The 457,120-nt window shown below is 63.3% G+C and carries 412 protein-coding genes, 2 tRNA genes, 1 other RNA gene, 2 pseudogenes and 1 riboswitch (2 of these 418 running past the window's edge); of the genes and pseudogenes, 186 read left to right on the top strand and 231 right to left on the bottom strand.

Annotated elements, in window-relative coordinates; all coding sequences use genetic code 11:
- The 11 genes from ACYG9V_RS08055 to ffs form a co-directional block, all read right to left on the bottom strand.
- A protein-coding gene (locus ACYG9V_RS08055; RefSeq protein WP_023682022.1) for an ABC transporter ATP-binding protein crosses the window boundary here: on the bottom strand, positions 1–40 show its beginning. It extends 710 nt beyond the left edge of the window; the window shows 40 of its 750 coding nt (coding positions 1–40); it begins with the start codon at positions 38–40; its stop codon lies off the left edge, out of view.
- Positions 37–873, bottom strand: coding sequence for an ABC transporter ATP-binding protein (locus ACYG9V_RS08050; RefSeq protein WP_352537284.1), 837 nt, complete (start codon positions 871–873; stop codon positions 37–39). The genes ACYG9V_RS08055 and ACYG9V_RS08050 overlap by 4 nt, the downstream gene beginning before the upstream one ends.
- 10 nt (positions 874–883) lie before the next feature.
- Positions 884–1,804: a nickel transporter permease gene (gene nikC, locus ACYG9V_RS08045; RefSeq protein ID WP_023682024.1), complete on the bottom strand. Its 921-nt coding sequence runs from the start codon at positions 1,802–1,804 to the stop codon at positions 884–886.
- Positions 1,801–2,868 (bottom strand): ABC transporter permease, encoded by a 1,068-nt coding sequence (locus ACYG9V_RS08040; RefSeq protein ID WP_023682025.1) that lies wholly within the window; start codon positions 2,866–2,868, stop codon positions 1,801–1,803. Before ACYG9V_RS08040 ends, nikC begins: the two co-directional genes overlap by 4 nt.
- 19 nt (positions 2,869–2,887) lie before the next feature.
- Positions 2,888–4,531, bottom strand: coding sequence for an ABC transporter substrate-binding protein (locus ACYG9V_RS08035; protein WP_023682026.1), 1,644 nt, complete (start codon positions 4,529–4,531; stop codon positions 2,888–2,890).
- Between the two features lie 264 nt (positions 4,532–4,795).
- Positions 4,796–6,073, bottom strand: a complete 1,278-nt coding sequence (locus ACYG9V_RS08030; protein WP_352763847.1) for a lytic murein transglycosylase — start codon at positions 6,071–6,073, stop codon at positions 4,796–4,798.
- Positions 6,074–6,267: 194 nt separating this feature from the next.
- Positions 6,268–6,873 (bottom strand): recombination mediator RecR, encoded by a 606-nt coding sequence (gene recR, locus ACYG9V_RS08025; protein ID WP_023692600.1) that lies wholly within the window; start codon positions 6,871–6,873, stop codon positions 6,268–6,270.
- A gap of 96 nt (positions 6,874–6,969) precedes the next feature.
- Positions 6,970–7,938, bottom strand: coding sequence for a cell wall hydrolase (locus tag ACYG9V_RS08020; protein WP_023725787.1), 969 nt, complete (start codon positions 7,936–7,938; stop codon positions 6,970–6,972).
- A gap of 217 nt (positions 7,939–8,155) precedes the next feature.
- Positions 8,156–8,479 (bottom strand): YbaB/EbfC family nucleoid-associated protein, encoded by a 324-nt coding sequence (locus ACYG9V_RS08015; protein WP_023669519.1) that lies wholly within the window; start codon positions 8,477–8,479, stop codon positions 8,156–8,158.
- Positions 8,480–8,510: 31 nt separating this feature from the next.
- Positions 8,511–10,322 carry a DNA polymerase III subunit gamma/tau gene (locus ACYG9V_RS08010; RefSeq protein ID WP_352763851.1) on the bottom strand — a complete coding sequence of 604 codons (1,812 nt, stop codon included), beginning with the start codon at positions 10,320–10,322 and terminating at the stop codon, positions 8,511–8,513.
- A 204-nt stretch (positions 10,323–10,526) separates the two neighbouring features.
- An RNA gene (ffs, locus tag ACYG9V_RS08005) (signal recognition particle sRNA small type) lies at positions 10,527–10,623 on the bottom strand.
- A 157-nt stretch (positions 10,624–10,780) separates the two neighbouring features.
- On the opposite strand from ffs, the gene ACYG9V_RS08000 reads away from it, so the two are divergent.
- The 3 genes from ACYG9V_RS08000 (at position 10,781) to ACYG9V_RS07990 (ending at position 12,558) form a co-directional block, all read left to right on the top strand.
- Positions 10,781–11,200, top strand: coding sequence for an HIT domain-containing protein (locus ACYG9V_RS08000; protein ID WP_023682032.1), 420 nt, complete (start codon positions 10,781–10,783; stop codon positions 11,198–11,200).
- Between the two features lie 35 nt (positions 11,201–11,235).
- Positions 11,236–12,177, top strand: a complete 942-nt coding sequence (gene nudC, locus ACYG9V_RS07995) for an NAD(+) diphosphatase (protein ID WP_352763854.1) — start codon at positions 11,236–11,238, stop codon at positions 12,175–12,177.
- A gap of 75 nt (positions 12,178–12,252) precedes the next feature.
- Positions 12,253–12,558, top strand: a complete 306-nt coding sequence (locus ACYG9V_RS07990; RefSeq protein WP_352763857.1) for a Dabb family protein — start codon at positions 12,253–12,255, stop codon at positions 12,556–12,558.
- 7 nt (positions 12,559–12,565) lie between these two features.
- Here the strand turns inward: ACYG9V_RS07990 and ACYG9V_RS07985 are convergent, their stop codons facing one another.
- Complete coding sequence (locus tag ACYG9V_RS07985; protein WP_023682034.1) at positions 12,566–13,429, bottom strand: prephenate dehydratase; 864 nt, start codon at positions 13,427–13,429, stop codon at positions 12,566–12,568.
- Positions 13,430–13,452: 23 nt separating this feature from the next.
- Positions 13,453–14,178, bottom strand: a complete 726-nt coding sequence (locus ACYG9V_RS07980) for a 3-deoxy-manno-octulosonate cytidylyltransferase (protein ID WP_023669513.1) — start codon at positions 14,176–14,178, stop codon at positions 13,453–13,455.
- A 193-nt stretch (positions 14,179–14,371) separates the two neighbouring features.
- Between ACYG9V_RS07980 and ACYG9V_RS07975 the strand changes: the two genes are divergently transcribed.
- The 7 genes from ACYG9V_RS07975 (at position 14,372) to ACYG9V_RS07945 (ending at position 23,778) form a co-directional block, all read left to right on the top strand.
- On the top strand, positions 14,372–15,037 hold the full coding sequence (locus ACYG9V_RS07975) for a c-type cytochrome (protein ID WP_352763860.1): 666 nt from the start codon (positions 14,372–14,374) through the stop codon (positions 15,035–15,037).
- A 151-nt stretch (positions 15,038–15,188) separates the two neighbouring features.
- Positions 15,189–17,066: an extracellular solute-binding protein gene (locus tag ACYG9V_RS07970; RefSeq protein ID WP_352763863.1), complete on the top strand. Its 1,878-nt coding sequence runs from the start codon at positions 15,189–15,191 to the stop codon at positions 17,064–17,066.
- A complete protein-coding gene (locus ACYG9V_RS07965; protein WP_023751919.1) occupies positions 17,066–18,928 on the top strand; it encodes an extracellular solute-binding protein in 1,863 nt (620 codons plus the stop codon). Before ACYG9V_RS07970 ends, ACYG9V_RS07965 begins: the two co-directional genes overlap by 1 nt.
- A gap of 30 nt (positions 18,929–18,958) precedes the next feature.
- Entirely contained in the window at positions 18,959–20,056 is a 1,098-nt protein-coding gene (locus ACYG9V_RS07960) for a microcin C ABC transporter permease YejB (protein WP_352763865.1), read from the top strand.
- On the top strand, positions 20,056–21,192 hold the full coding sequence (locus ACYG9V_RS07955) for an ABC transporter permease (protein WP_352763867.1): 1,137 nt from the start codon (positions 20,056–20,058) through the stop codon (positions 21,190–21,192). Before ACYG9V_RS07960 ends, ACYG9V_RS07955 begins: the two co-directional genes overlap by 1 nt.
- On the top strand, positions 21,189–22,817 hold the full coding sequence (locus tag ACYG9V_RS07950; protein ID WP_023751916.1) for an ABC transporter ATP-binding protein: 1,629 nt from the start codon (positions 21,189–21,191) through the stop codon (positions 22,815–22,817). Before ACYG9V_RS07955 ends, ACYG9V_RS07950 begins: the two co-directional genes overlap by 4 nt.
- Positions 22,818–22,836: 19 nt before the next feature.
- A complete protein-coding gene (locus ACYG9V_RS07945) occupies positions 22,837–23,778 on the top strand; it encodes a 2-hydroxyacid dehydrogenase (protein ID WP_352763869.1) in 942 nt (313 codons plus the stop codon).
- A gap of 12 nt (positions 23,779–23,790) precedes the next feature.
- Here the strand turns inward: ACYG9V_RS07945 and ACYG9V_RS07940 are convergent, their stop codons facing one another.
- Together ACYG9V_RS07940 and ACYG9V_RS07935 are read right to left on the bottom strand one after the other, a co-directional pair.
- Complete coding sequence (locus ACYG9V_RS07940; RefSeq protein ID WP_023682040.1) at positions 23,791–24,150, bottom strand: hypothetical protein; 360 nt, start codon at positions 24,148–24,150, stop codon at positions 23,791–23,793.
- Between the two features lie 104 nt (positions 24,151–24,254).
- A complete protein-coding gene (locus tag ACYG9V_RS07935) occupies positions 24,255–25,187 on the bottom strand; it encodes a methyltransferase domain-containing protein (RefSeq protein ID WP_023682041.1) in 933 nt (310 codons plus the stop codon).
- A gap of 105 nt (positions 25,188–25,292) precedes the next feature.
- On the opposite strand from ACYG9V_RS07935, the gene ACYG9V_RS07930 reads away from it, so the two are divergent.
- Entirely contained in the window at positions 25,293–26,303 is a 1,011-nt protein-coding gene (locus ACYG9V_RS07930; protein WP_023712591.1) for a ligase-associated DNA damage response exonuclease, read from the top strand.
- Between the two features lie 223 nt (positions 26,304–26,526).
- Entirely contained in the window at positions 26,527–28,125 is a 1,599-nt protein-coding gene (locus ACYG9V_RS07925; RefSeq protein ID WP_352461745.1) for a cisplatin damage response ATP-dependent DNA ligase, read from the top strand.
- Between the two features lie 7 nt (positions 28,126–28,132).
- Here ACYG9V_RS07925 and ACYG9V_RS07920 read toward each other — a convergent pair whose 3' ends face one another.
- The gene (locus ACYG9V_RS07920) at positions 28,133–29,356 is read right to left on the bottom strand and encodes a hypothetical protein (RefSeq protein WP_352461746.1); all 1,224 of its coding nucleotides are present in this window, start codon (positions 29,354–29,356) and stop codon (positions 28,133–28,135) included.
- 351 nt (positions 29,357–29,707) lie between these two features.
- Between ACYG9V_RS07920 and ACYG9V_RS07915 the strand changes: the two genes are divergently transcribed.
- From ACYG9V_RS07915 to ACYG9V_RS07890, 6 genes are all read left to right on the top strand, one after another.
- Positions 29,708–29,783 (top strand) — tRNA-Thr (locus ACYG9V_RS07915).
- 491 nt (positions 29,784–30,274) lie between these two features.
- Entirely contained in the window at positions 30,275–30,463 is a 189-nt protein-coding gene (locus ACYG9V_RS07910) for a hypothetical protein (RefSeq protein WP_023715289.1), read from the top strand.
- Entirely contained in the window at positions 30,463–31,644 is a 1,182-nt protein-coding gene (locus ACYG9V_RS07905; RefSeq protein WP_023669499.1) for an acyltransferase family protein, read from the top strand. Before ACYG9V_RS07910 ends, ACYG9V_RS07905 begins: the two co-directional genes overlap by 1 nt.
- Positions 31,641–32,753, top strand: coding sequence for a glycosyltransferase family 2 protein (locus tag ACYG9V_RS07900; protein ID WP_352763873.1), 1,113 nt, complete (start codon positions 31,641–31,643; stop codon positions 32,751–32,753). The genes ACYG9V_RS07905 and ACYG9V_RS07900 overlap by 4 nt, the downstream gene beginning before the upstream one ends.
- Positions 32,750–33,796 (top strand): glycosyltransferase family 2 protein, encoded by a 1,047-nt coding sequence (locus ACYG9V_RS07895; protein WP_023682048.1) that lies wholly within the window; start codon positions 32,750–32,752, stop codon positions 33,794–33,796. The genes ACYG9V_RS07900 and ACYG9V_RS07895 overlap by 4 nt, the downstream gene beginning before the upstream one ends.
- A complete protein-coding gene (locus ACYG9V_RS07890; protein WP_027049321.1) occupies positions 33,796–35,592 on the top strand; it encodes an ABC transporter ATP-binding protein in 1,797 nt (598 codons plus the stop codon). Before ACYG9V_RS07895 ends, ACYG9V_RS07890 begins: the two co-directional genes overlap by 1 nt.
- Positions 35,593–35,715: 123 nt before the next feature.
- Here the strand turns inward: ACYG9V_RS07890 and ACYG9V_RS07885 are convergent, their stop codons facing one another.
- Genes ACYG9V_RS07885 through ACYG9V_RS07865 form a run of 5 tightly spaced genes read right to left on the bottom strand, consistent with a single transcriptional unit; the run spans position 35,716 to position 40,955 of the window.
- Positions 35,716–36,546, bottom strand: coding sequence for a dipeptide ABC transporter ATP-binding protein (locus ACYG9V_RS07885; RefSeq protein WP_023669495.1), 831 nt, complete (start codon positions 36,544–36,546; stop codon positions 35,716–35,718).
- Positions 36,546–37,391 carry an ABC transporter ATP-binding protein gene (locus tag ACYG9V_RS07880; protein WP_023692618.1) on the bottom strand — a complete coding sequence of 282 codons (846 nt, stop codon included), beginning with the start codon at positions 37,389–37,391 and terminating at the stop codon, positions 36,546–36,548. The genes ACYG9V_RS07885 and ACYG9V_RS07880 overlap by 1 nt, the downstream gene beginning before the upstream one ends.
- The gene (locus tag ACYG9V_RS07875) at positions 37,391–38,275 is read right to left on the bottom strand and encodes an ABC transporter permease subunit (RefSeq protein WP_050485757.1); all 885 of its coding nucleotides are present in this window, start codon (positions 38,273–38,275) and stop codon (positions 37,391–37,393) included. The genes ACYG9V_RS07880 and ACYG9V_RS07875 overlap by 1 nt, the downstream gene beginning before the upstream one ends.
- A 26-nt stretch (positions 38,276–38,301) precedes the next feature.
- Positions 38,302–39,309, bottom strand: a complete 1,008-nt coding sequence (locus ACYG9V_RS07870) for an ABC transporter permease subunit (RefSeq protein ID WP_023692619.1) — start codon at positions 39,307–39,309, stop codon at positions 38,302–38,304.
- A gap of 47 nt (positions 39,310–39,356) precedes the next feature.
- Entirely contained in the window at positions 39,357–40,955 is a 1,599-nt protein-coding gene (locus ACYG9V_RS07865) for an ABC transporter substrate-binding protein (RefSeq protein ID WP_023669491.1), read from the bottom strand.
- A 476-nt stretch (positions 40,956–41,431) separates the two neighbouring features.
- On the opposite strand from ACYG9V_RS07865, the gene ACYG9V_RS07860 reads away from it, so the two are divergent.
- The gene (locus ACYG9V_RS07860) at positions 41,432–43,423 is read left to right on the top strand and encodes a long-chain fatty acid--CoA ligase (protein ID WP_023682052.1); all 1,992 of its coding nucleotides are present in this window, start codon (positions 41,432–41,434) and stop codon (positions 43,421–43,423) included.
- A gap of 28 nt (positions 43,424–43,451) precedes the next feature.
- A complete protein-coding gene (locus ACYG9V_RS07855; protein ID WP_031198174.1) occupies positions 43,452–44,159 on the top strand; it encodes a class I SAM-dependent methyltransferase in 708 nt (235 codons plus the stop codon).
- 84 nt (positions 44,160–44,243) lie between these two features.
- On the opposite strand, the gene ACYG9V_RS07850 is transcribed toward ACYG9V_RS07855, so the two are convergent.
- The 3 genes from ACYG9V_RS07850 to pgi all read right to left on the bottom strand — a co-directional run bounded on the left by ACYG9V_RS07850 (position 44,244) and on the right by pgi (position 46,906).
- Positions 44,244–44,465 (bottom strand): hypothetical protein, encoded by a 222-nt coding sequence (locus tag ACYG9V_RS07850; protein WP_155922478.1) that lies wholly within the window; start codon positions 44,463–44,465, stop codon positions 44,244–44,246.
- A 69-nt stretch (positions 44,466–44,534) separates the two neighbouring features.
- The gene (locus tag ACYG9V_RS07845) at positions 44,535–45,266 is read right to left on the bottom strand and encodes an HAD family hydrolase (RefSeq protein ID WP_023688783.1); all 732 of its coding nucleotides are present in this window, start codon (positions 45,264–45,266) and stop codon (positions 44,535–44,537) included.
- The gene (gene pgi, locus ACYG9V_RS07840; protein ID WP_460221930.1) at positions 45,263–46,906 is read right to left on the bottom strand and encodes a glucose-6-phosphate isomerase; all 1,644 of its coding nucleotides are present in this window, start codon (positions 46,904–46,906) and stop codon (positions 45,263–45,265) included. Before pgi ends, ACYG9V_RS07845 begins: the two co-directional genes overlap by 4 nt.
- A gap of 427 nt (positions 46,907–47,333) precedes the next feature.
- Here pgi and pdxR point away from each other — a divergent pair, with 427 nt between their 5' ends.
- Positions 47,334–48,827 (top strand): MocR-like pyridoxine biosynthesis transcription factor PdxR, encoded by a 1,494-nt coding sequence (gene pdxR, locus ACYG9V_RS07835; RefSeq protein WP_023669484.1) that lies wholly within the window; start codon positions 47,334–47,336, stop codon positions 48,825–48,827.
- A gap of 207 nt (positions 48,828–49,034) precedes the next feature.
- Positions 49,035–50,654 (top strand): trimethylamine methyltransferase family protein, encoded by a 1,620-nt coding sequence (locus ACYG9V_RS07830; RefSeq protein WP_352763877.1) that lies wholly within the window; start codon positions 49,035–49,037, stop codon positions 50,652–50,654.
- A gap of 17 nt (positions 50,655–50,671) precedes the next feature.
- On the opposite strand, the gene ACYG9V_RS07825 is transcribed toward ACYG9V_RS07830, so the two are convergent.
- Positions 50,672–51,070: a hypothetical protein gene (locus ACYG9V_RS07825; RefSeq protein ID WP_031195218.1), complete on the bottom strand. Its 399-nt coding sequence runs from the start codon at positions 51,068–51,070 to the stop codon at positions 50,672–50,674.
- 140 nt (positions 51,071–51,210) lie between these two features.
- Positions 51,211–53,016, bottom strand: a complete 1,806-nt coding sequence (locus ACYG9V_RS07820) for an IlvD/Edd family dehydratase (protein ID WP_352763880.1) — start codon at positions 53,014–53,016, stop codon at positions 51,211–51,213.
- Positions 53,017–53,159: 143 nt separating this feature from the next.
- On the opposite strand from ACYG9V_RS07820, the gene ACYG9V_RS07815 reads away from it, so the two are divergent.
- Positions 53,160–53,618 carry an SRPBCC family protein gene (locus ACYG9V_RS07815; protein ID WP_352763882.1) on the top strand — a complete coding sequence of 153 codons (459 nt, stop codon included), beginning with the start codon at positions 53,160–53,162 and terminating at the stop codon, positions 53,616–53,618.
- A 129-nt stretch (positions 53,619–53,747) separates the two neighbouring features.
- Here ACYG9V_RS07815 and ACYG9V_RS07810 read toward each other — a convergent pair whose 3' ends face one another.
- From ACYG9V_RS07810 to ACYG9V_RS07795, 4 genes are all read right to left on the bottom strand, one after another.
- A complete protein-coding gene (locus ACYG9V_RS07810; protein ID WP_460221900.1) occupies positions 53,748–54,944 on the bottom strand; it encodes an IS256 family transposase in 1,197 nt (398 codons plus the stop codon).
- 181 nt (positions 54,945–55,125) lie between these two features.
- Entirely contained in the window at positions 55,126–56,316 is a 1,191-nt protein-coding gene (locus tag ACYG9V_RS07805) for an Mrp/NBP35 family ATP-binding protein (RefSeq protein WP_027049316.1), read from the bottom strand.
- 78 nt (positions 56,317–56,394) lie between these two features.
- Positions 56,395–57,399 (bottom strand): inorganic phosphate transporter, encoded by a 1,005-nt coding sequence (locus tag ACYG9V_RS07800; protein ID WP_023703518.1) that lies wholly within the window; start codon positions 57,397–57,399, stop codon positions 56,395–56,397.
- Between the two features lie 3 nt (positions 57,400–57,402).
- Positions 57,403–58,044 (bottom strand): DUF47 domain-containing protein, encoded by a 642-nt coding sequence (locus tag ACYG9V_RS07795; protein ID WP_023673429.1) that lies wholly within the window; start codon positions 58,042–58,044, stop codon positions 57,403–57,405.
- Positions 58,045–58,202: 158 nt separating this feature from the next.
- Between ACYG9V_RS07795 and ACYG9V_RS07790 the strand changes: the two genes are divergently transcribed.
- The 10 genes from ACYG9V_RS07790 to ACYG9V_RS07745 all read left to right on the top strand — a co-directional run bounded on the left by ACYG9V_RS07790 (position 58,203) and on the right by ACYG9V_RS07745 (position 68,820).
- On the top strand, positions 58,203–59,102 hold the full coding sequence (locus ACYG9V_RS07790) for a LysR family transcriptional regulator (RefSeq protein WP_023688790.1): 900 nt from the start codon (positions 58,203–58,205) through the stop codon (positions 59,100–59,102).
- Between the two features lie 194 nt (positions 59,103–59,296).
- Entirely contained in the window at positions 59,297–59,776 is a 480-nt protein-coding gene (locus ACYG9V_RS07785) for a formate dehydrogenase subunit gamma (protein ID WP_023738147.1), read from the top strand.
- Positions 59,773–61,329 carry a formate dehydrogenase beta subunit gene (locus ACYG9V_RS07780; protein ID WP_023673426.1) on the top strand — a complete coding sequence of 519 codons (1,557 nt, stop codon included), beginning with the start codon at positions 59,773–59,775 and terminating at the stop codon, positions 61,327–61,329. The genes ACYG9V_RS07785 and ACYG9V_RS07780 overlap by 4 nt, the downstream gene beginning before the upstream one ends.
- A gap of 10 nt (positions 61,330–61,339) precedes the next feature.
- Positions 61,340–64,252 carry a formate dehydrogenase subunit alpha gene (fdhF, locus tag ACYG9V_RS07775; RefSeq protein ID WP_352764025.1) on the top strand — a complete coding sequence of 971 codons (2,913 nt, stop codon included), beginning with the start codon at positions 61,340–61,342 and terminating at the stop codon, positions 64,250–64,252.
- 346 nt (positions 64,253–64,598) lie between these two features.
- Entirely contained in the window at positions 64,599–65,429 is an 831-nt protein-coding gene (gene fdhD, locus ACYG9V_RS07770; RefSeq protein WP_352560107.1) for a formate dehydrogenase accessory sulfurtransferase FdhD, read from the top strand.
- A complete protein-coding gene (locus ACYG9V_RS07765; RefSeq protein WP_023688796.1) occupies positions 65,419–65,733 on the top strand; it encodes a formate dehydrogenase subunit delta in 315 nt (104 codons plus the stop codon). Before fdhD ends, ACYG9V_RS07765 begins: the two co-directional genes overlap by 11 nt.
- A 134-nt stretch (positions 65,734–65,867) precedes the next feature.
- On the top strand, positions 65,868–67,421 hold the full coding sequence (locus tag ACYG9V_RS07760) for an alpha/beta fold hydrolase (protein WP_352764022.1): 1,554 nt from the start codon (positions 65,868–65,870) through the stop codon (positions 67,419–67,421).
- Positions 67,422–67,531: 110 nt separating this feature from the next.
- Positions 67,532–68,011, top strand: coding sequence for a carboxymuconolactone decarboxylase family protein (locus tag ACYG9V_RS07755; protein WP_352764019.1), 480 nt, complete (start codon positions 67,532–67,534; stop codon positions 68,009–68,011).
- Between the two features lie 76 nt (positions 68,012–68,087).
- Complete coding sequence (locus tag ACYG9V_RS07750; RefSeq protein WP_023688799.1) at positions 68,088–68,450, top strand: nuclear transport factor 2 family protein; 363 nt, start codon at positions 68,088–68,090, stop codon at positions 68,448–68,450.
- Positions 68,451–68,505: 55 nt separating this feature from the next.
- Complete coding sequence (locus tag ACYG9V_RS07745) at positions 68,506–68,820, top strand: hypothetical protein (protein ID WP_023738143.1); 315 nt, start codon at positions 68,506–68,508, stop codon at positions 68,818–68,820.
- 27 nt (positions 68,821–68,847) lie between these two features.
- Here ACYG9V_RS07745 and ACYG9V_RS07740 read toward each other — a convergent pair whose 3' ends face one another.
- From ACYG9V_RS07740 to ACYG9V_RS07700, 9 genes are all read right to left on the bottom strand, one after another.
- Positions 68,848–69,546: a hypothetical protein gene (locus ACYG9V_RS07740; RefSeq protein WP_352764017.1), complete on the bottom strand. Its 699-nt coding sequence runs from the start codon at positions 69,544–69,546 to the stop codon at positions 68,848–68,850.
- Between the two features lie 153 nt (positions 69,547–69,699).
- Positions 69,700–71,127 (bottom strand): gamma-aminobutyraldehyde dehydrogenase, encoded by a 1,428-nt coding sequence (locus ACYG9V_RS07735; RefSeq protein WP_352764014.1) that lies wholly within the window; start codon positions 71,125–71,127, stop codon positions 69,700–69,702.
- Between the two features lie 104 nt (positions 71,128–71,231).
- The gene (locus tag ACYG9V_RS07730) at positions 71,232–72,047 is read right to left on the bottom strand and encodes an ABC transporter permease (RefSeq protein ID WP_023673416.1); all 816 of its coding nucleotides are present in this window, start codon (positions 72,045–72,047) and stop codon (positions 71,232–71,234) included.
- Positions 72,037–73,002 carry an ABC transporter permease gene (locus tag ACYG9V_RS07725; RefSeq protein ID WP_023732489.1) on the bottom strand — a complete coding sequence of 322 codons (966 nt, stop codon included), beginning with the start codon at positions 73,000–73,002 and terminating at the stop codon, positions 72,037–72,039. The genes ACYG9V_RS07730 and ACYG9V_RS07725 overlap by 11 nt, the downstream gene beginning before the upstream one ends.
- 220 nt (positions 73,003–73,222) lie before the next feature.
- A complete protein-coding gene (locus tag ACYG9V_RS07720) occupies positions 73,223–74,221 on the bottom strand; it encodes an ABC transporter ATP-binding protein (RefSeq protein WP_352764012.1) in 999 nt (332 codons plus the stop codon).
- 208 nt (positions 74,222–74,429) lie between these two features.
- Entirely contained in the window at positions 74,430–75,584 is a 1,155-nt protein-coding gene (locus ACYG9V_RS07715) for an ABC transporter substrate-binding protein (RefSeq protein ID WP_352764011.1), read from the bottom strand.
- Between the two features lie 211 nt (positions 75,585–75,795).
- Complete coding sequence (locus ACYG9V_RS07710; protein ID WP_023673412.1) at positions 75,796–76,707, bottom strand: LysR family transcriptional regulator; 912 nt, start codon at positions 76,705–76,707, stop codon at positions 75,796–75,798.
- A 79-nt stretch (positions 76,708–76,786) separates the two neighbouring features.
- Positions 76,787–77,398, bottom strand: a complete 612-nt coding sequence (locus tag ACYG9V_RS07705) for a DedA family protein (protein ID WP_023685101.1) — start codon at positions 77,396–77,398, stop codon at positions 76,787–76,789.
- A 405-nt stretch (positions 77,399–77,803) separates the two neighbouring features.
- Positions 77,804–78,568 carry a DeoR/GlpR family DNA-binding transcription regulator gene (locus ACYG9V_RS07700; protein WP_023685103.1) on the bottom strand — a complete coding sequence of 255 codons (765 nt, stop codon included), beginning with the start codon at positions 78,566–78,568 and terminating at the stop codon, positions 77,804–77,806.
- A gap of 420 nt (positions 78,569–78,988) precedes the next feature.
- Here ACYG9V_RS07700 and ACYG9V_RS07695 point away from each other — a divergent pair, with 420 nt between their 5' ends.
- Both ACYG9V_RS07695 and ACYG9V_RS07690 read left to right on the top strand, forming a co-directional pair.
- Complete coding sequence (locus tag ACYG9V_RS07695) at positions 78,989–79,873, top strand: phosphotransferase family protein (RefSeq protein ID WP_031204313.1); 885 nt, start codon at positions 78,989–78,991, stop codon at positions 79,871–79,873.
- Complete coding sequence (locus tag ACYG9V_RS07690; protein WP_023685105.1) at positions 79,870–82,323, top strand: GcvT family protein; 2,454 nt, start codon at positions 79,870–79,872, stop codon at positions 82,321–82,323. The genes ACYG9V_RS07695 and ACYG9V_RS07690 overlap by 4 nt, the downstream gene beginning before the upstream one ends.
- Before the next feature lie 12 nt (positions 82,324–82,335).
- Here ACYG9V_RS07690 and ACYG9V_RS07685 read toward each other — a convergent pair whose 3' ends face one another.
- Positions 82,336–82,968, bottom strand: a complete 633-nt coding sequence (locus ACYG9V_RS07685) for a class I SAM-dependent DNA methyltransferase (RefSeq protein ID WP_031204315.1) — start codon at positions 82,966–82,968, stop codon at positions 82,336–82,338.
- 106 nt (positions 82,969–83,074) lie between these two features.
- On the opposite strand from ACYG9V_RS07685, the gene ACYG9V_RS07680 reads away from it, so the two are divergent.
- On the top strand, positions 83,075–83,977 hold the full coding sequence (locus ACYG9V_RS07680; RefSeq protein WP_023715584.1) for a phosphotransferase family protein: 903 nt from the start codon (positions 83,075–83,077) through the stop codon (positions 83,975–83,977).
- A gap of 1 nt (position 83,978) precedes the next feature.
- Here ACYG9V_RS07680 and ACYG9V_RS07675 read toward each other — a convergent pair whose 3' ends face one another.
- Together ACYG9V_RS07675 and ACYG9V_RS07670 are read right to left on the bottom strand one after the other, a co-directional pair.
- Positions 83,979–84,902 (bottom strand): DMT family transporter, encoded by a 924-nt coding sequence (locus ACYG9V_RS07675; RefSeq protein ID WP_023725821.1) that lies wholly within the window; start codon positions 84,900–84,902, stop codon positions 83,979–83,981.
- A 72-nt stretch (positions 84,903–84,974) separates the two neighbouring features.
- Positions 84,975–86,255: an amidohydrolase family protein gene (locus ACYG9V_RS07670; protein WP_023698914.1), complete on the bottom strand. Its 1,281-nt coding sequence runs from the start codon at positions 86,253–86,255 to the stop codon at positions 84,975–84,977.
- A 175-nt stretch (positions 86,256–86,430) separates the two neighbouring features.
- Here ACYG9V_RS07670 and ACYG9V_RS07665 point away from each other — a divergent pair, with 175 nt between their 5' ends.
- Both ACYG9V_RS07665 and ACYG9V_RS07660 read left to right on the top strand, forming a co-directional pair.
- Entirely contained in the window at positions 86,431–88,188 is a 1,758-nt protein-coding gene (locus ACYG9V_RS07665) for an ABC transporter ATP-binding protein (RefSeq protein ID WP_352764009.1), read from the top strand.
- Positions 88,189–88,242: 54 nt separating this feature from the next.
- Positions 88,243–88,713, top strand: a complete 471-nt coding sequence (locus tag ACYG9V_RS07660) for a hypothetical protein (protein WP_156033682.1) — start codon at positions 88,243–88,245, stop codon at positions 88,711–88,713.
- Positions 88,714–88,723: 10 nt separating this feature from the next.
- On the opposite strand, the gene ilvD is transcribed toward ACYG9V_RS07660, so the two are convergent.
- Positions 88,724–90,568 carry a dihydroxy-acid dehydratase gene (gene ilvD / locus ACYG9V_RS07655; protein ID WP_352764007.1) on the bottom strand — a complete coding sequence of 615 codons (1,845 nt, stop codon included), beginning with the start codon at positions 90,566–90,568 and terminating at the stop codon, positions 88,724–88,726.
- 270 nt (positions 90,569–90,838) lie between these two features.
- Here ilvD and ACYG9V_RS07650 point away from each other — a divergent pair, with 270 nt between their 5' ends.
- Positions 90,839–91,309 (top strand): VOC family protein, encoded by a 471-nt coding sequence (locus tag ACYG9V_RS07650; protein ID WP_023685112.1) that lies wholly within the window; start codon positions 90,839–90,841, stop codon positions 91,307–91,309.
- Between the two features lie 177 nt (positions 91,310–91,486).
- Here the strand turns inward: ACYG9V_RS07650 and ACYG9V_RS07645 are convergent, their stop codons facing one another.
- Positions 91,487–93,079 carry a peptide chain release factor 3 gene (locus ACYG9V_RS07645; protein ID WP_023685113.1) on the bottom strand — a complete coding sequence of 531 codons (1,593 nt, stop codon included), beginning with the start codon at positions 93,077–93,079 and terminating at the stop codon, positions 91,487–91,489.
- 138 nt (positions 93,080–93,217) lie between these two features.
- Here ACYG9V_RS07645 and ACYG9V_RS07640 point away from each other — a divergent pair, with 138 nt between their 5' ends.
- Positions 93,218–94,291 (top strand): NAD(P)/FAD-dependent oxidoreductase, encoded by a 1,074-nt coding sequence (locus ACYG9V_RS07640; protein WP_023672884.1) that lies wholly within the window; start codon positions 93,218–93,220, stop codon positions 94,289–94,291.
- Here ACYG9V_RS07640 and ACYG9V_RS07635 read toward each other — a convergent pair.
- The 3 genes from ACYG9V_RS07635 to ACYG9V_RS07625 all read right to left on the bottom strand — a co-directional run bounded on the left by ACYG9V_RS07635 (position 94,285) and on the right by ACYG9V_RS07625 (position 97,024).
- Entirely contained in the window at positions 94,285–95,658 is a 1,374-nt protein-coding gene (locus tag ACYG9V_RS07635; protein ID WP_352764005.1) for an amidase, read from the bottom strand. The genes ACYG9V_RS07640 and ACYG9V_RS07635 overlap by 7 nt on opposite strands.
- A 301-nt stretch (positions 95,659–95,959) precedes the next feature.
- Positions 95,960–96,754 carry a class II glutamine amidotransferase gene (locus tag ACYG9V_RS07630; protein ID WP_023685116.1) on the bottom strand — a complete coding sequence of 265 codons (795 nt, stop codon included), beginning with the start codon at positions 96,752–96,754 and terminating at the stop codon, positions 95,960–95,962.
- A 15-nt stretch (positions 96,755–96,769) separates the two neighbouring features.
- The gene (locus tag ACYG9V_RS07625) at positions 96,770–97,024 is read right to left on the bottom strand and encodes a DUF6356 family protein (RefSeq protein ID WP_023685117.1); all 255 of its coding nucleotides are present in this window, start codon (positions 97,022–97,024) and stop codon (positions 96,770–96,772) included.
- Between the two features lie 113 nt (positions 97,025–97,137).
- Here ACYG9V_RS07625 and ACYG9V_RS07620 point away from each other — a divergent pair, with 113 nt between their 5' ends.
- From ACYG9V_RS07620 to ACYG9V_RS07595, 6 genes are all read left to right on the top strand, one after another.
- Positions 97,138–97,608 carry an Lrp/AsnC family transcriptional regulator gene (locus ACYG9V_RS07620; RefSeq protein ID WP_023672880.1) on the top strand — a complete coding sequence of 157 codons (471 nt, stop codon included), beginning with the start codon at positions 97,138–97,140 and terminating at the stop codon, positions 97,606–97,608.
- An 85-nt stretch (positions 97,609–97,693) separates the two neighbouring features.
- A complete protein-coding gene (gene dut, locus ACYG9V_RS07615; protein ID WP_023672879.1) occupies positions 97,694–98,179 on the top strand; it encodes a dUTP diphosphatase in 486 nt (161 codons plus the stop codon).
- A gap of 1 nt (position 98,180) precedes the next feature.
- Positions 98,181–98,840 carry an HAD family hydrolase gene (locus tag ACYG9V_RS07610; protein ID WP_352764003.1) on the top strand — a complete coding sequence of 220 codons (660 nt, stop codon included), beginning with the start codon at positions 98,181–98,183 and terminating at the stop codon, positions 98,838–98,840.
- 176 nt (positions 98,841–99,016) lie between these two features.
- Positions 99,017–99,835 carry a hypothetical protein gene (locus tag ACYG9V_RS07605; RefSeq protein WP_352764001.1) on the top strand — a complete coding sequence of 273 codons (819 nt, stop codon included), beginning with the start codon at positions 99,017–99,019 and terminating at the stop codon, positions 99,833–99,835.
- A 76-nt stretch (positions 99,836–99,911) separates the two neighbouring features.
- Entirely contained in the window at positions 99,912–100,715 is an 804-nt protein-coding gene (locus ACYG9V_RS07600) for an isocitrate lyase/PEP mutase family protein (protein ID WP_023732504.1), read from the top strand.
- A 13-nt stretch (positions 100,716–100,728) separates the two neighbouring features.
- The gene (locus tag ACYG9V_RS07595; RefSeq protein WP_352763999.1) at positions 100,729–101,727 is read left to right on the top strand and encodes a proline racemase family protein; all 999 of its coding nucleotides are present in this window, start codon (positions 100,729–100,731) and stop codon (positions 101,725–101,727) included.
- A 5-nt stretch (positions 101,728–101,732) separates the two neighbouring features.
- Here the strand turns inward: ACYG9V_RS07595 and ACYG9V_RS07590 are convergent, their stop codons facing one another.
- The gene (locus ACYG9V_RS07590) at positions 101,733–102,434 is read right to left on the bottom strand and encodes a sulfate transporter family protein (protein WP_023672874.1); all 702 of its coding nucleotides are present in this window, start codon (positions 102,432–102,434) and stop codon (positions 101,733–101,735) included.
- A gap of 198 nt (positions 102,435–102,632) precedes the next feature.
- Positions 102,633–103,535 (bottom strand): DMT family transporter, encoded by a 903-nt coding sequence (locus ACYG9V_RS07585; protein ID WP_352763998.1) that lies wholly within the window; start codon positions 103,533–103,535, stop codon positions 102,633–102,635.
- 216 nt (positions 103,536–103,751) lie between these two features.
- On the opposite strand from ACYG9V_RS07585, the gene ACYG9V_RS07580 reads away from it, so the two are divergent.
- On the top strand, positions 103,752–104,744 hold the full coding sequence (locus ACYG9V_RS07580) for an adenosine kinase (protein ID WP_023692653.1): 993 nt from the start codon (positions 103,752–103,754) through the stop codon (positions 104,742–104,744).
- A gap of 71 nt (positions 104,745–104,815) precedes the next feature.
- Here ACYG9V_RS07580 and ACYG9V_RS07575 read toward each other — a convergent pair whose 3' ends face one another.
- The 3 genes from ACYG9V_RS07575 to ACYG9V_RS07565 form a co-directional block, all read right to left on the bottom strand.
- A complete protein-coding gene (locus ACYG9V_RS07575) occupies positions 104,816–105,889 on the bottom strand; it encodes a sensor domain-containing diguanylate cyclase (RefSeq protein ID WP_023729598.1) in 1,074 nt (357 codons plus the stop codon).
- A 124-nt stretch (positions 105,890–106,013) separates the two neighbouring features.
- The gene (locus ACYG9V_RS07570; RefSeq protein ID WP_352763997.1) at positions 106,014–108,293 is read right to left on the bottom strand and encodes an NADP-dependent malic enzyme; all 2,280 of its coding nucleotides are present in this window, start codon (positions 108,291–108,293) and stop codon (positions 106,014–106,016) included.
- A 143-nt stretch (positions 108,294–108,436) separates the two neighbouring features.
- Positions 108,437–109,618, bottom strand: a complete 1,182-nt coding sequence (locus tag ACYG9V_RS07565; RefSeq protein ID WP_032891613.1) for a glycosyltransferase family protein — start codon at positions 109,616–109,618, stop codon at positions 108,437–108,439.
- 165 nt (positions 109,619–109,783) lie between these two features.
- Between ACYG9V_RS07565 and mutS the strand changes: the two genes are divergently transcribed.
- The 3 genes from mutS to ACYG9V_RS07550 all read left to right on the top strand — a co-directional run bounded on the left by mutS (position 109,784) and on the right by ACYG9V_RS07550 (position 113,672).
- Entirely contained in the window at positions 109,784–112,513 is a 2,730-nt protein-coding gene (gene mutS / locus ACYG9V_RS07560) for a DNA mismatch repair protein MutS (protein WP_352763995.1), read from the top strand.
- A 73-nt stretch (positions 112,514–112,586) separates the two neighbouring features.
- Positions 112,587–113,051 (top strand): nuclear transport factor 2 family protein, encoded by a 465-nt coding sequence (locus ACYG9V_RS07555; protein WP_023729603.1) that lies wholly within the window; start codon positions 112,587–112,589, stop codon positions 113,049–113,051.
- A gap of 66 nt (positions 113,052–113,117) precedes the next feature.
- Entirely contained in the window at positions 113,118–113,672 is a 555-nt protein-coding gene (locus ACYG9V_RS07550) for a TetR/AcrR family transcriptional regulator (protein ID WP_352763994.1), read from the top strand.
- A gap of 4 nt (positions 113,673–113,676) precedes the next feature.
- Here ACYG9V_RS07550 and ACYG9V_RS07545 read toward each other — a convergent pair whose 3' ends face one another.
- The 4 genes from ACYG9V_RS07545 to ACYG9V_RS07530 all read right to left on the bottom strand — a co-directional run bounded on the left by ACYG9V_RS07545 (position 113,677) and on the right by ACYG9V_RS07530 (position 118,357).
- Positions 113,677–114,435: an MBL fold metallo-hydrolase gene (locus tag ACYG9V_RS07545; protein ID WP_023698948.1), complete on the bottom strand. Its 759-nt coding sequence runs from the start codon at positions 114,433–114,435 to the stop codon at positions 113,677–113,679.
- Positions 114,436–114,487: 52 nt separating this feature from the next.
- On the bottom strand, positions 114,488–115,333 hold the full coding sequence (locus ACYG9V_RS07540; protein WP_023698947.1) for an aldo/keto reductase: 846 nt from the start codon (positions 115,331–115,333) through the stop codon (positions 114,488–114,490).
- A gap of 92 nt (positions 115,334–115,425) precedes the next feature.
- On the bottom strand, positions 115,426–115,809 hold the full coding sequence (gene copM, locus ACYG9V_RS07535; RefSeq protein WP_023698946.1) for a CopM family metallochaperone: 384 nt from the start codon (positions 115,807–115,809) through the stop codon (positions 115,426–115,428).
- A gap of 43 nt (positions 115,810–115,852) precedes the next feature.
- Positions 115,853–118,357: a heavy metal translocating P-type ATPase gene (locus tag ACYG9V_RS07530; protein WP_352763992.1), complete on the bottom strand. Its 2,505-nt coding sequence runs from the start codon at positions 118,355–118,357 to the stop codon at positions 115,853–115,855.
- Between ACYG9V_RS07530 and ACYG9V_RS07525 the strand changes: the two genes are divergently transcribed.
- The 6 genes from ACYG9V_RS07525 to ACYG9V_RS07500 all read left to right on the top strand — a co-directional run bounded on the left by ACYG9V_RS07525 (position 118,340) and on the right by ACYG9V_RS07500 (position 126,927).
- Positions 118,340–119,377, top strand: a complete 1,038-nt coding sequence (locus tag ACYG9V_RS07525; protein ID WP_352710300.1) for a glycosyltransferase family 25 protein — start codon at positions 118,340–118,342, stop codon at positions 119,375–119,377. The two genes, ACYG9V_RS07530 and ACYG9V_RS07525, sit on opposite strands and share 18 nt — an antisense overlap.
- 33 nt (positions 119,378–119,410) lie before the next feature.
- Positions 119,411–122,206, top strand: a complete 2,796-nt coding sequence (locus ACYG9V_RS07520; protein ID WP_352763991.1) for a [protein-PII] uridylyltransferase — start codon at positions 119,411–119,413, stop codon at positions 122,204–122,206.
- 76 nt (positions 122,207–122,282) lie between these two features.
- Positions 122,283–123,881: a murein biosynthesis integral membrane protein MurJ gene (murJ, locus tag ACYG9V_RS07515; RefSeq protein WP_023692661.1), complete on the top strand. Its 1,599-nt coding sequence runs from the start codon at positions 122,283–122,285 to the stop codon at positions 123,879–123,881.
- Positions 123,882–124,497: 616 nt separating this feature from the next.
- Entirely contained in the window at positions 124,498–125,565 is a 1,068-nt protein-coding gene (trpS, locus tag ACYG9V_RS07510) for a tryptophan--tRNA ligase (RefSeq protein WP_023672858.1), read from the top strand.
- 100 nt (positions 125,566–125,665) lie between these two features.
- Positions 125,666–126,157, top strand: a complete 492-nt coding sequence (locus ACYG9V_RS07505) for a universal stress protein (protein ID WP_023672856.1) — start codon at positions 125,666–125,668, stop codon at positions 126,155–126,157.
- A gap of 200 nt (positions 126,158–126,357) precedes the next feature.
- On the top strand, positions 126,358–126,927 hold the full coding sequence (locus ACYG9V_RS07500; RefSeq protein ID WP_023685140.1) for a NifU family protein: 570 nt from the start codon (positions 126,358–126,360) through the stop codon (positions 126,925–126,927).
- Between the two features lie 182 nt (positions 126,928–127,109).
- Here the strand turns inward: ACYG9V_RS07500 and ACYG9V_RS07495 are convergent, their stop codons facing one another.
- On the bottom strand, positions 127,110–127,727 hold the full coding sequence (locus ACYG9V_RS07495; RefSeq protein WP_023692663.1) for a L,D-transpeptidase: 618 nt from the start codon (positions 127,725–127,727) through the stop codon (positions 127,110–127,112).
- Positions 127,728–127,965: 238 nt separating this feature from the next.
- On the opposite strand from ACYG9V_RS07495, the gene cueR reads away from it, so the two are divergent.
- A complete protein-coding gene (gene cueR, locus ACYG9V_RS07490; protein WP_023672853.1) occupies positions 127,966–128,382 on the top strand; it encodes a Cu(I)-responsive transcriptional regulator in 417 nt (138 codons plus the stop codon).
- Between the two features lie 381 nt (positions 128,383–128,763).
- On the opposite strand, the gene ACYG9V_RS07485 is transcribed toward cueR, so the two are convergent.
- Positions 128,764–129,084 carry a hypothetical protein gene (locus ACYG9V_RS07485; protein WP_023736191.1) on the bottom strand — a complete coding sequence of 107 codons (321 nt, stop codon included), beginning with the start codon at positions 129,082–129,084 and terminating at the stop codon, positions 128,764–128,766.
- Between the two features lie 165 nt (positions 129,085–129,249).
- Here ACYG9V_RS07485 and ACYG9V_RS07480 point away from each other — a divergent pair, with 165 nt between their 5' ends.
- Together ACYG9V_RS07480 and ACYG9V_RS07475 are read left to right on the top strand one after the other, a co-directional pair.
- On the top strand, positions 129,250–129,411 hold the full coding sequence (locus ACYG9V_RS07480) for a hypothetical protein (protein WP_352763990.1): 162 nt from the start codon (positions 129,250–129,252) through the stop codon (positions 129,409–129,411).
- Positions 129,412–129,977: 566 nt separating this feature from the next.
- Positions 129,978–130,478: an MmcB family DNA repair protein gene (locus tag ACYG9V_RS07475; RefSeq protein WP_050594163.1), complete on the top strand. Its 501-nt coding sequence runs from the start codon at positions 129,978–129,980 to the stop codon at positions 130,476–130,478.
- A gap of 53 nt (positions 130,479–130,531) precedes the next feature.
- On the opposite strand, the gene nhaA is transcribed toward ACYG9V_RS07475, so the two are convergent.
- The 5 genes from nhaA to ACYG9V_RS07450 form a co-directional block, all read right to left on the bottom strand.
- Positions 130,532–131,719, bottom strand: a complete 1,188-nt coding sequence (gene nhaA, locus ACYG9V_RS07470) for a Na+/H+ antiporter NhaA (protein WP_023732524.1) — start codon at positions 131,717–131,719, stop codon at positions 130,532–130,534.
- Positions 131,720–132,091: 372 nt separating this feature from the next.
- A complete protein-coding gene (locus tag ACYG9V_RS07465) occupies positions 132,092–132,655 on the bottom strand; it encodes an ActR/PrrA/RegA family redox response regulator transcription factor (protein ID WP_023672848.1) in 564 nt (187 codons plus the stop codon).
- 86 nt (positions 132,656–132,741) lie between these two features.
- Positions 132,742–134,067, bottom strand: a complete 1,326-nt coding sequence (locus ACYG9V_RS07460) for an ActS/PrrB/RegB family redox-sensitive histidine kinase (protein WP_023729620.1) — start codon at positions 134,065–134,067, stop codon at positions 132,742–132,744.
- A gap of 32 nt (positions 134,068–134,099) precedes the next feature.
- Positions 134,100–136,562, bottom strand: a complete 2,463-nt coding sequence (gene hrpB, locus ACYG9V_RS07455; RefSeq protein ID WP_352763989.1) for an ATP-dependent helicase HrpB — start codon at positions 136,560–136,562, stop codon at positions 134,100–134,102.
- 40 nt (positions 136,563–136,602) lie between these two features.
- A complete protein-coding gene (locus ACYG9V_RS07450; protein ID WP_352500274.1) occupies positions 136,603–137,493 on the bottom strand; it encodes a DMT family transporter in 891 nt (296 codons plus the stop codon).
- Positions 137,494–137,519: 26 nt separating this feature from the next.
- Here ACYG9V_RS07450 and ACYG9V_RS07445 point away from each other — a divergent pair, with 26 nt between their 5' ends.
- The 15 genes from ACYG9V_RS07445 (at position 137,520) to ACYG9V_RS07375 (ending at position 152,043) form a co-directional block, all read left to right on the top strand.
- Positions 137,520–138,218: a PIG-L deacetylase family protein gene (locus ACYG9V_RS07445; protein WP_352763988.1), complete on the top strand. Its 699-nt coding sequence runs from the start codon at positions 137,520–137,522 to the stop codon at positions 138,216–138,218.
- A 255-nt stretch (positions 138,219–138,473) separates the two neighbouring features.
- Positions 138,474–139,805: an ABC transporter substrate-binding protein gene (locus ACYG9V_RS07440; RefSeq protein ID WP_352500275.1), complete on the top strand. Its 1,332-nt coding sequence runs from the start codon at positions 138,474–138,476 to the stop codon at positions 139,803–139,805.
- A 227-nt stretch (positions 139,806–140,032) separates the two neighbouring features.
- Complete coding sequence (locus tag ACYG9V_RS07435; RefSeq protein ID WP_031198535.1) at positions 140,033–140,980, top strand: carbohydrate ABC transporter permease; 948 nt, start codon at positions 140,033–140,035, stop codon at positions 140,978–140,980.
- Complete coding sequence (locus tag ACYG9V_RS07430) at positions 140,977–141,927, top strand: carbohydrate ABC transporter permease (protein ID WP_023694180.1); 951 nt, start codon at positions 140,977–140,979, stop codon at positions 141,925–141,927. Before ACYG9V_RS07435 ends, ACYG9V_RS07430 begins: the two co-directional genes overlap by 4 nt.
- 214 nt (positions 141,928–142,141) lie before the next feature.
- The gene (locus tag ACYG9V_RS07425) at positions 142,142–142,345 is read left to right on the top strand and encodes a hypothetical protein (RefSeq protein ID WP_023694181.1); all 204 of its coding nucleotides are present in this window, start codon (positions 142,142–142,144) and stop codon (positions 142,343–142,345) included.
- Positions 142,346–142,347: 2 nt separating this feature from the next.
- The gene (locus ACYG9V_RS07420; RefSeq protein WP_352445215.1) at positions 142,348–143,460 is read left to right on the top strand and encodes an ABC transporter ATP-binding protein; all 1,113 of its coding nucleotides are present in this window, start codon (positions 142,348–142,350) and stop codon (positions 143,458–143,460) included.
- A complete protein-coding gene (locus ACYG9V_RS07415; RefSeq protein ID WP_352763986.1) occupies positions 143,453–144,466 on the top strand; it encodes an ABC transporter ATP-binding protein in 1,014 nt (337 codons plus the stop codon). The genes ACYG9V_RS07420 and ACYG9V_RS07415 overlap by 8 nt, the downstream gene beginning before the upstream one ends.
- 64 nt (positions 144,467–144,530) lie before the next feature.
- The gene (locus ACYG9V_RS07410; RefSeq protein ID WP_023703564.1) at positions 144,531–146,171 is read left to right on the top strand and encodes a dihydroxyacetone kinase subunit DhaK; all 1,641 of its coding nucleotides are present in this window, start codon (positions 144,531–144,533) and stop codon (positions 146,169–146,171) included.
- A gap of 70 nt (positions 146,172–146,241) precedes the next feature.
- Positions 146,242–146,844 carry a dihydroxyacetone kinase subunit DhaL gene (dhaL, locus tag ACYG9V_RS07405; protein ID WP_023668780.1) on the top strand — a complete coding sequence of 201 codons (603 nt, stop codon included), beginning with the start codon at positions 146,242–146,244 and terminating at the stop codon, positions 146,842–146,844.
- Positions 146,841–147,230: a dihydroxyacetone kinase phosphoryl donor subunit DhaM gene (gene dhaM, locus ACYG9V_RS07400; RefSeq protein WP_023668781.1), complete on the top strand. Its 390-nt coding sequence runs from the start codon at positions 146,841–146,843 to the stop codon at positions 147,228–147,230. Before dhaL ends, dhaM begins: the two co-directional genes overlap by 4 nt.
- Positions 147,231–147,251: 21 nt before the next feature.
- Positions 147,252–147,554, top strand: coding sequence for an HPr family phosphocarrier protein (locus ACYG9V_RS07395; protein WP_023729629.1), 303 nt, complete (start codon positions 147,252–147,254; stop codon positions 147,552–147,554).
- Positions 147,538–149,124 (top strand): phosphoenolpyruvate--protein phosphotransferase, encoded by a 1,587-nt coding sequence (ptsP, locus tag ACYG9V_RS07390; RefSeq protein ID WP_023702322.1) that lies wholly within the window; start codon positions 147,538–147,540, stop codon positions 149,122–149,124. Before ACYG9V_RS07395 ends, ptsP begins: the two co-directional genes overlap by 17 nt.
- A 10-nt stretch (positions 149,125–149,134) precedes the next feature.
- Positions 149,135–149,560, top strand: coding sequence for a hypothetical protein (locus ACYG9V_RS07385; RefSeq protein ID WP_023668784.1), 426 nt, complete (start codon positions 149,135–149,137; stop codon positions 149,558–149,560).
- Between the two features lie 22 nt (positions 149,561–149,582).
- Positions 149,583–150,569: a dihydroxyacetone kinase subunit DhaK gene (dhaK, locus tag ACYG9V_RS07380; RefSeq protein WP_023694188.1), complete on the top strand. Its 987-nt coding sequence runs from the start codon at positions 149,583–149,585 to the stop codon at positions 150,567–150,569.
- A 448-nt stretch (positions 150,570–151,017) separates the two neighbouring features.
- A complete protein-coding gene (locus ACYG9V_RS07375) occupies positions 151,018–152,043 on the top strand; it encodes a nucleotidyltransferase family protein (RefSeq protein WP_023668787.1) in 1,026 nt (341 codons plus the stop codon).
- Positions 152,044–152,051: 8 nt separating this feature from the next.
- Here ACYG9V_RS07375 and ACYG9V_RS07370 read toward each other — a convergent pair whose 3' ends face one another.
- The 4 genes from ACYG9V_RS07370 to ACYG9V_RS07355 all read right to left on the bottom strand — a co-directional run bounded on the left by ACYG9V_RS07370 (position 152,052) and on the right by ACYG9V_RS07355 (position 155,108).
- Positions 152,052–153,047 (bottom strand): phosphoenolpyruvate carboxykinase (ATP), encoded by a 996-nt coding sequence (locus ACYG9V_RS07370; protein ID WP_023694189.1) that lies wholly within the window; start codon positions 153,045–153,047, stop codon positions 152,052–152,054.
- Entirely contained in the window at positions 153,044–153,478 is a 435-nt protein-coding gene (locus ACYG9V_RS07365) for a lasso peptide biosynthesis B2 protein (RefSeq protein ID WP_023668789.1), read from the bottom strand. The genes ACYG9V_RS07370 and ACYG9V_RS07365 overlap by 4 nt, the downstream gene beginning before the upstream one ends.
- Positions 153,478–153,765 carry a PqqD family protein gene (locus ACYG9V_RS07360; RefSeq protein WP_023684213.1) on the bottom strand — a complete coding sequence of 96 codons (288 nt, stop codon included), beginning with the start codon at positions 153,763–153,765 and terminating at the stop codon, positions 153,478–153,480. The genes ACYG9V_RS07365 and ACYG9V_RS07360 overlap by 1 nt, the downstream gene beginning before the upstream one ends.
- Before the next feature lie 545 nt (positions 153,766–154,310).
- Positions 154,311–155,108, bottom strand: a complete 798-nt coding sequence (locus tag ACYG9V_RS07355; RefSeq protein ID WP_023689998.1) for a DUF2259 domain-containing protein — start codon at positions 155,106–155,108, stop codon at positions 154,311–154,313.
- A gap of 218 nt (positions 155,109–155,326) precedes the next feature.
- On the opposite strand from ACYG9V_RS07355, the gene ACYG9V_RS07350 reads away from it, so the two are divergent.
- Positions 155,327–157,234, top strand: coding sequence for a propionyl-CoA synthetase (locus tag ACYG9V_RS07350; RefSeq protein ID WP_023689996.1), 1,908 nt, complete (start codon positions 155,327–155,329; stop codon positions 157,232–157,234).
- A 71-nt stretch (positions 157,235–157,305) separates the two neighbouring features.
- Positions 157,306–158,007, top strand: coding sequence for a metallophosphoesterase family protein (locus ACYG9V_RS07345; protein WP_023689995.1), 702 nt, complete (start codon positions 157,306–157,308; stop codon positions 158,005–158,007).
- An 88-nt stretch (positions 158,008–158,095) separates the two neighbouring features.
- Here the strand turns inward: ACYG9V_RS07345 and ACYG9V_RS07340 are convergent, their stop codons facing one another.
- From ACYG9V_RS07340 to ACYG9V_RS07315, 6 genes are all read right to left on the bottom strand, one after another.
- Positions 158,096–160,474 carry a polysaccharide biosynthesis tyrosine autokinase gene (locus tag ACYG9V_RS07340; protein ID WP_023689994.1) on the bottom strand — a complete coding sequence of 793 codons (2,379 nt, stop codon included), beginning with the start codon at positions 160,472–160,474 and terminating at the stop codon, positions 158,096–158,098.
- Between the two features lie 190 nt (positions 160,475–160,664).
- On the bottom strand, positions 160,665–161,561 hold the full coding sequence (gene galU / locus ACYG9V_RS07335; RefSeq protein ID WP_023668795.1) for a UTP--glucose-1-phosphate uridylyltransferase GalU: 897 nt from the start codon (positions 161,559–161,561) through the stop codon (positions 160,665–160,667).
- A 75-nt stretch (positions 161,562–161,636) separates the two neighbouring features.
- A complete protein-coding gene (locus tag ACYG9V_RS07330) occupies positions 161,637–162,584 on the bottom strand; it encodes a glycosyltransferase family 2 protein (RefSeq protein WP_031196277.1) in 948 nt (315 codons plus the stop codon).
- A complete protein-coding gene (locus ACYG9V_RS07325) occupies positions 162,574–163,521 on the bottom strand; it encodes a glycosyltransferase family 2 protein (protein WP_023684220.1) in 948 nt (315 codons plus the stop codon). Before ACYG9V_RS07325 ends, ACYG9V_RS07330 begins: the two co-directional genes overlap by 11 nt.
- A complete protein-coding gene (locus tag ACYG9V_RS07320; protein WP_352763984.1) occupies positions 163,518–164,513 on the bottom strand; it encodes a glycosyltransferase family 2 protein in 996 nt (331 codons plus the stop codon). The genes ACYG9V_RS07325 and ACYG9V_RS07320 overlap by 4 nt, the downstream gene beginning before the upstream one ends.
- Positions 164,514–164,557: 44 nt before the next feature.
- Complete coding sequence (locus tag ACYG9V_RS07315; RefSeq protein WP_023684222.1) at positions 164,558–165,730, bottom strand: glycosyltransferase; 1,173 nt, start codon at positions 165,728–165,730, stop codon at positions 164,558–164,560.
- A gap of 177 nt (positions 165,731–165,907) precedes the next feature.
- Between ACYG9V_RS07315 and ACYG9V_RS07310 the strand changes: the two are divergent.
- Positions 165,908–167,074 (top strand): annotated as a pseudogene (locus ACYG9V_RS07310) (polysaccharide pyruvyl transferase family protein); the annotation flags it as partial.
- A 225-nt stretch (positions 167,075–167,299) separates the two neighbouring features.
- Here ACYG9V_RS07310 and ACYG9V_RS07305 read toward each other — a convergent pair.
- The 9 genes from ACYG9V_RS07305 to ACYG9V_RS07265 form a co-directional block, all read right to left on the bottom strand.
- Entirely contained in the window at positions 167,300–168,763 is a 1,464-nt protein-coding gene (locus ACYG9V_RS07305) for a lipopolysaccharide biosynthesis protein (RefSeq protein WP_023684224.1), read from the bottom strand.
- Positions 168,760–169,929, bottom strand: a complete 1,170-nt coding sequence (locus ACYG9V_RS07300) for a glycosyltransferase (RefSeq protein WP_352518573.1) — start codon at positions 169,927–169,929, stop codon at positions 168,760–168,762. The genes ACYG9V_RS07305 and ACYG9V_RS07300 overlap by 4 nt, the downstream gene beginning before the upstream one ends.
- Positions 169,930–170,150: 221 nt before the next feature.
- Entirely contained in the window at positions 170,151–171,392 is a 1,242-nt protein-coding gene (locus tag ACYG9V_RS07295) for a glycosyltransferase (protein WP_023689989.1), read from the bottom strand.
- A 223-nt stretch (positions 171,393–171,615) separates the two neighbouring features.
- A complete protein-coding gene (locus ACYG9V_RS07290; protein WP_352763983.1) occupies positions 171,616–172,695 on the bottom strand; it encodes a glycosyltransferase in 1,080 nt (359 codons plus the stop codon).
- A 31-nt stretch (positions 172,696–172,726) separates the two neighbouring features.
- Positions 172,727–174,058: a UDP-glucose dehydrogenase family protein gene (locus tag ACYG9V_RS07285; RefSeq protein ID WP_023668805.1), complete on the bottom strand. Its 1,332-nt coding sequence runs from the start codon at positions 174,056–174,058 to the stop codon at positions 172,727–172,729.
- 55 nt (positions 174,059–174,113) lie between these two features.
- Complete coding sequence (gene exoK / locus ACYG9V_RS07280) at positions 174,114–175,013, bottom strand: endo-1,3-1,4-beta-glycanase ExoK (RefSeq protein WP_460221929.1); 900 nt, start codon at positions 175,011–175,013, stop codon at positions 174,114–174,116.
- A gap of 121 nt (positions 175,014–175,134) precedes the next feature.
- On the bottom strand, positions 175,135–175,530 hold the full coding sequence (locus tag ACYG9V_RS07275) for a cytochrome P450 family protein (RefSeq protein WP_023668807.1): 396 nt from the start codon (positions 175,528–175,530) through the stop codon (positions 175,135–175,137).
- A 127-nt stretch (positions 175,531–175,657) separates the two neighbouring features.
- On the bottom strand, positions 175,658–176,680 hold the full coding sequence (locus ACYG9V_RS07270) for a glycosyltransferase family 2 protein (RefSeq protein ID WP_023668808.1): 1,023 nt from the start codon (positions 176,678–176,680) through the stop codon (positions 175,658–175,660).
- A 142-nt stretch (positions 176,681–176,822) separates the two neighbouring features.
- Positions 176,823–177,947 carry a nucleotidyltransferase family protein gene (locus ACYG9V_RS07265; protein ID WP_023831204.1) on the bottom strand — a complete coding sequence of 375 codons (1,125 nt, stop codon included), beginning with the start codon at positions 177,945–177,947 and terminating at the stop codon, positions 176,823–176,825.
- Positions 177,948–178,431: 484 nt separating this feature from the next.
- Here ACYG9V_RS07265 and ACYG9V_RS07260 point away from each other — a divergent pair, with 484 nt between their 5' ends.
- The 6 genes from ACYG9V_RS07260 to ACYG9V_RS07235 all read left to right on the top strand — a co-directional run bounded on the left by ACYG9V_RS07260 (position 178,432) and on the right by ACYG9V_RS07235 (position 184,145).
- A complete protein-coding gene (locus tag ACYG9V_RS07260) occupies positions 178,432–178,584 on the top strand; it encodes a lasso RiPP family leader peptide-containing protein (RefSeq protein ID WP_023684233.1) in 153 nt (50 codons plus the stop codon).
- A gap of 162 nt (positions 178,585–178,746) precedes the next feature.
- Entirely contained in the window at positions 178,747–179,016 is a 270-nt protein-coding gene (locus tag ACYG9V_RS07255) for a PqqD family protein (RefSeq protein ID WP_245261370.1), read from the top strand.
- Between the two features lie 25 nt (positions 179,017–179,041).
- Positions 179,042–179,416 (top strand): lasso peptide biosynthesis B2 protein, encoded by a 375-nt coding sequence (locus tag ACYG9V_RS07250; protein WP_245263585.1) that lies wholly within the window; start codon positions 179,042–179,044, stop codon positions 179,414–179,416.
- 3 nt (positions 179,417–179,419) lie between these two features.
- Positions 179,420–181,336, top strand: a complete 1,917-nt coding sequence (locus tag ACYG9V_RS07245) for a lasso peptide isopeptide bond-forming cyclase (protein WP_352763982.1) — start codon at positions 179,420–179,422, stop codon at positions 181,334–181,336.
- Positions 181,336–182,304 carry a phosphoenolpyruvate carboxykinase (ATP) gene (locus ACYG9V_RS07240; protein ID WP_352459278.1) on the top strand — a complete coding sequence of 323 codons (969 nt, stop codon included), beginning with the start codon at positions 181,336–181,338 and terminating at the stop codon, positions 182,302–182,304. The genes ACYG9V_RS07245 and ACYG9V_RS07240 overlap by 1 nt, the downstream gene beginning before the upstream one ends.
- A gap of 5 nt (positions 182,305–182,309) precedes the next feature.
- On the top strand, positions 182,310–184,145 hold the full coding sequence (locus tag ACYG9V_RS07235; RefSeq protein ID WP_352763980.1) for an ABC transporter ATP-binding protein: 1,836 nt from the start codon (positions 182,310–182,312) through the stop codon (positions 184,143–184,145).
- A 47-nt stretch (positions 184,146–184,192) separates the two neighbouring features.
- On the opposite strand, the gene ACYG9V_RS07230 is transcribed toward ACYG9V_RS07235, so the two are convergent.
- On the bottom strand, positions 184,193–184,465 hold the full coding sequence (locus ACYG9V_RS07230; RefSeq protein ID WP_023711266.1) for a hypothetical protein: 273 nt from the start codon (positions 184,463–184,465) through the stop codon (positions 184,193–184,195).
- A gap of 607 nt (positions 184,466–185,072) precedes the next feature.
- Here ACYG9V_RS07230 and ACYG9V_RS07225 point away from each other — a divergent pair.
- From ACYG9V_RS07225 to ACYG9V_RS07215, 3 genes are all read left to right on the top strand, one after another.
- Positions 185,073–185,750 carry a sugar transferase gene (locus tag ACYG9V_RS07225; RefSeq protein ID WP_023668816.1) on the top strand — a complete coding sequence of 226 codons (678 nt, stop codon included), beginning with the start codon at positions 185,073–185,075 and terminating at the stop codon, positions 185,748–185,750.
- A 217-nt stretch (positions 185,751–185,967) separates the two neighbouring features.
- The gene (locus ACYG9V_RS07220) at positions 185,968–187,191 is read left to right on the top strand and encodes a polysaccharide biosynthesis/export family protein (RefSeq protein WP_032904309.1); all 1,224 of its coding nucleotides are present in this window, start codon (positions 185,968–185,970) and stop codon (positions 187,189–187,191) included.
- A gap of 177 nt (positions 187,192–187,368) precedes the next feature.
- Positions 187,369–188,460, top strand: a complete 1,092-nt coding sequence (locus ACYG9V_RS07215; RefSeq protein ID WP_352763979.1) for an acyltransferase family protein — start codon at positions 187,369–187,371, stop codon at positions 188,458–188,460.
- Positions 188,461–188,470: 10 nt separating this feature from the next.
- Here the strand turns inward: ACYG9V_RS07215 and ACYG9V_RS07210 are convergent, their stop codons facing one another.
- The 5 genes from ACYG9V_RS07210 to ACYG9V_RS07190 all read right to left on the bottom strand — a co-directional run bounded on the left by ACYG9V_RS07210 (position 188,471) and on the right by ACYG9V_RS07190 (position 195,812).
- Positions 188,471–189,754, bottom strand: coding sequence for an O-antigen ligase family protein (locus ACYG9V_RS07210; RefSeq protein ID WP_023689977.1), 1,284 nt, complete (start codon positions 189,752–189,754; stop codon positions 188,471–188,473).
- 275 nt (positions 189,755–190,029) lie between these two features.
- A complete protein-coding gene (locus ACYG9V_RS07205; protein WP_352763978.1) occupies positions 190,030–190,857 on the bottom strand; it encodes an SDR family NAD(P)-dependent oxidoreductase in 828 nt (275 codons plus the stop codon).
- A 96-nt stretch (positions 190,858–190,953) separates the two neighbouring features.
- Complete coding sequence (locus ACYG9V_RS07200; protein ID WP_023729650.1) at positions 190,954–191,439, bottom strand: acetone carboxylase subunit gamma; 486 nt, start codon at positions 191,437–191,439, stop codon at positions 190,954–190,956.
- On the bottom strand, positions 191,436–193,640 hold the full coding sequence (locus ACYG9V_RS07195; protein WP_352763976.1) for a hydantoinase B/oxoprolinase family protein: 2,205 nt from the start codon (positions 193,638–193,640) through the stop codon (positions 191,436–191,438). The genes ACYG9V_RS07200 and ACYG9V_RS07195 overlap by 4 nt, the downstream gene beginning before the upstream one ends.
- A gap of 12 nt (positions 193,641–193,652) precedes the next feature.
- Entirely contained in the window at positions 193,653–195,812 is a 2,160-nt protein-coding gene (locus ACYG9V_RS07190; RefSeq protein ID WP_352763974.1) for a hydantoinase/oxoprolinase family protein, read from the bottom strand.
- 110 nt (positions 195,813–195,922) lie between these two features.
- On the opposite strand from ACYG9V_RS07190, the gene ACYG9V_RS07185 reads away from it, so the two are divergent.
- Positions 195,923–196,702 (top strand): helix-turn-helix transcriptional regulator, encoded by a 780-nt coding sequence (locus ACYG9V_RS07185; protein ID WP_352763972.1) that lies wholly within the window; start codon positions 195,923–195,925, stop codon positions 196,700–196,702.
- A 9-nt stretch (positions 196,703–196,711) separates the two neighbouring features.
- Here the strand turns inward: ACYG9V_RS07185 and ACYG9V_RS07180 are convergent, their stop codons facing one another.
- The 8 genes from ACYG9V_RS07180 to ACYG9V_RS07145 all read right to left on the bottom strand — a co-directional run bounded on the left by ACYG9V_RS07180 (position 196,712) and on the right by ACYG9V_RS07145 (position 205,203).
- On the bottom strand, positions 196,712–197,293 hold the full coding sequence (locus ACYG9V_RS07180; RefSeq protein ID WP_023703587.1) for a DUF1349 domain-containing protein: 582 nt from the start codon (positions 197,291–197,293) through the stop codon (positions 196,712–196,714).
- A gap of 14 nt (positions 197,294–197,307) precedes the next feature.
- Positions 197,308–198,747 carry an aldehyde dehydrogenase family protein gene (locus tag ACYG9V_RS07175; RefSeq protein WP_023684246.1) on the bottom strand — a complete coding sequence of 480 codons (1,440 nt, stop codon included), beginning with the start codon at positions 198,745–198,747 and terminating at the stop codon, positions 197,308–197,310.
- 165 nt (positions 198,748–198,912) lie between these two features.
- Positions 198,913–199,398: a hypothetical protein gene (locus ACYG9V_RS07170; protein WP_023694218.1), complete on the bottom strand. Its 486-nt coding sequence runs from the start codon at positions 199,396–199,398 to the stop codon at positions 198,913–198,915.
- 100 nt (positions 199,399–199,498) lie between these two features.
- Positions 199,499–200,380 (bottom strand): ABC transporter permease, encoded by an 882-nt coding sequence (locus tag ACYG9V_RS07165; protein WP_023707792.1) that lies wholly within the window; start codon positions 200,378–200,380, stop codon positions 199,499–199,501.
- The gene (locus tag ACYG9V_RS07160) at positions 200,377–201,336 is read right to left on the bottom strand and encodes an ABC transporter permease (protein WP_031196280.1); all 960 of its coding nucleotides are present in this window, start codon (positions 201,334–201,336) and stop codon (positions 200,377–200,379) included. The genes ACYG9V_RS07165 and ACYG9V_RS07160 overlap by 4 nt, the downstream gene beginning before the upstream one ends.
- 37 nt (positions 201,337–201,373) lie before the next feature.
- Complete coding sequence (locus tag ACYG9V_RS07155; RefSeq protein WP_023703589.1) at positions 201,374–203,017, bottom strand: ABC transporter substrate-binding protein; 1,644 nt, start codon at positions 203,015–203,017, stop codon at positions 201,374–201,376.
- A 35-nt stretch (positions 203,018–203,052) separates the two neighbouring features.
- The gene (locus tag ACYG9V_RS07150) at positions 203,053–203,829 is read right to left on the bottom strand and encodes a DUF427 domain-containing protein (RefSeq protein WP_023715545.1); all 777 of its coding nucleotides are present in this window, start codon (positions 203,827–203,829) and stop codon (positions 203,053–203,055) included.
- A gap of 15 nt (positions 203,830–203,844) precedes the next feature.
- Positions 203,845–205,203, bottom strand: a complete 1,359-nt coding sequence (locus ACYG9V_RS07145) for an LLM class flavin-dependent oxidoreductase (RefSeq protein WP_023668832.1) — start codon at positions 205,201–205,203, stop codon at positions 203,845–203,847.
- Between the two features lie 191 nt (positions 205,204–205,394).
- Between ACYG9V_RS07145 and ACYG9V_RS07140 the strand changes: the two genes are divergently transcribed.
- Positions 205,395–207,197 (top strand): ABC transporter ATP-binding protein, encoded by a 1,803-nt coding sequence (locus ACYG9V_RS07140; RefSeq protein ID WP_352763970.1) that lies wholly within the window; start codon positions 205,395–205,397, stop codon positions 207,195–207,197.
- Between the two features lie 84 nt (positions 207,198–207,281).
- Here ACYG9V_RS07140 and ACYG9V_RS07135 read toward each other — a convergent pair whose 3' ends face one another.
- From ACYG9V_RS07135 to ACYG9V_RS07125, 3 genes are all read right to left on the bottom strand, one after another.
- Positions 207,282–208,292, bottom strand: a complete 1,011-nt coding sequence (locus ACYG9V_RS07135; RefSeq protein ID WP_023822109.1) for a sugar-binding protein — start codon at positions 208,290–208,292, stop codon at positions 207,282–207,284.
- Positions 208,293–208,408: 116 nt separating this feature from the next.
- A complete protein-coding gene (locus ACYG9V_RS07130; protein WP_352764032.1) occupies positions 208,409–209,389 on the bottom strand; it encodes an ABC transporter permease in 981 nt (326 codons plus the stop codon).
- A gap of 52 nt (positions 209,390–209,441) precedes the next feature.
- Positions 209,442–210,185: an ATP-binding cassette domain-containing protein gene (locus tag ACYG9V_RS07125; protein ID WP_023822108.1), complete on the bottom strand. Its 744-nt coding sequence runs from the start codon at positions 210,183–210,185 to the stop codon at positions 209,442–209,444.
- Between the two features lie 139 nt (positions 210,186–210,324).
- Between ACYG9V_RS07125 and ACYG9V_RS07120 the strand changes: the two genes are divergently transcribed.
- The 5 genes from ACYG9V_RS07120 to ACYG9V_RS07100 are packed head-to-tail and all read left to right on the top strand — an operon-like array spanning position 210,325 to position 215,180.
- Positions 210,325–211,560 (top strand): ROK family transcriptional regulator, encoded by a 1,236-nt coding sequence (locus tag ACYG9V_RS07120; protein WP_023746608.1) that lies wholly within the window; start codon positions 210,325–210,327, stop codon positions 211,558–211,560.
- A 14-nt stretch (positions 211,561–211,574) separates the two neighbouring features.
- The gene (locus ACYG9V_RS07115) at positions 211,575–212,654 is read left to right on the top strand and encodes a Gfo/Idh/MocA family protein (protein ID WP_352763969.1); all 1,080 of its coding nucleotides are present in this window, start codon (positions 211,575–211,577) and stop codon (positions 212,652–212,654) included.
- Positions 212,654–213,490, top strand: a complete 837-nt coding sequence (locus ACYG9V_RS07110; RefSeq protein WP_352763968.1) for a sugar phosphate isomerase/epimerase family protein — start codon at positions 212,654–212,656, stop codon at positions 213,488–213,490. Before ACYG9V_RS07115 ends, ACYG9V_RS07110 begins: the two co-directional genes overlap by 1 nt.
- Positions 213,487–214,290 (top strand): alpha/beta fold hydrolase, encoded by an 804-nt coding sequence (locus ACYG9V_RS07105; RefSeq protein ID WP_352496940.1) that lies wholly within the window; start codon positions 213,487–213,489, stop codon positions 214,288–214,290. Before ACYG9V_RS07110 ends, ACYG9V_RS07105 begins: the two co-directional genes overlap by 4 nt.
- Positions 214,287–215,180 carry an ROK family protein gene (locus ACYG9V_RS07100; protein ID WP_352763966.1) on the top strand — a complete coding sequence of 298 codons (894 nt, stop codon included), beginning with the start codon at positions 214,287–214,289 and terminating at the stop codon, positions 215,178–215,180. Before ACYG9V_RS07105 ends, ACYG9V_RS07100 begins: the two co-directional genes overlap by 4 nt.
- Before the next feature lie 26 nt (positions 215,181–215,206).
- Here the strand turns inward: ACYG9V_RS07100 and ACYG9V_RS07095 are convergent, their stop codons facing one another.
- The 6 genes from ACYG9V_RS07095 to ACYG9V_RS07070 form a co-directional block, all read right to left on the bottom strand.
- Positions 215,207–216,205 (bottom strand): ABC transporter ATP-binding protein, encoded by a 999-nt coding sequence (locus ACYG9V_RS07095; RefSeq protein ID WP_023715542.1) that lies wholly within the window; start codon positions 216,203–216,205, stop codon positions 215,207–215,209.
- A gap of 30 nt (positions 216,206–216,235) precedes the next feature.
- Complete coding sequence (locus ACYG9V_RS07090) at positions 216,236–217,297, bottom strand: Gfo/Idh/MocA family protein (RefSeq protein ID WP_023732573.1); 1,062 nt, start codon at positions 217,295–217,297, stop codon at positions 216,236–216,238.
- 250 nt (positions 217,298–217,547) lie between these two features.
- Positions 217,548–218,387, bottom strand: coding sequence for a carbohydrate ABC transporter permease (locus tag ACYG9V_RS07085; RefSeq protein WP_023732574.1), 840 nt, complete (start codon positions 218,385–218,387; stop codon positions 217,548–217,550).
- A gap of 226 nt (positions 218,388–218,613) precedes the next feature.
- On the bottom strand, positions 218,614–219,543 hold the full coding sequence (locus ACYG9V_RS07080; protein WP_023732575.1) for a carbohydrate ABC transporter permease: 930 nt from the start codon (positions 219,541–219,543) through the stop codon (positions 218,614–218,616).
- A gap of 240 nt (positions 219,544–219,783) precedes the next feature.
- Positions 219,784–221,043, bottom strand: coding sequence for an ABC transporter substrate-binding protein (locus ACYG9V_RS07075; protein WP_023689958.1), 1,260 nt, complete (start codon positions 221,041–221,043; stop codon positions 219,784–219,786).
- Position 221,044: 1 nt separating this feature from the next.
- The gene (locus tag ACYG9V_RS07070; protein ID WP_023694233.1) at positions 221,045–222,001 is read right to left on the bottom strand and encodes an N-acetylmuramic acid 6-phosphate etherase; all 957 of its coding nucleotides are present in this window, start codon (positions 221,999–222,001) and stop codon (positions 221,045–221,047) included.
- A 199-nt stretch (positions 222,002–222,200) separates the two neighbouring features.
- On the opposite strand from ACYG9V_RS07070, the gene ACYG9V_RS07065 reads away from it, so the two are divergent.
- The 6 genes from ACYG9V_RS07065 (at position 222,201) to ACYG9V_RS07040 (ending at position 229,305) form a co-directional block, all read left to right on the top strand.
- Complete coding sequence (locus ACYG9V_RS07065; RefSeq protein WP_023668846.1) at positions 222,201–223,079, top strand: glucosamine kinase nucleotide-binding domain-containing protein; 879 nt, start codon at positions 222,201–222,203, stop codon at positions 223,077–223,079.
- The gene (locus tag ACYG9V_RS07060) at positions 223,076–223,858 is read left to right on the top strand and encodes a GntR family transcriptional regulator (protein ID WP_023668847.1); all 783 of its coding nucleotides are present in this window, start codon (positions 223,076–223,078) and stop codon (positions 223,856–223,858) included. Before ACYG9V_RS07065 ends, ACYG9V_RS07060 begins: the two co-directional genes overlap by 4 nt.
- A complete protein-coding gene (locus ACYG9V_RS07055; protein WP_023684262.1) occupies positions 223,855–224,886 on the top strand; it encodes an SIS domain-containing protein in 1,032 nt (343 codons plus the stop codon). The genes ACYG9V_RS07060 and ACYG9V_RS07055 overlap by 4 nt, the downstream gene beginning before the upstream one ends.
- The gene (gene nagA / locus ACYG9V_RS07050; RefSeq protein WP_352763964.1) at positions 224,883–226,058 is read left to right on the top strand and encodes an N-acetylglucosamine-6-phosphate deacetylase; all 1,176 of its coding nucleotides are present in this window, start codon (positions 224,883–224,885) and stop codon (positions 226,056–226,058) included. Before ACYG9V_RS07055 ends, nagA begins: the two co-directional genes overlap by 4 nt.
- 9 nt (positions 226,059–226,067) lie before the next feature.
- Positions 226,068–227,180, top strand: coding sequence for an NAD(P)/FAD-dependent oxidoreductase (locus tag ACYG9V_RS07045; protein ID WP_352763962.1), 1,113 nt, complete (start codon positions 226,068–226,070; stop codon positions 227,178–227,180).
- 70 nt (positions 227,181–227,250) lie between these two features.
- Positions 227,251–229,305: an ABC transporter ATP-binding protein/permease gene (locus ACYG9V_RS07040; RefSeq protein ID WP_352763960.1), complete on the top strand. Its 2,055-nt coding sequence runs from the start codon at positions 227,251–227,253 to the stop codon at positions 229,303–229,305.
- 72 nt (positions 229,306–229,377) lie between these two features.
- Here ACYG9V_RS07040 and ACYG9V_RS07035 read toward each other — a convergent pair whose 3' ends face one another.
- Complete coding sequence (locus ACYG9V_RS07035) at positions 229,378–230,889, bottom strand: malonate--CoA ligase (protein WP_352763957.1); 1,512 nt, start codon at positions 230,887–230,889, stop codon at positions 229,378–229,380.
- Between the two features lie 53 nt (positions 230,890–230,942).
- Between ACYG9V_RS07035 and ACYG9V_RS07030 the strand changes: the two genes are divergently transcribed.
- Positions 230,943–231,068 carry a hypothetical protein gene (locus ACYG9V_RS07030; protein WP_352763954.1) on the top strand — a complete coding sequence of 42 codons (126 nt, stop codon included), beginning with the start codon at positions 230,943–230,945 and terminating at the stop codon, positions 231,066–231,068.
- A gap of 51 nt (positions 231,069–231,119) precedes the next feature.
- Here ACYG9V_RS07030 and ACYG9V_RS07025 read toward each other — a convergent pair whose 3' ends face one another.
- The 4 genes from ACYG9V_RS07025 to ACYG9V_RS07010 all read right to left on the bottom strand — a co-directional run bounded on the left by ACYG9V_RS07025 (position 231,120) and on the right by ACYG9V_RS07010 (position 239,547).
- Positions 231,120–231,857 carry a GntR family transcriptional regulator gene (locus ACYG9V_RS07025; RefSeq protein WP_023668851.1) on the bottom strand — a complete coding sequence of 246 codons (738 nt, stop codon included), beginning with the start codon at positions 231,855–231,857 and terminating at the stop codon, positions 231,120–231,122.
- Positions 231,858–232,351: 494 nt separating this feature from the next.
- Positions 232,352–233,029 (bottom strand): ribulose-phosphate 3-epimerase, encoded by a 678-nt coding sequence (rpe, locus tag ACYG9V_RS07020; RefSeq protein ID WP_023668852.1) that lies wholly within the window; start codon positions 233,027–233,029, stop codon positions 232,352–232,354.
- Positions 233,030–233,405: 376 nt separating this feature from the next.
- The gene (locus tag ACYG9V_RS07015; protein WP_352763951.1) at positions 233,406–237,263 is read right to left on the bottom strand and encodes a DUF7929 domain-containing protein; all 3,858 of its coding nucleotides are present in this window, start codon (positions 237,261–237,263) and stop codon (positions 233,406–233,408) included.
- Between the two features lie 10 nt (positions 237,264–237,273).
- On the bottom strand, positions 237,274–239,547 hold the full coding sequence (locus ACYG9V_RS07010) for a hypothetical protein (protein WP_352763948.1): 2,274 nt from the start codon (positions 239,545–239,547) through the stop codon (positions 237,274–237,276).
- Between the two features lie 202 nt (positions 239,548–239,749).
- On the opposite strand from ACYG9V_RS07010, the gene ACYG9V_RS07005 reads away from it, so the two are divergent.
- Positions 239,750–240,004 carry a hypothetical protein gene (locus ACYG9V_RS07005; RefSeq protein WP_352496951.1) on the top strand — a complete coding sequence of 85 codons (255 nt, stop codon included), beginning with the start codon at positions 239,750–239,752 and terminating at the stop codon, positions 240,002–240,004.
- A gap of 5 nt (positions 240,005–240,009) precedes the next feature.
- Here the strand turns inward: ACYG9V_RS07005 and ACYG9V_RS07000 are convergent, their stop codons facing one another.
- The 7 genes from ACYG9V_RS07000 to ACYG9V_RS06970 form a co-directional block, all read right to left on the bottom strand.
- Positions 240,010–240,945 (bottom strand): alpha/beta hydrolase, encoded by a 936-nt coding sequence (locus ACYG9V_RS07000; RefSeq protein ID WP_023752426.1) that lies wholly within the window; start codon positions 240,943–240,945, stop codon positions 240,010–240,012.
- A gap of 124 nt (positions 240,946–241,069) precedes the next feature.
- Positions 241,070–241,852, bottom strand: a complete 783-nt coding sequence (locus ACYG9V_RS06995) for a carnitinyl-CoA dehydratase (protein WP_023752427.1) — start codon at positions 241,850–241,852, stop codon at positions 241,070–241,072.
- Entirely contained in the window at positions 241,845–243,923 is a 2,079-nt protein-coding gene (locus ACYG9V_RS06990; protein ID WP_023752428.1) for an acetate--CoA ligase family protein, read from the bottom strand. The genes ACYG9V_RS06995 and ACYG9V_RS06990 overlap by 8 nt, the downstream gene beginning before the upstream one ends.
- 3 nt (positions 243,924–243,926) lie before the next feature.
- Positions 243,927–245,090 carry an acyl-CoA dehydrogenase family protein gene (locus tag ACYG9V_RS06985; protein WP_023736236.1) on the bottom strand — a complete coding sequence of 388 codons (1,164 nt, stop codon included), beginning with the start codon at positions 245,088–245,090 and terminating at the stop codon, positions 243,927–243,929.
- Positions 245,091–245,095: 5 nt separating this feature from the next.
- Positions 245,096–246,190, bottom strand: coding sequence for a carnitine 3-dehydrogenase (locus ACYG9V_RS06980; protein WP_023828614.1), 1,095 nt, complete (start codon positions 246,188–246,190; stop codon positions 245,096–245,098).
- A 2-nt stretch (positions 246,191–246,192) separates the two neighbouring features.
- The gene (locus tag ACYG9V_RS06975) at positions 246,193–246,816 is read right to left on the bottom strand and encodes an HD domain-containing protein (protein ID WP_352763946.1); all 624 of its coding nucleotides are present in this window, start codon (positions 246,814–246,816) and stop codon (positions 246,193–246,195) included.
- 14 nt (positions 246,817–246,830) lie between these two features.
- Positions 246,831–247,754, bottom strand: a complete 924-nt coding sequence (locus ACYG9V_RS06970; RefSeq protein WP_023738056.1) for a beta-keto acid cleavage family enzyme — start codon at positions 247,752–247,754, stop codon at positions 246,831–246,833.
- 76 nt (positions 247,755–247,830) lie between these two features.
- On the opposite strand from ACYG9V_RS06970, the gene ACYG9V_RS06965 reads away from it, so the two are divergent.
- A complete protein-coding gene (locus ACYG9V_RS06965; RefSeq protein ID WP_023736239.1) occupies positions 247,831–248,811 on the top strand; it encodes a GlxA family transcriptional regulator in 981 nt (326 codons plus the stop codon).
- Between the two features lie 61 nt (positions 248,812–248,872).
- Here ACYG9V_RS06965 and ACYG9V_RS06960 read toward each other — a convergent pair whose 3' ends face one another.
- On the bottom strand, positions 248,873–249,076 hold the full coding sequence (locus ACYG9V_RS06960) for a hypothetical protein (RefSeq protein ID WP_023668865.1): 204 nt from the start codon (positions 249,074–249,076) through the stop codon (positions 248,873–248,875).
- A 205-nt stretch (positions 249,077–249,281) separates the two neighbouring features.
- Positions 249,282–250,607 carry a xylose isomerase gene (gene xylA / locus ACYG9V_RS06955; RefSeq protein WP_023703616.1) on the bottom strand — a complete coding sequence of 442 codons (1,326 nt, stop codon included), beginning with the start codon at positions 250,605–250,607 and terminating at the stop codon, positions 249,282–249,284.
- A 113-nt stretch (positions 250,608–250,720) separates the two neighbouring features.
- On the opposite strand from xylA, the gene ACYG9V_RS06950 reads away from it, so the two are divergent.
- Positions 250,721–251,083, top strand: coding sequence for a nuclear transport factor 2 family protein (locus tag ACYG9V_RS06950; RefSeq protein WP_023715528.1), 363 nt, complete (start codon positions 250,721–250,723; stop codon positions 251,081–251,083).
- A 191-nt stretch (positions 251,084–251,274) separates the two neighbouring features.
- Here ACYG9V_RS06950 and xylB read toward each other — a convergent pair whose 3' ends face one another.
- The 3 genes from xylB to ACYG9V_RS06935 form a co-directional block, all read right to left on the bottom strand.
- Positions 251,275–252,729, bottom strand: coding sequence for a xylulokinase (xylB, locus tag ACYG9V_RS06945; protein ID WP_023715527.1), 1,455 nt, complete (start codon positions 252,727–252,729; stop codon positions 251,275–251,277).
- Between the two features lie 81 nt (positions 252,730–252,810).
- Positions 252,811–254,136 carry a tetratricopeptide repeat protein gene (locus ACYG9V_RS06940; protein WP_023715526.1) on the bottom strand — a complete coding sequence of 442 codons (1,326 nt, stop codon included), beginning with the start codon at positions 254,134–254,136 and terminating at the stop codon, positions 252,811–252,813.
- A 24-nt stretch (positions 254,137–254,160) separates the two neighbouring features.
- Entirely contained in the window at positions 254,161–254,784 is a 624-nt protein-coding gene (locus ACYG9V_RS06935; protein ID WP_352763945.1) for a LysE family translocator, read from the bottom strand.
- Between the two features lie 228 nt (positions 254,785–255,012).
- Here ACYG9V_RS06935 and ACYG9V_RS06930 point away from each other — a divergent pair, with 228 nt between their 5' ends.
- From ACYG9V_RS06930 to ACYG9V_RS06905, 6 genes and pseudogenes are all read left to right on the top strand, one after another.
- Positions 255,013–255,780, top strand: a complete 768-nt coding sequence (locus ACYG9V_RS06930; protein ID WP_023668871.1) for a L,D-transpeptidase — start codon at positions 255,013–255,015, stop codon at positions 255,778–255,780.
- Positions 255,781–255,879: 99 nt separating this feature from the next.
- Positions 255,880–257,046, top strand: a complete 1,167-nt coding sequence (locus ACYG9V_RS06925) for a diphosphate--fructose-6-phosphate 1-phosphotransferase (RefSeq protein ID WP_352763943.1) — start codon at positions 255,880–255,882, stop codon at positions 257,044–257,046.
- Positions 257,046–257,810, top strand: a complete 765-nt coding sequence (locus ACYG9V_RS06920; RefSeq protein WP_352763942.1) for an MBL fold metallo-hydrolase — start codon at positions 257,046–257,048, stop codon at positions 257,808–257,810. Before ACYG9V_RS06925 ends, ACYG9V_RS06920 begins: the two co-directional genes overlap by 1 nt.
- A 15-nt stretch (positions 257,811–257,825) precedes the next feature.
- Positions 257,826–258,056 (top strand): annotated as a pseudogene (locus ACYG9V_RS06915) (PDZ domain-containing protein); the annotation flags it as partial.
- A gap of 134 nt (positions 258,057–258,190) precedes the next feature.
- On the top strand, positions 258,191–258,802 hold the full coding sequence (locus tag ACYG9V_RS06910; protein ID WP_023684287.1) for a sulfite oxidase-like oxidoreductase: 612 nt from the start codon (positions 258,191–258,193) through the stop codon (positions 258,800–258,802).
- The gene (locus ACYG9V_RS06905; protein WP_023696909.1) at positions 258,799–259,539 is read left to right on the top strand and encodes an FAD-binding oxidoreductase; all 741 of its coding nucleotides are present in this window, start codon (positions 258,799–258,801) and stop codon (positions 259,537–259,539) included. Before ACYG9V_RS06910 ends, ACYG9V_RS06905 begins: the two co-directional genes overlap by 4 nt.
- 45 nt (positions 259,540–259,584) lie before the next feature.
- Here the strand turns inward: ACYG9V_RS06905 and ACYG9V_RS06900 are convergent, their stop codons facing one another.
- The 8 genes from ACYG9V_RS06900 to ACYG9V_RS06865 form a co-directional block, all read right to left on the bottom strand.
- A complete protein-coding gene (locus ACYG9V_RS06900) occupies positions 259,585–261,051 on the bottom strand; it encodes a nucleotidyltransferase family protein (RefSeq protein WP_023715523.1) in 1,467 nt (488 codons plus the stop codon).
- Entirely contained in the window at positions 261,051–261,743 is a 693-nt protein-coding gene (locus ACYG9V_RS06895; protein ID WP_245260052.1) for a glycosyltransferase family 2 protein, read from the bottom strand. The genes ACYG9V_RS06900 and ACYG9V_RS06895 overlap by 1 nt, the downstream gene beginning before the upstream one ends.
- Positions 261,728–262,480 (bottom strand): glycosyltransferase family 2 protein, encoded by a 753-nt coding sequence (locus ACYG9V_RS06890; RefSeq protein ID WP_352763938.1) that lies wholly within the window; start codon positions 262,478–262,480, stop codon positions 261,728–261,730. The genes ACYG9V_RS06895 and ACYG9V_RS06890 overlap by 16 nt, the downstream gene beginning before the upstream one ends.
- A 33-nt stretch (positions 262,481–262,513) precedes the next feature.
- Complete coding sequence (locus tag ACYG9V_RS06885; protein ID WP_023742566.1) at positions 262,514–263,257, bottom strand: glycosyltransferase family 2 protein; 744 nt, start codon at positions 263,255–263,257, stop codon at positions 262,514–262,516.
- Positions 263,254–264,303 carry a serine kinase gene (locus ACYG9V_RS06880; RefSeq protein ID WP_352763934.1) on the bottom strand — a complete coding sequence of 350 codons (1,050 nt, stop codon included), beginning with the start codon at positions 264,301–264,303 and terminating at the stop codon, positions 263,254–263,256. The genes ACYG9V_RS06885 and ACYG9V_RS06880 overlap by 4 nt, the downstream gene beginning before the upstream one ends.
- Before the next feature lie 152 nt (positions 264,304–264,455).
- Positions 264,456–264,878 carry a PqqD family protein gene (locus ACYG9V_RS06875; RefSeq protein WP_023826455.1) on the bottom strand — a complete coding sequence of 141 codons (423 nt, stop codon included), beginning with the start codon at positions 264,876–264,878 and terminating at the stop codon, positions 264,456–264,458.
- 161 nt (positions 264,879–265,039) lie between these two features.
- Positions 265,040–266,140, bottom strand: coding sequence for an FAD-binding oxidoreductase (locus tag ACYG9V_RS06870; RefSeq protein WP_023738042.1), 1,101 nt, complete (start codon positions 266,138–266,140; stop codon positions 265,040–265,042).
- A 37-nt stretch (positions 266,141–266,177) separates the two neighbouring features.
- Positions 266,178–267,425: an aromatic ring-hydroxylating oxygenase subunit alpha gene (locus tag ACYG9V_RS06865; RefSeq protein ID WP_023715520.1), complete on the bottom strand. Its 1,248-nt coding sequence runs from the start codon at positions 267,423–267,425 to the stop codon at positions 266,178–266,180.
- 117 nt (positions 267,426–267,542) lie between these two features.
- Positions 267,543–267,744, bottom strand: a riboswitch (cobalamin riboswitch).
- A 499-nt stretch (positions 267,745–268,243) separates the two neighbouring features.
- Here ACYG9V_RS06865 and ACYG9V_RS06860 point away from each other — a divergent pair.
- The 3 genes from ACYG9V_RS06860 (at position 268,244) to ACYG9V_RS06850 (ending at position 269,024) form a co-directional block, all read left to right on the top strand.
- Positions 268,244–268,450: a DUF680 domain-containing protein gene (locus ACYG9V_RS06860; protein WP_023668885.1), complete on the top strand. Its 207-nt coding sequence runs from the start codon at positions 268,244–268,246 to the stop codon at positions 268,448–268,450.
- Positions 268,451–268,515: 65 nt separating this feature from the next.
- On the top strand, positions 268,516–268,719 hold the full coding sequence (locus tag ACYG9V_RS06855) for a DUF680 domain-containing protein (RefSeq protein ID WP_352763930.1): 204 nt from the start codon (positions 268,516–268,518) through the stop codon (positions 268,717–268,719).
- 71 nt (positions 268,720–268,790) lie between these two features.
- Positions 268,791–269,024, top strand: a complete 234-nt coding sequence (locus ACYG9V_RS06850; RefSeq protein ID WP_023715518.1) for a DUF680 domain-containing protein — start codon at positions 268,791–268,793, stop codon at positions 269,022–269,024.
- Between the two features lie 73 nt (positions 269,025–269,097).
- On the opposite strand, the gene ACYG9V_RS06845 is transcribed toward ACYG9V_RS06850, so the two are convergent.
- From ACYG9V_RS06845 to ACYG9V_RS06825, 5 genes are all read right to left on the bottom strand, one after another.
- Positions 269,098–270,210 carry an ABC transporter ATP-binding protein gene (locus ACYG9V_RS06845; RefSeq protein WP_460221928.1) on the bottom strand — a complete coding sequence of 371 codons (1,113 nt, stop codon included), beginning with the start codon at positions 270,208–270,210 and terminating at the stop codon, positions 269,098–269,100.
- Between the two features lie 66 nt (positions 270,211–270,276).
- A complete protein-coding gene (gene bglA / locus ACYG9V_RS06840; protein ID WP_352763926.1) occupies positions 270,277–271,941 on the bottom strand; it encodes a beta-galactosidase BglA in 1,665 nt (554 codons plus the stop codon).
- Between the two features lie 5 nt (positions 271,942–271,946).
- Entirely contained in the window at positions 271,947–273,101 is a 1,155-nt protein-coding gene (locus tag ACYG9V_RS06835; protein ID WP_352763924.1) for a carbohydrate ABC transporter permease, read from the bottom strand.
- A 1-nt stretch (position 273,102) separates the two neighbouring features.
- Positions 273,103–274,116, bottom strand: coding sequence for a carbohydrate ABC transporter permease (locus ACYG9V_RS06830; protein ID WP_023668891.1), 1,014 nt, complete (start codon positions 274,114–274,116; stop codon positions 273,103–273,105).
- 235 nt (positions 274,117–274,351) lie between these two features.
- The gene (locus ACYG9V_RS06825) at positions 274,352–275,707 is read right to left on the bottom strand and encodes an ABC transporter substrate-binding protein (RefSeq protein ID WP_352763921.1); all 1,356 of its coding nucleotides are present in this window, start codon (positions 275,705–275,707) and stop codon (positions 274,352–274,354) included.
- Positions 275,708–276,071: 364 nt separating this feature from the next.
- Between ACYG9V_RS06825 and ACYG9V_RS06820 the strand changes: the two genes are divergently transcribed.
- Complete coding sequence (locus ACYG9V_RS06820) at positions 276,072–277,094, top strand: substrate-binding domain-containing protein (RefSeq protein ID WP_352763918.1); 1,023 nt, start codon at positions 276,072–276,074, stop codon at positions 277,092–277,094.
- Positions 277,095–277,260: 166 nt separating this feature from the next.
- A complete protein-coding gene (locus ACYG9V_RS06815) occupies positions 277,261–278,607 on the top strand; it encodes an NAD(P)/FAD-dependent oxidoreductase (RefSeq protein WP_352763915.1) in 1,347 nt (448 codons plus the stop codon).
- A 26-nt stretch (positions 278,608–278,633) separates the two neighbouring features.
- Here the strand turns inward: ACYG9V_RS06815 and ACYG9V_RS06810 are convergent, their stop codons facing one another.
- The 9 genes from ACYG9V_RS06810 to ACYG9V_RS06770 form a co-directional block, all read right to left on the bottom strand.
- Positions 278,634–280,046 carry a S8 family serine peptidase gene (locus tag ACYG9V_RS06810; RefSeq protein ID WP_352763912.1) on the bottom strand — a complete coding sequence of 471 codons (1,413 nt, stop codon included), beginning with the start codon at positions 280,044–280,046 and terminating at the stop codon, positions 278,634–278,636.
- A complete protein-coding gene (locus ACYG9V_RS06805; RefSeq protein ID WP_352764029.1) occupies positions 280,036–280,704 on the bottom strand; it encodes an anti-sigma factor in 669 nt (222 codons plus the stop codon). Before ACYG9V_RS06805 ends, ACYG9V_RS06810 begins: the two co-directional genes overlap by 11 nt.
- Before the next feature lie 14 nt (positions 280,705–280,718).
- Positions 280,719–281,285 (bottom strand): sigma-70 family RNA polymerase sigma factor, encoded by a 567-nt coding sequence (locus tag ACYG9V_RS06800; protein WP_023683483.1) that lies wholly within the window; start codon positions 281,283–281,285, stop codon positions 280,719–280,721.
- Positions 281,286–281,572: 287 nt separating this feature from the next.
- On the bottom strand, positions 281,573–282,412 hold the full coding sequence (locus ACYG9V_RS06795) for an alkaline phosphatase family protein (protein ID WP_352763910.1): 840 nt from the start codon (positions 282,410–282,412) through the stop codon (positions 281,573–281,575).
- A gap of 64 nt (positions 282,413–282,476) precedes the next feature.
- Positions 282,477–284,132 (bottom strand): ABC transporter ATP-binding protein, encoded by a 1,656-nt coding sequence (locus tag ACYG9V_RS06790; RefSeq protein WP_023695964.1) that lies wholly within the window; start codon positions 284,130–284,132, stop codon positions 282,477–282,479.
- Positions 284,132–284,956, bottom strand: coding sequence for an ABC transporter permease (locus ACYG9V_RS06785; RefSeq protein WP_023671389.1), 825 nt, complete (start codon positions 284,954–284,956; stop codon positions 284,132–284,134). Before ACYG9V_RS06785 ends, ACYG9V_RS06790 begins: the two co-directional genes overlap by 1 nt.
- Positions 284,957–284,965: 9 nt before the next feature.
- Positions 284,966–285,925: an ABC transporter permease gene (locus ACYG9V_RS06780; protein ID WP_023671388.1), complete on the bottom strand. Its 960-nt coding sequence runs from the start codon at positions 285,923–285,925 to the stop codon at positions 284,966–284,968.
- A gap of 16 nt (positions 285,926–285,941) precedes the next feature.
- Complete coding sequence (locus ACYG9V_RS06775; RefSeq protein WP_352763907.1) at positions 285,942–287,528, bottom strand: ABC transporter substrate-binding protein; 1,587 nt, start codon at positions 287,526–287,528, stop codon at positions 285,942–285,944.
- Between the two features lie 154 nt (positions 287,529–287,682).
- Complete coding sequence (locus ACYG9V_RS06770; RefSeq protein WP_352763904.1) at positions 287,683–289,668, bottom strand: CocE/NonD family hydrolase; 1,986 nt, start codon at positions 289,666–289,668, stop codon at positions 287,683–287,685.
- A 182-nt stretch (positions 289,669–289,850) separates the two neighbouring features.
- On the opposite strand from ACYG9V_RS06770, the gene ACYG9V_RS06765 reads away from it, so the two are divergent.
- On the top strand, positions 289,851–290,105 hold the full coding sequence (locus tag ACYG9V_RS06765) for a BrnT family toxin (RefSeq protein ID WP_023671385.1): 255 nt from the start codon (positions 289,851–289,853) through the stop codon (positions 290,103–290,105).
- Entirely contained in the window at positions 290,092–290,403 is a 312-nt protein-coding gene (locus ACYG9V_RS06760; RefSeq protein ID WP_023671384.1) for a BrnA antitoxin family protein, read from the top strand. Before ACYG9V_RS06765 ends, ACYG9V_RS06760 begins: the two co-directional genes overlap by 14 nt.
- A gap of 10 nt (positions 290,404–290,413) precedes the next feature.
- Here the strand turns inward: ACYG9V_RS06760 and ACYG9V_RS06755 are convergent, their stop codons facing one another.
- The 4 genes from ACYG9V_RS06755 to puuE are packed head-to-tail and all read right to left on the bottom strand — an operon-like array spanning position 290,414 to position 293,816.
- Positions 290,414–291,007, bottom strand: a complete 594-nt coding sequence (locus ACYG9V_RS06755) for a nucleoside deaminase (RefSeq protein ID WP_023671383.1) — start codon at positions 291,005–291,007, stop codon at positions 290,414–290,416.
- A 3-nt stretch (positions 291,008–291,010) separates the two neighbouring features.
- The gene (locus ACYG9V_RS06750; protein ID WP_023671382.1) at positions 291,011–291,511 is read right to left on the bottom strand and encodes an ureidoglycolate lyase; all 501 of its coding nucleotides are present in this window, start codon (positions 291,509–291,511) and stop codon (positions 291,011–291,013) included.
- On the bottom strand, positions 291,508–292,365 hold the full coding sequence (locus tag ACYG9V_RS06745; RefSeq protein WP_460221927.1) for a bifunctional allantoicase/(S)-ureidoglycine aminohydrolase: 858 nt from the start codon (positions 292,363–292,365) through the stop codon (positions 291,508–291,510). The genes ACYG9V_RS06750 and ACYG9V_RS06745 overlap by 4 nt, the downstream gene beginning before the upstream one ends.
- 32 nt (positions 292,366–292,397) lie before the next feature.
- The gene (puuE, locus tag ACYG9V_RS06740) at positions 292,398–293,816 is read right to left on the bottom strand and encodes an allantoinase PuuE (protein WP_352627384.1); all 1,419 of its coding nucleotides are present in this window, start codon (positions 293,814–293,816) and stop codon (positions 292,398–292,400) included.
- Between the two features lie 184 nt (positions 293,817–294,000).
- On the opposite strand from puuE, the gene uraH reads away from it, so the two are divergent.
- The 4 genes from uraH to xdhC all read left to right on the top strand — a co-directional run bounded on the left by uraH (position 294,001) and on the right by xdhC (position 299,320).
- Positions 294,001–294,375: a hydroxyisourate hydrolase gene (gene uraH, locus ACYG9V_RS06735; protein ID WP_023694734.1), complete on the top strand. Its 375-nt coding sequence runs from the start codon at positions 294,001–294,003 to the stop codon at positions 294,373–294,375.
- Positions 294,376–294,378: 3 nt separating this feature from the next.
- Positions 294,379–295,860: a xanthine dehydrogenase small subunit gene (gene xdhA / locus ACYG9V_RS06730; protein WP_352496974.1), complete on the top strand. Its 1,482-nt coding sequence runs from the start codon at positions 294,379–294,381 to the stop codon at positions 295,858–295,860.
- Complete coding sequence (gene xdhB / locus ACYG9V_RS06725) at positions 295,860–298,226, top strand: xanthine dehydrogenase molybdopterin binding subunit (protein ID WP_352763898.1); 2,367 nt, start codon at positions 295,860–295,862, stop codon at positions 298,224–298,226. The genes xdhA and xdhB overlap by 1 nt, the downstream gene beginning before the upstream one ends.
- Positions 298,227–298,300: 74 nt before the next feature.
- Positions 298,301–299,320, top strand: a complete 1,020-nt coding sequence (xdhC, locus tag ACYG9V_RS06720) for a xanthine dehydrogenase accessory protein XdhC (protein ID WP_460221926.1) — start codon at positions 298,301–298,303, stop codon at positions 299,318–299,320.
- A 12-nt stretch (positions 299,321–299,332) separates the two neighbouring features.
- On the opposite strand, the gene ACYG9V_RS06715 is transcribed toward xdhC, so the two are convergent.
- The 3 genes from ACYG9V_RS06715 to ACYG9V_RS06705 all read right to left on the bottom strand — a co-directional run bounded on the left by ACYG9V_RS06715 (position 299,333) and on the right by ACYG9V_RS06705 (position 302,549).
- On the bottom strand, positions 299,333–300,583 hold the full coding sequence (locus ACYG9V_RS06715) for an LLM class flavin-dependent oxidoreductase (RefSeq protein ID WP_023831268.1): 1,251 nt from the start codon (positions 300,581–300,583) through the stop codon (positions 299,333–299,335).
- Positions 300,580–301,521, bottom strand: a complete 942-nt coding sequence (locus ACYG9V_RS06710) for an LLM class flavin-dependent oxidoreductase (RefSeq protein ID WP_352764861.1) — start codon at positions 301,519–301,521, stop codon at positions 300,580–300,582. The genes ACYG9V_RS06715 and ACYG9V_RS06710 overlap by 4 nt, the downstream gene beginning before the upstream one ends.
- Before the next feature lie 107 nt (positions 301,522–301,628).
- Positions 301,629–302,549 (bottom strand): LysR family transcriptional regulator, encoded by a 921-nt coding sequence (locus tag ACYG9V_RS06705; protein WP_023671373.1) that lies wholly within the window; start codon positions 302,547–302,549, stop codon positions 301,629–301,631.
- Between the two features lie 135 nt (positions 302,550–302,684).
- On the opposite strand from ACYG9V_RS06705, the gene ACYG9V_RS06700 reads away from it, so the two are divergent.
- From ACYG9V_RS06700 to ACYG9V_RS06685, 4 genes are all read left to right on the top strand, one after another.
- Complete coding sequence (locus ACYG9V_RS06700; RefSeq protein WP_023695954.1) at positions 302,685–303,902, top strand: urate hydroxylase PuuD; 1,218 nt, start codon at positions 302,685–302,687, stop codon at positions 303,900–303,902.
- 2 nt (positions 303,903–303,904) lie between these two features.
- On the top strand, positions 303,905–305,221 hold the full coding sequence (gene guaD / locus ACYG9V_RS06695) for a guanine deaminase (RefSeq protein ID WP_352764860.1): 1,317 nt from the start codon (positions 303,905–303,907) through the stop codon (positions 305,219–305,221).
- Positions 305,222–305,533: 312 nt separating this feature from the next.
- Positions 305,534–306,040, top strand: a complete 507-nt coding sequence (locus ACYG9V_RS06690; RefSeq protein WP_023711326.1) for a heme-degrading domain-containing protein — start codon at positions 305,534–305,536, stop codon at positions 306,038–306,040.
- 167 nt (positions 306,041–306,207) lie between these two features.
- Positions 306,208–307,488, top strand: a complete 1,281-nt coding sequence (locus tag ACYG9V_RS06685; protein WP_352764870.1) for a glycerate kinase type-2 family protein — start codon at positions 306,208–306,210, stop codon at positions 307,486–307,488.
- A gap of 276 nt (positions 307,489–307,764) precedes the next feature.
- On the opposite strand, the gene ACYG9V_RS06680 is transcribed toward ACYG9V_RS06685, so the two are convergent.
- The 4 genes from ACYG9V_RS06680 to ACYG9V_RS06665 all read right to left on the bottom strand — a co-directional run bounded on the left by ACYG9V_RS06680 (position 307,765) and on the right by ACYG9V_RS06665 (position 313,395).
- Entirely contained in the window at positions 307,765–309,234 is a 1,470-nt protein-coding gene (locus tag ACYG9V_RS06680) for a UdgX family uracil-DNA binding protein (protein ID WP_352764858.1), read from the bottom strand.
- 2 nt (positions 309,235–309,236) lie between these two features.
- Positions 309,237–310,472, bottom strand: a complete 1,236-nt coding sequence (locus ACYG9V_RS06675) for a putative DNA modification/repair radical SAM protein (protein WP_023694722.1) — start codon at positions 310,470–310,472, stop codon at positions 309,237–309,239.
- A gap of 119 nt (positions 310,473–310,591) precedes the next feature.
- Complete coding sequence (locus tag ACYG9V_RS06670; protein ID WP_352764856.1) at positions 310,592–311,977, bottom strand: glutamine synthetase family protein; 1,386 nt, start codon at positions 311,975–311,977, stop codon at positions 310,592–310,594.
- 35 nt (positions 311,978–312,012) lie between these two features.
- Positions 312,013–313,395, bottom strand: coding sequence for an aspartate aminotransferase family protein (locus tag ACYG9V_RS06665; protein WP_352764855.1), 1,383 nt, complete (start codon positions 313,393–313,395; stop codon positions 312,013–312,015).
- 155 nt (positions 313,396–313,550) lie between these two features.
- Between ACYG9V_RS06665 and ACYG9V_RS06660 the strand changes: the two genes are divergently transcribed.
- Positions 313,551–314,003: a hypothetical protein gene (locus tag ACYG9V_RS06660; RefSeq protein WP_023683507.1), complete on the top strand. Its 453-nt coding sequence runs from the start codon at positions 313,551–313,553 to the stop codon at positions 314,001–314,003.
- 1 nt (position 314,004) lies between these two features.
- On the opposite strand, the gene ACYG9V_RS06655 is transcribed toward ACYG9V_RS06660, so the two are convergent.
- On the bottom strand, positions 314,005–314,979 hold the full coding sequence (locus ACYG9V_RS06655; protein WP_352764854.1) for a WD40 repeat domain-containing protein: 975 nt from the start codon (positions 314,977–314,979) through the stop codon (positions 314,005–314,007).
- 125 nt (positions 314,980–315,104) lie between these two features.
- Positions 315,105–316,157 (bottom strand): CobW family GTP-binding protein, encoded by a 1,053-nt coding sequence (locus ACYG9V_RS06650; RefSeq protein ID WP_023689243.1) that lies wholly within the window; start codon positions 316,155–316,157, stop codon positions 315,105–315,107.
- 421 nt (positions 316,158–316,578) lie between these two features.
- Between ACYG9V_RS06650 and ACYG9V_RS06645 the strand changes: the two genes are divergently transcribed.
- Positions 316,579–317,049 carry a MarR family winged helix-turn-helix transcriptional regulator gene (locus tag ACYG9V_RS06645; protein ID WP_352764852.1) on the top strand — a complete coding sequence of 157 codons (471 nt, stop codon included), beginning with the start codon at positions 316,579–316,581 and terminating at the stop codon, positions 317,047–317,049.
- 9 nt (positions 317,050–317,058) lie between these two features.
- Here ACYG9V_RS06645 and ACYG9V_RS06640 read toward each other — a convergent pair whose 3' ends face one another.
- A complete protein-coding gene (locus ACYG9V_RS06640; RefSeq protein ID WP_023736881.1) occupies positions 317,059–317,922 on the bottom strand; it encodes an AraC family transcriptional regulator in 864 nt (287 codons plus the stop codon).
- 46 nt (positions 317,923–317,968) lie between these two features.
- Between ACYG9V_RS06640 and ACYG9V_RS06635 the strand changes: the two genes are divergently transcribed.
- Positions 317,969–318,376: a DUF2000 family protein gene (locus ACYG9V_RS06635; RefSeq protein WP_023694715.1), complete on the top strand. Its 408-nt coding sequence runs from the start codon at positions 317,969–317,971 to the stop codon at positions 318,374–318,376.
- Here the strand turns inward: ACYG9V_RS06635 and ACYG9V_RS06630 are convergent.
- Positions 318,373–319,161: an alpha/beta fold hydrolase gene (locus tag ACYG9V_RS06630; protein ID WP_023689240.1), complete on the bottom strand. Its 789-nt coding sequence runs from the start codon at positions 319,159–319,161 to the stop codon at positions 318,373–318,375. The two genes, ACYG9V_RS06635 and ACYG9V_RS06630, sit on opposite strands and share 4 nt — an antisense overlap.
- A 128-nt stretch (positions 319,162–319,289) precedes the next feature.
- Between ACYG9V_RS06630 and ACYG9V_RS06625 the strand changes: the two genes are divergently transcribed.
- From ACYG9V_RS06625 to ACYG9V_RS06605, 5 genes are all read left to right on the top strand, one after another.
- Entirely contained in the window at positions 319,290–320,231 is a 942-nt protein-coding gene (locus tag ACYG9V_RS06625) for a LysR family transcriptional regulator (RefSeq protein ID WP_023711336.1), read from the top strand.
- A gap of 193 nt (positions 320,232–320,424) precedes the next feature.
- Positions 320,425–321,309, top strand: coding sequence for a DMT family transporter (locus ACYG9V_RS06620; RefSeq protein WP_032902466.1), 885 nt, complete (start codon positions 320,425–320,427; stop codon positions 321,307–321,309).
- 63 nt (positions 321,310–321,372) lie between these two features.
- Positions 321,373–322,395 (top strand): LacI family DNA-binding transcriptional regulator, encoded by a 1,023-nt coding sequence (locus ACYG9V_RS06615; protein WP_023671355.1) that lies wholly within the window; start codon positions 321,373–321,375, stop codon positions 322,393–322,395.
- Positions 322,392–323,375, top strand: coding sequence for a 2-hydroxyacid dehydrogenase (locus ACYG9V_RS06610; RefSeq protein WP_023822071.1), 984 nt, complete (start codon positions 322,392–322,394; stop codon positions 323,373–323,375). The genes ACYG9V_RS06615 and ACYG9V_RS06610 overlap by 4 nt, the downstream gene beginning before the upstream one ends.
- Before the next feature lie 82 nt (positions 323,376–323,457).
- Complete coding sequence (locus ACYG9V_RS06605; protein WP_023703660.1) at positions 323,458–323,868, top strand: hypothetical protein; 411 nt, start codon at positions 323,458–323,460, stop codon at positions 323,866–323,868.
- Between the two features lie 10 nt (positions 323,869–323,878).
- Here ACYG9V_RS06605 and ACYG9V_RS06600 read toward each other — a convergent pair whose 3' ends face one another.
- Positions 323,879–324,652: a gamma-glutamyl-gamma-aminobutyrate hydrolase family protein gene (locus tag ACYG9V_RS06600; RefSeq protein ID WP_023703661.1), complete on the bottom strand. Its 774-nt coding sequence runs from the start codon at positions 324,650–324,652 to the stop codon at positions 323,879–323,881.
- Between the two features lie 294 nt (positions 324,653–324,946).
- Here ACYG9V_RS06600 and ACYG9V_RS06595 point away from each other — a divergent pair, with 294 nt between their 5' ends.
- Positions 324,947–326,056 (top strand): TRAP transporter substrate-binding protein, encoded by a 1,110-nt coding sequence (locus tag ACYG9V_RS06595; RefSeq protein ID WP_023725935.1) that lies wholly within the window; start codon positions 324,947–324,949, stop codon positions 326,054–326,056.
- Between the two features lie 252 nt (positions 326,057–326,308).
- Here ACYG9V_RS06595 and ACYG9V_RS06590 read toward each other — a convergent pair whose 3' ends face one another.
- The 4 genes from ACYG9V_RS06590 to ACYG9V_RS06575 form a co-directional block, all read right to left on the bottom strand.
- Positions 326,309–327,337, bottom strand: coding sequence for a zinc-dependent alcohol dehydrogenase family protein (locus ACYG9V_RS06590; RefSeq protein WP_023822070.1), 1,029 nt, complete (start codon positions 327,335–327,337; stop codon positions 326,309–326,311).
- A gap of 33 nt (positions 327,338–327,370) precedes the next feature.
- A complete protein-coding gene (locus tag ACYG9V_RS06585) occupies positions 327,371–329,149 on the bottom strand; it encodes a TRAP transporter large permease (protein ID WP_023683516.1) in 1,779 nt (592 codons plus the stop codon).
- A complete protein-coding gene (locus tag ACYG9V_RS06580) occupies positions 329,146–329,751 on the bottom strand; it encodes a TRAP transporter small permease subunit (protein ID WP_023671348.1) in 606 nt (201 codons plus the stop codon). Before ACYG9V_RS06580 ends, ACYG9V_RS06585 begins: the two co-directional genes overlap by 4 nt.
- 197 nt (positions 329,752–329,948) lie before the next feature.
- Positions 329,949–330,854, bottom strand: coding sequence for a branched-chain amino acid ABC transporter permease (locus ACYG9V_RS06575; protein ID WP_023695936.1), 906 nt, complete (start codon positions 330,852–330,854; stop codon positions 329,949–329,951).
- A gap of 89 nt (positions 330,855–330,943) precedes the next feature.
- Between ACYG9V_RS06575 and ACYG9V_RS06570 the strand changes: the two genes are divergently transcribed.
- The 10 genes from ACYG9V_RS06570 to ACYG9V_RS06525 all read left to right on the top strand — a co-directional run bounded on the left by ACYG9V_RS06570 (position 330,944) and on the right by ACYG9V_RS06525 (position 343,010).
- On the top strand, positions 330,944–331,555 hold the full coding sequence (locus ACYG9V_RS06570; RefSeq protein ID WP_352764848.1) for a CGNR zinc finger domain-containing protein: 612 nt from the start codon (positions 330,944–330,946) through the stop codon (positions 331,553–331,555).
- Positions 331,548–332,078, top strand: a complete 531-nt coding sequence (locus ACYG9V_RS06565; protein ID WP_023745817.1) for a hypothetical protein — start codon at positions 331,548–331,550, stop codon at positions 332,076–332,078. Before ACYG9V_RS06570 ends, ACYG9V_RS06565 begins: the two co-directional genes overlap by 8 nt.
- Before the next feature lie 220 nt (positions 332,079–332,298).
- Positions 332,299–335,769, top strand: a complete 3,471-nt coding sequence (locus ACYG9V_RS06560; protein ID WP_023745818.1) for an indolepyruvate ferredoxin oxidoreductase family protein — start codon at positions 332,299–332,301, stop codon at positions 335,767–335,769.
- A 142-nt stretch (positions 335,770–335,911) separates the two neighbouring features.
- Positions 335,912–338,224 carry a putative bifunctional diguanylate cyclase/phosphodiesterase gene (locus ACYG9V_RS06555; RefSeq protein WP_352543933.1) on the top strand — a complete coding sequence of 771 codons (2,313 nt, stop codon included), beginning with the start codon at positions 335,912–335,914 and terminating at the stop codon, positions 338,222–338,224.
- A gap of 167 nt (positions 338,225–338,391) precedes the next feature.
- Positions 338,392–339,159 (top strand): N-acyl amino acid synthase FeeM domain-containing protein, encoded by a 768-nt coding sequence (locus ACYG9V_RS06550; RefSeq protein ID WP_023671342.1) that lies wholly within the window; start codon positions 338,392–338,394, stop codon positions 339,157–339,159.
- Positions 339,160–339,263: 104 nt separating this feature from the next.
- On the top strand, positions 339,264–339,413 hold the full coding sequence (locus ACYG9V_RS06545; protein WP_023671341.1) for a DUF3096 domain-containing protein: 150 nt from the start codon (positions 339,264–339,266) through the stop codon (positions 339,411–339,413).
- Positions 339,414–339,577: 164 nt separating this feature from the next.
- The gene (locus ACYG9V_RS06540) at positions 339,578–339,802 is read left to right on the top strand and encodes an aa3-type cytochrome c oxidase subunit IV (protein ID WP_023671340.1); all 225 of its coding nucleotides are present in this window, start codon (positions 339,578–339,580) and stop codon (positions 339,800–339,802) included.
- A 101-nt stretch (positions 339,803–339,903) separates the two neighbouring features.
- Positions 339,904–341,181 (top strand): Re/Si-specific NAD(P)(+) transhydrogenase subunit alpha, encoded by a 1,278-nt coding sequence (locus ACYG9V_RS06535; RefSeq protein WP_023739660.1) that lies wholly within the window; start codon positions 339,904–339,906, stop codon positions 341,179–341,181.
- Positions 341,181–341,606, top strand: coding sequence for a proton-translocating transhydrogenase family protein (locus ACYG9V_RS06530; RefSeq protein WP_032885960.1), 426 nt, complete (start codon positions 341,181–341,183; stop codon positions 341,604–341,606). Before ACYG9V_RS06535 ends, ACYG9V_RS06530 begins: the two co-directional genes overlap by 1 nt.
- A gap of 6 nt (positions 341,607–341,612) precedes the next feature.
- Positions 341,613–343,010, top strand: coding sequence for an NAD(P)(+) transhydrogenase (Re/Si-specific) subunit beta (locus tag ACYG9V_RS06525; RefSeq protein ID WP_023671337.1), 1,398 nt, complete (start codon positions 341,613–341,615; stop codon positions 343,008–343,010).
- A 92-nt stretch (positions 343,011–343,102) separates the two neighbouring features.
- Here ACYG9V_RS06525 and ACYG9V_RS06520 read toward each other — a convergent pair whose 3' ends face one another.
- The gene (locus tag ACYG9V_RS06520) at positions 343,103–344,020 is read right to left on the bottom strand and encodes a membrane protein (RefSeq protein ID WP_023700421.1); all 918 of its coding nucleotides are present in this window, start codon (positions 344,018–344,020) and stop codon (positions 343,103–343,105) included.
- A 331-nt stretch (positions 344,021–344,351) separates the two neighbouring features.
- Between ACYG9V_RS06520 and ACYG9V_RS06515 the strand changes: the two genes are divergently transcribed.
- Complete coding sequence (locus tag ACYG9V_RS06515) at positions 344,352–345,797, top strand: hypothetical protein (protein ID WP_023703663.1); 1,446 nt, start codon at positions 344,352–344,354, stop codon at positions 345,795–345,797.
- 36 nt (positions 345,798–345,833) lie between these two features.
- On the opposite strand, the gene gyrB is transcribed toward ACYG9V_RS06515, so the two are convergent.
- The 3 genes from gyrB to ACYG9V_RS06500 all read right to left on the bottom strand — a co-directional run bounded on the left by gyrB (position 345,834) and on the right by ACYG9V_RS06500 (position 351,727).
- A complete protein-coding gene (gyrB, locus tag ACYG9V_RS06510) occupies positions 345,834–348,305 on the bottom strand; it encodes a DNA topoisomerase (ATP-hydrolyzing) subunit B (RefSeq protein ID WP_023671333.1) in 2,472 nt (823 codons plus the stop codon).
- A gap of 145 nt (positions 348,306–348,450) precedes the next feature.
- A complete protein-coding gene (locus ACYG9V_RS06505) occupies positions 348,451–351,081 on the bottom strand; it encodes a caspase family protein (RefSeq protein ID WP_023683525.1) in 2,631 nt (876 codons plus the stop codon).
- A gap of 76 nt (positions 351,082–351,157) precedes the next feature.
- Positions 351,158–351,727, bottom strand: coding sequence for an NADPH-dependent FMN reductase (locus ACYG9V_RS06500; RefSeq protein WP_023683526.1), 570 nt, complete (start codon positions 351,725–351,727; stop codon positions 351,158–351,160).
- Between the two features lie 217 nt (positions 351,728–351,944).
- Here ACYG9V_RS06500 and ACYG9V_RS06495 point away from each other — a divergent pair, with 217 nt between their 5' ends.
- Positions 351,945–353,315, top strand: coding sequence for a cytochrome P450 (locus ACYG9V_RS06495; RefSeq protein ID WP_023671330.1), 1,371 nt, complete (start codon positions 351,945–351,947; stop codon positions 353,313–353,315).
- A 15-nt stretch (positions 353,316–353,330) separates the two neighbouring features.
- Here ACYG9V_RS06495 and ACYG9V_RS06490 read toward each other — a convergent pair whose 3' ends face one another.
- The 8 genes from ACYG9V_RS06490 to ACYG9V_RS06455 form a co-directional block, all read right to left on the bottom strand.
- Positions 353,331–354,311: a complex I NDUFA9 subunit family protein gene (locus ACYG9V_RS06490; RefSeq protein ID WP_023695927.1), complete on the bottom strand. Its 981-nt coding sequence runs from the start codon at positions 354,309–354,311 to the stop codon at positions 353,331–353,333.
- Between the two features lie 104 nt (positions 354,312–354,415).
- Positions 354,416–354,868, bottom strand: a complete 453-nt coding sequence (locus ACYG9V_RS06485) for a DoxX family protein (protein WP_023671328.1) — start codon at positions 354,866–354,868, stop codon at positions 354,416–354,418.
- A 197-nt stretch (positions 354,869–355,065) separates the two neighbouring features.
- Positions 355,066–355,347 carry a hypothetical protein gene (locus tag ACYG9V_RS06480; protein ID WP_023671327.1) on the bottom strand — a complete coding sequence of 94 codons (282 nt, stop codon included), beginning with the start codon at positions 355,345–355,347 and terminating at the stop codon, positions 355,066–355,068.
- A gap of 237 nt (positions 355,348–355,584) precedes the next feature.
- Positions 355,585–356,586 carry an Ldh family oxidoreductase gene (locus ACYG9V_RS06475; protein WP_023695926.1) on the bottom strand — a complete coding sequence of 334 codons (1,002 nt, stop codon included), beginning with the start codon at positions 356,584–356,586 and terminating at the stop codon, positions 355,585–355,587.
- Positions 356,587–356,700: 114 nt separating this feature from the next.
- A complete protein-coding gene (locus ACYG9V_RS06470) occupies positions 356,701–357,510 on the bottom strand; it encodes an ABC transporter permease (protein WP_023689221.1) in 810 nt (269 codons plus the stop codon).
- Positions 357,510–358,223 (bottom strand): ABC transporter permease, encoded by a 714-nt coding sequence (locus tag ACYG9V_RS06465; RefSeq protein ID WP_196813869.1) that lies wholly within the window; start codon positions 358,221–358,223, stop codon positions 357,510–357,512. Before ACYG9V_RS06465 ends, ACYG9V_RS06470 begins: the two co-directional genes overlap by 1 nt.
- Positions 358,224–358,384: 161 nt before the next feature.
- Positions 358,385–359,185 carry a transporter substrate-binding domain-containing protein gene (locus ACYG9V_RS06460; protein WP_023671323.1) on the bottom strand — a complete coding sequence of 267 codons (801 nt, stop codon included), beginning with the start codon at positions 359,183–359,185 and terminating at the stop codon, positions 358,385–358,387.
- 54 nt (positions 359,186–359,239) lie between these two features.
- Positions 359,240–360,055 carry an ABC transporter ATP-binding protein gene (locus ACYG9V_RS06455; protein ID WP_023693139.1) on the bottom strand — a complete coding sequence of 272 codons (816 nt, stop codon included), beginning with the start codon at positions 360,053–360,055 and terminating at the stop codon, positions 359,240–359,242.
- A 226-nt stretch (positions 360,056–360,281) separates the two neighbouring features.
- On the opposite strand from ACYG9V_RS06455, the gene ACYG9V_RS06450 reads away from it, so the two are divergent.
- The 4 genes from ACYG9V_RS06450 to ACYG9V_RS06435 all read left to right on the top strand — a co-directional run bounded on the left by ACYG9V_RS06450 (position 360,282) and on the right by ACYG9V_RS06435 (position 364,265).
- Positions 360,282–361,154, top strand: a complete 873-nt coding sequence (locus ACYG9V_RS06450; RefSeq protein WP_352764845.1) for a dimethylarginine dimethylaminohydrolase family protein — start codon at positions 360,282–360,284, stop codon at positions 361,152–361,154.
- The gene (locus ACYG9V_RS06445; RefSeq protein ID WP_352764843.1) at positions 361,124–361,792 is read left to right on the top strand and encodes a TetR family transcriptional regulator C-terminal domain-containing protein; all 669 of its coding nucleotides are present in this window, start codon (positions 361,124–361,126) and stop codon (positions 361,790–361,792) included. The genes ACYG9V_RS06450 and ACYG9V_RS06445 overlap by 31 nt, the downstream gene beginning before the upstream one ends.
- Entirely contained in the window at positions 361,789–363,369 is a 1,581-nt protein-coding gene (locus tag ACYG9V_RS06440) for a 5-guanidino-2-oxopentanoate decarboxylase (protein WP_352764841.1), read from the top strand. The genes ACYG9V_RS06445 and ACYG9V_RS06440 overlap by 4 nt, the downstream gene beginning before the upstream one ends.
- A gap of 188 nt (positions 363,370–363,557) precedes the next feature.
- Complete coding sequence (locus ACYG9V_RS06435) at positions 363,558–364,265, top strand: SDR family NAD(P)-dependent oxidoreductase (protein ID WP_023693135.1); 708 nt, start codon at positions 363,558–363,560, stop codon at positions 364,263–364,265.
- A gap of 135 nt (positions 364,266–364,400) precedes the next feature.
- Here ACYG9V_RS06435 and ACYG9V_RS06430 read toward each other — a convergent pair whose 3' ends face one another.
- The 4 genes from ACYG9V_RS06430 to aroA all read right to left on the bottom strand — a co-directional run bounded on the left by ACYG9V_RS06430 (position 364,401) and on the right by aroA (position 369,615).
- Positions 364,401–365,222, bottom strand: a complete 822-nt coding sequence (locus ACYG9V_RS06430; RefSeq protein ID WP_352764840.1) for an MOSC domain-containing protein — start codon at positions 365,220–365,222, stop codon at positions 364,401–364,403.
- Between the two features lie 247 nt (positions 365,223–365,469).
- Positions 365,470–367,167, bottom strand: coding sequence for a 30S ribosomal protein S1 (gene rpsA / locus ACYG9V_RS06425; RefSeq protein ID WP_023671316.1), 1,698 nt, complete (start codon positions 367,165–367,167; stop codon positions 365,470–365,472).
- Between the two features lie 204 nt (positions 367,168–367,371).
- Positions 367,372–368,016, bottom strand: coding sequence for a (d)CMP kinase (gene cmk, locus ACYG9V_RS06420; RefSeq protein ID WP_023671315.1), 645 nt, complete (start codon positions 368,014–368,016; stop codon positions 367,372–367,374).
- A 240-nt stretch (positions 368,017–368,256) separates the two neighbouring features.
- Positions 368,257–369,615: a 3-phosphoshikimate 1-carboxyvinyltransferase gene (gene aroA / locus ACYG9V_RS06415; RefSeq protein ID WP_023671314.1), complete on the bottom strand. Its 1,359-nt coding sequence runs from the start codon at positions 369,613–369,615 to the stop codon at positions 368,257–368,259.
- A 206-nt stretch (positions 369,616–369,821) separates the two neighbouring features.
- On the opposite strand from aroA, the gene ACYG9V_RS06410 reads away from it, so the two are divergent.
- The 3 genes from ACYG9V_RS06410 (at position 369,822) to ACYG9V_RS06400 (ending at position 371,526) form a co-directional block, all read left to right on the top strand.
- Entirely contained in the window at positions 369,822–370,214 is a 393-nt protein-coding gene (locus tag ACYG9V_RS06410; protein ID WP_023671313.1) for a TIGR02300 family protein, read from the top strand.
- A gap of 173 nt (positions 370,215–370,387) precedes the next feature.
- Positions 370,388–370,463 (top strand) — tRNA-Ala (locus tag ACYG9V_RS06405).
- 109 nt (positions 370,464–370,572) lie between these two features.
- Complete coding sequence (locus tag ACYG9V_RS06400) at positions 370,573–371,526, top strand: hypothetical protein (RefSeq protein WP_352764839.1); 954 nt, start codon at positions 370,573–370,575, stop codon at positions 371,524–371,526.
- Between the two features lie 173 nt (positions 371,527–371,699).
- Here ACYG9V_RS06400 and ACYG9V_RS06395 read toward each other — a convergent pair whose 3' ends face one another.
- Together ACYG9V_RS06395 and ACYG9V_RS06390 are read right to left on the bottom strand one after the other, a co-directional pair.
- On the bottom strand, positions 371,700–372,611 hold the full coding sequence (locus ACYG9V_RS06395) for a DUF5677 domain-containing protein (protein WP_352764837.1): 912 nt from the start codon (positions 372,609–372,611) through the stop codon (positions 371,700–371,702).
- A 267-nt stretch (positions 372,612–372,878) separates the two neighbouring features.
- Complete coding sequence (locus tag ACYG9V_RS06390; RefSeq protein ID WP_352764836.1) at positions 372,879–373,226, bottom strand: hypothetical protein; 348 nt, start codon at positions 373,224–373,226, stop codon at positions 372,879–372,881.
- A 188-nt stretch (positions 373,227–373,414) separates the two neighbouring features.
- Here ACYG9V_RS06390 and ACYG9V_RS06385 point away from each other — a divergent pair, with 188 nt between their 5' ends.
- From ACYG9V_RS06385 to ACYG9V_RS06355, 7 genes are all read left to right on the top strand, one after another.
- The gene (locus tag ACYG9V_RS06385; protein ID WP_352764834.1) at positions 373,415–373,696 is read left to right on the top strand and encodes a metal-sensing transcriptional repressor; all 282 of its coding nucleotides are present in this window, start codon (positions 373,415–373,417) and stop codon (positions 373,694–373,696) included.
- A gap of 8 nt (positions 373,697–373,704) precedes the next feature.
- A complete protein-coding gene (locus ACYG9V_RS06380) occupies positions 373,705–375,048 on the top strand; it encodes a cation diffusion facilitator family transporter (protein WP_352764833.1) in 1,344 nt (447 codons plus the stop codon).
- A gap of 7 nt (positions 375,049–375,055) precedes the next feature.
- A complete protein-coding gene (locus tag ACYG9V_RS06375) occupies positions 375,056–375,490 on the top strand; it encodes a YqaA family protein (protein ID WP_352764831.1) in 435 nt (144 codons plus the stop codon).
- Between the two features lie 356 nt (positions 375,491–375,846).
- The gene (locus tag ACYG9V_RS06370) at positions 375,847–376,176 is read left to right on the top strand and encodes a hypothetical protein (protein ID WP_352764830.1); all 330 of its coding nucleotides are present in this window, start codon (positions 375,847–375,849) and stop codon (positions 376,174–376,176) included.
- 88 nt (positions 376,177–376,264) lie between these two features.
- Positions 376,265–376,396 carry a hypothetical protein gene (locus ACYG9V_RS06365; protein ID WP_352764828.1) on the top strand — a complete coding sequence of 44 codons (132 nt, stop codon included), beginning with the start codon at positions 376,265–376,267 and terminating at the stop codon, positions 376,394–376,396.
- Positions 376,397–376,486: 90 nt separating this feature from the next.
- Positions 376,487–377,131 carry a DUF1007 family protein gene (locus tag ACYG9V_RS06360; RefSeq protein WP_352764827.1) on the top strand — a complete coding sequence of 215 codons (645 nt, stop codon included), beginning with the start codon at positions 376,487–376,489 and terminating at the stop codon, positions 377,129–377,131.
- Between the two features lie 15 nt (positions 377,132–377,146).
- Positions 377,147–377,860 (top strand): nickel/cobalt transporter, encoded by a 714-nt coding sequence (locus ACYG9V_RS06355; protein WP_352764825.1) that lies wholly within the window; start codon positions 377,147–377,149, stop codon positions 377,858–377,860.
- 29 nt (positions 377,861–377,889) lie between these two features.
- On the opposite strand, the gene ACYG9V_RS06350 is transcribed toward ACYG9V_RS06355, so the two are convergent.
- Positions 377,890–378,024: a DUF1127 domain-containing protein gene (locus tag ACYG9V_RS06350; protein WP_352764868.1), complete on the bottom strand. Its 135-nt coding sequence runs from the start codon at positions 378,022–378,024 to the stop codon at positions 377,890–377,892.
- 168 nt (positions 378,025–378,192) lie between these two features.
- Between ACYG9V_RS06350 and ACYG9V_RS06345 the strand changes: the two genes are divergently transcribed.
- On the top strand, positions 378,193–379,146 hold the full coding sequence (locus ACYG9V_RS06345; RefSeq protein ID WP_352764824.1) for a transcriptional regulator GcvA: 954 nt from the start codon (positions 378,193–378,195) through the stop codon (positions 379,144–379,146).
- A gap of 711 nt (positions 379,147–379,857) precedes the next feature.
- Here ACYG9V_RS06345 and ACYG9V_RS06340 read toward each other — a convergent pair.
- From ACYG9V_RS06340 to ACYG9V_RS06320, 5 genes are all read right to left on the bottom strand, one after another.
- Positions 379,858–380,112: a hypothetical protein gene (locus ACYG9V_RS06340; protein ID WP_352764823.1), complete on the bottom strand. Its 255-nt coding sequence runs from the start codon at positions 380,110–380,112 to the stop codon at positions 379,858–379,860.
- Between the two features lie 601 nt (positions 380,113–380,713).
- A complete protein-coding gene (locus ACYG9V_RS06335; RefSeq protein ID WP_352764867.1) occupies positions 380,714–381,136 on the bottom strand; it encodes an HNH endonuclease in 423 nt (140 codons plus the stop codon).
- Between the two features lie 73 nt (positions 381,137–381,209).
- Positions 381,210–381,617: a hypothetical protein gene (locus ACYG9V_RS06330; RefSeq protein WP_292565496.1), complete on the bottom strand. Its 408-nt coding sequence runs from the start codon at positions 381,615–381,617 to the stop codon at positions 381,210–381,212.
- Positions 381,610–381,837, bottom strand: coding sequence for a helix-turn-helix domain-containing protein (locus ACYG9V_RS06325; RefSeq protein ID WP_352764821.1), 228 nt, complete (start codon positions 381,835–381,837; stop codon positions 381,610–381,612). Before ACYG9V_RS06325 ends, ACYG9V_RS06330 begins: the two co-directional genes overlap by 8 nt.
- A gap of 355 nt (positions 381,838–382,192) precedes the next feature.
- Positions 382,193–383,407 carry a tyrosine-type recombinase/integrase gene (locus tag ACYG9V_RS06320; RefSeq protein ID WP_352764819.1) on the bottom strand — a complete coding sequence of 405 codons (1,215 nt, stop codon included), beginning with the start codon at positions 383,405–383,407 and terminating at the stop codon, positions 382,193–382,195.
- 307 nt (positions 383,408–383,714) lie between these two features.
- On the opposite strand from ACYG9V_RS06320, the gene ACYG9V_RS06315 reads away from it, so the two are divergent.
- Positions 383,715–384,050 carry a hypothetical protein gene (locus ACYG9V_RS06315; RefSeq protein WP_245260320.1) on the top strand — a complete coding sequence of 112 codons (336 nt, stop codon included), beginning with the start codon at positions 383,715–383,717 and terminating at the stop codon, positions 384,048–384,050.
- A 42-nt stretch (positions 384,051–384,092) separates the two neighbouring features.
- Here the strand turns inward: ACYG9V_RS06315 and ACYG9V_RS06310 are convergent, their stop codons facing one another.
- The 5 genes from ACYG9V_RS06310 to msuE are packed head-to-tail and all read right to left on the bottom strand — an operon-like array spanning position 384,093 to position 388,785.
- Positions 384,093–384,857 (bottom strand): ABC transporter ATP-binding protein, encoded by a 765-nt coding sequence (locus ACYG9V_RS06310; RefSeq protein ID WP_023732649.1) that lies wholly within the window; start codon positions 384,855–384,857, stop codon positions 384,093–384,095.
- Positions 384,858–384,881: 24 nt separating this feature from the next.
- Positions 384,882–385,880, bottom strand: coding sequence for an ABC transporter substrate-binding protein (locus tag ACYG9V_RS06305; protein WP_023732650.1), 999 nt, complete (start codon positions 385,878–385,880; stop codon positions 384,882–384,884).
- A gap of 42 nt (positions 385,881–385,922) precedes the next feature.
- Entirely contained in the window at positions 385,923–386,771 is an 849-nt protein-coding gene (locus ACYG9V_RS06300) for an ABC transporter permease (protein ID WP_023711343.1), read from the bottom strand.
- 24 nt (positions 386,772–386,795) lie between these two features.
- Positions 386,796–388,172 (bottom strand): LLM class flavin-dependent oxidoreductase, encoded by a 1,377-nt coding sequence (locus ACYG9V_RS06295; RefSeq protein WP_352764817.1) that lies wholly within the window; start codon positions 388,170–388,172, stop codon positions 386,796–386,798.
- Positions 388,173–388,227: 55 nt separating this feature from the next.
- Positions 388,228–388,785, bottom strand: a complete 558-nt coding sequence (msuE, locus tag ACYG9V_RS06290; RefSeq protein WP_023683545.1) for an FMN reductase — start codon at positions 388,783–388,785, stop codon at positions 388,228–388,230.
- 60 nt (positions 388,786–388,845) lie between these two features.
- Here msuE and ACYG9V_RS06285 point away from each other — a divergent pair, with 60 nt between their 5' ends.
- Positions 388,846–389,043, top strand: coding sequence for a hypothetical protein (locus ACYG9V_RS06285; protein ID WP_155923261.1), 198 nt, complete (start codon positions 388,846–388,848; stop codon positions 389,041–389,043).
- An 82-nt stretch (positions 389,044–389,125) separates the two neighbouring features.
- The gene (locus tag ACYG9V_RS06280; protein ID WP_352764815.1) at positions 389,126–390,145 is read left to right on the top strand and encodes an LLM class flavin-dependent oxidoreductase; all 1,020 of its coding nucleotides are present in this window, start codon (positions 389,126–389,128) and stop codon (positions 390,143–390,145) included.
- A gap of 81 nt (positions 390,146–390,226) precedes the next feature.
- Here ACYG9V_RS06280 and ACYG9V_RS06275 read toward each other — a convergent pair whose 3' ends face one another.
- From ACYG9V_RS06275 to ACYG9V_RS06255, 5 genes are all read right to left on the bottom strand, one after another.
- Positions 390,227–391,072, bottom strand: a complete 846-nt coding sequence (locus ACYG9V_RS06275; RefSeq protein ID WP_023752475.1) for a fumarylacetoacetate hydrolase family protein — start codon at positions 391,070–391,072, stop codon at positions 390,227–390,229.
- Positions 391,073–391,218: 146 nt separating this feature from the next.
- A complete protein-coding gene (locus tag ACYG9V_RS06270) occupies positions 391,219–391,950 on the bottom strand; it encodes an SDR family oxidoreductase (RefSeq protein WP_023695912.1) in 732 nt (243 codons plus the stop codon).
- A 292-nt stretch (positions 391,951–392,242) separates the two neighbouring features.
- Positions 392,243–394,615, bottom strand: a complete 2,373-nt coding sequence (locus ACYG9V_RS06265; protein ID WP_352764813.1) for an aldehyde dehydrogenase family protein — start codon at positions 394,613–394,615, stop codon at positions 392,243–392,245.
- Positions 394,616–394,840: 225 nt separating this feature from the next.
- Positions 394,841–395,890: a deoxyribose-phosphate aldolase gene (deoC, locus tag ACYG9V_RS06260; RefSeq protein ID WP_352764811.1), complete on the bottom strand. Its 1,050-nt coding sequence runs from the start codon at positions 395,888–395,890 to the stop codon at positions 394,841–394,843.
- A gap of 206 nt (positions 395,891–396,096) precedes the next feature.
- Positions 396,097–396,924: a ferredoxin--NADP reductase gene (locus ACYG9V_RS06255; RefSeq protein ID WP_023683551.1), complete on the bottom strand. Its 828-nt coding sequence runs from the start codon at positions 396,922–396,924 to the stop codon at positions 396,097–396,099.
- A 221-nt stretch (positions 396,925–397,145) separates the two neighbouring features.
- Here ACYG9V_RS06255 and ACYG9V_RS06250 point away from each other — a divergent pair, with 221 nt between their 5' ends.
- Both ACYG9V_RS06250 and ACYG9V_RS06245 read left to right on the top strand, forming a co-directional pair.
- A complete protein-coding gene (locus ACYG9V_RS06250; RefSeq protein ID WP_352764810.1) occupies positions 397,146–399,230 on the top strand; it encodes a hydantoinase/oxoprolinase family protein in 2,085 nt (694 codons plus the stop codon).
- A 1-nt stretch (position 399,231) separates the two neighbouring features.
- Positions 399,232–400,914 (top strand): hydantoinase B/oxoprolinase family protein, encoded by a 1,683-nt coding sequence (locus ACYG9V_RS06245; RefSeq protein ID WP_023700429.1) that lies wholly within the window; start codon positions 399,232–399,234, stop codon positions 400,912–400,914.
- 22 nt (positions 400,915–400,936) lie between these two features.
- Here ACYG9V_RS06245 and ACYG9V_RS06240 read toward each other — a convergent pair whose 3' ends face one another.
- Complete coding sequence (locus tag ACYG9V_RS06240) at positions 400,937–401,827, bottom strand: SGNH/GDSL hydrolase family protein (RefSeq protein ID WP_023689203.1); 891 nt, start codon at positions 401,825–401,827, stop codon at positions 400,937–400,939.
- 248 nt (positions 401,828–402,075) lie between these two features.
- Here ACYG9V_RS06240 and ACYG9V_RS06235 point away from each other — a divergent pair, with 248 nt between their 5' ends.
- On the top strand, positions 402,076–402,846 hold the full coding sequence (locus ACYG9V_RS06235; protein WP_023700430.1) for an ABC transporter substrate-binding protein: 771 nt from the start codon (positions 402,076–402,078) through the stop codon (positions 402,844–402,846).
- Positions 402,847–402,916: 70 nt separating this feature from the next.
- On the top strand, positions 402,917–404,029 hold the full coding sequence (locus ACYG9V_RS06230; protein WP_352764808.1) for an aminomethyltransferase family protein: 1,113 nt from the start codon (positions 402,917–402,919) through the stop codon (positions 404,027–404,029).
- Position 404,030: 1 nt separating this feature from the next.
- Here the strand turns inward: ACYG9V_RS06230 and ACYG9V_RS06225 are convergent, their stop codons facing one another.
- Genes ACYG9V_RS06225 through ACYG9V_RS06200 form a run of 6 tightly spaced genes read right to left on the bottom strand, consistent with a single transcriptional unit; the run spans position 404,031 to position 411,326 of the window.
- Positions 404,031–404,492 carry a MarR family winged helix-turn-helix transcriptional regulator gene (locus tag ACYG9V_RS06225; RefSeq protein ID WP_023714550.1) on the bottom strand — a complete coding sequence of 154 codons (462 nt, stop codon included), beginning with the start codon at positions 404,490–404,492 and terminating at the stop codon, positions 404,031–404,033.
- Positions 404,489–405,073: an amino acid synthesis family protein gene (locus ACYG9V_RS06220; RefSeq protein ID WP_023714549.1), complete on the bottom strand. Its 585-nt coding sequence runs from the start codon at positions 405,071–405,073 to the stop codon at positions 404,489–404,491. The genes ACYG9V_RS06225 and ACYG9V_RS06220 overlap by 4 nt, the downstream gene beginning before the upstream one ends.
- Positions 405,066–405,950, bottom strand: a complete 885-nt coding sequence (locus ACYG9V_RS06215) for a UPF0280 family protein (RefSeq protein ID WP_352764805.1) — start codon at positions 405,948–405,950, stop codon at positions 405,066–405,068. Before ACYG9V_RS06215 ends, ACYG9V_RS06220 begins: the two co-directional genes overlap by 8 nt.
- On the bottom strand, positions 405,950–407,491 hold the full coding sequence (locus ACYG9V_RS06210) for a hypothetical protein (protein WP_023683557.1): 1,542 nt from the start codon (positions 407,489–407,491) through the stop codon (positions 405,950–405,952). The genes ACYG9V_RS06215 and ACYG9V_RS06210 overlap by 1 nt, the downstream gene beginning before the upstream one ends.
- Positions 407,488–410,451, bottom strand: coding sequence for a molybdopterin-dependent oxidoreductase (locus tag ACYG9V_RS06205; protein WP_031197791.1), 2,964 nt, complete (start codon positions 410,449–410,451; stop codon positions 407,488–407,490). Before ACYG9V_RS06205 ends, ACYG9V_RS06210 begins: the two co-directional genes overlap by 4 nt.
- Before the next feature lie 11 nt (positions 410,452–410,462).
- Entirely contained in the window at positions 410,463–411,326 is an 864-nt protein-coding gene (locus tag ACYG9V_RS06200) for an FAD binding domain-containing protein (protein ID WP_023683559.1), read from the bottom strand.
- Positions 411,327–411,607: 281 nt separating this feature from the next.
- Between ACYG9V_RS06200 and pncA the strand changes: the two genes are divergently transcribed.
- Positions 411,608–412,222 carry a bifunctional nicotinamidase/pyrazinamidase gene (gene pncA / locus ACYG9V_RS06195; protein ID WP_023683560.1) on the top strand — a complete coding sequence of 205 codons (615 nt, stop codon included), beginning with the start codon at positions 411,608–411,610 and terminating at the stop codon, positions 412,220–412,222.
- Positions 412,223–412,307: 85 nt separating this feature from the next.
- Positions 412,308–413,675, top strand: a complete 1,368-nt coding sequence (locus ACYG9V_RS06190) for a sodium:proton antiporter (protein ID WP_050588706.1) — start codon at positions 412,308–412,310, stop codon at positions 413,673–413,675.
- Here ACYG9V_RS06190 and ACYG9V_RS06185 read toward each other — a convergent pair whose 3' ends face one another.
- The 8 genes from ACYG9V_RS06185 to gcvA all read right to left on the bottom strand — a co-directional run bounded on the left by ACYG9V_RS06185 (position 413,676) and on the right by gcvA (position 422,665).
- A complete protein-coding gene (locus tag ACYG9V_RS06185) occupies positions 413,676–414,413 on the bottom strand; it encodes an ABC transporter ATP-binding protein (protein WP_023683562.1) in 738 nt (245 codons plus the stop codon).
- Positions 414,410–415,135, bottom strand: a complete 726-nt coding sequence (locus ACYG9V_RS06180; RefSeq protein WP_023683563.1) for an ABC transporter ATP-binding protein — start codon at positions 415,133–415,135, stop codon at positions 414,410–414,412. Before ACYG9V_RS06180 ends, ACYG9V_RS06185 begins: the two co-directional genes overlap by 4 nt.
- On the bottom strand, positions 415,132–416,094 hold the full coding sequence (locus ACYG9V_RS06175) for a branched-chain amino acid ABC transporter permease (protein WP_023683564.1): 963 nt from the start codon (positions 416,092–416,094) through the stop codon (positions 415,132–415,134). Before ACYG9V_RS06175 ends, ACYG9V_RS06180 begins: the two co-directional genes overlap by 4 nt.
- Entirely contained in the window at positions 416,091–416,972 is an 882-nt protein-coding gene (locus ACYG9V_RS06170) for a branched-chain amino acid ABC transporter permease (protein WP_023683565.1), read from the bottom strand. Before ACYG9V_RS06170 ends, ACYG9V_RS06175 begins: the two co-directional genes overlap by 4 nt.
- A gap of 159 nt (positions 416,973–417,131) precedes the next feature.
- Positions 417,132–418,436, bottom strand: a complete 1,305-nt coding sequence (locus tag ACYG9V_RS06165) for an ABC transporter substrate-binding protein (protein ID WP_460221925.1) — start codon at positions 418,434–418,436, stop codon at positions 417,132–417,134.
- Between the two features lie 152 nt (positions 418,437–418,588).
- The gene (locus ACYG9V_RS06160; protein WP_352764802.1) at positions 418,589–420,031 is read right to left on the bottom strand and encodes a hypothetical protein; all 1,443 of its coding nucleotides are present in this window, start codon (positions 420,029–420,031) and stop codon (positions 418,589–418,591) included.
- Between the two features lie 191 nt (positions 420,032–420,222).
- Entirely contained in the window at positions 420,223–421,527 is a 1,305-nt protein-coding gene (gene pncB / locus ACYG9V_RS06155) for a nicotinate phosphoribosyltransferase (RefSeq protein WP_023671281.1), read from the bottom strand.
- 169 nt (positions 421,528–421,696) lie between these two features.
- Positions 421,697–422,665 carry a transcriptional regulator GcvA gene (gene gcvA / locus ACYG9V_RS06150; RefSeq protein ID WP_460221924.1) on the bottom strand — a complete coding sequence of 323 codons (969 nt, stop codon included), beginning with the start codon at positions 422,663–422,665 and terminating at the stop codon, positions 421,697–421,699.
- 207 nt (positions 422,666–422,872) lie between these two features.
- Here gcvA and speB point away from each other — a divergent pair, with 207 nt between their 5' ends.
- The 8 genes from speB to ACYG9V_RS06110 all read left to right on the top strand — a co-directional run bounded on the left by speB (position 422,873) and on the right by ACYG9V_RS06110 (position 430,060).
- Entirely contained in the window at positions 422,873–423,934 is a 1,062-nt protein-coding gene (speB, locus tag ACYG9V_RS06145) for an agmatinase (protein WP_023695895.1), read from the top strand.
- 83 nt (positions 423,935–424,017) lie between these two features.
- Entirely contained in the window at positions 424,018–424,812 is a 795-nt protein-coding gene (locus ACYG9V_RS06140) for a transporter substrate-binding domain-containing protein (RefSeq protein ID WP_352515096.1), read from the top strand.
- Between the two features lie 6 nt (positions 424,813–424,818).
- Positions 424,819–425,475 carry an amino acid ABC transporter permease gene (locus tag ACYG9V_RS06135; RefSeq protein ID WP_023683571.1) on the top strand — a complete coding sequence of 219 codons (657 nt, stop codon included), beginning with the start codon at positions 424,819–424,821 and terminating at the stop codon, positions 425,473–425,475.
- Complete coding sequence (locus tag ACYG9V_RS06130) at positions 425,472–426,119, top strand: amino acid ABC transporter permease (protein WP_023671276.1); 648 nt, start codon at positions 425,472–425,474, stop codon at positions 426,117–426,119. The genes ACYG9V_RS06135 and ACYG9V_RS06130 overlap by 4 nt, the downstream gene beginning before the upstream one ends.
- A 68-nt stretch (positions 426,120–426,187) precedes the next feature.
- Positions 426,188–427,276 (top strand): ABC transporter substrate-binding protein, encoded by a 1,089-nt coding sequence (locus ACYG9V_RS06125; protein WP_460221923.1) that lies wholly within the window; start codon positions 426,188–426,190, stop codon positions 427,274–427,276.
- 95 nt (positions 427,277–427,371) lie between these two features.
- Positions 427,372–428,409 carry an ABC transporter ATP-binding protein gene (locus ACYG9V_RS06120; RefSeq protein WP_023671274.1) on the top strand — a complete coding sequence of 346 codons (1,038 nt, stop codon included), beginning with the start codon at positions 427,372–427,374 and terminating at the stop codon, positions 428,407–428,409.
- Positions 428,406–429,260, top strand: coding sequence for an ABC transporter permease (locus ACYG9V_RS06115; protein WP_023671273.1), 855 nt, complete (start codon positions 428,406–428,408; stop codon positions 429,258–429,260). Before ACYG9V_RS06120 ends, ACYG9V_RS06115 begins: the two co-directional genes overlap by 4 nt.
- Positions 429,257–430,060, top strand: coding sequence for an ABC transporter permease (locus ACYG9V_RS06110; protein WP_023671272.1), 804 nt, complete (start codon positions 429,257–429,259; stop codon positions 430,058–430,060). The genes ACYG9V_RS06115 and ACYG9V_RS06110 overlap by 4 nt, the downstream gene beginning before the upstream one ends.
- Before the next feature lie 52 nt (positions 430,061–430,112).
- On the opposite strand, the gene ACYG9V_RS06105 is transcribed toward ACYG9V_RS06110, so the two are convergent.
- The 6 genes from ACYG9V_RS06105 to ACYG9V_RS06080 all read right to left on the bottom strand — a co-directional run bounded on the left by ACYG9V_RS06105 (position 430,113) and on the right by ACYG9V_RS06080 (position 436,514).
- Positions 430,113–431,516, bottom strand: coding sequence for an MATE family efflux transporter (locus ACYG9V_RS06105; RefSeq protein WP_352764800.1), 1,404 nt, complete (start codon positions 431,514–431,516; stop codon positions 430,113–430,115).
- Positions 431,517–431,705: 189 nt separating this feature from the next.
- Positions 431,706–432,467 (bottom strand): SDR family NAD(P)-dependent oxidoreductase, encoded by a 762-nt coding sequence (locus ACYG9V_RS06100; protein ID WP_023806247.1) that lies wholly within the window; start codon positions 432,465–432,467, stop codon positions 431,706–431,708.
- 28 nt (positions 432,468–432,495) lie between these two features.
- Positions 432,496–433,308: an ABC transporter permease gene (locus ACYG9V_RS06095; protein WP_023671267.1), complete on the bottom strand. Its 813-nt coding sequence runs from the start codon at positions 433,306–433,308 to the stop codon at positions 432,496–432,498.
- Complete coding sequence (locus ACYG9V_RS06090; RefSeq protein WP_023806248.1) at positions 433,308–434,171, bottom strand: ABC transporter permease; 864 nt, start codon at positions 434,169–434,171, stop codon at positions 433,308–433,310. Before ACYG9V_RS06090 ends, ACYG9V_RS06095 begins: the two co-directional genes overlap by 1 nt.
- A 62-nt stretch (positions 434,172–434,233) precedes the next feature.
- Positions 434,234–435,397: an ABC transporter substrate-binding protein gene (locus ACYG9V_RS06085; protein WP_023806249.1), complete on the bottom strand. Its 1,164-nt coding sequence runs from the start codon at positions 435,395–435,397 to the stop codon at positions 434,234–434,236.
- Entirely contained in the window at positions 435,378–436,514 is a 1,137-nt protein-coding gene (locus ACYG9V_RS06080) for an ABC transporter ATP-binding protein (protein ID WP_023700452.1), read from the bottom strand. Before ACYG9V_RS06080 ends, ACYG9V_RS06085 begins: the two co-directional genes overlap by 20 nt.
- Before the next feature lie 113 nt (positions 436,515–436,627).
- On the opposite strand from ACYG9V_RS06080, the gene ACYG9V_RS06075 reads away from it, so the two are divergent.
- From ACYG9V_RS06075 to ACYG9V_RS06045, 7 genes are all read left to right on the top strand, one after another.
- Positions 436,628–437,437: a helix-turn-helix transcriptional regulator gene (locus ACYG9V_RS06075; protein ID WP_023742274.1), complete on the top strand. Its 810-nt coding sequence runs from the start codon at positions 436,628–436,630 to the stop codon at positions 437,435–437,437.
- A 94-nt stretch (positions 437,438–437,531) separates the two neighbouring features.
- A complete protein-coding gene (locus tag ACYG9V_RS06070) occupies positions 437,532–438,449 on the top strand; it encodes an AraC family transcriptional regulator (protein ID WP_023671262.1) in 918 nt (305 codons plus the stop codon).
- 229 nt (positions 438,450–438,678) lie between these two features.
- Positions 438,679–439,950 (top strand): ABC transporter substrate-binding protein, encoded by a 1,272-nt coding sequence (locus tag ACYG9V_RS06065; protein ID WP_050485738.1) that lies wholly within the window; start codon positions 438,679–438,681, stop codon positions 439,948–439,950.
- Between the two features lie 97 nt (positions 439,951–440,047).
- Entirely contained in the window at positions 440,048–440,914 is an 867-nt protein-coding gene (locus tag ACYG9V_RS06060) for a carbohydrate ABC transporter permease (RefSeq protein ID WP_023700455.1), read from the top strand.
- An 11-nt stretch (positions 440,915–440,925) separates the two neighbouring features.
- Complete coding sequence (locus ACYG9V_RS06055; protein ID WP_023671259.1) at positions 440,926–441,738, top strand: carbohydrate ABC transporter permease; 813 nt, start codon at positions 440,926–440,928, stop codon at positions 441,736–441,738.
- A gap of 15 nt (positions 441,739–441,753) precedes the next feature.
- Complete coding sequence (locus tag ACYG9V_RS06050) at positions 441,754–442,800, top strand: NAD(P)-dependent alcohol dehydrogenase (RefSeq protein ID WP_023700456.1); 1,047 nt, start codon at positions 441,754–441,756, stop codon at positions 442,798–442,800.
- 2 nt (positions 442,801–442,802) lie between these two features.
- A complete protein-coding gene (locus ACYG9V_RS06045; protein ID WP_023700457.1) occupies positions 442,803–443,897 on the top strand; it encodes an ABC transporter ATP-binding protein in 1,095 nt (364 codons plus the stop codon).
- A gap of 54 nt (positions 443,898–443,951) precedes the next feature.
- On the opposite strand, the gene ACYG9V_RS06040 is transcribed toward ACYG9V_RS06045, so the two are convergent.
- The 10 genes from ACYG9V_RS06040 to ACYG9V_RS05995 all read right to left on the bottom strand — a co-directional run bounded on the left by ACYG9V_RS06040 (position 443,952) and on the right by ACYG9V_RS05995 (position 454,430).
- Positions 443,952–445,538, bottom strand: coding sequence for an FGGY-family carbohydrate kinase (locus ACYG9V_RS06040; RefSeq protein ID WP_023700458.1), 1,587 nt, complete (start codon positions 445,536–445,538; stop codon positions 443,952–443,954).
- Between the two features lie 134 nt (positions 445,539–445,672).
- Positions 445,673–446,332 carry an HAD family hydrolase gene (locus tag ACYG9V_RS06035; protein ID WP_352764797.1) on the bottom strand — a complete coding sequence of 220 codons (660 nt, stop codon included), beginning with the start codon at positions 446,330–446,332 and terminating at the stop codon, positions 445,673–445,675.
- Positions 446,333–446,343: 11 nt separating this feature from the next.
- A complete protein-coding gene (locus ACYG9V_RS06030) occupies positions 446,344–447,822 on the bottom strand; it encodes a mannitol dehydrogenase family protein (RefSeq protein ID WP_352764796.1) in 1,479 nt (492 codons plus the stop codon).
- Between the two features lie 46 nt (positions 447,823–447,868).
- Positions 447,869–448,636 carry an L-iditol 2-dehydrogenase gene (locus tag ACYG9V_RS06025; protein WP_352764795.1) on the bottom strand — a complete coding sequence of 256 codons (768 nt, stop codon included), beginning with the start codon at positions 448,634–448,636 and terminating at the stop codon, positions 447,869–447,871.
- Complete coding sequence (locus ACYG9V_RS06020) at positions 448,633–449,637, bottom strand: ABC transporter ATP-binding protein (protein ID WP_023689168.1); 1,005 nt, start codon at positions 449,635–449,637, stop codon at positions 448,633–448,635. The genes ACYG9V_RS06025 and ACYG9V_RS06020 overlap by 4 nt, the downstream gene beginning before the upstream one ends.
- 50 nt (positions 449,638–449,687) lie before the next feature.
- Positions 449,688–450,512: a carbohydrate ABC transporter permease gene (locus tag ACYG9V_RS06015; protein ID WP_023671250.1), complete on the bottom strand. Its 825-nt coding sequence runs from the start codon at positions 450,510–450,512 to the stop codon at positions 449,688–449,690.
- An 11-nt stretch (positions 450,513–450,523) separates the two neighbouring features.
- On the bottom strand, positions 450,524–451,396 hold the full coding sequence (locus tag ACYG9V_RS06010; protein ID WP_023671249.1) for a carbohydrate ABC transporter permease: 873 nt from the start codon (positions 451,394–451,396) through the stop codon (positions 450,524–450,526).
- 119 nt (positions 451,397–451,515) lie between these two features.
- A complete protein-coding gene (locus ACYG9V_RS06005; RefSeq protein ID WP_352764794.1) occupies positions 451,516–452,826 on the bottom strand; it encodes an ABC transporter substrate-binding protein in 1,311 nt (436 codons plus the stop codon).
- Positions 452,827–453,068: 242 nt separating this feature from the next.
- Positions 453,069–453,410 (bottom strand): hypothetical protein, encoded by a 342-nt coding sequence (locus ACYG9V_RS06000; protein ID WP_155921639.1) that lies wholly within the window; start codon positions 453,408–453,410, stop codon positions 453,069–453,071.
- Positions 453,411–453,521: 111 nt separating this feature from the next.
- Entirely contained in the window at positions 453,522–454,430 is a 909-nt protein-coding gene (locus ACYG9V_RS05995) for a LysR substrate-binding domain-containing protein (RefSeq protein WP_023671245.1), read from the bottom strand.
- A 110-nt stretch (positions 454,431–454,540) separates the two neighbouring features.
- Here ACYG9V_RS05995 and ACYG9V_RS05990 point away from each other — a divergent pair, with 110 nt between their 5' ends.
- Positions 454,541–454,726: a hypothetical protein gene (locus tag ACYG9V_RS05990; protein ID WP_023689164.1), complete on the top strand. Its 186-nt coding sequence runs from the start codon at positions 454,541–454,543 to the stop codon at positions 454,724–454,726.
- Between the two features lie 22 nt (positions 454,727–454,748).
- On the opposite strand, the gene ACYG9V_RS05985 is transcribed toward ACYG9V_RS05990, so the two are convergent.
- Complete coding sequence (locus ACYG9V_RS05985) at positions 454,749–455,708, bottom strand: sugar-binding transcriptional regulator (RefSeq protein WP_023689163.1); 960 nt, start codon at positions 455,706–455,708, stop codon at positions 454,749–454,751.
- 219 nt (positions 455,709–455,927) lie between these two features.
- Between ACYG9V_RS05985 and ACYG9V_RS05980 the strand changes: the two genes are divergently transcribed.
- The gene (locus tag ACYG9V_RS05980) at positions 455,928–456,560 is read left to right on the top strand and encodes an HAD family hydrolase (RefSeq protein ID WP_023671242.1); all 633 of its coding nucleotides are present in this window, start codon (positions 455,928–455,930) and stop codon (positions 456,558–456,560) included.
- Positions 456,561–456,854: 294 nt separating this feature from the next.
- Here the strand turns inward: ACYG9V_RS05980 and ACYG9V_RS05975 are convergent, their stop codons facing one another.
- Positions 456,855–457,120, bottom strand: the 3' end of a protein-coding gene (locus ACYG9V_RS05975; RefSeq protein WP_352519360.1) for a class II aldolase and adducin N-terminal domain-containing protein. 502 nt of this gene lie beyond the right edge of the window; the window shows 266 of its 768 coding nt (coding positions 503–768); the start codon falls outside the window, past its right edge; it ends in the stop codon at positions 456,855–456,857.

Genomic DNA, 457,120 nt, shown 5'->3' with positions numbered 1-457,120 from the left:
ACACCACCTCCAGCCCTTCAATCGAAATGGCTGGCGTCATGCCGCCCACTCCGGCTTGCGGTCGAGCACCGGCAGCGGGTGGCGTTCGTAACCGATCCTGGGCATGCAGTTGAGTAGGCCGCGCGTGTAGGGATGCTTGGCGTCGCGCAGCTCCGACGCCTTGAGCTGCTCGACCACCTTGCCGGCATACATGACGATGACGCGGTCGCAGAAGGAGGCGACCAGCCGCAGATCGTGCGAGATGAAGATCAGGCCCATGCCGCGCTCACTGACCAAGCGGTCGAGGATGCCGAGCACATCGAGCTGCACGGTGACGTCGAGCGCCGAGGTCGGCTCGTCGGCGATCATCAGTTCCGGTCCGGCGATCAGCATCATTGCGATCATGGCGCGCTGGCCCATCCCGCCGGACACCTCGTGCGGATGCAGGTCGAAGACACGCGAGGGATCGCGGATCTGCACAGCTTCCAGCATGGCCAGCGCCCGCTCGCGCGCTTCGGCCTTGGAGACCTTTTCATGCGTGCGCAGCGTCTCGACGATCTGGCGGCCGATGCTCATCACGGGGTCGAGCGAATATTTCGGATCCTGCAGGATCATGGCGATGCGTTTGCCGCGCAGCGCCCGGCGCTGACGGGCCGGTATGGCCAGAAGGTCGATGCCGTCGAGGGCGAGCTTCTTGGCCGACACAAGGGCCTGCGGCGGCGTCAGCCCCATGATGGCGCGGCCGGTCTGCGACTTGCCGGAGCCGCTTTCGCCGACAATGCCCAGCCGCTCTCGGCCAAGCGAAAAAGTGACGCCGCGCACCGCCTGGATGAGGCCGGTCCGAGTCGGGAAGGTGACGCGCAGGTCGTCGACATCGAGAAGTGCACCGCTCATTGGTCACCACTCATTGGTCGCCACTCCGGGGATCGAGCGCATCGCGCAGGCCGTCGCCCAGCAGGTTGAAGCCGAGACTGACGATCAGGATGGCGAAGCCGGGCGCGCCGGCCACCCACCATTGGTCGAGCACGAAGCGACGGCCGGACGCGATCATGGTGCCCCATTCCGGCAGCGGCGGCTGCGCGCCGAGGCCGAGGAAACCGAGGCCGGCGGCGGTGAGGATGATGCCGGCCATATCGAGCGTCACCCGGATGATGAGCGAAGAGATGCAGAGCGGCATGATGTGGCGCAGCACGATGCGGAACGGCGAGGCGCCCATCAATTGCACCGCCTTGATGTAATCGGAATTGCGCACGGTCATCGTCTCGGCCCGCGCAATTCGCGCGTAAGGCGGCCACGAGGTGATGGCGATGGCCAACACCGCGTTTTCGATCCCGGGGCCAAGGGCGGCGACAAAGGCCAGTGCCAGGATCAGCTTGGGGAAGGCGAGGAAGATGTCGGTAATGCGCATCAGAATGGCATCGGTCCAGCCGCCGGCATAGCCGGCGACGGTGCCGACCAAAAGGCCGATGGGGGCTGCGATGACAGCGACAAGAATGACGACATAGAGGGTCCAGCGCGAGCCAAAAAGAATGCGCGAATAGATATCGCGGCCGAGATCGTCGGTGCCGAACCAATGCGCCGCACTCGGCGCCAAAAGCCGGGCATTCTTGAGATCGCCGATGGTCGGCGAATAGGGCGCCAGCACATCGGCAAAGGCTGCGACCAGCAGCAGCGCGATGATGATGAGCAGGCCGAGAAACGCCAGCCGGTTGGCGGAAAAGCGCCGCCAAGCGACGTAGGCGCGGCCGAGCCGTGCCTGCATGCGCGAGGCCGGCCGATCGCTGAGCAGCCAATCGCGGCGCGTTTGGATTGCTTCGGCGCTCATCCTGTCTTCGTCCTCGGATCGAGCACCTTGTAGAGAACATCGGACAGGAGATTGATGCCGATGAACACCGAACCGATGACGATGGTGCCGCCGAGCACGGCGTTCATGTCGGCGTTCTGCAGCGAATTGGTGATGTAGAGGCCGATGCCGGGCCAGGAGAACACCGTCTCGGTCAGCACCGAACCTTCGAGCAGCCCGGCATAGGACAGCGCGATCACCGTGACCATCGGCACCGCGGCGTTGCGCAGCGCATGGCCCCAGATGATTCGCGTTTCAGACAGGCCCTTGGCGCGCGCGGCGACGATGTATTCCTGCGACAGCTCGTTCAGCATGAAGGAGCGCGTCATCCGGCTGATATAGGCGAGCGAGAAATAGCCCAGCAGCCCTGCCGGCAGGATGATGTGGCGGTAAGCGTCGTAGAAGACATCCCACTGGCCCTGCAGCGCGGCGTCGAGCAGGTAGAAGCCGGTGATCGGTGTGAATGTGTACTCGTAGACGATGTCGAGGCGGCCGGGAAAAGCCACCCATTGGAGCTTGGCGTAGAACAGGACAAGCCCCAAAAGCCCGATCCAGAAGATAGGCACGGAATAGCCGATCAGGCCGACAATGCGAACGATCTGGTCGATGAGACTGCCGCGTTTTACCGCTGCCAGAACGCCGAGCGGCACGCCGATCAACGACCCTATCAGAGTGCCCAAAGTCGCCAGTTCGATCGTTGCCGGAAAGGCACGGCGGATGTCGGTCATCACAGGATTGGTGGTCAGCACAGAGGTGCCGAAATCACCGTTCAGCGCATGCTTGAGATAGATATAGAATTGCTCGATCAACGGCAGGTCGAGCCCCATCTCGCGGCGGGTGCGCTCGACGACATTGGCCGGTGCGCGGTCGCCGAGCACCGCCAGCACCGGATCGATCGGAATGATGCGGCCGATGAAAAAGGTCACCGCGAGCAGGCCGAGATAGGTGGTGACGGCGATGACCAGGAAGCGGCCGATCGCCAACAAGATAGCGACGGCGCGGGCGCTTCCCTGCCCCGCCGTCGCCTGGTTTTCAATCGCGCTCATCAGGGCGCGTCCGCCGGCGCTATTCCTTGGAGACCGGGCCGACGAAGTTGGTGTCGAAGCTCGGACCGAGCGCAAAGCCTTTCAGGTTTTTGCGCAGGCCTGCCACTTCCAATTGCTGGTGGATGATTACGAAGGGGCTGGTGTCGAGGATCGTCTTTTCAAGGCTCTTGTACATATCGGCGCGCTTGCCGGCATCCTTCTCCAGCAAGGCTGCTTCGGTCTGCTTTGTCAGGTCCGGGATGTCCCAGGCATTGCGCCAGGCCAGCGTCTTGGTCTTGCCTTCATCAGAATTGTCCGGGTTTGAGGCAAAGGTCTGGGCGTTGGAGTTCGGATCGAAATAGTCCTGGCCCCACTGGCCGATATAGATGTCATGATTGCGGGCGCGGTATTTGGTCAGCGTCTGCTTGCCGTCGCCCGGGATAATTTCCAGCTTGATGCCGGCTTGGCCAAGCGTCTGCTGGATCGATTCCGCCATGCCCGTTGTCGGCTGTCCCGTGCGTACGTCCATGGTTACGCTGAAGCCGTCGGCCAGGCCGGCCTTGGTCAGCAGTTCCTTGGCTTTGGCGACGTCGAACTTGAACGGATTTTCGTCCAGTTCGCCCAGCACGCCCTTGGGCAGGAAGGTCTGGTGAATCTCGCCAATGCCCTTGAGGATGGTCGTGCTCAGCGCATCGTAGTCGACCAGATATTTGAACGCCTGGCGAACCTCGGGCTTGGCGAGGTTCGGATTCTTCTGGTTGAGACTGATGTAAAAGACCGTGCCCTTCGGCGCGCTGGTCGTGGTGAGATCGGCATTCTTGGCGATGGCGTCGAGATCGTTCGGCTCGAGGTTGCGGGCAACGTCGATGTCGCCTGCTTCGAGCGCCAGGCGCTGTGCCGAGCTTTCCTTCATGTTGCGGTAGATGACGCGGGCGAGCTTGGCCTTCTCGCCATTGTAATTGTCGTTGCGCTCCAGCACGACGACCTCATTGGCCCGCCATTCGCGCAGCTTGTAGGCGCCGGAGCCGGCATAACCGGTCTTCAGGAAGGCGTTGCCGAAATCGTTGTCCCATTTGTAGTCGGCACTCGGCGTCACCGCGGCGACATGTTCCTTGACCAGCTTTGCGTCGACGACCGAAGCGACCGTTGCCGACAGGCAGTTTAACACGAAGCTCGGCGCATAGGCCTTGTCGACGGTGAACTGGAAGGTGGTATCGTCGACGGCCTTGGCCTTGTCGGCAACATTGTCGCCGCTGATGCCGAACTGGTTGATGATGAATGCCGGCGGCTTATCCAGCTTGATGGCGCGCTCGAAGGAATAGGCGACATCGGCGGCCGTCAGTGGATTGCCCGAAGCGAACTTTAGGCCGGGCTTGAGCTTGAACGTATAGACCAGGCCGTCGTCGGAGACGGTCCAGCTCTCGGCAAGGTCGCCCTTGACCTTGGAGGTGTCGCTGAGGTCGAGGCGGACCAGCAGATCATAGGTGTTGCCGGTGACTTCGGCGGTCGACAGTTCGAACGCCTCGCCCGGATCCATGGAGATGATGTCGTCGATGGCAAAACCTTCGACCAGCGTGTCGGCGGGGGTCACGGCAAAGGCCGGCGCGACGCCAATGAGCAGAGCGGACATGGCAGCACCTGCGAGCCAGACGCGCGAACGTAGAGCAAACTTTTCCATCATCATGATGATTGTTCCCTGTTTTGTTGATTGTTGACCCCGAGTTCCCGGCTCAGGGCTGCAGTAATCTTTTTCGCGGCCGGAGGACGACCGTTAGACCCCATACCGTGTTGATTTTTTTCCAGTTGGTCAACACCCTATCCGGCAGCCCTCCAACCGGCAACGGGCATTTTTGCGAGCCGGCATACTGGACCGGAATATACTGTGCGCGTCGAAGCATGGGCGAGCCAATTGCAGCCGCCGATGGGGAAAAATCTGCTCTTTTCCGTGTTACTTGATGGCAGCAACCAGATCGGCGTCGGGGAAGCAGGTGGCGGGGCGGCCGTTCTTTTCCTGCCAGCTGCCGATCGAGCGGCGGGTCTTGAAGCCGGGCAGGCCGTCGGCGCTGCCGACATCGTAGCCCTTGGCCTCCAGCGCCCGTTGCAGCGCGGCGATGTCGGAACGATGCAGGCCGCCGACCGCACCCCAGCTGCCGACGAAATCAGCATCGCCATGGGCGATGCGGTCAGCGCCATGGCCGATGAACAGGGCGTAGAGGTCGCTGGTGTTGTATTGCTTCAGCACGTAGAAATTTGTCGTGGCGATGAAGGCCGGACCGCTGCGTCCGGCCGGCATCAAAAGGAACCCTTCCGCCTTCAGTTCGTTGGCCGGAAAGGCTTTGCCGCCGACGCGGCTGATTCCCATCGCCGCCCAGGCTGAGATCTTCTTGCCCTGGTCGGGACCTTCGAGCGAGCAGGAAACGCTTTCCGGAACCGTCACCTCGAAACCCCAGCCACGCCCCTTCACCCAGCCATAGTGGACGAGATAGTTGGCGATCGAGGCCAGCACGTCCGGCGTCGAATTCCAGATGTCCGGGTGCCCATCACCGTCGTAGTCGACGGCGTGCTTCAGGAACGAGGTCGGCATGAATTGCGGCTGGCCGAGCGCGCCGGCCCAGGACGATTTCATGGCGCCGACCGGCGCCAACCCATGCTCGACGATCTCGAGCGCCGCCAGTACCTCGGTGCGGAAGAAGTCCTTCTTGGTCGACATGAACGCCTTGGTGCCGAGAACATCGAAGGCGTCGTAGGGCATTTTCGCCGCGCCGAAGCCGGTCTCGCGGCCCCAGATCGCCAACAGTATCTCGCCCGGGACACCGTAGCGCTTTTCGATCGCAGCCAGCGTCTTGGCGTTGGCCGCCTCGCGCGTGCGCCCACCTGACGTGACGGCGCGCACCGTCTTTTCGGCGAAATAGGCGCCGGGCGAACCGAACTCGGCCTGATGCTGTTTTTGCGGGGTTTTGGGTTTCTCGCCGGGCAGGACGAGGTCGGGCAATTTGAGGTTCGGCTTCACGCCATCGAAAGCGGCGTCGAAGGTGGATTTGGAGATGCCTTTGGTCTGGGCTTCCGGCCAGAGATCGGTTTGCAGCCAGGCGCGGAACTGGTCGTCGATTTTGGCGGCGGAGGCGGGGGCTACAAAAAGCAGGGCAACAAGGGATGCGAGAAGCGCAACGAGCGCCAATCCGAAAGGTCCGCTTTCTGTCGCGCCCCCCTCTGTCCTGCCGGACATCTCCCCCACAAGGGGAGAGATTGGCTGTCGCTTCGGTTTTCGCCAACCACCAGCGTTGAAAGAAGAATGCCGCCCGAGAAGCTGCTGATCTCCCCCCTTGAGGGGGAGATGTCCGGGAGGACAGAGGGGGGTGTTTGGCGCAAACCTCGAAGAATGCGAAGCTTTCATGTCGCACATCCTGCCCGCCAATTGCGTCAAAACGCCGTCCGCGAGCGCAAGGCCGCCGCCAGCGTCCCCTCATCCAGATAGTCGAGTTCGCCGCCGACCGGCACGCCATGTGCAAGCCTGGTGACCTTGATCTTGAAACCCGAGAGCTGGTCGGTGAGATAATGCGCCGTCGTCTGGCCCTCGACCGTGGCGTTGACGGCGAGGATCACCTCCTTCACCTCGCCGCCGGCGACGCGGTCGACCAGCGAGCGGACATTGAGCTGGTCGGGGCCGATGCCGTCGAGCGGCGACAGCGTGCCGCCGAGCACATGGTAGCGCACATTCATGGCCGCCGCCCGCTCCAGCGCCCAGAGGTCGGAGACATCCTCGACGACGATCAGCGTCGAGGCATCGCGGCGCGGATCGGTGCAGATCATGCAAGGGTCGGAGGTATCGACGTTGCCGCAGGTCGTGCAGATGCGCACCTTGTCGGCGGCTTCAGCCATGGCGGCGGCGAGTGGCGACAAAAGCTGCTCCTTCTTCTTGATGAGGTGCAGTGCCGCACGCCTGGCCGAACGAGGCCCTAGCCCCGGCACCTTGGCCAGGAGTTGGATCAGGCGTTCGATCTCGGGACCGGCGATTCGCTTCGACATCGCACTGATCTAGGATTTTTCCGCGCGCTTTGAAACATGCGCATACGCACCGAGCCCGCCATGCTGCCATGGCGGGCTCGGAAACTGTTTTAGGCGTCAGTAAGCTGACGCTGGCCGGGTCTGGTCGATAATCATCGCGCCGATAGCGTCGGTATTCTCAGGCGTCGACTGGAAGCCCATCGACGCTTCCTGCGTTGCCGATGGAACCGAGGTGATGTAGCGGGCGTTCAGCGTGCCGCCGAAACGCGAGGCATCGGGCTCGGCCATCGGCTCCTGCATCGCCACCTCCGTCTGCTTGGCGGCGACGCGGGCGCTCTTGGCGGGCGCCGCGGAAGCCGTCACATAGGTCTGCTCGGCCGGGGCACGTGTCGCCTTGGCTGCGCGAACCGCCGCGGCCTGCTTGGCCGGATCTGGACGGACAATGGTCTTCACCACCGGCTCGGCGTAGGCAACCTGCAACGGCGCTTCAGGCACAGGCGCGCGCGGCTGCGCCGAGGCAACCATGGTCGTGGATTCATCCGGCAGCGGCTGCCAGTTGCGACCGCGCTTCTCGTAGAAGGCGTTGCCGCCGGCAACCATGGTGTAATGCATGTTCTTGTAGGGGAACCTCAGGCCGGCGGTGTGGAAGTACATCGTGTTCTTCAGCTTGGCCTTGCGCTCGCCCTTGAGCACCGCATCGGCGGCCTCCTCGACATCGGGCATCGCTTTCGAATTCATCGCCCGCGTCATCACGCCGGGCGCGAACTGGCCCGGTTCGCCAACCACTTGGCAAATGGTGCTGCCATGATTGCCGGAGCGCAGCCGGTTCATCACCACCGTGCCGACGGCGATCATGCCGTCACGGCTCGAGCGGTTGGACTCGAAGAACATCGCCCGCTCCAGGCATTCCTTCTCCTTCGGCGTGTTGCGGTAGGCGCGCGTCGAAAGGAAGCTGGGCGTGATGGCGTCGGTCAGGCTGGCGACCGACAGGCCGTGCGAAGACGTGGTCTGGCTACAACCCGCCAGGAACATAGGGGAGAAGATGATGCCGAGCAGAAGCGGCGTCTTCCATCGCGTCGCGATCAACAAAAATGCCTCATTGTCCAGATGCCAGCCCGCCCCGAGATGTGGCAAGAATGAGACTCTTAAAGGCAAAAAGATGGCTAAAGGATTAGCTTTCGTGCAGCATAGGTAAAACTTTATAAATGCCCGGATATGTCCGCGTGAGCAAAGCCGGAGAAAGTCTTAACAACAGCTCCGCAGCCGATTTCCCTTCATAATCAATTAACTGGTTGGAGCCGGCTCAGAACGGCAATTTCATTCCGGGCGGGATCGGCAAGCCTGCCGTCAGCGCCTTGGTCTTCTCCTGCATAATCTGCTCGACCTTATTTTTGGCGTCATTGTGAGCGGCCAGCAGCAGGTCTTCGAGAATCTCGACCTCGTCCTCCTTGAACAGCGACGGATCGATCTTCAGCGACTTCATTTCGAACTTGCCGGTCAGCGTGACATTGACCAGCCCGCCGCCCGCCTGCCCGCTTGCTTCAATCGTCGCGATCTCGTCCTGCATGGCCTGGAACTTGGCCTGCATTTCCTTCGCCTTGCCCATCAGGCCGAGAAGATCTTTCATGGTCGGGTCCTTTGCGGATTCGTGGCTATGGTCAGGTTTCGTCGTCGTCGGACGGCGGCTCGACCGGCGCTTCGGCCTTGTCGGTGTCGACTTCCGGCGCGTCGGGAATGCGCACGTCGATGATCTTGGCGCCGGGAAAGCGCGCGAGGATGGCGGCCACCGCCGGATCGCTTTTCGCGTCGGAGAAAGCGGTCTCGCGCCTGGTCGATTCCATCTCGGCTAACGTCTGGCCGCCCTCTTCCTTCGACAATGACACCAGCCAGTTGCGGCCGGTCCAGGCCCGCAGCTTCGTCGTCAAGTCGTTGAGCAGCATCTTGGGCGCATCGGCGGTCAGGCCGACGTCAATACGGCCGGGCTCGATGCGCACCAGGCGAATACAGCTCTTGACCAGCACCTTGAAGGCGATGTCACGCTGCGCGTCGGCAAGAGCGACAATATCGGCCAGCGATTTCAGCGGCGGCGATTGCGGCTCCACGACCGGCTGCGGAGGCGCGACAAAGGCGACCGGGGGCGCGTCGACCAGCCGCATGGTTTGCGCACCGGCTGGCCCGGACGGCACCCGGGTCTGCGCTACCGCGCTGGCGCCGCCGCCATTGCCGGCATTTACCGGCGCACCATTCGGGCGTGACGCACCACCGGACGCCGGAGCGCCGCTCTCCAGAGATTTCAGCGCCTCGTCCAGCGTCGGCAGGTCGGCGGCATGCGCCAGCCGGATCAGCACCATCTCGCCGGCGCTGACCGGTCGGTTGGACGACTGCACCTCGGGAATGCCTTTCAAGAGCATCTGCCAGGTCCGCGACAGAACCTTGACCGACAGCGTGCTGGCGAAGTCGGCGCCGCGGCGGCGCTCATCCTCGGACAGGGAAGCGTCGTCGGCAGCCGTCGGCACGAAGCGCAGCCGGGTGACGAGGTGGTTGAATTCGGCCAGATCGGTCAGCACGGCAGTCGGATCGGCGCCGGTGTCGTACTGGTTGCGGAATTCGGCAAGGGCGGCCGCCACATCGCCCTTCATGACATGTTCGAACAGGTCGACGATGCGGGCGCGGTCGGCGAGACCCAGCATGGCGCGCACCGCTTCGGCGCTGACGGCGCCGCCGCCATGGGCGATCGCCTGGTCGAGGATGGAGAGCGAATCGCGGGCCGAGCCTTCGGCGGCGCGCGCGATCATCGCCAGCGCGTCGTCGTCGACCGATATGCCTTCCTTGCCGGCAATCGAGGAGAGGTGCGCGACCAGTGCGCCGGCATCGATGCGTCTCAGGTCGAAACGCTGGCAGCGCGAGAGCACGGTGATCGGCACTTTGCGGATTTCGGTGGTGGCAAAGATGAATTTGACGTGCGGCGGCGGCTCTTCCAGCGTCTTCAACAGGCCGTTGAAGGCCTGGGTGGAGAGCATGTGCACTTCGTCGATGATGTAGACTTTGTAGCGCGCCGACACCGGGGCATAGCGCACGCGCTCGATAATGTCCCTGATGTCGTCGATGCCGGTATGCGACGCGGCGTCCATCTCGATGACGTCGACATGGCGGCCTTCCATGATCGCCTGGCAGTGCTCGCCCAGGAGGGCGAGGTCGACCGAGGGATGGTCGACCGTCGGCGTCTTGTAGTTGAGCGCCCGCGCCAGGATGCGCGCCGTCGTGGTCTTACCGACGCCGCGCACGCCGGTCAGCATCCAGGCCTGGGCGATGCGGCCTGTGGAGAAAGCGTTGGTCAAAGTGCGGACCATCGGCTCCTGGCCGATCAGTTCGGAGAAATTCGACGGACGATATTTGCGCGCCAGCACGCGATAAGCGACGGCCTTTTGCTTCTCCAGGTTTTCGGGGTCCGAATTTCCGGCTTCGCTCATTCGCCCGTAAAGCTCCAAAAGGCCGCGTCTCAGCGTAGCCGATTCCTGCTAGATCGTTTCACCGTTTTCTGAAACGGCAAACCGCTCTACCCTTTGCTTTAACGCAATTCCGGACGGGAAACCGCTCACACTTTCCCTGGAATTGCACCAATAGTCTCGCCCGCGCTGCAATGCGTCGTCAATGTCGCGAGAGGGGCCGATGAGGTGGGAGGCTGGAACAATGACCCGTTCCGGGCTCGTTAGGGCTGCTTCCTTCCGGACCTGACCCGGTTGGCGAGTGGATCGTCCACCACCAACCTCCCGCGTTCCATATCGGCAATTCAGCGATCAAATGCAAGGGTGCATTGAGAATCGGATGCCCTTGAACTCCGCCGCTCAATGAATCGCTTGCAGCCCCCGTGCAGCCGCTCTAGCGTCATGAGTTTGGGAATAATGCGAGAAGCGCAAGGGAAACGCCAATGCTACCGGGCCTCAAGGCCGGATTCACGCTCGACTCCAGGCTGGAGGCGGATAGCGAGCAGCTGATGTGGCTCGGCCTGTGCGAGCTCAGGGTGATGAACGATAGCCGCTGGCCATGGCTGGTCCTGGTGCCGCAGCGGCCGGGGGCCGAAGAAATCCACGACATGACGCCGCTCGACCAGGCGATGTTGACCTTCGAAACCAACATGGTGGCGCAGGCGCTGAAAAGAACCACGGGCTGCACCAAGATCAACACCGGCGCGCTCGGCAACATCGTTCGGCAATTGCATGTCCACGTCATCGCCCGCTCGGAAGGCGATCCGGGCTGGCCGGGGCCGGTGTGGGGGCACGGCATGCGCGAGCCCTATGAGCGTTCAGGCATCCGCCAGTTTGCGCAACAGATCAAGGCGGCGCTATAAGCCGCCTGTGTCCATCCCTAGACGTTCGAGCTTCCATGACCTTTCGCCTTTTTGACGCGCCCTTGCGCGAACCGAGCCAGTTCGTCGGTTTCGCCGGAAACACGATTGATCGGCAATCCGAGAACCGCGCCGACGATTCCGTCGAAAGGGCGTTGGCCGATCCCTCGGCACGTCTTCTGCCGATGCATGGCGGACGGCTGTATCTGAAATTGCACGATGGCAGCTTCGACCCTTGGTTCGATCTGGCTGAGAGCCAGAAGCTGCAGCCATCACTCGCACAAGGCGTGCTGCTTGGCTTTGCCGAGAGCGGCCCGGTACTTGCCGTGCCGGTCGGCCTCGATCCCGAACAGCTGCCGGAGACCATGAAGGCGATCGATTATCGCTCGGTCTATATGCAGGGGCTGATCGACGAGGCGGCAGCGGGCGCGCTGGCGCAAGGCGCCGCCCTGCTTGCCTGGCATGCCACCCATCGCTTCTGCAGCAAATGCGGCCATGAATCGCAAATGCAGGCCGGCGGCTACAAGCGCCATTGCCCAAATTGCGGCACCGAGCACTTTCCACGCACCGATCCGGTGGCGATTATGCTGACGGCGACGCGGGAAAAATGCCTGCTCGGCCGCGGCCGGCATTTCGGACCCGGCATGTACTCGGCGCTTGCCGGCTTCATCGAGCCGGGCGAGACGATCGAGGCGGCGGTGCGCCGCGAAACGCTGGAGGAAGCCGGCATCCGGCTCGGCCGCGTCGTCTACCATGCCAGCCAACCCTGGCCGTTCCCCTATTCGCTGATGATCGGCTGTTTCGGCGAACCGCTCAATGACGACATCCAGGCCGATCTCAACGAGTTGGAAGATTGCCGCTGGTTTTTTCGCGACGAGGTGCGTTCCATGCTGGAGAGGACGCACAAGGACAATCTGGTCACGCCGCCGAAAGGCGCAATCGCGCATCATCTGATCCGCGCCTGGGTCGACAGCGAATAAGAGTTGTTATTTTACGCAATTCCGGACGGAAAACCGCTTCACACTTTTCCTGGAATTGCTTAACGGGAGCAAAAAATGATCCGTCACACCGTGGTTTTCACCCTGAAGCACCCGCAGTACTCGCTGGAGGAAAAGCGGTTCCTCTCCGATGCCAAGCGCATTCTCAGCGCAATCAAGGGCGTCACCCATTTCGAGCCGCTGCGGCAAGTCAGCCCGAAGAACGACTATCACTTCGGCTTCTCGATGGAGTTCGTAGATCAGGCCGCCTACACCAGATATAACGAGCATCCCGACCACGTTGCCTTCGTGCGCGACCGCTGGATCCCGGAAGTCGAAACCTTCATGGAAATCGACTATGTGCCGCTGACCCTGCTGGGTTAGGGGAACCTTAGTCCGCGACCTTCCACTGCTCGCGCGACTCGCTGGCGGGATAGACCCCCAGAATGCGCACTTCGCGCGAGAAGAAGCGCAGTTCGTCCAGCGCCAGCTTGACCAGCGGATCGTCGGGATGGCCCTCGATATCGGCGTAGAACAGCGTCGCGGTGAAGGCGCCCAACTGATAGCTCTCCAGCTTCGTCATGTTGACGCCGTTGGTGGCGAAACCGCCCATTGCCTTGTAGAGCGCAGCCGGCACGTTGCGGACACGGAACATGAAGGTCGTCATCATCTTGGTGTCGGCCGAGGGCCGTTCGGCCAATCGCTTGTCCTTGGTCAGCACGACAAAGCGGGTGACATTCGAATCCGTGTCCTCGACGTTCTTCTCGATGATGTCGAGGCCGTAGAGTTCTGCGGCTAGCGCCGGGGCGAGCGAGGCCATGGTGCGGTCCTTGAGCTCCGAGACCAGCTTCGCAGAGCCCGCCGTGTCGCCGGCGATCACCGGCTTCCAACCGTTCTTGCGGATGTATTTGCGGCACTGTCCCAGCGCATGGATATGGCTGTGCACGGTCTTGATCTCTTCGCGTTTGACGCCTGGCAGCACCATCAGCTGGAAGTGGATCGGCAGAAAATACTCGCCGACGATGTGGAGTTTCGATTCCGGCAAGAGATGATGAATGTCGGCGACGCGGCCGGCGATGGTGTTTTCGATCGGGATCATGGCGAGGTCGGCCTTGTTGGTCTCGACCGCGTTGAAGGCATCCTCGAAGGTGGGGCACGGCAACGGCTCCATCGAAGGGAACATGTTGCGGCTGGCGGTGTCGGAATTGGCGCCCGGTTCGCCTTGGAAGGCTATTCTGTTGGTCTTGTCAGGCATGCCGATATCTCAGGTTGAAGGTCTCAGGAAAGAATTTGTCGGGCGCGTTCGAGGTCTTCCGGCGTGTCGACGCCCAGCGGCAGCGATTGCACGATCTCGGCATCGATGCGCATACCGGCCTCCACCGCCCGCAACTGCTCCAGCCGCTCGCGCCGTTCGAGCGGCGAAGGTTTTAGCGCGACGAAGCGTTCGAGGGCTGAGCGCCGATAGGCGTAGAGGCCGACATGGTGATAGAGCGGCCCCTCGCCCCAGGGCGCGGTGGCGCGGGTGAAATAGAGCGCCTTCAGCCGCGTCGCCGACAACGGCGAACCGACGATCTTGACGACGTTGGGGTTGGCCTTTTCCTCGTCGCGGACGATCTCGACGCCGAGCGTGGCGATGTCGACCGCAGCGTCCTCGAACGGTTTCAGCGCCGCACCGATGATCTTGGGATCGATGGTCGGCAGGTCGCCCTGCACATTGACGATGGTTTCGACCTTGCGATCGGGGTCGAGGGCGGTCAGCGCCTCGAAGATACGGTCGGAACCGGATTCGTGGTCGGTGCGCGTCATCACCGCCTCGAAACCGTGCGCGCGCACCGCTTCGGCCACGTTGCGCGTGTCGGTTGCCACCACCACCCGGCCAAGCCCAGCCTCAGCGGCGCGGCGGGCGACATGGACGATCATCGGCGCGCCGGCTATGTCGGCCAGCGGCTTGCCCGGCAGGCGCGTCGAGGCCATGCGGGCCGGGATCAGGATGAGCGTGGACATCGAGGTTGCAAGGCGTTCGAAAGAGGATGGGGAAAGTGGCAAAAGGTCTCACTGGAAGCGCCCTTATAGGTGTTGCAACGCCCAAGCAAAAGACCTAGTTTCCGCCCGATTTGACCGGCTCGACGGGGTGGGTCACGATACCGACGGACGGAGTGGACGGAGAGGTCCGCCGGAAAAGGGAGCCCTGGGGCGTATGGATTCCAACGAAGTCAACAAACTGCTCGCCGGGTTGCTTGGAACCTGTTTCGTCGTCTTCTCGGTCGGTTTGGTGTCCGACGCCCTGTTTGCCTCGCCGGCGCCGGAAAAACCCGGCTTTGCCATCGAGGCGACGGAGCCTGCCGAAGGCGGCGCCGCCGGACCCGCGGCAGAGGCCAAGCCGATCGCCGACCTTTTGGCCACCGCCAATGTCGAGCAAGGTGCGGCCGTCTTTAAGAAATGCCAGGCCTGCCATTCCGGCGAAAAAGGCGGCCCCAACAAGGTCGGCCCGGATCTCTGGGACATCGTCGACCGCCCCGTCGCCGAGCATGAGGGCTTTGCCTATTCGGCCGGCATGAAAGAGTTTTCCAAGGGCGGCGCCGAGAAGTGGACCTACGACAACCTCAACCACTTCATCACCTCGCCGAAGAAATTCGTGAAGGGCACTGCGATGGGCTTTGCCGGCCTGCCGAAGGACGAGGACCGCGCCAACGTCATCGCCTATCTGCGCACGCTGTCGGATAGTCCGAAGCCGCTGCCGACGCCAGGTGCCGCCGCCGATGCAGCGGCGCCCGCCAAGCCGGCCGAGGGTGCCGCTCCGGCCAAGCCGGCTGAAGGTGCAGCTCCCGCCCCTGTGGCGCCGGCACCGGCGCCCGCCAAATAACCGAATTGTCATCTCCATGATCTCAAAAAAGCCGGGTTCAGCCCGGCTTTTTGTTAGGAAAATCGCATATGCGGCGACAAAGCCGCCGCATGGCGGTTTTCACCGGCGTCAAATCATTTAGGATTGCCGGGCATCGCGAAGAGGAGAACGCATGACGGTTGGCCGAACGCTTCTGAGGTCCCTGCTGGCAGCAACCGTTGTGGCTGCCGGGTTGCAAGCAGCAGCCGCGGATGAATGGCACACCACCTCCTCGCTGATCGGCGAGTCCAAATATGGCGAGAGTTTCCAGCGCTACGATTATGTGAATCCGGACGCACCGAAGGGCGGCACGCTGAATTCGGTGGTGCTCGGCACTTACGACAGCTTCAATCCCTACATCGTTCAGGGGTCACCGGCAGCCGGTTTTACGCCGTTCGCGGGCGGTCTTCTCTACGACACCCTGACGGAGCAGGCCACCGACGAAGGCAGCACCAACCACGCGCTGATCGCAGACGCATTCAAATATCCTGCTGATTATTCCTCGGCCACCTATCGCATAGACTCGAGAGCCAAATGGCACGACGGCCAGCCGATCACAGTCGACGACGTGATCTGGTCATTCCAAGTGCTGAAGGCCAACAGCCCGCAGTACAGCCGGTATTTCGAGAACGTTACCGACGCGGTAGCCATCTCGGACCGCGAGGTCGAGTTCCATTTCAACCAGAAGGGCAACCGCGAACTGCCGCAAATCGTCGGCGATTTTGCGGTGCTGCCGAAGCACTGGTGGGAAGGCACCGATGCCAACGGCAAGAAGCGCGATATCACCAAGCCGACCCTGGAGCCGCCGCTCGGTTCCGCCGCATACAAGATCGCCAGCTTCAAACCGGGTTCTGAGATCGTCTGGCAGCGCGTGCCGGATTACTGGGCAGCCAAGCTGCCGGTAAAAATCGGCCGCGAGAATTTCGACATCAAGCGATACACCTATATTCTCGACAACAATGCCACATGGCTGGCCTTCACCAAGGGTGGATTCGAGGACATCAATCAGGAACTCAGTTCCCGCAAATGGGCAACAGCCTATGATTTCCCAGCGATCAAGGCCGGCGATGTCATCAAGCAGGAATTCAAAACCAGTTCCCCAGAGCCGATGCAGGCGTTTGTCCTCAACCAAAGGCGGTCGCAGTTCCAGAATCGTTTGGTGCGTGAGGCGCTGACCTATCCGTTCGATTTTGAAACGATGAACCGTACCCTGTTCTTCGGCTTCAACACGCGGACGTCGAGCTATTTCCAGAACACCGAACTGGCATCGCGTGGGCTGCCGCAAGGCAAGGAACTGGAAATCCTGGAGAAGTACCGGGACAAGCTGCCGCCGGAACTCTTTACGCAGGAATTCAAGCTACCGGTCTACGACTCGCCACAGGCGGAACGGAAGTACCTGAAGACGGCTGTCGATCTCTTTGCCCAGGCAGGCTGGGTCATCAAGGACGGCAAGATGGTCAACGCCAAGACCGGCGAGCCGTTCAAGTTCGAAATCCTCGGCTGGTACGACACCGACGAGGTCATCTCAAATCCCTACATCGCCAACCTGCGCAAGATCGGCATCGATGCCACGCTTCGCATTGTTGACCAGTCCCAATACGTCAATCGCGTCAACAATTTCGATTTCGATGTGATCACGTCGCAGTTCCAGCAATCGGATTCAGCCGGCAACGAGCAGCGCGACTTCTGGAGCTCGAAGGCTGCCGACAGGCCGGGTTCACGCAACCTGATGGGGATCAAGGATCCCGTCGTCGATGCGCTAGTCGACCGGGTCATATTTGCCACCGACCGTGCGGATCTGGTCGCAGCTACCCATGCGCTCGACCGGGTGCTGTTGTGGAACTTCTACGTGGTGCCGCAATATCACCGGGCGGTAGTCTGGATGGCATACTGGAACAAGTTCGGCATTCCGGCCAAGCAGCCGAGCTATCGCGGTGTCGATACGGATTCCTGGTGGATCGACCTCGATAGGGAAAAGGCGCTGGCGGCTAAATACAGGGGCAGCAATTGATGGCCACCCGCCGCGACTTCCTGGCATTCGGTGGTGCTGCAGCCGCGGCGGCCCTGTTGCCCGGCAAAGCTTTCGCCAACGTTGCGACCGGCACCAAACTGCACGGCCTGTCAGCCTTTGGCGATCTCAAATACAAGCCGGGTTTCACCCATTTCGACTATGTCAATCCGGATGCGCCCAAGGGCGGCCAGATGAATTTCGCGCCGCCGAACGCGACCTTGAATCAGAGTTTCCTGACCTTCAACACGCTGAACTCCCTGGTGCTGAAAGGCGATTCACCGCCGCGCACCGAACTCTGCTTCGATTCGCTGATGGCAAGCGCGCTCGATGAACCGGATGCTGTCTACGGCCTGCTTGCCGAGTCCGTCACCTTGTCTGCGGACCGCAACGGCTTTCGCTTCAGCCTGCGACCGCAAGCGCGTTTCAATGACGGTTCGCCACTGACCGCACAAGACGTTGTCTTCGCCTTGAAGCTCTATAAGAACGAGGGTCACCCGAACCTGTCCAAGGCGTTGCGGCACATGACGGAAGCGGTTGCCGTCGACCCCGTCACCCTCGACCTCACCTTCAATGGCGAACAGTCGGCGCAAAACATCCTTTCGGTCGTCAACATGCCGATCGTGTCCAAGGCCTTTTATGCGGCCAACACCTTCGATGCCTCGACGTTGAAGCCGCCACTCGGCTCGGGACCATACAAGGTGGGCCGCGTAGCGGCAGGACAGACTGTCGAGTACGATCGCGTCGCCGACTATTGGGGCCGCGATCTCGCCGTCAACCGCGGCATCAACAATTTCGACCGCATCCGCATCGACTTCTATCTCGATCGCCAGGCGGCGTTTGAAGCCTTCAAGAAGGGCGACACGCATTTTCGCGAGGAATTTACCGCGCGCGTGTGGGCATCTGATTACGATTTCCCGGCATTGAAGGATGGCAAGGTCGTCAAACGCGAGTTTCCCGGTGAGAAGACGCCAGACATGCAGGCTGTCGCGCTCAACCAGCGGAGACCCCACTTCAGGGACTTCCGCGTACGACGGGCTATCGCCAATTGTTTTGATTTCGAATGGATCCAGCGGGTTCTGTTCTTTGGTTCTTATGAGCGCTCGCAATCGAACTTCGAACGATCCGACTACAAGGCCGAAGGCTTGCCTTCGCCCGGGGAACTGACGCTGCTGGAACCGTTTCGCGCCGAGTTGCCGCCGGAGACATTTGGCGAACCCGTGATGCAGCCGGCGTCGGACGGCTCAGGCCACGACCGCAAGCTGTTGGGCGGGGCCTCAAGACTGCTTGCCGAAGCCGGTTGGAAGCGTTCGGGCAACTTCGTCGTCAACGACAAGGGCGAGCGGCTGAAGGTGGAGATGCTGGCCGAAGACGATGGACTTGTTCGGATCTTCACGCCATGGGCCGAGAATATGAAGGCGATTGGGATCGACGCTTCGATCCGGCAGGTCGATTCCACGCAATATGAACGGCGGCAGAGTGATTTCGACTTCGATTTCAACATGCTTCATTGGTCGATCGGGGCGACGCCGACTGCCGACGGCCTGGAGATGCTCTATGACTCGCGGATGGCGAAAACGCCGGGGCAGCGCAACTATCCCGGCACCGAGAGCCCGGCCGTCGACGCGCTGATCGTGGCGGCAGGCAAGGCGACCACCCGAGACGAACTCGTCACGGCGCTTAGAGCGCTCGACCGGGTCTTGCGCGCGCGGCTTGATTGGATTCCTAGTTGGTACTTGGCGAATCACCGCGTCGCCTATTGGGACATGTTCGGCTTTCCCGAACTGAAACCCGATTTCGGCTTTCCGGTCGAGACGCTGTGGTGGTTCGACAAGGGCAAGGCGGCAAAGATTGGCAAAGCCTGACATGAGCATTCGCGCAGGATTGGCAGCCTGATGGGCGCCTACATACTGCGGCGCATCTTATTGATGATACCGACCCTGTTCGGCATCATGGCGATCTCTTTTGCCGTCATCCAGTTCGCACCTGGCGGGCCGGTGGAGCAAATCATCGCCAGGCTCACCAATCAGGGCGGCAGCGATCGCCTCAGTGGCGGCGGTGGTGGTGATGCCGGCGGCGCCAATTTCGATGCTGCCGGCGACGTCGGCTCGAAATATCGCGGCGCGCAAGGGCTCGATCCCGAATTCATCAAGAAGCTGGAAAAGCAGTTCGGCTTCGACAAGCCGCCGCTCGAACGCTTCGGCATGATGCTGTGGAACTATGCCCGCTTCGACTTCGGCGACAGCTATTTCCGCGATATTTCGGTGCTCGACCTGATCCTGGAAAAGATGCCCGTGTCGATCTCGATCGGGCTGTGGATCACGCTGCTTTCCTATCTGATCTCGATCCCGCTCGGTATTCGCAAGGCGATCAAGGACGGTTCCACCTTCGACGTCTGGACCAGCGGCATCGTCATTGTCGGCTATGCCATCCCCGGCTTCCTGTTCGGCATATTGCTGATGGTGCTGTTTGCCGGCGGCTCGTTCTGGGATTGGTTTCCGCTGCGCGGCATCGTCTCGGAGAATTGGGGTCAATTGTCTTGGCCGGACAGGATTGCCGACTATTTCTGGCATATGACCTTGCCGTTGACGGCGCTGGTGCTGTCGGCATTTGCGACGACGACGCTTTTAACCAAGAACTCCTTCCTCGAAGAGATCCGCAAACAATATGTGGTGACCGCCCGCGCCAAGGGCCTGTCGGAGCGGCGGGTGCTCTACGGCCATGTGTTCCGCAACGCCATGCTGATCGTTATTGCCGGCTTTCCCGCTGCCTTCATCTCGGCCTTCTTTACCGGTTCGCTTTTGATCGAGAACATCTTCTCGCTCGACGGTCTCGGCCTGCTGGGTTTCAAATCCGTGCTCGACCGCGATTATCCTGTGGTGTTCGCGACACTCTACATTTTCTCGCTGCTCGGCCTGTTCGTTAACCTGCTCTCCGACCTCATCTACACCTGGGTCGACCCGCGCATCGATTTCGAGCGAAGGGACGTCTGATGGCAGAAGCCGCTGCCGAGACTCCGGTCCGCATCGCCCGCCCATGGCTATCGCCGCTCAACCAGCGGCGCCTGCAGAACTTGAAGGCCAACCGGCGCGGCTACTGGTCGCTATGGATTTTCCTCGTTCTGTTCGTGCTGTCGCTGTTTTCCGAACTGATCGCCAACGACAAGCCGATCATTGCTTCCTACAAAGGCGAGATCCTATTTCCTGTGGCGGTCGCCTACCCCGAGGAAAAGTTCGGCGGCTTCTATGCCGTGACCGATTATCGCGACCCGGTCATCCAGGACGAGATCAACGCCAATGGCTGGATGATCTGGCCGCCAATCCGCTACTCCTATTTGACCGTCAACAACGCCATTCCGGAGGCGGCGCCAACCAAGCCGTCCTGGCTCTATGACAAGAAGACGCTGTGCAACCAATACCCGAAAGGTGCTGATGACCCCAACTGCTCGATCGGCAACTGGAACTGGCTGGGCACGGACGACCAAGCGCGCGATGTGGCGGCGCGGCTGATCTACGGCTTCAGGATCTCGGTGCTGTTCGGTTTGATCCTGACGGCTGGCTCGTCGCTGATCGGCGTCGCGGCCGGTGCCATGCAGGGCTATTTCGGCGGCTGGACCGACCTTCTGTTCCAGCGCTTCATCGAAATCTGGTCGGCGATCCCGGTGCTCTACCTGTTGCTGATTGTCGCCGCGATCCTGCCGCCCGGTTTCTTCATCCTGCTTGGACTGATGCTGTTGTTTTCCTGGGTGGCGCTAGTCGGCGTGGTTCGGGCCGAATTCCTGCGTGCCCGCAACTTCGAGTATGTGAATGCTGCACGAGCGCTCGGTGTGCCTAATCTCACCATCATGTTTCGTCACCTGCTGCCAAACGCCATGGTAGCGACATTGACCTTCCTGCCTTTCCTGCTCTCGGGCTCGATCTCGACGCTGACCTCGCTGGACTATCTCGGCTTCGGCCTCCCGCCCGGTTCCGCCTCGCTCGGCGAATTGCTGAAGCAAGCGCAACGCAATCTCAATGCGCCGTGGCTCGGTTTTTCAGCTTTCATCGTCATCTCGCTGATGCTGTCGCTGTTGGTGTTCATCGGTGAAGCAACGCGCGATGCTTTCGACCCGCGCAAGGCGTTCCGATGAGCGAACTCCTGCTCTCCGTCCGCGATCTCAGCGTTGCCTTCACCCAAGGCGGCAACGAGTCGACCGCCGTCGACCACATCTCCTTCGATCTCGCCAAGGGCGAGACGGTGGCGCTTGTGGGCGAATCCGGTTCCGGCAAATCGGTCTCGGCGCTGTCGGTGCTGAAGCTTCTGCCCTACCCGACGGCCAGCCATCCCTCGGGCAAGATCCTGTTCCAGGGCGCCGACCTTTTGGCGATGAACGAAAAGCAGTTGCGCAGCGTGCGCGGCAACAAGATCACCATGATCTTCCAGGAGCCGATGACCTCGCTCAATCCGCTGCACACGATCGAGCAGCAGATCGTCGAGATCCTGGCGCTGCATCAGGGCATGGGCGACCGCCAGGCCAAGGCGCGCACGCTGGCGCTGCTCAACGAGGTCGGCATTCGCGAACCGGAAAAGCGGCTCGACGCCTATCCGCACCAATTGTCCGGCGGCCAGCGGCAGCGCGTCATGATCGCCATGGCGCTGGCCAACGAACCGGAACTGCTGATCGCCGACGAACCGACGACGGCGCTCGACGTCACCGTGCAGGCGCAGATCCTCGAATTGCTGGCGGAGTTGAAGAGCCGTAAGGGCATGTCGATGCTGTTCATCACCCATGATCTCGGCATTGTCAAAAAGATCGCCGACCGCGTCTGCGTGATGACCAAAGGCAAGATCGTCGAGACCGGGCCGACCAGGGACATCTTCGCCAACCCGCAGCACGCTTATACCAAGCACCTCCTGGCCGCCGAGCCGAAGGGCAAGCCGCCGGCCGCCAACGATGCCGCCAAGCCGGTGATGACAGGCAAGAACATCAAGGTTTGGTTCCCGATCAAGAAGGGTTTCTTTCGCACCACCGTCGACAATGTGAAGGCAGTTGACGGCATCGACGTCACCGTGCGCGCCGGCCAGACCCTCGGCGTCGTCGGCGAATCCGGCTCCGGCAAGACGACGCTCGGCCTGGCGCTGGCGCGGATGATCTCATCGACCGGCACCATCCAGTTCAACGGCAGCGACATCAACCAGCTTTCCTTCAACGCCATGCGGCCGCTGCGCCGCGAGTTGCAGATCGTTTTCCAGGACCCGTTCGGCTCGCTCAGCCCGCGCATGTCGGTCTCGGAGATCATCGAGGAAGGCTTGAAGATCCACGAGCCGAAGCTGTCGCCCGACCAACGCGACGACAAGGTCGTCGCCGTGCTGAAGGAGGTCGGGCTCGATCCGGCGACCAGGAACCGCTATCCGCATGAATTCTCCGGCGGCCAGCGCCAGCGCGTCGCCATTGCGCGCGCCATGGTGCTCAATCCACGCTTCGTCATGCTTGACGAACCGACCTCGGCGCTCGACATGAGCGTGCAGGCGCAAGTGGTCGACCTCTTACGCAATCTGCAGGCCAGGCACGACCTTGCCTATCTGTTCATCAGCCACGATCTGAAAGTCATTCGCGCCCTTGCCAATGACGTCATCGTCATGCGCAATGGCAAGATCGTCGAAGCCGGCCCTTCCGAACAGATTTTCGAGCGGCCGCAGACCGACTATACGAAGGCGCTGATCTCGGCCGCGTTCAAGATCGAGACGGCGCCGGTCGGTATCGTCAGCGAATAACAGGGAATACAATCCGCAAATGGAAAAAGGCAAAATCCTGCTTGCCGTCACCGGCTTTCATCCGCAGCGCTGGCGCGAGCTGCTGTCGGCCGAGCGCGAAGTGGTGCTGGAGCCGGACGGCGCTTCGGATCCGTCGATCACCTATGCGGTGGTGTGGAAGCAGAAGCCGAACCTACTGAAATCGCTGCCCAATCTGCGCGCAATCTTCTCGATCGGCGCCGGCGTCGACCACATCTTCGCCGATCCCGGCCTGCCCGATGTGCCGATCGTCAAAGTGGTCGCCGAGAACCTGACGCAGTACATGACCGAATATGTCGTCTGGCGCGTGCTCGACCATCACCGCCAGGGCATGCTCTATCGTGCGCAGCAGCCGAAGAAGACCTGGCACGAACCGCCGCAGCGGCCGGCCGGCGACATCTCGGTCGGCATTATGGGGCTCGGCAATCTCGGCCGCGCCGCGGCGTCGGTGCTGTTGTCGCTCGGCTTTGCCGTCAATGGCTGGTCGCGCAGCGACAAGGCCATGAAAGGCGTTGCGACCTATGCCGGAGAGGCCGGGCTGATCCCCTTCCTCAACGCCACCGACATACTGGTGGTGCTGCTGCCGCTGACGCCGGATACGCACGGCATCATCAATTACGGCGTGCTGAAGGAATTGCGCAAGCGCAACGGCCTCGGCGGCTCGGTGCTGATCAATGCCGGGCGCGGCCGGCTGCAGAAGGACGCCGACATATTGCGCGCGCTGGGCGACGGCACGCTGAAGGAGGCGAGCCTCGACGTGTTCGAGGTCGAGCCGCTGCCGAAGACCAGTCCGCTATGGAGTCACCCGAAAGTGTTCGTGACGCCGCACGCGGCGGCGACCTCCGACCCTGTCCACCTGGCGCCGAGCATGTTGCGGCAGATGGATGCCTTCGAGCGCGGCGAAAAGCTTGATAACGTGGTCGACCGCAAGGCGGGGTACTGAGGAAGTCCAGGTTCAGCTCGGCAGACTGAACTTCTTCTGCTTGTTGGGCGTGCCGCAGTCGCGGCGGACGATCGAGCGGTTCATGGCGTCGATCTTGCCACTTGCCAGATCAGTATCGCGCTTGCTTTTGGAGCGCATATCCGGCGTGAACGGGCCGAAGCCCATCGCCGGATTGGAGAAGCTCGGCTTGGCGTCCGTCGACAGATGGTATTGCTGCGCCAGTTCGTTGCGCTGCGCCAGCAACTGGTCGCAAGCCACGTTGTCATATTGCAGCGACGATTGCACGTCCTGGTCCTGCCGCTCCGACATCGAACTGCCCATGCAGCCGGTCATTGCCAGGCAAGACACCAAGACCATCATGTTCCAGCGCATGTGTTCCTCCTCAATGCCTGCCGAGGGCTTTTCTCGGCTTGTATCCTACCTGATGCCGCGCCAGCCGCAAAAATCCTATTCACGTTTTCGAACAAGACGAGACATCAACCCTTGGACGAGGGCACCGCCAGCGCGGCAAGCCCGCCGACCGGCTGGCGGCGATCCCAGCGGATGACGGTCGGCTGCATCGACAGCACCGACAGGCCGTTTGCGGCAAGCACCCGCTCGACATAGGCTTGAGAATGGGCGTAGCGACGAGACGGCTGCAGCGCAAAACCGGCGTCGCCGCCCGCCCCGCCCTTGGCTGGCGTTTCGACGGAAAAGGCAAACAGGCCATTGGTGGCCAGAATGCCGGCGACGGTCTTCACCACGCGATCGAGCGCGCCGACATAGATGAACACGTCGGCCGCCGCCACCAGATCGGCTTTCGGCCCGGCATAGGCGAAATGCTGCAGATCGGCCTTGGCGAGCAGGTCGTAGACGCCCTTGGCGCGGGCCTTTTTCAGCATGGCGGCGGAGATGTCGTAGCCCTCCAGCCGTTCGGCGACCGGCCGCAGTTTCTCGCCCATCAGACCGGTGCCGCAACCGAGATCGAGCGCCAGCGAAAAGCGGCCCGGTCTTGCCGCGCGAATGGCGCGATCGAGAAACTCCGGCAGCCGGTAGCCGAGCTTGTCGACCAGCGAGTCCTCGAAAGTCTCGGCATAGTGGTCGAACAGCGTCTCGACGAAGGCGCTGGGTGGCGCTGCGGCAGCCGGCGCCTTGCCGATCAGCTGCAGCTTCAGCGCAGCACCCAGGCGATCCGCCGGGTCCAGTTTCAGCACCGTCGCCCAGGCCTGCGTCGCCAGGTCGAGCAGCCCCGTTGCCTCCTGCATCTCGCCCAGGCGGAACCAGCCCGCCGCCCATTGCGGCGCCAGTTCCAGCGCGCCGAGCAGCAGCTCCGTCGCTGCCGCGTGCTCGCCCGACCCGAAAAGCATCTCGGCATAGTCGGCGCGACGGTCGGCGGTCAGGTCGCCGGACGAGATTTTCAGCGGTTGCATGGCGATGGCCCCGCCGGCTGATGCGGCCGGTGGCTGGCTGTAGGCCGAGTCAGCAGTCTCTTGCAACAGGCTTCCCGCGCTGGAATTAGCCACTATCTTGACTGGATGCGCGCCAGCGACCTGCTCCATCCCCGGCCTGAAGGCCTTTATTGCCCATGCGGCGATTTCTTCATCGACCCGGTGCGGCCAGTCAACCGGGCGTTGATCACGCATGGCCATTCCGACCATGCCCGATCCGGCCATCGTTCGGTGCTGGCGACGCAGCAGACGCTCGACATTATGGGGTTGCGTTATGGCGAGGATTTTGCCGGGACAACGCAAGCGGCCGTGCTTGGCGAAGCTATGGCGCTGAACGATGTCAGCGTCACCTTCCATCCGGCCGGCCATGTGCTGGGCTCGGCGCAGATCGCGGTCGAGCACAAGGGCAGGCGCATCGTCGCCTCCGGCGACTACAAGCGCCAGAAGGACGCGACCTGCGCACCGTTCGAACCGGTCCAATGCGACGTCTTCATCACCGAGGCGACCTTCGGTCTGCCGGTGTTTCACCATCCGCCCGACACGGAGGAGATCGCCCGCCTGCTCAAATCGGCGGCGCAGTTTCCCGAGCGATCGCATCTGGTCGGCGCCTATGCGCTGGGCAAGGCACAGCGGGTGATGCGGCTGCTGCGCGATGCCGGTTATGACAGGCCGATCTATATCCACGGCGCGCTGGCCAAGCTCAGCGAATATTACCAGAGCCAGGGCATCGACCTCGGCACGCTGGAGCCGGCAACCGTCGACAGCGGCGGCAAGCAGGATTTCACTGGGGTCATCGTTGTCGGCCCTCCATCGGCCTTCGCCGACCGCTGGGCGCGGCGCTTTCCCGACCCGATCTCGTGCTTCGCCTCGGGCTGGATGCGCATCCGCCAGCGCGCCAAGCAAGGCGGCGTCGAACTGCCGCTGATCATTTCCGACCACGCCGACTGGGACGAACTGACCGCCACCGTCAAGGAGACGGGCGCCGGCGAAATCTGGGTGACGCATGGCCGCGAGGAAGCGCTGGTGCGCTGGTGCGAGCTGGAAGGCATCGCCGCCAGGCCACTGCACCTTGTGGGCTATGAGGACGAGGGCGATTGATGGTGATCACCAGCGCCGCGACCCGTTGCGCCCCCCTCTGTCCTGCCGGACATCTCCCCGTCAAGGGGGCATATTGGCAGCTCCAATGCCGGCTCATCTCCGCCAATATCGGAGATTGGCCAAGGCCGGCGCGACATCCGATCTTCCTCCTTGAGGGGGAGATGGCCGGCAGGCCAGAGGGGGGTGCCTCGCGCCGGTTTTCACCATTGGCGTGGGGCGACGCATGAACCGTTTCGCCGAACTCCTCGACCGCTTGGTGCTGACGCCGTCGCGCAATGGCAAGCTGACGCTGCTCGTCGACTATTTCCGCAGCGTCGAGGACCCCGACCGCGGGCTGGCGCTGGCGGCGATCACCGGCGACCTCAACATTGCGGCGGTCAAGCCGGCGATGCTGCGCACGCTGGTCACCGAGCGCATGGATCCGGTGCTGTTCGGCTATTCCTACGACTATGTCGGCGACCTCGCTGAAACCGTGTCGCTGGTCTGGCCGCAAACGCCGGGACATATCCCCAACCGGGAGCCGACGCTTGGCGACGTCGTGGCGACGCTGCAGGCGGCGAGCCGCTCCGACGGACCCAAGGTGCTGGCCGGGCTGCTCGACAGCGCCGGCATTTCGGCGCGCTTTGCCATCATCAAGCTGGTCACCGGCGGCTTGCGCATCGGCGTTTCGGCGCGGCTGGCCAAACAGGCGCTGGCCGATTTCGGCAAGGTCGATGTCGCCGAGATCGAGGAGCTGTGGCACGGGCTGACGCCGCCCTATATCTCGCTGTTCGCGTGGCTGGAAGGCAAGGCCGAGAAGCCGAAGCGGACCGCACTTGCCCTGTTCAGTCCGGTGATGCTGTCGAACCCGGTCGGCGACGGCGACCTCGAAAAGCTCGATCCGGCCGCCTATGCCGCGGAATGGAAATGGGACGGCATCCGCGTTCAGGCGGTGTGCGAGGGCGGCGTGCGCCGGCTCTATTCGCGCACCGGCGACGATGTGTCCGGCGCATTTCCCGATCTCGCCCAGGCAATGGATTTTTCCGCCGCGCTCGATGGTGAATTGCTGGTCGGCGAGCCCGCGGCGACCGGCACGTTTTCGGACCTGCAACAGCGGCTCAATCGCAAGAGCGTGGCCCCGAAGATACAGCAGCAATACCCGGCGTTCATGCGCTGCTACGATGCGCTGCAGATCAACGGCGAAGATTTGCGCGCGCTACCTTTCCGCGAGCGGCGGGCCCGTCTTGAGGCCTTCATCACAACGCTGGACCCGCACCGTTTCGATCTGTCGCCATTCGTCGAATTCCCGGATTGGCAAACGCTGGAGGAACTGCGCCGCGCGCCGCCGCACCCGATCATCGAAGGCGTGATGCTGAAGCGCTGGGATTCGCCCTATCTCGCGGGACGGCCGAAAGGCCCGTGGTTCAAGTGGAAGCGCGATCCGCACACGGTCGATGCTGTGCTGATGTATGCGCAGCGCGGCCATGGCAAGCGGTCAAGCTTTTATTCCGACTATACGTTCGGCGTCTGGTCGGGGCCGGAAGGCGCAGAGGAACTGGTGCCGGTCGGCAAGGCCTATTTCGGCTTCACCGACGAGGAGCTGAAGCAGATCGACAAATTTGTCCGCGACAACACGGTAGAGCGTTTCGGCCCGGTGCGCTCGGTGCGCGCCGACCGCAGCCAAGGCCTGGTGCTGGAGGTGGCGTTCGAAGGTCTCAACCGTTCGACCCGCCACAAATCCGGCGTTGCGATGCGATTTCCCCGCATCTCACGGCTGCGCTGGGACAAGCCGACCGCCGAAGCCGACCGCATCGAGACGCTGCAGGCGCTGCTTGATCGCTAGGCGGCGCTTACGGTTCGATCGAAACGCGGATCTCGTAGATGTCGACCGCCTTGCCCTGCTTGTCGAAGTCGGAGTTGATGGCGATGCTGCCGGCCGCGCCCGGGGGCTTGTCGGGGAATTTCACGTCGAACAGATATTCGTTACGCTGCTGGCCGACCGCATAGCGCTTGCGGCCGCAGTCGCCGAGATCGCCGAAATTGCAGTCGACGGAGATCTGCGTGTCCTTGCCGTCCTCGGCGCGGGCGACGATGTCGAACACGGCATGTTTGCCGGCAAGCTTCTCCAGCACGCCCTGCCCGACATCGAAGCTGATGGCCGAGCCGGAAGCACCGGAGCGGATGCGCAGGAAGGAGCCGGTGTCATCCTGCACGACATCGGCCTTGGCGTCGGACGGGGTCGCCACATGCGTTGGATCGGTGGGTGTAAACACGTTGATCCACTCGCGCGTCTGTTCGGCGACACCAGGCTGCTGCGGCGCGCCAGGCTGCTGCGGCTCAGTTGTATCGGCAGGCGGCGTGAAGTCGTCATCGTCGACGGTCGGCGGCGCTTCGGGCGGCGCCGTGTCGAGTTGCGCCGGCGTCTTGAAGACCCCGGTCTGCACGGCGAAATAGAGGCCGATGCCGGCGGCGGCGAGCAACGTCACGCCAAAGAAGATCGCCGTCAGCGGCAGGCGGCGGCCCCTTATCCGCCTTTCATCACGGTCAGGCGCCACTTCCGCCGCGGCCTCGGCCGGCGCGGAATCGGCCATATCGATCGCCGGGGCGCCGGGCAGCGTGGCGTCAGGCATGATGTCGGGGACGACCGGCAGCACGCGCGAACGCGGCGCGTCGGATGCCTCGGGCTGAACCGGTTCATCAACGACGATCGCCGGCGACGGTCCGGCCGCGACACCTGTCGGGGCATCGACCGCGGGCGCCTCGGCGGCGCCCTGTACGGCGTCTTGCGGCTGCGCAACGCGTTGCGTCAGCGCGGTATCTTGTGTCTGCGCAGCGCTCTGCGTCTGCGCGGCGACATCGGGGACCGCGGGCAGGAATTCGGATTCGATCTCGGCGATCTTTTCCTGCACCGCCTTACGGCGCTTGATGGCGGCTTCCACCGTCACGCCGGGATTGGCCTGGAGCACGCGGTCGAGCGCCGCGAAAGCCGACCGATAGACCCGCTCGCGAAATGCCCGGTCCTCGGCGTTGCCTTTCTCGAAGGCGTTGCGGATCGCTTTTTCGATCGCGTCCAAGCGAATTCCCCTGTCCGTTCGCTTACATTGCCATGATCGTTAGCCGCAGGCGACCAATCAATCAACGGGCGAGCGCCCGCATTCTGCCTTACAGGCCTGTTCAACGCCCATTTCGATGCCTTTTAGCAATAAAATCAGTCCGTTTGCCGCCTTGCCGGGCGATTTGCGCGCAGTCCGGCGCGACGTCTCCGCGTAATCGAAAAAGCAAACGAGGCGATGGCTTATTCCGCGCCAATGGAAAATGACGGGACGAATTGCCGGATCCAGCCTTGAAATCACGGTTGCCCATCTTGAATTAGCGGCCGGTTGAGTCTATCACCCAGCCGATCCTGGAGGCTTCGCGCTTCCTGGGCCGCTTTAGCTCAGTTGGTAGAGCACATCATTCGTAATGATGGGGTCAGGTGTTCGAGTCACCTAAGCGGCACCAGTTCTCCATCCGACGCAAGCGTGACGGCAGGTGCAAGGCTAATGCACGTCACTCCCTACGCCAACACCGGCACTTCCTGTCTGCCTCGTCGACATGCGCCATATGGCCGCCGCCACAGGATTGCGTCGTCAGACGCTTGACCATCGACTATGCTGCATCGCGCAAGATCGACAGCCTAGAGAACCCGACAATACAAGCATAATTTATAAGATACAAAACCACTATCTTAGAATAATCTTCGTCAATTTTGACCTATATCAGACACTCCGGATTATAGTTGTGTAATTAAACCGTGCCTTTCTGACATGGTACTACTGCTCATGCAGCATTGCGGACGTGAAAAACCCTCAGCGACGCAACGCACTCGCAAATCATACCCATTTTTAGCACTAACTCACACAAATATTACAGCTCGATAGATATTTTGTGTTGCACTGCACCATTGCCCGGTTGCACCATTTCTTGGGGGATTTGGTACTGGGAAGTGCGCCGTGGAAAATTCCGCCAAGTTGATCAGCTTGAATTTTTCGCTGGCCAGCACCGATTTCGAGGCTGTCCCGCGCACAAGGCGCGGGTTTGATGTTGTCGGCGCACTCTCGACGCTGGCAGGCCTCGACCTGAGGCCCGGAATGCAGGGCCGCTGGCTTCATCGGAGATTTCAGACCGGCGGAAATGGCTGATGGCGGTCGCGCGTGACAATCAGTTGGACGCTCTGCGCGCCATCGCTGTCACGATGGTTCTCTATTCCCATTTCCTTGCACCCAACGGGTCCTCCTTTTGGGGCCACATCGGGGTGCGGCTTTTTTTTGTGCTGAGCGGCTTCCTGATCACACGACTGCTGCTCGAAGCGCGCGCCGCGGCCGAATTCAAAGCCGGCCCTGCATTGAGTTCCTTCTACATCAGGCGCGCGCTGCGCATATTCCCGCCCTATTTCGCCGTGCTTGGGTTCGTCTGGCTGACCGATCTGGAGCAGTCCAGTGGATCGCTCGTCTGGCATGCGCTTTACCTGTCGAATTTTTGGTACGCGCTGCGCAACGAATGGACGCCCTGGCTACTCTGCCATTTCTGGAGCCTGAGCATCGAGGAGCAGTTCTATATCGCCTGGCCGCTGGTCGTGCTTCTCGCACCCCGCCGGCGGGTGGAAGCGATCACTATCGGCGTCATCCTGTTGTCGCTGGCCTATCGCTTCTACTGGCCGATCACCGCCACCCCGGCGCTAGCGCGCGACCTGCTGCCGCCAGCATCGATGGACGCGCTGGCGTTTGGTGCTTTGCTTGCCTGCCGGCGGACCAGAGGCGCCGGCCTGCCGCAATGGATGCGGCTAGGCTGGCCAGCCCTTGCGGCTGTCTTCCTGGCGATTGAGTGGCTTATCCCTGCGCCGGCCGATCCTATGCTGGAATGGGCCCGCTGGGCGTTGCTGCAGATCCTGCCCCTGGTGCCGCTGGTGGCCGTTGTCGCCGCCTGTTCAGCCGGCCTTGGCGGCGTCCTCGGCAGGGTTTTCGAACTGCCACCGCTGCTGTCACTGGGCCGCATCAGCTACGGCGTCTATCTTTACCATCCGATCCTTCTGTCGCTCGCCGTCAAGTCACAGCCCTGGATCCCGCTCAATGTCTCGGAGCAGGGGCCAGGGCGTTTCCTGGTCGCGAGCGCCGCCACGATCGCCGTCGCTTCGATCTCGTGGACGGCTTTCGAAAAGCCGCTCAACGGCCTCAAGCGCCGCTTCCCCTATGTAGCGCGCCGCCGCTCCCAGGCACGCTCTGGCGATGCCGGCTGGCTCGGCAGGGCGGCGGACGCCTATCCCGGCGGATCCCCCGATGGCCGCGCCGCACTCGAACTCCGGCGAACGGATGCGCAGAGATGACCACCGCGCCGCTCGTCTCCGTCCTGCTGCCGGTCTACAATGCCGGGCCTTATCTCACCGCTGCGCTGGAGAGCATTCTGCGGCAAGACTACGATCGCCTGGAGGTCATCGCTATCGATGACGGATCGACTGACAACTCGCTCGAGATTCTCGAACGATACCGCCGGGCAGACAATCGCGTTTCTGTCATCTCGCGTGAGAACCGCGGCCTCGTCGCCACCCTCAATGAAGGGCTACGACTGGCCCAGGGCGAGCTTGTTGCGCGAATGGATGCGGACGATGTCGCCTATCCCCGGCGCCTCTCGCGCCAGGTCGCACTGTTCGAGCGGCGGCCCGATCTCGGCTTCTGCGGCGCCTGCGTTGATACCTTGCTTCACGGCCGTATCGCCAAAGGCAGGCTAGACCCGGTGTTCCGGCTCGGCCGGCTCGACATATTGTCGATGTTCTTTACGATATTCTTACATCCGACGGTGATCTACAACAGGAATGTCATTGGGAACAACGATCTCTATTACGATCCCAAATATAGACATGCCGAGGATTTTGATCTCTTCAGACGGCTTGCCGGCCGTTTCCCGGCGACCATATTGCCCGATAGCCTGCTCGTCTATCGCATCCATGCGGGAAGCGTAACCATGCGGCATGCCAAGGAAATGCGCAGGACGCATTTGCGGATCGTGGCCGAAAATCTCGAGCGTGAGGGGCTTGCGGAAACCACAGCGGATCTGCGCGACATCGGCGAGGCCGTCTCTTTCGACACGGTTTCGCGCGCAGCCGATTTCATCCGTGCGCTCGAAGAGCGGATTTCCGAGCTGCCGACCGACACACGGCCAAGCTTCGAGGCAGGCGCGCTGAACCTGTTCTATTTCCTCTACCAACTCGTCGGCGACGAAGGAGAACCGCCGCTGACCCACGAATTGCTCACGCGGACGGCGAGATGGAATTTCATCCGGCGCCGCGAACAATATGCGCTGCGTCCCGGCGTCTGGGCGCCTTGGCTCAGCCTGCTCTCGATAAGGGCCGGAAAGCGGGCGGACGCGGTGGCCTACTTCTTCAAAACCACGCCGGCCGAAGGGGTGCTTGCGCGTTATCAGCGGGGACTGGTATGACCGACAGGCCCCACCCGCTCCTGCGCGATCACCAGTTTGCGAGTGCGCCGGTCCCGACATCTCCCCGATCGGAGCGGCCGTCGCTCGAGGTCAGTTTCATCGTCTGCACGCGCGACCGCGCCGCTGTGCTGGAGGCTTGCATAGCCTCGATCCAGGCCGCATGCCGGGTGCACGCCACCTTCGCGGCAGAGTTGGTGGTGGTCGATAATGGTTCACGGGACGGCACGTCAAAGCGGCTGGCCGCTATCGCCGAAACTTCCGACATCCCAGTCACAGCCGTCTCGGAGACTCGCCCCGGACTAGCCGCTGCCCGCAATGCCGGATTGGCGCGAGCGCGAGGCCGCGTGCTGGTCTTCGTCGACGACGACTGCAAGCTCGACCGCGACTATCTCCGCGACCTGGAGCGGCACTACCGGAGTGGCGAGAAGTGGCTGATCCGCGGCGGCCGGGTCGAACTCGGTGATGCCCGGGACCTGCCCTTCACCATAAAGCTCTGCGAGGCAAGCGAGCGGCTGACCCCGGCGGTCCACCCCGGCGGCTTCGTGCTCGGCTGCAACATGACCATGCACCGCGACGTCGCGGCCCGCATCGGGTCGTTCGACGAACGCTTCGGCGCTGGCGGCCCGCTACGCTCGGCTGAAGATACTGATTATCTCGTGCGGGCGATGCTGCTCGGCATGCCGGTCGAGTATGTGCCCGACATGACGGTCTTGCATCATCACGGCCGGCGAGACCGCAAATCGATCGACAGGCTGCACCGCGACTATAGCCTCGGTAATGGTGCGCTGTGCCTGAAACATGTCCGCCACGCCCCTTGGCTGCTTCGCCATGTCTATTGGTCCGCGCGGGCCGCGTTCAGGGAACTGGCGGGCCGTCCTCGCTTTGACCGCGACCTCGATCTGTCGCACTGGCCTATTGTCGTAATGAATCTGGCAGGTGCCGCCAGATTTGCGCTGCTCGTCATGATGGGATGGCCAAAACGGCTGCCGCTGCGCCACGACCGAGAAGCCAGCGAAGCCAATGCGGAGGCCAGAGCGCGATAATGTCACTGATTCCGTCAGCCCTGCCAATGCTGCGCCGCGCGCTTGGTGGCAGGCTGTTGCGGCTCGTTCCCGTCGTGGTGGGGCTCGGGCTTGCGGGCGCCGCGCTGGAAGGCCTCGGCATCGGTCTCATCATTCCGCTGCTCGGCATCATTATGGGACGTGGCGAAACATCAGGCATGGCCGGTTTCTCCGCCCTCCTCCAGCAGGTTGGAGCGGACCTCGGCGAGCGCCAGCGGCTGATCGCCATTTCGGCCGCGATCCTCGGTTCGATCGTACTGAAAAATGTCTTTGCCTTCGCCAACACTCTGCTGACCAGCTACATCTACGGCAAGGCAGGTTATTCGATCCGTAGCGCACTGTCGGAGCAGTTGCTCAGGGTCGGCTACCCCTTTTTCCTGCAGCAAAGCCCCGGGCGGCTGCTCAACATCATCTCCAACGAATCCTGGCGAGCATCCGACGCTATCCAGGCCCTGCTCGGCGCGATCGTCAGTGCCTCGGCCGCCGTCATCCTGCTCGCCTTCCTCCTGCTCCTCTCTTGGCAGATGACGCTGCTGGTGACTCTAGGGCTGGCGCTTGTCCAGCTGGCGCACGGGGTTTTGTCGTCCAATCTGAAGGCGCCGAGCCGCAGCGTCGTCTCGCGCAACAGCGCACTGGCGTCGCAGATGCTGCATCTGGTGCATGCCGGGCGCCTGATTCGCATCTTCGGGCAGGAGAACCGTGAAAAGGCGGTCTTCGCCAAAGCGTCCGACGGGGTGCGGCGGGCGGCTTTCGTGCTTTCAATCCGCCAGGGCGTCTTGCCGCCACTGACCGAGGTATTGCACGCGATGCTGTTCCTGGCGGTGGTGATCGGAGCCTGGCTGGCGAATGTAAGCTTCCCGCTGACCGTCGCCTTCCTCATCCTGCTCTACCGACTGCAGCCGCATATGCGGGCCTTGCAGATGTCCTGGAGTCAGTTGCAAGGCATGAGCGGCTCGCTGGAGGAGGTACAATGGCTGCTCGATCCTTCCGACAAGCCCGAGGCGCCGCAGGGCAGCCTGCCGTTCGACGGCTTGCGCCAAGGGATCAGCTTCGATGATGTGAGCTTCGCCTATTCCGGTCCCCTGTCAGGCCCCGACGCGCGCGAGGCGGTGCTGCATAAGGCGGTGTTCGACATCCGCAGCGGCCGCTCGACGGCGCTGATCGGCCGCTCGGGCGCCGGCAAGACGACGATCGTCAATCTCCTGTGCCGCTTCGTCAAACCCGACAGCGGCAGGATCCTCGTCGATGGGGCACCGCTCGATGAAGTGGACCCAAGCCAATGGCGGCGGAACATTGCCTTGGCCAGTCAGGAGCTGGAACTGGTCGATGGCACCATTTTTGAAAACATTATCTACGGCTACGACACGGCGTCGGCCAGCGACGCCATGCGCGCCGCAAGGCTGGCCGAGGCACATCAATTCATCGAGCACCTGCCGCAGGGCTACGCGACACTGGTCGGATACCGGGGCATCAACCTGTCAGCCGGACAAAGGCAAAGGATCGCCCTGGCGCGGGCGCTGGTGCGCGATCCCGATATTCTCATCCTCGACGAAGCCACCAGTGCGGTGGATGGGTTGTCAGAAGCCGCTATTGTCGAGACGCTGAAATCGCGGGCCGGCCGCCGCACCACCATTGTCATCAGTCATCATTACAGCACCATATCGTTCTGCGACGACGTGGTGATCTTGAGCCGCGGTCGGGTGAAAAAACAGGCCCCCTTCGCAACCCTGGCAATGCTCAGCATGGACGAGCTTTACCAGCACGGAGCGGGTGAGTGATGGGGCGCACCCCAACCTGCGACGCGGCTTGCGCCCGGCAGCTCGCAGATCGCGATCAATCCTGCCGGCAAACCACCGCCGCGACGCATTTCCGATTGTTCAAAAACAATTCTCGGTGAGAGGTCAGGCGGCCTTCTTCTTCGCCAGCCGCGCCTTGATCGAGGCGACGTCGGCGCGCGGCGTCGCGGCGAACAGCGTCCTGGTGTAGTTGTGCTTGGGGTCGGCGAAGACCTCCTCGCGCGAGCCGTATTCGACGGCTTCGCCGAAATACATCACCATCACATCGTCGGCGATGTAGCGCACGACCGACAGATCGTGGCTGATGAAGACATAGGTCAGCTGGAATTCGTCCTGCAGGTCGGCGAGCAGGTTGAGCACCTGCGCCTGCACCGAAAGATCGAGCGCGGAGACCGGTTCGTCAAGCACCAGCAGGCTCGGGTTCAGCATCAGCGCGCGGGCAATGGCGATGCGCTGGCGCTGGCCGCCCGAGAACATGTGAGGATAGCGATTGTAGTGCTCGGTTCCGAGGCCGACTTTCTTCAGCATCCTCATGGCGAGGTCGCGCCGCTCTTCGGCCGGCTTGTCGGTGTTGATGAGCAGCGGCTCGCCCAGCACATCGCCGATCTTTTGGCGCGGATTGAGCGATCCGTAAGGGTTCTGGAAGACGATCTGCACCTTGCGGCGCATCTCCCTGGTCAGGCCGTTCCTTGCGATGTCGACCTTGTTGCCGTCGATGAACAGTTCGCCCGACGTTGCCGGATCGATCAGCGTGATGATGCGCGCCAGCGTTGACTTGCCGCAGCCCGATTCACCGACGATGGCCAGCGTCTTGCCCTTGTCGACGCTGAACGAGACGCCCTTGACCGCATGCAAGGTGCGCGCGCCGCGAAACAGGCCGCCGCCGACGTGATAGTCGCGCACGATGTCCTTGCCTTCGACGACCTTGATGCTCATCAGACGCCCCCGGCAGCTGGTTCGAACAGCATGTCCGAGACGGTCGGCAGCCGGTCGCCGACGGCATTTTCCGGCAGCGCCGACAAAAGCGCGCGGGTGTAATTGCTCTTCGGCGATTCAAACAGCGACAGCACGTCGGCCTCTTCCATCTTGCGGCCCTTGTACTGGACGATGACGCGGTCGGCGGTCTCGGCGACGACGCCCATGTTGTGGGTGATCATGATCAGGCCCATGCCGTATTTGACCTGCAGCGAGACCAGCAGGTCGAGGATCTGCTTCTGGATGGTAACGTCGAGCGCGGTGGTCGGCTCGTCGGCGATCAGAAGCTTGGGATTGCAGGCGATGGCGATGGCGATCATCACCCGCTGGCACTGGCCGCCCGACATCTGGTGCGGGAACGAGTTCAGCCGTTCGGCCGGCTCGGCAATGCCGACCTGCGTCAGCAATTCGATGGCGCGCTCGCGACGCTGGGCCTTGTCCATGCCCATATGGAAGCGCAGCACTTCCTCGATCTGGAAGCCGACGGTGAAGCACGGATTGAGACTGGCCATCGGCTCCTGGAAGATCATCGACATGTCCTTGCCGACGATCTTGCGACGGTCGGCCGGGCTCATCTTCAGAAGATCGCGACCGTTGAAGCTCATCTGGTCGGCAGTGACCGTCGCCGTCCACGGCAACAGCCCCATCACAGCCAGCATCGACACCGACTTGCCGGAGCCGGATTCGCCGACGATGGCCAGCACTTCACGTTCGTTCACATGGAGCGAGACGCCATCGACCGCGCGGAACGGGCCGGATGCGGTCTGGAACTCGACGACGAGATTGCGGATGTCGAGCAGCGCCATTACGACCTCCTCAGCTTCGGATCGAGCGCATCGCGCAGACCGTCGCCGATCAGGTTGATGGCAAGCACGGTGATGAGGATGGCCAGACCGGGGAAGGTCACCACCCACCAGGCGCGCAGGATGAATTCACGCGCCGAGGCGAGCATGGTTCCCCATTCCGGTGTCGGCGGCTGGGCGCCAAGGCCGAGAAAGCCGAGAGCGGCCGCCTCCAGGATGGCGTTGGAGAAGGACAGCGTGCCCTGCACGATCAGCGGCGCCAGGCAGTTGGGCAGGATGGTGCGCAGCATAAGCCTTATATGGCCGGCGCCGGCGACCTTGGCGGCGACCACATATTCGCGGCTCTTTTCGGCCATGACGGCAGCGCGCACCAGACGGGCAAAGTGGGGTTGCAGGACAAGCGCGATGGCCAGCATGGCGTTGAACAGGCCGGGGCCGAGGATGGTGACCAGAACCAGCGCCAAGAGCAGCGACGGGAAGGACAGGATCAGATCCATGACCCGCATGATCGCCACGTCGACCCAGCCCCGGAAATAGCCAGCCAAAAGGCCGAGCGTGATGCCGCCGACAAGCGCCAGCGTGACCACGACGGCGCCGATGAGCAGCGAGAAACGCGCGCCATAGAGCAGGCGCGAGAGCATGTCGCGGCCGACCGCGTCGGTGCCAAGCAGATATTCCATGCTGCCGCCTGCCTGCCAGGCCGGCGGACGCAAGAAAGCGGTCTTGTCCTGGATGTCGGGCGCATAGGGCGCGAGCAGCGGTGCAAAGAGCGCGGCCAGCACCAAAAGGATGAAGACGAACAGGCCGATGACGGCGCCGCGGTTTACCGAGAAATAGTGCCAGAAAGTCCTGAAGCCGGTCAGTCGGTCAGGGTTGCCGGCGGCCATCGGGGCGATTTCGGTCGACTGGCTCATCACGCCGCCCTGATGCGCGGGTTGATGACGGCATAAAGCACGTCGACGATCAGGTTCACGGCCATGACGATAAGGGCGATCAGCAGCAAGCCTGACTGCACGACGACATAGTCGCGCTTGGATATGGATTCGACCATCCACTTGCCGATGCCCGGCCAGGCGAAGATGGTTTCTGTGAGAATGGCGCCGGCGAGCAGGGTACTGACCTGCAGGCCGATGGTGGTGACCACCGGGATCAGCGCATTGCGCAGCGCATGCACGCCGATGACGCGGGACGACGACAGGCCCTTGGCGCGGGCGGTCCGCACATAGTCTTCGCCCAGCACTTCGAGCATGGCCGAGCGCGTCTGGCGCGCGATCACCGCCAGCGGGATGGTGCCGAGCACAATTGTCGGCAGCACCAGGTGGCTCAATGCCGAGCGGAAAGCATCCCATTTGCCGTAGAGCAGGCTGTCGAGGGTCAGGAAGCCGGTGATCGGCTTGATAAAGAACTGAAGGCCGATGCGTCCTGAAACCGGGGTCCAGCCGAGATAGCCGGAGAAAAAGATGATCAGCAGCAGACCCCACCAGAAAATCGGCATGGAATAGCCGACAAGGGCGGTGCCCATCAGCCCCTGGTCGAACCAGGAGCCGCGTTTGACCGCAGCAATGATGCCGGCCGGGATGGCCAGCACCATGGCGAAGATCATGGCGAAGACTGAGAGCTCGACGGTTGCCGGGAAGAGCGTCATGAAATCTTCGATGACCGGCCGCTTGGACGAAATCGACACGCCGAAATTGCCGGTCGCGGCATCGCGGACATAATGCGCGTATTGCTGCCAGATCGGCAAATTGTAGCCGAACTGTTCCTTCAGTTCCGCGTAACGCTCGGGCGACACGCCATGCTCGCCGGCCATGGCAAGAATGGGATCGCCGGGCAGCAGCCTGACGAAAGCGAAGGCGCAGATGGTGATGCCGATCAGCGTCGGCAGCACCAAGACGATTTTGTTTAGGAGATATCGGAGCATCTTGAAAAGCGGGCGGCGCCTGATTGCGCGCCGCCCGCCTAACAGTTCTATTCGGCCTTGTCGACGCCGTCGAAGCGATGAATGCCGAGCGGGTCCATCATGAAGCCGCTGACATTCTTGCGCACGACTGCGTAGACCTGGCTGTGTGCCATGAGGAAGGCCGGAGCCTGCTTCTGGAAGACAACCTGCGCCTCTTCATAGAGCTTGGTGCGTTCGGCCTGGTCGCTGGTCTTCTTGGCCTTCTGGATCAGATCCTCGAAGTCCTTGTCGCACCAGCTGGAGTAGTTCGACACGCCGATGGCCGAGCAGGCGAACAGCGTGGCGAAGAAATTGTCCGGATCGCCATTGTCACCGGTCCAGCCGATCTGGAAGGCGCCCGGACGCTCCTTCTTCTTGCCTTCTTCGCGGTACTTCGTCCACTCGTAGCTGACGATCTCCGCCTTGACGCCGACCTTGGCCCAGTCAGCCTGGATCAGTTCGGCGGCGCGCTGGAAGTTCGGGTTGTAGGGACGGACGCGGTCGGAGGCCCAAAGCTGGATCTCCTTCAATCCGGCATCGGCCAGCACCTTCTTGGCGGCTTCCGGATCATAGGCGTCGGACTTCACGTCCTTGTTCCACGACCACATGGTCGGCGGGATCAGGTTTACGGCCGGCGTGGCGCCGGCGTCCTGGAACAGCGACTTGATGAGCGATTCCCGATCGATCGCCTGGTTGAGCGCATGGCGCACTTCAGGCTTGTCGAGCGGCGGGATGGTGGTGTTATAGCTCATATAGCCGATGTTGAGGCCAGCCTGATCCATCAGGGTCACGTCGGCGTTGGCCTTGATCGTGCCGATGTCGGCAGGATTCGGATAGGGCGCGATATCGCATTCGCCGGCGAGCACCTTCTGGATGCGGGCGGTGGCGTCAGGCGTGATCGCGAAGACGAGATCGTCGATCTTTTCCTTGCCCTTGAAGTAGTCCGGGTTGGCCGCATAGCGGATGACCGAATCCAGCTGGTAGTCGACGAACTGGAACGGACCTGTACCGACCGGCTTGGTCGAGAAGTCGGCCATCTTGCCGTCTTTTTCCAGCTGGTCGGCATATTCCTTCGACACGATCGAGGCGAAGTCCATGCCGAGATTGGCCAGCATCGGCGCGTTCGGCTCGGTCAGCGTCAGCTTCACGGTCAGGTCATCGACCTTTTCCCACTTGGCGACGTATTTCGGCATGTCCATGCCGGTGTAGTAGTCCCAGGTCAGGTTCGGCAGGTACTTCTCGCCGTTCCAGGGGTTTTCCTTGTTGAACTGGCGATCGAACGAAAAGACGACGTCGTCGGCATTGAAATCACGCGTCGGCTTGAAGAAATCCGTCGTCTGGAACTTCACGCCCGGATGCAGGTGGAAAGTATAGACCAGGCCGTCGTCCGAAATCTCCCATTTGTCGGCGAGACCGGGCACAACTTCGGTGCCGCCATGCTTGAACTCGACCAGGCGCGAATAGACGGTGCGCGACGAGGCGTCGAAGTCGTTGCCGCCCGTCGTGGTACCCGGGTCGAAGTTGGCCGGCGAGGCCTCCGAGCAATAGACCAGCGTCTTGGCATTGGCCACACCGCCGAGGACGCTTGCAGCCAGCAACGCGGCTGCAAAAGTCAGTTTCTTTTTCATTGAGCACTCCCTGATGTTCTTCCAAGCCCCTCTATAGGCTCGCGAAGCGCGCATATAAGCACCGTTTTTCCGGCTTTGGAACACCCTGTTTGCCTACCCCACCGTAAGCAGAAAATATTTCTCGGTCTTTGACGAACTGCAGAAACAAATAGCAAAATCTGCTAATCACGGGATTGTTAACGACCGCATTTTTTCATTGATCGCAGCAATCGTAAGCCAAAAATCCACAAGCCTGGGTTTCGCCACCGAGATGACCGGACGGCATTGCCTGAGCTGGCATCGCGGGAAGGATTTCGACGGCAAATCTTTGCCGTCCTGCCGCTGGGGCAAGACTTGCACGGCCGCCGATAGTCGCAATAGATAGATGACACGCTGGATTTTCCGGAAATCCGCGACATCGCTGCAGCGGAGGACGCCTCACCACATCGAGGCGGCGCAGCAGGAGCAGGCAACAGAACGACCGAGGGAGGCTAGAGGTGGCGAAAGCAACAAAGACAACGGCCCCGGCGAAAGCAAAAGCGGCGAAAGCTTCAAAACCGGCCGCCGCTGCCGCCAAGTCGAAAGCGCCACCGGCCAAAGCCACTCCCGCCGTCAAGCCAACGGCAACCTCGACGCCGGCGAAGGCAAGCGCCAACCCGGCAGCGAAACCTGCGGTCAAGCGCGCGGCGAAGACAACACCCGCTGCAAAGCCCGCCCAGCCGCCAGCCGCGAAGACAGCCGCGGCGAAGCCCGCCTCGAAGCCGTCGCCGGGCGCGGCCAAAAAACTGCCGAATACGCTGACGGCGCTTGCCGCGGGCTTGCCGGAAAAGCCATGGCTAAAAAGCTATTCGAAAGTCGTGCCGGCGGAGATCGGCGCCCTGCCCTACAGTTCGATCGGCGACTTCCTCGTCGGCGCCTGCAAGCAGTTTTCCGGCCAGCCGGCATACGTCTGCATGGGCAAGTCGATCTCCTATGCCGAACTCGAGCGGCAATCGGCCGCCTTCGGCGCTTATCTGCAATCGAAGGGCCTGCAGAAAGGCGCACGCGTGGCGCTGATGATGCCGAATGTGCTGCAATATCCGGTGGCGATGATGGCCGTGCTTCGCGCCGGCTATGTCGTGGTGAACATCAATCCGCTCTACACGCCGCGCGAGCTCGAACATCAGCTCAAGGATTCCGGCGCGCAGGCGATCGTCATTCTGGAGAATTTCGCCAGCACCCTGGACGCGGTGATTGCCAGGACGGCGGTCAAGCATGTGGTGGTCGCGGCGATGGGCGACATGCTCGGCGGCCTCAAGGGCACGATCGTCAACCTGGTCGTGCGCCGGGTGAAAAAGATGGTGCCGGCCTGGTCGCTGCCCGGCCATGTCAAGTTCAATGCGGCGGTGAAGGCCGGCGCCGGCATCGCCTTCAAGCCGGCCAAGATGGAAGCCAGCGACGTCGCCTTCCTGCAATATACAGGCGGAACCACGGGGATTTCCAAAGGTGCTGTGCTGCTGCACTCCAATGTGCTGTCCAATGTCGCGCAGAACACGCTGTGGCTGCAGGACGCCTATGCGATCAAGCCGAAACCGGCGCATCTCAACTTCATCTGCGCGCTGCCGCTCTACCATATCTTCGCGCTGACGGTGAACGCGCTGATGGGCATGCAGCAGGGCGCCCAGAACGTGCTCGTTCCCAACCCGCGCGACATTCCCGGCTTCGTCAAGGAGCTGCAGAAATACCCGATGCACATTTTCCCCGGCCTCAACACGCTATTCAACGCGCTGCTCAACAACGAGGATTTCCGCAAGCTCGACTTCAAGCCGCTGATCATGACGCTGGGTGGTGGCATGGCGGTACAGAAGGGGGTTGCCGAGCGCTGGAAGGCGCTGACCGGCAATTCGATCACCGAGGGCTACGGGCTGTCGGAGACCTCGCCGGTGGCGACCGCCAACAAGTTCAGCGACAGCAATTTCACTGGCACGATCGGCCTGCCGCTGCCGTCGACCGAGATCGTCATCCGCGACGATGACGGCAACAACCTGCCGCTCGGCGAGGTCGGCGAGATCTGCATTCGCGGGCCGCAGGTCATGGCCGGTTACTGGAACCGGCCGGACGAGACCGCCAAGGTGATGACCAAGGACGGGTTTTTCAAATCCGGCGACATGGGCTTCATGGACGAGCGCGGCTACACCAAGATCGTCGACCGCAAGAAGGACATGATCCTGGTCTCCGGCTTCAACGTCTATCCCAACGAACTCGAGGAAGTCGTCGCCCAGCATCCGGGCGTGCTCGAAGTGGCGGCGGTCGGCGTGCCGGACGAGCATTCGGGCGAAGTGCCGAAGCTGTTCATCGTCAAGAAGGATCCGGCGCTGACCGTTGAGGCAATCACTGCGTATTGTCGCGAGAACCTGACCGGCTACAAGCGGCCGAAATACATCGAGTTCAGGACCGAGCTGCCGAAGACGCCGGTGGGCAAGATTTTGCGCCGGGCGCTGCGGGAATAATTTGAACGGCGAGCCTGGCGACGGCGGGATGGCGGACGATAGTCGGCGTCCCGATGCAGTAGTGTTCATCAAGGCGAACCTGCGGCTTGCGCCCGTTCCCGCCCTTCGTGAAATCCAGCTCTATACGGCTCATTCCGGCAGCGGCCTGAGGCGGCTTGTCGAGTGGCGAGCTCATGGACCGGAAGACGGCAGCCAGACCGAGGAGCACGAAGCTGAGCCGCAGCCGCCCTACTGGGCCTATGCCTGGGCCGGCGGCGCCGTGCTGGCGCGCTATATACTCGACCATCCGCAAATCGTGGCCGGTCACCGCGTGCTCGACCTCGGCGCCGGCTCGGGCCTCGTCGGCATCGCCGCCGCCAAGGCCGGCGCCAGCGCGGTGATCGCCGCCGAGAGCGATCGCAACGGCGTCGCCGCGATCGGCCTCAACGCGTTGGCCAACGGCGTCGAGATCACCATTGTCGACCAGGATATCACCACGGGCCCGCCGCCAGCGGTCGATCTCGTGCTTGCCGGCGACGTGTTCTACGGCCGCGAGGTTGCTCTGCGGGTGATCCCGTTCCTCGACCGCTGCCTGGCAGCCGGCATCGAGGTGCTGGTCGGCGATCCCCGCCGCGCCGATCTGCCGCTGTCGCGGCTACGATTGCTCGCCGAATATCAGGTGCCGGATTTCGGCGACGCAAAGGGTGATGTGACCAAGCCGAGCGGTGTGTTTTGGTTCGAGCCGGAAGATTGCTAGCGCGACGCGGCAAAGCCCAGTCGCTCTGAATGGCCGGATTCTACTCATTGTGGACAAACCTCAAGGGGCAGAAAATAGATTGGATTAGCCGTTGATAGGAGAAGTCGAATGGCGTGGATTAAAGTTGTTCAACGTATCGGCTTCATAGTTTGCCCAAAGTGCGAAAATCGCGGCTTCGAGCTTCAGCCTGGCGAAGACATCGATAACGCAAGCGCCAAGATCAGGTGCGGCAGATGCGGGTACGTTTGCTCTGCTGATGAGTAGCCCACTATGTCCGAAAACAAACCAGAAGCTCCATAGTTTCATGGCTGCTTCCCCCAACTCGGCCATTGGCGGGGAAATCCCGAGCCGAATTGAGTTTGCCCCAGGCCCCCGTCAGACCGTCTCCTTGACCCGCGCCGACAGAAAGTCCGGCAAGTCGGCAACCGAATCCAGAACGACATCGGCGATCGACGCCAGCGATTCCCGCGTGCCGGTGCCGGAGAGCACGCCGACCGCCAGGCCGCAGCCGCCGGCACGCGCCATCTCCAGGTCGTGGCGGTTGTCGCCGACCATGGCGATCTCGGACGCCTTCAACCCGGTCAGGTCGCAAAAGGCGACGATCGTGTCCGGCGCCGGTTTCGGATTGGCGACCGCGTCATAGCCATAGGCGGCGGTGAACAGCTGCGCGACGCCGAGCGTGACCATGGTCTTTTCGGCACCGGCAGTCGAATCATTGGTGGCGACGCCGAGCCGGTAGGATCGCTTGTGCAGAGCCGTCAGCGCCGCGACGATGCCGGGCAAGGCCACCGCCATCGATGAGCCTTGCACCGAGGTGATCTCGTTGAAACGGGCGACGGCCAGCATCTGGTCCTCGTCGGACAGACGCGGGAACCATAGTTCGACGACATCCATGTTGGTGCCCGAGGCGAAGATGGAATCCGGCTTGAAACGCTTGGCGACAAAATCGAAGCCCGCCGCTGAAAGCAGCCTGTCGGCTTTCCAGCGATCGCCCTCGGCAGCATCCATGGCCATGAAATCGGCGATGCCGAGCCAGGTCGCGTTGAAATCGACAAGCGTGCCGTCCTTGTCGAACAATATGCCCTTGATGTCGGCCGGATTTTTCATTGCGCCCCCCGCAGTTGCTGGATGCGCGCCACCAGCCCGGCCGTCGATGCGTCGCGCTTGGCGGCGCTCTCCTTGCCTTCCACGACTGGCAACAGGCCGGTCGCCAGCTCCTTGCCGAGCTCGACGCCCCATTGGTCGAAGGAATTGATGTTGAACAGAGTGCCTTCGACGAAGACGCGGTGCTCGTAAAGCGCGATCAGCCGGCCGAAGGTGCGCGGGTCGAGCTTGCGGTAGAGGATCGTCACCGAGGGGCGGTTGCCGGAGAAGACGCGGTGCGGGGCTATTCTGTCGACATCGGCCGGCTTCATGCCCTTGGCCAGCATCTGCGCGCGAGCCTCGTCCAGCGTGCGGCCCTTCATCAACGCTTCCGATTGGGCCAGGCAATTGGCAAGCAGTAGATCGTGCTGGTGCTTCAGATCCGGCTCATGGCCGACGGCAGCGGCAAGGAACTCGACCGGGATGGAATCGGTGCCCTGGTGCAGCAGCTGGAAGAAGGCGTGCTGGCCATTGGTGCCGGGCTCGCCCCAGACCAGCGGTCCGGTCGGCGTCGTCACCGGCGTGCCGTCGAGGGTGACGCCCTTGCCGTTCGATTCCATGTCGAGCTGCTGCAGATAGGCCGGCAGCCTGGAAAGGCGCTGGTCATAAGGGATGACCGCACGCGCCGGATAACCGCAGATCACGCGATGCCACCAGCCGACCAGCCCCAGCAGCGCCGGCAGGTTCTTCTGCAGGGGTGCGGTGCGGAAGTGCTCGTCCATCTCATGCGCGCCATCGAGGAAGGCGCGGAAGTTGCGCGGGCCGATGGCGATCATCACCGGCAGGCCGATGGCGCCCCACAGCGAATAGCGGCCGCCGACCCAGTCCCAGAAGCCGAACACGCGATCCGCTTCGATGCCGAACTTGGAAACCAGGTCGAGCGCGGTCGAGACGGCGGCGAAATGCTTGCCGACAGCTTCCTTGCCGAGCGCCTTCTGCACCCATTCGCGCGCCGTCTCGGCATTGGTCATCGTCTCGACCGTGGTGAAGGTCTTCGAGGCGATGATGAACAGGGTGGTTTCGGCCGACAGGCCCTTCAGCGTGTCGTGGATATGGGCGCCGTCGATGTTGGAGACGTAGTGCGCGCGCGGGCCGTCGTGATAGGGCGCCAGCGCCAGCGTCGCCATGGCCGGGCCGAGATCGGAGCCGCCAATGCCGATGTTGACAATGTCGGTGATTTTCTTGCCGGTGGCGCCGGCGGCCTTGCCGGAGCGAATGGCGTCGGCGAAAGCGCCCATGGCGTCGAGCACGGACAGCACATCCGCCTTGACGTCCTGGCCATCGACGGTGACGCCCTTGCCCGAGAGGTTGCGCAGCGCCGTGTGCAGCACGGCGCGGTCTTCGGTGATGTTGATTTTCTTGCCGTAAAACATTGCGGCGCGGCGACCTTCGAGATCGGCGGCGGCGGCGAGCTTCTCGAGCAGTTCCATCGTGCCCTGGTCGACCGCGCATTTCGACCAGTCGAGCAAAAGGTCGCCGTCGCTGGCCGAGAACGTCTCGAAGCGCTTGGGGTCGGCGGCAAAAGCCTCGCGCATCGTACCCGATGCCGCCGCGCGCGCAGCACGCAAGGCGACAAGCTGTTTGTCGAAGGAGGAATGATCCACTTTCGGCTCCTGATCGTTTTTCACGACATCTTATCAGACCGGATGTTTCCGGCGCGTGTCGTCGCGCTGATCTTATTGAGCCGAATTCCGCATGTTTCAATGCGTGGGGATGACGCAGTGCAGCATAGTGCGATGTGATGGAGCTATGACGCTGCGCGCCGCGCTGGATGATTTGATGGGAGTAGCGACGACGCTTCGCATCGCGCTGGGGATAATGAGGCGCGACGACGCTTCGCATCGCGCGGGCGTCCGCGCTGCGGGATGACGCAAGCGTCACCCGGGGATGCGACGACGCTGCGCGTCGCGCATAGATCACTGGCATAAATCCCAGCGATCAGAAAAATTGATTGGCGCAACCCCTTGTGCCACGGTTACCTTCCGCTGGTCCAGCCAAGCAAAAAAGACTGGCCATCGAGGAACACCTTCCATGCCACAGCGTAACGACACGGCCATATGGTCCGGCCTGTTCCGGATTTCGGCGGAATCGGGCCAGACCCTGCAGGCGCAGATCCGTCAGGCGATCGTCGCCGCCATTCTCGACCGGCAGATCGCCGCTTCGATGCCGCTTCCGTCCTGCCGCATCCTGGCTGAAAAACTCGGCGTCGCGCGCGGCACTGTGGTGCTGGCGTTCCAGCAATTGGTCGACCAAGGTTTCCTGGTGGCGCGCGAACGGCGCGGCCATTTCGTCAATCCGGATGTGCTGGCCACCCCCGCCAAGCCGCACCAGAAGGCGCCCGACCAGCAGAACGAGATCGACTGGAAGGCACGCCGGCAGATCGCCGCCAGCGACATGCCGCCACCGGCCAAGCACGACAACTGGATCAAGTCCTCCTACCCCTTCGTCTACGGCCAGTTCGACCCGGCGCTGTTCCCGACAGCCGAATGGCGTGAGTGCAACCGCATGGCGCTGGCCGTGCTCGAAATCCGCAACTGGGCCTCCGACATGGTCGATCGTGACGATCCGCTCTTGATCGAGCAGATCCAGGCGCGGCTGTTGCCGCGGCGCGGCATCTTCGCCAATCCGGACGAGATCATCGTCACGCTGGGCGCCCAGAACGCGCTCTATATGCTGGCGACACTGCTGATGACAAAGGGCTCCAAGGTCGCGATGGAAGACCCGGGATACCCCGACGCGCGCTCGATCTTCCGCTTGGCAGGCGCCGAAATCCAGCCGGTTCCGGTCGATCAGTCCGGCATCGTCACCTCGTCCATTCCCAACGATTCCGGCTTTGTCTTCGTCACCCCCAGCCACCACTGCCCGACCATGGTGCCGCTGTCGGCGGAGCGGCGGCAGGACCTTCTGGCGCGCGCCAACCGCCACAACCAGATCATCATCGAGGACGGCTATGACAGCCAGCTTCTCGACGAGGCGCCGCAGCAGGCGCTGAAGAGCCTCGATCGCTCGGGTCGCGTCGTCTATGTCGGCTCGATGTCGAAGACGCTGGCTCCGGGCCTGCGGCTTGGCTACATCGTCGCTTCGGCTGGACTAATCTCCGAGCTCAGGGCGCTGCGTCGCTTCATGCTCAGGCACCCGCCGGCCAACAACCAGCGCGCGGTCGCGCTGTTCCTGTCGCTCGGCCATCACGAAGCCCTGGTGCGGCGGCTGTCGTCGGCCTTCGACGAGCGGCGCAAGCGTCTGGTCCATGCGATTTCCGCATTCCTGCCGGAATGGCGCTCGACCGATTCGGCCGGCGGCACATCGCTCTGGCTGGAAGGCCCGCGCGGCACCGATTCACGTGGACTGGCCGAGGCCGCGGCGTCGCGCAGCGTCATCATCGAGCCGGGCGACCGCTTCTTCGATCGCACCGAAAAGCCCTCGCGTTTCATGCGCTTGGGCATTTCCTCGATCGCGCTGCAGCACATCGAGCCGGGTATTCGCGAGCTCGCGACTGCGGCCGGACGCAGGCCCGCGGCAGCCTGATTTGCCTGTGCCGGAGCTTTGAACAGCCCCGGCCCTTGGCATGATCACCAACATTCTGCATTAGCTCTCTGGCATACTCGGCTGCGTTGACTGGCCCATAGGCTGGGCCAATGGCAACGGCATAGTCGGCTGACAGAGGGACGAAGCAAGCCGACGGTGGACCAATCACCGCGCCGTGTTTCGCAAGCTAAAGGTGGAGTGCCCCCCATGTCAGTGGCTGTTGAGCAGCAGGATGCGGCTCTTAAGGATGCGGCTCCTAAAGATACATCAGCCGACCAGCGTTCGCGACGATCCGGCGGGCGCGAAGCGCGCCGCGCCATGCGGGCCGCACCGCTTGCCGACGATATCCGGCCGGTGCGCGCCGGCCTCGAAGGCGGCAGCTACGGGCCGCTCAACCAGAACGACCAGGAGCGCATCCATGAAGCGGTGCTGACGCTGCTGGAGACCGTCGGCTTCGCCAATGCCATTCCCTCCTGCGTCGAGGCGCTGACCGGGGTCGGCGCCGTCTATGGCGATGACGGCCGCGTCCGTTTCCCACGCGGGCTTGTGATGGACACGATCAGACGAGCCGCGCGGAATTTTACGCTGCACGGCCAGGACCCCAGGCATGACATGCTGATCCAGGGCAAGCGCGTGCATTACGGCACGGCGGGTGCGGCGGTGCATCTGGTCGATGTCGAAAAGCGCGAATACCGCGAGTCGCTGGTGCAGGACATTTATGATGCCGCTCGCCTCGTCGAAGGGCTCGACAACATCCATTTCTTCCAGCGGCCGATGGTGCCGCGCGACATTCCCGATCCGCTCGAAATGGACTTCAACACGCTCTACGCCTGCGTGATGGGCACGTCGAAGCATGTCGGCACCTCGTTCACGGTGCGCGAGAACGTGCAGCCGGCGCTGGAAATGCTTTATGCGATCGCCGGCGGCGAGGAGAACTTTCGCGCCCGGCCGTTCGTGTCAAACTCCAATTGCTTCGTCGTGCCGCCGATGAAGTTTGCCGAGGACGCCTGCGGCGTGCTCGAAGCCTGTGTCGACGGCGGCATCCCGATCCTGCTTCTATCGGCCGGCCAGGCCGGCGCCACCGCTCCCGCGGCGATTGCCGGCGCTGTGGTGCAAGCGGTGGCCGAAGTGCTGGTCGGCCTCATCTACGTCAACGCCATCAAGCCCGGGCATCCGGCGATCTTCGGCACCTGGCCGTTCGTCTCCGACCTGAGGACCGGCGCCATGTCGGGCGGCTCGGCCGAGCAGGCAGTACTGACTTCGGCCTGCGCGCAGATGGCGCAGTTCTACGACCTGCCGGGCGGCTCGGCCGCCGGCATGACGGATTCGAAACTGCCCGACATCCAGTCCGGCTATGAAAAGGGGATCACCGACGTGATGGCCGGTCTTGCCGGCCTCAATCTGGTCTATGAATCGGCGGGCATGCACGCCTCGCTGCTCGGCTTTTGCCTGGAGAGCCTGATCATAGACAATGACATGCTGGGCCACTGCCTGCGCTGCGTGCGGGGCATCGAAGTGACCGACGAAGCGCTGTCGATCGACACCATCACCGAAGTCTGCATGAATGGCCCAGGCCACTATCTCGGCAACGAGCAGACGCTGCGCCTGATGCAGACCGAGTATTTTTATCCGGCCGTCGGCGACCGCTTTTCGCCCAAGGAATGGAACGAGAAGGGCCGGCCCGACATCTTGCAGCGGGCGATCATCGAAAAGAAGCGCGTGCTTGCCGAGCGCTTCCCGCGCCATGTGCCGAAGCTGCTAGACGACAAATTGCGCGCCCGCTTCGGCGAGATGATCAAGCTGCCACGCAGCGGCATGGGCGGGTAAGCTTCACCTTACGAAGGTCAGTCCGCACTTAGCCCAAAGCGCTCGACGACTTCGGCGCTGATCAGCTTGCCATGCAGCGCCATCAGCACGATCCGGGCATCCAGGCTGTCGCCGGTTTCAAGCGCTGCCTCGATGCGGCGCTCAGCGTCCAGCCGCCGCTCCGGCCCATTGGCCTGCTCAAAGGTTTGTGGGCCTGCGATGCAATAACCAAACAGCTGCGCCACGGACCGATAAGCCTCTGGCGGGGGCTCGTCCGGCCAGTGATCCTTCATCAGATTGACGATGGTGAGCTTTACTCCCTCTGGCACCAGTGCCGGGTGAAGGTCGGCGCCGCGCAGCGCGTTGTCCAGTTCCCGCAAGTCACCCGAGCGGCCGAACATGCCGAGGAAACCGAGGGAAGAGCGCCGCTTCGTCATTGATGGGTGTTATCCCTCGTGCAGGACCTGTCGAGACGACGTATCTGTAGACTTGGCCCAATCGATACAAGAGCGTTGCCATGAGAAAAGGCGGCCTACCCGATGGCAAGCCGCCTTCGATTTCACCAAACTTGCAACGCTTAGTGGTTGTCCCTCGGCACGCCGCTGGTGTGCGCGACGTCCTGGTATTTCACCGCCGGCTTCAGCACCATGCCCTCCGAGAACTGGTCGACCATGGAGCGCTGGATCTCCTGCCATGGCGTCTGGTGCTTGGGATAGTGATAGCCGCCATCGACCTGCAGTTCGGCACGGCGGCGCGTGATTTCCTCGTCGGTGACGAGGATGTTGGCAGTGCCTTTGCGTAAGTCGATGCGCACACGGTCGCCGGTCTTGAGCAGCGCCAGGCCGCCGCCTATTGCCGCTTCCGGCGAAGCGTTGAGGATAGAGGGCGAGCCCGATGTGCCCGACTGGCGGCCATCGCCGATGCAGGCCAGCGCGTGAATGCCCTTCTTGATGAGATAGGCTGGCGGCTGCATGTTGACGACCTCGGCGCCGCCGGGATAGCCGATCGGGCCGGCGCCGCGCATGAACAGGATGGTGTGCTCGTCGATGCCTTGCGCCGGATCGTCGATGCGGGCGTGGTAGTCCTCAGGACCATCGAAGACCATGGCATTGCCCTCGAAGGCTTCCGGGTCGTTCGGGTTGGAGAGATAGCGTTCGCGGAATTCCGGCGAGATGCCGCTCATCTTCATGATTGCGGAATCGAACAGATTGCCGCTGAGATTGATGAAGCCGGCATTGGCCTTCAGCGGCTCGGCAACAGTGCGGATGACGTCGGTATTCTCGTTGGCGATCCCCTTGCAATTGTCGCCGATCGATTTCCCGTTGACGGTCATCGCTTCGGGATAGGGCAGCAGCTTCGCCTTCATCAGCTCGGCCACCACAGCCGGCACGCCGCCGGCATGATGATAGTCCTCGCCGAGATATTCGCCCGATGGCTGCAGATTGACGATGAGCGGCACATGGAGGCCGACCGTCTGCCAGTCGTCATTGGTGAGCGGCACGCCGAGATGGCGGGCAATCGCGTTGAGGTGGATCGGCGCGTTGGTCGAGCCGCCAATCGCCGAATTGACGACAATGGCGTTCTCGAACGCCTTGCGCGTCATGATGTCGGATGGCTTCAGATCCTCATGCACCATCTCGACGATGCGCTTGCCGGTCTCATAGGAGATCTGGCCGCGCTCGCGGTAGGGTGCGGGAATGGCGGCCGAGCCCGGCAATTGCATGCCGAGCGCCTCGGCCAGCGAGTTCATCGTGGTGGCGGTGCCCATGGTGTTGCAATAGCCGGTCGACGGCGCCGATGAGGCGACGATGTCCATGAACTCGTCATAGTCGATCTCGCCGGCCGAGAGCCGCTGGCGCGATTCCCAGACGATGGTGCCCGATCCCGTGCGCTTGCCCTTGTGCCAGCCATTGAGCATCGGTCCGACCGAAAGTGCTATGGCCGGAATATTGACGGTGGCCGCCGCCATCAGCAGCGCCGGCGTGGTTTTGTCGCAGCCGATGGTCAGCACGACGCCGTCGAGCGGATAGCCGTAAAGCACTTCGACCAGGCCGAGATAGGCAAGGTTGCGGTCGAGTGCCGCTGTCGGGCGCTTGCCGGTCTCCTGGATCGGATGGCACGGGAATTCGAAGGGGATGCCGCCCATCGAGACGATGCCTTCGCGCACGCGCTTGGCCAGTTCGATATGATGGCGGTTGCATGGCGACAGATCCGAGCCGGTCTGGGCGATGCCGATCAGCGGCTTGCCAGACATCAGCTCGGCCCGCGTCAGGCCGTAGTTCAGGTAGCGCTCGAGGTAGAGCGCGGTCATGCCTGGATTGTCGGGATTGTCGAACCACTCCTGCGAGCGAAATTTCTTCTTTCCGGTGGGGGCGCCTGCCATCATGGTCTCCGTATTTGTAAGACAAATCGATATGGCAACGCGCGGAAGCAGGCAAGAGGGCGCACCGTCGCAACCGGACTTTGGTGCGATAGACACAGACCAGACCGTGCGTTAGGCCTTCGAAGTCTGTCCGGGAGGTATCGATGGCTTTGGTGATCGAAGGCGAGGAACGCATTGCCGCCCCCCTGCAGAAAGTGTGGGACGCGCTGAACGATCCGAAGGTTTTGCAGGCGACCATTCCCGGCTGCCAGAACCTGGAGATGAAATCGCCGACCGAAATGGCGGCGACGGTGGTGTTGAAGATCGGACCGATCAAGGCGACATTCAACGGCGAGGTGACGTTGAAGAACCTGAAGCCGCCGCACTCCTACACCATCCAGGGCGAGGGCAAGGGCGGTATTGCCGGCTTCGCCAAGGGTGGCGCCGACGTGACGCTGACGGCGGACGGGCCGGATGCGACGGTCCTCAAATACGCGGCCAAAGCCGAAGTCGGCGGCAAGATCGCCCAACTCGGCAGCCGGCTCATCGAATCGACTTCGAAGAAGCTGGCCTTGCAGTTCTTTTCAAGCTTTGGCGAGAAGGTGGGTTCCCCTCCCCCTTGAGGGGAGGGTGCCTCGTGAAGCGAGGCGGGTGGGGTCGCCTCAACTGCCTCAACGTGAGTTGAGCTGCCTCGACTTGTAAAGAAAGGTTGTGTGCGTCAAGTTCTGCAAAATGGGCGATCATGAAACTGGTCATGCGGCTTGGCGTAGAGCGAGCTTCTTGTGCTCGCGCAGATCATCCATGTTGATATAGCGGTTGGCCTCCATCCAGTTTTCGTTGGTTTCGACGGCCAGCGCCCTGACCAGGCGCAGGCAGCTTTCGGCGTTCGGGAAGATGCGCACGACATAGGTGCGCCGGCGGATTTCCTCGTTGAGCCGTTCAAGCATGTTGGTGGACTTGAGGTGCTTGTGATGCTGACGCGGCAGCCGGAAGAAAGTCAGCGTCTGTTCTATGGCTTCTTCCGCCCAGGTGGCCAGCCGCGGGTAGCGGGCGGACCATTTGGACAGCCACGCGGCGAGATCGGCCTTGGCCTCGTCGAGATCGCGCCGGTCGTAGAGCCAGCGCAATTCCTGCAGGCAATCGTCGCCGTGCTTCCTGGGCAGGTGATCGAGCGCGTTCCTGAGGAAGTGGACGTAGCAGCGCTGCCATGCTGCTTCCGGGATCACCTCGCCGATCGCCGCGACCAGGCCGGCATGGTCGTCGGACACGGCCAGTTCGACGCCCTTGAGACCGCGTCGTTTCAAGCCGACGAGGAAGTCCTTCCAGGCCGAGCGGCTCTCGCGATTGGCCATCTCCACGGCCAGGATCTGCCGGCGCCCGTCCCAGTCGATGCCGACCGCGATCAGCACCGCCTGGCTCATCACGATGCCGGCTTCGCGCACTTTCTCGTAGCGGGCATCGAGAATGAGGTAGGGGAATGGCTCCTGAAGCGGTCGTTCGGCAAACGCCTTCAGGCTCTCGTCCAAGCGCTTGTTGATGGCCGAGATCGACGAAGCCGAGAACGCATGACCGCACAGCTCTTCCGTGATCGCCTTGACCTTGCGGGTCGACACGCCCTGCACATACATCTCCGCAAGCGTCGCAACCAAGGCCCGCTCCGAACGCTGGTAGCGCTCGAACAGCTCGGTGGAGAAGTGACCCGCCCGGTCCTGTGGAACCCGCAGCTCAAGCTTGCCCACCCGGGTGACCAGGGTGCGGCCGTAGTAACCCGAGCGATACCCAAGGCGCTCAGGCGTGCGTTCGCCCTTCGAAGCACCCAGCGCCTCCTCCATCTCGGCCTCGAGAACCTCCTGCATTACCGCACGGATCACTTCGTGCAGCCCCTCCGGGTTCGAAAGCAGAATGTCTTTGACGGCAGCGCTGGTCGATTTACCTTCTGTCTTGGTCATGGTGGCGTTCCTTCCAGGGAATCGGTGACGTTGAACATCACCAGCCTGCCATGACCGCCCTCTCTCAGCGAATTTGCAGAACTCTCAGCACACTACCTAAAGAAATAGCGTCGAGCGTGTCACCGCGGACCCCACCCGGCCCTTCGGGCCACCCTCCCCTCAAGGGGGAGGGATATCCGAGCTACTCGAACACGATGTTCGGCACCGCCGCTTCGGCCGCGCCGCGTTCTTCGTTGACCCGGTCCCAGACCTTCGAAGCAATGCCGCGATAGATCTTCGCCTCGGCGCTGTCTGGCTTCGACGCCACCACCGGAGCACCTTCATCAGAACTTTCGCGAATGCCCATTTCCAGCGGCACTTCGCCGAGGAAGGTCACGCCGAGTCGCTCGGCCTCGCGCCGCGCCCCGCCATGGCCAAAGATGTCGTAGCGCTTGCCGGTATCGGGGGCTATGAAATAGCTCATGTTCTCCACGATGCCGAGCAGCGGCACGTCGACCTTCTTGAACATATTCAATCCTTTGCGGGCGTCGATCAGCGCCAGGTCCTGCGGCGTCGAGACGATGACGGCGCCGGCCAGCGGCACCTGCTGGGCCATGGTCAACTGGGCGTCGCCGGTGCCGGGCGGCATGTCGACGACGAGCACGTCGAGGCGGCCCCATTCGACCTCGCGCAGCATCTGCGTCAGCGCCGACATCACCATCGGACCGCGCCAGATCATCGGCGTCTCCTCGTCGACGAGGAAGCCCATCGACATCACCTTAAGGCCGTAATTCTCCATCGGTTTCAGGATCTTGCCGTCGACGGTCTGCGGCCGGCCATGGATGTTGAGCAGCCTGGGCATGGACGGGCCATAAATATCGGCATCGAGCACGCCGACACGCAAACCGTTGGCGGCGAGGCCAAGCGCGATGTTGACAGCGGTGGTCGACTTGCCGACGCCGCCCTTGCCGGACGCCACCGCGATGATCGCCTCGATGCCGGGCACGCCGCGCTTGCCCGAGCTTTGCGAGGCCGGGGCGTGCGGGGCTGGGGAGTGTGGAGCTGGGCGCGGCGCGGCGGGCGCGGCCGTCGGTGCCGGCCTGGGCGCCGGGCGCGACGCAACCGGAGCCTCCATGCCGCCGCCCTTCTTCTCCGCCGTCAGCGCGACGACGGCGCCGGCGACACCAGGGATCGCCTTGACGACACGCTCGGCTGCGGCGCGCAGCGGCTCCATCTCCTGTGCGCGGGCGGCGGGAACGGTGATCGAGAAAAACACTTTCGAATCGGCGATGAAAATCTCCGAAACCATGCCGAGGTCGACGATGTTGCCGGTGAAGTCCGGCCCGTTGACCGTCTTCAGACGCTCGGTGACGATTTCCTTGGTGACGGACATGCATTATTCCCTAAGGCGTTTGGCTGCGGCTCAGATAGTGCAGATTGGCAGCGACTCCAAGCACCACCGGTGTCCGCCTCACCCTGCCAGGCCAACCGCTAGGTAGGTGAGCGCCGAAATTGCAGCCGTGGCCGGCAAGGTGACGATCCAGGCGATGACGATGTTGCCGGCAATGCCCCAGCGCACGGCCGAGACGCGGCGGGCGGCGCCGACACCGATGATGGCCCCGGTGATGGTATGGGTGGTCGACACGGGGACGCCGAGCCAGGTGGCGGCAAACAGGGTGATGGCGCCGCCGGTCTCGGCGCAGAAGCCCTGCATCGGATTCAGCCGGGTGATCTTCGAGCCCATCGTGTGAACGATGCGCCAGCCGCCGAACAAAGTGCCGAGCGCCAGTGCTGTCTGACAGGTGAGGACGACCCACAGCGGCACGTAGAACGTCCCGCCGAGCATACCTTGCGAATAGAGCAGCACGGCGATGATGCCCATGGTTTTCTGGGCGTCGTTGCCGCCGTGCCCTAGCGAATAAAGCGAGGCCGAAAAGAACTGCATGACGCGGAAGGTGCTGTCGACGGCGAACGGTGTCTGGCGCACGAACAGCCAGGAAACGGCCAGGATCAGGACCAGCGCCAGAACAAACCCTGTCGCCGGCGACACGACGATTGCGGCGACCGTCTTGCCAAGCCCGGTCCAGACGATGGCGCCGGGCCCAGCCTTTGCAACGCCGGCGCCGACGAGCCCGCCGATCAGGGCATGCGAACTGCTGGACGGGATGCCGGCAATCCAGGTGACGATGTTCCAGACGATGGCGCCAACGAGCGCCGAGAAGATCACCGCCGGCGTGACGATGCTGACGTCGACGATACCTTTTCCCACAGTTTCAGCCACGTGAAGGCCGAAGAACATGAAGGCGATGAAATTGAAGAAAGCCGCCCACAGGACCGCATATTGCGGTCTCAGCACGCGGGTGGAGACGATGGTGGCGATGGAGTTCGCTGCATCGTGCAGGCCGTTGAGAAAATCGAAAAACAGCGCGACGGCGACAAGGCCGATCAGCACGGGAAAGGCGATGGTGGCTTCCATTGCCTAAACGTTCTCGATGACGATGCCGCTGATCTCGTTGGCGACGTCCTCAAAGCGGTCGACCACCTTCTCCAGCTGGCCGTAGATCTCCGAGCCGATCAGGTAGGCCATCGGATCGCTGCGGCCATGCCGCTTGAACAGGTCCTTCAATCCCTGCTCATGCAGATCGTCGGCGCGGCTTTCGACGCGCATCACCTCTTCGGCGATGGCGTTGAGGCGTACCGTGTGCGTGCCGACCTTGCTGAGCAGCGGGATTGCTTCGGCAACCAGCCTGGAGGCGGCAACGATGACGCCGCCCATCTCCTGCATCAGCGGGTCGAATTCCTTCTTTTCGAACAGCTTCACCGTCTTGACGGTCTTGTGCATCATGTCGATGGCGTCATCCATCGACTGGATCAGGTCCTTGATGTCGCCGCGATCGAAGGGCGTGATGAAGGAACGCCGCACCGCCAGCAGCACTTCGGCCGTGATATGATCGGCCTCGTCCTCGAGATCGATGATCTTCTGGCACCAACGATCGATGTCCTTGCCCTGCAGGAGCTGCTCCAGCGCCTCGGCGCCGCCGACCACGGTGCGGGAATGCCGTTCAAAGAGGTCGAAGAAGCGATCTTCGCGCGGCAAAAGCTTGCGGAACCAGCCCAGCATGTCCGATCTCCTCGTATTCCATCCAACCACATAGCGCCGTGTTCGGCCGGGGGAAACAGCCAGCCGGCCCAAAGATGTGGATGCATGGCCAATTGCGGGTAGAGCTTGCGGCGAAAGGCAATTTCCCCGACCTTGCGCGCAACGAACGGACGGATGGTATGATCGACAAGCTCGAATTCTTCATCGCGCTGGCCAAGGAGGAGCATTTCGGCCGGGCGGCGGAAGCGTGCGGCGTCACGCAGCCGACCTTGTCGGCCGGGATCAAGCAGCTGGAGGGCCAGCTCGGCGTCATGCTGGTCAATCGCGGTTCGCGCTTTCAGGGGCTGACGCCGGAAGGCAAGCAGGTGCTGGTGTGGGCGCGTCGCATCGTCGGCGATTCCAGGACCATGCGCGAAGAGATGCGGGCGGCGCGACATGGCCTGTCCGGGCGTATCCGTATTGCCGCCATCCCAACCGCCCTCGCCATGGTGGCGCGGCTTACGACGCCATTTCGCGAGAAGCATCCGGGCGTCACCTTCTCTATCCTGTCGCGCACCTCGATCGAGGTGTTGTCGCTGCTCGGCAATTTCGACGTCGATGCCGGCATCACCTATCTCGACAACGAGCCTCTCGGACGGGTGACCAGCGTGCCGCTCTATGACGAGCGCTACCAGCTGATCACGGCGGTCGGAAATCCCTATTCGGATCGCGACAAAGTGACATGGGCCGAAATCAGCCAGCTGCCGCTCTGCTTGTTGACGCCGGACATGCAGAACCGCCGCATCATCGACCAGCATCTGGCCGAGGCCGGCGTGCAGGTGCGGCCGACACTGGAATCCAACTCGATGATCGTGCTGTTCTCCCACATACGGACAGGCAAATGGTCGTCGATCATGCCGCTCAACCTGGCGGAAACATTCGGTTTTTCCGAACCGATCCGGGCCATTCCGATCGTCGAACCGGATGCCAGCCACACTGTCGGGCTGGTCGCCGCGCCGCGCGAACCGCACACGCCGCTGGTGCAGGCGCTGCTGGACGAGGCGATGGCGCTGGCAGACGATTTCCGCGCCAATCGCTGAGCTAGTCATAACTGGTCAATCGGCGCGATAGAAATTTTCTATCGTGCAACGAAACCGCTTTATTGATTTCAGAGGTTTTCTCTGATTTCTTAAGCACTTAGCGATTAAGCGGCGTAGGCATGTCGTTGTTCCAAAACTGCTTCATGCTTTTGGACGATTATATGCATCGGTCGCTACGATAGGGAGGGCGCTGCGTGACGATGCAGCCTGCAAGTACCGAGATACAGTCGCGCACGGCGGCGATCATCCAGGAGTTGAAGGGCCTCGAAGGCCCCCTGCTGCCGATCCTGCACGAGATCCAGGAAGAATTTGGCCACGTGCCGCAGGACGCCGTGCCCGTCATCGCCGATGGGCTGAACCTGTCGAGGGCCGAAGTGCATGGCGTCGTGACCTTCTATCATGATTTCCGTGCCCGGCCGGCTGGCCGGCATGTGCTCAAGCTTTGCCAGGCGGAAGCCTGCCAGTCGATGGGTTCGGATGCGATCGCCGCAAAGGTCAAGCAGTTGCTCGGCATCGATTTCCATGAGACCACCCGCGACGGATCGGTTACGCTTGAGCCTGTCTATTGCCTCGGGCTGTGCGCCTGTTCACCGTCGGCGATGCTGGATGGTGAGGTGATCGGGCGGCTCGATGACGAGAAGATCGAAGAGATCGTCGCGGAGGTACGCTCATGATCCCGCGCATCTACATTCCAGGTGACTCCGGCGCGCTGGCGCTCGGCGCCGAAAAAGTCGCCAAGGCTGTTCGTGCGGAACTGGCCGAACGGGGTGTCGAGGCCAAGATCGTCCGCAACGGCTCGCGCGGCGCCTATTTCCTCGAACCGATGGTCGAGGTCGCGACCGAAAAGGGCCGCGTCGCTTACGGGCCGGTCAAGCCATCGGACGTCAAGAGCCTGTTCGACAGCGGCTTTCTCACCGGCGGGCATCACAAGCGCTGGCTGGGCGCGCCCGACAAAATCCCGTTCCTGGCCAAGCAGACGCGCCTGACCTTTGCGCGTTGCGGCATCAACGACCCGCTATCGCTCGATGCCTACAAGTCACTGGGCGGGCTCAAGGGCCTGCAGAACGCGGTGGCCATGGCGCCGCTCGACATCGTCAAACAGGTCACGGAATCGGGCTTGCGCGGCCGAGGCGGCGCCGGCTTCCCGACCGGCATCAAGTGGAAGACGGTGCTCGATACGACATCTGACCGCAAATACATCGTCTGCAATGCCGACGAGGGCGACAGCGCCACCTTTGCCGACCGCATGATTATGGAGGGCGACCCCTTCGTGCTCATCGAAGGCATGACGATTGCCGGCATCGCCACCGGCGCGACCAAGGGGTTCGTCTATATCCGCTCGGAATATCCGCATGCGGTGGCTGTCATGAACAAGGCTGTCGAGGTCGCCCGCAAGGCAGGCGTGCTCGGCGTCAGCGTGCTGGGTTCGCCCAACGCCTTCGACATGGAAATCCGCGTCGGCGCCGGCGCATATGTCTGCGGCGAGGAAACTTCGCTGCTGAACAGCCTTGAAGGCAAGCGCGGCGTGGTGCGAGCCAAGCCACCGCTGCCGGCAATCCAGGGTCTGTTCGGCAAGCCGACGGTGATCAACAACGTCATCAGCCTGGCCTCCGTGCCCATCATCATGGACAAGGGTGCTGCCTTCTACAAGGATTTCGGCATGGGCCGCTCGCGCGGCACGATCCCGATACAGATCGCCGGCAACGTCAAGTTCGGCGGCCTGTTCGAGGCGGCGTTCGGCATGACGCTGGGCGAGATCGTCGACGATATCGGCGGCGGTACGGCCACAGGTCGCCCGGTGAAGGCGGTGCAGGTCGGCGGCCCGCTCGGCGCCTATTTCCCGCGCGGCCTGTTCGACACGCCGTTCGACTACGAAGAGTTCGCGAAGCGCGACGGGCTGATCGGCCATGCCGGCATCACCGTGTTCGACGACACGGCCGACATGCTGAAGCAGGCGCGCTTTGCCATGGAGTTCTGCGCCATCGAAAGCTGCGGCAAGTGCACGCCCTGCCGCATCGGCTCGATACGCGGGGTGGAGACCATCGACCGGCTTGCCGCCGGCATCGAGCCGGAGAAGAACCTGGCACTGGTCACCGATCTCTGCAACACGATGAAGTTCGGATCGCTCTGCGCGCTGGGCGGCTTCACGCCCTATCCGGTGATGAGCTCGATCACCCATTTCCCCGAAGATTTCAAGCCCGCGCCGGCGCGCGTGGCTGCTGAATAGGAGCTGGCAGATGAATATCAAGGCCGACTTCCCGACACTCATCGAAGAACTCGATTACGGAACCCCGGAATCGAAGGCGCAAAAGCAGGTTACGCTGATCGTCGACGGCCGCAGCATCAGCGTGCCGGAGGGTACGTCGATCATGCGCGCGGCGATGGAAGGCGGGGTCGAGATCCCAAAACTCTGCGCCACGGACATGCTGGACTCGTTCGGCTCCTGCCGCGTCTGCCTGGTCGAGATCGACGGGCGCGGCGGCACGCCGGCATCCTGCACGACCCCCGTCGGCGAAGGCATGGTGGTGCGCACGCAATCCGAGCGGCTCGACGCCATCCGCCGCGGTGTCATGGAGCTTTACGTCTCCGACCACCCGACCGGCTGGAACGAGAAGGCCGGCACCGGCGCCAGCGAGTTCGACGTTGTGGCGAAATCGGTCGGCCTGACCGAGAACCGCTTCGGCATTGAGGGCCGCAACCACGTCAAGCAGGAAAACGGCGTCGCGCCCGGCCATGGCTCGCTGGCGGTCGACTACATCGCCCGCGACGAGTCCAACCCCTATTTCACCTATGATCCGGCGCAATGTATCGTCTGCTCGCGCTGCGTGCGGGCCTGCGAGGAGGTGCAGGGCACCTTCGCGCTGACGATCGAGGGCCGCGGTTTCGAATCGCGCATGGTCGCCGGCATGCACGAGGATTTCATCGCCTCCGAATGCGTGTCCTGCGGCGCCTGCGTGCAGGCCTGTCCGACCGATGCGCTGCGTGAAAAGACCGTGCTTGAGAAAGGCATGCCCGAGCGTTCCGCTGTCACCACCTGCGCCTATTGCGGCGTCGGCTGCTCGTTCAAGGCCGAAGTGAAGGACGACGAAGTCATTCGCATGATGCCCTACAAGGACGGCAAGGCGAACCACGGCCACTCCTGCGTGAAGGGCCGTTTCGCCTATGGCTATGCCACCCACAAGGACCGCATCCTGTCGCCTATGATCCGGGAAAAGGTCAGCGATCCCTGGCGCGAGGTGAGTTGGGAAGAGGCCATCGCCCATACGGCCAAGGAATTCCGCCGTATCCAGTATCAATACGGCCGCACCTCGATCGGCGGTATCACGTCCTCGCGCTGCACGAATGAAGAGACCTATCTCGTCCAGAAGCTGGTGCGCCAAGGCTTCCGCAACAACAATGTCGACACTTGCGCGCGCGTCTGCCACTCGCCGACCGGCTACGGCCTCGGCCAGACCTATGGCACCTCGGCCGGCACGCAGGATTTCGATTCCGTCGATTTCACCGATGTCGCCGTCATCATCGGCGCCAATCCGGCTTCCGCGCACCCGGTGTTCGCCTCGCGGCTGAAAAAGCGGCTGCGCCAGGGCGCCAAGCTGATCGTGCTCGATCCGCGCCGCACCGAAATGGTCAAGTCGGCGCATATCGAGGCCGACTATCACCTGCCGCTGAAGCCCGGCACCAACGTGGCGGTGCTGACGGCGCTGGCGCATGTCATCGTTACCGAAGGGCTTTTCGACGAAGCCTTCATCCGCGATCGCTGCGACTGGGCGGAGTTCCAGGATTGGGCTTCTTTCGTCGCCTTGCCGGAAAACAGCCCCGAAATCGTGGGCAAGCTGTCCGGCGTCGATCCCGAACTGATCCGAGGTGCTGCACGGCTCTATGCCAAGGGCGGCAATGGCGCTATTTATTACGGCCTCGGCGTGACCGAACACAGCCAGGGTTCGACCACGGTTATGGCTATCGCCAACCTTGCCATGGCGACCGGCAATATCGGCCGCCCGGGCGTCGGGGTGAATCCGCTGCGCGGCCAGAACAACGTGCAGGGTTCCTGCGACATGGGCTCGTTCCCGCATGAACTGCCGGGCTACCGCCACATCTCCGGCGAGGCGGTGCGCGACATCTATGAGACGTTGTGGGGGGTGAAGCTCGACGACGAACCGGGCCTGCGCATCCCCAACATGCTGGATGCCGCCGTCGACGGATCCTTCAAGGGCATCTACATCCAGGGCGAGGACATCCTGCAATCCGACCCTGATACCAAGCATGTCGCGGCCGGCCTGGCGGCGATGGAATGCGTCGTCGTGCACGACCTGTTCCTCAACGAGACAGCTAACTACGCGCATGTCTTCCTGCCGGGCTCGACCTTCCTGGAAAAGGACGGCACCTTCACCAATGCCGAGCGCCGCATCAACATGGTGCGCAAGGTGCTGGAGCCGAAGGCGCGCTATGCCGACTGGGAAGCGACACAGGAGCTTGCCCGCGCGATCGGGCTGGATTGGAACTACCAGCATCCCTCCGAAATCATGGACGAGATCGCCAAAACGACGCCAAGCTTCGCCGGCGTCTCTTTCGATCTGCTCGACCGTGTCGGATCGGTGCAATGGCCCTGCAACGAGAAGGCGCCGCTCGGCACGCCGATCATGCATATCGACGGCTTCGTGCGCGGCAAGGGCAAGTTCATCCGCACTGAATATGTCGCGACCGACGAGCGGACCGGGCCGCGTTTCCCGTTGCTGCTGACCACCGGCCGCATTCTCAGCCAGTACAATGTCGGTGCACAGACAAGGCGCACCGAAAACGTCATGTGGCACTCGGAAGATCGGTTGGAGATCCATCCGCACGACGCCGAGAACCGCGGCCTGCGCGATGGCGACTGGGTGCGGCTGACCAGCCGTTCGGGCGAGACGACGCTGCGTGCGCTGATCACCGACCGGGTGTCGCCGGGCGTGGTCTACACCACCTTCCACCATCCGGACACGCAGGCCAACGTCATCACCACCGACTTCTCCGACTGGGCGACCAATTGTCCAGAGTACAAGGTGACCGCAGTGCAGGTCGGCGCGTCGAACGGACCTTCGGACTGGCAGCGCGACTATAACGAGCAGGCCGAGCAGAGCCGCCGCATCGCTCCGCTACAAGCGGCGGAGTAGTCTTGCCACGGCGTTCGACAATAAGAGCTTCAATCTTGACGGTTGGTCGACCCCCACTCCGTCAGGAAGGAGAGCTTAAGCCGCCTGGCGCCTTTCTTCTCCCTCCGGAGGGGGGAGAGGTGGCGCCGCGAAGCGGCGACGGAGTGGGGGAAGCCGGCCCCGCAACACGCAGCCGTCGAAAGTCGCGCACAACCCAAAGAGCAGGCAAACCGGCCTATCTGGCGAGCAGTCGACCCCCACTCCGTCAAGCTTCGCTTGACACCTCTCCCCCGGTCGACGGGGGAGAGGAAAGGCGCGAGCCTCCACAGCTACTGCTAAGGACGAACAGGGCAGAGGGGCGCGCCTCGTGACCCGAAAACGCCAAGCCACCACCCAAATCTCTCGCCTTGCCCACCGCGCCAGCGGCACGACATCGGCCAACCGCATGGTGCCGGAGGAGACGCCGGTGGCGTTCTCCTTTGCCGGCACCACCCATGCGGTGATGATGGCGAGCCCGGCCGATTTCGAGGATTTCGCGCTCGGCTTCTCTCTGACCGAAGGCATCATAGCCTTGCCTGACGAAATCGATGCGATCGAGGTCGAGGACCATGGCGCCGGCATCGATATCCAGATCCGGCTGAAGGACCAGGCCAATACGCGCTTCGAGACGCGGCGCCGGCGCTTGGCCGGGCCGGTCGGCTGTGGGCTGTGCGGCATCGAATCGATCGAGGAAGCGATGCGCTCGGTCGACAAGGTTGGTGCGTCCAAGCTTACGCTTGAAGCCGACGATATCACCCATTCGGTAAAGCTTTTGTCCAAGGTGCAGCCTCTGCATTCAGAAACCGGCGCCGTGCATGCAGCGGGCTTTTACATTCCCGGCAAAGGCATCGTCATGGCGCGCGAGGATGTCGGCCGGCACAATGCGCTGGACAAACTGGCCGGCGCGCTGGCCAAGGCCGGCATTGACGGTGCATCGGGCGCGGTGGTGGTGACATCACGCGTCTCGGTGGAGATGGTGCAGAAAACGGCGGCGATCGGCTCCGCCTTCATCATCGCCGTGTCGGCGCCGACAGCCCTTGCCATCCGCACCGCCGAAGAGGCCGGCATGACGCTGGTGGCGCTTGTGCGCGGCGACGATTTCGATGTTTTCACCCACCCGGAACGGGTGGTTTTGGGAGTTGCCCAGCATGTCGCATGACGAAGAACACATCACGAGCACCGGGGAAAAGCTGGTGCGCATGGCCAACCAGATCGCCGCCTTCTTCCATTCAAGGCCCCGCGAGGAAGGTGTGGCGGGCGTGGCCGAGCACATCAACAAGTTCTGGGAGCCCAGGATGCGCCGGCAGTTCTTCGAGATGCTGGACAGTGGCGGCGAAGGTTTTGACGAACTCGTCGTCGTGGCCTCGGCCAGGATCAAGCGGCCGAAGACCGAGGAGCAGGCCGATGTGAGCATCGGCTACGTCCAACCCACGGGTGCAGAGAGCGCCGCTCCCCAGAAATAGCCTCCCCCAGAAATGGCGGGCGAACACGGTTCGCCGCGGGCTATATTCCTGTCTTCTAAAGTTTGGCTGCCGCATCCGCCGGGCGTCTGCTATGGTCGGCGATCAGAAATCGTCTGGCCGGGCGGGATAGCAACGTGAGGCCGATCGAGACGCGATATGCCCTCAGCGGCGACGTGCGGATCGCCTATCAGGTGGTCGGCCAGGGATCGTTCGACCTGGTTTTCGTGCCCGGCTTCATCTCCAATCTCGACCTGCATTGGGAAGACGAGGGCTACGCCAGGCTCTTGAAACGGCTCTCGGCGTTCTCGCGGCTGATCCTGTTCGACAAGCGCGGCACCGGCCTGTCCGACCGCGTCGACCCACGCCACCTGCCCAGCCTCGAAACCCGCATGGACGATGTGCGCGCGGTGATGGATGCCACCGGCAGCGGCCGCGCGGCCTTGCTCGGCGCTTCGGAAGGCGCGCCGATGGCAATGTTGTTTGCCGCCACCTATCCGGAACGGACACGAGCGCTGGCGCTCTATGGCGGTTATGCGCATTTCCACAAATGGGTGATGTCGCCGGAGCGCCTCGAGGCCTTCATCGCGACGGCCGGCACGGAATGGGGCACGGGCGCCACACTGCCCAACTTCGCTCCCGGCCGGGTAGATGATGCGCATTTCACCCAGTGGTGGGCCCGCTTCGAGCGGCTGTCGGCCAGTCCGACGGCAGCGGCAGCCCTTGCCCGGATGAATGCCGGAATCGATGTGCGCGGCGTGCTTTCGGCGATCGGCGCACCGACACTGCTCATTCATCGCCGCAACGACGCGCGGGTCGACCCGGACGCCAGCCGCTTCCTGGCGAAAGAGATCGCCAATGCGCGATTGGTCGAGGTCCCCGGGCGCGACCACCCGATCTGGACCGGCGATGTCGACCGGTTGGCCGACCTGATCGAGGAATTCCTGACCGGCGAGCGTGCCGTGGCCGAAGCGGAGCGCGTGCTTGCCGCTCTTCTGGCGACACGCATCTACGACACGGCGCGGGTTGGCGACCGCATGTGGAGCGAACGTAGCGAGCGCTTCCAGGAGAGCTGGCAGCAGCTGGTCGGCCGTCATGGCGGACGCGTCGCCGGTATCCACGGCGAATTGATGATCTCGCGCTTCGACGGGCCGGCGCGGGCCATACGCTGCGCGGCGGCACTGCGCGATGCGGCGCAACATATGGGCATTGCAAGCGCCCAGGGCGCCCATGTCGGTGAGGTCGAAATGCGCGGGCCGCCGGTGGGGCTGATGGCACGGGTGACGATGCAGATCGCCGCCCATGCCGGGCGCGGCGATATTCTGGCGTCGCGGCTGGCCGCCGATCTGGCGGCGGGGTCCGGCCTGCATTTCATCGATGCCGGGCGTGTCACGGTGGATGAGCTGGACGAGCCGCTGGCGCTGGTCCAGGCAACGTCGGAACAGCACCTGGAGCCGGCCTGCCGCCCCAAGGCGAAACCCGCCGAGCCGGCTCAACTGACGGCGCGCGAAAGCGAGGTGGTGATCCTGATCGCCGACGGCAAGAGCAATGCCGCGATCGCCGCCGAGCTGAGGCTCAGCGAGCATACGGTCAAGCGTCATGTCGCCAACATATTGCTGAAGCTCGATTTGCCGTCACGGGCGGCGGCAGCGGCATTTTCCGCCAGGCAGGCTGGCCCGGACGGGCCATAGGGACCATGGCGCTTTCGGGCGAAGCGGCCAGGTGGGGTCGAGGCGTACCAATTCTCTCCATGCAGGCCAGGCGGATGTCGCCGGGAAAGGCACTGCGGATGGAGGATGCAATGCTGAAGTCAAACAGGTCGATCAAATCGCTGGTGATAGCGGCAGGCGTTGGCGCGCTGTTCACGATCGCTCCCGCCAGAGCCGAGGATGCCTCGGCGGCCGCCGCCTACAAGGACATCGAGGCGACGCTCGGCTCAGTGCCGGACATGTTCAAGACGCTGCCCGGTGTTGCGGTTGCCGGCGCCTGGGCCGAGATCAAGGGTGTGCAGCTCAACCCCGAGACCGCGCTCGACGGCAAGACCAAGGAACTGCTGGGGCTGGCCGTCGCCTCGCAGATCCCCTGCCAGTACTGCATCTATTTCCACACCGAGGCCGCCAAGCTCAATGGCGCGACCGATGAGGAGATCAAGGAGGCGATCGCGATGGCGGCCATCGTGCGCCACTGGTCGACGATGCTCAACGGCAGCCAGGTCGATTTCGCGACCTTCAAACAACAGACCGACGGCGTGTTCGCAGCCGTCAAAGCCAAGTCGCAGTGAAAGAAACTGCCGGGCGGTGCGCCGGGCATTGCTTGTGATCATTCAACCGCCCGATCAACGGGCCATGGAGGAGAAGATGCTGACCAAGACGCAGAGCGTGGACGGCGCGGCGATCAAGAAAGCGATCGAAGGACGGGACGGCAGGATGCTCGCTAGCTTCTATGCCGACGACGCACTGGTGCGGGTGATCGACCGCAACAATCCGCCGAGCAAGCCGCGCGAGATCCGCGGCCGGGCGGCGATCAGCACCTTCTGGGACGACATCTGCAGCCGGGCGATGACCCACAAGGTCGACACCACCATCGCCGATGGCGACAATCTCGCCTTCACCCAGGCCTGCGCCTATCCGGACGGAACGAAAGTGTTCTGCGCGGCGATGCTGGAGCTGAAGAATGGGCGGATCGCACGACAGACCGTCGTGCAGGCCTGGGACGAGTAGTTCCACCGCGGAAAGATCAACCGCGGTTTGGGCCGCAAAACTGGAGGAGACAAAAATGTTCAGCGCCAGATGGCAGATCGACGCCAAGTTCGGGCACAAGCAGACCGTGCTCGACCTGTTGAAGAAATGGGAACGCGAGATCGGCTCTCAGGTCGGCATTGCCGATCTCGAGTTCCAGATCATGACCGGTTCGGTCGGAGCTCGGGAAGCGACGGTCGAATCGCATCATCAGGTCGAAAGCCTTGCCCAGCTGGAGGGATTCTTCGCCAGGATCGGCAAGATCGACGCGCACGCCAAATGGGGCAAGGAGATGGAGCCCTACGTCGTTTCAGGCACCAGCCTTTGGAACATCTACCGCATCGTGGAGTAGCCGTGCAGGTGCAGCAGTTTTCGGCCATCAGTTGCGGCGGCCGAAACTCGTCCGCTGCCCGGAAAACCGCCCTTCCCTGGCCGATCCGGCAGCCGCGACACGTGCCGGCTGATTGGGCAATGTGGCCTGCTTGGCCAGGGCCGCCGCTATCAAGGCGTCGGCCTGGCGCGCGCGCTGGTCCGCGCCGGCATCTCCGGCAGGGTTGCCCGCCACGGCGGAGGTCGACATCCGCCGGCGGGGTTTGAAAGCAAGATAGAGAAGCAACGCGCCGAGCAGTCCAGCGCCAATGACGATCGTCAAACGCGTGCCGGTCATGCCGGTGCGTTCGATCTGGGTGGGGTTGGCGAGGTTCTGGACGACGGTGAGCTTGTCGCCGACCTGCGGTTCGCGGGCACCGTTCTTGTTCAGCTCCATCGTGGCCTCGACGGCGTCGGCGCCGGTGCCGACGCGCAAGGTGCCGGTGAATTTCTGGGTCACCTTCCACTCTTTGTCAGCATGAACCGTCTTGAACGCATCCACCAGTTCGCACGGGATCGTGGCGGTGCTGACGGTCTTGTAGACAATCTTGTGGGCGGTCGATTCCATGTCGCATTCGACATTGACCGCGAGGATTTCAGCAGGCGCCTCGGGCCAGCCGCTCTTCTTGATCATGTCCTTGCCGCCGAACACAGCGATCAGCAGACAGAAGCCGCCAATGAGTACCAGCTTGATCTTGGTCGTGTTCATGCGCAAACCCCTCGCCGCGCGGTTTCCCGGCAAGAGGCTGCTCGTTCAGGTTGAATATTCAGTAAATCGTGAACTCCCGCCGTACCGCAAAAGTAACTCTCGCTTAATGTACAGAAAACGGGTTGGCGAATATTTTAGAGATAGTGGCGGCCTCTACCCATGCGCCACCATCACATGACGAACGGCGGTGTAATCCTCCAGCGCATAGAGAGACATGTCCTTGCCGTAGCCAGACTGCTTCAGCCCGCCATGCGGCATCTCGTTGGTCAGCATGAAATGGGTGTTGATCCAGGTGCAGCCATATTGCAGACGGGCGGCCGTCGCCATGGCACGCGAGACGTTCTTGGTCCACACCGAGGATGCCAGGCCATAGTCGCTGTCATTGGCCCAGTTCACGGCTTCATCGACTTCGGAGAAGCGGGTGATGGAGACGACCGGACCGAACACTTCGCGGCGCACGATCTCGTCTTCCTGCAGCGCGCCGGCAACCACCGTCGGCTGGTAATAGAAGCCGGAGCCTTCGCCCGGCTTGCCGCCGGTGGTGATCTCGATGTGCTTCAGTTCCGAAGCGCGCTCGACGAAGCTCGAGACGCGATCGCGCTGGCGGCGCGAGATCAGCGGCCCGATCTCATTTTCGGTGTCGTCGGGCTGGTTGTATTTGATGGTCGAGACGGCAGAAGAGAGATCGGCGACGAGCTTGTCGTAGATCTTCTTGCCGGCATAGATGCGGCAAGCGGCTGTACAATCCTGCCCGGCATTGTAGTAGCCGAAAGCGCGCAGGCCGTTGACCACGGCGCCGAGGTCGGCGTCGTCGAAAACGATGACCGGCGCCTTGCCGCCGAGTTCCAGATGCGTGCGCTTGATCGACTTGGCGGCGGCCTGCAGCACCTTCTTGCCCGTGGCGACGTCGCCGGTGATCGAAATCATGTTGACCTTGGCGTGATTAATCAGCGTGTTGCCGACGCTGTCGCCGCGGCCGAGCACGACATTGACGACGCCCTCGGGCAGCACCTCGGCCAGGATCCTGGCCAGCTTCAGCGCCGTCAGCGGCGTCTGCTCCGACGGCTTGAAGACGACGGTGTTGCCGCCGGCAATGGCCGGCGCCAGCTTCCAGGCCATCATCATCAGTGGATAGTTCCACGGCGCGATGGAAGCGACGATGCCGATCGGGTCGCGCCGCACCATCGAGGTGTGGCCGGGCAGATATTCGCCGGCGACCACGCCCGGCATCGAACGTACCGCGCCGGCAAAGAAGCGGTAGCAGTCGACGATCGCCGGGATTTCGTCATTGAGCACCGCGTTGATCGGCTTGCCGCAATTCAGCGCCTCGAGCGCCGCGAACTCCCGCGCGTTGGCCTCGATGCGGTCGGCGATCTTGAGGAGATAGCCGGAGCGCTGCGCCGGCGTTGTGCGTGACCACAAGACGAACGCTCGCCCGGCGGCAGTAACAGCCGCCTCGATCTGCGCCTGGCTGGCTTCAGGCAGGTTGAGAATGGTCGCCCCGGTCTTTGGATTCAGAATCGGCTCCTCGGTCTCGGTGCCGTTCTCGAACTTCGAGCCGATCAGCATCTGGGTGTCCATGCGGGTTCTCCTTGGTCAGGAGCGAGTAGCGAATAGCGAGTAGCGAATAGGGCTGGTCGTGCAATCTCCCTATTCGCTATTCGCTACTCCCTATTCGCTGTTCTTCATTTGCCCGAACCGGCGATCTGGTCGCCGTCGCGGGTCAGGTAATAGGCGGCAAGGATGGGCAGCAGCGTCACCAGCACCACGACCATGGCGACGACATTGGTGACCGGACGCTGGCGTGGGCGGATCAGCTCTTCCAGCATCCAGATCGGCACGGTCTGCTGCTGGCCGGCGGTGAAGGTGGTGACGATGACCTCGTCGAAGGAGAGCGCGAAGGCGAGCATCCCCCCGGCAAGCAGAGCGGTGGCGATGTTGGGCAGCACGACGTGCCGGAAGGTCTGGAAGCCGTCGGCGCCGAGATCCATCGAGGCCTCGATCATTGAGCCGGAAGTGCGGCGGAAACGGGCGACCGCATTGTTGTAGACGACGACAACGCAGAAGGTGGCGTGGCCGAGCACGATCGTCCAGAACGAGAACGGGATGTCGGCTAGCGAGAAGGCCGAGCGCAACGCGATGCCGGTGATGATGCCGGGCAGCGCGATCGGCAGGATGACGAGCAGCGAGATCGTCTCGCGGCCGAAGAATTTCGTCCGTGACACGGCGGCGGCGCACAGCGTGCCCAGTATCAAGGCAATCGCGGTCGAGATGGCGGCGACACGGACCGAAAGCGACAGCGCCTGCCAGACATCCGGCCGGTTCCAGGTGACGGCAAACCATTGCGTGGTCAGCCCCGGCGGCGGCCAGACGAAGCTCTTCTCTTCCGTGGTGAAGGCATAGACGAAGATCAACAAGATCGGCAGATGCAGGAACAGCAGGCCGCAGGCGGCAGCGATCTTGAGGCCGAGCGGAGCGGATTGCGAACCGTCAGAGCGCATCGAAGGCCCCCATGCGCTTGGCGCCCCAGAGATAGAAACCCATGATGACGATGGGCACGACGGTGAAGGCTGCGGCGAGCGGGATGTTGCCGGCTGTGCCTTGCTGCGAATAGACGGCCTGCCCGATGAACAGCCGCGATGTGCCGATGATCTGTGGGATGATGTAGTCGCCCAGCGTCAGCGAGAAGGTGAAGATCGAGCCGGCGACGATGCCGGGCAGCGCCAGCGGGAACAGCACGTTGCGGAAGGTCTGGCCCGGCGATGCGCCGAGATCGGAGGACGCCTCGACCAGATTGCCGGGCACGCGCTCCAATGCCGCCTGCACCGGCAGGATCATGAACGGCAGCCAGACATAGACGAAAGCGATGAAGGTGCCGGTGGCGGAGACCGACAAAGAGTTGCCGCCGACGACCGGCAGCGACAGCCAGCCATCGAGCACCCAGAGCAGATGCAATTTGGCGAGCAGCCAGGTCAAAATGCCTTCCTTGGCGAGGATCAGCTTCCAGGCGTAGATCTTGACGAGGTAACTCGACCATAGCGGCAGCATGATTCCGAGATAGAACAGCGCCTTCCAGCGGCCGCGGGCATAGCGCGCCGCATAATAGGCGATCGGGAAGGCGATGACGGCCGAGGCCAGCGTGACCAGCACCGCCATCGTCACCGTGCGCAGGATGATGTCGAGATTGGCGGGCTGGAACAGGTCGCCATAGGTCTTCAGCGTGAATTCGTGGTTGATGAGGCCGGAGAACTCGTCGATCGAGAAAAAGCTCTGCGCCAAGAGCGCGAACAGCGAACCGATATAGACGACGCCCAACCACAGCACCGGCGGCGCCAGCATGAGGAACAGCAGCAGTTGCGGCTTGCGCCAGAAAAGGTCCGACAGTGCGCCGCGCATGCCACCGCTGCCGGGCAGGATGGCGGGGGCGGAGGTTGAGTTGAGCGCGGCGATGGTCATGGGGCGACCGCGTGCTGAAGGAACCCTGAGAAGCCGCGTTCCTTCACACCCCCCTCTGTCCTGCCGGACATCTCCCCCTCAAGGGGGGAGATCAGCAGTTTCGCTGCCCCGCCAAATCCCCAACGTTGAAGATTGGCGAAGCCGGGAGGAACAGCCAATCTCCCCGCTTGAGGGGGAGATGTCCGGCAGGACAGAGGGGGGTGCTTGGCGCAAACCTCAATCATGCCGGCTCGTCCATCAAATGCAAATGCTCGCGGTTGAACGTCAGCACCACCGCTTCGCCTTCCGCCGGCAGCTTTGTCCCGGCCGGCACGATGGCGTGCAGCCTCAAGCCGTCGGCGTCGAGCGCCAGCCTGGTCGTGGCGCCGAGATAGTTGGTTCCGACCAGGCGCGCGGCAACCCCTTCGCCTTTCGCAATGCTGCCGATGCGGATGGATTCGGGACGCAGGCTGCCCCAGCGGTGCTGGCCGGAATAGCGCTGGACGAAGTCCGGCGGCAGTACGTTGGAGGAGCCGACGAAATCGGCGACGAAGCGGGTCTTCGGCCGCTGGTAGATGTCTTCCGGCGTGCCGATCTGCATGATCTTGCCGTCATTGAAGACGGCGACGCGGTCGGCCATCGACAGCGCTTCGCCCTGGTCGTGGGTGACGAAGACGAAGGTGATGCCGAGCGCCTTCTGCAGCGACTTCAGCTCTTCCTGCATGTTCTCGCGCAGTTTGAGATCGAGCGCGCCGAGCGGCTCGTCGAGCAGAAGCACCTTGGGCTGGTTGACCAGCGCACGGGCCAGCGCCACGCGCTGGCGCTGGCCGCCGGAGAGCTGGCCGGGACGGCGGGCGCCATAGCCCGGCAGGCGCACCAGCGACAGCGCTTCTTCCGCCGCCTTCTGTCGTTGCGGCTTGGCGATGCCCTTGACCATCAGCCCGTAGCCGACATTGTCGAGCACGTTCAAATGCGGAAACAGCGCGTAGTCCTGGAACACGGTGTTGACGTTGCGGCGATAGGGCGGCACGCCCTCGGCGCGTTCGCCGAAGATCGAGATCGAGCCCGATGTCGGCTGCTCGAAGCCGGCGATGAGGCGCAGGCAGGTCGTCTTGCCTGACCCCGACGGACCGAGCATGGCGAAGAACTCGCCGGGCACGATGTCGAGATCGACCGCATCGACGGCGCGCACGCTGCCGAAATGGCGAGAGACTTTCTGGAAGGAAACGGCCGATGTCATGGGCTGTCCGTCTGTTGCCGGTTTGTGGTTCGTCGAAATAGCTCTTGCCGCCACCAATCAGGCCAGCGGGCACGGCACTTCACCTCCCCCTCGATGGGGGAGGTCGCGGCGAAGCCGCGGGTGGGGGTGACTAGCACCGGACGTCAGCGCTGCCCCCACCCCGACGCTGCGCTCGACCCTCCCCACAAGGGGGGAGGGTTAAGGGAGCTCACCGCCCGCCGATGACGCCGATATAGTCGGACACCCAGCGGTAGTAAGGCACGCACTGGTCGTTCTGGGTGGCGCACTTCGAGACCGGCGTCTTCCAGAACTTGATCTTGTCGAAGTTCTCGTAGCCGTTGGTCTTGCAGCCTTCCTCGCCGAGCAGCTCGTTGCCCTTGCAGGCAGCGGGCACGACCGGGAGCGAGCCGAACCAGGCCGAGACGTCGCCCTGGACCTTGGGCGACAGCGAATGCTCAAGCCACATATAGGCGCAGTTGGGATGCGCGGCGTCGGCCTCCATCATGGTGGTGTCGGCCCAGCCGGTGACGCCTTCTTCCGGCACGGTCGAGGCGACCGGCTTCTTGGCGGCAACCAGCGTGTTGACCTGGTAAGGCCACGAACCGGAAGCGACGACGCCTTCGTTCTGGAAGTCGTCGACCTGGATGGCGGCGTCATGCCAGTAGCGGCCGACCAGCGTCCGCTGAACACGCAGCAGCTCGAGCGCTGCCTTGTACTGGTCTTCGTTCAATTCGTACGGGTCCTTGATGCCGAGTTCCGGCTTGTGGAACATCAAATAGTTGGCGGCGTCGGCGATGTGGATCGGGCCGTCATAGGCCTGGACGCGGCCCTTGTTGGACTTGCCGTCCGGCAGGTTCATTTCCTCGAAGACGACGTTCCAGCTCTTGGGCGCTTCCTTGAAGACATCGGTGTTGTACATCAGGATGTTCGGGCCCCACTGATAGGGAACGCCGTAATGCACCTTGTCGACGGTGAACCAGGGCCCATCCTTCAGACGGTCGTCTACCGCCTTCCAGCTCGGGATGAGATCGGTGTTGATCGGCTGCACGCGCTTGCCGGCAACGAGGCGCAGCGATGCGTCACCCGAAGCGGTGACTAGATCGAACCCACCCTCATTCATCAGCGAGACCATCTCGTCGGAGGTGTTCGCGGTCTTGACGTTGACCTTGCAGCCGCTCTCCTTCTCGAAGGAGGTCACCCAGTCATAGCCCTTGTCGGTTTCGCCGCGCTCGATGTACCCCGGCCAGGCAACGATGCTGACCTCCCCTTCGCCCTTGCCAAGTTCCTTGACCTGGGCGACGGCCTGACCGGAAAAGGTCAGCGCGACCGTCAAGGCGGTGCACGTCTTCAGGAATGAATTCATCGTCAATCTCCCATTTTGGCGCCTGACTGCGAAGCGAGTCGCCGCCGCGGTCAGCCGCAGGCTGAAAAGCGTCAGTTCATCCGATGGCACGTTGCCGCTCTGATGGCGGCTTTCGTCCCTGACATGAAAAGTGCTCGGAAAATTCCGGTTTCGCAAATTCATTTATCAGAAACGCGATATCGGTTTTTCCGATAGATAACCACGCACCCTATCAACGCTGCTGGCGTACCATACGCTGCGACTGGGCAAGGCCGATGAAGTCGCGCGACGCCTGCGGCAGACCGGAGCCGCGGCGCCAGACCATGCCGACCTGGACGACCGGCAGGGAACCCGAAATGTCGCGCGATTCGATGCGGTCGCCTTCCAGCGACCACGGCCGGTAGACTAGGTCGGGCAGCAACGCCACGCCCGCACCTGTGGCGACGAGGCTGCGAACGGCTTCGACCGAGCGGGTGCGAAAGGCGACATGCGGCCTGGCGCCGATCGCCGCCAGAAGCTTGCCGGTGTTCTCCTCGATCTCGTCGACGGTCAGCATGATCAGCGGCTCGCCGGCAATGTCGCCTATGCCGATAATGTCGGCGCTGGCCAGCTTGTGGCCGAGCGGGACCCACAGCCGGTAGGCCGAGACCTCGAGGATTTCCGACTGCAGCGCGGTGCGGTCGCGCAAATTGGAGGTGACCATGACGGCAATGTCGAGCTTGCCGCCGATCAGCAGATGTTCGAGATAGTCGCCATTGTCCTCGATGGCCGAGACATCGACGCCGGGATAGGCGCGGCGGTAGCGCGCCAGCAGATCGGACAGCACATAGCCCGCGACCAGCGAGGTGACGCCGAGCTGCAGGCGCCCGCCGGCCACCACCTGGTCGTCGGAGAAAGCGCGGCGCGCATCGGAGACGTCGGCCAGGATCTTGGTCGCATGGCGCAGGAACTGGTGGCCTTTGTGAGTAATGTTGAGGCCACGTGGGTGGCGCTCGAACAATTCGACGCCGAGATCGCTCTCCAGCTCCTTGATCGCCTCGGTGACCGAGGATTGCGAGATGGAGAGGTTTTGTGCGGCGCCCGACACCGTGCCTTGCTCGGCGACGGCAATGAAGAACTGCAGCTGACGGATGGTGAAAGCCATGGCCGGACTAAACACCGGCGCGACGGAGAAGGAAAGCCGAAGGCGGGCCTTTTACCCGTAGGGCTTGAGGCGCCTCCTGTCAGCCGAAGCCGAGGCGCCGCCGGCAGGCAGGACCGTAGCGAAGCGCGAGCATAAAAGCCGTCTCCAGCGCCAAAACGATGACGATGATGCGAAAGCCGATGGCATAGGAATCCCGGCCGCTGCCGCGCATAAGGTAGCCGGTGACGAGGAAGCCGGTGTTCCATAGCGTGGCGCCGAGCAGCGTCGCCGCCGCGAAGGGCAAGAGTGGCAGACGGAGCGCGCCGGCCGCGATCGGCAGATAGTTGCGAACCGTCGGGATGAACTGCGCCAGCAAGGAGACCCGGACATGATGGCGGCGATAGGCCTGACCAAGCTTGCTGTAGGTCGCATAGCGCAAGCAGACATATTTGCCGAAACGCTCGACCAGCCTGTCGGCACGATCCAATCCAATCCTACGGCCCACACTATACCAGACAAGGCAGCCTGTGATGGCGGACAGCGTCGTCACCAGGAGCAGAATCGCCAGCGCCAGGAGATCGGAGGCTGCCGTCATGCCGAGGAACAGCAGCAGCACATGCGAGGGCGGCAGCGGCAGGATCTTTTCTGTGAAGGCGAGGCAGGCGACGCCGAGCAGGCCGAAGCCCAGGATCGCCGACAGTGGATCAGTCATGCGAAGCGCCAGTCATAGGTTTTGAGGTTCTTGATCCTGGACACCTTATACACCGTCATACACCGTCGCCGGCGGAAAGTTGCGGAATGTCCGGCCAAGCCGGGTCCGCTTCCAGGTCGGAGCGCGCAAGCGTCCAGGCCATGAGGAAAGACAAGGCATCGTTTGCAGCATGGTGACCTCATTGCTGATGCGGGCAATTCGCCCGGCCCGCATTTCGACGAGGCGCTGTTTGCGGCTGCCAAGTTGCATGGACATTGCGAAGAGCCGGATGATTGAAAAACAATTTTTCACCAGAACGACATCTTATGCGGCCGGCGACGCGGACGCATGATGCACAACATCGCCTTCGTGGTATCGGGTAGCGGCATGGGCCGGGATCGCGGCGCGCCAGTCGCTGGTGTTTGGCTAGGCCGCAGCGATGCTGAGGCGCGCTCCAGCCTCGGCAAGTGCCGAGGCAATGTCGCGCGGCGGCGGCTGGTCGGTGGCGAGTTCGGAAAAACCGTCGAAGCCGCAGACCTGGACTAGACCCTGGCGACCGAACTTGGTGTGGTCGGTGATGACCAGCGAGCGCTGGCCGCGCGACAGCACCATGCGGGCGAACTCCGCCTCTTCCAGATCGTAGTCGGCAAGGCCTGCGGCGGCATCGACGGCGCCGATCGAAATCACCGCATGGCTGACCGAGAAGCGGCTGACGAAATCGATCGCCGAGGCGCCGAAGGCGGCTCCGGAATCGCTGCGCAATTCGCCGCCGGCCATATAGACCTTGTTGCCGTTGACGGTGGCCAGCGTGCGGGCGATGTCGGATGAATTGGTGACCACGGTCAGCCGCCGGTGGCCGAGCAGTTCGCGGGCCAGGAACGAGGTCGTGGTGCCGGTGTCCAGCATGACCGATTCACCGTCGCGAATGGTGGCAGCGACCATGCGGGCGATCAGCCGCTTGGCCTCCGCATTGTCCCGCATGCGCCGCTCGAAGGGCGCTTCGCCGGCCATCGACGGCAGGCCGATGGCGCCATGCATCTTGAGCACCGAGCCATTGCCGGTCAGTGGCTTGACATCCCGGCGCACCGTTTCAAGCGAAACCCCCAGCCGGTCGGCGAGGCTGGCAATGGTGACGGTGCCCTCTTCCTTGAGGAGGCGGAGGATTTCGCCATGCCGTTTCGAATGGATCATCTGGCTTCCTCAATTTGCGGCCTGCCCGGTTTTAGGGCAATGCCGCCGTTTTTAAAGGAATTGCTCGTGGTTTCGGGCAAAACACCCAAAAAAAGTCACAACATTTCATTGACAGCTAGGCAGCACTGGCGTGACATTGACGGCGTGACAGCTTCGGAACTGCCACGGGAGGGTGATGGCAGAGCCGCAATTCACGGACCGGACCGTTTGGCCAGACCGTCTGGGTTTGAACTGGCACAAAAGTTTCTCAAATCCGCGGGGGCGGAGACCGGGTATCAAAACCTGGCCAGAGGGGCTCGTCGGTGCGGCGCGGGATAGGAGTTCCTGCGTCCCGCACCGACGAGATTTTTTGCGTTTCCCAACGCTCGTTGCGCGGCGCATGGCGCCCAAGAAAGCTCCGCAAAAGTCAGGGATGGCCCCGTGACTGCTGAAGACCGCATCCGGGCCTTGCCTTGCTGGAATGGCAGCATCGACATTGCGCCGCTGCCGGGCGGCCTCAGCAACGCCAACTATCTGGTCAAGGACGCGGCCGGGCGGCATGTCGTGCGCTTCGGCCAGGACTATCCGTTCCACCATGTCTTTCGCGACCGTGAAGTGATGACGGCCCGCGCGGCGCACGCCGCTGGCTTCGCGCCGGCGGTCCACCATTCCGAACCCGGCATCATGGTCACGGAATTTCTCGGCGCGAAAACCTATGTTGCCGAGGACGTGCGCGCCAATATTGGTCGCGTCGCAGCCCTTATGCGCGGATTCCATCGCGAGATGCCCAATCACATCTCCGGCGCCGGCTTCATGTTCTGGGTCTTCCACGTCATCCGCGACTATGCGCGAACGCTGAGCGAAGGCGGCAGCCGCAAGCGCGACGACCTGCCCAGGCTGCTGGCGCTGGCCGACGAACTGGAGCGGGCGCAGAAGCTGCTGCCGATCGTATTCGGCCACAACGATCTTCTGCCGGCAAATATCCTCGACGATGGCGACAGGTTGTGGCTCATCGATTTCGAATATGCAGGTTTCAACACCGCGATGTTCGATCTTGCCGGCGTTGCCTCCAACGCCGAGATGAGCGACGCGGAGTCCTTCACTTTCCTCACGGCGTATTTCATGCGCGAGCCGGATGAGGCGATCCGCCGCTCGCACGCCGCCATGCAATGCGCCTCGCTGCTGCGCGAGGCGATGTGGAGCATGGTTTCCGAACTTTACCTCGACGCGCCCGGCATCGACTACGTCGCCTACACCGCGGAGAACCTGACGCGGCTTGACGCGGCGCTGGACAATTACCGCACGAAATACGGGACACAGTCATGAGCTTGCCCACGCATGCCGATATCGTCGTCATCGGCGGCGGCATTATCGGCTGTTCGACGGCCTACCACCTGGCGCGCGACCACAAGGCCGATGTCGTGCTGCTGGAACAGGGCAAGCTGACCTCGGGCTCGACCTGGCATGCGGCCGGGCTGGTCGGCCAGTTGCGCTCGTCGGCCTCGATCACCCGCGTGCTCAAATATTCGGTCGAGCTCTACAAGGGACTGGAGACTGAGACCGGGCTCGCTACCGGCTGGAAGATGACCGGGTGCCTCAGGCTTGCGACCAATGCCGACCGCTGGACCGAATATAAACGGCTGGCGACGACGGCCAGGAGCTTCGGCATGGACATGCAGTTGCTGTCGCCGGGGGAGGTCAAAAAGATGTGGCCGCTGCTGGAGACCAGCGACCTCGTCGGCGCCTCCTGGCTGCCGACCGATGGGCAGGCCAGCCCCTCCGACATCACGCAGTCGCTGGCCAAGGGCGCGCGCATGCATGGCGCCAAGCTGTTCGAGGACGTCCGCGTTACCGGCTTTGACATGACGGACGGGCACATCACCGCGGTGAAGACCAACAAGGGCGACATTGCTTGCGACAAGGTGGTGAACTGCGCCGGGCAATGGGCACGCCAGGTCGGCGCGATGGCCGGCATTTGCGTGCCGCTGCAACCGGTCAAGCACCAGTACATCATCACCGAGAAGATCGACGGGCTGGCGACCGACGCGCCGACAATCCGCGATCCCGACCGCCGCACCTATTTCAAGGAAGAGGTCGGCGGGCTGGTGATGGGCGGCTATGAGCCGAACCCGCAGGCCTGGGCGACCGGCCTGCCCGGCGGCGATGTCCCCGATGACTGGGAGTTCCGCCTGTTCGACGACGACTACGATCATTTCGAACAGCATATGAGCCAGGCGATCGCGCGCGTGCCGGCGCTGGAGACGGTCGGCGTCAAGCAGATGATCAACGGGCCGGAGAGTTTTACGCCGGACGGCAATTTCATCCTCGGTGTCGCGCCCGAATGCGCCAACATGTTCGTCGGCGCCGGCTTCAACGCCTTCGGCATCGCCTCCGGCGGCGGCGCCGGCTGGGTGCTGGCGCAATGGGTGGTCGACGGCGAGGCGCCGCTCGACCTTTGGGTGGTCGACATCAGGCGCTTTTCCGGCCTGCACCGCGACCGGCAATGGGTCAGCGACCGCACGCAGGAGGCCTATGGCAAGCATTACACGATCGGCTTTCCGCATGAGGAGTATTTGTCGGGCCGGCCGCGCATCGTCTCGCCGCTCTACGAGCGGCTGAAAGCGCACCGCGCGGTGTTCGGCTCCAAGCTCGGCTGGGAACGGCCGAACTGGTTCGCGCCGCAGGGCGCCACATCCGAAGACATTTATTCCATGGGCCGGCAGAACTGGTTTGGCCCGGTCGGCGAGGAGCATCGCCATGTGCGCGAGAAAGTCGGCATCTTCGACCAGTCGTCCTTCGCCAAATACGAAATGACGGGTTCGGATGCGGCCAAGGCGCTGGACTGGATCTGCGCCAACGATGTCGCCAAGCCGGTGGGACGGCTGACGTACACGCAGCTGCTCAACACGCGCGGCGGCATCGAGGCCGACCTGACTGTGGGCAGGCTCGCCGAGGAGAAATTCTACATCGTCACCGGCACCGGCTTCCGCTCGCATGATCTCTCCTGGATCGGCGACCATGTCGGCAAGGGCCTCGACGTGACGTTGAAAGATGTCACCGAGGATTTCGGCACGCTGTCGCTGATGGGGCCGCGCGCCCGCGATGTGCTTTCGGCCGTCACCGACGCGGATGTCTCGAATGCCGCCTTCCCGTTCGGCCATGTCAGCGAGATCGCCATTGCCGGTCATACGGTTCGGGCGCTGCGCGTCACCTATGTCGGCGAGCTCGGCTGGGAATTGCATGTGCCGATCGCCGCCACCGGCGAAATCTTCGACGCATTGATGGCCGCCGGCAAGCCGCACGGCATCCGGCCGATAGGCTATCGGGCGCTGGAATCACTTCGGCTGGAGAAAGGCTACCGCGCCTGGGGCTCCGACATCACCCCCAACGACACGCCTCAGGAGGCCGGCCTCGGCTGGGCGGTGAAGCTGAGGAAGAACACCGATTTCGTCGGCCGGCGGGCGCTCGAAAAGATCAGCGGCGCCGATCTGAAGAAACGCTTTGCCGGCTTCACGGTCGACGATTCCGATATCGTGCTGGTCGGGCGCGAGACGATTTTGCGCAATGGCGAACCGGTCGGCTATCTCACCAGCGGCGGCTATGGCTACACGCTGGCCAAGAACATCGGTTACGGTTATGTCCGCAATGCCGATGGCGTCGGCGACGATTTCCTCGGCTTTGGCGACTATGAGCTGGTGGTCGCCATGGAGCGGACGCCGGCCAAAATCCATCTCGAACCGATGTATGATCCTACAATGAGCAGGATCAAGGCGTAGACGAAACCTGGATTAGCTCACACGGAGCACAAGGCCGCGGCTGGGCACGGTGTCAGCCTCGCCCGGCATCGAAACATAAGGCGCAGTCTCCTCGGCGCGGACAACCCTGCCCTCAGCTTCGAGTACAGCGATGCGTTCGGCGAAGCCGGCGTTCCACAGCGTGTTCTTGATGGTCAGCACGATGACGCCACCGGGACGGCAGACGCGGATCAGTTCGTCCAGCCCCTCGGCGCCGACATGGCCGGAGGTGAAAACGCCGGCCGAGACGATGCCGGCATAGGCATTGTCGGCAAAGGGCAGTGGCCCGCCGAGCGCCAGGCAATGCAGCGCCGAATAGACGCCCTTTGCCGCCGCTTTAGACAGCATGCCTTGCGAAATATCGAGCGCTTCGACCTGGGGATAGCCGGTGATGGCCAGCCACTCGCCGATCAGCCCGGTGCCGGCGCCGGCGTCGAGAAGCGGTGCGGCGCCGCGCGGCAGATGGCGGGCCAGCAGGGCCAGGCAGATCGTCGGATGGCGGTAGCCGGCGGCCGACATGTCGGCATCGTAGGTTTCCGACCAACTGTCATAGATCGCGGCGACGTCCTCGGGCCGTTGCGCCGCATAGGCGGCGCCAAGCCCGCCATGATCCTTGTTGCCCGCCATGGCTGTTTCTCCGCCAGCTCGCTGCTCACCCTCGATCGGATGATAGCCAAACGGCGAAAACTGTGGAACCGTTGTCGCAAGAAATACACGGCCAAGGGCAACAGGCATGGGGACGGACGAGGCACGCGCAACACTTGCGGCAATTCCGGCATTGGCGGGCTATGACGGACCGCTTGAGCGGCTGGGCGGGATGACCAATCTCGTCTTTCGGGCCGGCGATATCTGCCTGCGTATCCCCGGCAAAGGCACCGAGGAGTATATCAACCGCGCCAATGAAGCGGTGGCGGCGCGTGAGGCGGCCAAAGCGGGCGTCAGCCCCGAAGTGCTGCATGTCGACCCCGCGACAGGCGTGCTGGCGAGCCGCTTCGTTGCCGGCGCCGTGACGATGTCGCCGGAAAAGTTCAAGCTGCGCGCCGGCAGCCCGGCCCGCGCCGGCGAAGCCTTCCGCAAGCTGCACACGTCCGGTGCGGTATTTCCGTTCCGCTTCGAGCTGTTTGCGATGATCGACGACTATCTCAAGGTCTTATCGACCAAGGAAGTCGCCTTGCCGCCGGGCTACCATGACGTGGTGCGCGAATCCGACACCGTGCGTGCGTCCCTTGCCGCGCATAGACTGCCGATTGCCGCCTGCCATTGCGATCCACTGTGCGAGAATTTTCTCGATACGGGCGAGCGGATGTGGATCGTCGACTGGGAATATTCGGGGATGAACGACCCGCTCTGGGACCTCGGCGACCTCTCGGTCGAAGGCCGGTTCGACACCGCGCAGGAGGAAGAGATGATGCGCGCCTATTTCGGCGGCGAGGCAAAACCGGCCGAGCGCGGCCGCGTCGTCACCTACAAGGCGATGTGCGACCTGTTGTGGACGCTCTGGGGCCTTATCCAGCTTGCCAACAACAACCCGGTCGAGGATTTCCGCGCCTATGCCGACGGCCGCTTCGCCCGTTGCAAGGCGCTGATGGAAACGCCTGAGTTTTCACGGCATCTGGCGGCGGTGCGCCAAGGTTAGGTCAATTCACGCCTTTCGGCACGTTCTCCGGCGGCACGACTATTTCGACCACCTTCTGGCGGTGGAAGATGAACAGGCCGGCGAGCACGACGATGGCCGCGCCGATCAGGATGCGCGGTCCCGGCACGTCGCCGAAGAAGGCCAGGCCGAAGATCACCGCCCATAGAAGCAGGCTGTAGTGCAGCGGCGCCAGCGTCGAGGCAGGGGCCAGTTTCAGCGCCCTGGTAATCATCAGATGCGCGCTGCAGGAGACGATGCCGAGCAGGAGCATGGCGCCGAAATCGAGTGCCGAGGGCGTCTGCCAGGCGCCGATGGTCATCACGCCGCCGACCAGCAGCGTGCCGATAGTCTGCCAGGTGACCAGCGTTGTGTCGCTGGTGCCGCGCAGGCGGCGGCTGAGGATGATGGCGAAGGCGAAGGCAATGCTGCCGACCAGTGCGAACAGCGAGGACTGCGAGAACGCCGCCGAAGACGGCTTCAAGATGATCAGCACGCCGCAGAAGCCGACCATGATGGCGGCCCAGCGGCGCCAGCCGACCTTTTCACCGAGCAGGAAATGCGACAGCGCCGCCACATAGATCGGCCCGGCCATGTAGAAGCTCATCACATCGGCCAGCGGCAGATAGACGACGGCCGCGTAAAACAAGGCTGTATCCACCGTGGTCGCCAGCACGCGCAGAATCTGGAGGACCGGCCGCTCCATCTGGAACAGTCTGCCGGCGCCCTGGTTGGCGATCATCGGGCCGAGCACGATGAAGGCCCCGATCGATCGGATCAGCACCACCTGCCCCACCGAGAAGCTGGCGACCAGCCATTTGCCCATCGCGTCGTTCAGCGCGAACATGAAGTCGCCGGCCAGCATCAAAAGGATGCCGGCCAAAAGCACGTTCCTGATGGTAAAGGTGCGGACGAGCGACTGGGCCATGCGGCTCCCTAGCTGCAAGCGGCCGCTTTGACGAGGCAAATCGGTAAGACCAGCGGCGGAAATCGGCTGTTTCTACGCAGTTTTGTGCCGCCGGTTCACCTGTCCGGGACGGCCGGCGATCGACAGCCGTGTCTCCTGCTTCGTGCGCTCGGCCACCACCTTGCCCCTGGCGACGACGCACAGCCGTTCGGCACGTAACCTCAAGGCCTCGATCGGGTTGCCGGCATCGAGGATAACGAAGCTGGCGCGCTTGCCCACGGCAAGGCCGAGATGATCGAGGCCCATGATGGCGGCGTTGACATTGGTGACCATGTCGAAGCAGCGCGCCATGTCGGCAGGGCTCGACATCTGAGCGACGTGGAGGCCCATGAAGGCGACGTCGAGCATGTCGGCGGTGCCGAGCGAATACCAGGGGTCGAGAACGCAATCCTGGCCCCAGCCGACGCGGATGCCGAGCGCCTGCATCTCCTTCACCCGGGTCATGCCGCGGCGTTTGGGAAACGTGTCATGGCGGCCCTGCAGCATGATGTTGATCAACGGATTGGGGATCGCCGACACACCGGCCTCGGCAATCAGCGGCAGGAGCTTGGAGACGTAATAATTGTCCATCGAGTGCATGGAAGTCAGGTGCGAGCCGGCCACCTTGCCCTGAAGGCCAAGGCGGTGGGTCTCATAGGCAAGCTGCTCGATGTGGCGCGACAGCGGATCGTCGGTCTCGTCGCAATGCAGGTCGACCATCAGCCCGCGCTTCGACGCGATTTCGCACAATTCGGTCACCGAGCGCGTGCCGTCGGCCATGGTGCGTTCGAAATGCGGGATGCCGCCGACGATGTCGACGCCCATGTCGAGCGCGCGGATGGTGTTGTGGCGCGCCGTCGGCGAGCGATAAAACCCGTCCTGCGGGAAGGCGACCAATTGCAGGTCGATATAGGGCGCGACAATCTTCTTGACGTCGAGCAGCGCCTCGACCGCGAGCAACCTGTCATCGCAGACATCGACATGGGTACGGATGGCGAGCAGGCCCATCGAGACCGCCCAGTCGCAATAGGCGAGCGCCCGCTCGCGAACCGCGTCATGCGTCAGGAGCGGCTTCAGCTCGCCCCATAGCGAAATGCCCTCCAGCAGCGTACCCGAAGCGTTGATGCGTGGAATGCCGTAGGACAGCGTGGCATCCATATGGAAATGCGGATCGACGAAGGGCGGCGAGATCAGATTGCCACGGGCGTCGATCGACGTGCCGGCGCTGACATGCAGTTCGGGCTCGATGGCGACGATCGTCTCGCCGATGATGCCGAGGTCGGCGACGGTGCCGTCGGGCAGCGTTCCGCCGCGCACAACAAGGTCGAAATCCATCTGTCGTCATCTCCCCGCAGATCAATCGCCGCAATCGTGGCACAAAAGACACCGTGCCGCAGCCGTTTGCCTCCGCAACAGCGAAAGGTTCCATCCGGCCACAACTCGCTCTATAAGCCGCCTTTCGCCCTGGTGGCGAATCCGAAATTCGTCAGTCAGGCATGGGATCGGCCATTTGTTTCGCTTCTTCCGTTCGACGGAAAACCAGCGCCTTATCGCAAGGCTTTTACGGGAATCCTTTCACGCGCATAGATTTGGCTACGCTGCGGCCATTCTGTCGATGCTGGTTGTGGCGGCAACGACAGCAGCCAGCGCCTATATGCTGCGCGAAATCACCAATGAATTCGTGGTTTACAAGAGGATTGGGCAGGTCAATCTGATCGCGGCGGCGACCGGAGCGATCTTCATTCTCAAGGGCTTCGCAAACTTCATCCAGGCCTACTTCATGAGCAGGGTCGGCAATGCCATCATCGCCGACCGGCAGCGCAAGATCTATGACAGCATTCTCGCGCAAGGCATCGAATTCTATCATTCGACCTCTTCGTCCGAACTGATTTCGCGCATGACGAACAATGCCCAGGCCGCGCGCAGCGTGCTCGACCAAATCGTCACGTCCTATGTTCGCGACCTGGTGACGCTGGCTGCGCTGGTGGGGATGATGGTCTGGCAGCAGCCGGCGCTGTCCCTGATCTGTCTGGTGATCGGGCCGATCGCCATTTACGGCGTCAATCGTATCCTGAAGCGCGTCCGAAAAATTGCCTCGCAAGAATTCCGTTCGCTCGGCCAGATCGTGCAGGTGATGCAGGAAACTGCGATCGGCGTGCGCGTCGTCAAATCCTTCGGCCTCGAAGGCGCCATGCGGAAGCGCATGTACAAGGCCGTGTCGGACGTGGAGAGCCGCGCCAACAACATCGCCACGCTGGAGGCCGCCACCAGCCCGGTTATGGAAACGCTTGCGGGGCTGGCCATCGCTGGCGCCGTTTTTGTCAGCGGCTTCCTGGTTCTGGGCGGCGGCGGTCAGATGCCGGGCAACATCATGGCCTTCATCGCGGCGCTGCTGTTGGCCTATGAGCCGGCCAAGCGCCTGGCCCGCGTACGCATCTCACTTGAAACCGGCATTGTCGGCGTGCGCATGATGTTCCAGCTCGCCGACCGGCCGCTGACGCTGGCCGAAAAGCCGGATGCAAAGCCGCTGCGGGCCGGGCCGGGCGAGATCCATTTCGACAATGTCAGCTTCGCCTACCCCGAAAGCGCGCCGGTGTTCGAGGGACTGGACCTGACGCTTGCCGCCGGCAAGATGACGGCGCTGGTCGGACCCTCGGGCAGCGGCAAGTCGACCATCCTCAACCTGATCATGCGCATGTACGACCCGCAGGTCGGCAAGGTGATGTTCGATGGCCAGGACATTTCTTGTGCCACGCTCACCTCGGTCAGGGAAAAGATCGCGTATGTCAGCCAGGACACGTTCCTGTTTGCCGGCACGATCATGCACAACATCAGGCTCGGGCGCGAGGGCGCCACGGACGAGGAAGTAATGGCCGCCGCAAGGGCCGCCAATGCACATGACTTCATCAGCGCCCAGGCGAAAGGGTACGACACGGATGTCGGCGAGAATGGCGCGCTGCTGTCAGGCGGCCAGCGCCAGCGCATCTCGATCGCGCGCGCCATGCTGCGCAATGCCGAAATCCTGCTGCTAGACGAGGCGACCAGCGCGCTCGACGCCGAATCCGAGGCGCTTTTCCGCGACGCGCTGCAGCAGCTGACGGTCGGGCGCACCACCATCGTCATTGCCCACCGCCTGTCGACCGTGCACCAGGCCGACACGATCGTGGTGCTGGAGGCCGGCAAGGTGGTGGAAAGCGGCGCGCATCGCACGCTGCTCAACCAAGGCGGGCTGTATCAGAAGCTTTATGAATATCAGTTGATGCCATAACGGAGTGCGAGTATGCGCGCTGCTCGGTTCATGTCCTTTCTACGATCCGTCTTGTTGGGCACCTTTGCCGCGCAATCTCCTGCCATGGCTCTCGACTACGACAAGGCGCATCACCTCGACGCGGAGAACCTCGCCGAACAAGGAATCGCAAAGACCTACCAAGAAGTTTTGCCCGAGCTTCGGCAATATGTGAAAGACCCAATCGCAATCGAGGAAAGCGTAGACATGTACGCTTCACGATATGCCGTGCGCTCGGCTGGCCAGGAGTTCGTGATATATGCCCCGGATAGTGTGGGCAGCGAAGACAAAAGCTGGGGCACGGCCACTTATGTCTTCTTCAAAATCATCAATGACCAACTCACCCATTCGGGCGTGCGATACTACGCGCTCAACGGTGGAAACGACCTGTTCGGCATCTTCTTGACACCATCACAGGCGGAAGACGCAAAGCGATCGCTGCCAACCCGCACGGATTGGCCCTATCTTCCCGATCCGAAATCGCCTTGGTACGGCCAGTACCACTAGCCGGGCTGGATCACTCCGGCACGTGCCGCACCGCGCCCTTGTCGGCGCTGGTGGCGAAGGCGGCGTAAGCGCGCAGCGCGGTCGTCACCTTGCGCTTGCGCTTTTCCTCGGGCTTCCAGGCCATGGCGCCCTTTGCCTCCATGGCCGCGCGGCGCGCGTCGAGTTCAGCGTCGCTGACAGCAAGCCGGATCGTGCGGTTGGGGATGTCGATCTCGATCGTATCGCCTTCCTGCACCAGTCCGATCGTGCCGCCTTCCGCTGCTTCGGGCGAGGCATGGCCGATCGACAGGCCTGATGTGCCGCCGGAGAAGCGGCCGTCGGTGACCAGCGCGCAGGCTTTGCCGAGGCCTTTCGACTTCAGATAGCTGGTGGGGTAGAGCATTTCCTGCATGCCGGGGCCGCCACGCGGCCCTTCATAGCGGATGACGACGACATCGCCGGCCTTGATTTCGTTGGACAGGATCGCCTTCACCGAAGCGTCCTGGCTTTCGAACACGCGGGCCGGGCCGGTGAACTTCAGGATCGACTCGTCGACCCCGGCCGTCTTCACGATGCAGCCGTCGAGCGCCAGATTGCCTTTCAGCACGGCAAGGCCGCCGTCTTTCGAGAACGGCGTCTCGGCTGAGCGGATGACGCCCTTCTCGCGGTCGAGGTCGAGCTCGTCCCAGCGGCGGTCCTGGCTGAAGGCGACCTGTGTCGGCACGCCACCCGGAGCGGCGAGGAAGAAATCGCGGACGCTTTGGCTGGAGGTGCGGGAAATGTCCCAATGGTCGAGCGCTTCGCCGAGGCTCGCCGTGTGCACCGTGGGCAGGTCGCGGTTGAGCAGCCCGGCATTGTCGAGCTGGCCGAGGATCGCCATGATGCCGCCGGCGCGGTGGACGTCTTCCATATGCACGTCGGACTTGGCCGGTGCGACCTTGCATAGCACCGGAACCCGCCGTGACAGCCGGTCGATGTCTTCCATGGTGAAATCGACTTCGCCCTCGTGGGCGGCGGCCAGGATATGCAGCACCGTATTGGTCGAGCCGCCCATGGCGATATCGAGCGTCATGGCGTTCTCGAAGGCGCCTTTGGAGGCGATGCTGCGCGGCAGTGCCGACTCATCATCCTGCTCGTAGTAGCGCTGGGCGAGATCGACGATGAGATGGCCGGCCTCGACGAACAGCCGCTTGCGGTCGGCGTGGGTTGCGAGGGTCGAGCCATTGCCGGGTAGCGACAGGCCGAGCGCCTCGGTCAGGCAATTCATCGAATTGGCGGTGAACATGCCGGAGCACGAGCCGCAGGTCGGGCAGGCCGAGCGTTCGATGACCTTGACGTCCTCGTCGGAGATCTTGTCGTCGGCGGCGGCAACCATGGCGTCGACCAGGTCGAGCGCTTGTGTCTTGCCGGCGAGCACCACCTTGCCGGCTTCCATCGGCCCCCCGGAGACGAAGACGCTTGGGATATTGAGGCGCAAGGAGGCCATCAGCATGCCGGGCGTGATCTTGTCGCAATTGGAGATGCAGACCATGGCATCGGCGCAATGCGCGTTGACCATATATTCGACCGAGTCCGCGATCAGCTCGCGCGACGGCAGCGAATAGAGCATGCCGTCATGGCCCATGGCGATGCCGTCATCGACGGCGATGGTGTTGAATTCCTTGGCGACACCGCCGGCCTTCTCGATCTCGCGCGCCACCAGCTGGCCAAGGTCCTTGAGATGGACATGACCCGGCACGAACTGGGTGAAGGAATTGACCACCGCGATGATCGGCTTGCCGAAATCCGAGTCCTTCATGCCGGTGGCGCGCCACAGGCCGCGGGCGCCGGCCATGTTGCGGCCGTGGGTGGTAGTGCGGGAGCGATAGGCAGGCATGAATGTTCCTTGGCTGGTTGGCTGCGCTCAACGCGGAGCGTGGCGGCGCTTAATTTGGACCGCGGGGTTTATAGACCGGCAAGTATGGTCTGGCCACATTTTTGCAATGCGCCAGAGTCTCGCTGAAATCAGGGTTTCGAAAAAGATTGCCGGCCAGTGTCGGATCGCTAGCCCGGCATCCGTCCTTGGGACGACGGCAAGGGAATGGCACCATTTCTATAAGTCAGCCGCTTCACCTGTAACCGCAACCAAACACCCGAGGAGCATGACATGCAAAAGATCACCACCTGCCTGTGGTTCGATGGCCAGGCCGAAGAGGCGATGAATTTCTACGTTTCCATCTTTAAGAACTCGAAGGTACTGAGCGTGCTGCGTTGGCCCGAAGGCCATACCGATGCCGGCAAGGCGCTGGTAACCACGTTCGAACTCGACGGCGTGCAGTTCCAGGCGCTGAACGGCGGACCGCAATTCAAGTTCAACGAGGCGATGTCACAGTCGATCGACTGCAAGACGCAGGAAGAGGTCGACTATTTCTGGGACAAGCTCATCGAAGGCGGCGGCGAACCGTCGCAATGCAGCTGGCTGAAGGACAAGTTCGGCGTCTCCTGGCAAGTCGTGCCGGAGCAACTGCCGCGCCTGCTTCTGGATCCGGACCGGGCCAAGGCCGGGCGGGTGATGTCGGCGATGATGCAGATGAGCAAGATCGATATTGCCAAGATCGAGGAAGCTGCGAAGGGGTGAGAAGCGGCCGCGTAGCGGACGAAAAGCCAATTGCTTTGCTTTTCGAGCTTCGAACGCCCTGAGCCACGCGAACGGCCGGCGCGCGTTGGAGCCAATTGACCCTTCAAGGTCGGCGCTGCCCCTCATCCGCCCTCGGGCACCTTCTCCGCGTAAGCGGGCAGAAGGAAAAGGGGCGCCTTACGCCGCCTTGTCGCGGACCTGGTAGTCCTTGATGGTGGCGAAGCGGATCGCCCTCCAGCGTTCGGCTTCGTAGTTCAGCGAGAAGGCGTTCTGGGCCAGAAACACCGGGTCGTTGTCGAGATCGCGGGCGATGTCGCCGCGATGCGCCTCAATGAAGCGAAGCGTTTCGGCCTTGTCGTCGGCAGAGATCCAGCGGCAGACCGAGAAGCGCGACATTTCGAATTCGACCGGCAGCGTGTATTCGAAATTCAGCCTTTCCTTCAAGACGTCGAGCTGCAGCGCGCCGACAACGCCGACGATGGCCGGCGAGCCGTCTTCCGGCGAAAACAGCTGCACGACGCCTTCCTCGGCCATCTGGTGCAGCGCTTCCTTGAGTTTTTTCGCCTTCATCGCGTCGCCGAGGCGCACACGGCGCAGGATTTCCGGCGCGAAGTTGGGTACGCCGCGGAACAGTATCTCCTCGCCTTCGGTCAGCGTATCGCCGATACGCAGCGTGCCGTGGTTGGGAATGCCGACGACATCGCCGGCAAACGCTTCGTCGGCGGTGACGCGGGTGCGGGCAAAGAAGAACTGCGGCGCCGACAGGCTCATCGGCTTGCCGGTGCGCACCAGCTTGGCCTTCATGCCGCGCTCGAGCTTGCCCGAACAGACGCGCACGAAGGCGATGCGGTCGCGATGGTTGGGGTCCATATTGGCCTGGATCTTGAACACGAAGGACGTCATCTTCTCCTCCGTCGCCTCGACCTTGCGGGTGTCTGCGTCCTGCGCACGCGGCGGCGGGCCGAAGGCGCCGAGCGCCTCGATCAGGTCGCGCACGCCGTAATTGCGCAGCGCCGAGCCGAAATAGACCGGTGTCAGATGGCCTTCGCGGAAGGCGTCGATGTCGAGCGGGCGGCAAGCTTCGCGCGCGAGCTCCAGCTCCTCGATGAAGGCCTCGCGCTCGTTTTCCGGCAGCAGGCCGGCGACGCGGTTGGAGTCGGGGCCGTTGACCGGCGTGCGGTCTTTCTCGGCATCGCCCCTGCGCACAGCGTTGAGCGCCAGGTGGTAGGTGCCGGCAAAAGTCTTGCCGCGGCCGATCGGCCAGGTGATGGGGGCAGTGTCCAGCGCCAACTTCTGCTCGATCTCGTCGAGAATTTCGAACGGGTCGCGGCTTTCGCGGTCCATCTTGTTGATGAAGGTGATGATCGGGATGTCGCGCAGCCGGCAGACTTCGAACAGTTTCAGCGTGCGCGGCTCGATACCCTTGGCGGCGTCGATGACCATGACGGCGCTATCGACCGCCGACAGGGTGCGGTAGGTGTCGTCGGCAAAATCCTCGTGGCCGGGCGTATCGAGCAGGTTGAAGACATTGTCCTCATATTCGAAGGTCATCACCGAGGTGACGACCGAAATGCCGCGCTCGCGCTCGATCTTCATCCAGTCGGACCGGGTCTGGATGCGATCCTTCTTGGCCTTGACCTCGCCGGCAAGCTGGATGGCGCCGCCGAACAGCAGCAGCTTTTCGGTGAGCGTCGTCTTTCCGGCGTCGGGGTGGGCGATGATCGCGAAAGTGCGGCGGCGCGATACCGCCTGTTCGATGTCTTCAGCCAATTTCTGGAATCCTGTCTGTGGCGCGGGCTTCTAGCAGCGCATTGCTGGCCTGTCGACAGTTTCGGGCCGGCAGGCCGACCACACTTGAGCTTGAATCGTTACGGTGGCATCAGAGGAGCCCATTCTGAGAGGTCCGGTATGAGCAGCGCTAAAGAAGTCATCGTCATTGGCGCCGGCATTATCGGGGCGTCCATCGCCTGGCACCTGACCAAGGCCGGGGCGCGGGTGACTGTGATTTCCGATAGTGGTGCCGGCGGCGTCGCCACGCCAAACTCCTTTGCCTGGATCAACGCCAGCTGGGGCAATCCCGAAATCTATTTCCGGCTGCGCATCCGTGCGATGGCCGAATGGAAGCGGCTGGCAAACGAGCTGCCCGGCCTGCCGCTCGCCTGGTGCGGCGGGCTGTGCTGGGATCTGCCGGCCGACAGGCTCGAAGCCTACGCGGCTGAGCACGCTTGCTGGGGTTACGGCATCGAACGCGTCGACGCCGGGCGGGCAGCGCAAATCGAGCCCAATCTCGTCGAGCCGCCGGAATTCGCTGTCTATGTCGCGGAGGAAGGCGTGGCCGAACCGGTCGCAGCGGCCAAGGCGCTGCTGGCCCACGCAGAACGGCAAGGTGCGCGCGTTCTCTCCAGTTCTGTAACCGCACTTGTCCAGACCGATGGCAGGATTGCCGGTGTCGATACATCGCATGGGCTGATGCCAGCCGAAGAGGTGGTGATCGCAGCCGGTGTCGGGGCGCCCGATATTGCCGCTACCGCCGGCATCAAGCTGCCAATCGAGACGCCGCCCGGTCTGATCGTCCACTCGCAGCCCTACAAGAAGCTCCTCAACGGGCTGGTGCATGCCGAAAAGCTGCATATGCGCCAGACGGCGGAGGGCCGCATCATCGCCGGCTCGGATTTCGCGGGGAGCGATCCCGGTGAGAATCCCGACGCCACGGCGCGCGAGCTGTTTGCAGCAATGAAGGCGGCTTTGCGCGGCGCCGACGAACTGGAATTCGATTTCCACACGGTTGGCTACCGGCCGACGCCGATCGACGGCTTTCCGATCATCGGCCGCGCCGAGGGCACGGAAGGTCTCTATGTCGCCGTCATGCATTCCGGCATAACGCTGGCGCCCGCGGTCGGGCTGTTCGCCACGCGCGAAATTCTCGACGGCGAGCGTGATCCGCTGCTGACGCCTTATGGGTTGGGTCGGTTTGCTCAGTAGCCCGGCGGACGCTTGAAGCCGCCGGTCAGCGCTTCGATCGCCTTGGCGATGCCGAGCAGCCGCGATTCCGACCAGCGCTTGCCGACCAGTTGCAGGCCGATAGGCAGGCCGTCGCGGTCTTGCCCGCAGGGCAGCGAGAGTGCCGGATGGCCGGAATAATTGAAGACCGCGCCATAGGCCGGTAGCATCCAATAGCTTTGCTCCTTGCCGTCGACTTCGATCGGCGTGCCGGGCTCACAATGCGCGAAGGCCGTGGTCATGGCGACCGGGCACAGCAAGGCATCGCAGGTTTCGAAGAACCTGTCCCAGGCCAGGATCGAGCGGTCGCGGCGAGCGAGCGCCTCGAACCAATTGGTGATCGGCGTTGGCTGCTCCGGCGGTTCGGGCTGCGCTGCCTCCAGCATCATGCCGATCAGATCGCCGCCCTGCTCCAGATCGTCATGCAGATCGATCTCAGGCAAGTTCGCTTCTTCCACAATCACCCCTGCTGATTGCAACCGCTTGGCCAGGCTTTCGACCGCGGCAGCGATTTTACCAGCCACCGGAAAGCCGGGGAAGGACGGCGTGACGGCGATGCGCAATGTCTTGAGGTCGAGCCTGGGCATGCCCTCTACGGGCACCGGCGCGAGGTCGGTGTCTGCTCCGTCCGGGCCGGCGATGATTTTGTAGATCAGCGCAAGATCCTCCACGCTGCGCGCCAGCGGGCCGAGGCAGGACATCAGCCGCACGCTACGCGCCGCGCCGTTCGGATCGGGGAAGGCGCCGGCCAGGGACACGCGGTGCTCGGTCGGTTTCAACCCGTAGACGCCGCAAAAAGCCGACGGCAGGCGGATCGAATCCTGCATGTCGGTGCCGACATCGAACGGCGTCACGCCGGTCGCCACCGCTGCCGCTGCGCCACCGCTGGACCCGCCTGACGTGCGCGATCGGTTCCACGGATTGCTGGTGCGACCGAACAGCGGATTGTCCGATTGCCAGTCGCCCAGCATCGTCGCGACATTGGTCTTTCCAATCAGGATGCCGCCTGCGGCTTTCAATCGGGCGACGACCGGGCTGTCTGCCTTTGCCACATAGTCGGCGAATGGTGCGAAACCAACCGTGGTCTTCATATCAGCGGTTTGGTGCATGTCCTTCAACGTGAAAGGCACGCCATGCAGCGGTCCGAGCGCATCGCCGCGCGCCTGCACCGCGTCGGCTTGTTTCGCGCGCTCGCGGGCGCCTTCCCGATCGAGATTGACGACCGCGTTGACCGCCTCGCTGTGTCGGTCGATTTGGGTCAGATGGGCGTCCAGAGCTTCGACGGCGGAGATCTTTCGCGCCGCGATTGCGGCGGCGAGATCGATGGTCGAGGAAAAGGCGAGGTCCATGATTGCTCCGGCTGCTGCCAAACGTATCGCGGTTTAAAACCAAGTTCAGCATTCGGAGATCATCGGCGCTTGATCAAAATTGCGCTTGCCGGTCGGTTGAGGTTGGCGCTCTACGGCGCCCCCCTCTGTCCTGCCGGACATCTCCCCCACTTTGGGGGAAGATTGGCAGCTTTGGCTTCGGCGCCCCTTTTCCTGCGTTGAAAATTGGCGAAGGCCGCCGTGACCTCCAATCTCCCCCCTCGTGGGGGAGATGTCCGGCAGGACAGAGGGGGGCGCGAAGGAATGCGGCTTAGACTAGGGCCTAGACGACCAGTGCCAGCCTTGCCACAGCCGGCACGAACGGCCGAATGCTCATCCCATCGCCAGTGATCGTGACAAAACTCGCCGGCGGGATCGCCTGCCAGTCGCCGCCTTCGCGGTCGAAGGGTTCGGACACGATGCAACGACCGCCGTTGCGGAGCGACGTGTACAGGGTCGGTGCGTGGGCATCGCTTGCGTAGCGCACGGCATAGAGCGCGCGCCCATCCGAAAGGGCCGCAGTGAGTTTCAAGGCCGGTTCGAGACCGGCGTGGCGTGACGCCTCCAGAACCCGAGCGGTGGCGCGCGATACTGCCCCTTGCGGGTCGCCAGCAAGACCCTCGTCGATCATCAGCAGGAAAAACAATTCGGAATCGGTGGTGCCCTCGCGCTGGTCGAAGACGGCGTCAGAGAGCGAGTTCTCCAGCGCGCGGCGGATCTTTTCGAAGCCGCCGATCTGGCCGTTGTGCATGAACGACCAGTTGCCGGAGATGAAGGGATGGCAGTTCATGCGGCTGGTGGCGCCGCCGGTCGACGCCCTGACATGGGCGAGGAACAGGCCGGATTTGATCTGCCGGCATAGGCTTTTCAGATTGGGATCCGACCAGGCCGGCAGGATGTCGCGGTAGAGGCCGGGCTCGGGCCGGTCGCCATACCAGGCAAGGCCGAAACCGTCGCCATTGGTCGGCGACTTGGCTTCCTGGGCGCAATGGCTCTGGGCGATCAGCGAGTGGCAAGGTGCGGTGACGACGTCTTCGAGGAAGACCGCTTCACCCAGATAGGCCGCCCATCGGCACATGGCTTCTAACCAATCCTAGGCGCGATCCAAGAGAGCCTGGGGCTCCTTGACCGCGTGCGAGCCTCTGTTGTGCGTCCGCTCGTAGAGTTCGCGAACGATTCGGCTTGCCGTAGTTTCGAAGAGAAACGGCAAGAAAGCGTGAACGAGTGCCGCACCAGCGGCCATCAGGAGGCGCGAGCAGAACCAGGCGGCAAAGGCCATATGGCTGAAATAGGTCTCGCCCACCTTGGCCGGGTGAGAGGTGAACAGCTTCGAAAACAGCGTCGTCATGGTGATCCCTCCTGCCGGGATAAGCCCCGATGTGGGTATCCTGCCACGGGGTAAAGGTTCATCGGTCTCAATTTGTCCTTGTCTAACGCCGTGGTTCGGGACATTCATCCCACATGGCGCTTGAATTTGATGAAATCGACCGAAGATTGCTGGCCGAACTGCAACGCGACGGCACACTATCGGTCGATCAGCTCTCCGAAAAAGTGTCGCTGTCGCGCAACGCCTGCTGGCGCCGGGTCAAGCGGCTGGAAGAGGACGGCGTCATCACCGGACGGGTGGCGCTGGTCGATGCCGACAAGCTCGGGCTCGGACTTTCGGTGTTCATCCTGATCCGCACCTCCAATCATGACCCGGACTGGCTGCAGAAGTTCCGTGCGGCGGTGACCGGTTTTCCCGAGATCACCGGGGTCTATCGCATGTCCGGCGATCTCGACTACGTGCTGCGCGCCCGCGTCGCTGACATGAAGGCCTATGACCGGCTCTATCAGCGGCTGATCGCCAAGGTGGCGCTGTCGGACGTTTCGGCCTCCTTCGTCATGGAGGAGATCAAGGAGACGACCGTCGTTCCGATGGAATTGCGCTAGGTCACACTGACGCCTGAAAGAAAGCCGTTGATAGGCCTGCGGACGAGTTGACCGAATCGCCGTTCGCGCCGATAGGATCGATTTTATGCGCGCAGCCTTCCAAAATTCCTCCGTCATTGGTCCCACTGTCGGCTTCGTCAGGTTGCCGCATGGAGATGGACTTCCCCTTCCCGCCTATGAAAGCACCGGCGCCGCCGGCATGGATCTGCGCGCCGCGGTGCCGGAAGACCGGCCGCTGCTGATCCTGCCTGGCAAGCGCGCCTTGGTGCCGACCGGTCTGATCCTGGAAATTCCCGAAGGAATGGAAGGCCAGGTGCGGCCGCGCTCCGGCCTTGCCTTCAAGCATGGGCTGACCGTCCTCAATTCACCGGGCACGGTCGACAGCGACTATCGCGGCGAGGTCAAGGTGCTGCTGATCAACCTTGGCGACGAGGATTTCGCGGTGACGCGCGGCATGCGCATTGCCCAGATCGTCTTTGCCGCGGTGACGCAGGTGACGGTTGAGGAGCGCTCGCTGGCCGGCGCCACGACGCGCGGCGCGGGCGGGTTCGGATCGACCGGCACCGCCTGAAATGAGCATACCGAAACTGGTCATCTTCGACTGCGACGGCATCCTGGTCGACACCGAGAACCTTGCCAACCGGCGGCTTGCCGAGTGGTTTGTTGCCGCCGGTTATCCCACCACATTCGAATATTGCCGCAAATATTTTTCCGGCCGCAGCATGGCTTCGGTGCAGAAGGAAATCGAAGAGACGACCACGGTGCGGCTCGGCGCCGATTTCGTCGATCGCTGGAATGCCGGCCTGCCCGAACTGTTTGCGCATGGCGTCGAGGCGATCCCCTATGTGCGCGACTTCATCGAGGCGGTTCGCGCGGCCGGCATTCCCTATTGCGTCGCCACTTCCGCGCGTATCTCGAAGATGCACATCACGCTCGGCCAGACCGGGCTGCTGCCTTTGTTCGAGCACGCCATGTTCTCTTCGACCATGGTCGGCCGCGGCAAGCCGTTCCCGGACCTGTTCCTGCATGCGGCAAAGACCATGGGCTTTGCGCCCGCCGACTGCATCGTCATCGAGGACAGCGTTGCCGGCACGCAGGCCGGCATTGCCGCCGGCATGCGTGTCTATTCCTATCATGGCGATCCCTATTCCGACCGCGATGGCCTGGCCGGCGCTGGCGGCGTCCTGTTCGACGACATGCGCGAACTTGCCGGGCTGGTGCCGATCCACTGAAGCTGTGTTAGGTTCCGCGCGGCCAGCCTGAGGCACCCATGCCAACGAACCTGCTTCGCTCCATCCTAAAGCGTTTCACCGTTTCATGGAAACGGCGAACCGCTCTATCTTTTTGTTTTGTCGCAATTTCCGGCCGGAAAACCGCACACACTTTTCCTGAAATTGCTCTAGCGCTTGTGCTGCTGCCGTGGCTTTGGACCGCAGCCGGCGCGCAAGCCGTCAGCTTCCCGGAATTCGGCAGCGCCATCCCCGGCCACATGGATGTGACCTATCTGGACCTCGCAAGGATGGTCATTCCCGGCCTGGCAGGTGACAGCAACGGTTTCTACCGGGGTGGATTGCCGATCGAGATGCGCCACATCGAGGGGCCGGATGACGGCGGTTCGCCGCCTGAGACATCGGGCCTCTCCAACGCCGGCGTGCTCACCATCAAGGCCGGGGGCAAGGACCGGCTGGCGATGCTCTACGACCTCGGCGACTCTCCCGACAGCGCCGAAGGCTATGCCGTGCTGGCGCTCTACGACATCACAGACAAGCCGAAGCTGCTCGACGCCGTCAATGTTGCGCTCGACCGCGGCACCTATTTCCGTGAACCGGGCAAGCTTTCCGTTGGGCCGAACGACGACATCGTGATCACCATGAGCGCGCATTTCAATTCAAGCCAAAATTACGCGATCACGCCGCTGATCATGGTGCGCGACGACAAATTCCAACTGATCGACATGATCTTCACCTTCGATGAGAACCTGTGCGCCTACAGCCGCAAGCAGGACGTTGCTTTCCAGACGATCGCTGACGGGCAGCCTTATGCCGCAGTCAAAGTGACGGTGACCGACGCCACGGTGCTCAACGGCGAGAGCTGCGACGGCCAGCCGCCCAAGCCTGAAGCCCACGCAATTTCCGTTACCTATCATTGGGACAAGAAGACGTTGCACTACGTCAGGGATTCCGACGCGCTGGACAGATTGGCAGGAGAGAACGCCAAACGCTTCTGAGCCAACCGCATTCGTTTGCCCGGTGCATTTCTGCACGATAGAATCTGCCGATATTCCGCATCTGAAGGGAGCACTCATGGACAAGGGCAAGATCTTTCGCGACCTGCACGCCTCGACCTTCGTCATGCCCAACCCCTGGGATGTCGGCACGACCAAGCTCCTGGCCTCCTTCGGCTTCAAGGCGCTGGCGACGACCAGCGCCGGTTTTGCCTTCTCGCGCGGCCTGCCCGATGGCGCAGTGACCTTCGAGGCGATGATCCACCATTGCCGCGAGCTGACGGCGGCGACCAGCCTGCCGGTGTCGGCCGATCTCGAGAAAGGCAAGGGCGACAGCGCGACGAGTGCCGCCGAGACGGTTTTTGCGGCCGAAGCGGCAGGTCTCGCCGGCTGCTCGATCGAGGACCATACCGGCGATCCCGACAAGCCCATCTATGAGTTTTCACACGCCGTCGAGCGCGTTGCAGCTGCTGCTGAGGCCGCACGGGCGCTCAAGCATGATTTCGTCTTCACCGCACGGGCCGAGAATTTCCTTTGGGGCAAACCGGATCTCGACGACACGATCAAGCGGCTGCAGGCCTTCGAAAAGGCCGGCGCCGATGTGCTCTATGCGCCCGGCCTCAAAGATGTCGAGACCATCCGGAACATCTGCTCGGCGGTGAGCAGGCCGGTCAATGTCATGGCACTCCCGGCCTTCACCATCGCCGACCTTGCCATGGCCGGGGTCAAGCGCATCTCGCTCGGTCCGTGGCTGACCAATTTCGCCTTCGGCATGCTGGAAACCGCGGCGCGCGAGATCCAGCAGGACGGCACGTTCGGCTTCACCCGGGCCGCCATCCCGTTCGGCAAATTGCAGGCGCTGTTTTCCAAATCCTCAGGCTAGGGGGTCCCGGCGCATGACGCTCACCGTCGTCGACATGCACACCGGCGGCGAGCCGCTCAGGATCGTCACCGGCGGCTATCCAGACATTCCCAAAGGCACGATCCTGGAAAAGCGCGCCTATGTGCGCGACCACCTCGACCATTTGCGCAAGCTGCTGGTCTTCGAGCCGCGTGGTCACTACGACATGTATGGCGCGCTGCTGGTGGAGCCCGACCTGCCCGGCGCCGAGCTGGCCGTGCTGTTCATGCACAACGAGGGCTATTCGACGATGTGCGGCCACGCCATCATTGCGCTTGGCCGCTACGCCGTCGACGAAGGCCTGGCGGCGAAACAGGAGCCAATCACCATGGTCAACATCGAGGCGCCGTGCGGCTTGGTCGTCGCTTCGGTGGAGGTCAAGGACGGCAAAGCGGGATCGGTGTCGTTCGAAAGCGTGCCGGCCTTTCTGTTTGCCCATGACCAACAAATCGAATTGGGGGGATACGGCAAGATTGCGTTCGACATCGCCTATGGCGGCGCCTTCTACGCGCTGGCCGACTGCCATCAATTCGGCCTGGAGTTCGGCCGCAGCCGGGTGCGCGATTTCGTCGACGCGGCAACCGCGCTGACCGAGCGGCTGAAGGCGGCGTTCCCTCTATCGCATCCCGACCATGCCGATCTCGCTTTCCTCTACGGCACCATCCTCACCGATGGACACGATGCGTTCTCCGGCGAGGCAACAAAAAACATCTGCGTCTTTGCCGATGCCGAGGTCGACCGCTCGCCGACCGGCTCCGGCGTCACCGCGCGGCTGGCGGCAATGCATGCCAAGGGTGAGATCAACCCTGGTCAGGAGCGGTCCTTCGAAAGCATCGCCGGCTCGCGCTTTTCCGGAGCGGTGGCGCGCACGACCATGGCCGGCCCGCATGATGCGATCATCGCCCGCGTCGGCGGCCGCGCCTACTATTCGGGCCGGGCGGAATTCACCGTCGAGCCGGATGACGAATTGGGACGCGGTTTTCTTCTGCGTTGATAGGCCTATCGCCCGGCGCTCTCCCGCGCGCCGACCGCCTTGTGCAGATGCACCATCATGGCGGCGGCAAAGAGCGGCGTCAGCAGGTTGAGCAGGGGCACGGCGAGGAAGGCAGCGATGAGCAGCCCGGCCAGAAAGACGGTGCCGGCATATTTCCGGCGCAACGCCCTCGCCTCATCTTCCGGGCGGAAGCGCATGGCGGCGAATTCGAAGAATTCACGTCCGAGCAGATAGCCGTTGACGATGAAGAAGGCGGCGATGTTGACGCCCGGAACCAACAGAAGGAGCAAGGCGACGATGTTGCCCAGGATGACGACGCCGAAGAATTTCACCGACAACACGAGCGAGCGCAGCGCCGGCATGGCGCGTCCGACGGGATCGGCCGGATAGTCGGTGCGCTCGACCACTTCGGCGATGTCGTCGAGAAACAGGCCGGCCACGATTGCCGTCACCGGCGCGATCAGCAGCGCCATCCCGAAGGCAAGCGCGATGGCAGCGATGATGCCGCTCAGCCATCCGGCCCAGGACGGCAGGCCGGGCAGCAAGGAGTGAACCCATGGCAGGGCCAGCCAATCGACAAGCCCGGTCAAGACGAACCACAAGGCGACCAGCGCCAGGACGGTCAAGCCCAGCGTCTTCAGGAAAACCGCGCGGAATTCGGGAGAAAACAGCCGGCTGAAGGCGGCGCGGGCAGCGTTGGAGATCACGGCGTTTCCACCCCCAGGAACAAACGGATATCTCCGACATAGGCGGAGACCCTGTCAGCCGCAAGCCTGCTGGAGCGGGCGCAATTCCGGACGGGAACTAGAGCATGATCCCAAAAAGTGGGTACCGGTTTTTGGAAAAGATCATGCTCCAACAAAGGGTTAGATCATGATGAGATTTCAACCAAATCTCATCATGATCTAGCGCGCCAGCGCCCGGGAGCGGGCGGGGATGGTCATTGCCGCAACGCCGGCGACGACGCAGCCCATGCCCCAGAAAGCTGTCGGCCCAAGGCTTTCACCGAGGAACAGGACGCCGATGCCGACGCCGATCGGCACGCGCAGATAGGCCTGCGACGTCGTGCCGACCGAACCAAGCGTGTGGATGAGGCGGAAAAAGATGCAGAAGGCCAGCGCCGTGGAGAACACCGACAATGCCAACAAGGCCAGTATCGACGCCATTGAAGGCGACAGCGTCCACGGGCGGTCGAAGGCCAGGCTCAAGGGGACGAGGATGACCGCGCCGCACAGCATCGAGCCGGCGGCCGGCAGCATCGGGTCGAGTCCCCTAAAGCTGCGGCCGAAAATGGCGGCGCCGGCATAGCAGACCGTGGCGGCAATGACGGCAAGCTGCGCCCACAATTGATGGCCGAGCCCGCCAAGCGCCTGGGTGCCGACGATCAGGCAAATGCCGGCAATGCCGGCACCGACACCGAACAGCTTGCGTGCGGTCACGGATTCATGGCGGGTGATAAGCGCGGTCAGCAGGAAGGTGAAGATCGGCGAGGTCGCGTTGAGAATGGTGGCCAGACCGGCGTCGATGGAGCGCTCGGCGGCGGCGATCAGCGTGAACGGCACGACGCTGTTGAGGCAGGCCTGGACCATGAACCGCCACAAGGTCGCGCCGTCCTTGGGCATGGAAAGGCCGCGCCAGCGGATCAGCGCGAGCAGGATGGCGCCGGCGATCAGGGTGCGAGCAGCGATGAAGGTTATCGGCGGGATCGTCTCGACACCGATCTTGATGAAGGTATAGGACGCGCCCCACAGGGCGGCCAGCACGCCAAGCAGCGCCAGTTCGGTGGCCATGTCGGTCTTTGCTTGCATGCAGGGTGCTTCCAGCGCTTGATCTGAGGCCAAGCTTGTAGGCGACCCGGCGGTCAGATGCTTCGGCCACGGTCGAACTGTGATGGAGCCTCGTCCCAGGCGCGCGCGCCGGCCTGGGCCGGCAAAGGGTGGAAATCGGTTGCCATTTTTCGGGGTGATGCTGTAGACCCGCCCGGGCGCGGCAGAAAGCCGGCAGGTTCCGAGGCGGAGACATTGATGCCGGATTTTGACGTGCTTTGCATCGGCAATGCCATTGTCGACATCATCGCCCAGTGCGACGACGCTTTTCTCGAGACCAACGGCATCATCAAGGGTGCGATGAACCTCATCGACACCAAGCGCGCCGAGCTGCTCTACAGCCGCATGGGGCCGGCGATCGAGGCCTCGGGCGGCAGCGCCGGCAACACGGCGGCGGGCGTCGCCAGCTTCGGCGGCCGCGCCGCATTCTTCGGCAAGGTATCGAACGACCCGCTCGGCGAGATCTACGCCCATGACATCCATGCCCAGGGCGTCGCCTTCGACACCAGGCCGCTTGAGGGACAGCCGCCGACGGCGCGCTCGATGATATTCGTCACCCCCGATGGCGAGCGTTCGATGAACACCTATCTCGGCGCCTGCGTCGAACTCGGCCCGGAAGACGTCGAGGCCGACAAGGCGTCCGGCGCCAAGGTTACCTATTTCGAGGGCTATCTGTGGGATCCGCCGCGCGCCAAGGAGGCGATCCGGCAGACGGCGAAGCTCGCACACGAGGCTGGGCGCGAAGTGTCGATGACGTTGTCTGATTCGTTCTGCGTCGACCGCTACCGGGACGAGTTCCTCGAGCTGATGCGCTCGGGCACTGTCGACATCGTCTTTGCCAACAGCCACGAGATCAAGTCGCTCTACCAGACAAAATCCTTCGACGAGGCGCTGGCGGCTATCCGCAAAGACTGCAAGATCGCCGCCGTCACCCGCTCCGAAAAAGGCTCGGTGATCGTGCGTGGCGACGAGACCGTCACCATTCAGGCGACGACGATCCGCGAACTGGTCGACACCACCGGCGCCGGCGACCTCTACGCCGCCGGTTTCCTCTACGGCTACACCTCGGGGCGCAGCCTGAAGGATTGCGGCGATCTCGGCTCGCTGGCCGCCGGGCTGGTGATCCAGCAGCTCGGACCGCGGCCACGGCAGAATCTGCGCAGCGCTGCCCAACTGGCGGGGTTGCTGTAGGGCCGTCTTTCGGCGCGCAGCGCCGAGCCAGATGAGGGGTGCCCGCCGGTTCAGGCTGTCCGGCGCTCCGCTCAGGCGGTGCGGCGAAGGTCGTCGGACGTAGGCCCGGGTTCCAAAGCCCCGGCGGTGACCAGCCGGTTGCGGCCGCTCTTTTTGCCGATGTACATCAGTCGGTCGGCGAGCGTTATCAGCGCCTCCGAATCGGACGCTTCCGCCGGGTAGATGGCGACGCCAACGGTGCAACCAACATGGATGGCACCATTCGGCGTCGGCACCTTGATCCGCAGCTTTTCCAAGATACGTTCGGCGACGCCCACGGCCTTCTGTCGGGCCCGGCTAGCCTCTCCTGAAAACAGGAATGCGAACTCGTCTCCACCGAGCCGCGCCACGAAATCAGCGCTGCGCAGGATGGTGCGAAGCTGACCCGCCACCTCCTGCAGCAGCGCGTCGCCGGCCTCGTGGCCGAGCGTGTCGTTGACCTTCTTGAACCTATCGAGGTCGATGAACAGCAGGCCGGCCGCCTGGCCGGTGCTGTCGCAGCGGTCGATCACCGACCTCAGCTCGTTGTGAAAGGCGCGCCGGTTGGGCAGGCCGGTCAATGCATCGTGGTTGGCCGAATGATCGCTCTGCTGCTTGGCCAGCTCGATCTCGCGCTTTTGTACGGAGAGTTCCTCATTGGCGGCCTTGAGTTCGAGCAGCAGCTCGGCGTTGAGATCCTCGACGACCTTGCGGTCGCTGATGTCGACGACGAAACCTTCGAGGAATTCGAGTTCGCCGGCCTCGTCCCAGACGCCGCCGCCGATCTCGCGCACCCAGAGCGGCTCGCCGACCTGTGGCACGATGCGGTAGTCGACGTTCCAGTTGCAGCGCGCCTCGAGCGCGGTATCGACGGCGGCATAGACCGCAGCGAGATCATCCGGGTGGATCGCCGAGACATAGTCGCGCACGGCATTTTGAATGAAGTCGCTCGGCCGATAACCGCTGACGGTTAAAATGCCGTCGCTGATGTAGAGCATGGTGTAGGACGCATCGTTGCGGCAACGGTAGAGATAACCGTCCATGCGGCCGGTGATGCTCAGCAGCGCATCCAGGCGCTCGTCGTGATAGACCCCCTGGCCGACCACAGATGCCGTGTCATGCTTCATGGCCGCACCCCCGTTTTGGCGGTCTGAGCGCGCCGCCAATGCCATAAGGCCATAGGGGGCGAGAACGTTCCCTATAGCAGCCGAATATTATCAATCTCTTATGCGTTGGCGATTTTGCCGCCAATCAGGCTCCCGCGCTATAGGCCGCGATCGCAGCCATGTTGACGATGTCCGAATCCTTGGCGTTGAGCGAGACGATCTGGACCGGTTTGTTCAAGCCGACCAGCAGCGGGCCGATGACGGTGGAGCCGCCGAGTTCCTGCAGCATCTTGGTCGAGATCGAGGCCGAGTGGAACGCCGGCATGATCAGCACGTTGGCCGGGCCGGTCAGCCGGATGAACGGATACTGGGCCATGGCGCGGGCGTTCAACGCAACGTCGGCGGCCATCTCGCCGTCATATTCGAAATCGACGCGGCGCTTGTCGAGGATACGCACCGCTTCCTGCACCCGCTCGGAGCGTTCGCCCTGCGGGTGGCCGAAGGTCGAATAGGCAAGCATGGCGAGCCTCGGCTCGTAGCCCATGCGGCGGGCAAATCCCGCCGCCTCTTCGGCGATGTCGGCGATCTGCTCGGCATTGGGCATATCGTGCACGGCGGTGTCGGCGACGAGGACCGTTTTGCCCCGCGCGAGCACGATCGAGACACCGATGACGCGGTGGCCGGGCTTGGCGTCGATGACGCGGCGGATATCGTCAAGCGCCGTGGAATAGTTGCGGGTGACGCCGGTGACGATGCCGTCGGCATCGCCCAGCGCCACCATGCAGGCAGCGAAATGGTTGCGGTCGTTGTTGATCAGCCGCTGGCAGTCGCGGAACAGGAAGCCTTTGCGCTGCATGCGCTCGTAGAGATAATCGGTATAGATGCCGTTGCGGCGCGACAGCCTGGCATTGATGATCTCGATGCCTTGCTTGTTGAGGTCGATGCCGGCGTGCCTGGCGTTTTCCTTGATGACATCGTCGCGGCCGAGCAGGATCGCGGTGCCGAGCTTCTGGTTCACATAGGAGACGGCGGCGCGCATCACCTGTTCTTCCTCGCCCTCGGCAAAGACGATGCGCTTGGGCTGGCGGCGGACGCGATCGTAGATGCGCTGCAAGGTCGAGGCGATCGGGTCGCGGCGGGCCGACAGCTCCTGCGCGTAGCGGTCGAGGTCGAGGATAGGCTTGCGGGCGACGCCTGACTCCATCGCCGCTTTGGCCACCGCGAGCGGGATGGCCGAGATCAGGCGCGGATCGAACGGCACCGGGATGATGTAGTTCGGGCCGAATTTCGGCCGGTTGCCCTGATAGGCGGCGGCGACATCGTCGGGCACGTCCTTGCGCGCCAGGTCGGCCAGCGCTCTCGCTGCGGCGATCTTCATGTGGTCATTGATGGTGGTGGCCCTGACATCCAGCGCACCGCGGAAGATGTAGGGGAAGCCCAGCACATTGTTGACCTGGTTGGGGTAGTCGGAACGCCCGGTGGCCATGATGGCGTCGGTGCGGATTTCGGCCACTTCCTCCGGCGTGATCTCCGGGTCGGGATTGGCCATGGCGAAGATGATCGGGTTCTTGGCCATCGACTGCACCATCTTGGTGGTCAATGCGCCCTTGGCCGACAGGCCGAGGAAGACGTCGGCGCCGTCCAGCGCCTCGGCCAGGCTGCGCGTGTCGGTCTTGACCGCATGCGCCGACTTCCACTGGTTCATGCCTTCGGTGCGGCCCTGGTAGACGACGCCCTTGGTGTCGCACAGGATGATGTTCTCGGGGGCAAAGCCCATCGCCTTCATCAGTTCGATGCAGGCGATACCGGCGGCGCCGGCGCCGTTGCAGACCATTTTCGTGGTCTTCATGTCGCGGCCGGTGATCTCCAGCGCGTTGATCAGCCCGGCGGCCGAGATGATGGCGGTGCCGTGCTGGTCGTCATGGAAGACCGGGATGTCCATCAATTCACGCAGGCGCTGCTCGATGATGAAGCATTCCGGCGCCTTGATGTCTTCCAGGTTGATGCCGCCGAAAGACGGCCCAAGAAAGCGCACGCAATTGATGAACTCGTCGGCATCCTCGGTGTCGACTTCGAGGTCGATGGAGTCGACATCGGCGAAACGCTTGAACAGCACCGCCTTGCCTTCCATAACCGGCTTGGAGGCCAGCGCGCCGAGATTGCCGAGGCCGAGAATGGCGGTGCCGTTGGATATGACGGCGACCATGTTGCCGCGCGTCGTGTAGTCGAAAGCGCGGCTGGGGTCTTCGGCAATGGCCAGCACAGGAACCGCGACACCCGGCGAATAGGCGAGGCTCAGATCGCGCTGCGTCGCCATCGGCTTGGTGGCGACGATCTCCAGCTTGCCGGGGCGGCCCATGGCGTGGAATTCCAGCGCCTCCTCGGCGCTGACGGAGGGGCCGCTGTTTTCGGTTTTCTTGGCCATGATGCTTTTGATTTCCTCGCCGGTGCCGCACCCTTGAGACGGGTGTGTGTTTTTGAAACTTCTGAATCAAGGCTACACGCCACCGCTGTAAACCGCCAAGCAATCTTCACGCCCGCAGCGAAATCTCCCGAAGTCGAACGGCGTCACGTCGGCTCTGGCTCGCTGACGAAGGCAGCGATTTCGCGCACCGTTCCCCGTCGCATCATGCCGTCTGTGCCGGGGAAAGGCCACGTCTCGATGGGTGGCGCACGGCTTCCCTTGCGCCGCAGCAATGCAGTCAGGAACGCCATGAGTTCGATGCGCTGGGCGTGAACCTTCTCCAGCGTGCGGCGGCGGATGTGCTGACGCGGTATGGCACGATCTCGCAGCGTCTCGACGGCGCGGCGAATGGCAGCCGGTTCCGGATCGGCGACGATGCAATAATCCGGATCGAAATAGACGTCGCGACCGCCAAGGCTCGGCGTACTGACGATCGGCAGGCCGGCCATCAGATATTCCATCGAGGAGTACATCGCTCCTTCCACGGCCGACAGGCACAGCCCGACGGCGGCCTGGTTGTAGACGCGGTTGACCTGTTGCGCCGTCAGCTTGCCCGGCCAGCCGTCGACGAGCGGATTGGCGATCTGGTGGAGCGGCGAACGCGCCTGCAGTCGCCGAACAAAGGCGCGGGCGGCAACCGGCGGCAATTCGCCGATCGAATAGGTGATGTGGGCCAGCCGCTCTATGTCGAAGGCCAGGTGATGGCGTTTGATCGGCGAGATGCGGCCATTGTAGACCGCGTCGAATTCGACCGGCACGTCCGGCAGCGGCCGGAATATATCCTCCGACACCATCAGATTGTGGTTGGAGAAGATGGCATTGCCGCCCGCAGCCGCGACGAGACGGCGCTCTTCCTCGGTGTTGCACAGGAAGATGATTTCGTGCAGCGGAAACCGGCCGGCATACCAGGCGAGATCGCGGCCCATCCGGGCGATGACAGCCGGCCGCTCCATGGTCCAGGTCTGCATCGTCAGGAAGGTGACGCGCCGTCCCGCCAGGCGCCGGCCAAGGGCCGCCAGCGGATAGAGCGGACGGGCTCCGCCAATCGGGACATAGAGCACCAGCGGGTCGCGGCTGAGCACATGCAGCGACATCTCGATGCCGCTATCGAGATCGGACAGCGGTCCCCGTGTCGGCAGGAGGAAGGGGACGCGCTTGCGCACTGTCCCCCTAAGCTTGCTTTTGGTGCGGTGGACGCGCCGCGCCGCCAACAGCAGCAGGCGCTCAAGCGCCGATCCAGCCGGACCGACCAGCTCTTCGAACGCCTCCTGTTTGTCCTGATCCATGCCGCTTATCCCCGCCATGGCGATCATAGGGTCTGGTTGGCGCCCGAAGCAACCAACGGCTTCACCCGGCGTAGAGGGAGCACAAGCCGCCGTCGAGGCCGGTCGTCCCCTGCTTTTCGGGCCGCCGGCATTAAACCCCGCACCCACATCTGCTAGCGTGCGGGCATGAACATGCACACTTCAGCAGAAACCGACGCCCCCGAGGTGACACCGCCTGCGCCCGTCGGCAGCGTCACGCCGATGATGGAGCAATATATCGAGATCAAGGCGGCGAACCCGGATTCTCTGCTGTTCTACCGCATGGGCGATTTCTACGAGCTGTTCTTCGACGACGCCGAAAAGGCGAGCAAGGCGCTGGGCATCGTCCTGACCAAGCGCGGCAAGCACCAGGGTAACGACATTCCGATGTGCGGCGTGCCGGTGCATGCGGCCGACGAATATCTGCAAAAGCTGATCGGCCAAGGTTTTCGCGTTGCCGTCTGCGAGCAGATCGAGGACCCGGCGGAAGCCAGGAAGCGCGGCGGCAAATCGGTGGTGCGCCGCGACGTCGTGCGGCTGGTGACGCCCGGCACCATCACCGAGGATAAATTGCTGGCGCCGTCGGAATCGAGCTTCCTGATGGCGCTAGGGCGGGTGAAGGGCGGCAACAGCGGTGACGCCTTCGCCATGGCCTGGATCGAGATCTCGACCGGCGTCTTCCGCGTCGCCGAAACCACGGCCGACCGCCTGCTGGCCGATGTCTTCCGCGTCGACCCGCGCGAGCTGATCGTCACCGAGCCGGTGTTTTACGATCCCGAGCTGAAGCCGGTGTTCGACGTCATCGGCCGCGTCGCCAGCCCGCAGCCGCCGTCGCTTTTCGATTCGGCTTCGGCAGCGGGGCGGATCGCGCGCTTCTTCGAAGTGGCGACGCCTGACAGTTTCGGTGCCTTCTCGCGCGCCGAATTGTCGGCGATCTCGGGCGCCATCGCCTACGTCGAAAAGACGCAGAAGGCCGAGCGGCCGCCTTTGTCGCGTCCCGAACGCGAGGAGCAGGGCTCGACGCTGTTCATCGATCCTGCGACACGCGGCAATCTGGAACTGTTGCGCACGCTGTCGGGCAGCCGCGACGGCTCGCTGTTCAAGGCTATAGACCGCACGGTCACCGGCGGCGGCGCCAGGCTGCTCGCCGACCGGCTGATGGCGCCGCTGACCGATCCGGCGGCGATTGCCGCCCGGCTTGATTCGGTATCGTTCTTCCGCGCCGAGACGCGGCTCTGCCAGGCGGTGCGGTCAAGCCTGAAGAGCGTCGCCGACATGCCGCGAGCGCTGTCGCGGTTGGCGCTCAACCGCGGCGGCCCGCGCGACCTCGGCGCGCTGCGTGCCGGCTTTGAAGCGGCGGGCGCCATTGCCGAAATCTTCGCCGCAACAGCGCTGCCCCATGAATTGACGGAAGCACTTGCCGCGATAAAGGCGCTGCCGCGTGCGCTGGCCAAGCATCTGGCCCAGGCTCTTGGCGAGGAACTGCCGCTGCTCAGGCGCGACGGCGGCTTCGTGCGCGGCGGCTACCATGCCGAGCTCGACGAAATGCGGGCGCTGCGCGACGAATCGCGCAAGGTGATCGCCGGACTGGAGCGCTCGCTGATCGAGGAGACCGGCATCCGCTCGCTGAAAATCCGCCACAACAATGTGCTGGGCTATTACATCGAGGTGACGGCCAACCACCATTCAATCATGACCGGAAGCGACGGCGCCAAGGCGCGCTTCATCCACCGCCAGACCATGGCCAACGCCATGCGTTTCACCACGACCGAACTTGCCGAACTCGAGACCAAAATCGCCAATGCCGCCGACCGGGCGCTGAGCATCGAGCTTGCCGCTTTCGACACGCTGACGACAGAGGCGGTCGCCGAGGCGCAAAAAATTCGCGCCGGCGCCGATGCGCTTGCCGTACTTGACGTGTCGGCGGCGCTCGCGCTGTTGTCGGAGAGTGAAGCCTGGTGCCGGCCGCTGGTCGATTCCAGCCTCGCCTTCGATATCTCGGGCGGACGCCATCCGGTGGTGGAACAGGCGCTGCGGCGCTCGGGCGAAGGGCCGTTCGTCGCCAATGATTGCGATCTGTCGCCGCAAGACGGGGCCAAGGCCGGCGCGATCTGGCTGCTCACCGGTCCGAATATGGGCGGTAAGTCGACCTTCCTGCGGCAAAACGCACTGATCGCCATCCTCGCCCAAACCGGTTCCTTCGTGCCGGCGACATCGGCCCATATCGGCGTCGTCGACCGGTTGTTCTCGCGCGTCGGCGCCTCGGACGATCTGGCGCGTGGCCGCTCCACCTTTATGGTCGAGATGGTCGAGACGGCGGCGATCCTCAACCAGGCCGGTGAGCGGGCGCTGGTGATCCTCGACGAAATCGGCCGCGGCACCGCCACTTTCGATGGCCTGTCGATCGCCTGGGCGGCGGTCGAGTACCTGCACGAGAAGAACCGCTGCCGGGCGATCTTTGCCACCCATTTCCACGAGATGACGGCGCTGTCCGGCAAGCTGCCGCGCCTTTCCAACGTCACCATGCGGGTCAAGGAATGGGAAGGCGACGTGGTCTTCCTGCACGAGGTCGGCAAGGGTGCCGCCGATCGCTCCTATGGCGTTCAGGTCGCTCGCCTTGCCGGTCTGCCGGAAGCGGTGGTCGGCCGCGCCAAAGAGGTGCTGCATCAGCTCGAGGAAGGCGATGTCTCCGGCAAGGCCAACCGGCTGGTCGACGATCTGCCGCTGTTTTCGGTGGCAATGAAGCGGGAAGCGGCAAAGCCTGCGAAGAGCGACGCATTGGGCGCAGCGCTGGGTGAGATCAATCCAGACGAGATGACGCCGCGCGAGGCGCTGGAAGCGCTCTACCGGCTGAAGGGGCTGGCGGGGAAAACCTAGCCCGATTTCGGCCTTGACCAATTGTACCGATTGGTACAATGCTCGCCATCGCCTTTGCCGATGGGAGAATGATATGAGCCGTCCGCCGCTGCCGCCCTTCACCGCCGAGACCGCCGCGCAGAAGGCTCGGCTTGCCGAAGACGCCTGGAACAGCCGCGATCCCGAACGGGTTTCGCTCGCCTATACGCAGGACAGCACCTGGCGCAACCGCGCCGAGTTCGTCTCGGGCAGAAATGAGATCGTCTCCTTCCTCACGCGCAAATGGGCTCGCGAGCTCGACTACCGCCTGATCAAGGAGGTCTGGACCTGGAACGACAACCGCATCGCGGTGCGCTTTGCCTATGAATGGCGCGACGACAGTGGCCACTGGTTCCGCTCCTACGGCAATGAGAATTGGGAATTCGACGCGGCCGGGCTGATGCGTAGGCGCGTCGCCAGCATCAACGACCTGCCGATCGCCGAGGGTGAGCGCAAATATCACTGGCCGCTCGGCCGCCGGCCGGACGACCATCCCGGCCTGTCCGAACTCGGACTTTAGAATATGATCCCTAGAGCTGTGTCGCGGTTTTCGGCAAAGATCATGCTCAAGCGGAAAAACTAGCGCATGCGCAGGATCGCGCCCGATCGCGCCGATTTGCTCTCCATCATCGGCGAGGTTTTCCGCGAACACGGCTATGAAGGGGCGAGCCTGGCGCGGATCGGTGCGGCGACCGGCCTAGGCAAAGGCAGCCTTTACCACTTCTTCCCCGGCGGCAAGGAAGAGATGGCGGCGGCTGTCATTGCCCATATAGATGGCTGGTTCGAGGAGAATGTCTTCGTGCCGTTGCAGGACAGGGCCGACCCTCGTACGGGCATCGACCGGATGTTCGAAGCGACCGAGAGCTATTTCCGGTCGGGCCGCCAGGTGTGCCTGATCGGCGCCTTCGCGCTGGACGAATCCCGCGACCTCTTCGCCATTGCGATCAAAAGCTATTTCGGCCGCTGGGTGGCGCATCTTGCCGAAGCGCTGACCCGAAGCGGGCACAGCGCTGACAGGGCGGACGAACTCGCCGAAGAAGCGGTCGGCGCCATCCAGGGCGCGCTCACGCTGGCGCGCGCCTTCGACGACACCGCAGTGTTTTCGCGCGCGTTGCGACGGGCGCGGGCGGCGCTCGGCTAGAGTGCTACAAGGGCTCGAAGCGGAAAGCCGTCTCGGTTCGAAAAACCCGGCCGACGCCGGGCGAATCAAGATGCGCGCCGGCGACGTAGCAGTCGTTGTTGGCCGCAAGCGCCAGCATTTGCAACCGGCTTGCCCTCGCCTGCTGCTGGTCTGCGTCGAATTCCCACGTGATCTCGGGTCGATCGAATTGAAGCGACGGCACATGTACGATGTCGCCCCAGATCAACAGTGTTTCGCCTGCGCTCACAACGCGAAAGCAAGTGTGGCCGGCTTCATGGCCAGCGGAGCCGATCGTATCGATGTCAGCGCTGACGCGCTGTCCAGCATCGAGAGGCTGGGCGCGATCGTGGAAGCGTTCCAGCCTCGCCACGTCGCGAAACATGCCGAGCTCAGCGCGCGGGACAAGCAAGCGAGAGAGCTGCGGGAAGCCGTCGCCACCATCGGCAAGGATGAGCCCGTGTATATGGTCGAGATGGGTGTGGGTGAAAGCAACAGTCCGAATCCGGTCGGTGGCGATCTTCGCCTCGCGCAGCGCCTCGGGCAGGTGCCCCATTGTCGGGTGCCAGGCGTTCGAAGCCCCTGTGTCGATCAGCGTGATGTCGTCGCCGTCATCGATGGCGAAGGCGTTGACCGACAGCCTGAGCGCACCGTCGACGAGCGGTACATGCGAGGGCAGGTTGTCACCGAATGTCCGGTCTCCGGGCTGGCGCAGCCGCCTGATTGGCATGTCGACGTAACCGTCGCGCAGCGACGTGACCGTCATGGCTCCGACTCTATACGCCGTATGATGATACCCGGTCGAAACCCGTTCCAATCTAGATCATCTCCAGCCCGCGCTTGCGCGTCGGCGGTGGAAAGGCGCGGTCGAGTTCGGCGAGGTCTTCGGCCGTCAGCTCGATGTCGAGCGCGGCAAAATTCTGGCGGACATGCTCCTGGCTACTCGCCTTCGGGATGGCGATGACACCGGGCTGCGCCATCACCCAGGCCAAGGCGATCTGTGCCGGCGTTGCGTTGTGGCGGGCGGCAACGGTTTCCAGCCGGGGATTACGCGCCAGCGCGCCCTGCTCGACCGGCGAATAGGCCATCAGCGGGATGCCGCGCTGCCGGCTCCACGGTGCGAGATCGAATTCGGGGCCGCGCCGCGACAGATTGTAGAGTACCTGGTTGGTCTGGACATGATCTCCAGACGACAGGCCGGTCAGCTCCTCCATTTCGTCGGTGTCGAAATTGCTGACGCCCCAGTGACGGATCTTGCCGGCCTTCTTCAACGCCTCGAAAGCGTCGACCGTTTCGCCTAGAGGCACACTGCCCGGCCAATGCAGGAGATAGAGATCGATGCGGTCGGTGCGCAGGCGCTTCAAGCTGTTTTCGCAGGCCCGCGCCACGCCGGCGCGCGAGGCATTGGACGGCAATACCTTGGAGACAAGAAAGAGTTCGTCGCGGCGCCCGGCAATGGCTTCCGCCACCACCTCCTCGGCGCCGCCGCTGGCATACATTTCAGCGGTGTCGATCAACGTCATGCCGAGGTCCAGCCCGAGCTTCAGGGCATTGACCTCCCCGGCGCGGCGGCGGGAATCCTCGCCCATCTTCCATGTGCCCTGTCCCAGCACCTGGACGGCCTCGCCCGAAGGCAGCGTGGTGGCTCTTATCGTCGATGGCATGTGGGCTCCTGGCGCCGTGTAATCGATGTGAATGGCATCACAACCACGGAGAGAAATCCAGAATGGATCTCTCCGGCATGGCCGTTGCTGCCTTACTTCGCCGGATGGGCGGCGAGCCAGGCCTGCATCTTGGCGATCTCGGCTTCCTGCGCGGCGATGACATCTTCGGCCAGCTTGCGGATTTCGGGATCCTTGCCATTGGCGAGTTCCACCTTGGCCATGTCGATCGCGCCCCGATGATGCGGGATCATGCCGCGCACGAAATCGACATCGGCATTGCCGGAATATTCGATCATCATGTCGGTGTGCATCTTGTCCATCGCCGCCTTGTAGCCGTCGGTCGAAGGACCTCGCGCGCCCATAGCGCCCATGTCGTGTTTCATCTCTTCGGATTGCGCCGGGACGCTTTCGAGGAAAACGGCAAGCAGCATTCCCGCCGCCATCATCAAAAGCACGATTTTCTTAGCCAAGGTCATCCGTGATCTCCTGTTGATTGAAATTCGTATCTGGGGGCTTTGCTCAGAGTTTCAACGTCCGCAGCCGCAATGCGTTGGCGACGACCGAAACCGAAGACAGGCTCATGGCCGCCGCCGCCAGCATCGGCGACAAAAGCGTGCCGGTGAGCGGATAGAGCACGCCGGCAGCAACCGGCACGCCAAGCACATTGTAGAGGAAGGCGAAAAACAGATTCTGGCGGATGTTGCGGATCGTCCCCTGCGCGAGCGTTCGCGCCCTGACGATGCCGTTGAGATCGCCCTTGACCAGCGTAATGCCGGCGCTCTCGACAGCGACATCGGCGCCGGTGCCCATGGCGATGCCGACATCGGCGCTGGCCAGGGCCGGCGCATCGTTGACGCCGTCGCCGGCCATGGCGATTCCGGCTTTCGCACGCAACTCCTCGACAAGGGCTGCCTTTTGTTCCGGCAGCAGGCCGGCGCGCACCTCGTCGATACCAAGGCTTTTGGCGATGGCGCGCGCCGTGCGCTCGTTGTCGCCGGTCGCCATGATGATCCGCAAGCCTCTGTCGTGCAGCGCCCTGATCGCCTCGGCTGTCGTTGCCTTGACCGGATCGGCGACCGCGACAATGCCGGCCAGTTTTTTGTCCACCGCAACGAACATCGCCGTCTTGCCTTCTGCCTGCAGCGCCTCGGCCCTGGCCGACAGGGAAGCGGTGTCGATGCCGACATCGGCCATCATGGCGGCGTTGCCGAGCGAAACCTTCCTGCCAGACACCGTGCCGGATACGCCCTTGCCGGTGACGGCGTCGAAGCCGCTGGCCTCGACGAGCGTCAGGCCGCGTACGTCGGCGCCGCCGACAATGGCCTCGGCCAGCGGATGCTCCGAGCCTTTTTCCAGGCCGGCGGCGAGCGCCAGCAATTCATTCTCGGACAGGCCTTCGGCAGCGACGACATCGGTCAAGCGAGGCTTGCCTTCGGTCAAGGTGCCGGTCTTGTCGACGATCAACGTGTCGACCGAAGCGAAGCGCTCGAGCGCGGCCGCGTCCTTGATCAGCACGCCCGCGTGCGCCCCGCGCCCGGTGGCGGTCATGATCGACATCGGCGTCGCCAGGCCGAGCGCGCAGGGGCAGGCGATGATCAGCACCGAGACCGCCGAGACGATGGCAAAGATCAAGCTGGGTTCGGGACCGAGGATCGCCCAGGCGGCAAAGGCCGCGAGCGCGACCAGCACGACGGCCGGCACGAAGTAGAAGGAGACGCGATCGGCCAGACCTTGAATCGGCGCGCGCGAACGCTGCGCCTTTGCGACCAGCTCGACGATGCGCGAAAGGGTCGTTTCGGAGCCGACCTTTTCGGCGCGCATGATCAGCGAACCGTTCTTGTTGAGCGTGCCGCCGGTCAAGGCATCGCCTTTCGTTTTTTCGACCGGCAGCGGCTCGCCCGAGATCATCGATTCGTCGATGGAGGAACGGCCTTCCGTTACAATGCCGTCGACCGGCACGGCGTCGCCCGGACGGAGGCGCAGGTGGTCGCCGGTCTTGACCGCATCGAGCGGCACGTCGGTGTCGGAGCCGTCCTCCCCGATCAGCCGTGCCGTCTTCGGCGCCAGGTCGAGCAGCGCACGGATGGCCGAGCCGGTCTTCTCGCGCGCCCGCAATTCGAGGACCTGACCGAGGAATACCAGCGCGACGATAACGGCGGCTGCCTCGAAATAGACCGGCACTGTGCCGCCATGACCGCGGAACTGATGCGGAAAGATGTCCGGAAACAGTGCGGCGACGACGCTGTAGAGGTAGGCCGCACCCACACCCAGCGAAATCAGCGTCCACATGTTGGGGCTGCGGTTGACCAGCGACTCCCAGCCGCGGTGGAAGAAGGGGAAGGCCGCCCACAGCACCACCGGGCTGGCCAGCGCCAATTCCAGCCAGACCATCGTTCGCCCGTCGACAAACGCCTGGAACGTCAGGCCGAGCATCGGCGCCATGGCAACGATCAGCAGCGGCAGGGACAGCACCGCGCTGACCCAGAACCGTCTGGTGAAGTCTACCAGTTCGGGGTTCGGGCCCTCATCGCCAGTGGGAACGCCCATCGGCTCAAGCGCCATGCCGCAGATCGGGCAGGAGCCGGGCTTGTCTCTTATCACTTCGGGGTGCATCGGGCAGGTGTATTGAGTGCCTTTCGGCACTGGCGACGGCGTCGGCCTATCGCCGAGATAGTTTTGCGGCTCGGCCTCGAACTTCGCCCGGCAGCCGGCCGAGCAGAAATAGAAACCCTGGCCTTCGTGGCGGAAAAAATGCCTGGCGGTAGCGCGGTCGACACTCATGCCACAGACGGGGTCGGTGGCGGTCAGGTATTTTTCGGGCCCGGCGACGAATTTCGTACGGCAACCCTCGCTGCAGAAGTGAAAGAGACGGCCGCCATGCTCGGCCGTCGGCTTGCCCGCGGCCGGATCGACGCTCATGCCGCACACCGGATCGCGCACCACGGCTTCGGCGGCCGGCTCAGCAGCCTTTGCCGCACAACAGCTGCCATCGGCCGCGTGGTGGTGATGCTCGGAATGCGCCATCGAAAAATGCCTTATATCTGTCTGGGTGAGGAGGTAGTGCTTCCAGTAACTGGAAGGTCAAGGGGCGATTTCGACTTTTCGATCATGGCCGTCATCGCGCACATCAAAGGGAAAATCGCTTACGCGACTTTGTTCCCATGCTATGGACGCGCGTCCCACTGCATCGATCCCACCCAAATGAAATGCCTGATTATCAATCTCGATCGGTCCCGCGATCGCCTCGCCCATGTAACGGCGGAGTTCGCGCGCATCGGCACCGCCTTCGAGCGGGTCGCCGCCATCGATGCGCGAGATCGGCCGGATCTGGCCGAAATGCCGCAGGGCAAGAAGCATTTGCGTCTGGCCGACGCCGAGATTGCATGCCTGCTCAGCCACCAACAGTGTTGGTCGATGATCGCGACAGGTGAGGATGCTTACGCGGCGATTTTCGAGGACGATGTCGTTTTCCCGGACAAAGCCGGTGCTTTGCTTGCCGATGCGGGCTGGATTCCCGCCGATGCGGACATCGTCAAGCTTGAAACGTTCTTCAACCGGACCGTCATTTCACGCAGGCAAGTCGCCTGCGGCCACGGTTTTTCTGCGAGCAGACTGCACGGGCTCCATATCGGTACGGCGGGATACATCCTGTCCAGACAGGCCGCGCGGGACCTTCTTGCGGCAACGAATGAGATCAGCATTCCCGTCGATCACCTCATCTTCAATCCGCGTTTTGCGACCTCGTCCGACAAGGTCATTTACCAACTCGTCCCAGCATTGTGCCTGCAGGCACAATTCCTCGGCGACAGTCCGGTGAGATTGCCAAGCCTGCTCAAGCAGGAGCGAACAGAGGAATGGGTGGCAAGCGGGATAGGTAAACGGCGCCCCAGGCCAATCACCGCCAAGGTAAGGATCGAGACCAGGCGGTTGACGCGGCAGATCGCCGATCTCTTCCGGCTCCGGCGCGAGATGATCATCCCTTTCTGGTATCGCGGCCGACGCGTCCGTCCGCCCCATACACAGCGCCGTGAAAACGCGCTATAGACGCCGCGCAAAGGCGAGGCCCACCGGCAATCCATGGCAAAAATCTCCCTCAAGCTCGACGCGCTGATCGACAGCGAGGCTTTGCGCCGCGACATGACGGCGCTGATCTCGGCGGCCAGCGGCGCCGAGCCCGGCGCGCGCGTCGGTGCGCTCCGGCTGCTGAAGGATCGGCTGACCGAGGGCCGCAAGGTTGCCGAGCGCATGCTGATGGACGATGGCAGCGGCACGGCATGCGCCGCCCGGCTGTCGCATCTGATGGACGAGATCATCCGCGCCCTCTACGAGTTCGCCGCGACCCACGTCTACCGGGTGAAAAGCCCCTCGACCGCAGAGCGCATGGCGGTCGTTGCCGTCGGCGGCTATGGCCGCGGCACGCTGGCGCCGGGCTCCGACATCGACCTGTTGTTCCTGCTGCCCTACAAGCAGACGCCGTGGGGCGAACAGATCGTCGAATATATGCTCTATATGCTGTGGGACCTCGGGTTGAAGGTTGGCCACGCCACCCGCAACATCGACGAGTGTCTCAGGCTGTCGCGCAGCGATATCACCATCCGCACCACGATCCTGGAAGCGCGGTTCCTGTGGGGCGAACAGAAGCTCTTCGACGAATTGCTCGCTCGCTTCGACCATGAAGTGGTGCGCACCACCGGACCGGAATATGTGCAGGCCAAGCTCGCCGAACGCGACGATCGCCATGCCAAGGCCGGCGAAAGCCGCTATCTGGTCGAGCCCAACGTCAAGGACGGCAAGGGCGGCCTGCGCGATTTGCAGACGCTGTTCTGGATCGCCAAGTATTTTTATCGCGTGCGCACCGGCGAGGAATTGGTCGAGAAAGGTGTCTTCACCGAGGCCGAGTACCGCGAATTCCAGAAGGCCGAAGACTTCCTGTGGGCGGTGCGCTGCCACATGCATTTCCTCACCGGCAAGCCAGAGGAACGGCTGCATTTCGATATCCAGCGCGAGATTGCCGAACGTCTCGGCTACACCACCCATCCCGGTCTGTCGGCGGTCGAGCGCTTCATGAAGCACTACTTCCTCGTCGCCAAGGATGTCGGCGACCTCACCCGCATCTTCTGCGCCGCGCTCGAGGAAGAGCAGGCCAAGCATGTGCCCGGCTTCAACCGCATCTTCCTCACCTTCCAGCGCCGCAAGCGCAAGCTGGCCGGCACGTCGGATTTCATTGTCGACAATCACCGCATCAACGTCGCCGACGACAGCGTGTTCGAGCGCGACCCGGTCAATCTGCTCAGGCTGTTCTGGTTCGCCGACAAGCACGGGCTGGAGTTCCACCCCGATGCGCTGAAGCTGCTCACCCGCTCGCTCGGTCTGGTCAACAAGTCGCTGCGGCGCGACGAGGAGGCCAACCGGCTGTTCCTCGACATCCTGACCTCGGACCGCAATGCCGAGCTTAATTTGCGGCGCATGAACGAGGCCGGCCTGCTCGGCAGGCTGATCCCCGATTTCGGCAGAATAGTCGCCATGATGCAGTTCTCCATGTACCACCACTATACGGTGGACGAGCACCTGATCCGCTGTATCGGCGTCTTGGCCGAGATCGAGCGCGGCGACGGCGAAAAGGTGCATCCGCTCTCGCACACGCTGATGCCGGGGCTAGAGAAGAGCCGCGAGGCGCTCTATGTCGCGGTGCTGCTGCACGACATCGCCAAGGGCCGGCCGGAGGATCACTCAGAGGCCGGCGCCCGGATCGCACGCCGCATCTGCCCGCATATGGGGCTGTCGGCCGCCGACACCGAGACCGTCGCCTGGCTGGTCGAGAACCATCTGGTGATGTCGATGACGGCGCAGACGCGCGACCTCAACGACCGCAAGACGATCGAGGATTTCGCCTCGATCGTGCAATCGGTCGAGCGGCTGAAAATGCTGTTGATCCTGACCGTCTGCGACATCAGGGGTGTCGGGCCGGGCGTGTGGAACGGCTGGAAGGGCCAGCTCCTGCGCACGCTCTACTACGAGACCGAACTGCTTTTGACCGGCGGCTTCTCGGAAGTGTCTCGCGCCAAGCGGACGGCGGCGGCGCGCGAGCGGCTGGCCGAGGCGCTGGCCGATTGGCCGGACAAGGCCCGCAAGCGCTATGTCGGCCTGCATTACGAGAACTATCTGCTGACGGTCGACCTCCCCGATCAGCTGCGCCATGCCGAATTCATCCGCGAAGCCGACGCGGCAGGCAAGAAGCTCGCCACCGTGGTCAGGACGCACCAATTCGAGGCGGTGACCGAGATCACCGTGCTGGCGCAGGATCATCCGCGCCTGCTTTCGGTCATTGCCGGCGCCTGTGCGGGAGCGGGCGGCAACATCGTCGACGCGCAGATCTTCACCACGTCCGACGGCCGCGCGCTGGACATCATCCTGATCTCACGGGAATTCGATCGCGACGAGGACGAGCGCCGCCGCGCCGAGCGCGTCGGGCGGCTGATCGAGGACGTGCTGTCGGGCAAGAGCTGGTTGCCGGAGATGATCGAGAAGCGCACCCGACCGCGGCGCGGCGCCAAGGTGTTCAAGATTCCGCCGCGCGCCGAAATCCGCAACACGCTGTCGAACCGGTTTTCGGTGATCGAGGTCGAGGGACTGGACCGGCCTGGGCTGTTGTCGGAAATCACCAGTGCGTTGTCCGACCTCTCGCTCGACATCGCCTCGGCTCACATCACCACCTTCGGCGAGAAGGTGATCGACACTTTCTATGTCACCGACCTTACGGGGCAGAAGATCGACAACCCGGCACGCACCGCCACCATCCACGCCAGGCTGATCGCGGCGCTTGAAGGCGTTGTCCCAGAGCGCGGCGGCAAGGCCAAGGCGGCGGCCGAGTGACCATCACTTTGTCCCAATCACCCCCTTTGTCCCAATCATCCCCTTTGTCCCAATCATCCAGGCAATCTCCCCGCGCATGAGCCTCGTCAAGAAATTCGCCACGGTTGCGTCCGGCACGCTGATGAGCCGCGCCCTTGGCTTTGGCCGCGAGATGCTGATGGCTGCCGCACTCGGCACCGGGCCGGTGGCGGACGCCTTCAACGCCGCCTTCCAGTTTCCAAACACGTTTCGCCGGCTGTTTGCCGAAGGCGCTTTCAACGCCGCCTTCGTGCCGCTGTTTGCCAAGGAGATCGAGACCCACGGCACCGACGGCGCCAAGCGCTTTTCGGAGGAAGTGTTCGGCGTCCTGTTCACCGCACTTCTGGCGCTGACCATCGTCATGGAATTGGCGATGCCGCTGATCGTGCGCTATCTCGTGGCGCCGGGCTTTGCCGACACGCCGGGCAAATTCGAGACGACCGTCCTGCTGGCGACGATCATGTTCCCGTATCTCATCTGCATGTCGCTCGCAGCGATGATGGCCGGCATGCTGAATTCGCTGCGCCGCTATTTCGCGGCTGCCGTGGCGCCGGCTTTCCTCAACATCATCCTGATCAGCGTGCTCGGCTACGCCTGGTACCACGGCATGGATGCCCGTGAGGTCGGTTTCAGCCTGTCCTGGGGCGTGCTGGCGGCGGGGCTGGTGCAGCTTGCCATCGTCTGGGTGGCGGTGCGCAATGCCGGCATCGCCATCGGCTTTCGCCGGCCGAAGATGACGCCCAACGTCAAGCGCCTGCTGATCCTGGCGCTGCCGGCGGCGATCACCGGCGGCATCACCCAGATCAACCAGCTGATCGGCACGGCGATCGCGTCGGCGCAGGACAGCGCCGTGTCCTCGCTTGCTTACGCCGACCGCATCTACCAGCTGCCGCTCGGCGTCGTCGGCGTCGCGGTGGCCATCGTGCTGTTGCCGGAGCTGTCGCGGGCGCTGAAATCGGGCAATCTGGTCGAGGCGGCCAATCTGCAGAACCGCTCGGTCGAGTTCACGCTGTTCATGACCTTGCCGGCGGCGGCGGCCCTTTGGGTAATGGCGGAGCCGATCGTGCGGCTGGTTTATGAGCGCGGCGCCTTCGCCGCCACCGGCTCGACGCCGACGGTGGCGGCGATCCTGGCGATCTTTGGCCTCGGCCTGCCGGCCTTCGTGCTGATCAAGGCCTTCACCCCCGGCTATTTCGCCCGCGAGGACACGCGCACGCCGATGATGTTCGCCGCCATCTCGGTCGGCGTGAACGTGATCACCGCGCTGACGCTGTTCCCGAAAATGGGCGCGCCCGGCATTGCGGTGGCCTCGGCCGTCGCCGGCTGGGTCAACGCGGTGATGCTGCTTGCGGTGCTGATCCGACGTGGCCATTGGGGCCGCGACGTGCCGCTGTTGAAGCGCATTCCGCGTCTTGTGCTGTCGGCGGCGGTGATGGCGGTGGCGCTCTATTTCGCCGAGCACTGGCTGGCCGTCAGGCTCGGCCCCGGCTCGCCACTGGTGATCAAGGCAACGACGCTGCTGGCTCTCGTGGCCGGCGGCGCTCTGCTCTACTTCATCACGGCCTTTGCCACCGGCGGCGCCGATTTCGGCATGATCCGGCGCAATATTGGACGGAAGGGCACACCGCCGGTCACGGAACAGTCTCCAGATCCGTAAGCCTAACCGTAGAACCTGGTTAAACTTCGGCAGACAATTTGTCGTAAACCGAGCGTGGCAGCGGTTCGGGTGCCTGTTTGCTAAGCTCGACCCCGAATTCGGCCCGAAGCCGCGCCGCTGTTTCAAGCGGCGTCTCGTGGTCCTGTCGGGGCTTTGGGGCTTCCTCGTTGTTGACGGCGGGCATCGATTTCTCATCCGATGATATGCAATGCAGGTTCAAATATATCATAAATGTCGATGTCAGCGCGGCCCCTCATTCCCCTGCCGGGCATTTCTCCCCGTGAACGAACGGGGAGAAAGAGGCTGAACATGGCGCCAGCGCTTTCTCTGGCGATTGGCGAAAGCGGGCGATGACGGCGTTTTTCTCCCCCTCTCTATACGGGAAGAAATGTCCGCAGGACAATGAGGGGCGGCGCCAGCCTGTCAGGTCAATATACAGGGGCATCAGACGCGACCGCGCCATCCCCGCCTCTTGATCCTCTCCGCCCCTTCGTCCATAAGCGCGCCGTCGCAAGACTTTTGCCGCGCGTGGTTTCCAGCCGCGTGATTGGCTCCGAAAAGTCTGCAACTTTTCGGAATCACGCTTATACGGCCCTCCACAAGCCATGAGGACATCATGACCGCCTTCAAACAGCTCGTCTTTTCCGGGGTACAGCCGACCGGCAATCTGCATCTCGGCAACTATCTCGGCGCCATCAAGAAATTCGTCGCCCTGCAGGACACGTCAGACTGCATCTATTGCGTCGTCGACCTGCATTCGCTGACGGCACAGCTCGTCCATGACGACCTCGCCGACCAGACCCGCTCGATTACCGCGGCCTTCCTTGCCTCCGGCATCGACCCGAAGAAGCACATCGTCTTCAACCAGTCGCGAGTGATGCAGCATGCCGAGCTTGCCTGGATCTTCAACTGCGTGGCGCGCATCGGCTGGATGAACAAGATGACGCAGTTCAAGGACAAGGCCGGCAAGGACCGCGAGAACGCCTCGCTGGGCCTGCTTGCCTATCCCTCGCTGATGGCGGCCGACATCCTGCTCTACCGCGCCACCCATGTGCCGGTGGGCGAGGACCAAAAGCAGCATCTGGAGCTGACCCGCGACATCGCGCAAAAGTTCAATAATGATTTTTCGAGCCGCATCGCCAGTCTTGGCGTCGGCGTCGAGATGCAGGTTGGCGAAGAGACGGTAAACGGGTTCTTCCCGATAACCGAACCGGTGATCGGCGGGCCGGCGGCGCGCATCATGAGCCTGCGCGACGGCTCCAAGAAGATGTCGAAGTCGGACCCGTCGGATCTGTCCCGCATCAATTTGACCGACGATGCCGACACCATCTCGAAGAAGATCCGCAAGGCCAAGACCGACCCGGAAGCATTGCCAAGCGAAGTCGACGGCCTGGAAAGCCGCCCGGAAGCGGAAAACCTGGTCGGCATCTATGCAGGGCTGGCCGAGATGTCGAAGGCGGACGTGCTGAAGGAATTCGGCGGCCAGCAGTTTTCCGTGTTCAAGCCGGCGCTCGCCGACCTTGCCGTGGAAAAACTGGCGCCGATCGCCGGCGAGATGCGCCGTATCGAGGGCGACCGCGCCTATGTCGACGCGGTGCTGAGAGACGGCGGCGAACGCGCCGGCGCGCTGGCTGAGACCACCATGAAGACGGTACGCGACATTATCGGCCTGTTGCAGGGCTGATCCTACCGTCAGTGCACCGCACCATTCTGGCCCAAGGCCGGCGGCTTGCCGCCGGTCTGTCGCGGTGGCAGATTGCGGTCGAAACATCGAGTAGATAGACATGGTCTCCAAACGCCTCAGTCGCGAAGCCGGCCATCGCAGGAAATTCCTGACGATCATCGACGACACGCCGGAGTGCGAGCGCGCCGTCGCCTACGCCTCCAAGCGGGCGCAGAGCACCAGCGGCACGCTGGTGCTGCTCTACATCATCACACCGGACGACTTTCAGCACTGGCTGGGCGTCGAGAAGATCATGCGCGAGGAAGCCAATGCCACGGCACGCGCGGCACTCGACGGCTACGCCAACAAGGTGCGCCAGAAGCTCGGCATCGAGCCCGAGATGGTGGTGCGCGAAGGCAAGCCGACCGAGGAGATCCACAAGCTGATCGAGGAAGACCAGGACATCGCCATCCTGGTGCTGGCGGCAGGTGCCGGCAAGGAAGGACCCGGGCCGCTGGTCGGGGCTGTTGCCGGCAAGGGCGCCGCCTTCCCTATTCCGGTCACAGTGGTGCCGCAGAACCTGTCTGACGAGGAGATCGACAGCCTCGCATAGAGAGTGATGCCGGAAGTGTGAAGCGGTTTCGGATAACATCACGATCCTGGATTTATAGCCCGCGCGGGATTCATTCCCAGCCAGCAAAAACATTCCGCCAGCCAGCCGTTTTGAGCGACGCGTTTCGCTTGAATGTCCAGCCGATTGAGCCTATTTAGAACTATTCCAAACTAGCTGCCCGACTGGGCACGGAGACGGCCATGTTCATCCAGACCGAATCGACGCCGAACCCGGCAACGCTGAAGTTCCTGCCCGGCAAGGAAGTCCTTGTTGAAGGCACCGCCGATTTCCGCGACGCCGACAGTGCAGCCAGCGCCTCGCCGCTGGCCGGCCGGCTGTTCGAGATCCCCGGCGTGACCGGCGTCTTCTTCGGCTATGACTTCATCACCGTGACCAAGGACGGCCCGGACTGGCAGCACCTGAAGCCGGCGATCCTGGGCGCCATCATGGAGCATTTCATGTCGGGCGCGCCCGTCATGGTCAATGCCGGCCCCGCCGCCGAGACCAGCCAGACCGGCGAATTCTACGACAAGGCCGATGAGCAACTGGTCATCACCATCAAGGAACTGCTCGACACCAGGGTGCGCCCGGCGGTTGCCCAGGATGGCGGCGACATCACCTTCCGCGGCTTCGAGAACGGCACCGTGTTCCTGCACATGAAGGGCGCCTGCGCCGGCTGCCCGTCCTCGACGGCGACGCTGAAGCACGGCATCCAGAACCTGCTCCGCCACTTCGTGCCGGAAGTACAGCAGGTCGAGCAGGTCTCCTAAGACCCCTTCACGCATTCGAGCGAGCAACAAAAAACCGGGCCAGATTGCCCGGTTTTCTGTTTTGGACGTCCGTTGTTGCCTAGACGGTCCGCGTACGAAGGGTAACGCCTATTTTGACCATGGTCTTCCCGAAAACCGGTTCCACTTTTCGCTTTCGTGGACCTCGGTTCCGGATCATGGTCCTACATCACGATGACCTTGGCGCCGACCGACGTGCGGTCGTAGAGGTCGATGATGTCCTGGTTCATCAGCCGGATGCAGCCTGACGACATCGCCTTGCCGATCGAATTCCATTCCGGACTGCCGTGCAGGCGGTAGCCCATATCACCGCCCTTGTTGAACAGATACATGGCGCGCGCGCCGAGCGGGTTCTTCAGGCCCGGCTCCATGCCGCTCGCGAACTTCGCTAGCTCCGGCTGGCGCTGGATCATCTGCCGCGGCGGCGTCCAGGTCGGCCATTCGCGCTTCAGCGCGATATGGGCGGTGCCGTGCCATTCGAAGCCTTCGCGGCCGACGCCGATGCCGTAGCGGATCGCCCGGCCGTCGCCTTCGACGAAGTAGAGAAACTTGTTCTGGGTATCGACGACGATGGTGCCCGGCTTTTCCGAGGTGTCGTAGTTCACCTCTTGCCGGTGGTACTTCAGCGGCACCCTCTCGATCGGGATGCGCGGCAGTTGGTAGCCTGCATCGTTCACCGAACCGTAGTTGTTGGTGAACAGTTGCGAGCCGATCGTGCTGCAACCCGAGATCGCGGCCGACAACGCAAGTGCGGCGACGATTGCAAATGACTTCATGCGCATGAAATGGTCCGATGCCCCGCCAAGATGTCGCGACACGTTACGGCCGCTTTTCCTGAAACCATTCATGCTGGCATTTGCTTTGCTTGCCAAGCGCGCGATGCCTATATGCAGGAGCTTACGTGCCGGTAAGCCGTCAACTATGGCATTTCGGCAACAGGACTCACGGGATTGTGAAGGAAAAACAATGGTCGGTCCTGTCGGATAGCCTAGAATCAGGGAACCACATCGAGGAATCACAATGAATGTAGGCGACGCCGCGGCGCGGTCCGGCCTGCCGGCCAAGACCATCCGCTACTATGAAGAGATCGGCCTGATCGCCCCGGCGCGCGCCGGCAATGGCTATCGCGATTATTCCAGCGACGACATCCATCGGCTAGCCTTCCTGCGCCGCGCCCGCAACCTCGGCTTTTCAATCGACGATTGCCGCCAGCTGATGGCGCTCTACCGGGACCGCAGCCGCGCCAGCCACGATGTGCGCGAGATTGCCGCCGCCCATGTCAGCGCCATCGAGGAAAAGGTGCGCGAGCTGCAGTCGATGCGCACGACCTTGCAGACGCTGATCCAGGCCTGCCATGGTGACGACCGGCCGGATTGCCCGATTTTGGATGACATTGCGGGGGCTGCGCAGGCCGCAGACAGGCGGGCCACGGTTTGAAGCACGGGCGCCGGGATAGACTGGGCGCCGGACGCGCAAGAAAAACCTCCAAAGGTCTATATCTCATTTGGCTAAAATTACGGAACGTCCAATGGACAAGAACGGAACCAAAGCGGTTACATCAGACCTTCGCGCTCACGACGTAAGACTTTAGTCCGGCCGATTTATAGCTAAGAACGGAAGTCGATCGGCACGACATAGGGCCGCTGTGGATCAATACCAGACTGCACCCAGACGAATATAGTGCGATCGCGGAAGACGCTCGGACCAAGCCGTCACCCAGGTTTGGCAACCGAATAATCGTCTGATGAGGCGCGCGGATGCTGGGGTCAAAATCCGAAAGCGACCGCCACCTTCAGACCGAACGAGTAAGAAGCAGACCTAGCTTGAGGTAGGTTCAAACTCTTCTCTGACTTCCTTCCAGAGCAAAAACTTGAATGGCCACGCTCTGAGATAGGGGATCAGCTTCTCTCGCCGCAGAGCCGCAAAAAGAAGGGTGGTCAGAACTGAAAACATACAGGACAGAAACGCCACAAAAGCTATCGGCATCATCAATACCGCAGTGAAGCCACCTACAATATGCGGCCAAGTACCCTTCTCAGCTACGATTCCCGCGCTAGCAAGAAGGCCAATCCCCAGCAAGATTAGGCCTATCGTGCCCAACGATACGAGCAGCGCGGTGAGTGCGGTTCTACGCTTCATATGCTTTGCCTCCCGGTAGCTTATCTCAAGCATAGCGGGGATCAATCCGCAGGGCGCGTTGTAAAGTATATAGTCGCCCTGCGAAAGGTGATTGTATGGTTGACAAACCCATTTGCTCACGACCTTGGCTCTGCTAGTCTCGCGCTTGGGTTTGGGGGTCAAGACATGAATGCCGTTGAGTTTATCGACACGCCGCTCGGTGGTGGGCTTGGCGTCCTGCTGGCATGCCGGTTTTCACCGCAACTTCGTGCGCAGGTCAGGCCTGGTCTGGAATTAGTGATGGCAGTTATTGTCGTGCTGATCCTGGGAGCCATCAAATGGCTCTAGGAGCTACCCAGCCGTAGGGAAGTTACCAATTTCGGAACCAAATTCCGCCTAACGCTTACGAGTCGTCGTTTCGTATACGGCTTGGTCATTTACAAGGTTTCGTATGCATCCGCCCTGATAGCCGCCAGTCGGGAACGCGCTATGCTGGTGCGGCGTGGCGTGCAACGGCTGTTGCGGGACATGGGCCCTCTGCAGAACTGGCCCACGCTTGCCGCGGCGATAACAGGCCCTGACTGCCTCGATTTTTGATGATATGGCGGGCTTAGGCCGGGCGAAGGCAAGGCCGCTTCGGGCAGTGACATAAGCGGCCGGACCTCGCTCATCCGAGACTTCAGGACCTTTTCGGCCATCCCGCTTCTCACAAACGCGGAGATGACACCGATCAGAGATTCGATCCAACGCAGTATTGTCCGCAGTACTTCCCGTAGCGCCTGGCCCATGACGTGACATGCCTCTCGGATCATCAGTCGTAGCAGGATTATATTCCTATCTGGCCGAATTTGTCAATCGGGATTTTGCCCAAGCATAGGTTCAAACCGTGAACAAAATCTGGCATGGTGGGTGCCATGCCGATCATTTCGCCGATTCCCCTCAATCCCCTGATCGATGGCCGCCAGTCCGAACGCGCCATGCTGGTGCGGCGCGGCGTGCAGAGGCTGTTGATGCAAATGGGCATGCATGTGCTGCCCGAACTGTCGCTGGCCACCGGGCGGCGCGCCGACCTTGTGGCGCTGACCAGGCAGGGCGACATCTGGATCATCGAGATCAAATCCTCGATCGAGGATTTTCGCGTCGACCGCAAATGGCCTGATTACCGGCTGCACTCCGACCGCTTCTTCTTCGCCACGCATCCCGGCGTGCCCTCGGATATTTTTCCGGAGGAATGCGGCTTCATCCTGTCCGACGGCTACGGCGCCGAGATTTTGCGCGATGCGCCCGAGCACCGGATGGCGGCGGCAACGCGCAAGGCGCTGATGCTGCGCATCGCACGGGCGGGTGCGGCGCGGCTGCTGGCGGCGGAACTGGCGGGTGTGGCGGTGCCGGCGCTGGCGGGAGAGAGCGAGTAGACGAAGCTCAAGTTCCTCGCCCCGCTTTGCGGGGGCGAGGAACCCAAGAACACCTACTCCACCACCTCCTCCACCCCTGCCGCCGGCGCCATCAGGAGCACGGCGGCACCCAGCAGCGCTGCAACGAAGGACCCCGCCAGGATGCCGACCTTGACGGCGTCCTGCAGCGCCATGTCGTTGGCGAAGGCGAGCAGGCCGATGAACAGGCTCATGGTGAAGCCGATGCCGCAGAGCAGCGAAATGCCGATCATGTGCAGCCAGCCGGCATTGACCGGCAGGTCGGCGAAGCCGAGCCGGATCGCCAGCGCCGAGGAGCCGAAGACGCCGGCCAGCTTGCCCAGCACCAGGCCGGCGGCAACGCCGAGCGTCAGCGGCTCGACCAGGGCAGAGGCGCTGAGGCCGGCCAGCGACACGCCGGCATTGGCAAAGCCGAAAATCGGGATGACGAAGAACGGCACGATCTTGTGCAGGCCGTGCTCCAACCGGTGCAGCGGCGAATGGTCGAGATCGTGCCCGCTGCCGGGAGAAGTTTTCAGCGGAATGGTGAGCGCCAGCGCCACGCCGGCCAGCGTCGCATGCACACCCGATTTCAGCACGAGCACCCACAGCACGGCGCCGAGCACGAGGTAAGGCGTCAGCCTCGTCACCCGCATGCGGTTGAGCACGATGAGCACCGCGATGACGGCGAAGGCCGCACCGAGATAGGCCAGCGACAGGCCGCTTGTGTAGAAGATGGCGATGATGATGACGGCGCCGAGATCGTCGATGATGGCGAGCGCGGTGAGAAAGATCTTGAGCGACGCCGGCACGCGGTTGCCGAGCAGCGACAGCACGCCGAGCGCAAAGGCGATGTCGGTGGCGGTCGGGATCGCCCAGCCGGAGAGCGCGGCGGCGTTGTTGCGGTTGATGGCGACATAGACGAGTGCGGGAACCAGCATGCCGCCGGCGGCGGCGACGCCCGGCAGCACGCGGCGCGGCCAGGTCGAGAGCTGACCGTCGAGCATCTCGCGCTTGATCTCGAGGCCGACCAGCAAGAAGAACACCGCCATCAGCCCATCATTGATCCAGTGCGACACGCTGAGCGGGCCGAGATAGGCGTGGAGAGCGGCGAAATAGGTTTCGGCCAATGGTGAATTGGCGACGATCAGCGCAAGGGCTGCCGCAACCATCAGGATGATGCCGCCCGCCGCCTCGCCGTCGAGGAATTCGCGAAGGATGGATTTCGGCTGCTTGTCGCGCATCTGTGCTCCGTTGCCGGGTTTTCCGGCGGCGTTATTGCCGATGATGGGCAAAGGTCGATGGCACGGCAAGCGCAACTGTTTCCAGCGTTGGCGCCGCCCCTCATTGTCCTGCCGGACGTTCGTCATTCGAAAAGCCAAGCAGTTGGCTTTTCGTCCGCTTCGCGGACCATTCCTCAACTCCCCACATAGCGACGGGGAGAAAGAGGCAGCTTCAGCCTCGCCGTCGTCTCCTGCAACGCCGGCGATTGGCGAAACCGGCGATGAGAGCGCCCCTCTCCCCCGTCTCTATACCGGGGAGAGGATGCCGGCAGGCAGGTGAGGGGCAGCGCTGAGGTTCGGCAATTGGCGGCCGGCGCCGCCGGCGCGTGAACCTCAGCGTGGTGCGCGCTTGGCGAGTATCCGCTGCAGCGTGCGGCGATGCATGTTGAGCCGGCGCGCGGTTTCCGACACGTTGCGGTCGCACATTTCGTAGACGCGCTGGATGTGTTCCCAGCGCACGCGGTCGGCCGACATCGGATTTTCCGGGGGGGCGGCGCGCTCTCCGGCGGTGCGGGTGAGCGCTGCAAACACGTCGTCGGCGTCAGCCGGCTTCGACAGATAGTCGATGGCGCCGAGCTTCACCGCGGTCACCGCGGTGGCGATGTTGCCGTAGCCGGTGAGGATGACGGTGCGGGCATCGTCGCGCTTCTCGCGGATGGCGGCGACGACGTCGAGGCCGTTGCCGTCGCCAAGCCGCATATCGACCACCGCATAGGCCGGCGGGTGGGCGCGCGCCTTGGCCACTGCCTCCTCGACGCTCTCGGCCGTCTCGACCACGAAACCCCTGGTTTCCATGGCGCGGGCCAGCCGCGTCAGGAACGGCTTGTCGTCGTCGACGATGAGCAGCGAGGTGTCCTCGCCTTCGACCATTGCGCCAATTGCTTCTTCGCCAGTCATTATCTCAAAAAATCCTGCTGCCTTAATTTTACGCAGATATAGTTCCTGAACGCCATTGTCCAATTTTGCCGCCTCCGCCAAGGCTTTTACGCGGTGTCGAACATCGAGATCCCCACCGATTCCGGGTTGAGGAAGACCGTGCGCGGCCACGATATCTGCACGATCGCGCCTTCGCCCAGTCCGCTCGAATTGCGGAAATCGAGCGTGGCGCCGGAGCGTTCGAGCAAGGTCTTGGCGATGAACAGCCCGAGACCCAGGCCACCGCCAGCCTCGTTGCCCTGGCGTGTCGACATATAGGGCTCGCCGATGCGATCGATGATTTCGGGGGGAAAGCCCGGCCCGTCATCGATGATCGAGAAGGTGACGTCGAGTTCGTCCCAGCTCCATCGCACCGTCACACTGTTGCGGGCGAAGTCGACGGCGTTCTCGACCAGATTGCCGAGGCCGTAGATGACGCCGGGGTTGCGCCGTCCCACCGGTTCGGGGCCGACGCGCTCGCCCGGCCGAAGCTTGATCGAGATGCCGAAATCGCGGTGCGGCGCGGTCACCTCCTCGACCAGCGAGGTCAGCGGCAGACGCGACAGATGCGCCTCGCCCTCGGAGGACAGGCTGGTCAGCCGCTTCAGGATCTCGCGGCAGCGCTCGCTCTGCGACCGCAACAGCTTCACATCCTCACCATATTTCGGATCGTTACCCAGCGCCTTCTCCATTTCCTTGGAGACAAGGGCGATGGTGGCGAGCGGCGTGCCGAGTTCGTGCGCGGCGGCGGCGGCGAGGCCATCGAGCGCCGACAGATGCTGCTCGCGCTGCAACACCAGTTCGGTGGCGGCAAGCGCATTGGCGAGCAGGCGGGCTTCCTCGGCGACGCGGAAGGCATAGATGGCGGTGAAGGCGATCGAGGAAAACACCGCCATCCATATGCCGGCGACATAGATGAATGGCATGGGCAGCGGCGCGCCCTCATACCATGGCAGCGGCTGGTGGAAGAAGACCAGCAACGTGGCCGCCGCCATGACCAGCGCGCCGAGCACCGCAGTCAGCCGCAGCGGCAGCGACGCCGCCGAGATGACGACGGGCACGGTCATCAGCACCGAGAACGGGTTGGTGAGGCCGCCAGTCAAAAAGAGCAGGCCGGCAAGCTGCAGGCTGTCGAAGGTCAGGATGAAAAACGCTGAGAACGGGGTCAGCCGGTGCGCTGCCGGATAGCGGAAGGTCAGCACCAGGTTAAGCCAGGCCGAGCAGGCGACCAGCGCGAAGCAGAGGCTGACCGGCAGCGGGAATTTGAGCCCATAGGCGACGACCAGCACCGCCAGGCTCTGGCCCACGATGGCCAGCCAGCGCAGCCGGATCAGCGTGTTGAGGCGCAGCCGCTGGCTTTGCTGGAAGTCTGGCGCGTGCACGATGTTGATCATGGCCAAGGATTATAGCCGGGAAAGGACGAGCGCTAGGTCCCTCGCGGTTTGGCGCGGGCGGTGGCCGCAGCGAGCAGCGGATTTTCCGGCCAGACATGGCGGGGATAGCGGCCGCGCATGTCGGTGCGCACATCGGCCCAGGAGCCGCGCCAGAAGCCGGGCAGGTCGCGCGTCGTCTGGATCGGCCGGTGCGCCGGCGACAACAGCTCGAGCGTCAGCGGCACGGTGCCGTTGGCGATTGCCGGATGGCGGTCAAGGCCGAACAGTTCCTGCACGCGGATGGCCAGCACCGGCCATTCGCCGTCATAGCGGATCGGCACATGGCTGCCGGAGGGCGCGTCGAAATGGGTCGGCGCCAGTGTGCCGACCTTGCGCTGCAATTCGTGCGGCACCAGCGCCATCAGGCCTGACGACAGCACGCCGGGATCGATCGCGGCGAAGGATGCCTTGCCCGAAAGGAACGGCAGCAGCCAGTCGTCGAGGCCTTCGAGCAGGGCGGCTTCCGAAACATCGGGCCAAGGCGCGCCGAGGCCGCGATGCAGCCAGCCGAGCCGTTGGCGCAGCGTCTCGCCGTCCTTGCCCCATTCCAGCAGCGACAGGCCGTGCTCGCGCAAGGCATCTGTTATGGCGCGGTCGGCGTCTGTTCCAGTTGGTGCGGGCAGCATGCGCTCCGACAAAGTGATGGCGCCGAGCCTGGCGGTCTCGCGCACGCGCACCGCGCGCCGCTCGCGGTCGAAGCTTGTCTCGCGGCGGATCTCGATCCTGTCGGCCAGAGCGGCACGGATGTCGGTCTCGTGGACCGCGGCCGCCGCCGTGATGCGGGCATTTTGCGCCTTGCCCTGCAGATCGGCGACGACCAGCCAGGTCTCGCCGGCCAGCGGATCGGCGGCATCCACCATGGCGCCGGAGCCGTTGGCGAGCACGAAACGGCCACGCTCGCCGCGCGCCCTGGCGACGCGGTCCGGCCAGGCGTGGATGAGGAGAAGACCGGCAGAAGCGGCTTCGCTGCTCTTGGGGCCGCCCGCCTGCTTCGCCAATCGCTCGGCAAGCTGCCTTGCCGCAACGGCGCGTGGCGATTTCTCAGTGCGAAAGCGCATCAGCCGCCGTTCGAGGTCGGCGCCGTCACCGCCGAGACCACGCTCGGTGAGCAGGACGGCTAGCATCGCAGCCTCGAGCGCGTGGCCGCCGCCAGCGGCTTCAGCGACCATGTGTGCGAGCCGCACGGGCAGCGCCAGCTTGCGCATCGCGCCGCCCGCCTCCGTCAGCCGGCCGGCCGCGTCGATGGCGTGCAGCGCCAGGAGCAGGGCCTGCGCCTCGTTGAGCGCCGGACCGGGTGGCGGATCAAGGAAGGACAGGCTTGCGGGGTCGGCGACACCGAAAGCGGCGCAGTCGAGCAGCAGGCCGGACAGATCCGCTTCGAGGATTTCGGGCGGGGTGAAGGCCGGCAAGGCCGCCGTCTGCTCGGCCCGCCACAGGCGGATGGCGACGCCTGGCTGCGTGCGCCCGGCGCGGCCGGCACGCTGATCGGCCGACGCCCTGGAGACACGCACCGTTTCCAGCCGCGTCAGGCCGCTCGCCGGTTCGTATCGTGGCAGGCGCGACAGGCCGGAATCGATGACGACGCGCACGCCGCCGATGGTGATCGAGGTCTCGGCGATCGACGTCGCCAGCACCACCTTGCGGCGGCCGGGCGGCGCCGGCTTGATGGCGGCATCCTGCGCCCTGTTGTCGAGCTGACCGTAGAGCGGCACGATGTCGGTGTCCGGACCGAGCCGGCCCTGCAGCCGCTCGGCGGTGCGCTCGATCTCGCGCTGTCCCGGCAGGAAGGCGAGCACGCTGCCGCTCTCGCCGGCAAGAGCGGAGCGGATCGCCTTGGCCATGGCGTCTTCGATGGGAACGCCGGCTGGCCGCTCGTCGTATCTGACATCGACGGGGAACGCACGGCCTTGGCTTTCGATCACCGGGGCGCCGGACAGGAGTTTCGCGACGCGCGCGCCATCGAGCGTTGCCGACATCACCAGCAGCCGCAAATCCGGCCGCAGCGCGCCCTGCACGTCGAGCGCCAGCGCCAGGCCGAAATCGCCGTCGAGCGAGCGCTCGTGGAATTCGTCGAAAATCACCGCCGAGACGCCGGGCAGCTCGGGATCGTCTAGGATCATGCGCGCCAGGACGCCTTCGGTGACGACCAGGATTTTTGTCCGGGCCGATGTGCGGTTTTCCATGCGCATGGCATAGCCGACAGTGGCGCCGGGCTCTTCATCAAGCAATTCGGCCATGCGGCGGGCGGCGGCGCGGGCGGCGAGGCGGCGCGGTTCGAGCAGGACGATCTTGCCGGCGACCAGCCAGGGCGCATCGAGCAGCGCCAGCGGCACCAGCGTCGTCTTGCCGGCGCCGGGCGGCGCCACCAGGACGGCGCTGTTGCCGGAGCCGAGCGCCTCGCTCAGGGCCGGCAGCACGGCGGATACCGGAAGCTCCGGCAAGGATCTCGTCGTCATTGCGTCCGCATATCAGCGGTCACCACAACCGTGCAACGGCTCAAAGCCTTGTGCGTGAAAACGGGTTCCAGCGCACCGTGCCCAGCCGCACCTCCTCGCGCACCATGGTGAGCAGGCCGGACGCGCCAACGACGGCCAAGCCGACCAGCGATATCCAGTCCGGATACTCCTGGAAGAACAACGCACCGAGGATCACCGCCCAGACGATCTGCGAATAATGCGTCGGCGCGATGCGGTTGGCCGGTGCGTATTTGGCGGCCAGCAGCTGCAGCAATTGGCCGCCGGCGGTAAAGGCGCCGCCCAGCACCAGCCACAGCAGCTGCATGGCGTTGGGGAGGGTGAACGATGTGGCGATGGTGCCGGCCCCGTTGAACAGCAGCCCGTAACCGATGAGCACGCCGAGCATGGTGGTGCGCTTTTCCTGCTGGGCGAGCGACCGCATCAGGATGACGCTCGCCGCGGCAAGGAAGGCCACCGTGAAGGCGGCAAGGTGTCCGAGATGCAACTCGCGAAAACCTGGCCGCACCACCAGCATGACACCTGCAAAGCCGGCAACCACCGCCAGCCAGCGCCATGGACCGACCTTTTCTTTCAGGATGACGGTCGAGAGAATGGTCACGCAAAGCGGCGCCAGGAAGATCAGTGCATAGGTCTCGGCCAGCGGAATGGTGGTGAAGGCGTAGACGCTGAGCACGCCCGAGGCGATGCCGGCCCAGGCGCGGGCCTGCACCGCCCATGGCCGCCCGGTGCGCCAGAAGTCGCGCCAGCGCTCATCGACTGGGCGGCTGAAAAACAGGAAGCAGCCGGCAAACAGCGTGATGAAGAAGCCGATCTCGAAGACGGTGAACTGTCCGCCAAGGCTCTTGATAACGGCATCGCTGCACGAATAGCTTGCATAGGCGATGAGGGCGAGCAGGATTCCGTTCGTCACGTTTTTCCATTTCCGGGGAGAGTGCAGTGAAGGTATTGGCGCTCGGCGCGCATCCCGACGACATCGAGATATTCATGTTCGGTACGCTGGCTGCCTATGCCACGCAAGGCGCAGAACTGACTTTTGCCGTGGCCACGGATGGCGCCAGGGGCGGCATGGGCGACCCGAGCGTTTTGGCTCGTGTCCGCCGCGACGAGGCGGCGGCCGCTGCGGCGCTGCTCGGCGCAACCCTTCGCTTTCTCGACTTTCCCGACGGCGAACTGGTGGCTGATGCGGCACTGATCGCTTCGCTGAAAGCGCTGATACGCGAGACCGCGGCGGATCTGGTTATCACGCATGCCCCCAACGACTATCACGCCGACCATCGCGCTTTGTCGGACGGCGTGCGCATCGCGGCCTCGTTCGGCGTCCCCGTGCTGCATGCCGACACGATGGGCGGCACCGGCTTTGCGCCGACGCATTACGTCGACATTTCCGCCTACGGCGATATCAAGACGCAGGCGATCCGAGCGCACCAGTCGCAGTGGCCGGAGCAACATGTCGACAGAGCGCGCGTTCAGAATGAGTTTCGCGCCGGGCAATGCAACAGCGTTCCCGGCTCCCTGGCCGAGGCCTTCCGATTCGAGCCGACATTTCCCTTCGCCGACATCCGCGCGCTGCTGCCGCCCGCGCCCCCTGTCCGGCCGGTGACGCCGCAGACGAAAATTATAGGCGACCCCGGCTAAGCAACTTCCGGGCGAGCCGTCCGGCAAATCATTTCCCAACGATTTCAATCGCCGTTTGGCCATGTTGCGGCGCAGCGACGAATTCGCTTGCCTTGTTTAGTAAAAATTGCATCACTAAACAAATTACTAAACATCTGCGGCGCACCGCGCCGCCCTGGCGACGCATAGCGCGCCGTGTTTAGCCCCTCGGAGGAGCGAGGGTTGAGGGGTTCTTGAAACGGCCATCCGGGCGCGTTTCGCAAATGGGAGGAAGGCATGAAATCGAGCTTGAAACTGGCGTTGGGGCTGGCCTCGGCGATTACCGCGTCGACAGCCGTCTCGAACGCCGCGCACGCTGAAGACCTGACGCTTTGCTGGGCCGCCTGGGATCCGGCAAACGCGCTGGTCGAACTGTCCAAGGATTTTACCAAGGAAACCGGCATCGGCATGAAATTCGAATTCGTGCCGTGGACCAACTATGCCGACCGCTTCCTCAACGAGCTCAACTCGCACGGCAAACTGTGCGACCTGATCATCGGCGACAGCCAGTGGATCGGCGGCTCGGCCGAGAACGGCCACTACGTCAAGCTGAACGACTTCTTCGACAAGGAGAAGATCAGCATGGACGACTTCGTGCCGGCAACCGTCGTCGGCTATTCCGAATGGCCGAAGAACACGCCGAATTACTGGGCGCTGCCGGCCATGGGCGACGTCGTCGGCTGGACCTACCGCAAGGACTGGTTCTCCAAGCCGGAACTGCAGAAGGAATTCAAGGAAAAGTATGGTTGGGACCTCGGCCCACCGACCACCTTCGACCAGCTGAAGCAGCTCGCCGAGTTCTTCCAGAAGCGCGAGATCGACGGCAAGACCGTCTATGGCGCTTCGATCTACACCGAGCGTGGCTCGGAAGGCATCACCATGGGCGCCATGGACGTGCTCTACAGCTTCGGCTTCCAGTATGAAAACCCGAAGAAGCCCTACGAGATGGAAGGCTTCGTCAATTCGCCAGACGCGGTCAAAGGCCTGGAGTTCTACAAGTCGCTCTACGATTGCTGCACGCCTCCGGGTGCCTCGAACAGCTATATGGGCGAAGGCGTCGACGCCTTCAAATCCGGTCAGGTGGCCATGCACATGAACTTCGCCTTCACCTGGCCCGGCCTGCAGAAGGACGAGAATGTCGGCGGCGACAAGATCGGCTACTTCGTCAATCCGAAGGGTCCCGGCGGCGCCCAGTTTGCGCAGCTTGGCGGCCAGGGCATTTCGGTGGTGTCCTATTCAGACAAGCAGGAATCGGCGCTGAAATACATCAAGTGGTTCGCCAACAAGGATGTGCAGGCCAAATGGTGGTCGCTCGGCGGCTATTCCTGCCTGAACGCGGTGGTCAAGGACCCGGCCTTCCCGTCCAGCCAGCCTTATGCGCAGACCTTCCTCGACTCGATGGCGATCGTGAAGGACTTCTGGGCCGAGCCGAGCTACGCACCGCTGCTGCAGGCGTCGCAGAAGCGCTTCCACGACTATGTCGTAGCCGGCCAGGGTTCGGCCAAGGACGCGCTTGACGGCCTGGTCAAGGACTGGACGCAAGTGTTCCAGGACGACGGCAAGATGTAACCGGACCAACGGCTCCTCCCGAGCCTGACCCCAGAGGCGGATGATTTTCAGGCCGAATTGATCAGAAATCATCCGCCTCGGGCTAAAAAGAGAGAGAGCATGATGTCGTCCGAAACCGCTTCAGACTTTTCGGCTTCATGCTCTTGGTCCCGTGCCGCCCTTGGCACGGGACGCAGTTCAGATAAATTCCAGTGTCGAGACTTGACGTGACCGAAGCAGGACTCACCATGCTCAATCGGACTGCGGAGAACGTTGCCCGGGCGACCCCGGAGCCGTTGGCCCGCAAGGTCCGGGGGATCAGCGACAAGGGCCTCGCCTGGCTGTTCATCTCGCCGACGATCCTGTTGCTCTTGGCCATCAACATCTTCCCGCTGTTCTGGGCGATCTACCTGTCCTTCACCAACTTCCGCGCGAACCGCCCGAACGAGGTGGTGAAAAACCTCGGCTTCGCCAACTACCAGCGCATCCTCGGCGACCAGGACATCTGGATCGCCATGCAGACGACGGCGCATTTCGTGTTCTGGACGATCCTGCTGCAGACGCTGATCGGTTTCACGCTGGCATGGCTGATCGACAGGAAGTTTCGCGGCCACGCCTTCTGGACGACCATCATCCTGGTGCCGATGATGCTGTCGCCGGCGGTGGTCGGCAATTTCTGGCGTTTCCTCTACGAGCCGCAGATCGGCCTGTTCGCCTACGCCATCTCGTTCGTCACCCGGATACCACCGACCGACATCCAGATGCTGTCCAACGTGTCGCTGGCGCCGTGGTCGATCATCATCGTCGACACCTGGATGTGGACGCCCTATGTCATGCTGATCTGTCTCGCCGGCCTGCGCTCCATCCCCGAATACATCTATGAAGCCGCCGAGGTCGACCGCGCGTCCAACTGGCGGCAGTTCTGGTCGATCACGCTGCCCATGGCGCTGCCCTTCATCATGCTGGCGGTGCTGTTTCGCGGCATCGAGAACTTCAAGATGTTCGACATGGTCAACCTGCTGACCGGTGGCGGGCCGGGCTCGACCACCGAGGTCGCCTCGATCACGCTGAAGCGGCAGGCGTTCGAGAGCTGGCGCACCGGATATTCCTCGGCCTTCGCCATCATCCTGTTCGTCGCGGTGTTTGGGCTGGCCAACATCTACGTCAAGGCGCTGAACAAGGTGAAGCAGAGATGAGCCTGACCACCGCCCACTCCGTCGTCGCCCCCTCGGCCAATTCTAAGCGGATCGCCGGCACGATCATCGTGCTCTACGCGCTGATCTCGATCGTGCCGCTGCTGTGGATCTTTGCCACCAGCTTCAAGACGCCGCCGGATTCGATCGCCTATCCGCCCAAGATTCTGTTCCAGCCGAGCATCGAGGGCTATTGCAACCTGTTCACGACGCGCACCAGGCAAACGCCCGACTACATCAACTCGCTCGGACCCGCGACCGGTTTCTGCGACGAGACCTCGCGCAAGCGCAACATGGTGATTGCCGGCCCGTCCAATTTCCTGCCGCGCTTCGTCAATTCGCTGATAATCGCCTTCGGCTCGACCTTCTGCGCGGTCTTCCTCGGCACGCTGTCTGCCTATGGTTTCTCGCGCTTCAAGGTGCCGCTGGCCGATGACCTTCTGTTCTTCATCCTGTCGACGCGCTTCATGCCGCCGATCGCGGTCGCGATTCCCATCTACCTGATGTACCGCGAGCTCGGCCTGTCCGACACCGCGCTGGGCATGATCCTGCTCTACACGGCGGTAAACGTGTCGCTCGCGGTGTGGCTGCTGAAAGGCTTCATCGACGAGATCCCGCGCGAGTATGAGGAAGCGGCGATGATCGACGGCTACACCAGGCTGCAGGCCTTTTGGCGCACCGTGCTGCCGCAAGCGACTACCGGCATCGCCGCGACCGCCATCTTCTGCCTGATCTTCGCCTGGAACGAATATGCGTTCGCCGCACTCCTGACCTCCGGCACCGCGCAGACCGCGCCGCCCTTCATCCCGACCATCATCGGCGAAGGCGGCCAGGACTGGCCGGCGGTGGCGGCCGGCACGACGATCTTCCTGGTGCCGATCCTGGTCTTCACCATCCTGCTTCGCAAACAATTGCTGCGCGGCATCACCTTCGGCGCGGTACGCAAATGATTGGTGTGTCAAGTCGACCCCCACTCCGTCGAGCTTCGCTCGACACCTCTCCCCCGATCGACGGGGTAGAGGAAGGACGCGAACTTCATTCAGGCAGGCTGCCTTCCTCTCCCTCCGGAGGGGGGAGAGGTGGCGCTGCGAAGCAGCGACGGAGTGAGGGAACCACCTGGCAACCGTCTCGCCCCGTTGCCGGGCAGAAGGAAGGCAGCTACGCATGACGCGCCCAGCCATCTCCAAAAAGTCATCCTGGCCTCGCTGGGCCCGGCGCGGCCTCATGGAAAACATTGCGACGGCGCTCATCGCCGTCGGCTTCCTGATGCTGTTCCAGCCCTTCGCGCTGGCGCTCTACACCTACTCCTTCATCACCATGCTCGCCGGCACGGTGATGTTCATCATCGTCTCGAAGTTCCCGGAATAATCATGGCCGAAATCCGCGTCCAACATTTGAGAAAGGCCTTCGGCGATTTCGTCGCGGTGCAGGATTCCAGCTTCGTCGTCGAAGATGGTGAGTTCTTCGTCATGCTTGGTCCCTCGGGCTGCGGCAAGACGACGACGCTGCGCATGGTCGCCGGCCTCGAATTGCCGACCGGCGGCCAGATCCTGCTCGGCGGCGAGGACGTCACCATGCGCCGGGCGCGCGAACGCGACATCGCCTTCGTCTTCCAGCTGTTCGCGCTCTATCCGCATATGAACGTGCGCAAGAACATCGGCTTCCCGCTTCTCGCGCAAGGCATGCCCTCGGCCGAGATTCGAAGCCGTGTCGAGGAAACGGCGAAGCTGCTGCGCATCGACCATCTGCTCAACAAATCGGTCTCGGGCCTTGCCGGCGGTGACCGCCAGCGCGTGGCGCTCGGTCGCGCCATCGTGCGACGGCCAAAATGCTTCCTGATGGACGAGCCGCTCGGCACGCTCGACACCGAATTCCGCGATCTGATGGTGCATGAGCTGCGCGAGCTGCACAACCGCATCCACGCCACCACCGTCTATGTCACGCACGACCAGATGGAAGCGATGTCGATGGCCGACAAGATCGCCGTCATGAACCATGGCGTCATCGAACAGTTCGGCAGCCCGCGCGAAATCTACGACCGCCCGGCAACCATGTTCGTCGCCGATTTCATTGGCTCGCCGCCAATGAACTTTCTCGGCTTTGACGGCGGATTGGCGAAGGGGGCGAAGGAGATCGTAGTGCAAGGCGCCAAGGTGGCGGTGCCGGAAGTGCGCGAGGATATCGCGCCGGCCGACATGGCGCTCGGCATCCGCCCCGAACACATTCGCTTCGACGACGCCTCGAAACTGCGCGGCGCCATCTATGGCACCGAATATCTCGGCACGACGCAGATCGTGGCGGTGGAGACGGCGGACGGCATCATCAAGGCGCGGGTGCCGGCCGAAATCCGGCTCGCTGCCGGCGATCATGTCGGGCTGACGTTGAACAGCGCGCGGCTGTCGCTGTTCGACAAGGGCTCGGGTCGGGCGGTGCGCACCGCGATCCACGATACCGCCTCTCAAGGGAGAGCGCAGCATGGCTGACGTGCACATCAAGGGCGTGACCAAAAGCTTCGGCGACCATGTCGCCGTCGATGGCCTCGACCTTAACATCGCCGATGGCGAATTCGTCGTGCTGCTCGGCCCGACCGGCGCCGGCAAGACGACGACGCTGAGATTGATCGCCGGACTGGAGCGGCCGGATGGCGGCAGGATCGATATTGGCGGCCACGATGCGACGACGCTGTCGCCGGCCGAGCGCGACACCGCCTTCGTGTTCCAGCAATATTCGCTCTACCCGCATCTGTCGGTCTACGACAACCTCGCCTTCCCGCTGCGTTCGCCAGCGCGGAAAGTACCGGAGGACCAGATTCGCCGCCGCATCGAAGAGGTGGCGAAGATGGTGCGCATCCACCACAAGCTGAACAACCGCTCGACCAAGCTTTCGGGTGGCGAAATGCAGCGCGTCGCCATTGGGCGCGCGCTGGTGCGCAAGCCGTCGATCTATTTGATGGACGAGCCGCTGTCGTCGCTCGACGCCAAATTGCGCGCCGATCTCAGGCTCGAACTCAAGCGCATCCAAGCCGAGCTCGGCGCCACCATGCTCTATGTCACGCACGACCAGATCGAGGCGATGACCATGGCGGACCGCATCGGCATCCTCAACAATGGCGTGCTGGTGCAGATCGGCACGCCGCGCACCATCTATTCCGAGCCGGCAAACCTTCATGTCGCCGCACGGCTCGGCCAGCCGGCGATCAATCTGCTGCCAGCGGGACTGCTGCCTGATGGTGGGGCGCCGACCGGAACCAAGACCATCGGCGCGCGCACCGAGCATCTGTCGATCGAGAAGACCGCAAACGGCCATGCCGACGGCGTCGTCGACTGGGTCGAACATCTCGGGGACCAGAACCATCTGCATGTTACGGTCGGCCCGAAGAAACTGGTGACGCTCACCGACCCCGATACGGATCTGGCCGAGGGCGACAAAGTGGTGATCCGCTACCGCTCGCCACTTTATTTCGGCGCCGACGGACAAAGACTGATGTGAGGTTTTCGGTGTCTCGCCAAGGGCACGGCACCGGCTTCTGATTGACGAATACAGGACGAATTCGATGAAGCACTTTTTCAACCGCAGGGAAACGATCGTCACCGAGGCGCTGGACGGGCTGTTGCGGACTATCGGTTCCGGCGATCTCGCCCGCCTCGACGGCTATCCCGAGATCAAGGTCGTGCTGCGCGCCGACTGGGACAAGGCAAAGGTTGCGGTCGTCTCCGGCGGCGGTGCCGGGCACGAGCCGTCGCATGCCGGGTTTGTCGGCAAGGGCATGCTGACGGCGGCGGTCTCGGGCGAGATCTTTGCCTCGCCCAGCGTCGAGGCGGTCCTGGCGGCCATTCGCGCGGTGACCGGCCCGGCTGGCTGCCTGCTGATCGTCAAGAACTACACCGGCGACCGCCTCAATTTCGGCCTCGCGGCCGAGAAGGCGCGCGCCGAGGGGTTTCGCGTCGAGATGGCGATCGTCGCCGACGACATTGCCTTGCCCGATATCAACCAGCCGCGCGGCGTCGCCGGCACCTTGTTCGTGCACAAGATATCAGGCCATTTGTCGGAGACGGGAAGCGGTCTGACAGCGATCGCGACAGCGGCTCGCGCGGCGGCGAAGGACATCATCTCGCTCGGCATGTCGCTGTCGTCCTGCTCGATCCCCGGCCAGCCACATGAAGAGCGGTTCGGCGAAAATGACGGCGAACTCGGCCTCGGCATCCATGGCGAGCCGGGCGTCGAGCGCATCGCCGTGCAGAGCGCCGACAGACTTGTGGCGATCATGGCGGAGCGGCTGGCCGCGCGGCTCGACCCGAACGCCAGCCACGCGTTGCTCATCAACAATCTCGGCTCGGTGCCGCCGCTCGAAATGTCGCTGGTCGCCAATGCCGTGCTGGCCTCGCCGCTGGCCAAGACCGTGAAGCTTGCGATCGGCCCCGGACCGCTGATGACGGCGCTCAACATGAACGGTTTTTCGCTGTCGCTGATCAAGCTCGATGCGGCGCGCGAGGCAGCCTTGCTGGCGCCTGTCGGCCCACATGCCTGGATGCCGGCCAAAACCGTCGTCGCGCCGGCTATCGTGCCTATGGCGAAAGCGGCTGGAAACAGCGCAGCCCAAAGGGCCAGCCAGGATTCCGGCACCAGGCGTTTGATCATCACGGTCTGCGAACGGCTGATCGCGCTCGAAGAGACACTGAACGGGCTCGACGCCAAGGCGGGCGATGGCGATACCGGTTCGACGGTTGCGACCGGCGCGCGCAGCGTGCTGGAACGGCTCGATGCGCTGCCGCTGGCCGACCCTGCCGCCACGCTTGCGGCTATAGGCGATAGTCTGGGCGTCGCAATGGGCGGCTCCTCAGGCGTCTTGCTGTCGATCTTCTTCACGGCGGCGGCTCAGGCTTCGAACGGCGGAGCAACCCTGTCCAAGGCGCTGCTTGCCGGGCTTGACCGGATGACCTTCTATGGCGGCGCCAGGGTCGGCGACCGCACCATGGTCGATGCCTTGGAGCCGGGGCTGAAGGCGCTCGATGCCAAGGGGCTGGATGCCGCGGCTACAGCGGCACGGCACGGCGCCGAGGCGACCGCGGCCATGGAGAAGGCGAAGGCCGGGCGCTCCGCCTATGTCGGCACCAAATTGCAGGGCGTAGTCGACCCTGGCGCCCATGCCGTGGCCGAAGTGTTCGCGGCCGCCGCGCTGCATGCAACGGCCTGACGGCATGCTTAGATTGTCGAATGAAAACTCTTGCGATACTGCCGGCAGGATCGAAACCGGGAATCTGGACATGGCAGCGTTCGACCTTGCCAGGCTGATCACCGCCGCCGCGGACACGATCGCCGCTCACTCGGAAGAGTTGACCGCGCTCGACCAGGCGATCGGCGACGGTGACCATGGGCTGAACATGAAGCGCGGGTTTGAGGCCTTGCGTGCCGATGCCGAGGCGTTTTCGGCCAAGCCGCTGCCCGAGGCGCTGAAGGCGATCGGCACCAAGCTGGTGATGACGGTTGGCGGTGCATCCGGGCCGCTCTTCGGTACATTGTTCCTGGCGCTGGGCAAGGAGATTTCGGGAGAGCCGGATCGTGCCAATCTGGCGGCTGCTTTCGGCAAGGCAATCGAAGCTGTGGCCGCCAGAGGCAAATCCCAGGTCGGTCAAAAGACCATGCTCGATGTGCTGCAACCTGTGCAGGACGCGTTGGTCGAAGGAAAGACGGCCATGGAAATTGCAGATATCGCCGACATGGCTGCCGAGGCGACCGTGCCGATGAAGGCAACACGCGGTCGCGCCTCATTCCTCGGCGACCGCTCAATCGGTCATATGGATGCCGGCGGACGCTCTGTGGCGCTGCTGGTGCGGACCGTCGCCGAAACCGTCGAGGGCCAAGCATGAGCAATGTCGGCATCGTCATCGTATCGCATTCCCCGCTGGTTGCCGAAGGCACGGCCGACATGGTGCGGCAGATGGTGGGCGACGAAGTGCCGCTTGCATGGTGCGGCGGAAACGGCCATGGCGGGCTCGGCACCAGCGTCGAAGCGATCATAGGCGCCATCGACAAGGCGTGGTCGGAGGCGGGCGTCGCCATACTGGTCGATCTCGGCGGCGCCGAGACCAATTCGGAAATGGCGGTGGAAATGATCGGCGAGCCGCGGGCGCAGAAGATCATCGTCTGCAACGCGCCGATCGTCGAAGGCGCGGTGATGGCGGCGACCGAGTCCTCCGGCGGCGCCTCGCTGAAGGAAGTGGTGGCGACGGCGCATGAATTGTCGCCGTCGTGAGTGAACGGGAATTTTGACCTGATGTCCGCCTTTGCCGAAGCGACCGTCCTGATCACCCACGAGGTGGGTCTGCATGCGCGCCCTTCGGTGAAGTTCACCAAGCTTGCCAAGAGCTTTGCGGCCGAGGTGGAGATTGCGCTTTCTGCCAACGGCCCATGGTTCGACGCCAAGAGCATCGTCAAGGTGATGGCGGCCAGGGCGCCGAAAGGCACCATGCTGCACATCCGGGCCACAGGCGACGGCGCCGATGATGCCGTGAGAGCGCTGGTCGAGCTGGTGCGGCGCGATTTCGACGAAGGCGCGGGCCATGCCCGAACCGCTTAGGCTGCAAGGCATTTCGGCCTCCGCCGGCTACGCCGAGGGGCCGCTGTTCAATCTCGACAACGGCACCGCGCACTACTCACGGAAGGCGACAGCCGGCGAGGAAAAGGCTGCATTGGAAGCAGCTATCGCCAGTTCGGCTGACCGGCTCGCGACCCTGATTGAAACCGCCGATGAGGAGGCCGCCGGCATTCTCGAATTCCAGCTCGCCATGCTTGAGGACGATGCCCTGACCGGCCCGGCTTTTGCCGCGATCGCGTCCGGCATGCCGGCTGACATGGCCTGGCGACAGGCGCTGGACGCCGAGATCTCCGGCTACGAAACGTCAGACCAGGACTATTTCCGGGCTCGCGCCGCCGATATCAGCGATATCCGCGACCGCGTGCTGCGCGCCCTTACCGAGGAGCAGGAGAGCGCTCCACCAGCGGGCGCCATTCTCTATGGCGAGGACATCGCGCCGACGCGCTTTCTCGAGACCGACTGGAGCACCGGCGGCGGCATCGCGCTGAGGGCCGGCAGCGCCGCCAGCCACGTCGCCATGCTGGCGCGCTCGCGCGGCGTGCCGATGGTGGTGGGGCTTGGCGCTTCGCCGGCTAATCCCGTCGGTCTGGCTCTGCTCGATGCGGAGCATGGCGGTATCGTGCTTTCGCCGACCACGACCGAGATCGAAGCGTTCCACCGGTCCTCGTCCTCGTTTGTGGCACATCGAGACAAGGCCGGAGTCTATCTCGCGAAACCGGCGGTAACCCGGGCCGGGACGACAGTGCGCGTGCAGGTCAACATCGCCGATCCGTCCGAGGTCGACGGCATCGACATTTCGACCTGCGACGGGGTCGGGCTGATGCGCACCGAATTCCTGTTCGGCAAGGCGCCGCCGGACGAGGAGACGCAATACCAGGCCTATCGCAAGGTGCTGGAATGGGCAGGCGACAAGCCGGTGACCATCCGTACCGTCGACGCCGGCGGCGACAAGCCGGTGCCGGGCTTCACCGTCGAGGAGAGCAACCCGTTCCTCGGGCTGCGTGGCATCAGGCTGTCGCTGGCAAGGCCGGAGGTGTTTCGCGTACAGATCCGGGCGCTGCTGCGCGCGGCGGTGCACGGCAATCTGAAGGTGATGTTTCCGATGATCGCCGTCGCGGAGGAATACCAACGCGCCGCCGCTCTGTTCGTGGAGGAGCAGGCCGGGCTTGCCGCGCGCGGCATCGCGCAAAAAATGCCGCCGCTCGGCATCATGGTCGAGGTGCCTTCGGTGGCGATCGCGCCGGAGGCGTTCGCCGATGTCGCCTTCTTCTCGATCGGTTCGAACGATCTGACCCAATATGTAATGGCGGCTGCCCGCGATAACGCAGCCGTGGCGCATCTTAATTCTGTCCGCCATCCCGCCGTGTTGCGGCTGATCGGCTCGGTTGCCGCTTTTGGCCTGCGCGCGAAAATCCCAGTCAGCCTGTGCGGCGATGCAGGCGGCGATCCGGCATCGATCCCGGCACTGCTCGAGGCCGGCCTGCGGGATCTCTCGGTGGCTCCCGCCCAACTCGCCATGGCCAAGGCGGCCATCTCGGATGCATCGGTCTAGGATGACTGAGATGGCCGACAAGACACCAGAAGCCGGCTCCGAAGAGGCGATCCGCGCCTACAAGACGATCCTGTCGCAGGTCATCGACCAGCGACCGTCGGGTATGCGACAACGCCTTGCCGACGCGCTTGGCAAGCACCGCAGCTTCGTCACCCAGATTTCCAGCGCGGCCTATTCGACCCCGATCCCGTCAAAACATCTGCCGGCTATTTTTTCGGTCTGCCATTTCAGTCCGGCCGAGCGCGATCAGTTTCTGGCTGCCTATCATCTGGCGCATCCCGGCAAGATGTCGGTTGCGGCAGGCATGCGCAAGACCCGGCATGTCTCGCTGATCGTGCCCGATTTCGGCGACGACAAGCAGAATGCAGCGCTCGACAAGGCGATCAACGAATTCATCCAGAAGATCACCAGCATCACCGGCAGGAGTGGCGGCTGATCGTGTTGTGTCGGGAGGACACATGAAGAAGTTTATGAATTCCGTCGACACGGTGCTGACCGAAAGCCTCAACGGCTTCGTTGCAGCTCATGCCGACATCCTGGTGCTGGGCGAGGAGCACAAATTCATTCGCCGCAAGGTGATGAAGCCGGGGAAGGTGGCGCTGATCTCGGGCGGCGGTTCCGGCCACGAGCCGTTGCATGCCGGCTTTGTCGGTCACGGCATGCTGGACGCCGCCTGCCCCGGCCAGGTCTTCACCTCGCCAACGCCGGACCAGATACTGGCGGCGGCCGCCGCCGTCGATACCGGCGCCGGCTGCCTGTTCATCGTCAAGAACTATGAAGGCGACGTGATGAATTTCGACATGGCCGGCGAAATGGCCGACGGCGTCCTGCAGGTGGTGATCAATGATGACGTCGCCGTCGAGAATTCGTCCTTTACGACCGGCCGGCGCGGCGTCGCCGGCACGCTGGTGGTGGAGAAGATCGTCGGCGCCGCCGCCGAGCAAGGCATGGCGCTGGCGGATCTCAAGGCGCTCGGCGGTCGCATCAACAGCGCGACGCGTTCGATGGGCGTGGCGCTGACCAGTTGCACGGTGCCGGCGGCCGGCAGGCCGACCTTCGAGATTGGTGATGGCGAGATGGAATTCGGCGTCGGCATTCATGGCGAGCCCGGCCGGCGTCGCGACACGTTGAAAAGCGCCGATGCGATCGCCGAAGAGATTTGCGCCGCGATCCTGGGCGATCTCGGCGACAGGGCGAAAGGCCCGGCACTGTTGTTCATCAACGGCTTTGGCGGCACGCCGCTGATGGAGCTCTATCTGATGTACAACAGCGCCCGAAACATCTTCGAAAAACAGGGCGTGACGGTGACCCGCTCGCTGGTCGGGTCCTACGTGACATCGCTCGACATGGCCGGCTGCTCGATCACGCTGACCATGCTGGATGACGAGGTAACGTCAATGTGGGACGCGCCGGTGCACACAGCCGCGCTGCGCTGGGGACTGTAACGGAGGGGCCTTGCCCATATCCCGAACAGGCGGCTTATGAACTTGCCTTAGCCTGCGGGACCGGACGGACCGTTACCCGCAGTCACGCCGACAGATTGCCCGCCTGCAGCGCGGCTTGCCTTGCGGCCGACCGCTCCGGCTTCATCCAAACCGAAGCCGTAGAAGTCTTATCGCGGTATCGGCAGCGACGGCCCGGCCACCACGCTGGACAACTTTCCTGCCTTGCGCAGCACGGGCGCTTCATACTTTTTCTTGGCCATTCCAAACACCCTTTTCAGTCAAGTGCAAAAGAATGGACCGAAACCGTGGAAAGTCAATTCATGAGCTGGTTCTGCCACCACACGCTGGCTTCATGCATGCTTTTCTGCAACATACGCTCCTCCGAGTTGGTTGTTTGACGCAATTCCGGACGGGAATTGCTGATGTGGGCGAACGCAATCCGGGTTTGATGCTGCCATCTCTTGCGCCTGCCGATGAAAAACTGCTGCTGACCTTCGCCGACCCGGAGGCGACGGTTGCCATTGGCCGTGACGTTGCTGCCGAAAGCTTGCTGGCACTGCTCGCCAATGCCGAGTTCCACGGCGTGCTGCCGATCATGCTGCGCAAGCTCAGCGAGATCGGCGACGCCCAACTGCCTGCGGACGCAGCCTTGCGGCAAAAGCTGTCGGAACTGCGTGATCGCTCGACGCTGGCGACCGGCCAATCGATGCTGCTGCAATATCATGGCGACCGCATCATGAAGGCATTGGCGGCGAAAAATGTTCCGGCCCGCATCGTCAAGGGTCCGGTCTTCGCACGCAAACTTTACCGCCACGCCGCTGACCGGCCGTTCACCGACATCGACATTCTGGTCGAGCCGGCCAGCATCATTGAAGCCAACACGGTGATTGCCGGATGCGGCTTCGAGCTCTGGAGCGGCGAGGCGCAGTCGCAGGATCTGCAGGAGTTCAAGTGGCTGGAGAAGGAGAATACCAGCCTGCTGATCGAACTGCACGGCAACCTGGTGCATGATTCCGGCATGCGGCGGCGGCTGTCGCTGGGCTTTCGCGAATTGCAGATCATCGACGGCAGCGAGGCCGACACGCCGGCCGCGCTGCTGACCATCGCCATTGTCCACGCCGCCGGCGGGCACAAGTTCCACCGGCTGCAGCTTTGCGTCGATGTGCTGCAGGGCGTGCGCGCGCTGCGGTCGCCCGCGGATGAAGACCGGCTTTTCGAGGCGGCGCGCATCAGCGGCATCGAGCTCGAACTGGCGACGGTTCTCAATGTGACGGGGCGGCTGTTTGATGCACCGCGCGCGATCGAACTGGCCGACCGCATCAAGCCCGACCTCTCGATATTTTTGGCCAAATGGCTGATCACCGGCGATACGCTGCTCGGCGTCAATTCCAGGGACAAGATGCATTCGCGCCTGCGCCGCGACGCCTTCCGCTGGATCCAGCGCCTCGCCAGGCCAAAGCCGCATTCTGCCTGAAGTGTGCTTTAGTCCCGCGCCGCCAGCGCCGAGCGGATCAGCGGGGCCGCCTCGGCCGGGTTCGCGCCGACTTCCAGGGTAAATGTCGGGACGGCTTTGACCAGCGTTGCGATGGTTGCCATGCGGCGCTTCTGCGCCGGCAAAAGGCCGGTCATGCCGGTCCTGACATTGTCGGTGGCAAGCGCCACCATGGCGTCTGTCCTGGTCATGGGCACGAGCCGGGTTTGCGCGTCCGCCGAGCGGGCGAGATGAAACAGTGCCGCAACCGGTCTGCCGACAGTTTCCTCGATGCGGATGATCTCGGCGAGACGTTCCAGCGAGACGGCCTGCTCGCCATTGGCGTCCCATTTGTCGCCAAGGCAAGGCGCCACGAAGGGCAGCATTGCCGCGGTGTGGCGGTGGACCTTCACCTTGCGCGGCAAGCCCCAGGCCGTGATGCCGCCACCGGCCAAAACCTTGAGGATCATGGCGTCATCCGAGCACAGGCCGAAACCTTGCGACGCCAGCGCCAGCGACGTCGTTGACTTGCCGGTGCCGCTCGGCGCATGGATCAGCACGAGCGCCTCGCGGCCGGGCAATGTCAGGCCGGCGGTGTGCAGCATGTGCTGGTCGCCGGCATCAAGTGCTGCATCCAGCACCATCATCAGCACCGTCCATTTGACCTTGGCATCGGGATGGACTCGTATCTCGGCCCAGCCTCCATCGGCATTGATCGAGACGGTCTGCAGGCCGGGAAAGACCAGATGAACGGTGCCGCCACCGTCGATCAGCCGGCAATGGCCGTCCTCCGGCACCTCGCCGTCGAAAGCGAGTTTTCCGGCAGGCGATTCCGGTAACTCCCGCGTCTCGACGATGTCGACGCGGAAATCGGGCTCGACCGGCCCGCTCACGCGCAACGTGCCGAGCAAGAGGTCGAAGCTCGGCCAGAGATCGGCCCGCGAGGCCGATATGCTGATGACCTGGCCCTGGAGATCATAGCAGAAGGTGGTCGCCGGACCGGTCAAGCAGCGTGCGCCTTTCCGGCATCGGCGTGATGGCGATAGATCTGCACCATGCCGGGGAGGCTGTCCGAGACCACCGGGCGGCCATCGAGACAGACCCAGCAATGGGCAGACATACGCGGCGCCTGCATCGACTTCGGATCGACGCCGAAGCGCAGATCCGGATCGAAGCCGGCAAAGCGCAGGAAGCGGTGGGCGAGCAGGCCCTCGCGCAGGCATCTGCGGTCGCGCATCAGCCAGGGGTGCCGGACGGTCCGGTTGACGGCAGCGACGATGTAGGCTGACGACAGGCCGCGATAAGGGGTGGGTGCGCTGAGCGGCGCCCATTTCAGCACCGATTCGAAGCTGCGGCGGCCGATCAGGGTCGGCATCAGCCGCGCGCTTGCCCATAAATGGACACGAAACAAAGCGCGCAGGAGAACGCCGTCCACCATCAGGGAGCCGGGTCGGCGAGAATGCCTTCGCTCACCAGTTCGGCGGCCAGCGCCGCCATGTCCTGGTCGAGCGTGCCCTTGTCGACCTCGAACTCGTCAGACAACAGGACGACGATCTGGTCAAGGCTGCGGGCGCCGTCCACCTTATCGAGAAAGGCTTCGGTGGTGCCGTTGCAGGTGTAAAGCTGGCCGCTGCGCGCCAAGAGCACGACGGCGCCATCGCCGACATGCTGGACCGAGGCGTCGTCCGCCAGCCGCAGAACCATTTCAGAACCGATTTGGGCCATGGAGCCCCTCCACCATTTTCCTGGAGAGCAGATAGCGCGGCGATGCGGGTCTGTCCATTGCGCGGACGAGAGGGAGAACAAGCCGGCCTGACCGTTCTGTGGCAATCCGGCAACGCCACCATCCTCACGACACAGGCAACCGAAGCCTAATGGAGACATCCAATTTCAGATTGTGGTAACTTCCACATCATTCAGAGCCTGAGAACGGGGAAGCACCCCAGAAATAGTCGGTGATTGCGGCTGGGAATCACCGCCGCAAACGGTCAAGCCAGCTATCTCGCAGGGTCAAGGTGTTGCTTTTCTTACCTAAAGTAAGCTATGGAGTCGCGGGGTTTTGGGAGAGCATTGGGTATGCGTTACAACTGGGAGCGGGCGCCGACCGCGTTCGAACGTCATCGAAAAGCGTTGGCAGCCGCCATATTGATTGCGGGTGGCGTCGGGCTGATGCTGGCGGCCTTGCCGCTTTAAGACTGATATCCGACACGAACGCCCTGCTTTCTCCGGGCGCATGAGCTTTTTCTGCCTGCCACAAGACGGGCCGCGGCTTAGCGTGCATGGCCGGTTACGGCGATGAAGCGGCGGTCGCGTCCTTCGAAGCCCTGGCTGAAGCGCTGCACCAGCACCGCCACTACCGCCGGCCTGCCGGGCGGGGTGTATTCGTAGGATTCCGACAGGCTGTAGGAAGTCGGGCAGTTGCGCGAGCCCGGCACGGCCTTGTCCTCGTGCAGCACCTTGAACGGCTTGCCGTCCTGCCCCTGCAGCGACAGGCGGAAGCCGCGCGCCTTGCCCGTCTTGGCGCCTTGAAGTTTCTTTTCGCCCTGAAGTGTCTTGTCGCTCGGAAGAGCCTGGTCGCTTGGCTTGGCGTCATCGAAGCTTGCCGAGCAGTCCGTCTTGCTGTCGGCCAAAATCTCATCGAGCTGGATGGTCGAAATCTGTGTTTCGCCATAGAACGGCGACAGCCATTTCTGCGCGGCCTGCTCGAGGCGGGAAATGTCGTTGTACTCGACCGTGTCGTCCGGGAAGGTGAACCTGTCGGAGGCCGTGCGCGTGCCGCGCTCGGCGATGCCGTATTTGGCCAGGATTGGCGCGGCCTGCTTTGCGGCCTGCGCCCGTGCCTGCTCCACCGTCGTGGTCGCCTCTTCCGATTCGTCGAGGACAAGGATCGGCTTGCCGCCGACGAACTCGTCTGTGCTTGTGTCGATGATGTCGATCTGCGACCAGCCGGAAACGGCAGCGTCGAGCTCGCCATATTGCTCGAAGGCGAAATATTTGCCGTCGGGGGAAAAGCCGATGATGCGCCGCGCGGCGGCATCGCCGGCCTGGGCGGCGGAAACGATCGTCAACAGCAGCGCTGCTCCAACGGCAGATCCAACCCCGTATCGTACCGTCATTGCGCGCCCTGCCCCGATTTCAAACCCGGCCATGGTGCCTGCAATTTATGGCCAAGGCGAGATCGGCCAAGCGCCAAATTTCGGGAAAGACATGGCATTTGGGGAAAGACGTGGCCGGGAAAACCCGCATAGGCTATTGCAAGATAGAGAGTTTTCCCGAGGAGGGATGAATGGCGTCACGCTACCACGAGGTCTATGACGGCTGGAAACGCGACCCAGAACAATTCTGGGCCGATGCGGCCGAGGCGATCGACTGGTATTCGCCGTGGACCAGCGTCTTCGATGCCAAGGCCGGCGTTTACGGGCGCTGGTTCAACGGCGCCAGCTGCAACACCTGCTTCAACGCTCTCGATCGCCATGTCGCAGGCGGCCGTGCCGACCAGATCGCACTTATCTACGACAGCGCGATCACCGGCACGGTCAAGAAATTCACCTATGCCGAATTGAAGCGCGAAGTGGTAGCGCTGACTTCGGTGCTCAAGAACCGCGGCATTCGCAAAGGCGACCGCGTCATCATCTACATGCCGATGGTGGCCGAAGCGGCGGTCGCGATGCTTGCCTGTGCCCGCATCGGCGCGGTGCATTCGGTGGTGTTCGGCGGCTTTGCCTCGCACGAGCTCGCCACCCGCATCGACGACGCCAAGCCGAAGCTGGTCATCTCCGCGTCCTGCGGCCTGGAGCCTGGACGTGTCGTGGCCTACAAGCCGCTGCTCGACAAGGCGATCGAAATGTCCCGCCACAAGCCGGACGCCTGCCTGATCCTGCAGCGCGACCAGCTGCGCTGCGATCTGAGGGAGCATTACGATATCGATTTTGCCGACGCCGTTGCCCGCGAGCGCGCCGCGGGCGCCAACGTCGATTGCGTTCCGGTGCTCGCCACCGACCCGCTCTACATCATCTACACCTCCGGCACGACCGGCCAGCCGAAGGGCATCGTGCGCGACAATGGCGGCCACATGGTCGCGCTCAAATGGACGATGGAAAACGAGTTCGGCGTCAGACCGGGCGAAGTATTCTGGGCGGCCTCCGATGTCGGCTGGGTGGTCGGCCATTCCTACATCGTTTACGGACCGCTGCTGCATGGTGCGACAAGCGTGCTGTTCGAGGGCAAGCCGATCGGCACACCCGACGCCGGCACCTATTGGCGGGTGATCGCAGAACACGGCGTGGTCGCGCTGTTCACCGCGCCGACGGCCTTCCGCGCCATCAAGGGGCAGGACCCCAAGGGCGAATTCGTGCCGAAATACGATCTGTCGAAATTCCGCACTCTGTTCCTGGCCGGCGAACGCGCAGACCCGGAAACCATCAAATGGGCGGAGCAGAAACTCAACGTGCCGGTGGTCGATCATTGGTGGCAGACCGAGACCGGCTCGCCGATGACCATCAACCCGGCGGGCCTCGGCCTGCTGCCGGTGAAATACGGCTCGCCCGGCGTGCCGATGCCGGGCTACGACATTCGCGTGCTCGACGATGCCGGCCATGAAGTGCCGCGCGGCACACTTGGCAATGTGGCGGTGAAACTGCCGCTGCCGGCCGGCTGCCTGCCGACGCTGTGGAATGCCGACGAGCGTTTCCGGCAAGCCTATCTCGAGGAATTTCCCGGCTTCTACAAGACGGCCGATGCCGGCATGATCGACGACGACGGCTACCTCTATGTCATGGCGCGCACAGACGACATCATCAATGTCGCCGGACACCGGCTGTCGACCGGAGCCATGGAGGAGGTGCTTTCAGCGCATCCCGATGTTGCCGAATGCGCCGTCATCGGCGTCGCTGACGCTATGAAGGGCCAGGTCCCGCTCGGCTTCGTCGTGCTCAATGCCGGTGTGTCGCGCGATACCGCTGCCATCGAAGGCGAAGTGGTGGGGCTGGTGCGCGAACGGATCGGCCCGGTCGCGGCCTTCAAGACCGTGGTGACGATCAAGCGCCTGCCCAAGACGCGCTCCGGCAAGATCCTGCGCGGCACCATGCAGAAGATCGCCGACAAGGAAGAATGGACGATGCCGGCGACTATCGACGATCCCGCCATTCTTGACGAGATCACCGCGGCGCTCAAAGCCCGCGGCATCGGGGTCTGACGGCCCCAGTGGCGTTGTTCCAGCGATCCAGGCCCCCCCGGCCGGCGCCGCGCGAGCGCCTGGAAATGGATATGGACGACACCGTCGTCTACGCGATCGGCGACGTGCATGGCTGCTACAAGGAATTGCTGTCGCTGGAGCAGAAGATCCAGCTCGACGCGCTGCAATTTCGCGGCCGCAAGATTATCGTCATGCTCGGCGACTATATCGATCGCGGGCCGCAATCGGCGCGCGTGCTCGACCACCTCTTGGCGCTGCCGCCAACAGGGTTCCTGCGCGTCTGCCTGGCGGGAAACCACGAAGTGGCCATGCTGAACTATCTCGACGGCTATCTGTCGCGGGACCGCTGGCTGGCGGTCGGCGGCCGCGAGACTCTGTTTTCCTATGGGGTCGATCCGGCGCGGCTTGCCAGCCTCTATGCCTCGAGCGACGCGGTCGACCGGCGCGTGAAGGAGGTCATTCCGGCCAGCCATATCGACTTCCTGCGCAGCCTGCCGGTGCTGCTCTGTTCGGATAAATTCGTTTTCGTCCATGCCGGCATCAGGCCGGGCATCGACCTGGTCGCACAGGATGAGCAGGATCTGCTCAACATCCGCGACGAGTTCTTCAAGGCCGCACATCTGCTCGACCGCCTTGTGGTGCATGGGCACACGCCGGTCGATATCCCCAGGCTTGACGGGCGAAGGCTCGGCATCGACACCGGCGCCTTTCAGAGCGGACGGCTGACAGCGCTCAGGATCGCGGGTAAGTTCGGCAAGCTGATCTTTTCCTGACCTGCCGTGCTTCTTCGTTTGAGCGTGATCTTTTCCGAAAACCGGATCCGCTGTCCGGATCACGCTCCTTTTCAGGATCGCGCTCCGTTCAGGCGGCGGTCTTGGCTCGCACGTCCGATTTCTCCAGATAGTAGGTCGAATAGCGGTCGAAGAACTTTTCCGAGCCGCCGAGCGAGCCGTATTTCGGCAGCTTCTTCAGATCGACCTTGTTGAGCACGGCGCCGACGACCTTGCTTGCGACGTAGGGTTCCTGCTCCAGCAGCGAGCGCACCATGGCGCGCGGCGTGCGGCCCCATTCGGCAACCAGCACGAAGCCGTCGACCAGCGGCGCAAACGCCTTGGCGTCGACCACGGGGCCGAGCGGCGGCAGGTCGACGATGATGTACTCGAACGTCTCCTTGGCGTTGTCGATGAAGCGCCGCATGCCGGCCGACGACAGCAGCTCGCTGGTATGCGAGAATTGCCCACGCAGCACGGCCGGGATGATCGCCAGCTTGGTCTGGCGGTCGACTTTGCCGACCGACTGCCAGGTCTGGCCGTTGACCACGGCCTCCATCAGCCCCTGCTCGGCTTCCATGCCGAGGTTGCGGCTGAGGCCAGGATTGCGCAGATCGGCGTCGATCAAAAGCGTCTTCGAGCCGTTGGCGGCCAGCAATCCGGCGAGATTGGCGGCGACCGTAGACTTGCCCTCGCCGGGCAGGACCGAGACCACGCCTATGACCCGGCTGCCTTGCCCTTCCATGACGACGTCGAAGGCGATCTTGGCGTTGCGCAGCGTTTCGGAGAACATTGATGCCGGCGCATCGACGCTGACCCGCATGCGCGCCCGTTTCTCGGCCGCCGACAATGTGTTGGCGCCTTTGGCATCCGCCGCACCGCCGTCGGCGTCCTTGCCGAGCCTGCCGCCGATCATCGGCAAATAGCCGAGGAATTTGAGGCCGACGCGATCGCGAATGTCCTCGCCGGTCCTGAAGAAGCGCTCGTTGAACTCATTCAGGCCACCAAAGCCGGCGCCAAGCAGCACGCCAAGCACCAGCGACAGCGCCAGCACCCTGGAGGTGCGCGGGCTCGAGGCGGAAAGCGGCGTTGAGGCATCCGAGATGATGCGGACCTTGCCGACCGGGAAGGATTGCTGCTGCGAGGCCTCCTCGTAGCGGCTAAGGAAGGTCTGGTAGAGCGTGGTCAGCGCCTGCGCCTGCTGGTCGAGTTCGCGCAGTTTGACCTGGCTCTGGTTGTCGATGGAGCTCTTGCCGGCCGCGTCGGCGATCTTCTGCCTCAGTGAGGTCTCGCGTGAAAGCGCGACTTCATATTCATTGCGATAGCTTTCGGTCAGTTGCTTCAACTCGCCGAAAATCTGGGTCGACAGGTCGGCCTTTTCCTTGGCCAGCGCCACCGCCTGCGGATGGTCGGCGCCGAAATTGGCCGTCACGTCCTGCAGCCGCTTGGCCACTGCGAGATAGCGGGTCTTGAGCGTTGCAATGACGGAGCTTGCCGGCTGATCGCTTGAGATGGCGGAATCGTTGAAGGCATTGTCCGAGCCGCTTTCGACGATGGTCTTGTATTGCTGATAGCGGGCGCTGGCGCGCGCCGTATCGGCCTGCGCGACGATCAGTTGCGCGGTGAGATCGGCAATCTGCTTGTCGCTGATCAGCTGGCCGTCGCTGTTGGCGGCCAGACCATGCTCGGCCCTGAATTTCTCGACCGCCATAGCGGCCGCCTGTGAGTTCTGACGAAGCTCGGTCAGCCGGCCCTGCAGCCAGACCGCAGCGCGCTCGGTGGCGTCGAAGCTGGCATTGAGCTGGTCGGCGAGATAGGCGTCGGCATAGGCCTTGGTGATGGCGGTGGCGAGCGCCGGATTGGTCGACTGGTAACCGATGGCGAGCACATAGGAGCGGCCGTTGCGCTGCGCCAGCACCTCGCTCTGCAGCTTCAGCACGGCATAGTCGTGGCGCGCCGTCTGCATCATGGCCTGGCGTGTCGCCTCATCGACGTTTTCCATGCCGGGAATCTGCTCGGCGGAACTTGAGCGGAAATAGCCGATCACGCCGCGCACGAAGCCGATGCCCTTGACCAGCGCCGATTGCGGCGGGTTCATGAACTCTGCGTTCTGGTCGAGTTTCAGCTTGTCGACCACCACCGAGGCCAGCCGCGCCGAGGTGATGATTTCGATCTGGCTGAGCAGGGCGGCGTCGGTCTGCATGGTGACGGATGCAGCCGAGATGTCGTCGATGACCTTGTTCAGGCCTTCGTCGATCAGCACGCTGGCGACCGACATGTATTGCTTGGGCGTGGTCTGCAGATAGAGCAACCCCAGGAACAGGCCGATGATGGCGCAGACCGCCACCACCTTGACCTGACGCGCCGCCATGCCAAGCAGGCGCTCGACGTCGATGAAGTCTTCACCCTTTTCCTGATCGGGGTTGGGCAATGGCATCCTCTTGTCGAGAGGAAAGCTGGCATAATTCATCTTCGATCCAATTCTAGGTTACAGGCGCCGGAGCGAGACGGGTCAGGTCCCACCTCGTCCGAAGCTGCGGAGATCGGGGGCAAGATATGCAACGCAAGCTTCATGCCATCCGGCGCCGGGCCTGAGCGGCCAGGCGTGCAGGCATGAGCCGCGCCATCGTCCAAACGCATATGCCCTCGAAAGATGGGCATTATGCGGCCACTTCCTGACGCTCATGCGACCGCACGAACGCCTGCAGCATTTCCAGCACAGGTCCCTTCATGTCGTCGCGCGCCAGCGCGAAGGCGATGGTCGCCTCTATGAAGCCTTCCTTGGAGCCGCAGTCGAACATGCGGCCATTGAAAGGCTGGGCAAAGAAAGACTGGCTTTTCGCCAGCCGCACCATGGCATCGGTAAGCTGGATTTCGTTGCCGGCGCCGCGCTGCTGGTTGCCCAGCAGCGAGAAGATCTCGGGCTGCAGGATGTAGCGGCCGTTGATGTAATAGTTCGACGGCGCATTGGCCGGCGCCGGCTTTTCGACCATGGCCGTCACCTCGAAGCCGCTGCCTGTCTCGGCGCCGCGCCCGACGATGCCGTATTTGCTGGTCTCGCTGGGATCACAGCGCTCGACGGCGATCACATTGCCGCCGGTCTGCTGATAGAGATCGACTGTTTCAGCCAGGCAACCTCGGCGACCGAACGACACCATATCGGGGAGCAGCAGGGCGAAGGGCTCGTCGCCGATGACTTCGCGTGCGCACCACACCGCATGGCCGAGACCATGTGGCGACTGCTGGCGGATGAAGCTGGTGGCGCCGGCCACGGGCAGCATGCTTTCGAGCGCCTCCAGCTGGGTCTTCTTGCCGGTTTGTTCGAGCGTTCCAATCAGTTCGGGGTGCAGGTCGAAGTAGTCCTCGATGACAGCCTTGTTGCGGCCGGTGACGAACACGATGTGCTCGATGCCGGCTTCGAAGGCCTCGTCCACCGCATATTGGACGACCGGCCGGTCGACCACGGGCAGCATCTCCTTCGGAATCGACTTGGTTGCCGGCAGGAACCGTGTTCCAAGCCCCGCCACAGGGATGACTGCCTTCCTGATTTTCTTCATCGCAAATTCCTTCTGAGCAGATCGATTTCAGCCTGTTGCAGGCCACGAACAAACGTCTTCATGTACTCGCCCTCCTTACTCCGCGCCGACAGCAAACTGCGCCGCCACCCTTTTGAGGCGGACGGCGATCGGCATCGACATGTGCCTGACAGCCGCCGGATCACTTAGCGCGGTGCGTATCGCTTTCAACGGCGAACGCGCCTTGATGTGCTGGACCAGCGACAGGAACGATGCCGCCTTGCGCAGGCTGCGGGCGCGTTTGGCGAAGGCGGCCGCAGCAGCAGCGTCCATGGAATTGGTCTCGGCGAAGACCGCGTCGGCCTTGCGCATCGCCTCGATATGGTGAAGCTCGAGCACGCGCGAGATCGAGCCCGTGCGGATGTGGTAGATATAGCCGGTCGTCGGCTCGACGACGCATTTTCCGCCCTTGGCCAGCGCGTTGGCGAGCAGGATGTAATCCTCGCCTATGCTCAGACTTTCATCATAGCGAAGCCCGTTTTCGATCAGGAAACGGCGCTGGAAAATCGGCTTGAGATAGCCAAGGTTGAACGTGGATTCGAAAACGATGTTGCCAGCGATGTAGTCGGCGAGCGTGATTTCACGCAGGCCCTCCAGATATTCGGCGGGAAACATCGTCGCTTCGGCAATGCCGTCCTCGCGCACCACCTGGAGGTTGTCGACGGCGATCACAGCGCCCGCGCTTTCGGCCCGCGCGATCATGGCAGAAAGCCGCCCGGGCAGGACGGCATCGTCGGAATCGAGCACCGCGACCCAGCGGCCGGAAGCCAGTTCGAGCCCGGCATTCCTGGCGCCGCCAGGGCCACGATTTGCCGGCAGCGCAACCACTTTGACGACATCTTTTGGATAGGCTCTTGCGACGTCGAGCGTGTTGTCGCGCGACTGGTCATCGGCGACGATGATTTCGACGCTGACATCGCGCTGGGCCATGGCGCTTGCGATCGCCCGGTCGAGCGTGGCCGCGGCATTGTAGGCTGCGATGACAAAGGAGACGTCAGGCTGCACGCTTGCCTCCTTGCTGCGGGGAAGACAGTCCGTATTGGCGAATTTCGCTGATACCGACCAGGCCGCTGACGACGCCGACATGCATGATGCCGCGCAGCACGCTGCGGTTGCGGCGGACCGGGCTAATCGCGGTCAACGCCGCCATGCCGAAGCAATAGACGGCCTTGGCCGAGGCAAGGCCGACAGCCTTCGCACGCTCTATCACGCCTGCGTCATGGCCGATGAGGTGGCCGTGCGTCTGGCCGAAGCGGAAGCGGCGGCGGCGCAGCCAGTCGAAAGCGGCTCGCGAACGCGGCACGACTTCCTCGACCCACGCCTCCGGCGCAAAGGCGATGCGACCGCCTGCCTTGACCATGCGGTTGAAGAATTCGGTGTCCTCGCCGCCGCTCTGGCCGCGCGCCAGGCTGAAACGACGGTCGCGCAAGCTGTCGGCGCTCATCCTCAAAAGGACGTTGCAGGTGTAGCCGGTGCGGATTTCGCCCTGCACCCAGACCGGCAAGGTCGAATGGAAATCGCCCTTGCGCATCCAGTCCGGCGCATCCGGGCGGTAGAGCGCCCGCACCGGACCGAGCACGGCCTCGGCGCCGCTTGTCTCCGCGATAGCAATCAGTTCGGCCAGCCATTGCCGGGAAGCGGTTTCATCGTCGTCGATGAAGGCGACAAAATCGGCCGTGCTGGCATCAAGACAGGCGTTGCGGGCAACCGAGATGTTGCGCGCCGGAGCGTGCCGGTAGCGGGCCACGAGCTTCAATTCGCTCGCCAGCGCGGTCACCAGCGGCTCGGCGGTCGGCTCGTCGTCATTGTCGGCGACGATGACGCCGATGCCGAAACCGGCAGGCATATCCATGGCAGCGAGCGACCGCAGCGTGTCGGCCAGTTCCGGCCGCCGGAACGTGCAGACGCAGATGTCGATTCGGCGGCTGTCGGCGACCATCATGCCACCCCGCGCTGCGATCGCGAGCCGAGCAGTTGCAGCCAAAACCCGAGCGACCAGCCGAAATGCATGACCATCGCCGAAATGCCCGCCAGCACATTGTTGGGACTGCGCTGGCTGATGGCGGTCACAGCGCCGTAGCCCAGACAGACCGAAGTCCAGACCAGCAGCGGCACCGCCGCCAGCCAGTGGATAAAGGAAAATACCGCGAGAAGGACGACCGGCGCCACCAGCAGCGGGATCATCTGCCGAACTTTCGGGATCATTCGGTGCTTGAGCACATTCTTGGCGCGGCCGCGGCCATAGCCGAGATATTGGAAATACAGGCCCTTCAGCGACGAACGCGGATAGTAGACCATCTGCGTCTTGCCGCTCATCCAGATGCGGTAGCCAGCCTGGCGCAGCCGGTAGTCGAGTTCGGCATCCTCATTGTGGCTGAAGCTCTCGTCATAGCCGCCGACCGCGGTGAAGGCCGAAATCCGGATCAGCGCGTGATGGCCGTGGTCGACCCATTCGCCGGCCGAGAGGTGCCGGTGCTTGGAGCCGCCGGTGCCGAGCTTGGAATTCTGCGCCGCCGCGACCGCTTTCTGCACCGCGCCGCTGCCGCTGGTCAGCATCGAGACGACGACCGAATCGGCTGAAGTGGCGAGCGCCTCCTCGACCAGCCGGTCGCAATAATCGGCGGGATAGCCGCCATGGGCATCGATGCGGATCAGGTATTCGGCGCGGTCACCGAGGCTGGCGACGGCGAGATTGATCGCCGCGCTCTGGACACGTTTTGGGTTGTGCAGGAGGACGACCTGAGGGTCCTTGGCCGCAACCTCTTCGACAATGGCCAAAGTACCATCGGTGCTGCCGCCATCGGCAACGACGATGCGGGCGCCGAGCCTTAGCGCTGCCGGCCTGAGCTGCTCGAGCAACGCGCCGATATGGGCTGCCTCATTCAGGCACGGAATGACGATCAGGCTTGGCGGCAGCGCTTCGGTTTGCGTCATCGGCGCCTTCCCATGCTCTGTACTTTTCCCATCATCAGCCATCGCTAAGCCAGCGCTTCGGTGACGAAGGGACCTGGGACCGCCGCCAGACCGCGCAGCCTGTCGACAAAGGCGCGGCAGTCGCTGCGGTCGTAGCTCCAGGTTCGTGGGTTGCGGGCCAGCACACGCGCCTTGGCCTTGCCGAAGTGCTCCTGGTCCATGCGGCCGAGCGCGGTTTCCAGGATTTCGGGCGTGGCATCGGAAAGCAGGACGCCAATGTCCTGCTGGTCGAGAAAGCGTCCGGTCTCGGTATTGCCCATCGAGATCGGCACGGCGCCGAAGCGGCAGCCCTCATAGAGGCGGTTGGGCAGCAGCCATTCCGAATTCTGCCCTTCCTCGAAGAAATCGATCGCCCAGGAAAAATGCACTTCGCCGTAGATCGCGGCCATGTCTTCCGGGTTGCGGTAGGGGCCACGAAAGGAGAGATAGGGTTCGGCCTCGACAAAAGCGTGGAAATCCGGGAATTCCGAGAGTGCCGGACGGCCCCGGAGGACGACCTCGAAGCGCCCGCCCTGACGGCGCGTGAAGTCGGCCAGCAGCTCCAGCGAGCGGCGGCAGCGCAGCGCGCCGAACCAGCCGATGCGCCACGGGGGTGCTGCAGGGTTTTCGGCCTTTGACCTGTCATCCAAGGCGATCGGCGCGGTTTCGAAGTATTTGTTTTCGACCAGTTCCACCGGTGCGGCGACCTGCCCGAACGGCTTGAAATAATTGGCGATGAAGGCCGGTGAGCTCGTCACCAGAAGCTTCACGTCGCGGGCGAGATAACGCTCCGCTGTGCGCAGTGCTTTGCCCAGCATGTCATTGCGCAGCACCAGGCGATGGATGTCGAGGCATTCGTAGACGATCGGCACGCCGCCGCGAAAGGCGGCCTTGGCGCGCCTGGCCAGCGCCAGCATTTCCAGATTGCGCGCGATGATGAGGTCGGGCTTCGGCATCGCCGCAAGCTTTGAGCCTATCGACAGCGCCGCCTTGGCGACCGCCGCCAGACGCTGGCCGAATCGGCCGTCACGCGTCGCGCCGAGGTCGACCGGCTGCAGCCCCTCGACGTCGGGAACAGCATTTGTGGTCCGACGGAAGCCGGCCAACGTGACCCGCGCGCCGCCTGCCTTGAGCATTATGATCCGCCGGCGCACCGCCGGGTCGGAAACATCGTGCACAAGGTACAAGACATGCAGCATGAAAACTCGACCGCTGTTGGCCCACCCACGGGAATGCTAACCCAGCTTTTGCTGCATCGCAACATTTTTGGTGCGCCGTAGCATAAGTGCACGTTTTTTGTTGCACTGCAAAATTGATGCGTTACCCTCCGTCGGGCTTGAGCGCCGCTCTGGCTGGTCACCCAGCCCGATGCAGCGATGGATTGTGACGCGAGCCGCATCGGGATCGTCCTGGCGTGGGTATTTTCGGTCACCATGCCCGTCCTAGGCACCGCAGGCCACGCCGCGGAATCTGCTGACGAAATGAGGTATCCCATGAAGATCGTCGTTGAAAACACAGTCTGCCTGAATACCGGGGATGCGGCGATTCTGCTGGCGATCCGCCACATTCTCAAGACGATCGTGCAAGGCGACGTGCGGTTTGCCGTCTTCGACAGCCAGCCCGAGGTTGCGGAACGACTCTATCCGAAGACGGATTATCCCGACCTTGAATTTCATAAGCTGCTGTCGGAATCCCTGTTCCGATACAAGAATGGCAGCGGGCTGAGGGACCGGTTCAAGCCGATCTACAATCGGCTCGTTCTCCAGGCCCTGCGCTGGTTTGGCAGCAGCGCGCTAGGCAATTTTTTCAGCCATCGCGACCGGCGCGGTCTCGATATCTACGCCGACGCGGACATGGTGGTCACCACAGGGGGAACCTATCTCGTCGAGAACTACAATCTCGAACGACGCCTCAATCAGTTCAGGCTCGATGCCGTATTTGGCAAAGATCCGGTCTTCTTCACGCAATCCCTCGGTCCGTTCGACAAAAGTTACAACCGCCAGGAGCTCGGCCCGATCTTTGACCGCAGTCCGCTCATCCTGTTGCGCGACGAACGGTCGCGGACCCATATCCGGGACTTGGTGAAGGATCTCGGCAAGTGCCACGTGGTGGCCGATGCGGTATTCGCCTTGGCCGATACCGACAGGATCCGCAAGCGTCTCGCTTCCAGCCAGCCGCCGGCGTCGACGGGCCGCGTCGCTATTTCGGTCCGCCACTGGAACTACGTCAGCGACGGTGAGGGCGGCATGCGCCGCTATCTGGATTCGATCCGCGAGATCGCCACAATTCTTGTCAGGGACCTTGGCAAGGAGGTGACCTTCGTCTCCACGTGTCAGGGCGTGCCGGAATATGCCCATGACGATTCCAAGACCGCGCAGGCCATCGTTGCCGAGCTCGATCCTGAGATCGCCAGCCACGTAACGGTGGACGCTTCGTTCCACACGCCGGACCAGTTGATGGCGCTGGTGAAGGGCTTCGACTTCGTCGTCGCGACGCGCATGCATATGATGATCATGTCGCTTTGCGTCGGCACGCCGGTGCTGCCGATCGCCTACGAGTTCAAAACCAAGGAAGTGGCCAAGCGAATCGGTGTCGACGATGTGCTGCTCGACATCGACACCGTGACGCCCGAAGAGGCGCGCGAAAAGCTCGGCCGGTTTGCGGGAAATCTCGACCGCTATCGCAAGACAAGCCTTCAGGCCGTGCTCGAAGAACATGCTTCGGCAATGTCGGCCACAAACCTGCTGGCGCCGCTGATCGCCGGCCGCTCAGCGGATATTGCGCGCGGCGTTGGACAGGGTGGTGAACAAGGCGCGTCGCGACTGCGGGACGGCAAGCATGAAAACGAGACCGATGCCGTAGTTGAGGGCAAGCGCCAAAAAGACCGCGAGCAGGTCTGACTGGCCCGTTAGAGACGCCGGCAACCACAGGTACAGGAACCAGGCAAGCAGGGACGAGGCGATGAAAAGCCCCTGCATGAGCAGGAAGTCGGCGGCGGTCACCGGACCGACGCGATGGACCAGTAGCGCCAGCACGGGAACGCGCAGCACGTAACCGCTGATGGCATAGGCCGCGGCAACGCCGACGGCGCCCCAGTGCAGGCCGACGACGAAGGCAGCGACGGTCGTCAGCGACGAATAGATGCCCCAATGGAACATGGTCTTCGTCTTGCCCTGACAGATGAATATCCATCCCGTCGTGCTTGAAACGGACTGGACCAGGCTGGCGATGCCCAGCCAGGCAAAGATCGGTGCGACCGGTGCCCAGCCCGCGCCGAAGAGAAGTCCGACGATCTGATTGGAGGTCAGCGTCAGCGCCGCGATGCCCGGCATGGTAACGGCCGCCAGCATCCAGTTGGTGCGCACATAGATATCGCGAAAGCGGGCCTTGTCATCGTGGATGCGGCTGAGCAGCGGCACCATGACCCGTGTCAGCGGCTGGTTGATGTTCTGCAGCGGGAACAACAGGAGCTTGTAGGCGCGGTCGTAATAGCCGAGTTCGATCGCACCGGAATATTTGCCGATGAGAATGTTGTCGAGATTGCGCGAGAAGAAGTTGGCGAGGTTGAAGCCGGTCAGGTTGGCGCCGAACGACAATATATCGGCATCGACCTTCAGGTCCGGCCGCAAAGGCGTCCAACGCGCCACCAGCCAGGCGGCAGCCAGGGCGATAGCTGCCGAAACCGCCGGGCCGATGACCAGCGACCAGTAGCCCAACCCCGCATAGGCCGCGATCGCGGCGGCCAGAAGTCCGGCGGCGGCGCTTATCACGTCGTTCAGTGCGAGCTGGCCGAACTGCAGGTGCCGGTTCATCAACGCCAGCGGCACTGCGGCGAGACTGCCGAGAAGCAGCGGCAGGGCGGAGCCAAGGGTGATGCCGGACATACGTTGATCGCCATAGAACGCGGCGATGGCAGGCGCCAGGCCGGCCACTACCACGGCACTACCCAGCCCGACGAGCGCGCTGATCCAGAACACCTGGTTGAGCTGCTGGTTGCTGATGTCCTTGCGCTGAACCACAGCCTGCTGCAGGCCCAGATTCTGAAGCAGCCCGACGAAGGCCACGATCGGCCCGACGGAAGCCACCAGACCGAAATCCTCGGGGACGAGCAGACGGGCCAGCACGATGACGGAGAGAAACTGGATCGCCATCTTGAAGCCCTGGGCGCCGATGGTTACCAGCCCGCCGCGCAGGGCGACACGACCGAACTGGGGGGGCGGATTGGCGTTCATGCAAGCGACCTCGTTTCGCCAAGCCGCATGGCGATTTCCACGAAATGTTGGTTCAGCAGATCGGAGTTGAACTCCGCCTCGATCTTCTTGCGCGCCGCGAGAGCGATCCCTTCACACGGCTTCGGATTCTCGGCGATCCAGGCAAGCTTGCCGGTCAGCGCCGCAACGTCCCGCTCAGCCACGAGAAAACCCGTCTTGTGATCATCGATCAGTTCAGGGATCCCGGAATGATATGTGCTGACCACCGTCAGGCCGGCGGCCATCGCTTCCATCAGCGAAACCGGAATGCCTTCCAGATCGCCATCGCGGGCGCCGACGCTGGGCAGCAGGAACACATGCGCATCGCGCAGACGCTGTTTGACTTCGCTGTGCGGCCGGGGCCCAAGAAAATTCACCCTGTCGGCAATGCCAAGCTCTGCGGCGATCCCGTTCAGCTGCTCGAGAAGTTCTCCGCCGCCGATCACCGAGTAGATCCAGTCTCGCCGCGGCAGGCCAGCAAGCGCGCGAAGCGCATATTCGATGCCCTTCTTTTCAGTCAGGCGGCAGACCGAGATGAAAGAGAGCGTAGCCTGCTCCCATGAACGCCACCGATAGTCGATGTCACTCGGCCGCACCCCCATATGGTGAACCACAACCTGCTCCGGCGATGCACCGACCTCAATCAAGGCATCGCGGAAAAACGCATTCACCGGCAGTTGAAGAACGCCCTTTTCGAACACAATCTTGTAGCGCGCGAGCGTATTGTCATGCAGCGGTTCGCCGACATCACGGCCGTGAAATATCGTCACCAGGGGAGCGGAAATCCTCCCGCGCTTGATCGCGCGGGCCACGCGCATGCCGTTGTTGCCGAAATGGGCAACGATGACGTCGGCGCCCTGCAGTTTTCGCGCATGAGCAATGTCGATGGCGGTCGAGAGCTTGTCCCAGAACCTGCCGGACCACTTCCTGAGCAGCGGGCGATAGCGACCCAGGCCACCCCACCAGCATACGACCTTTCCTGGCAACGCCTGCCAGCGCGGATCATCGATGTTGCTGTCCCTGCCGAAGGACGTCTCGTTGCAGACGACGCCGACTTCCATGCCGCGCTCAAGGCATCCGGCTATCTGGTCGAGAACAAAGGTTTCGGACAATGAGGGAAACTTGTCGACTACAAAGCAGATCTTCATCGGCAGGATGCGCTCGTCCGGGGAGCCGGTGTCCCTTTGACAAAAGCCGGGCCGAAGACAGGGTGGCGGAAGCACAAGACATGCAGCATGGAACTCTACCGCTGTTGGCCCACCCGCAGGAACGTTAGTACAGGTCTTGCTGCACTGCAACATTTTTGGTGCAGTGTAGCAAGATTTCCCTCAGCTTGGCGTGCCTGCCGATCAAACGCAGAGGAGCAGTGTCAGCCGGCAGATGAAGGATCCGCCAAGCCCTCGGAAACGCCGACATGACCGGTGGGTGCATGCGCAGGGCTCGATGTGGCCAGTTGGGTAACGATCTGCGCAAAACGTTCATTCAGAACATCTGCGTTGAAGTCCTCCTCGACTTTGCGGCGTGCGGCAAGCGCGATACGCTCGCATTCGGTCGGGTGCTCCGCGGCCCAGGCAAGCTTGCCGGCAAGCGCTGAAATATCTCGCTCGGGCGCAAGCAACCCCGTCTCCCCATCCTTGATGAGCTCCGGGATTCCCGAATGATACGTGCTGACCGCAATCAATCCGGCGGCCATGGCCTCCATGAGCGCGACCGGAATGCCTTCCATATCCCCGTCGCTGGCAGTGATACTTGGCAGCAAAAAGAGATGCGCCATGCGAAGCCGTCTTTTCACCTCTGCGTGAGGGAGGCTGCCGAGGAATGTTACGCGACCAGCCAAGCCCAGCTCTACGGCCAGCTTCTCCAGATTCATCCGCAGAGGACCGTCGCCAACAATGTCGTAACGCCAGTCTAGCTGCGGCTGGGAGGCCTTGAGGGAGGCCAGGGCTCGCAAGGCGAACTCGACGCCTTTCTTTTCGACCAGGCGGCAAACCGTCGTCACGACCAGTTGGGTGCCTTCCCACGATTCCCAGCGATAGCCGATTTCGCGGGTGTCAATTCCCATATGGTGGACCGTCGTGCTCGCCTGGGACAGGCCGGCTTCCAGCAGCATCGTGCGGAAGTAATCGTTGACGGGCAGGTTCAGGGTCCCATGCTTGGTCAGCCCGGCATATTGTGTCGCGAGCACTGCCTGCCGCGCCGGGATCGCCACGTCCGCGCCGTGAAAGATGGTTATGATCGGTGGTTTGAGCACCTTCCATTTCTTCAGTGCGGCTGCTCTCTCGCCGTTCTGTCCGAAGTGGGCGACAATCACATCGCAGCGGTTCAGGCGGCGTGCAAAGGCGATGTCGAGAACGGTCGAGGCCTTGTATCGCAGACGCGGCGGCAGACGCTGTACAAATTTGCTGATTACAGCGGCCCATCGCCACCAATGTCGGGTTCTGGCGAGCAGCGTCGCCATCGGCTCGCTTTGCCGGTCAATTCGGTGGTCACCTTGCATCTTTTCGCAGACCACTTCGACCTGAAAGCCCCGCGCCAGCAGCCCAGCCATCTGGTCCACGACGAAGGTTTCCGAAAGCAGAGGGAATTCGCCGACGACAAAGCCCACGCGCATGACCCGCCCATAAGGTTGGGGCTTGCTCGGACCAAGCGGTCCATATCGCACAAGCCCTAATGTAGACAGGCAGAATACACGTTGATTGCTGCAGTGCCACAAAATATTGCACTGCAGCAATTAAAAGTGATCCGGACGGGCGCACGACGCCTGGACCTGGCTAACGGGAACTTTGCGCGACCACGGTCGTGCAGCGTCTCAGCTGAAATGCAACACGACGCGTTTAGGCTGCGCGCTCCAAACCGACACGTCTTGCGCGGTCGAGAACGCCCATGAACGTTGCGAACTGGCTGTCGGGGTTCATTTGCCGCCGCTCCGAAAACTGACGTGCTGTCGCTGACAGCCGCTTGTACTCGGCCTCATCGCTCCACAGCCGCCTGATCGTTGCGACCCAGTCGGCGAGCGGGGCGTCGTAGTCCAGTACCACGCCGCCGGCGCCGATCGCTTCCGGCAGACCGCCGCGCCGCGAGCCGACCACGGGAATGCCACTACAATGCGCTTCCGAGGCCACCCGGCCCCAGGCTTCTTCCCATTTGCTGGGCGCAAGCAGGATTTTCGTGCGGCCGTAGACCGTCTTCATGTCGCTGGTGCGGCTTTCCAGCTTGACGTTCTGGAGGGGAGAGATTGTTGCTTCGATCCGGGCTCGATGATCGTCGTCGAGCTTCCAGCTTTCGACGAACAGGAACGGGATCTCGGGACAGGCGGCGGCAATGCGCACCGCAAGATCGAAGCCTTTTTCCTCATATGGATTGATGAGCGTGACAAATTCACCGGTCGTCGGTGTGCTGTAGAACGCGGGATTGATGGTCGGCGGAATAATGGTCGAATCGATATCGAATTTTGCCTTATAGGCGCGCGCGGTGAACTCGGAGTTGGCGATATAGACCGCCGAATGCAGCTCACGCAGATCGCCGGCCAATTCGTCGAATTCGACATTCCTCAGATAGACGGTCAGCGGCACGCCAAGCCTCTGCAGCTCTCTGCCGATCGGCACCGAATTGTGGCACTGCACGACCGCGACATCCGGCCTCAACTTTTTGACGGCGAAGTCGGCCGCTTCCCAGGGGAACCACGCCCGTACAACCGGATAGCCCGGGAAATTGTCGATGACCGCGCGCTGACGAAGGAGCTTCATCTTGGCGCGCGCCCTGAAGCCGAACATGCCGTCGCCGAACAGCGCTGCCAGAACGGATGCCTCGTGACCGTTTTCGCGCAATTGCTCGACCAGGTGGTGGGTGCTCGACTGGACGCCCCCGCTGAATTGCGGCGTGTAGCCGGTGCCGCCTGCAAACAGAACTTTCATGAACCTGGCTCCGCGTTGTGCCGCCCTGCCTTCACGCCGCCATCCTGCCGATCGAGAAATACTCGATGCCGTGACGGGCGATGACCTTGGGATCATAGAGGTTACGGCCATCGAAGATGACCGGCGTGGTCAGGGCATCCTTCACCGCGTCGAAGGACGGGGCGCGGAAACTCTTCCATTCGGTGGCGATCAGCAACGCGTCGGCGCCGCGCAGTGCCGCCTCCTTGGTGCCGCACAACAAAAGGTCGTCGCGCAGGCCGTAGATGGCCTGGCATTCCTGCATCGCCTCGGGGTCGTAGGCCTGCACATTGGCGCCGGCCTGCCACAGCGCCTCCATCAGGACGCGCGCCGGCGCCTCGCGCATGTCGTCGGTGTTGGGCTTGAAGGCGAGGCCCCAGAGCGCGAAGGTCTTGCCCTTGAGACTGCCCTTGAAATAACGGTGCACCTTGTCGAACAGCACCGACTTCTGGGCATTGTTGCGCTCCTCCACGGCGCGCAGCAGCTTGGCGTCGAACTTGACACCTTCGGCGGTCTTGATCAGCGCGCGGACATCCTTGGGAAAGCACGAACCGCCATAGCCGAGGCCGGGATAGATGAAGTGGTAGCCGATGCGCGGATCCGAGCCGATGCCCTTGCGTACCTCCTCGATGTCGGCGCCGAGCTGCTCGGCCAAATTGGCCATTTCGTTCATGAAGGAGATCTTGGTCGCCAGCATGCAGTTGGCGGCGTACTTCGTGAATTCGGCGCTGCGCACGTCCATCACGATCATCTTCTCGTGGTTGCGGTTGAACGGCGCGTAGAGCTCCCGCATCACCGCCTCGGTGCCCTCGCTGTTGGTGCCGACAATGATGCGGTCAGGCTTCATGCAGTCGGCGACGGCGGAACCCTCCTTGAGGAACTCAGGATTGGAAGCGACGTCGAAAGCCAGGTCCTGGCGCCCGCGCGCCTTCAGCGTCGCGGCGATTTTGGCCTTCACCTTTTCGCAGGTGCCGACCGGCACGGTCGACTTGCCGACGACGATCTTGGGACCGTCCATCTCGCGGCCGATGGTCTCGGCCACCGCCAGCACATATTTGAGGTCGGCCGAACCATCTTCGCCGGGTGGCGTGCCGACCGCAATCATCTGGATCTCGCCATGCTTGACGCCGGCGGCGGCATCGGTGGTGAACTTGATGCGGCCGGCGGCGTGGTTCTCCTTGACCAGGGCCTCCAGTCCCGGTTCGAAAATCGGCACCAGGCCCTGGTTGAGCCGCTCGACCTTCTTTTCATCGACATCGACGCACACCACCTGGTGCCCGACCTCCGCCAGCACCGCGGCCTGCACGAGACCGACATAGCCAATTCCAAAGACCGTCAAATTCATTCGGGTTAATTCCTGTTCACGCCCTTTGGCCTTATATAGCCGGGCCGGTTCAGATCTACTTTATGCTGCTTACACTGCATGCCAGCAATTCCGGAAACTGGCACGGCTGGCCGAGCGCGGTGAAGGCGACGCGCTGCACCTGCATCGTCACCTGGCGGCCGGGGTCGGAAAAGGCGCCCATCCAGTTTTTCAGCGTGTCGCTGCCCCAGAGGCTGAAGAATATCTTCTGCGAGTGGGTCGGCAATTGCTCGGGATTGGTCACTTCCTGGACCAGCTTGCCGTTGACGTACCAGCGCAGCCGGTCCTTTTCCCAGATAAAGGCATAGTCGTTGAAGCCCTTGTCGGCGCCGCCTTCGACCTCGGCCAGCTTCTCGTTCTTGGGCTTGCCGGCGATGTAGCTGTTGACCTGCACCTTGGATGTATCCTTGGTCAGCACCTCGAAGTCGATCTCATACCAGGGCTGTTTGTCGGCAGGGCCGATATAGGTGAAGAAAGCGGCGTTGAGACCGGATCCGGTGTCGGTCTTCATCCGTGCTTCATAGGTCCCATAGCCGAAGCGCTGCTTGGTCTGGATCTCGGCGCAGGCGAACTCGCGGTCCTTCAGTTTGCGCTTTTCGAAGCCGAGCGTCAGCATGTTGTCGGAAAATTTTACCAGGCTTTTCGACCAGGTGCAGTTCTGGTGATTGCCGTTCGACCAACCGTCGGAGACATACCAGCGCGAACGATCGAAACTCTTGAAATCGTCGACGAAGGACGGTGCGCTTTGCATCTCCGGGGAGGCGTCCTGGGCGCGGGAGGGGTGGGCGGCGCCGAGCAGAGCTGCGGCTGCCGCCAACAGAAGCGCACCAACGGATAGAAGACGCGTTGGGTTTACAAGACGCATTGGCCGATTTGGCCGCGTCGAAATCATGGCATCGATTGCCGCCATGGGCGTCGTCTTCGGATCTGCGTTCATATCAATTCACCTTTGTGCTGTTCCGCCCCAACCCAAAGTCACCGATTGGCCCACATTGCTAACGGGCCGATCCCGATCCTCCGTCCCCGAACTTTCTCTTCTGTGTCTCGTGTGACCGTGTTCAGCCGAAGCGACCTGCGGGTTTGACATATTCCCCGTGCGAATCAGAACTCTGGCCATCCTCGCCGACGATCGCGTCGAGTGAATGACGCAGTTCCTTCATCCGGCTCGTCTGGCGCACCAGCTCGGCGATGCGCTGTTCGCAGTTCAGGATGGACTTCGTCAGCTCGCCGACTTCCGACAGCTTGCGTGCCGACGCCGAGCCGTTCTCCATCGACTCGACCAGGAAGGCCGCGTTGGTGGACTTCGACCGGTAGCGGGCCTCCAACCCGGTCTTCTCGGCCGCAATCTCGGCCGTGATCTGATCCAACAGCTTTGCCAGACGGTCGAAACGCGCCAGATCGGTCTGCTTGTCGCGCGCTGGGTCCCTGGACCTGAAGCCGAAAATTGAAGCCATCCGGTTGGCCTTCCAAAATTGCTGCACCGCAACATACAGTGCCATCGTCGGGGCGTGTAGGCAACCTCCGAGTTTCAGAAAGGCAATTTTTTCAGCCTTGCGGCCGCCGTCCCGGACTTGGCGGAGCCTACTTTTGCGCCGCCGTGTTGGTAGCGGCCATGAGGAAGCGCAAAGGCGGCACCGGCTGCTGCCGCGGGGACAGACCGGCGTGGCGAAACAACGCATCGAGCTTGTCGGCGGCCACGCCGACAACGATGGGAATGAAGTTCGACTGGCTGGCCAGCGCATAGGCGGCGGCAGACGCCATGCCGCGCTCGGCCTTCACATCGAGGAAATTGCGCAGCCGGTATTTGTCACGCACATGCCGCTCGTGCTTGCGCAGCAGGGCCTTGGAGCCTTCCGGCAGGCTGTCGATCTCGAGCAGTGCCAGATCCGCATCGGCGAGGCGCTTCAGATCCTGTGTCTTGTGGCGCCCGCTCAACGAATCGGCGCGCACGATCGCGCCATAGCCGCAGGAACGGATGACCTTGAAGCGTGCGCCAAGGGCAAAGGCGCGAGCGTAGAGTTCGTAATCTTCGCCGAGACGCAGGTTCTCGTCGTAACGCAGCCCATGCCTGTCGAGGAAAGCTCTTGATATCACCGGCTTGAGAAAGCCGAGTTCGCCGCGCTGGACACGCCGTCTGGAGATGTTGCCCTCGATGAATCGCTCGAAGTCGAGGAATTCCGGGTCCGCCGAAAAGGACGGGGCGACGATCTTCGAGACATCGGTCGCCGTATCGTCACGGATCAGCATGATGTTGTCGGCGGCGAAATCCCAGTCGGCGCTGGCAAACAGCTGGCGAAACCGTCCCTGAAGGAAGAAATCGTCGGCGTCGAGAATGCTGATGAAAGGTGATTTCGACCCGGCAATGGCGGTATTGCGGGCGAAGGACGGGCCGCGATTGGCGTCGAGCCGGATGACCGAAAGCCGGCCGCTGCCATCATCGGCAGCGCTGGCCACCTTTGCGGTGTCATCGGTGGAGGCGTCGTCGACGACGACGACTTCCGCCACCTCCGGCTCGCGCAGCGCCGAGGCGATGGCTGCGGGAATGGTCCGGGCCCCGTTGCGCGCCGCGATGATCACGCAGACCCGGGATTCTGTCATGGACATAGGGTGGCCTTTCGATTGCATAAAGTGTCGCGAGGCCCCTCGCCCTCCCGGCGCGCGGCGCCGGACCCCGATCCATCCCCCGATCCATCCCCAGCGGATCGGGACGGAACGTTATCTGCCTGCTGCATGACGACCCTCATCGTCACCGGCTTTCCCGCTCGAAAATCCGCCGGCTGAGGTCGGCTGACGCGGCCCAGCCGGCCTCGGTCAGATAGCGGACAGGTTCGCGGCCGCACAATTCCCACAAAACGGTGCGCCGTTGCGGCCATCTGAGCGACGACAGCCACGGCGCGATGACCATGTGGAACAGGTCTTCATTGCCGATGCGTGACAGGATCCTGGTGGCCCGATCCGACAGCAGCGTGCCGGCGCCACCAAGCAGCACATCGGCGGCGCGCAGGCCCAGCAGCAGGGTGTCAGCCAGCCCCTGCTCGGCCGCGTAGTCGAGCACAGTCTGCTGCTCGGCCTCGCTCAGCCGACTGGCAGCGGCCCGGATATCGCAGACATAGCCCGCGCATGGCTCGCGGTTGAACAGCGCCTTTGCGACACTGATGCAGGACAGAAGCAAAGTGTCGGAGGCCGAGATGAACGGCACGCTGGAGCCGGCGATCGCAAGCGCGCGCTTGCGGCGCAGGAACCCTTCCGTATCGCGCGGGCTGGGCGATCCCGGCTGCTGGAGCCGGTAATGGAGATCGACGGTGGACAATTTCCGACCTTGGCTGCGAACCATGTGCTGCTCGCCCAGAAAGCGCACCCACCAGACGGAGCGGGACTTGCCGGCGACCTCGTAGCCGATCGAGCGCAGCGCATCACGAGCTCTAAAGAAGCCGGCCGGCGACACCAATATGTCGACATCTCCGGACGGCTTCATGAAATGGTCGCCATAGAGCAGTTGCTGCTGGAGAGGGCCCTTCAGGAAGACGAAATCGATGCTGCTGCCGCGCAGCGCCTTGTCGATGGCCATCGAATCCATGATGCCGGACGAGTTCATCGCAATTGTGCGCCGGCGATAAGTGTCGAGCCACTCGAGCAATCCCGGCGGCGTCTCGCCCGCCGGTGGGCGCGACAGCGCCTTCAGCATGAAGGTGGCGACCTTGTTCAGCCTGGCGATATCGCAAACATCGGCAACGGAGATGGCCGGTGCAGGCGCGGCGCTGGGGCTCGCCCTGGAGGCGAAGAACAGCCGCAGGCAAGCCTGCACATAGGCCACTTCGTCGGCGCAGCCAGCGGCGCGCAACCTTTCGAAGGTCCCTTCCTGCAATGCCATATGCTGCAGCATCTCCGCAAAAAATTCGCCAGGCGCGTTATATTGCAACTGCGAAGCAAAGCATCGCCAAATTCATGCGCCGCGTCCAGTTTTTCCTTTGGCGCAATTTTCCTGCAACCTGAACGTTTCGCAACACAGTCCTACAACGAGATGCAAGGCGCCGCCTGATCGGGGCTTGTGGCGGGTACGTCAGCAACAATTTTTGTGGGAATGCGCCAGCGCCCAAGTGAGGAGCATTCGAAGGAAAATTTAACGTAATTAAATCAGATACTTAGTTGACGGCCTCGGACACTCTGCTGAATTCTCCTGAGATGTGAAATGCAAAGCGCTTTGATCACCATTGAAGGGAGTCGCAACCGAGAATTGATTAACGGCTGGTAAATCAGGCTTGACTCATAAATGCTGCCATGCAGCTATTGCGGTGCAGCAATAGCTCGCTGCCGGCAATCGACAGGCCGCTTCCAGTCCACAAGTGGAGAGTAAATTGGAACAGAATGTTGAAAAGCATGAGTACGAAACCCCTAGCCTGACGGTCCACGGCTCGATCGAGACCATCACGCAAGGCGGTAGCGGTACTACGGCACTCGACGCCTCGTTTCCGGCACATACGCCGGTCGGCGAACTCACCTTCTCCTGAGTATTCTCTCGTTGGGGTGACAAAGTCCGGACTCTGCAAACAGAGCGCACTAAGGAGAGTCGGGGGTCAAACCCCGGCTCTCGCGTTTTTGTCCGGAATTGCCGAAGCGTTGGTTGTGAGCGAGGTTTAGGAATGGACTGGAACCCCACGGACCATGATCGGATGAGCGCGAGCAAGGATGCCGTGGCCTGCGAATTCGGCAACGGCCTAGCGCTGCTCGATATGAGGTCCAACATCTATTACAGCCTGAACGGCGTCGGCGCCTATATCTGGGAGCTGATCCAGGAGCCGCGGCCGATTTCCGAAATCCGCAGCGCCGTGCTGGATCGCTACAATGTCGATCCGGAACGCTGCAAGGCCGATGTCGATGGATTGTTGAAGGGCTTGGCGGACGCCGGGCTTGCGAGGCTCCATGATGAGGAACTTGTCTAGAGCTTTCTCACTGAGCGGGCCGGAGATGCTCTTTCTCGCCCACTGCCTTGCGGTGGTCGTGTCGGTGCGGCTGGGGCTGACGCTGCTTTCCTACAACAAAGTGCGCCGCATGGTGACCCGGCTCGACGCGCGCGAACCAGCCGACATCGGCGATCTCAGGCGTGTCGCCTGGGGCGTGGCTGCGGCTGCCCGCCTGGTGCCTGGCGCAAGCTGTCTGACCCAAGCGCTTTCCGGCCAATATTTGCTTGCCCGCCAGGGCAACGCCTCAAAAATCCGCATCGGCATCGAGCGCGATACCGGCACCGAGTTGAAGGCGCATGCCTGGCTGGTCAGCGGCGACCATATCGTGCTCGGCGGCTCGCTTGGCAGGTTTAACCATCTCGTCGACCACGGCCAGTGAGCGATGAGCGGCGTCGCCGGAATTCTGCTGAGGCAGGAAGGCAGGCAGGCCGCCGCGGCCGACATCCAGCGCATGCTTGCCCGCATGCAGCATCGCGCGCCTGACGGCAGTTCGTGGTGGATCGACGAGGGCGTCGTTCTTGGCCACGCCTGGCTCAACACCACCGATGAAGCCGGCCCCGGCCCGCTGACCATGGCCGGCGGCAAGCTCGCAATCACCGCGGATTGCCGGCTGGACAACCGCGACGAACTCTTGGCCAGGCTCGGCATCCGGGACAATTCGGTTGCCGACGCCGTGCTTGTGATGAGCGCCTATCTGCGCTGGGGCGAAGCCTGCCCCGAGCATCTGCAAGGCGACTTCGCCTTTGCCATCTGGGATGGCGAGCGCCGGCAGCTGTTTTGCGTGCGCGACCATTTCGGCGTCAAACCGTTCTACTATCATTCGAGCGACCGGCGCTTCGTCTTTGCCTCGGAGATCGGGCCGATCCTCGATGCCGGCGGCGTCGACATGCGCATCAGCGAACACCAGATTTCGGGATTCCTGGCCGGGCTGCCCGACGATCCGCAGTCGACAGCCTATGCCGATATCTTCCGCCTGCCGGCGCGCCACAGTCTGACAGTGACCGGCAACCAGGTGGTGCTGCGCCGCTACTGGCAGATCGAACCCTCGCCAAGGCCGATGCGATCGGACACGGCCGAGGAATTCCGGCATCTGTTCTCGCAATCGGTCCGCAACCGCATGCGCGGCACGCCTGCGGTCGGCGCAATGCTGAGCGGAGGGCTCGATTCCTCCTCGATCGCCTGCGTGGCGGGCCTTCAGAATGCCGCGCAGAGAAAGCCGAGGCTGCCGACGTTTTCGCTGGTGTTCGAAAAGGGTTCGCCGATGGACGAGCGGCCTTTCATCGAGGCAGTGCTTGGACAGGAGAAGGTCGACGGCACTTTGATTTCGGTCGGCAATTATGCCCCCTTCGCCGAATTCGACCGCATCCTGGAGGAGCAGGAAGAAACGTTTCTTGCGCCCGGCCTGTCGCTGACCCGCGACATCTACAGGACCGCCGGCGGCAAGGGCATGAAGGTTCTGCTCGACGGCCATGGAGGCGACGAGGTGGTTTCGCAGGGCCACGGCCATCTGCACGAACTCGCCTATGCCGGCAAATGGATGGAGCTGTGGCGCGAGCTGCGCAGCGCCTCCAACACCTATGGCGATGGCATGCTCGGCCTCTACTACCAGTTCCTTACCCTTTACGGGCCGGCCTGGCGCATCGCGAGAATCAAGCGGTTCGCGAACCGCGTGCTTGGCAAATTGCGGCGCCATCCCACTGGGCGGCCGGCGACGAGCTGGCGCGCCCTGATCAATCCGGACCTGGCGATGCGTACCGACCTCGTCGAACGGTTCCGCAGGGCCGGCTACATGTCGCCCGCGGTCAGCGCCAGCGAGACCTTGACCCATCGCTGGCTGCTGTCGAACGGCATGGTGCCGCACGCCTTCGAGGTACTCGACAAGGCGGCGGCGAATTTCGGCGTCGAGCCGCGCTACCCCTTCTGGGACAAGCCTCTGGTCGAGTTCTGCCTGGCACTGCCCGGCGCGGAAAAGCTGAACCAGGGCTTTGGCCGCTCGGTGTTGCGCCGTGCCATGGAAGGAATTTTGCCCCCGGCGGTGCAGTGGCGGCGCGACAAGATCGATTTCACCTCCAATTTGGTCAAAGGCATGCTGGGCAACCACCGCGATCTCCTGGACAAGGTGCTGGTGAAAGATGCGGCGCGGATTGCCCCTTACGTCAACCTGCCTGAGGTGACCGCCGCCTATGGCCGCATTTCCAGCCAACCCGAGGCCGCGACCTTGCCCGATGTCCAGTATGTATGGCGTTCGATTTCGCTATCGTTGTGGCTGCGGCAGGTGCAACAGCGCGGGAGCCACTGATGATGCCGGCCAACATGCCTCTTGCCGCTGATGACCGCCATGCAATTGCTGCTCGCGCACAGCACTTGTACAAAGCCTATGGGCTGACGATCGCTTCGCAGGTCGAACTGCCTGAGCTAGAGCCGAGCGAACCAGCTTGCGTCGATGTGCTGATCACGGTCGGCCCGATCGACCTGCCAAAACCCTCGCCCGAGACCGGAACCGCTTTCCGTTTCGAGCCGCGGCAGCAATATTTGGCATGGCAGACGGTCGGCGCCTTCCTGATCACCGATGCCTGCCGGATCGAGGTGGAGCCGGCGCCCGATGTCGACGATGCGCTGCTGGCGTTTCCGCTGCTCGGTCCGGTCATGGCACTGCTCCTGCACCAGCGCGGCCTGCTCATCCTGCACGCCAGCGCCATTGCGGTCGGCGGCAAGAGCGCTGTCTTCATGGGCGACAAGGGCGCCGGCAAATCGACGACGGCGAGCGCGATGATCCGTGCCGGGCATCGATTGCTGACCGACGATGTCGTGGCGCTCGATCTCACGGACCGGCCGATGATCGTTCCGGGTTTTCCGCAGTTGAAGCTCGCCGCCGATGCCGCCGCCGCGTTTCCCATCCGCCAGGCAGAAATACGCCCGCAGGTGCATGCGGCGATCGACAAGATGCAGCATCGCCTGCACGCCGGATTTGCGGCAGACGCGGTGCCGGCGACCCGGATCTATATCCTCGAGCGCGGCGACAAGGCAGCGATCACGCCGCTACCAGGCATCGGCGCCCTGCCGGCCATCATCAAATTTTCCTATGTGACGCGTTTCGGCCGTCCAGCCCTGGTCGGCGATTTTGCCACGACACATCTTCGCCAATGCGCGGCCCTGGCCAGCCAGATCGGCGTCTGTCGCCTCGAAGTGCCCACCGGGCTCGACCGTATCGGCGAAGCCGTCGCCCTGATCGAAAACGATCTGGCGGCCGACAAAGGGCCGCGGTGACTGACATGTCCGCATCGCAGATCCTGCGCTTTTCGTTTTACCGCGATGTCGCCGGCTTCGGCGCCGCCATGGCCCGGATCGGCGGGCGCAGGACCTTCACGGCATTGCTGTTCCTGATCCTGGGAAGCCTGACCGAAGGCATCTCGATCCTGCTTCTGGTGCCGCTGCTGCATCTGGTCGGGCGACCCGAGCAGAATTTCGCGGTCAGGTTGCCTGACCGCGACTGGGTGCGCTGGCTGGCGCCGGACGGAACGCTGCAATTGACCACGGTGCTTTGCCTGCTGGTCGGGCTTGTCGCGCTGCAGGCGGCGTTCAACCGTTATAAATCCGTCTACATGGCGCGGCTGCTGCTCGACTTCATCAATCGCCTGCGCATGAACCTGTTCGAGAGCATCGGCAAGGCGCGGTGGGGGATATTCGCGCGCATGCGCATCTCGGATCTCGACCATGCGCTGACCGGCGATATCGACCGCGTGCAGTCGGCGGCGTTCTCGCTGCTGATGCTGGTGCAGATCGCCGTGCTTCTGGCGGGTTATCTCGTTGTCTCGCTGTTCATTTCGACAGTGATGACGGCGTTTGCCATTGTCGTCGGCATCGTCACCTTCCTGGCACTGCAGCCGTTTCGGGCACGAGCCAGCGCCTTCGGCCGGGTTTTGACCAGCAATCGCCAGGAGCAGTACCGAACGGTCTCGGAGTTCCTCGGCGGCATCAAGGTGGCCAAGAGCCTGAATGTCGAGGCGACCTATTACGCGCAGCTTCGCGCGACGCTGGAGAAGATGAAGGCCGACAACATCAACTATGTGCGCAACAGCACCATCGGCACCGCTCTGTTCCAGGTCGCCAGCGTCATTGGTCTGAGCCTGTTCATCTATGTCGCTTTGGTCCGCTTCAACCTCTCGCTGGCCGAGATCGTTGTCCTGCTTCTGGTGTTCATGCGCATCGCGCCGCGTTTCATGGACATGCAGATGCAGGCGCAGCAGGTGCTGATCAACCTGCCGGCCTATGCCTCGATGCGCGACATGCAGGCGCGTTTCGATGCCGAACGCGAGCCGGCAAACCTCGAATCGGATGCCAAGCTGTCGCTCGATGTCGGGCTCAACATCCGCAACGTCTCCTTTGCCTATGAGGCCGGCGGCAAGCCGGTGGTGAGCGATGTGACGTTTGGCCTTCCCGCCGGCAAGGTAACGGCGCTGATCGGTCCGTCAGGCTCGGGCAAGAGCACGCTTGCCGACATGCTGCTTGGCCTGCTCGAACCGAGCGAGGGCAAAATCCTGGCCGATGGCGTCGAGATCGGCGCGGCCAACCGCCGGCGCTGGCGCGACCAGGTGGCGTATGTGCCGCAAGACGTGTTCCTGCTGCACGATACGATCGCCGCCAATCTGCGCCTTGCCGCGCCGCAAGCCACTGACGCGGAGCTGTGGACTGCACTGCGCGCTGCGCATGGCGCCGACTTCGTCGAGCGGCTGGAGTTGCGGCTCGACACGGTGGTCGGCGACCGCGGCGTCCGGCTCTCGGGCGGCGAACGCCAGCGCATCGCGCTGGCGCGCGCGCTGCTGCGCAAACCTTCGCTGCTCATTCTCGACGAGGCGACCAGCGCGCTCGACTGGCAGAACCAATCCCTGATCGCCAAGTCGATCGACGGCTTGCGCGGATCGATGACGATCCTGACCATTGCGCACAGGCCATCGATGATCGCCTTCGCCGACTGGGTGGTTGCAGTCGAAAACGGACGAATCGTCGAAGTCGGGCAATATCAGAGGTTGAAAGCGAAGGCCGGCAGCCGCCTGTCGAAAATGCTTTCAGGCGAGCAATCGGAACCCGAGCCGGCCGAAGCAGGCTGAGTCCGGCAGCAAGATGATCCGAGGCCGACCTTGCGGCTTCAGACTGCTCAATGCACGCTGCGCCTCGCCGAGAGCTTCTCGCCTTCAACCGCCTTGTCGGCGCCGAGGCTTCTTTCGGCGTCGCGAGCCCTGTCGGCCGATGTCGGCGCGCTCCTGGCGATCATAACATACACCAACAGGAAATAACCGACTTGGATGAGGACAGCGCAGCCGATGACGCGAAGCACCGTTGTGGTGACCGTCGCGCCGTCGACATAGGACCACGCGACCACGATCGCGAGGGCGAAAACCATTCCAATGACGAATTTTGGTAATGACATGTTCGGCGGCCCGTCAACCGGCCCGAGCATGCAAAAGCGATGACTTACCCACCCGAGTATCTCCCCATTCGCCATGCGAGCTTATTTAGCTGCTCTTTTTCGGCCGGTTGCTTCCGGCCTTCCCAACCCATCCAGACTCTATCAGGAATAATTTGCGACTCTATTAAGGCGCGAAACTGACGGCAAGGGCAACCAGCAATAATTTTCGGCTTGGCGGCGGCTTGGACTCCGCCATGCTGCGATGCACACGCAGGGGTGGTGGCCTAACTCGTCATGCGCTTTATACTACAGTAGAATCTACAATGTTGATTAGTATTTTACTTGATTAATTTAGCAAAGCCAGTGATTCGAAAATCAGTTAAAGCCGTTCCCTCTGCGGCAAAGGACGATTTGCCCAAAACCCGCCGAAAAAAGGCATTACATTTCCTACGGTTGCTAATTATTCGTCACAAACCCGCCATAAAGGGCAAAATTTGGGCAAGGACGGTTTATTATTTAGTCAATTCCTGACGTGACTATTTCAGCCATATGGGAAATTGTGTGTTGCGCTGCAGCATTTTTTTGGTATCGTGGCATAAACCATCCGTTCAACGTATGGAGCTTTTGCATGAGGGACGTTGCCAAGTCGGCCAATGCGGCATTTTCGCATGTCGGCGTAGATTTTCCGCCACCCATCGGCGGGCTGCTGAAGCGCAGTTTCGATATTTTCGGTTCACTTGTCGGCCTGGTGGCGCTTAGCCCGCTGTTCCTGATGGTGGCCCTTCTGGTCAAGCTTTCCGACGGCGGCTCGATCTTCTACGGCCACAAGCGCATCGGACGCGGTGGGCGGATTTTCCCCTGCCTCAAGTTCCGCACCATGGTCGAAGACGGCGAACGTGTGCTGGCCGCCTATCTTGCGGCCAACCCGGAAGCCAACGCCGAATGGATCGCGACCCGCAAGCTGAAGAACGATCCGCGCGTCACCCGCGTCGGCGCCGTTCTGCGCAAGCTCAGCCTCGACGAGCTGCCGCAGATCATCAACATCCTGCAGGGCGACATGAGCCTTGTCGGGCCTCGCCCGGTGGTGCGCGACGAGCTTGAGATCTACGGCAGCGCCGCGGTCTATTATTTGAAGTCGCGGCCGGGCCTGACCGGGCTCTGGCAGGTCAGCGGACGCAACGATGTCTCCTATGACAGTCGCGTCGCGTTCGACCGTCACTATGTCGAGAACTGGTCGCTGTTCGAAGACGTTCGCATCATCCTCAAGACCGTGCCCGCGGTGTGGATGTCGCGCGGTTCCTACTGACCGACCGCAACTGGTCAGCAATCGGGCCGGCACGGCCCGAAGCCAATCCGGTCCAAAGCTATTCGGCGATGGGCCGGTCTCGCATTGCAGCCATAGTGTTCTGCCAGGTTCCGAAGGAGGCACTCGGCAGCAGGCCTATCGGGCGGATGGGGCCAAAACGGATCGGAAACGTCAGTTGAAAACAGACATATCAGCGTATTTTCGCCTTGCCGGCCCGATGCGGCCGGCACGGCTCGTCGCCACGTGCCTCGCTCTGTCGCTCGCGGTTCCGGCCATGGCCGACGAGTACCGGCTCGGCTCGCAGGACAAGCTCAACATCCGCGTCGCCGAGTGGCAGACGGTGGAAGGCACGTTCCGTGACTGGTCGGCGGTAAACGGCGAATATTCGGTCGGTCCAGCCGGCAATTTGTCGGTGCCGTTCGTCGGCGAACTGCCGGCCGCCGGCAAGACCACGTCAGAGGTTGCGGCCGCGATCAGCGTCGCCCTGCAGCGCAAGCTTGCCTTGTCGGACAAGCCGGAAGCCTCGGTGGAAATGGTGCAGTTCCGGCCGTTCTACATCTCGGGCGAGATCCAGACCCCTGGCCAGTTTCCCTATGTGCCGGAGCTGACCGTGCTCAAGGCGATCAGCATCGCCGGCGGCATCCGGCGCAACGCCGATTTGGGCACCCAGCTCGGCAAGGACCTGATCACCGCCAAGGGCAATTTCGACATTTATGACGACCAGCGCGTGCGGTTGATCGTCAAGCGTGCCCGCATCGATGCCGATCTCGCCGGCAAGGAGAGTTTCGAGGCGCCTAAGGAAGTCGAGGGCGACCCGCGCCTGGCGACAATCGTCGCCGACGAAATGCAGATCCTGATCTCCGACCAGAAAGCGTTGAAGCTGAAGCTGCAGGCGCTTGACGATCTGAAAGGGGTCCTGCAGTCCGAAATCGAGGCGCTGCAGAAAAAGATCGTCAACCAGCAAAAGCAGGTCGACCTGGCGCAGCAGCAGGCGGACAGTATCGGTCCGCTGGCGCAAAAGGGCCTAGTCGCCAACGCACGCCTGCTTTCCTCGCAACAGTCGGTCACCGATCTGCAGGGCAAGATCCTGGACTATGAGACGGCGGTCCTCACCGCCAAGCAGTCGGTCAGCAAGGCGACGCAGGATGCCATCGATGCCCAGAACACGTTGAACTCGAGACTTGCCGCCGACCGGCAGCAGGTCGAAGCAGACCTCAACGAAGCCGCACTCAGGGTCAACATGCAACAGGGCCTGATGGCCCAGGCATCGGACCCGGCCACGACCGCCGCCATCACAAACAACAATGAAGAGCCGGCGCTCATCTATTCGCTGGTGCGCGTGACCGACGGCAAGACCAGCGAGATCGACGCCAAGGAAGATACGCCGGTGCTGCCGGGCGACGTCATCAAGGTGAAGCTGGCGCCGACGGCCAGCCAGTAACCTGTTTGTTTGGAGCAATTCCGGACGGAAAACCGTTTCCCACTTTTCCCGGAATTGCTCTAGCGCTCGGGCTCGCTCGGCGAGGCCCGCGCGATGGAGGCGGGAGGAACCAGTTCGGCTCGTTCGCGCCAGGGTGCGGGCGGGAACTTCCGTTTTTCGACCGCTTGAAGGCATTCCATGCAGCCCGCCGCACCGCGCCACGTCTACCTCAATCTCGATGCCATCCGCGGCGTCGCGGCGATCAGCGTCATGCTCTACCACTTCTCGCCGTTCCTGGCCGCCGGCAAGGTGCTGCCGTCGAGCTATCTGGCGGTTGACCTGTTCTTCCTGCTCAGCGGCTTCGTCATCGCGCATGCCTATGACCGCAAGATCGAAAACGGCATGGGCTTCGGCACGTTCGTGGCGATCCGCCTGATACGCCTCTACCCGCTCTACCTCGCCGGCACGCTGCTCGGTTTCTTCTATCTCATCGTCAAGAACCCGCTGATTCCGGCGGAATACATGCCGATCTCCGAGATCGGCACCATGCTGACGACCGGCATGTTCTTCATCCCGCTGGTCAGCGATGCCTATCACACGATCTTTCCGCTCAACCCCGCGTCGTGGTCGCTGTTCTTCGAGCTGATCGTCAACATCGCCTATGTCGCCGTCTTCTTCCTGCTGACGAAACGCGTGCTGACCGTGCTCATCGCCGTCAGCCTGGTGCTGCTGGTCATCGCTTCGATCGTGGCCGGCACCCTCGACTTCGGCATGACCGGCTCGACCATCATCAGCGGCCTGCCGCGCGTCTGTTTCTCGTTCTTCCTGGGCGTGCTGCTTTGCCGGTCCATGACACGCTATCAAAGCGGGCTCGACTTCCTGCGGCGCGGCTGGTGGGTCGAGGGTGCGATCGCGCTGACGCTCATCGTCTTTGCCATCGCGCCGGCCGGCGGCGCGCGCGTCGCCTACGATCTCGCCTGCGTCGTCTTTGTTTTCCCGGCGCTGGTGGTGGTCGGCACTATTGCGCCGACGGCGCCGCGCCTGTCAGGCCTCTATGGCTGGCTGGGGCGGATTTCCTACCCGATCTACATCATCCACACGCCGCTGCTGATGATCATCGCCGGGGCGGGCAAGGCCGCAGCGATCGACCCGTTCGCGCATCATCCCTGGTTCGGCATCGTCATGGCGGTTTCGGTCATCGTCATCGCCGACATCGCCACGCGCGTCTATGACGAGCCGTTGCGCCGCTTCCTGCAGCGGCTGATGCTGCGCAAGCGCGCCGTCGCCTGAGATAAGCAAGTCAGACGCGCGCCGGCATGCGGCCGTTGGCGGTGTTCTCGTCCGGCACCGGAACATAGGCCCGCCTTGCCCTGGCGAGCGGCACCGGGCGCAGCTTGAACAGGCCGTAATAGACGATGAACGAGGCCATGAAATAGGGGCCGAGGATCTCGACCTCGAAGAAGGAGCGGATCAGCATCATGCCGACCGCGCCGGCGAGCACCACCGAATCGGCGCTCCAGTCACCGAACACCACCTTCGAAACATGGCCCCAGAAGGAGCGCAGGATGATCAGCGCCAGCATCGTCACGCCGATGAAGCCGAGCTCGACCAGCGTCTCGATATAGGTGTTGTGGAAATGGAAGCCGGTGCGGGTGGAGATGTAGAACTCGGCCCAGAGCCGTTCCGGATCGGCAAAACCCTGGATCCAGTAGGCGGCATAGCCATAACCGAGCACCGGACGCTGCTGCGCGGCGGCCCAGCCCTGTTCCCAGAGATAGGTGCGGCCGGTCAGCGTCGAATCCTTGCCGAAGATGCCGAGCACGACATCGAGCAAGCCAAGGTTCAGCGCAGCCATCACACCGCCCACCAGCGCCGTAGCGCCGACGACGAACAGCACGCGGCGGTAGCGGCGTGACAGAACCTTGCTCATGGCAAGCAAGGCAACGACACCGATCACCGCCGGAAGCGAAGCGACTGACGTCGCCGAGTGGGCGATCGCCAGCATATAGACGGACAGCAGGATGATCGGCGCGGTCCAGACGAAGCTCATCCAGTTGCGCCGGTAGAAGGCCAGAAAAGCGAAGCAGAAGAAGATGCCGAGCGAGGCGAAGAAGCCGATCTGGTTCTTGGAGCCGAAGGCGCCGACGAAATTGGTGGTGCCGTCGATAGTGTCGAGCGCATAGGCGCCAACCTTCAGCGAATACAGCAGCACGATGAAGATGCCGATCAGCGAGCCCAGCACCAGCGTGCGCGTGCTGATGGTGCGCGCCGCGATGTAGGCGCACAGCATGTGGGAGAAATATTGCAGCCCCGCCCGCGCGCTGGTGCCGGCCGCTTGCGACCAGAACAGCGACAAACAGACATAGGCCGCAAACAGCAGCGGCAGCCAGGCGCTGGAGAGATCGCGGGCGAAACGCCGGTAGTCGACGAACAGCAGCGGCAGCCATACCAGATAGTAGGCGAGGATCAGGATCTGGCCGAAATTGGTGGAGTAGGCGAAGGCAAAGACCGACACCGCAACGGCGAAGGCGGCATAGGCCTTGTTGTTGTCCGGATCGATCAGAATGGATTTCGGGATCTTCATATTCGTACCGGATTTCTCATGCTGCCGCCTTTCAGCTGGGCTGAAGCGCCCATGGTCGGCTTTTCTGCGTCATGCGCGATCGCCGGAACCTGCCCTTGCCGGATCCCGATCAGCGGGCATCCATTGTGCAGTGCACAATATAACCTCTATCGCCTGTCACTCAATGGTAAATTTGCCGCGAGGGGTAAAGTTGCCGCAGGCAGGGCCAAAACGAACATGCAACCGACAAATGGCGTTAATGCGGCTCGCTCGTTCGAAAATTCAAACTGTGGCCGCTACCACAGCGCTCCGCCGGTGATCTGGATGTTTTCCATGGTGATGCCCTTGGCCAGATCCGAGCACAGGAACACGGCTAGAGCCGCGATTTCCTGCGGCTGCAGCATGCGCTGCTGGGGATTGCCCTTGGCGATCTCGGCCATCGCTTCCTCGGCGGTTCTGCCGTTGCCCTCACGCTCGACCACCTGCGCCACGTTGCGGCGCATCAGTTCGGTCTCGACCCAGGTCGGGCTGATCATGACGCAGGTGACACCGTGCGCGGCGCCTTCCAGCGCCACGCAGCGGGTAAGGCCGAGCAGCCCGGCCTTCGAGGCGCAGTAGGCCGGGTTGTCCTTCCAGCCGACGGAAGCCGCTGTCGAGCCGATGTTGACGATACGGCCCCAGCCGCGCTCGATCATGCCGGGCAGCACAGCTCGGGTGACGCGGAACGCTCCGCTCAGATTGGTGTCGACGATCTTGTCCCACAGTGCGTCGGAATGGCCGCAGACCGGCTGTTCGGCGGTGGTGCCCGCGGCATTGACCAGTATGTCTCCCGGGCCGATGGCGGCTTGTGCGTCAGCCGCAAACCGGTTGGTCACATCGCTGTCGCAGACATCGAGATGGGCGGCATAAACCCTGGTGCCGTGTGCCGACAGGGCCAACCGCACGCGCTCGATTTCATCGGCGCCGGGATAGTAGGCGGCGTCGGTTCTGTCGGCGCCGGCGGGGGCGATGTAGGAGCCGACCGCTACATTTGCGCCGGCCTGCGCCAACGCCGTCGCAATGGCGAAGCCCATGCCGGAAAACCCGCCGGTGACGATCGCACTGCGGCCGGAAAGGTCTGTCATGGGCAGTGAATCTCCGATGCCGACGTTTGATGCCATAGTCTTAGACCCAGCCCGGTGACGAGCGCTACCTTGCCTGCAGCGCTGGTCACCACGTCGCTAAAGCGGTTTGCCCAGCCACTCGCGATAGAAGCCTTCGAGATCGGGTTCGAAATCATGCACGATCGGATAGCCGGGTGCTGCCGCCTCGACCTCGTGCATGGTGCCGCATTGCGGGCAGATGAATTCGCGGATTTCCATCCATTGCGGATCGGGGATATCGCTGTTGGGATAGATCTCGCGCAGCGCTGCCTCGGTGTTGCGCACGTTGATCGCGGCCTTGAGCTTCCAGTTCTTGCGGTAGTCGCCGAAGGAGTGGCCGCATTCGCAACGGGTGATGCGCTCGTCGCCGCTCTGGCAGATGAACAGGTGATCCGAGACCGGCAGCAGGATCGGGTCCTTCCAGGTGACACGGTCCTGATAGACGGCGAGCATCTTGAAGAAGCGGTCGTCGTCCTTGTAGGCGCTCATGATGCGCTTTGTCTGAGGCCAGGGGAGCTTGCCGGCTGAGAGATCGCCGAGGACTTCCTTGCTGTACGAGGTCATGGCTTTGCTCCCGGCATGAAGATCGATCTGGCGTCGACGGTCCAGAAATCGCTGAAATCCCTGGTGAAGCGCGACGACAGCTTGATCGCGCTGGCATACATTTTCTTCACCTCGGGCGCGAAGTCGGCCTTCTCGACACGGCCGTGTTCGGCAGCGATCCAGTCGGAAACCGGGATCGCCTTGGCCAGACGCTCTCTGCGCATGGCGGCACGACGTTCGACGGTGGCGTCGATATCGGCAACCGGATAACCCTCGGCGTCGTCCTTCAGCACGATGCCGAAAATCTGGATCGCCGCCTGGCGGGTGAGAAAACCGTTCTCGACATCCCAGGCGGTCTTGACCGGATCGCGCTCCAGCACGTCGCCGTAACCGCCGCCACCATTGTAGGAATGGCTGAAGATGTCCCCCGACTTGTGCGGCGAGGTGATGTAGGGGCCTTCGACCACGGCATGGTCGCCGCCGATGTTCTTCTCGTAGTCGGAGACATGCGGATCGATACCTGGGGCATGCGCGAGCGGTTCGCCTTTTGCCGCCAGTTCATGGATGTTGGAATTGCGTACCGCGCGATGCTTCTGGCAGGTCGGCGCGGGATAGCCGCCACACATGCCGCCATTGTCGAATACCCGCGAGGAGTGTTCGGAGGTGTGCAGTCGCAGGTGCGAGGTCTTGTTGATCAGCCAGGTCGAGACGAAGGAACAGCCGCCGCGATATTTGCCGGCGCCCCCTGAATTGGGGACGATCGAGCGGCCGATATAGACCATCGGCATCGATTGTTCCCAGACCTCGATGTTGCCCATGTCGGATTCCGGATTCCAGCCGACATAGGCGGTGTCGAGGCCATCGGCGATGGCCAGCGCGCCGGAGCCGGCGGCGGCGCATTCGAAATGCGCCATGCCGAACGGCGTACCGTACTGGCTTTCGCCGCCCATCTCGATCATCGGGCTGTTGACCTGGCCAACGAAGGCCTCCTCGACGAAGCCGCGCGCGACGAAGCCGCGCGACAAAAGGCGCTGGAACACGCCATAGGCCGGCAGCAGCAGCGCCCAGGATGTGGCGGTCGCCACCATCTCATTGTCGGGGTTGGTCCAGGTGCCGTGCGGCAGCTTCAGCTCGGTCGCCATCCAGGCGCCGTCATTGACCAGGCCCTCGAAATTCATGTGCTGGGTCAAGGTGACGAACATGCCGCCATCCATGCCGGCCGGCGTGCAGTTCATCGAATGGTAGCCCCAGGGCTGCGTGCCCTCGAAGTCCATGGTGATCTTGCCGTCGGTGGTGATCTCCATCTCGATCGGGATGTTGTAGAGCCAGTCGGGATCGCCAAGCAGCTGGAAGCCGGGCTTGCCCGCCGTGACATGGCCGTAGAAGGTGTGGCCGCGATAGATGCCGGGCACGGTGAGCTGGCGGGTGCGGGCGAGCTGGGCACGACGGCCCTCCTCGATGAACTCCTTCGATACCTTCATCCAGTAGTCGAGGCCGATCTCCGAGATCAGCTGCTTGACGCTTTCGCGCATGTCGATGCAGGAGGCGACCTTGGCCTTCTCGTCCAGCACCCAGTAGATCGGCATGCGCAGATTGCGCTCGCAGCGGATGACGTAGTCGCGGCGGATCTCGTCATTCTCGCCGATCTTTTCGGCGCAGACGAACAGGCCTTCGGTGAAGCGCTCCTGCGCCAGGCAGACGTCGCCGCCGGGCGTGATGCCGCCGGCTTCGAGCTCGTGGCAGACCGCACCGGCCCAGCCGACCAGCGTGCCTTCATGGAAGATCGGCATTACGTCCATGACGTCGGGCACCTGCACGGTGCCGATGAAAGCATCGTTGTTGGCGAAGATGTCGCCTTCGCGGATCTTCGGGTTTTCCTCGTAATTGTTCCTGATCATCCATTTGATGAAGCGGCTCATCGTGTGGACGTGGACCATGATGCCGTTGGACAGCGCGATCGCATCGCCCTCGGGCGTATAGATCGCCACCACCATTTCGCCGACTTCGCGCACGCCGGGCGAGGCCGAGATGCGGCGGGCCATTTCGCGGGCCGAGACGCAATAGGCGCGCAGCTTGGTGTGCAGCGTCTCGAATTTCAGCGGGTCCTGGTTGCGTAGCGTGAGCTCGGTGATGCCGTCATAGCAGCCGGTCTCTTCCATCAGCCGTTCTGAATCGAGCAGCCGTTCGCGAAGGCGCAGGGCCGAGGCAGGTCTGTCCAACATGGCGGTGCCCTTTCAAGAATGGGTGTAATGCAGCAGCGTCCACTCATCGACGTGGACACGGTCCTGCGGATGAACAACGAGCGTGGTGGCGGGATGTTCGATGATGGCCGGACCGATCACCTCATGGCCGGGCTGCAGTAGGTCCATCTCGTAGAGATTGGCCTTGTGCCAGCGTCCCCCGATATAGGCCTCGCGCACGCCCTTGTGCGCTGCTGCCGGGGCCGACTTGCCGAGCGGGCGCTTCAAGAGCACCGGCTTGACCTTGTCGGCGGTGGCGATCAATCCGAGCTCGGTGATGGTGAAGCCGGCTTCGCCATAGCGCGAAACGCGATGGTTGACCTTGGCGTAGACCGCCTCGAACTCGTCGATGACCCTACGCATGTCGTCAGCCGAATTGACCTCGGCAAGCGGTGCCATGACCTCGACATCCTCGAGCTGGCCGGTGTAGCGCATCATCAGGAACGGCACGGTCTTGATCTTGTCTCTGATATGGCCGTCGCTGATCATCTCGTCGACCGCCGCCTTGGTGAGATCATTCCAGACGTCGGTGACCTTCTTGCCGAAAGCGAGCAGCTCGTCATCGCTTGCGCGGGCGCCGATGTCGTGCTGCGTCGAGACCGAATGCCGACGCATGAAATCGGCGGTGGTGCAGCCGAAGGCCGAGAAGGCGGCGGCAAACTGGAAGGTGATGATGTCCTTGAAGCCGATGCCCCTGGAGCAGCCGGCCAGATGCAGCGGACCCGAGCCGCCATAGGACAGCAGCGTGAATTCCGAGGGATGGATGCCCTGGCCGGAGATGACCCGGCGCAGCGCGTTGTTGGCATCGGCTTCCAGCATGTCGATCATGCCTTCGGCAGCCTCCTCGACACCGACGCCAAGGATGCTGGAGCATTTTTCCTCAAACGCTTTGCGCGCCTTCTCGACCTGCAAGACGACCTTGCCGCCGAGGAAATAATACGGGTTGAGGCGGCCTAGTATGGCGTCGCAATCGGCGATGGTGGGTTCAGTGCCGCCCCTGGCGAAGCAGATGGGGCCGGGGTCGGAACCGGCGCTTTCCGGCCCGAGCGAGACTTTCTTGGTCAGCGGGTCGACCTTGAGGATCATGCCGGCGCCGGCGCCGATCGTGTCGAGATGCAGCGTCGGCACGTTGAGCTTGAAACGGTCCATCAGCGGCTCGTTCTCGATCCGCGTCTGGCCGCGCGAAATGACGCCCATGTCGAAGGAGGTGCCGCCCATGTCCGAGCAGATCAGGGAGTCGTTGCCGATGAGCTTGCCGACATAGGCCGCGCCGAGAATACCGCCGATCGGGCCGGAAATCATGGTTTCGTGCAGGCGCGGATGGTTGATTGAGGTCAGGCCGCCAAAGGACAGCAGCGTCTGCACGCCGTATTTGAAGCCGTATTTTTTCGAAACGTCCTCGATACCCCTAAGCTGCTTGCGGCCGCGCGACGTCGCGTAGGCTTCGATCAGCACCGAGTTCAGCCGCGACTGTTCGCGGATGACCGGGCGGACCTCGTGGCTGGTGTAGATGAGGATGTCGGCGCCGGCTTTCAGCACCTCCTCGCGGCATATCTCGGCGATGCGCTTTTCGTGCACCGGATTGACGTGCGAGAAGATGGTCATGATGCAGATCGCCTCGACCTTGTCGGCAATCAGCTTCCTGGCCGCAATCGCGACTTCATGCTCGTAGAGCGGCAGCACGATGTCGCCGAACTGGTCGATGCGCTCGGTGACGCCATGGGTGCGACGGCGCGGCACCAGCGGATCGGGATGATGGTGGGTCACCGCATGCAGCCGGTCGGCATAGGAATAGTCGGCCCAGGCCTGCAGGCCGCGACCCATCAGGATCATGTCTTCCAGACCCTTGGTGGTGATCAGGCCAAGCCGGCGCCCGGTGCGCGACAACAGTGTGTTGAGCATGCCGGTGCCGGAATAGAGCACGACGTTGACGCCGGAGAACAGCTGCTCCAGCGAGATGCCCCAGGCGTCGGCCGCGTCTTCGGCCGATGCGAGGAAGCCTTCGGCCTCGTTCTTGGGCGTGGTTGCCGACTTGCCGATCTTGAAGTGGCCGTCCTGGTCGACAAGGATCGTGTCGGTCATGGTGCCGCCGGCGTCGATGCCGATGACGATTGGATTGCCGACGATGGGGCTGGTGAGGTTGGGTTGGGTCACGGTCGCCTCAGGATTGCTGTAGGATGGCTCAAGCTAGATTCCTTGGGCGGCCTTGCGCCATATGCCAAAAGACACAATGTCCGCCGGACCGGGATCGCCGAGAAAAGGGCATGCGCATGGGCAATATCTGGGGGCCGCTCGCCAGGGCGATTGCCGCCACCGGTACGGACAGGCATGTCGACTGCCTGATTGACCTGATCGGCGCCGACATCGAGCACGATCTCGTCACCGTGACCCGATATTCGGCGACGCAGACGCCGGAATTCATCAAGCACCGGCGCTTCTCCGACGAGATGGTCCGGCGCTATCTCGACAATTACTACGTCTTCGACCCGTTCTATGCCTCGTGGCGGCGTGAACGCCGGCTGGGCATCCTGCCGCTGAAGCGGCTTGCCGATGACGAGGCCAAGCGCGGCCAGTACATAGCGGGCTTCCTGGCGCAGTCGGAAATCTTCGACGAGGTCGGCATCATGCTGGCCGATGGCGGCGACTGGTGCCTCGGCATCTTCCTCGACCGCTCGACCTCCACCTTCAAGGAGAGCGAGATCGCCCTGCTGGACGAGCGGCTGCCGGTGTTCGAGGCGCTGCATGCACTCGACATTGAGGCGCGGGGGACGGAATTCTCCCGCACATCGGCGCCGACCGGCCCCGGCGCCTCGCCCCGGCAAGAGCCGACTATTCCTGCGAGCCTGTGGCCGGAGCTTTCCTTGCGCGAGCGCGAACTGGTGCAGCTGATCCTGGCGGGTCACCCGACCGCCAACATCGCCGAGCGGCTCGGCATCACCGTTGGCACGGTGAAGAACCACCGCCGCCGCATCTATGAGAAGCTCGACATCACCACCGAAAGAGAACTGTTTTTACAGTTCTTCCAGCACCGCGCGGACGGCTAGGTATCGCCCTCAGTCGTGCAACTGCCTGGAAATCGGCGGGCCGACCGTAAAGCCCGAAAAGGTGACTTCGAAACCCTCGCGCTGCGGCGAGCAGCACATCATGCCGACATCGACGGATTTCGAGACCGGGAAATAGGCCAGCCGCACCGGCTTCCAGTGACTATCGGTGGAGTCCAGATACTGGACGCGGATCGCCTCGGCGTGGCGGGTCAGGCGGATGCGGACGCCGTCGGGGCCGGCCGCGATGGCTACAAGGGACCAATCGGAGGTGTCGTTGGTGACGACGACAGAGAAATACGCCAGCCCGTCGGTGTATTCGATGCCGGCCTTGATCCAGTGCGTTTCGCTCAGCCGCAGCATCAGCCCGGCCTGGTCGTAGAGCACCTTGTAGTCGCCCTTGACGGTGACTTCGGCGCTGAAGTCACCCTCGACCGGCCGATACAGGAAATGGCCATTGTCACGCCAGAAACCGTAAAAGGTTTCGCGCCAGAAGTCGGTTTCCTTGCCGGTGCGCACATGCACCGTGTCGTCGCCGACAACATGATGCGTCGGTGGGTTGAGCCAGGTCAGGTCCTCTTTCGCCGCCGTCATCGGTTCCCCCGCGATCAGCCGGCAAATGTATAGGCTGTCTTTACCGTGGTGTAGAACTCCGCGGCATAGCGGCCCTGCTCGCGCGGGCCGTAGCTCGATCCCTTGCGACCACCGAACGGGACGTGGAAATCGACGCCCGCCGTCGGCAGATTGACCATCACCATGCCGGCTTCGGAGTTGCGCCGGAAATGCGTGGCATGCTTGAGGCTCGAGGTGCAGATGCCGGACGTCAGGCCGAAGGGCGTGTCGTTGGCAACCGCCAGCGCCTCGTCATAATCCTTGACACGGATGACATTGGCGACCGGCCCGAAGATTTCTTCGCGCGAAATGCGCATGGCGTTGGTGCTCTCGGTGAACAGTGCCGGCCTGAGGTAGAAGCCGGGCGTTTCGCGATCGAGCCGCTCGCCGCCGAAAGCGAGGTTGGCGCCTTCCTTGCTGCCGATGGCGATGTAGTCCTCGTCCTGCTTGAGCTGGCTCGCATCGACGACCGGTCCTATCTGGGTCTTGGTGTCGAGCGCATCGCCGATGACGAGCTTTTCCAGGCGCTCCTTGAGCGCGGCGACGAAGCGGTCGTGAATGCCCTCGGTCACCACCAGGCGAGAAGAGGCCGTGCAACGCTGGCCGGTCGAGAAATAGGCGCCGTTGATGGCGCATTCGACCGCCGTGGCGAGGTCGGCGTCATCAAGCACGACCATCGGGTTCTTGCCGCCCATTTCGAGCTGGAACTTGCGCATATGCTCGACGCTTGCGGCGGCGACGCGTTTGCCGGTGCCGACCGAGCCGGTGAAGGTGATGGCGTTGAGGTCGGGGCTGTCAAGCATGGCCTGGCCGACCACCGAGCCCTTGCCCATGACCAAATTGAGCACGCCTTTCGGCAGGCCGGCGCGGTGCAGGATGTCGACGATGGTCCAGGCGCTCTCCGGCACCAATTCGGCCGGCTTGAAGACGATGGTGTTGCCGTGGGCCAACGCCGGCGCGATCTTCCAGGTGGGGATGGCGATCGGGAAATTCCACGGGGTGATGATGCCTACCACGCCGACGGCTTCGCGGGTGATCTCGACGCCGACGCCCGGGCGCACGCTGGGCACCAATTCACCCGACAGGCGCAGCGTCTCGCCGGCGAAGAAGTCGAAGATCTGGGCGGCGCGGATGGTCTCGCCAATGCCCTCGGCCAGCGTCTTGCCCTCTTCGCGCGACAGCGCGCGGCCGATCTCGTCCTTGCGCGCCATGATCTCGTCCGACGCCTTTTTCAGCACGGCGTGGCGCACCAGCGGCGCCGAACGCGACCAGGCCGGGAAGGCGGCTTTGGCCGCCGCGATGGCCTGCTTTGCCTGCTCGGCGCCGGCCGAGGCATATTCGCCAACGACATCGCCCGTGTTCGAGGGATTGATGTTGCGCGAGCCGGCCTCGCCCACCCACTCGCCATCGATCAGATTTTTACGAAACAGGCTCATGTCGCGGTTTCCTTGTATTGGTTCGCTGGGGGTGCCGTATGCCTGAATCATTTATCAGACAAATGACGACACTGTGAGGGCTGAAATCTAGCTGCGGACTGGATAGCCGATGGCGCGCGGCTATGAAAGCCGCGACCTCAAGATGGACAATATGAAGCGGCCCTGTCAGGTCGGAAAAGTCCAGAACAGGCAAGCCAGCGTCGCCGCGGCGAAGATGACGAAGAACAAGCTCCTGAGCAGGATGTTGCGGCGCAGCTCGTTCATGGTGAAATGGCTGCCAACGATGGCCGCGGCGAACAGGAAACGCCAGTTCAGGAGCGCCCACAGCACGCTGCTCTGGCCGAAAGCCCAGCGGGCGACGAGACAGCCGACAATTGTGGCGAACAGGGCAATCACCGCCCAGAACAGCGCATCCGCAGCATGGGTCAAGACGATGCCGGCGGCGCGGATCGGCAGGATCATCATCAGCATGGCGCCGAAAAAATAGACGGCGGCGAGTGGCAGGAACGACCCGGCATCGGCGATGCCGTCCAGCCGCCTCACCCCGATCGCGCCATAGGGATAGCCGTGCCTGGCGACCGCCAGGCTGAGCGCCATGAGCAATGCGGTGAGCACCGCGACCAATGCGAATGTAATGAGGGCCTTGCTCATGCCGTTCCTTGCTTTGAGGCCCTGTCAGAGCCGAATCACGAGGAACGATTTTAGCGCACGGTCCGCGATTGCGCGTCAGCTTTGCTGAGCGTTCCGCTCTTCACCGGTCGCTGTTTTCGAAGGCCCCCATGCCTTGCGCGATCAGATTGGTTGCCATGACAAGCGAAACGATGGCTGCGGAGTTGAAGATCACCACCCACCATTTGCCGCCGGTCAGGAAGCCGTAGCCGTCGGCGACCGCCAGTCCCCAATCGGCTGAGGGAGGCTGGATGCCGAGGCCGAGGAAGCTCAGCGTGGCGATCGAAAAGAAGGCGTAGCCAAGCCTTGTGACCAGCTCGATGAGGATGGTTTCCCTGACATTAGGCAGGATCTCGAGGAACATGATGGAAAGAGCGCTCTCGCCGCCGAGACGAGCGGCGCTGACATAGTCGCGTTCGCGCTGCTCGCGCACGGCGGCACGCACCGTCCGTGCCACCAGCGGGGCATAGGCGATGCCGATCACAAGGATGACGGTGAGGTTCGATGGCCCAAGCGCGACCAGCGCCATGGTGACGAGGACGATGAAGGGAAAGGCCATCAGCGTGTCGAGCAGCCTGGCGCCGATGGCGTCGATCAGCCCGTCGAAATAGCCGAGCACGAGGCCAAGCACGCTGCCGGCGGCAACGCCGAGCAGTGTTGCTGCCGGCGCGACCAGCAGGATGTCACGCGAGCCGACGACGATGCGCGACAGCACGTCGCGGCCAAGTTGGTCGGTGCCGAACCAGTGCGCGGCATCAGGCGGCGCCAGCATGACGAGGAAATCCTCGGCATAGGGATCGTAGGGCACAAACAGGCTGCCTAACACGGCGCAGCCGACCCAGAACAGCAGGATCAGCGATCCAACGATCACCGAGGGCGGCAGCTGCGAAACAGTCTCGCGGATGCGACTTGCTGCCCGCCAGCCCAGCGTACGGCGCTCCGGCAATTCCATCAGTTCCATCATGGCGAAACACGGCGGCGCTGCCGCGGATCGAGCAAGGCATTCACGAGATCGCCTGCCGCGGCCGACAGCACGAAGATGGTCGCCATGACCAGCACGCCGGCTTCGAGCATCGGGAAGTCACGCGACTTGGCGGCGTTGAGCACCAGATTGCCGAGACCCTGTATGCCGAACAGCGCTTCGATCACCACCAGCCCGCCAAGCATGTAACCGGTCTGCGTCGCCAGCACGGCGATGGTCGGCGTCAGCGCATTACGCAGCACGTGCCGGATGAGGATTTCGCGACGCTCAAGGCCTTTCAGGACGGCGGTGCGCGTATAGTCGGCGGCCAGCGCCTCGATCACACCGGCCCGCGTCATGCGGGCGATGTAGCCGGCAAGGTTCAGCACCAGCGGCAGCGCCGGCAGGATCAGATAATAGCCACTGACCCACAGCCCGGCGCCATCGGGAGCAGCGCCGGTGATCGGGAACCAGTTCAGCCACAGGCCGAAGACGATGAGCAACAGCAGGCCGGAGACGAAGTCCGGGACGATGCCGAAGGACACGCCGGCGAGTACGATCAGGCGGTCGACAAAGCGGCCCTGGTTGAGACCGGCGACGATGCCGGCGCCGATGCCCAGCGGCAACAGAAAGACGAGGATAATTCCGGCGAGGGCCGCCGAGCGCTTGAGGCTTTCCAGAACGAAGGGCGCCACCGGCAAACGCAACGACAGGGAGGTGCCGAAGTCGCCTGACAGCACGCTGCTGAACCAGTGCCAGTATTGCACGAGCACCGGCTGGTCGGCGCCGAGCTGCCTGTTCAGCGCCGCGACGGCCTCGGCATCGGCGAACGGCCCGAGCATGAGGCGGGCGACATCGCCGGGCAGAACCTGCCCGGCGAAGAACACCAGCATGCTGACCAGCCACAGCGTGAGCAGAAGCGAGGCTGCCCGCACCGACACAGTGCGGCCGGTCAGCATCGGATTCCGGTGCCCGGAGTGGCTGGACGTCTCGCAATCATGCCTGGGCGAACGTCACGCGATCGAGCAGCAGATGCGAGATTGCCGTGAAGCGGACGCCCTCGACCTTCGACGAGACGATGCGGCTGTATTGCGAGAAGTAGCTGATGATCAGCGGCGTCTCGTCCAGCAGCAAGGTCTGGATCTTGCCCGCGGCAAGGCGTTGCGCCTGAAGGTCGCGGGCCTTGCCGTATTCGAGCAGCAGCCCGTCATAGGCCGGGTTGTTGAAATGCGCGGCGTTCCAGGCGCCCGAACTCTTCAGCGTCGCGTTGAGGAAGATGTCGGGCGTGCCGCGATGGCCAAAATCGGTAATGCCGAGATTGGAATCGAGCCATGGCGACGAGCCGAACTTCGCCGAGCCATAATAGGCGTCCTGCGGCAGCACGTTGAGCTTGATGTCGATGCCGGCCTTCTTGGCAAAATTCTGGATCAGCACGGCATAATCGGGAATGTCATAGGCGCGCTCGGTGGTCAGCGTCACCGGGAAGCCGTTCGGCACGCCGGCCTCGCCAAGCAGGCGCTTGGCCTCGGCGATGTCCTGCTTGCGCTGCGGTACCGACGGATCGGCCGAGGGGAAGATCGGCGCGAACGGGGTGTCGTTGCCGATGATGGCGCGGCCCTTGAGCAAGCCCTTGACCACCGCCTCGCGGTCGATGGTGAGCGCCAAGGCGCGGCGGATGCGCTTGTCGGTGAACGGCGCCTGGTCGGTCCTCAGATGCACCTCGTCATGCGAACTTGCCTGCACGCTGAGCAGCTTGAAGTTGGGATTGCCCTCGATCGCCAATTCCAGCCGGGTCGTGCTCGGGATGACGTCGAGCTGGCCGGCCTGCAGCGCCAGCACCTGCGCCTGCTCGTCGTCGAAGAACTTGATTTCGACGCGGTCGGGCAGCGCCTTGTCGCCCCAATAGTCAGGGTTGCGCACGAAGCTGGCGCCCTGCTTGGGGCGGAAGGATTCGAGCTTGAACGGGCCGGTGCCGTTGAAATTCTTCTCGAAATCGCCGGCATAGTCGGCCGGCAGGATGACGGCATTGTAGACGTCGGACGAGACATAGAAGGGGAAGTTGCTGTTGGGCCCGTCGAGATCGAAGGCGACTGTCTGGTCGTCGACGACCTTGGCGCCGCCCTTGGACAGGATGCCCTTATAGGCCGACAAAGCGGACGAACCGCTGGCCGGATCGACCAGCCGCTCGAAGCTCGCCACCACATCCTTGGCGGTGACGGTGCGGCCGTCGTGGAATTTTACGCCCGGCCGCAATTTGAAGGTCCAGCGGCTGGCGGTCTCGTCGGCCTCCCACGACAGAGCGAGCTTGGGCTGCAGACCGTCCTTGGGATCGTCGAGGATGAGATATTCGCCGACCTGGCTGATGACGCCGATGCTGGCCGGATCGGTGATGGAGACGGGATCGATCGCCTTGGTCGGCTGTCCGAGCCCAACGCGGACCGTGCCGCCGGCGCCGGCAGCGCGCGCCGTGCCGAAACCAGCAAGTCCCTGCGAGGCGGCAAAGCCGGTGAGGCCGATCAAGGCTGCGTATTTCAGCAGATCGCGGCGCTTGAGGAAGCCGGCCTGGTGCTCATCGACGGCGACGTTCCAGATGTCGCCGGACAGATTGCGAAGCGTATCGATGTCGTTGCGTTTGGTCATTTTGAAACCCCTGTCTGAAATGACTGTTGAATGGCTTAAGCGACTGGTTCGCCGTCGAGATGGATGCGGTCGACGGCTTGCGGGTAAAAGGCGATGAGGCCCCTGATCTTGGGCATTTCGGCAATGGGATCGCGGTAGCTCCAGGCGACATCGGGGCTTACCGAGCCGTCGGCGCGCCGGCCCGACCAGTAGGAGGCGATGCCCTTGTAGGGACAGCGCGTCGTGCTGTCCGAAGCGGTCAGCCGGTCGAGCCTGACATCGTCCGGGTGCAAATAGAAACGCGTCGGCAGATGCGTTTCGAACAGAAGCACCGGGCGATGGCTGTCGGCGATCAGTTCGCCGTCGAACCAGATCTGGACGTGGCTTGAACTCTGCAGCACATCGATGCGTGCGTATGGATCGCGGGCGTGGACGAAGACTTCTTCCTCCTCCTCGAACCATTGGTCGACCGCTTTCCAGGTGAAGGCGATGCGGCCGGCCAGTGGCGACAGGCTTTCATCCGGCGGCGCGACAAGCGACCAGGCCGCATTGGGAGAAGCTTTCGATCCCGTCTCCAGGTCCCAATAGGTGGTTTCGCCGCCGACTGGATGCGGCTGGCGATGCTCGGACGGCTTCAAGAGCGAGCGGTCCACCGAGGAGGCCGGGAAGAAATAGATCGGCAGAAAATGGTTGGAGCGCAGCACCAGGACGTTGCGGCTGTCGGCGATGGTGCGGCCGGCGAATTTGACCCGAATGCGCTTGGGGCTGTGCAGAACATTGATGAGCTGCGGAGCCGTGGCTTCGCGGGGCTGAAGTTTTGGCGCTGCGGTCATATCAGTTGCCCCAAGTCAGGATACGGCGCGCACATTGTCGCGCTGTTCGGCGAAGCGGTTGGCCGGCCGAGCCAGGCCGAAACGGTCACGCAGCGTCCCCGGCGCATATTCGGTGGGGAATACGCCGCGGCGCTGCAGTTCCGGCACGACCTGCTCGGCAAAATTCACCCAATCCTCCGGGAGCAGCGGGAACATCAGGTTGAAGCCGTCGGCGGCACCTGCCTCGAACCAGTCCTGCAGCTGATCGGCGATCTGGTTGGGCGTGCCGACGACGGTCGGCACCGAACCGCTGTTGGCGAGCTTGCGAGCGATCTCGCGCAGAGTGAGGTTCTGCTTCGACCATTCCTTGACGCGATTGAGCGAGGTGCGGCCGCCATTGAAGGTGCTCTCGTCCGGCAGCGGCGGCAGCGGGCCGTCCGGCGGATATACGGAGAGATCGACGCCGCTCCAGCTCGAGAGAAGGTCGATGCCGACCCGATCGGGAAGCAAGCTCTGCAGATACTCCTGCCGCTCGCGTCCCTCCGCTTCGGAAGCTGCGACGATCGGCAGGATGCCCGGCAGAATCTTGAAGCTCTCGGGCTTGCGGCCATAACGGGCGAGGCGCTCGTTGATGTCCTGCCTATATTTGATGCCGTCTTCCTTGGTGCTGTAGATGGCAAAGTGCGCATCGGCGTGCGCGGTAGCGAAATTCTTGCCGTCTTCGGACGAGCCGGCCTGGACGATCAGCGGATGGCCCTGCGGCGGGCGCGAGACATTGAGCGGTCCGCGCACCTTGAAATGCGGGCCCTTGTGGTTGATCGCATGGACCTTGTCGGGATCGGCGAAATAGCCCGATGCCTTGTCGATCAGTAGCGCCTCGTCTTCCCAGCTGTCCCACAGCGCCTTGACGATATCGAGGAATTCGGTGGCGCGCTCATAGCGAAAGGCGTGCTCGATATTGCCGTCGCGGCCGAAATTGCGGGCCTCCTCGTCCATGGCCGACGTCACCACATTCCAAGACGCCCTGCCCTTGCTGATATGGTCGAGCGAGGCAAACATGCGGGCGACATTGTAGGGCTCGCTGTAGGAGCTCGAGGCGGTTGTGATGAGGCCGATATGCCTGGTCACGCCGGCAAGCGCCGACAACAGCGTCAGCGGTTCCAGGCGGGCATTGGCGTAATGGGCTACGCCGCTCTGTACGGAATCCCAGATCGCGACATGGTCGGCGACGAAGATCGTATCGATCCTGGCGCGCTCGGCAGACTGGACGAGATCGCGGTAGAAGTCGAAGTCGAGCACTTCGCGGCCGGGCGCGCGCGGATGGCGCCATGACATACGATGATCGCCCTGCGGGTTGAAGAAAAACGCGCTGAGGATCATGTGGTCGCGTGCCATGTCGGCCTCCTTGCAGAACTGCTTCAGACGACCGTCGCGATGCCTCGACGGGCCGCGACAATCTCTCCTGAGCGACGAAAGGTAGATTGCGCTCCAGCTTAATTCGAGTAATTTTATCGAGATTGTGCATTGTGAAAGCGGAAGCGATTGCCCTCGATGGCGGCGCTGGGAGAAAGTGGTTTCAAGGCCCCATGTCGTCATCGGTTCTGAAGGTCGAACAGCTCACCGTCGCCTATGATGGGCGCCGGACATCGCATCCGGCCGTCAACGGTGTGTCGCTCACTATCGGCGAAGGCGAAGCACTCGGCCTTGTCGGCGAGTCCGGATCGGGGAAGAGTTCGGTGGCGCTCGCAATATTGCGCTATCTGCCGCGCAACGCCCGGGTCGCTGCGTCGGCGCTTGAGTTCCAGGGCCACGAGATCCGTGATCTCTCGCCCGAGCAGCTTCGCCGGCTGAGGGGAGACCGCATCGCAGCCGTCTACCAGCATCCGGGCGCGGCACTCAATCCGGCGATGACGATTGGCCGGCAGATCACCGAGACGATCATGCGGCATCGCCCGGTTCGCTCGGACGAGGCCCGCGGTCGCGCCGCCGAACTGCTCGGTCGCGTCAGGGTGAGCAATCCGGAGCGGGTGCTCGATCTTTACCCGCATGAACTATCCGGCGGCATGCAGCAGCGCGCCAACATCGCCATCGCCATCGCGCTCGACCCGTCGCTGCTGGTGCTGGACGAGCCGACGACGGCGCTCGACGCCAGCGTCCAGTCCGAGATCATCGCCATCCTGCAGGATTTGCGGCGCGACCACAAAACCAGCGTCTTGCTGATCAGCCACGACATCAACATGGTCCGCCGCGCCTGCGACCGGGTGGCCGTTATGCAGTCGGGAACGGTGGTCGAGAGCGGCGTCGCGAACGATGTCTTCGAGAACCCTGTTCACGCCTACACAAAGGCGCTGATCGCCTCGATCCCGGCGCTCAACTTCACCAAGCGCGACGGCAGGCTTGCGGAGACGCACGCGGCCGAACCGTCGATGCCTGTCCACAGTGATCAGCCGGAAGCCCCGCGCCCGATTGCCGTCGCCTGCAAAGGCATCAGCCATGCCTTCGGCGCACAGCCTGTGTTGCACGACATCGATTTGCAGATAGGCCAGGGCGAGACATTCGGGCTGATCGGCGAATCCGGGTCCGGCAAGTCGACACTGGCAAGGATCGTCACCGGCCTTCAGGTGCCGAACGCCGGATCGGTCGAACTGTTCGGCCGCCCGGTCGCGGCGCGCGTCGAGAAGAGAAGTGCAGGCGAACGGCGCGACGTGCAGATGGTTTTCCAGTCACCCGATCGCACGCTCAATCCGCGCCAGCGGATAGGCAGGATTCTCGGCCGTCCGCTGCGGCGGCTGGCTGGCCTGCGCCGCAGCGAGGTGAAGCAGCGCGTCGGCGATCTGCTGGCCTCGGTCCGTCTAGCCGCCGCGACCGTCGACCAGAAGCCGCGCTCGCTGTCCGGCGGCCAACGCCAACGGGCGGCCATTGCGCGCGCCTTCGCCGGCGTGCCGAAGCTCGTCGTGCTGGACGAGCCGACCTCGGCGCTCGACGTTTCCGTGCAGGCGACGGTACTCAATTTGCTCAACGATCTGCAGCGCGACAAGGACACGACCTATCTGTTCATCAGCCACGACCTCAGGGTGGTGCGCTACATGGCCGACAGGATTGGCGTGCTCTATCGCGGCCGGCTGGTCGAGACCGGTTCGTCAGAGCAGATTTTTCGCGGGCCCAACCACCCCTATACGAAGCTGCTTCTGGCCGCAGCCTCGGATGAGACGGCGCCGAAGGTTCCGGCTCAGCTCGACCTCGCCGCGCAGGATGCCGAGACCTCCGGATGCGCCTTCGCCAGCCGCTGTCCCGTGGCCCTGCCCGACTGCCGAAAGGCGCAACCACCCGTCAGGCGGGCCGGCGACGGTCATCTGATCGCCTGCTGGAGAGACGCAAGCAGTCTCTGACTGCGAAGCGGGCAACTGACAAGCCTGCCTTCGAGGAGATGTCCCCCGGCCGATGCGGCCGGAGGACAGGCTTGGGAGGCCTGATCAGTTGGCGACCTTGCCGCAGGTCGTCAGAGCGTCTTGCGGCGTGCAGATCTCGGTGCCGGTCTTGATGAACGGTTCGACCGTGCCGCCCTTGCTCAGTTTGTCCAGCGCCATGATGGTCTCGAAGCCCATGTCATAGGGGCGCTGGCCGATATTGTAGTGGCTGAGGCCGGCGGCGAGCAGCGGCAGTTGCGGACCGAAATTGTCGCCGAACACGACCACCAGATCCTTGCTGTCGAGGCGCGCCTTCAGCGGTGTCATCGCCTGCTTGTAGGCTTCCGGCGCGTATTGCGCCCAACCGCCGACTGCAACGAAGGCGCTGAGATCGGGATTGTTGGTCATGACGTCGCGCACCTGCTGGGCCGCAAGCGTGATGTCGTCATTGTTGTAGACCGGGCAGCCCGCCGGCTCGGTCCAGCCGTTCTGGCCGGTCAGCGTCTCGATGCCCTTGTCCTTGGTGACGCCGGCCAGCGTATCGCGAATGCCTTGCACGCGCGCCTTGAGGTTCTCGGAAGCCGGTGCGCCGGACTGGATGCACACGGTGCCGTCCTTCTTGTGGGCGAGCACCTTCTGCGCCAGCGCCACGCCGAACTCGTAATTGTCGGTGCCGATGTAGGTCGAGCGCAGGCCGGCATCTTCCGGCAGCACGTCGGTGTCATAGGTGACGACCGGAATGCCCTTTTCCTTGGCCATCTTCATGATGCGGGCCATGGCTTTCGGATTGCCGGCCGAAATGCCAAGGCCGGCGACGCCACGCGTGACCATGTCCTGCGCGAGCTGCACTTCCTTGGCCTCGTCATATTCGGTCGGCCCGATATAGGTGCATTTGACGTCGCCGAGCTTCTTGGCGGCGGCTTCGCAACCGGCTTGGATCGGCGGGCTGAAGGCGTTGTTGAGAACCTTGAAGACGAGCGCGAATTCGCGCTCTTCGGCATTGGCCTGGACGGCCGTCATGCCGATTACAAGGCAGGCGAGGGAAAGCGTAGTTCCTAGCGTTTTCGACAGCGACATTGTTCCTCCATTTGGTTCGCCGTGACGTGTCCGCTCGGTTTCTGTTGGAGCATGATCTTTTCCGAAAACCGGTTTCTACTTTTGCGGTCGCTGACCTTCGGTTCAGGATCATGCTCTTAGCGTCGCACAGAGCGGATTCTTTCCAGGAGGACGGCTGCAAGGATGAAGCACCCCACAAACGTGCCCTGCCAGAACGGGTTGACGCCTGCCAGAAGCAGCGCGTTGCGAATGGTTTCGACGAGAATGGCGCCGATGCCGGCGCCAAGTGCCGAACCGAAGCCGCCGGTCAGCGAAGCGCCGCCGATCACGGTCGAAGCGATGACCTGCAACTCGTAGCCGGTGCCGATCGAGTTGGTCACTGCGCCGAGCCAGCCGACGAGGAAGATTGCCGTCACCGCAACCATGAAGCCGCTGAACGCGTAGGCCGAGATCTTGATCAGATCGACGGGAATGCCCGACAGCCGCGCGGCCGGCTCGTTGCCGCCAATGGCGAAGAGATAGCGGCCCCAGCGCGACATGGTCAGCAGGAAATGCAGGACGATCACGCCGATGATCAGCGCATAGACCACATTGGGCAGGCCGAATGTGTAGCCGCCGCCGAGCGCGACGATCGCCTCGCTTGCCCGGCCGAATTCGTAGAACACCTGGTTATTGGTCAGCACCAGTGCCAGGCTGCGGCCGATCGACAGCGTCGCCAGGGTGACGATGAACGGCGGCAGCTTGACGTAGGCGATGATCGTTCCGTTGACGGTGCCGCACAGCACGCCCATCGCCAGCGTCGCCGCGATGCCGACGACCAGTGGCATGTCGGCGTTGAGCACGATGCCCAGCGTGACGCCGCACATGCCCAGGATCGAACCGACCGAGATATCGATGCCGCCGCTGATGATCACCGGCGTCATGCCGATGGCCATGATGCCGATGAAGCAGGCATTCTGGAAGATGTTGAGCAGATTGCCAGGGGTGGCGAATTTCGGCGCGATCATCGACACGACGAGGCCGAGCACCAGGATGGCAAGCGCGATCCAGGTTTCCTGCGCCAGAAGCACGCGGTTCAACAGCGTGCGGCTCAACCCTTTCAGAAGGTCGATCTCCATTCCGGGATGGTCGTCGGGGGCGCTCATGGCATGGCTCCGTGGCGGGGCTGTTTCAGGCGGTCTGGATGGCGCCGGTGATCAGGCCGGTCACTTCCTCGGGGCTGGATTGCGCGATCGGCTTGTCGGCGACCTTGCGGCCGCGGCGCATCACCACGACCCGGTCGCAGACCTCGAACACGTCAGGCATGCGATGGCTGATCAGGATGACCGAGAGGCCCTGGTCCTTCATGCGGCGGATCAGGGCCAGCACTTCGGCGACCTGCCTGACGCTGATCGCCGCCGTCGGCTCGTCCATCAGCACGATCTTGGATTTGGCCAGCCGGGTTCGGGCGATGGCCACCGCCTGCCGCTGGCCGCCCGACATGCGCACGACGAGATCGGCGGGCCGCGTCTCCGACTTCAACTCGCGGAAGATCTCGGCCGAGCGCATGTTCATGCTCTTGTGGTCGAGCACTTTCAGCGGCCCAACCTGCTTCATGATCTCGCGGCCGAGGAAGACATTGGCCGAAGCCGTCAGATTGTCGCAAATCGCCAGGTCTTGATAAACGACCTCGATGCCATGCCTGCGTGCATCCGCAGGCCCCGATAACAGCACCGGCTTGCCTTCCAGGACATAGGTGCCTGATGTCGGCTGGAAATTTCCGGCGATGGTTTTGACCAGCGTCGATTTGCCGGCGCCATTGTCGCCCATCAGGCCGAGAACCTCGCCCTCGTTGATGTCGAGCGAGACATTGTCCAGCGCGCGGACGGCACCGAAATCCTTCACGATGTGTTCGAGACGCGCTAGAACCGGCATCGCATCCTCCCATGCCAATTTGTAAGTTTCTGATACAAATCATCGTTTGAAACTTGGGTCAATGGGCCTGGGGATGCTGAATATTTGTTGCAATGCACCCAACCTTGGGCCTTTCAAACCGCCTAGAAATTCTATTAGTATGATAATCAAACAAATTGTGGAGAACGACGTGCTGGTGTCGACCGATCTTCGGCCGAACGAAACGCGGGCACTTGCGGCGCTGTTTCGTGTCGGCGCGTTGAGCCGAGCGGCGCTCGCACGCGATCTCGGCCTGACCCGGTCGACCACCGGCGCCCTGGTGCTGGGGCTGACCGAAGCCGGTCTGGCGCGCGAGCGGTCGGATGGAACGGACGACGAGCAGGATAGCGAGGGTCGGGTCGGCCGTCCCGGTATCCTTGTCGAGATCGACGGCAATGGCGGCTTCTTCCTTGGCGCTTATATCGGCGTCAACTGGATCGCAGCCGTGGCTGTCGACCTTGCCGGCGCGCGGCGTGCGAGCGCCTCTAGGGCATTTGCCGGCCCCGGTAGCACGCCCGAAGCCGCGGTCGACATCATCGGGGAACTCGTCGCCGAGATCCGCTCACAATTGCCTGCGGGCACGCGCCCCTACGGGCTCAATGTCGCCGTGCCCGGCTTCCCCGCCGCCGACGGGATTTCATACCATGCCACCATCCTTGGCTGGCACGGGGTCAATCTGGCGGAGCTTTTGCGCACTGCCTTTGGCGCGGACTTTCCGATCCTCTTGGAAAACGATGCCAATGCCGTGGCGGTGGCCGAGACATACCGGGCGCAGCCGGGCAAGGACCATGAGGATGCTCTGGTCATCCTGATCGAGAACGGCGTTGGCGGCGGCATCATCAATGCCGGCAGGCTGCATCGTGGCCGGCTCGGCGGCGCCGGGGAAATCGGGCATCTGCGCATCGGCGACGAAGGTTTTGTCTTCGACGCGAAGCGCCCGGGCCGACTGGAATCCTATGTCGGCAAGGATGCTTTACTGGCTCGCTATTTGCACATAAGCGGACTGCGCGCCGGCGTGGATGAGTTTGTCGCAGCGCTGGCCGGCGGCGATCCGGCAGCCGTTGCCACCGCGCGCGACTGGGCGCTCTGGTTCGGCCGCGGCCTGGCGACACTTGCCTGCACCTTGCAGCCGGAGCGCATCATCCTCTCCGGCTCGGTCAATGCGGTCTATCCCTTTGTCGCCGAGCAGGTGGAAGCTTTCTTGCTGGACTTCCTGGCTGAAGGTTACCCCGTTCCCACGGTCGAACTGTCGCGCGTCGGGGCCGACGGTCCGGCATTGGGCGCTGCCTGTCTGCTGCATCAGGCAGCTTTGTCGGGCGATCCGCAATTTCAACTTCGCGGCCTCGCCGCGCGCTAATCAGGAGAGATTCAATGCCTCGCAAAGACGAAAAGCGGCTGCGTGTCGGCGTGCTCGGCTGCGGTCCGATTGCCCAGGCGGCGCATTTCGAATCCTGCACCAAGGCACGCAATGCCGATCTCTATGCCATTTGCGATGTCGCCGACGATCTGCGCGACAGGATGGCCGCGACCTACGAGCCTGAAAAATCCTATGCCGACTACGGCCTGATGCTGGCCGATCCCGATCTCGATGCCGTCATCATCGCGACATCGGACATTTTTCACGTCAAGGCCGCGGAACTGGCGCTCGATGCCGGCAAGCATGTGCTTTGCGAAAAGCCGCTGGGCGTTTCGGTCGAGGAGGTCGAAGGCTTGCGGGCCACGCTCGACAAGAGCGGCAAGGTGCTTCAGGTCGGCCATATGAAGCGCTTCGATCCCGGCATCCAGGCGGCAAAGGCTTTCGTCGACGACGAAATGGGCGAGCGGCTGGCGTTCAAAGGCTGGTACTGCGACAGCACCCACCGCTACCCGATGACCGATGCAGTGCAACCGCTGATCATCACCAGCGCCAAGGCGCGCAAGCCTGCCGTCAATCCCAAGGCGGATCTGCGCCAATACTACATGCTGGCGCATGGCAGCCATCTCCTTGATACGGCGCGCCATCTGCACAGCTCGATCGAGGCGGTGGAGGCCCGGCTCACCGAGCGCTATGGCGCCTATTGCTGGTTCATCACCACCATCTTCGCCGACGGCACGATCGGCCATCTCGACCTGACGGTCGCCGTGCGCATGGACTGGCACGAAGGGTTCCAGATCTACGGCGAGAACGGCAGCGTTCTCGCGAAGACCTATAACCCCTGGTACTACAAGAGCAGCGAGGTCGACATTTTCCGCGAGGCCGATGGCAGTTGGCACCGGACGCTTGGCGCGGATGGCCACTTCTATCGCCGGCAGCTCGAAGGCTTTGCCGATGTCGTGCTAAATGGCGCGCCGATGATCGGCGCCGGCATCGAGGACGGCATCGCCTCGGTCAGGGGCATGGCGGCCATCGCCCGCTCGGCCGCTGCCGGCGGCCGCGCCGTCCGTCTGGCCGATGTCGACGGGGTCGTGTGATGCAGCTTGGGATTTTCGCCAAGACCTTCGCCACCACCGGCGCCTTGCCGGTGCTGCGCGCGGTCGCGGACGGCGGCTACACGGCGGCGCAGTTCAACATGGCGTGCCTTGGACTGCCGTCGATGCCGGACAGCATTGAGCTCGGCGCGGCCCGGTCCGTCGCTGAGGCGAGCGGCGAGGCCGGCGTTTCGATCGCGGCGGTTTCGGGAACCTACAACATGATCCACCCGGATCGCACGGTTCGCATCCAGGGACTCGCCCGGCTTGAGGTACTGGCCGCGTCATGCGCCGATATGGGCACCCGTCTGATTACGCTGTGCACCGGCACAAGGGATGCGCAGGATCAGTGGCGCTGGCATCCCGACAATGCAAGCGAGGCGGCATGGAGCGATCTGCGGACGGAGATGGAAGCGGCGATCGCGATTGCCGAGCGCTTCGACATCGAGCTTGGCATCGAACCGGAACTCGCCAATGTCCTCTCCAGCGCCCGGGCCGCACGCCGCCTGCTGGACGAAATGAACGGCACGCGGCTGCGCATCGTGCTCGATCCGGCCAATCTGTTCGAAGTGGCCGACAGCGCGGAGCGTCATCGCCTCATCGACGAAGCCATCGATCTGCTGGCCGCCGAGATCGGCATGGCCCATGCCAAGGACCGCCATGCCGATGGCAGTTTTGCCGCGGCCGGACTTGGCGTTGTCGATTTCCCGCATTTCATCGGCCGCCTGAAGGCTGCCGGGTTCGACGGCCCCTTGATCACACATGGCCTGACAGAGGCCGAGGCGCCAGGTGTCGGCGCCTTTCTGCGCACCGTACTTGAAGAGAGCGAGCGCGCGTGAAAAAGACCTTCAGCCGCGATGGCGTCGACCTTGCCTACCGGGACGTCGGCGCCGGCCTTCCCGTCATCTTCCAGCATGGGCTGGGCGGCGATGAGGCGCAGGTCGCCGACGTGTTTCCCGATCTGCCGGTGACCCGGCGCGTGACGCTCGAATGCCGGGGCCAGGGCGGATCCAGCTACGGGCCGGTCGAGCGGCTTTCGATTGCGACTTTTGCTGAAGACGTCGAAGCGCTGGCCGACGAACTCGGCCTCGGCTCGGCCGTCGTCGGCGGCATCTCGATGGGCGCGGCGCTGGCGCTGCGCCTGGCAGTGCACAGGCCGGCCCGTGTGCGCGCTTTGGTGCTCGCCCGGCCCGCCTGGGTAGCCCAGGCGGCTCCGGAAAATATGAGGCCCTATGCCGTCGTCGGCGATCTCTTGATGCGGCATTCGCCTGAAGACGCCAGGCGTCTGTTCGATGACAGCGCTGTTGCCGGCGAACTGGCCAGATTGGCGCCGGACAATCTCGGCAGCCTGCAAGGCTTCTTCACTCGCCCGGATCCGGTTCTGTTCGGCAGGCTGCTTTCGGCGATCGCCGGCGATGGTCCCGGCGTGAGCGAGGCGGGCATCCGCGCTATCGCGGTGCCGACTCTTGTCATCGGCCATGACCATGACCTCGTCCATCGCCTGGCCGACGCACAGACGCTGGCCGGACTCATTCCGTCGGCCCGGCTTTGCACCATCACAGCCAAATCGCAGGATCGCGCCGCCTACCGGCTGGAATTCCGCGCCTGTCTTTCGGAATTCCTGGAACCGCTCGCATGACGCATCAAACGATGGACGACACGATCGCCGTGGTCGAGATCGGCGGCACGTCGGTCAAGGTTGGCTTTGCCGACCACGGCATCCCGGTGGATTTTGCCCGCACCTACCCGACCGCGCAACTGCGCAAGGGCGCGCCTGTGGCGGGGTTGGCCGATGCGGTCACCGCAGCCTGCCGCGATGCCGGGCTCAAACCTGCACGGGTCGTTGCGACGGTGCCTGGGTTCATCGACCGCGACTTCGACACGGTGCTGCACACGGCCAACATTCCCGAGCTGAACGGCATCCGGCTGGGTACGGAACTGGCATCGCGGCTCCGCGTTCCCGTGCGGCTCGAACGCGACGTCGTGCTGCAATTGCTGGGCGAAAGCGTTGCCGGCGCGGTGAAGCGGCAAAAGGAGGTGCTGGCGGTCTATCTCGGCACCGGCATCGGTGCGGCCTATCTCGGCAAGGACGGCATTTTCAGGGGCGGCGGCTGGGCGCTGGAAATCGGCCATATGCCGATCTACCGGCCTGACGAAAGCGGACCGCCAAACCGGGTCGAGACCTACGCCTCAGGGGCAACGCTTGTCGAACTCGCGACAGACTACGATATCCCGGTGGCCGATCTGTTTTCGGCGGCCGGGCAGCCGCCATCGCTGCGCGAATGGCTCGATGAGATCGTCTGGCAGCAGGCGGTGACCATCGCAACGGCAGCCGCTTTGTTTTCCCCGCAGGCGATCCTGATCGGTGGCGGCATTGTCGACATGAAGTCCTATCCCCGCCAGGCGCTCAAGCAGCGCATCGCGGACAGCCTGCCGCATTCGCTTGTTGTAGAGCCTCTGGACATACGCTGGGCGGCCCTGGGCTGGCAGGCGGCGATCCATGGCGCGGTGCTGCTCGGCGCGGTGTGATCGCCGTGGTTGCTGTCGGCGAAGGATTACTTGATCGTCTTCCCGTCCGCCCCAAACCGGTATGTTTTACCCGGCTCCGGCGTTGCATACAGCGTCGCACCTGGCTCGGCGTCGTAGACACCGAAAATGCGGACCGTGATCAGCCCGGCCTTTTCGCAGTCGAGATAGAGGTTGGTGTCGGCGCCGAGATGTTCGGCGTGCACCACCGTTCCCTTCCAGGCGCCGGACCTTGGATCCACGGTCAGATGCTCCGGCCGCACGCCGATGGTCTTGGCAGTCTCGCCCAATCTGGGGCCGTCGATGAAATTCATCTTCGGCGAGCCGATAAAGCCGGCGACGAACTCGTTTGCCGGCGAATTGTAAAGCTCCATCGGGCCGCCGATCTGCTCGATCTGGCCGGCGTTGAGCACGACGATCTTGTCGGCCAGCGTCATCGCCTCGACCTGATCATGGGTGACGTAGATCATCGTTGCCTTCAGCCGGCGATGCAACTGCGCGATCTCCAGTCGCGTGTTGACGCGAAGCGCTGCATCGAGGTTCGACAAGGGCTCGTCGAAGAGGAACAGTTTTGGCTCGCGCACCACGGCGCGGCCGATGGCGACGCGCTGGCGCTGGCCGCCCGACAGCTCCGCCGGCCGCCGCTCGAGATACGGTTCCAGCGACAGCATCGACGAGGCGACGCCGATGCGGCGTTCGATCTCCGGGGCGGGCGTGCCGGCCTGCTTGAGGCCGAGGCCCATATTGTTCTTCACCGTCAGATGCGGGTAGAGCGCGTACGTCTGGAACACCATGGCGATGCCGCGTTTTGCCGGGGGCGTGGCCGAGACATCGGCGCCGTCGATCACCACCCTGCCGGAGGTCGAATCCTCCAGCCCGGCGATGACCCTAAGCAAGGTTGACTTGCCGCAGCCAGATGGGCCGACGAAGACGACGAATTCGCCGTCGGTCACTTCGAGGTTGATGCCTTTCAGCACCTCGACCGGCCCGAAGGCCTTCTTCACATTCTCGATTACCAGCGAGCCCACGGCTTCGTCCTTGTTCTAGAGTTTGCCCTACTAGAGCTTAACTGGGGCGCCGCTGCGCACGCTCTCATCGGCGGCAAGGCAGACGGCGAGCGATTTCACCGCGTCGTCCATGTGGCGGGTCAGGTCGATGTCTTCCCGGATCGCCTTCAGCACGAAGGCCTGTTCGAGGTCGCAGAGATCCTGGTGGCCGGGTTCGCCGTCCATCGACAGCATCTCGTCCGGCCTGGCGAACTTGCCGTCCGCGCCGGTCGCCGCACTGTGCAGGCGGATGGTCGAGGTCTTGGTGTGGGTGTCGATGTCGTCCGACTTCACACCTTCCTTCATGACGATCGACACGCAGCCATTGGGCGACATCACGTCCTTCACGAAGAACGCCGTTTCCGAAATCATCGGTCCCCAGGCAGCTTCGTACCAGCCGACCGAACCGTCATCGAACAGCACCTGCAGATGGCCGTAATTGTACATGGTCGGCGCGATTTCCTCGGTCAGCCGCAGCCCCATGCCGCGCACCTCGACCGGCTTGGCGTCGGTGATCTGCAGCATGACGTCAAGATAGTGCACGCCGCAATCGACGATTGGCGACGTCGTCTGCATCAACTGCTTGTGCGTCTGCCAGGTCGGGCCTGACGATTGCTGGTTGAGGTTCATGCGGAACACGTAAGGGCCGCCGAGCTTGCGCGCCTCGGCGATCAGCCGGACCCAGGACGGGTGATGGCGCAGGATATAGCCAATGACCAGCTTTCTGCCATTGGCCTTGGCCGCCGCGACGACGCGCTTGGCGTCCGCCACCGTTGTTGCGAGCGGCTTCTCGACGAAGACGTGGCAGCCGGCCTCGAATGCCTTCACCGCATAGTCGGCATGGCTGTCGGAATAGGTGGCGATGCAGGCGACGTCGGGCTTTTCATCGCGCAATGCATCGTCGAAGGAACGACGGATGTCATAGCCCGACAGCCCGTCCGGTAACGGCACGTCGGAGCGGTTGATCAGGGCCGCGATCTCGAAGCCCGGATTAGTGTGGTAGGCCAGCGCATGGCTACGCCCCATATTACCGAGGCCTGCGACGACGACGCGAAGGGGCGATTTAGAGGTCACCTAACTACTCCAGATGTTCCAGTTGTTCCTTCTGAGAGGGTGTCACCCCACCCGGCGCTTCGCGCCGACCTCCCCATCGAGGGGAGGTAGGACGTTGGCGCGAACACCCTCACTGCCAAAGAAGCTTCTCCGAAAGTCGCCCTTTGGCGGTCTTGAATGAAGCCACGACCTTTTACCTCCCCTTGATGGGGAGGTCGGCGCGCAGCGCCGGGTGGGGTGAAGGCTCCAGCAGAGATTTGTAGGGCTCCGCTCACTTGACGGCTCCGGATGTGATGCCGCGGATCAGCTGCCGCGAGAAGATGATGTAGAGGGTCAGCACCGGCATGATCGCCAGCGAGAGTGCGGCCAGGATGGCGTTCCAGTTGGTGACGAACTGGCCGAGGAAAAGCTGCGCGCCGAGCGTCACCGTTTTGGTCTCTTCCGACGGCGCCAGGATCAGCGGGAACCACAGGTCGTTCCAGATCGGGATCATGGTGAAGACGGCGACCGTCGCCATCGATGGCCGTACCAGCGGCAGCACCAGCCGGAAGAAGATCGTGTATTCCGACAGACCGTCGATGCGGCCGGCATTCTTCAGATCATCGGACACCTGCTTCATGAATTCCGACAGGATGAAGACCGCCAGCGGCAGGCCTTGCGCGGTGTAGACCAGGATCAGCGCCGTCAGCGTGTTGACCAGCCCGCTCGCCACCATCAATTGCAGGATGGCGACGGTGCCGAGCCGGATCGGGATCATGATGCCGAGCGCGAGGTAAAGCCCCATCAGCGTGTTGCCGCGGAAGCGGTATTCCGAGAGCGCGAACGCCGCCATCGCGCCGAACAGAAGCACGAAGAACAGCGAGGCGACGGTGACGACCAGGCTGTTCTGGAAATAATGGATGAAGTCGCCCTGGCCGATCACCGTGGTGTAGCCGATCAGGTCGAAGGTTTTTGGCGTCGGCGGCGTCAGCGGCTCGCTGAAGATGCCGGCGCGCGATTTGAACGAGTTCATGATGACCAGGATCACCGGAAACAGCGCGATCGCCGTGTAGGTCAACAGGATCGCGTGGGCGCCGATGGTGCGGGGCAGCGAACGGGTGGCGGTGCTCATTGGAAGGTCTCCTGACGAGCGATGACTGTTGAGGTCGGCACCAAGGCACCCTCCTCTGTCCTGCCGGACATCTCCCCCGCAAGGGGGGAGATCAGATGCCGCGACTGCTTTCGCCAATCGCCAACGTTGCAAGACGAGCGGCAAGGCCAGAGCTGCCAATCTCCCCCCTTGCGGGGGAGATGGCCGGCAGGCCAGACGGCGGTGTTCAAGCTCGACATCTCGCCCCTCAGAACTGGTAGCGACGCAGGCGCGTCTGGACGAGGAACAGGTAGACGCAGACGCCGCCGAGGATGATCAGGAACATCATCGTGGCGATCGCCGCACCCATATTGGGATCGCCGGTCTGCAGCTGGAAGCCGAAGAAGGCGCGGTAGAGGAAAGTGCCCAGAATATCGGTCGAATAGTTCGGGCCGGCCAGCGCCCCTTGCGCGGTGTAGATCAGGTCGAAGGCGTTGAAATTGCCGACGAAGGTCAGGATTGAGATGATGCCGATCGAGGGCAGGATCAGCGGCAGCTTGATCTTCCAGAACTGCGACATGCCGGTGATGCCGTCGCATTCGGCAGCCTCGATCACCTCTTCGGGGATCGACAGGAGTGCCGCATAGATCAGCATCATCGGAATGCCGACGAACTGCCAGACCGAGATCAGGCTGAGCGCGGTCAGGGCATATTGTTCTTTGCCGAGCCACGGCGTGAACAGGCTTTTCAAGCCGACCAGGTCCATCAGATGCGGCGCCACGCCCCACAACGGCGACAGGATCAGTTTCCAGGCGAAACCGACGATGACGAAGGACAGGATGGTCGGCACGAAGATCGCGGTGCGGTAGAAGGCGGCGAATCTCAGCCTCGGGCTGGACAGCAATGCCGCCAGCATGACACCGATCGGGTTCTGCACCACCATGTGGATGATGAAGAACCAGGTATTGTTCCGCAGCGCGTTCCAGAAGCCGACCGACCAGTTGGGGTCGCCGAACAACGTACGGAAATTAGTGAAACCGACGAACACCTGATGCTGATCGACATTGCGGAACAGCGACAGCTGCAGCGTGCCGGCGAGCGGCAGGATCATGATCGCCGTATAGACCAGCAGCGCCGGCGCCAGGAAGACGCCGATATGCGAGCCGAACGGTCGTTTCGGTCGTGTTTGTGCGGCCATGAGTGCGGTCCCCGCCGATCAGGTTTAGCAATGCCTTCGACGGCAGCGCTGCCCCTCACCCTTACCCTCTCCCCGTGAAGGACGGGGAGAGGGGCGCCTGCGTTTCGGCTGATCCTTCTCCCCGTCACTATAGGGGGAGAAGGTGCCGGCAGGCGGATGAGGGGCGGCGCCGTCGTTCGCAGTCGATGATGCTATCGAAAAACGCAGGGCCGTCCACTTGGGCCCTGTCTGTCTCTGAGCTTACTTGCCCGGCTTGTACCAGCTGTCGAGGCCGTCCTGCAGCTTCTTGGCGGCAGCTTCCGGCGTGTCGGTGCCGTTGATGACGTTGGCCGATTCAACCCAGGTTTCGTTCTCGAGGTTCGGCGTGCCGCGCGACAGGATCTGGTAGGTCGAGCGGATCGTCGACTTGCACTTGTCGCGCCAGGAGACGAATTCCTGCGCCAGCGGGTCTTCCATCTTCACCGGGGTGGAATTTAGGCTGAAGAAGCCCGGCAGTGCGTTGGCGTAGATGGTGGCGAAGTCCGGCGAGGCGACCCAGGACAGGAAGGTCTTGGCCGCGTCGGCATTCTTCGACGCCGCATTCAGGCCCATGCCGATATCGGTATGGTCGGAGATGTAGCAGGTGTCGCCGGCCTTCTCGACCGGCGGCGGGAAGGCGCCCATCTTGAACTGCGCCTGGGTGTTGAACAGGCCGATCTCCCACGATCCCGCCGGGTAGATGGCGGCGCGGCCAAGCGTGAACAGGTTCTGGCTGTCCGGATAGGTCTGGGCCTCGAAGCCGTCGCCGAGATAAGGCTTCCACCTGGCCAGTTCCTCATAGGGAGCAACCCAGTCCTTGTCGGTCAGCTTCTGGTCGCCCTTGATCAGCGCTGCGCGGCCCTCTTCGCCCTTCCAGTAGTTCGGACCGATGTTCTGATAGCCCATGGTCGCGGCTTCCCAGAGGTCCTTGGTGCCCATGGCCATCGGGATGTAGGTGCCGTCGGCCTTGATCTTGTCGAGCGCGGCGAAGAACTCGTCACGCGTCGTCGGCACCTTGAGGCCGAGCTTGTCGAAGGCGTCCTTGTTGTAGATGAAGCCGTGAATGACCGAGGCCATCGGCACGCAGAAGCTCGCCTTGCCGTCGTCGGTCTGCCAGGCGGCCTTGGCAACGGGCGAAAAGTTTTCCATGCCGGGCAGCGCCGACAGGTCGGCAAGGTTGCCCTTCTTGAACAGTTCGAGCGATTTGTCGAACGGGCGGCAGGTGATCAGGTCGCCAGCCGAGCCGGCGGCGAGCTTGGCGCCGAGTGCGGCGTCATACTCGGTCGGCGCCGACGGTGCGAACACCACTTTGATGCCCGGGTTCTTGGCCTCAAAAGCCGGGATCAGCTTGTCCTTCCAGATGGCAAGGTCGTCGCCGCGCCAGCTTTCGATATTGAGCGTTACGTCATCGGCGTGAGCCAACCCGGCGGTGCCGAGAATGCTGGTGCCGAGAAGCAGTGCCGTCAGTAATTTCGTTGTCATGCTAGTCTCCCTGTTGACCTTTTTCAGGTTCGGTTTTGAGAACAGGGGCCTTCGCGCCCTTGTTCCCCTCGATCGCGGAAAGGGCTGGCCGCAGCTTCTGGCCGGTCCCTTCCAGTATCTTCTCGGCCGCAACGGCGTTGGCAGCGCCGGCGGCGAGCAGAATGGCTGTCTTGACGACGCCGCCGCTCGCTTCGAGCAGCCGCACGGCGTCTTGCCGGTCGCGGCCGCTGATAGCGGCGACGATGCGAGCCGCGCGGTCGCGCAGCTTGATGTTGTCGGCGGTGAGATTGACCATGTAGCCGTCATGGACATGGCCGAGATGAATGGCGGTAAGCGTCGACAGCATGTTGAGCGCGATCTTCTGGGCAGTGCCGGCGCCCATGCGCGTCGAGCCGGCAATCACCTCCGGTGGCGTCTCGAGCAGTATGGCGACGTCGGCCAGCCTGAGCAGGGGCGTGTCCTTGTTGTTGGCAATGGCGATGGTTGCCGCGCCCCGGCTGCGCGCATCCTTCAGCGCCTGCACCGCATAGGGCGTCGAGCCGCTGGCCGAAATCGTGATCAGGCAGTCGCCCTTGCCGATGCCGGCGCCGGCAATTGCCGTCGAGGCTTCGTCGGTGTCGTCTTCCGGTCCGCCGGCCAGGGTCTTGAAAGCGTCGTCGCCACCGGCGATGAGGATGGCGATGCGTTCGCGCTTGATGCCGAAGGTGCCGGGCAACTCCAGCGCGTCGGCCAGCGCCATCAGGCCGGAGCTGCCGGCCGCAGCATAGGCGAGCTTGCCGCCGCCGTTCAGCCGCCCGGCGATGATTTCGGCTGCGGCGGCGATGGCGGGAATGGCGTCGCGCACAGCCTTGGCGGCCTCGATCTGCGCATTGACCAAAGAAGAAAGGATGGCGTCCGGGGCCTGGATGTCCAGTCCCTCGGCATTGCTGTGAAGCGCTTCGGTGCGCGGTTCGGCCATCCCTGTCCCTCCGATGGAAGAACAATACCAAAAAAATACCACTTGTCCACACGCATTAACGAAATTGCGAACTGGAAAGCGTTGAGCCAGCAAAATTCCCGGGTTTTTCAACCTGATACGCCTTAATCTTTTTGAAACGGAAATTAATCCCTTGGCTATTGGTATTTTATTGGTATTATCCGCCCGGAGGAGACATCGCGTGAAATTCGTGCTCGGTATCGACGGCGGCGGCACCAGCTGCAGGGCAGCCCTTGCGACAGGCGATGGCGTTGTCATTGGCCGTGCCAAAAGCGGCGCCGCCAACATCCGCACCGATCTCACCGGCGCTCGCACCCACATCGTCGAGGCTGCTCGTCAGGCCTTCATCGCCGCCGGGCAAGATCCGGACCTGATCCCGCAGACACCAGCCATTCTCGGCCTTGCCGGCGCCAATGTCGGCACCTACCGCCAGCAGCTTGAAGCAATCCTGCCGTTCAGCATCAGCCGCGTCGAGACGGACGCCGAGATCGCGCTCGAAGGGGCAGTCGGCTCTGGTGACGGCGCCATGGCCATCCTCGGCACCGGCACCGCCTATATGGCGCGCAAGGGCGGCACGTCGCGCGCCATCGGCGGCTGGGGCTTTCAGGTCGGTGATCAAGGCAGCGGCGCCCGGATCGGCCGCGACCTGCTGGAGCAGACGCTGCTCGCCCATGACGGCGTCCGGCCGCGCTCAGCCCTGACCGACAGCATGATGGCCATTTTCCGCAACAATCCCGAAGACGTGGTCGAGTTCACCACCAATGCCAAGCCCGGCGATTTCGGCGGCTTCGCGCCCAAGGTTTTCGAGCATGCCGAGAAGGGCGACAGCGTCGCCAACTGGATCGTGGACAAGTCGGTTGCCGATGTCGAGGCGTCGCTCCACGCGCTCGACCTCTCTGATGACGCCCCGCTCTGCCTGCTCGGCGGGCTGGCGCCGCTCTATGGGCCGCGCCTTTCCCAGCGCTACCAGGCGCTGCTGAAAGCGCCGCTCGACGATGCCCTGGGCGGCGCCGTGCAGATGGCGGCCCGCATCTTCGTCAAAGCGGAGGCGACGCGATGAGCGATGCCGCCGACCAGATCTTCGCCACGCTGAGGCAGTCGTCGCAGAGCGGCGCCCCGCTCTACCTGCAGCTCAGGAAAAGCATCGAGGACGCCGTCAATCGCGGCCTGATCGGGCCGGGCGATGCGCTGCCTTCCGAGCGCGACATCGCCACCAAGGCCGACATTTCGCGCGTCACCGTCCGCAAGGCGGTGCAGGACCTAGTCAAGGGCGGCATCCTCGTGCAGCGCCACGGCTCCGGCACCTTCGTGGCGCCGCGCATGGAGCGCGTCGAGCAGTCGCTGTCCAGGCTCACTTCATTCACCGAGGACATGGCAAGGCGCGGCATGGCGGTGCGTTCAGCCTGGCTCGACCGCGACCTCTACCCGCCCTCGCCCGACGAGATGATGGTGCTCGGCCTGTCCTCGAACGAGCTGGTGGCGCGCGTGGCGCGCCTGCGCATCGCAAACGACACGCCGCTGGCCATCGAGCGCGCCTCGTTGTCGGCCAGCGTGCTGCCGGATCCGGCCGGGATAGGCTCGTCACTCTATGCGGCGCTGCAACTGACCGGCAACCGGCCGGTGCGGGCGGTGCAGCGCATTTCCGCCGCCAATCTCGGCGACGCCGATGCGCGTCTGCTCGAAGTGCCATCCGGCATTGCCGGCCTGCACATCGAACGCATTTCCTATCTCGCGAGCGGCAAGGTGATCGAGTTCACCCGCTCCATCTACCGCGGCGACGCCTATGATTTCGTCGCCGAACTGCGCCTGACAGGGCCGAGCGAAGAGGGCCGACCATGATCCCCAAGACCACCCATATGCGGCGCGAGATCGACGAAATTCCGCAAGCCGTCGCGCGTCTGCTCGATGGCTCGGCGGCGGTGCTGACCGAGGCCGGACGCGGCATTCGCGAGCGCGATCCGAGCTTCGTCGTTACCGTCGCGCGCGGTTCGTCCGACCATGCCGCCACCTTCATGAAATATGCCGTCGAACTGACCGCCGGCCTGGCCGTCGCTTCGGTCGGTCCATCGGTCGCCTCGATCTACGGCGCCAAGCTCAAGCTCGCCGGTTCGGCTTGCCTCGCCATCTCGCAATCCGGCAAAAGCCCTGATATCGTCGCCATGGCCGAGACGGCACGAGCCGGCGGTGCGCTCACCGTCGCCATCACCAACACCGCCGATTCGCCGCTGGCGCGGGCTTCGGATTTTGCCATCGACATTCTGGCCGGCCCCGAGCGCAGCGTCGCGGCGACCAAGACATTCGTCAATTCGGCGGTCGCCGGCCTGGCGCTGATGGCGCATTGCACCGGCGACGACAGACTGCTGGCCGCCCTTGCCCGCCTGCCCGAGCATTTCAGCAAGGCGATCGCCTGCGACTGGATGGCGCTGGCCGGCGCATTGGAGACGCCGCAATCGCTGTTCATCCTAGGACGTGGCCCGTCGGCGGCGATGGCCAACGAGGCGGCGCTGAAATTCAAGGAGACCTGCGGCATGCATGCAGAGGCCTATAGCGCCGCCGAAGTCATGCACGGCCCGCTGGCCCTGGTCGGGCCAGGCTTCCCGGTGCTGGCGCTCGCCGCCCGCGATGCCTCCGAGCCGTCCGTGGCAGAGGCTGCCGACAACCTTGCCGGCAAGGGTGCAGCCGTTTTTGTAACCTCGGACAAAGCCAAGAGCGCGGCGCGGCTGCCGCATGTCGCCACCGGTCATCCCTTGACTGACCCGCTGACGCTGATCGTCTCCTTCTACGGCTTCGTCGAAGCCTTCGCCCGCCATCGCGGCCTCGATCCGGATGTACCGCGCAATCTGCGCAAGGTGACGGAAACCGTATGAGCGACCGTTTTGCCCTGACTGGCGCCCGAATTTTCGATGGCGACGACTGGCATGACAACGCCGCCCTTGTCGTGCACGGCGATGTGGTCGAAGGCATTCATCCCGCCGGCGCCATTCCGTCGGGCGTTGCCCGCATCGACGCCAGGGGCGGCATGCTGGTGCCGGGTTTTGTCGACCTGCAGGTCAATGGCGGCGGCGGCGTCATGCTCAACGACCATCCCGATGTCGCCTCGCTGGCAACAATCTGCCGGGCGCATGCGCCGTTCGGCACCACGGCGTTGCTGGCGACGCTGATCACCGACACGCCTGGGATCACCACAGCGGCCATTGCCGCCGGCACCGAGGCGGCTCGGCAAAAGCTGCCGGGGTTTCTCGGCCTGCATCTCGAGGGACCGCATCTCTCCGTCGCCCGCAAGGGCGCGCATGACCCGGCGCTGATCCGGCCGATGACGGATGCGGATGAAGCGGCGCTGGTCGCGGCACGCAAAAACCTGCCGGTGCTGCTGACGACGATAGCGCCTGAATCCGTCGAGCCTGCCCGCGTTGCGGCCTTGGCCAAGGCCGGTGTGATTGTCAGCCTCGGCCATTCCGACACCGGCTACGCCACGGCCAGAGCCTTTGCCGATGTCGGCGCCAGCGTGGTCACACATCTGTTCAACGCCATGAGCCAGATCGGCAACCGTGAGCCGGGGCTGGCGGGTGCGGCCATTGACATAGGCAGTCTGTCGGCCGGGATCATTGCCGACGGCATCCATGTCGATCCCGCCACCATGGCAATCGCGCTGCGCGCCAAGCAGGGACCGGGCAGCATCGTGCTGGTCACCGACGCCATGGCGACGATCGGCACCGACATGACCTCGTTCACCCTCAACGGCCGCATCATCTATCGCAAGGATGGCAGCCTGAGGCTGGCCGACGGCACGCTGGCCGGCGCCGATCTCGATATGATCTCGGCCGTCCGCTACATGCACAGGATCGTCGGGCTGGACCTGTCGGAAGCGCTGCGCATGGCCTCGCTTTATCCCGCGCAGGCGGTCGGCCAGGCACACCGGCTCGGCCGCTTCGCCAATGGCACGGCTGCCGATATCGTCGCCTTGTCGGACAACCTCGACGTCAAGGGCGTTTGGATCGGCGGCGACAAGGTTTTTGCAGGCGCGGGAAGTTCGCGCTAAAGTCCACTTATGCATGATGTCGACTGCGTTGTCGCTGGCGCCGGTGTTGTCGGCCTCGCCATTGCCCGCGCGCTGGCGCTGTCGGGCCGCGAGGTGCTGGTGGTCGAGAAGGCCGCAGCCATCGGCACCGGCACCAGTTCGCGCAATTCGGAAGTCATCCATGCCGGGCTTCATTATACGCCGGGCAGCCTGAAGGCCCGTCTCTGCGTCAACGGCCGCGAGCGTCTCTATGCCTATTGCCGCGAGCATGGCGTCGCCCATCGTCGCACCGGCAAACTGATCGTTGCCGTCGAACCCGACCAGTTGGATAAACTGCAGGCGATCCAGATCAACGCGGCGCAATGCGGAGTCGGTGACCTCAAGCTTTTGACGCGCGCAGAGGCCAAAAGCCTGGAACCGGCGCTGAGCTGCGCCGGCGCGCTGCTGTCGCCGTCGACCGGCATCGTCGACAGTCAGGCGCTGATGCTGTCATTGCGTGGTGACGCGGAAGCGGCCGGCGCATCTTTCGCCTTGCTCACCGTTGTCTCAGGCGCGAGCATCGAAGCCGATGGCATCCGGATCGACACGCGCGACGCCGATGGCGAGGGTTTCACCTTGAAGACCGGCGCCTTCATCAACGCCGCCGGCCTCGACGCGCAGGCGCTCGCCGGCCGCATCGAAGGCCTCCCGCAAGACCGTGTTCCGCCGCTGTGGCTGGCGCGCGGCAATTATTTCGCGCTTTCCGGTCGCTCGCCCTTTTCGCGGCTGATCTATCCGGTGCCGGTCCATGGCGGCCTCGGCGTGCATCTGACCCTCGACATGTCGGGGAGCGCGCGCTTTGGCCCGGATGTCGAATGGATCGATCGCGTCGACTATACCGTCGATCCCGCACGAGGCGCTGCCTTCTACGACGAAATCAGGCGCTACTGGTCCGGCCTGGCGGACGGCGCCCTGCAACCGGCCTATGCCGGCGTCAGGCCGAAACTGTCCGGTCCGGGCCAGCCGGCCGCCGACTTCGTCATCCAGGGACCGGCTGACCACGGGGGCGGTCAGATCGTCAATCTGTTCGGCATCGAGAGCCCTGGCCTTACCGCCAGCCTCGCCATGGCAGAGCATGTCGTTGGGCTTTTATATCCGCAATGACGGGCGTTCTGAAACGTCGGGCAGGCGCATACCATGAAACCTTTTGATATGGAGGTCGTTGTCGGGGCATATGTCCGAGGCAAAACCCAAATCGAAACCGGCCGACGGCATCGAAGCGCGCGATGCCACGAAGTCGCGCCGGGAAAAGCCGTCACGGCAAACGCGCGGAGATGGACCGCGCGAGGACACGCCGCGCGAGAAAAAAGCAGCGGCCGCCGAAGCCGCGTCCGAGCCCGTTGGCGAGGCTGCGCCGCCGCCGGATGCCGTCGAACCCGATCCCAAGCTGACGCCTGAGCAGGCCGAGCAGGCGCGCAAGAAATATCTGCTGCGGCGTTTCTGGATCAGCGGGCGCGGCTATTGGGGGAGGCATGGCGACAAGCTCGCCTGGCCTTTAACGATCGGAGTGCTGCTGCTGATCTGCATCAACATCGGTTTCCAGTATGGCATCAATGTCTGGAACCGCTCGATGTTCGATGCCCTCGAGCAGCGCAACGCCCGCACAGTCTATCTCCTCAGCGCCGTATTCGTGCCGCTGGTGATCTGCAGCGGCAGCCTTGTCGTTGCGCAGGTCTATCTGCGCATGACGATCCAGCGCCGCTGGCGTTCCTGGCTGACCACCGGGGTCGTCGCGCGCTGGCTGGCAAACGGCCGCTACTACCAGCTGAACCTCGTGGGCGGCGACCACCAGAACCCCGAGGCCCGCATGACCGAGGATCTGCGCATCGCCACCGAGTCGCCGGTCGATTTCACCGCCGGCGTCATTAACGCGTTCCTGTCGGCCTCGACCTTTATCGTCGTGCTGTGGACCATCGGCGGCGCGCTCACCCTGCCGATCGGCCGTGAGAGCATCACCATTCCCGGCTTTCTGGTCATCACCGCGATCATCTATGCCGCCATCACCTCGACCTCGATGGTGGTCATCGGCCGCGACTTCGTCCAGCTCTCCGAGCGGAAGAACCAGGCGGAGGCCGAACTGCGCTACACGCTGACGCGCGTGCGCGAAAACGGCGAGAGCATCGCCTTGCTGGGAGGCGAGGACGAGGAGCGCAGCGGCATCGACAGAAATTTCGGCCACGTGCTGAGGCAATGGGCTCTGCTGACCGGACAGCACATGCGCACGGCGGCGGTGTCGCAGGGATCGAGCCTGTTTGCGCCGGTCGTGCCGATCCTGCTGTGCGCGCCAAAATTCCTCGAAGGCTCGATGACGCTTGGCGAGGTGATGCAGGCGGCGTCTGCCTTTGGCATCGTGCAAGGCGCGTTCGGCTGGCTGGTCGACAACTATCCGCGCCTCGCCGACTGGAACGCCTCCGCGCGGCGCATTGCCTCGCTGATGATGTCGCTCGACGGGCTCGAGCGCGCCGAGCAGAGCGATGCGCTCGGACGCATCAACCGGGGCGAAGCGGAAGACGGCGCCATCCTCAGCCTCGACAATCTTTCCGTGACACTCGACGACGGCACCTCCGTGGTCAAGGAAACCGAGGTCGTGATCGAGCCGGGCGAGCGGGTGCTGGTTTCAGGCGAATCCGGTTCAGGCAAGTCGACGCTGGTGCGGGCCGTCGCGGGCCTGTGGCCATGGGGCGGCGGCAGCGTCAATTTCCACACCGACAGGCGCCTGTTCATGCTGCCGCAACGCCCCTACATCCCTTCCGGAACGCTTCGCCGCGCGGTCGCCTATCCCGCGGCGGCGGAGAAGTGGACCATCAAGCAAATCAAGGCTGCCCTCGGCAAGGTGGGGCTTGGCTATCTCACCGGCAGGATCAAGGAAGAGGCGCCATGGGACCAGACGCTGTCGGGCGGCGAAAAGCAACGCCTCGCCTTCGCGCGCCTGCTGCTGCATCGCCCCGATATCGTGGTGCTGGATGAAGCGACTTCGGCGCTCGACGAGAAGAGCCAGGACACGATGATGTTGACGGTGATCCGCGAACTGCCTGACGTCACCATCATCAGCGTGGCGCATCGTGCGGAGCTCGAAGCCTTCCATAGCCGCAAGATCACCCTGGAGCGGCGCGAGGGCGGCGCCAAGCTCGTTAGCGACGTCGACCTCATCCCGCGCAAGCGCAAACGCAGCCTGCTGAACCGGGCTTTGTGGGGTTCCAGCAATCGGGTGAAAAAGCCGCGCAGGTAAAAGGCGCCACTGCCGAACCGCGAACAGATGTCCAGGCGAAGCGCTTGGGCAAAGACATTAGCCGGCTATGGATTAGCCGTAGAGACCCTTGTAGGTCTCGCGCAGCAGGTTCTTCTGCACCTTGCCCATCGTGTTGCGCGGCAGCTCATCGACGAAGATCACCTGCTTCGGGTGCTTGTATTTGGCCAGCTGGCCGGCAATGGCGCCAACGATCTCGGCCCCGGTGATCTGCGATGCCGGCGCCCGCACCACGACAGCGGTGACGCCTTCGCCGAAATCGGGATGGGCAATTCCGATGACGGCACTTTCCAAGACGCCGGCAACGGCGTCGATCTCGCTCTCGATCTCCTTGGGATAGATGTTGTAGCCGCCGGAGATAATGAGATCCTTGCCGCGGCCGACGATGTGGACGTAGCCGTCCGCGTCGATGATGCCGAGGTCGCCGGTGATGAAGAAGCCGTCCTTGCGAAACTCCGCCTTGGTTTTTTCCGGCATGCGCCAATAGCCGGAAAAGACATTCGGACCTTTGACCTCGATCATGCCGATTTCACCCTGGCCAAGCGCATCGCCGCTGTCAGGGTCGGCGATGCGCAGCGAAACGCCGGGCAGCGGGAAGCCGACCGTGCCGGCCCGACGCTCGCCCTCATAGGGGTTCGACGTGTTCATGTTGGTCTCGGTCATGCCGTAGCGCTCGAGAATGGCGTGGCCGGTGCGCTCGCGCCAGGCCTTGTGCGTTTCGGCGAGCAGCGGCGCCGAGCCGGAAACGAACAGGCGGATGTTCTTCGCCGCCTGGGCATCCAGCCCGTCCTGCTGCAGGAGCCTGGTATAGAAGGTCGGCACTCCCATCAGCACTGTCGCGCGGGGCAAGAGCGAGACGATGCGGCCGGCGTCGAATTTCCGCTCGAACAGCATCGAGGCGCCGGCCATCAGGGTGACGTTGGTGGCGACGAACAAGCCGTGCGTATGGAAGATCGGCAACGCGTGGGTCAGCACGTCATCCCCGGTGAAACGCCATTGCTCGACCAGCACGCGCGCATTGGAGGCCAGGTTTTCATGGCTGAGCATGGCGCCCTTGGAGCGTCCGGTGGTGCCGGATGTGTAAAGGATTGCGGCCAGATCGTCCGGCCCGCGCGCCACGGCGTCGAAATCCGTGGGCTGTTGTGCCGCCAGTGCGGTCAGCGAGCCCTCACCATTGCTGCCAAGCGTGACGGTGGCAGCACCCGACGCCTGCGCCAACGGCGCGATAGCGCCGGCGCGGGCCGGGTCGCAGACGACCAGCCGCGGCTCGGCATCCCCGAAGAAATAGCCGAGTTCGGCCAGCGTGTAGGCGGTGTTGAGCGGCAGGAAGACCGCGCCGGCGCGCAGGCAGGCGAGGTAAAGGAAAATGCATTCGGGGCTTTTTTCGACCTGCACGGCAACGCGGTCGCCAGGCTCGACGCCGAAATGCCTCAGCGCATGTGCCAGCTGTGCCGATTGCGCCAGCGTGTCGCCATAGGCGATCGCGCGTCCGTCATCGGTCGACATCAGGATGCGCTTGGAGGCTGAAATCCGGCCGCGGAACGCGTCGAGCAGGTGATTGGTCATGCGCATTTCCTAGAGATGGTGCCGAAAAGTGTGAAGCGGTTTCGGAGGACATCATGCTCTATCCCTTTGATTTAAAGCCGGATGGCCTTGGAACAAAGGAAACGATTTCGCCTCCGTCCGGCAAAAACGTGAAATCGGGTTTTGCCGCCGATCAGATGAAGGCAAGCGGACTTGGATAACGGGCGATTTTGGATAGCGGGCGGATTTTGGATAGCGGACCGGAAGCGCTTCTATCTGCGGCTGCGCAGCGCCTTGGTGGCGCTCACGCGTGGATCGCCGCTGTCGTTGAAGCGCTCCATGCACATGGCTGCCGTCAGACGGTAGTGGCTGAGGAGGGCTTCAACGGCGCCATCGGCATCGCCATCCACCGTGCGCTCCGCAATCAGCCGATGTTCACTGATTTCGTCGCGCTCGCTGCCGTCCTGGGAGATCAGCCGGTAACGGGAGGCCTGATCCGAAAGCTGGTCGCAAAAGCCGGTCAGCCAATGCGAGCGGCAGCCTGCGATCAGTGCCCGATGGAAGGCGCGGTGCAGCTTTTCCCATTCCGGATTGTTCGAGGACGGATCCTCCGGCAAGCGGCGCGGGGCACGCGCCAGGCGATGCAAGGCCAGCACGAGCTGCTCTTCCCATTCGCCGGTGCGGTTGGCAATGGATTCACGCAGCGCCCGCTCTTCCAGCCAGCAGCGGGTGCGCGTCAATTCCTCGAGTTCCGGGGCACTGACCGGCATGATGAAGAAACCGCGCTGGTCGTGGCGGCCGAGCAGGCCTTCCGAAGCAAGTCGGTTGAGGGCCTCGCGAACCGGTGAGGCGCCGGCGCCGTAACGGGAAACCACCCATTCGACACGAAGCTTGCTTTCACTTTCAAACACGCCGCGCAGGAGATCGTCGCGAAGCTGTTGATAGACCGTACTAGCGAGTGTGCTCTTGGGTCCCGCGCCTTCGCTCACATCGGCAGATCCGTAGGTCAATATGACTCCTGTAGCTCTCCCATGCTCCGCTAGCCCGTTCGCGAAGCAAACGATTTCCCCTGTAAATTTACTGTAACTCCTAAGGCATCCGCCCCTCAAGCGAAAGATCACGATATTCGACTTAAAGAGGAAGGTTGACCGCATCTTATCCGCCGGAAGTAACTAAAATCGTGAAAAACTTGTTCTTCTGAAGAAAGTTTGTCTGCCAGCATGGCAGGTGTCCTCGAGAAACAGCTTCGAGATCCCGAATACGGATAATTTTTTCTTAACGCGCGTCATGCCGCCGGATTGACCTCTCCCCGCATGCAGATCCCTTCGGCAGTTATCCACTAGATTTATGGGCCAAAACTAGTGCCGGATGCCGCGATCCTGTCGCTTGCCGCGATGCCCTTGCGGCTGCCACCCGTTGACGGCTTTTTGGGAGATCGAAGGATCAGGCAGGGAGATCAGGCCGAGGAGAACCGACCAGCCGGGAACTTGCCCTGGAACTGATGTCAGCCGGCAGCCCGGTCGGCCGCGGTTCGGATGGCTTCTATATTGGCCCGGTAGGCTTCGACGCTGCCGCCCTTGAAGATGGCGGCGCCTGCCACCAGCACATCGGCGCCGGCTGATGTGACCAGGGGGGCGGTTTCCGGCGACACGCCGCCGTCGATCTCGATGCGAATCGGCCGGTTGCCGATCAGCGCTTTCACCCGCTTGACCTTGTCGACCATGGCCGGGATGAAGGCCTGGCCGCCAAAGCCCGGATTGACGGTCATGATCAGGATCAGGTCGAGCCGGTCGAGCACATATTCGATCGCACTTTCCGGCGTCGCCGGATTGAGCGATACGCCGGCCTTCTTGCCGAGACCCTTGATGGTCTGAAGCGAGCGGTCGAGATGCGGTCCGGCCTCGGCATGCACGGTCATGCCGTCGCAGCCGGCATCGGCAAAGGCGGCCAGATAAGGATCGGCCGGCGCAATCATCAAATGGCAGTCGAAAAAGGCCTTGGTGCGGTTGCGGATGGCCTTGATCACCGGCGGGCCGAAGGTGATGTTGGGCACGAAATGCCCGTCCATCACGTCGAGATGGATCCAGTCGGCGCCGGCCGCCGTCACCGCCTCGACCTCGTCGCCGAGCTTCGAGAAATCCGACGCCAGCACCGATGGCGCGATCAGGGTCTTCCTGCTCATGATGCGGCCCCTTTGGGCGCCCTGTTTGCGGGCGCGATCCAAACGTCTGCCTAGACCATGATCCCGAAAAGGGAAAGTCGGTATTTGTTGTGCTAGGAGCGGCCCGGCTGATGCCTTACCTGCTCGGCCTCGCTTCCGGTTATGGCCCAATTGGCGAAAACAGAAAGGAGAGCTCAGACGGGAAAGACCGTCTCTTCCATGCTGACGTCGCTGGACGGCTTTATCGAGGGACCGTCGGGCGACAGCGGCTTGCTGGTGTCCGAGGAAGATTGCACCGGCATTTCAACGACGAGATGCGGCGGACCCCGATCGCGCTGACGAAAAAAACCCGCCGAATCGCTCCGGCGGGGTTCTGAATTTTGACTCGTATCAGATCCTATGGCTTGAAGTTGGCCGCCGGATCCCTTTGCGGCTGTACCTGCGTCTGCGGCGTGCGCTTCGGTATGAACTGCTGAAGGACACCTGGATTGAGCAACAGGGTCGGATCGAGCGACGGCTGCTGCCGGATCGCCCTGCAGTTCGGGAACCGACCAACCGTGCCTTCGGGGCAGCGCCGCTTGATGATCGGCACGCACTGGCCGCCGACCATCTGCGAGCCCGGGGCGCAGTCTCCCACCTGCGGCCTCGGCTTGCGGCATGCGCCGTCGATCACCTGGGTGCCGCGCGGGCAAACACACTCGCCGCGCTTGTTGTGCACCTGGCCGCGTATGTCGCACTGTTCCAGCACAGGCTTCTTCTGCCGGCAGGCATTGCCTTGCACCTCGGTACCCCGCGGGCAGACACAATTGCCGTTGGCGTCGTGGACCTGGCCGCGGATCGAGCACTGCTCGGGCTTCGGCCGGATCGGCCGGCAGACCTTGCCCCTGACTTCTGTGCCGTCCGGGCAGACGCAATCGCCATTGGCGTTTTGGATCTGACCACGGATCGAGCATTGTTCAGGCTTTGGCCGGATCGGCCGGCAGGCTCCATTGCGCACCTCTGTCCCACGCGGGCAGACACAATCGCCATCGGCGTCATGAACCTGGCCGCGTATGCCGCACTGCTCGGGCTTCTGCTTGTCGCGCACGCAGGCATTTGCCTGTCGGTCGAGATGCGTACCTTCCGGGCAGTAGCAGCCATTGCCGTCCGACGTCGGGACCGAACCGGGGATGGTGCAGCCAGGCTTGTCGGTCTTGACGCAAGCGCCGTTCTCAAGCTCGGTTCCGCGCGGGCAGACACAGCGTCCATCCTCGGTGCGGATCTGGCCCTTGAGCAGCACGCAGGGCCTCGGATCCTTCGGCTGGATGATGACGCCGCCGTCGGGCGAGCACTGGCCGTTGCGGAACGTCGTGCCTTCCGGACACACGCACCGGCCGGCATCGTTCATGACGAAGCCTGGCGAGCATTCCTTCTTCACCTCGCGCTTGATGGTGAACGGATGGCAGGCATAGGCCTTGCCGCGATCGCCCTGGACGTTGGTCAGGTCGCCGGGCAGTACGTCGCCGCCGCCTTGCACCCTGGTGTCGGGAGACAAGACGCCGACGCAGTTCCGGCCGCTGACGTTGCCCCGCAGATTGACCAGGGGAGCGTCGGGAAGGACCACGGTGACCTTGTGCACATGGCTTTCCCCGGCGCCGAGCGTCAGGTTGGCAATGCAGGTCAACGGCAAGGTCGTCGGTTCGGGCGAGCAGCCGAAGGGCGGTTCGATTGCGGTGATCGCGACGCCTTGCAGCCGCCCCAGCCCGTCCACCCCGATCGCATCGCCGATGCGGACCGGACCGGAGAAGGCGGTCTGGCCATCATTGGTGATGGTGATCTCGAACGAGCAGGGTTGCCCCGGCTGGCACTCGGCATCGCCGGTCTTCTTGACGCTGATGGTGGACGTGCCGCCGCCCTTGGCGCAGGCCTGGCCGATCGGGTAGACGACGTCGTCTCCAGGGGCCGGGCCGTATGAGCCGCGTGCGCAGTTCTCGAACGCGCCATTGGCCAAGACCGTCACGTCGAAGTGCCTGGAGGTTCCGGGCGTCATCGCGGCGCCGGGTATCTGGCATGACAGCGCATTGGCCGGAACCGCTCCGCAGGCCCATTCCGCACCGTCGGGTGTGACGGTCTGGATCTGGACCGGCGCGCCACCCGATATCAGCGTGGCAGCATCGTTGACCCGCACCGGACCGGTGGGGGCAGCGGTGCCAAGGCTGATGACGGTGATGCGGCAGGAAACCACCGCCGCACCGGCGAGCGAGCCATTGCAGGCCTTGGTGATGCGTAGGGTCGGCTTGCCGCCATTGGGATGACGGAAGCGTTCCTTGGCGCAGGCCTTGTTGTTGGTGAGGTCGACCTCACCGGGGACGGGCTTCAGCGCCGCGCAGTTCTCGACCGAATCCGACTGGTAGCCGGCCGGCATGACCGCCTTGACGACGATCGGCGTCGAGGCGCCCGGCATCAGCACGATGCTTGCATTGTCGCAGCGGAACTGGCCGGGACCGTTCGGTCCGCATGTCCAGGGCGGAGACGGGCCGAAGGTCGAAGAGGCCGGCGCGCCGCCCGGGTAATTGTCGACAACCGTCAACGGCCCATTATAGGGGACGCTGCCATTGTTGATGATGTCGATCACGAAGTAGCAGATGCCGTCGGGCGTGCAGACCGGGATGCGGGCACGCTTCTTCAGGATCAAGTCGACCTTCTTGTCGACCGGGGGCCGGCAATCGCGGTCGCGGTCGCCACGCCGGCAGATCGGGATCGAGGCACAGCCGCGATCGTTCTGCTGGCTGCCGAACAGCGGCTTGCCGCTGGCGCCGTAATTATAGGTGGCGCAGTTGCGCAACGCGCTGCCTTGCCAACCACCCGCCGGCTTGAAGCCGAGCTTGAGGTTGATGGAGGCCCCCGGATTGAGCGTGGTCACCGGATAGGTGCACGTCATCGGGGTCACGCCGGGCATGCATACCCAGGGCGGGTTGGGCCCTGAATCCAGAGTCGAGCCGGCCGGCAGCGTCACCTCGTCGAGCACGATCTTGCCGTGATACGGCCCGTCGCCGACATTGGTGACCTTGATGGTGAAGTCGCAGCCGCCGCCCATCGTGCAACGCGTCACGTCGGCGCGTTTCTCGACCTTGAGGTCCGGTTCCTTGTCCTTGGGGGGACATCTCAAGTCACGCGGGATGACGATGTCGATGGTCTGCGTGCAGCATAGTCCCCAACCCTCCTTCGGGCCGGCATAGGTCTCGATGCCGGTGACGATGAGGTGGATGACGTCGCCGGGCGATGCACCGACGATCTTCCAGTTCAGCACACCGCCGCCCGCCGGCACCAATTGCGTGTCGGGGATGATGGTGATGCCTGGGGTCGTCGTCGATACCTGCACCCATTTGCCGCCCATCTCCGGGCCGACAGGCATGTGGTAGATGAACGCGCCGCCGCCTTGCACGCAATCGACCGTGCCGCGCTCCACCTTGAAACATTCCCGGTCGGGAGGCGGAGGCCGCTTGTCACAATTGGTGAGGTCGATCTTGATCGAGGTCTTGGCCCCGGTCTTGTAGTCGCCGTCGTCGGGCTTGCCCGGATCCTGCGACGGGATGATGGCCCCCGTGCCGACGCCCGGCGTCACCTTGATCATGCCCTGGTTGTCGACGATGGTCGGCGAAGGAAACGCCGCATGGTCGATCTTGGCGGTGATCTTGAAATTGATGACGCGTTCATTGCCAGCCCCAGCGCCGTCGAGATCGGTGGTGGAAATCCGGAAATCGGAAACCGTTGCCGTATCGTTCGGATTAGCCGAGGTGCTGATTGTCGCACCCGGCAGCGGTCCGCCAGACGCATCCGTGCCGTCGCCGGACACGTTGACGTTGACGATCGCAAGACCGAGCGGAAGCTGATCCTTGAAGTCGAGTTGGAGTTTCTTCAGCCTGGCCGAAAAGCTTGGGTCGGCAAAGCCTTGCGAGTCGCCGCGCAGGCCAAAGCTCAGGGAGTAGACGACGTAGTCGCAGCTCCTCTGTGTGCCTGTTTTGGTGAAGAACGGCACGATCCGTTCCGGCCTCGGATTGACGATTTTTGAATTGTCGAGGTCGAGCCGCAGTTCCGGAGTGATCGGGACTGCATCTTCGGCGTGGCTTGCCACAGGGGTGAACATGGCGACCGCGATACCGGCCGCCATCAGCCAGCGCGCGCCGCGCCTGGCATATGACAGGGGTTTCATGATGGTCTCCATGACGTTGGATTGACTGCTGTTCGCGGTCGGGGAAAGTGCGAGATTTTTCATCTTCCCCTCCTCAACGTTCGCAGCTGACGGCTGGGGTTCTGAGCGGCAAAGTCATCTTGCAGCAAGGGTAGTAGCCACCCTTGTCCTTGTCGGACTGCCTGTAGAAGCAAAGTCCAACATCAACTCTGTCGCCCGGAGAATGGCCGGTGATGTCGACCGTGTAAGGCTTGCCGGGAGCATGCGACTGGGGTGATGTCACCCCGACGCCTGGTGTCCTGGACTTTGTCTCACTGGAAGGCTGGACCTTGATCGAATCGCCGCCAAAGCCGGCATGGTCATGGAGATAGAGGTCGGCCTGGAGGCCGCGAGGCGTGCAGTAGAACTGAACATCCTCGACATCGATGCACGGAGGCAGATCGCCGGGCGGTGGGAAGTCCGGCGGATAGAACGGCGGCAGATAACCGCCTGGGATCTCTTCATAATAGCCGGCACGGCCTTCGCAGGGGTGCCAGACCTCGACGTCGCCGACATGGCCTTCCACTTCCGGGTCTTCGAAATAGCCGTCGAAGTCGACGAACCACGAGCCGAAAGGCGGCACGTTGGCCGGCTTGACCAACGGCGTCGGCGTGATCTGCACGCCGTGCACGGCAAGCGGCCCGCCGGCGGCGAGCTGGTCGGCAAGTGTCGGGTTGTCGCGCAGCTTGTCGCCGGTGTTGACCAGCGTGTCGGTGCACACGCCGGTGTCGAGATTGCCGTCGGCGTCATAGCCATATTGCAGGTCGAGCCCACCGGCCGACTGCCGGTTTCCTTGCGGGAAGCCGACCGCATATTCCTGCGGCTCTTCCACCCAGACCGATTCCGTCGCCGGATCGTCCGGGTTTTCGCGCCAGTAGCGGATGACCTCGCCCTTGCCGGAATCGGCGAACTGGCTGTAATCGTAGCGATTCTCGACCGGGCCGCGCTGCGCCAGATACATGAAACCCTGGTTGTCGAAGGCGATGTCGGTGACGGCGTAGTCCTTGTCGGCCTTGACCGTCAGCTCCCAGCGCGGATCACCGGCAAAGCTGCCATCGCGGGCAATGCCAACCGACCAGATCTCGGCCTTTTCGCCGACCGAATAATAGAGCCGGCCGCCATGATAGGCGACGGACCAGACGCGGCGTTCGTCCTGCGTGTAGCCCCATGTGTCGGGGTCTTCCGAGTCGAAGGCAGCACCCTGTATGTCCATCACCGCACCGTCATCGGCGACGGGAGCCAGCCCATGCGCCGGCCGCCCGGCAACGCCGTGATCGAATGTGTCGATCAGCGTGCCGTTGGCATCGAGGCGGTGGATGAGGCCGGTGCCGAGATCGCTGGCGAAGAACTCGCGGTGATTGCTGTCGAAGCTGATGTCGCCCATGCCGGAACCGCTGTTGGTGTCAATGTCGGCGAATTTGGAGACCGCGCCGGTGATGCCGTCGATCTTCCAGATCGTGCCCGGACCGCCACCGCTTTCGGTGCCGAACTGGCCGTCCATGAAGACGGCGCCTGCGGTTCCGCGGCGCTGTCGCTCGGGCCGACCGTCGGCATCTTCGTCCGGGGTGACGATACGGATGCCGTGCAGGGAGGTAGCGCCGGCATAGAGATTGGGGACGCCCGAGGGAACGCCGTCGCGCACACCGTCATCATAGGTGATGGCGAATACCTGGCCGATCTGTTCGGCCGTCACCTCGAAAGGCGGCGGCGTGTAGACGAGCTGGCCGGAAGCCGGTCCGCCGAGCGCCGAAACGTCGAAGACGCGCAAGGTGGCGCGCGTCGTGTCGATGAAGGTTTCGTCGACCGGGTCGACGCCGGGCGGCAGCCCCCCCCTTTCGGAATCGGCAGAGTCGAAATTGGGAATGACGGTGCCGGAAAATCCGGTGACCGCCATCGAGCCGGGATAGATGATCTGGGTTTCCTGCGCTTGGGCGGCTGTGCCCAACCAGAGCGCGGCGCTCAGCGCCAGGGCAAGCAAACCGCCGGCCAGATGGAGCGAACGGCGCAAACCGCCGCTTGGAGACGACATGGACGCGCCGCGATCGCAGGACATAAAACTCCCCCCGAAGTTTTCGGGAGGAACATCCGGTCCGGCCGCGCGAAACAGGGCAAGGCGCGGCGTTCCGGCACGTTCGTCCCTGATCGAATTGTCTGCTTTCCTCATCTTCACGATACGCCTGCTCCTGCGCAGGGTCAACGGAATCAGCCGAAAGCCCAGCACATCGACTCCATCCCGAAGGCGGTGGTCGCGCTGAGCTTGCGTTGGTCCCGGAGACCGTGGAGCCTCTGGGGTCCTGGTCATGGGGGCATCCTTTCCGGCCCGCACCATGCGGCGCCTGGTCGTCAGTCGCAGGCTGGAGCGGAAAGGTTCATGCAAAACGGCGGCCGGGTCTGTCCGCCATTTCACAGAGGCGCGGCCAATTCCTTGTGTCAACTCAAGGTGGAAAACAGTCTTGGCGCGCGAAAGACCGGCCGGCTTACTTACCGTCAGTGCCGGCTTCTGCTAGCGTCTTCCCAACCCTGGGGGGATCATGACACGCAGGCACTTCGTTCTCTTGCTGGCGGCGCTTTTTCCATGTGCGTTGCCGGTCCATCAATCCGTAGCCAAGACCTTGGTCTACTGCACCGAGGTTAGCCCCGATACGTTCGATCCCGCACTCGCCTCCGGATCCCGCGACGCCTCGGCCACCGCTCTCTACAACCGCATGGTCGAGTTCGAGCCCGGCACCACCAAGGTGCGCCCCGAGCGCATGGCCGAGACGCTGATCGCCTTTGTCCGCGGCTGAGCCGTTCACCAGATCCAGTCGCCTCTGCACAGCACCGACACCGCCTCGACGATACGGTTGAAGCTGGCGCGGGCCCGGCCAACCGTGTGCCTGGCCCGGAGATAGCCGTGCACCAGTCCCGGCTCCTCGAACCAGGTGGCATGGCCGCCGGCAGCGAGGACGCGGTCGCGATAGGCCTCGCCGTCCGACGACAGTGGGTCACACTCAGCGGTGATCAGCACTGTCGGTGGCAGGCCGGTAAAATCTGCGTCGGCCATTGGATACAAAGTGATGTCGCCGGTCCCATCGACGCCGCCGGTGCGGATATCCCTGTAGAAGTCGAGATCGCGCACCGTCAGCATCGGCGCTTCCGCATGCGTCAAATAGGAGCCTTGCGAACGGTCGCCGCCGAGGCCGGGATAGATCAGCACCTGGCCGATCGGCTTTTTGGCATGGCTGCGCGTTGCGTGGGCGACAGCCGCGCAGAGATTGCCGCCGGCGCTGTCGCCGCAGAGCAAAATAGGGCAGTCGTAGTTCGAGGCCGCCCATTCGAAGGCATGCAGCGCATCGTCGAAGGCGGCAGGGTGCAGATGCTCTGGCGCCAGCCGGTAGCCGATGGAGACCACTTCGAAGCCGGTCCGGGCGCACAGCTCGGCGCAGACATCGTCATGGCTGTCCAGCCCACCGAGGATGAAGCCGCCGCCATGGATGTAAAGCACCATCGCGTCCCGGTTGGGTGAGGCAGAGCGATAGATGCGGATCGGGATGTCGTGGGCGGCAATGATTGTCGTTTCCGCCGTCACGCCATCGGGATAGCCGGCAAAAAACTCGCGGCACATCCTGTCATAGATCGCACGCTGTTGGGCGATGGTGTAGTCGATCGTGTCGGGAGGATAGTAGGAGTTGGTCTTCTCGATGAAGGCCCAGGTCTCGGCGTCGATGAGGGTTTTGTAGTCGGTCATGCAGCTCCTTTACCTCCCCCTTGATGGGGGAGGTCGCCGCGAAGCGGCGGGTGGGGGGTGGTGGCGCATCACCCCACCCCGGACCTTCGGTCCGACCCTCCCCATCGAGGGGAGGGTAAAGAGGCTACTTCCCCTTCCACATCGGGTCGCGCTTTTCCGCAAAAGCCCGGAACCCTTCCATATTGTCCTCCGAGCCATAAAGCGCATCGACCGTCGCCAATTGCCGGCGCGTCACGCGGTTCATCGCGTCCTGGAAGGTCAGCGCCTCGGCCACCCGCGCCGTCTCCTTGATCGCGGCAAACACCAGTGGCGGACCGCCGGCGAGCAGCCGGGCGATCTCCCAGACGCGCTCCTCGAGCTTGTCCTTGGGCAGCACTTCGTTGACCAGCCCCCAGCGATACGCTTCCGCCACATCCATCCAGCGGCCGGTGAGCAGAAGGTCCATGGCGACATGGTAGGGAATGCGCTTGGGCAGCTTGATCGTCGCGGCATCAGCCAGCGTGCCGGCGCGGATTTCGGGCAGGGCGAAGGAGGAATGGTCGGAGGCGAAAATGAGGTCGCAGGACAGCGCCAGCTCGAAGCCGCCGCCCACCGCCATGCCGTTGACGCAGGCAATGATCGGCTTGTTCATGTCGCGCAGCTCCTGCAGGCCGGCAAAACCGCCGACGCCATAGTCGCCGTCGACCGCGTCGCCACCTGCGGCTGCCTTCAAATCCCAGCCGGCGCAGAAGAACTTGTCGCCGGCGGTCTTGACGATGGCGACGCGCAATCCGGGATCGTCGCGGAACGCCTTGAAGGTCTCGCCCATCAGCCGCGAGGTCTTGAGGTCGATGGCGTTGGCCTTGGGCCGGTCGAGCGTGACCTCGAGGATGGTGCCCTCGCGGCGGGTGGAAATGACGTCAGACATTCTTCTTCTCTCCCAGCACCAGCAGCGCGTCGGCGATCCAGGCGCCCTTGCCCTCGGCGCAGACGATCAGCGGGTTGATGTCGAGTTCCTCGATCTCTCCGGCATTCGTCTGCACGAAGCCGGCAATGCCCGCGATGGCGTCGATGGCAGCCCCTACATCGGCCTTGGGCCGGCCACGATAGCCGTCCAGCAGCGGAAACAGTTTAAGGCCACGCAGGGCCGCCTCGATGTCGTCGCGCGTCGCCGGCAGCATCAGCGTGACGCTGTCGCGCAACAGCTCGACCAGCACGCCTCCGGTGCCCAGCGTCATGACGGCGCCGAACATCGGGTCGCGGGTGAAGCCGACGATCAGTTCGGCAACGCCGTCGCGCACCATGCGCTCGACATAGAGGCCGGTGCCGAGCGGCAGCAGATCATGCGCCGCCGTGCTCACGGATTCGGCGTCCTTGAGGTTCAGCCTGACCGCGCCGACTTCCGATTTGTGGGTGACTCCGAGCGCCTTCAGCGCCACCGGGAAGCCGAGCGCCATCGATGAGATGACGGCCTCGACAGCATTGGCGGCACGTTCTGCCTTCGGCACAGGCAAGCCGGCCTTGATCAACCGCGCCTTGGCTTCGGCCTCGTCAGGGGTGACATGGTCACCTCCGGCCGCACCTGCAGCCGACGTGTCGATAGACTGCGCCTGCGGCTCGGCCCAGGCCCAGCCGATGAAGGCTGCCGCACCTGCGGCATCCATGGCCTCGGAGATGCCGAACAACGGCACCATGCCGCGCGCCATCAGTTCGGCGGTGTATTCCTCCGGCAGGTTCTCCGGCAGCGAGGAGACGATCGCACCATGCGCCTTGTTGGTCTTCAGCGCCGATTCGAAGGCGCGCAGCGTCGCCCACCAGTCGGTGACCGAGCAGCGGTCGGGGCGCGGGAAATCGAGCACCAGCATGTTGAGGTCGAAGCCACCCGACACCATGGCGGTGAAGGTTGCGGTCATCGCCGGCTCGTTGTTCCAGATGAAGGTGTGATAGTCCAACGGGTTGGCGACCGCGACCAGCGGCCCGAGCGTCGATTTGACATGGGCGCGGTGCTTCCTGGTGAGCTCCGGGAAATTGACCCAGCGGCCTTCGGCGCTGTCGGCCATGACAGAGGCTTCGCCGCCGGAGCAGCTCATCGACGACAGACGATAGCCGGGCAGCGGCCCGGTGACATGCAGCAGCTTCAGCGCCTCGATGAAGGCGGGGATGGAATCGACGCGGGCAATGCCGAGCCGCCGCAGGAAAGCGCCCGAGGCAGCGTCCGAGCCAGCCAGCGATGCCGTGTGCGAGACCGTCGCCTGCCGCGCCTGTTCGGAGCGACCGACCTTCATGGCGATGATCGGCTTCTTCAGTTCGCGCGCCCGCGCCGCCAGCTTCTCGAAGCCGGCTACCGAATCGAAGGCTTCGATGTGCAGGCCGAGCGAGGTGACGCGCTCGTCCTCGATCAGGCCGAGCGCCATTTCGGAGAGGCCGGTCTGCGCCTGGTTGCCGGCGGTCATCAGGAAGGCGATCGGCAGGCCGCGCTTCTGCATCGTCATGTTGATGGCGATGTTGGAGGACTGGGTGATGATGGCGACGCCCTTGGCGCCTTCGGGCAGCCTGATGCCGCCATGCTGGTCGGGCCATAGCAGCGCGCCATCGGCATAGTTGATCAGGCCGTAGCAGTTCGGCCCGATGATCGGCATCTGGCCCGCGGCAGCCACCAGTTCGGCCTGCAGCCGCTCGCCGTCATCGTCATAGGCCTCGGTCTCAAGAAAGCCCGCGGCAAAACAGACGGCGCCGCCGGCGCCACGCTTGGCCAGCGCCTTGATCACCTCGATGGTGAGATGCCGGTTTACGCCGACAAAGGCGGCGTCGGGCGCCCCGGGCAATTCGGCGACCGAGCGATAGGCCTTGCGGCCGGCGACCTCGTCCTTGTTCGGATGCACCGGCCAGATTTCGCCGACAAAGCCCATCTTGATCGATTGGGCGACGACGGCGGCGGCCTGGGCCCCGCCGAACACCGCGATGGATTTTGGGCGCAACAGACGCTCAAGCTTGTGCATGGGTTATGCCCCGAACGGGCGCAGCAGCGCCCGCGAAATGATGTGGCGCTGGATTTCCGATGTCCCTTCCCAGATGCGCTCGACGCGGGCGTCGCGCCAGATGCGTTCCAACGGCAGGTCGTCCATCAGCCCCATGCCACCATGGATCTGGACGGCTTCGTCGGCAACGAAGGCGAGCATTTCGGTAGCCTTCAGCTTCGCCATGGCCATGTCCTGATCGGTGACGGTGCCCTGATCGTACTTCCAGCCGGCTTCGAACACCATCAGGTCCGCCGCCTTCAATTCCGTCGCCATGTCGGCGAGCTTGAACGACACGCCCTGGAACTTGCCAATCTGCTGGCCGAACTGCTGGCGCTGCGCCGAATATTCGATGGCATGACCGAGCGCCCGCTCGGCGCGGCCGAGGCAGGTGGCGCCGACCTGCAGGCGCGTGGCGCCGAGCCAGGAATTAGCGACGTCGAAACCCTTGTGCACTTCGCCGAGAACTTGGGCTCCCGGCAGGCGGCAATCGTCGAATTCGAGGATGGCATTGGTGTAGCCGCGATGCGAGACGTTGCGGTAGCCGTCGCGCACGGTGAACCCCCTGGTGCCCTTGTCGACGAAGAAGGCGGTGATCTTCTTGCGCTTGCCGCGCGGCGTTTCTTCCTCGCCCGAAGCCATAAAACAAATCGCGAAATCGGCGAGATCGGCATGGGAGATGAAATGCTTGGTGCCGTTAAGGACCCAGTCGTCGCCGTCCTGCACCGCGGTCGCCTTCATGCCTCGCAGGTCGGAGCCGGCGCCGGGCTCGGTCATCGCCAGGCAGTCCCACTTCTCGCCGCGGATGCACGGGAACAGGTACTTTTCGCGCTGCTCGGGCGTGCCGGCGAGCAGGATGTTGGAGGGGCGCGCGACGCAGGTCCAGTGCAGCGCATAGTTGGCGCGGCCGAGTTCCTTCTCGTAGAGCAGCCAAGTCACCGTATCGAGGCCGGCGCCACCGACATCGGCCGGCATGTTGGCCGCATAGAGCCCCGCTTCGATTGCCTTGACCTTGATCTCCTCGATCAGCTCGCGGCGCAGCACGCCGGTGCGCTCGACCTCGCGTTCATGCGGGTAAAGCTCGTTCTCGACGAAAGCGCGCGTCGTCTCGACAATGAGCTTCTGTTCCTCCGAAAGACCGAAATCCATGGTCCTCAGCCCTTCTTCTTTTTCTTCGGCTTTTCCGCCTTCTTCACCGGCTTCGATGCCTTGGCCTTTTCTGCGGCCCTGGATGCGGCCGGCTTCTTCGCCGCCAGCTTGGCCAACTGCCTGGTATAGTCCTTGTGCAAGGCGCCGGCGCCCCAGCCCTTGCCTTTGTTCTGTTTCGACAGAGCATCCATGATCGCGACCAGATTGTCGTCGCGGATCTTTTCCAGTTCGCGGATCGACAGGCCATGCGCCTGGTCGTCCGACTGGGTGGCAATAAGATCGACCAGCTCGTCGTTGAACTCCGGCACGTCCATAAGCTTGGTCCACGGCCATTTCAGGCACGGCCCGAACTGCGCCATGAAGTGGCGCATGCCGGCTTCGCCGCCGGCGACGCGATAGACCTGGAACATGCCCATCTGCGCCCAGCGCAGGCCGAAGCCATAGCGCATGATGTCGTCGAGTTCCTCAACGGTGCAGATGCCGTCCTTGATCAGCCACAGCGCCTCGCGCCAGGCCGCTTCGAGCAGGCGGTCGCCGACAAAGGCCTCGATCTCCTTGCGGATCACCACCGGCTTCATGCCGATCGAGGCATAGATCTCCTTTGCGACCTCGATCGCCTCTGGAAAGGTCTGTTCGCCGCCGACGATCTCGACCAGCGGCAGCAGATAGACCGGGTTGAAGGGATGTCCGACAACCAGACGCTCCGGATGCTTCTTCATCGCCACCTGCATGTCGGTCGGCTTGATGCCCGAGGTGGACGAGCCGACAATGGCGTTGGCCGGCGCGTAGAGATCGATCTCGGCCAGCACGCGGTGTTTGAGGTCGAGCCGCTCCGGCACGCTCTCCTGGATGAAATCGGCGTCGGCCACCGCCTCGGCGATGGTCTTGGCAAAGGTCAGTCTGCCTTCCCTGGGCAGGCCGCCTGGAACCATCTGCCTGTAGGCGCGGCGCGCGCCCTTCATCACTTCCGAGACCTTGCGCGACGCTTCCGGGTCCGGATCGAAGATCGACACGTCGATGCCGTTGAGCAGCAGCCGCGCCACCCAGCCGGCGCCAATGACACCGCCGCCAATGGCGGCTGCCTTGTTGATGATGCTCATGGTCAGGCTCCGGTTCTTGTCTTGGCGGTTTCGGGGTCGATGAGAGGCACGCGCTCGCCGGAGCGGATCACGAAGGGGTCGTAGGCCTTGCGGGCGAAGACTTCGAGCACGAAGGGCCAGAAGAATTCGATCGGCAGCGTGTCGTAGTCCGGGTCGAAGCTCGACTGGTCCCAGCGTTCGCAAAACTGGTCGCAATCGTCGAAATAGGCATGGCCGGCGAAGCGGTCGCGAGCGTGGCGGTTGCCGCCGAGATGATGCGCGTAACAGAGCCGCTGGAAGTCGCCATGCTTTTCCACCACCCAGGTGCATTGCTCGCGCACGAAAGGTTTCAGGATCGAGGCGGCGTATTCGTCGTGATTGTAGGGAGCGTAGATGTCGCCGATGTCGTGCAGCAGCGCGCAGGCGATCCAGTCGGTGTCGGCGCCGTCACGCCAGGCCCGCGTCGCCGCCTGCAGCGAATGGCCGAGCCTGGTGATCTTGTAGCCCGACAGGCCTTCGTCGAGTTGCACCAGTGCGTCGAGCAGCCGCTCGCCGGTCCTGGCGGCATAGTCGATCTCATGGGCGGTCAGGAACTCATAGTCTTGCCTGTCGCCATCCTTCATCGCAGTGAATTTGACGGTAGCCATGATCCGCTCCCGTCTTAAGCAGCCGCTGCGATCGGCGCCCGCTTGGTGAGGTTGAGCTTCCTGCGCACTTCCTCCGGCCCCAAAATCCTGGCGCCGAGATTGGTGACGATGCTGGCGGCGCGCTCGACCAGCTGCGCATTGGTGGCCAGCACGCCCTTGTCGAGCCAGAGATTGTCTTCGAGACCGACGCGGACATTGCCGCCGGCGAGCACTGCAGCGGCTGCATAGGCCATCTGGTTGCGGCCGATGGCGAAGGCCGACCAGTTCCAGGTCGACGGCACGTTGTTAACCATGGCCATGAAGGTGTTGAGGTCGTCCGGCGCCCCCCACGGCACACCCATGCAGAGCTGCACCAGCGCGTCGGGATTCAAGACCTTTTCTTCGACCAGCTGCTTGGCGAACCAGAGGTGGCCGGTATCGAAGGCTTCGATCTCCGGCTTGACGCCGAGCGCCGTCATCATGCCGCCCATGGCGCGCAGCATGCCGGGCGTGTTGGTCATGACATAATCGGCCTCGGCGAAGTTCATGGTGCCGCAATCCAGCGTGCAGATTTCCGGCAGGCACTGGCGCACATGTTCCATGCGGTTGGTGGCGCCGCCCATGTCGGTGCCGTTTTCATTGAGCGGCAGCGGCGCTTCCGGTGAGCCGAACACCATGTCGCCGCCCATCCCGGCGGTCAGGTTCAGGATCACATCGACTTCTGCCGCGCGGATGCGGTCCGTCACTTCGCGGTAGAGATGGATATCGCGGCGCGGCTTGCCGGTCTCGGGGTCGCGGACATGGCAGTGGACGATGGCGGCACCGGCCTTGGCCGCATCGATCGCCGAATCGGCGATCTGCTTGGGCGAGCGTGGCACATGCGGGGAGCGGTCCTGCGAGCCGCCGGACCCGGTCACGGCACAGGTAATGAAAACCTCACGGTTCATCGCGAGCGGCATGGACATCTCCTCCCATAGAAACAGACCCAACAATGCCCGACTTGCCGGAAACTGTTTTGCGATTTACGAAGCTCTCATGATCAAGAGCGAAAAACCGACCATCTTTCGCGCCGAGCGATCGCCGCTCAAGGTGACGCTGCTGGTGTTTTCAGGCTCGTCCATCATGTGCGTGGCGTCGGCCGTCGACCCGCTGCGCGCCGCCAATCGCATTTCCGGCGAGACGCTGTTCGATTTCAAACTGGTCTCGGTCACCGGCGAGGCGCCGGTCACCACATGCGGCCTGCCGGTGGCGGTCAGGGGCCGCTTCGATGCGGCCGAGCCGACCGACGTGCTTGTCGTCGTCGCCGGCTTCGGCACCCAGAATTACGCGACATCGGCTCTGCTTTCCGGATTACGGCGAGCGGCCCGCGCGGCTCGCGCCTGCGGCGGCGTCGAGGCCGGCACATGGCTGGTGGCGCGCGCCGGCCTCCTCGAAGGCCGCAGCGCCACCACCCATTGGGAAGACATGGAGGATTTTTCCTCCGCCTTTCCCGGCGTCGACGTGCGTCCGGACCGCTACGTCATCGACGGACCGGTGTTCACCTCGGGCGGGGCGTCGCCGACCTTCGACCTGATGCTGCATCTGATCCGCACCCGGCTCGGCATGGCCGTCGCGCTCGATGTCGCCAGCGTCTTCATCTACGACCAGGCGCGCGCCGCGACCGACGCGCAGCCGCTGGTCTCGCTCGGCCGGCTCGACGGCTACGACCCGCGTCTGGCGCAGGCTATCCGGCTGATGGAATCGCATGTCGACCAGCCGCTGACCATCGACGCGGTGGCAAAACGCGCCGGGGTGACGGCGCGGACATTGGAGAGCATTTTTCGCAAGTCGATCGGCGAGACGCCGGGCGCATATTATCTCAGGCTGCGGCTGGGCGCGGCGCGGCGGCTGGTGGTCGACACGCGGATCGCCATGGCGGATATTGCCGGGCGGACGGGGTTCTCGTCCGCCGCGGCATTTTCCAGAGCGTTTTCAAGAGCGTTCGGCGAAGCCCCGGTCAGGCTGCGCCGAGGTTGATGCATGTCGCCCAAAAGTGTGTCGCGGTTTTGGGATAACGACATGCACAGACAAAGGGAGATCAGGCTGCGTTCTGTCGATCGCTGCCGGCGTCCATCTGCGAGCGCATCTGCCTCGCCAGACGGACTTCAAATCGGCTGCTGACAGCACGATCCCATTCGTTTTTCACGCTGTCGGTCGGCCGCGGCAGCGCCATCAGCCGGTCGATGATCGATCCGGTCTCGCCGGATGAGAGCAGGGCGTCGATTTCGCGTTCATGCTGCATATCGGTTCGCCTCCTTCCTTTTCACCCGCCACAACCGCATCCTTATACGAGATACGTGACGGCAGTTTGAAGGCAAGAGCGAGGTCATTGAGGGGCGCCAAAGGGCAAACCCTTGTCGTCGGATAGGGTCTTGCGCAAACCCCATTCCGGGGCGGCCGGAATGTTATCCAGCCACCCTTGAGCACAACGAATCGGCTTTCCGCCCTCAGACGTAGCGGTTGACGATGTTTTCCAGCAACTCCTGGCGGCCGGAGCGTGGCTGCGGCTCGATCTTCTTCTTCACCACGCGCTCGGCGATGTCTTCCAGCGAGCGCTTGCCCGACAGCATCGCCTTGCCCTCGGCCGTGTTCCAACCGGCATAGCGCTCGGCCAGCGGACCCGACAGCGCCTTGTCCTCGACCATCTTGGCGGCTGCCTTGAGGCCTCGTGCGCAGGAATCCATGCCGCCGATATGGCCGATCAGCAGGTCCTGCGGGTCGAGCGACTGGCGGCGCAGCTTGGCGTCGAAATTGGTGCCGCCGGTCTTGAAGCCGCCGGCCTGCAACACCTGGTAATAGGCCAGCGCCATCTCGGGCACATTGTTGGGGAACTGGTCGGTGTCCCAGCCCGACTGGTAGTCGTTGCGGTTCATGTCGATCGAGCCGAAGACGCCGAGCGCATTGGCCAGCGCCAGCTCGTGTTCGAAGGAATGGCCGGCGAGAATCGCGTGGCCCTGCTCGATGTTAAGCTTCACTTCCTTCTCCAGCCCGAAGCGCTTGAGGAAACCGTAGACCGTGGCGACGTCGTAGTCGTACTGATGCTTGGTCGGCTCCTGCGGTTTCGGCTCGATCAGGATCGTGCCTTTGAAGCCAATCTTGTGCTTGTAGTCGACGACCAGGCTGAGGAAGCGCCCGGCCTGCTCCTGCTCGCGGGCAAGATCGGTGTTGAGCAGCGTTTCATAGCCCTCGCGCCCGCCCCACAGTACATAATTCTCGCCCTTCAGCCGCTTGGTGACGTCGATGCAGCTTTTCACCGTCGCCGCCGCATAGGCGAAGACATCCGGATCGGGATTGGTGGCGGCGCCCGACATGAAGCGGCGGTTGGAGAACAGGTTGGCCGTGCCCCAGAGCAGCTTGACGCCGGTCTTCTTCATCTTGGCGGCAAAATAGTCGGCGATCTCGTCGAGCCGCGCGGCACTTTCGGAGAAATCCTTTCCTTCGGGCCGCACGTCGGCGTCGTGAAAGCAGAAATAGGGGGCGCCGAGCAGCGAGAACATCTCGAAGGCGACGTCGGCTTTCAGCTTGGCGAGTTCCATCGTGTCGACGCCGCCAGCCTTGGGAAACCAGGGCCGGTCGAAGGTCTGGCCGCCAAAGGGATCGCCGCCCGGCCAGGCGAAAGAATGCCAGTAGGCGACGGCGAAGCGCAGATGGTCTTCCAGCCGTTTGCCGGCCACCACCTCGTCGGGATTGTAGAAGCGGTAGGCCAGCGGGTTGATCGAATCCGGCCCCTCATACTTGATCGCTTTGATGTCGCCGAAAAATCCGCTGCTCATGATTTCTGTCCTCTCTCGAATAGTTCGCCCTGATTACCTCAGGCGTAATTGGTTTCGCTCTCGCTCGGGGTGAAAAGGCTCGTGTCAAAGCCACTCAACGAAGGAGACAGACCATGACCGACCTCAACACGATCGCCCAGAACTACATCACCGCCTGGAACGAGGCCGATGCGGATCGCCGCGCCGAACTGCTCAAGGCCACCTTCACGGAAGACGTCAGCTACCGCGATCCGCTGATGCAAGGCGACGGCCATGCCGGCGTAGCCAAGCTGATCGACGGTGTACAGCAGCGCTTCGCCGGCTTCCGGTTCTCGCTGAAGGGCCAGCCGGACGGGTTTGGCGACCGCATCCGCTTCTCGTGGAATCTTGGGCCGGAAGGCGTGCCGTCGGTTATCGAAGGCACCGATATCGGTGTTATCGAGAACGGCCGTCTGAAGAGCGTCACCGGGTTTCTCGACAAGGTGCCGGCGCAGTGATCGATTAAGGGTGGCGCGAGACACCCCCCTCTGCCCTGCCGGGCATCTCCCCCGCAAGGGGGGAGATTGGCTGGCATCCACGCCTTCGCTAATCACCCACCTTACAAGACTGGCATACCCGCCGACGCTGCCGATCTCCCCCCTTGCGGGGGAGATGCCCGGCAGGGCAGAGGGGGATGCCTCGCGCTCACTCACGCCATGGCGCCTTTGATCGCCGGGTATAGCGCCCGGTAGCGCTGGTACGCATCGGCATACGCCCCGCCAAGCGCAGCATCCGGCTCGATCGTCGCATCCGTCCTCGGCGCCGTGCACACCGCCCGCGGATCAGCCCCTGTCGCCGCGATCAGACCAAGCCTCGCCGCGCCAAAGGCAGCACCGAAATCGCCGTCGGCCGGAATGTCCACGGGCACCTGCAGCGCCGTAGCGATCGCCTTCAGCCAGTAGCGCGAGCGCGAGCCGCCGCCGATTGCCGTCACCCGCGTCAAATCCGTGCCGGCGGTCTTCAAGGCTTCGAGACTGTCGCGGAATGCGAAGGCGACGCCCTCGAGCACGGCCTGCGTCAGCACTGCGCGCCCGGATTCATGCGCCAGTCCGGTGAAGGACCCACGAATGGCGGAATCATTGTGCGGCGTGCGCTCGCCCGAGAGATAGGGCAGGAACGACACCCCGCTAGGCGCTTTCAGCACATCGCCAAGTTCGGCGGTCAATTCGCCGGCCTTCTTGCCTGAAATCTCCGACAGCCAGTTCAGCGAATCGGTCGCCGACAGGATGACGCCCATTTGGTGCCAGGTGTTTGGCAGCGCGTGACAGAAGGTGTGCACCGCGCTGGCCGGATTGGGCAAATAGGACGCGTTGGCGGCAAACAGCACGCCGGATGTGCCAAGCGACACGAAGGCATGGCCGGCGCCGACCGTGCCCATGCCGCAGGCCGAAGCAGCATTGTCGCCGGCGCCGCCGGCAACCGGGGTGCCCGATGCTATGCCCCAGCTGGCGGCCAGTTCGGCGCGCAAGGCGCCGGCCTTCTCCGTGCCTTCGACCAGCGACGGCATATGCCTTTCGTCGAGCGATGTCGCCGCAAGCAATTCGGGGGACCAGCGCCGTTTGCCGACATCGAGCCAGGAGGTGCCGGCCGAGTCGGACATTTCTGAGATATGCTCGCCGGTCAGCCACAACCGCAGGAAATCCTTCGGCAAAAGCACCTTCCCCACTTTGGCGAAGACGGCAGGCTCATTGTTCTTCACCCAGGCGAGTTTCGGCGCCGTGAAGCCGGGGAAGACGATATTCCCGGTGAGTTGGCGAAAGCGCGGGTCGGCATCGAGCGCGGCGGCCTCGGCGTGACTGCGCGTATCGTTCCACAGGATGCAGGGGCGCAGCACCTGGTCGCCGGCATCGAGCAAGGTGGCGCCATGCATATGGCCGGAAAGGCCGATGCCCTTGACCGCGGCAAGCTCTTTCGGGTGCGAGGCTTTCAGCTTGGCAATGGCGGTCTCGCAGGCGCGGATCCAGTCGGCGGGGTTTTGTTCGGACCAGCCGGGATGCGGCCGCGATACGTCAAGCGAAGCATGGCCGGAGCCGATGATCTTCTGCCCGGCATCGATCAACAGCGCCTTGACGCCCGACGTGCCGAGATCGAGGCCGAGATACATGCATTCCTCCCATTGCCATTAATTTTTTCGGGTCTCGAAAAAATCTGGCTTGCCAGTTTTTAAAACAAGATCCGCCGCGGGTCAATTCTCTGACAAATTGGCGGCGCGTTGCGAAAACAGCGCCGACAGCGGACTGTCCGGCCGGACCAGTGCGCGCTCGGCCGTCAACGCCCAGGCAAGCGCCGTGTCGCCGGCGCGCAACGCCGCCTCGATCAGCGTGAGATCAATCACATCGCGCTGGGCGTGGCTGCCGCCAAAGCGATGGGCAATGGCGCGGATCGGTCGGATCAGGCGCACCGCTTCGCTGTAATTGCCCTCGCCGAATGCCTTGATGCCTTCCGTCAGTGGCTGGCCGACATCCCGGGTAAAGGCGGCGTTGTCGTCGCTGCCGCGCATCGCCTCGTGCTGGGCTTCGAGCAAGATCTTGGCCGGCGCTTCGAGACCGGCGCCGACGAATGCCATCATCGCATGCGCATCGTTGAAGGCGTAATTGCCGGCTCCAGCCTTCGGCGCCCAGTTGGCAGCGAGCGCTGCCCAGCGGTCGCCGACATCGACACCGCCGAGATAAAGCCGCCACAGGATCGCGGATGCATCGACCATGTTCAGCGCCAGCGTCGAACGCTCGCCATAGATCGGCCCGTCATAGAGTTTGAGCACCTCGTCGGTCTCGCCGAGATCGTAGTGGAACAGCGCCAGATGCCACCAATTATGCACCTGCAGGAAGCTCTCTTTGGTCCACGCCTCGGGATTGGCGCGCATCCAGGCGATGCCGTCCCGTTGCCGGCTCTGCATCTCCATGACATGGGCGACCGCGTGCTGCGCCCAGCCGTCTCGCGGCTCGATCTCGATCGCCTGTCGGCCGAAACTTTCGGCTCTGATATAGTCGCCCATCTCCTCGAGACCGAAGGCCTGCATACCGAGAATGGCGTGATAACCTGGCATGCCGCTCTGCCAGGACGGTAGCGCGCGGCCGATACGGTCGCGCAGCATGCGGGCATTGCCGGTGAAGAAGTCGATCTGGTGGCCGACCTGCAACGCCACCACGTCGAGCGGGTTGTCGATGGCGATATCTTCGAGCAGGCGCGCGGCGTCATGCCAGCGTCCCTCGGCAAGGTGGCCAAGGGCCGCCACATGCGCCTGTTCGCGCGGCGTCGCGGCAAGCGGCAGTGCCGCAGCATGGCATGCCTGGGTGACCGCCATTGCCTCGCGTTCGGTGGCGAGGCCGAACAGATACCCCTTGAAGACATGCGCCATGACGAAACCGGGATCCGCCGATATGGCGCGGTCAACGGAGCCGACCGGGTCGCCGACGAAGCATTGCAATTCATGAACGGCCTGGCTGTAGGGTGAAAACCCGGCCTCGGTCGCGCCCGAAAACATTAGGCCGAATGGATCTCTTACTGCCATATCGGCCCTGATGCTCCGCAGTTCCTAATTGCCCGAGCGCATCGCCACCGTGGCGATCCCGGCGCCGACCAGCAGCGTGCCGCCGGTGCGGTTGAAGATGCGGATCGCCTTGGGGTTGCGTACGACGTTGCGGGCGCGCGCCGCAATCAGCGCGTAGCCGAAGGCATTGGCGAAGGCGAGCGCCAGGAAGGTCGCTTCGAAGATCAGCATCTGTGTCCAGAAATCGGCTTCCCGGTTGAGGAACTGCGGCAGGAAGGCGACGAAGAAGGTGATGCTCTTCGGGTTGAGTGCGGTGACCAGCCAGGCGTGCGCCATCATCTTGGCGGCCGAGACGGCATCTGTGCGCGGTTCAGCTTTGAGCGCGCCGCCGGCGCGAAACAGTTTTACCCCGAGATAGACCAGATAGCAGGCGCCGATCAGCTTCAGAATGGTGAACACGGTCGCCGACGCGGCCAGCAGCGCGCCAATGCCCAGCATCGACAGGGTCATGGCGGTGAAGTCGCCCAGCGCCACGCCGACGGCCATCGGCAAGGCGGTGCGCCAGCCCTGGCCCAGCGCATAGGACACGACCAGAAGAATGGTCGGGCCGGGAATGATGAGCAGAACGGTGGAGGCGGCGGCGAAGGCGGCCCAGTTTTCGAACGACATCTTTGTCTCCTTGAGCGCAAAGAAAAGGATAAATCCTCGTGTGCGGAGGAATGTAAAGAGCCCTCTCCCAAAAATGCACGGCGGACCATTTCGCCAGATCGCTGCGGCTATTGGCGGCACAGGCTTAAGACCGGTCGTTGGGCCTTCACCCTTTTTCAACCATGTTTGGCGAAACTGCCTGCCATCCGGCCGGACCGTGTTTCCCGCCGACAGCGTAGGGTTGGGTGCATGCGTGAGTTGCCGCAGAATGTGACGCCGCCAGCAAATGGCGACGCAAACGAGACCGAACATCTCTATTCCCGCCGCTTCGTCCTGTCAGGGGCCGGCGCCATGACGCTGCTCGGCATGGCCGGCTGCAGCACTTCGACGCTCGAGCTGCCGCAATTCCAGCTGGATGACACGGTCACCGGCTCGGTGCGGCCGATCCGTCCGGCGATCAGCGTCGACAAGAACGTCACCGGCCCCGATGTCATGTACGCTTCGCTCAACGATGGCGGCTTCGAAGTGCCGGCGGTGCCCTATCAGAAGGTCAAGCCGGAGTTCCGCCGCCAGATCGTCGTCAACGAGACCGGCGAGGCGCCCGGCACGATTGTCGTCCATCTGCAGGAGCGAAAGCTCTATCTGGTGCAGGAGGGCGGCGACGCCATCCGCTACGGCGTCGGCATCGGCAAGGACGGCTTCCGCTGGTCCGGCCGCGCCAACATCCAGTACGGCAAGGAATGGCCGACCTGGACGCCGCCGCCGGAGATGATCCAGCGCAAGCCGGAACTGGTGAAATGGCAAAACGGCCAGCCCGGTGGCCTCACCAACCCGCTCGGCGCACGCGCCCTCTACATCTACCAGGACGGCAAGGACACCGGCTACCGCATACACGGTTCGCCGGAATGGGCGAGCATTGGCCAGGCGATGTCGTCGGGCTGCGTGCGCCTGATCAACCAGGATATCATCGACCTCTACAGCCGCGTTTCCAAGAAGAACCCGGTCGTCGTCGTCTGATCCTATGCGGCGGTTTGGCGCCGCTGGAAACTCCCGTTGCGCGATGCGGCAAGCTAGGCCAAGGTGCCTTGAAAACCACAGCGCCGGGAGAGATCGAGCATGGCTGGAACGTTTGTCATCGCACAGGGCGGCGGCCCGACCGCCGTCATCAACCAGACGGTTGTCGGGGCCACGCTGGAAATCCGCAAGCGCCATCCCGGCGCCAAGGTGCTGGGCTCGCTCCACGGCGTGCGCGGCATTCGTGACGGCAACTATGTAGACCTCTCCGCCATCCCCGAGGACCGGCTGCGGCTGATCGCCGGCACGCCGAGTGCAGCCCTCGGCTCGACGCGCGACAAACCGGATGCCGCCTATTGCGAAGTCATCCTCAACGGGTTGAAGAAGGCCGGCGCCGACGCTTTCATCTACATCGGTGGCAACGACACGTCGGGCACGCAGCAGATTCTGACCGACGCCGCCGGCGGCAGCATTGCTTTCGTCCATGCGCCAAAAACCATCGACAACGACCTCGAGGAAAACGACCACACGCCGGGCTTCATCTCGGCGGCCGAATTCGTCGCCGGCGCCTTCCTGTCCGTCGATCTCGATTTCCGCGCATTGCCCGGCATCTATGTCGGCATCGTAATGGGTCGGCATGCCGGCTTCCTCACCGCGGCGGCTGCAGCCTGGCAGCTCGATCCCGACAGCGGCCCGCATCTGGTCTACGTGCCGGAACGGCCGTTCTCCGCCGCCGGTTTCATCGACGACGTGCGCGCCACGCTCGACCGCCACAAGCGTTGCATCGTCGCCGTCTCCGAAGGTGTCAGCACCGCCGACGGCAAGGCGCTGGTCGAAAGCCTGGTGCCGCCGGAGAAGCTCGAGCGCGACGCGCATGGCAACGTCAAACTGTCGGGCAGCGACCTGCCGTCAGCTCTGGAACGTGCGCTCGCCGAAGGCCTCCCGGGCAAGCGCGCCCGCGTCGATGCGCTTGGCTACATGCCGCGCGGCTATGTCGGCGCGATCAGCGCCGTCGACGCGCAGGAGGCTTTCGACGCCGGCGCCTTCGCGGTTGCCGTTGCCGGCGAAGGCGGTGGCTCGGTGGCGCTGCAATATGACGGCACGAAAACCGTGCTGAAGAAGGTGCCGCTGAAGAACGTCGCCGGCAAGACGCGCCATATGTCCGACGATTTCATGAAGCCCGATGTCAACCAGCTGTCGGAAGCGGGCATGGCTTACCTGAAGCGGCTGGTGCCGGAAAAATACAAGGTGGGAAAGCCCTTCGTCTGATGGGCGGCCGTTTTGGCGGCACCCGTTTTGGTGGCGAGCGCGTTGTCGGCGACTGGTTCGGCAAGACGATCATCGACGACCGCACGACGATGCTGACCGAGCCGTTCGTGCATGATTTCGTGCGCGCCAACATCTGGCATTTCAGGGGACGCGACGCCGACCTGCTGGTCGACACCGGCATGGGCATCTGCCCGCTGGCGCCTGAGATCGACACGCCCGAGGGCAAGCCGCTCATTGTTGTCGCCACCCACATCCATCTCGACCATGTCGGCTCGCTGCACGAGTTTCCGCTGCGCGCCGGGCCGCGGCACAGTGCCGAGCATTTCGAGACCATGAACGATCAGGTGACCTACGCCTACATGTTCAACAATCTCGACGGCGCCGTTTCGAAATTGCCGGCGCCGGGCTGGACGGCGGCCGACTACAAGATTCCGCCGGCGCCGCTGACGCGCACGCTGGACGAGGGCGACATCGTCGACCTCGGCGACCGGCAGTTCCGCGTCCTGCATCTGCCCGGACATTCGCCGGATTCGATCGCTTTGTTCGACGAGGCAGACGGCCTGTTCTTTGCCGGCGACGCCATCTACGATTCCACGCTGATCGACGACCTGCCGGATTCCTCCCGGCCTGATTATCGCCGTACCATGCAGCGGCTCCTTGACCTGCCTGTTCGCCTCGGCCATGGCGGCCATGGGCCGAGCTTCGACGGCAACCGGATGCGCGAGATCGCCACAGCCTATCTCAGGCGCACCGGAGCCCTCTGACGACATTGGGATTGGAACCAGCGTGGCGCCGTGGTCGAGCGCGTCAATCCGGACAAGGCAGCCGCCAATGCCGGCCTGCAGCCGGGCGACGTCATCGTCGCCGTCGACCGGTCGCCCGTGCGGGATGCGCGGCAAGCCAACCAGGCGATCGCCGAGACCGGCAGATCGGGCCGGAAGTCGGTGCTGCTTTTGGTCGACCGGGGCGACGCGCAAATCTTCGTCGCCGTACCCTTCGCCGCCGGTTGAGTCATGATGCGGCGGGCTCGCTGAACGATCGGCAGGCCTGCCTCACGGCCCCGCCAAAATTCCTGTTGCCCGCCGCGACATCTTCGAGAACATTACGGCAGGCCGGCAATGGCCTGCTAAAAACGGACAGTCCGATGGTCACTCGCGGTTTTTCCTCCGGTCGAAAGCCTCCGACGGAGACCGATGCGCGCATTCCGCCCGGTCAGTATCTCGAACAGGGCTTTCCGGTGCTGTCGGCGGGGCCGACGCCGCGCGTGCGCACCGAGGACTGGTCGTTCACGCTCAAGCACGGGCCGCGCCCGATCAAGAAATGGAACTGGGCCGAGTTCAACGCGCTGCCCTTGACCAAGATGACGCGCGACATCCATTGCGTTACCGCCTGGACCAAGTTCGATACCGCCTGGCAAGGCGTGCTGGTCGACGACATCCTTGCCGATGCAGGCATCGAAGCGCCGACCGGCTTCCTGCTGGCGCATGGCTATGACGGCTATACCACCAACGTGCCGGCCAAGGATCTCACCGCGGGGAAGGCGATGGTGGCGCTGCTTTATGAAGGCAAGCCAATCACTGCCGACCATGGCGGCCCGGCGCGGCTCCTGGTGCCGCATCTCTATTTCTGGAAATCGGCTAAATGGCTGAACGGGCTGCAGTTCACCGAGCGCGACGAGCCGGGCTTCTGGGAATTGCGCGGCTATCACATCTATGGCGACCCGTGGCGCGAGCAGCGCTATAGCGGCGATCCATGAGCGAAGCGCCGCAATCTCCCTGGCAGACGGCGAAAATCACCCGGATCGAAAAGCGGACGCCTCGCGTCACCAGTTTCTTTTTCGCGCTGTCACGGCCATTCGCCTATCGCGCCGGACAGCATGTCGACGTCAGGCTGACGGCGCCTGACGGCTACCAGGCGCGCCGCTCCTATTCCATCGCCTCGGCGCCGGAGAGCGGCGCCACGATCGAGCTGGCGATCGAGAAGCTCGACGACGGTGAAGTCTCGCCCTTCTTCCACGACATCGCCGCGGTCGGTGACGAGATCGAACTGCGCGGGCCGCTCGGCGGCCATTTCGTCTGGTCCGATGGGGATGGCGGGCCGCTGCTTCTGGTCGGCGGCGGCTCCGGCGTGGTGCCGCTGATGGCGATGGTGCGGCATCGAACCTTGCGCAAATCGGCGGTGCCGGTGGCGCTGATGTTTTCGGTGCGGGTCTGGGACGAGGTGATCTTCCGCGACGAGCTGATCGGTCTCGGTGACCGCCGCGACGGGTTCGAGCTGGTGCTGACGCTGACGCGCGAGGCCGTACGGCGCCCGTCCGACTATTCGAGGCGCATCGACACGGCAATGGTCATGCAGGCGCTCACGCGGCTGCCGCGGCCGCCGGCGCTCGCCTTCGTCTGCGGGTCGAACGCCTTCGTCTCGGCGGCTGCCCAGGCGCTGATCGACGCCGGTATATCAGCGGAAATCATCCGCACCGAGCGCTATGGCGTCTGAGAGGGCCACAGTGGTTCACCGTTTCATGGAAACAGCCACCCGCTCTCAGGTGGGTGAAAACCTTGCCGACAGCAATTGGAACGGCAGCGCGCCATAGGCGGCGACTTCGGCCTCATTGTCCCAGTTGCGGAACTGGCGCGATGGCCGTGCCTCGATCACCAGAGGCCGGCCGGTGTCGTCCACCGTTACCTTGCCGCGAAAGCGCAGCACACGTCCGCCGCCGGCGCGGCTGATCACCATGGAACGCAGGCGGGCGACATGGCCGCCGCCGGCATTGATTTCCATCTCAATGCGGCGCCGGATTGGTGGAACGACGATCCTGACGGTGACGTCCAGCACCATCGCTCCAGTCCTGTCCGGACGCGGCAGGGGCTGGGAAAGTGCAAACGGCGCCGACGTCGCTCTTGCCTTGCGCAATGTCGGCCTGCCGCGCCAGACGGCGGGCGTCGGCTGCTGCAGGCGGCCCTTTTTGCGTTTGAGGCGCAACTGCTTGGCAAAGCCGCGCGACAGCCAAACGAGGCCGCCGAAATCGGTACGCGGCTTGGCCTGCAGCACCGAGGACCAGCGCGACAGGCCGGCGCGGTCGGCCAACTCAATCGTCTTTGCAAGTTCGGCCTCCGGCACCGCAATGCCGATCTCCAGGCAGAGATAGGAGAGCGCCACCGCCGCGGCGACGGCGAGGCCCCGCTTGGCGACGATGTCGCCGAACACGCCCCAGTCGACTGCGCCACTCTCGATGGCGACCGCACAGTCAACCAGCCAGTCGCTGTGGGTGTGGGCATCGAGGCCGCCATGTGCGATGGCGAGCGCCATGCGGTCGGCCGGAGAGGGCACAAGCACGCGGACGCCATTGAAATCGGCTGACAGCGCCCGCTGCCAGATCGCCAGATCATCTTCCGCGCTTTGCTGCGACCCGTCATAAGCGAGCTGGTGCAGGTCGATGTCGCCGAAACTGCCCTTGAAAAAATTCATCGAACGCAAGGACGCCAGCCTGGTGCGCAGATATTGCGGACTGACGCCGGTGGCGATCTGCCAGTCGCGTTCGCTAAGCACATCGAAGGCGGCAATCATGGCCTGCGAGCGCACCAGTATGTCGATGTCATGCGCCACCCGGCCGCGCTGCGCCGACGCGTTGACGGCGATGCGGCTGGCGCCTTTGATAAGCATCACCGCGCAGCCGGCGTCGATCATGGCCTGTAGCGCCGGCTCGGCCTCGCGCGCAGCCAGTCGCGATTTGGTCCACAGCATCTTTTGCAGGCCGACAAGACGTGGATAGGCCGGATGCCCAGCGAGCTTGCGGCCGAACCTGTCGGAGATCGCGGCCAGCAGCCGATGCTCGCGGAAAGCAGCATGGTCGATATCGTTCTCGTCGAGCCAGCGCGCCGCATAGGCCCCGGCCGCCTCTTCATCGGGGAGCAATGCGGCCTTCAGCAACTGGTCGAGGCCGCCAGTGGGCCATGACCAACCATAGTCCGGAAACCGACGGCCGATACGGCGCATGGCATTGGCCATCAGTCGGCGCTCGCCTTTTTCGCTGCTCGCCTTTGCATGGCCAGCCTTACGACTTCGACATAACCGCGGTCGCGCACGGGGTCGCGTCCATAGGACATGCTGTCGGGCCGGATGCGGCGCAAGGTTAGGACATCGTCGAGCATGGCAAGCGCAAAGCCCGCCTCGCGGACACGGGCGATCCAGTCGACCATGTCGCCGCGACCGCCTTGCGGGTCGATGATCGGACCGACGGCCTCGGCTACCTCCCGGCGGATCATCATCGTCGTGCGCGACCAGCCCGCCACGGCCACGTCCTGTTGCACATCGGGCTTGTCATCGCGAAACGTCCGCCAGTGGGCAAAGACTCCTGCCGTCGCGGGAAACCGCTCGAAATGCTCCAGCTGCCTTTCGATCTTGGTCGGCAGCCACAGATCGTCCGCATCGAGCGTGGCGACGAAGGGCGTCGCCAGCGCGGCGATGCCCCTGGTGGTGGCGCTGCCTGGTCCGGCATTGTCCTGGCGCAACACCTGCACCGGCATGCCCAGCGCATTGACCACCGCGACCGTATCGTCGGTCGAGCCGTCATCGACGACGATTATGGCGTCGGGCTGGACCGTCTGGGCCGCGACCGATCGCAGCGTCTCGGCGATGGTGGCGGTCGCGTTGAAGGCCGGAATGACGACGCCGTAGCTGGCCATCACAGGAAACGCCAATTCGCAAGTTCCTTGAAATCGAAGATGCCGTCGACAGGGTGCAAGGAGCGGTCGGCCTCGCGCCGTTTCATCGACTTGTAGACGGCGCGCATGAATTCGCGAAAAGGAACATCGGCCTGCCTGGTCATGTTGCCGGGATGGCGCCGGTAATAGAGCGCAACAGTGTCGGGCATCGTGAATTTCGGCCCGCTTTCGAAAGTGCGCAGCAGATAGTCGGTGTCCTCGGCCTGGTGGAAATCCTCGTCGAAGCTGCCGATGCGTTCGACCAATCGCCGGACGAAGATAGCGGGAGACAGGTGAATGCCGCGAACCGTCACCGAGTGGCTGTCGGCTGTCGGCTCCAGCGTATCGTCATCTATGTCGTCGACCAGCGTCATGCGCGAATAGGTGAGCTCGAGGGTGCGGTCTGTGTCGAAACAGGCCAGATCCGCCTTGAAGCGGCCCGGCGGGGAAATGTCGTCGGAATCGAGAAACGATACCAGCCCGGTCTGCGGCAGCAATTGCCGCAAGCCCGCGTTGCGTGCCCGCGTCACCCCGGCATTCTGCTGCTGGAAAAGGCGAATGCACGGCGCCTCCGCGATCAGCGAGCGCACGACCGCCACCGAACTGTCGGTCGAACCGTCATCGATAACGATGATGTCGAGATCGGCGGCATCGCGCTGCCTCAGCAGCGAGCGCAGCGCCGAGCCGACATGGCGTTCGCGGTTGTAGACCGGCATGATCACGCTCAGCTTCACGCACGCATTCCAGGCTGTGATCTATTCATTCTTTCACCACTCTGCCGGGCGCTTGATCTCGAAAAGCCCCTCGACCGGGCGCCGCGACGGATCGGCCTTGCGCCGCCGCAAGGATTTCTGAATTACACGTAGGTATTCGCGCACCGCCACATCCCTTTGCTTGGTCAAATTGCCGGGGTGGCGCCGGTAGTATACCGCGACGGTGTCGGGAAAAATGTGCTTTGGGCTGGTTTCGAAAATGCGCAGCAGATAGTCGGCGTCTTCGCCCTGCCGGAACTCCTCGTCGAAAGCACCTGTACGGTCGATGAGTGCCCTGCGGAATATCCCGGCGCTAAGGCTGACGCCGCGCACGGTGGGACCTGCGCCGCCCGGTGCCGGCTGAAGGGCTTCGTCGTCCATGAGATCGACGCGCGTCATCAGCGAGTAGGTCAGCTCGAGCGCAGGGTCGGCCGCGAACAGGGGTAGGCCAGTCTTGAATCGTCCAGCCGGCGAGACGTCGTCCGAATCCAGGAACGACACCAGTTCGGTTTGCGGCAGCAACTGCCTCAGCCCTGTGTTGCGCGCGTTGGCCACGCCCTGGTTTGCCTGCTGGAACAGGCGGATGCACGACGCTTCCCGCATGATGGCGCGGACTGCTTCAACGGAGCTGTCCGTCGAGCCATCGTCGACAACGATGATATCGAGATCGGCATCGTCGCGTTGCCTGAGCAGGGACCGCAACGTCGAAACGACATAGATCTCCCGATTGCAGACCGGCACGATGACGCTCAACTTCATGCGGAGCCCCGAAGGACGAAATCCGCAATCGTGCCGGCGATCTCGCGCGGCTCGGTCCCCAGCGACAGCCGGTAGCATGGCAGATCGCGGGTAAGCTCGCTGAAAAAGCGAAAGCCCGCTTCCCGCTCGCCCGGCATCTGCACGATTCCTGACGGGGCCAAGGCGATCATGGCATCCTTGCGCGATATGGGCATGACCGAGCTTCTCGCACCTCCCCTGATATGGGGCACTATCAATGCAATAATGTCCAGACTTGCAGGAGGTGGTCGAGGCGCGATCTCGTCGATGCGAAAGGCATGCTTGCCTTGCCAGTTCAGCGGTTGGTACGACTTTAGCCGACCCTCCAGCTTCAGCCGCTTGAAGCCCTCCGGATCCTGCTTGAGCGTGGCAAACAGCGGATAGGCCGTCACCCCCTCGGTCCGGTCGATCAGCACATAGTCGTCGCCGACGCTATCGAGCCCATTGAGCAGGCCGGCGACGACCGTTCCCGATTTGCCGGCACCGCCGGAGCCCGCCAGCAACACGCCCTTGCCATCGATGCCCAGCGTGCCGGCATGGGTGAGCCGCATGCCGCGCGCCGCATATTCCCAATGCAGGAAGGCGCGCAGCGGCGCCCCTTGTTCCCATGGCGGAAAGGCGTCGGCCGACATCATCAGCTGCGCCCCGACATGGCGTTGCGGATCATGGAACTGCCAGAAGTCGAGGTCATGATAGTAGCTGCCGCGCAATCCGGCCTCTTCCAGCCGGTTGGCAAAGGCATGATGGTTGTAATCGCCTCGGCCCCAGGTGGCCGGGGCGAGGACGCCATCGATGCCCGGGTGGGCGACGAAAATGCGGCAGCCGTCAGATGCAGACGGATTTTCCGGGGCCGGTATGAAGGCATGGCTCATGGCTTCCGCCAGCGTGCCATGGTCGAGGTGGACACTCAGCTCCAGTCCCGGCAACCGCACGCTGGCGGTAACGGGATAGAAGGCGGCGGCGCTTTCCGCGGCCGCCAGCGCATGGCGGGCATAATCCGGCAGGGTTTGCAGCGTGATCAAAGGCATGTGTTGGTTGTTCAGCGTCCAGAATTGCGCCGGGTCGCCTGATGCATGTCGCTCGGGGTGGCCCCGGTTTTGAGACGACGACATGCATAAAATCAAAGATCTAAACCGCGTCGCCTGAGTCCGTTCAAACGCGACGCGCTTTAGGGAAACGATTATGCCTGTTTCACCGCCGGCCAGCCGAGAGGTTCCTCAACCTCATGGATCGGGTCGACAATGATGAGATCGGCAAGGTCGTCATGGACATCGACCTTGAGCGGCTCATTGCTGGCAGCAAGCGCAGCCGACAGCTCGCCCGAAAGCGGTTGTGCCGGTGTTTCGGCTGGCGCAAGCAACCCGAAATCGAGCAGTCGGGCAACGAAGCTTTCGAGGTCGGCCAGGCTTGTTTTTGCGGCGCCCGCGGCAGCTCCGACCAGTGCTTCAGTGGCGACGCCGGACGACAAAGCCTGCCAGACCCGGCTGCCGGAATCGGAAAAGCCGAAATACTTGCCGCTCGAAAGATCGAGAACGACGGCTTCGCCATCGAATGATTCGAAAACGATGTCCTTGCTTGCGACCGCGTAGACCCGCTGTTGCATCGCTCTGTCCCCCGTCCCATGCGCCCTGAAGGGATGCGCCGGCTTCACGGTCTGCCCAGCCCTTCCTAAGTGCGTCTAAATCACTCGGCCTATGCTTGGCAAGACAAAGACCCGCGAACACAACGCCTGCGTCGGCGACCGTTGCGGCGAAGTCGACCGGCTCAAGCCTCGATTTCGAGCGCCGACAACGGTTTCGAGCAGCAGGCAAGGATGAAACCGTCATCGATCTCGTGGTCGAGGATGCCGCCATTGTGGCTCATCTCGACTTCGCCGGAGACCTTCTTCACCTTGCAGGTGCCGCACAGGCCGAACTCGCAGGCGGCGGGAATCCGCACGCCCGAGCTGCGCGCGGTCTGCAGCACGGTCTGGCCGGCGACGCAGCCGGCGTCGACCTCCGAAAGCGAGAAGCGGATCGGCGTCACGGCTTCGACAGGTGCAGCGATGCCGTCCTCGACCGGGGAGGCAAACGGCGCCGGAATTTCCTCCACCACAGGCGCGGCAAAGCTCTCCTGATGGTATTTCGTCATGTCGAAGCCGGCGGCATCCAGCATGCCGCGCACGGCGCGCATGAACGGATCGGGGCCGCAGCAGAAGATTTCGCGCTCGCGGAAATCCGGAGCCAGCAAGGGCAGCCGGATCGCATCGATGCGGCCCATATGGCCGTACCAGCCTTCGCGGCTGGAACGTTCCTCGATCATGAAGCCGAGCGACAAGCCGGGCATATGGCCGCCGAGCAGTTCGAGTTCCTTGCGGAAGATGATCTCTTCGGCACGCCGCGCGCAGTTGACGAAACCGACATCGGTCCATGGCGCGCAGTCGTTCAGCCAGCGCAGCATCGACATCATCGGCGTCACGCCGGAGCCAGCCGAAATGAACAGGTATTTGGCCGCCGGGTGGCTGTGCAACGAGAAGTCGCCCGCCGGTCCATAGGCCTTGACATGCGAGCCGGGTGCCAGATGGTCGAACATCCAGCGCGTGCCGATGCTGCCGGCCTGCGCCTTGATCGTCACCGCGATCGAAAAGGGCCGCGATGGCGATGACGACAGCGTGTAGGTGCGCATCAGCGGCCCGTCCGGTGTCGGCAGTTCCAGCGTCAAGAACTGGCCCGGCTTGTAGCGGAACCAGGTCTGGTTGTCGGAGCGGAAGGTGAAGGTCTTGACGTCGGGCGCCTCGTCGCTGACGCCGATCACTTCCAGCACCTGCAGCCTATCGTTCCACGGCGCCATCTGGTCGAGATGGCGATAGAGCCCAAGATCCGTCATCGCATTCATCCTCTGGTCCCTCTTCGCCTGCTCCAGCTCACGCGACGCTGCGCAGCGCCGGCCGGCCGCCTTCGGCAAGGCGCGGGCCGATAAAGGCCGCGTACCATTCGACGAACTGGATCACGCCGCCCTCGTGCAGCTCCGAATAGGGGCCGGGCTCATAGGCCGGAGACAGGATGCCAAAGGCGTTTTCCTCGACGATGCGGCGGTCCTGGTCGTTGGTCTCGGTCCAGACATGGGTGAGCTCCTCAAGGTTGTAGTCGACCCCCTCGACCGCATCCTTGTGCACCAGCCACTTGGTCGTCACCGCGGTTTGCGTAGCGCTGATCGGCAGCACCCGGAAGGTGACCGCATGGTCGATCAGTATGTGGTTCCAGGTCGTCGGATAGTGGTAGTGCATCAAGGTGCCGATGCGGTCGGCGGCAACAGTGTCGGACAGGTTCTTCGTCACCGCGCGCTTTCCGGACATCGTGTAGCTGACGGCATCGCGCAGCAGCGGCGCGCGGGTGGCGCGGTATTGCCCGGCCGGATCGATGCGGAACTTGCTCGGCAGGCCCGCCGCCTCGCATTTCGCCCAGTGCGCAAGCATCTCCGGATCGCTGTCGGCGCCCTGCACGCCGGTCACCGTCGGCGCTTCGGGGAATGTCTTGCACAGCTCCGGATGATTGCCGGCGCAGTGATAGCATTCGCGGTTGTTTTCCCAGACCAGCTTCCAGTTGCCCTTCTCGATGATGGTGCTCTCGAAGGCGACCTTGGCTTCATTCAGCCGGTGCGGCTTGAGGTAGGGCTCTATCATGGCGCGCATCGGGGCAAAGTCGGCAGGTTCTTTTGCCAGGCAGATGAAGATGTAGCCGCCGACGCTCTCGCAGGCGACGGGCTTCAGGCCGAACTGGCTCTTGTCGAAACCGTCGGCCATCTGGCGGGCAAACAGCAGCCGGCCGTCAAGCTCGTAGGTCCACTGGTGATAGGGGCAGACAAGCTTTGCCGCCATGCCCTTCTCAGTGTTGCAGACACGGCTGCCGCGATGGCGGCAGGAATTGTGAAAGGCGTTGATGTTGCCCTTCTGGTCGCGGACCAGCACCACCGGATAATCGCCGATCTGCACGGTGATATAGCTGCCGGGCTTCGGCAGTTCGCAATCATGGCCGATGAACAGCCAGTCGCGATACCAGATAAGCTCCATGTCGAGCTTGAAATAGTCCGGGTCGGTGTAGAAGGGCTGTTCCAGCGAAAAGCCTTGCTTGCGGCCGTTCAGGAGCCTCAGCATGTCGTTGCGCGTATCCATAGTTCTGTCCTCGTGGTTTAAGGACTGAACTTGGTGGTGATGGAGGAAGGATCGGACGCAGGCCGGCGCGGCGCCGGACATGCACTATCCACCTCTTGACCGCCCACCGCGATCAGTCGAGTCTATGCATCTCGGGCTGGTTTCCGGGCTCTGGAGTTGTCCTTGCGGACCATCGCGACACCTTCCCAGGCTGCTGCCCAGTGGTCTCCCGTTGCGACTTCAACTCCACCACCGTTGCGGGGGCAGCGCCGGATTCTGACCGGCTTCCCAATTCTCCGCTGCGTCGTCACGAAGCGGCACCTGAGATGCGATCATCTAATCACGGCAGCGATCGCGACGTCGGCATGAAAGCGACATCATATCCATGCGGCGCGACACGCGCGGCATACGCCCCGCCGACCACCGAAGGGCTGAGATCCTGTCTTGCGGCGCTATCATCGCCGTTTCGAATTGCTGCGGATCCAGTTCCGATCGGGGGCAAAAAGGGCTCAACGGTATCGAAAAGTTACTATTAGCAATCTCTAATCGAACCGAACGGTTCGTTTCTGTTGACAATGCGTGCAGGATGGTGTGAACGACGGCCCGGAAACCGACACCGGAGCGAACCACTCGGTTCGACATAAGCGACTGAAAACAATGCGATAAATGACCATAGAGGAACTTCCTGGCACAATTTCAAGGTGCAGGACCGTGGTCCACACGGAACAACTTCGTGATTGGAAACCAGCCTATGGCTTTCCCACATCGGAGCTGTCCGAACGACGCGAATTCCTCCCAAGACACGCCGCTAGACGGACAGACAAACTGGAGTACTAAAAATGAAAAAGATCATCCTCACTGCCGCAGCCGTTTTGGCGATCACCGGCAGCGCCTTCGCCGGTAGCGACAATTACGGTTCCAATGGTGCGAACCAGCCAGCCGTCTCGGTCGACAGCTCGTATACGGCTTCCATTCAGAAGCCGGCGCACGCTGACAAGCAGCCTGTCGTTCAGGGCGCCGACCGCGACCTCTACGGCAATCGCTGATCCCGACCAAAGAAGGGCGGCTACCCCGTCGCTCTCGGGATCCCAAAAAATTCAGGAGTATTGAAATGAAAAAGATCATCCTTGCTGCCGCCGCCGTTTTGGCCATCTCCGGCAGCGCTTTCGCCGGCAGCGACAACTACGGTTCGAACGGCGCCAACCAGCCTGCGATTACGTCGACCGATAGTGGCCATACGGCTTCGGTTGAGAAGTCGGCTCCAGCCGAGGAGGCGCCTGCCCACGGTGCCGACCGTAACCTTTTCGGCCGTTAAAAGCCGGTTCCCAGCACGCGGCGGGCTTATCCGCTGCAGCTGGCGGCATCAGAAAAATTCAGGAGACTAAAATGAAGAAGATCGTTCTTGCCACCGCAGCCGTTCTGGCTGTTTCGAGCGCTGCCTTTGCCGGCAGCGACAATTATGGCTCCAATGGCGCCAACCAGCCGGCCGCTGCCGTCGACACCACCCGCACTTCGTCGACCGGCACCAACTCGGCGGTCTACAAGCTGCTGAACTCGTCGAACGACCAACAGAAGTTCGTTCCTCAGAGCAGCGACAGGGATCGGTTCGGCAACAACTAACAGCCGAAGCTTAAAAAAAGAGCGGCGGGCCTGGCCCGCCGCTCTTTTTTCATGCCTGTACGACGCAGCTATCTCAAGCCGCCTTCACTTCCACCGGCTTGAGCGAGAAGGAGTGCCCATCGGCGTCGAAGATGTGCAGGTCCCCGGCATCCGCGGTCAGTCGCAGCTTTGCCCCGCGCTTGACCTCGACATTGCCGGGCAGCTTGGTCACCAACGGCAGGTCAGCGCGGCCGATATCGACATAGACAAGCTGCACCTCGCCGAGTTGCTCGACATAGTCCACCACGCCCTCGAAAAGATATTCCGCGCCGGTGGCGGCCGACAGATCCTCCGGCCGCACGCCGAAGCTGACTGCCGCACCCTTTGCTGACGCCGGCGTTGCGATCGGCACCGTTGCCTTGCGGCCGCCGACATGGCTGACGATTGTCGGGTTGCCCGTCCTGTCGATTGTCGCCGGCAGGATGTTCATGGCCGGCGAGCCGATGAACTGGGCAACGAACAGATTGCCGGGCTTCTTGTAGAGGTCCATCGGCGTGCCGACCTGCTCGATATGGCCATCCTTCAGCACGACGATGCGGTCAGCCAGCGTCATCGCCTCGACCTGATCGTGGGTGACGTAGATCATGGTCGTGGCAGGCATCAATTCCTTCAGCTTGGCGATCTCGATGCGGGTGGCGACGCGCAGCGCCGCGTCGAGGTTCGACAGCGGCTCGTCGAACAGGAACACTTTCGGGTTGCGCACGATGGCCCGGCCGATGGCGACGCGCTGGCGCTGGCCGCCCGACATGGCCTTGGGCAGACGGTCGAGATATTTGGTCAGCTGCAGGATCTCCGCTGCCTGCCGCACCCGCTTGTCGATCTCGGCCTTGCTTTCCTTGCCGATCTTCATCGAGAAGGCCATGTTGTCGTAGACGGTCATGTGCGGATAGAGCGCATAGGACTGGAACACCATGGCGATGCCGCGCTTGGAAGGCGGCACATCGTTCACCACCTCGCCGGCGATCTTCAGCTCGCCGGAGGTGATCTCCTCAAGCCCGGCGATGGACCGCAGCAAGGTCGACTTGCCGCAACCCGACGGGCCGACGAAGACGATGAACTCGCCCGATTTTATGTCGAGGTCGATGCCGTGGAGAATGTGCAGATTGCCGTATGATTTCTTCACCTGTCTCAGCGTGACATCGGCCATAATTTCCTCCCAGTGATTTCCCTAGAGAACCTGGATTTCCTCAAAAAATCCAGTTTCGTCAAAAACTCAGTCGATGCGCCCGAACCAGGCGCCGTAGCCGCCGAGGCGGATGGAACCTGTGCCGGATTGTCCCGAAAAACCGTGCCCGGCCAATGGCAGCAGCGCCTGACCACCGAGATCGACCTCGGCCGGCTTGCTGGCCAGATTGAAGACGCAGACGATCTGCTCATTGCCCTCACGGCGGGTGAAGGCGACGGTGTCGCCCTCGCTTTCGATGAACTCGATGTCGCCTTTGGCCAGGGCCGGATGCTGGCGGCGGAAACCGAGAAAGCGCCGGTAGTGCTCGAGCAGCGAGGCCGCGTCGCCCTGCTGAACATTGACCGCTTGCGACAAATGCTTGCCCGGCACTGGCAGCCAGGGCTTGGCCGTCGAAAAGCCGGCATTGCTGGCGGTTGCATCCCACACCATCGGCGTGCGGCAGCCGTCGCGGCCCTTGAATTCGGGCCAGAAGCGAATGCCGTAGGGGTCCTGCAGATCCTCGAACTGCAACTCGGCTTCGCCCAGCCCAAGCTCCTCTCCCTGATAGAGGCAGACCGAACCGCGCAGCGACATCAGCAGCGCCGAGATAACCTTCAGATAGGCGGCCGGGTCGGCCTCGTCGGCGGCCCAGCGCGAGGCCGGACGCATCACGTCGTGGTTGGAAAAGGCCCAGCACGACCAGCCGTCGCTGGCGACCTTGCCGAAGGCTTCCAGCACCTGGCGCACCTTGGCGGCGCTGATCTTTTCCGGCGCCAGGAAATCGAAGGAATAGCACATGTGGACGCGTTTGCCGCCGGCGGTGTAGGCGGCGACCACTTCCAGCCCACGCTGCGAATCGCCGACTTCGCCGACCGCGGCGGCCGCCGGATATTCGTCGAGCAGCGCCCGGAACCGTTCGAGGAAGGCAAGGTTTTCCGGCCGGCTCTTGTCGTAGATATGGTCCTGGTAGTTGTAGGGATTAACCGCAGGTGCTGTCTGGTCATTGCGCTCTTCGGGCGGCAGCGGCGGATTGTTCTCCAGCCCCTGGCTGTGGAAGTAGAAATTGATGGTGTCGAGGCGGAAGCCGTCGACGCCGCGCTCCAGCCAGAAGCGGGTGACGTCGAGCAGCGCGTCCTGGACTTGCAGATTGTGGAAGTTGAGGTCGGGCTGCTCGGACAGGAAATTGTGCAGATAATATTGCTGGCGGCTGGTGTCCCACTGCCAGGCCGAGCCGCCGAAGATCGACAGCCAGTTGTTGGGCGGCGTGCCGTCGGGCCTGGCATCGGCCCAGACATACCAGTCGGCCTTGGGATTGCTACGGCTGCCGCGGCTCTCCTTGAACCATGGATGGTTGTCGGCGGTGTGCGACAGCACCTCGTCGATCATCACCTTGAGGCTGAGGTGATGGGCTTCCGCAACCAGCGCGTCGAAATCGGCGAGCGTCCCGAACATCGGGTCGACGTCGCAATAGTCCGAGACGTCATAGCCGAAATCCTTCATCGGCGACTTGAAGAAGGGCGAAATCCAGATGGCGTCGACGCCGAGCGAGGCGATGTAGGGCAGCCTGCGGATGATGCCCTTGAGGTCGCCGATGCCGTCGCCATTGGAGTCCTGATAGGAGCGCGGATAGATCTGGTAGATCACCGCGCCCCGCCACCAGTCGCGATCGACGGCGAGATCGGGCTTCGAGGTCGCCTTCAAAGCGGCTTGCATAAGTCTCAACCTCCTTTGACCGAGCCGGCCAGCAGCCCGCGGACGAAATAGCGCTGCAGCGAGAAGAACACGATCAGCGGCACGATAATGGTGACGAAGGCCGATGTCGTCAGGATTTCCCAGTCGCCGCCGCGCGAGCCGAGCAGCGCGTTGAGCTTCGCGGTCAGCACGATCTGGTCCCCTTCGGTACCGAGGAAAACCATTGCCACCAACAAATCGTTCCACACCCACAGGAACTGGAAGATTGCAAAGGACGCCAGCACCGGGAAGGACAGCGGCAGCACGATCTTGACGAAGATTTCGAAATCGCTGGCGCCGTCTATGCGCGCCGATTCCATGATCTCGCGCGGCAGGCCGGCAATATAGCTGCGCAGGAGATAGATGGCGAAGGGCAGGCCGAAGCCGGTATGCGCCAGCCAGATGCCGAGATAGGTTTTCGACGGCACACCGAAGAAGATGCCGACGCCGTTGTAGATCTTCAAAAGCGGGATCAAGGACATCTGCAGCGGCACGACCAGCAGGCCGATGATTGTGGCGATCAGCAAGGCGCGGCCGGGAAAACGCATCCACGCCAATGCATAGGCGGCGAAGGCGGCGATCAGGATCGGGATGACCGTCGCCGGGATGGTGACGGTCAGCGAGTTTATGAACGAGCGGCCGATGCCCTCCGAAAACAGCACGGTCTTGTAATTGTCGGTGGTGAATTTCGGTGGCGCCGACGAGGCGTAATAGACGCGCTGGCCACGGTCGCCTTCGAAAGCCTTGGGGGACCTCATGACGAACGTTCCGTCGGCATTGAGCTGCAAGGTCACGCCGTCGCCGAGATCGGCAGTGGTGCCGGCCGGATATTGCGTCGGTGCCGCCGACTTGACGCCGAAGGCGCTGATGTTGCGCGCAGCACCGTCGCCGAAGATATTGCCGGCAAGCACGAACTTGCCGTCCTTCTCGACCTGCGCCGAGGCCGGCGGCAGGCGGCCGGCTTCAGTCTGGCTGGAGTTGGAGAACGAGTTCCACCAGCCCGAGGCGATGATCTGGTCCTTGTCGCGCAGCGACGAGACCAGGATGCCGAGCGTCGGCACGGTCCAGATGGCGACGAAGACGAGCACGGCGATGTGGACGCCGAAGCGGCTGGCAAAGGACTTCCCGGTCGCGACGGCCATCTCAATGTCCTCCCGTCTCTTTGTTCGCCTGGCGGATGTTCCAGACCATGATCGGGATGACCGCGATCATGATGATGATGGCGATGGTGGCGCCGCGGCCGAAATCGCCGCCGCCGCGGAACATCCAGTCGAACATCAGATTGGCCAGCACCTGGCTGTTCCATTGGCCGTTGGTCATGGTCAACACGATGTCGAACACTTTCAGCACCAGGATGGTGATCGTCGTCCAGACCACGGCGATGGTGCCCCAGATCTGCGGCACCATGATCTTCCAGAAGATCTGGAACGGATTGGCGCCGTCGATGACCGCGGCTTCAAGCGTCTCTTCGGGGATGCCGCGCAACGCCGAAGACAGGATGACCATGGCAAAGCCGGTCTGGATCCAGATCAGGATGATCATCAGGAAGAAATTGTTCCAGAACGGCAGCGATATCCAGACCTGCGGCTGGCCGCCGAAATACTGGATGATGGCGTTGAGCAGGCCGATCTGCGTCTGGCCCTCGCCGCGATATTCGTAGATGAATTTCCAGATCACGCTGGCGCCGACGAAGGAGATCGCCAGCGGCAGGAAGATCAGGCTCTTGGCGATTGTGCCCCACCAGATCTTGTCCGTGAGCACGGCGATTATCAACCCTAGAAAGGTGCAGGCGGCGGGCACCACCGCCAGCCAGATGATGTTATTCAGGATCGAGTTGCGGAACTCGCGGTCGCCGAACGCCCATTCATAGTTGGCGAAGCCGACAAAATGCTGGCCGCCGCGGTCGAGGAAGGACAGCCAGAGCGTCGCCACCACCGGATAGATCAGGTAGACGGTGAGGATGATCATCGCCGGGCCGACGAACAGCCACGGACGGACCAGTCCTTGCCGGCGCAGATTGTCGATGGCCGCAGCCCCGGCCACGCCGCGCGACGGGAATATCAGGTCGACCAGCTTGTTGGCGCCCCAGAAATAGGCGACGCAGCCGCCGACGCCGATGATGATGACAAAAATGGCCGATAAGATCTGAGCAGCCATGGGTCCCTCTTCCCTGCGCATGATCGGCCGGGCCTTGAACAGCCCTGGCGATGTGGCTCTGCGCCGATTTAAGTTATTCTGAAACGAACGAACGCAAATCGGTCCGGCGTAAGGCGCCGGTCGGATCCGGGCCATAGCGGCCCGGACCCAGTCTGTGGAGGAAGTCCTGAATTTGCCGCCAAAGCGGCTGATTACTTGGCAGTGGTTACTTGCCAGCTGACTGCTTGCCAGCTGACTACTTGATAGCGTCCCAGCTCTTCTGGATGTCGGTGGCGACATCCTGCGCCGACTTGCCGCCGACCAGATCGATCATGCCGGTCCAGAAGGCGCCGGCGCCGATCTTGCCCGGCATCAGGTCCGAACCGTCGAAGCGGAAGGTCGAGGCATTGGCGAGGATATCGCCCTGCTTCTTCAGCGCGTCGCTGGCATAGGCATCCTTGTTGACCGACTTGAGCGGCGTGACGAAGCCGCCCTCGGCCATCCAGATTTCATGTGCCAGCGGCATTTTCAGGAATTCGATGAACGCGCGTGCACCCTTCGAATCCTTGGTGATCATGGCCAGCGTGCCGGCGCCGAGCACAGGCGTGCCCAGCTCGGGCTTGGATGCATAGGGCGGGAAGTAGAAGAAGTCGGCGTCCTGTCCAACCTTTGTGCCTTCCGGGAAGAAGGTCGGGATGAACGATGCCTGATGGTGCAGGTAGCATTTCGGCGGCACCGAGAAGAGGCCCTTCGGGCTGTCGCGGAAGTCGGTCGCGGCAACCGCCTTGGCCCCACCGTCGACCATCTTGTCGTCGGTCGCGATCTTGCCGAAAATGTCGATGGCGTTGACCACCGCCGGATCGTTGAACGGGATCTCGTTCTTTACCCACTTGTCATACACGTCGGGTGTCTGGGTGCGCAGCATGATGTCTTCGACCCAGTCGGTCGCCGGCCAGCCGGTAGCGCCGCCTGAGCCGAGGCCGATGCACCACGGCGTGCCGCCGTCGGCGATGATCTTCTTCTCGAGGTCGGCGAGCTCTTCCTGGGTCTTGGGAACCTTGTAGCCGGCTTCCTCGAAATTGTCGGGCGAATACCAGACCAGCGATTTCACGTCGGCCTTGTAGGGGAAGGCGAAGAAGCCCGGCTTGCCGTCCTTGTCCTTGAACGTGCCGAGATCGACCCATGACTGGCCGGCGCCGTAATTGTCCTTGACCCATTTGGCGGTGTCGTCGCCGAGCGGCGTCAGCAACCCCTTGGAGGCCAGGTCCTGGATCAGTCCCGGCTGCGGCAACACGGCGATGTTGGGCGGGCTGCCGGCCTGGGTATCGATGACGATCTGCTGTTCGTAATTCTCCGACGAGGAGTATTTGATCTCGGCGCCGGTGGCTTCCTGGAAATATTCGAGAACCGTGCGGATGAGGCCTTCGTCCTCGCCGCGCCAGGGCCCGAAGATGGTCAGCGTCTCGCCCTTGAGATCGACCTTCTTCAGCTCTTCGTAGTTGGCCCAGTTGAAGCGCTTGTCTTCGCCCGGCTTGAATTTCAACTCGGCTTGCGCCGGCAGGGTCAAGGCGAGCGTGGCAAAAGCTGCGCCAAGCAAAAGCATCTTCTTCATCGGTATTCCTCCCAGTGGTCACATACACAAGGACGGAACCTCCATTCCGTCCGCCGACGCTGCAGGACTGTGACTCACTCGGAAAGGAACCGCAACCTTTCGAAAGAGTCTTCCAAAGCGCTTTGGTCTTTTTGATCTCGCCATTGAATCGACTGGAAGTCAAGAGGGCGGTGGACTAATCGATTTAAATTCGGGCTGCAACACTTGATAAAGTGCACTGCAGCATAGTTTTTTGGCGGTGCAGCAGCTTATTATGCTTCAAACTGGCCGGACCAGTGCGTATGGTCCCATGGTTCGGCAGCGCCCTTCATGGCGCCCGTGCGGATCCAAAATTAAAAGCGCTTTGAGGCTTGGAGGCCTCCCAGTGAACCTGAAGCAGCTCTCCCATATGCTGGCTCTGTCGCAGACAACGGTCAGCCGTGCGCTGAACGGCTATCCGGAGGTCAACGAGGAAACCCGCCGGCGCGTGGTGGATGCCGCCAAGCGCCACGGCTACCGGCCCAACCCGAGCGCGCGCCGGCTGGCGACCGGCAAGACCGGCATGATCGGCTATGTCCTGCCGACCGGCGCCTCGGTCGATATCGATCCGCATTTCGTCGAATTCCTCTCTGGCCTCGGCGACTATGCCCGTTCGCACGAACTCGACCTCGTTCTGTCGCCGGCCGACGCCGACGACCAGGAAACCACCTATCGCCGCATCGTCGCCAACCGCCAGGTCGACGCCGTCTACATCTCCTCGCCGCGCCCGGTCGACCGGCGGGTGGCGCTGGTCAACACGCTGGGCATTCCCTTCATCGTCCATGGCCGCAGCGACGGCTTCGACTTCGACTACCCGTTCACCGACATCGACAATGAGGGCGGCTTCCACGACGCCGCCCGGCTGCTGGTTCAGCTCGGCCACCGCCGGCTGGCGCTGATCAATGGCGACGACCGCGAGACCTTCGCCATCCACCGCGAGCGCGGCATGCGCAGGGCGCTGGCCGCGAGCGGCCTGACGCTCGGCGAGCGCCATGTCTGTTCACTCACCATGACCGAGGAGAACGGCTACCGCGCCGCCAGGCGCCTGCTCGAACAGAGCGAGCGGCCGACGGCGATCGCCTGCTCCAGCCTGATCATGTCGCTCGGCGTCGTGCGCGCGGTGCGCGACCTTGGCCTGACCATTCCCGGCGACCTGTCGTTGATTGCCCATGACGACGTCTTTCCATGGCTGAAGCCGGAGAATTTTTCCGTGCCGCTGTCGACGACGCGCTCGTCGATCCGCCTCGCCGGCGCCCGCATCGCCGAACGCCTGGCAGCGCGCATTTCCGGCTTGGAAGAAGGGGCGCGGGGCGAGGTCTGGCCTGTCGACCTGGTGGTGAGAGGCTCGGTCGCCGGCGCGCCGGTTTAGGGATTAATCCAATTGCTCCGCTGGGCAAGTTCACCCATGTGGATGTTGCCCGCAGATAGATTGACTTCGTTGGGACAACGGTCTGCCTGGACCTGTCCTTGATTTGGCTTCGAGTGGGTGGCAACCAGTAAGCCAGAGCCATCAACCAGTCCTCAGGGTGCGCCACTTGCCCACATTCCCGTTCTCCGAAACGGATCCAATCCGGCATCATGGCCCGCCGCCGAAAGCGTCGGAGGTGGTCATTGCCGGTGGCGGCATCATCGGCGTAACGACAGCGCTTTTCCTGGCAGAGCGGAATATCCCGGTGACGCTGCTGGAAAAGGGACGCATTGCGGCCGAACAGTCGTCCCGAAACTGGGGCTGGATCCGGAAGCAGGGACGCGACGCCGACGAGTTGCCCATCGTCATCGAGGCTATTCGCCTGTGGCGGCAACTGGCTGAGGAATGCGGCGAGGACATCGGCCTGACCCAGACAGGTGTGACCTACCTCGCGAACACCGACAAGGACATGGCCGGCTTCGAAGCGTTCATGAAGATCGCTGCGACGCATGCGCTCGACACCCGTCTCCTGGATGCAGACGAAACCGCGGCACTCATCAAAGGCATGTCGCGCAAATTCAAGGGCGCGATGACGACGCCCTCCGACATGCGGGCGGAGCCTTGGCTGGCGGTGCCCGCACTTGCCCGGCTCGCCGCGCGAAAAGGCGTCAAAATCGTCGAGAATTGCGCAGCGCGAACCCTCGAAATCTCAGGCGGCAAGGTCAAGGGCGTGTGGACCGAGACGGGGTATATCGAGGCCTCCAGCGTGCTGGTCGCGGGAGGTGCCTGGTCATCCTTGTTCCTGAGAAGACACGGCGTCTCCATCCCCCAGCTCAGCGTCAGGGTAACCGCAGCCGCAACGGACCCCTTGGCTGAAATCTATGCAGGTGCGGCGACTGACGAACACATCGCTTTCAGGCGCCGGCAGGATGGCGGGTATACGCTCGCCGCGGGCGGCAGCCATCTGCATTACCTGGGACCTGACGCCTTCCGGCACGCCACCAAATATCTTCCTGCGCTGAGGGACAATCCGCTGGGGACACGCTACTTTCCGTTCGCGCCGTCAGGTTACCCCGATGCCTGGTCGACGCCGCGCGATTGGGCGCCGGATTCGCACAGCCCTTTCGAGAGAATGCGGGTGCTCGACCCGGCCCCTGAACCGGCCCGTCTGCGTTCGATAGAACGCAAGTTCAAGCACCTCTTTCCGCAGTTCGAGAGGGTTCGCCTGAAGGCAGGCTGGGGTGGCATGATCGACGCCATGCCCGACGTCGTCCCCGTCGTGGATCATGTGCAGGCCGTCGGCGGTCTTTTCGTCGCGACTGGAATGAGCGGTCACGGCTTCGGTATCGGGCCTGGCATAGGCCGGGTCGTTGCCGACATGATCCAGGGAAACCAGACCGGGCACGACCTCAGCCGCTTCCGGCTGTCGCGCTTCCATGATGGCAGCCCTGTCCGGCTGGGTCCGGCGCTCTGAATTGGGTGGCGCGAAATTCGCCCGGTTTACCTGTTCGCCGCCGCCTTCGTATCCAGCAGCCCATAACCGAAATCATTGTCCCGTCCCTTCGGACCGAGATCCCTGGCGGTGGCGGCCAGCGCCTTTTCGATATCGTCGGCCGAGCGCTCGGGTGAGGCGTGGATCAGGTTGGCGATTGCGCCGGACACGATCGCGGCGGCAAATGAGGTGCCGGTGACGACGTCAGAGCCGGCGCCGCTCGGCGCCACCATCTCGACGCCGGGCGCCGAGATGAAGACATAAGCGCCGCGATTGGCCTGCTGCATCAGCCCGTCCTTGGCGTCGGTGGCGGTGACCGCGATCACGCCGTCATAGGCGGCGGGGTAGCCATAGGGCGCTTTCGGCCCGTTGTTGCCGGCAGCAGCGACCAGGATGATGCCGAGCCCGCGGGCGTTGCGGCAAGCGGTGGCGAGCAGGTCGTTCTTGGGGCCGACGAAACTCATATTGATGATGCTGACATTCTGGTCCGCCGCCCAGTCGAGCGCCGACAGGATGACGTCCATGGTCGACTTGCCGTCCTCGAAGGCGCGGGCGTGGTAGATCCTGGCGCCGGGCGCCATGCCTTCGAGCGCGCCGACGCCGGCGATCAGCCCGTCGACCGAGGTACCGTGGTCACGCTTTTCGACCGGCACGTTGGGCATGGCGTCGAACTGATCGGCAATGACGCCGGAAAGCGCCGGATTGGTGTCGTCTATGCCGGTGTCGATGACGGCGATGCGCACGTTTTCGCCACTGGCTTGCTTGTTGTCGAGCTGAATGCGCTCGAAGGCATAGTTGACGATGCCGGCCGCCTGCTGCAGCGAATAGATATGGTTTGGCTCGCGCCGCAGGGTGCGGCCGTCGGCGGCCAGCTGCGTCAGCACGGCGCCGACCGGGCGGCCGTCGGGAATGCCGAAGCGCACCAGCGTGGTGCCGAGCAGCCGCGACTGGCGCTGCGAGCGCACTTCAAGGCCGAAGGAGGCGGCGATCTGCTGGACGGCGCCGGCATCGCCGTCGACGGTCACCAGAACCTCGTCGGGCACGAACTCGCCGGCGATGGCCCGGCGCGGCGCAGTCGCGACAAGATCGGTCGGCGAAACGATCGCCCCGCCGACGGGTGGCCCGGCCTGCGTGTCGGCAGGCGGCGCTGACGGCCGTGGCGTCGGCACGGGCGCTACGGGAGCCGGTGGGTTGGGAAACAGGTCGACGATCAGGGCCGGAAGGGTAACTGCGCCTGGTTCGCCGCCGACCTTGGCCTCATTGCCGTCTTTCGGGCAGTCGGCAGCCGCCGCTCCGGCCGCGTCGGTGCAGTCGGCCCGGCCGGCATTGGGATCATTGGTCTGCGCCGACGCCGGCACGGCGACGATTGTCGTCGCCGCCACCAGGATCGCCGCAAATCGAAGGACCGCCCTAGCTGCCATCAACCGGTTTCCTTCCCTCGATCACAGTCTCCGCGAACGGCTGGGCGGCAATAAGGCCGACGAGCCTGGTGTAGTCTGCTCCGGTCTTGACCGGGATGGCAATGCGGAAGAGGCCCGAGGCGGCCGGCCCGCCGGCGATCTTCAGCGCGTTCTGGTCGAGGAAGACAGCGATGTCGGACATCTTCGCATCCGGCTTGAACTTGACCAGCGCGAACGGCAGTTTCGCCAGCTCATCCTCGGCGCCGGCAATCTCGAAATCATGGCTCTTGCCGCCGGTCTGCACGTAGGACTGCACCACGACCAACGCCAGCAGCACCGCCGCTGCCGCCCAGGCGACACCGACCGGCACCGCCATGAAACGGCCGAGTGCCTGCGCCAGCCAGGAACGGCCCGCGGGAGCGCGGACCGGTCCGGCTTCGGCGTCGAGCGCCCTGGCAAAGCGGCTGAGCGCATCGGCCGGTGGCCGGATCGCCTCGTTGGCGGCGGTGGCGCCGGAGAATTCCGCCTCAGCCTCGCCAAGCGCCGCCGTCGCCGCCGGATCGCTCGCCAGCCATTCCTCGACGGCTTCGAGGTCCGAGCCTTCCAGCGAGCCGTTCAGGTAGAACGGCAGCAGCGTTTCCATTTCGTCACGGCGCGACATTTTTTCAGCGGCGCTCATGTCTTCAGGATTGCTCATGGCCACCCCCTGTCGTAACCGGCGGCCTTGAGGGCTTCGCCGAGTTTCTTGCGGGCGTAGAACATTCGGGTCTTGACGGTGGCGACCGGGATGCCGAGCACCTCGCCGATCTCCGTCACCGACTGTCCATGGTAATAGGCAAGGTCGATCACCGAGCGGTGTTCCTCCGGCAAGGCATCGACGAAGCGCCGCAAAGCGGCGCCCTTGTCTTCCTTCATGGTGGCGACTTCCGGCGTGTCGGCGCCGTCGGGAACCTGCGCCGCATCATCGTCATCGATCCAGTCTTCTTTTTTCTTGCGAAGCATCGACAGCGCCTTGAACCGGGCGATGCCGAGCAGCCATGTCGAGACTTCCGAGCGCCCTTCGAAACCGGGCGCCTGGCGCCACAGCTCGAGAAAGACCTCGTTTGCGATATCGTCGGCCATCATTTCCGATCCCGTCTGGCGCACCACGAAGCGGTAGACCCGCGCGTGGTGACGCATGAACAGCAGCCGAACAGCGGCACGGTCGCCCTTCGCGACCCGGTCGACAAGCGCGCGATCAGTCTCGGTCGCTGCCGTCATGGCCGGTCGAGCCGCCTGGCTCCTGTCTGCTCTGTCGCCGATAGGTTCAAAAAGGTTCATCCTTCCGCCAAGGAATTTTGGCGAAGCTAACCGAAGAGAGGGAGTGTTGCCAGAGCGTCTCCCTTCTCCCCGTCACTATACGGGGAGAAGGTGCCGGCAGGCGGATGAGGGGCGGCGCCGGCGTTGGGGTATTTATTTTGATGTTAGCGCTGCCCCTCACCCTTACCCTCTCCCCGTATAGTGACGGGGAGAGGGGGTAGCGAACGGCGGCTCAGCGACGACCTCCGTCACCCCAAAAACGGCTTAGCCTTCATGGTCTCCGGCACCGGCACACCCAGCCGCTTCAGCACCGTCGGCGCCAGTTGCAGTTGATCAAGCAGCGTGTCCGGATCCGGCCCTTTGCCGGCTCCGAAATAATACAGCGCGAAATCCTGCATTTCATCGTCACGGCCGCCATGATGGCCGCGGTCTGTCTGGCCGTGGTCGGCGGTTACGATCACCTCGTAACCGGCCTGCCGCCAGCCCGGCAGGAAGGCTGCCAGCATGCCGTCCATCGCATAGCAGGCATGGTCCATTTCGTGGCAGTCATGGCCGAAGCGATGGCCCATCGAATCCAGAGTGCAGGTGTGCAGGATACCGTAGTCGATGGCATGGCGTCGGGTCAGCATGGTCAGCGTCGCAAACAAATCGACATCGCTCGGCGTCATCTGGTTGCGGGCATTGTAGCCGGTCATGGTGTGGAAGCGGCCATGCGCGATCGGTCCGTTGGGCTCGTCATACTCCATGTCCTCGACCAGATCGAACGGATAGGAACGAAAGAATTCCGACCAGTAGGAATGCGTCACCGCGCCGGTCTTGCCGCCGGCCTTGCTGACCTCGGAGAAAATATCCGGCTTGTTGACGAGAAAACGGTTCTCGTTGGATAGGATGCCGTGCTCCTGCGGCGAAACCCCGGTGTGGATCGAGGCATAGCAGCAGGCCGAGGTCGACGGCAGCACCGAGCGCATCTTCCACACCTGCGCCTCGCCCGACTGCACCCAGCCCTCGAGATTGCCCATCAGCCGGCGCCAGTTCCGGTAGGGCACGCCATCGAGAATGATGAGCAGCAGTCTGGTCTTGAGCGCCATGGGCGGCTCCGGAAAGCTTTTGTCGTTGAAAGAAGTTTTCGCGACAAAGGCCGCGAATTCCCTACTAATTCCCCGCGCTCGCCATGCGCCGTCCCTTGATCGCCTTTTCCAGCCAGCCGATCTCCATCTCGGGAACGGACGACAGCAGCAGGTCGGTATAGGCGTCGAAGGGCGGCGTCAGCACCTTGCTCTTGGCGCCGTAGCGCACCACCTCGCCGCGATACATCACCGCGATCGAATCGGCGATCGACTTCACCGTCGCCAGATCGTGGGTGATGAAGAGGTAGGCGACCTTCTCGTGCTGCTGCAGGTTGAGCAGCAGCTTGAGAATGCCGTTGGCCACCAGCGGGTCGAGCGCCGATGTCACCTCGTCGCAGATGATCAGCTTGGGCTTGGCGGCGAGCGAGCGGGCGATACAGACGCGCTGTTTCTGGCCTCCGGAGAGTTCGGCCGGATAACGATCGAGAAAGCCCTTGCCCATCTCGATCTCGTCGAGCAGTTCGGCGACGCGCTTGTCGCGCTCGCGACCGCGTATGCCGAAGTAGAATTCCAGCGGCCGGCCGATGATGGTGCCGACGGTCTGGCGCGGGTTCATCGCCACGTCGGCCATCTGGTAGATCATCTGCAATTGCCGCAGATCCTCCTTCGGCCGGTCGGCAAGCCTGTTGGCGAGCGGCCTGCCGTCGAAGGTGACGGTGCCTTCTTCCGGCGGCAACAGCCCGGTGATGGCGCGCGCCAGCGTCGACTTGCCGGAGCCGGATTCACCGACGACGGCCAGCGTCTGTCCCGGATAGATGTCGACCGAGACGTTCTTCAGCACCTTGACGTGGCTGCCGCCGTAAGCGGCGGTGACGTTCTTGACCGACAGGAACGGCGCGGCGCCGGGCTTCTGCTCGGCATGCTCGATCTCATGCACCGAGACCAGCGCATTGGTGTATTCCTGGCGCGGCTCCTTGATGATCTGGCGGGTGCCGCCCCATTCGACCAACCTGCCATGGCGCAGCACCATGATCTCGTCCGAGACCTGGGCGACGACGGCAAGATCGTGGGTGATGTAGAGCGCCGCGACATGGGTGTCGCGGATGGCGTCCTTGATCGCCGCCAGCACGTCGATCTGCGTCGTCACGTCGAGCGCCGTGGTCGGCTCGTCGAAGACGATCAGGTCGGGTTCCGAACACAGCGCCATCGCCGTCATCACGCGCTGCAACTGGCCGCCGGAGACCTGGTGCGGGAAGCGTTCGCCGATGGTTTCGGGGTTCGGCAGGCTGAGCTTCTTGAACAACGCCACGGCACGTTTCTCTGCCTCGGCGCGTGTCGCCGTGCCGTGCAGCAGCGTTGCTTCCACCACCTGGTCCATCAGCTTGTGCGCCGGATTGAAGGCGGCGGCCGCCGACTGCGCGACATAGCAGACCTCGCGGCCGCGCAATTTGCGGAAACCTTCCTTGCCGCCCTTGAGAATATCGCGGCCGTTGAGCAGCACCTCTCCGCCGGTGATGCGCACGCCGCCACGGCCATAGCCCATCGACGACAGGCCGATGGTCGACTTGCCGGCGCCGGACTCGCCGATCAGGCCGAGCACCTTGCCCTTTTCCAGCGTCAGCGAGACATCGTGGACCAAAACGATGTTCTTCGGCGCCTCGCCGGGCGGAAACACTGTCGCTTCGATGCGCAGATTGCGGATATCGAGCAGCAGGCCGGGCTTTGCTTTTGTGTCAGCCATCACCCGCGTCCTCCCTTCAGGCTTGTCGTGCGGTTGAGCACCCAATCGGCGACCAGATTGACCGAAATCGCCAGTGCTGCGATCGCCGCGGCGGGAATGAGTGCCGCCCCGATACCGAAGACGATGCCGTCCTTGTTCTCCTTGACCATGCCGCCCCAGTCGGCATCCGGCGGTTGCACGCCAAGCCCGAGAAAGGAGAGCGTCGACAAGAACAGCACCGCGTAGATGAAGCGCAGACCAAGTTCCGAGACCAGCGGCGAAAGCGCGTTGGGCAGGATCTCGCGGAAGATGATCCAGCCGCTGCCTTCGCCCCGCAGCTTGGCGGCCTCGACATAATCCATGACGTTGATGTCGACGGCCACCGCGCGCGACAGCCTGTAGACGCGGGTCGAGTCGAGGACGCCCATCACCAGGATCAGCGTCACCAGGTTGGTCGGCAGCACCGAAAGCACGACGAGCGCCATGATCAAGGTCGGGATCGACATCAGCAGATCGACAAGGCGCGACAGCAGCGTGTCGAACCAGCCGCCGAACACCGCCGCCGAAAAGCCGAGGATGGCGCCGAGCGAGAATGACAGCGCGGTGGCCAGCACCGCAATGAACAGCGTGATGCGAGCGCCGTAGATCATGCGCGACAGAAGATCGCGACCGAGATTGTCGGTGCCCAGCAAATGTGCCGCCGTCATCGGTTCCCAGACGTCGCCGACGATTTCGGCATTGCCGTACGGTGCGATCAACGGTGCGAAAACTGCCGCCAACACGAACATAGCCGTCAGCACGATGCCGATCAGCGCGGGGATGGGGATGCGTTTGATGTCGAGCATGCCCGCCGCCTATTTCGGATGTCTGAGGCGCGGATTGGCGACAATCGCCCCGATGTCCGCAATGATGTTCAGGCTGATATAAACGGCGGCGAAGACCAGGCCGACCGCCTGCACCACCGGCACGTCGCGCTTGGTGACGTGGTCGACCAGATATTGTCCCATGCCGGGATAGACGAAGATCACCTCGACCACGACGACGCCGACGATGAGGTAGGCGAGGTTGAGCATGACGACGTTGATGATCGGCGCTATGGCATTGGGGAAAGCATGCTTGCGGATGACGTTGAAGGCCGACAGGCCTTTCAGTTCTGCCGTCTCGACATAGGCCGACTGCATGACGTTGAGGATGGCCGCGCGGGTCATGCGCATCATATGCGCCAGCACAACCAGCGTCAGCGCGGTGGCCGGCAACGCGATCGCCTGCATGCGCTCACCGAACGGCATGCCGTCATAGACCGTGGAAATGGCCGGGAACCATTGATACTTCACGGCAAAGAAATAGACGAGCACATAGCCGATGAAGAATTCCGGGAAAGATGTCGAGGCGAGCGCCAGGCCGGAGATCAGCTTGTCGACCCAGCCATTGCGGTAACGCACGGCGATCAGGCCGAGGATGATGGCCAGCGGCACGGCCACGATCGCAGCCCAGAAGGCGAGGAACAGCGTGTTCCACAGCCGCCCCTTGATCGACGTGGCAATATCCTGGCCGCTCGACATCGCCGTGCCAAGATCGCCGGTGAGCACACCGCCTAGCCAATGGAAATACCTGATGTAAGCCGGCTGATTCAGGCCGAGCTGCTCGCGCAGATTGGCGAGTGATTCCGGCGTCGCCGACTGTCCGAGAATGGCTTGCGCGACGTCGCCGGGCAGGATCTGGGTGCCGGCGAAGATCAGGACCGAAACGGCCAGCAAGAGGACGATGCCCAGCGCAACGCGCTGGGCCACAAGTTTCACGACGGGTGAGGACATATCCGCAAAGCCGGGCTCAGGCTTCGAGCCAGCACTTCGCCAGCGCGTAGCCGTTCATCAGCTCCTGATGCGGATCGTCTACCCAGCCGCCGACCTTGGCGCCTGTCGCATCGATGAACTGATTGAACATCGGCAGGATCAGGCCGCCCTCGTCGCGCACCAGCACGGCCATGTCGTGGTACATCTGCTTGCGCTTGGTCTCGTCGAGTTCGGCGCGTGCGGCCAGCACCAGCTTGTCGAAGTCCGGACGCTTGAAACGGGTGTCGTTCCAGTCGGCGGTCGACAGATAGGCGGTCGAGTACATCTGGTCCTGGGTCGATCGGCCGCCCCAATAGGAGGCGCAGAAGGGCTGCTTGTTCCAGACCTCGTTCCAGTACCCGTCGCCGGGCTCGCGCTTGAGCTCGATCTTGATGCCGGCCTTGGCCGCGCTCTGCTGGAAGAGCTGCGAGGCGTCGACCGCGCCCGGGAAGGCGACGTCGGAGGTGCGCAGCAGCACGGTGCCGTCATGGCCCGACTTCTTGTAGTGGAACTTGGCCTTGTCGGGATCATATTTGCGCTGCTCGATCTCGGAAAACAGCGGATAGGACGAATTGATCGGGAAGTCGTTGCCGAGCGAGCCGTAGCCGCGCAGCACCTTGTTCAGCATCTCCTCACGGTCGATCGCGAGCTTCAGCGCCATGCGCAGGTCGCTGTTGTCGAAGGGCGCGGTGTTGCAATGCATGATGAAGACGTAGTGGCCGGGGCCGGCATGGTTGCGGATGGTGACGCCCGGTACGCGCTTGATCAGGTCGACGATCTTCGGCTCGACGCGGTTGATCATGTTGACCTGGCCGCCCTGCAGGGCCGCCGTGCGCGCGGTCGCGTCGTTGATGACGATGATCTCGATCTGGTCGGCATGGCCCATCTTGTCGGCCTGCCAGTAATTGGCGAAGCGCTCGCCGCCATGGCGCACGCCGGGCTCGTTGGTGGCGACCTTGTAGGGTCCTGCCGAGATGCCGGCATCCGCCTTGTCCTTGCCGCCGTTGGGCTGGACGATGAGGTGGTAGTCGCTGAGGAGATAGGGAAGGTCGGCGTTGGCCTCCTTCAGCGTCAGGACGACTTCCTTGCCATTGGCCTTGATGCTGTCGATGCCTTTCATGTAGCCCAGCGCGCCGGACTTCGATTTTTCATCGGAATGGCGCTCGAGGGTTGCCGCCACATCCTCAGCGGTCACCGTCTTGCCGTTGTGGAATTCGACGCCGTCGCGGATTTTCAGCGTCCACACCTTGGCGTCGTCCGACGAGCCGATCTCTTCGGCGATGCGGTTCTCGAGTTTGCCTTCCGGGGACAGCTCGACGATCAGCTCGCCCCACATCTTGCCAAAAGCGAACGGCACTTGCGTCATGAACAAAGCCGGGTCCAGGCTGTTCGTGGATTCGCCGCCGACGAGGCCGGCCTTCAGCGTGCCGCCCTTGACCGGGCCTTCCGCGCGAGCCGCACTGGAAAGCAGCATATTGGCGAAGGGCGCTGTGACGCCGAGTGCTGCGGCGCGGCCGAGGAAATCACGACGGCTCAGCTTGCCGGACGCAACGCGCCGGCTCAGATATTCGAGTTCGTTGGACATTTGAGTTCCTCACTCTGTTGGTTCGACCTTATGGTCGTTTTTTGCTTGTTGTTACCAAAGGGATATTGACCGGAAGGCAAAGCGGTAAGCAAGACGGAATGCGACATGCCGTGGCGTAAATCGTGCGTCGCAACTGGACCAGTCGGGTGGACGCTCAGAGCAGGTCGCGCGGGATCGTCTCTTCGAAATCGCCTTCGAAAACCCGCGTTTCGCCCTCATAGGCTTCGATTCTGGCGCTGACGATGAAGTTTTGCGCATCGCAGCGCATTTCAGCCGACGTCTCGGTGCGCACCGACCATCCGTTTCGCGACAAGGTCTGCGTCCAGTGCGTGCGGCCCGAGGCAGACAGCGGGTCGTCGGGGTGGATCGTCCAGCTCTCGCGGGCAATGCTGCCATTGGCCAGTCCATGCGCGAGATCGCGCACTTCTCCGAAATCATCCGTGATCGACAGCGTGACGATGCCGGTCTTCTCATCGCGATCGACGTGACGCTCGGAATTCGCTGCACGAACTGTCTCGGTTGCCCAGGGTGTTGCGCCTTCGGGAGACTGGAACGAGGTCTCGTCGCTTTTTGCGAGCGGGCGCAGCGGCAGCCTCAGCGTCGCCGCTGAAAGGTCGAGCCGCACCGGCTCCGGCGACGGCCAGATCATCGGCCAGTAAGCGTTGGAAACAGCGATGCGCAGGCGGTGTCCGGCCGGCACGCGGTAGGCGCACTGGTCGAGAATAACGCGCGCCGAAACCGTTTCGCCCGGCACCAGCGCTTGCGGCTGTTCGTGCGAAGCGCGATGCGTCAGGTTGAGCACGCCGTAGGAGATCAGTTCCGAGGCGCCGTCGGGGTGCACGTCGCACAGTCGGACCGCGATGTTCGCCTGCGGGCGATCGGACGACACCCGGATGAGAAGCTCCGGCGCGCCGACGATGTCGAGTGTCTCGGCAAGCACAGGCTGATCGAAGCAGACGGACAGCGCATCGTCCGGGCGTTGGTCGCCCGGAAGTTCCGGGCCAAAGGTGAAAGGAAAATATTCGCCGCCGGCGAGCCCGCAGCTTTGCGGGGTCGCCACGATCGCCGGCCTGACGCCGTCAGCAATGAGTTCGATCGCCCTGACCTTGATGTTGGGAGACGGCCATTCCTGTTCGGCCACCCAACGGCCCGGCCGCTCCGGGTGCCAGCGCGCCGGCCGCACACTGTCCATGACATAGGCGCGGTAGTCCGGGTCGGCCTCGACGCCGGTGTCGACGCCCTTCAACCAGCTGTCCCACCAGCGCAACGCCTCCTGCAGGAAGCCGATGGCGGGTTTGGGTTCGGCATAATGCGGATATTTGTGGATCCATGGCCCGACAATGCCCTTCACCGGCGCCTGGATGTTGGTGACCAGGTGCGAGATCGTGTTGCGATAACCGTCATGCCAGCCGCCGATCGACAGCACGGCAGCTTTGACGGCGGAGAAATCCTCGCAGATCGAACCGCGTTTCCAATAGGCGTCGCGATGCTGATGGCTGAGCCAGAGCGGCAGAAGGAAAGACTGGTTCTCCAGCCGCGTCAGCCAGAGGTCGCGCCAGCGATTGTCGCCCGCAAGCAGCGGATCCGGCGGTCGCGACGAATAGGACAACATGGTCGAGGCCCAGCCGAAATTTTCCGTCAAAAGGCAGCCGCCCTTGTAGTGGATGTCGTCGGCGTAGCGGTCGACGGTCGAGCACAGGCTGATCACCGCCTTCAGCGCCGGCGGCTGCTTGGCCGCCACCTGCAGGCAGTTGAAGCCACCCCAGGAAATGCCCATCATGCCGACACTGCCGTTGCACCAGGGCTGTGCTGCCGCCCAGGCAATCACATCGCAGGCGTCCTGCAATTCCTGCTCGGAATATTCGTCGTCCATCAGACCTTCGGAATCGCCATTGCCGCGCATGTCGACGCGGATCGAGGCGTAGCCGTGGCCGGCGAAATAGGGATGCGTCAGCTGATCGCGAAAGATGGTGCCGTCGCGCTTGCGGTAGGGCAGGTGCTCGAGGATCGCCGGCACCGGATCGCTGCTGGCGTCCTCCGGCATCCAAACCCGCGCCGACAGCCGGCAACCATCCGGCATGACGATGCCCATATCGGGGAATTCGATGACCTTGCGGGGAAATTCGGTGATGGTTTTCATGCGATGCTCCAGGATGTCAGTGACGCATGAAGCGGGCATGTCATGAAGTCAAACGGGCGACGGCCGGTGTCGCCGCGACGACGCCACGATATGTAGCCCGATTGTTTTGCCCTGATGTTGCAGGATTATAATTAATGTATTACATTTATTAACTGAACCCAACGTGATGAGGATGGTTTCGCCTGAGAATCGTTTGGGATGAGCCAAAGCGCGTGACGAACCTGGACAGCCGGGGTCTCGATTTTGCCGAACTCGATATTGAGTTTTTTGCGACTTCAACCGTCCTTCCAGCCAAGGCCGACCGGTTCAAGGCGATTGGCGAATTCGGAGAGATCATCCTGGCCGTGATTTTCAAGCCGCTTGGTTCGGAGGCGATTTCGGTGATCTCGATGCGCCGTGCCAGCCGAAAGGAAAGGTCAGTATATGAACAATCCTAAATCGCGTGTTCGACCGCTTACCGATGCGGAGGAAGTGGAAATTCAAAGACAAATTGTTGATGATCCCGACGATGCGGAGACGACAGACGAACAGTTGGCGCAAGCCAGGCCTTTCGCGGAAGTGTTTCCAGAACTTTTCGAGAGCATAAGGCGTGCTCGTGGCCGGCCAGCCGTGGAGAAGCCTAAGCAAGTCGTGTCCATCCGTCTGGATCAGGATGTCATCAGTAAATTCAAGGCGACCGGCAAGGGCTGGCAGGCCAGGATCAACGAGGTGCTGAAAAACGCGAAGGTAGGCTAGGCAATCCGCGTCAGTTCAGCGGAATGTCGTTTTCGGACTTGCGCGCCTGATAAGCGCCGGACAGTTCGTCGTAGCGGGTGGAAATATTGCCGATCCTTGCCTCAAGCCGGCCGCGCTCGGCCTCGGGCAGCGCCCGCACCAGCCTGCGAATGGAAAAACTCTTCCAATAAGCGTTCTCGGCATTGTAACCGCCGGGATCAAGAGTGAAGACCTCTTTCAGGATTTTCAGATCGTGCGGGATCGCAAAGCTGTCGCGTGAATCCTCGTGGCTGAAGAGGTAGTAGAAATTGTCGAAGCCGGTCCAGGTGATCGCCGACAGGCAGAGCGAGCAGGGCTCATGCGTGGCGATGAAGATGGCGTCCTTGGTGTCGACGCGCTCGGCTTTCGGCATTTCATAGAAACGCTTCAGGCAGTGCACCTCGCCATGCCAGAGCGGATTTTCCATCTCGTTGTTGGTTTCGGCCAGCACCAGCGAGCGGTCGCCCTTCCGCAGGATGGCGGCGCCGAACAGCTTGTTCCCATGGGCCACGCCCTCTGCCGTTTTCGGCACGATGTCGTGCTCGATGACATCGAGCAGGCGGTCGATCAGCGATATGTCGGTCATTTCTCAGGTCTCGTTGGGGAGATGGATTTCGTAGGGGTGCGAGAAATGGAACTCTTCGAGGTTGGAGCCGTCACCGCCGCGGTCGACGATGACGAAATCCTGCGCTTCACCGAGTGGTGTCAGCACGCCGTGCCAGAGATTGCGCGGATAGTTGACGCCTTGCCCCGGTGCGGTGATGAAGGCATGCGGCTCGCGCGGACCGTCCTTGCCGTCATGGCAGACGACGACCAGGAAAGGTCGCGGTGACAGCGGGATGAACGCCTGGCTGCCTAAGGGATGGCGCTCGACCATGGTCAGCTTCAGCGGCAGGTCGTAAGGAGTGCCGCGCGCCATCGAGATCAGCACGCGGGCATTCGGTCCCGCGGCTTCAGCGGTGGCGAGATTCTGGTAGCGCTCGGTCTTGCCGCCATTGATCGGGTAGTGATTGCCGCCGCCCATGTCGATGACATCGCCGAAGCCGGCAAAGCTTTCGCGGGTCAGCGGCCGCGCTGTGATGCGGGTCACCGCGCGCGACCGCCAATGGCCGCGCCGCCAAGCTTGGCGTGCCGGTTGACGTCCTTGTAAAGGAGATAACGGAACTTGCCGGGGCCGCCTGCGTAGCAGGCCTGCGGGCAGAAGGCGCGCAGCCACATGAAGTCGCCGGCCTCGACCTCGACCCAGTCCTGGTTGAGGCGGTAGACCGCCTTGCCTTCCAAGACATAGAGCCCGTGCTCCATGACATGCGTCTCGGCAAACGGGATGACGGCGCCGGGCTCGAGTGTGACGATGGTGACATGCATGTCGTGGCGAATGTCGGCTGGATCGACGAAACGGGTCGTCGCCCAGCGACCCTCGGTGCCGGGCATCGGCGTCGGCGCCATTTGCTGGTCACTGCTGAACAAGACTTCCGGCGCGTCGATGCCGTCGACGGCCTCATAGGCCTTCCTGATCCAGTGGAAGCGTACGGCGTCGCGACCTTCGTTGCGCACCGTCCAGCCGCTGTCCGGCGGCAGGAAGGCAAAACCGCCGGCTTGCAGCACGTGCTTCTTGCCGGCCAGCGAAACGGTCAACTCGCCCTCAACCACGAACAGCACGCCCTCGGCGCCGGCGTCCGGCTCGGGCCGGTCGCTGCCGCCGCCGGGCAGGACCTCGACGATGTACTGCGAAAATGTCTCGGCGAAACCCGAAAGCGGCCTGGCGATGATCCAGGCCCTGGTCTCGTCCCAGAACGGCAGTGGGCTGGTGACGATGTCCTGCATCACTCCCTTCGGTATGACGGCATAGGCCTCGGTGAAGACGGCGCGGCCGGTCAAAAGCTCAGTTTGGCCGGGATGGCCGCCATGCGGTGCATAATAGGTTTTCTGGTCAGTCTTGATCATATCCATTGGGTCCTGACCCCTCAGTCATTTCATTAGAGCGGGAGCATGTCTTTCAGGCGGAGCAGCGCGATGCGCTCGACCTGTTTGCAGGCGGTATCGAGTTCTACGCCACGGCTGTTGCCGATGCGCGCCTCGAACTCGGCGAGGATCTCCTCCTTGGTCTTGCCCCGCACCGCGATGATGAAGGGAAAGCCGAAGGTGGTGACGTAAGCGGCGTTGAGCTTGGAAAACAGCTCGCGCTCCTTGTCGGTCAGCGCGTCGAGGCCGGCGGAGGCCTGCTCGCGTGTGGATTCCGCAGTGAGGCGTCTCGCTTCGGCCAGTTTGCCAGCGAGATCGGGATGGGCGTTGAGGACACCGATCCGCTCGGTTTCGCTGGCGGCGCGGAAGACGCGGCAGAGCGCATTGTGCAGGCCGCCGGCGCTGTCATGCGCCGGCCCAAGCTCCAGCTCATAGGCACGTTCGGCGATCCAGGGCGAATGTTCGAACACGCCGCCGAAAGTGTCGACGAAGGTCTCGAACGCCATCTTCGACGGCTTGAGCGCCGCCGGCTGGTAGGGGTGGTTCTCCTGCCAGTGCCTGGCGATATCGATGCGCCGTGCCAGCCAGACCTTGTCGTGCGATCTGACATAGTCGACGAAGCGCTTCAGCGCCGCCACCCGCCCGGGACGTCCGACGAGGCGGCAATGCAGGCCGATATTCATCATCCGCGGCCGGCCCGCTTTGCCCTCGGCATAGAGCGTGTCGAAACTGTCCTTCAAATAGGCGAAGAACTGGTCGCCGGAATTGAATCCCTGCGGCGTGGCGAAACGCATGTCGTTGGCATCGAGCGTGTAGGGGATGACGAGTTGCGCGCCGCCGCCGTGCTCGAACCAGTAGGGCAGTTCGTCGTCATAAGTGTCCGACACATAGTCGAAGCCGCCCTCTTCGGCCACCAACCGCACCGTATTGACCGAGGTGCGGCCGGTGTACCAGCCGGTCGGCCGTTGGCCTGTCACCTCGTAGTGCAGCTTGATCGCCGCTTCGAGGTCGCGGCGCTCGTCCTCGGCGCTGTGGTCGCGGTAGTCGATCCATTTCAGCCCGTGCGAGGCCATTTCCCAGCCGGCCTCCTGCATCGCCGCCACCTGGTCGGGCGACCGGGCTAATGCTGAGGCGACCCCGTAGCAGGTCACCGGCACTTGCGCCTCGCTGAACAGGCGCAGCAGCCGCCAGAAGCCTGCCCGCGCGCCATATTCGTAGATCGATTCCATGTTCCAGTGGCGCTGGCCGACCCAGGGCGCGGCGCCGACGATTTCCGACAGAAAGGCTTCCGAGGCCTTGTCGCCGTGCAGCACGCAGTTCTCGCCGCCTTCCTCGTAGTTGACGACGAATTGGACGGCCACATGCGCACCGCCCGGCCATTTCGGATCCGGCGGATTGGCTCCGTAGCCGCGCATGTCTCTAGAGTAACGCATTGCCCCTCCCCGCCGGACGCTGCCGGAAGTTATGATCAGGATAGTCGAAAGGGTTGCTCGCGCATTCCCCCGAAATTTTTGAAAGTGTTTTTGTGCCACTCCGCTCGACCGGGACTTATGCATCGCCTTTAATTGGCGCACAATTCACTGCTTTGTTCGGCTGTATCGGAAATGGGAGGCGCCAGTGGCAGAAACGTCGAAAGCCGATGGCGGACGTCTGACGACGCATGTGCTCGACACCGCGACCGGCAAGCCGGCGGCGGGCCTGTCGATCGCGCTTTATCATCTTGAGAGCGACGCGCGGATACATTTGAAGACCGTCGTCACAAATGCCGACGGCCGCTGCGATGCGCCGCTGCTGGCAGGAGCGGAATTCCGCCTTGGAGAATACGAACTGGTGTTCGCCGCCGGTGACTATCTACGCGGCCAGGGCACCAAACTGCCGGAACCGGCCTTCCTCGACAGTGTGCCGATCCGCTTCGGCATGGCGGAATCCGTGCATTATCACGTGCCGTTGCTTATCTCTCCTTATGGCTACTCGACCTACAGGGGGAGCTGACGCATGGCCAAGATCACCATACGCAACGAGATCCGCTTCATCCTCAATGGCAGGGATGTCGCGCTGTCGTCGGTGGCGCCCGACGCGACCTTGCTCGACTGGCTGCGGCTCGACCGCTCGCTGCGCGGCACCAAGGAAGGCTGCGCCGAGGGCGATTGCGGCGCCTGCACGGTCCTGGTCGGAAAATTGTCCGCCGGCAAGCTGGTTTATGAAAGCGTCAACGCCTGCATCCGTTTCCTCGGTTCGCTCGACGGCACCCATGTCGTCACCGTCGAGCATCTGCGCGGCGCGCCTGGCCAATTGCATCCGGTGCAGCAGGCGATGGTCGATTTCCACGCTTCGCAATGCGGCTTCTGCACGCCGGGCTTCGTCATGTCGCTCTACGGCTTGTGGATGAAGTCGCCGGACCCGTCGAATGCGGCGATCGAGAAGGCCTTGCAAGGCAATCTTTGCCGCTGCACCGGCTATGAGGCAATCATGCGCGCCGCGCGTGCCATCTCCAGCTACGGCAAGGCGGCGAAGGATCCGCTGGCGGCCGAGCGCAAGGCGATCACCGCCAGGCTCGAGGCTATGCATGACGGTGCCCGCGTCGAAATCGGCGCCGGCAAGCTGAGGTTGATCGTCCCGGCCAACGCCGATGATTTCGCCGCTGTACTGGATAAGGAACCCGACGCCACTGTTGTCGCCGGCTCGACCGACGTCGGCCTGTGGGTCACCAAGCACATGCGCGACATCTCACCGGTAGTCTTCATCGGCAATCTCGAGGGGCTGTGCGCGATCTCCGAAGACAATGACGTCATCACCATCGGCGCCGGCGTTACCTACACCGACGCCTTCGCGACACTGGCCAAGCGCATCCCCGCGCTCGGGCCATTGTTCGACCGCATCGGCGGCGAACAGGTACGAAACATGGGCACCATCGGCGGCAACATCGCCAATGGCTCGCCGATCGGCGACACGCCGCCGCCCCTGATCGCGCTTGGTGCGCAACTGACGCTGCGCCGCGCCAAGAAGCGGCGCACCATCGCGCTCGAGGATTTCTTCATCGCCTATGGCAAGCAGGACCGGCAGCCAGGCGAATTCGTCGAGGCCGTGCACGTTCCCGTGCCGGCCAAGGGCACGAAGTTTGCCGTCTACAAGATCACCAAGCGCCGCGACGAGGACATCACCGCAGCCCTTGGCGCCTTTTTCCTCGACTTGGCCAAGGACGGAACCGTGGCCGATATATGCATCGCCTATGGCGGCATGGCGGCCACCCCGAAGCGGGCTTTCGGTGTCGAAAAAGCGCTGCTCGGCAAGCCGTGGACGGAGACAACGGTGGAAGCGGCCATGGCTGAATATGCCGGCGATTTCACCCCGCTGACCGATATGCGGGCATCGGCCGAATACCGGGCGCTGGCGGCCAGGAACCTGCTGCTGCGCTTTTTTGCCGAAACCAGCGGCAGCAAGGCGCCGTTCCAGGTGTCACGCAACGAGGCGGCCTGATGAACAAGCACGCCTCTCCAGATCTCAAGGCGCAGAAGATTTCCGGTGGCGTCGCCGCCGACCAGCGCCACGATTCCGCGCACAAGCATGTCAGCGGCAGCGCGGTCTATATCGACGATATGCCGGAACCGGCGGGCATGCTGCATGGCTGCCTCGGCCTGTCCACGGCGACGCATGCGACGATCAGCAAAATGGATCTGTCGGCGGTGCGCGCGGCGCCGGGCGTCGTCGATGTGCTGACGGCCAAGGACGTTCCGGGCGAAAATGACATTTCGCCGACCGGTCGACACGACGAGCCGGTGCTGGCCGACGACAAGGTGCAGTTTTATGGTCAGCCGATCTTCTGCGTCATTGCCAAGACGCGCGAACAGGCGCGCCGCGCCACCCGGCTGGCCAAGATAGAATACAGTCCATTGCCTTTCGTCACCGACATTGGCGACCTCGACCCCCGCAAGGACAAGCTGGTCACGCCGCCACTGACCTTGAAGCGCGGCGATGCCGCCGCCGCGATCAAGGCGGCGCCGCGCCGGCTGAAGGGCAAGATGCGCATTGGCGGCCAGGAGCATTTCTATCTGGAAGGCCATATCGCCGTGGCCATTCCCGGCGAGGACCAGGACGTCACCATCTATTCCTCGACCCAGCATCCGAGCGAAGTGCAGCATATGGTCAGCCATGCGCTGGGCGTGCCGAGCAACGCCATCACAGTGGAAATCCGCCGCATGGGTGGCGGCTTCGGCGGGAAGGAGACGCAAGGCAACCAGTTTGCGGCATTGGCTGCGATCGCCGCCAAGAAACACCATCGCGCGGTAAAAATCCGGCCCGACCGCGACGACGACATGATCGCCACCGGCAAGCGCCATGATTTCCTTGTCGACTACGACGTTGGCTTCGACGACGACGGCAACATTTTAGGCGTCGATTTCATGTTTGCGGCGCGTTGCGGCTTTTCCTCGGACCTGTCCGGACCGGTCACCGACCGCGCGCTGTTCCATTGCGACAACACCTATTTCTGGCCGGCGGTGCATGCGCAATCGGCGCCGCTTTACACCAACACCGTGTCGAACACGGCGTTTCGCGGCTTCGGCGGCCCGCAGGGCATGGTCGGCGCCGAACGGGTCATCGACGAGGTTGCCTTTGCCGTCGGCAAGGACCCGCTCGAAATCCGCAAGCAGAATTTTTATGGCACCAGTGGTGATAAAGACGGGGGCCGCAACGTCACCCCTTATCACCAGACGGTCGAGGACAACATCATCCACCGCATCGTCGCCGAGCTGGAGGCGAGCGCCGACTATGCGGGGCGCCGCCGCATCATCCAGGCCTTCAACGCCAACAGCCGCTTCATCAAGCGCGGCCTGGCGCTGACGCCGGTCAAATTCGGCATCTCTTTCACAGCCACCCACTACAACCAGGCCGGCGCGCTGGTGCATGTCTACACAGACGGTTCGGTGCATCTGAATCACGGCGGCACCGAGATGGGGCAAGGCCTCTACGTCAAGGTGGCGCAGGTGGTGGCGGAAGAGTTCCAGATCGACCTCGACCAGGTCAAGATCACCGCGACGACCACCGGCAAGGTGCCCAACACTTCGGCCACCGCGGCGTCGTCCGGCACCGACCTCAACGGCATGGCGGCGCAGAACGGCGCCCGCCAGATCAAGGAACGGCTGACCGACTTCGCCGCCGAAAAATACCAGGTGCCGCGCGAGCAGGTGCTTTTCCTGCCGAACCGGGTGCGCATCGGCAACCAGGAGATCGCCTTCACCGACCTTGTCAAGCAGGCCTATATGGCCCGCATCCAACTGTCGGCGGCGGGTTTTTACAAGACGCCGAAAATCCACTGGAACCGTGACAAGGGCGAGGGCCGTCCGTTCTATTATTTCGCCTATGGCGCCTCGTGCTCGGAAGTCTCGGTCGACACGCTGACCGGCGAATATGTCGTCGAGCGCACCGACATATTGCATGAAACCGGCCGCTCGCTGAACCGCGCCATCGATCTCGGCCAGATCGAGGGCGGCTTCATCCAGGGCATGGGCTGGCTGACGACGGAGGAGCTGTGGTGGGACGACAAGGGCCGGCTGCGCACGCATGCGCCGTCGACCTATAAGATCCCGCTCGCGTCCGACCGGCCGAAGATATTCAACGTCACGCTGGCCGACTGGCCGGAGGCCAACGAGCCGACGGTGCACCGTTCCAAGGCGGTCGGCGAACCGCCCTTCCCGCTCGGCATGTCTGTGCTGCATGCGCTGTCGGACGCGGTGGCAAGTGTGGCCGATCATAAGGTCTGTCCGCGTCTCGACGCTCCTGCAACACCAGAACGGGTGCTGATGGCGATCGAACGGCTGAAGGGTGAAGCCAAGAATAGCGCCTGACTCTGACCTGGATTCTGGCAAAACGTGCAATTCAGACTGAAAAACCCTATATTTCCCGTACGGGAATGCGAAATATGAAGTCGAAAGTGCAAAGCCTCAGAGCTTTTCTCGCCAGCGCCGGCCGGCTTGCTCTGGTCGAAGTGGCCGGCACCAAAGGCTCGACTCCGCGCGAGAAGGGCGCCTTCATGCTCGTATCGCAGGCGGCGATTTTTGGCACGATCGGCGGCGGTCAGCTCGAGTACATGGCGATCGACAAGGCGAGGCAGATGGTGGGGTCTTCACCCTCCCCCTTGTGGGGAGGGTCGGCCGGCGAAGCCGGCCGGGGTGGGGGTGCGGACGATCGTGCCAAGCCACCCCGTTTCGCGGACGCCGCCACGCGGCGTCCGCTCACCGACCCTCCCCACAAGGGGGAGGGTAAAGAAGCCCGCATCGCAGTCGATGAAGTCCGCGCCACGCTTGACGTGCCGCTAGGTCCCGAGATCGGCCAGTGCTGCGGCGGGCGCGTCGAAGTCTTGATCCGTATCGTCGATGCCGCGCTTGCTGCCGAGCTGATCGCGGCCGCAGAAGCCGAGGAAGCCCACCTGCCGCATGTCTATATCTTCGGCGGCGGCCATGTCGGCCAGGCGCTGGCCTCGACCGTTGCACTTCTTCCCGTGCGTGGTGTCGTCATCGAGACGCGGGCCGAAGCGCTGGAAGGCATGTCGGAAACCGTCGAGACGCTGCTGACGCCGATGCCCGAGGCCGAGGTGCGAAACGCCCCCGCCGGCACCGCCTTCGCCATCCTCACCCACGACCATGCGCTGGATTTCCTCATCGTCGCCGAGGCGCTGAAGCGCGACGACGCGGCCTATGTCGGCATGATCGGCTCGAAAACCAAGAGAGCGACGTTCAGGAACTGGTTCCTGAAATCGGCGGATGGCACGGAGGCTGAGTTGGCCCGCCTCGTCTCCCCGATCGGCGGCGACGCCGTCAGGGACAAGCGCCCGCCGGTGATCGCGGCGCTCGCGGCAGCCGAGATCATGACGGCACTGGTCGTTCACAACTCCGCGCCGAATGCCGACCATCAAGTCCAGCATAAGATGATGGCCGGCTAAGCTTCGGCGCGGCTAAGCAGGCCGCTTCAGGCCGAGATGATCTCGCAAGGTGCTGCCTTCGTATTCCCGACGGAATAGTCCGCGCCGCTGCAGTTCCGGCACCACCAGCGTGGCAAAGGCATCGAGCTCGCCGGGGAAGTATGACGGCATGACGTTGAAGCCGTCCGCGCCGCCGCCCTCGAACCGCGCCTGCAATTCGTCAGCGATCTGCGCCGGCGTGCCGACGATACGCCAATGGCCACGTGCGCCGGCGAAATGGCGCGCAAGCTGGCGGATCGACAGGCCGTCGCGGCGCGATTGTTCGATGACCAGCGCCTGGCGGCTTTTCATTCCCTCGGTCTCCGGCAGCTCGGGCATCGGTCCGTCGATCGGATAGCTCCCGAGATCGGAGATGCTGAGATAGCTGGACAGTAGCGCCACGCCGACATCGTCGGGGATCAGCGCCTGGAATTCCTCCTGTTTCTCCCGCGCTTCGGCCTCGGTGTCTGCCACCACCGGGGAGACGCCGGGCATGATCTTGATGTCGTCGGGTTCCCGCCCATAGGCAGCCATACGGCCCTTGAGGTTGTCGTAAAAGCCCTTGGCTTCCTCGAGGGTCTGCGCCGCCGTGAACACGACGTCGGCGGTGCGGGCGGCAAGGTCGCGGCCGACATCCGAGGCGCCGGCCTGCACCATCACCGGCGCGCCCTGCGGCGAGCGCGGCAGGTCGAGCGGGTCGCGCACCGAAAAGCTCTGGCCGTTGTGATCGTGAAAGCCACTGCCTTGCCAAAGTCCTGATACCACCTCGGCGAATTCGCGCGCCCGCTCGTAGCGGTCGGCATGCGGTTTCAGGCCCGTCGCGCCGAAATTGGCGGCTTCGATGGGGCTGGCCGACGTCACCAGGTTCCAGCCAGTCCGGCCACCACTCAGATGATCGAGCGACAGAAAGGTGCGCGCCAGGCCGTAGGGCTCGTTGTAGCTGGTCGACGCCGTCGAAACGAGGCCGATGCGGCTGGTCTGCACGGCGAGCGCGGACAGCAGGCTGATCGGCTCGAAGCCGATCGAGCGTGAGGTCTGGCTGGCGATGCCGACATTGGCTTCGCGCAGACCGGCGGCGTCCTCGCAGAACACCATGTCGAACTTCGCCGCTTCCGCCGTGCGCGCCAGCTGGATGTAATGATCGATGTCGATGCCTGCCGTGACATGCGCCTTGGGGTGACGCCAGGCGGCGATGTGGTGGCCCGTCGCCCACAGGAAGGCGCCAAGCTTCATCTGGCGGGTCATTGCGCTCCTCCGGCAAGTCTGAGATGAGAGCGCAAGGTGGTGCCGGGATAATCCGGGCGGACGAGGCCGCGGCGCTGCAATTCCGGCAGCACGCGGCCGATGAAACCGTCAATCGCCGCAGGCGGTATTGCGATGTTGAACCCGTCGCAGCTTTGCGAGCTGAACCATGTTTCGAGCGCGTTGGCAGCGACATCTGCGCCAACGTTCAGCAGCAGCTTGACCGCACCCGGATCGCGTCCGCAGGCCACAACGCGGCGCTTGAGATCGTCATGGCGCGCCTTGGGGTCCTTTGTGGGTCTGTCCAGCAGGACGACATCGGCAGTGCGGGCGGCCATATCCAGGTCGGCCTCGGACAGGCCGGACAGCACCAGCACCGGCGTATCCTGCGGCGAGCGCGCGACGTTCAGCGGCCCGCGCACGGAGAAAAATTCGCCCTTGTGGTCGAGCAGGTGCATTTTTTCGGGATCGTGGAAGCGGCCGCCGATCTTGTCGAACAGCAGCGCGTCGGCATCCCAGCCCTGCCACAGGCGCTGAACGATGCCGATGTATTCCTGCGTGCGGCGGCGGAACACATCGTCGGAAAATCCATCCGGCCGGCTGAAATTGGCGGCTTCCCCTGGCGCCTGCGCCATGGTCACGTGCCAGCCGGCGCGGCCATGGCTGATGATGTCGAGCGAAGCAAAACGGCGCGCCAGATTGTACGGCTGGTGAGCGACCGTCGAAGCTGCAGCGACAAGGCCGATCCGACTTGTCATCGTCGCCAGCGCCGCCAGCAAGGTCGTCGCTTCGAAAGAACTCGACCCGGCGCTGTTCGGCGCGGAATCATCGAGGACAATCATGTCCAGCCCCGCCGCTTCCGCTTGCTTGGCAAAGCCGGCCAGATCGCTAAACCCGAGCGGCTGCCCGCAAGCAATGTTGAGCGAAACGGCAAGATGCATTGTGGCTTGCTGGTCAGTCGGCATGGGACCATCGATCATAGGGCGGCGTATGCGAACCTAAGGTCACCTGCTTGTAAGACAATCCTGGCGACTGGACCAACAGCCCCTCACTTGCCGGCCAGCAAATCCTTGATCAGCCGCTGGCAACGCTCGGCCATGAAGTCGAGCAGCAGCCGCACCTTTGGATCCTGGAGCTTCTTGTGCGGATAGACGGCGGCGAACTGCACCGGCGTTGGCGGTGTGCTGGCCAGGATGACCTGCAGCCGCCGGTCGCGGATGAAAGGTTCCACTTCGAACCGCGGCTTGTTGATGATGCCGCGGCCCGACAGCGCCCAGCCGGTCAGCACATCGCCATCGTCGGTGTCGTAGGGGCCGTGCACCTCGAATTTCTGCGGGCCGGACGGCGTCTGCAGCGTCCAGACATATTCGCGCGCCCCGGAATAGCGCAGCATCAGGCAGTCGTGCTTCTTGCCGATCAGCTCCTGTGGCTCCACCGGCTCGCCGCGCGCTTCGAGATATTTCGGTGCCGCCACCAGCACGCGTTCACATTCCATGATGCCGCGCATCCGCAGGCTGGAATCCTCGATGATGCCGAGCTTGAAGGCGACGTCGATGCCTTCCTTCATGATGTCGATATTGTGGTCGGAGAGCCTCAGCCGCACCTCGATATCGGGGTATTTGTCGTGGAAATCCGGAATGCCCGACGCCACCAGCCGCCGTCCAAGGCCGAGCGGGGCGGTCACCTTGATGGTGCCGCGCGGCTGGCCGGAAAGAGCCGAGACCGCGGCTTCCGCCTCGGTGATCGCCTCCAGCACCTGCTTGGCGCCGGAGTAGAACACCGTGCCATGCTCCGTCGGCATCAATTGCCGTGTGGTGCGGTTGAACAGCCGCACGCCGAGGTGTTTTTCCAGCTCCTTGATGCGGTTGGAGGCGACCGCCGGCGAAATGCGCATGTCGCGGCCCGCCGCCGAGAGATTACCAAGCTCGACGACGCGGACGAAGACGGCGATGTTGTCGAGATAGGCCATTCGTGGCTCTTTATGTGGCGGCGTACGTGGTCAGCCTAGTATTTTCCATTTTTTTTTGAAAGTCATCGTACACCTCGCCTCTTTTCGTTTGCGCCCCACACCGTAAAGTCAGCCGATCGGCAGGGACGATTTCACATGATGGATTTCGCGATTTTCTGGGACTGGCTGAGTTTCGCCGTGCGCTGGCTGCACGTCGTCACCGGCATCGCCTGGATCGGCTCGTCCTTCTATTTCGTCGCGCTCGACCTTGGCCTGCGCCAGCGCCCCGGCATGCCGGCCGGCGCATTCGGCGAGGAATGGCAGGTGCATGGCGGCGGCTTCTACCACGTCCAGAAATATCTGGTGGCGCCGGCCGAAATGCCGGAACACCTGACCTGGTTCAAGTGGGAATCCTACGCCACCTGGCTGTCCGGCTTCGCCATGCTGTGCGTGGTCTACTATGCCGGCGCCGATTTGTTCCTGATCGACCCCAATGTGCTGCCGATGTCGGTGCCGGTCGGCATCCTTTTGTCGATGGCCACCATCGGCGTCGGCTGGGTTGTCTACGATCTGCTCTGCCGGTCGCCGCTCGGCAAAAGTGACACCGGACTGATGCTGGTGCTCTATGGCGTGCTGGTGTTCATCGCCTGGGGGCTGACGCATCTGTTCACCGGCCGCGCCGCTTTCCTGCATCTGGGCGCCATCACCGCCACGATCATGTCGGCCAATGTCTTCATGGTGATTATTCCAAACCAGAAGATCGTCGTCGCCGACCTGATTGCCGGCCGCAAGCCCGACCCGAAATACGGCAAGATCGCCAAGCAGCGCTCGCTGCACAACAATTACCTGACGCTGCCCGTGCTGTTCCTGATGCTGTCGAACCACTATCCGCTGGCGTTTGCGACGGAGTTCAACTGGGTCATCGCCTCGCTGGTGTTCATCATCGGCGTCTTGATCCGGCACTATTTCAACACCGTGCATAAGCGTGCCGGCAACCCCCACTGGACCTGGATGGCGGCTGCGGTGCTATTCGTCATCATCATGTGGCTGTCGACAGCGCCGAAAATACTGACCGGCGAGCCCAAGGCATCCGCCGCGGCCGAAGTCTATATCGCCTCGTCGCATTTCCCGGCGGTGCGCGACACCGTGCTTGGCCGCTGCTCGATGTGCCATACGGCCGAGCCGGTCTATGAAGGCATCTACCATGCGCCGAAGGGCGTGATGCTCGACACCGACGCCGGCATTGCCGAGCATGCGCGTGAAATCTATTTGCAGGCCGGGCGCAGCCACGCCATGCCGCCCGCCAACGTCACCCAGATCAGCGACAAGGAACGGGCGCTGCTGGTCGCCTGGTTCGAAGGCGCAGGGAAATAGGGATGACCTCCACACTTCTGCGCGGCCGCACGCTAAGCTTCTTGCGCTGGCCCGAAGCCATCGACGACCATGCCGCCTGGCGCTATGAGGAGGATGGCGGCCTGCTGATCCGCGACGGCCGGATCGTTGCCGCAGGCAGCTACACGGAAGTCGAAAAGCAAGCGGGCGACGGTGCGAAAAGGATCGATCATCGGCCGCATCTGCTGCTGCCCGGCTTCATCGATGCGCATGCGCATTTCCCGCAGATGCAGGTCATTGCCTCCTACGGCGCCGAACTGCTCGACTGGCTGAACACCTACACCTTTCCCGAAGAGACCAAATTCGCCAACGCCCAGCATGGCCGCCGCATCGCCCGGCTGTTCCTGGACGAGATGGTGCGCCACGGCACGACGACGGTCGCCGCCTACTGCTCGGTGCACAAGGCGTCTGCCGAAGCGTTCTTTGCCGAATCGCATGCGCGCGGCATGCTCAACATTGCCGGCAAGGTGATGATGGACCGCAATGCGCCGGCAGGCGTGCTCGACACGCCGCAATCCGGCTATGACGATACGAAGGCGCTGATTGCGGAATGGCACGGCAAGGGCCGCCAGCTTTATGCGATCACGCCGCGCTTCGCCATCACCTCCTCGCCCGAGCAGCTGGAGATGGCCGGCACGCTCTGCCGCGAAAACCCCGACCTGCACATGCAGACGCATCTGTCGGAAAACCACGCCGAAATCGCCTTCACGCAAAAACTCTATCCGCAGGCGCGCGACTACACCGATGTCTACGAGCAGTATGGCCTGCTGGGGCCAAAGAGCCTGTTCGGCCACTGCATCCATCTCTCGGAACGAGAGGCCGATGCGCTGTCGGACTCAGGCTCGGTGGCGGTGTTCTGCCCGACCTCGAACCTGTTCCTCGGCTCCGGCCTGTTCGACTACCAGCGCTTTCGTCGCCGCGACAAGCCGCTCAGGATCGCTGCCGCCACCGATGTCGGCGGCGGCACCAACTATTCGATGCTGCGCACCATGGACGAGGGCTACAAGGTGATTGCGCTGAATGGCGAAAAGCTGAACCCGTTCCAGTCCTTCTGGCAGATAACGCGTGGCAATGCCGAGGCGCTGTCTGTGGCGGACAAGGTCGGCACGCTGGATGAAGGCACCGACGCGGACATCACCGTGCTCGACGCCCGCGCCACGCCGGCGATGCGGCTGAGGATGGAGACTGTGGAGACGCTGGCGGAGGAGCTGTTCCTGCTGCAGACATTGGGCGACGACCGCGCGGTGCGCGAGGTCTATGTTGCGGGGCGGCCGGCCAAGATCGATATGATCGTGGGGTAGGACCCATCATCCGCGCGGGACAAGATGATGATTGCGCCTGGTTGCCAAGTGGTTCCCCCACTCCGTCGCCGCTTCGCGGCGCCACCTCTCCCCCCTCCGGAGGGAGAGGAAGGGAGCCTTTGCTTCGGAGGACGGGCGCCGGTTCGGACAGCTTGGCGCCCTTCCTCTACCCTGTCGATCGGGGGAGAGGTGTCGAGAGAAGCTCGACGGAGTGGGGGTCGACCCTGGCGGGGCAAGACCACCACCGCGACGAGACCTTGACCGGGCGGAGCTTGTCGTACACACGATTTGTGACTGACTTCGGAGAACAAAATGGCCGCTGCCGACGACATCGCTCTGATCCAGAAACAGGAAGAGACGCTGGTCTTCCCGGCCTTCGACGAGGCCGTCGCCTTCAAGGTCGGCGCGGCGATCCGCGAGCGGGCGCTGGCCGAAAAGCTGCCCATCATTGTCGATATCAGGCTGTGGGATCGGCCGCTGTTTTATGCCGCGATGCCCGGTTCAAACGCCTCCAACCCCGACTGGGCACGACGCAAGATCAATGTGGTCAAGCGCTACCTCAGGAGCACCTATCGTCTGGTGCTGGAACAGCAGCGACCGGACCGCACCTTCAAGGTCGGCGAGGGGCTGGATATTGCTGATTACGTACTGGCCGGCGGCGGGTTTCCGGTGACTGTAAAGGGTGCCGGCGTCATTGGCGTCATCGCCGTCTCCGGCCTGCCGGAACGCCAGGATCATGGCGTCGTCGTCGATGCACTGTGCGATCATCTCGGCGTCGATCGGACACAATTGGCGCTGCCGCCGGAAGGTAAATCGTGACGTTGGCGCTGCCCCTCATCCGCCTGCCGGCACCTTCTCCCCGTATAGTGACGGGAGAAAGGACAAGCTCGAGCGCTGGCGATCCCCTCTCCCCGTCTTTCACGGGGTGAGGGTGAGGGGCAGCGCCAACGTTTGCTCATTTTGAAAACCGCCAGTTACGGCCAAGGATAACCGTGCTCGATCCCAAATCCTTTCTCATCTCGATCTTCAATGCCGCTGTTGCCGCTGCCGATCCTGAACGGACCATCAGGGATCATCTGCCGGCCAGGCCCAAGGGCCGTACCATTGTCATTGGCGCCGGCAAGGGCTCGGCGCAGATGGCGGCCGCGTTCGAGAAGGTGTGGGATGGCCCAATCGAAGGGCTGGTCGTCACCCGCTACGGCTATGGCGCCAGATGCGAGCGCATCGAAATCATCGAGGCGGCACATCCGGTACCGGACGCTGCCGGTCTTAAGGCGTCGCGGCGCCTGCTCGAAAAGGTGCAAGGGCTGACTGCGGACGACCTGGTAGTGGCGCTGATATCGGGCGGAGGATCGGCGCTGCTGCCGTCGCCTGCCGCCGGCCTGACGCTCGCCGACGAAATCGCCGTCAACGAGGCGCTGCTTGCCTCCGGCGCGCCGATCGCGGCGATGAACACAATCCGCAAGCATCTCTCGACCATCAAGGGCGGCCGGCTGGCAGCTGCCGCCTGGCCGGCCAAACTGGTATCACTGGTTGTCTCTGACATTCCCGGCGACAACCCGGCCCTGGTGGCCTCCGGCCCGACCGTGCCCGACTCCGGCAACCGCGCCGATGCGCTGGCCTCGATAGCGGCCTACGGCATGAAACTGCCCGACGCCGTCATGGCGCACATCAACTCGCCAGAGGCCGATGCGCCAGATCCGGATGACCAGCGCTTTTCACGCAATGAAGTGCACCTGATCGCCTCGGCTGGCGTGTCGCTGGAAGCGGCAGCCGCTGAGGCAAAACGGCACGGCATCGAAGCCGTCATCCTCTCCGATTCCATCGAGGGCGAGGCGCGCGAGGTCGGTGGCGTGCATGCAGCCATTGCGCGCGAAGTGGCGACGCGCAACCGGCCGTTCAAAAAGCCGGTGCTGATCCTGTCCGGCGGCGAGACGACCGTGACCTTGCGGGCCCCTGTTGACGGAAAAAGGGGCAAGGGCGGCCGCAACTCCGAATTCCTGCTCGCCTTTGCCATCGGTATCAGCGGCGCGGAAGGTATTCATGCATTGGCCGCCGATACCGACGGCATCGATGGCTCTGAAGACAATGCCGGCGCCTTTGCCGATGGCTCAACTGTCTCGCGCATGCGTGCCGCCGGCATCGACGCCAAGGCGATGCTGGCCGGCAACAATGCCTGGACGGCGTTCAACGCGATCGGCGATCTGTTCGTGCCGGGGCCGACGGGTACGAATGTGAATGATCTGAGGGCAATCCTAATCAGTTAATTCGGCCGTGGCGGCCGAAGTTTCCAACGTTGGATTCACGACCGTAGGTGATTGGCTGAAGCCACTCAGCTTCGTCATCCCTGGGCGAAGCAGGAGCGAAGCTCCGTCGCGAAGCCCCGGGTCCATTCCGTGATGTTAGCCGTCGAGCGCAGCGGAGCAGAATTCTGCACCGTAGCAGCGTCCAAACGTCGCGGCATGAATCCTCGGGTCTGCGCTGCGTCGCTTCACTCCTTGCTCCGCCCGCGGATGACGATGTCGCTGAGGCTTTCGCTCATCTCACGACCCCATCAGCCGCTTCACCTCTCTCATATCCCTGAGAAACCGCTCGCGCTCTGCCTCCTTGTCCGCGGGCTCATGAATACGCAGAATAAAGGAGGGGTGGATGGTGATGAACACGCGCAAGCCATCATCGCGTTCGATCAACTGGCCGCGCATTTTCGTCACGGCAATGGCCTTGCCCAGCAGCGACAACGCCGCCGTTGCCCCAAGCGCCACGGCGAGGTCCGGCTTGATCAGCTCAAGCTCCCGGCCGATCCACCAGCGGCAGGCCTGGACTTCGCCGGTATTTGGCTTCGAGTGGATGCGGCGCTTGCCGCGCGGCTCGAACTTGAAGTGCTTGACGGCGTTGGTGACGTAGACTTTTTGCCGGTCGACGCCTGCGTCATCGAGAATCGCATCGAACACTTTGCCCGCTGGCCCGACAAAAGGTTTGCCGGCGAGATCTTCCTGATCGCCAGGTTGTTCGCCGACGAAGACCACTTTGGCGTCATCCGGCCCCTCGCCGAACACGGTCTGTGTCGCGTCGCGCCAGAGCGGGCAGCGACGACAACCCTTTGCAGCCTCGCGCAAATCGGAAATCGTCTTGGCATCGTCTTCATCCGGCGCCTCGGCCGGCTCGGGCTTCGGCCAATGTCTTGCCTGCAGCTTGGCGTGGTGCGGCGCCGGCGTTGTCGGCAGTCTGGCAATCATATCCCTGGCGGCCTCGTCCGCTCCTGCGATCAGATCTGGAATGAGCGAGGCCTCGGGAAGGTTCCGCCAATATTTCTTCGGCATTTCCTTCTGCATCGCCTTCACCTTGAGCCGCGCCGGGTTGAAGATGTTTTCGAAATAGGTCAGCCACAACGCCTCGGTGTCGTCCTGATCGGGTGCATCGCCCTTGGCCGCACCCGGCCCGATCGCCAGCCTTTCGCCGTTCCAGTCGGCGGAGGCATAGGGCGTCAGGATGGTCCAGCGCATGCCGGTGAACCGCCGGACGAAGAAATCCGCGTTGCGCTCGACAATGAAATGCTCCGGCTCGAACCAGGCGACGTAGCGCTCGTTCTCGCCGTCGCCGATCTTCCGGAAGCGTACGAAGGCATGCATCTTATGGCTGTCGCGCCGCACCGCCTTTTCCATGGCTTCGAGCCGCCTGGTGTCGGGATCGGATGCGATCGCCAGCAGTTTCGGCTCGGTGCGCAGGCGCCAAAGCATCCAGTAGAGAAAGGCAAACCGGCCGGGGTCGGAGTGGCAGAAGGCGGTTTCGGCATGGGCGATGAACTCGCGCGGGACGGTAAGCTGCGCGCCCTCTGGCACCGCCGGCAAGGCATCTTGAGGATCATTGGCGTCGGACCCGACACCCCAACTAATATCCTCAGGTCGGACCTCATTCAGCGCCAGACGCCGTGCCGCATCGCGCCAACCGGCGAAATCGGTCTGGCTCGCTAGCCGGACAGTGTATCGGGCAAGGTCGAGCTGAGCCGGCTGCATGGTCAAAACAGCGACAGTTGTTCGCAGGACTTTACGATCGTGTCGCGCAGGCCTGTCTTGTCGGTGAGTCCGCCCGGCGACCAGCCTTCGGCGATGATGAAGGGCCTCAGCTTGGCGATCGAATGGCAGATCCGTCCGACATCTTCCAGCCGCATGCGTCGGTGGCGGCGGGTTTCAAGGATCTTCGCCACCACCTTGGTGCCCAGACCCGGAACCCGCAGCAGCGCTTCGCGGTCGGCGCGGTTGATGTCGACGGGAAACCTCGCCCGATTGCGCAAAGCCCAGGCGAGCTTGGGGTCAATGGCGAGATCGAGCATGCCGTCGCTGCTGCCGGCGAGGATTTCCGGCTGCGAAAAGCCGTAGAAACGCATCAGCCAGTCGGCCTGATAGAGCCGGTGCTCGCGCATCAGCGGCGGTTTTTGCAGCGGCAGCGACGATGACGAATCCGGGATTGGGCTGAAGGCGGAATAATAGACGCGCCGCAGGTGATAGCTGCCATAGAGCCGCGCGCTGGTGTGCAAAATGCCGTCGTCGGATGTTTTGTCGGCGCCGACAATCATCTGCGTCGACTGACCTCCGGGCGCAAAGCGTTCGCGCTTCTTGGTCCTCAGCGTCGGCTCGGCTTTTTCCTCCATCTTCCGGCGCAGGTTCGCCATGGAAAGCCGGATCGTTTCCGGCTTCTTCTCCGGCGCCAGTTTCTTGACGCCCTCATCGGTCGGCAGTTCGACGTTGATAGACAGCCGATCGGCGTAGAGCCCGGCCTGCTCGACCAGTTCGGCCGAGCTTTCCGGAATGGTCTTCAGATGAATATAGCCGGAGAATTTTTCGTCCAGCCGCAGCCGCCGCGCCACTTCCACCATTTCGGCCATGGTCTCGTCCGGGGAGCGGATGACTCCTGAGGACAGGAAGAGGCCCTCGATGTAGTTGCGCCGGTAGAAATCCATGGTCAGCTTCACCACCTCGTCGATGCTGAAGCGGGCGCGGCGCACATTCGATGACGAGCGGTTGATGCAGTAGCTGCAATCGTAAATGCAGAAATTGGTCAGCAGGATTTTCAGGAGCGAAATGCAGCGGCCATCCGGCGCGTAGGAATGGCAGATGCCCATGCCTTCTGTGGAGCCGATACCGCCGGATTGGAGCGAATCCTTCTTCGCCGAGCCAGACGAGGCGCAAGAAGCATCGTATTTGGCGGCGTCAGACAGGATTGCCAGCTTTTCACGGACGGTGGGTGCGCTCATCCGTTCATGATATGTTCTTGAAGGCTGCAGCGCCACGTCATTTGATGCAGGCGGCGAAAAAGTAATCGCCGCCTGATCGTCGGGCTAGCAGGACGACTGCCCGAGTTCCAGGCGGTCTCTCAGACCTCGTGGAGGTAGAGGTGGTAATCCAGCTCGCTGACGGTGCGGGCGACGCGCAGATACTCCGACTGCTTGATCGCCACGAAGGTGCGATGCAGATCCTCGCCAAGCGCCTCTTTCAGGAAGCTCGATGCCCGCGCCGCCTCGATCGCAGCGCGCCAGTCGACCGGCATGGTCGTGCGCGTGATGGCGGCTTCATAGCCATTCCCAGTGGTTTCGGGGCCGGGGTCGAGGCCTTCATCCAGACCCTTGATGATGCCGGCCAGCACCGTTGCCGCGATCAGGTAGGGATTGGCGTCGACACCCGACGGCCGGTGCTCGATGCGCCGGTTCTTGGCGTCGCCCGCCGGGATGCGCAGCGCCACCGAACGGTTGTTGACGCCCCAGGTCGGCGCCACCGGCGCATAGGATTGCGAGACGAAGCGCCGCCAGGAATTGGCGTGCGGCGCAAACACCAGCATCGATTCGGCCATGGTCTGGATCAGCCCGCCGAGCCCCTGCAGCAGCGGCAGCGACCAGCTTTCGCCGCCAGCCTCGGCAAAAACGTTGCGGCCGTTCTTGTCCTGCAACGAAACATGGAAATGCATGCCGGAGCCGGCGTATTTTTCGATCGGCTTGGCCATGAAGCAGGCGGTGACACCATGGCGGCGCGCCTGCGCCCGCACCAGCCGCTTCAACATGACGAGGTCGTCGGCCGCCCGCATGACATCCTTGCGATAGTTCAGCGTCAGCTCGTACTGGCCGGGCGCGTATTCGGAAATCACCGTTTCGGCCGGAATGCCTTGCGCCTTAGCCGCGGCATAGATGTCGGAAAACAGCGGCTCCATGCCGTGCAGATGGTCGACGGAATAGACTTCCGTCTTGGCCGAGCGGCGGCCGTCGAGCACGGCCTCCGCCGGCTTTACCTTGCCGTCGGCGTCACGCTCATTGGCAAGCAGGAAAAATTCGAGTTCGAAGGCGCCGGCGGGATAGAGGCCCTTGGCCGCCAAGATGTCGACCTGCCTGGCCAGCGCCAGCCGTGGGTCCGACGACATAGGCTGTCCCTCGAGATGGTACATCGCCATCAGCAACTGGCCGCGCGGCGGGTTCGTGCCGTAAAGCGGCACCAGGGTGCCGGGGATCGGCCAGGCCCTGAGGTCGCCATCGCCGGTCGTCCAGATCAGCCCGGTTTCGTGAACATCCTCGCCGGTGATGTCGAGGCCGAGGATCGAGATCGGCATGTGGCGGCCGCCCTCGAAGATGCTTTTCAGCTCATGCCGGCGCACGATCTTGCCGCGGCCGACCCCGTTGGCGTCGGTCAAGACGATATCGAAGGCTTCGATTTCGGGATGGGCGTCGAGAAAGGCTTGCGCCTCGGCGGGCGTCGAGCCCGAAGGTGAAGTCATGATTAGTGTACTCGAGTTTGGCTTGGCAGCTTGTCTCATGCCGTCAGCCTTGCCGCAACCGTGGCGAAGGCGGTGATCAGCCGGTTGACCTGGGCGCCGGTGGTGGCCGGTGAGATCAGCATCATGTTGTGAAAGGGCGCGATCAGCACGCCCTGGTTGACCAGCGCGACATGGATAGCCGCCTCAAGCTCCGGCGCATGGGCAGTCTCGGCTTCGGCGCCGTTCCTGAGCGGGCCAGGGGCGCAGATGAACTCGACGCGGGCGCCGACGCGGGCGACATGCCAGGGCAGATTGTAGCGATCGATGACGCCGGTCAGCCCGGCATCGAGCCGCAGGGCGAGGCGATCCATCCGGGCATAATTCTCCTGCGTCATCACCTCTTCGAGCGTTGCGCGCATGGCTGCGAACTGCAGCGGGTTCGCCGACAGCGTCGTGCCCATGCCGGAATAGCCCGGCTCCTTGGTTCGGTTGTAGTCGGCATAGCGCGAGGCGACCTCGTCGCTCATGCCCCACACGCTTGCCGGCACGCCACCGGCGATCGGCTTGCCCAGCACGAAAAGGTCGGGCTGCAGCCCGAATTTTCTGGTGTAGCCCCCTGGGCCGGTCGAGATGGTGTGGGTCTCGTCGATCAGCAGCAGCGTTCCGGCCGCGCGCGTCAGTTTGCGCAAGGCGTCGTGAAAACCCGGATCGGGCAGCACCATGCAGGAATTTGTCAGCACCGGCTCGGCGATGACGCAGGCGACATCCTTGTCCTTGAGCGCTGCTTGCAGCGCGGCGACATCGTTGAATTCAATGACCTTCGCCGTCTTGGTCAGGTCGCGAAACTCACCCGCCAGCCCCGGCCGATTCACGGGCTTGCCGTCGACCATCCGGACCATCGTCTCGTCGACCGAGCCGTGATAGCAGCCGTTGAAGACCAGTATCTTTTCGCGGCCGGTGACGGCGCGGGCGACGCGCAGCGCGAAGCGGTTGGCGTCGGTGGCGCTGGTGGCGATCTGCCAGAACGGCAGACCGAAACGCTGTGTGAGCAGCGGCCCGATGGCCAGCGCATCCTCCGAAGGCAGCATATAGGTCAGGCCGCGCCCGGCCTGGCGGCGGATGGCGCGCGCCACCGGCGGCGGCGAATGGCCGAACATCGAACCGGTGTCGCCGAGGCAGAAATCGTCCAGCCTGTTGCCGTCGATATCCGTGATGGCGGCGCCCTTGGCGCTTTCGACCAGGATCGGGAATGGCGTCGGCCAGTCGTTCATCCAGTGCATCGGCACACCGCCGAAGAAGCCTGGCAGGCCGTTACCGACCTTGGCCTGCGATTTCGGCCGCGCCTTGCGGAAGGTGTTCGCCTCGCTTGTCCGCAATGCAGCGATGCGGTCACGGCTGATACCGCCAATGGACGCCTTTGAACTGTTCGTGCTGTGCATGAAATCCCTCTCGGCCGGCACACTACCCAATTGGCGACGGCAACCGCAATTGGCCGTGTTGGTGCGCTGCATTGGGTCAGCAGCAAGTTCGGCAGACTTGACCTTCCGGCGCAGTCGGGCGCCAATGCGATCGGGTCTGTGGTTTGGGGAGAAAAATGCGGACGATCATCTGCGCTATTGCGCTACTCTTGTCGGCCGCTGCGGCTTCCGCATCGGGCGGCGTCTGGTGTTCCGTCGATGACAAAGCGGTGCAATTCGAGGTCGGCGCCGGGGTCACCAGAGGTATGGGCGGCCCGACCTTCAATTTTCGCGGCGATCTCGAGATACTTGGCCGGCCGGAAGGCGACAGTCTGCGCAAGACCGTCTTCGAGGATTCCGACCTCACCCAGTACTGGCTGGACGACAAGGAGTTGCGGCTGAACGTCTACCACGAGCATCAGCTCGGAGATAAATTCAACTCTGTCGAACTGACGATCCTGACCAAGACCAGTGACGAGGGCGTCTATGACGGCCGGTACACGCTTGCCGTCTACGACAACGCCGCCGACACGGAACAGGACGGCAAGCCGAAAGAATTGACCGGCAAGGTGTCGTGCGGAGCCGAATAGGTCACGCCGAGATATCGATGACGCCGCAGTCGCCGGCGGCACTGCCGAAGGCGACCCGGCGCTCTTCCTTATCCCACATCATCGCGGTGATGGCGCCCTTGCCCGGGCGGCGCAACAGCACCTCTTTGGCATCGGTAAAGCGCACCGCCATGACCATGCCGTCATCATAGCCGACGGCGACGACATCCTCGCTCGGATGGCAGGCAACTGATGTCACCATGGCGTTGCCGCGCGTGCCGAGCTCCAGCGGCGCCTTGCCCATCGGGCCGTCCTTGCCCGAAAACGGCCAGACGATCGCCGCCGGCGCGCCGGAACTCGCCAGCCATTTGCCCTTCACGCTCCACGACAGGCTTTTGACCTTGCCGGGATAGCCGGTCATGCGCATGTGCTTGCCGTCGGCGAGCTTCCAGCCATGCAGCGCGTTTTCCTGCATGGTGGTGACGAGGAAGGCGCCATCCGGCGAGAAGGTGACGCCGGTATGGGCACCGGCCCATTCCAGCTCCACCGGCTTGCCCTCGGCGGCCGGGAAATGCAGCGTCGCGCCATTGTAGCGGGCGACGCCCAAGCGTATGCCCTTGGGGGAGAAGGCCAGCCCCTCGACCGAACGCGGATGGGCAAACTCTTTGGTCTTGCCGTCGGCAAAGCGCACGAACGCAGTCTTGCCTGTGGCATAGGCGATAGCGCCTTGCGGTCCGGCGGCGACGCTGGTGATCCACTTCTTGCCGGCGCTCGCCAATTCGCCGACGGTGCCACCTGCGGTGACAGCAAAAATCTTGCCGTCCTCGCCGCCGGTGATCAGGCGGTCGTTGGCGGCGTCATGGAACGTGGAGAGCAGGCCGTCATTGGCCTGAATTGTCTTGTGGCCGTTGTCGAGCCTATGAACTGTCCCATCGGCCAGCGCAAAATGCGGCACGTTGTCGAGGAAGACGGCGGCAAGGCAGTGACCTTCCAGGTCGAGGGGAGCAACTGTGGGCATCAGGACCATTCCAATGAAGCTGTCACCACTCCCGGGAAGCCATTGAGGCGGCCAGGCCTGGCGTCAACCTTCCCCTTTGTGGGAGAAGGAAGAGCGGGCAGCGCTAGCGCCATAGAGTCCGGAAATCAAGCCGCCTGGCAGGCGTCAAAGCTCTTCTTCAGCCGTTCGGCGTCAAGCTCGCGGCCGATGAACACCAGCCGGCTCTCATGCTTTTCGCCGTCCTTCCAGGCGCGCTGGTGGTCGCCTTCGATGATCATGTGCACGCCCTGGATGACATAGCGCTCGTCGTCGCCCTTGAGCGCGATGATGCCTTTCAGCCGCAGGATGTTGGGACCTTCCATCTGAGTGATCTTCTCGATCCACGGGAAGAATTTCTTCGGGTCCATCTCGCCGCCGCGCAGCGACACCGACTGCACGGTCACGTCATGGATGTCGGAGGGATGCGCGTGATCGTGATGATGATGGTCGTGATCATGGTCGTGGTGATCGTGGTCGTGATCATGGTGGTCGTGATCATGATCGTGCGCCTCGAGAAAATGCGGATCGTTTTCCAATGCGCGCGACAGGTCGAAGGCGCCGCGGTCGAGCACTTCCGACAGCGCCACGCCGGCGCGCGTGGTGCGGTGGATCCTGGCCGCCGGGTTGATGGCGCGGATGGTGGCTTCGACCTTGGCCAGCTCTTCGGGCGTCACCAGGTCGGTCTTGTTGAGCACGACAACATCGGCGAAGGCGATCTGGTCCTCGGCTTCCTTGGAATCCTTCAACCTGAGCGGCAGGTGCTTGGCGTCGACCAGAGCCACGACAGCGTCGAGTTTGGTCTTGGAGCGCACGTCGTCGTCCATGAAGAAGGTCTGCGCCACCGGCACAGGATCGGCGAGGCCGGTGGTCTCGACGACGATGGCGTCGAAGCGGCCGGGACGGCGCATCAGGCCTTCGACGACGCGGATCAGGTCGCCGCGCACCGTGCAGCAGACGCAGCCATTGTTCATTTCGTAGATTTCCTCGTCGGATTCCACGATCAAATCATTGTCGATGCCGATCTCGCCGAATTCATTGACGATGACGGCATAACGCTTGCCATGGTTTTCCGACAGGATGCGGTTGAGCAGCGTCGTCTTGCCGGCGCCGAGATAGCCGGTGAGAACGGTCACGGGGATTTGCGTCTGTGCTTCGCTCATATCTTGCCTCGAAATGGCTGGGCCACGGAATTGCGGGCCGCAAGAAGGGATTGTTGGCCTGATATAGGATGTGTGCCGGCCTTTTGCACGAGGCAAACCGCCTGGGTGTTTGACCCAGGATTGACGAAGCGGATGGGTAGACCCGAGAGGCCGAGTGCGAGGGATGCCGACCATCAACGTGTCGCCGGAAACGCCTCTTCGTTGACCTGTGCTGAGCCGCGCCGCGTCAAACCGTTGCAATCGCCTTGGCGGAAACTCGTTTGTCATCTAACTGAAATAAACATCTGGCATCACCATTTCGAGCACCACAAATGCTTGCCGGCAAAGCTGTTTCGAAAGCCGGAATCTTTTGGATCGTCGATTGCCAACCGGCCGGCTGCGTCTATGCTGCACTCACCGGTACGGCCGAAGAGGGATCACCATGGCCAAAGCGGACAAGACTGCAACGATGAGCCGGCTGCATTCGGCGGCAAGGCTGGCAAGGACCGCGCTGGCGGCGCGGCTTCTGGCGCACGGCTTCTATGCCGGCCAGGACCAGATCATGCTGACGCTCGACCGCGAGGACGGCCAGACGCCCGGCAATCTCGCCGGCCGCCTCGGCGTGCGCCCACCGACCATCACCAAGACCATCAACCGGCTGCAGGCCCAGGGCTTTTTGGAAAAGCGCGCCTCTTCCGCGGATGCACGCCAGGCGCATATCTTTCTCACCGACACCGGCCGCGAGATCATCCACGCCATCGAGAAGTCGGTGAAGAAGACCGAGAAGCAGGCGTTGAAGGGCCTCGACAAGAAAGAACAGAAGACGCTGTTCAAGCTGCTTGCCCGCATCGAGGCCAATTTGTCGAACGAGGAGCTGGTGCTTGTCGAGGACGATGGCGACATCGACGATTGATCTTCCGACCTAGGCGGCTACCGAAGGCCCGCGCACCAGGGTCGACCAGCGGCCGGGCGTCAGGCCGAATGCTTTCTTGAAATGCCTGTTGAAATGACTCTGGTCGCTGAAGCCGGCGCCAACGGCAATCTCGGCCAGCGGCTCGCCCACCTCGATCATCCGTCTTGCCTTTTGCAGCCGGCGCATCAGCAGGAACCGATGCGGGCTGGTGGAATAGGTCGCGCGAAAATGGCGTGACAGCGCATAGCGGTCGAGCCCGGTGACGGCTTCCAGCTCATCGGAACGAACGGACCGCTCGGCATTCTCCTCGAGATAGCCGCGCGCCAGCGCTGCCGCACGCGAGGCCGACTTCCCCATCGGCTTTGCTTTCTGTCCCGCATGACGCCCCAGATGCTGCGCCAGCTCCGCAACGAAATCGGCGACGAACAGCTCGTCCAGTTCCTCATCGAGCGGCGACAGGGCCGAAAGCAGCGTGCCACGCAAGGCAGGATCGCTGACCACAGCATCCCTGACGAAAGGCAGCGGCGCGCCGTCGAGGCAGTCGAGCAGCAGTGAGGGTTCCAGATAGAGGATCCGGTAGCGCAGACCATCCTCGGTCCCGGCGCCGCCATCGTGCACTTCGTCGGGATGCAGCACGATAACCTGGCCGGGCAGGCTGTGGTTGACAGTGCCCCTGTAGTGGAAGCGCTGCACACCGGAAAGCGTCACGCCGACGGCAAGTGTATCATGACGGTGTAGGTCGAAGGCGTTGCCATGGAAATGCGCCTCGATGCGCTCGATGCCGGTGCTGCCTGGCGCCGAGACGATCCGGTCTTCATCCGCGCACGAACGTCCAAGACCCTGTGTCGCCTCACCGTCTAGATCGTGCGTCATCACCTATCCCTGCCCTTCATGGGCGTGCTCCGGAGTCCTCATTTTGGTGTTCGATACGAAATTTGCAATCGTGCTGCGGGACGATCTCGCCGTCTGGCAAAAGCTCAACGTCACGGCCTTCCTGACCAGCGGCGTCGTCGCGCAATTCCCCGACATTATCGGCGAACCCTACCGCGACCGCGCCGGCAACCTTTACAATCCTCTGTCGATCCAGCCGGTCATCGTGCTTTCGGCCGATGGGCCGACGCTCAACTCCATCCACCGGAAGGCGCTGGAGCGGGGCGTGACGGCGTCAGCCTATGTCGAGGAGATGTTTGCCACCGGCTTCGATGCGGCCAACCGCGCCGTCTTCGCCGAGTTCGGCCCTGAGGACGCCAAGATCGTCGGCATCGCGCTGCGTGCCGACAAGAAACTCGTCGACAAGATCACCAAGGGCGCCCGCATGCACGCCTAATTCAGCAGGAAGCGTGTAACGGCGCTCATGAATTCAGTCGGCCGCTCGACGTTCAGCATATGGACGCCCGGAAGCAGTGTAAGCGTGGCGCCGGGGATGCTGGCTGCGATCGCCTCGCTGTGGCTTGCCAGCGTTACCTTGTCGTCTTCTCCACCGATCACCAGGGTGGGGGCGGTAATGAGGGAGACAGTCCGGCGCAGATCGCAATCGCGTACGGCGGCGAAGCATCCCGCGAGACCTTGGGGCGGCGTCGCCAGGACCATCGCGCGGAACGCGTCGACGGTTTCGTTTGGGCCGGCAAGCATCGAGGCGGGAAACCAGTTGTGCATGAACATGTCCGCGGCGGCCGACATGTTGCTCGCAGCAAGGACAGTACGGATCTGCTCGTCAAAGTAAGAAGCCGGCCCGAGATGTGGCGAGGTGTTGGAAAGGATGAGACGCTCGATGCGGTCCGGGGCATGGATACCCAGCCACTGCCCTACGAAGCCGCCCAGCGACAGCCCGCAGAAATGCACGCGGGCGATCTGAAGCGCATCCAGCAGCTCAAGGACGTCGCGGCCCAGCCGATCGAGCGAATAGGCTCCGGCCGGAGCATCGGAACTGCCGTGGCCGCGCAGATCATAGCGCAGCACCCGGAAAGATCCGGCAAATTCCGCAAGCTGCCGGTCCCACATATGCAGGTTCGTCGCAATGGAATTCGAGAGCACAAGCACAGGGCCGGCCCCCGCCAGCTGATAGGCGATCCGGCAGCCGTCGCCCGTCGTAAAATAAAGCGTGTCAGTCATCTGGTCCTCATCTCACCCTGGCGAAAGGAGTTCGATGCTCCCGCCGCCCTTTGAATGAGCCACCCTAGGCCTCGTAATTATCCAGGAAAATTACTATGATTGGACAATCTCAGTAGGTTTTGACTATAATGAATGGTCTGAAACTCCACGACCTACGGTGCTTTGACGCCGTGGCAAGCGAGGGCAGCTTCCAGGCGGCCGCCCTTGCCTTGAACCGATCGCATCCATCCGTCTTCGCCGCTGTCGCACGCCTCGAGCAGTTGCTCGGGCTCACACTTCTCGACCGCAGCGGATATCGGGTGGGGCTGACGGAGGCGGGCCGCGAGTTTCGCGCGCGAGCGCAGCTGACATTGCGCGAGCTCGACCATCTGCGAACCTATGCGGGCCAGTTGGCGAGTGGCGAGGAGACGGTCCTGCGTGTCGTCATGGGTGATCTGTGCCCGCGACCGCAAATCCTGCCTATGCTCAGCGGCTTCTTTGCCGAATGCACCAGGACACGCCTGCGTCTGGAGTATGAGGCGATCGGCGGTCCGCTCGAACGGTTGATGGAAGGCGAGGCTGACCTCGTCTTCCATCGCGCGGATCCTTCCGATCCGCATCTCGAGCGGATCGATCTCTGCGCGGTGACGCTCGTGCCGGTGGTGGCGCCTGGGTTCCTGCCCTTCGCGCCTGGCCGGGAGATTGCGCCGGAGCAGATGCGGCCCTTCACCCAGTGCGTGATCCGCGACACGGCGCGGCGGCCGTCGCCGGAGAGCTATTTCCTCGTCGACGGTGCGCATCAGTGCTCGGCGCCGGATCATCTGATGAAGAAGGAACTGATCCTTCACGGATTGGCCTGGGGCCATCTGCCGGGATGGCTGATCGAGGATGAACTGCGGGATAGGAGGCTGATCTCGATCGCTGGTGCACATCTGCCCGGCCGGACGGAGACCTTGGCGGCGGTGCGCCGGCGCGACCGACCGCATGGACCCGTCGCCCAGGCGTTGTGGCTTCATCTCCAGGCGCAAATGGCATCCGACGGCAAAGCACCGGGATGTCAGAACGTCGCAGCGGAACGCAAGGCGCCTTAGCTGGCATCGGATTGGGCATCGGATTGGCCTGCGCTGAACCTGTCTCAGACGCCTGTTGTGCCAGTCGCTTTTGGCTTGCCGGGCGCAGGCGATTGCCGCAAAGGTTAAGCGTTGCTCCTCCCTGCCCGGCCTGACATTGAACGTTCCCGCAAAATCAGACGAAAGCGCAACGCCGCCCGCCGCGATGCTGTTCATGCTTTCCACCTATGTCTTTTTCACCTTTCTCGACACATCGAGCAAATATCTGGTCCTGGCCGGCGTCTCGGCGCTGATCGTCGCCTGGGCCCGCTTCACCGTCCATGTCCTGCTTGTCGGCGTCTTCCTGCGCGGCTGGCGCGAGCCGTCGCGCTTCCGCGCCAACAATTTGCCGGCCCACATCCTGCGCGGCGGTCTGTTGTTCGGCTCGACGATGTGCAACGTCATGGCGCTCAAAACGCTTCAACTGGCCGAGACCACCTCGATCTACTTCTTCGGGCCGATGGTGATCACCGCCCTTGCCGGACCGCTGCTTGGTGAATGGGCCGGCTGGCGGCGCTGGCTGGCGATCCTGACGGGTTTTGTCGGCGTGCTCGTCATCACAAGGCCGGGCGTCGGCGTGTTCGGTCTCGGCCACCTCTTCGCGCTCGGCTCCATGCTGTCGAACTGTTTTTACGTCATCATGACGCGCCGCATGTCGGCCAGCGAAAGCTCGGAAAGCCTGATCCTGTTTTCGGCGCTGGCGCCGGCCGTGCTCCTTTTGCCGATGCTGCCGTTCTCGCATCAGCTGCCGCAGGATGGCTGGCATTGGGTCATCCTGGTGATGCTGGGCGTGTTTGGCGCCGGCGGCCACTGGCTTCTGGTGCAGGCCTACCGACTGGCGACCACCACGGCGCTGGCGCCTTACCCGTATTCGCAGATGGTCTGGATGATCCTGTCCGGCTGGATCATCTTCCACCAGTTCCCCGACCGCTGGACGCTGGTGGGTGCTGCGATCATCGTCGCCAGCGGCCTTTACATCATCCATCGCGAGCACCGTTTGCGGCTGCGCAATCGCACGACCGTCGATGTCGAAGCGGAGGCGCTGGCGAAAAAACTTTGATTTGCTCCGAATCCGATGGCATAACGCCGCATTTAAAAAATTTAAAAAACGGGGAGCGAAGGGCTGGCACAAAAGATCAAGCTTTCGACGATCGCGGATGCGCTTGGCGTCTCCACGGCCACGGTCTCCCTCGCCTTGCGCGACAGTCCACTGGTCGCAGGCGCCACGCGTGACCGCATCAAGGAGCATGCGCGGGCCATCGGGTATATCTACAACCGCCGCGCCGCCTCACTGCGCACCTCGCGCTCGGGGATTGTCGGCGTCGTCGTGCACGACATCATGAACCCGTTCTTCGCCGAGATCCTGCGCTCCATCGAAAGCGAACTCGATCGCAGCCGGCAGACCTTTATCCTGTCCAACCACTACGACCAGCTGGAAAAGCAGCGCACCTTCATCGACACGCTGCTGCAGCTCGGCGCCGATGGCGTCATCATGTCGCCGGCCATCGGCACGCCGGCTTCCGACATCGTCATGGCCGAAGAAAACGGCCTGCCGGCGGTGCTGATCGCACGCAGCGTGGAAGGCGCCGACGTGCCGGTGTTTCGCGGCGACGATGCCTATGGCACAGCACTTGCCACCAATCACCTGATCTCGCTCGGGCACAAGCGCATCGCCATGATCGGCGGCACCGACCAGACCTCGACCGGGCGCGACCGCTACCAGGGCTATCTCAACGCCATGGAAGCCGCCGGGCTGGAAGTCAGGCCGTCCTGGCGCATTGCCGGGCCGCGCACCAAGCAGGGCGGATTCGAGGCGGCTGGACAGTTTTTGGCGCTTAAAGACAAGCCAACCGCCGCCTGCTGCTGGAATGATCTCGTCGCCATAGGGCTGATGAACGGCATTGCCCGCGCCGGCCTGGTGCCGGGCGCCGACATATCGGTCACCGGCTATGACGATCTCGAGGAGGCGGCAATCGCGACACCGGCGCTCACCACAGTCTGGAATGGCCAGCGAGAGGTTGGCCGCCGTGCCGCCAGCGCGCTGCTCGACAAGCTGAACGGACAGGCGGTACGGCCGTCACAGGAACTGATCAAGCCGGAACTGCATGTGCGCCAGTCGACCGGCAAGCCGGTGGAGCGTGCATGACCAAGACTGATGCGTTGCAGACCGTCGCCGTTCTGGTGCCGGGACATTTCAACGACCATGCGGTCGAGCGCATCGACCGCACCTTCAAGCGGGTCAAGATAGAGCGCGCCGATCCCGCCCTGGTCACCGACGAGATGCGCCATGACGTGCGCGCCATTGCGTCCTTCGCCGGCGTCAATGCGGCATTGATGGATGCATTGCCCAACCTCGAACTCATCGCCTCCTTCGGCGTCGGCTATGATTCGGTCGATGCCGGCCATGCGGCCAAGAAAAACATCATGGTCACCAACACCCCCGATGTTTTGACCGAGGAGGTCGCCGACACCACGATCGGCCTTTTGCTCAACACCGTGCGTGAACTTTACAACGCCGAGAAATGGCTGCGCGACGGCAGTTGGGTGAAGAAGGGCAACTATCCCCTGAGCCGGCTGACCTTGCGCGGTCGGCATGTCGGCATTTTCGGCATGGGCCGCATCGGCCTTGCCATTGCGCGCCGGCTGGAAGCGTTCGGGCTGCCGGTGGCCTACCACAACAGGCGCAAGGTCGAAGGTCTGGCTTATGAATACCACCCGACGCTGAAGGGCCTTGCCGAAGCGGTCGATACGCTGATTTCCGTAGTGCCGGGCGGCGCTTCCACGGAGAAGGCGGTCAATGCCGAAATCCTGGCGGCGCTTGGCGCCAACGGCGTTTTCGTCAACATCGGCCGTGGCAGCACGGTCGACGAGGCAGACCTCGCCGCAGCGCTTGCCAACGGCACCATCGCCGCGGCCGGGCTCGATGTTTTCGCCGATGAACCGAATGTGCCCAAGGCTTTGCTGAAGGCGCCCAACACCTCGCTTTTGCCCCATGTCGGCTCGGCCTCGCACCACACGCGCCGCGCCATGGCGGATCTGTGCGTCGACAATCTGGTATCCTGGTTCAGCGAGCGCCGGCCACTGACCCCGGTGCCTGAGACGGCGCAAGTCAAGCCACGAAGCTGAGCGGCTCTCTGCCACACTCGTTAACGTCGGCTTAAAGCTTTGGAATCATTCTGCATCTGCGCCGGGGAGCGCGGAGTGCAAGATGACGAAACTTCCGGCATTGATTGCGGCAGCGGCACTTTTCGCCGGCTTTCAGCTGTTTCACGGCGGCAGCAGTGAAAGTTCGGCCAATGAAGCAAGGCCGGCAACCACCTTCAGGCTGGTCGCCAATGGCGACGAAGGCGACTGCGCGGTTAGCCGCGGCGCCGCGATTGACGATGGCCTGTCGCTGTTGACCGTGGCGCCGAGTTGCCGCGGGTTGCTGCCGGGGATCGAGCGGGCAAAATTCTGGCGAGAGGGCGAGGACGGCACGATCGCGTTCAGCGCCGACGGCACCGACCCGATCGTCACCTTCTCGGTTGCGGATGGCGACGGCTACGAATCCTACGCTCCGGCCACGCCGCTGCTGTCGCTGGCGACAACCGGCGAACGGGATCAATCCGCCGGCAATTGATCGTCGGGATTTATTCCGCCGCCGCCCGTGCACCGGCCTTCGCCGCCGCATGCAGGCGCACCGCATCGCCGAAGGCGCGGAAGATCTTGGCCGAGTTGCCGTCCGACTTGACCCAGTATTCGGGGTGCCATTGCACGCCGACGGCGAAGGCGCGGGCGTCCTTCACCGAAACCGCCTCCACCGTGCCGTCGCCGGCAACCGCCTCGACCTGCAGCTTCGAGCCGAGCCGGTCGATGCCTTGGCGGTGCAGCGAGTTGACTTTGATGTCGCCGGCGCCAAATACACCGGCCAGGCAGCTGCCCGGCTTGATCGAAATGGTCTGGTGAATGGCGAAGCGTTCGTCTTGGTTGTCGCTCACCGGCGCGCGATGGTCGAGCGAGCCTTCGCGCTCCTGGATCTCGGTGCCAAGCGTGCCGCCCAGCGCAACGTTCAACTCCTGGATGCCGCGGCAGATGGCAAGCAGCGGCACGCCGCGCTCGATCGCCTTGCGGATTAGCGGCAGCGTGGTGGAATCGCGCGCCGGGTCGTAGGGGCCGTTGGCTTCGCTGGCGTCGCCGCCATAGAGCGATGGATGCACGTTGGACTTCGAGCCAGTGACCATGACACCGTCGACCGAAGACAACAGCTCGTCGAAGTCGAGCCGGTCACCGAATGACGGCACCAAAAGCGGGAACACGCCGGCGCCGGAAAGTGCTGCCTCGATATATTGCTGCGGGACGGCATGCCAGGTGTAGTTGTCGAACTGACGGACGTCGGTTGATATGGCGACGAGCGGCTGGTGCATTTTGGGTCCGGATTCCATTTGGCGCGAAGCGAATAGCTATTGTGCCTGCAAAATAGGCGATCCGAAGGCGCTTTTCCATGGCAAGTTTCGCCATCTCGCATGGGCCACGCGGCGAACGTTAGACTATAGTTGCAGGCTGGCCGGCCGGCCCGCGGATTTGTCGCCAGCGCCGCCGTCAAATCCCGCCACCATGCTGGACTCGACCTTTTGCCCGTGTATTGTTTCGGGCAAATCGATACCGGACGTGAGGAGATGTCCCTGATATCGGTTGTTGGTCCAATAGGGAGGAACTGCATGGATCGTCGTTCATTCATCCGCAAGGCCGGGGTCACCGGCGTGGGCGCAGCGGCGGCTGCCGCTACGCTAGCCGCACCGGCAATCGCCCAGTCCAATCCGAAAGTGACGTGGCGGTTGGCGTCATCCTTTCCCAAGTCACTCGATACGATCTATGGCGGCGCCGAAGTCTTCTCCAAGATGCTGTCTGAGGCGACGGACGGCAATTTCCAGGTCCAGGTCTTCGCCTCCGGCGAACTCGTGCCCGGCCTGCAGGCCGCCGACGCCACCACTGCCGGCACCGTCGAGGCCTGCCACACGGTGTCATACTATTACTGGGGCAAGGACCCGACATGGGCGCTCGGTGCGGCAGTGCCGTTCTCGCTCAACGCGCGCGGCATGAATGCCTGGCACTATCATGGCGGCGGCATCGACCTGTTCAACGAGTTTCTTGCCACGCAGGGTCTTTTCGGCCTGCCCGGCGGCAACACCGGCGTGCAGATGGGCGGCTGGTTCCGCAAGGAGATCAACACCGTCGCCGACCTGTCCGGCCTCAAGATGCGCATCGGCGGCTTTGCCGGCAAAGTGGTCTCGAAGCTCGGTGTCGTGCCGCAGCAGATCGCCGGTGGCGACATCTATCCGGCGCTGGAAAAAGGCACGATCGACGCCGCCGAATGGGTCGGCCCCTATGACGACGAGAAGCTCGGCTTCTATAAGGTCGCGCCCTATTACTACTATCCCGGCTGGTGGGAAGGCGGCCCGACCGTCCATCTCCTGTTCAACAAGGCGAAGTACGAAGAGCTTTCGCCGGCCTACAAGTCGCTGGTGCACACGGCCGCGCACGCGGCGGACGCCAACATGCTGCAGAAATACGACTACCTCAATCCTGCAGCAGTCAAGCGGCTGGTGGCCGGCGGCGCGAAATTGCGCCCGTTCAGCCAGGACATCATGGCCGCCTGTTTCGAGAAGGCCAATGAGGTCTACACCGAAATGGAAGCCACCAACGCACCGTTCAAGAAGATCTGGGACTCGATCAAGGGCTTCCGCAAGGAGCACTATCTGTGGGCGCAGGTGGCCGAGTACAATTACGACACCTTCATGATGGTCCAGCAGCGCAACGGCAAACTGTAGGCTGGGATCTTGTCCCTTCTCCCCGTCACTATACGGGGAGAAGGTCCCGGCAGGTGGATGAGGGGCGGCGCAAACTTCGGCGATTGATCGCCTTGGGCTTGGTAGCCGCCCCGAAATTATAGCTTATCTTTCCAAGCGTTGACGCTGCACCTCACCTGCCTGCCGGCATCCTCTCCCCGTATAGTGACGGGGAGAGGGACGCGGTCATCGTCGTTTCGCCAATCGCCAACGTCGCAGGATTGAGGCTGCCCTTCATTCCCTGCCCGGCACCACCAACACCTTGACCTCGCCGGGGGCGGCCGGGTTGGAGATAACCGAGGGGGCTCCGTCCAGGCCGACCTGTCTGGAGATGAGCTTGTCGATCTCGATTGCCCCGGACGCGACAAGGTCCGCCGCCCGCCTGTGGGTGAAGGGGTTGATGAACGAGCCGAGAACCTTCAGTTCGCGAAACAGGATGTCGAACGGTTCGAAGGGCACTTTCACGCCTTGCGGCATCACGCCGACGATCACCACCGTGCCGCCGGACTTCGCCAGCCGCATCGATTGTTCGACGGTATCGGGGACACCGGCGCATTCGAGCACCACGTCGGCCCCGCCGGGCACAAGGCCGGTTGGGCCGGCGATCGCCTCGATCGGGTCGACCGCGTTTGGGTCGACCGTCGCCGTTGCACCGAGCTCTTCGGCGAGCGCACGGCGGGAGGCCTGCCGCGTCGACAGGATGATGGTCGCCGCTCCTGCGAGCCTCGCCAATTGCACGGTAAGCAGGCCGATGACGCCGCCACCAAGCACCACCACGGCAGCGCCGGGTCTGATTCCGGCGAGGTCGACAGCGTGCAGGCAGCAGGCCAGCGGCTCGCAGAAGGCGCCATGCGTTGGCTTGAGGTTCGCAGGCAGAAGAAAGGCCTGGCTCTGCGGCATCACGACGTAGTCGGCGAAGCCGCCGTCGCGATGGATGCCGATGGCCCTGAGATTGCTGCACAGATTGACGCGGCCGGCTCGGCAATGACTGCAGCGTCCGCAGAAGATGTTGGGATCGCCGGTAACACGGTCACCGATGGCGATGCCGGAAACCGCGTCGCCGACAGCCTCGACGATGCCGCAGAATTCGTGACCAAGCGTCACCGGCGGGCTCGAAGGGAATTCGCCGTGGAGGAGGTGACGGTCGGTGCCGCAAACGCCGCAGGCTTCGACGCGCACCAGAACGTCCTGCGGTCCCGCAACAGGCTTGTCGACCTCCCGTAGCGCAATGCTGCCCACCGCTTCCAGGCGCACGGCTCTCATAACATCCTCACTCAGGTTCTCAGTGTTCACACATCAGTTGAAGTTCGGCGGCTGCGACAGGTCGGTCGCCGGCGCCGCCGGCTTGGCGGGCGGCGTCTCGCCGAAATTCGGCGGCTGCGAGAGATCGTTCGACGGTGGCGCCGCGGGTGATGGGCCACCGTTGGCTGGTGGTGGTGTGCCGAGAGGCGCAAGGCCTGGCATATCAGGCAAGTTGATCTCGATCGTTCCCGGATCGACGGCCGCACCCTTGTAGCGCATGACCATTTGCGGGAAGGCGATGGTCAGCCCGATCATGATCACCTGGATGCAGACGAAGGGCACGGCGCCCCAATAGATCTGGCCGGTGGTCACCGGCGCGATCTGCTTGCCGGTGAGGCGATCGAGATAGGGCACGCGCGCGGCGACAGAGCGCAGGTAGAACAGCGCAAAGCCGAAAGGCGGGTGCATGAAGCTTGTCTGCATGTTGACGCCGAGCAGCACGCCGAACCAGATCAGGTCGATGCCGAGCTTATCGGCAGCCGGCGCCAAGAGCGGTACGATGATGAAGGCGAGCTCGAAGAAGTCGAGGAAGAAGGCGAGCACGAAGACCAGGATGTTGACGCCGATCAGGAAGCCGACTTCGCCGCCCGGCAGCGACGTCAACAAATGCTCGACCCAGACGTGGCCGTTGACGCCGTAGAAGGTCAGCGAGAACACCCGCGCGCCGATCAGGATGAACAGCACGAAGGAGGAAAGCCTGGTGGTCGACGCGAGCGCCTGTTTGATGACATCCAGCGACAACCGCCCCTTCATTGCCGCCATCGCCAGGGCGCCAACCGCGCCCATGGCGCCGCCCTCCGTCGGGGTGGCGATGCCGAGGAAGATGGTGCCCAGCACCAGGAAGATCAGCGCCAGAGGCGGGATCAAAACGATGATCACCTGCTGCGCCAACCTGGACATCATGTTGATGTTCAGGCCCTTGTCGGCGATCGCCACGATATAGATCAGGATCACCCCGATGCTGGCGCCAAGGATATCGGCATTGTCGCCATGCGCCGGCGCAAGGTAGCGATAGGCCGCATAGGAAGCCGCGACTGCCACCAGCAGTGCCGCGAGCAGCGACAGCACGCCGTGGCCAAGCGTGCGGGCCGCCAGCGGCAACGCCGGCATCGAGTTCGGCCGGACGATCGACATGATCAGGATGTAGAGCGTGTAAAGGCCGGTCAGCACCAGGCCGGGGATCAGCGCGCCGGCATACATGTCGCCGACCGAACGGCCGAGCTGGTCGGCCAGAACGATCAGCACCAGCGACGGCGGGATGATCTGGGCGAGTGTGCCGGATGCCGCGATGACGCCCGACGCCAGTCGTCGGTCATAGCCGTAGCGCAGCATGATCGGCAGCGAGATCAGGCCCATGGCGATGACCGAAGCCGCGACCACGCCCGTGGTCGCGGCAAGCAGCGCGCCGACGAAAATCACCGCATAGGCAAGGCCGCCGCGAACCGGGCCGAACAGCTGGCCGATCGTGTCGAGCAGGTCCTCGGCCATGCCCGATCGTTCCAGCACGATGCCCATGAAGGTGAAGAACGGGATTGCCAAGAGCGTGTCGTTCGACATCACCCGGCTGCCGTAGAAATTGTCGGGCAGCGCATGCAGCAGCGGCCACGCCAGGTTGATCGAGCCGCCCGAATAGGGCGACAGCACGACACCGATGAAGAAGAACATCAGGCCGTTTGCGGCGAGTGAAAAAGCGACGGGATAGCCGATCAGCAGGAAGATGATCAGCGAAGCGAACATGATCGGCGCCATGTTCTGGGCGATGAACTCGATCATGGGCGCGCCTCCTGGGCGAGCGCCTTGGCTTCTTCGGCAAGGGCTTTCGCCTCGAGCTCGGCCTGTTCGTGCACCGAGATGAACGGATTGGGATCGTCCATGTCGCCGCGCATGATGGCGATCTTCTTGATGATCTCGGAGATGCCCTGCAGCGCCAGCAGAAAGAAGCCGACGAGCAGGATCGCCTTGGCCGGCCAGATGATCAGGCCGCCGGAATTGTTCGACATTTCGCCGCTGCGGAACGACAGCGACACGTAGGGTATAAAATAGATCACCATCAGCGTCACGAACGGCATCAGGAAGAAGACATGGCCGAGCAGGTCGATCCAGTGCTGCACGCGGCGCGACCACATGCCGTAGACGATGTCGATGCGGATATGGTCGTTCTGTTTCAGCGTGTAGGCGGCGGCCAGCATGAAGGCGGCGCCGAACAGGTACCACTGCAGTTCCAGCCAGGCATTCGACGAGACGTCGAAGACCTTGCGGATGATGGCATTGGCGGCGCTGACCAGGATTGCCAGCAGGATCAGCCACGATATCCACCGGCCGATGAACTCGTTCATACGGTCGATCGTTCTGGATAGAGCGAGCAGCCCTGCCATGCATTTCCTCCCTGAGGTCGAAGGCGCGCCGGCTCCCCTATTTTCCGTCGCGCCGCTGTGGCCCAACGGTATGCCGTGCGTGGTTCGGCGGGTCAACATGGCATGGGCGCGATCAACGCCGTCGTGACGGGAGGCAGGGGATAAGTGCCGACCGGCTGCTGCGTCATGCAACCAAAGTCTGACAGCGGATGCGGCGATCAGGCGATCTTCTGCTGGTCGCGGCCGGGACCGATCAGCACAAGTGCCGCGACCAGGAACAGATACATCCAGCCATCGCGCCATTCGATCGGGAAATAGCCGGCCCATAGCGACTCCGCCATGCCGAAGGCGGCCGCACCGAGCGCGGCCCGAGGCGGAGAGAGATAGCCGCCCACCGCCGTCACGAACAGGATTTTCAGCCCGTAGACGAGGCCGGAGCCGAAGCTGACATTGCCGTAGTAAAGGGCGGCCATGATTCCGGCCAGCGCGGCGCAGAAACCGCCGAACAGCACCGCATGCCGGAACACTGCGCGCACGTCCACGCCGCACATGGCAGCCGCTTTGGGATCGTCGGAGACGGCGCGCCAGCGGCGGCCGAAGCCCGAGCGGGCAAACGCCCATGCAGCGAGCATGATTGCCGCCAGAACCACCGCGCAATCGATGAGCTGGATCAGCGTCAGCGTCGCCTGGAAGCCGGCATCCTGAGCAAAAACGATGGGCTGCGCCAGCATCGGCGGCAGCCACCAATCATGCGTGTCGGCGGCGATACGGCTTGCTTCCGACAGCACCAGCAGGATGCCGAGCGTCGTCACCACAATGGCATTGGGCGTGCGGTCGGCCAGCGGTTCGAAGACGCTGCGCGACAGCACGTGGCCGATCAGCGCGGCATAAAGGAAAGCCGTGACGACGCCGAGCACCACTGCCGCCAGCAAGGTCAGCCACAATACCTGATAGCCGAAGGCCACGGTCAGGATCATCGTCTGGCCGCAAAAGGCGAACAGCGCGCCATAGGCGAGATTGGTCCGGTGCAGGATGCCATTGGTCAGCACGTAGCCGAAGGCAAGCAGCGCATAGAGCGCGCCGGAATGCAGCCCGTTCAGCACCTGCTGGAAGAAATAGAGCATAGACAGCTTTCCGGGCGCCGGAGCCCGCGCCAAGGTTTGCATCGTAAAATCTAACTTGTCAAACGCGATTTATCGGTTAGATTTCTGATATGACAGTATCTTGGAGCCCACATCGCTTCACCGGCGGCATTCTTGCGCTCGATACGGCCAACACCGTGGTGTTGCGCAACGATCCGGAAAAGACTTTCGACCGTTTTGCCGATCCGGCCGAGATCGCGCGCTTCGCCAACGCCGCAACCGGCTTTCGCGGTGCCGAGCTTGGCGGCAGACCGCTAGAGGCGACCTCGCCGGACAGCATCGCGCCGGTGGTGCTGGCGATCCGCGAGACGACCGACCGCCTGTTTCGCGGCGCGGTGTCGAAAGGCGCGCTTGCCGCCGGCGACCTCGCCGCTTTTCTCAAGGCCTGCGCCGACGGCCTCGATCGGAGCCCGGCCGAAATCGGCGCCCCGGGCAGACCGTTCGGCGATCCGGCGACGCCGATCGCGTTCGAGGCGGCGCTGGCGGTTTCGGCCTTGTCGCTGCTGCGCGACGACACGGTCGCCAGGCTCAGGATCTGTCCCAATTGCAGCTGGCTGTTTCTCGACAGGAGCCGCAATTCCAGCCGCCTTTGGTGCGATATGGCTGTGTGCGGCAACCGCCAGAAAGCAAGCCGTCACTATCGCCGCCGCCGCACGGCGGCACATGAGGTCAACAATGCCTAGGGTTGTTTTTCGTTCGATCCTTGTCGGTGCTGCGCTCATTGCAGCCGTTGCGCTTGGCGCCTGCCGCGACACCGGCGGCGACGGCAAGCTGTTCGAGGTTTCCGGCAAGGTCGTCGTCTTCAACTACCGTCTCGCCCGGGCGACCTATGTCGTGACGCTGCGGCCCCTGCAGCCGATGGGCGAAGGCCAGGTTGCGGTCGCCAGCTTCCAGAATCCGGCCGGCGGTTCTCCCCTGGTGATCGAGCAGAAGGTCTGGCCGAAGCTCGACAAGGTCAGCCTGGAAAGCCCGGCGCTGACCTGTATCGTCAAGGACAAGCCCTATGCGATTTCGATCAGCATCAGGGGTCCTGACGGCACGTTCCTGCAGAAGATCGACACGACGCTGATGTCGAGCGAGGACCAGTCGATCCTTCCCGACCGGCCGCTGGTGGTCGACCAGCTCTATACGGCCAATCCCGATCTTGCCGGCCATCCCGACGGCAAGCTGCCGGGTGAGCCGAAGCCGGATTGCTCGAAAGGCTGACGCGTCTTTGCCCGGCGCGACTGCGTGGAAATTTCTGGTCGCCGGACAACCGCCGCGGACCGATTTCGTGCCGAATACGCGACGGCAGCGGATCGTTCGTTGCGCTTTGCCTGGCACTTTCGATTTCGTTTGACCTGCCTTGCAAGCGGAGAAAGACTGCGCCATCTCACTCCTACGTTGGCTGCGCGCCCCGGTGCTGTCTCCGCAGAGGAAATGCCTGATGACGCTGCACGACGTCGCGCTCGACGACAAGTTCGATCTCGGTAAGGAGCGCATCTTCCTGTCCGGCGCACAGGCGGTCATCCGCATGCTTTTGATGCAGCGCGAGCGCGACCGCCAGGCCGGCCTCAACACGGCCGGCTTCGTGTCCGGTTATCGCGGCTCGCCGCTCGGCGGCCTCGACATGCAGCTGTGGCGGGCGAAAAAGCAGCTGGCGCAGGCCGACATCGTTTTCCAGCCCGGCCTCAACGAGGAGCTTGCCGCCACCGCCTGCTGGGGCTCTCAGCAGACGGGATTGCTGGGTGAAGGCACGCATGACGGCGTGTTTTCGGTCTGGTACGGCAAGGGTCCGGGCGTCGACCGCTCCGGCGACGTTTTCCGCCACGCCAACCTCGCGGGATCGTCGAAGTATGGCGGCGTGCTTGCGCTGATGGGCGACGACCATATGGCCGAATCATCGACCAATGCGCACGCCACCGAATTCCTGTTCGTCGACACCATGGTGCCGATCCTCAACCCGGCCGGCGTTCAGGAGATCATCGACTACGGCCTCTACGGCTTTGCCATGTCGCGCTTCGCCGGCACCTGGGCGGCGATCAAATGCGTCAAGGACAACATCGAATCCTCGGCCTCCGTCGATGCCGCGCTCGAGCGCCTGAACATCGTCGTGCCGGAGTTCGATATGCCGCCCGGCGGCCTCAACATCCGCGATGAGATCGACATGCTCGGCCAGGAGGAGCGCCTGCACGAATACAAGCGCGCCGCTGCGTCCGCCTTCATCCATGCCAACGGCCTGAACCGCATCGTCTATTCGGGCGGGCGCGCGCCGAAGCTCGGTATCATCACGCTCGGCAAAAGCTATCTCGATGTCCGCCAGGCGCTGGAAGATATCGGCATCGACGAGGCCGCCGCCGGCCGCATCGGCATCCGCCTGTTCAAGGTCGGCTGCCCGTGGCCGCTCGACCTGCAGCATATCTCAGAATTCGCCCGCGGCCTCGACACCATCGTCGTCGTCGAGGAGAAGCGCTCGCTTATCGAGGTGCAGCTGCGCGAAAACCTCTACGGCACCGCCACGCAGCCGACGATCGTCGGCAAGAAGGACGAGCGCGGCGACTGGCTGTTCCCGGCCAAGGGCGCGCTCGACCCCAACGAGATCGCCATTGCGCTGGGCGAGCGCATCCTGCGCACAATCGGCTCTTCGGAAGAGATCGCTGCCAAGGTGGCAAAGCTGCGCCAGTTCCAGGCGATGCTTGCCGACACCAGCGATATCGGTTCGCGCACGCCGTTCTTCTGCTCCGGCTGCCCGCACAATTCCTCGACCAAGGTGCCCGACGGCTCGATCGCCGCCGCCGGTATCGGCTGCCATTTCATGGCGCTGTGGATGGACCGCAACACGGTCGGCTTCACCGCCATGGGCGGCGAGGGCGCACAATGGGTCGGCCAGGCGCCATTCTCCAAGCGCGGCCACATTTTCCAGAATCTCGGCGACGGGACCTACAATCACTCCGGCACGCTGGCGATCCGCTTCGCGCTGTCGACCGATGCCAACATCACCTACAAGATCCTCTACAACGACGCCGTCGCCATGACCGGCGGTCAGCCGCATGAGGGCGGCCTGACTGTCGACATGATCGCCAGGCAGGTGCGCGCCGAAGGCGTCGAGCGCATCGCCATCGTCACCGACGAGCCGGAGAAATATGCGGGGAAGGCCGAATTCCCCTCCGGCGCCACCATCCACCACCGCGACGACCTCGACCTCGTCCAGCGCGAGCTGCGCGACGTCAAGGGCGTCTCGGTGCTGCTCTACGACCAGACCTGCGCCGCCGAAAAGCGCCGCCGCCGCAAGCGCGGCACCTTCCCGGATCCCGACAAGCGGGTCTTCATCAACGAACTGGTCTGCGAGGGCTGCGGCGATTGCGGCCTGCAATCGAACTGCGTCTCGATCCAGCCGGTCGAGACCGAGTTCGGCCGCAAGCGCAGAATAGACCAGTCGAGCTGCAACAAGGATTTCTCCTGCGTCAACGGCTTCTGCCCGTCCTTCGTCACCGTGCACGGCGCCAAGATCAGGAAGGCCGAAGGCATTGCCGGCCGCTCCGACCCGCTTGACGGCGTGCCGGTGCCGGCCGAATTCCCGCTCGGTAGCGAGGGTTGGGCGGCGATCATCGACGGCGTCGGCGGCACCGGCGTCGTCACCATAGGTGCTGTGCTCGGCATGGCCGCCCATCTCGAGGACAAGGGCTGCGGCATGATCGACATGGCCGGCCTCGCCCAGAAGGGCGGCTCGGTGTTCACCCATGTCCGCATCGCCCGCACCCCGGACGACATCCACGCGATCCGCGTTTCGGCCGGCAAGGCGGACCTGGTGCTCGGCTGCGACCTCGTCGTCTCGGGCGCCAAGAAGGTGCTTGGCGCGGTACGCGAAGGCCATACCATCTTCCTCGCCAACACCGCCGAGATCATGCCTGGCGAGTTCGCCCGTTCGGCCGATTTCTCGCTGCCGATCGAGCGCCTGAAGAAGGCGATCCGTGCTGCCGCCGGCGAAGACAAGACCCATTTCTTCGACGCCACGCGCACCGCCACCCAATTGTTCGGCAATTCGCTCGGCGCCAACATGTTCATGCTCGGCTTCGCTTTCCAGCATGGCGGGCTGCCGCTGTCCGCGCAAGCCGTTGAAAGAGCGATTGAATTGAATGGCGAGGCGGTGGCGATGAACATCGCCGCCTTCCGCTGGGGCCGGCGCGCCGCGCATCAGCCGGAGTTTGTGCGCGGCCTCATCGCGCAACCGAGCAAGGCCACTGAGATCGCCGAGACGCTGGACGATATCATCGCCCGCCGCGTCGCTTTCCTCTCTGCCTATCAGAATGCCGCCTATGGCAGGCGCTATGTCGAGCGGCTGGCGGTCCTGCGTGCCGCCGAGGCAAAGGCCGTGCCCGGCTCGACCGCGGTGACCGAGGCAGCCGCCAAAAATCTGTTCAAGCTGATGGCGATCAAGGACGAATATGAGGTGGCGCGGCTCTACACTGACGGCTCCTTCGCTATGGAGCTGTCAAAACAGTTCCAGAGCTACGAAAAGCTCGAATTTCATCTGGCGCCGCCGATCATGGGCAGGCGCGGCAATGACGGCAAGCCGAGGAAATCGAGCTTCGGCCCGTGGATGATGAAGGGTTTTCGCCTGCTGGCGGCGCTGAAAAGCCTGCGCGGCACGGCCTTCGACGTGTTCGGCTACAGCGCCGAGCGGCGCATGGAGCGGCAGCTTCTGGCCCGCTATGAGGCCGATCTGGAGCTTGTCGCCAAAGCACTTGCGCCAGGCAGGATCGAGGCCGCCATCGCCCTTGTCTCGGTGCCGGCGCTCATTCGCGGCTACGGCCATGTCAGGCAAGCCAGCGCCGAAAAGGCAGAGGGCGAGCGCACAAGGCTTGTCGAGCGGCTGGCCAACACGCCGGCGCGGCCTGAACTTCAGGCCGCCGAGTGATCGATACGCCTTGTTTACCTGAACACGAATTTTCGCGGTTTACGCCGATGGAGCCGACTTGACGCCAGGCGTCGGAACGGCATCTCTAAACCTTTCTTAAGGCGAATGTGACATGACTGCGGTTCGTGCGACACCGCAGGCCATGCAAGAAAACAAAGCCGCAGAGATAGGTGAGGACGTCTATGCTGGGTTCGTGCGATCGTTGTTCAACGATCCCGGGATCCTGCTGATTGGCGCATTTTGCCATGGCCTCATCGGCATTCTGGTTTATTTTACCTCGGGGCATCCGGCCTATCTTGCATTGGCCGCGCTTATGCTTGCGGCCGGCCTTTACCGTTATTACGGCATCCGCAAAGGCCTGCGCATAGGCAGTTTCGAAAGTTATGAACAAGCCAAGAAGTGGGAACGCTACTACCTGGTTGGCGGCACCATCCAGGCTTTCTTCATGGGGCTTTTCTGCTTCACCTCAATCTATCTCATTCCCGATGTCTTCGGGGAAAGCGCCGCCATCGCCGTCATAATGGGCTCGACGGTGACCATTGTCGGCCGCAATTACGGCTCCAAGACCATGGTTGCGGTGCAGGCCTTCACGGTCGTGCTGCCGATCGCGGTCGGGCTGATGCTCAAGGGGCATCTCGGCGATTTCATCCTCGGCCTCTACATCGTGCCGTTCATCTTCATCATTACCCGGATGGCCAGCCACGTCCGCACCGTGCTGTTCAACGCCATTTCGGAACGCAAGACGGCCGCCAGGCTCGCCGAGCGCTTCAACCGCGCGCTCAACACCATGTCGCATGGCCTGGTCATGCTCGGCCCCGACGGCAAGGTCGTGGTCGGCAATGCCGAAGCCGCGCATCTGATGTCGCTGCGCTCTCCCGACCAGCTCCTCGGGCGGTCGATCCATTCGCTGCTCCTGCGCGGCGTCGCCGGCGGCATGCTGGCGCCGAAAGACTGTCGCTATGTCGAAGCGCAGCTCACGCGCGCCTTGCGCGAGGGCCGCGACCGCAAGGTGCTGGTCTCCTTCTCCAATGGCCAGCACTATGAGTTCTCGGCCCGAGAAGGCAATCAGGACCTCGGCGTCATCACCTTCGAGGACGTCACCGCCCGCGTCGAGGCTGAGGAAAAAATCCGCTTCATGGCGCGCTATGACAGCCTTACCGGCCTGCCGAACCGCGCGTATTTCCATGAGCTGGTCGGCGAGGCCATGGCGTCGGGCAGCCGCGACCGCCTGTGTGCCCTGGCGGTGCTCGATCTCGACGATTTCAAGAGCGTCAACGACACCCTTGGCCATCCGGTCGGCGACGGACTTATCTATGCCGTTGCCGAGCGGCTGGCGGCCGTCGCCGGGCAAGGCGTCAATGTCAGCCGTTTCGGCGGCGACGAGTTCATGATCTTCTTCGACCGCGTCGAGGATGAAAGCCATCTGACGGGCCTGCTCGACCAGATCTTTGCCGATCTGCAGGGCGAGGTCGACGTCGCAGGCCACGGTCTGCGCATCCAGGCAAGCGCGGGCGCCGTGCTGTCCAGGGTCGAGGACACCGATGTCGACGCCATGATCGTCAAGGCCGATCTGGCGCTCTACAAGGCCAAGGAACTCGGCAAGAACAACTGGCGGCTGTTCGAAGCAGCGATGGATGCGGCGTTCCGCAACCGCCAGCTGATGAAGGCCGATCTGCGCACGGCGGTCGAAGGCAAGGCGCTGCGGGTGGTCTATCAGCCGATCGTGGCGATGAACACCATGCGCATCGCCAGCTGCGAGGCCCTGTGCCGCTGGGATCATCCCGATCTCGGGCCGGTTTCGCCCAGCATCTTCATTCCGCTGGCCGAAGAAATGGGCATCATTTCCGAGATCAGCACTTTTGTGCTCGCGGCTGCCTGCGCCGAATGCGCCAAATGGCCGGGCCAGACCAGCGTCTCGGTCAACCTTTCGGCCAAGGATTTCCGCAACCGCGACGTTGTCCAGAAGGTTCGCGACGCGCTTGCCACTTCGGGGCTCGCCGCCGGCCGCCTCGAGATCGAAGTCACCGAAACCGCGCTGCTCGACGACAAATCGCTAACGCGCCAGTATATCGAGGAACTGAAGCAGCTTGGCGTTCGCATCGCGCTCGACGATTTCGGCACCGGCTATTCAAGCCTGAGCTACCTCCACAAGCTGCCGCTCGACAAGATCAAGATCGACCGTTCGTTCCTGATGGACGTGACCCAGAACAAGCGTTCGCTCGACTTGTTGAAGGGCATCGTCGACCTGACTCGCGTGCTCGGGCTGACCGTCACCATCGAAGGTGTGGAAACCTTCGAACAGCTGAAGATCCTGGTGCATTCGGTCAAGCCGGACCTCGTCCAGGGCTTCCTGTTTGGCGCAGCACTCAGTGCCTCGGGCATAGAGACCATGTCCAACGTGACCTGGCCTTTCGCCGCCGAGCTGCGGCCGGCGGCAAAACTCGCCACGCCCTGACCCGTCATTAAATTGCGCTTGAAAAGCCCGTCTAAAAAGCGTTGTATTGTCTAGACGTTAACTGATTGTTAAGGTTAATGATCGGTAAACACAGACGATTAGAGTTTCATCTTCTTGTTCCTTCTGTCGTCCGGTATTGTTCTCCTGCGGCGGTACGAGGGGAAGTAATGGACACGCATCAGTCAGGTGTGCTTTCGGGTGCGGCAGTCAAATCTGGCCCGCCTTCCCTGTTCGCCCGCAACGTCCTCGACGTCCTCGAGCGTGTCGAATACCGGCGCTGCGAAAGCGGCGAGGATCTCGAAGCGGTCTACCGGCTGCGCTACAAGGCCTTTCATACACACGGCCTGCTTGACACCATTACCGAACAGAAGCTCGTCGATCACCTTGACGAAGTGCGCAATTGCTACTGTTTCGGCGTCTTCATGGATGGCGAGCTGGTCAGCACCGTCAGGCTCCACCATTTGACCCGTGAGACCCCCGAAGCGCCGATCATGACCGTTTTCGGCGACCGGCTGCTGCTGCGGCTGGCGCGCGGTGAAACCTTCATCGACCCGAGCCGGTTGGCGATCGATCCGCAAATGTCGTCGGCCAACCGCGCCCTGCCCTATGTCACGCTGCGGCTCGCGGTTATCGCCAACACCTTCTTCAACGCCACCAGCTGCATTTCGATGATCCGCGAGGAGCACACGGCCTTCTACCATCGCATCTTCGGATCGGTGCAGGTCGGCGAGCCGCGCCTCTACCCGCCCTTCACCATGCCGATCTTCTTCTATGAATCGATCTGCGAGCAGAACATGGCCCCGACGCTGGAGCGCTTTCCCTTCTTCCAGTCGACGGCGCTGGAGCGGCGTATGCTGTTTGCCAAGGCGCCGGCCGGCGAGCTCGCGCCGCTGACTATCCTGCCCACCGCCAAATATTTTCGCGAAGCAGCGTAATGTCGGCAAAGCCGGCGCACTTTAGCGCCCGGTGCGAGGAGCTTTCCGGCCGCTTCGGCGTTCTGGACGTCACGACCCCGATGCGGCCATAGAAAGGAACCGACATGCATATTCCCGAGCTAGCACTGACCCCGCTGATCTCGCTGATTGCCGGCGTGCTGATCCTGGTGATGCCGCGGCTGCTCAACTACATCGTCGCGCTCTATCTGATCGTCATTGGGCTGCTCGGGCTGTTTCCGCATTTAGCCGGTTGAAACGCAAAACGCTCAACGTTCGACGTTAGGCCGGCGACAAGCCCTACTGCCGGCTTTCAACATTCCTTTGAGGCTGTTGTCACTGGTCGTGCGGCAATAGCGCCATTGCTCTTGGCCCGGCTTTTCGCTATGTGCCTCAAAGATGTCTTCGAAGGGGTATTCCTATGGCTGATCACACGCCGACCGGTCCTGTCGAACTGGGCGCGAAGATGGACTATGCCGAACATGACCGCACCTATCATGGCTTTCTGGCGCTGGCCAAATACGGCTCGCTGTTCTGCGGCGCCCTGCTCCTGGCCATGGCTTTCGGCTTCTTCGCAGGCGGCTTCTTCTCCGCGACCATCCTGTTCGTGCTGATCCTCGCCCTCGGCGCCTTCATTCTCCGATAGTCTCTTCAGACCCTTGCCAAGGGCGTAGCCGGACATCCGGCCGCACTCTTTCGCAAAGCCGCACTCTTGCGCAAACAGGTTCCAGCCGAAAGGATCATGCGGTGGGACAGACGGTTTTCATCCCTCGCGAGCTCGATGCCAGCGAGCCTCGTGTCGCGGCCTCGCCCGATACCGTGAAGCGGCTGGCGGCGCTGGGCTTCGACGTCACCGTCGAGACGGGCGCCGGCACCAGGTCGCGCATTCCCGATGAGGAGTTCGCCAAGGCGGGCGCCGCGATCGGCAAGGCTTCGGATGCGAGCCGGGCGGATGTGGTGCTGAAGGTGCGCCGGCCGACCAACGCCGAGCTGAAGGGCTACAAATCGGGTGCGGCGGTCATCGCCATCATGGATCCCTACGGCAATGATGCCGCGGTCGCGGCGCTTGCCGAGGCTGGGGTCACCGCCTTCTCGATGGAATTCATGCCGCGCATCACCCGCGCCCAGTCGATGGACGTGCTGTCGTCGCAGGCCAATCTCGCCGGCTACCAGGCCGTGATCGACGGCGCGTCGGAGTATGACCGCGCGCTGCCGATGATGATGACGGCGGCCGGCACCGTGCCGGCAGCGAAGATCTTCATTATGGGCGTCGGCGTTGCCGGCCTGCAGGCGATCGCCACGGCGCGCCGTCTCGGCGCCGTCGTCACCGCCACCGACGTTCGTCCCGCCGCCAAGGAACAGGTGGCGTCGCTCGGCGCAAAGTTCCTCGCCGTCGAGGACGAGGAGTTCAAGGCGGCCGAGACCGCCGGCGGCTACGCCAAGGAAATGTCGAAGGAGTACCAGGCCAAGCAGGCAGCGCTCACCGCTGAGCACATCGCCAAGCAGGACATCGTCATCACCACGGCGCTGATCCCCGGCCGTCCGGCGCCGAAGCTGGTGTCGGCGGCGATGGTCGCCTCGATGAAGCCGGGCTCGGTGATCGTCGACCTCGCCGTCGAGCGCGGCGGCAATGTCGAAGGCGCAGTTGCAGGCCAGGTGGTGACCACGGCCAATGGCGTGAAAATCGTCGGCCACCTCAACGTGCCCGGCCGCGTCGCCGCATCGGCCTCGCTGCTCTACGCCAGGAACCTGTTCGCCTTCCTCGAGACGCTGGTCGACAAGACCAGCAAGACGCTCGCCATCAACCGCGAAGACGATCTGGTCAAGGCGACGATGCTGACCGACGCTGGCCGCGTGGTGCATCCGGCCTTCGCCAAGGCGGCGGAACAGCCCCATGTCGAACCGGCGGCCATTCCGGCGGAGACCATGGTGGCTGATGCCACGCCGAAGAAGGCTGCACCGAAAAAGGCGTCCGACAAAGCCACTGCCGGCAAGTCCGCCGCCAAGCCGAAGGGGATCGCGTGATGGATCAGACCTTGCAGAAAGCCCTCGATCAGCTCGACCAGGCAAGTGCCGCCGTCCGGCTGGCTGTGCAGAACCTGGCCAACGCGCCCGGTGGCGCCGATGCGGCGGGCGATGCCGCGCACGCACTGTCCGGCGGCGCCATCGATCCCTTCGTCTTCCGCTTCGCCATCTTCGTACTTGCGATCTTCGTCGGATACTACGTCGTCTGGTCGGTGACGCCGGCGCTGCACACGCCGCTGATGGCGGTCACCAACGCCATCTCCTCGGTCATCGTCGTCGGCGCGCTGCTGGCCGTCGGCATCTCGGCCTCCGGCATTGCCACCGGCTTCGGCTTCGTCGCGCTGATGCTGGTCTCGGTCAACATCTTTGGCGGCTTCCTGGTCACCCAGCGCATGCTGGCCATGTACAAGAAGAAGGACCGGTAGAGCGCCATGAACGCCAACTTCGCGTCCTTCCTCTACCTGGTCTCTGGCGTCCTGTTCATCATGGCGCTTCGCGGCCTGTCGCATCCGACCACCAGCCGCCAAGGCAATCTCTACGGCATGATCGGCATGGGCATTGCCATCGCCACCACGCTGGCGCTGGCGACTCCGTCCGCCGGGCGCTTCGGCCTGATCGTGCTTGGTCTAGCCATCGGCGGCGGCGTCGGCGCCGTTACAGCGCGCCGCATCGCCATGACGTCGATGCCGCAGCTGGTCGCCGCCTTCCACTCGCTGGTCGGCCTTGCCGCCGTCATGGTCGCGGCAGCCGCCATCTACGCGCCGGAAAGTTTCGGCATCGGCACGAATGGCGACATCCACGCCCAGGCGCTGATCGAGATGAGCCTTGGCGTTGCCATCGGCGCCATCACTTTCACCGGCTCCGTCATCGCCTTCCTCAAGCTCGATGGCCGCATGTCGGGCAAGCCGATCATGATCGGCGGCCGTCACATCATCAACGCGGTCCTCGGCATCGCGCTGATCGTGCTGATCGTGCTTCTGGTCACCACCGAGGCCAAGCTGGTGTTCTGGCTGATCGTCGCGGCGTCGCTGGCGCTCGGCGTCCTCTTGATCATCCCGATCGGCGGCGCCGACATGCCGGTCGTCGTCTCGATGCTGAATTCCTATTCCGGCTGGGCGGCGGCCGCACTCGGCTTCACGCTTGGCAATCTGGCGCTGATCATCACCGGCGCTCTGGTCGGCTCGTCCGGCGCCATCCTGTCCTACATCATGTGCAAGGGCATGAACCGGTCGTTCATCTCGGTCATCCTCGGCGGCTTCGGCGGCGAGACCGCGGCGGTTGCCGATGACGGCATCGAACGCACGGTCAAGCAGGGCTCGGCCGACGACGCTGCCTATCTGATGATGAACGCACAGAAGGTCATCATCGTGCCGGGCTACGGCATGGCGGTCGCCCAGGCCCAGCACGCGCTGCGCGAAATGGCCGATAAGCTCAAGGCCAATGGCGTCGACGTCAAATACGCCATCCACCCCGTGGCAGGCCGCATGCCGGGCCACATGAACGTGCTGCTCGCCGAAGCCAATGTTCCCTATGACGAAGTGTTCGAACTGGAAGATATCAACTCCGAGTTCGCGCAGGCCGATGTCGCCTATGTCATCGGCGCCAATGACGTCACCAATCCGTCCGCGCGCGACGACAAGTCGTCGCCGATCTACGGTATGCCGATCCTCGACGTCGACAAGGCCCGCACCTGCCTGTTCGTCAAGCGCTCGCTCGGCTCGGGCTACGCCGGCATCGACAACACGCTGTTCTACAAGGACGGCACCATGATGCTGCTCGGCGACGCCAAGAAGATGACCGAGGAAATCGTCAAGGCCATGGATCACTGACCCCGCCGCAACCTTCCACTGGAAGGTTGTCGGTCCATCATCGGAAACAAAAAAGCCCGGTTCGACCGGGCTTTTTGATGTTGAAGACCGGTTCAGCGGCTGGTCAGGAAAACCGCTTCCTCGTCGTCGCGCTGCCTGCCGCCCAGTGCTGCCGCAGCGCTGGCGATGAAGGCGCCGATAACCAGCGACAGGGCGCCAAGCAATGCGAAGGTGGCGCTGCCTTTCCGTGCGGCGTCGGCGGCCTGCTTTGCCTTGACCTTGGCGTCCTCGACCCTGGCCACCAGGGCGTCGACACGCGCCTTGGCGTCGGCCTCGGAAAGCCCGGTGCGGGCGGCGACCAGCTGCGACAGATAGGTCTTGTCGTCAGCCGAAACTTCGCCTGCCGCCGCACTGGCGATGAGGATGCGCGAAGCCTGCCCGGCCGCAGCCGCATCGCTGTCCGGATTGGCCGCCGCGAGCCTGGCGGCATCAGCCGGACGGAACAGCGTATCGACGAGATAGGACGTTGCATTGTCGGCCGGTGCGCTGCCGGCATTGGCGGACGCGCCGGCCGAAGCACCCATGGCGGCGCCTGAGGCAACAGTAGAAGCCGCCTGCACGCCTGAACCAAGCACTGCCGACAGCGCCGACCCGAGAATGCCGACGACCAGCAATGTCGCCAGCGCCCAGGCGAGGAGGCCGTGCGCGGTGTCACGGAAATAGACCTCGTCGGTGTGGATGCCGACCCATTTGGTGCGCAGGCGTCCGGCAAGATAGCCACCGACCCCGGAGGACAGCCATTGCACGATGATGAGCCAGATGGCGCCGGACACCGCGAAGGTGGTCAGCGAGGCACTGGCGCCGGACCACGGCGAGACCATGGTCAGCCCCAGCCCCGAACCGAGCAGCATGAGGATGAAGGTCAGCGTCGAGGCCGCGAAGGCGCCGGCGATGATCGGACCCCAGCTGACGGCCGGGGCGGAGGATTCCGTTGAGGCGGATACGTCGACAGCCGATACGGTGGACTGCATCGACGCCTCCTACCGTACGAACAGCATGATGAGAATGATGATCGGGATCGGAATACCGAGCAACCAGAGCAAAATACCGCGTCCCATAAAGAGCCTCCCTGCGAGAAATTGATCGATGTCGTCACAATGTTCCTGAGCGATTTCCGTTCCGAAGGGCAATGAAATGATTTGCTTGCCGGGAACGGAACTATTTTCCGCGCGGCCCGAGGCACAACTGCGAAACTGTGGATTGGTTCACGGAGTTCCACATGGGCTGCCGTGTATTGTTGGCTCGGTGAGCCGGGGGTAGCATGAGCGATCCCGCCGTCGGATGTCGTCAACGGAGACGCTGATGCCCAAGACTGTCGCATCGCTGGCTTACAAAAAGGCGCAGCCCGGCCAGGCGGTGGTGATCGTGCACGGCATGGGCGAGCAGCGGCCGATGGGTACGCTGAGGGGATTCGTCCAGGCAGTCTGGAGCAGCGATCCCACCCGTGCTCCACCCTACGCCCAGATTCCCGATCCGGCCGTTTCCGGCGCCACGATCAACCAGAGCTGGATCACGCCCGACAGCCGGACCAAGTCACACGAGCTGCGCCGCATCACCACGCCCTACGACGTCGATGGCCGCCGTACCGATTTCTACGAGCTTTATTGGGCCGACATCACGCAAGGCACGACGCGCGGCCGGCTGGCCGCCTGGGTGACGAACCTGTTGTGGCGCAAGCCCGCCGACATTCCGCTCGACGCCCGCAAGCTTTACGTCGCCACACTTCTGATCGTTATCGTCATTCTGGGCGCAGCACTCGTGCTGGCAACATCGGTCTGGCAACAGGCCGTTACCTTGACGACCGGCCTGATGATCACCACCCTCGCTTCTTTTGTCATCTGGGCGGTGGATCAGTTCGCCCTGCCCTATTTCGGTGACGTCGCCGCTTATGTGCGCGCCGAGGCGGCGACGATCGAGAAGCGTGCGCTGATCCGCGACAGAGGCCTGACGTTGCTCAAGACGCTGATGAAGGACGATGCTTACGACCGCATCGTGCTGGTCTCGCACAGCCTTGGGTCGATCATCGCCTATGATTTGCTGCAGATCCTGTGGGCCGAGTTCCGGCCGCGAAGGCTGGAAGCGGTCCGCGACAAGGCCAAACTGGCGGCGGTCGAGGCCGTCGACAAGGCAACGCTCGGCTCTGATGGGTCAGCGTGGCCAAAGAACCTTGAAGACCTCGCCGGATTCCGGCGCGGTCAATGGGCGCTCTACCAGCAGCTTCGGACCAAGGACGCCGACCACCCGCTGCCCTGGAAGATCAGCGATTTCGTCACGCTTGGCAGTCCGCTCTCCCACAGCGAATTCCTGGTGACCTACAATCTCGCGGAATTCAGGCGTGGCCTTGCCGAGCGCCTGTTCTCGGCTTGCCCGCCGATTGCCGATGACGGGCGCCCCGGCGGCACCGTGCTTTACCGGGAAGGACACAGCCAAGGCAAGGCGCAGCGCGCGGTGCATCATGGCGCGGTGTTTGCGGCAACGCGCTGGACGAACGTCTACGACCGCGGCAATGGCTGGGCGACAGGCGATCCGATTTCCGGTCCGATGACGGAAAACTTCGGCCCCGGTGTGGAGAACATCCAGATCGAGCTTCGCAGCTCACTTGGCCGTATCTTCACCCACACGCTTTATTGGTCATCGACGGCAAACGGCGTCGAAATCGCCCTGCCGGCGGGCACCGCGCCGCGCTCGCATCTGCAAGTGCTGCGCGACGCGGTGGACCTTGGTCGGAAGCTGGAGCCAAAGGCCTGACCCGGAGTGGAGCTCCGGCGGCAAGGCCCCCAGCCCTCAAATGTCCAGATTGGCAACTGACAGCGCGTTGTCCTGGATGAATTCGCGCCGCGGTTCGACCTCGTCGCCCATCAGCCGCGAAAACAGCGAATCCGCATCGGTGGCGTCATTGACCTTGACCTGCAGCAGCGAACGCACATTCGGGTCGAGCGTGGTTTCCCAGAGCTGCTCGGCATTCATCTCGCCGAGGCCCTTGTAGCGCTGCATGGTCAGGCCCTTGCGGCCGGTCGCAAACACCGCGTTGAGCAGCGCCAGCGGCCCCGAAATGGTTTCGGAGACATCCTTGCGGCGCAGCACCGGCGGCTCGCCATAGACTTCCATGAGGCGCGGGGCATAGCGGTCGAGCTGGCGTGCGTCGGCCGAATTTATCAGCCCGGCATCGAGCTGCGCGAATTCCTTGACGCTGCGCACCGTGCGTTCGAACACATAGCCGCCGACGCCTTCATTGGAGGTCGACAGCCGGCCGGTCCAGCCGCGCTCGGTGTCCTCGGCAATGATGTCAAGGCGCTGGGCGACGCGTTCGGCCATGGCATTGGCGCGGCCGAGGTCGTTTAGCACATCGGCGTTGAGCGCGCCGGCGATCGCCGCCTGTTCGACCACGCCCCTGTTGTAGCGCGTGTGCAGCCCGTTGATGAGCTGGCGCACGGCCAGTGCATCATCGATCGAGCCGCGCAGATCCTGTCCGGCCCGCGCCTCGCCGGAGGCAAGCGTCAGCGACGCCTCCTCCAGCCCGGAGCCGATCAGGAACTCCTCGAAGGCGCTCTCGTCCTTGATGTATTGCGAGCTTTTTCCGCGCGTCACTTTGTAGAGCGGCGGCTGGGCGATGTAGAGATGGCCGCGCTCGATCAGCTCCGGCATCTGGCGGAAGAAGAAGGTGAGCAGCAAGGTCCTGATATGGGCGCCGTCGACGTCGGCGTCGGTCATCAGGATGATCTTGTGGTAGCGCAATTTGTCGGCGTTGAACTCGTCCTTGCCGATCGAGGTGCCGAGCGCGGTGATCAGCGTGCCGATCATCTCGGAGCCGAGCATGCGGTCGAAGCGCGCCCGCTCGACATTGAGTATCTTGCCGCGCAACGGCAGGATTGCCTGGTTCTGGCGCGAACGGCCGCCCTTGGCAGAGCCGCCGGCCGAGTCACCCTCGACGATGAAGATTTCGGATTTCGCCGGGTCGCGTTCCTGGCAGTCGGCAAGCTTGCCAGGCAGAGAGGTGACGCCGAGCGAGCTTTTGCGGGTGATGTCTCGGGCCTTGCGCGCGGCTTCGCGCGCCGCGGCCGCCTGGATCACCTTGTCGATGACCACCTTGCCCTCGGTCGGGTGTTCTTCCAGCCAGGTGCCAAGCGCCTCGTTGACCAGGCCTTCGACCACCGGGCGGACTTCCGACGAGACCAGCTTGTCCTTGGTCTGGGAGGAGAATTTCGGGTCGGGAACCTTGACCGACAGCACCGCCGTCAGGCCTTCGCGGCAGTCGTCGCCGATCAGCGCCACCTTTTCCTTCTTGGTCAGGCCCGACGATTCGCCATAGCCGGTGATCTGGCGCGTCAGCGCGCCACGGAAGCCGGCCAGATGGGTGCCGCCATCGCGCTGCGGGATGTTGTTGGTGAAGGCCAGCACGTTCTCGTGGTAGCTGTCGTTCCACCACATCGCCACTTCGACGGTGATGCCGTCGCGCTCGGCCTTGATGGCGATCGGCTTGTCGATCAGCGGTTTCTTGACCCGGTCGAGATATTTGACGAACTCTTCCAGGCCGCCATCATAGTGCAACTCGTGGCGCACGAGATCGGCATGGCGGGCATCGGTCAAAATGATGCGCACGCCGGAATTCAGGAAGGCGAGCTCGCGCAGCCGGTGCTCCAGCGTGCCGAAGTCGAACTCGACCATGGTGAAGGTTTCGGACGACGGAAAGAAGGTGATCTCGGAACCGCTGCGGCCCTCATAGGTGCCGGGCTGCTTGTTCTGCTCATAGCTGCCGGTCGCCTTGAGCGGCGCATCGGCATTGCCATGCGTGAAGCTCATCTCGAAAATCTGGCCGTTGCGGCGGATTTTCAGCTTCAGCCAGGCCGACAACGCGTTGACCACCGAGACGCCGACGCCGTGCAGGCCGCCAGACACCTTGTAGGAATTCTGGTCGAATTTGCCGCCGGCATGCAGCTGCGTCATGATCACTTCGGCCGCCGAAATGCCTTCGCCAGTGTGAATATCGGTCGGAATCCCGCGGCCATTGTCGATAACGGTGACCGAACCGTCGGGATTGAGCGTCACCGTGACCAGATCGGCATGGCCGGCCAGCGCCTCGTCGATGGCGTTGTCGACCACCTCATAGACCATGTGATGCAGGCCCGAGCCGTCGTCGGTGTCGCCGATATACATGCCCGGCCGCTTGCGGACAGCGTCCAACCCCTTCAAAACCTTGATGGAATCGGCGCCGTATTCGGCCTCAGCGCCGTTGGCGTTGTCGCTTTGATCGCTCATGAAAACCTGTCTGATTGATGCCGCATGCTCAGCGCGAAAAAATGGCTTCGAATCACGCCGCTTTGATGTCCTAGATATAGGCGCAAAAGGCGGTTTTTCCAAGGTTTGCGGGCATTTCAGGGCTGAATCCCGAGCTGGCAGCCGGCTATTTTTTCGCGGCTTTCAATTTGGCCAGAAGACGGCGCAGATATTTGATCGTGGGTTTGTCCCTCGGCGCCAGTTTGCCTGTGCGGTCAAGCTCCAGCGTCAGGTCTAGCGCCTGCGACAACACAGCCTTCGGATTCTTCGCCACATAGGCATAGTTGATATAGGCCTGTACCAGATCGAATTGCCAGATCGCATTGTCCGGATCGGACAGGGCCAACCGCTGGCGGATGGCCAGGCTGGCTTCGAAGGCCTTCTTCGAGCCCTCATAGTGGCGCTGCTTGGTCTCCAGCAGGCCTATTTCCTCGAACGTGATCGACAGGTCGCGCTGCCAGTCGGAATTGCCCGGGTCGAGATTTGCCAACCGGTCGGCAATGACGAGACTGTCCTGGTAGTTCTGCAAAGCACCGGCGATATCGCCCTGGGCATCAAACACGCCGGCAATTTTTTCCAGACAGACCGACAGGTCGCGCTGCCAATCGGTGTTGCCTGGGTCGCTGGCGGCAAGGTCTCGCGCCGTGGCCAGCGCCTGCTGGTAGGCCTCCAACGCGAATGGCCAGTCCTTCTGGTCGCCGTAAGCATTGCCGATCTTGGCGTAACCGACCGACAGGTCGCGCTTCAAATCGGTGTCGTTTGAGTCGCGGCGCACCAGCGCTTCGGCGATTATTTGGCTCTTGTTGTAGGCGTCGAGCGCGCCCGCAGCGTCGCCACGCTCGCGCAGGACGTCGCCGATCCTGGTGTAGCTGACGGAGACGGCGCGCTGATGCCTGGGGTCGTCGGGGTTGTTCTGCGCCAGCGCCAGCCGAATTCTCAGGCTCTCTTCGAATGCAGTCTGGGCGCCATCCAGCTGGCCGGCGGTACGGGCAAGACCGCCGATTTCGTCGTAGGTAATGGTCAGGTCGCGCAGCAGATAGACGCTGTTCGGCTCGGCATCGGCCAATTGCTGCTTGATGGACAGGCTTTGCTGGTAGGCCTGGGCTGCCGCACCCAGGTCGCCTTGCGTGGCCAGCACATTGCCGATCTTGTCATTGGCCATGGCGAGATCGCCGAGCCAGTCCTTCTTGTCCGGCACGTCTGTGGTCAGGCCCTGCAACATGTCCCTGGCCGCCTCATAGTTTTGCAGGGAGGCCGGCAGATCGCCTTGCGCCATCTTGATGTTGGCGAACTTGATATGGCCGATGGCGAGGTCGCGCTTGACGCTCGGATCGGTTTCCTGGCGCGCTCGCTGCTCAAGATTGGCGACCAGCGCCGCAAAGGCGCGGCCGGCGGCGTCGGTGTTGCCGACCGTTGTGTAGAGGATGCCGAGCTCTTCCAGCGTGCGGCTTTGGCGGTCGGCCTGTTCCAGGCTGAGCGAGGTCTGCCCGGCTTCGCCATAGAGCGCCAGCACCGTTTCATAGTCCTTGATGGCGGTTGCATAGTCCAGGGTGGCACGCGCCGCGCCGCCCGAGAGAAATCGCGTCGCGGCTTCGGACAGGGTGCGGCTGACGAAATTGGCCTTCAACGCCTGGCGCGAGACATTGTCGACGTCGGCGGCCTTGGCGAGGATCACGCGTGCACCATCGAAAGCGCCGAGCGCCAACTGTTCCTCGGCCTGGCGGCGCAGTTCGGTCACCTGCGGGTCGTCGGCGGCCAGCGTCTTCATCTCGCCGCGCACCTTGACGAAGGCGTCGGCCGCCTCGCGCAGCTTGGCGTCCAGGCTTTCGCCGGAGAGATGGCTGGTGTCGGAACTGATCAGCGCGCCATAGAGCGGCGCCAGCGGCATGTCGGCATCGCTGGCGACCCGTTCGACCGCGCCGCGCATTTCCGGCGTCACATCGGCCATGGCAAGCAACAGCCGCTCGCGCTCCGGCAGTTGTTCCTTGGCCGCCGAGGCGAAGAACAGCTTCGGCAGCCCGCTCTCGACGTAGGGCAGCTGTTTTCCGCGCGAAAGGTCGTAGACCTCCTGCTGCACCAGCGTCAGCACCGAGCGGATTTCGAGCCCGTCGGTGCCGAGGTATTTGATCAGCGCCGCTGTAAAGGGCGAATTCGCACCGGTACCGTCGGCAGCCGTCTCGCCGGGCGCCGCCGAAAAGGCGAACAGGATGTTTTCCGCCTTGCCGACGCGTCCGAGGCCCGGCTTGATCTTGTCCACCAGGTCCTTGATCAGCGATGTGGCGCCACGCCCGTCGCCGTTGCCGCCTGTGAACGGATCGCTGCGGCAGGCGTCGAGCACGATCAGCCCGACCTTCGCCGTGGCGGCAACCGCATCGCGCACTTCCTCCAACGGCAGGCTGGTCTTCTCCAGCTGGTCGAGCGAGGAGGCATCGGCATCGACCGGCAGAAGACGGTTGTCGCCGGAGATTTCGACGCCATGGCCGGAGAAATACACCAGCGCCACGTCGGCGCCCATGGCGTCCTCGCGAAAATCGTCGAGAGCCCGGCGCATGCGCCTGAGATCACGATTGGTCTCGACCACGACCTCGAAGCCGAGCTTCTTCAGCGCCACTTCCATCACCTCGCCGTCATTGACAGGATTGGCCAGCGGCCGCACCAGCCGGTAGTCGTCCTCGGCAATGACCAACGCCACGCGCCGCTCCGCCACCGCTGTGGCGGTGGTCGCAAGCATCAACAGCAAGGCAAACAACAGGCGCAAATCGAACCGCCCCCGGCTCAGTCACCTGCCGACCATTCCACCTCTTTATGGCATGAGCAAGCCGGGGCCGGCTGCGTTACGTAGCCCGCATCGGCTTCAGCGCCCCGCTCCAGCGCGAGAGCTCGTCCAGCATGGTCTTGGTCCCACCCTCTACCTGCTCACTAGCCTGGAAGGAGCCGTCGCTCTCCAGCAGTTTCTGATACATCGGCAGCGCGACGCCTTCCGAGATGGGCATGACGCCCACCGCGGTCAGCAGCGGCTTCAGCGCCTGCGCGGCGCGCAGGCCTCCGGAAATGCCGCCATAGCTGAAGATGGCGGCTGGCTTGTATTTCCATTCGCGCGCAAGGTAGTCGATGGCGTTGACGATCGCAGGCGCCACGAAATAATTGTACTCCGGCGCCACGAACACGAAGGCGTCGGCGGCATCAATGACCTTCGACCAGGCTTTGGTGTGGTCGTTCTGGTAATTGCCGAGCCTGGGGTGATGCGGCTCGTCCAGAACCGGCAGATGGAACGTGGCAATGTCGGTCAGCACCGGTTCGAATTTGCCGTGCTCGCGGGCAAAATCCTCCAGCCAGTGGGCGAAGACCGGCCCGGCGCGGCCCGGCCGCGTGCTGCCGATTATGATGTTCAGCTTGTGCTTCAAGCGGACTCTCCTGGGCGATTGGCAGTAGCTGTTGGTAACTGTCACCTATGGCAGAGTGTCCAACCGGACAAGCCGCAACCGTTTCACCGGCGGTCACGATCCGATGAACACACCGTCTGTCGGGCACACCGGGCGCTGCAGCGTTTCAGTTTGCCGTTCGGTCACATGGACGCCCGGATTGCCAGCCACTACATCTGAGCTATCAGCGGAGCACCTCATGGACACGCAGCCCGTCCCCTTCGTGCCGCCGGCGCCCAGGCCGCGCACGACGCCGCCTTCGACGCTGGAGATGATGCGGATCGTCTACCGCAATCCGCTCGAACTGTGGGGCGAGCACACCTACAACGAGCCCTGGATTTCGGCGAATGGCGTCGGCGGGCATCTGATCGTCGCCAACGATCCCGGCCTTATCCGCCACGTGCTGATCGACAACGCCAAGAACTACAAGATGGCGACGGTGCGCCAGATGATCCTGCGACCGATCTTGCGCGACGGGCTGTTGACCGCCGAAGGCGAGGTGTGGAAGCGCTCGCGCAAGGCGATGGCGCCGGTGTTCACGCCGCGGCATATCTTCGGCTTCGCCGAGCCGATGCTGCGCCGCACGATGCAGTTCGTCGCCCGCTATGACGAAGGCGGCATGACCGATGTCGCCCATGACATGACGCTGCTCACCTACGATATCCTGGCCGAGACGCTGTTTTCGGGCGAGATTGCGGGCGAGCCCGGCAGTTTCGCGCAGGAGATCGACCGCCTGTTCGAGACCATGGGCCGCGTCGATCCGCTCGACCTGTTGCGCGCGCCCGAATGGCTGCCGCGGCTGACCCGCATCCGCGGCCGCAAGACCATGGCCTATTTCCGCAAGATCGTCACCGATACGGTCAAGATGCGCGAGGAGCGGCTGAAGCGCGACCCCGACACCGCGCCGCAGGATTTCCTGACGCTTCTGCTGCGCGCCGAAGGCCCCGACGGGCTGACGCGGGCGGAAGTCGAGGACAACATCATCACCTTCATCGGCGCCGGCCACGAGACCACCGCGCGGGCACTGGGCTGGACGATCTACTGCCTCGCCGAAGCGCCGTGGGAGCGCGAAAAGGTCGAGCGCGAGATCGAGGCCGTGCTGGCGCGCGAACCCGACCCAACGAAATGGCTCGAGGCAATGCCGTTCACCCGCGCCGCCTTCGAGGAGGCGCTGCGGCTTTATCCGCCGGCGCCGTCGATCAACCGCGAGCCGATCGAGACGGAGACCTGGAACGATCTGGTGCTCCCCAAGCGCGCGGCCGTACTGGTGATGCCTTGGGTCGTCCACCGCCACAGAAAACTGTGGGACATGCCCGACGCCTTCATGCCCGAACGCTTCCATCCGGGAAACCGCGAGAAGATCGACCGCTTCCAGTATCTGCCGTTCGGCGCCGGTCCGCGCATCTGCATCGGCGCCAGCTTCGCCATGCAGGAGGCGATCATTGCGCTGGCCATCATGCTGTCGCGCTTCCGCTTCGATGTGACCGCCGAGACCAAGCCGTGGCCGGTGCAGAAACTGACGACACAGCCGCAGGGCGGCCTGCCGATGCAGGTCACGCGGCGCGTTTAACGGCGCAACGCCTTGTTACGCGATACCGGCGGGCTTGCGCTGGAACTGGCCTGCGGCGCGGAAGCGCCAGAGATAGCTGGGCAGGATGGTGCCGATAGACTGCGGCTGGATGTCGAGGCCGGCAAGGTTCCGGTTGGCCTTGTTGGCCTCCTCCGACACGATGTTGGGCTGGCGCAGCAGCAGCACCTGGTCCTTGGTCAGCAACGGGTTGGGCAGCAGGCCGAGGATCGAGGCCTGCAGATTGGCCATCCACCACGGCACCGGTACCAGGAGCCGCTTGCGCTCGATGACGGTCAGCAGCTCTTCCATGCACTGCTTGAAGGTGAGCACTTGCGGCCCGCCGAGTTCATAGATCTGGCCACCCTTGACCTTGCCCTCGACCGAACGCGCCACGGCTTCGGCGACATCGCCGACATAGACCGGCTGGAACTTGGTCTGGCCGCCGCCGATCAGCGGCAGCACCGGCGAATAGCGCGCCATGTCGGCGAAGCGATTGAAGAAACTGTCCTCCGGTCCGAAATTGATCGCCGGACGGAAGATGACGGCGTCCGGGATCGTCTCCAGGACGGCCTTTTCGCCGAGCGCCTTGGTGCGGGCATAGTCGGATTCGGCGTTGAGGTCGGCGCCCAGCGCCGAGATGTGGGTGAGCCCTGCGCCGACCGAGCGTGCGGCTTCGGCGACGGCGCGGGCGCCGAATTCGTGCACGGTGTTGAATTTCTGCCGGCCGCTTTCATGCGGGATGGCGACCAGATTGATGACATGGTCGGCGCCCTGCACGGCGCGGTCGACCGACCAGCGCACGCGCACATTGGCCTGCACCGGCTGGATCTGGCCGACATTGCCGAGCGGCTGCAGATGTCCCGCCAGATCGGGCCGGCGCACCGCCACCCTGATGCGGTAGCCGCGCTTGGCCAGCGCCCGCACGATGTGGCGGCCGACGAAGCCGGAGCCGCCGAAGACGACCACGAGCTTGGGGATCTGCAGGATTTCGGTCATGGCTGGCTCCGGCGCTCGAAAGCTTGGCTGAAGCCGTTTCATAGTCCGTTTTGGGCCAAAGGCAAAGGGTGACGCGTCGTCGCTGCCACCCTCTTATAGACCCTTCAGAACGCCTTGCCGAGGCGCGCGTCGACCGACTGGCGGTTGCCGCCGCGGATAACGAAGAACAGCAGGATCGCCGCCCATAGAAGCGACTTTTCAGCGCCGGAAAAGCCCTGGCCGACAGTGATCCAGTGGAACCAGACGGTGACCAGCAGCACGATCATGCCGGCAAAGGCGGCGGGCCGAGTCAACAGGCCGATGGCGATCAGAATGCCGCCGAAGAATTCGGTGCAGGACAAAAGCAACGACCAGAACGCGCCGGGATAGAAGCCGAGGCCTTCGACCATCTCGGCGGCGCCGAAAGGGTTGGTGATCTTCTGCGAGCCGTGAATGGTGAGAAACCCGCCGGCGACGACGCGCAGAAGGGTTTCGGCGCCGTCATGCAGCGACGAGTACAGGCGGCCAAACACCGGAATGATCAGTCTGCCGCGGGAGGCGTCGGTGGTTGCGGACATCGTAGCTCCTGTTGTTGTGATGACCTCTCGCAAACGCCCGATGGTCCCATCAAGTCAAGTTAACAAAAGTTAACTTTCACCGTCATGTTTATTGCTCACGGAGGGATGAAACGCAGAAAACCCCGCCGAAGCGGGGTTTTCCGGGCAGCATCAGGACGAAGCCAGGGGCCGACGGAGCGGCCTGACCTGAGACGGTATCAGGAGGGCGTGAAGCAAGTACGCCCACCCCAGCCCTGGACATCCGACATGGTGCCGCCGACCTGCTTGCAGGCCGCGATGAAGTCGGCGCTGCAATTGGCAAATTTGGCGTGGCCGTTCTTGCAGTAATGGTCCTCGGTTGCACCGCCGCTCGGAGCCGTGATGACGCCGGCCGAAGATGGCTTGACCGGCGCGGCCTTCAGGGAGGCCGCCTGGGTGGCGCCCATGAAAGAACCGAGCAGAAGGACTGCTATCAGCAGGGTGGTCTTGGTGTTGGTCATGATGATTTCCTTTGATTGCGGTTGATGTTTCCGGAGCGCAAAGGGCACACCCTTCGCGTGAAGCAGGCTTTCGATTTGGTTGGGTGTTTCCTCCGGTCTGGTTCGGGCAAGCTCACCTTGCCCTGGACAAGGATGGGTCGCCGCAAGACGCAAGAAGGTTCAGCAGGCGGCGCAAATGCGCGCCTGCCCGTCGCCAACCGGAAGGTCAGTTTAAATTGTTTGATAAAGAAGGATTCTTCAGCCCGAATAGCGCTCGGCGAATTCGGAAATGCGCTGCACCACGGCTTTGGGGGCGTTGATGCCGCGCGCCTGCGCCTTCTCCGCCGCTTCGGCCCGCGCCCGGCCCGGCACGTGCACGCCAAAGCGCCGGCGCAGCCGGTCGAGCTGGTCCTTCATGCGCTGCTCAAAATCCGGGTCGAGCAGCTTGGGCTCGACGGCGAGCACGAACAGGCCGGTTCCCGGGCTGTCCGGTCCGCCGGAGAACCAGGGCGCGTCGAGCGACCAGTTGGCGCCCGACAGGCCAGCCGCCAGCACTTCGACCATCAGCGCGATGTTGGCGCCGCGCTGGCCGCCGAAGGCCAGCATGGCGCCCTTCATGGCCGCGGCCGGATCGGTGGTCGGGTTGCCGCTGGCGTCCAGCGCCCAGCCTTCGGGGATCTTCTTGCCGTCCTCGGCCGCCTTGCGGATGTTGACGAAGGCGGTGGCGCTCGACGACTGGTCGATGACCAGCGGCGCGCCATCAGCGGCGGGTGCCGCAAACGACATCGGGTTGGTGCAATAGACCGGCTTGACCGAGCCCGAGCCTGCCAGCACCGCCGGCCCGTTGGTGGCGGCGAAGGAGACCAATCCCAATTGCGCCAGACGCCCGGTGAAATAGCCTAGTGCGCCGCAGGTATAAGCGTTCTTCTGCGAGAAGATGGCGACGCCGAACAGCCTTGCCGCCTTGGCGAGGTCGTCGATGGTGCGGTCGAAGCCGGTATGGGCGAGGCCGCCACGCGCATCGGAGAGATAGACGGCGAGCGCCGGCCTGGTGATCACGGGATCGGCATTGCCGTCGATGCGGCCGGCTTCCAGCGCTTCGAGGTAATCGATGAAATGGGTCAGCCCGACGGTCGAAAGCCCTTCCGCCTCGGCGGCAATGATCGAGGCGGTGAGCGACCTCGCCGCCTCCTCATTGGCGCCGGCGCCGAGCGCCGCCATCCGGCACAGCCCTGTTGCCTGGTCGAGAGAGAGTTGCATGGTGCGGACCCGATTGGTGGTGAGAGTGAGTAGGGAGTAGTCAGTAGGGAGTAGCGAAAGCAAGCGGTTTCCCGGTCATATGCTGACTACTCACTACTGCCTGCTCACTGTTCCCTAGCCCACCTTGTTCGGTATGCGCGCCTCGATCTTGCTGAATGCAAACACCAGTATGCCGGTGATGATCATGTAGATCAGCGCCAAAAGCAGCAAGGGTTCGTAGGTGAGGTAGGTGTCCTGCCGGACCTTGGACGAGACTGCGAAGATGTCGATGACGCTGATCGTCGCCACCAGCGGCGTCGACTTCAGCTGCAGCACGGTTTCGCCGGTCAGCGTCGGCAGCGCCCGGTAGATGGCCTGCGGCAGCCAGATGCGGCGGAAAATCTTCCAGCGGCTCATGCCGAAGGCGCGGGCTGCCTCGAGCTGCCCCTTGGGCACGCCGGCAAAGGCGCCGCGCATCACTTCGCCCTCATAGCCGGCGAATGACAAGGTCAACGCCAGCACGCCATAGGGCCAGGCTTGCCTGAGATACGGCCACATCCAGGATTCGCGAATCCACGGATATTGCGGAAACAGCGAGCCCAGCCCGTAATAGAGCAGCCACAGCTGGATCAGCAGCGGCGTGCCCCTGATGACGGTGCAGAATGTCCTGGCTGGAGCGGAAAGCCAGAACGGGCCGGCGGCCTGCGCCAGCCCGAGCGGCACGGCGAGCAGGAAGCCGAGAAAGCAGGTGACGGCCAGGATCCACAGCGACCGCCAGATGCCGAGAAGCCCCATTTCGTAATATTGCGGCAGCCAATCCCAGCGCATGAAGAAGGCTGCGCCGAAAACCAGCGCGATCGCGACCAGGATCAGCACGATGCGATGCGGCTGCAGCCACAGCGACGTGCGCGCGGCAGCGTTGATGATGGTCGCTTCTCCGGCCATCAGCGCGCATCCTTGAGCGACGGCATACCGCGCCGCGACCAGGCCTCGAGGCGGCCGATGAGCAGGTTGGAGACCAGCGACAAGATGAGATAGAGCACGCCCGCGGCGAAAAAGAAGGTGAAATAGGCTTTGGTGACGCCCGCCGCCTGCCGCGTCGCCAGCGCCAGTTCGTAAAAGCCGACGACCGCCAGAAGGGCCGTATCCTTGGTGGCGATCAGCCACAGATTGGCGAGCCCGGGTATGGCGAAGGGCAGCATTGCCGGCAAGGTGATGCGCCGCAGCATGAGCCCGGGTGACATGCCATAGGCGCGGGCGGCTTCGATCTGGCCCTGCGGTATGGCCAGGATGGCGCCGCGGATCACTTCGGTCGAATAGGCGCCCTGGACAAAGCCGAGCACGGCGATGCCCGCGGCAAGGCCGCTGATGTCGACGCGCTGGTAGCCCATAGCGGTCAGCGCCTGGTTGATCAGGTCTGTTCCGGCATAATAGAGCAGCAGGATCAGCACCAGTTCGGGCACGGCGCGCACGATGGTGGTGTAAACCGCCAGCAGGTCGCGCACGACAGGACCGCCATAGAGCTTGCCAAAGGCGCCACCGGTGCCGATCAGAAGACCGAGGACCGTGGCGCCGAGCGCGATCTCGATCGAATGGAGCAGCCCAAGCAACAGCGTGCCGCCCCAGCCCGGCGGATTGGGCGAGAGAAGTTCTATGATGCCGGCCGCCGAGGCCGAAAGAAGTGCGTCGATCAGCGTCGCCCCCGGATTGCTGGGTCCAACCACCGCCGACGGCAGCGCCGGCGGCAAGCATGTCTGGGAAAGGTCGGGCAGGAGGGGCATGGCGTTGGCGCCATGCCCCTCAGCTCATGCGAGGATCGTCAGTTCGACTGCGCGCCGCCACCACCGTAAATGTCGAAATCGAAGTATTTCTTCGATATCTCGTCATATTTGCCGTTCGAGCGGATCGCCTTGATGCCGGCGTTGATCTTGGCCTTAAGGTCGGTGTCTTCCTTGCGCACGCCGGCGCCCACGCCCGGTCCGAGCACTTCATCGTCCGGAGCCACCATGCCCTTCAGATCGCAGCAGGCCTTGCCCTGGTCCGACTTCAGAAATGCGTCGAGCGCGATCGAATCCGCCTGGACGGCGTCGAGGCGGCCTGCGGCCAGATCGTTGTTGGCTTCGTCCTGCGTCTGGTATTCCTTGATCTCGGCGGCCGTGGGCCCGAAATGCTTCTTGGCATAGGCCGAATGGGTGGTCGACACCTGCACGCCGAGCACTTTGCCCTTGAGATCGTCGGGCGTGGCGCCGAATTTCTGGTCCTTCGGCCCGATGATGGCGGTCGGCGTGTTGTAGTACTTATCCGAGAAGTCGATGGTCTTCTCGCGTTCGGCAGTGATCGACATCGAACTGGCGATGACGTCGATCTTCTTGGTCGTCAGCGCCGGGATGATGCCGTCCCAGGCGACAGGCGTGATGACGCAGTCGAGCTTCTCCTCGGCGCAGACGGCGTCGATGAACTCGATTTCCCAGCCAACCCATTTGCCGGAAGCGTCCGGCGAGGTGAAGGGCGGATAGGGCTCGGCGGCGACGCCGATCTTGACCGGATCGGCCTTGGCCACGCCCATGGCGGCGACGCCGAGCAGCAGCGCTGCGGCGAATGTTTTCAGAACAGTCTTCATGTCACGACTCCCAGTTTGTTGTTGGTTCCCGGTTTTCTTCCGTCCCGGCTTGTCCTAGCCGATGTTGCGGATGAACTGCTTCAGCCTTTCGGATTTCGGTGCGCCGAATATCTGCTCCGGCGGCCCCTCTTCCTCGACCAGCCCGTTGCAGAGGTAGACGACATGGGTCGCGACCTCGCGGGCGAATTTCATTTCATGCGTGACCAGCACCATGGTGCGGCCCTCGCGCGCCAGGTCGCCGATCACCTTCAGCACCTCGCCGACCAGCTCCGGGTCGAGCGCCGAGGTCGGCTCGTCGAACAGCATGACGCGCGGGTTGATGGCCAGGGCGCGGGCGATCGCCGCGCGCTGCTGCTGGCCGCCCGAGAGATAGGCCGGATAGACGTCGCGCTTTTCGGCCAGGCCGACGCGCGCCAAAAGCTTTTCGGCTTCCCTGATCGCCACGTCGCGCCTGACGCCCAGAACATGCACCGGAACCTCGATGACGTTCTCGATCAGCGTCATGTGGCTCCACAGGTTGAAGTTCTGGAACACCATGCCGAGCTTGGCGCGGATGCGTTCGATCTGCCGGCGGTCGGCGGGCACGGTGTGGCCGTGGCTGTCGGCCTTGAGTTTGATCTCCTCGCCATTGACGCGGATGATGCCGCTGGTCGGATTTTCCAGGCAGTTGATGCAGCGCAGCAGCGTCGACTTGCCGGAACCCGAGCCGCCGATAATGGCGATCACCTCGCCGTCGCGCGCCGACAGCGAAACGCCTTTCAGCACATGCAGCTGGCCGAATTTCTTGTGCAGGTTCTCGACATGGATGGCTTCGGCGGCGCCGTCCTGCGCCTTGCCGGATTGGACTGCGGCGGTTCCCGCCGCGCTCACCGGGGAACCTCTGCCACAGGGTCCACGGCAGATCGTCGAACGTCTATCCGGCTAATCAACATACGCTGTAATGCCCACTCCAGACTTCAGCATGGACCCAACAGCGCGAGCCCGTCAATCCCGCTCATTACGGCACTTGCGGCCTTATTGTGCAAGTGTATAAATAGCCTCCGATGAAATTTTTTCCATTTTTTTCACCTTGAACACGGCATTGAAAAGGGCACTGATGAGCGCTTTCGGATCACAATCCATGGCGGCGCCGTTGCGGCGCGTGCTGATGCGGTCGGCGGCCAATGCCATGCGCGGTGCCGACCGGGCTACCTGGCACTATGGCCCGGGTTTCGACCCGGCGAAAGCGGCGGCGCAGCACGCGGCTCTCGCTGAGCTGGTGACGGCGTCCGGCGCCGAAATCGAATGGATCGATGACAAGGCCGACGGGCTGTCGGATTCCGTATTCACCCACGACCCGTCGCTGATGACCGACCGCGGCGCGCTGATCCTGTCCATGGGCAAGCCATTGCGCGCCCGGGAGCCATCGCTGCATGAGGAAACCTACACACGCCTGGGTATTCCCATCCTCGGCCGCGTCCAGGCTCCCGGCCAGGTCGAAGGCGGCGATTGCGTATGGCTGGATAAAAACACGCTGGTAATCGGGCGCGGGGTGCGCTCCAACCAGGAAGGCATACAGCAGGTTTCCAACCTGCTGACGCCGCTCGGCATTTCCGTCTACGGCTTCGATCTGCCGCTGTGGCAGGGCGAGGAGGCGTGCCTGCATCTGATGTCGGTGATCAGCCCGCTGGCCGACGACCTGGCCCTGGTCTATTCACCGCTTTTGCCGGCTCCGTTCTATCAGTTGCTGAAGGCGCGTGGCATCCGGCTGGTCGAGGGCGACGCCGAAGAGTTTGCCGCTTCGAACGGCCTCAGCCTGAACGTGCTGCCGACCAGCCCGCATAAGGTCATTGCCGTCGCCGGCTTTCCCAAGACCAAGGCCGCGATGGAAGCCGCCGGCTGCACGGTTCAAATCTTCGAGGCGGATGCCCTCTGCATCGCCTGCGAAGGTGGGCCGACATGCCTGACGCGGCCCATCCTGCGGCAATGAATGAGCGCCGCAAGTTCCGCCGCGAGGGCGAGGAGCGGCGGCGGCAGGATCTGATTGACGCGACCCTGGACAGCGTGGCCGAACATGGGCTGGAGGGCGCCAGCCTGCGCACCATCGCACTGCGCGCCGGTGTCACCGCCGGGCTGATCCGGCACTATTTCCCCGGCAAGGAAGACTTGCTGCAGGAAGCGTACGCGGCGCTGATGGGCCGCATGACGGAGCAGGCGAAGGCGGCATTGCTCATGGAAGACGCCTCGCCGCGCCGGCGCCTTGCGGCCTTCGTTGCCGCCAACCTCAACGCGCCGATCATCGATGCACGCGTGTTTTCGCTGTGGGCAACATTCATCGGCCGCGCCGGCGCGGATCCGAGCCTGGCTCGCGCCCACCGCGAAGGCTATCTCGGCTTTCGCAACGAGGTGGAAGCGGTCGTCGCCGAAGTGCTCGGCGCCGAGCAGCGCAGGCCAAACGCAAATGAGCTGCGCCGCCATGCCATTGCGATCAACGCGATCATCGACGGGCTCTGGATCGAAGGCTGTCTGGCCGCAGAGATGTTCTCGCCTGGCGAATTGGCGGCGATCGGCGTCAAAGCCATAGAGGCCGAGCTCGGCCTCGCGCCGCAAAAGGGAGAGAAGCCATGACCACCATCGGCGAAGCGCTGATCACGCTGCTCGAAGCGCATGGCGTTGACACCGTTTTCGGCATTCCTGGCGTCCACACTGTCGAGCTCTACCGCGGGCTGGCGCGTTCAAAGATCCGCCATGTCACGCCGCGTCACGAACAGGGCGCCGGCTTCATGGCCGACGGCTACGCCCGCGCCAGCGGCCGGCCGGGCGTCGCTTTTGTCATCACCGGACCGGGGCTGACCAACACCATCACCGCAATGGGCCAGGCGCGCGCCGATTCGGTGCCGATGCTGGTGATTTCGGGCGTCAACGCGATGCCGACGCTGGGAAAGGGGCTGGGCTTCCTGCATGAGCTGCCGGACCAGCGCGGCATGATGGAGAAGGTGGCGCTGTTTTCGCAGCGTGTCACCGAGGCCAGCGAATTGCCGGGCGCTTTGGCGCGGGCCTTCGCGCTGTTTTCGTCGTCGCGGCCGGGCCCCGTCCATATCGAGATCCCGACCGACGTCATGGTCAAACCGGCCGACGGCATCGCTGCTTCGCTCACCAATGCAGCGCCGCCGGCGCCGGATGGCGCGGCAATTGCCGAGGCAGCCAGACTGATCGCAGCCGCGCGCCGACCGCTGATCCTTGCCGGTGGCGGCGCCAAGCGCGCCGAACAGCCACTGCAGCGCCTGGCCGAGCGGCTCGGCGCACCTGTCGTCCAGACCGCCAATGCGCGCGGTCTGCTGCACGCGCATCCGCTTTGCGTGCCGGCCAGCCCCAGCCTGAAGGCGGTGCGTGCGCTGATGGCAGACGCCGATCTGGTCATTGCCGCCGGCACCGAATTCGGCCCGACCGACTATGACGGTTACAGCGACGGCGGCTTCGTGCTGCCCGCCAATCTGATCCGCATCGATATCGGCGCCGACCAGCTCGCCCGCCGCCCGGTGAGCGTCGGCATCCAGGCCGATTGCGCGGAGGCGCTTGGTGCACTGCTAGGCGCGCTCCATCCTGATCATGCCGCAGCGAAGGACGGCGAGAGCCGCGCAGCCGCGTCGAGAAAGGCGGCCTTTGCCGAGCTCAGCCCGGCCTATGCCGCGCAGGTGCGTGCGGTGGAAACCATCCGCGACGCACTGCCGGGCGCCATCATCGTCGGCGATTCCACCCAGCCGATCTACGCCGCCAATCTCTATTACGACCATGACCGGCCAGGCGGCTGGTTCAACGCCGCCACCGGTTTCGGCGCGCTCGGCTACGGGCCGCCGGCGGCGATCGGCGCAGCGCTCGCCATGCCCGGCGTGCCGGTGGTTTGCCTGACCGGCGACGGCGGCTTCCAGTTCACCTTGCCGGAGCTAGGCGCGGCGCTCGATGCACCCGCACCGGTCATCTTCGTCGTCTGGAACAACAGAGGCTATCGCGAGATCGAAACGTCGATGCTCGATGTCGGCGTCGAGCCGGTCGGCGTGTCCCCGGCGCCGCCGGATTTCTGCAAGCTGGCCGAGGCCTATGGTATATCAGCCGAGCGGCTTGCCGGTACTGCCGGTCTCGCCGATGCGCTCAAGCGCGCACGCGCAACCAGACTGCCGCACGTCATCGAAATCACCATCGACTGACGCCTGGCCGCGCGCCGGATGTCCATGCGCGGGGGTCGGAAGGGGCGGTCGGCGGCTTCGAGCGATGCAAAGACGCAACAACTGCCATGTCGAGATGTCGGTTGAGTGATCGTGCAAAAGGCGCGACGCTCTGCGTCGGCGCGGCACGACAAGCGACATAATCATAAGAAACGACAGGAGCGTCCAGGATGACGGAAACAGTTCAGGGCAAGCATATCGTGGTGACCGGTGGCACCGGGGCGCTGGGTGCCGCGGTCGTCGGCAAATTGCTGGCGGACGGCGCGATCTGCCATGTGCCCAATGCCCACGCGTCGGCCCCCACGCATTTCCCCTTCGCGGCCCATGATCGCGTCCGGCTGGCGCATAATGTCGATCTCGCCGATCCTGCCAAGGTCGATGCCTTCTATGACAGCGTTCCCGAATTGTGGGCCTCCATCCATCTGGCCGGCGGCTTTGCCATGGCCCCCGTCGAGAAAATCGAATCCGCATCCTTTGCCGAAATGATGGACACCAACGCCCGCACCGCCTTTCTGTGCTGCCGCGCGGCAGTACGCTCCATGCTGGGCTCGAACACAGCGGGCCGCATCGTCAATGTCACGGCACGCGCCGGGCTCGACCCGCGCAGAGGCGCCGGCATGGTCGCCTATACCGCCAGCAAAGCGGCAGTGGCGGCGATGACCGTGGCGATGGCGGAAGAGCTGAAGCATAAAGGCATACTGGTCAACGCGGTAGCGCCCTCGACGCTCGATACGCCGGCCAACCGCGCCGACATGCCGGATTCCGATTTCGGCAAATGGGTCAGCCTCGAAGCCGCCGCCGAGGCAATCGCCTATCTGGCATCACCGGCCAATCTGGCAATGAGCGGAACGCTGGCGCCACTTTACGGCCGCGCCTGAAGTTCCGCCGCGCAGGCGACTCATTTGGTTTGGCTTCCGATGGCGGCCTTTGCCGACCTCGCCTGATCTACAGCGGAGGTTAGCCATTCAATCATGGCGACCGCCGACGCCTCCACGGCATTAGAAGGCCTGCGACTACGTCAGGTTCGAGACGCCCGCTTCCACGACCTCGACTGCGTCGCCGATGGCGATCGCGCCGGCGTTGTTGGGAATCGCATTCTGGCCGAAGATGATGCCGCCCTTGGCGGAGCGGTGGATTTTGCCAAGCGTCTGCAACGGCTCGCGCGGGTCCGGCTGCTCGCCGCTCAACGGATCTCGGGTCGTGATGACGCACCGCGAGCAAGGCTTTGCGATCCGCAACTCCACCGTGCCGATGCGGATCGTCTTCCAGCTGTCTTCAGGCCATGCGCCTTCTGCGTCGACGACGATGTTTGGCCGGAACCGCGCCATCTCGATGGGCCTGGCAAGATGGCTGTTCAGATGGTTCAGCGAGCCTGTCGTGGCGATCAGCAGCGGAAAACCGTCGGCAAAGCCGACGAAATCGCCGGGCTGGCCGAATTCCGCATCGACCGGCCGGTTTTGCGGATCGTCGAAATAGACGAGATCGACAGGCCGGCCAAGAATAGCCGAGAGATAGGCGCCGGCGGCCGGATCGCCCGGCCGCGCGGCAGCCATATCCTTCCAGATCTTGACTTGCCGGAGCGCGGTGCCGGGAGCCGGAGCCTCGACGAAGTGCGAGCCATGCCTGTCATGTTTCAACAGGATGCCCGTTCCGCGATGCTCGACGTCGATCGTCGTCATATCAGGTATCTGGCGAATGGTGAGGAACTGCCCATCCTTGTCGACGACCATCCAGCGGCGGTCGCCTTCCATGCCCATTGTCTCGATGTCGGCGCTCGGCACGGCATGGCCGCGCAGGCTCTTGACCGGATAGCGATAGAGTTCGACGACCTTCATCCCGCATGCTTCTCCGTTGCCCGAAGGGCCGGACTTCCGTGTTTACGTCTGCAACGACGGCCGAGCCTACAACCGCGCGTGTGGAATTGAAGGGGTTGCACAGTCTTAGTCTAGTGCCAATCGCGCAGCCGAGCATGAAAAACCCGCGAGCCTTGCGGCCCGCGGGTTTTCTTGTTCAGGCTGCGCGCGAGGCGCAGCCGAGGCTTACGCTTGCGCGAAGCGGCTTACGCGCTGCGCGCAAAGCGGCTTAGCTGCCCTGCTTCTTCAGCGCGGCGCCAAGGATGTCGCCCAGCGAAGCGCCGGAGTCGGTAGAGCCGTACTGTGCGACGGCTTCCTTCTCTTCGGCGATTTCCAGCGCCTTGATCGAGACCTGCAGCTTGCGGGTCTTCTTGTCGAAGGCGATGACGCGGGCGTCCAGCTTCTGGCCGACCGAGAAGCGCTCGGGGCGCTGCTCGTCACGGTCACGGCTGAGGTCGTTGCGCTTGATGAAGGTCTCTATGCCGCTGTCGACCAGCCGCACTTCCAGGCCGCCATCCTTGATGCCGGTGACTTCGCAGGTGACGACCGCGTTCTTGCGCAGTTCGCCTGAAGTCGCCGCTTCGCCGACCGTATCCTTGGCCAGCTGCTTGATGCCGAGCGAGATGCGCTCCTTGTCGATGTCGACGTCGAGCACCTGCGCCTTGACCATGTCGCCGCGATTGTACTCTTCGATGACCTGCTCGCCCGGACGGGTCCAGTCGAGGTCCGAGAGGTGCACCATGCCGTCCACGTCGCCTTCAAGGCCGATGAACAGGCCGAACTCGGTCTTGTTCTTGACCTCGCCCTCGACCTGGCTGCCGACCGGATGGCTCGCGGCAAAAGCCTGCCACGGATTCTCGAGCGTCTGCTTGAGGCCGAGCGAGATGCGGCGCTTGGCCGGATCGACCTCGAGCACGACCACGTCGACTTCCTGCGTCGTCGACAGGATCTTGCCGGGGTGCACGTTCTTCTTGGTCCACGACATTTCCGAAACGTGGATGAGGCCTTCGATGCCCGGCTCCAGCTCGACGAACGCGCCGTAGTCGGTGATGTTGGTGACGGTACCCTTGATCTTCTTGCCGATCGGGAACTTGGTGCCGATCTCGGACCACGGATCGCTCTCGAGCTGCTTCATGCCGAGCGAGATGCGGTGGGTTTCCTGGTTGATGCGGATGATCTGCACCTTGACCGTCTGACCGATGTTGAGGATCTCGGTCGGGTGGTTGACGCGGCGCCATGCCATGTCGGTGACATGCAGCAGGCCATCGATGCCGCCGAGGTCGACGAACGCACCGTAATCGGTGATGTTCTTGACGACGCCTTCGACAACCTGGCCTTCTTCGAGGTTCTGCACGATTTCCGAACGCTGTTCGGCGCGGCTTTCCTCGAGCACGGTGCGGCGCGACACCACGATGTTGCCGCGGCGGCGATCCATCTTGAGGATCTCGAAGGGCTGCGGGTTGTGCATCAGCGGAGAGACATCGCGGATCGGGCGGATATCGACCTGGCTGCGCGGCAGGAAGGCCACGGCGCCGTCGAGGTCGACGGTGAAGCCGCCCTTGACCTGGTTGAAGATGACGCCTTCGACGCGCTCACCCTTGGTGAACTTCTCTTCGAGCTTGACCCAGCTCTCTTCGCGGCGGGCCTTGTCGCGCGACAGGACGGCTTCGCCCAGCGCGTTTTCGATGCGCTCGACCATGACCTCGACCGTGTCGCCGACCTTGAGCGTCGAGTCCTTGCCCTTGACGCCGAATTCCTTCAGCGGCACGCGGCCTTCGACCTTGAGGCCGACATCGATGATGGCCATGTCTTTTTCGATCGCCAGGATCGTGCCCTTGACGACCTGACCTTCGCCGGAGTGACCGGTGGTAAATGATTCTTCGAGCAGGCTCGCGAAATCGTCGCGAGTGGGATTTGCAGCTGACATATTTTCTCCTGGAGTGCCCCGCATCTGAAGCGGGACGGGCGCCGTGGGTTAGCGTTGCGTTGGCCTGCCGGCGTTCCGGGCTACAAAAGCCCTGGGCCGCCTAAGCGGCAATTCCGGCGCATGAAGAATGCTGGCAGGCTGGTTCGTGCCCGATATGGGTATTTTCTTCGCTTCCGGCAATCGGTGGAGCGGGAAAACCCTGGATCAGGCTTTGTCTCTCTTGGCCAGGGCGTCGTCGATGATCGCTTTGGCCGCCAGAAACGCGGCCTCTATAGCCATTTCGGAGGTATCAAGCAAGTGCGCGTCCGCCGCCGGCTTCAGCGGCGAGTCGGCGCGGCCCATGTCGCGCTCGTCGCGGCGCACAATATCGGCAAGAATTTCGGCGAAATCGGCGGTGCCGCCGATGCTTTCGATCTCGGCCAGCCGGCGCTGCGCCCGCACTTCGGCGCTCGCCGTCACATAGAGCTTTATGTCGGCGTCAGGGCACACAACCGTGCCGATGTCGCGCCCGTCGAGCACCGCGCCTGGCGGTGTCCTGGCGAAATCGCGCTGCTTTTCGACCAGGATGCGCCGGACGGTAGGGTAAATCGCGACCTTCGAGGCCGCCTCGCCAACCGCATGCGCCGACAGCACCGCACGGTCGAGCTTTGCCAGATCGACCTGGCGTGCGGCGGTTTCGGCTGCTGAGACATTGTCGAGTGGCAGCGCGTGCCGGATCAACGCATAGGCGACGGCGCGGTAGGTGAGGCCGGTGTCGAGCAGGTTGAGGCGGTAGTGGTCGGCCAGCCGTCGGGCCAGCGTGCCTTTGCCGGCGCCGGCGGGACCGTCGATGGCGATGGTGAAGGTCATTGGCGGGCCAACACGAAAGACAGACGCCGCGATCCTTCGCGCCCCCCTCTGTCCTGCCGGACATCTCCCCCTCCAGAGGGGAGATCAGAAGCTTCTGCGCCCCACTCTTTCCTGCAATTTCGAAAACTGGCGAAAGCCGCTGTGACGGCCGATCTCCCCCCTTGAGGGGGAGATGTCCGGCAGGACAGAGGGGGGCGCTGTCCCGCCGACATCTCTGCTTGCTTTGCGCTTGGCATCAACCTACCCGATCTCCGCACCGAGCCCCGTCATCAGACCCATGAACTCCGGGAAACTCGTCGCGATCATGGCGGCGTCGTCGATGGTCACCGGCTTTTCCGTTGCCAGCCCCATTACCAGGAAGCTCATGGCGATACGATGGTCGAGATGCGTCTGCACCGTCGTGTCCTGGCCATTGGGATGGCCGCCCAGCCCCTTGCCGCCGGGCTTTCCGCGCACCGCGAGCGAAGCTTCGCCTTCGGCGCAGTCGACGCCGTTGAGCTTCAGCCCATTGGCAACCGCTGCCAGTCGGTCGGATTCCTTCACCCGCAGCTCTTCCAGCCCCTGCATCAACGTCTCGCCCTCGGCGAAGCTCGCGGCAACCGCCAGCACCGGATATTCGTCGATCATAGACGGCGCCCGCTCGGGCGGCACGGTGACGCCCTTGAGCTCGGAGTAGCGCACGCGCAGATCGGCAACATCCTCGCCGCCGGCATTGCGCGGGTTCAAGATGTCGATCTGGCCGCCCATTTCCTGCAACGTTAGAAGCAGGCCGGTGCGGGTGGGGTTCATCAGCACGTTCTCGATGACGATGTCCGAACCCGGCACGATCAGTGCCGCGACCAGCGGGAAGCCGGCCGAGGAGGGGTCGCCGGGCACGGCGATGGTCTGCCCCGTCAATTTGCCCTGGCCCTCGATGAAGATGTGGCGCACGCCGCGCTCGTCGGTCTCGACCGAGAGATTGGCGCCAAATCCCCTAAGCATCTTTTCGGTATGATCGCGCGTCATCACCGGTTCGATCACGGTGGTGATGCCGGGCGTGTTGAGGCCTGCCAGCAGCACGGCCGACTTCACCTGCGCCGAGGCCATCGGCACGCGGTAGGTAATGGGTGCGGCGTGTTTCGGCCCATGCAGCGTGATCGGCATGCGGTCGCCCGGCGTCGCCTTCAGCACCTGCACGCCCATCTGGCGCAAGGGTTCGAGCACGCGGCCCATCGGCCGTCCCGACAGCGATGCGTCGCCGATGAAGGTCGTTTCCATGTCGTAAGTGCCGACGAGGCCCATTGTGAGGCGGGAGCCGGTACCGGCATTGCCGAAATCGAGCGGGCCTTCCGGCTGCAGCAGCGCGCCATTGCCGGTGCCGCGGATCACCCACTCGGCGCCGCGCTTCTCGATATGCGCGCCCATCGCCTTCATGGCGGCCGCCGTGCGCATCACATCCTCGCCTTCGAGCAGGCCGGTGACGCGGGTTTCGCCGGAGGCAAGGCCGCCGAACATCATGGAACGGTGCGAAATCGACTTGTCGCCCGGCACGCGAGCGGTGCCGGAAAGGGCGGATGATTTGCGGGCGGTGGCCGGCTTGGCAGCGGCGGCGTGAGACATGGAATTTCCCTGGACGGAATGCCGGCGCACCGGCGCTTTTCATTTGTTGCGGCGGTCTCGTATCACGGCGGGCACGAATGGTCATCCCCATGGTCGTCGCTTGGCGCGAGGCCTTTCAGTGCTTGGTTTTGTGACGCCGGCTTTTCGCTTTGACAGCGCGGTAAACTGTGGTTAAGGGGACCACTCTTTTACTGACGAGGCTTGACGTGGCAAAAAACGAACTTGGCACAAAGCGTGTCGACCCTGAAACGGGCCGAAAATTCTACGACCTGAACAAGGACCCTGTCGTCTCGCCCTATACGGGCAAGACGTATCCGCGTTCCTATTTCGAGGACGGCAAGATCGCCGCCCTCGAAGAGGAAGAGGAAGTGGCCGAGAAGGAAGTGGACGCCGAGGAAGAAGAAGGCGTTGAAGTCGTCTCGCTTGAAGAGGCCGACGAAGACGTCAAGGCCGGCGACGAGCTTCCCGACCTGGGCGACGACGAGGACGATGTCGATCTAGGCGACGATGAGGACGATACTTTCCTTGCCGACGAAGAGGAAGAAGACGACGATGTCGCCGACATGATCGGCGTCGGCGACGACGACGACGAAGTCTAAGAACGCTTCGAACGCATGCATTTAGCGGCGTTCACGGGCTATGACGAAAAAGCGGCCCTCGAAGGCTTGATCTTCAGGGAAGGCGGGGTTAGAAGCCGCCTGCACTAAACGGCGCGGTCCTGAAACCCGCGCCGGACCTCTCGCCGGCAACGGCGACGGCTGACTGCCGGAGTGGGGCCATAGCTCAGTTGGGAGAGCGCTTGAATGGCATTCAAGAGGTCGTCGGTTCGATCCCGATTGGCTCCACCAAACAGTCCTTCTATCTGGTTGATAGAAATGCGGTTTTTGGAAATGGGCGCGGCCGACCCTAACTAAAACCCTAACTCGGACGGTTTCTGCTGACAATAGGAGCCTCCGCGTGACCAAGCCAACCTCCGGTTCTCGCGATGACACAAAGCGGGAGTTTGAGGACGCAATCTTGTCGGCCTACTATCGTGGCCGAGCAGCCAGTGACCGCGAGAGCCAGGAGGTGGATGGGCTCATTAGGCGGCGGGGACAATTTGAGAAGCTGGCCGGTGCCGATCCTGAGCTCTTTATCCTTCATCGGTGCGCCAACATTGCTGCCTCGTGGCTAAGCTTCATAGCGGCCGGCATTGTCGAAGAGTTTGCGGATGAAGAGAATGAGGGACAGCCACTCGATGAACAGGTAGCGGGGCTGGCATTCTTTTCACGTCTAGCCAACGACCTTTGGGCTATTATCGAACTGGTCGAAATCGGTTTCGATCTTCAGGCGAGGGCGCTTACGCGAGGTTTTCTGGAGCACGTCGACGTTCTGATTTGCTGCACTCTCGATCGCGAGGTCACAACAGAGTTTGTGGGGGCGATTGAACCCGATGCTGCCAATCAGTTTTGGCACCGACACGTCAGCAAAAATAAGGCCAAGGCGAAGGTTTCAACCTTCATCGCTGGCGAACTTGGCCGCCAATCAATTACAATTGTCGACCTACTAAGGGAAGATGCGGAGCTAGCAGCTTCGGAACTGCTTCACCCGACAGTGACGGCCGGGCTTTCGACGGCTTTCGGGCACCCGGACGGCGAATATGAGAGTTATGGGATTTTCCCGTTGCCCTTGGCCGCATCTGTAGGCGTGTTCCGCTCGATCTTGATCCACTTGCTTTGGCTTTCGTTCGCGATGGGCGGTCAGCCGAGGTATGCAAGTTGGGAATGGCTGCCTCTGTTTCAAACCGAACGATTGAAGCGCAACGAAGAGATTGAGCGCTTTGGCAGCCTTTATCGACGGATGTTCGGTTTCCTCTTGGATCACCAGCTACTCATGCATCCTGACGACGACGGCCATCAAACGGAGGACTGACCTACGCCGACATATCCGGCAGGATGGCGAGGGTTTCCGCATCTGACCTCGCCAATGGTTGAGAACTCAACCACTGACCGTATTGGGCGCCGTCATTGACAAGCCGAGCGCGTTCGTCCCAACACCATAGCTGCGGCCGACCCCACCTTCTCAAGGATCGCAATTGAGGTCTGCTAAACTGCCGGCCAAGTTTTGCTGTTTAGATAGGCCTCATGAGCTTGATCGGCTGCAATGAGCCGGTCGTGTAGATCGTCCAACTGAGGGATAAGATAGTCGGCGGTCCCCTGCCCACCCATGAAAAACGCGAAGTACTCGGCGGTTTCCAAGCTCAGGATGGCGACACTGTACAGTAGCTGAGGGCGAGGTAGGTTCCATCGGATGTTCGGGGTGAAACGCCCGTCGCCCTCAGTCTCAAGGTGATGGGCATAGAGATCGCCCCATGCGCCGTGGACATTTTGCGACGCACCGGCGAACATCCCCAGATAGGCGTCGGCAAGCCCAACGGCTTCGGCCTTCTGGTACAGGTTTTTTCCCCCCCAATCCCGTTCCCTTTTCGCAGGAAGTTCCTGGAGCGTGAGGGCCGAGCTTCTGAAAATTCGGTCGATAGACCGTCGCATGCGATCCTCGATCGGCAGTGTGAGGCCGCTGCGAGCAGAGATGTTTTGCTCCATTGCAGCCAGCAGGCGGCGCTCATGATCGAGTGAATGCTTCACGTAGCTGTCGACCAGTTCTGGACCGTATTCTTGCAACAAAAAGCGGATCGCCACGATTGTCTCGAAGGCAAGGCGCGCAAGAATGAAGCTGGTTTCACGGCGGTGCTGCACCGTCTGATCCAGCATGGCCGAAAATAGCTTGTAGAGCCGCACCATGTTGCCGCCGATGACAGCTTGATCGCGGGTCCAGGTACCGTCGGAACCTAGGATGCAGGCGGCAATAGTGATGTAGCTGCCTGCCTCGATCATGAGGTCGAGCCCAAGCCCCACATAGTCACGTTCGCTCTTGAAGCTAGCAATCCGCTCTGGACTAACGTCCACCCGATCAATCACCCGAAATGGGGAAGCCTTTTCATCGTCGGGGTTTGCCACGTTGATTTTGCCTTCCCTACGCACGCCGCTTGACGCTATTGCTTGCCGTTACCGCCGCCAGCGCGTCAAGCGCCTCCTGGTTGTCCGGTTTCTGTCCCAGCTGCATAACTCCGCGACGATCAAGGCATCAACGTCGCCGCTGATTGCCTTCTTCAGAAGCCGAACGCCAGACGTCGCTAGTGATCATTTGGCGACTGCTTGTCTCCGTCTTCGCAGGCGCCGCTCCTGAAAAGAGGCTCCACACGACTTTCCATCGATTTATGACCGTTACAATTGGGCGACTTGCTCTTCCGGCTCATCGAGCCGTTGCCAGTCGATCGACCGCGCTCTTTCCGGGTCGCGTTTCCACAACACCTGAAATTTGCGCTCCACTGTGCGTTCGGCCGCGAAGCGGGCGTCGATCCGGTCTTGCAATGCATTGGACGGCCAGGACGAACCGCCGCAATCACCGGCCCCTGTCAGATAAAGCCTCCGCACGGCCGCTTCAGCGCCCTTAGGCTTGCCGCGCCAGAACTCGCTGGCTCGGATGTGTGTTTCTTGGTCGCGCAAATACCGTATTTGGTCTTCGGTGCGCATTCTGAGTTCGATGCCTTTCATGGCGTCGAGGGAGGGCACGTCTTTTCAGAAAACGCTAGACCTATTTCGGAAAGATCGCCGATCGCATTGACCGTCGTCGAAGGTTCCTTGACCGAACAGGATGGGGCCAATGGCGGCTGGCGGCATCGTTCTATCGCGTGATGTGCATCGGAATAGAGGCAACGTTGATGTTGCCTTATCCTATCCAGGGGGATAGGAAACACACCATGAGCGAGCAGCCACACATCCACGAAACCCATCCTGATATCGTCAAGCGCTTGAAGCGGGCGGATGGCCATCTCAAAGGCGTCATCGAAATGATCGAAGCAGGCCGGCCCTGCCTCGACATCGCCCAGCAGCTTCATGCTGTCGAGAAGGCCATTTCGCAGGCCAAGAAGACGCTGATCCAGGATCATCTCAACCATTGCCTTGAAGACGCCGTCGGACCGCTGGGACGCGAGCAGCGCCGCTCGATCGACGAATTCAAGGACATCACCAAGTACCTGTGAGAAGCGCTATGATGGACAAGATACGCGACTGGTTCGGCTTCGGTCCCATGACACAAGGGTTCGGCGGCCATGGTCACGATCACGGCGATGCCGGTGGCCATGGCCACACGCACGGCGTCATCGATCCGACAATCGCGACGACCGACCGGGGTATCTGGGCAATCAAATGGTCATTCGTGATATTGGCCATCACCGCAGCGCTTCAGCTCGTGGTCGTGTTCATGTCGGGCAGCGTGGCGCTGCTGGCCGACACAATCCACAATGTCGGCGACGCGGTCACCGCTATCCCGCTTTGGGTCGCCTTCGTGCTGGCCCGACGCAAGCCGAGCAAGACGTTCACCTACGGCCTCGGTCGGGTCGAGGATCTGGCCGGGATCATCATCGTCCTCATCATCCTCTTTAGCGCCATCGTCGCCGGCTACGAGGCGATCGACCGGCTGATCGATCCGCGACCTATCGCATTTCTTGGCTGGGTCGCCATCGCCGGCCTCATAGGCTTCATCGGCAATGAGGTCGTCGCGGTGTTCCGCATCCGTGTCGGCCGCGAGATCAACAGCGCGGCGCTGATCGCCGACGGCTATCATGCGCGCACCGATGGCTTTACCAGCCTTGCCGTCGTGCTGGGCGCCATCGGTGTATGGCTGGGCTTTCCACTTGCCGATCCGATCATCGGACTGCTCATCACCCTGGCGATCTTCGCCATCGTCTGGCAGTCTTCGAAGGCCGTGCTGACCCGCATGCTCGACGGTGTCGAGCCCGGCATCGTCGACGAAATCTATCATGCTGCCGAGCACGTATCCGGCATCGAGCGTGTCCATAGCGTGCAGGCACGCTGGATCGGTCATCTCCTGCATGCCGACGTCGCCATCAGTGTAGCGGATGCAGTGACAGCAAAAGAGATCGTCAGCGTTACCGAAGCGCTGAAGGAAGAGCTGTTCGCCCACCTGCCGGCGTTGGCTGAAGCGAATGTTCGGCTGGAGAGCTCAACTGTCGTCGGTGCGCAGCGCGTGGAAGGGGCGCATGCTGGTCATCATCATGCGCCGGAGCCTTTCAAGGTTGCCTGCGATCTGGCCACGGGGACGTTGGAAATCGTTGATACGGCCGATGGGGAACGTATGCGTCTTACGGTCGATCGGCACGCCGATGATCTGACGGCTACCGTGATTATCGACCGGCCTGGTGGCCCGGAGACGCTGCCTTTGCAATCTGTTGCCGGCGATCACCATCGTCTTGAGAGCACCGTGGCGCCGGCCGAGCCTCACGAGTTTCAGGCGAAGCTGATCCTGGTGGCAAAGGATCGACAGCAGGAATTGCCGTTCAAGATGGTCGAACCCGAGGGCCACCATCACTAGCGGTTCGATGGTCGATCTTGCTGTTTATGCAGGCCTGTTCTTCGCAGCCTTGATCGCCGCGACCATCCTGCCGATGCAATCGGAAGCGGCGCTCGTCGGGTTGCTGCTCGCAGATTACTCGCCTTGGCTTCTGATCGCGGTGGCAAGCGTCGGCAACGTGCTCGGATCGGTCGTCAACTGGCTGATCGGGCGCGGCTTGGAACATTTTCGCGACCGGCCTTGGTTTCCGGTGAATGAGGCGGGACTGGAGCGTGCACAACGGTGGTATCGCCGCTATGGAAAATGGACGCTTCTGATGAGCTGGTTACCGGTTGTCGGCGATCCTTTAACGGTAGTTGCAGGAACCTTGCGCGAACCATTAGGTATATTCCTGCTGCTCGTCACCATCGCCAAGGTCGGTCGCTATCTTGTTCTCGCCGCTGTGACGCTGAAGGTAATTTGACCTGACGGCCTAGGTCGGGCCGAAAAATATATCCGTGCAAGCGGATCATTTCGACACCGCTTAACGTCCTTGCCAGTACCGTTCTTAGAGCTGCTTGACGACGATGACAAAAGGTCCATCCTGATTGCATAGGCTGCCTCCAGCCTTGGGTGGAACTGATATGTCAAAAGCCCTCTTCGCCCTCGCACTCACAGGCGTATGCCTCACATCGACGCCGGTATATGCCGACAATGTCGATCTGGCGTTGGAGGCTTTTCCGCGGGACTTGCCTTGCCCATGGACCTGACTTCGAACGAACCGTCGCTGCGGCCGAGAAGCTTGGGTGGGCTCCACTCCGTAGCGACGATTTCCCATCTATGGGTATCGCAGACGTCATCCAGGGATGGGTAGCGACCAGCAACGACATTCCGGCCCAAACCATGATCGCGGTGGCAAAAGCCACATTGAGCGGCAAGGCCGTGCAGACATGCTCCATCACGCTATACAACATCGATCGCGCGGCCTTCGAAGAGCGTTTCTTGGCACGAACCGACGCCGAAAAAATCGGTGAGGAGAGAAATGCAACGCGAGTTTCCAAGCTCTACACATTGATTGCCGGCAATCGTAAGCAACTCGTCCATTTGACGTGGCCGAGGTCCCGGATCAGATCGGACAGGATTATTGCCAGCTCCACAGCCGATGACTAATCAGTGTGAGCAATGTAGCCGGGGGGAGTGATACTCTCGAAAGGGAACTCGCCCTAGAGCCCTTCCTCGGCATCGATGGAGTAGGAAATTGAGCGATCTGCAAAAGATAATCTGGATGATAGTGCTGGCCTTCCTCGCCGGCGTCGCGGTGATCCTTATCAATCACTGGCTGAAGGGCGATTTTGTGGGTGCTTCCTTGTACGAAGCGACACAGGCCTGATCGATCCCTCAGAGATGACCGTCCCATTTCGGCCTGCTTGCAATGGCAGGTGTCCTGCCAGGCCCGGAACGACTAGAAGTGCGAGCGAAAATGCGACTGGCGGGCATAGGTTCAGGTGCGATACTGTGGCTCGCTTCCGCTGCGGCCGCGAGCGCACATCCGCATGTCTTCGCCGAGGCGCGGCTTGACCTGACCGTCGGTCCTGACCGGACGGTTCAGTCGCTTCGGCATCTCTGGCGCTTCGACGATCTCTTTTCCAGCACAGTGCTGATGGAATTCGACAAGAATTCCGATCTCGTTCTTGACGAGAAGGAACTCGATGAGGTCGCTGTCACGATCCATGCATCGCTGGCCGAGTACAACTATTTTCAGTGGGTGACCGTTGACGGTAAGGACGTGGCAATGGCGCCGCCGGGCAAGCTCATCATCAGCTATGAAAACGATCAACTCGTCATTCAGTTCGAGACGCAGCCGAAAGAGAAATTGCCGCTCGCCGGCAAGGTGAACATCGGCGTCTACGACCCGACTTTCTACACGGCGATCGATTTCACGGACGACGACAAAATTGCCGTGGGCGATCTGCCGCAAGGCTGCGCACGCGCCGTCGTGCGTCCCGATCCGAACACGGCGATCGCGCAGAACCAGAAAAGCCTGACAGATGCGTTCTTCAGTGATCCTACGGGAACTGATCTCGGCAAGATTTTCGCGACGCGCCTCGAACTGACCTGCGGGTAAGCCGGTTCGATGGCGATGTTCCAGACCCTCGTCGAATTCCAGCGCACGATCTACCTGACGCTGGCCGAGCAGATCAAACTGCTTTCGGCCGGCGGCGGCTGGCTGGCCTTTATGACCTTTCTGCCAATGGGCGTTCTGTTCGGTGTGGCGCATGCGTTGACGCCGGGCCATAGCAAAGCGGTGTTGGCGACCTATCTCGCTGGATCGGAGGCAAAGGTTGCGCGCGGGCTATTGGTCTCGCTGACGCTCTCTTTCACCCATGTGACGATCGCCGTGCTGATTGCGGTTCTCTCGCTGCCGTTGGTTTCGATCGCGCTTGGCAGTGTCGGCAGGGCACCGTTGCTCGAAGACATCAGTCGCGGTCTCCTTGGCTTGATAGGCGCTTGGATGGTTTGGCGCGCTCTGCGCCACCGCCATCACCACAAACACGAGGGCGAGGTGGTTGGCGTGATGGCCGGACTGGTTCCGTGTCCGCTTACCTTATTCGTCATGACGTTCGCAATCGTACGCGGCGTACCGGTGGCCGGTCTGCTGTTTGCCGGCACGATGATGATAGGGGTGGCGATCACTCTTTGCAGTGTGGCGGTCCTCTCCATACTGCTCCGCGAAAGCCTGATGCATTTCGTTGAGAGCCGGCCGCGCCTGTTCGATGCGATTACGCGAACTATAGAAGGGTTCGCTGGTGCGGCTCTCGTCGCCCTGGCAATCCATGAAATCTTGCTTCGCTGATCCGACCGCGACCCGGGGCGGGTCGAGAATTAGGCCTGCCAAGGCCATTTTTCGCATTCGTTCCGAACCTGGGTACGGCTCAGGCCCAAGTCTACAAGCTGATGGTCTTCGAGCTCGGCCAATTGTTTGCGTTGGCAGTGGCGTTGTATCCAGCGCGATACCATCACAATCGGTCCTGTCACATTGTTGATGATGTGACGGACATGTGTCGGCAGTGACGACGAAGGCCTCCGCCCTTCAGTCAGCGGGTGATGGAACATTTCTCATCCTTTCGCGGCATCCATGTTGACGTGTGGCGCTGAAATGCTCCAATCTGCCCACGGGCGCAAAGCATGGTTTCTCGTGCTTGGCCCAATTTTTCTCATGACATGGTGCGAAAATTGGCCCGCCGATTGCCCTCACTCAACGCCCTCAAAGCCTTCGAGGCGGCGGCGCGCCACGAGAGCTTCACCAGGGCGGCAGACGAACTTTCCGTGACGCAGGGCGCGGTGAGCCATCAGGTGAAGGCGCTCGAGCTCGAATTGGGCATCAGGCTGTTCGATCGCGAACGCCAAAAGCTCAGCATCACACGGGCGGGCCTCTCCTATCTGGAGGTCGTGCGCGATGCCTTCGACCGTATCGCTCTCGGTACGCAACGCATCCAGCATCTATCTCAGGCCGGAGCGCTGACGGTCAGCACGTCGCCCGACTTTGCCGCCAAGTGGTTGGTAAACCGCCTTGGCAGGTTTGCAGAAACGCATCCGGACATCGATCTCAGGATCTCCGCAACCATGCATCACGTCGACTTCGCAAGAGAGGACGTCGATCTTGCCGTGCGGCATGGCGATGGCAACTGGGCGGGTCATGATGTTGTACGCCTGTGCTCCGAGCAACTGTTCGCGGTCTGCAGTCCCAAACTTCACCAGCGGATGCGCGAGCCGTCCGATGTGCTGAAATTTCCGTTGCTGCATCTTGATGACCGAAAGGACTGGTCGGAATGGCTCGAGGCCGCTGGCGTGGTCCATGCCGAACTCTCCCACGGACCGGTCTTGAACCGCGCCAGCATGGTCATAGACGCCGCTATCGACGGCCAGGGCGTCGCACTCGCCCGCACCACACTTGCGGCTTGGGACCTCATCAACGGCCGCCTCGTAAGACCGTTCGCCACGACGCTACGATTGTCCAAGAGCTACTGGATCGTTTGCCCCAAGGCGACGTCAATGCTCCCCAAAATCACGACATTCCGCGACTGGCTGTTGGCCGAGGCCGCTGATGATCTGCGCCGTCTCAAGACGCTCGCTCCATAGGCCTATTGCTTCCTCGCGAAGGCCAAGCAGCCGCAAACGTTACTCGCCAAGGCTCAACTTCTTCGACTGACTTTTGCGACGGGCGAACGTCGGGTTGCCGGCCGCAAAGGGTAATTCGAACGAACGCGAGAACCTCGCCCGCCGTACCCACGCCGTGGACTTGAAACACTGACTTCGCAATATCCAGACCAATCGTCGTAATTGTCCATCTCAGCTCTCCTCCAGCTCTAGCCCGCGATTGGAGCGCGAGGCGGAGGAGAGCCGTCCACAGCATCAGAAGCGGAACGGCGGCTTATCGACGCGATTATCCCGAAGGCTGACGGACCGCTTCCGGCCCATTGCAGTCATCCGACAACCGTCGGTGACTGAACGCTGCTGAGGCGACGCATGCGCCTGCGCACTACACCAAGCAGCCAGAGGTTTTTCCTCTTTTCTGTGGGGAAATCTGTGCGGTCTCGGGAGAAACGGACACCTAAGTGTCTGTTTTTTCTGGTCGGAGTGGCAGGATTTGAACCTGCGACCCCCTCGTCCCGAACGATGTGCGCTACCAGCGGACAAGGCCAGGGGAGCCTGCACAGAGCATTTCTCCTTTCGGCGCATTGCGGAGCGAGCAACCGCGTGTTTCGCATCCGGCCGGCGTCCTGATGCCGCTCCCATATGGGCCAACTAAAGCCGACGCGCGATTAGCTCGCCGACCTACGCGCTCGCATGCTACTTGCGTCGTTCGCCGTCTTTGTTCGCCGTAACCTTCGCCAGCGCTTCAAGCGCCTCCCGGCTGTTCGGCCTCTGTCCCAGCCGCATAACACCCGCGACGATCAAGGCGTCAACGTCGCCGCCGATTGCCTTTTCCAGAAGTTGGGCACGCCACCCGTCATTAGACCACTCCGCCCTTTCGAACTCGGCAAATCTCGCAATCGCGTCCGACGTGGCGAACTGGCTGGGGTTTTCAATGGAGCCACTCGACATGGTCAAGCCTCCGCGTCGCCGCTGCTTAGTTGAAGCGCGCATTCATGCCACTCCATTCACTGCTGTCTGTATCTGGAGTTATGAGAGTAATTATAACGTCCGTCCTGGAGCTCTCTCGAAATGCGGCTCACGCTAGACGCCTCAAAGGCTTGGCGTCCATGTGATTGCCGGCCTCGCCGGCAACTTGCTTCAGCGGATTTTCAACGGTGCATATCTTGCTCCGCTTATGGGGCATGTTTCGCACCGTTGACGGTGCATATTCTGCACCGTTGGATTTTTCCTCCAGCCAAGCCAGGCGATACCATGAACCCCGCGACGATCGAGGCCCGCCCCTAAGCTTGCCCTGCCGTACAACCTGAAGAAATCCGGCCTCGCGAAGCTCCGCTATGAGCTTGGGCGCGGTCCTTTGGCTGCATCCAGTCGCTTCGGCCAGCCACACCTTCGATATTTCCATCGGGTTCGTCCCGTTGGTTCGCCAATACGCCAATTCTATAGCGAGGTACGCGTGAAGCGAGAGCGGCGACATCGACCTGAAGTGCCTGCGGAAGTTCGCCTCGCTTACTCGGGCGAATAGGCCGTTGATGTGATTTTTTCGAGCCATCTACCCAGGCCCTCCGGCGGCCTTCCTCGCAATGCTGGCTATCGTCGAGCCGGAGACGCCGTGCATGATGGCAATGTCCCGATAGCGCATGACGTGCACTAGCTCTTTGCCGATGAAGTGGACCGCGTGCTTAGGAAGTTTGGTTGGCCGGTTAGTCCCGTGGCCCACCCTATCGGCTGTGTTCTCGGCCGGGGTAGCCCACCTAACGTGCCTCTTGTTGACGCAGGCGTGGTTGCCGCATCTATGGGCTACAACGCTTTCCGGCGTCTGGCGCTGCCCGTGGGCGCGCTCGCACACGATGACGTGACCGTATACGTCCCTCCCTTCACACTTGAGCCGCGCGTAGCCGTCTGCGTTGCGGCAGAAGGGGAACTCAATGCAATGGTCGGTTTCGGTCAGCAATGCGCGCTCTATGAACGCCATCGGCGCGCCCTTTGGTGCTCTACGCCTGCGAACCCGGTAAGGGTGGTTTGGATCGACAAATTTCTTCATCGGCTCAACACTCCGCATCTTCGGCGTCGATGTAGATCGCAATTTCCCGCGTTCCGGTGGCATCGACTTTGTCCGCCATTCCGAGCTTGTTTTTTGCGAGGAAGATTGCCATCGCCGGGTTCTTTTCGGCCATGCGCCGCATGGTGCGACGGAGAGAAACCCGTCCCTCCGCGCGACCGCGCTCGATGATGCCTGCGACTTCCGGCTCGCGCTTCTTGAACTCGCGAAACGTAGAAGACGCCACGCACAAGACCGCCGCCATTTCCTCTTCTGTCGCATCGATCTGAGAAAGCGCCCGAATGGACGCTAAGGTCTTGTCATCGGCTTCAAGGGCGCGGGGGCGGCCCATGACGCCACTTTTCGCCCCCGTCGCCCCTTTGTCGGATTTGCCGCCGGAAACTCGATTAGCCATCCGCCCGACCTCCGCCGATTTCCGCTTCCGGAAGCGTCGCAATGTAGCGATCGACCTCGATATTCTGAATGCGCGCCAGCTTCCCAAGCTTGACCGCTTTGACCTTTCCAGCGCCTATCAGGCTGTAGAGTGTCGATCGGCTAATGCTTAGAACCTTAGCTGCCTGCGGAATGCTGTAGAGGCGGATGGCAGGGCTGCGGTTTGTGGTTTCGTTGATCATAGTTTTCCCCAAATGGAAGCGCGCCGCCCTTCGCCGAAGGGCAGCGTGCAAAACAAAAAAAAAGCCCGGCGCGGGACCGGGCGTGGTGGATGAAGGGACAGGCTCGCCGAAGCTTTCAGACTAGGGCGGCTTGGCGGTTGGGCACAAAAAAGGCCCGGAAGCGACAGCAACCGAGCCTAACGGGCGGAATTTCCCGTGTGCATTAAAAGCTGATATCAGGCTCACACACCAAAGTCAACCAACAAAAAACGGCGTTGGACTTCATCATACCGACGTGGCCTAAATATAGGCCATCAGCTAAGGTCGGCAATACGGTGCGTGATCTCGAAGGAGATCGAATATACCGCCCCACCCCTCAAGCTTTCTTGCGGCTGAATTTCACGACATTGCCGTCTTGTGTTGTCGACAGATGGCCGGCCCATTCGTCCATGAGCTTGCGGCGTTTGTCTAGCGCGGTGGAGCGGCGATAGGCGTTCTCCACTGCGTTGCCGACGATGTGGGCAAGGGCGTGCTCTGCGACCTCGCGGGGAGTTTCCGTTTCATTTCCGGCCCAATCCCTGAACGACGATCGGAAGCCATGCGTCGTACAATTGTTGACCTTCATGCGCTTCATCAATTGCTTGAAGGCCATGTCAGAGAGTGGCTTGCCCTGGTAGCCGGGAAACACATAGTCAACGTCTTCCGCCGCGCCGATATCGTGAAGCGCCTTGACGATTGCGAGCGCTGGGTCAGAGAGCGGCACCTGATGCTCCTTTCCCGCCTTCATCCGCTTCGCCGGTATGGTCCAGAGGGCGGCATCAAGATCGAACTCACTCCACATCGCGTTGCGCGCCTCACCCGAGCGCGTCGCCGTGAGGATTACAAATTCGAGGGCACGCGCGGAAATGGCATCCTGCCCGCGAAGCAACTTAATGAACGCCGGCACGTCTGCGTAGGCCATCGCCGCATGATGGCCGCGCGCAAGAAGTTTCTTTCGCTTCGGCAACAGCGCATCCAGGTTTCCTCGCCACGCCGCCGGATTGTCGCCCGTGCGCCAACCTTTGACTTTCGCGAACGCTAAGACGCGCTCGATCCTACCCATAAGGCGCTTTGCCGTCTCCGACTTGGTATTCCAGTGCGGCCGCAGAGCTTTGAGAACGTCGTCGGTCGTGATCTGCGAAACCTTCATCGGTCGCATGTGCTTGCAATAGGCGTCGCCGAGCGTCTGCCCCCATTGGTATTTGTGCTTTTCGTTTCGCCAAGCGGCCTCATTGTCGGCGAGGAATAGCGTCACGGCCTCCCCGAAGGTCGGCTCCGCCTTTTGGCGCTTTCGTTCGGCGATAGGGTCGCGGCCTTCCGCAATCGCCTCCCTGTATTCTGCTGCCGTCCGGCGCGCTGTCGCGAGCTTTACGGCAGGATAGACACCTATCCCGCCTTCGCGCCGCCGCCGACCCTCCCGCCAAATGAAGGCCCATGACTTCGCGCCGCCAGTCTTTACGTTCAGATACAGCCCTCCACCGTCGCCGTGAAGGCCGGGCTTTGAGAGCGCTTTGCATTTCGCATCTGTTAGTTTATTCAGTTCCCTCGCCATCAGCCAACCCTAACAATATCCCTAACCAATGTTAGGGATATTATCGGATAGCGATGGACGTAGCTAGACGCTGGAAGGGGTTAATATGCTGATTTTTTTGGGTTACTTGGACCGATTGAAGCGAGCGTGGACATGTGTTATGCGGAGATTGGCTCCACCAAACAGTCTCTTTCCGACGCTCGGTTTCGCGGCATTCATGCTTGTCGCCTGCCAGTCGGCGCCTGAACCATCATCGCCGCCCGCACCTCAGCCCATGGAGCCTGCCGCGATCTCTGCTCCTGATGGTGCGGCGGTCCTCGATCCATCCGTGCGGGTTATGCCGCCCGGCGAAGGCGTCCCGGCCAAATATGTCGCGTTTTCCGGCATATGGGGCGGACAGCTGGACGGGATGTATGACGGCAAGCTCGCCGTGCTGACGATTACGCGCGGCGGCAATGTCACCGCCACCTATGCCTGGGGCGATGTCGGCGACAACAAACCGGGCGTGGCCGATGGCGAAGGCAAGATTTTCGGCAACACGCTGAAACTGCGGCGCCTTCCCAATGGCGCGGACGTCAGCGCGGTCATTCAGGCGGACGGAACGCTGGCCGTCACCTATGGGCTTGCCGACCGCACCTATACGGGCACGTTCACCAAGCAGTAATCGCGAGAGCGAGTGTCAGCCTACGGTTCGCGCCTGCCCCGATCAGTGCAGGCCGAATTCGCGCAGCAGTTCTTCGCGATAGCGCACGAAGCGGCTCTCGCTGCGCTCGCGCGGGCGTGGCAGGTCGATGTCGATCAACCGCGCCGCGCCGCCTTTCTCCTTGGGCAGGATCAGCACGCGGTCAGCCAGATAGATCGCCTCCTCCAGATCGTGGGTGACCATCACCATGGTGACGTTCTCCTCGCTCCAGATGCGCGCCAGTTCCTCCTGCATGCCGATCTTGGTCATGGCGTCCAGCGCCCCGAGCGGCTCGTCGAGCAGAAGGATTTCGGGCTGCACGGTGAGCGCCCGGGCGATGCCGACGCGCTGCGCCATGCCGCCGGAAAGCTGGCTCGGAAAAGCATCGGCGAATTCGGCAAGACCGACCAGGGCGACGTAGCAGCGGGCGCGTTCCTCGGCCTGCCTCTTGGGAACACCGCGCACTTCGAGGCCGAACGCGACATTGCCGAGCACGCTCAGCCACGGCAGCAGCCGCGGCTCCTGGAAGATCACGGCACGCTCGGCGCCGACGCCATGCACCGGCTGGCCGTCGATCGCGACACCGCCGCTGTCGGCCGCCTCCAGCCCGGCCAGAATACGCAGCAGCGTGGTCTTGCCGGAGCCGCTGGCGCCGACGATGACCAGGCATTCCCCCGAACGAATGTCGAGGTTGAGCGTCCGCAGCACGGCAAGCTGGCGCCCGCCGAGGCTGAAGGATTTGGACAGGTCGCGGATCGAGACCTCTCCGCCACGGTTGGAACCGGCCATCTTGTCTCTCAGCTATTTCAAAGCTCAGTTGATCTTGGTTTCGCCGGGCCGGTACAGGATGTCGGCGGCTTTCAGCTTGCCCTTGGCCAGACGGCCGTCGCGCTCCAGCACGGCGACCCAGAAGTCGATGTCGCGATCGGTCGCCTGCGCACCTTCGCGCAGACCAAAGCCGGTCCAGTAGCGGGCGAGATCGCCGTTTTCGCCGCGCTTGTCGAGGATAGTGGCCAGCACCTTGCGGGCTTCGTCCGGGTTCTGGCGCGACCAGTCCGAGGCGCGCGCCGACTGTTCGACGAAGTTGCGCGCCGCATCCGGGTTGGCGGCAATGAAGTCGCGCCTGAGTACGACGAAGCCGCCGGCGAGTTCGCCGAGCACCTGGGTGTCGTCGAACACGCCGCGCACGCCGCCGTTGGCGACCAGCGCGCCGGCAAAGGTCGCCTGCCAGTAGCCGAGGCCGGCAATGTCGACCTGGCGCGAGCGCAGCGTCTGCTCAAGCTGCGGGCCGGGCACGACAATGAGGTTGGCGGCGGTCGGCGGCAGGCCGACGCTGTGCAGGGCCTCACGCACCGTATAGTCGAGATGAGCGCCGAGCGTGTTGACCGAGATGGTCTTGCCGGCAATGTCGGCGATCGATTTGATCGGGCTGTCTTCCAGCACGTAGAAGACGCTCTTCACATCCTTGTTGATGCCGTTGCTCGGATACGCCGCGACGAAGTCGTTGCCGCCGGAGATCGAGTTGATCACCGCCGCGGTGGCGGCCGAGCCGATGTCGACGCTGCCGGAAGACAGCGCAAACAGCGATTCCGGTCCACCCGAGGAATAGCCGACATTCTCCAGCTCGACGCCGAGCCCTTTGAAGTAGCCAAGCTCGTCGGCCAGCTCGTGCGGGGAGATGCTGCCACGGCTGGCGAGGTAGCGGAACTTGACGGCTGCGGCTTGCGCAAAGGCCATGCGCGGCAGGCCGGCGGCGATGAGGCCGGCGGCAAGCGGCGCGCCGGCAAGCAGCGAACGGCGGGTGATTTTCATGATCGGGTCCTTCCTGGAGGTAAACGGTGAGGGGCGGACTGCTCAGTTGACAGGATTGCTCCAGCGACAGAGCCGCCGCTGCAGGGTGACCAATGCCTGGTTGGCGATCAGGCCAAGCCCGGCGAGGATGACGATTGCCGCAAACATCAGCGGGATCTGGAAATTGTACTGCGCGTTCATCACCTGGAAGCCGATGCCCTTGTTGGCACCGATCATCTCGGACGCGATCAGCAGCAGCAGCGCCGTGGTGGCGCTCAGCCGCAAGCCGACGAAGATCGACGGCACGGCGCCCGGCAGTACGACGCGGCGAAACACGGTGAGCCGGCTCGCACCATAGACGCGCGCCATTTCAAGCAGCTTGGGATCGACTTCCTTGACGCCGCTGGTGGTGTTGAGCAGCAGCGGAAACAGCGTCGCCCAGAAGATGACGAAGATCTTCGAGGTCTCGCCAAGTCCCAAGAGCAGGATGAACACCGGATAGAGCGCCAGCGCCGACGTCTGCCGGAACACCTGCAGGATCGGATCGAGCGCGGTTTCGACCGGGCGCACCTGGCCCATGAACAGGCCGAGCGGAATGGCAACGGCGACAGCCGCCGCAAAGGCGATGCCGGCGCGTTGCAGGCTGATGGCGATGTCGCCGAGCAGGCTGCCGCCGGCAAGCCCCTTCCAGAGTGCGACGACGATCATGTCGATCGGCGGCAGCACCGCCGCGTTGACCCAGCCGACGCTGCTCGCCACCTGCCAGAGCGCCAGGAAGCCGGCAAGCACGCCGTAGCGCTTCAGGAAGCGAACAGCCGCCTTGCTGCCGAGGTTCAGGAAGTCGGTGCCGAGCCCAGTTTCGCCACCACTGCGGCGAACCGTGATCTGCCGATCGATGTGCTGCAGCGTCATTGCTTCACCCCTTCGATGCCAAGGTCATTCGGCGGCAAGGACGGTCGAGCGGGCGACGGTCCATGGATTTTCCGGGCGCCTGAGGCCGAGATTCTCGCGCAGCGTGCGGCCTTCGTAAGCCGTGCGGAACAGGCCGCGCCGTTGCAGTTCGGGAATGACCAGGTCGACGAAATCGTCGAGCGCGCCGGGCAGCCAAGGCGGCAGGATGTTGAAGCCGTCGGCCGCCTCGCTGGTGAACCATTCCTCCAGCTGATCGGCGACCTGCGTGACGCTGCCGACGATGGTGTAGTGGCCGCGCGCCGTCGCTACCCATTGGTAAAGCTGGCGGATGCTGAAATTGTGCTCGTCGGCAATCTGCCGGATCAGCGCCTGGCGGCTCTTCATGCCTTCGGTTTCCTTGCTCGGCGGCAACGGGCCGTCGAGCGGATAGCCCCTGATGTCGAGCGTCTGGCCGGCAAGACCGTTGAGGAGCGCAACACCGTCCTCGGGCAGGATAAGGTCGTTGAGCTGTTGGTATTTGGCGCGGGCCTCGTCCTCGGTGCGGCCGACGAAGGGCGCGACGCCCGGCATGATCAGCACTTGGTCGGGATCGCGGCCGACTTCAGCCACGCGCGCCTTGATGTCGCGGTAGAATTCCTGCGCCGTCTCGAGCTTCTGATGGGCCGTGAAGATGACCTCGGCCGAGTGCGCGGCAAGCCCACGGCCGTCTTCCGACTGCCCCGCTTGTACGACAACCGGATGTCCTTGCACCGGGCGCGGCACGTTGAGCGGACCCTTGACGCTGAAATGCTCGCCCTTGTGGTCGATGTCGTGCAATCTGTCCTTGTCGTAGAAACGGCCCGACTGCTTGTCGCGGATGAAGGCGTCATCCTCCCAGCTGTCCCACAGCGCCTTAACCGTCTCGACATGCTCATGCGCCCTGGCATAGCGCTCGGCATGGCTGGGCTGGACGTCGCGGTTGAAATTGCGTGCCGTTTCGTCGCCGGCCGAGGTCACCACGTTCCAGCCGGCGCGGCCGTTCGACAACAGGTCGAGCGAAGCGAATTTGCGCGCCAGCGTGTAAGGCTCCTCATAAGTGGTGGACGCCGTTGCGATGAAGCCGAGATGCGTCGTCAGCGGCGCCAGCGCCGCAAACAGCGTCACCGGCTCGAAGCCGGCGATCTTGGCGTTGCCGCCCTCGCGGGCGCCGAGGCCGACGGTCAGGTTGTCGGCCAGGAAATAGGCGTCGAACAGGCCGCGCTCGGCGGTCAGCGCCAGCTGCTTGTGGAACTCGAAATTGGTGGCGCCGTTGGCCGGCGCATCGGGATGACGCCAGGCGGCGATATGCTGCCCGCCGCCGGGCAGGAAAGCGCCTAGCTTGATCTGCCGCGGCCTGCTATCGGACTTGCTGGCTCGAGTCATTGCAGGCGTCCTTCTGGTCTATGCGGGATGGAATATTGCGTCGCGGATCGTGGTTTCAGGCGGCAAGGACGACGCTGTAGGGCACGCCGGCCACCCGGCATGCCTCGGCGACCGCCTGCCGGGCTCGCGCCTTGACTGCCTCTGACACCAGCACGCCATCTGCAAAGTCCTTGTCCGAGGCGTAGATCGCGGTCGGCAGGGTCTGCGCCTCGAAGAAGCCGAACAACGGCCGCAACTGGTGTTCGACGACAAGCGAATGACGCTCGCCGCCGCCTGTTGCCGCCAGGATGATCGGCTTGCCGCGCAGTGACGACGGGTCGAGCAGGTCGAAGAAGTGCTTGAACAGCCCGGTGTAGCTGCCCTTGAAGGTCGGGGAGCCGACCACCAGCACGTCGGCGCCGAGCAGCTGCTCGATAATACCGCGCGCCGCCGGATCGAGATCGCCAAGCTGTCTTGCAGGCGCAAAGGACGGGCCGAGATCCTCGATGTCGAAAACGCTCAAAGCCGAGCCGGCCCGGCTCGCCACCTCACCGGCGATGTGGCTGACGAATGCCTTCGTCTTGGACGGACGGGTCAGGTTGCCGGACAACCCCACCACCAGCTTTTTTGACATCCGAGGCTCCTTCTCGCAGACGCACTATCCGCATTAAGCCTACCGATTTTGTAGAATTAAATGAGCGAGAAGATTTCAAAACCGGGCTCTGAAGCGAATGGAGTTTGCGGTACATCGCCTTTGGTTGGTTCATTTGGCCCCAAAAGCGCCGCGGCAGATGCTGACGCGGTCGCGCAAGGCATCGCCGGGGACCATGGCCTTGGTCCTTTGCGCACCGATGGGTATCGTTGCGAAACCGTCAAGGGCCGGCGGCATTGACACTGCGTTGTGTGAGTGTCGATTGAACCCGATCGCGTGGGCGACGAAGTAGGCAACTGGAATCAAAGAACAGGATGCGCGCATGAAGAAGATCGGCTTTCTTTCCTTCGGCCATTGGTCGCCCTCGTCGCAATCGCAGACGCGCTCGGCGTCCGACGCGCTGCTGCAGTCGATCGACCTGGCCGTCGCCGCCGAGGAGCTGGGCGCGGACGGCGCCTATTTCCGCGTCCATCATTTTGCCCGCCAGCTCGCTTCGCCGTTTCCGCTTCTGGCCGCGGTCGGCGCCCGCACCAGCCGCATCGAGATCGGCACCGCCGTCATCGACATGCGCTATGAGAATCCGCTGTATATGGCCGAGGATGCGGGTGCTGCCGACCTGATCGCCGGTGGCCGGCTGCAGCTTGGCATCAGCCGCGGTTCGCCGGAGCAGGTGATCGACGGCTGGCGCTACTTCGGCTACGTGCCGCAGGACGGCAAAAGCGATGCCGACATGGCGCGCAATCATGCCGAGGTTTTCCTGAATGTGCTGCACGGCGAAGGTTTCGCGCAACCCAATCCGCGGCCGATGTTCCCCAATCCTCCGGGAATGCTGCGGCTCGAGCCATTCTCGGCCGGCCTGCGCGACCGGATCTGGTGGGGCGCCGCTACCAACGCGACCGCCGAATGGGCGGGCAAGCTCGGCATGAACCTGCAAAGTTCGACGCTGAAGTTCGATGAGGGCGGCCAGCCGCTCCACATCCAGCAGGCCGAACAGATCCGCGCCTATCGCGCGGCGTGGAAGGCGGCCGACCACACACGCGAGCCGCGCGTGTCGGTCAGCCGCAGCATCTTTGCGCTGGTGAACGACCGCGACCGCGCCTATTTCGGCGGCGGCAGCAGCGAAGATCATTTCGGCTATATCGAGCCTGAGAAGCTTGCCGTCTTCGGCCGCTCCTATGCCGCCGAGCCCGATGTGCTGATCGATCAGCTGAAAGAGGACGAAGCGATCGCCGAGGCCGACACGCTGCTTCTGACCGTCCCCAACCAGCTTGGCGTCGAGTACAACGCCCACGTCATCGAGGCGATCCTGAAGCACGTCGCGCCGGCTCTGGGCTGGCGCTGACAAGAGGCGCCAGCCGCCCGGCAAACAAAGAGATAGACCGTTTCGCCGGCAAACGGTGAAACGCTCTAAGGGAAGAGGCGGCTAGGCATCCGCCTTGAAGGTCTGCTTCTGCTGGCCGAGCCCCTCGATGCCCAGTTCCACCACATCGCCGGGCTTCAGGAACACCGGCGGCTTCATGCCGAGACCGACGCCGGGCGGGGTGCCGGTGGAGATGATGTCGCCAGGATGCAGCGACATGAACTGGCTGAGATAGGAAACGAGATAGGCGACGCCGTAGACCATGGTCCTGGTCGAGCCGTTCTGCATCGTCTTGCCGTTGACCGTCAGCCACATTTTGAGGTTCTGCGGATCGGCAACCTCGTCCTTGGTGACAAGCCACGGCCCGGTCGGACCGAACGTGTCGCAGCTCTTGCCCTTGGTCCACTGGCCCTGGCGCTCGGCCTGGAAGGCTCGCTCGGACACGTCATGGGCAACGGCATAGCCGGCGACATAATCCAGCGCATCGGCCTCGCTGACATATTTGGCTTTTCTGCCGATGACCACGGCGAGTTCAACCTCCCAGTCGGTCTTTTCCGAGCCGCGCGGGATCAGCACATCATCGTCGGGGCCGACAATGGCCGAACTCGCCTTCATGAAGATGATCGGCTCCGGCGGCACGGTGGCGCCGGTTTCGGCGGCATGATCGGAATAATTCAGGCCGATGCAGATGAATTTTCCTGTGCCGGCAACGCAGGCGCCAAGCCTCGGGCTTCCGGGTACGGCCGGCAGCGACTTCGGGTCGAGCTTCGATAGCGCATCGAGCGACGCCGGATCGAGCGCCTTGCCGGCAATGTCGGCGACATGACCCGAAAGATCGCGGATCGTTCCATCCGCATCGAGCAGGCCGGGGCGTTCGCTCCCTATCTCGCCATAGCGCAGCAGTTTCATCTTGCTCTCCAAATTGCGGCCCAAGGCCGTTTTCAACTCACTCTGCCAAAGCGACGAGGACTGGCCGACTCTGGCTAACGGATGCGACCTGGGGCAAGCCGGACTTTAGGACTGGTCGACCCGGAACCTGCGTATCGAGACTATGCTCAGATCGACCAGCCGCCGTCGATATTATAGGCCTGCCCCGAGGTGTACGTGGCGCCGGCGAGGTAGACGGCAAGGTCGGCGATTTCCTCGGGCGTGCCGAGACGGCCCATCGGCTGGCGGGCAATGAAGGCTGCGCGGGCCGCCTCGTAATCGCCCTGCGCATGCATGCGGTCCTGCAGCGACGGACTCTCGACGGTGCCGGGGCAGATGGCGTTGCAGCGAATGCCCTTGGCGACATAGTCCGCGGCAACCGCCTTGGTGAGACCGATCACGGCCGCCTTGGAGACGCCATAGGCAAAGCGGTTGGGCACGCCCTTGCCGGCGCCGGCGACGGACGACATGTTGATGATCGAGCCATCGCCGCGCTCCAGCATGCCGGGCAGTACCGCCCGAATGGTGCGGATCATGGCGCGGACATTGAGGTTGAAGGCGAAGTCGAGATCGGCATCCTTCATCTCGAGGATGGACCCGGAATGGACGAAGCCGGCGCAGTTGAACAGCACGTCGACGCGGCCGATTTCGGCGAAGCCGGATGCCACCGCATCGTCGTTGAGAACGTCGAGCTTGCGGGTCTTGATGCCGGAGGTCTTGGCGAGTTCGGCCAGCAGCGCCTCGTTGATGTCGGTGGCGTGCACGATGGCACCTGCCTTGGCGAAGGCCAATGCGCTCGCTCTGCCGATGCCTTGTGCCGCCGCGGTGACGACAACGACCTTGCCTGCTAGATCCGCCATGCGTTTCTCCTCGCCCTCTTTGGCCACTGCTCGGCCCGATTTACTGCCGGCTGACTGGGGCGTCCTGTGCCAGACAGGCGCGACTATGCGGCCTGCACAATCCATCAGTCCTTAAATAACAAATGTTTTTTCTGGTTAAAGAACACATGTCCAAGCGTCAAGCCCGAACGCGATCACCTTCGCGACGGCTGATGTAATGCACATCGCTTGCTCTGATGCAACAACATGTATGACAACCGGACAACGAGTCACGCTGCCATGGTTCACTCAAGCACAGCGCGCTTCGGCGGCATTAGTCGCCGTATGGCACCCAGACGTTCTTCACTTCGACGGCGCGGCGCAGCAGGGCATCGCCGGCGGCCTCGTCGGACGCCCAGTCGAGGCTGCGGCCGTTGCCGGTCCAGACGCGCTTGAGATTGCCGATGGAATCGGCCTCCGCTTTGGCGCAAGTGTCGGCATCGGCAAACAGCCAGAGCCCGTCGACATCGTCATGCTTGGCCAGCACGCCGGCAAGCTCCGCCGTGCGGCCGGTGACGATGTTGATGGCGCCTGCCGGAACGTCGGAATATTCGATCACCTGGTAGAGATCGGTGGCGAGCAGCGGGTATTTTTCCGACGGCACGGCCACCACCGTGTTGCCCATGGCAAGCGCAGGTGCGATCAGGGAGATCAAGCCGAGCAGCGGCGCGCTGTCCGGGGCGACGATGCCGACGACGCCGACCGGCTCGTGCAAAGCGAGCGTGACGGCGCGGGCCGGTGGCTGATGCACCCTGCCCTCATACTTGTCGGCAAGGCCGGCATAGAGGAACAGGCGCTCGATCGATTGTTCCACTTCCTCCCGCGCGGCCTTGGCGTTGGCGCCGGTCAGTTCGGTCAAGCGTGCGGTAAACTCGCCGGCACGGCCGGACAGATTTTCGGCGAGATAATATAGCACCTGGGAGCGATTGTAGGCGGTCGCCTCCGGCCAGGCCTTGCAGGCGCGGGCGGCGGCAACGGCGTCGCGGATGTCCTTGCGGCTGCCGAGACCGACTTCGCCGGCGAGCTTGCCCTTGGCAGTGGCTATCGCCAGCGAATAATTGCCGTCGGGCCGCACCTGCTTGCCGCCGATGAACAGCTTTGCGGTACGATCGATGGCGCCGCCATCCGATTGCTCGACCGGCTGCGCCGAAGCCGCCGTCGGCTTGATCACCGGGCCGAGCGGCAGCTTTGCCGAGAGATACTCGAACATGCCCTCGCGCCCGCCCTCGCGGCCAAAGCCGCTTTCGCGATAGCCGCCGAAGCCGCAGGCGGCGTCGAACATGTTGGTGCCGTTGACCCAGACGACGCCGGCCTTCAGCTGCGGCGCGACATGCAGCGTGAGGTTGATGTTTTCGCTCCACACCGAGGCGGCCAGCCCATAGCGCGTGTTGTTGGCGAGTTCGACCGCTTCCTCGGTGTTGCGGAAGGTCATGGTGGCCAGAACCGGGCCGAACACCTCTTCCTGCGCCAATATATTTGCCGGCGAAACACCGGTGGCGAGCGTCGGCAGGTGGTAGTAGCCGGAAGACGGCAGCACCGCGTCGGGCTGCCAGCAGACGGCGCCCTGTCTGGCGCCTTCTGCGACCAGGCCCTTGACGCGGTCGAGCTGTGTGGCGTCGACCAGCGGTCCGATATCGGTGTTCTTGTCGAGCGGGCTGCCGACGCGAAGCCGGCTCATCCTGACCTTGACCTTTGCGATCAACGCGTCGGCAATGCCTTCCTGCACCAGAAGCCGCGAGCCTGCGCAGCAGACCTGGCCCTGGTTGAACCAGATGCCGTCGACCAGTCCTTCGACGGCGCTGTCGAGATCGGCGTCCTCGAAGACGATGAAGGCCGATTTGCCGCCAAGCTCCAGAGACAGTTTCTTGCCCGATCCAGCCGTGGCTTTCCTGATGATCTTGCCGACTTCCGAGGAACCAGTGAAGGCGATCTTCTGGATGCCGGGATGGTTGACGATGGCGACGCCCGCTTCAGGTCCACCCTGGACGATGTTGACGACGCCCTTGGGCACGCCGGCGCGCTCGCAGATCTCAGCGAACAGGATGGCCGTGAGGGGGGTGAATTCGGCCGGCTTCAGCACCACCGTGCAGCCGGCGGCGAGGGCCGGCGCGATCTTCCAGGCCAGCATCAGCAGCGGGAAATTCCACGGAATGATCTGGCCGACGACACCGACACCCTTGTGGCCGGGGAAATCCTTGTCCAGCGCCTGCGCCCATCCGGCATGATGGATGAAATGGCGGATTGCCAGCGGCAGGTCGATGTCGCGGCTTTCGCGGATCGGCTTGCCGTTGTCGATGGATTCCAACACCGCGAACAGCCGCTGATGGCGCTGCATGGCGCGGCCGATGGCATAGAGCACTTTTGCGCGCTGGTAGCCCGAGGGTGCCGACCATTTCGGTAAGGCCTTGGTGGCTGCGGCGACGGCTGCGTCGATATCGGCGGCGCTGGCATCGGAGATCTTGGCCAGCAGCTTGCCGGATGAGGGTTCGCTGGTCTCGAAGGTCTTGCCGCCGCTTGCTGCCTTCCAGCCGCCGTCGATGAACAGCGCCTTGCCGAAATCGCGTCCGGCAAGCCAGGCATCGGCCTCGGTGCGGGCTTCCGGCGCTGGGCCGTATTCCATGGCGTGATAGCGTTCGAGAATGTTCATGACGCGCTCCAGATAATCGTCTTGGCAGGCGCTCTGTGGCGCCCCCCTCTGTCCTGCCGGACATCTCCCCCACAAGGAGGGAGATTAGCCTTCGCGCCTGTCGGCTCTGAAACGTCGACAATTGGGGAAATCGCCGACGTTAGCCAATCTCTCCCCAATCGGGGGAGATGTCCGGCAGGACAGAGGGAGGCGCGAAGGAACTCGACGTTCAAGGCCTTCTCCGCCTCACGCCATCGCATGGCGGTGGTTGGCCGAATAATGCCCGGTCAGATGATGCTCGAGCTGGCGCTCGATATCGGTCAGCAGGCTCGAGGCGCCGAAGCGGAACAGGTCTGGCTCCAGCCATGGCCGGCCGAGCTCCTCCTTCATCAGCACCAGCCAGTCGAGCGAAGCCTTGGCTGTAGAGATGCCGCCGGCCGGCTTGAAGCCGATGAGAAAGCCGGTCTCCTCGAAATAGGCTCGGATGGCGCGCACCATGGCAAGGCCGACGGGCAGCGTGGCGTTGACGCTTTCCTTGCCGGTCGAGGTCTTGATGAAATCGGCGCCGGCCATCATCGCCACCATCGAGGCCAGCATGACATTGCGCAGCGTGGCGAGGTCGCCGGTGCCGAGAATGACCTTGAGATGCGCATCGCCGCAGGCTTCGCGCATTGAGACGATCTCGTTGTAGAGCTCCTGCCACTTGGCGCCGAAGACGAGGCCGCGCGGGATGACGACGTCGATCTCGTCGGCGCCGTCGCGCACCGATGCCTCGATCTCCTGCAGGCGGGTCGACAGCGGCGCAAGGCCGTGCGGGAAAGCGGTGGAGACGGCGGCGACATGGATGCCGGTGCCGCGCACGGCATCAACAGCCGTCGCGACGAAGGGATGATAGACGCAGACCGCTGCCGGCCGGATTTTTTCGCCCTCGATGCCAAGCCCCTCGACGATGTCGCGGCGGAACGGGTTGATCGCCTTGGCGCACAGGCGGCGGACGCGCTCTTCGGTGTCGTTGGAATTTAACGTCGTCAAATCCATGCAGGAGACGGCGCGCAGCAGCCATGCCGCCTGGTTGTCGGCCTTGATCGAACGACGCTTGGTCAGGCTGGCGACGCGGCGCTCCAGCGCCGAGCGATTGACCGAGCGCACCGATTCCATGAAGCCGAGATCGAGCCGCATGCCGGTGTTGCGGGCGATGCCATGCGATTGCGGAACGGGCGTGTTGGCTGCGGCACGCGCCGGCAGCGGCGCGACCTTGGACCCGCCGAGATCGGCTTCGCGGATTGTGCTGCTCATCTCCTGCCCTTTCGCTCGACGATTTTACGTCGTGGTGCGTGTCGTTGCTCCCGGAACTGGGCGACACACACCGAAGATAGCCCGTGAATCGATGCTTCACGAGTCCTTCAAGGGCTCATAACGGAAAAAGGCGGCAAAAGCAGCTGAATTTTGACCACATGGTCAAAACGTCAATTCAAGACGTGGCGCCGAGGCGCCGGCTGATGTCAGCCGACGAAAGCGCGCTCGACGACGAAGGTCGAGGGATGGCTGAGCGAGCCCTCATGGAAGCCGAGGCTTTCGGCCATTTCCTTGACGTCCTTCAGCATATGCATCGAGCCGCAGATCATAATGCGATCCGTCTCCGGATTGAGCTTCTCGATGCCGAGGTCGGCGTAGAACTTGCCCGAGCCGATCAGCGCCGTGATGCGGCCCATCCGCGCCGATTCTTCGCGGGTCGTCGAATTGTAGAGGGTGACGCGGCCGCCGGTCAGTTCGCCGATCAGCGGATCGTTTTCGAGCGCCGCCACCAGTTCCTGGCCATAGGTCAGTTCGGCATTGTCGCGGCAGGTGTGGGTCAGGATGACCTGATCGAATTTTTCGTAGGTATCGGGGTCGCGCAGAAGGCTGGCGAAGGGCGCAATTCCGGTGCCGGTCGAGATCATGAACAGGCGCTTTGCCGGGGTCAGCGCGTCGACAACCAGCGTGCCGGTCGACTTCTGGCGCATGATGACGGTGTCGCCGACCTGGATCTTCTGCAGTTCGGAGGTCAGCGGGCCGTCCGGCACCTTGATCGAGAAGAATTCCAGCTCTTCGTCCCAGGCCGGGCTTGCCACCGAATAGGCGCGGTACACCGGCTTTTCGGCATTGGGCAGCCCGATCATGACGAACTCGCCGGAGCGGAAGCGCAGCGACTGCGGACGGGTGATGCGGAACGAGAACAGGCGGTCGGTGTAATGCTTCACCGAGACGACGGTTTCGGCATAGACGTTGGCCGGAATCGGGAACTGCAGCGGACGGGCGCCGGCGGTGTTGAGTGCGGATGTGGTGTTCATCAATCCAACTCTGTCTTGCCCAAGCCACTACGCGGGCGCCAAACCGTTTCCTGCGCGCCCAGACCCTTCAGGTCCCGGCGTGCCGTTCACACACTCCAAAGCAGTGAGCTCTTGTGTCCCAAATTTATTAGTATACAAACGATATTTGTGTCAAGATACCACGCTAAAACAGCTTTCCAAACTGCGGCATATTCATAGTCCTGGCATTTCGGGTTTCGACAATGAAAGAGAATTTTTCGGTGAAGCAGCCGGATTCCGCGGGCGACGTCGTTGCCGGCATCGATGTCGGCGGAACCTTCACCGACCTCATTTTGATCGACGGCAAAGATGGCGGAAAGGTGCATATCGCCAAGACGCCGACGACGGTCGACAATCAGGCGTTCGGCGTGGTTTCAGCGCTGGGCGCCACAGGCTTTGCCATAGACGGCATCGACCTCATCGTGCATGGCACCACCACCACCACCAATGCGGTGCTGGAACGCAGGCTGGCGAAAACCGGCATGATCACCACGCGCGGTTTTCGCGACGTGATCGAGCTTGGCCGCCGCACACGGCCGCAGCCCTACGGCATGACCGGAAGCTTCGTTCCGATCATCCCGCGCGATCTCCGGCTCGAAGTGTCGGAGCGCGTCGAGGCGTCGGGCGCGGTGCGCACGCCGCTCGACGAGGCCGAGATGCGCGCGGCAGTCAAGGCACTGGTCGACCTCGGCTGCGAGTCCCTGGTCATCCATTTCCTGCATTCCTACGCCAACCCTGGGCATGAGCGGCGCGCCGCCGAAATCGCTGCCGAGCTTTGGCCGAACGGCTACATCACGACTGGCCATGCGCTACTGTCGGAAGCCCGCGAATTCGAGCGCGGGGTGACCGCCGCGGTCAACGCCTCGGTGCAGCCGATCCTCGAGCGCTATGTCGAGCGGCTGCGCAAGGAATTGGCCGCCAAGGGCTATGCCCGCGACTTCCTGATCATGAACGGCAATGGCGGCATGATCTCGGCCCGTTTCGTCACCCGCGAATCGGCCAAGACCGTGATGTCCGGCCCGGCCTCCGGCGTCATCGCCGCCGCCTATACGGGCAAGCGCGCCGGCTTCGAGAACCTCGTCACCTACGACATGGGCGGCACCTCGACCGACGTGGCGCTGATCCGCAACGCCGAGCCGGCGGTCTCCAACGAGATCGAGATCGAATATGCGATGCCGATCCACGTGCCGATGGTGGCGGTGCATACGGTCGGTGCCGGCGGCGGCTCGATCGCCCGGGTCGATGCCGCCGGGCTGATCCAGATCGGCCCGGAAAGTGCCGGCGCCAATCCCGGCCCGATCTGCTACGGCCGCGGCGGCCTGGAGCCGACCATCACCGACGCCAATCTGGTGCTCGGGCGGCTGGCGCCGAAGAAGCTGCTGGCGGTCGAAAATCCGGTCACCGTCGAGCGCGTTACCGGCATCTTCGAAGACAGAATAGGCAAGGCCGCCGGCCTCTCCGGCGTCGAGGCGGCGGGCGCGGTGCTGCGCCTCGGCAACATGAAGATGGCCGGCGCCATCCGCATGGTCTCGGTGTCGCGCGGCCATGATCCGCGCGATTTTGCGCTGTTCGCCTTCGGCGGCGCCGGACCGTTGCATGCCTCCGCCCTGGCGCGCGAACTCGGCCTGCCCCGCGTGCTGGTGCCGGCGCGTCCGGGCATCACCAATGCGCTCGGCTGCGTCGTGGCCGATCTGCGCCATGACTTCGTCAACACGATCAACCAGCCGGTCGCCGTGCTCGATGAAGCCAAGCTTCGCGAGGTGCTGGAACGTCACCGCGGGGAAGGCGAGGAACTGATCGGCAAGGAAGCGGTGAAGCCGGAAACGATCCGCGTTACGCACTCCGCCGACATGCAGTTTGTCGGCCAGACCCACATCATCAACGTGCCGTTGCCGTCTTCATCGGTGACAAGGCAGGAGTTGCAGGCGCTGTTCGAAAAAGCCTATTTTGCCCGCTTCAAGGTCGAGTTGCCGGAGATCCGCGCCAATCTGGTCAACCTCAACACGTCGGTGACGGGCGTGCGGCCGGCAATCGACCTGTCACGGCTGATCGACCCGGCCGGACGTACAAAGACGCTAGACGAGGCGCTGCGCGAAACAAGGCCTGTCTGGTACGCAGGACGCTGGCACGATACGCCGATATACGCACGCGAAAAACTGCCGCCCGATGCCGTCATCGAAGGGCCGGCGATCCTCGAACAGATGGATGCGACCACCGTGCTCGAACCCGGCGACCGCGCAAGATCGGACGCCGACGGCAACATCATCATCGATATCGGCGAGGCCTGAGATGCAAAAGCTCGACGCCATCACGCTTTCGGTCCTGCAGGCAGCCTTGCAGCAGGTCTGCGACGAGATGGATCTCACTTTCTCCCGCGCTGCCTTCTCGCCTGTCATCGCCGAGGCCAATGACCGCTCCGACGGCATCTACTCGGCCGTCGATGGTTCGTTGATCGCACAAGGCAGCCAGGGCCTGCCGGTGTTCGTCGGCGTCATGCAGTATTCGACCAAAACGGTGATCGAGATGATCGCCGACGGCCGTTGCCTGCCGCCTGAGCCGGGCGACATCTACATCGTCAACGATCCCTATCTCGGCGGCACGCATCTCATGGACGTGCGCTTCGCCATGCCAGTCTACCGCGACGGCAAGATATTTTGCTGGCTATCGAATACCGGCCACTGGCCCGATATCGGTGGCTCGGTGCCGGGCGGCTTCTCCGCCTCCGCCACAGCCGTCGAGCAGGAAGGCCTGCGGCTGCCGCCGGTCAAGCTGTTCAAGAAGGGCGTGCTCGACACCGAAATCTACGCCATCATCTGCTCCAACATCCGCGTCGCCGACCAGCGCATCGGCGATATAAGGGCGCAAGCCGCGGCACTGTTGATCGGTCAGGACCGGCTCAATGGAATCCTCGATCGTTACGGGGACGAAACCGTCGTCGGGGCGATCGCCGAACTGCGTCGCCGCGCCGCCGAGCAGATGCGCGCCAACATCTCCGCCATTCCCGACGGCACCTACAGCTCGAAGGCCTTTGTCGACTCGGACGGCGTGGTCAACGAGCCGCTGACCATCGCGCTCGCGGTGGAGAAGAAGGGCGATACGCTGACCTTCGATTTCACAGGTTCGTCAAAACCCTGTGCCGGGCCGATGAACAGCGTGCTGGCGACGACATTGTCGTCGGTCTATCTCGCCATGCGCCATATTTTCCCTGATGTGCCGATCAGCGCCGGCGCTTTCGAGCCGCTGATCGTCAAGCGGCCGGAAGGCACGTTCCTCGACGCCAAATACCCGCGTCCCGTCTCCGGCTGTGCGGCTGAAGTCTCGCAGCGCATCGCCGAGGCGGTGTTCGCGGCGATGGTGCAGGCGCTGCCGGAAAAGGTGACGGCCGCGCCCGCCGGCTCCAGCGGCAATTTCGCGCTGGGCGGCAACGATCCGGCGCGCGGCCGCGACTATGTGATGTATCAGATCTCCGGCGGCGGCTATGGCGGCAATTCCGGCCATGACGGCCTGACCAATGGCTGCTCGACCATCGGCATTTCGAAATCGCCGCCGGTCGAGATCATGGAGCAGGCCTTTCCGGTTCTCTACCGCCACTATGCCTTGCGCGAAGGCTCGGGCGGCGCCGGCAAGCAGCGCGGCGGCTTCGGCCTCGCCTATGAGGTCGAGATATTGCGAGGAGAGGCGCGCGCGTCCTTCGTCATGGACCATGGCCGTTTCGGCCCGCAAGGCGCGCTCGGCGGCAAGGACGGCGCGGTGAACACGGTGACCGTGTTCCGCGACGGCGAGGCACATGTGCCGCCGCATCTGTCCAAGGAACAGGACATCGCGCTCAAGGCCGGCGACCGCGTGAGGGTCGGCACGCCCGGGGGCGGCGGCTATGGTGATCCGCGTGAGCGCGACCCGAAACTGGTCGCCGAAGACATCAGGCTTGGTTACTACACCGTTGAACAAGCCAAAGAGCTGTTCGGAACCTGACAGCCGACAGGCCCGAGCCGCGTCAGGTCTGCAGCTTGGCCTTCAGCGCATCGGCGAATTTTTGCGCGATCTTCTTGAAGCCGGCGGGATCGGGATGCAGTTCGTTGGCCCAGTCGGCCACCTTCAACGTTCCCTGCGTGTCGACCAGATGGAAATTGTTGTTGGGATCGTCGGCCAGGCGCTTCACCACATCGCGGAACGCCGCCAGCGCGTCGTGAACGATGACCGTGCCCTTGGCGACCGTCCAGTTGCAGAAATCGAGCGACGGTTTCAGCCACGGGCCGACACAGGACGGATGCGCTCCGTTCGGGATCGGAAAATCATAGCAATGGCCAAAGATCGGCACGCCTGGCGCGACGCGGTCGCGCAGCGCGAACAAATCGAGATAGCAGGCCTCGACCATGCCGAGCGCCTTGGTGAAGCGGTTCTTGTTCAGCCCGGGGGCGTGGCCGTCATTGAAGTCGAGGAAGATGCAGAACTGGTCGCCGGCAATGTCGTTGCCACCGGCAGAGAACAGGATGGCATCGGGCTTGCCGTCCAGCCAGTTGGCCTTGTTGCGCAGGGCGGCGATCATGCGCTGCTGCTTGGGCAGCGACATCTCGTCGGTCGCCGCATCGCCATGATGGGCAAGGTTGAGGATGGTCGGCGGCATCGAGCCGATGCGGCGCAGCTGCGCGATCACATCGGTGTCGACGAACGGAAATCCGTTCCCGGTGAGCGGATAGTCGAACCAGGAATCGCCCTGCGCCAGCATCACCAGCGGCCGGTTGGCGACGGCCGCCTCGAGATTGCCGGCACTTTCCCTTGCGGTTTCGAGCCGCTCGATGTTGGCCTGGTGAACCCTGATGCGCTTGGCGATGTCGTCGTCTATGCGCCGCTGCGCGGCTTCCTGCACGAATTCCTGCTGGTCCATCCCCAGGTCCCTCCCACGACCGTCTACTTCCAGCTGAGCATGCGCCCATGTCCATGATCGGTCTGTAATTTAGATCACAGTAAGATTCCTGGGGAAGGACGGCTTGCCACGCCGTGATCGCCGCAGAGCATGTCGTTTCCGTGGGGCCTGCAAAAGACCATAGACTTCTATCCTTGTTTTCGCGCAATTCCGGACGGGAAACCGCCAACACCTTCCCTGGAATTGCTTAGTCAACGGAGATCAGGAACATGCGTCTTTTCGGTCGTTTCGTGCTTGCCGCTTCCGCCGCCCTGCTGCTTGGGACCGGTGCTGCCTCCGCCGAGAAACTCAGGATCGGGACCGAGGGCGCCTATCCGCCCTTCAACTATGCCAATTCGGACGGCACGCTGGGCGGCTTCGACATCGACCTCGGCAAGGCGCTGTGTGCCGAGATGAAGGCCGAGTGCGAATTCTCCGTACAGGATTTCGATGGTTCCATTCCGGCGCTGCAGGCCGGCAAGTTCGACGCCATCATCAACATCACCATCACGCCGGAACGGGCCGAGAAGGTCGAGTTCACCCACAAATATTACCAGACGCCACCGGCCATCGCCGTGCCGAAGGATTCGACCATTGCAGGCACGTCGCCTGACGATCTGAAGGGCAAGGTGCTGGGTGTGCAGAGCGCCACCATCCACCAGAATTTCGCCGAGAAGAAATACTCCGGCTCGACCGTCAAGGCCTATCCGACCGGCGACGACGCCCGCACCGACATGGCCAATGGCCGGCTGGACGCGATGATGGACGGCTCGATCATCCTGACCGAATGGCTGAAGAAGCCCGATGGCGCCTGCTGCAAATTGCTCGGCACGCTGGCCGCCGATCCGGCCATTCATGGACCCGGCGTCGGCATCGCCCTGCAAAAGGGCAACAAGGAACTGGCCGACAAGTTCAATGCCGCCATCGACGCCCTGCGTGCCAACGGCAAGTACAAGGAAATCAACGACAAATACTTCTTGTTCGACGTCTACGGAAGTTAACCCCTTCACCGCTCCTACCTCGGCAGCGCCATCAGGCGCTGCCGTTTTCATGAGATGACGGAGAAGTTTCTTGGTTGAGCGGCGCTCCCCTTTCTACACCAGCATGGTTGGCCTCGGCGCCACGATGGGCCGGGTCGGCGGCGATTTCGTCTCGGCCAAAACTTACTCCGGCATTGCCGACGAGCACCTGAACACGCGCAAGAATGTCGGCGTGCAGGATCTCAGCACCATGGGCAAGATGGACATCAAGGGGGCGGAAGCCGAGGCGCTGGTCAACCACATCATCGTCAACGATGCGGCCGCGATGAGCCCCGGCCAGGTGCGCTATTCCACCGTCTGCCGCGACGATGGCGGCATCATGGACGACCTCACCGTGTTCCGGCTGGCGCCTGAGCATTTCATGCTGGTGACCGGCTCGGTCAACCGGCTGAAGATGCTGCCCTGGCTGCAACATCATGCTGAAGCGCGAAAGGCCTATGTCACCGACATCACGGCGGCCGTCGCCTTTCCGACGATACAGGGGCCGCGTTCACGCGAGCTGCTGAAAGCACTTTCGGATGCCGATCTCGATGAGTTGAAACGCTGGGCGTTCACTTCAGGGCGCGTCGGCGAGACCAAAGTCCTGATCTCACGCACCGGGGTGACCGGCGAGCTCGGCTTCGAACTGTTCGTGCCGGCGGACGAGGCCACTTCCTTCTGGGACGCGCTGATGCGGACCGGTAGCGATTTCGGCCTGAAGCCATACGGCGTGCTGGCCATGTTCACGCTCGGGCTGGAAAAGGCCTATCCGGCGCATGGCATCGACATGGACGAGAGCCGTACGCCCTTCCATGTCGGGCTCGATCGCTGGATCAAGTTCGACAAGGGCGAGTTCATCGGCCGCGAGGCGCTGCTCAAAATTCGCGACAAAGGGCTCGACGAACGCTGGACCGGGCTGATTCTCGACGGTGACAAGCCGGCCGCGACGGATGCCAGGGTTTTCGCCGAGGGCGAGGATGCCGGTGTCGTCACCTATAGCGATCACGGCTATTCGCTGGGCAAGGTGCTGGCGACCGCGCATCTGCGGCTGCCGTTCACCGCCATCGGCACCGAACTCAGCATCGACATTGACGGCAAGCGGACACGCGCGGTGGTGGCGCCGATGCCATTCTTCGATCCTGAAGGCGCTCGGCTGCGGGCCTAAATCAGGCTAACTTCGCTAGCAGCCGCATAAACGTGGCCGCTTCCTTGGCCGTCAGCGGCGCCAGTGTCTCCTGGGTGATGGCGCGGGCCAACGGGATCAGCCGTTCGATCGCCTCGCGTCCCTCTGGCGTGAGGTTGACCAGCAGCCGCCTCTTGTCGACCTCGTGCTTGGTCAGGTCGACCAGGCCGCGCGCTTTCAGTCGGTCGATGACGCCCTTGACCGTCGCCGCGTCCATGGCGATCAGCGTGCCGAGCTGGTTCTGCGAGGTCTCGCCGACATCGTGCAGCTTGGCGAGTGCTGCAAATTGCGGCGGCGTCAGGTCGCTGATCTGGGCGGCAAAGATCGAGACATGGCGCTGATGCGCCTTGCGCAGGATGAAGCCGACCTGCTCCTGCAGGCGGTAGTCATGATCGTCAGGCTCTTCGGCCTCGACGAGCTTGAGAAGATTGTCCCCGCCGCTCATCGCAAGCCGTCCCAGGCCTTGATATCGCCAACCGCGAGGCCGCCCATGCGGTCATGCACGCGCGGGCCGCAGCTCATGGCGAGGCAAAACAGGATTTCGTCGGGGCGAGGCCCGTCGCTGAGGCCTACCTCCATGGCGTCGAAATGGCTGCGGACATAGGCGGCGTTGGTGTGGCCGAGCGGTACGTCGAGCCGCGAGCCGAAGGCGCCGACCTTGGTTGCCGACGGCACGATCGCCTTGGCGTCGCCGAGCCGCTCGCGCATGGCGTAGCCGCCAGGAACGTGCCACAGCGCGCCGTGCTCCAGCTCCCCCGACGAGCCGACAATGGTGCCCTTGCCGTAGGCGTCGATCTGCTTGATGTCGCCGCCCAATGCGGCAATGAGCTTGTCGGTGAGCAGCAGGCCAAGCGGCTTCAGATCGTCCATGGCGCTCTGCAGTTCTTCGACGTAGCGGCCGGCGAACGGGTTCTTCACCAGCGCCACGGCCGCCGCGCGGCGGCGCGGCGCAGCTGCGACCGGGCCGCCATCGTGAAAAATCTCTTCGGTCAGAACCGCAATCTTGCGGATCGGAAACTCAGGCATGGGCAACTTCCTTCCCTGGATTTTTGTTGGGCGCGGCAAGCGCCATGGAACCACTGATGCGCGCTTCCCCACCTAGAAACAGCGCCGATGCGGCAATCAGGCCGCGCCGGCGAAAATCTTCGGCGACGGCAAGGCCATTGTCCAGCGCCCGCTCCACATCGTCACGCGCGAGCATGCCGACGGCTTGTGTCACCAGCCGCGCGCCGAGATCGCTGTCGGGCGCCAAGTCCTGCGCGGGAATGCGCTTGATGGCGGGATTGCCGGGCAGGTCGACGGCGTTGGCGATGAGTGTCGCCGCCGCATCGGCCTCGGCGCCGGTGCGGGCCAGCACGGTGACGGCGTCGGCAATGCCAAGCGAGAACGAACGGCCGCGCCAGCCGCTGGTGGCGACGCCGCGCACGCCGTCCGCCGAGCGAATGGTGAGGCGGTCGGCCATGCCGTTGCCGGTGCCGGCGATCGCCAGGTTCATCGACTGGCCCTTGCCGATATGGAGGGCGCTGTCGCCGCCATTGTTGACATAGGCCCGGTCGAGCTTGCGACCGGCAAGCAATGCCGAGAGCATTTCGTCGGCTACCGATCCCGCGACGGCGGCCATCGGCGTGATGAAGCATTCCGCCAACGGCATGACGGCTGCTTCCATGCGCCGCGCCGTCGGGCCGGCGAAGGTGCGCGGCGCCAGGAAAAATGCCGGCAGCCGCAATTCGGGAAGCTCCTCGACCAACTCGATCAGGATCGTCTGGAAGCGCTCGATCGCCTGATCGTAGGCGGCACGACACTCAGCCGCCTCACCAAAGGCCTCGACGATCAGGTCGATCGGCCCGTGGTTGAGGTGCAGCCGCTTGCCGTCCTGCAGCCAGTGGACTTGCGGGCCTTGCATCAAGAGGCCCCGTTCGAGCCGACGCGGCGCAACTGCGCCAGCGGCGGCCATGGATTGTGGGCCTCGGCGCCTGAGCCGCGGCGCGGGTTGAGATATTCGCCGCCTTTGGCAACGATATCCTCGACGCTGCGTATCTCGGCCTCGTAGCCGCCCAGCCGGACATAGTCGTCGCGGCGTAGCGTGAATTCGATCGGCGCCACCAGCGCCGGCGTCGGCACATAGCCGAAGGCGCCTTCCGGCACGCGCATGACGTCGACCATCAGCGTGATGCCGCCGCCCGGCCAGACATAGACCGGCGCGCCGCCAACGGTAACATAGGTATTCAAGCCCTGCACCGAGCGGGTGAGATTGACCGGGTTTTCGGTGACGCCGGCGCGCAGCGAACCGCCGGCGCCGCCGATGAACAGCACGGTGCAGAGCGCCGGCTCGCAATTGTCCTCGATCAGGCCGACCGATTTCTGCAGCCGCTCGGGGAACGGTTTTTCCACCGGCTTCAACTCGTCGTCGAGCTCGTAATAGGCGAACTGCTCGCCGGTGGTCGACACCATCAGCAGCGACAGGCCGGGGCGGGCGCCCTTCTTGGCGTTCCATTCGCCGAGGATCGACAGCGGGTCGGAAATCGAGGTGCCGCCCCAGCCGAGGCCGGGCTCGGAAACCTTGAAATAGCGGCCCGGCGTCGAACGGCGGCCGATGATCTTGATGCCGGTGTCCTGCCAGCCCAGCACCTTGCCGGCCTGATGCTCGGAGACGACGCCGGTGATGTGGTCGTCGACCACCACCACCTCGTCGACAAGGCCGCGCCATTGCGTGGCGAACATGCCGATGGTGGCCGAGCCGCAGCCGACCCGCATGCGGTGTTCCTGCTTGCCGTCGATGACAGGTGGTTTGCCGGCTTCGACGGTGATGGTGGCGCCGCCATCGATGGTCAGTTCGACCGGCTTGCGATTGCACAGACTGAGCATCGCGTCACAGGTTGCCCGGCCTTCGGCCTTGGAGCCGCCGGTCAGATGATGCACGCCGCCCAGCGACAGCATCTGCGAGCCATACTCGCCTGTCGTGACGTGGCCGATCGCCTCGCCTTGCGCGCGCACGATTGCCGTTTCGGGGCCGAGATGACGGTCCGTGTCGATCTTCACCTTGACGCCGCAGTACGAAAAAATGCCTTCGGTGACCACGGTCACCAGATCGACGCCCTCGACCTCCTGGCTGACGATGAAGGGGGCCGGCTTGTAGTCGGGATAGGTGGTGCCGGCGCCGATCGCAGTGACGAAGCGGCGGCCGTTGTTGACCAGTTCGCCGTCCCATTGCTCGCCCTCGGCGGTGAAGGGCACGACCGCGGCGCCACTCTCTGCCGCATGATCGAGGATGGTCAGCGGGTCCATACGCACGATGCGGCCACCGACATTGCCGTAGCGGTCGCAGGCGCCGGTGCGGCCATCGGCGATGTAGCACATCACCGGACAGGCATCGCAGCGGATCTTTTCCGCCACCAGCTTTTCGCCCGGATCGTGGGTTTCGAAGCGTTCGGCAAGCTCGCTCATCGGCGTGCCTCCTTGTCGCGGATGCCATCTTTTTCGCGGATGGCGGCGCGGATGCGCGTCGGCGTCGCCGGAACCTTGGTGATGAGAACGCCGGTGGCGTGGCGTATGGCGTTGAGGATGGCGGGTGCGGTCGGGATCAGCACATGCTCGCCCAGGCCCTTGGCGCCGAACGGTCCCTCCGGATCGGGAACCTCGATCAATATGTGCTCGATCTCAGGCACATCGCCGATGGTCGGGATGAGATAGTCGTGCAAATTCTCGGTGCGGCCGGGGATGTATTCCTCCATCAGCGCCATGCCGATGCCTTGCGCGATGCCGCCTTCGATCTGGCCTTCGACCAGCAGCGGGTTGATAGCCTTGCCGACATCGTGCGCGGCGGTGATTTTCAAGAGCTTCACCGTGCCGAGCTTGAGGTCGACCTCGAGTTCGGCGATCTGCGCGCCATAGCCGTAGACGGCGTAAGGCTTGCCCTGGCCCTTGGCATCGAGCGGCAGCGTCGGCGGATCGTAGGTCTCCTCAGCGCGAAAGACGAAACTGTCCGCATCGACATCGAGCGCGGCGAGATCGATACGCCGAGTGGCTTCGCCCTCACGAATGACGATCACCGGACCGTCCAATTGCAGGGCCGCGTTCTCCGAGACATTGGCAAAGCGCAGGATCTTTTCGCGCAAGGCGCGGCCGGCTTTTTCGGCCGCCTTGCCGGTGACAAAAGTCTGGCGCGAGGCCGATGTTTTGCCGGCGTCCGGGCTGATCGCGGTGTCGGCGCTTCTCAGCTTGAATTTTTCCAGCGGCAGGTCAAGTGCGTCGGCGCAGATCTGGGCAATGACGGTGTTGGAGCCCTGGCCGATATCGACGGCGCCCTGATGCAGGATGACCTCCCCCTCTGGCGAGATACCGACCCGGATGGTCGACGGATTGGGCAGCGAGGTGTTGCCGCAGCCATACCAGCAGGACGCGATGCCGACGCCGCGCTTTTTGCTCGTATTGGCATTGTTGAATGTATCTGCGTCGGCCTTCGCGCGAGCCCAATGCGGCCGCAAGGAGTCGAGGCACTCGAATATGCCGACGCCCGACTCCAGTCGCTGTCCGGTAACCGTTTCGGATCCGTTCCGAAGGCAGTTCTTCAGCCGAAAATCGAGCCGGTCCATGCCCAGCTTGCCGGCGAGCTCATCATAGAGCGTCTCCTGCATGATCGTCGCCTGCGGCACGCCGAAGCCGCGGAAGGCGCCGGAAATCGGCCCGTGGGTGTGGATGGCGCGGCCTTCGGCGCGGTAATTCGGCGTCGCATAGGGACCGGAGGCATGCACCGGCACGCGGTTGGCGACGGTCGGGCCCCAGCTGGCATAGGCGCCGGTGTTGAAATCGCCGGAAAAGATCATGCCGGTGACATGGCCCTCGGCGTCAGTGCCGATCGTCGCCTTCATCTCGGCGGGGTGGCGCTTGGTGGTCGACATCATCGATTCGGTGCGGGTGTAGGCAAGCGCCGCCGGCCGGCCGGTTTTCAGTGCCACAAGGCCGATGAGCGGCTGCAGTGAAACGTCCAGTTTCGAGCCGAAGCCGCCGCCGGTCGCGGTCGGCACGATGCGCACCTTGTCGACGGCAAGACCGAGCACCTTCGCCGTTTCGTCGCGATCCATGTAGGGGGCCTGGGTGCAGGCGACGACGACCAGCGTGTCGCCGTCCATGTAGGCATGGCCGGCTTCCGGCTCGATATAGGCGTGCTCGACATAGGAGGTGTCGATGGCACCGGACACTGTGAAGGCAGCCTCGCCAAGCGCCGCCTCGGGGTCGCCGCGCTCGACAAAGCCCTTGGTCAACAAATTGGCCGGGCGGTTCGCGTGGATGAGCGCCGCCCCTTCTGCCTGCGCGTCGCCGGGCTGCAGAAAATGCGGCAGCTCGGTCCAGCGGACCGGGAAATCCTGGAGGTCGAGATCGAGCATGGCCTCGCGCTCGCCGGCGACCAGCGCCACTGCCTCGCCGCGCAGCCGCGCAAAGCCTTCGGCCAGCGCCGGCTGGTCGGCAAACGGACCGATGACGCCGAAACAGTTTTTTCCCGGAATGTCGGCGGCGGTGAAGACGCCGGCGATGCCGGGATGCGACTTCACCCAGCCCTCCAGGTCGCCGAAGGCGAAGCCGGCATGATAATGCGGCGAGCGGACCACCAGCACGGCCAGCGCATCGGCGGGAAAGGCATCGGCGCCGAATTTTTCAGCGCCGGTGACTTTTGGCACGCCGTCGAGCCGGACCGGGGAGGCGCCTACAGCATTCCCTGTGGTTGGCATTCTACGTTCAAAGTTGAATTCCAACGAATGACGTTGGCGCTGCCCCTCACCCTTACCCTCTTCCCGTGAAGAACGGGGAGAGGGGAGCGTCGGCGCTGGAGCACTTCCCTTCTCCCCGTCACTATACGGGGTGAAGGTGCCGGCAGGCGGATGAGGGGCAGCGCCGTCGGTCGACGTCTCGAACCGTCCCGCATCCATCACTGCCGCAATGATCTTTCTGTACCCGGTGCAACGGCACAGGATGCCACCCAGCGCATCCTGCACCTCGGTCTCGGTCGGATTCGGCGTGCCATCCACCAGCGCCGTTGCCGCGACCAGCAGCGCCGGCGTGCAGATGCCGCATTGCGCGGCGCCATGTGCCAGGAAGGACGCCTGCAGAGCCGAGAGCCGGCCATTGGCGAGGCCTTCGACGGTCGTTACGGACGTCCCGGCTGCGGAGGCCGCCGGCATCAGGCAGGCGCAGACGGCGTCGCCGTCGACCAGCACCGTGCAGGCGCCGCAATCGCCGGCATCGCAGCCAACCTTGGTGCCCGTCAGCTGCAATTCGTCGCGCAAAACCTGCGACAGACGGCGCAGCGGCGGCACATTGACCGAGACGGCGGCGCCATTGACGGCGAAGGCGATCTCGGCGCGATCGAGGCCGACGCCCGGCACGAGGTCGGGCAGGGCTTCAATCATCTCGGAGTGGCTCATGCCGCCACCATGCTGTTGTCGTTCGTCAGTCCGCAAGCCCTCAGCACGGCGCGGGCGACAAGCTCGCGCGCTGCGTCGAGCCGGTATTCGGCGCTGCCGCGCACGTCGGCAATCGGCGAGAGCTCGGCCATCGGCGCGGACAGGAGCGCATCGGCGAGTGCCGGGCCGACAGGCTTGCCCACCAGCACGGCTTCGACAGCGGCGAGCCGCTTGGCCACGGCCGAGCAGGACCCGACCGCGACAGCGGCTTCCATGACCATGCCATCCTCGGCAACGAGGCGCGCCGCCACCATGGCGATGGAGATGACGAGGTAGCGCCGCGCACCGAGCTTGACGAAGGCCGACGTGCCGGTGGCCCTGGGCTTCGGCACCCGGATGGCGGTAACCAGCTCGCCCGGTAGCAGCGCGGTGCGGCGGTTGCCGAGAATGAACTCCTGCAGCGGCAGATGACGCGTCCCGGCTGCAGAGCGCAGCTCGACCTCGGCGTCCAGCACCAGCAGTCCCGGAACGCCATCGGCGGCAGGCGAAGCATTGCAGAGATTGCCGGCGATCGAGGCGACATTCTGGATCTGCAGGGAGCCCACTTCGCGCGCGGCCTGCTTCAGCGCATCGAAAGCCGCCGGCAATGGATGGCGGACAAGGTCGGTCCAGGTGGTGCGGGCGCCCAAAACCCAATGGGTTTCGGTCTCGGCAATGCCGCGCAGCGAGTGCAGGCCGTTAATATCGAGAACATTGTCGCGGAACGGTTTGGCGCCCTGCGCTGGATAGAAATCGGTGCCGCCGGCAAGCACGCGCCAGGCGCCCTCGCCCAGCAGAGCGAGCGCCTCGTCGAGCGTGGTGGGTTTCGCGTAACGGATCACGCTTTGCCTTCCAAAAAAATCGGCCTTCCCATTGGGGCCTTCAAAGGTGGGGACTTCCCGAACCCGCCAGTGTCTGATCAGGCCAAATTCATTCGTATGCAAATGATATCAAGCTGGCGGAAATTGTCAAAGCCGGAGTTTAAGGGAACCCGGCCGCCAAGCATTTCTTACGCTTGCAGAGGTTGACGCAGGCGGCCATCCGGTCAAGTTTCAGCATCCGGTCGCATCAGCGGCGTATTTCACTCGATCCCCCGTTCGAGACGTAGAAGAGGAGAGGCGCCATGGCCGACGAAGCGCTTGTTGTCATCGACCTGCAAAACGACTTCTGCCCCGGCGGCGCACTGGCGGTTGCCGGCGGCGACGAAATCGTGCCGCTGGTCAACGATCTGATTCGGCATGCCGAGCATGTCGTGCTGACGCAGGACTGGCACCCGGCCGGACATTCGAGCTTTGCCTCCAGCCATCCGGGGGCGCAGCCCTTTAGCGCGATCGAGATGCCCTATGGGCCGCAGACGCTGTGGCCGGACCATTGCATCCAGGGCAGCCTCGGCTCGGATTTTCACTCGGGGCTCGCCTGGACCAAGGCCGAGCTGGTGATCCGCAAGGGATTTCGCCCTGATATCGACAGCTACTCCGCCTTCTTCGAGAACGACCACAAGACGCCGACGGGGCTCGCCGGCTACCTCAAGGAGCGCAGCATCGACAGTGTGACCCTGGTTGGCCTGGCGACCGACTTCTGCGTTGCCTTTTCGGCCCTCGACGCGGTCAAGCAAGGCTTCAAGACGACGGTGCGGCTCGACGCGTGCCGCGGCATCGATCTAAACGGTTCGGTCGAGGCGATGCTGAAGAGGATGCGCGATGCCGGGGTGAAGCTCGAAGACCCGATCTCGGAGTGACTGGATCGTGACGCATCGAGGGGGCTGCACACAGTTGGGGAAGGCTTTCGCGGCAGGTGTACTCGCTTCCGCTGTGTCTCCGCAAATGGCCTTCGCGGCCGAGGCCCGCGGCCTGCCCGATGCTGCCATGTCGCTGTGGTGGGCGCTGCCTTTCGCCGGCCTGCTGCTCTCGATCGCCACCGGACCGCTGCTGTTCCACTATGTCTGGGAGCATCATTACGGCAAGATCGCCGCCGGCTGGGCAGCGCTGGCGGTCATCCCGCTGATGGTTGCATTCGGCGTTCCGGTAGCCGGTGAAGCCGTGCTGCACACGCTGCTCACCGAATACATGTCCTTCATTATCCTGCTGTTCGCGCTCTACACCATTTCGGGCGGCATCCTTGTCGCCGGCAACATCCATGGCACGCCGCTGGTCAATGCCGGGCTGCTGCTCGTCGGGGCGATGCTGGCCTCGGTGATCGGCACCACCGGCGCCTCGATGATCCTGATCCGGCCGATGCTGCGCGCCAACGACAACCGGCAGTTCAACGCCCATGTCGTCATCTTCTTCATCTTCCTGGTGTCCAACATCGGCGGCTCGTTGACGCCCTTGGGCGACCCGCCATTGTTCGTCGGCTTCCTGCGCGGCGTCGACTTCTTCTGGACGTCGGCGAACCTCTGGCGCGAGACGCTGTTTACCGGCGGCCTGGTGCTGCTTGTCTTCCTGGCCATCGACATCATGCTGCATCGCCGTGAAGGCGGCGCGCCGAAGATCAAGGATCCGACGCCGGATACGAAGGTGCGCCTTCGCGGCCTGGCCAATCTGCCGCTGCTGGCCGGCGTCATTGCCGCGATCCTGCTGTCGGCAGCGTGGAAGCCGGGCGTGAGCTTTTCAGTGCTGGGCGTGAGCCTCGAACTGCAGAACCTGGCGCGCGACGCCATTATCCTGGGGCTCGCCGGACTGTCGCTTGTCGTGTCACTCAAGAGCCATCGCGAGGCCAACGGCTTCACCTGGGGCCCGATCGCGGAGGTGGCGAAACTGTTTGCTGGCATCTTCATCTGCATCGTGCCGGTCATTGCCATCCTTCGCGCCGGCCATGACGGCGCGCTGGCGCCGCTGGTCGCGCTGGTGACGTCACCCACCGGGCAGCCCAATGATCTCGCCTATTTCTGGCTGACCGGCGGGCTGTCGTCCTTCCTCGACAATGCGCCGACCTATCTGGTGTTCTTCGAACTCGCAGGCGGCGACGCGCGGCACCTGATGACGGAGGCGGCCTCGACGCTGGCCGCGATCTCGGCCGGCGCGGTGTTCATGGGGGCCAACACCTATATCGGCAATGCACCCAACTTCATGGTCTACGCCATCGCCCGACACCGCGGTGTGAAGATGCCGGGCTTCTTCGGCTACATGGCATGGTCAGGGCTGGTGCTGATCCCGATCTTTTTGATCGCCGGGTTCCTGTTTTTCGGCTGATCAGCCGACGCCGACATAGCGCCTGACTGCCGATGGGTCGGCGCGCAATTGCTCGACATCGACGGTCTCGCGGTTGCGGCCGTTTTCGATGAAGCAGACGCGGTCGGCGACCGACAGCACGGCGTCGACGCGCTGTTCGACCAGAATGGTGGAGACACCTAGCTCACGCAGCTTCACCACCGTCTCGCGGATCTTGGCGATCATCGACGGCATCAGCCCTTCGGTCGGCTCGTCTAGCAACAGCACCTGCGGCTCCAGACAAAGCGCGCGGGCCATGGCCAGCATCTGCTGTTCGCCACCGGACAAAGTGCCGGAGCGCTGCCGCAGCCGCTGGCGCAGCAGCGGGAAGAGGTCGAGCACGCTCTCGCGCGTCGCTCTTCCCTTGCCGCGCGCCATCAGGCCGATCTCGATGTTTTCCGCCACCGTCATCTCGGCGAACAGCCGCCTGCCCTGGGGCACATAGGCGACGCCGGCCTTGGGCACCTCATGCGCCGCCAGGCCGGTCAACTCCTTGCCGGCGAGCCGGATCGAACCGGCGCTCGACCGAACCAGCCCCATGATCGCTTTCAGCGTCGTCGTCTTGCCGGCGCCGTTGCGACCGAACAGGCACAGCACCTCGCCCTTGTTGAGCACTAGGTCGAGCCCATAGAGCACCTGAACCTCGCCATAGAAGCAGTCGAGCCTGGAGATAGTCAGCGCTTCAGTCTCGTGGGCTTCAGTCTTGGGGGCTTCGCTCATGGCGCCGTCCCCAGATAGGCTTCCTGCACCTGTGTGTTGGCGCGAACCTGTTCGGGCGTGCCTTCGGCCAGGATCCTGCCGGCGTTGAAGACCGTGATGCGGTCGGCCAGCTGCATGACGACAGGCATGTTGTGCTCGATCAAAAGCACGGTGGCGCTCTTGGCGATCTCGCGCACCAGTTCGATGAAATTGTCGATCTCGCTGTCGGCCAGCCCTTGCGTCGGCTCGTCGAGGATCAAAAGCCGCGGCTTCAGCGCCAGGCCCATTGCCACTTCCAGCAGGCGCTGATGGCCGTAGGAAAGCTGGCCGGCCGGCATATGGGCGCGGCCGGCCAGTCCGGTGCGTTCCAGCGCGGCCATGACGCCGGTGCGCACCGCACCTTTCGAGCGGGCATCGGTCAGCGTGCGCTGCACCGGCAGCGCGACATTATCGTAGGCAGAGAGGTTGGCGAAGACGCTGGTGATCTGGAAGGTGTAGGCGATGCCCCGGCGCACCCTGAGATAGGCCGGCTGGCTGGTGATGTCGGCGCCGTCGAAGACGATCATGCCGGACGATGGCTGAATGCGGCCGCTGACCAGGCTGACGAAGGTGGTTTTGCCAGCGCCATTGGGACCGATGACGGCGCGGATCTCGCCCGGCATCAGCTGAAAATCGACACCGTCGACGGCGCGCAGGCCGCCGAAACTGCGCGCCAGGCCTTTGGTGGTCAGCAACGGCATCATGGCAGCCACCCGAGCCAGCGCTGGCGGATGGTGCCCAGAATGCCTTTGGGGAAAAACAGCACCAGCAGGATGAGCGCAATACCGACGATCAGGAGATAGGCGGAGGTGTAGCCGCTGGCGGTGTCGATGACATAGTACATGAACACCGTGCCGAGCAGCGCGCCCAGCGTCGTGGCGGCGCCGCCGAGCAGCACCCAGAGCAGCGGCAGGATGGAATACTGCACCGAGGCAAAGCTCGAGCCGACATAGCCGAACAGCAGCGCATAGGCCGCACCCGAGGCGGCGCAGATGGTGCCGGAGACGACGACGGCGATCAGCTTGTTGGAGAAGGTGTCGTAGCCCAGCATTTTCGTGCGCTCCTCGTTCTCGCGCACCGCGACCAGCACGCGGCCATAGCGGGAGCGGACGATGGCGAGGGTGATCAGCAGCACGACCGAGAACAGCGCCAGCGCGCTCATGTAGCGCACGGTCGGGTTGGTGAGGTCGAGCGATGTCGAGCCGAAGGCCAGAACCCGCGCCGGCTGCGGCACCACCAGACCCTGGTCGCCGCCGGTCCAGGCGGCGAAATAGAGGATGGTGAGGTAAAACACCTGCGCGAACATCATGGTGACGATCATGAAGGCGACGCCGGTGGTGCGCAGCGCCAGCAGGCCGATCACAAGTGCCAGCAGCGCGCCGCAGGCGATACCGGCGAGGAAAGCCAAAGGCACGCTCCAGCCGAGATGGATGACGGCGAGACCAGCGCCATAGAGCCCGGCGGCGAAGAACATGGCGTGGCCGAGGCTGAGCAGGCCGACATAGCCGAACAGCATGTTGTAGCCCATGGCGAACACCGCCAGCACCATGATGCGGGCGAGCAGGCCGTGATGATAATCCGGCAGGACGAAGCTCAGGGCGAACAGCAGCGCGATGGCGCCGATATGCAATGCATACGCTTTTGCCGGCGAAGCTTCGCTCATCGCGGCGCCTGCCCGAACAGGCCTTGCGGCCTGAACACCAGCACCATGGCCACCAGCAGCGTGGCTATGATCTTGGCCAAAGTCGGCGAGAAGAACACCGAGATGATGCCATCGGACAGGCCGATCAGCACGGCGGCAACGACGGTGCCGCGCAGCGAGCCGAGGCCGCCGATGATGACGACGATGAAGGACAACAGCAGCGGGTCCTGCCCCATCAGGTAGTGCGCCTGACTGATCGGCACGATCAGCACGGCGGCGATGGCCGCCAGCATGGCGCCGAGCGCGAAGACGCCGGCATAGACGCGGGCGACCGGAATGCCGAAGGCCTGCGCCGTCTCGCTGTCATATTGGGTGGCGCGCATGATGAGGCCGATCTTGGTGCGCGTCAGCACCAGCCAGGTGGCGATGAGCAGAAGGGCCGAAGCGGCAATGATCGACAGCTTGTAGCCGGAATAGCCGAACCAGGGCAAAAGGATGCGGTAGCTGAAGGGCGGCTCCACCGGGCGGGCTTCCGGGCCATAGAAGCTCAACGCCAGCTGCTGGATGATGTAGAGCATGCCGATCGTGGCGACGATGGTGGCTTCCGGATTGTAATTGAGCCGCCGCAGCACAAGCCGCTCGGCTACCAGCGCAATGGCGCCGACAATCAGCGGCGCAATCACCAGCGCCGCCAGGAAGCCGAGCGTGGGATGGCCGGGTATCGCCGTCGAGATCGCCCAGGCCAGCACCGCGCCCAGCATGAAGAACTCGCCATGGGCGACGTTGACGACGCGCATGACGCCGAACACCAGCGACAGCCCAAGCGCCGTCAGCGCCAGCACGGCTGAGGTGACAAGGCCTTCGAGGGCGGCGAGGAGGAGATGGGGTCCGAAATGCATTCAGGGCGCCCTTACCCTCCCCTTGTGGGGAGGGTGACCGCGCAGCGGTCGGGTGGGGGTTGGGCACGGGCCGTCGCGACCCCCACCCCGTCTCGCAAGCTTCGCAAAAGTGCGAAGCTTGCGTGCCGACCCTCCCCACAAGGGGGAGGGTAAGGCGCCTCACAGCGCCTGCGTCGTATAATCCCCTTCGGCCTCGTAAAGCCCGTCCTCGATCTTGGTCTTGTGGACGACATTCAGCTTGCCACCTTCGACCTTGGAGATGTTCTGGATGCCAAAACACTGGTGGATCTTGCCGTTGAAGGTCTTCGGCCCCTGCGGATGCTCCGGCCCTTCGGCGAATTCGGTCAGCGCCTCGGTCGCCTCGACCAGCTTGGCGCGGTCTTCCAGGCCCTTGTAGCCGGCGTCTTCCATCGCCTTCTTGACGACATAGAGCGTCTCCCAGCAGCCGAACATGTGGGCGGCGGTGGAGACGCCCTTGGGGTCGCCGACGGCAGCGCCATTTTCGTCGATGCCAACGGCGGCGCGGTAGGCTTTCTGCGCGGCCGAGTCATTGGCCTGGGCATAGCGCGGCGAGCCTTCCCAGAAATGGCTGCCGTCCAGGAATTCGAGGCCGGGGCTGTTGATGTCGGTGGCTTCGAGCGAATTGATGAAGCCGAACAGCTGCGGCCGGTTGGAGCCGTAGAACTCGCCGAGTTCCTTGACGAAGGTGAGCACGGCCGGGCCGACCATCACGTGGTAGATGACTTCGGTCTCGGCCGGTATCTGCGGGAAGTATTTCGTAAAAGACGACTCTGTCGGCGGGATGGCGATCTGGGCGATGACCTCGGCGCCTTGCGCCTTCAGCGCCGGCGGCAGGTAGTCGCGATGGTCGTAGCCGAAGGCGAAATCCGGGAAGATCTGCGTCACCTTCTTGCCGGCATTGTCCGCGATCCATGGCGCCATCGACTGGATCTGGCTCTTCACATCGGTGATGCCGGGCTGGAAGACGTAGCGGTTGAGCTTGGTCGAAGCGACATGGTGGCCTTCGCTGACGACGAAATAAGGGATCTTGTTTTCGCCGGCGGCCGGCGCCGAGCCGATCACGACATGCGAGAACAGCGTGCCGAAGACGATGTCGGTCTTGTGCTGGGTGGCGAACTTGCCGACCACTTCGGCGCCACGGCCGGGATCGGTGCCGTCATCCTCGATCACCAGTTCGACAGGTCGGCCATTGATGCCGCCGGCGTCGTTGATCGCCTTGACCGCGGCGGCACTGGTCTTTTCATACCAGCGGCCATAGGCGGCGCCGATGCCGGTGCGGTGCGACTGGAAGCCGATCTTGATTGGCGCCGAACTCTGCGCCTGGCTGTAGCGGACGAAGCCGGGCGCGAGCGTCAGCCCGGCGCCGGCGGCGAGACCTTTCAGCGCGGTGCGGCGGCTAAGGGTGGATTTGGAGAGATCGAAAAACCCATTCTTGTCAGTCACGGCAGTTCCCCTGTTTTTGAGTTTTGACTGTCTGTAACGAGGCAAGGCCACTCCCTTGCAGGAGGGGCAGAAATTGCATGTGTACAAACTAAATCACCAAAGCACAGAGCTTGCAAGCGGGCTTTCCGCAAAGGCATGTGGATCAGCTTGTCTCATCCGGCCGTCGGCGTGGCAAGCAACCACAGGCCGAAGATCGTGTAGGCAATCATCAGCATGGTGAGCGGCAACTGGCTGAGGGCGGCGCGCGATGGCGCCTGGTGCAGTCGCCAGGCCAGTCCATGGGCAACGAGCACCGCCAGCATGTGCCCGGCGATGATGATGCCGGCCTGCAGGTTCCACAGCCACCAGGCGGAGTGGGCCCCGGCGACGAGGCCGGCCTCGATCTGCATGTCGGCGGCGCCGAACAGGTTCCATCCCAGCGCGAACGGGTCGGACAAAGCGGCAATCGCATACTGGCCGTCGACCAGCAGCGCCGTCAGATAGTGCGCGACATGATAGGCGAGCGCGATCGGTACGATCGACCAGACCAGCAGCCCGGCGGCCTCGCCGTGGGAATGTCGGCTGCCGGCAAGGCGCTGGCCGAGTATGACGGCCAGCAGGAATGCCGCCGCGAGCAGGACGAAGGTCAGCACGAGGCCAAAGCTGCTTATGCCGATGAGCGCCGTGCGGCCGGGATATTCCAGCGGGTTGATGCCGAACAGGCCGAGCCAGAAGAAGGTTTTCGACAGGCCGTCGAAGGACACCGATGACAGGCTGAGCAGCAGGACGGCCATACCGCTTGCCGGCAGGGGCGCTGCGCCGAGCAGTTTTGAGCCCGGCCAGCAGAGAGCGAGGCGACCGTGTTCATCGCGCTCGACGATGGCGAAACGAGCCACCATGGCGAAAAAGATCGTCAGGAATTCGCCGCGCCGGCTCCAATCGCGGTAGCCGAAGGCGAGCATGGCGATGAAGGTAAGCAACCAGTAGAGGCCGGCGGCATAGGCCAGCCGCGCCGGGTCGTCGGGCGCCGGATAGATCAGTTCGAACCAGGCGAAGGCGAAGAACAGGATAACGGCCGGCCAGCGGCCGAGCCATGAAGGCAAACGCGATTTCTGTCCCTCACCGCCACGAAGCTTGAACAGGCGGCTTTCGATCCGCCGCGGGCCATACCATGGATTCAGCCACGACCAGAGATCGCCGAACAGGCCTTGCGCGATGGCAAGGCCGACCCAGAGCAGCGTCCAGATGGTTAGCGACAGCGGATTGGAGAGCGGGTCGCGGCTGCCGAACAGGCCGGCGGCGATGAGCGTTGCGAAGCCGGCAAAGGAGATGAGGCTGATGATTGTGCGGGCGGTGTCGCTGAAGGTGAAAAGTTGTAAGCGGCGGCGCCAGAAGCGGTCGAGGGTTGCGGGTGGCAGCAGGGCGAGGACGAGGAAGCTGACCGCGACGGCAAGCGCGCCGCCGGCGATGTAGTAGCCGGTGGGAAGCAGGAGGACGTGGCCGCGGTCGGAGGCGTGGGCGAAGGCAGGGGTGGGGAGGAGTGTGAGGGTGGTGGTGATAAGGGTTGGCCGGTGACAGCCGCGCTCTACGACGCCCCCCTCTGTCCTGCCGGACATCTCCCCCTCAAGGGGGGAGATTGGCAGTTGCCCTGCCGGCGCTTCCTTTGCAACGTCGGAGATTAGCGAAGGCGGAGATGACGGGGTAATCTCCCCCCTTGCGGGGGAGATGTCCGGCAGGACAGAGGGGGGTGGGCGGGAACTCACGCTATCGCGATTTCCATTTCGTCCAGCAAGGCACCCGCCGACCCTCAAACCTTGACCAGCTGCTCCACGCGGTCCTTCGCCCCGAAAATCCGGAGATAGCGCTCGATCTCCTTCTTGTCGCCCGTCGCTTTCGCCGGATTGTCCGACAGCTTCACCGCCGGCCGGCCATTGGCCTCCGTTACCTTGCAGACCAGCGATATCGCATCCAGGCTGTTGGTTTCGGTCGGCGCGCAGCCTTCGAAATCGTTGGTGAGGTTGGTGCCCCAGCCGAAGGACATGCGCACCTTGCCCTTGAAGTGCCTGTAGGTCTCCTCGATGGTTTCGACCTCGAGACCGTCGGAGAAGATCAGCAGCTTCTGCCTGGGGTCCTTGCCCTTCTCGCGCCACCAGTCGATGATTTTTTCGCCGCCTTCGATCGGCGGCGCGCTGTCGGGGCGGAAGCCGGTCCAGTCGGCGACCCAGTCCGGGGCGTCGCGCAGGAAGGATGCGGTGCCGAAAGCGTCGGGCAGCACGATCAGCAGGTTGCCGCCGTAATAGCGCTGCCAGTCCTGCAGCACCTTGTAGGGCGATTCCTTCAATTCCTTTTCCGACTTGGCAAGGGCGGCAAAAACCATCGGCAATTCATGCGCGTTGGTGCCGAGCGCTTCGAGGTCGTTGTCCATCGCCAGCAGCACGTTCGAGGTGCCGGTGAAGGCTTCGCCGATGCCTTCCTTGAGCGCCTCGACGCACCAGCGCTGCCACAGGAAGGAATGGCGGCGGCGGGTGCCGAAATCGGAGATGCGGATGCCGGGCAGCGCCTTCAAGCGTTCGGTCTTGGCCCACATCTTCCCCTTGGCGCGTGCATAGAGCACGTCAAGCGCGAAGGGACCGAAGGCGCGCATGGCGGCGCGGGAACGAAGCTCATTGATGATCGCCAGCGCCGGGATTTCCCACAGGGTGGTGTACATCCAGGGACCGCTGAAGGAGAGCTCGTACTGACCGTCGCGCTTGGACAGCTCGTAGTCGGGCAGCCGAAAACCTTCCAGCCAGCCGAGGAATTCCGGCTCGAAGATCTGCTTGCGGCCATAGAAATTGTTACCGCCAAGCCAGATCATCTCCTTCTTGGAGAAGCGCAGCGTGCGAGCATGGTCGAGCTGGTCGCGCAATTCGCCTTCGTCGATGTCGTCGGCAAGCCGCACCGAGGTAGTGCGGTTGATCAGCGAAAAGGTGGCGTCGACCTTGGGGTACATGCCCCAGATCATCTGCAGCATCAGAAGCTTGTAGAAATCGGTGTCGAGCAGGCTGCGGACGATCGGGTCCAGCTTCCAGGTGTGGTTGTAAACGCGCCGCGCTATATCGGTTCTTGCCATGTCCTGCCGTCGCCTTCGCTGCTCACGTCTGTCTTACGCAATTCCGGACGGAAAACCGCCGCACTCGTTTCCTGGAATTGCCTGGCAAGAGCTTAGTAGCATTGAATTTTTGAAAGCGCTTCCCGCTTTCCGGGCTGGCCCGACAAAAAGCAGTCGCTCCGGTCCAGCCTCAACTCTTGGCGCCCACCACCCGCAGCGCCGGACGCTTCCGGCGGCTGCCGATGCGGCCGGCCACCGGCGCGTCGGCCCGGCTGTCGGCCTGTTCCTTTTCGGCAAACAGCCAGTCGACGAACAATTGCACGATCGGCGCCGAACGCATCTCGTTGCGGCAGACGACGTAGAAATCGTCGACTGCCGGCACCGACAGGCTGAACGGCGCCACCAGCAGGCCCCTGGCGAGCAGCATGCTGGCGGTGACGGAATTGCCGAGCGCCACGCCATGTCCGTGCACCGCGGCTTCGATCGCCGTACGGGCGTCGCCGAGATGGTGGCGGCGGCCACGTTCGAGGTCGAGCCCATCGGCGGCGGCCAGCCAGGTGTGCCATTCGCGGCCATCATCGCCATGCAGGATGACATGGCCAGCAAGATCCCGGCAGATGCGGAGCGGCCGGTTGTTGATCAGCGTCGGACTGACCACCGGGAACAGTTCGAGGCCCGACCATTTGCGCATCCAGCAATCGGTCCAGCTGCCGTCGCCATAGAGCACGCAGACATCGACCTGTGGGGCGCGGATGTCCTTGGGGTCGTTGGACGGGATCAGCGTCAGCCTGATGTCGGGGTATTGCGCCATGAAGCTGCCGAGCCGCGGCGTCATCCATAGAAGCAGCAGCGCCGGCACGCAGGACACCGACAGTGTACCGGCGCTGGCTGGCCTGGTCATGCGCTGGGTGGCGGCGGCGATGCCGTCGAAGGCGGTCGAGACCGCCGGCAGCAATTCGGCGCCGTGCGGGGTGAGCTTTACCCGCTGTCCGGTGCGTTCGAACAGTTTTACGCCGAGTGATTGCTCGAGCGCCTTGATCTGGTGGCTGATCGCGCCGTGGGTGACGTTGAGCTCACTCGCCGCCTTGGTCAGCGAGGCATGCCGCGCCGTCGCCTCGAAGGCGCGCAAGGGATTCAAGGGGGGCAGACGCTTGGCCATGAGCAACCGGATACTCTGTGAGATTTTCTCACAATCAGCACCGTAACAATATCAATTGATTTTTCAATGCGGCTGCCGGACACTTTGGCAGGTCAACAGCATTAATGACGTGAAATCTACAGGCAGCCAGCGGGACAGCGACCCGGCCGGATGATGGTCAGTTTGCAGACGCTGCCGCATGCACCAGCCCGGCAGGAGGAGACCGACATGGGTTATGACAGAGGCAAGCTCGACGCGCTGCGCCGCAAATATGGCGAGAGCCATGGCGGCGAGATGTTCGACCCGAAGTTCCGCAAGGTCGCCGACAAGATCTTCTCCAAGAGCGGCACCCGACTCGCGCCCTATGCCGGCATCCCGACCTTCCTCGCCGCGCCCTACCGTGAAATCGCTGCCGACAATCCGGATTTCGGCGATTTGCAGGTGGCGATCATCGGCGTGCCGATGGATCTCGGCGTCACCAACCGGCCCGGCTCGCGCTTCGGGCCAAGGGCGCTGCGCGCCATCGAGCGCATCGGCCCTTACAATCATGTGCTGGAATGCGCGCCGACGCATGAGCTGCGCGTCGCCGACATCGGCGATACGCCGTTCCGCAGCCGCTACCGGCTGGAGGTCAGCCACGAAGACATCGAGCGCCGCACCAACCAGATCGTCGATGCCGGCGTGCTGCCGCTTTCGGTCGGCGGCGACCACTCGATCAGCCATCCGATCCTGAAGGCGGTCGGCAAGAAGGCGCCGGTCGGCATGATCCATATCGACGCCCATTGCGACACAAGCGGGCTGTTCGACATGACCAAGTTCCATCATGGCGGACCGTTCCGCAACGCGGTGCTGGACGGCGTGCTCGACCCGACCCGCACTATCCAGATCGGCATCCGCGGCTCGGCGGAGTATCTGTGGGAGTTCACCTATGAATCCGGCATGACGGTCGTGCATGCCGAAGAGGTGACGGGTCTCGGCATCCCGGCCATCATCGAGAAGGCGCGCAGAATAGTCGGCGACGGCCCGACCTACATTTCCTTCGACGTCGACAGTGTCGATCCGGCCTTCGCGCCAGGCACCGGCACGCCGGAAATCGGCGGCCTGACGACGCGCGAAGTGCTCGAACTGCTGCGCGGCTTGAAAGGCCTCAACATCGTCGGCGGCGACGTCGTCGAGGTGGCGCCGCAATATGACGCGACCACCAACACCGCCCATGTCGGCGCCCAGGTCCTTTTCGAGATCCTGAGCCTGATGGTGTTCAGCCCGGCGATCACCGGCAAGGGGGCCTGACGGATTTCACATGCAAAGGCGGCCGCCGCGCTGGAGCCGGCGGCCGTTTCCAAAACAAACAAGCTTCCAGAAGGGGAATACCAATGACAATCCAAATGAAATCAACCATCGCCGCCGCGCTGATGCTCGCCGGCCTCGGCTTCGCCGCCCAGGCCAATGCCGACGCCGTCGACGACATCACCAAGGCCGGCGCCATCAATGTCGGCATCTTCTCCGACTTTCCGCCCTTCTCCTCGGCCAGCGCCGATATGAGCATCAAGGGTTACGACGTCGACGTCGCGCAGGCGATCGCCGATTCACTCAAGGTGAAGCTCAATCTGGTCAGCGTCACCGGCCAGAACCGCATCCCGTATCTCACCGACAAGCGCGTCGATATCCTGATGAGCGTCGGCTATTCCAAGGAGCGCGAGGAGGTGATCGATTTCGCCGCCGCCTACGCGCCCTATTACATCGCCGTCATCGGTCCGGCGGCGCTCTCCGTCAAAGGCAAGGAAGACCTTGCCGACAAGTCGATCGCCGTAAATCGCGGCACGCTGGAGGATACGTCGCTGACCGAGGCGGCGCCGGCATCGGCCGACATCAAGCGCTTCGACAACTACAACTCCGTCATCCAGGCCTTCATCTCCGGCCAGACGCAGCTGATGGTGGTCGGCAATGATGTCGGCGCCCAGGTGCTGGCCAAGCAGGACGCGCTGAAGCCGGAGCAGAAGTTCCAGCTCTTGACCTCGCCCTCGCATATCGGCCTCAACAAGAAAGAGGACCGGCTGAAGACGGCGGTCAATGATGCGGTTGCCAAGATGCTGGCCGACGGCAAGCTCGATGAGAGCTCGAAGGCCTGGCTGAAGACGCCGCTCAATCCCGACAACCTCAAGGATTGAGTTCTCGTGGCCTTTGCCTGGCTCCCAGGTGCTGTGGGCGACATCGCGCGCGGCGCGGCCACGACGATCCTGTTGATCGTCGTGACCACGCTCGTGGGCACGCTGCTCAGCATCCTGGGCGCTGCCGGCCGGCGCAACGGCCCGGTATTCGTGAAGCGCGCCATCGCGGTCTATGTCGAGGTGATGCGCAACACGCCGTTCCTGGTGCAGCTGTTCTTCATCTTCTTCGGCCTGCCCAGCCTCGGCATAAGGCTCGATCCGATCCTGGCCGCCATGCTGGCAATGACGCTCAACATGGCGGCCTACACGATTGAAATCGTCGGCGCCGGCCTCGATGCCGTGCCCGGCGGACAGACGGAAGCCGCCTTGGCACTCGGGCTTCGGCCACGCCAGGTGTTCGTCAAGATCGTGCTGCCGCAGGCGCTCAAGGTGATCTACCCGGCGCTGACCAGCCAGATCGTCATCATGATGCTGGAATCGGCCGTGGTGTCGCAGATCGCCGTGCGCGAGCTGACCTATGAGGCCGACATGCTGCAAGCCCGCACCTTCCGGTCCTTCGAAACCTATTTCGTCGTGACCTTGGTCTACCTCGTCCTGTCCATGGCCTTGCGCCGGCTGCTGGTCACAGGCGGGCGCCGCGTGTTGGGGGCAGGTGTCACATGATCGAATTCACCTTCTGGGACATCGTTCGCAATCTGCTGCTCGCCGCCCGCTGGACGGTGCTGTTGTCGCTGGCGGCCTTTGTCGGCGGGGCGGTGGTAGGGCTGATCGTGCTGTTCTTCCGCATCGCCGAAAATAAATGGAGCCGGCGCATCGCTTCCGGCTACATCGCCCTGTTCCAGGGAACGCCGCTGTTGATGCAGCTGTTCCTGATGTTCTTCGGCCTGCCGATGCTCGGCCTGCGCATCGAGCCATGGACGGCAGCGGTGCTCGGCCTGACCTTCTTCGCCAGCGCCTATCTGGCCGAGATCTGGCGCAGCGGCGTCGATGCGCTGCCGCGCGGGCAGTGGGACGCTGGCGCCAGCCTTGGGCTGCACCGTCTGCAGGAGCTCAGGCTGATCATCCTGCCGCAGGCGTTCTCGATCACAAGGGCGCCGATCGTCGGCTTCCTGGTGCAGTTGATCAAATCGACGGCGCTGACCTCGATCATCGGCTTCGAGGAGCTGGTCAGAACCTCCAACGCCATCAACAACGCCACCTTCGAACCGTTCAAGGTCTACGGGCTGGTGGCGCTGATCTTCTTCGTCATGTGCTTTCCACTGACGCAATACGCCCGTACGCTCGAACAACGAGCGGCGGCCCACTGACGCCAGGCGGCGACAGTGCGTGAAGGGAACCTGCCGGAATAGAACGGCATCAACTGAGGAGAAACCAGATGAACAGACTGATTGGAAAATCCCTGACACGGCGCGGCGTGCTTGGTGCGGGCCTCGCTACAGCCGGCGTGCTCGCCATGCCGTCGATCCTGCGCGCGCAGGACAAGTCGCTGAAGGTCGGCGTCTATGGCGGCTATTTCAAGAAATCCTTCGACGAGCACGTCTTCCCCGATTTCACCAAGGCCACCGGCATTGCAGTGGAATCGGTCGCCGAGCCGACCGGCGAAGCCTGGCTGGTGCAGCTCGAACAAGCGTCCAAGGCCGGCCAGGCGCCGGCCGACCTTTCGATGATGTCGCAGACCTCGACGCTGAAGGGCCAGTCGACCGAATTGTGGACGCCGCTCGATACGTCGAAGTTCAAGCACTACAACGACCTCTTGCCGCGCTTCGTCAACAAATATCCGGATGGCCGGGTCGCCAGCATCGGCGCCGTCGCCTGGTGGATCACGCTGGTCTCCAACACCGATGTCTACAAGGATGCGCCGACCTCATGGGAGACTCTGTGGGACAAGGCCAATGAGGACAAGCTTGGCCTTCTGGCACTTGCCTCGAACTCGTTCCTGCTCGAAGTGACAGCCAAGACCTTCATGGGCGGCACCAATGCGCTCGACACCGAGGACGGACTGAACAAGGCGTTCGAAAAGCTCGCCGAGCTCAAGCCGAATGTCCGGCTGTGGTATCGCGACGAGGCGCAGTTCGAGCAGGCGCTGAAGTCGGGCGAGATCCCGATGGGCCAGTATTATCACGACGTCACCGGCCTCGCGGTCGCCGACGGCTTCCATGTCCGCTCGACCTTCCCGAAGGAAGGCGGCATCCAGGATTCCGGCAATTGGGTGCTGTCGCGCGCCTCGACCAAGGTCGACGAGGCGCATGCATTCATCGACTATATGAGCCAGCCGTCGATGCAGGGTCTGATGTCGCGCAAGGTCGGCACCACGCCTACGCTGAAGAAAGAGGTGCTCGACCTCAAGCCGGAAGAGTTCGCCGCGGTGTCGTCGGATATCGATCCGATCATCCCGCGCTATGACCTCTATACGTCGAAGGCCGACTGGATCAACCAGAAGTGGACCGAGCTGATCGTCGGCTGAGCCGCCCGTTCCGCTTGAAAACTGATCGGCCGCCGGATTTCCTCCGGCGGCCATTTCCTGGAATTGCTCCAGCGCACAGCCTGAGAGGGATGAGCATGTCCGGACTAGATATCAACGCCGTCACCAAAAAATTCGGCAACTTCGCCGCCGTCGACAATGTCCAGCTCAACGTGCCGCATGGCACGTTCGTGTGTCTGCTCGGCCCATCGGGCTGCGGCAAGACCACGCTGCTGCGCATGATCGCCGGGCTGGAGGAGCCGACCAGCGGCGCCATCGTGCTCGACGGCGAGGACATCACGCCTTTGCCGACGCACAAGCGCAATCTCGGCATGGTGTTCCAGTCGCTGGCGCTGTTTCCGCATCTCTCTGTCGGCGACAACATCGCCTATGCGCTGCGCATTCGCGGCGCCTCGAAGGAGGAGCAGAAGAAACGCGTCGACGAGTTGCTGGGCCTGATCCATCTGACCGGCTTTGCCGACCGCCCGGTGGCCAAACTGTCGGGCGGCCAGCGCCAGCGCGTGGCGATCGCCCGGGCACTGGCGCTGTCACCAAAGCTGTTCCTGCTCGACGAGCCGCTGTCGGCGCTCGACGCCAAACTGCGCGAGGCCATGCAGGTGGAACTGCGGCAGCTGCAGCAGCGGTTGGGCATCACCACCATCGTCGTCACCCACGACCAGCGCGAAGCCATGACCATGGCCGACCTGGTCGTCGTCATGGGCCACGGTAGGATCCTGCAGGCGGCGCCGCCCATCGAGATCTACCGCAAGCCGGCCGACGCCTTCGTCGCCGACTTCATCGGCATCACCAATCTGCTGCCGGCCGAGATCGACAGCACCGGGCGCACCACCATTCTGGGCACAGCCATTCCGGGCCTTGCCATGCCGGCGGGTCAGACCAAAGCGTCTGTTTCGGTTCGCCCGGAGGATGTGCATCTCGGCAGCCCCGGCGGCTCGGCCATCACCGGCGAGGTGAGTTTCGTGCGCGATCTCGGCGGCACCATCGAGACCTTCGTCGACGTCGGCGGCACCAGCATCATTGCGGTGACGACGCCGCGCGAGCGGCATGACGTGCCGGTCGGCGCCAAGGTCGGCGTAACATTGCCGCCGGCAAGCTGCGTGGTGCTCGGCGCATGAGACGCGAAGCCCCGAAGTCGATAGCCGACTACACGCCGCTGTTCTTTCCGGCGCTGATGCTGGTCGTCTTCTTCGTCGTGCCGTTCTCGACGATGATCGCGGTCAGCTTCTTCAAGCGCAACCCGTCTGGTTTTTACACGCCGGATTTCGTGTTCGACAATTACGCCCGCTTCCTGTCGGTGTTCTTCGGCGGCGTGCTCGGCTTTTCGCTGCTGCTGGCGGTGCTGGTCGCCGTCTGCTGCGTCGCCATCGCCTTCCCCTTCACCTACCTTTTGACCCGTCGGCCGCGCCGCGTGCAGACGCTGTGGCTGGTCGGCCTCCTGTCGGTGCTGTCGCTGTCGGAAGTCATTATCGGCTTTGCCTGGTCGACGCTGTTTTCGCGCACCGCCGGCATCACCAATTTGTTCGTGGCGATCGGGCTGATGGACAAGCCGGTGGCGCTGCTGCCCACCTTTGGCGCGGTGCTGACCGGCATGGTCTACCAGGCGCTGCCCTATACGATCCTGGTGCTGTACCCCGCCCTCGTGCGCCTCGACCCGACATTGCTCGAGGCAGCGCGCACGCTCGGCGCCTCGCCGATCCGCGCCTTCTTCAACGTCGTCGCGCCTGCGCTCAGAAACACCATCGTGGCGACGCTGATCATGGTTTTCGTCTTTGCGCTCGGCTCCTATCTGCTACCGCAGATTCTGGGACGGCCGCAGCACTGGACGCTGTCGGTGTTGATCACCGACCAGGCGATCTACCAGTCCAACATGCCGTTCGCGGCCGCAATGGCGGTGTTCCTGGTGCTGATCTCGCTGGCGCTGGTCGGATTGACACTGCTCGTCGGACGAAGGGAGAACGCCTTATGACCGCGACCTTGCTGCGCCGTGTCTATTTCACCATCGTCGCGCTGTTCCTGGCGGCGCCGCTGATCGTCGTCGCCGGCGTGTCGGTGAATTCGCGGCAGGAGCTCTCCTTCCCGCCGGTCGGTTTCTCGCTCGCCTGGTACGCCCAGATCTTCACCGATCCGGAATGGCGGCTGGCGCTGATCCATTCGGTGACGCTGGCCGTCTGTTCGGCGGCGATCGCTGTTGCGGTGGCGCTGCCGCTGGCCTGGTTCCTGTGGCGGCGCATCGCGCCCTGGGCAAACATCTTTCAGGTGCTGGGGCTTGCCCCCTTCATCCTGCCGCCGGTCATCACCGCGCTCGGCTTCCTCTCCTTCTGGGCGACGGTCGGGCTGTTCGGCCAGTTCTTCACCGCCATCATCAGCCACGCCATCTTCTTCGTGACGCTGCCGCTGGTGACGCTGTCGCTGGGCTTTGCCTCGATCGACCGCTCGCTGGTAGAGGCCGCCGCCACCATGGGCGCCGACGACCGCACGGTGCTGAAGACCGTGGTGCTGCCGCTGATCCTGCCCTACCTCGTCTCGGGCTACGCCTTCGCCTTCGTCTTGTCGCTCAACGAATACATCGTCGCCTACATGACGATCGGCTTCACCACCGAGACGCTGCCCATCAAGATCTTCAACGCGCTGCGCTACGGCTACACGCCGACCATGGCTTCGGTCTCGGTGTTCTTCGTGGCGGTGGCGGCACTGGTGTTCGGCTCGATCGCCAGGTTCGGCGATATACGCCGGCTGCTCGGCGCGATGTCGTCGGACGGGAGCTGAGCGCAGCCACGCCAAACGAGAACGGCCGCCGAACCCGGCGGCCGTTTTGCTTTTAATGGCTGAAGACGAGCGGCGGCGCGATCCGATCCCGCCGCAGCCAGCGCGCGAGCAGCAGCACCGCCACCACGGCCAGACCTGACGCCAGGCCGATCCAAATGCCGACGCCGTGCAGGCCGAAATGGAAGGCGAGCAGCACGCCGAGCGGCAGGCCGATGCCCCAATAGCCGATCGCGGCATAGATCATCGGCACCTTGGTGTCGTGCAGGCCGCGCAGCATGCCGGCGGCAACGGCCTGCGCGCCGTCGAAGATCTGGAACAGCGCCGCAAAGGCAAGGAACGACACGGCCAGCGCGATCACCCTGGCATTGGCCGGATCGGTCATGTCGATGAAGGCGCCGATCAACAGATGCGGCCACAGCACCATCACCAGCGCCATCAGCGCCATGGACGAGACGCCGATGACGAAGGCGGTCCAGCCAGCGCGCGAAACGCCTGCCGGATTGCCGGCGCCATGCGCCAGCCCGACACGCACGGTGACCGCCTGGTTGAGGCCGAGCGGCACCATGAAGGAGATCGAGGCGATCTGGATGGCGATGGCGTGCGCGGCGAGCGAATCCGCATCGATCAGGCCCATCAGCAGGGCTGCGGCGTTGAAGATCGTCACCTCGAAGGCGAGGATGCCGGCGATCGGCATGCCGAGCCGCACCAGACCCTTGAAGCGCGGCCAGTCGGAGCGCCAGAAGCGGCCGAACAGGCGGTAGCGGCGGAACTTCTTCTCCAGCATCACCACGGCTGCCAGGCCGCAGAACATCAGCGTGCTCGACAGGGTGGTCGCCAGCCCCGAACCGGCAATGCCCATTGAGGTGACGCCGAGATTGCCGAACATGAACACCCAGTTGAAGAAGGCGTTGCAGGCAACGGCGACGAAGACGATGATCAGCGCCCAGCCCGGCCGCTCCAGCGCCGAGATGAAGGAACGCAGCACGATATAGCCGTAGAAAGGCAGCACCGCCCATTCGAGCCAGCGCAGATAGATGCCGGCCTGACGCGCCAATGCCGGCTCCTGGCCCATGGCCAGCAGAATGGCCTCGCCATGCCACAGCACGATCCAGATCGGGATCGAGATCAGGATCGCCAGCCACAGTCCCTGGCGCACGGTGCGACGCAAATCGCGCACCGAATAGCGGCGGCGGCCAAGCTCGGTGGCGATCATCGGCGAAGTCGCCAGCATCAGGCCGAGGCCGAAGATCAGCGGCATGAAATAGAGGTTGGCGCCGAGCGCGCCGCTGGCCAGCGTGTCCGCGCCCAGACGCCCCATCATCATGACGTCGGTGGCGGTCATCGCGGTCTGGCCGAGATTGGTCAGCACCATCGGCCAGGCCAGCGCCAGCGTCGCCCTGATTTCCTGACGCCAAAGATTTTCCGGCGCACGAGCGCCGGCTTCGATCGCAGACATTGTCCTGCTCTTTCCGATTGCGGCGCGTCGGCAACGAGGCCGGAAGCCGCACTTCCAAACGGCAAAACCTTCGGTTTCGCAGCGTTTGCGTCGTTCTATTGGACGAAATGCGACATGAAGGCAAGGGAGGACGGGCAGCCGGCGATTGAGCCAGAGGCGGGAACCCCCTCCTGTCCGGCCGCCCTTGGATCAGCCGATGCTTTCGCCACCGTCGATCACCAGCGCCTGGCCGGTCATGAAGGATGAGCGGTCTGAAACGAGGAACAGGATCGCTTCGGCGATCTCCTCGGCGCTGGCCCAGCGGCCCATCGGAATCCTGGTGCGGACATAGGTTTCGATCGCATCGCGTCCGCCCATCTGGGCGATGAACGGCTCGTTGAAAGGCGTGTCGACCCAGCCCGGGCAGAGCGCGTTGACGCGCACATTGTGCCGGGCATAGTCGAGCGACATCTGCCTGGTCATCGCCACCACGGCATGTTTGGACGTGGCATAGGCGATCATCTCGCGGTCGTAGAAGACGCCCGAATTCGAAGCCGTGTTGAGGATGACGCCGCCGCCTTGCGCGACCATTGCCGGCATGACCAGCCGCGCGGCCAGAAACTGCGCCCGTACATTGATGCGCCATGACGTATCCATACCATCGACCTCGACCTCGGTCAGCGTGCCGCCGACCTGGATGCCGGCGTGATTGTGCAGAATGTCGATGCGGCCATACTTGCCGAGAGTGCCTGTGATGAGCTTCTCGACCGCGGCGTCGTCAGAGACGTCGGTAACAACGGCCTCGGCCTGCCCGCCCACTGCCCGGATGTCCGCCGCTGTCGTCTCGCCGCTGGTCTTATCCCGGTCGGCGATGACCACCACAGCGCCTTCCCTGGCCATGATCATGGCGCCGGCGCGGCCGATGCCGGAACCGGCGCCCGTCACCACGGCGATGCGGTCTCTAAGGATCATGAATTTGTCTTTCAGCTGGATGGCTTGTTCAGTTTGACGGCTGGCGCTGGCGCAGCTGCCATTGGGCAAGCACCACCAGAAGAACCGAGGCGACGAGCACGATGGTGGCGATGGCGTTGATTTCCGGCGTCACGCCGCGCCGGATCGAGGCGAAGACATAGATCGGCAGCGTCGTCTGCGCGCCGGCGACGAAGAAGGCGACGATGAAATCGTCGAAGGAGAAGGTGAAGGCGAGCAGGAAACCGGCGATCACCGCCGGCATGATCTGCGGCAGCACGATCGAGCGAAACGTCGTCAGCGGCGTGGCGTAGAGATCGCTCGAGGCCTCGACCAGGTTGCGGTCGAGGCTGGCGAGACGCGTGCCGACGATCATCGTTACCAGCGCCATCGAAAACAGGCCATGGGCGGCGATGATTGATCCATAGCCGAGCGACAGGCGCGGCGGCTGGTCGTTTGGCCAGATCGAGGCGAGGAACGGATTGAGCACGCCAAACAACTGGACCAGCGCGACGAGCGTCGAGATGCCGATGACGACGCCGGGAACGACAATCGCGGCACCCATCAGCGCGTCGAAGACGGCGCGGGTTCTGAGCCCGACCCGCGCCAGGCCGAGCGCCGCTGCCGTGCCGCACACCGCCGCCAGAAGCGCGCTGGTGGTGGCGATGAACAGGCTGTTCTTCAGCGCCTCGACCAGGAACGGGTTCGACAGCGCCGTGCCGTACCACTGCACCGAAAAGCCGGTGAACTCGCTGGCATGGCGGCCGGCGTTGAAGGAAAACAGCACGACCAACGCAATCGGCAGATAGAGGAAGGCGAAGACGGCTGTGACGAAGGCGCGCATCAGATCAGATCCACCCTGCGGGCGCCCGACACCCGTGTCGAAACGCGGTTTGCCGCGATCAGAACCACCACCGAAACCGCCACCAGCGTGATGGCGATGGCCGATCCGAACGGCCAGTTGCGCGACTGCAGGAACAGGTCGACCAGCGCATTGCCGATGAAGAACACCTTGCCGCCGCCAAGCAGCGTCGGGATCAGGTATTCTCCGAGCAGCAGGATCATGACCAGCGAGAAGCCGGTCATCACGCCCGGCAGCGACAGCTTCAGCGTCACCCCCAGAAAGGTTGAGAGCGAGGTCGCGCCGAGATCGGCGGAGGCTTCCAGCAGCCTTCGGTCGAGCCGCTCGAGACTGACATAGATCGGCAGGATCATGAGGGGCAAATAGCCGTAGACGATACCGAGCAGCACGGCGCCCGGCGTGTTGATCAACCTGACATCCTCGATGCCGACAAAGGCCAGCAGTGCGGGAATGCCGCGTCCGCCCAGAATGTACATCCAGGCATAGGTGCGCATCAAAAGGCTGGTCCAGAACGGAATGACGACGAGCGCAAGCAGGATCAGCCGCCAGCGCTCCGGCGCCTTCAGGGCAAGGTAGTAGGCGACCGGGTAGGCGACGAGCAGACAGGCAAGCGCGCCCACCGGCGCCAGCATCATCGTGTTCCAGAAAGCGGTCGCCCGCGCCGGGAGGTTGGCGTATTGCGCCACCGTGAAGGCGGCCTGGTAGCCGCCCTCCGGCGCCCGCTCGCCGACGCTGAACACGGCAATGGCGACGAACGGCAAAACCAGAAACACCACCAGCCACGCTGTAGCCGGAGCGAGCAGCAGCGCTGTCAGGATGTTATGCCGAAATCTGTTGCCGTGCATAGAAACCGCCCCGATGCCGGCGGACCTAGGCCCGCCGGTTTTCCGTTTGCGTCAGGCCAGCCTCAAGCCGACTTGAAGCGCGCCATCAGCTCGGCGCGACCCGGATCGGTCAGTGTTGCCGCCGCGCCGAACTCAAGCGGTGTCAACAGGTCGGCCGCCGGGTAAAGGATCGGATTGTCGAGCACTTCCTTGGGCAGCAGCTTGTTGACGCGAGCGTCGGTCGAGGGCGCGCCGTTGGCGAGATGCTCCTTCACAGCAACCTCCGGGGTCATCAGATAATTGAGCAAGGCATAGCCGGCCGGCTTGTTCGGCGCGTCCTTCGGGATGGCGTAGAAGTCGGTCCAGATCTCGCCGCCCTCCTTGCCCAGCACATAGGCGATCTCCGGGATATCGCGATGCAGCTGTGCGCCATCATTCGTCCAGCACATGGTCAGCCAGGCGTCGCCCGCCCGCATGCCCGGCTGGTAGTCGGACGAGACCGCGAACAGATGCGGCTTGACCTTGAGCAGCAGCTCCTCGGCCTTGGCGAGTTCATCCTGCTTCAGCGAGTTGAAGGAATAGCCGTAATATTTCAGCGCGTTGCCGATGGTGGTCAGCTGGTAGTCATGCACCATGGTGCGGCCATCGCCCTCAGCCATGGCGACGTCCCAGAATTCCTTCCAGCTCGTCATCGGCTTGGCCAGCTTCTTGGTGTTGACGGCAAAGCCCGTGGTGCCCCAGTTCTTCGGCACCGCGTAGGTCGTGCCGTCGATCGTGCCTTCCGAGGTGAAGCGCGGGTCCTCCTGGGAGCCGTCGAAATTCGGCAGCTTGGCCATATCGAGCGGATCGATGATGCCGAGCTTCTTGTAGGTCGAGATCGTGTAGTTGGTCGGCACGAACAGGCTCCAGCCCGAGGCGCCGGCCTGCAGCTTGGCCAGCATCTCCTCATTGGAGCCGAACACGTTGACCTCGACGGCGACGCCGGTGTCCTTCTTGAAATTCTCGAAGGTCTGCGGGTCGTGATAGTTCGGCCAGGTGGCGATCGACATGCGGTCGCCGAGGTTTTCGGCGGCGAAGGCCGGCGTCGGCATGATGCCGAGCTCGCGCGCCATCACCGCGGTTGCGATGCCCAGGCCGGTGAGGCCGAGGAAATCGCGGCGCCCGATCGAGCCGCGCTTCAGGCGCATCAGCTGGTCGACGAAGTTCTCAGGGCTAATCGGCAGTCCGTCACGATATGATTTCGACATTTTTTGCTACCCTCTGGTTGGTCCCGTTGTTCTTGGTCTCCGGAAACGCCAGCGGCGTCCCGGAGGCAAAGCCGATGGCGACGGGTTCACCCGGCTTGAAGAGATTGCCATGGCCGATCACATGGTCGGCCTTGGCCAGCAGCGTTCCGATGCCCTGCACCTCGATGGCGTATTCCGCCGTCGAGCCCAGGAAGATCCGGTTGCGCACGATGCCCTTGAAAGGGCTGCCTTTGGTGGCGCCGAGGCTTAGCGATTCAGGACGCAGGCTGACGGAAACGGTCTCGCCCTGCTGCAAGGCGGTTCGTTTGCGCGCGGCAATGACGGTTCCGTCCGCCAGCGCCACATTGACAAGATCGCCTGTATGCCCGGCAACCTTGCCGCTCAACAGATTGGTCTTGCCGACGAAGTCGGCGACGAACAGGTCGGCCGGCTCGTCATAGATCTCGCTTGGTTGCCCGAGCTGTACGATGCGGCCGCCGTTCATGACGCAGACGAAGTCGCTCATCGACAGCGCCTCCTCCTGGTCGTGGGTGACCAGCACGAAGGTGATGCCGATCTCGCGCTGCAGGTTCTGCAGCTCGATCTGCATGTCGGTGCGCAGCTTTTTGTCGAGCGCTGCCAGCGGCTCGTCGAGCAACAGCACGGCCGGCTTGTTGACCAGTGCGCGCGCCAGCGCGACGCGCTGCTGCTGGCCGCCGGAGAGTTCGTGGATCTTGCGGCGGCCATAGCCGGCGAGCCGCACCATTTCGAGCGCCTCGCCGGCGCGCCGGCCGATTTCCTGCGACGACAGGCGCGGCCGTGCCTGGCGCAACCCGTAGGACACATTGGCTTCGACATCGAGATGCGGAAACAGCGCGTATTGCTGGAACACCATGTTGACCGGCCGACGATAGGGCGGCGTTCCGGCCATGTCCCGGCCACGGATGAACACCTGGCCTTCGCTCGGCTGCTCGAAGCCGCCGATCATGCGCAGGCATGTGGTCTTGCCGCAGCCGGACGGTCCGAGAAGGGCGACAAAGGCGGAGGGCGGCACAGCGAGATCGATGCCGCTGACGGCGGTCACAGCGCCATAGCGCTTGGTGACGCCGCGAAACTCGATGTCGGGCACTGCGGTCAAAGTGCTGGCTCCAGCAACAGGGCTATTCCAGGACGCTACCAGAGCCAATGGCGTCTAGTATATACCTCGCTGGTGGTATATCTGATCTATTTTCTCGTTTAAGGGGGTATAGATTGAGTGCGTCCCGCAGCGACGAATACAGCCGGCTCGCAGCCCTTGTCGCGGCGACACGGGAGACGAGCGGCGACCTGTTCGGCAAGGCAATGGTCGGCTGGTTGAGCCAGCATGTCGGCTTCGACCACTGTGTGATCTTCGGTTACCGCGGCGCCTCGCGACCGCCGCTGCTGTTCGAAACCTTCTCGCCGGCCGAGAGCCATGTCTTCGTCACGCTCTATCAGGAAGGACCTTATCTTCTCGACCCATTTCATCACGCGGCGGTGGAGCGCAAGGAGGGGTTCTGGCGCATGCGCGAACTGGCGCCCGACCGCTTCTATGCCAGCGAGTATTTTCGCACCTACTATAGCCAGACAAGGCTGGCCGAGGAGGTCGGCTTCTTCGTGCCGCTGCCCGGCAAGGATGCCCTGGTGCTGTCGCTGATGCGATTGCACGCCTCGGGTCCCTTCGGCACCGCCGATGCCAGGCTGCTGCGCGACATGGCGCCGGCGGTCATCAACTTCGCCCGGTTGCGCTGGCCCGCACTTTCGGCCGAGGAGCAGGACGAAGCGGAGCAGGGCGAGACGATCGCCGCCGTCAACGAGTTCGACCGCGCCCACATTTGGGAAAGCCTGTCGCTGACCCCGCGCGAAAAGCATGTCGTCGATCTGGTGCTGCAGGGGCATTCCACCGAGTCGATCGCAAGAGCCATGCGCATCGTGCCGGGAACGGTGAAGGTTCACCGCCGCAACATCCACCGCAAACTCGGCATCAAATCCCAGGCCGGGCTGTTCGCCCGCTTCATTGAGATCATCGAGAGCCGGCGTTGAAATCGCTGAGGCAGACATCGTTCACTTGCGGGCGACAGACTGCTACGGATTGCCCGAAACCAGTCGCTTCCTCATACGCCCCGGAGAGCAGACGATGGCATTCAGGCGCAGAAAGAACACGGCCGCGATCCCTCGCACGGTGCCGGCTTTCGAGCACATCGTCACCGAGGCGAGCGACAGTTTCCTGTGGCGGCTCGACGACTATCCCTGGGAGCGCAATGTCTGGAATTTTCATCCGGAATACGAGATCCATCTCCTGAGGAAGTCTTCCGGGGTCGCGCTGGTCGGCGATCACATCGGCGAATTCGGGCCGGGCTACCTGAGCATCGTCGGCGGCGGGCTGCCGCATGACTGGGTGACATCGGTGCAACCCGGCGAGCTGATCGAAGGACGCGACATCGTGCTGCAATTCGATCCGCAGCGGCTGCGCGGCTCGGCGGGACTGCTGCCTGAGCTGCGCGAACTAGAACCGTTCCTGGAGCGATCGCTGCGCGGCATCGTCTTCCATGGCCGCGCCGCGCTCGACGGCGCTGCGCTGATGGAACGGATGGGCACCGTGCACGGGCTCGCCCGGTTTTGCCTCTTCCTCGAACTGGTCGATCTGCTGGCCAGGACAGACGAATACGAGCTTTTGTCCTCGCCGGATTTCTCACCCGCGCTCGACGCAACCTCGCTGGACATCATCCAGCGCACGCTGACCTATCTCTTCCAGCACTTCGCCGAGGACCTGAAGCTGCCGGAGGCGGCGGAGCTGGCGGGGATGAGCGAAAGCACGTTTTCGCGCTTCTTCCAGAAAAACACCGGTAACAGTTTCAGCGACCACATCGCCAAGCTCCGGCTCTGGCAAGCCTGCAAGCTGCTGGCGGACACCGATATTCCGATCACCGACATCTGCTTCCAGGTCGGCTACATGAACATCTCCAACTTCAACCGCGCCTTCCTGCGCAAGCACCGGATGACGCCGTCATCCTACCGCAAGCTGTCGAAGCAGCGGATGACGATGCGCGCCTGAAAACCGGCCTTCCTCACTCCATCGGTACTCATGTGACAGAGGCCGTGCAGGCGGGCCGGATTTTGCAGCGCACAATGCATAAAAGTACAGGTCTGCTGCAACGGGGCTTCTAGCGCGGCCTTTAGCAACTCCTCATTTTGGCGATGGGTGGCTTGTCGCTCGGGCGATGGCGAGGATCGCGCAACCGAAGACTTACGCTTCCTGCGACTGTTCCTGGAGGAGAAAATCAATGAAACCAATTCGGCTCGCTGCGAGCATAAGCGCAGCTTTCATGCTTACCACGACCCTCTCGACCATGGCGCTGGCGGCGCCGGTCTGCTCGGCGCCGGTCAAGGTGCTGGCGCAACCGCGTGACGGGCTGACGCTGCTGGAAGCGTCCAAGGACGAGTTCCAGAAACTGGCCGGCGCCAGCTTCCAGATCGACTATCTCAACGAGAACGACCGCCGGGCAAAGTCGCGCGCCGATGCGTCCACGGTCGGCAACTACAACGTCTACTATGTCGACGAAGCCAATGTCGCGCTGTTCGCCTCGTCGAAATGGATCGTGCCGCTCACCGACTATTACCCGGCTGACTACGACTACGCCGATTTCGACCCGGGCCGGCAGAAGGTCGCCACCTATGACGGCAAGGTGTGGTTCGCGCCGCTGACCGGCGGCGGCGACCTGATGGTCTACCGCAAGGACATTCTGGAAGCCGCCGGCATCCAGCCGCCGAAGTCGCTGGACGAGTTGATCGCCGACGTGCCGAAGCTGACCGATCCCGACAAGGGCATGTACGGCATCGCGCTGCGCGGCGCGCGTGGCTCGGGCGCCAATGTCTGGCGCTGGATGCCGTTCTTCAAGGCCTATGGCGGAAAATGGTTCGACGGTGACAAGCCGGCTTTCAACTCCGAGGCCGCGGTCAAAGCGACCGAGACCTATCTTAAACTGTTCAAGGATTCAGCGCCCGGCACGCAGACCGGCAGCTGGGACGAATCGACCGGCGCCTTCCTGTCGGGCCAGGTTGCCATCTTGGTCGAATCGACGCCGCTGTCGGGCATGGCGGTCGACCCGAAGACCTCGCAAGTGGTCGGCAAGATCGGCTTCCTGCCGCCGCCCTCGCCACTGACCGGCGGCGGCTACGGCCACGGCCTCGCCATCGCCGCCAAGGCCAATGCCGATGACGCCGCGAAGCAATGCGCCGGCCTGTTCATCGCCTGGGCGACGTCGAAGGAGAACGAGAAGCGCCGGCTCGACGCGCACCAATTCGGCGAGCTCAACCGCACCAGCGTGCTGTCCAGCAAGGAGTTCGCCGACATCTATGGCGCCGATCTCGGCCAGGCGCTTGCCGATACCGGCAAGGTGACGGCGGTGAACTTCTGGCAGGATCCGCGCTGGCCGGATCTCGGCGACCGCTGGGGCATCATCCTGGAAGAGCTGGTCAGCGGCACGCGCACCGACGTCAAGGGCGGCCTCGACGAACTCGAGGCCTACGCCAACGAGCTGGTGAAGAAGAAGTAATCCTCCCGCCCGCGGCGCGCGGTCCACGGCATTCGACCGGATGCCGGGACCTGTGCGCCGCGGGTCTCTCCAAAAAGGCACAGCCCGAGGATAGGCAATGCGCCGACGCTCTTCCCTGCCCGTGACGTTTCTGGTTCCGACGCTCGCCATTCTTCTGGTGCTGTCGATGGTGCCGACGCTGTACGCCATCGTCATTGCGCTGCAGAACCGCGAGCTGAGCTCGTCGGACTATTCCTGGGTCTGGCTGTCGAACTTCATCGACCTGTTCGCCGACCGGCGTTTCCTCAACGCGGTCTGGGTTTCGGTGAAGTGGGAAATCGTCACCGTGGTGGCGACGATGATGGTGGCGATCGGGCTCGGCGTGCTGATGTTCGAAGTAGCGTCGCCGCGGCTGCGCAACATCTACTGCCTGCTGTTCATCATCCCGGTGCTGTTGCCGCGTGTCTCGGCGGCCTTCGTGTGGAAGTTTGCCTATCATCCGCTCTACGGCATCGCCACCTATCCCTACAGGCTGATCACCGGCGGGCTGATCTTCGACCCGCTGTCGAAGCCGTCGATTGCCCTGTTTGCCGTCGCCTCGGTCGATGTCTGGCAGTGGGGACTGTTCTTCGCGGTCATCGTGCTGAAGCTTCTGGAGACCTTGCCGCCACAGCCGATCGAAGCGGCGCGGCTCGACCACGCCAAACGCTGGCAGATCCATGCCTATGTGACCTTGCCTATGCTGAAGGCGCCGCTGATCAGCCTGATGTTCGTCAAGATGATCGAATCGCTGCGCTCCTTCGACCTGATTTATGTGATGACGCGCGGCGGGCCGGGCGTGGCGACCGAGACGCTCGACATGTACGCCTTCTCGCAAGGCTTCATCGAATCCGGCAAGGTGTCCTATGCCTCGGCCATGGCGGTGCTGATGATGATCGCGACTGTCATCACCTTCACCATGCTGTGGAAGCGGGTGCAGGCATGAGGCCGTATCGCATGAGACCGGGCCGCCTCATCGGCAAGATCATCCTAGCCTTCGCCGGCTTCATGGCGGTGTTTCCGCTCGCCTGGACGGCGGTCAATTCGCTGAAGAACAATGTCGACATCATCACCCGCGTGCCGCGCCTGGTGTTTACCCCGACCTTCGACAATATCAGCTACATCATCGGCCGCGACAGCGTCATGACCGGTCTCTATAACTCGGTCATTTCCTGCGGCGTCGCCGTGCTGATCGGCGTCATGCTCGGCCTTCCGGCAGCCTATGCGGTGGCGCGCTATCCCAATCGCTTCGCTGGCGACATCCAGTTCTTCGTGTTGTCGCTGCGCTTCCTGCCCCCGGTGGCGGTCGCCATTCCGCTGATGGTGATCTGGCTGCAGATCGGGCTCTACGACACCTTGCCGGCGCTGATCGTCACCTATTCGCTGCTCACCATCTCGGTGATCATGTGGCTCGCCATTCCCGCCTTCCAGGCCGTGCCGAAGGAAATCGAGGAAGCCGCTTTCGTCGACGGCTACGGCGCTTACTCGGTGTTCTGGCGCATTGCGCTGCCGGTAGCGGCGCGCTCGCTGATCGGCGCCGTCGCCTTCAGCTTCGTGCTGGTGTGGAACGAATTCCTGATCGCGCTGATGCTGTCCAGTTCCAACGCCAAGACATTGCCGATCGTCGCTTCCGAACTTTCACAGCAAGGCATGAACGTGCCGTGGGGAATCCTCAACGCCTCGGTCGTGCTGTTGTCGCTACCGCCGCTGCTGTTCCTCGGCGTGCTCAGCGGCTTCCTGAATTCCGTTTTCCGGCAAAAAAAGACTTGATGCGAGGACTTACCTATGCGGGCACTGGTGCTTGAGAAAAAAGGCGAACTGTCGCTGCGCGAGATCGCGCTGCCGCTCGACGTCGGACCGGGCGATGTCAAGATCGCCATCCACACGGTCGGCGTCTGCGGCAGCGACGTGCACTATTACACCCATGGCGCCATCGGCAGCTATGTCGTGCGGGCCCCGATGGTGCTCGGCCACGAAGCCGCGGGAACGATCGTCGAGATCGGCGCCAATGTCGGCACGCTGAAGGTCGGCGACCGCGTCTGCATGGAGCCGGGCGTGCCGAACCTGTCGTCGCGCGCGACCAGGCTCGGCATCTACAATGTCGACCCTGACGTCTCCTTCTGGGCGACGCCGCCTGTGCATGGCGTGCTGGCGCCCTATGCCGTGCACCCGGCCGCCTTCACCTACAGACTGCCGGACAATGTCACCTTCGCCGAAGGCGCGATGGTCGAACCCTTTGCCATCGGCATGCAGGCGGCGCGCCGCGCCCGCATCGTGCCTGGCGACGTCGCCGTCGTCGTCGGCTGCGGCCCGATCGGCATCATGATCGCGCTGGCGGCGCTGGCCGGCGGCTGCTCGAAGGTGCTGATCTCCGATTTTTCCGCACCCAAGCTCAAGATTGCCGCGCAATATCCCGGCATCGTGCCGGTCAATATAGGTGAGCAATCGCTGGTCGACGCAGTCTCCGCCGCGACCGACAATTGGGGCGCGGATATCGTGTTCGAGGCGAGCGGCAGCCCGAAGGCATTCTCCGACCTGTTCGATGTCGTGCGGCCGGGCGGCGCGGTGGTGCTGGTCGGACTGCCGGTCGAACCGGTCAGCCTCAACGTTCCGGCGGCGATCTCCAAGGAAGTGCGCATCGAGACGGTGTTCCGTTACGCCAACATCTTCGACCGCGCGCTGCAGCTGATCGCCTCGGGGAAGGTCGACCTCAAGCCGCTGATCACCGGCACTTATGATTTCTCGGACAGCATCGAGGCCTTCGAGCGGGCGGCGCAAGGCAAGCCGCAAGACGTCAAGCTGCAAATCCTTCTTACCGGCGAGAAGGGCTGACCATGTCCGCGATCGTTTGCTCCCATGTCGACAAGGCTTACGGCGCCACTACCGTCATCCGAGACCTCAATCTCTCGATCGAGGAGCACGAATTCGTCGTATTCCTCGGCCCGTCCGGCTGCGGCAAGTCGACCTTGCTCAGGATGCTGGCCGGACTGGAGGATATCAGCGGCGGGGAAGTGTCGATCGGCGGCAAAGTGGTCAACGATCTCGAGCCCGGCGAGCGCGGCATTGCCATGGTTTTCCAGAACTATGCGCTCTACCCGCATATGACGATCTTCGACAATATCGCCTTTGGGCTCAAGCGACAGAAAGTGCCCCCGGCCGAGATCCGGAAGCGGGTCGAGGCGGTGGCAACGACGCTCGGCCTCGAACCTTACCTCGCCCGCAAGCCGACCGAACTTTCCGGCGGCCAGCAGCAGCGCGTGGCGATTGCGCGCGCCATGATCAAGACGCCGAAAGTGTTCCTGTTCGACGAGCCGCTGTCGAATCTCGACGCCAAACTTCGCAACCATATGCGGGTCGAAATCGCCCGCCTGCACCAGTCGCTGAAGACCACTACCGTCTATGTCACCCACGACCAGCTCGAAGCGATGACGCTGGCCGACCGGATAGTGCTGCTCAGGGATGGCGTCATCGAACAGATCGGCTCGCCGGCCGAGATCTATCGCCAGCCGGGCAATCTGTTCGTCGCCGGCTTCATCGGTACGCCGAACATGAATTTCATCGACGTGGCCGTCGGGCGGAAGGACGAACGCTGGACGCTGACAGGCGGCGGCTCGACCTTCTTCATAGAAGGCCTGGGCTTCGATCTGCGCGGCGTCCATCGCGCCGTGCTTGGAATCCGACCGCCGGACCTGAAGACCGCCGGTGCTCAGAGCATCAATCTTCTGCAAGGCACCGCCGACCTCATCGAGTTCCACGGCAATGACGCGCTGGTGACGTTCGCCTGCGGCGGCAAGGAGGTCGGCGCGTTGGTATCGGCCCGCGAATGCCCGGCGTTGCGCGCGCCTGTGCGCTACACATTCGAGGAGGAGAGCGTGCATCTGTTCGACGCGGCGACCGGCGCATCCTTGCGCCGGCGAGAGGAGGCCTAGATTTGGTACGCAATTCCGGACGGAAAACCGTTTCACGCTTTTCCTGGAATTGCTCTAGTTGATGGCGTCGAGCGCCTGCCGCTGGCGGTGCATTTCGAGGAAGATCCTGTAGTCGCGGTCGAAGCGGCCTGACGCGGTCGGGTTCGAGGTGCGCGCCCTGCCGCCTTGCTGCATGGCGACGCAGGCGGCATTCAGGTCCGGGAACAGGCCAGCGGCAGTGGCGGCGACCATGCCGGTGCCGAGCAGAACGGCTTCGTCGGCCAGCGGCTCGATCACCGCGCAGCCGGTGGCGTCGGCATAGAGCTCCATCAGCAACGGGTTCTTGGTGTGGCCGCCGGTGACATGCAGCGTGTCGATGAGATAGCCGTTCTCGTTCAGCGCCTCCAGCACATGGCGCACGCCGAGCGCGATGCCGACGGCGGTGCGCCAATACAGCTTGCACAGACTGTCGAAGGAGGAATCCAGCGTCAGCCCGCTGACCACGCCGACGGCATGCGGGTCGGCAAGCGGCGAGCGGTTGCCGTGGAAATCCGGCAGCACATGCAACCTCGCCGCCAGCTTGTCGCCTTCGGTGCTGCGCAGTTCAGCGACGCGCCTGGCGATCTTGGCATGCATGGCCGCATCCGGCTCGCCGCCGGCGCCATGCCAGCGGATGATGTGGTCGAGCAAAGCCCCGGTAGCCGACTGGCCGCCTTCCGACAGCCAGAGCTTTGGCAGTGCGGCGCCATAGTATGGACCCCAGACGCCGGCGAAAGGCTGCGGATCGGGCGACATGGCCATGACGCAGGACGAGGTGCCGGCGATCAATGCCAGATGGCGGCCGATATTCTGCTCGTCGCCAGCAAAGCCGCCGAGCACGCCAAGCGCGCCGGCATAGGCATCGATGACGCCGGCGCCGACCCGACAGTTTTCGCTCAAGCCCAACTCCGCCGCCGCTTCAGGGGTGAGCGTACCGATGTCGGCGCCGACAGCACTTGCCTTCTCCGGCAGGCTGCCGTGTTCGAACAGATCGCCAAGCCCGACCCTGTCGAAGAAGTCCCGGCGCCAGCCGGTTTCCTCATGCGCCAGATAGGTCCATTTGGCGGTCAGCGTGCATTGCGAGCGCGCCAGCGACCCGGTCGCCTTCCAGGTCAGGAAATCGGTGAGGTCGAATAGGTAGCCGGCTTCATGCCAAGTTCCCGGCAGATTGCGCTTCAGCCACATCAGCTTCGGCGTCGCCATTTCCGGCGACATGACGCCACCGATATAGTCGAGTACGGCGTGGCCGCTATCGGTGCATTCATCTGCCTCGGCGATGGCGCGATGGTCGAGCCAGACGATGGTGTCCCAGCGCCGTTCGCCCGTCACCGAGACGCTGAGCTGGCCGGCATTCCTGTCCAGCACCACCAGCGAGCAGGTGGCGTCGAACGACATGCCGACAATATCGTCGGCTGACACACCGGCCTTTTCGCGCGCGGCACGCACCGCGATGCACACAGCCGACCAGATATCCTGCGAATTGTGCTCGGCGTGATCGGCCTGCGGCTGGTTCATGACGATCGGATGCTCGGCGCGGCCGAGCAAGGTGCCTGACGTATCGAGAATGCCCGCGCGGGCGCTCCCGGTGCCGACATCGACCGCGCAAACGAAGCTTTTCGTCAAGATGCTTTTACTCTCGCTCCCTAGAGCCGGATGATTTCAGGTCTGTTCGACCCGAAATCTGAATCCGTCTCTAAATCAAAGAAGTAGAGCATGATGTCGTCCGAAAACCGCTTCACACTTTTCGGCATCATGCTCTAGCCTGCAATCAGATCGGGCAATTGCAGCATGTCCGCGAATATAAAGTCCGGTTCACTCGACGCAAGCCGCGCTTTCAAGGCCGGGTTGCCGGCGTGCGAACCGCCGGTGAAAGCAAAGACGCGCATGCCGGCCGCACGCGCCGCTGATATGCCAGCCGGGCTGTCCTCGATTACGATGCAATTACCGGGATGCGCGCCCATGGCGGCGGCGGCATGGAGAAAAAGATCCGGCGCCGGCTTGCCGCGCGCGACCATGGCGGCGCTGAACAGATGCGGCTCGAGCAGGCCGAGCAGACCGGTGACGTCGAGCGCGTAGCGTATCCGGTCGAGCGTGCCGGAGGACGCGACGCAGCAGGGCACGCCCAGCCTCGGCAGGATGTCGCTGATGCCGGGAATCGGCTTCAGCTCCTCGCGGAATTTGCGCATCAGCTCGACGCGCATATCGGTCAGGTGCACGTCGGTGATGTCGATGGTGAAATCGCGAAGAAGTATCTCGCGCACGCTCTTCATGCTCTTGCCGAGGAAATGCTCGTAGGCCGCATCCTCGCTGACCGAGCCCCCGGCGGCAGAGATCATGCCGAGCAGAGCCGAAACCGACAGCGCCTCGCTGTCGACCAGCACGCCGTCACAGTCGAAGATGACCAGTTCGGGCGTCATTGCGGCTGGCGTCAGAGCTTGCCGGAGATGTAGCGCGTCAGCGTCGCGCGCGTGCCATTCGCCCACAAGACGTTGAGCGCATGGGCAAAGGCCTCGGCGAACGCCGCCGAGCGGCCGACATCGCCATAGATGTCCTCCATCGCAAGCCAGGCGCCGGGCGCATCCTTCGCCGCCTTGGCGGTTGCCTGCAGCCGGTCCCAGCTGGGATCGTTGGCTTCGATGTCGGCGCCGCTGTCGGTGGTGCCGAAGCAATAGCGGCACCACAGCGCCGATTCCAGCGCGAGACCCGCAACGCTCTTCCCGGCTTTCAGCCGGTCGGCGATGGTCGGGATGATGAATTTCGGCTGCCGGTTGGAACCGTCGAGGCAAAGCCGGCGGATGGTGTCGCCGATCTTCGGGTTGGAAAAGCGGTGCTCGATGAGCTGGTAATAATCCTCCAGCACGGTGTCCGGCACCGGCGGCACGGTCGGGATGATCTCGTCATGCTCGAGCTTGGCGAGGAAGCCGCGCACCAGCGGCTCCTGCATCGCCTCATGGACGAAATGGATGTCCATCAACCCTGCGGGATAAGCGATCGTGGCATGACCGCCATTGAGGATGCGGATCTTCATCAGCTCATAGGGCGCGACATCCCTCACGAATTGCACACCGACCTTTTCCAGCGGCGGGCGGCCGTCGGTGAAATGATCCTCCAGCACCCATTGCCTGAACGGCTCGCAGAACACCGGCCAGTTGTCCTCAAGGCCGAACTCGGTGGCGAGAATGCCGCGCTCGCGGTCGGAGGTGGCGGGGGTGATGCGGTCGACCATGCCGTTGGGAAAGGCGACATTGTCGCTGACCCAGTTTGCCAGATCCTCATCGATCAGCCGGGCGAGGCCGATGACGCCATCCGAGGTGACATGGCCATTGTGAGGGATGTTGTCGCAGGACATGACGGTGAACGGCACGATGCCGTCGGCCCGGCGGCGTATCAGGCCCGCAAGGATGAGGCCGAACACCGTCTTCGGCGTCGTGCCTGCCTGTGCGTCGGCGACGATGTCGGGGTGGGTCGGGTTGAACTTGCCGGAGGCCGGATCGATGAAATAACCGCCTTCCGTGATGGTCAGCGAGACGATCTTGATCGCCGGATCGGCGAGCTGGTCGATGATGGCATCGGCATCGCCGGGCGTCAGGAAGTCGATCATAACGCCGGTGACGCGGGCGCTCATATGGTCGGAATCCTGCTCGACCACGGTGGTCAGCCAGTCCTGCTCCTGCAGCTTGGAACGGCCGATTTTTTCGCCCTCGAAGACCCCGGCGCCGACCAGCGCCCAGTCATGGCCGATGCCTGAATTGAAGAGATCGTCGAGGTAGACCGCCTGATGCGAGCGATGGAAATTGCCGACGCCGAAATGGACGATACCGGGTTTGAGCCTGGAGCGATCATATCTGGGACCGGCGACCTCGGCGGGGAGTTCCGAGAGGATCGAGGAGGAGAGTTTCACGGTCATTTTTTTACCCTTTTGGCCGGGCTGCGGCCTTCGTGATCCCGGCCCATCAACTCATCCATTGGCCGCCATCGACATTGTAGGTCTGGGCGACGATGTATTCGGCGTCGTCGCTGGCCAGGAAGACCGCCATGCCGGTCAGGTCCTCCGGCTTGCCCATGCGGCCATAGGGCACGCCCTCGCCGACCAGCCGCTTCTTCTCGCCCTTCGGCCGGTTCTCATATTTGGCAAACAGCGCATCGACCTCATCCCACATATCGCTGTCGACGACGCCGGGCGCGATGCCATTGACGTTGATGCGGTGCTTGATCAGGTCGAGCCCGGCGGACTGGGTCAGCGAAATCACCGCGGCCTTGGTGGCGCAATAGACGGCGACCAGCGGCTCGCCGCGCCGTCCTGCCTGGCTGGCGATGTTGATGATCTTGCCGCCCTTGCCCCTTGCGATCATCGAACGCGCCGCTGCCTGCAGCATGAACAAAGTGCCGGCGACGTTGACGGAGAACAATTTGTCATAGCTCGCTTCGGTGATCTCGACGATCGGCGCCAGGTCGAACAAGGCAGCATTGTTGATCAGTATGTCGAGGCCGCCGGTCTTTTCGACCGCCTTGACCGCCGCCTGGATCGAAGCAAGGTCGCTGACGTCGAGCCTGACCGGATAGGCGTTGGCGCCAATCTCGGCGGCCGTGTTTTCGGCAGCCGCCAGATTGATGTCGGCAATGGCCACCGTGGCACCCTCGCGCGTATAGGCTTCGGCAAAAGCCCTGCCGATGCCGCGCGCGGATCCGGTGATCAGCGCCGATTTGCCTTTCAGTCTCACTGCGTCAGCGCCTTTCCGTCGGGGCCGAAGCGATGCATGCGGACCTTGTCCGGCGTCAAATAGATGGTGTCGCCGTGGCGTACGGCCAGTTCGCCATCGGCGCGTACCGTCAGCGGACCGACGCCGTCGGCCTGGACATGCAGGAAGGTGTCGGAGCCCAGATGCTCGGCGACGCCGACAAGGGCTTTCCAGTCACCCGCGGTGGTCGATATCCCCATATGCTCAGGACGAATGCCGATGGTCTTGGCGTTGTATTTGGCCGCCGGCGCACCTTCGATCAGGTTCATTTTCGGCGAACCGATGAAGCCCGCCACGAACAGGTTCTTCGGCGACTTGTAGAGTTCCATCGGCGAGCCGACCTGTTCGATGTTGCCGGCGTTGAGCACGACGATTTTGTCGGCCATGGTCATGGCTTCGATCTGGTCGTGGGTGACGTAGACCATCGTCGTCTTGAGCTGATGGTGCAGCTCGCTGATTTCGAGCCGCATGGTGCCGCGCAGTGCGGCATCGAGGTTGGACAGCGGCTCGTCGAATAGGAATGCCGAGGGCTGGCGCACGATGGCGCGGCCGATGGCGACGCGTTGCCGCTGGCCGCCAGAGAGCTGGCCGGGCCGGCGTTCGAGATAGTTGGTGAGGTTGAGGACCCGGGCTGCGTCCTTCACCTTCTTGTCGATCGTCGCCACATCCTCGCCCGCCATCTTCAGCGGGAAGCCGATGTTCTTGGCCACCGTCATATGCGGATAGAGCGCATAGGACTGGAATACCATGGCCAGCTTGCGCTTGGCCGGCGCCTCGCCGGTGACGTCACGGCCATCGATGTTGATGGTGCCCCCGCTGGTGTCCTCGAGCCCGGCGATGAGGCGCAGCAACGTGGACTTGCCGCAACCCGACGGCCCGACGAAGACGACGAACTCGCCATTCTCGATGACCAGGTCGAGGCCTGGAATGATGACCGTCGATCCGAAATGCTTGGAGACGTTCTTGAGCGTGATGTTTCCCATGGTTTCCTCCCCGAGGGGTTATTTGGCCGGATTGCTTCAGGCAACGTCCGTTATTTTACCGCACCGAAGGTCAGCCCGCGCACCAGCTGCTTCTGGCTGAACCAGCCCATGATCAGGATGGGCGCGATGGCCAGCGTCGATGCCGCCGAAAGCTTGGCCCAGAACAGGCCTTGCGGGCTTGAGAACGAACTGATGAAGGCCGTCAGCGGCGCCGCCTCGGTGGTGGTCAGGCGGATGGTCCAGAACGCTTCGTTCCACGCCAGGATGATGTTGAGCAGCATGGTCGAGGCGATGCCCGGCACGGCCATGGGGGTCAGCACATAGACGATCTCGCCCCACAGGGTGGCGCCGTCCATGCGTGCCGCTTCCAGGATCTCGCCGGGGATTTCGCGGAAGTAGGTGTAGAGCATCCAGATCACGATCGGCAGGTTGATCAGCATCAGCATGATCATCAGGCCGATGCGGCTGTCGAGCAGTCCGGCATCGCGGAAGATGAGGTAGATCGGGAACAGCACCGCAACCGCCGGCATCATCTTGGTGGAGAGCATCCACATCAGGATGTCCTTGGTCCACTTGCCCGGCGAGAAGGCCATCGACCAGGCGGCCGGAACCGCGACGATCAGGGCCAGGATGGTCGAGCCGACCGAGAGCAGCACCGAGTTGAAGAAGAACTTGAAGTAGCCGCTCTGCGCCTGGACCTCGGTATAGCTCTCGAACGTCCCCGACGGGATCAGCGCGAAGCCCTGGATGGCCTCCTGCTCCGACTTGAACGAGGTGATGATCGTGTAGAGGATCGGGAAGAAGATCAGCAGCGCGACGATCCAGGCGGCGCCTGTCGCAATGACCTTGTGTTGGGTGGTGACTGCACGTGCCATCGTATCCTCCCTTACTTGTCCAGGTTCTTGCCGACCGCGCGCATGGCGAAGAAGGCGACGATGTTGGCGAGAATGACGGCGATGACACCGCCGGCCGATGCCTGGCCGATTTTGAACTCCAGCAATGCCTTCTGGTAGACGAGGAAGGGCAGGTTGGTGGAGGCATAGCCGGGTCCGCCATTGGTGGTGACCAGGATCTCGGCATAGACCGACAGCAGGAAGATGGTCTGGATCAGGATGACGACGGTGATGGCGCGCGACATGTGCGGCAGCGTCAGATAGATGAAGCGGCTGACGAAGCCGGCGCCGTCCATCTCGGCGGCTTCCTTCTGCTCGCCGTCGAGCGACTGCAATGCGGTCAGCAGGATCAGCGTGGCGAAGGGAAGCCATTGCCAGGCGACGATGATGATGATGGCCAGCATCGGATGCTGCCCGAACCAGTCGATCGGTTGAGCCCCGAAGAAGCGCGCAATGTCGGCAAAGACGCCGTATTGCGGGTGCATGATCATGTTCTTCCAGACAAGTGCAGCCACCGGCGGCATGACGAAGAACGGAGAGATGACGAGGATGCGGACGATCCCCTGTCCCCACATCGGCTGATCGATCAACAGCGCCAGCATGATGCCTCCGATGACGGTGATCAGCAGCACGCTGCCCACCAGGACCAGCGTGTTGAGGATCGACTGCAGGAATGCCGGGTTGGAATAGAACAGCGAGTAATTCGAGAACCAGACAAACCCGTCGCGGATCGGATTGAGCGGATTGTACTGCTGGAAGGAGAACCAGATCGTGAGTGCCAGCGGCACGATCATCCAGACGAACAGCAGCACCACGGATGGCGCCAACATAAAGCGGGCAAGCGAACGGGTCTGCTGAGTAGCCATGACGGTCACCCTTCAAGGTCAGCCAAATTTTCAGGTGTGTGAAAGGGGCCGCCCGAACTGGGATTCGGGCGGCCGTTGCCGGCCAAGGAGGCGGCCGGCATTCGGCACCGGGAGGAGCCTTACTTGATATAACCGCCTTCGGTCATGGTCGCGGTGGCGGCGTCCTGCGCCTGCTTGAGCGCGTCGTCTACGCTGGTCTGGCCGGCGAGCGCCGCCGAGAACAGCTGGCCAACGGTTGTGCCGAGGCCCTGGAACTCAGGAATGGCGACGAACTGCACACCGACATAGGGCACCGGCTTGACGGTCGGATGCGTCGGGTCGGCGGCATTGATCGAGTCCAGCGTCATCTTGGCGAACGGAGCCGCCTTCTGATACTCGGCATTGGCGTAGAGCGAGGAGCGCGTGCCTGGAGGAACGTTGGCCCAGCCTTCCTTCGAAGCAACCAGTTCTGCGTAGTGCTTGCTGGTCGCCCAGGAGACGAACTTCTGTGCGGCGTCTCCCTTCTGCGTGCCGGCCGGGATGGCCAGCGACCAGGCCCACAGCCAGTTGCCGCGCTTGCCCAGACCATTGTCGGGGGCCAGTGCGTAGCCGACCTTGTCCGCGACGGTCGAGTTCTTCGGGTCGGAGACGAAGGAGGCGGCGACGGTGGCGTCGATCCACATGCCGCACTTGCCCTGCTGGAACAGCGCCAGGTTTTCGTTGAAGCCGTTGGACGAGGCGCCCTCGGGACCGTCGGCCTTCATCAGGTCGACATAGAACTGCAGCGTGTTCTTCCATTCCGGCTGGTCGAATTGCGGCTTCCAGTTCTCGTCGAACCAGCGGGCGCCGAAGGAGTTCGACATGGCGGTGAGGAAGGCCATGTTCTCGCCCCAGCCGGCCTTGCCGCGCAGGCAAACGCCGTTCACGCCATTGGCGCGGTCGGTCATCTTGTCGGCGGCCTGCTTGATGAAGTCCCAGGTCGGGGCGTCGGGCATCTTCAGCCCGGCCTTCTCGATCAAGTCCTTGCGGTACATGACGAAGGAGCTTTCGCCGTAGAAGGGCGCGGCATAGAGCTTGCCGTCGACCGACAGGCCGCCGGCGATGGCCGGGATGATGTCCTTGGCGTCATAGTCGTCGCCGAGCTTGTCGAGCGGCAACAGCCAGCTCTGCTTGGCCCAGATCGGAACCTCGTAGGTGCCGATGGTCATGACGTCGTACTGACCGCCCTTGGTGGCGATGTCGGTGGTGACGCGCTCGCGCAGCACGTTCTCTTCGAGGGTGACCCAGTTGAGCGTGATGTCGGGGTTTGCCTTGGTGAAGTCGTCCGTCAGCTTCTGCATGCGGACCATATCGCCATTGTTGACGGTGGCGATGGTGATGGATTCGGCGTGCGCGGCGAAAGCGAGAGCGCTGGCCGACAACAGGCCCAAAGTGAGCGTGCGCAGTTTCATCAAATTCCTCCCATGAACCAAGATGAGCATTTGCCTTGGTACTGAGCAATTACTCACCCGGCCTTAATTATGTCAAGCCGGATTCGATGCTGCAGCGCAGCACACAAGGCGGCGCGCGGCGCAGAGCGCGTAGAGAATATTGAATGGATTTGGGAAGCTGTTTGCACGGGATGTGAGAGCGGGTTGATGCCGACCCATCGCAACCCAATCGTGGCGCCAAGGGAGCGATAGGGCCCAGCCCGTCAGCCGTGGGACGGGTAGCTTCCGACGGAATATTCGAAAACCCTGCCGTCGCGTGTTTGCTTGGCTCTGGTCAGCACTTCCGTCACCTGGATCCAGCTGGGTTCGTCCTTGCGCAGCCTAACTTCCCGGCCGATTACCTTCACGGCAGCTTGAAACGGCGTAAATGCTTCGATCACGTGCGTCGTGCGCACGGTGTTGTTTTCGATTTCTTCGACGCGATAGACTTTCATCAGCCGGCTGATCGACCCTGTTTCAATCTGCAGACGATTGATCCTGCTCAATTGGGTCGTCACAAGCACAAGCCTATGCCGGGCGAGTGATATCGACAGCGTTTTTGTCAAGCTTGGTTAACCGGGTGGCCCGATCGCAGCTGTTTGTCCGCGAAAGCGAGCATTCGTCGCGGATCCATGGCTCGCTTTGCATCTCGGAATCAATCCGCGAATCGCTCGCCCTCAGGCGCAGGCGATCTCGGCCAGGATCCAGTCCCGGAAGGCTTTTATCTTCGGCACGTTGCGACGCGCCGTCGGGTAGACCAGCCAATAGGCGTGGCCGTCGTCGCCGACTAGGTCGAAGGGCTGGATCAGGCGGCCGGCGGCGAGCTCGGTCTTGAACAATGCGGTGGTCAGGATCGCCACACCATGGCCGGCGATGGCCGCGTTCGCCTCATAGGCCTGCGCGCCCATGCTGGTGCCGGTGCGCCTGGCAAGTTCGTCCGCCGGGACGCCGGCAAGGGCGAACCATTCCCGCCACCAGATGTCGCCGGGATCGAGAATGGGCAGCTTGAACAGGTCGGCGGGTTCGTGGACGCCACCTATGGTGGCAGCGAGTGCCGGGCTCAGCACCGGGGTGAAATCGGCCTTGAACAAAAGATGGGTCTCCACTCCAGGCCACTTGCCGCTGCCGGAGCGGATAGCGATGTCCATGTCCTCGCGGGCAAAATCGATCACCCTGTTCGAGGTATCGACGCGCACCGCCAGCGACGGATGCGCGACCTGGAAGGAGCCGAGGTGCTGCGCCAGCCAGTTCGAGGCGAAGGTCAGCAGCGTCGAGACACACAGCACACCATCGGCGCCCCCACGCGCGGCGGAATAGGCGCTTGAGAGCAGGCTGAACGCCTCGCTGACGGCGGGCGCCAGGCGCTGGCCGGGTTCCGTCAGCACAATCTGTCGCGGCTGGCGCAGGAACAGCGGCGAACCGATGCGCTCTTCCAGAAGCTTGATCTGATAACTGGCGGCGGCCTGCGTCATGCCGAGTTCCTGCGCGGCCTTGGTGAAGGAGAGATGCCGCGCGACGGCTTCGAACACCCTGATGGCCTGCAGCGGCGGCAACTGGGCGAGCTGTGGTGCCTTGAGATCGGGCATAAGCCCTCCTTATGGGTCGTGATCGACGTTTGATTGGCGGCAAGAGGCAATCAGGCCGATATCTGGTGTCAACGATCAATCAAGTTCAAGCATAGCGGAGGCTGAAGATCATGACCACGGTACAGCAAAAGCTCCATTCGACCCCGGCGCAGAGCTGGTTTTCCCTGCTGGTGCATGAATTTTCCCTGCTTGTGCACCGCCGACGCGGCTACGTCGACGTCCGGGAGTTGTCGCCGCATCTGCAGCGCGACATGGGTTTCCTCGATGGAAATGATGTTTGCGGACGGCACAAATAGCAGTGCCGATTTTATCACCAGATCAGGCGCCGTCGAGTAGGGCCGTGGCGGTCCGCTCGTCGGTGATGAGGCCATTGACCAGCCGGCGGTTCACCGCGGCCAGGATGCCCGGCAATTTGCGTTCGCCCATGGCGAGTGCAATGACCAGCGACTTTTCGCGTGACGGCAAGGCTGCCGACGATACCCGGTCGTTGGTGATGCCCTCGATCATGCGGCCTTCCCGGTCGAACACCCAGCCGACGATCTCGGCGACGCCGCCAGCCTTTTGCAAAGCCTTCAGCTCGCTTTCCGAGATAAAACCGTCCTCGTAGAGCGGCGCCTTCGGGCCGAGATCGCCGATGCCGACAAAGGTCACGTCGGCTTCCGCGGCCAGCGCCAGCGTCGGTTGGATCATCGGCTGGGCAAGCAGCATCTCGCGCTCTTCCGGCGACGAGGCGATGACCGGCAGCGGCATCGGGAACGAGCGCGCCTTGACCCGGTCGGCCATGGTGAAGATGACGTTGTAGAAGGCGGCCGAACCGTCGGGCGAGATGTTGCCGGTCAAGGACACAACCTTGTGCTGCGAGCATTCCATCGGCGGCAATTGCTCGATCGCCGCCTTCAGCGTGCGGCCGGTGCCGATGGCCAAGACGATGGGCGTCGGTGACCGCAGCCGCCGCTCGATCTCGGCCGCGGCCGCCTCGGCAATGCCGATCGTGGTCGAGGATGAGGTCGGATCGCTCGGCACCACTTCGACCAGGTCGAGCGCGAAGCGCGACTTCAGCCTTGCGGCAAGGTCGAGGCAATTGGCGATCGGGTGGTCGACCCGCACCTTGATCAGCCCCTCCGACACCGCCAGCGACACCAGCCGCTGCGCCGTCTGCCGGGAAATGCCGAGCGTGGCGGCGATCTGGTCCTGGGTGTTGCCGGCAACATAATAAAGCCAGCCGGCGCGCGCTGCCTCGTCCAGCCTGCTGCTGCCGCCATCTTGTCGCGAATTCAAAATGTGCCTCCAGCCCTGCCCCTTGGCGCGCCCTTGGGCGAAGCGTCATAGTCTTGCAGGGAATGTGTCGGCGCGCAATTGTCTATCGGCAGGGCAATTGCTTGCTGCTTCGATCCGGCCGCCGCGCGGCAACCAACCCAGCGAAAATCGCCAGCGGACGGGCTCGGCGGTTTATCTCCTGATACAAACGCTTTAAGGGGATCGGCAAAGGAGCCTCGCATGACGCCGAAAGCGGTTTTCTGGGATATGGACGGCACGCTGGTCGACAGCGAGCCGCTGCATGAGGCGGCCTTGGTGGCGGCGCTGCGCAGCGTCGGTATCACGCCGCCGGCCGACCTGCATGAGCGGGTGCTGGGCGTCGCCGCCGCACCGGTCTACGAGATGCTGCGCAGCGAGTTCGGCCTCGACCTGCCCTTCGACGACTGGATCGTGCGCAAATACGATCACTACATGCCGATGGCCGAGACGCTGAAGCCGCGCCCCGGCGCGATCGAAGTGTTCAACGAGTTGCGCGCGCTCGGCGTGCAGCAGGCGGTGGTGTCCAATTCCGACCGGGTGATCGTCGATGCAAATCTGAGCGCCGTCGGCCTGATCTATCCCGGCATGCGCACGATCAGCCGAAACGACGTGCGCGAAGGCAAGCCGCATCCCGAACCGTTCCTGCGCGCCGCATGGCTGGCCGGCGTCGATCCTTCAGACGCGGTGGCCGTCGACGACAGCGTTACCGGCGCCACATCAGGCCTGGCCGCGGGGATGCGGACGATCTTCTGGCCGGAAGCGCCGATGGCAGGACCGAAGGGCGCTGTCGTGATCAACAGTGCGGAAGAGTTGCGGGCTCAGTTGGGACTCTGAGTGAGCCTATGAACGTCGGCGCTGCCCCTCATCCTCCCTTCAGCTTGGCCATGCATTGTCTAATGTTGCGCTGGTCGACCCCCACTCCGTCTCGGCTTCGCCGAGCCAAGCTTTTTGCCGTCAAACGCTCGTCCAGAAAGCTCCCTTCCTTTCCCTCCGGAGGAGGGAAAGGTGGCGCTGCGAAGCAGCGACGGATTGGGGGAACCACCTGGCAACCAAGCCTTACGCCGATCAGTCATAACAAATCACAGAAGGTGAGTGCGTAGCGTAAACGGGAGAAGCACGGATGGTCGCTTAGCTCCGGTACACCGGCTCCTCCTCGTCGAGGATCGCCTTCAGCTCGGCGAGATGACGCTCCGCCTGGCCGGGATAGTCGTCCATCTCGCTGGCGGCCTTTTCGGCAATGGCGTCGGAGAGCGTGCGCAGAGGCCGGCCGGTCCACAGCGCCTTGATGTAGGTCTCTGCGGCGCGCTCGAAATAGAACATGCGGTTGAAGGCGTCGGCAACGGTGTCGCCGATGACCATGACGCCGTGATTGCCCATCACCATCACCTTGACCT

The sequence above is a fragment of the Mesorhizobium sp. W016 genome, assembly GCF_054719485.1.
This window is presented reverse-complemented; position numbering and strand designations above follow the sequence as displayed.

Excerpts from the sequence above, each read along its gene's own strand:
- ACYG9V_RS06380 (WP_352764833.1), top strand. The coding sequence starts at position 373,705 with ATGATGGACAAGATACGCGACTGGTTCGGCTTCGGTCCCATGACACAA.
- ACYG9V_RS06755 (WP_023671383.1), bottom strand. The coding sequence starts at position 291,007 with ATGACCGACATATCGCTGATCGACCGCCTGCTCGATGTCATCGAGCAC.
- ACYG9V_RS07900 (WP_352763873.1), top strand. The coding sequence starts at position 31,641 with ATGACCACCGCGCCGCTCGTCTCCGTCCTGCTGCCGGTCTACAATGCC.
- ACYG9V_RS06555 (WP_352543933.1), top strand. The coding sequence starts at position 335,912 with ATGCAAGAAAACAAAGCCGCAGAGATAGGTGAGGACGTCTATGCTGGG.
- ACYG9V_RS06190 (WP_050588706.1), top strand. The coding sequence starts at position 412,308 with ATGGCCTTCGCGGCCGAGGCCCGCGGCCTGCCCGATGCTGCCATGTCG.
- ACYG9V_RS06010 (WP_023671249.1), bottom strand. The coding sequence starts at position 451,396 with ATGGCTACTCAGCAGACCCGTTCGCTTGCCCGCTTTATGTTGGCGCCA.
- ACYG9V_RS05990 (WP_023689164.1), top strand. The coding sequence starts at position 454,541 with ATGACCACGGTACAGCAAAAGCTCCATTCGACCCCGGCGCAGAGCTGG.
- ACYG9V_RS06285 (WP_155923261.1), top strand. The coding sequence starts at position 388,846 with ATGAGCGAGAAGATTTCAAAACCGGGCTCTGAAGCGAATGGAGTTTGC.
- ACYG9V_RS07215 (WP_352763979.1), top strand. The coding sequence starts at position 187,369 with ATGCAGCCCGCCGCACCGCGCCACGTCTACCTCAATCTCGATGCCATC.
- ACYG9V_RS06585 (WP_023683516.1), bottom strand. The coding sequence starts at position 329,149 with ATGATCGAGTTCATCGCCCAGAACATGGCGCCGATCATGTTCGCTTCG.
- hrpB (WP_352763989.1), bottom strand. The coding sequence starts at position 136,562 with ATGACGACGAGATCCTTGCCGGAGCTTCCGGTATCCGCCGTGCTGCCG.
- ACYG9V_RS07850 (WP_155922478.1), bottom strand. The coding sequence starts at position 44,465 with ATGAAACTATGGAGCTTCTGGTTTGTTTTCGGACATAGTGGGCTACTC.
- ACYG9V_RS07965 (WP_023751919.1), top strand. The coding sequence starts at position 17,066 with ATGGCCACCCGCCGCGACTTCCTGGCATTCGGTGGTGCTGCAGCCGCG.
- ACYG9V_RS06950 (WP_023715528.1), top strand. The coding sequence starts at position 250,721 with ATGACCGACCTCAACACGATCGCCCAGAACTACATCACCGCCTGGAAC.
- xdhA (WP_352496974.1), top strand. The coding sequence starts at position 294,379 with ATGGCCAAGATCACCATACGCAACGAGATCCGCTTCATCCTCAATGGC.
- ACYG9V_RS07265 (WP_023831204.1), bottom strand. The coding sequence starts at position 177,947 with ATGGCATTGCAGGAAGGGACCTTCGAAAGGTTGCGCGCCGCTGGCTGC.
- ACYG9V_RS06715 (WP_023831268.1), bottom strand. The coding sequence starts at position 300,583 with ATGACCCGCCAGATGAAGCTTGGCGCCTTCCTGTGGGCGACGGGCCAC.
- ACYG9V_RS07100 (WP_352763966.1), top strand. The coding sequence starts at position 214,287 with ATGACGCATCAAACGATGGACGACACGATCGCCGTGGTCGAGATCGGC.
- ACYG9V_RS06630 (WP_023689240.1), bottom strand. The coding sequence starts at position 319,161 with ATGACTGACACGCTTTATTTTACGACGGGCGACGGCTGCCGGATCGCC.
- xdhC (WP_460221926.1), top strand. The coding sequence starts at position 298,301 with ATGAAGTCGAAAGTGCAAAGCCTCAGAGCTTTTCTCGCCAGCGCCGGC.
- ACYG9V_RS07300 (WP_352518573.1), bottom strand. The coding sequence starts at position 169,929 with ATGAAGATCTGCTTTGTAGTCGACAAGTTTCCCTCATTGTCCGAAACC.
- ACYG9V_RS06045 (WP_023700457.1), top strand. The coding sequence starts at position 442,803 with ATGTCCGCGATCGTTTGCTCCCATGTCGACAAGGCTTACGGCGCCACT.
- ACYG9V_RS06705 (WP_023671373.1), bottom strand. The coding sequence starts at position 302,549 with ATGGCCTATCTCGACAACATCGCCGTCTTCGTCCGCGTCGTCGAGCTT.
- ACYG9V_RS07045 (WP_352763962.1), top strand. The coding sequence starts at position 226,068 with ATGCATGATGTCGACTGCGTTGTCGCTGGCGCCGGTGTTGTCGGCCTC.
- ACYG9V_RS06375 (WP_352764831.1), top strand. The coding sequence starts at position 375,056 with ATGGTCGATCTTGCTGTTTATGCAGGCCTGTTCTTCGCAGCCTTGATC.
- ACYG9V_RS07720 (WP_352764012.1), bottom strand. The coding sequence starts at position 74,221 with ATGACATCGGCCGTTTCCTTCCAGAAAGTCTCTCGCCATTTCGGCAGC.
- ACYG9V_RS07885 (WP_023669495.1), bottom strand. The coding sequence starts at position 36,546 with ATGAGCATCAAGGTCGTCGAAGGCAAGGACATCGTGCGCGACTATCAC.
- ACYG9V_RS07340 (WP_023689994.1), bottom strand. The coding sequence starts at position 160,474 with ATGAATTATGCCAGCTTTCCTCTCGACAAGAGGATGCCATTGCCCAAC.
- ACYG9V_RS07950 (WP_023751916.1), top strand. The coding sequence starts at position 21,189 with ATGAGCGAACTCCTGCTCTCCGTCCGCGATCTCAGCGTTGCCTTCACC.
- ACYG9V_RS07250 (WP_245263585.1), top strand. The coding sequence starts at position 179,042 with ATGCTCTTTCTCGCCCACTGCCTTGCGGTGGTCGTGTCGGTGCGGCTG.
- ACYG9V_RS06800 (WP_023683483.1), bottom strand. The coding sequence starts at position 281,285 with ATGACGGCAGCGACCGAGACTGATCGCGCGCTTGTCGACCGGGTCGCG.
- ACYG9V_RS06780 (WP_023671388.1), bottom strand. The coding sequence starts at position 285,925 with ATGTCCTCACCCGTCGTGAAACTTGTGGCCCAGCGCGTTGCGCTGGGC.
- ACYG9V_RS06495 (WP_023671330.1), top strand. The coding sequence starts at position 351,945 with ATGGACACGCAGCCCGTCCCCTTCGTGCCGCCGGCGCCCAGGCCGCGC.
- ACYG9V_RS08035 (WP_023682026.1), bottom strand. The coding sequence starts at position 4,531 with ATGATGATGGAAAAGTTTGCTCTACGTTCGCGCGTCTGGCTCGCAGGT.
- ACYG9V_RS07320 (WP_352763984.1), bottom strand. The coding sequence starts at position 164,513 with ATGACGCAAACCGAAGCGCTGCCGCCAAGCCTGATCGTCATTCCGTGC.
- gyrB (WP_023671333.1), bottom strand. The coding sequence starts at position 348,305 with ATGAGCGATCAAAGCGACAACGCCAACGGCGCTGAGGCCGAATACGGC.
- pdxR (WP_023669484.1), top strand. The coding sequence starts at position 47,334 with ATGCCACAGCGTAACGACACGGCCATATGGTCCGGCCTGTTCCGGATT.
- ACYG9V_RS06930 (WP_023668871.1), top strand. The coding sequence starts at position 255,013 with ATGCGTGAGTTGCCGCAGAATGTGACGCCGCCAGCAAATGGCGACGCA.
- ACYG9V_RS06100 (WP_023806247.1), bottom strand. The coding sequence starts at position 432,467 with ATGATCCTTAGAGACCGCATCGCCGTGGTGACGGGCGCCGGTTCCGGC.
- ACYG9V_RS06450 (WP_352764845.1), top strand. The coding sequence starts at position 360,282 with ATGAGCGCTTTCGGATCACAATCCATGGCGGCGCCGTTGCGGCGCGTG.
- ACYG9V_RS07680 (WP_023715584.1), top strand. The coding sequence starts at position 83,075 with ATGGGGACGGACGAGGCACGCGCAACACTTGCGGCAATTCCGGCATTG.
- ACYG9V_RS06880 (WP_352763934.1), bottom strand. The coding sequence starts at position 264,303 with ATGCCTTTGATCACGCTGCAAACCCTGCCGGATTATGCCCGCCATGCG.
- ACYG9V_RS06275 (WP_023752475.1), bottom strand. The coding sequence starts at position 391,072 with ATGAAACTGCTGCGCTATGGCGAGATAGGGAGCGAACGCCCCGGCCTG.
- cmk (WP_023671315.1), bottom strand. The coding sequence starts at position 368,016 with ATGACCTTCACCATCGCCATCGACGGTCCCGCCGGCGCCGGCAAAGGC.
- ACYG9V_RS06975 (WP_352763946.1), bottom strand. The coding sequence starts at position 246,816 with ATGGCTACCGTCAAATTCACTGCGATGAAGGATGGCGACAGGCAAGAC.
- ACYG9V_RS07880 (WP_023692618.1), bottom strand. The coding sequence starts at position 37,391 with ATGGCGCTGCTCGACATCCGCAATCTCGTCGTCGAGTTCCAGACCGCA.
- ACYG9V_RS06445 (WP_352764843.1), top strand. The coding sequence starts at position 361,124 with ATGCCTGACGCGGCCCATCCTGCGGCAATGAATGAGCGCCGCAAGTTC.
- ACYG9V_RS07575 (WP_023729598.1), bottom strand. The coding sequence starts at position 105,889 with ATGAAGCATGACACGGCATCTGTGGTCGGCCAGGGGGTCTATCACGAC.
- ACYG9V_RS07735 (WP_352764014.1), bottom strand. The coding sequence starts at position 71,127 with ATGGACACCCAGATGCTGATCGGCTCGAAGTTCGAGAACGGCACCGAG.
- ACYG9V_RS06990 (WP_023752428.1), bottom strand. The coding sequence starts at position 243,923 with ATGCACAAGCTTGAGCGTCTGTTGCGCCCAAAATCCATCGCGGTGTTC.
- ACYG9V_RS07125 (WP_023822108.1), bottom strand. The coding sequence starts at position 210,185 with ATGCCGGTTCTAGCGCGTCTCGAACACATCGTGAAGGATTTCGGTGCC.
- ACYG9V_RS06825 (WP_352763921.1), bottom strand. The coding sequence starts at position 275,707 with ATGAAGAAGATGCTTTTGCTTGGCGCAGCTTTTGCCACGCTCGCCTTG.
- ACYG9V_RS06875 (WP_023826455.1), bottom strand. The coding sequence starts at position 264,878 with ATGCAACAGCGGGTCTACGCGGTCGCAAGCAAGGACATCGTTTTCGAA.
- ACYG9V_RS07895 (WP_023682048.1), top strand. The coding sequence starts at position 32,750 with ATGACCGACAGGCCCCACCCGCTCCTGCGCGATCACCAGTTTGCGAGT.
- ACYG9V_RS06580 (WP_023671348.1), bottom strand. The coding sequence starts at position 329,751 with ATGGCAGGGCTGCTCGCTCTATCCAGAACGATCGACCGTATGAACGAG.
- xylA (WP_023703616.1), bottom strand. The coding sequence starts at position 250,607 with ATGAGCAGCGGATTTTTCGGCGACATCAAAGCGATCAAGTATGAGGGG.
- dhaM (WP_023668781.1), top strand. The coding sequence starts at position 146,841 with ATGAGCAATGTCGGCATCGTCATCGTATCGCATTCCCCGCTGGTTGCC.
- ACYG9V_RS08000 (WP_023682032.1), top strand. The coding sequence starts at position 10,781 with ATGCTACCGGGCCTCAAGGCCGGATTCACGCTCGACTCCAGGCTGGAG.
- ACYG9V_RS06215 (WP_352764805.1), bottom strand. The coding sequence starts at position 405,950 with ATGCAAGGCCCGCAAGTCCACTGGCTGCAGGACGGCAAGCGGCTGCAC.
- ACYG9V_RS07890 (WP_027049321.1), top strand. The coding sequence starts at position 33,796 with ATGTCACTGATTCCGTCAGCCCTGCCAATGCTGCGCCGCGCGCTTGGT.
- ACYG9V_RS06210 (WP_023683557.1), bottom strand. The coding sequence starts at position 407,491 with ATGAGCGAGCTTGCCGAACGCTTCGAAACCCACGATCCGGGCGAAAAG.
- ACYG9V_RS06610 (WP_023822071.1), top strand. The coding sequence starts at position 322,392 with ATGACCAAGACTGATGCGTTGCAGACCGTCGCCGTTCTGGTGCCGGGA.
- ACYG9V_RS07505 (WP_023672856.1), top strand. The coding sequence starts at position 125,666 with ATGGTCTCCAAACGCCTCAGTCGCGAAGCCGGCCATCGCAGGAAATTC.
- ACYG9V_RS06860 (WP_023668885.1), top strand. The coding sequence starts at position 268,244 with ATGAAAAAGATCATCCTCACTGCCGCAGCCGTTTTGGCGATCACCGGC.
- ACYG9V_RS06185 (WP_023683562.1), bottom strand. The coding sequence starts at position 414,413 with ATGAGCGAAGCCCCCAAGACTGAAGCCCACGAGACTGAAGCGCTGACT.
- ACYG9V_RS07520 (WP_352763991.1), top strand. The coding sequence starts at position 119,411 with ATGGCAAAAATCTCCCTCAAGCTCGACGCGCTGATCGACAGCGAGGCT.
- ACYG9V_RS06095 (WP_023671267.1), bottom strand. The coding sequence starts at position 433,308 with ATGCGCGCCTTCGTCACAGCCGTCTTCGCCTTCCTCTATCTGCCGATT.
- ACYG9V_RS06060 (WP_023700455.1), top strand. The coding sequence starts at position 440,048 with ATGCGCCGACGCTCTTCCCTGCCCGTGACGTTTCTGGTTCCGACGCTC.
- ACYG9V_RS06120 (WP_023671274.1), top strand. The coding sequence starts at position 427,372 with ATGTCCGGACTAGATATCAACGCCGTCACCAAAAAATTCGGCAACTTC.
- ACYG9V_RS06245 (WP_023700429.1), top strand. The coding sequence starts at position 399,232 with ATGCAAAAGCTCGACGCCATCACGCTTTCGGTCCTGCAGGCAGCCTTG.
- ACYG9V_RS06665 (WP_352764855.1), bottom strand. The coding sequence starts at position 313,395 with ATGCACAGCACGAACAGTTCAAAGGCGTCCATTGGCGGTATCAGCCGT.
- ACYG9V_RS06270 (WP_023695912.1), bottom strand. The coding sequence starts at position 391,950 with ATGGCGGATCTAGCAGGCAAGGTCGTTGTCGTCACCGCGGCGGCACAA.
- ACYG9V_RS07800 (WP_023703518.1), bottom strand. The coding sequence starts at position 57,399 with ATGGAAGCCACCATCGCCTTTCCCGTGCTGATCGGCCTTGTCGCCGTC.
- nhaA (WP_023732524.1), bottom strand. The coding sequence starts at position 131,719 with ATGCGCGACAAGCAGCCGAAATCCATCCTTCGCGAATTCCTCGACGGC.
- ACYG9V_RS07980 (WP_023669513.1), bottom strand. The coding sequence starts at position 14,178 with ATGTCCACGCTCATCCTGATCCCGGCCCGCATGGCCTCGACGCGCCTG.
- ACYG9V_RS06985 (WP_023736236.1), bottom strand. The coding sequence starts at position 245,090 with ATGGATTTCGGTCTTTCGGAGGAACAGAAGCTCATTGTCGAGACGACG.
- ACYG9V_RS07425 (WP_023694181.1), top strand. The coding sequence starts at position 142,142 with ATGACGCGCCCAGCCATCTCCAAAAAGTCATCCTGGCCTCGCTGGGCC.
- ACYG9V_RS07690 (WP_023685105.1), top strand. The coding sequence starts at position 79,870 with ATGAGCTTGCCCACGCATGCCGATATCGTCGTCATCGGCGGCGGCATT.
- mutS (WP_352763995.1), top strand. The coding sequence starts at position 109,784 with ATGAACATGCACACTTCAGCAGAAACCGACGCCCCCGAGGTGACACCG.
- ACYG9V_RS06575 (WP_023695936.1), bottom strand. The coding sequence starts at position 330,854 with ATGCTCTATTTCTTCCAGCAGGTGCTGAACGGGCTGCATTCCGGCGCG.
- ACYG9V_RS07725 (WP_023732489.1), bottom strand. The coding sequence starts at position 73,002 with ATGACCATCGCCGCGCTCAACTCAACCTCCGCCCCCGCCATCCTGCCC.
- ACYG9V_RS06295 (WP_352764817.1), bottom strand. The coding sequence starts at position 388,172 with ATGACTCGAGCCAGCAAGTCCGATAGCAGGCCGCGGCAGATCAAGCTA.
- ACYG9V_RS07755 (WP_352764019.1), top strand. The coding sequence starts at position 67,532 with ATGCTGAAGTCAAACAGGTCGATCAAATCGCTGGTGATAGCGGCAGGC.
- ACYG9V_RS07185 (WP_352763972.1), top strand. The coding sequence starts at position 195,923 with ATGCGCATGGGCAATATCTGGGGGCCGCTCGCCAGGGCGATTGCCGCC.
- ACYG9V_RS07240 (WP_352459278.1), top strand. The coding sequence starts at position 181,336 with ATGATGCCGGCCAACATGCCTCTTGCCGCTGATGACCGCCATGCAATT.
- ACYG9V_RS08010 (WP_352763851.1), bottom strand. The coding sequence starts at position 10,322 with ATGAGCGAAGCCGGAAATTCGGACCCCGAAAACCTGGAGAAGCAAAAG.
- ACYG9V_RS06670 (WP_352764856.1), bottom strand. The coding sequence starts at position 311,977 with ATGACTTCACCTTCGGGCTCGACGCCCGCCGAGGCGCAAGCCTTTCTC.
- ACYG9V_RS08040 (WP_023682025.1), bottom strand. The coding sequence starts at position 2,868 with ATGAGCGCGATTGAAAACCAGGCGACGGCGGGGCAGGGAAGCGCCCGC.
- ACYG9V_RS07365 (WP_023668789.1), bottom strand. The coding sequence starts at position 153,478 with ATGGTGGACGGCGTTCTCCTGCGCGCTTTGTTTCGTGTCCATTTATGG.
- ACYG9V_RS07540 (WP_023698947.1), bottom strand. The coding sequence starts at position 115,333 with ATGCCATCGACGATAAGAGCCACCACGCTGCCTTCGGGCGAGGCCGTC.
- nudC (WP_352763854.1), top strand. The coding sequence starts at position 11,236 with ATGACCTTTCGCCTTTTTGACGCGCCCTTGCGCGAACCGAGCCAGTTC.
- ACYG9V_RS07275 (WP_023668807.1), bottom strand. The coding sequence starts at position 175,530 with ATGGCTTCAATTTTCGGCTTCAGGTCCAGGGACCCAGCGCGCGACAAG.
- ACYG9V_RS07120 (WP_023746608.1), top strand. The coding sequence starts at position 210,325 with ATGATAATCAAACAAATTGTGGAGAACGACGTGCTGGTGTCGACCGAT.
- ACYG9V_RS07440 (WP_352500275.1), top strand. The coding sequence starts at position 138,474 with ATGAAATCGAGCTTGAAACTGGCGTTGGGGCTGGCCTCGGCGATTACC.
- ACYG9V_RS05980 (WP_023671242.1), top strand. The coding sequence starts at position 455,928 with ATGACGCCGAAAGCGGTTTTCTGGGATATGGACGGCACGCTGGTCGAC.
- ACYG9V_RS06225 (WP_023714550.1), bottom strand. The coding sequence starts at position 404,492 with ATGAGCGGCGGGGACAATCTTCTCAAGCTCGTCGAGGCCGAAGAGCCT.
- ACYG9V_RS07415 (WP_352763986.1), top strand. The coding sequence starts at position 143,453 with ATGGCTGACGTGCACATCAAGGGCGTGACCAAAAGCTTCGGCGACCAT.
- ACYG9V_RS07475 (WP_050594163.1), top strand. The coding sequence starts at position 129,978 with ATGCCGATCATTTCGCCGATTCCCCTCAATCCCCTGATCGATGGCCGC.
- ACYG9V_RS07160 (WP_031196280.1), bottom strand. The coding sequence starts at position 201,336 with ATGCTGACCGGCCGCACTGTGTCGGTGCGGGCAGCCTCGCTTCTGCTC.
- ACYG9V_RS07235 (WP_352763980.1), top strand. The coding sequence starts at position 182,310 with ATGTCCGCATCGCAGATCCTGCGCTTTTCGTTTTACCGCGATGTCGCC.
- ACYG9V_RS06920 (WP_352763942.1), top strand. The coding sequence starts at position 257,046 with ATGGGCGGCCGTTTTGGCGGCACCCGTTTTGGTGGCGAGCGCGTTGTC.
- ACYG9V_RS07000 (WP_023752426.1), bottom strand. The coding sequence starts at position 240,945 with ATGACCGACTACAAAACCCTCATCGACGCCGAGACCTGGGCCTTCATC.
- ACYG9V_RS07765 (WP_023688796.1), top strand. The coding sequence starts at position 65,419 with ATGTCGCATGACGAAGAACACATCACGAGCACCGGGGAAAAGCTGGTG.
- ACYG9V_RS07745 (WP_023738143.1), top strand. The coding sequence starts at position 68,506 with ATGTTCAGCGCCAGATGGCAGATCGACGCCAAGTTCGGGCACAAGCAG.
- ACYG9V_RS07805 (WP_027049316.1), bottom strand. The coding sequence starts at position 56,316 with ATGTCCGTCACCAAGGAAATCGTCACCGAGCGTCTGAAGACGGTCAAC.
- ACYG9V_RS06335 (WP_352764867.1), bottom strand. The coding sequence starts at position 381,136 with ATGGCGTTCATAGAGCGCGCATTGCTGACCGAAACCGACCATTGCATT.
- ACYG9V_RS06485 (WP_023671328.1), bottom strand. The coding sequence starts at position 354,868 with ATGTCCGCAACCACCGACGCCTCCCGCGGCAGACTGATCATTCCGGTG.
- ACYG9V_RS07675 (WP_023725821.1), bottom strand. The coding sequence starts at position 84,902 with ATGGCCCAGTCGCTCGTCCGCACCTTTACCATCAGGAACGTGCTTTTG.
- ACYG9V_RS07935 (WP_023682041.1), bottom strand. The coding sequence starts at position 25,187 with ATGCAACCGCTGAAAATCTCGTCCGGCGACCTGACCGCCGACCGTCGC.
- pncB (WP_023671281.1), bottom strand. The coding sequence starts at position 421,527 with ATGGCAAGAACCGATATAGCGCGGCGCGTTTACAACCACACCTGGAAG.
- ACYG9V_RS06300 (WP_023711343.1), bottom strand. The coding sequence starts at position 386,771 with ATGACGCTGCAGCACATCGATCGGCAGATCACGGTTCGCCGCAGTGGT.
- ACYG9V_RS07925 (WP_352461745.1), top strand. The coding sequence starts at position 26,527 with ATGAACCGTTTCGCCGAACTCCTCGACCGCTTGGTGCTGACGCCGTCG.
- ACYG9V_RS07710 (WP_023673412.1), bottom strand. The coding sequence starts at position 76,707 with ATGGCTTTCACCATCCGTCAGCTGCAGTTCTTCATTGCCGTCGCCGAG.
- ACYG9V_RS06430 (WP_352764840.1), bottom strand. The coding sequence starts at position 365,222 with ATGAAGGTCGTCGAACTCTATCGCTATCCGGTCAAGAGCCTGCGCGGC.
- ACYG9V_RS07905 (WP_023669499.1), top strand. The coding sequence starts at position 30,463 with ATGGCGGTCGCGCGTGACAATCAGTTGGACGCTCTGCGCGCCATCGCT.
- pncA (WP_023683560.1), top strand. The coding sequence starts at position 411,608 with ATGGCCGACGAAGCGCTTGTTGTCATCGACCTGCAAAACGACTTCTGC.
- ACYG9V_RS07085 (WP_023732574.1), bottom strand. The coding sequence starts at position 218,387 with ATGAGCACCGCCACCCGTTCGCTGCCCCGCACCATCGGCGCCCACGCG.
- murJ (WP_023692661.1), top strand. The coding sequence starts at position 122,283 with ATGAGCCTCGTCAAGAAATTCGCCACGGTTGCGTCCGGCACGCTGATG.
- ACYG9V_RS07830 (WP_352763877.1), top strand. The coding sequence starts at position 49,035 with ATGTCAGTGGCTGTTGAGCAGCAGGATGCGGCTCTTAAGGATGCGGCT.
- ACYG9V_RS06030 (WP_352764796.1), bottom strand. The coding sequence starts at position 447,822 with ATGACCGTGAAACTCTCCTCCTCGATCCTCTCGGAACTCCCCGCCGAG.
- ACYG9V_RS06545 (WP_023671341.1), top strand. The coding sequence starts at position 339,264 with ATGCATATTCCCGAGCTAGCACTGACCCCGCTGATCTCGCTGATTGCC.
- ACYG9V_RS07145 (WP_023668832.1), bottom strand. The coding sequence starts at position 205,203 with ATGGCACGCGACCACATGATCCTCAGCGCGTTTTTCTTCAACCCGCAG.
- ACYG9V_RS06220 (WP_023714549.1), bottom strand. The coding sequence starts at position 405,073 with ATGCCTGAGTTTCCGATCCGCAAGATTGCGGTTCTGACCGAAGAGATT.
- ACYG9V_RS06125 (WP_460221923.1), top strand. The coding sequence starts at position 426,188 with ATGAACAGACTGATTGGAAAATCCCTGACACGGCGCGGCGTGCTTGGT.
- ACYG9V_RS06325 (WP_352764821.1), bottom strand. The coding sequence starts at position 381,837 with ATGATCAACGAAACCACAAACCGCAGCCCTGCCATCCGCCTCTACAGC.
- ACYG9V_RS05995 (WP_023671245.1), bottom strand. The coding sequence starts at position 454,430 with ATGCCCGATCTCAAGGCACCACAGCTCGCCCAGTTGCCGCCGCTGCAG.
- ACYG9V_RS07435 (WP_031198535.1), top strand. The coding sequence starts at position 140,033 with ATGCTCAATCGGACTGCGGAGAACGTTGCCCGGGCGACCCCGGAGCCG.
- ACYG9V_RS06810 (WP_352763912.1), bottom strand. The coding sequence starts at position 280,046 with ATGGCAGCTAGGGCGGTCCTTCGATTTGCGGCGATCCTGGTGGCGGCG.
- ACYG9V_RS08050 (WP_352537284.1), bottom strand. The coding sequence starts at position 873 with ATGAGCGGTGCACTTCTCGATGTCGACGACCTGCGCGTCACCTTCCCG.
- ACYG9V_RS07620 (WP_023672880.1), top strand. The coding sequence starts at position 97,138 with ATGGCGCTTGAATTTGATGAAATCGACCGAAGATTGCTGGCCGAACTG.
- dhaK (WP_023694188.1), top strand. The coding sequence starts at position 149,583 with ATGAAGAAGTTTATGAATTCCGTCGACACGGTGCTGACCGAAAGCCTC.
- ACYG9V_RS07465 (WP_023672848.1), bottom strand. The coding sequence starts at position 132,655 with ATGACTGGCGAAGAAGCAATTGGCGCAATGGTCGAAGGCGAGGACACC.
- ACYG9V_RS06370 (WP_352764830.1), top strand. The coding sequence starts at position 375,847 with ATGGGTATCGCAGACGTCATCCAGGGATGGGTAGCGACCAGCAACGAC.
- ptsP (WP_023702322.1), top strand. The coding sequence starts at position 147,538 with ATGCCCGAACCGCTTAGGCTGCAAGGCATTTCGGCCTCCGCCGGCTAC.
- ACYG9V_RS06795 (WP_352763910.1), bottom strand. The coding sequence starts at position 282,412 with ATGGCGCTCAAGACCAGACTGCTGCTCATCATTCTCGATGGCGTGCCC.
- ACYG9V_RS06560 (WP_023745818.1), top strand. The coding sequence starts at position 332,299 with ATGACGCTGCACGACGTCGCGCTCGACGACAAGTTCGATCTCGGTAAG.
- ACYG9V_RS07630 (WP_023685116.1), bottom strand. The coding sequence starts at position 96,754 with ATGTGCCGATGGGCGGCCTATCTGGGTGAAGCGGTCTTCCTCGAAGAC.
- ACYG9V_RS07420 (WP_352445215.1), top strand. The coding sequence starts at position 142,348 with ATGGCCGAAATCCGCGTCCAACATTTGAGAAAGGCCTTCGGCGATTTC.
- galU (WP_023668795.1), bottom strand. The coding sequence starts at position 161,561 with ATGAAGAAAATCAGGAAGGCAGTCATCCCTGTGGCGGGGCTTGGAACA.
- ACYG9V_RS07060 (WP_023668847.1), top strand. The coding sequence starts at position 223,076 with ATGAGCGATGCCGCCGACCAGATCTTCGCCACGCTGAGGCAGTCGTCG.
- ACYG9V_RS06280 (WP_352764815.1), top strand. The coding sequence starts at position 389,126 with ATGAAGAAGATCGGCTTTCTTTCCTTCGGCCATTGGTCGCCCTCGTCG.
- ACYG9V_RS06320 (WP_352764819.1), bottom strand. The coding sequence starts at position 383,407 with ATGGCGAGGGAACTGAATAAACTAACAGATGCGAAATGCAAAGCGCTC.
- ACYG9V_RS07210 (WP_023689977.1), bottom strand. The coding sequence starts at position 189,754 with ATGAAGATCCCGAAATCCATTCTGATCGATCCGGACAACAACAAGGCC.
- ACYG9V_RS07940 (WP_023682040.1), bottom strand. The coding sequence starts at position 24,150 with ATGCGCTGGAACATGATGGTCTTGGTGTCTTGCCTGGCAATGACCGGC.
- ACYG9V_RS06565 (WP_023745817.1), top strand. The coding sequence starts at position 331,548 with ATGCCTAGGGTTGTTTTTCGTTCGATCCTTGTCGGTGCTGCGCTCATT.
- recR (WP_023692600.1), bottom strand. The coding sequence starts at position 6,873 with ATGTCGAAGCGAATCGCCGGTCCCGAGATCGAACGCCTGATCCAACTC.
- ACYG9V_RS06130 (WP_023671276.1), top strand. The coding sequence starts at position 425,472 with ATGATCGAATTCACCTTCTGGGACATCGTTCGCAATCTGCTGCTCGCC.
- ACYG9V_RS07565 (WP_032891613.1), bottom strand. The coding sequence starts at position 109,618 with ATGGATCAGGACAAACAGGAGGCGTTCGAAGAGCTGGTCGGTCCGGCT.
- dhaL (WP_023668780.1), top strand. The coding sequence starts at position 146,242 with ATGGCAGCGTTCGACCTTGCCAGGCTGATCACCGCCGCCGCGGACACG.
- ACYG9V_RS07180 (WP_023703587.1), bottom strand. The coding sequence starts at position 197,293 with ATGACGGCGGCGAAAGAGGACCTGACCTGGCTCAACCCACCGACGCAT.
- ACYG9V_RS06855 (WP_352763930.1), top strand. The coding sequence starts at position 268,516 with ATGAAAAAGATCATCCTTGCTGCCGCCGCCGTTTTGGCCATCTCCGGC.
- ACYG9V_RS07080 (WP_023732575.1), bottom strand. The coding sequence starts at position 219,543 with ATGGCCGCACAAACACGACCGAAACGACCGTTCGGCTCGCATATCGGC.
- ACYG9V_RS06240 (WP_023689203.1), bottom strand. The coding sequence starts at position 401,827 with ATGGACCAGCAGGAATTCGTGCAGGAAGCCGCGCAGCGGCGCATAGAC.
- ACYG9V_RS06480 (WP_023671327.1), bottom strand. The coding sequence starts at position 355,347 with ATGACCAACACCAAGACCACCCTGCTGATAGCAGTCCTTCTGCTCGGT.
- ACYG9V_RS07345 (WP_023689995.1), top strand. The coding sequence starts at position 157,306 with ATGGACGACACCGTCGTCTACGCGATCGGCGACGTGCATGGCTGCTAC.
- ACYG9V_RS06675 (WP_023694722.1), bottom strand. The coding sequence starts at position 310,472 with ATGAGCGCACCCACCGTCCGTGAAAAGCTGGCAATCCTGTCTGACGCC.
- ACYG9V_RS07640 (WP_023672884.1), top strand. The coding sequence starts at position 93,218 with ATGAGCAGCGCTAAAGAAGTCATCGTCATTGGCGCCGGCATTATCGGG.
- ACYG9V_RS06640 (WP_023736881.1), bottom strand. The coding sequence starts at position 317,922 with ATGACGCACGATCTAGACGGTGAGGCGACACAGGGTCTTGGACGTTCG.
- ACYG9V_RS07245 (WP_352763982.1), top strand. The coding sequence starts at position 179,420 with ATGAGCGGCGTCGCCGGAATTCTGCTGAGGCAGGAAGGCAGGCAGGCC.
- ACYG9V_RS07685 (WP_031204315.1), bottom strand. The coding sequence starts at position 82,968 with ATGGCGGGCAACAAGGATCATGGCGGGCTTGGCGCCGCCTATGCGGCG.
- ACYG9V_RS07430 (WP_023694180.1), top strand. The coding sequence starts at position 140,977 with ATGAGCCTGACCACCGCCCACTCCGTCGTCGCCCCCTCGGCCAATTCT.
- ACYG9V_RS06350 (WP_352764868.1), bottom strand. The coding sequence starts at position 378,024 with ATGGTATCGCGCTGGATACAACGCCACTGCCAACGCAAACAATTGGCC.
- ACYG9V_RS07115 (WP_352763969.1), top strand. The coding sequence starts at position 211,575 with ATGCCTCGCAAAGACGAAAAGCGGCTGCGTGTCGGCGTGCTCGGCTGC.
- ACYG9V_RS07225 (WP_023668816.1), top strand. The coding sequence starts at position 185,073 with ATGAGGGACGTTGCCAAGTCGGCCAATGCGGCATTTTCGCATGTCGGC.
- ACYG9V_RS06470 (WP_023689221.1), bottom strand. The coding sequence starts at position 357,510 with ATGGCCGGAGAAGCGACCATCATCAACGCTGCCGCGCGCACGTCGCTG.
- ACYG9V_RS06305 (WP_023732650.1), bottom strand. The coding sequence starts at position 385,880 with ATGAAAATCACCCGCCGTTCGCTGCTTGCCGGCGCGCCGCTTGCCGCC.
- ACYG9V_RS06960 (WP_023668865.1), bottom strand. The coding sequence starts at position 249,076 with ATGCAGCATGAACGCGAAATCGACGCCCTGCTCTCATCCGGCGAGACC.
- ACYG9V_RS07305 (WP_023684224.1), bottom strand. The coding sequence starts at position 168,763 with ATGAACGCCAATCCGCCCCCCCAGTTCGGTCGTGTCGCCCTGCGCGGC.
- ilvD (WP_352764007.1), bottom strand. The coding sequence starts at position 90,568 with ATGCCTGCCTATCGCTCCCGCACTACCACCCACGGCCGCAACATGGCC.
- ACYG9V_RS07295 (WP_023689989.1), bottom strand. The coding sequence starts at position 171,392 with ATGCGCGTGGGCTTTGTCGTCGGCGAATTCCCTCTGCTTTCGGAAACC.
- ACYG9V_RS07730 (WP_023673416.1), bottom strand. The coding sequence starts at position 72,047 with ATGCGCTCTGACGGTTCGCAATCCGCTCCGCTCGGCCTCAAGATCGCT.
- ACYG9V_RS06850 (WP_023715518.1), top strand. The coding sequence starts at position 268,791 with ATGAAGAAGATCGTTCTTGCCACCGCAGCCGTTCTGGCTGTTTCGAGC.
- ACYG9V_RS06775 (WP_352763907.1), bottom strand. The coding sequence starts at position 287,528 with ATGTCCAACGAACTCGAATATCTGAGCCGGCGCGTTGCGTCCGGCAAG.
- xdhB (WP_352763898.1), top strand. The coding sequence starts at position 295,860 with ATGAACAAGCACGCCTCTCCAGATCTCAAGGCGCAGAAGATTTCCGGT.
- ACYG9V_RS07140 (WP_352763970.1), top strand. The coding sequence starts at position 205,395 with ATGTCGTCATCGGTTCTGAAGGTCGAACAGCTCACCGTCGCCTATGAT.
- ACYG9V_RS06760 (WP_023671384.1), top strand. The coding sequence starts at position 290,092 with ATGAACAATCCTAAATCGCGTGTTCGACCGCTTACCGATGCGGAGGAA.
- ACYG9V_RS06110 (WP_023671272.1), top strand. The coding sequence starts at position 429,257 with ATGACCGCGACCTTGCTGCGCCGTGTCTATTTCACCATCGTCGCGCTG.
- ACYG9V_RS08030 (WP_352763847.1), bottom strand. The coding sequence starts at position 6,073 with ATGTCCGGCAGGACAGAGGGGGGCGCGACAGAAAGCGGACCTTTCGGA.
- ACYG9V_RS06085 (WP_023806249.1), bottom strand. The coding sequence starts at position 435,397 with ATGTCGAAATCATATCGTGACGGACTGCCGATTAGCCCTGAGAACTTC.
- ACYG9V_RS07715 (WP_352764011.1), bottom strand. The coding sequence starts at position 75,584 with ATGAATTCATTCCTGAAGACGTGCACCGCCTTGACGGTCGCGCTGACC.
- ACYG9V_RS06170 (WP_023683565.1), bottom strand. The coding sequence starts at position 416,972 with ATGCATTTCGGACCCCATCTCCTCCTCGCCGCCCTCGAAGGCCTTGTC.
- ACYG9V_RS07480 (WP_352763990.1), top strand. The coding sequence starts at position 129,250 with ATGAATGCCGTTGAGTTTATCGACACGCCGCTCGGTGGTGGGCTTGGC.
- ACYG9V_RS07585 (WP_352763998.1), bottom strand. The coding sequence starts at position 103,535 with ATGCAAGCAAAGACCGACATGGCCACCGAACTGGCGCTGCTTGGCGTG.
- ACYG9V_RS06330 (WP_292565496.1), bottom strand. The coding sequence starts at position 381,617 with ATGGCTAATCGAGTTTCCGGCGGCAAATCCGACAAAGGGGCGACGGGG.
- ACYG9V_RS07930 (WP_023712591.1), top strand. The coding sequence starts at position 25,293 with ATGCGCGCCAGCGACCTGCTCCATCCCCGGCCTGAAGGCCTTTATTGC.
- ACYG9V_RS07670 (WP_023698914.1), bottom strand. The coding sequence starts at position 86,255 with ATGGATTTCGACCTTGTTGTGCGCGGCGGAACGCTGCCCGACGGCACC.
- nagA (WP_352763964.1), top strand. The coding sequence starts at position 224,883 with ATGAGCGACCGTTTTGCCCTGACTGGCGCCCGAATTTTCGATGGCGAC.
- ACYG9V_RS06235 (WP_023700430.1), top strand. The coding sequence starts at position 402,076 with ATGCGTCTTTTCGGTCGTTTCGTGCTTGCCGCTTCCGCCGCCCTGCTG.
- ACYG9V_RS06790 (WP_023695964.1), bottom strand. The coding sequence starts at position 284,132 with ATGGCTGACACAAAAGCAAAGCCCGGCCTGCTGCTCGATATCCGCAAT.
- ACYG9V_RS07485 (WP_023736191.1), bottom strand. The coding sequence starts at position 129,084 with ATGAAGCGTAGAACCGCACTCACCGCGCTGCTCGTATCGTTGGGCACG.
- ACYG9V_RS06520 (WP_023700421.1), bottom strand. The coding sequence starts at position 344,020 with ATGCAGTCCACCGTATCGGCTGTCGACGTATCCGCCTCAACGGAATCC.
- ACYG9V_RS07700 (WP_023685103.1), bottom strand. The coding sequence starts at position 78,568 with ATGATCCATTCGAAACGGCATGGCGAAATCCTCCGCCTCCTCAAGGAA.
- ACYG9V_RS07955 (WP_352763867.1), top strand. The coding sequence starts at position 20,056 with ATGGCAGAAGCCGCTGCCGAGACTCCGGTCCGCATCGCCCGCCCATGG.
- ACYG9V_RS07055 (WP_023684262.1), top strand. The coding sequence starts at position 223,855 with ATGATCCCCAAGACCACCCATATGCGGCGCGAGATCGACGAAATTCCG.
- ACYG9V_RS06965 (WP_023736239.1), top strand. The coding sequence starts at position 247,831 with ATGATCAAGAGCGAAAAACCGACCATCTTTCGCGCCGAGCGATCGCCG.
- ACYG9V_RS06865 (WP_023715520.1), bottom strand. The coding sequence starts at position 267,425 with ATGGATACGCGCAACGACATGCTGAGGCTCCTGAACGGCCGCAAGCAA.
- ACYG9V_RS07650 (WP_023685112.1), top strand. The coding sequence starts at position 90,839 with ATGCAAAAGATCACCACCTGCCTGTGGTTCGATGGCCAGGCCGAAGAG.
- ACYG9V_RS07385 (WP_023668784.1), top strand. The coding sequence starts at position 149,135 with ATGGCCGACAAGACACCAGAAGCCGGCTCCGAAGAGGCGATCCGCGCC.
- deoC (WP_352764811.1), bottom strand. The coding sequence starts at position 395,890 with ATGAGCAGCACAATCCGCGAAGCCGATCTCGGCGGGTCCAAGGTCGCG.
- ACYG9V_RS06830 (WP_023668891.1), bottom strand. The coding sequence starts at position 274,116 with ATGGCTGCTCAGATCTTATCGGCCATTTTTGTCATCATCATCGGCGTC.
- speB (WP_023695895.1), top strand. The coding sequence starts at position 422,873 with ATGGGTTATGACAGAGGCAAGCTCGACGCGCTGCGCCGCAAATATGGC.
- ACYG9V_RS06600 (WP_023703661.1), bottom strand. The coding sequence starts at position 324,652 with ATGCACCAGCCGCTCGTCGCCATATCAACCGACGTCCGTCAGTTCGAC.
- ACYG9V_RS06205 (WP_031197791.1), bottom strand. The coding sequence starts at position 410,451 with ATGATTGAAGCCCTGCCCGACCTCGTGCCGGGCGTCGGCCTCGATCGC.
- ACYG9V_RS07975 (WP_352763860.1), top strand. The coding sequence starts at position 14,372 with ATGGATTCCAACGAAGTCAACAAACTGCTCGCCGGGTTGCTTGGAACC.
- ACYG9V_RS06070 (WP_023671262.1), top strand. The coding sequence starts at position 437,532 with ATGGCATTCAGGCGCAGAAAGAACACGGCCGCGATCCCTCGCACGGTG.
- ACYG9V_RS06530 (WP_032885960.1), top strand. The coding sequence starts at position 341,181 with ATGGATCAGACCTTGCAGAAAGCCCTCGATCAGCTCGACCAGGCAAGT.
- ACYG9V_RS06440 (WP_352764841.1), top strand. The coding sequence starts at position 361,789 with ATGACCACCATCGGCGAAGCGCTGATCACGCTGCTCGAAGCGCATGGC.
- ACYG9V_RS07985 (WP_023682034.1), bottom strand. The coding sequence starts at position 13,429 with ATGCCTGACAAGACCAACAGAATAGCCTTCCAAGGCGAACCGGGCGCC.
- ACYG9V_RS07005 (WP_352496951.1), top strand. The coding sequence starts at position 239,750 with ATGACACGCAGGCACTTCGTTCTCTTGCTGGCGGCGCTTTTTCCATGT.
- ACYG9V_RS07960 (WP_352763865.1), top strand. The coding sequence starts at position 18,959 with ATGGGCGCCTACATACTGCGGCGCATCTTATTGATGATACCGACCCTG.
- ACYG9V_RS07395 (WP_023729629.1), top strand. The coding sequence starts at position 147,252 with ATGTCCGCCTTTGCCGAAGCGACCGTCCTGATCACCCACGAGGTGGGT.
- ACYG9V_RS08015 (WP_023669519.1), bottom strand. The coding sequence starts at position 8,479 with ATGAAAGATCTTCTCGGCCTGATGGGCAAGGCGAAGGAAATGCAGGCC.
- ACYG9V_RS07795 (WP_023673429.1), bottom strand. The coding sequence starts at position 58,044 with ATGCTGGGCTGGTTCCGCAAGCTTTTGCCGCGCGAAGATCGCTTCTTC.
- guaD (WP_352764860.1), top strand. The coding sequence starts at position 303,905 with ATGACCTCCACACTTCTGCGCGGCCGCACGCTAAGCTTCTTGCGCTGG.
- ACYG9V_RS07410 (WP_023703564.1), top strand. The coding sequence starts at position 144,531 with ATGAAGCACTTTTTCAACCGCAGGGAAACGATCGTCACCGAGGCGCTG.
- ACYG9V_RS06340 (WP_352764823.1), bottom strand. The coding sequence starts at position 380,112 with ATGTCGAGTGGCTCCATTGAAAACCCCAGCCAGTTCGCCACGTCGGAC.
- ACYG9V_RS07580 (WP_023692653.1), top strand. The coding sequence starts at position 103,752 with ATGCCGGATTTTGACGTGCTTTGCATCGGCAATGCCATTGTCGACATC.
- ACYG9V_RS06625 (WP_023711336.1), top strand. The coding sequence starts at position 319,290 with ATGAATGGTCTGAAACTCCACGACCTACGGTGCTTTGACGCCGTGGCA.
- copM (WP_023698946.1), bottom strand. The coding sequence starts at position 115,809 with ATGACCTTGGCTAAGAAAATCGTGCTTTTGATGATGGCGGCGGGAATG.
- ACYG9V_RS07040 (WP_352763960.1), top strand. The coding sequence starts at position 227,251 with ATGTCCGAGGCAAAACCCAAATCGAAACCGGCCGACGGCATCGAAGCG.
- ACYG9V_RS07010 (WP_352763948.1), bottom strand. The coding sequence starts at position 239,547 with ATGGTGCGGGCCGGAAAGGATGCCCCCATGACCAGGACCCCAGAGGCT.
- cueR (WP_023672853.1), top strand. The coding sequence starts at position 127,966 with ATGAATGTAGGCGACGCCGCGGCGCGGTCCGGCCTGCCGGCCAAGACC.
- ACYG9V_RS06020 (WP_023689168.1), bottom strand. The coding sequence starts at position 449,637 with ATGGGAAACATCACGCTCAAGAACGTCTCCAAGCATTTCGGATCGACG.
- rpsA (WP_023671316.1), bottom strand. The coding sequence starts at position 367,167 with ATGTCAGCTGCAAATCCCACTCGCGACGATTTCGCGAGCCTGCTCGAA.
- trpS (WP_023672858.1), top strand. The coding sequence starts at position 124,498 with ATGACCGCCTTCAAACAGCTCGTCTTTTCCGGGGTACAGCCGACCGGC.
- ACYG9V_RS06980 (WP_023828614.1), bottom strand. The coding sequence starts at position 246,190 with ATGAGCATCATCAACAAGGCAGCCGCCATTGGCGGCGGTGTCATTGGC.
- ACYG9V_RS07170 (WP_023694218.1), bottom strand. The coding sequence starts at position 199,398 with ATGAGCAAGGCCCTCATTACATTCGCATTGGTCGCGGTGCTCACCGCA.
- ACYG9V_RS06710 (WP_352764861.1), bottom strand. The coding sequence starts at position 301,521 with ATGCATCTTGCCGTTTCGCTCAACATTGCTTGCGGGCAGCCGCTCGGG.
- ACYG9V_RS07740 (WP_352764017.1), bottom strand. The coding sequence starts at position 69,546 with ATGAACACGACCAAGATCAAGCTGGTACTCATTGGCGGCTTCTGTCTG.
- ACYG9V_RS07165 (WP_023707792.1), bottom strand. The coding sequence starts at position 200,380 with ATGATGGAACTGATGGAATTGCCGGAGCGCCGTACGCTGGGCTGGCGG.
- ACYG9V_RS07175 (WP_023684246.1), bottom strand. The coding sequence starts at position 198,747 with ATGAGCCTGTTTCGTAAAAATCTGATCGATGGCGAGTGGGTGGGCGAG.
- ACYG9V_RS07035 (WP_352763957.1), bottom strand. The coding sequence starts at position 230,889 with ATGACCAATCACCTGCTCGACGCGTTCCGCGGCCGGATTTCAGCCTCC.
- ACYG9V_RS07970 (WP_352763863.1), top strand. The coding sequence starts at position 15,189 with ATGACGGTTGGCCGAACGCTTCTGAGGTCCCTGCTGGCAGCAACCGTT.
- ACYG9V_RS06935 (WP_352763945.1), bottom strand. The coding sequence starts at position 254,784 with ATGTCGTTCGAAAACTGGGCCGCCTTCGCCGCCGCCTCCACCGTTCTG.
- ACYG9V_RS06940 (WP_023715526.1), bottom strand. The coding sequence starts at position 254,136 with ATGGCAGTAAGAGATCCATTCGGCCTAATGTTTTCGGGCGCGACCGAG.
- ACYG9V_RS06605 (WP_023703660.1), top strand. The coding sequence starts at position 323,458 with ATGACGAAACTTCCGGCATTGATTGCGGCAGCGGCACTTTTCGCCGGC.
- ACYG9V_RS06570 (WP_352764848.1), top strand. The coding sequence starts at position 330,944 with ATGACAGTATCTTGGAGCCCACATCGCTTCACCGGCGGCATTCTTGCG.
- ACYG9V_RS07325 (WP_023684220.1), bottom strand. The coding sequence starts at position 163,521 with ATGATGGTCGCCGACAGCCGCCGAATCGACATCTGCGTCTGCACGTTC.
- ACYG9V_RS06250 (WP_352764810.1), top strand. The coding sequence starts at position 397,146 with ATGAAAGAGAATTTTTCGGTGAAGCAGCCGGATTCCGCGGGCGACGTC.
- ACYG9V_RS06835 (WP_352763924.1), bottom strand. The coding sequence starts at position 273,101 with ATGGCCGTCGCGACCGGGAAGTCCTTTGCCAGCCGCTTCGGCGTCCAC.
- ACYG9V_RS07110 (WP_352763968.1), top strand. The coding sequence starts at position 212,654 with ATGCAGCTTGGGATTTTCGCCAAGACCTTCGCCACCACCGGCGCCTTG.
- ACYG9V_RS07525 (WP_352710300.1), top strand. The coding sequence starts at position 118,340 with ATGCTCGGAATGCGCCATCGAAAAATGCCTTATATCTGTCTGGGTGAG.
- ACYG9V_RS07820 (WP_352763880.1), bottom strand. The coding sequence starts at position 53,016 with ATGGCAGGCGCCCCCACCGGAAAGAAGAAATTTCGCTCGCAGGAGTGG.
- ACYG9V_RS06385 (WP_352764834.1), top strand. The coding sequence starts at position 373,415 with ATGAGCGAGCAGCCACACATCCACGAAACCCATCCTGATATCGTCAAG.
- ACYG9V_RS06055 (WP_023671259.1), top strand. The coding sequence starts at position 440,926 with ATGAGACCGGGCCGCCTCATCGGCAAGATCATCCTAGCCTTCGCCGGC.
- ACYG9V_RS07790 (WP_023688790.1), top strand. The coding sequence starts at position 58,203 with ATGATCGACAAGCTCGAATTCTTCATCGCGCTGGCCAAGGAGGAGCAT.
- ACYG9V_RS07625 (WP_023685117.1), bottom strand. The coding sequence starts at position 97,024 with ATGACGACGCTGTTTTCGAAGCTGTTCACCTCTCACCCGGCCAAGGTG.
- ACYG9V_RS07135 (WP_023822109.1), bottom strand. The coding sequence starts at position 208,292 with ATGTCGCTGTCGAAAACGCTAGGAACTACGCTTTCCCTCGCCTGCCTT.
- ACYG9V_RS06770 (WP_352763904.1), bottom strand. The coding sequence starts at position 289,668 with ATGAAAACCATCACCGAATTTCCCCGCAAGGTCATCGAATTCCCCGAT.
- ACYG9V_RS07070 (WP_023694233.1), bottom strand. The coding sequence starts at position 222,001 with ATGGCCGAACCGCGCACCGAAGCGCTTCACAGCAATGCCGAGGGACTG.
- ACYG9V_RS06265 (WP_352764813.1), bottom strand. The coding sequence starts at position 394,615 with ATGAACATTCTCGAACGCTATCACGCCATGGAATACGGCCCAGCGCCG.
- ACYG9V_RS07815 (WP_352763882.1), top strand. The coding sequence starts at position 53,160 with ATGGCTTTGGTGATCGAAGGCGAGGAACGCATTGCCGCCCCCCTGCAG.
- ACYG9V_RS06490 (WP_023695927.1), bottom strand. The coding sequence starts at position 354,311 with ATGACCGAAATCCTGCAGATCCCCAAGCTCGTGGTCGTCTTCGGCGGC.
- ACYG9V_RS07150 (WP_023715545.1), bottom strand. The coding sequence starts at position 203,829 with ATGACCGCAGCGCCAAAACTTCAGCCCCGCGAAGCCACGGCTCCGCAG.
- ACYG9V_RS07460 (WP_023729620.1), bottom strand. The coding sequence starts at position 134,067 with ATGATCAACATCGTGCACGCGCCAGACTTCCAGCAAAGCCAGCGGCTG.
- ACYG9V_RS07195 (WP_352763976.1), bottom strand. The coding sequence starts at position 193,640 with ATGTTGGACAGACCTGCCTCGGCCCTGCGCCTTCGCGAACGGCTGCTC.
- ACYG9V_RS06620 (WP_032902466.1), top strand. The coding sequence starts at position 320,425 with ATGCTTTCCACCTATGTCTTTTTCACCTTTCTCGACACATCGAGCAAA.
- msuE (WP_023683545.1), bottom strand. The coding sequence starts at position 388,785 with ATGTCAAAAAAGCTGGTGGTGGGGTTGTCCGGCAACCTGACCCGTCCG.
- nikC (WP_023682024.1), bottom strand. The coding sequence starts at position 1,804 with ATGAGCGCCGAAGCAATCCAAACGCGCCGCGATTGGCTGCTCAGCGAT.
- ACYG9V_RS06360 (WP_352764827.1), top strand. The coding sequence starts at position 376,487 with ATGCGACTGGCGGGCATAGGTTCAGGTGCGATACTGTGGCTCGCTTCC.
- ACYG9V_RS07500 (WP_023685140.1), top strand. The coding sequence starts at position 126,358 with ATGTTCATCCAGACCGAATCGACGCCGAACCCGGCAACGCTGAAGTTC.
- ACYG9V_RS06015 (WP_023671250.1), bottom strand. The coding sequence starts at position 450,512 with ATGGCACGTGCAGTCACCACCCAACACAAGGTCATTGCGACAGGCGCC.
- ACYG9V_RS06900 (WP_023715523.1), bottom strand. The coding sequence starts at position 261,051 with ATGGCCAATGCCATGCGCCGTATCGGCCGTCGGTTTCCGGACTATGGT.
- ACYG9V_RS06035 (WP_352764797.1), bottom strand. The coding sequence starts at position 446,332 with ATGACGCCCGAACTGGTCATCTTCGACTGTGACGGCGTGCTGGTCGAC.
- ACYG9V_RS07825 (WP_031195218.1), bottom strand. The coding sequence starts at position 51,070 with ATGACGAAGCGGCGCTCTTCCCTCGGTTTCCTCGGCATGTTCGGCCGC.
- ACYG9V_RS07315 (WP_023684222.1), bottom strand. The coding sequence starts at position 165,730 with ATGCTGCATGTCTTGTACCTTGTGCACGATGTTTCCGACCCGGCGGTG.
- ACYG9V_RS06005 (WP_352764794.1), bottom strand. The coding sequence starts at position 452,826 with ATGAAACTGCGCACGCTCACTTTGGGCCTGTTGTCGGCCAGCGCTCTC.
- ACYG9V_RS07360 (WP_023684213.1), bottom strand. The coding sequence starts at position 153,765 with ATGGCCCAAATCGGTTCTGAAATGGTTCTGCGGCTGGCGGACGACGCC.
- ACYG9V_RS07705 (WP_023685101.1), bottom strand. The coding sequence starts at position 77,398 with ATGACTGATCCACTGTCGGCGATCCTGGGCTTCGGCCTGCTCGGCGTC.
- ACYG9V_RS06475 (WP_023695926.1), bottom strand. The coding sequence starts at position 356,586 with ATGCAACTCTCTCTCGACCAGGCAACAGGGCTGTGCCGGATGGCGGCG.
- ACYG9V_RS07530 (WP_352763992.1), bottom strand. The coding sequence starts at position 118,357 with ATGGCGCATTCCGAGCATCACCACCACGCGGCCGATGGCAGCTGTTGT.
- ACYG9V_RS07285 (WP_023668805.1), bottom strand. The coding sequence starts at position 174,058 with ATGAATTTGACGGTCTTTGGAATTGGCTATGTCGGTCTCGTGCAGGCC.
- ACYG9V_RS07030 (WP_352763954.1), top strand. The coding sequence starts at position 230,943 with ATGCTCTATCCCTTTGATTTAAAGCCGGATGGCCTTGGAACAAAGGAA.
- ACYG9V_RS06115 (WP_023671273.1), top strand. The coding sequence starts at position 428,406 with ATGAGACGCGAAGCCCCGAAGTCGATAGCCGACTACACGCCGCTGTTC.
- ACYG9V_RS07075 (WP_023689958.1), bottom strand. The coding sequence starts at position 221,043 with ATGACAACGAAATTACTGACGGCACTGCTTCTCGGCACCAGCATTCTC.
- ACYG9V_RS06870 (WP_023738042.1), bottom strand. The coding sequence starts at position 266,140 with ATGACGGATCTTGGGCTCTATCGCCATCTCGACCAGATGGCGCCGTGG.
- ACYG9V_RS07350 (WP_023689996.1), top strand. The coding sequence starts at position 155,327 with ATGGCGTCACGCTACCACGAGGTCTATGACGGCTGGAAACGCGACCCA.
- ACYG9V_RS06355 (WP_352764825.1), top strand. The coding sequence starts at position 377,147 with ATGTTCCAGACCCTCGTCGAATTCCAGCGCACGATCTACCTGACGCTG.
- ACYG9V_RS06140 (WP_352515096.1), top strand. The coding sequence starts at position 424,018 with ATGACAATCCAAATGAAATCAACCATCGCCGCCGCGCTGATGCTCGCC.
- ACYG9V_RS07595 (WP_352763999.1), top strand. The coding sequence starts at position 100,729 with ATGACGCTCACCGTCGTCGACATGCACACCGGCGGCGAGCCGCTCAGG.
- ACYG9V_RS07290 (WP_352763983.1), bottom strand. The coding sequence starts at position 172,695 with ATGAAAGTTCTGTTTGCAGGCGGCACCGGCTACACGCCGCAATTCAGC.
- ACYG9V_RS07375 (WP_023668787.1), top strand. The coding sequence starts at position 151,018 with ATGCTGCCATCTCTTGCGCCTGCCGATGAAAAACTGCTGCTGACCTTC.
- ACYG9V_RS06785 (WP_023671389.1), bottom strand. The coding sequence starts at position 284,956 with ATGCTCGACATCAAACGCATCCCCATCCCCGCGCTGATCGGCATCGTG.
- ACYG9V_RS06050 (WP_023700456.1), top strand. The coding sequence starts at position 441,754 with ATGCGGGCACTGGTGCTTGAGAAAAAAGGCGAACTGTCGCTGCGCGAG.
- ACYG9V_RS06550 (WP_023671342.1), top strand. The coding sequence starts at position 338,392 with ATGGACACGCATCAGTCAGGTGTGCTTTCGGGTGCGGCAGTCAAATCT.
- ACYG9V_RS06745 (WP_460221927.1), bottom strand. The coding sequence starts at position 292,365 with ATGATCAAGACTGACCAGAAAACCTATTATGCACCGCATGGCGGCCAT.
- ACYG9V_RS06460 (WP_023671323.1), bottom strand. The coding sequence starts at position 359,185 with ATGAAGACTGTTCTGAAAACATTCGCCGCAGCGCTGCTGCTCGGCGTC.
- ACYG9V_RS06680 (WP_352764858.1), bottom strand. The coding sequence starts at position 309,234 with ATGCAGCCGGCTCAGCTCGACCTTGCCCGATACACTGTCCGGCTAGCG.
- ACYG9V_RS07230 (WP_023711266.1), bottom strand. The coding sequence starts at position 184,465 with ATGTCATTACCAAAATTCGTCATTGGAATGGTTTTCGCCCTCGCGATC.
- ACYG9V_RS07870 (WP_023692619.1), bottom strand. The coding sequence starts at position 39,309 with ATGCTCCGATATCTCCTAAACAAAATCGTCTTGGTGCTGCCGACGCTG.
- ACYG9V_RS06700 (WP_023695954.1), top strand. The coding sequence starts at position 302,685 with ATGATGGATTTCGCGATTTTCTGGGACTGGCTGAGTTTCGCCGTGCGC.
- ACYG9V_RS07220 (WP_032904309.1), top strand. The coding sequence starts at position 185,968 with ATGCGGCCGGCACGGCTCGTCGCCACGTGCCTCGCTCTGTCGCTCGCG.
- ACYG9V_RS07130 (WP_352764032.1), bottom strand. The coding sequence starts at position 209,389 with ATGGAGATCGACCTTCTGAAAGGGTTGAGCCGCACGCTGTTGAACCGC.
- ACYG9V_RS06540 (WP_023671340.1), top strand. The coding sequence starts at position 339,578 with ATGGCTGATCACACGCCGACCGGTCCTGTCGAACTGGGCGCGAAGATG.
- ACYG9V_RS07555 (WP_023729603.1), top strand. The coding sequence starts at position 112,587 with ATGAGCCGTCCGCCGCTGCCGCCCTTCACCGCCGAGACCGCCGCGCAG.
- bglA (WP_352763926.1), bottom strand. The coding sequence starts at position 271,941 with ATGCAAGCCGCTTTGAAGGCGACCTCGAAGCCCGATCTCGCCGTCGAT.
- ACYG9V_RS06345 (WP_352764824.1), top strand. The coding sequence starts at position 378,193 with ATGGTTTCTCGTGCTTGGCCCAATTTTTCTCATGACATGGTGCGAAAA.
- fdhF (WP_352764025.1), top strand. The coding sequence starts at position 61,340 with ATGAATATCAAGGCCGACTTCCCGACACTCATCGAAGAACTCGATTAC.
- ACYG9V_RS06970 (WP_023738056.1), bottom strand. The coding sequence starts at position 247,754 with ATGCCGCTCGCGATGAACCGTGAGGTTTTCATTACCTGTGCCGTGACC.
- ACYG9V_RS06515 (WP_023703663.1), top strand. The coding sequence starts at position 344,352 with ATGCCCAAGACTGTCGCATCGCTGGCTTACAAAAAGGCGCAGCCCGGC.
- ACYG9V_RS06310 (WP_023732649.1), bottom strand. The coding sequence starts at position 384,857 with ATGGCCGGTTCCAACCGTGGCGGAGAGGTCTCGATCCGCGACCTGTCC.
- dut (WP_023672879.1), top strand. The coding sequence starts at position 97,694 with ATGCGCGCAGCCTTCCAAAATTCCTCCGTCATTGGTCCCACTGTCGGC.
- ACYG9V_RS06885 (WP_023742566.1), bottom strand. The coding sequence starts at position 263,257 with ATGAAGTTGAGCGTCATCGTGCCGGTCTGCAATCGGGAGATCTATGTC.
- ACYG9V_RS07545 (WP_023698948.1), bottom strand. The coding sequence starts at position 114,435 with ATGACGGTCACGTCGCTGCGCGACGGTTACGTCGACATGCCAATCAGG.
- ACYG9V_RS07155 (WP_023703589.1), bottom strand. The coding sequence starts at position 203,017 with ATGACCAAACGCAACGACATCGATACGCTTCGCAATCTGTCCGGCGAC.
- ACYG9V_RS06655 (WP_352764854.1), bottom strand. The coding sequence starts at position 314,979 with ATGCCCACAGTTGCTCCCCTCGACCTGGAAGGTCACTGCCTTGCCGCC.
- ACYG9V_RS06435 (WP_023693135.1), top strand. The coding sequence starts at position 363,558 with ATGACGGAAACAGTTCAGGGCAAGCATATCGTGGTGACCGGTGGCACC.
- ACYG9V_RS07750 (WP_023688799.1), top strand. The coding sequence starts at position 68,088 with ATGCTGACCAAGACGCAGAGCGTGGACGGCGCGGCGATCAAGAAAGCG.
- ACYG9V_RS07865 (WP_023669491.1), bottom strand. The coding sequence starts at position 40,955 with ATGAAAAAGAAACTGACTTTTGCAGCCGCGTTGCTGGCTGCAAGCGTC.
- ACYG9V_RS06845 (WP_460221928.1), bottom strand. The coding sequence starts at position 270,210 with ATGGCCGATGTCACGCTGAGACAGGTGAAGAAATCATACGGCAATCTG.
- ACYG9V_RS06690 (WP_023711326.1), top strand. The coding sequence starts at position 305,534 with ATGGCCGCTGCCGACGACATCGCTCTGATCCAGAAACAGGAAGAGACG.
- ACYG9V_RS06645 (WP_352764852.1), top strand. The coding sequence starts at position 316,579 with ATGGCCAAAGCGGACAAGACTGCAACGATGAGCCGGCTGCATTCGGCG.
- ACYG9V_RS07635 (WP_352764005.1), bottom strand. The coding sequence starts at position 95,658 with ATGGACCTCGCCTTTTCCTCGACCATCGATCTCGCCGCCGCAATCGCG.
- ACYG9V_RS07270 (WP_023668808.1), bottom strand. The coding sequence starts at position 176,680 with ATGTCCATGACAGAATCCCGGGTCTGCGTGATCATCGCGGCGCGCAAC.
- aroA (WP_023671314.1), bottom strand. The coding sequence starts at position 369,615 with ATGTCTCACGCCGCCGCTGCCAAGCCGGCCACCGCCCGCAAATCATCC.
- ACYG9V_RS06925 (WP_352763943.1), top strand. The coding sequence starts at position 255,880 with ATGGCTGGAACGTTTGTCATCGCACAGGGCGGCGGCCCGACCGCCGTC.
- ACYG9V_RS06910 (WP_023684287.1), top strand. The coding sequence starts at position 258,191 with ATGGTCACTCGCGGTTTTTCCTCCGGTCGAAAGCCTCCGACGGAGACC.
- ACYG9V_RS06525 (WP_023671337.1), top strand. The coding sequence starts at position 341,613 with ATGAACGCCAACTTCGCGTCCTTCCTCTACCTGGTCTCTGGCGTCCTG.
- ACYG9V_RS07495 (WP_023692663.1), bottom strand. The coding sequence starts at position 127,727 with ATGCGCATGAAGTCATTTGCAATCGTCGCCGCACTTGCGTTGTCGGCC.
- ACYG9V_RS07990 (WP_352763857.1), top strand. The coding sequence starts at position 12,253 with ATGATCCGTCACACCGTGGTTTTCACCCTGAAGCACCCGCAGTACTCG.
- ACYG9V_RS06590 (WP_023822070.1), bottom strand. The coding sequence starts at position 327,337 with ATGAGAGCCGTGCGCCTGGAAGCGGTGGGCAGCATTGCGCTACGGGAG.
- xylB (WP_023715527.1), bottom strand. The coding sequence starts at position 252,729 with ATGTATCTCGGCCTCGATCTCGGCACGTCGGGCGTCAAGGCGCTGTTG.
- ACYG9V_RS07780 (WP_023673426.1), top strand. The coding sequence starts at position 59,773 with ATGATCCCGCGCATCTACATTCCAGGTGACTCCGGCGCGCTGGCGCTC.
- ACYG9V_RS06160 (WP_352764802.1), bottom strand. The coding sequence starts at position 420,031 with ATGTCCGGCAGGACAGAGGGGGGCGTCGTAGAGCGCGGCTGTCACCGG.
- ACYG9V_RS06995 (WP_023752427.1), bottom strand. The coding sequence starts at position 241,852 with ATGTCTGACGTCATTTCCACCCGCCGCGAGGGCACCATCCTCGAGGTC.
- ACYG9V_RS06090 (WP_023806248.1), bottom strand. The coding sequence starts at position 434,171 with ATGCACGGCAACAGATTTCGGCATAACATCCTGACAGCGCTGCTGCTC.
- ACYG9V_RS07570 (WP_352763997.1), bottom strand. The coding sequence starts at position 108,293 with ATGGCCAAGAAAACCGAAAACAGCGGCCCCTCCGTCAGCGCCGAGGAG.
- ACYG9V_RS07550 (WP_352763994.1), top strand. The coding sequence starts at position 113,118 with ATGCGCAGGATCGCGCCCGATCGCGCCGATTTGCTCTCCATCATCGGC.
- ACYG9V_RS07875 (WP_050485757.1), bottom strand. The coding sequence starts at position 38,275 with ATGGCCGCCGGCAACCCTGACCGACTGACCGGCTTCAGGACTTTCTGG.
- ACYG9V_RS07205 (WP_352763978.1), bottom strand. The coding sequence starts at position 190,857 with ATGACAGACCTTTCCGGCCGCAGTGCGATCGTCACCGGCGGGTTTTCC.
- ACYG9V_RS06660 (WP_023683507.1), top strand. The coding sequence starts at position 313,551 with ATGCGGACGATCATCTGCGCTATTGCGCTACTCTTGTCGGCCGCTGCG.
- ACYG9V_RS07855 (WP_031198174.1), top strand. The coding sequence starts at position 43,452 with ATGGCGGACGATAGTCGGCGTCCCGATGCAGTAGTGTTCATCAAGGCG.
- ACYG9V_RS06255 (WP_023683551.1), bottom strand. The coding sequence starts at position 396,924 with ATGAACACCACATCCGCACTCAACACCGCCGGCGCCCGTCCGCTGCAG.
- ACYG9V_RS06650 (WP_023689243.1), bottom strand. The coding sequence starts at position 316,157 with ATGAGCGAAGCACAGACGCAAATCCCCGTGACCGTTCTCACCGGCTAT.
- ACYG9V_RS07600 (WP_023732504.1), top strand. The coding sequence starts at position 99,912 with ATGGACAAGGGCAAGATCTTTCGCGACCTGCACGCCTCGACCTTCGTC.
- exoK (WP_460221929.1), bottom strand. The coding sequence starts at position 175,013 with ATGAACGCAGATCCGAAGACGACGCCCATGGCGGCAATCGATGCCATG.
- gcvA (WP_460221924.1), bottom strand. The coding sequence starts at position 422,665 with ATGGCCAAGCGTCTGCCCCCCTTGAATCCCTTGCGCGCCTTCGAGGCG.
- ACYG9V_RS06065 (WP_050485738.1), top strand. The coding sequence starts at position 438,679 with ATGAAACCAATTCGGCTCGCTGCGAGCATAAGCGCAGCTTTCATGCTT.
- ACYG9V_RS07810 (WP_460221900.1), bottom strand. The coding sequence starts at position 54,944 with ATGACCAAGACAGAAGGTAAATCGACCAGCGCTGCCGTCAAAGACATT.
- puuE (WP_352627384.1), bottom strand. The coding sequence starts at position 293,816 with ATGCGTTACTCTAGAGACATGCGCGGCTACGGAGCCAATCCGCCGGAT.
- ACYG9V_RS07945 (WP_352763869.1), top strand. The coding sequence starts at position 22,837 with ATGGAAAAAGGCAAAATCCTGCTTGCCGTCACCGGCTTTCATCCGCAG.
- ACYG9V_RS06105 (WP_352764800.1), bottom strand. The coding sequence starts at position 431,516 with ATGTCTGCGATCGAAGCCGGCGCTCGTGCGCCGGAAAATCTTTGGCGT.
- ACYG9V_RS07610 (WP_352764003.1), top strand. The coding sequence starts at position 98,181 with ATGAGCATACCGAAACTGGTCATCTTCGACTGCGACGGCATCCTGGTC.
- ACYG9V_RS06905 (WP_023696909.1), top strand. The coding sequence starts at position 258,799 with ATGAGCGAAGCGCCGCAATCTCCCTGGCAGACGGCGAAAATCACCCGG.
- ACYG9V_RS06595 (WP_023725935.1), top strand. The coding sequence starts at position 324,947 with ATGGATCGTCGTTCATTCATCCGCAAGGCCGGGGTCACCGGCGTGGGC.
- ACYG9V_RS06180 (WP_023683563.1), bottom strand. The coding sequence starts at position 415,135 with ATGATGCCGTTGCTGACCACCAAAGGCCTGGCGCGCAGTTTCGGCGGC.
- rpe (WP_023668852.1), bottom strand. The coding sequence starts at position 233,029 with ATGAGCAGGAAGACCCTGATCGCGCCATCGGTGCTGGCGTCGGATTTC.
- ACYG9V_RS06175 (WP_023683564.1), bottom strand. The coding sequence starts at position 416,094 with ATGAGCGAAGCTTCGCCGGCAAAAGCGTATGCATTGCATATCGGCGCC.
- ACYG9V_RS06805 (WP_352764029.1), bottom strand. The coding sequence starts at position 280,704 with ATGAGCGCCGCTGAAAAAATGTCGCGCCGTGACGAAATGGAAACGCTG.
- ACYG9V_RS07200 (WP_023729650.1), bottom strand. The coding sequence starts at position 191,439 with ATGACCTCGTACAGCAAGGAAGTCCTCGGCGATCTCTCAGCCGGCAAG.
- ACYG9V_RS07845 (WP_023688783.1), bottom strand. The coding sequence starts at position 45,266 with ATGAAAAATCCGGCCGACATCAAGGGCATATTGTTCGACAAGGACGGC.
- ACYG9V_RS07255 (WP_245261370.1), top strand. The coding sequence starts at position 178,747 with ATGAGCGCGAGCAAGGATGCCGTGGCCTGCGAATTCGGCAACGGCCTA.
- ACYG9V_RS07015 (WP_352763951.1), bottom strand. The coding sequence starts at position 237,263 with ATGAAAAATCTCGCACTTTCCCCGACCGCGAACAGCAGTCAATCCAAC.